Here is a 461,373-nt window from a genome sequence, read left to right as displayed (position 1 = left end):
TATTGCACCATGGAACTATCCATTGTTGCTTTCTGTTGGCCCACTGATTTGTGCACTGGCTGCTGGAAATCACGCAATACTCAAAATTTCAAGTTCATCTTCTAATTTTGGCTTCGTACTTGAAAATGCACTCTCAGAAGCATTTCCACAAGAATTGGTTGCCGTGGTCAATGGCGGTGGTCAAATTTCCGATGCATTTTCGCATTTAGCATTCGATAAAATCATTTTTACTGGCTCTACCAATGTCGGTAAAACCGTGATGTCTGCTGCTGCCGAAAATCTAGTGCCTGTTATTCTTGAGCTTGGTGGTAAATCACCTGTAATCGTACATCCTTCAAGCGATCTCAATCTGGTCGCTGAACGTATTGCTTTTGGTAAATTGTGGAACTCTGGTCAAACCTGTGTAGCACCAGACTATATGTTCCTACCTAGAGGAAAAACTGCCGAGTTTATTGAAAGCTTTAAACAAGCTGCAACAACTATGTACCCGACGATTCGTGATAATCAAGATTACACCAGCATTATCAACGATAAGCAGTACAATCGTGTTCAAGGTTATTTAGAGGATGCACGTCAACAAGGCGCTGAGTTGATTGAAATCAATCCTCAAAATGAAGAATTAGCGAGTGTACGTAAAATTGCCCCAACATTCTTAACAGGTGTTCTACCGACAATGGACATTATGAAGAATGAAATCTTTGGTCCAGTGCTTCCAATTATGGAATATGATCAAATTGACGATGTAATTGACTTTATTAATGGCAGACCGCGTCCACTTGCTTTATACTATTTCGACTTTGACAATGCCCGCGCAGAATACGTTTCTCAACGTACCCATTCTGGGCATTTCGGTCAAAATGCCGTAGTTACCCATGTTGCACAAGACGATTTACCATTTGGTGGCGTTGGTGCATCTGGCATGGGCAAATATCATGGCCCAGAAGGTTTCTTTGGTTTATCACATGAGCGTTCAGTAATGTCTATTCCTAAGCTATTTAGCTTAAAATTCATATTAGCGCCTTATGACAAAGCCCTAAATAAGATTTTAGAGAAAACTTTCTTACGCTAACTGATCAAGGCATGATCTATCAAATTAGATCATGTTGCGTTTTGACGAATTCCGCTTGTCTTTTAAGCGGAATTTTGGTATAAAACGCCCCTTGAATGAATTCAATCCGTTTTATTTTGACTGGCCATACAGATTTGCTGTTGGCTAAATCAATGGAGTTACACCATGTCTAAGGTTTGCCAAGTTACCGGCAAGCGTCCAGTCGTTGGTAACAACGTCTCACACGCCAACAACAAAACTAAACGCCGGTTCGAGCCGAACCTGCATCACCACCGTTTCTGGTTAGAAAGCGAAAAACGTTTTGTACGTCTTCGTCTAACCACTAAAGGTATGCGTATTATCGACAAATTGGGCATTGAAAAGGTTGTTGCTGACCTTCGTGCTCAAGGTCAAAAGATCTAAGGAGTCTGAACCATGCGTGATAAAATTCGCTTAGTTTCTACTGCTGGTACAGGTTATTTCTATACCACTACTAAGAACAAACGTACTATGCCGGAAAAAATGGAAATCAAAAAATTTGATCCAAAAATCCGTCAACACGTAATCTTCAAAGAAGCTAAAATTAAATAATTTTAGTTTTCTTAAAAAATACGATCCATTTGGGTCGTTTTTTTTGCCTTTTTTTTCTTCGACTTGTTAAACTCTTTAGCGAATTTGGCACTGATTGTGCATTTTATATGGCTTTATACAAAGTCATTACCTTAAGAAATGATTTTTTGAATGATTTCTCCTGAAGATTTAAGGAGTATTTAGTGCCTCATGATGTAGATCTGATTATTTTACTTGCAGTTGGTTTTGGTATAGCCCTGATCTTTGGCTATATCGCTGCACGATTACGCCTGCCACCTTTGATTGGTTATTTAATTGCGGGAATTATCATCAGCCCCAATACCCCAGGTGTTGTTGCAGACATCGCGCTAGCCAATCAGCTTGCTGAATTAGGCGTCATGTTCTTGATGTTCGGTGTCGGGATGCATTTTTCCCTCAACGATTTAATGCAAGTCCGAAAAATTGCCCTCCCTGGTGCAATTTTACAAATCGCGGTTGCGACCTTACTGGGTATGGCAGTTTCCATCTTTTGGGGCTGGAGCTTTGGCTCCGCATTGGTCTTTGGCTTAAGTTTATCCTGTGCAAGTACGGTGGTTTTACTCAAAGCATTAGGTGACAAAGGACTGCTTAACTCGGTGAATGGTAAGATTGCCGTTGGTTGGTTGCTGGTCGAAGATCTGGTCATGGTCTTAGTCCTGGTTCTACTGCCTGCAACAGCCGTACTTTTAGGCGGACATCCTATTGCAGGACATGAATCTGATCAAAACATCTGGTTAACACTCGGCATTACCCTGTTAAAAGTAACTGGTTTTATCGCCTTTATGCTTATCATTGGCAAACGCCTTGTGCCAATGATTATGCAGTATGTGGCACGTTTAGGCTCTAGAGAGCTTTTTACTTTAACCGTAGTCGCAGCAGCAGTTTCAATCGCATATGGCTCATACGCAATCTTCGGCGTTTCTATGGCACTTGGAGCATTCTTTGCCGGAATGGTGGTTAAAGAATCAGATTTTAGTCATCGCGCAGAAGAAGAAACCTTACCTTTACGCGAAATTTTCTCGATTTTGTTCTTCGTTTCTGTCGGAATGTTATTTGATCCACGTATTATTGTGGAACAGCCTCTGCATATTTTAGCAGTCATTGCCATTATTATGATTGGTAAGACGCTGGCAGCGATGGCATTGGTGTTATTTTTCCGTTATCCCATCAATACAGCATTAACAGTGGGCGCCAGTTTGGCACAAATTGGAGAGTTCTCCTTTATTCTGGCAACCTTAGGCTTGTCACTTGGATTACTTAGCCCTGAAGCGCAAAACTTAATCTTAGCGGGTGCTTTATTTTCTATCACCCTCAATTCATTTCTATTTTCTGCGATCGAACCTGTGCAAAACTGGATCCGTGAGCGTTCGCATTTGGCGCGCTTACTTGAGCGTAGCGGTGACCCATTGGCAATGCTTCCAGATGAAGTTGATCAAGCGTATTTACGTGATCAAGTGGTGATTGTTGGTCATGGTGAAGTCGGACGTCGTATTACCAAAACATTGATGGATGACGGCATCAAAGTGGTCATCGCTGAAGAGAACCGCGAAATTGTAGAGAATTTGCGTGAAAAAGGCATCGCTGCGGTTTCTGGTCGAGCAACAGAACCCAGTGTTTTGATTCAAGCCCATATCCAACATGCACGACTATTGGTGATTTCACCGATGGATATTGTAGATATTCATAAAATTGTCGATACTGCTAAGCTGCTTAATCCTGAGATTCAAGTGTTAGTTTGTGCTGAAAATAAAGAAGAGGCTGAAGTGATCCGTAAAGATAATGTTGGTGAAGTCTATTATGCAAAAGAAGAAATGGCTAAAAACATGAGTAATCATATTTTAAACCAGATCCAAATTGCTCATCATCATGAACCAACACATTGAATTCGGGTAATCTTTAAAACGCAGCTAAAACCACACGACTGTTCTTTGTGGACCTTGGAAAGTCGTGGTGCTTCCATTATGTAATGGTATCGATAACGATGTTGGATGGGGGGATCACCACCCCATCTAACAAAAGATTTAAAACTTCTAGAATTTGATGCCATTTGCGTATATCAGGTTATTTGCATACAAAGAAAAACGCACTCGAAAGTGCGTTTATTGTATTTATTCTAGAATAAATGAAATCACTAGCTCATAAATTTTGGTTGTTCATCAACAACTTCAGCGTGCCATTCATCTGCCTGTTTTTCAAGTAACGCAAATAATGCAGCCTGAATCATCTGTTGTGCAATCGCTGGCGTTTGATCACCCAGTAATGCTTTCACTTCTTCATTAAATTGAATAGTGACCAAGGGCTCTTTTTCAGAACCTGCATTACGCAGTGCCAGCTCCCCACTTTCGAGCTGTACCAACTCCAAAATAGCTTCCTGATTTCCAAATAACTCTTTTAACTGTTCGATAGACATAAATCCTCCATGCTCAACATGGGGCAAGGTGCTGAATGCACTTTGCATCTTGTAGATATTTTATATAGTCATTTAAAACAAAATTTCAAGTATATCTGATCAAAAAGATCAGAATTCAACCATTTCATTACGAAAACCATCAATAAGTTGCGATAAATCTCGGTGCCACTCTCTTAAAATCTTTGTATCAGGCAACCAAGCTTGTGGTGTTTGCGTCACTTTGATAATTAAGTTTGATGATGTTTCATCCTCTGGTTCTGGCGCACTTGGTTCAGGTGCATATTGACAAAGTCGATACGCTCTTTTGAGTTCAGCAATAAACCCTTCTTTGGCTAATTTTTGCATCACTAAAACTTCTGGTGAGACTTGTCCTTTAGCCGCCATATTTTCTTCGATTGACTTTAAGGTTGGGGAAAAATCATTTAAACGGTAATAACGTACCAATTCTTGCAGAAATGCTAAAACCGCGCCATGTAAATGAAATACTGCTGCTTCACGATGTGCTTGAGCTTGTTGAACATTTTCAGTTTGTTCTCCCTGCATACATGCAAGACGAGCAAAATAAAGTTTTTGATTGGTACGGTCTGCATGAAAGCGAGCTACACGTGACATGGAAGTTCCCTAAGATTTTGGCATTCTTTACAGTCTTAGCTTAATCTTTATTGAACAAAAATCACAATGAATTTTATCCATGTTGTATGTCAATAAAATAGATAGCGCTCTTTTTTCAAAAATATCAATTTAAGCTTTTATTTTTATCATGGTTTGACGAGATTATTTAAATACTAAAATAAAAAAGGAGCAATAAATGCTCCTTAGAATATCTGCCAATTATGCTTCTGGCTTATCTTCCGCTGCTTTTACACGAATTCCATGACCATGTAAGCGCAAGGTATTTAAACCTTTAATCGCTTTAACTGCTTCTCTACCATGTGGCATTTCAACAAAAGCAAAACCTTTCGATTTACCTGTTGCCGCATCAAGTACTAGAGTACAAGTATCTACTGTACCGTATTGCTTAAATAACTCTAACAATTCAGCTTCAGTTACAGTACGTTCTAAATTACGAACTAAAATTTTCATCTCACAACCTTAAAATATAAACGAGGCAAAAAACATCAAAAAGCACTCGCCTACCTACTTTTTGAATGAAAAACGATTGCTATAGTTTAATCTAGATCTATACCAAAATCTAAATTAATCGCCCGACGCTCGATTAGGGCACTTTTTACAGTTTGCTCTCGCTGTCTATAGTGGGTTTCTGTGCTACATAAATTTCGAGTTAAATCATTGAGAAAATAACTTTCAATCTTACGACCTTGTTCATCTGTTTGCGTATGTGCCCAAAAACTTAAATTTTGTTTGGTTAGAATAAGTTCATTTTGAGCACGTGTTAAAGCCACATAAAGTACACGGCGCTCTTCTTCAACTTCATCGAAATTCCCTTGCGCACGTGCATTTGGGTACTGTCCAGCAGAGACATTTGCCACATAGCAAACCTTTTGTTCTGTACCTTTAGCAGAATGGATGGTAATTAAAGTCACCACATCATCTTGCGACTGACGCTCAATTTCACTGATTGAAACAGGGTCAAGTACATATTCTTCTAAGAACTCGCTCAGTTGGGTATGTTTAGACGCCAGTTGCTTGACCAGATCAAAATCACCCACTCGTTTATGCCAATCTTTTTTGGCATAGTTTTCTTCAAGTTGGTTGAGAATAGCCTCTACACCGAGTTTTACACAGGCTTCAACTTCTGTTTTTAATACACTCATTTGCTTCATGATCAGCAATGTATTGTCAGGAATACGCCCAAACTTTTCTAATTTTTCTGTAATTTTCTCAATATCTGCATCCAGTAAGAGCTGTTGCGCCAGCTTACTCGCACCGACATCGCCCACGCCATTCCATAAGGTTAAAAACCGCATCCACGCAATATCATCCAATGGATTGGCAATAACACGCAATAAACTCAATAAGTCTTTGACATGCGCTGTTTCAAGTAACTTCATCCCTCCAATAAATCGGTAGGGAACATTGGCTTGGATAAAAGCAGCCTCAATATGTCTTGCCGCAAAGGCTGAGCGCACTAACACCATATGGTCATGCCAAGCTGAACCTTCCAATAAATGCCGCTCTTTGATGTCGATCGTGATCCATTTTGCTTCATCAAACTCGTTTGGAAAAACATGCATTCGCGGTTTAATGCCATCACCACGATAAGCTTCCAGTTTTTTATCGTAATGAATCGAACTTTGATCGAGTAACCAGTTTGAAAAATCTAAAATTTCTTGAGTAGAACGATAATTTTTTTCTAATTTGAAAATCTCTGCATCTGGCACACGCTCTTTAAAATGGTGGATATTTTCAAAATCCGCACCACGAAAACCATAAATCGACTGTGCATCGTCCCCGACGCAGAACAGTGATGTTTTATCTTTTAATGGTTCAAGAATCGCCCACTGCAAAGGATTGGTATCTTGCATTTCATCAACCAGCATGTACTGGCATAAGCCCGCAACATAATCCGCTAAACCATCAGACTGTGCCAAAGCAGAAGCAACCACGGCGAGAATATCATCGTAATCTAGAAAACTACGTGCCCGCTTACGGGTTTCGTACTCTTTCATGATTTCAGCAATTTGCTCTTTATCGTCTAAAAACTCAGGCAGTTGCTTTTCTAAAGCCAAACTTAGTTTTTGCCGGGTATTGCGTGCAAAGGAATATAAATCACAAAGCTGTTGTGGTTTGGGTAAGGCGTTGGGATTCTTTTTATCATCCTTTCCACGAATCAAACGGAACAACATCAATTGATCATCACGATCTATGATCGAAAATTGATCCAATCCAAAAGCTTTTGGCACACGTCTAAGTAAATACATGCAAAAGGTATGAAACGTAGATGCGCGTAACCCTTTGGCCTGATCACCTAAAGCAAGCTCTACCCGCGCCACAATCTCGCTGGCAGAACGGCGGGTAAATGTCAAAATTTGGATTTGATTGGCAGGAATGCCATGATCAATGAGATATGCAGCTCGTGCCACAATGGTTTTGGTTTTGCCACAACCTGCCCCAGCAAGAACTAGACTATGTTTTGTTTCAGTCGTAGCAGCTTGTTTTTGTTGAGGGTTTAATTCATCAATCAGGTTGGCTAAACTCATTTTCACTCATCATTTTATGGATGGCTGCTAGTTTAGCAGAGCTATAGTGAAATTATGCATTTTAACCCAAGAATCAAGTCGTGAATTGACGCTTAAATCAGGACATACCAATGAAGAAAAATTCAAGACAATAAAATTTATCACCCATAGCAGAGATTAAAGGAGAGCTTCGATAATAAAAACAACCCTATAATCTTAACAACCGTGCCACACTCTCACAACAGCGTTCTAAATTTTGCTCACCATGCTTTAATGCTGTTGCTAAATCACATGCACCATCAACTATTCCAAAAATTGCACTAAAGCCTTCTGCATAAAGCTCATCGACGCCTTCACCGATATGCCCTGCAAAAGCAATCACAGTTTTATTCAACTGCTTGGCAACTTGCGCCACCCCAAAAGGCGTTTTGCCAAACTTGGTTTGAAAATCAATACCGCCCTCACCAGTAAACACATAATCCGCTTGTGCAATTTTTTCCTCAAGTTGGGTTTCTTTAATCACAATTTCTACACCAGAGCGTATTTTTGCTCCTGTAAAAGCCATAAGTCCGAAACCCAAACCGCCTGCAGCACCAGCACCCTGTACATTTGCAACATCAACATTCAATTGTTGTTTCACCAACGCAGCAAAATGATCAAGATTTTGATCTAAGATCCCAACCATCTCAGCAGTTGCTCCTTTCTGTGGCGCAAAAATAAAAGAAGCTCCATTTGGACCACATAATGGATTGTTTACATCACTGGCAATAATAATTTCAGTTGCTTTTAAACGCGCATCGAGTTGTGAAAGATCAATGCTTTTGATCTGCTGAAGCTGCCCACCACCCACGTCTACAGAATGGTTATTCTCATCTAAAAATTTTGCCCCTAAAGCCTGTGCCATCCCGGCACCAGCATCATTGGTGACACTACCACCCAGGCCAATAATGATTTTACCAACACCCAAATCCAAAGCGGCTTTGATCATTTCGCCTGTACCCAGAGTTGACGTCACTAAAGGATTGCGTTGAGACTTTTCGATCAGGTGAATACCATTTGCCAGCGCCATTTCTATAACAGCCGTCTGACCACCATCAATTAATCCCCAATAGGTCGATATTCGTTGCTGAGCCAATGGACCAGTGACCTCAACATATACTTTACGACCACTTCGTGCAGCGACCAAAGCATCGACTGTTCCCTCACCACCATCTGCCATAGGTACATGAATAAACTGTGCATCAGCAATGACTTTTTCAATACCACGTTGCATTGCAAAACAAGCTTGTTCGGCTGTCATGCTTTCTTTAAATGAGTCAGGCGCGAGAACAAAAACTTTAGACATGAGCAAATGCATTTCGATGAGATTCAAAAAATAACATAACGATTTTTCGAGTATAGATAAACTAATAAATTCATAATTAAGACTAAAGAAATGACAACTATGCAACGTGTAAACCTTGGTAAAACCGCCCCAGAACTATATAAAACGGTCATCGAACTTGAAAATTTATCTATGCAAAAAGTTCAGCAAGCTGGGCTTGATGTTGGATTCTCTCATTTACTCAAATTAAGAGCCTCGCAAATTAACCAATGTGCTTTCTGTGTTCGTATGCATACCCAAGATGCAATTAAAGCGGGTGAATCAACTGATCGTATTGCGTTGATTAGTGCTTGGCGTGAAAGTGAATACTTTACTGAAAAAGAACGTGCGGCTTTAATTTTAATTGAAGAGATTACTTTAATTGCCAATCAACATTTTCCAGATAGCGCTTATGAACAAGCTGCACAGCATTTATCCAGCGATGAAATCACGGCGATTGAATGGGTTGCGATTGTGATCAACACATGGAACCGTATCGCCATTTCCAGCCAGTATAAAGTCGCGAAATAAGCTAAGTTTCAACACTTAAATCATTTATCTAGGCAACACCTCGCTTTTCAGAAATGTTAATTGAGATAAGATTTAACTGAATACTGCTCTAGTTGCATAAATATTTACGCCAAAATGCAAAACGCCTGATGTCATTGATCAGGCGTTTTGTTAAATGCACATATGATTTCAAACATTAAGTAAAACCTTAATGGCTCGCGGGTGGGATTTGTTTAATTGCTGCAGCAAAGGTGAGATAGTTGACCCCTTGGAATAAAATATCCACACCTAAAAATAATCCGAGTACCCAAAAAGGGGAATCTGGTGATGCCAGAATAATTGCACCTGTTGCCAAGGTTAAAAGCCCTGAAAATAATGTCCACCCCCATCCAGACATTGGTTTCAACATAAATGCATTAAAAATACGAATAAAACCGCCAATCAATAAAGCAATTGCCAATAAATTGGTTAATACCACTGCAGTGGTAATCGGAGATTTAAATGCATAATAACCCGCTGCGATATACAACACACCAAACAACGCCCAAAGCCAGCGGAAGCCACCATCAAAAATTTTAAATGCTGCAATTAGGTGTAAAACCCCACCGATCATCATTAAAGCACCAAACAATGCAACAACCGTCAATGTTGCCATACCCAGTGAAGCCAATAGCACTAATCCAAAGATCACCAATAAAGCTCCAAGCAGAAGATACCATTTACGGTTTTCATGGAGTTGATGACGAACTAAATCATTTCCTACAGTACGCATAATTCTTCTCTTGGTTGTTATTCATTCATTTTATTGTTGATCTAATTCAGGTGTTTGTCTGTATAAAATCTGCATCTATACCAGAATAAAGCTTTGTTTGAGCAGAATCTAAGCGATAAACAGCACAGCTCTATACACTACTTCACCCAACCCATTTCTTGTGCAGTGAGTCGACTGATCATGGTATCTTCTAGATCTTCAGGTGTCTTGCTTTTACTTTCAGAAAGCGCAATATAGCCGCCCATAATTTCTGCACGCTGTTGTGGATAACGTGGTTGTTGTTCAGGATTGGCATAGCCTGTCGGATAGAGAGGCTGCCCTGTTGTAAAATCATATTTATCTTTTGCACCAAAGGTATGCAGTAACTCATGTACAAGAACAACTTTATTACTCGAACTTTGCTTCGGCGATGCAAATAGATTCACAGAACCAATACGCCCACGTTCCAATGCTGTAGAGTGTTTTAATATTTTCTGCAACTTGGGATCATAATAATTTAAATACAGGGTCACTGATGGTGAGCCATCTTCGCCTTGATGCTGTTTCCATGCATAAAATCTAAATTTTAAACTCCACAAAACTGTATCCAAGATACGACCTGATTCTGGGAACTTAGGCGGCAAGGTATTTAATTCCCGTCCAAGCTGAAAATGAAACGAAATCGGTTGCCCACGAAATGCTTGAGACTGCAAACCTAAATAATGTTCAATTTCCTCAAGATCATCTGTTGAGATTTGCTGAATATAGGCTGCTGTGGAGCGTTGACCATCTGCATTGATCGGATGTAATAAAACAACGATTGGCTTGCTCCAATCTTGATTCATATCACGCCATGCGTTCACTGCAACAATCAGCAGTATAACCAGTAAAATACCAACTCGAATCTTTTTCCACATTGAATATATTCTCAATTTTTAATCGCAATAAAAATGCTGACCTAGGCCAGCATTTTTAAATATTTATGGATTAAGCTTCTACCCATTTCCCATCTTGGTAGACCAAAGACCATTTGGTTTGTTTACCTTCTGGGGTTTCTGAACCAATATATTGCGCTTGGTTTTTACGGCTAAACTTAACCAATGTTGGATTACCATCTGGATCTTGATCAGGTGCTTGCAAGATAAACTGATACTTAGGATCAAGTTGATCTGCAACTGAACGTAACTCCGCAACCTTCGGTGCACGTGTTTCGCGTACTTTAGGGAATTTGCTTGCCGCCAAGAATAAACCCGCTGCTCCATCACGTAGAACAAAGTAATCATCATGTTTGACTGAACGTAAATGTTCCATTTTGATTGGGTCGACACGAGGTGGTGCTGGCTGACCATTTTTCAAAACTTTACGGGTATTGTCACAACTCATACAAGCGAAATATGGACCAAAACGACCTGTTTTCAACTGCATCTCACCATCACATTTATCACATGGAATGGTTGGACCATCATACCCCTTGATTTTGAACTCGCCTTCTTCCAGCTCGTAACCATCACAATCCGGGTTATTTCCACAAATATGTAACTTGCGACCACCATCAATCACATAGCTGTCCATTGCCGTACCACATACTGGACAACGTTTTTTCGACATTAAGTCAGCAGTTTCAGCACTGTCATCATCAGAAAGTATAGCTAACGACTCAACTGGTGTTAAATTCAACGTCCCTTTACAGCGTTCTTTTGGTGGTAAGTTATAACCAGAACAGCCAAGGAAGACACCCGTCGTGCCTGTACGAATCTGCATCGGGCGTTCACATTCTTTACAGTGAACAGCTTCAACTTCTACAGGTTGATTACGGCGCATGCCGTTTTCGCCTTGTGCTGTGGTTAAACGCTTTTTAAAATCACCGTAGAAACTATCTAACAGCTCTTTCCAATTACGTTCACCATCTGCAACTTTATCCAATTGACCTTCCAAATCTGCAGTAAATGCATAATTCATCAGGTTATTAAAATTCTCGTCTAGACGATCGGTAACAATTTCACCCATCTTCTCTGCAAAAAGACGGCGATTGTCGAGTTTGACATAACCACGATCTTGAATCGTCGAAATAATCGCAGCATAAGTCGATGGACGACCGATTCCACGTTTTTCCAACTCTTTTACTAAAGATGCTTCAGTAAAACGTGCAGGTGGTTTAGTAAAGTGTTGAGAAGGATCAAGTTTCTCAAGTTTGAGAATTTCACCCACTTTGACTGCAGGTAATAAAACATCATCATCAGACTTGTTCTGACCACGAACTTTGGTAAAACCATCAAAAACTAAAGTACGACCTTTGGCTTTGAGTTCTACACCATTCGCATCAACCAAAATCGTTGAGGATAAATACTCTGCTGGGGTCATTTGACATGCAACAAATTGACGCCAGATCAAATCATATAAACGTTGTGCATCACGCTCAACACCCGCCAAACTATCGCCTTTTAAGGCAACATTGGAAGGACGAATCGCTTCATGGGCTTCTTGCGCATTGGCTTTATTCCCATAACGATTTGCTTTAGCAGGTAAGTACTTTGCACCAAATTCAGTTTCAATATGATTACGCACCATACTGACAGCATCATCACTCAAGAATGTTGAGTCAGTACGCATATAAGTAATAAAACCAGCTTCATATAAGCGCTGTGCAAGCATCATGGTTTTCTTTACTGAAAAACCTAAGCGAGTACTTGCAGCTTGTTGCAAGGTTGAAGTGATATAAGGCGCACTTGGATTGACCTTCGTTGGCTTATCTTCACGTGTTGCAACTTTATATTCAGCATCTTTTAAAATGTTCAATAAAGCATCTGTTTGCGCTTTATTTTGTAATTTTAATGTTTTGCCGCCTTGTTTGACTGCTTCTAAACGAATTTCATCTTTTGCAGAATGAGTGTCTGCAAAAACTTGCCAATATTCTTCAGGAATAAAGGCACGAATCTCACGCTCACGCTCGACCACCAATTTTACTGCAACTGACTGTACACGGCCTGCAGAGAGGCCACGCGCAATCTTTTCCCACAGTAGTGGTGAAACCATAAAGCCCACCACGCGGTCGAGAAAACGACGTGCCTGTTGCGCATTCACACGGTTTAAATCTAGACGTGTAGGTTGTTTAAATGCTTCTTGAATGGCATTTTTGGTAATCTCGTTAAAGACCACACGATGGTAACGGCTATCATCACCACCAATCACTTCTCTTAAATGCCACGCAATCGCTTCTCCTTCTCTATCCAAATCCGTTGCGAGATAGATTTCATCTGCATCTTTGGCTAGTTTTTTGAGTTCAGCGACCACATGTTCTTTGCCTGGAAGCACTTCATATTTGGCTTTCCAACCATGCTCAGGATCGACACCCATACGATTGACTAAAGCGGATTGTGCTTTTTCAGCCTTCTGTTCATCCGTCAACTTGGTACGCGTTGCAGGCTTTTTTTCTGTCGATTTACTTGAACCACCTGTAGGTAAATCACGAACATGACCTACCGAAGACTTCACAATGTAATTTGAGCCTAAATATTTATTAATCGTTTTCGCTTTTGCAGGCGACTCCACAATCACTAATGCACGTTTTTTCCCAGCATCAGGAGAATTTGCTGTTGTGCTTTTGGATGTGGACCGAGGAGCGTTCGCCATAATAAACCACTGTTCCTATTATTAAGTTAAATTTCAGCCAATTTAAGTAAATATGCCTTCATATCATCAAGCTGTGTTGCTCTGAGGTCAGATTCTTCATCCCAATAAAGCCCTACACAGTTGGCCTGCATATCAATAGCATAAATCCCTTTTAATGCAATGGGAAAATCTTTAAATTTCTCATCACCGAGGACCACTTGAAGCTTTTGCTCTTCTACACGGGCGCGCATCAAAGCTAAGCGTGCATCTGGAATCAGTACACTATAATAAGCCACCATACTCGCACGAGACTCTGTTGCCATCGGGATTTTCGTCCACTCTGGTGCAGCCACTAAACGTGGGTGTAAGCCCATCTTGCGTGCTTTCTCTCGCATTAAACCTAATGCTTTTTCTCTAGGGCTTACGCGTAAGCCAAAAATTGAGCCCAATACAAAAACAATAATAACGAGCGCAACCCAAAGACCAGTGTGTTCCATAGTTCACCTTTTAATTCCTATATTAGAGTTGCATAAGCTGAATATAAAACGCAAGTTTAAAATTAAAATTACCGCCAATTACTGATTTTGAGGTCAGTTTAATTTCTTATTTTTCATTTATATTTTTTTCATAAAGCTCCATCCAGCTTCCCAATGACTGAATAGCGCTTTGCAGCGTTTGTCCTAATTCGGTAATTTGATATTCCACTCTAGGCGGTACTTCTGGGTAAATCTGCTTTGTTATAAGTTGGTGTTGCTCCAGCAGTTTTAAATGTTTCGACAACTCTTTTTGTGGAATTGGCGCTAAAGCCTTCTGTAATTGGCTAAATCGAACAGGATGTTTTGCTTCAATAAGATGATAGACAATTGGCAATACCCATTTTCCCGAAAATAATCCAACAAATCGCATAATCGAACAATTTTGCTCATATTGCAGTGTCGTCATTTTTCTACCTTACATAAAGCTACATTTTATAGCCTTTGAGTTTAGTCTATTTCAAACCAAACAACGACTAAGTCACCAATTGGTAAGTACTTACTTTGACAAATAAATTTTCACAATATAAGAGTTTGTAGACATTTTAGTGAAAAACATGCGATTAAAGAATAAAACGGTTTTAATTACTGGCGCAACCAGTGGAATCGGTTTTGCAGCAGCACAACGTGCAATACAAGAAGGTGCTTTTGTTGTGTTTACTGGCCGAAATCCAGATCAAATTGTACTGACACAAGAACAATTCGGCAGCCAAAGTTTGGGCATCCAATGTGATCACTCAAGCTTAGTATCACAAGATCATTTTATTGAGAAAATGCAACAATTATCCATTAAATTCGATGTGATTTATATCAATGCAGGCAATGTTAGCCATGAAGCATTTGGACAATGGACCGTTGAACAATTCGATGCGATTTTCGACACCAATGTAAAAGGTCCATTTTTTCTGATACAAAGCTTACTTCCAATGATCAAGCCCCATGCTTCAGTGATTTTATGTGGTTCGACCAGTATTCATATTGCCTTAGAGAAAAGTAGCGTTTATGCTGCCTCAAAAATCGCCTTGCGTTCTTTGGTTAAGACCTTATCTAGAGAACTTTTAGCCCAGCAAATACGATTTAACTTACTTTCACCGGGACCAACCTTAACCCCAGCCCTCAACAAAGTTGCGAGTACACCCGCTGAAGTTGAACAGCTCAAAGCCAGTATTGAAAATCTTGTGCCAATTCAAAGGTTGGCGGATCCAGTCGAAATTGCCAATGCCTTTATTTATCTTGCTTCAGATGAAGCTAAATTTATTGTCGGTAGCGAACTTTTGGTCGATGGTGGCGTAGCAAATTTATAAGCATAAGCAAAGTGATAAAATACAATGTATGGCTTAATAAAAAAGCGCTAAATATCCAAATCTAAGCGCTTATTTATGTTGCTCTGGGCAGCTTAAAAATCGCCCTAATTTAAATACATTTCATGACTATAAACAACTTCATGACCATTCCAATAAATATAGCCTTTTTCAATCAACTCTTTAAGCAATAAACGGATATCTGATTTTGGAAACATTTGCTCCAATAAATCACGCAACTCATAAATATCTTTAGGTTTATCGGTTTTTAAATTATTTAATTTATGAATAACTTCAATTTGCACTGGATCTATTTTGGCAAAGTTTTTAAACAAAACCTGATGTACTGCACCCACAGAGTCTTGCTGATCCATTTCCTGTAACACCTGATCTGAATCAACACGTAATTTTTCTAAAATTTGATCAATTTTTTCAAGTTTGATATTGGGTTGTGCTGCGGATTCAGTCTCAACTGGGTGTGCTAAAACAGGCTTGTCGATGTCAAGACTTGTCCATTGTTTCAAGACTTTTTTACGATAAGCCACCTGATCATCAAAACGTTTGACAATTTTTAAATTGATTAACATGCCGACCAGATGCTGAGCTTTTTCTGGCACAACTTGTAAAATATTCACAATAGAATTCTTTAATTTTTCAATGGTATTCGGTTTGCCTGTCATCTCTCCCAAGGCATCGCAATACTTTTTAACCATTTGCAAATACGGCTTATTTTGAATGGTTTGTAGACTAGGTATCGAGTACTTGTTGCGTTGACGTTCCAACGTTGATTCGACTTGAATAAAACTACACGCTAGATCAGCACTACGCATCAGATCCAACAATAAGGAACAACTTGGCATCGCAGAAATGACCTCAATCTGCATCTCTGGCTCTAATAATGCCAATAATTGCCCCACCACAACTGCATATTCATATTCTTTTTCAGATGCATTCGGTACTTCTAAAATCACCACTTGACCACTGCTCACCCAGCTTGAAAATTCAGTTAAATCTTCCAGTGAGTACTGGAATTGTCCCGTACAATTGAAAAGATAAAGTGTTGGGTAATGTTCAATAATCTCCCGCAGCATTTTGGCTGTAGGCATATTATTTTCAAGATCGAGAAGAACAGCTTTATTCGGCATGGTCAAAAAGTTTGCTACTGAACAGTGGCAAGCATTACAACCAGCTTTCAACAAAAGGTCAAATAAAATTGGAAATTTAATCCTAAATTCCCAATTCCATCTGACTTAAATGTATAAGTTTTAGATTTTAAAGATAAATATTATTGGATGGTTGCAATCACTTGATCAGCCTGACACGTGCTCCCGACTTCTTTCAGCAATTCAATTTGACCACTTTGATGTGCCAAAACTTGAACTTCCATTTTCATGGCTTCCATAATTGCCACAACTTGCCCTGCACTCACTTGCTCTCCAGTTTGGACTTTCCATGCAATGATGGCCCCGTTAATAGGCGCTTGTAAGTGCTCAGGTTGAAGTGCTAACTCTGTGCTTTGCACTGGTTGTTGCTCCACCTGAACTGTACCTTGAGCAAACATTCCTGCAGGTAGGCCTAGACGGTGTAATTTCCCATCAATTTCGATATAGCTTAAAACCATCGTTTGTTGATGCTGAGGAATCGCACGTCGAGTTGATTTTAAGTCTTGTTTAAAGTCATTTTCAATCCAGCGCGTATGGACTTTAAATTCGTCGGTAAAATCAGGTTCATTCAGCACGGCACGATGAAAATCTAAAACTGAAGCCACCCCCTCAATTTTAAACTGCTTTAAAGCGCGTTTTGCGCGGCGTATTGCGATTTCACGCGTTTCCCCCGTCACAATCAGCTTTGCCATTAAAGAATCGAAATGGCTGGAAACCAGAGAACCTGTGCGCACGCCAGTATCGACACGCACACCATGACCGAAAGGTGCTTCAAATAAACTTAGTGTACCAAATGCTGGAATAAAACCACGACTAGGGTCTTCTGCATTGATACGAAACTCAATGGCATGACCTTGTGCTTTAGGGGTTTCTTTGATCGATAATTCTTCGCCCAAAGCCACCTGAATTTGCTCAACCACCAAATCAACTCGTGCTGTTTCTTCGGTCACGGGATGTTCAACTTGCAACCGCGTATTGACTTCTAAAAATGATAGCGTCCCGTTTTGGCTCAATAAATACTCGACTGTCCCTGCTCCAACATACTGAGCAGCCTGACAAATATTTTTTGCTGAAGTTAAAATCTCTTGGTAAATCTCTTCACTGATAAATGGTGCTGGAGATTCCTCAACTAATTTTTGATTGCGGCGCTGTAAAGAACAATCGCGCGTACCTAAGACCACCACATTCCCATGCAAGTCGGCAATCACTTGCGCTTCCACATGACGAGGATTGTCTAAGTACTGCTCAACAAAGCATTCGCCACGACCAAAGGCCGCTTTTGCTTCACGGACAGCAGAGTCATAGAGTTCTTTCACTTCTTCAAGCTTCCAAACCACTTTTAAACCACGACCACCACCACCAAATGCCGCTTTAATTGCAATAGGCAAGCCATATTGTTTTGCAAAGGCTAAAGCCTCATCTGCATTATTCAATGGGTCTTGTGTGCCTTGTACCAAAGGAGCACCCACTGAAGCAGCGATTTTACGTGCTTCAATTTTATCACCCAACTTGGTAATTGCTTCAGGAGATGGGCCTACCCACTTCAAGCCTGCATCAATCACAGCTTGTGCAAATTCAGCCCGTTCCGATAAAAAACCATAACCAGGATGCACCATGGTGGCTTTTGATTTTTTAGCAATATCAATAATGGCATCAATATTTAAATAGGTTTCTTTTGCGGTTGCGCCAACCAACCCCCATGCTTCATCTGCAAGTTCGACATGTAAACTGCCGATATCGTCATCTGCATACATTGCCACAGAAGCAATGCCCATATCACGACAAGCATGGATAATACGCACAGCAATTTCACCACGATTGGCAATCAATAATTTTTCATTTACATATTTTTGCTGGTTCATCTTAGTTCTCGATATCTACAAATTCGGCGATTTTTCTAAATTTGATATGGCAATCCGCAGGTATTTGTGCCACCAAATCCCAATGATGCTTGGCAACAGAAGCAATCACAGGATAACCACCTGTTAATGGGTGATCATTCATAAACAATACAGGTTGACCATTGGGTGGAATCTGCAAAGCACCAATACATGTGCCTTCGCTTTCCAATTCATGGCAAATCTTACGTGTTAAGGGCGCTTTCCCAGATAAACGTAATCCCACTCGATTACTTTCATTGGTGACTAACCATGCTTGATTGCACAATTTTTCAATACTGCTTTGCTCAAACCAATCCGTTCGAGGTCCCATCACAATATCAAGTTCAATCGTATCGCCAAGGGACGGGAGATTGGATTTTGGCACTTCGTTGATGCTGATATTGGATGGGACGACTTGACCTTGGTAAATGACATCACCCGTTTTTAAAGGGGCTGGACCAAGAATGGCTAAACTGTCAAAAGAACAGCTATTTAAAATGGGTTGAATATCCAAACCACCACGAACCGCAAGATAATTGCGTAACCCTGCGCTCGGCGTTTGAATTTGAAATTCATCTCCCTCATCCAGTGCAATCGCCTGATAGCTGTCAAAATCTGCTTTTTGACCATCTGCAAATTTCACATGGATATTGGAAATTGCACCTGCCACGCTAATGACAGCTGAATTTTGCATGACTGCTTTTAAACCGCCATTTAGCACCTCAATCACAGGCGTATCCGTTGGATTCCCCACGATTCGATTGGCACAATGCATCGAAGCGACATCCATCGCCCCTGCTGTACCCACACCGATATTGCTGTGCTGAAAACGGCCTTCATCTTGAATCGAAACTTGCAAGCCAGATGCCGTGATTTTGAATAGGGGGTGTTTTAAAATTAAATCTTGTCGTGGCGTGATTTGCTTGGGCACATCCACAGATACAGGATGATGGGTTACATCCTCAAAATGCACCCGCATTCCTGGTCGTAAAAGCGCAGGATTTTGACGCTCCAAATCCCACATTTTTTCTGACGTTGTTCCAATCAATTGCCAGCCACCCGGACTATCTTTTGGGTAGATACCCGAGTATTGCCCAGCAAGCCCAAGTGAACCTGATGGAATTTTTTTACGTGGTGTTTTTAGACGAGGAATATCTGTAAAGGGCTGATCAAGGCTACTCATATAAGCAAAACCTGGAGCAAAGCCAATAAACGCAACGTCCCAAGTGCTTTGATGATGTTTTAATATCAGATCGGCTATAGAGAGGCCTTGAAGTTCCGCCACTTGTGCTAAATCTTCACCATCGTAACGAATCGGAATAATCACTTCCTGCGTATTTCGATCAAAGCCTGAATCAAGCTTTAAAGTACCAATCAAAACACTCAAGGTTTTAAAGTCAGTCTTGATTTCGTTAAAACAAATCAAAATTGTTTTTGCAGCAGGAATTAAATCTTTGATTCCATTCAAGTGTAAATTTTGCAATTTACTGTATAACGCCAAAGTTTCTTCTAAACTGGAAAGTTCAATCAAGAAACTGTCGGAATTTACCGATAAAAATCGCATTTACTGATCCTTTCTTGTCTTAACGCAGCCACGCACGATCAGGTATGTCTGTAATCAACATATGTCCTGGTGCATGGCTAATGGCAAATGGGATTTTCGAGTTCATAATTGCAGCTTGAGGCGTTACACCACATGCCCAAAATACTGGAATTTCACCCTGTTCAATACGTGAGGCATCACCAAAATCTGGCTGATTGATGTCGCGTATGCCCAAACTTTCAGGATGACCAATATGTACGGGAGCGCCATGAACACTCGGCATACGTGCAGTAATTTTTACAGCCTCAGCTATTTGATGGGCAGGAATGGGGCGCATAGAAACCACCATATTTCCTGAAATACGTCCAGCAGAAAGGCATTCGATATTACTCAAATACATCGGTACATTGGTCTTGTCATGGATATGACGCACTTCAATCCCCGCTTCTTGCAAAGCTGTTTCAAAGGAGAAACTACAGCCAATTAAAAAGGTCACTAAATCAGGATGCGCGTTATAAAGCTCACTCGCATCAGTGAGTTCATCAACCATTTCACCGTCTTTCCAAACACGATATCGTGGAAAATCAGTGCGAATGTCTGAGTCAGCAGCCAATCGAGAGTGATATACGCCTTCTTCCAAAACATCTAATACAGGACAGCTTTGCGGATTACGTTGCGCATACAACAAGAAATCATATGCCCAGTCTTTGGGTACAGAAATCATATTCACTTGGGTCATTCCAGCAGCCATTCCTGCTGTAGGTTGATCAAAACCTGCACGAATTTGTTGTCGCGCATCCAATGCAGCTTTTAGCTGAGCTGAATCGACTTTAATCTCTTTAAACATGTGTCTTGTCCTTATTGTTTTATGCACAAAATGAACGAACTTGAATGTCGTTTTTTAACAGCTCAGCTTTAATCGCTGCGGACATTTCTAGTGCACCTGCGGTATCACCATGCAAACAAATCGTATCGGCTTGAATCGGGGTAAAGACACCATCAATTGACTCAACCCCGCCATTTTTTAACATCGCAACCACACGTTTTGCCACAAACTCTGCATCATGCAAAACAGCACCCTCTAAACGGCGTGAAACCAGTGAACCATCACGGTTATAAGCACGATCAGCAAAGGCTTCTGAAACCACTTTTAAGCCTGCCTGACGTGCTTGTGCAACCAAATTTGACCCAGCCAAAGCAACCAGTACCAATGCTGGGTTATACATTTTAATGGCTTCAATCACGGCTTCGGCTTGTACGGGATCTTTGGCTATGGTGTTATACAACGCCCCATGCGGCTTGACATATTGCACTTTGGAGCCAGCAACTTTTGCCAAACCATCAAGCGCCGAAATTTGATAGAGCACATCCGCGATCAGCTCGTCTTGAGACAGATCCATATTACGGCGACCAAAACCAACCAAATCTGGGTAGGAAACATGCGCACCAATCGTGACATCTAATTTCACTGCTTGCTGAAGCGTCTTCAATATTCCCAACGGGTCACCTGCATGAAAGCCACAGGCAATATTGGCACTACTGACCACAGGTAAAATTTGCTCATCATTGCCCATTTTCCATGAGCCAAAACTTTCACCCAAGTCACTATTTAAATCGACATACATTGTGATCATTCCTTTTCAATTGAGTGTGAAGTTGATTAGAGCTTGGTGAGGTAATTAAATACCGTCGTGAATGACATATAACCCATCCACCATGTGAGTAAGCAGGTTAATACACCCAAAACCAGCAACCATTTTGGATAATTATAATTGCCCATCATGTCTTTACGGCATGCCGCAACATAGACAAAAATCGTCAAACCAATTGGTAATACCAAACCATTAAAACCACCCACAAAGATCAGTAAGCCCGCTGGTGTTGCACCTAGAATCACGTAAAGCAACAAGGCTAAAGAGATAAAGCTAATGGTGAGGTAGTTGGTATGTTTGGTGGTTAAGTTCTGTTTAAATGCGGACATAAATGAAACAGAGGTATAGGCTGCACCAATTGTGCTACTGATTCCCGCTGCCCAAAAAATCAAGCCAAACAGTTTAAAACCAAATGTACCCGCAGCATATTGGAATGCTTGCGCAGCTGGGTTGGCATCGTGACTTGCTAAATCGATATTTGCGCCGCTGACCACAACCCCTAAGAATGCCAAGAACAATACATAACGCATGATCCCGACCACCACAATACCTTTGGTTGCGGCTCTGGCCACTTCATCAATATTTTCTGGTCCTACAGCACCTTTGTCCAATAAGCGATGCGCGCCTGCGTAGCAGATATAACCGCCCACTGTACCGCCAACAATGGTTGTAATGATGGCAAAATCAATTTGATCAGGTGCAAAAGTTTGTTGAACGGCTTGCCCCACAGGTGGCATGACAATAAATGCAACGATCACGATCAAAACGATTTTGAGTAACCCCAAAATAATCATGCTCTTGTCCATCGCTAGTGTGGCTTTTCTGGAGGCAAAAATCAGAATCGCCAAAGCACCACTCAGCACGCCGCCGACCTTGGTATCCAACCCAAAGAGTGCATTTAAGCCCAGTGCAGCACCTGCAATGTTACCGATACTAAAGAAAAACCCACCTAAAATGACCAGAAATGCGAGTAAGTAACCACTCCCCGGTAAGGCTTTATTGGCAATATCAGAAGCGCGCATTTGCGTTAAGGTAACAACACGCCAAATGTTTTGCTGAACAACATAATCAATAATGATCGAAACTAGGATTGCAAAGCCAAATGCAGCACCTAATTTCACTGTAAATACAGCGGTTTGAGTTAGAAAACCTGGTCCCATCGCAGACGTTGCCATCATAAAGATAGATGCAACAATTGCCCATTGACGGTCAGACAAAAAAGAAGATTTCAATAAAGACATGTAGGCGTTCCTCATCCATTTGAGCTTAATCAACGCTATTTCAAGTGAAACAAAGAACATCTATTTTTCTAAAATACGAAATTCTTTAATCCTTTAAACTTTTAAGATTTTCTGGTTATGCTGAACCAAATCTGTATTTCAAATAAAAGCATAGGCGAAGGTCAGTCACAATAAGACTTTATCCAAAATTCATTAAACATAAGATGTTGAATTTATATGTTTTTATTATTTTTAAAATCATTTAATAATGAATGTTTATCAGTTTCTATAAGTTCTCATTATCAATATTTCATATTTTTGCAATTTTTAAATCAAAACCAAAGCTGCATAAAATGCCGTTTTATTGTTCATTATTTAATTTTATTATTCAGCTTTTTCATGGCATTTTCCGAAGTTAAAACCGCTAAATCCGTCAACTTTTCTTTTAATGCGGTGTTATTGCCTTGTGTATAGATTGCGGTAAAGTGGAATGTCTTTAATTGGATTGGCGTATCCAAAATTTCCAATCGCCCATCTAAAATTTCTTTGATTGCCGTTAGTTTAGGTACCACTGCAATCCCTAAACCTTGTTCAGCTAAACGTAATAATGTGACCAATGAATAACTTGTGATGGATAGCGGTTCATCGATCTTCTGTTCTTTCATTTTGGCTTTGAGCTCTTTATAAGGATAGGTAATTCTTGGATAGGTTAAAATGGTATGCGACATCAATGTCCGCAATGACATCTGCCCGATTCCACCTTTAAATGAAGGCGATGCTAGAAAGCTTAATTCAAAATCACACAATGAACGTTCTATACATTCAAAAGGCAAAGTTGGCCCCAGTAAAAACGCCATATCCAAATCACCGATGCGTACACCTTCTTGTAAATCTGGAGTTAAATTCACCACGATTTCGATGGAAACTTTGGGAAACTCTTGCTGGACTTGCTCCATATACTCCACTAGCCAAGTATGGACAATCGTTTCGGAAACCCCTAAACGAATCGTTCCTGTTAAATACTGACTTTCTGTGAGTTCAGCCACCAAGTCTGTTTCCAGTCGCATAAACTTTTCAGCATATTTAAATAAGGTCATGCCCTTATGCGTGGCTTTGATTTGACGAGAACTGCGATCAAGCACTTTAAAACCGAGATCATTTTCAATCGCAGTAATTTTTTGAGAAATTGCAGGCTGTGTCGTTTGAAGCTTTGTTGCGGCTTTATTAAAACTGTTTAAGGTCACCACCCAATAAAATGCTTCGAGGTTTTTTAAGTTCATAATCCATCTTAACCCACAAATTTAGCGCTTGCGTTATGCAAATCCTTTGCCAATATCACTGCTATGTGTGAATTTACACCTGATTCAGCACACCTCAGCCACTCATATTTCACATCCGTTGCATCAATAATGCGGAGGACGATTGGTCATTGGGTCAAATGCTGCAATACCTTCTGACAAATCAGCAGATTCTATACGTTGGTAAATTAACTGCATTTGTTTTTTTAAATCAGCGATTTCCAAGCTTTGTTGCGCCACTTGATCATTTAATTGTTCGACTAAATCATCTAAAAATGCAATTCGGACTTGCAAATCTTCTATGGGTGCGGAAAATGACGCCTGATCATCAATATTTTTATGTTTAGTCATTTTTAGTCCTCAGTGTGGGATGTTTAGGAAACCGTATGGCCTATATTACTATAAGGGATGTCCAACTTGCGTTTGGTGGACCTGCCCTGCTCGATGGCGCAAACTTCAATTTAGAACGAGGCGAACGAGTCTGTCTGATTGGTCGTAACGGTGAAGGTAAGTCTACTTTACTCAAACTGATTGAGGGAAGTTTATTGCCTGATCAAGGTGAAATTGCATTACAAAATGGTATTACAATTTCTATGCTTGCTCAGGATGTACCGATGGATTCGGGTAAAGTTGCAGATATTGTTGCCGAAGGTGCAGGAGAAGCCGCGCTCGTCCTAAAAGAATACCACGAAGCCAGCGATGCTTGTGTATTAGGTGATATGGAAGCTTGTGATCGTATGGGCAACCTACAACATAAGCTGGATTTGCTCGATGGTTGGGCCTTAGAAACCAAAGTAAATTCTATCTTGAGCAAAATGGGCTTAGATCCTGAAGCGGATTTAGCAGATTTATCAGGCGGGCGTAAACGCCGTGTACTTTTAGCACGTGCATTGTTGACGCAACCTGACGTTTTATTACTTGACGAACCAACCAACCATTTGGACGTAGAAAGTATTGAATGGTTAGAGAAATTCTTACTCGATCAAAACAATCTCACCCTGTTATTTATTTCCCATGACCGTGCTTTTGTTGACAATATTGCGACACGTATTGTGGAGTTGGATCGTGGTGTTTTACGTAGTTATGAAGGTAACTACTCACGCTATCTCGACTTAAAAGCACAGCAAATGGAAGCTGAAGAAAAGCAAAATGCGCTGTTTGATAAACGCTTGGCTGAAGAGGAAACTTGGATTCGTCAAGGGATCAAAGCACGTCGTACCCGTAACGAAGGTCGTGTACGTGCATTAAAAGATTTACGTGAACAATCTAAAGCACGTCGCTCACAACAAGGTAAAGTGAGCATGGCGACTCAAGAGGCGAATCGTTCAGGTAAATTGGTCTTTGATATTGAACACTTAAGTGTGGCTTTTGGTGATAATGCACCGATTATTAAAGATTTCTCTGCGTTAGTACTGCGTGGCGACCGTATTGGTTTAGTCGGTGATAATGGTGTAGGTAAAACCACCTTGATTAAAGCCATTTTAGGTGAACTTGAACATGGCGGTTCGGTGAAAACAGGTACACAGCTTGAAGTGGCTTATTTTGACCAATTACGTAATGCGCTAGATCTTGAAAAATCAGTAATGGCCAACGTGTCTGAAGGCTCAGACTTTGTCGATGTTAATGGTGGTCGCCGTCATATCTACAGCTATTTACAAGACTTTTTATTCTCGCCTGAACGCGCGCGTACTCCAGTAAAAGCACTTTCAGGTGGTGAGCGTAACCGTATCCTTTTGGCAAAGTTATTGCTTAAACCGTCTAACCTTATTGTGATGGATGAGCCAACCAATGACTTAGACATGGTGACTTTAGAATTACTCGAAGAGATGTTGAGTGATTATAAAGGGACTTTGTTATTGATCTCCCATGACCGTGCATTTATGGACAATGTTGTGACATCAACCTGGGTATTTGATGGTAAAGGCAATATCGATGAATACATTGGTGGCTATCAAGACTATCTAGAACAACGTCCAGATCAACGTGTTGTCGATCAGAAAAGTGATGTAAAAAAAGCCATTGCTAAAGCGGAAGCTGCTGCGACACCTGCTGAACCAGCCGTTAAAAAAGTGAAATTGAGTTATAAAGATCAACGCGCTTTAGAACAGTTACCTGCAGAAATTGAAGCTTTGGAAAAAGAACAAGCTGAACTGACTGCAAAACTTGCAGATGGTTCTTGGTTTGTGACTGATGCAGATGCAGCCACCAAAGCGTCACAACGACTTGGCGAGATTGATGAACTGATGCTTGAAAAAATGGAGCGTTGGGATGCATTAGAAGAAATGATCAAAGGTTAGTTCTTGTAAAATCTTTAAATAAAAACTCCGCAAATATGCGGAGTTTTTATTAGGTTAATCATGTTGAAAAATCGGCACAATTGTCCCTATAGGCATTTCCATAAGCATAAAAAGCCAATATTCATTGATCAGTACTAAATGCTTAGATAAAGTCGCAACAAACTTTGGATAGCCTGCCATAGACTCATCAATGATGAGAATTCTTTGTTTAGTCAAAATGAATAGGCGTACTTCTTGATAGCTCAATTGATCGATCATCACTGCATCAACTTTTTCTATTTCAGACCAACGAACAGTAAATGTTTGGTTTCCATTATAAAAAGTGAAGCTATCCATATTTGGAGAATAGTTAAATAAGCCATCTATCCATGTTTCATGTTGATTTTTAACTTGCTTAATACGCTCATCCCAATCAAATGAATCTTTAAACCAGACATGAGGATGTTCAATAAAAAGTAAACCTGCCAAACTGACTAAAAAACAAAAAAGCCAAATTTTCCACGTCAAAATCACTGAAAATAGTGCAAACAACCAGAGAAGAAAGCCAATAAAATCAGGGATTCGTATAAAGCTCGATTTATTTACAGGGATCTGAATACTGATCGGCAGTTTCTTTTCTTTTAGAAAAGAATCAATAATTCCGTTGTTTATTTTAATAAAATAATTAACACACAAAATAAATATGGCAAAAATCAGCAAGAGTACATCCTGTGATTGCCATAATTGAAAATGAGATAGAGCCAAATTGATTAAAACAACAATAAGGGTCGCCCATCCATATATGCTAAAAAAGCGATAAACCTTCTCAGTGATCTGTATTTTCATTTTTCTCAATTAAGACCAATTTGTTCTTTTTCAATTCATGCTATCGCTGATCAGATTTTTTTTTAAAAGATAACTTAAATCTACTGAGATATCATATCAATCACAATACTTAGAACTCATTTAAATTAAATCTTTATAAAAAATGACGGCAATACTTTACTGATTAAAATTAAATAAAACTTAAAAAATCAAAGCACTTACCATTCCCCACTCATCTTACCAATGATCATTTCATTTATACTGAATTTCGCTACAAGCACTTCATGATGTTTCCATACAAATCCACCAAGATATGATTATCGAATCTAGTTCAGATCTCGAATTATTTAGTGAGAATATGATCATGAAAAAAGTTACATCATTACTTGTTGCAGCATTTACCACAGCAATTTTCGCAGGTTCTGCAATGGCAGCAACTCCAGCACAGCATTCGACTCAAGCGGTTAAAACCCATCAAATGCAAAAACAACATAAAGCTGGTCATAGCCAAAAACACCATGCCGCTGCACAAAAATCAGCAACAGCAAAAAAAGTAGAGGGTAAAGCAGCAACCAAATAATCCACTTTAAAACGTTGTTTTAAAACTGTCGCTTTATAAAATTATGATCCTCATGCTTAAAAGCTACACCAACAGTGTAGCTTTTAAATTTTTAGCGAATGCTCTGGATCGCGTCAAATCCATTCAGCTACTTTAAACCGAATTTTTCAACAGGTTTGATTAACCATAAAGACAATTTTCTTAATAAAATATCAAAAAATTGTTGTTGTAATATCCAGCAAGTCAATACAGATAAACCAATACAAATCCCAATTTCCACAAAAATATTAAAATCCAGTTGCCAATAACGTGCAATCAACATCACCACAAAACCATGTAGCAAATACACCGCCAAGGTGTTTTTTCCAAGTTGCACACAGCCAATATTTAATAATTTTGTCCATACAAACATCGCGAAAATACCCAAACTCGACACCAAAAGACAGCCTATTCTGATCCAAGTACCATCCCACATACTTACCTTGAGTTGCTGATAACTTAAACTGCCATATAACCAAAATGGATTGATTTGGGTGAAATACACCAAGCTTGCAATACCCATCACGATGAATCCAGCTAAAATTTGAGTGAATTTAAATTGCTGAATTTTCTCGACAATGGTTTTGCCATAAAGTGCACCCACAATAAAAAATGGAAAGAAGCTAAAAATTCTGCCGATTGAGTATTGGTAATTGTTCCATGGGCTTAAGCCGACACATAAAGCAAGAATCAGTGCAATCAGCAGTGCAAATTTTGTTTTTATCAAAAAATGGGTAAGCGTTGTCCATACCATCATGCCCAACAGATACCATAAGATCCAATAAGGTCGTTCAAACACATTCCAATTGAGCTGAAATTTACCTGACCAAATGGCATCAAATGCAGGAAATAAAATTTGAAAGGGTAAATAGAGTGCAACAAAAAATAGAATATTCTTAAACCATTTACTGTCTTTAAACAACATGCCCGAAATAAAGATAAAAGCAGGCATATGTACAAAATAAATCGTACCTAATAAGACATGATCAATCGGATCTTTCCAACCGATCATGCGTTCTAGAAAATGCCCGAGCACCACAAGAAATATCAGCGTTGCCTTACAACTGTCTAAGTAGGTATCTCTCATCGTAAGGTTGTCTAAAATAGTCAGTGAATAACTGCGATTATATACCTAAAACATGCACTTGCTTTTGATCAATCTCAGCAAGATGCTGGCGATAGATTTTAAAATTTTCCAAATCAAAACACACGAAACTGACTTCCTCTAAGTTGTTCGTCTGGCTTAAAAACTTAGTCACGCTGTTTATAGCGATAAATGCTGCCTCTGATTTGGGAAAACGATAAATCCCTGTTGAAATATTCGGAAATGCCAGTGTTTTTAGCTGATGTTGCTCAGCGAGTCTTAAGCTATTGAGATAGGCTTTCTCAAGCAATTCATTTTCAGCATGCTGTCCATCTTGCCAAGTGGGCCCCACGGTATGAATCACATAATTACAGGGCAACAACCCCGCTGTGGTAATCACTGCTTCACCAACTGCACAACCACCCTGTCTGGCTCGGATCTTTTGACAATCCTCCAAAATAGCAGAACCACCTTTTCGATGAATTGCACCATCCACACCACCACCGCCAAGTAACGAGGTATTGGCAGCATTTACAATTGCATCCACCTTTTGAACTGTAATATCACCTTGAATTAACCGAATTATTTTCACGTCATGCTTCCTTGCGTATCCTCAATGAGAGTGAATGACATCTTGAATTTTCTTCTTTAAACCGCTTCATGCTACACTCCTTTCAGTTTTAACTTCCCCAAAATTTACAAAACTGCTATGAGTAAAAAGCATCAATACGAGCCTGGAAAATTTTATTGGGCATTTTTACATCCGAAATATTGGGGAATCTGGATTGCGATTGTATTTTTGATGATCCTCGCGATCTTGCCTTGGGCAATTCAGTATCGCTTAGCAACATTGTTGGGCAATATTGCCTTTGACCGACTGAAATCGCGTCGTGAAACAACAACACGTAATTTAGAAGTCTGCTTTCCAGAATGGTCGCCTGAACAAGTCATCGACAACTCAAGACAAGTCTTTGTTGATCAAATGGTCGGGGTCTTTGAAACCTTAAATGCATGGTATTCACCACAATGGTTTAAAAACCGCGTCAGCATTCAAGGGCTAGAGCATATCCAACAGGCCAAACAAAATGGTCAAGGCATACTGTTACTCGGCACCCATAGCACCATGCTTGATGCTGGTGGTTATTTATGCGCACAATTTTTTGAACCTGATGTCGTGTATCGCCCGCAGAATAATCCTTTACTCGATATGTTGATTTATCGTTGTCGTGCAACGATTTACAAAGCGCAGATTGATCATGATGATATGCGTGGATTGATTCGCCATCTGAAAGAAGGTGATGCGATTTGGTATAGTCCAGATCAGGATTTTGGATTAAAACAAGGGGTAATGGCTCCCTTTTTTGGTACGCCCGCTGCAACAGTAACTGCGCATCGACGTTTATTGAAAATATCAAAAGCTGTTGCAATCCCACTGTATTTTTATCGTGATGGTGATATCAAAGATCCAAAATATCATGTGCTTATTGAACCTGCTGTTGATCCATTACCCAGTGAAGATGAAATGGATGATGCGATGCGTGTCAATAAAATCATTGAAAATCAACTGCGGATCGCACCGACACAATATATGTGGTTTCATCGTCGCTTTAAAACACGTCCAAAAGGCTACCAGAAAATCTATTAAGTTTAAGTGTTTTTGTTTTAACAATCAGGAGATATAAAATATCTCCTTTTTTATTTTGGTCATCTGGCGTCTAAATAGCATCGTTCATGGCGAACTGTGTCTAGTTACACATGCCCACTTTTTTGATCAAACAAAGCGAATTAAGATTTATCAATAATAAGCGGAATACATTCAAATTTAAGGAAAATAAAACAATGAATATCACCAATAAAGTTCTTTTTTCATGTTTGATCAGTTCCTGTTTGATGTTTGCTGCATGTTCTGAGCAAAAAGCAGATACAGCCCAAAACAAAACATCAGAAACTACGTCTACTGCAACAACTCAAGGCAATTGGAAAAGCAAAGCGACTGAACTGAGTACAGCCAACGCAACAGAGATTACAACAGACTTAGCTCAACTTAATCAGATCGTCAATCATGCAAATACTCAAGCACTTCAATTAAGAGCGGAGCTTCAATCAGCCACTCGCCAACCTGAAAAGCGCCAGCAGATTTTACTCAAAGCCAATGATATACAAGCGGCAACTCAACAACAAATCATGGCATTAAATTTAAAAAGTAGTGAAGTACAAAGTCTACGCATACAAATGATTGATAATTTAGTCACTAGTCAGAAAATGTATACGCTTTCAACAGCCCCAGATTTTAATGCAAATGCACCCAGTGATGAATTTAAGCAACTTGGTAAACGTTCAATGGCGCTTCAACAAAAAATTTCTGCTGAAATGGACGCCTTAAATCAACATTATGGAAAATAAAAACAATCTGAATCATAAGCGGGTTAAGTAGAAAGACCTAACCTTTCCATACCCGAAAACGTGCCATCGCCCAAATCACATAAGGCCAAAAAATCATATTGACTATGCTATGGATACTTTCCCAAATACGCCAATAACCTCTACCAAAAATATCTGCGCGTGCATTAAAGATTTCTATTACAAAGGCAAGTACCACTGTGGCGATAATCGCAAGATTTGATTTAAGTTGTCTTTTATGAATTGCAGCAACAATAAAATAGATGATTAAACCTGCATAGATAAATAAAGCATCACTACTTAAACCAGTAAAATGTTTAAGACTTGAAGCGAATTCTTGAACTTTTGCGAGAAACATAGCCACTCTTTTTTATTTTCAATTTTGTCTATTCTAAATTATATACCATAAATAAAGCATAACCCGAGTTCTGCATCCTGCAAAACTCGGGTTCATGAGGTTGTGCTTTCACATCTTATTCTTATTTTCTTGGTTATCCATTCCAACATCAAATCCTTGATGATTGCTCCATCGACTTCGTCTTCCTTAGTGAGATTTTCCGTTCTCATTCCCTGTGTCGATAAGTAAAGATTAAAACGAATATGCTTTGCATGCTATCCGCTTAGGGCCTAAATCCATGTAAGTAATTGCTTACAAAAATCAGCCATTTTTTAATATTTTTGTCAGACAATCAGGTTCCAGCTTTATAACTTTGTGTAATTTCATCAGTCACCAACTTCTCCTCTTTCTCTGCTTTTTCAATCCCTTCCTGAATTGCCTCTTGCGCTTCCCTTTCATCTGCATCAGTTTGCTCTAACTCTTCTTGAGTTTGCTCAAAAATACGCCCTGTTTGTAATACCACATAAATCGGAAAATGATCTGAACCCACATGAGGTAGTCGTTGCATATGTACTAAAGCAAAATCTGTACTGTGAAATAAATGATCCAAAGACCATCTCAAAAATTTATAGTCAGCATGGAAGGTGTTGATATATCTGCGCCCCACACGTGGATCAAGCAAACCACTGATACGCTGAAATAAACGCGTTGTGCGTGACCAAGCAACATCGTTTAAATCGCCCATAACAATACAGCTCTCATCCAAGTCTTTGATCTGATCCCCCACAATAAGCAATTCAGCATCACGTAAAGTCGAGTCTTTGGCTTCTGTTGGACTTGGTGGTTTGGGATGTAAACAATACAGTTGCACCGCTTGCCCAGATGGTAAAATCACCGTGGTATGAATAGACGGAATTTCATCACTGAGAATAAATTTAACCTCTGTATCAACCAACTTGAGTTTGCTATACAAATGCATCCCATAGAGATTGTCTAAAGGTATAGCCACACGATAAGGATAATCTTTTTCAATTTGAGCCAATTCATTTTGCCAAGTTTGATCAGTTTCAAGTGTCAAAACAATATCTGGCTGGTGCTGTTCAATTTGCTCAAGCAATAAGTGATATTGATCATTTGGTGTCAGCACATTCGACACAATCACTGAAATTTGCTGATCAGGATTAAGCTGATCTTTGCTCACCTGTTTGACTTGTTTCTTCCAAATGAAGGTATAAGGCAAAACCATCTTTAATTGAAAAGCTAAGGCAGCTATCAATAAAAATAAAATCACTTCACGAGCCAAGTCCCACGGCGCTGTCCAAAACAACATCAAGACCAAGGCAATCAAACCAACAAATAATATCTGCAAGCGTGGAAAATCAGCACCTCTAAACCACCATTCATCACGGGGAATCAGTGACCAGAAACTTAGCCAAATCACGATCAACGCAAGTACTTCTATCCAGATCATATTTTGTCACTCTTATATTCTTAATTTTTGAATGATTCATAAATTAATATCAATTTTGCATGTATCATAAACAAGATATATTGCACAATATAGTTGTGTTTTCATTGTGTATGCTATTGCAGTTACACACTCTTTTGATACACTCAAACCCCCTTTTATTTTTTAACGCACCGAGGCAAAGTGACATGAAAGTAGGTCTGGTCGGTTGGCGCGGGATGGTTGGTTCTGTCCTTATGCAACGTATGGTTGAAGAGAATGATTTTGCTCATTTTGAGCCATTCTATTTCTCTACCAGTAACGCAGGTGGTGAATCGCCTGCTTTTGGTGGTAAAACTGCTCCAGCACTTATGGAAGCGACGGACATTACCAGTCTGAAGCAAATGGATGTCATTATTACCTGTCAAGGTGGCGACTATACATCAGAAGTCTTTCCTCAGCTAAAAGCTGAAGGTTGGAAAGGCTATTGGATCGATGCAGCTTCTACATTACGTATGGATGATGAAGCAATCATCGTACTCGACCCAGTCAACTTAAATGTTATCAAAGACGGTTTGGTCAACGGTATTAAAACATTTGTTGGCGGTAACTGTACGGTTTCTTTGATGTTGATGGGCATGGGTTCACTGTTCCAACACAATTTGGTGGAATGGATGACGGCGATGACGTATCAAGCCGCTTCTGGTGCTGGCGCGCAAAACATGCGTGAGCTGATCACGGGTATGGGGTATTTATATAACAATACTCAAGACTTGTTAGATGATCCACGTTCTGCGATTTTAGACATCGACAGCCGAATTGCCGAATTACAACGTGGCGAAGGTTTTCCGAAAGCAAACTTCGGTGTGCCTTTAGCGGGTTCGTTGATCCCTTATATTGATAAGCAACTTGAAAGCGGTCAATCTAAAGAAGAGTGGAAAGGTCAAGTTGAAACCAACAAGATCTTAGGTAATGCTCAGATTGTTCCAATTGATGGTCACTGTGTACGTATTGGTGCAATGCGTTGTCACTCTCAAGCCTTAACATTGAAATTGAAAAAAGATGTTCCGCTTGATGAGATTGAGGACATGATTCGTCAGTCTAACCAATGGGCAAAAGTGGTTCCAAATACACGTGATGCATCAATGACGGATCTTACTCCAGTCGCTGTAACAGGAACTCTATCTGTGCCAGTAGGTCGTTTACGTAAATTAAATATGGGTAAAGAGTATTTAGGCGCATTCACTGTAGGTGACCAATTACTTTGGGGTGCTGCTGAGCCTTTACGTCGTATGTTACGTATCTTAATCGACTATAAAAATGCTTAAAGTCACAAAAAACTCATAAACAATGAAAAAGCCGATCTATCTTGATCGGCTTTTTTATGTAACTATATTTATGTAACTCTAATGTTAATATTTTACATATAGACTACAGCTAAATATTGTATTATGGGGATGCCTTGAACTTTGTCAGAGCAATGGATAGAGATGACTGTATATAACAAATTAAAAATTGCCATTTTAGCCATCATGACGTCGCAAGCGGTGAGTGCGATTACAATAGACCCGATCCAAGTTCAATCAGGGTCTGGTGATCTGCTTTATGCTGAAATGAAGTTTAGTAATGCAAATCCAAATGAAAAAATAGAAGTCGGATTAGCTGATGCAGATGATATTCAAAATATTGGTATTTCCACGCAAGCACCTGGGCATTTAAATTTTTATACTCGTCGTTCAGGAGATGGCACTGGGGTGATTGTGATTACCTCTTCTCGTCCGATTGTTGAATCTGAATTAAATATATTATTAAAAGTCAAAGAAGGGAGTGCGACCCATATTCAGCAAGTCAAAGCCCCATTGACTCGTGGGCGTAGCAACGTCCCTACTCCAATGAGCAATGCCTTAGTCAAAGAAAAGCCTCTGACACCTCAAATCATCGTCAGCGAAAAAGATATTGCATTAAATTTACCAACCAGCACGCAATACCACGTGACAACGCCAGAAGTTGTAACTCCACCAGCTATGGCAACCAAAGCAACGACGACAACGGATTCAGCTGGTACTTTAGCGATTAATGTGATTGCACCACCAGCACTCAAAACAGAACAAAAACCAACCACAGTTGCGACAAACACACCGCCTGCGGCTACAACCAATACTCCGAACCCTCTTCAAAGCAATCATCAAAGCAGTGCTCAGAATACGCCACAAACACCGACGGTAACTGTACAACAAGTGCCTCAGCCACCAGCCGAAAAAGCACCAGTACAATCTGCAAAAGCTCAGACCCCACCCGCTAAATTAGACGAGCAAAAAGCAGAATCACAAAAGCCAAAAGATTCCAAAGCTGAGACCAAGCAAGCAAAATCGAATGAGTCTCGCGTAGAGAAATCGAAAGCGGAGTCACAAAAAGCGCTTAAACAAGAAAAAGCCCATAAAGCATTAGATAAACAACCTAAGCATATTGTTCAGGCCAATGAGTCATTGTGGAAAATTGCTTCTCGGATTGCAGCAGAAACCAATCAAAGCGTTCCAGAAGTGATGCGACAAATTAAAGCAAATAATGCCAATGCGTTTATTCAAGGTGATGTAAACCGTATTCGTCGTGGTGCTGCGCTCAATCTTGCAGCCAGCTATCGCCAAATACCACAAAGCAAAAATAAAGTTGCAACGGCTGCACCTGAAATTGCCAGAAAGCAATCGGGTTCTGCCAAATATCGTTTAGACCAAGCAGAAATGAGTTTAGTCGCAGACAATGAACAACCCGCTGCTCAGAGTCAAGGAAAGCAAAATACACAGTTGAATCAGACCACTACTGAATTATCTACAAAAGTTATGACTTCTCGTGAAAAAACGGTTAAATTACAGAAGAATGTGAACCAACTTGCAGCAGGTTTACAACAAAAGAATCAGCGAATTCAATTATTAAATGCTCAGCTCGCTCAATTGCAACAGCAATTACAACAGCAGAATGCAAAAAAACCAAATAGTTAGGATATTCAAAATATTGATTCATTGTGCTCAATGAAGGGGAAATAAAATGTTGTTGTATGTGATTCCATTTGTTCTACTCTTGGTCGTGGCGATCGTGCTTAAAAAACGAGAGGATGCCAATAAAGAGAGCGCCAGTACCAATAACAAAAAAAGTAACAATAAAAAGACGTCAAAGAAAAATGTTGCACGCACTGCGCGTACCTCAAAAAAACAACAGACCACTGTTGTTGAAGATGAAGTTATTGTTAAACAAGCAACAAAACCATTAAGCCCTGAATTAAAAACTAATATTGAAAAGCTAATTGCTGAGAAAAACTATTTCTCTGCTGAAGCAAAAATCAATCAAGTTTTAAACCAAGACAATGCTCAACATGAACTTTATCTTTATCTTTTAGATGTACATCTGGCACAAAAAGATGAATTTGCAGTGAATCAGTTGATTAATCATATTCGTTCATTGGGCTTAGACGAAATCGTCATTCAAGCCGAAGAACGACGAAAAGCCAATCAAGCTGATCACCCAGTTGAATCGATTGCTTTTGAGCCCTCAAGCCCTGTCGTGCCAGAAAGCAAAAATACAGCTGCCTTTGATGCCTTGATTGGAAATACAGAAACAATTTCACAACCCGTTGTATCTAAAACCGAAACGCAAAATCTGGCACAAGTCGATGCGCTAGAATTCGATCATTCAACGCTTGTTGAGCAGAAAGTTGAGACACCGCAACAACCTGTTCAGCCTTTAGAATTTAATTTAGATCCTGCACCTGAAAAAGCGCCAACAACAACACCTGAGCTTTCTTTTGAAGTAGTTCCTCCTGCCCCAGAAATTAAAACTGAAACTGTTAAGCCGTTAGAATTCACGTTTACAGCAAGTGAACCTACAGCTGTTCCAGTTGAAAAAGCGGCAGAAGTTGAAATCGCACCAGAATTCAAACTTGATTTTGCTGAACCGATTACGCCAGTAACTACTGAAGAAAGCACACCAGTACGTGATTTTGAATTTAAACTCACGCCTACTGAACCAGAGACACAGCCCACTTTTAGTTTTGATTTAGATCCAAAACCTGAAACAGTTGAGCAAGTGCATAGCACAGCAACACTTAGCCTTGAAACGCCTAGTGAAGCTGAAACCAGTCTGGCCATAGATGCAAACGACCCATTACTCCATTCATTCCCTGAGCTGGCTCAAGTGAATGAAGTTCAATTAAATTTAGACCTTGCTCAACAATATCTAAATTTGGGTGCATATGCTTCCGTTCGTGAGCTACTCTCACAAAATGAAGCAGCGTATACCGCTGAACAACGCCAACAATCACAAAATTTACTCAATCAAATAGCTTCTTAAATCTATTCGTCTTAAGATAAAGCAGTCATGAATGGCTGCTTTTTTATTATGAACAAAAAAATTGCTTTAATTTACATGGGTGGAACTTTTGGCTGTATTGGCGAGCCTTTAGCGCCGATGCCTGATGCTGAGTTTATTCCACAACTCAAAAAGGTCTTAGCACCTCAGTTTAAAATTGAGTGCTTTAAGGCGCCCATTATCAAAGACAGTAGTGCATGTACAGCCATTGACTGGCTTATGCTGATTCAACAAATACAAAGCCTACAACTCCAAAATTTCCAACACTTTGTCATTATTCATGGCACAGATACGCTCAGTTATGCTGCTGCGACCTTATCACGCTTTTTAGCTGAGTCCTGTCATGTCGTCCTTACTGGAAGCCAATATCCACTGCTCAATATTCAAGGGGATAATACTCGAGAATTCACCGATGCGCTGGATAATTTAAATACCGCACTCGATGCCGTCACTCGACTTCCTGTAGGCGTGTATTTGGCTTTCTACCATCAAGTGATTCATGCCAGAACCACATTAAAAGCCCATAGCACTGCTTTAGATGCATTTAAAGGACTCAAAGCCGAACAGCAAATAGCGGTAGATCATTCCGTCATTCAGATACAACTTTCACATATCGAAAAAGCCAAATCGCTCAATATCGTCAATTGGATGATGGTGCCGACTGAAATATTACAGTTTGAACGTAATCTGGAAATTTTCTCCAAACAGGCTCCGCATTTCTTGATCATTCAAGCTTATGGGGTAGGTAATTTAGCCGTAAATGCGGGCATTATCCAAAAAATTAAAAGCTTGCAGGAAAATGGCTGCCAAATCATTTTATCGACTCAAGTGCCTCTAGGCGGCATGGATCAACGCTATGCAATTAGCCAATGGATCAAAGATTCAAAAATTTTAGTCAGTGATGCACTGAGCCAAGCAGATCTTTATGCCAAAATTGTTAAAATTTATTTACAATACCCCTCTTCGGAACAATGGCATGACCATTGGTATGATCATCCTGAATAGAGGTATTTATGCAACGTTTTGCAATTGGTATTGAGTTTTGTGGCATGCGATATAAAGGTTGGCAAACTCAACAGCCTGGCGTACGTAGTATTCAGGAAACCATGGAAAAGGTGCTCAGTAAAATTGCCGACGAGCCTATTATTTTACATGGTGCAGGTCGTACTGACGCGGGTGTCCATGCGACAAATATGGTGGCCCACTTCGACACCAATGCGATTCGCCCTATACGTGGCTGGTTAATGGGTTCAAATAGTCAATTGCCCAAAGACATTTCAATCCAATGGATTAAAGAAATGGATAACGATTTCCATGCACGCTTTAAGGCAAAGGCACGTCGTTATCGTTATGTGGTCTATCAATCGGCAAATCGCCCAGCCCTGTTACATAAACAAGTGACACATGCCTATTATCCACTCAATGTGGATAAGATGATTGAAGCGGCGCAAAAATTTCAAGGTACGCATAATTTTGAAAGCTTTCGTGCTGCGGCATGTCAGTCCAATCAACCTGTACGTCATGTCAAACATTGTCGCTTAATTCGCCATGGCAACTATCTAGTTCTCGATATTCAGGCAGATGGCTTCTTACACCACATGGTACGTAATATCATGGGCTGCTTACTTGAGATTGGTCAAGGTCTATATGAAGTGGATCATATTGATGAAATTTTTGCGGCACAAGATCGTAAAGCGGCAGGAATCACCGCACCACCAGATGGACTTTATTTTATTCATGCAGATTACCCAGAACAATTTGAATTGCCTCAACCACCGTTAGGACCACATTGGTTAAATATGCCTGAATAATTTTTGTGGCTACATATAAAAAATCCTTCTCAATAGAAGGATTTTTTATTAAAACTGTTCAGTTCGTTTCCCGTAAACATACGACTTAACGCTGTTTACGCTTTCTATATTCCACAGGCGTTTCATTGGTCCAACGTTTAAATGCGCGGTAAAAAGTACTTGGCTCAGAGAATCCAGTCAAATAAACAATACGCTCAACACTTTCAGTGGTATTGGCCAATAATTTCTTGGCTAAGCGACAACGATAATCTGAAAGAATTTGCTGAAAGCTGGTGTTGGCTTCCGAAAGCTGTGTACGTAAACGACGTGGGGTAATGCTGAGTTGTGCAGCAACAGTTTCAAGGGTTGTTTCACCACTTTCCAAGGTTGAACCTATCGCACGGCGTACTTCACCCACCAAATCATAACGTGCAAGCTCTTGTAGTTTTTCAATTGCAAGTTGTTCATGCAATTGCAATAACTCAGGCTCCGCTTGCCACAATGGATATTCTAAAATTGAAGGATCAAAATAAAGACGTGTCTCCTTTTGCCCTAAACTGACAGGACAACCATAAACACGATAGTACTCACCATCAGAAGCACCATTGGTAAAATTAAAATCGATATAAATCGGTTCAAAACGTCCTTCAGTGATAAATTTAAAGAAGCGTAAAATCCCTGAAATAGCACATTCTGAAAAATGACGATTGACGATGTTCTCACCCCAAGGCTGTTCACCATTGGTTAAATAACAACGCCCGTCATCATCAATGATCAATTTGGCATGAAATGCATCGCTAATTAAACGTTGATAAGCCAAAGCACGCTTTAAGCCTTCGCCAAAGTTTTCACTTGAAATAAACAAGTGTTCGATTACTTGCCCACGATACAGTGGCAAGTGCTCTCCGAGGTGTAAACCAATATCTGGATCATTACTGACTTCCTCCGCAGCGACCCAAAATGCAAATTGTGCATTCAACGGTGTTCGAGCATTTTGGTCAACCTGACCCAATGCTACCCCAGCCTTTGATAATATTTCTTCTGTCGGCAATCCTGCACGACGGATCGCTTGATAGCCTAATCGTAAAACAACCGAAGCATCAGTTAGCTGACTCACGCAGTGCCCTTCCTTGTATGTTATTCATTTATACTTAAAACATTTAATTTAGATTACAGTCGATTGACCAAACTGACAATATTTATCCGCTTTTTTTTGTAGAAATTGTTTAACAATATGTTCGCTTATTTTCAAGTCATCTACCGCCTTGTAATGCCGAATATTCTTGTCTTTCTGCAAAAAATTGCCTATAATTTGCGCCTTTCCAATTTGATCATCAGGTAGGCTATGGCCAATAAAGAGGAACTTATCGAGTTCGAAGGCGTTGTCACCGAAACGCTTCCTAATACTATGTTCCGTGTGCGTTTAGAAAACGGTCACGAAGTGATTGCTCACATTTCTGGTAAAATGCGTAAACACTATATTCGTATTTTAACAGGCGATAATGTAAAAGTTGAAATGACACCATATGACTTAACAAAAGGTCGTATTACATATCGTGCACGCTAAGTTTTAGTGTAAGCAAAAGCCACTTTTAGGTGGCTTTTTCATTATCCACAAGATTTACCCTCCTGCTTACGATCTTTTATCGTCTGGCAACTATACATCTGACACATTAAAATCTGTTTCCTATACCTATTTATCATTTGTAATCCATTTACTTCAAAGTTGATAGCACTAATTTGTTCTAAATTTTAATACAACTGATCTTTTCACAGCTTCACCAGTTCTGTCTATTTGACGCTTATTTAGTAAAATCTATACCACATGGTTTGCTCTGCAACCAAGCTACATACATATGGCTGTATATTTATTATACTGAATAGAAATCATTTCTAAATTAAGTTAACTATGGATTAGGTAAAACTTATGAAAATACATGTATGTATGTTTTTATTAGCATCTGTTGCACTTGTTGGATGTAAAAGCTTAAACACCCGACCTGCAAATTTAGATCAATATTTACAGCAATTTATTGGTAAAACCAGTGCTGAAATTCAAAGTACCCTAAATTTTCGGGCTTTGGGATATAAGGTGAGTGATAAAATTCAAACCACCAGTAACACCTTAAGCTATACCATTCTTAGACAAATCAATATCCCTATGGCAGGAAGCAATGCGATTGTAGGCTCTACGATTGCCATTGCCACACCAAGCTATAACATTAATTTTAATTGTAAAGTCATTTTTCTATTAAAAAATGGTATTGCTGAATCTGTTGAGTATTTAGGTCGAGCCTGTTAGCTGTTTTAAAGTGAATCTAATACCCATCGCTATAATGGCGAGAATATGGATAGACTTTTATCAAAACTTATCAAAAGCTAAAATTTAACAATAAAAAACACAGCTTAAGCTGTGTTTTTTATTACCAACCATTTAAAACAGGTATTTAAGCAATCGCCGCAACGACAGCCTCGCCCATTTCAGCCGTACCAACTTTACGCATACCATCAGACATAATATCGCCAGTACGCAAGCCTTGGTCTAAAACTTGCCCTACAGCATCCTCAATGGCTTTTGCAGCCACTTCTTCACGGAAGGTGTAGCGTAGCATCATTGCCACAGAAAGAATGGTTGCAAGTGGATTAGCAACGTTTTGGCCAGCAATGTCAGGAGCAGAACCATGACAAGGTTCATACATACCTTTGCCATTCTCATCTAAAGAGGCAGATGGAAGCATACCAATAGAGCCGGTTAGCATTGCTGCTTCATCGGAAAGAATGTCACCAAACAAGTTCCCTGTCACAATCACATCAAACTGTTTTGGCGCACGAACCAATTGCATTGCTGCATTATCGACGTACATATGTGAAAGTTGAATATTTGGGTATTGTTGTTCTTTAAGTGCAGTCACTGTCTGCTTCCAAAGCTCAGTCACTTCAAGCACGTTGGCTTTATCCACTGAACAAACTTTACCACCGCGTAAGTTTGCCATTTCAAAAGCAACTTTTGCGATACGTTTAATTTCAGACTCTGAATAAACGTCAGTGTTATAACCTTGCTTCTCACCATTTTCGAGTTCACGAATACCACGTGGTTGACCAAAGTAGATGCCACCCGTCAGTTCACGAACAATAAGGATATCTAACCCAGAAACAATCTCTGGTTTAAGACTAGACGCATCCGCCAATTGCGGATAAAGGATTGCAGGGCGTAAGTTAGCAAATAGATTTAATTCACTACGAATTTTCAATAAGCCACGTTCTGGACGAATTGAACGTTCAATATTATCCCATTTTGGACCGCCTACAGCACCCAGTAAAATTGCATCTGCTTTTTTCGCTTGTTCCGCTGTTACAGCTGGGTAAGGTTCGCCATGTGCATCAATTGCTGCACCCCCTAACAAACCCTGTTCCCATGTTAAACCTAAATTAAATTTATCATTGACACGTGTCAGTACTTTTTCAGCAGCAGCAACGATCTCAGGACCGATACCATCACCTGCCAAAATCAAAATTTGTTTAGACATTTGTAGTTCCATTTATTTTTCAGTATCTATACTGATGTGAGATTAAATCTTCTGTTCAACAAATTCGCTCACGCCAGTCACCGCATTATGCGGGCGACAAAAACGGCGAATTGTCCGTTTTTCTTGAATCATATCAACACATAGCGGTGTCGGTGAAGAAACATTCAGTAAACTTCCTGAACCCTGTGACCTTAAGCGATACATCTTAAATGTGTATTTTTGATTTGCTTTAAAATCATGAATAACATGGAAAACTTCAGCATGCTGTTTAGTGATTGGATAGAATCGAATCACCATCTCATATTGCTGAGGTGGAATCGTTAAATAAACACCATTTTGATCTAAAGGCTCACCCGTTAATTTGAGATAACCCTTTTGAATGGCGCTACGATTGGCACGTTGTGCACGTTCATCCATGATAATCACATCATTTAAGCGCGCAAATTCACAATGCTCTGCACCTGAACAATAGACAGAAACCGAATTTTGGCTGACATGTTTATTTTCAGCTTGCTTAATACGCATTAAATCAACCATTTGAGTGGATTGACATGCACTAAGCATAAAGCTTGTTAAACCGATTAAAACACTGCAACTCAAAAACTTAGTCATTGCTCAACCCCAACCCTCACTTCACTGAGTCAACATTCATTTTGTTATACTCGCATGTTAGCAAGAGTTAGGCATTCACGCTATGTGTAAAATGTTCGCTGAAAATTAACCTTGAATTTCAGCAAATACCCAAGGGCGTGATTGTTTGGTTTTTTCTTCATAAGCACGAATTTCATCCGCAGCCTGTAAAGTCAAACCAATATCATCCAAGCCATTCAATAAACAGTGTTTACGAAATGGATCGACTTCAAATTTAAAAGCTTCACCACTTGGTGTACGGACTTCTTGAGCTTCTAAATCAATGGTTAATTGATAGCCTTCCTGAGCAGCACATTCTTTAAATAATTGATCAACAACAGATTCAGGTAAAATCACTGGCAACATGCCATTTTTAAAACTGTTATTGAAAAAGATGTCAGCATAGCTTGGTGCAATCACTGTGCGAAAACCATACTCTTCCAATGCCCAAGGCGCATGTTCACGGCTTGAACCGCAACCAAAATTGGCACGAGAAATAAGCACAGATGCCGCTTGGTAACGTGGCTGATTCAAAATAAAATCAGGATTCTTCGGACGTTTAGAATTGTCCTGTCCCGGATAACCTTCATCTAAATAACGTAATTCATCAAATAAGTTATCCCCAAAACCAGTGCGTTTAATTGATTTTAAAAACTGCTTTGGAATAATTAAGTCGGTATCTACATTGGCACGGTCTAAGGGTGCAACAATACCCTGTTCAACGGTATAAGCTTTCATCTCTTTGCTCCTTAAGCCTGATTAGAATGAACGTACATCAACAAAGTGACCTGCAATTGCTGCCGCAGCTGCCATTGCTGGACTGACAAGGTGAGTACGTCCACCATTGCCCTGACGGCCTTCAAAGTTACGATTTGAAGTCGACGCACAATGTTCACCCGGTTGTAACTTGTCAGCATTCATCGCCAAACACATTGAACAACCTGGCTCACGCCACTCAAAACCAGCTTCGATCAAGATTTTATCTAAACCTTCCGCTTCCGCTTGTTGTTTCACTAAACCAGAGCCTGGAACAACCATGGCCTGCTTAATACTAGACGCTACTTTTTTACCTTTTGCCACTTCTGCAGCAGCACGAATATCTTCAATACGTGAGTTGGTGCAAGAACCAATGAATACACGGTCTAATTGAATATCAGCCAATGCCTGACCTGCATTTAAACCCATATATTGATACGCACGGGTCCAATCATTACGCTGTACATCATCTTTGGCCTGTTCCAAAGTTGGAACTGCTTGAGATACAGGAATCACCATCTCAGGAGAAGTCCCCCAAGACACTTGTGGTTCAATTTCTTCACCATTTAAAACCACGATCGTATCAAAATGTGCATCTTCATCAGAATGTAATGTATTCCAATACGCGACTGCCGCATCCCACTGTTGGCCTGTTGGTGCATAAGGACGATCTTTAACATATTCAATCGTTTTGTCATCGACAGCAACCATACCAACACGCGCACCGCCTTCGATTGCCATATTGCACACAGTCATACGCCCTTCAATCGACATATCACGGAATACTTGACCACCAAATTCAATCGCATGCCCGGTACCGCCAGCCGTTCCGATTTTACCAATAATTGCCAAAACCACGTCTTTTGGGGTAACGCCTTGACCTAATGTTCCGTCAACACGCACCAACATGTTTTTCATTTTCTTCTGTACTAAGCATTGTGTTGCCAATACATGTTCAACTTCTGACGTTCCAATCCCGTGTGCCAAACATCCAAATGCACCATGTGTCGCTGTATGCGAGTCACCACATACCACCGTCATACCCGGTAAAGTTAAACCTTGTTCTGGTCCAACGACATGTGCAATACCTTGACGCACATCGTTAATGTCAAACTGCACTACATTAAAGGTTTTACAGTTATCGTCTAAGGTCTGAACTTGGATACGAGAAGTATCATCTTCAATCCCAGCAATCCCTTCTGAACGCTCTTTGGTTGATGTAGGAACATTATGGTCAGGTGTTGCAACGTTAGCACTTAAACGCCAAGGTTTACGTCCAGCAAGTTGTAAGCCTTCGAATGCTTGTGGAGAAGTCACTTCATGCAATAAATGACGGTCGATATAAAGTAATGCTGAGCCATCATCACGTTGTGTTACAAGATGGTCATCCCACAATTTGTCATACAAAGTTTTTACTGATTCTGTTTTTGCTTTTTGGTTTTCGCCTGCCATGTCGAAATGCTCCACTGGACTGGGTAATTCTTTCATTCACTCAATTATAACCACGTTTTTACATAAATCTAATTTATCATTTTTATTAATTTAAAAACTTTTTGGAATTGATTTTATCCAAATAAATGCTCCTAAAATCACCTTTATAAAGTATTTAAATCAATGATATATTTTCAATGACTTTAAAAGCACTTGGCTTAATCATCAAGAAAAAATAGAGCTTAAACCAATAAATGTACGTCCTAAACCATAAATTAAGCAAATCCATGATTTAAAAAGAACTCAATAATTCCTATATCAACAATCACGATGCAAGGTATAAAGAATAAAATATCGCTTTATCCAATCAACATTAATCAAAAAAACCTTTTTACATTACAATTGATAATGATTATTATTTAACTATTGAATTAATAAGTGGTGATTCTCATGGCGAGTATCCAAAATTTCCTACAAAGCAATCAACGTGTTTTCAAAAAAACCTTAAGCTATTACATCATGCATATCACAGTAGCAATGCTGGTTGCTTATGCAGTGACTGGTAATTTTTGGATGGCTGTGACATTAAGTTTACTTGAACCGACTGTACAAGCATTTGCATTCTTTTTCCATGAAAAGGCTTGGAATAAACGAGACCAAAAGGCAGCACAAAGCACTGAAATTAAAATCTAAATCAGATGTATTTTCTGTGGCTGGAGCTGCTAATCACCACCGCCTCCTCCACAGCTGCTACAACTACTACAAGAGGAAGATGAATCAGAACTTGTACTATGTGAATGGCTCGAATCACTGGATGAACTTGATCCTGAACATGAGCTAGAAGAACATGACGATGTTGCAGAAGCCTGTGGAAAATCTGAAGTTGAACTTGTCATTTGGCTATACATTGTCATCATAAATGGTAAGCTAAAAATTAAACCCCGCTCCCATCGAACATGGACATCAACCTGAAAAATTCGAGGTAAGACCTGCGTGTTTTGTGGATTCAATCCATGTAAAGCACATGCCCCATGCCAAGTATTGAACAATTGCTGTCTTTGAGCAGCTCGCTGTGATTCTGTTACTTGTAAATCATGCGGTTTATGAATCAGTTCATAACCTAAAAAACGTTGGCTCATGGACTGATAAAAGTCATCAAATTCTTCAATCAATATATGCCATAACGCATCCACTGAGTGTGAAGGCATTGCATAAGCTCCCCTACGCCACAAATGAATTGCTAAATAGTCTTTAAAACCCTCTTCAATCAATGGATAAGAAGATTGTCGAATGTTTGGATGTCTTTGTTTAAAAGCAAGCCAAATACGATTTGGAAATTTAAAATTCTCCAACTCTTGCATTTTTCTTAGGCGATTTAACCGAAGCTTCAACCAAATTATGCTGAGAATAGCGATGATAATGATGGGGAAATAGATATTGAAAAAATATACAAAGATTAAACCTAGAGCAGAAAATATCAATATCGTGGTAAAAAATCGAAGCCAAGTTTTAGAGAAGGTATTTCTAGTATGTTGTTGAAAATAGTGAATGGTGGTGTTTGTTGGTTGATTCAAATAGCTTTCCTTTTGTTGTTTTTATGCGCTGAATATAAATGAGCTTTGCTTAAATTGTACAGTAAAAAGTTGTATTAAAATTTTTCCAAAGCACGAATAGAACCAATCACTTTGCTAAAAATAAAAAAATTTGAAAATTACTTTGATTAATTCTTAAATTTTCTAAATAATGAATTACGCATAAAAATTCTTTATGGATGGAAATATTATGAATCTCGCTGCTTTTGAAGCCTTTGTCAAAGTTATGGAAACTGGTTCGATTTCTATGGCAGCAGAACATCTGTTTATTACTCAGCCAGCTGTCACCAAACGCATACATAGCTTAGAAGAATATTTCGGCGTCAAACTTTTTGAGTCTGCAGGTCGTGGTGTTCAAGCCACACATGCAGCGCATTCATTATTACCTAAAGTAAAAAACTGGTTAAATGAATTGGGAGATATTCACCATACCCTGAGTCATGAGCAAGGTGAAGTTCGAGGAAAACTCAAGATTGGCACCAGTCACCATATTGGGCTACACCATTTACCACAGCATTTAAAAAAATATGTACAGCACTTTCCTGAAGTCAAACTAGATGTACATTTTGTGGACTCTGAACAAGCGCATGAACAAGTGCTTGCTGGGGATTTAGAACTGGCATTTTTAACCCTTCCGCCACAAGGTGATGAGCGTTTGCGTTATATCACGATCTGGAATGATCCTTTGGTATTCGTGGTTGCACCTTTTCATCCTTTGGCACAAAAAAAGAACCTTAAGCTTGAAGATCTGATCGAATACCCAAGCTTATTGCCAGCAGCACAGACTTATACCAGTCAAATCACCTTGGCAGAATTTGAAAAGAAAGGTTTAAAGCCAAAAATTACCATGAGCAATAATCCGCTTGAATCTATTCGGATGTTGGTTTCCATTGGTTTAGGCTGGTCTGTTCTACCTAAAACCTTGTTAAATCAAGACTTACAACAACTTGATATTCGTTTTGAAATGAACCGCCAATTGGGTATGGTTTGGCATCCTGGACGTACCCAGTCTAGAGCTGTGCAGGAATTGATTGAGATGATGAAATAATCCCTACAATCAAAATCCCTTATCTTGTTACTCAAGATAAGGGATTTACATATTACACAGGGATAGTCGTAGTTATCTTTCCCTTCATTCCCTTATAAAGTCTTCATTGCACAATTTTTTACTTTACTGAGTCTTCATGTAGAGACTCATTTAACTGATCAACCACTAATGCCCATTCACCATCAGATTTAATTTTTTCAGCAAGAAACTGACGTTGTCCCTCACTCCAATAAGATGCGTCTGTAATTAGAGTATCTGCATCCAACTGGTGATTTTCAATAAAACTTTGAATTGCTTCTTCGCTAGAATCCAAGCCGAGTTGTTCAAATAAATTGGTCATTCTTGGACGTGTCTGGCTCATTATATAATCTCCGTCAGTTTTAAAAGTGCTCAAATCAACATAGCATTTTTACACTATAAATGAAGTACAAAATCTTCATTTATAAAAATATTTACAAAACTTCTTATTTTTGACAAAACAATCAAGCCATAAAAAAGCAGTGATCAACACTGCTTTAAATCACAATTATCAGCCCAGCTCAAATCGACCAATCTTGGATATCCCAACCCTGTTCTTTTGCCAGATGCTCAAGACGATCATCAGGATTTACTGCAATCGCATGGTTAGCATATTCCAATAAAAAACGATCATTAATCGAATCTGAATAAGCCCATGATTCAGTGACAGTACGACCATTGAGCCATTGATCCAAACGTGCCAATTTACCTTTTTGGTAACATGGAATATTGATCACTTTCCCCGTGTATTTCCCATCTTTTATTTCAGCATTGGTCGCAATAATTTCGCTGATACCAAATTCACGGAAAATAGGTGCTGTAATAAAATCTGAGGTTGCCGTAATACCAACCAATGCATGGCCTAAATCTTTATGTTTTTGAATCGCGGCAAAACCAACTGGACGCATTTGTGGACGAATCACTTTTTGCATAAACAACTGATGTAATTCAGTTAAATAATCATTATCGTGTTGAGTAAGAAACTCAAAGACAAATTCATTATAAGCAATTGGATCAAGCTTGCCTGCTTTATAGTCTTCATAAAACTGATCATTCATCGCACGATGTCGGACTGGATCGACCAAGCCTTCATTGACTAAGAACTCTCCCCAAGAATGGTCAGAATCTGTATTTAATAAGGTGTGATCTAAGTCAAACAGCGCCAATTCCATGAAAATACTCGTTTAAACTGAAATTTAAGAAAAAAATTGTAAATCTATCACCGCTAGTCGATAGAAATTCGTTAAGATCATAGCAATTTTAAAACATTATTACTTTGACTTTATCGAGTTGGACAAAAGAGTGTATGTCCCCATATATAAAGTCAAATGAAATTAACAAATTTTAGGTAGCCAAATGATCGACTCAGAAGGTTTCCGACCCAACGTCGGGATCATTTTGGCAAACGATATTGGACAAGTTTTATGGGCAAAACGCATTGGACACAATGCTTGGCAATTTCCTCAAGGAGGCATCCAGTTTGGAGAGACTCCTGAGCAAGCTCTATTTAGAGAACTACGAGAAGAAGTTGGGCTCCTACCCGAACATGTCCAAATTATTGCCCAGACAGATGACTGGTTGCATTATCGTTTGCCGCTTCGATACATTCGCTCGGATTCCGATCCGATTTGTATTGGACAAAAGCAAAAATGGTTTTTACTGAAACTCACAGCTTCAACGAAACATATTCAGTTGAATCTCTCTGACCCGCCGGAGTTTGATCAATGGCAATGGGTTAGTTACTGGTACCCGCTTGGACAAGTGGTGAATTTTAAACGAGATGTTTATCGTAAAGCGATGATGGAGTTATGTATGCGAATGCCGCAATATACAGCTGAAATTTCTTCAAAATATGAATGATTTTTCAAGGTAGTACTGTTATAAATAATACTGATGAAGTCGCTTTAAAACATAGCTTAAATTAGGAGCATACATCCATGTCGAACATGCAACTGGACACATTAAGACGTATTGTACAAGAGATCAATGCGTCAGTCAGTTTGCATGATTCTTTGGAAATCATGGTTAATCAAGTTTCCGAAGCCATGCATGTTGATGTTTGCTCTATTTACCTTTTAGATGAACGTAACCAACGTTATGTACTCATGGCAACTAAAGGCTTAAACCAAGAATCTGTAGGGACAGTTTCCTTACAACTTGGCGAGGGGTTGGTTGGTTTAGTTGGGCAACGCGAAGAGATTGTCAACCTAGACAATGCGTTTAAACATGAACGGTTTGCCTACTTCCCCGAGACAGGGGAAGAGATCTATAACTCGTTCCTTGGTGTGCCAGTCATGTATCGCCGCAAAGTGATGGGCGTGATGGTGGTTCAGAACACCGAACCTCAAGATTTTAGCGAGGCAGCAGAATCATTTCTGGTGACCTTATGTGCGCAACTCTCTGGGGTAATTGCTCATGCACATGCAGTGGGTAATATTGATGTTTTCCGTAAACCCAGCAATTCATCTAACTACAAGACCTTCCAAGGTTCATCTGGTGCAGGCGGCATTGCACTTGGGCGTGCCATCATCCTTTACCCTCCGGCAGATTTAGCTTCAGTCCCAGACCGTGATGCGGATGATATCAGTGAAGAACTTAAGCTTTTAGACCAAGCTATTGCATCTGTACGCAATGAAATTCAATCGCTTGATGACAAAATGCAAGATTCGCTCATGGCGGAGGAACGTGCTTTATTTAGCGTGTTCTTACGTATGTTGGATGAAAATGCCCTACCTGCTGAAATTAAAGAAATTATTCGAGATGGAAGCTGGGCGCAAGGTGCAGTTAAAAATGTGATTGAACGCCATGTTGCGCTTTTTGCACAAATGGAAGATGACTATTTACGTGAACGTGTATCTGATTTAAAAGACTTAGGACGCCGGATCCTCGCAGCATTACAAGAAGGTGATACTAGCCATAAAGAGATCACCTCTGAAAGTATTTTAATTGGAGATGAGATCAGCACTGCTGCTTTGGTTGAGCTTCCTGTAGATAAAATCGCCGCGATTGTAACCTCTGAAGGGGCTGCCAACTCACACATGGTGATTGTCGCCCGTGCTCTCGGTATTCCAACTGTGGTGGGTGTTACTGAGCTGCCGGTAAATACGCTTGATGATGTTGAAATGATTGTCGATGCTTATCAAGGCCGGGTTTTTGTCAATCCACCACGTCGTTTACGTACACGTTATAAAGAGATCCAAAAAGAAGAAGAACAAATTGCCAAAGATTTAAAGCAATACGAAACCAAAGATGCCATTACACCTGATGGTGTTGCTGTAAAGCTGTATGTAAATACTGGTCTGATGATTGATGTGGTACGTGGGGTTCAACGTGGTGCAAAAGGCGTAGGGCTTTATCGTTCTGAAATTCCATTTATGCTGCGTGAACGCTTCCCGGGCGAAGAAGAACAGCGTGCGATTTATCGTCAACAGCTTAGTCACTTTGCCAACAAACCTGTGGTGATGCGTACACTTGATATTGGTGCGGATAAAGACCTGCCATATTTCCAAATTGAAGAAGAAAACTCAGCATTGGGATGGCGTGGCATTCGTTTTACCCTTGATCACCCTGAAATCTTTTCCTCACAAATCCGAGCAATGTTAAAAGCCAGTATCGGCTTAAACAATCTGCATATTTTATTGCCAATGGTCACCAGTGTCAGTGAAGTAGAAGAAGCACTTTACTTACTGGAACGTGACTGGATTGCGGTTCAGGAAGAAGAGCAAGTTAACTTCGCCAAACCGAAAATCGGGATTATGGTTGAAGTACCAAGTGTACTTTTACAAATTGGTGAATTTGCTGAATTGGTCGATTTCTTCTCAGTCGGTTCAAATGACTTGATTCAATATTTATTGGCAGTTGATCGTAATAATCCGCGTGTATCCAGTGTTTATTCACACTTCCACCCTTCTGTACTTCGCGCTTTAACGCGTTTGGTTCAAGAATGTCATAAGTATGAAAAACCGATCAGTATTTGTGGAGAAATGGCAGGCGACCCACTCTCAGCTATCTTACTTATGGCAATGGGATTCAATACATTATCGATGAGTTCAAGTAATATTCTGCGAGTGCGTAAAGCGATTTGTCATGTATCAATGACAGATGCACAAAAGCTATTAGAAGAAGTGATTGCGATGAATAACCCACTCATGGTCAAGAGCTGGATGGAGTATTACTTTAAACATCATGGTTTGGCTGATATGGTGAAATCGAATCGTCTAGTCAATATTTAATTGTTTATTTTTATTAGATTTTTATAATTATTAAAGCAAAAATTGCAGTCCACAAAAAAGGCCGATAATCATCAGAATATCGACCTTTTTTGTGTTTATCGTAACCACGTTTTGCATTCTTTTTACGATCTACAAACACTTGGCTTTTGTTGACTTCATGCATGTGTTTGGCCACAAAGTTGTGAATCACAACCTCTGGCATTGCTTTTTTCTTTGCCATTTTCTTTACCTATTTTGCTGTATACCACTTGATCAGTGGGAATCTGATATTACGCTTTTTTGTGTAGAATACAAGTATTTGTATTGATCAAGTTTGTGACTATTTTCTATTGCACTCTTTTTACCTATTACATCAAGGCAAATTTGCAGATTTATCTCAAATTGATTTTAATCATCAGAAGATCATCTTTAATTTAATTAAAATTTTACAAATCAGATTGAAAACTTCATGTAATTCATGAGTATTGTTATCTATAGTATTTAAAGAAATTTGAATATAAATATACTCAATAAAATATAGGGTAATGAGTTAGAACTGGAGGATCATGTGTTCAATCAAAAGAAATTATCGAGTTTTCTACTATTGTTGGTTATTCCTACACTTGGTTTAATCGCATGTAGTAAACCTGAGAAAGCGGAAGTCATAACAACTGAATCAAGTGCGAGTTCTGTACCATCTGAAACTGTGAAAACTGAATCTACAGAGAACACTTTTGATCTTTCCAAGATTCCAATTTCAAATATTACACTCGGTCAGTTTCCATATATTTCTTTGCCAAATGGCTATCAGTTTCACCAAGCAACAAGCGTAAATTTTGAGAAAATACCATTTTGGACAGGTCAACATATCGAAAATATTGAAGGTCAATTATATAGTGCAGCCATTCAACAAAATGAAAATTATAAAGAAGGAAGTTTTTTAGAATTGCAACGTAATTTGGAAAATGTAATCCAGCAATTGGGTGGCAAACAAATTACCCAGAGTAAAATTCCTCAACAAGAATTAGAAAAGATCCCACAAAAATTCCAAGTCGATTATGTTGCAGGATTGGGAGATGTTTTTAATAACCCGACACAGACCTTTGTGATACGCCAAGCGAATAAAAATATTTGGTTTCAATTGACACAGACAGGGAATGGACATGCTGGCCTACTCGTCGCAGAAACTAAACCTGTTGAAATTACTGCAAAAGCATTAAGTTCAAACCAGCTCAAAACAGCTTTGGATAAGGACAATAAAGTCAATATTGAGGTTAACTTTGCCACGGATCAAGCGAATATTTTGCCTGACTCTCAACCCCAAATTGAACAAGTCATTCAACTGCTAAAAAACAACCCTGAACTCAAATTGAGTATTAATGGTCATACAGATCATTCAGGTGATACCAAACATAATCAAACGCTTTCAGAACAACGTGCAAATGCTGTTGTTAAGGCTTTAACTAATAATACTGGAATTCAACAAAGCCGTTTAACAGCCAAAGGCTTGGGAGATACACACCCTATTGCGGATAATTCAACTGAAGACGGTAAAGCTTTAAATCGTAGAGTTGAGCTGATTAAATCTAATTAATTCTGTGAAATGCTGAGTTCAATGAACAAAGAAAACCCATTATAAATAAATGGGTTTTCTTTTAAAAATAGCTCACTCACTACATACACGATGTACTCAGTAAAACTCTATCTAGCAATCATTTTACATCCACAGCTTGCACATCTAACATTTCAGCAACTCATCCATAAAACAGACTATAAGGTGTTTTAATAAAAGCATCCGCTTGTAATCTACTGTTGATTCTTCGTTCACAAACAAATTTTTATTAAAAGATAAAAACTGCGATAACAATAACTTATTTACTGAAATAAAAACTTAATTACAACAACTTTCAATAAAAAACAAAAATATTAAATATTTTCAACAATATAAATTTGCCGAATTCAAAAAATGCATATATATTGTATATACATTTTTTGAATTATCACCTTTGGGGATAAATACGTCATGGCTGAATTACCCAAAAAGACAAAGGTGAATAAAAAAGATGGGCAACTCTTAATTCGCATTAACAGTACTGAGCGTGACCAGTTTTTACAACTCTGTGAAACGATGGATACCAGTGCAGCACGTGAGTTAAGAAAATTTATCCGTAGTTTTATCAAAAAACATCAGCCAACGGATACTCAAACTAAGGAGTAACATGATGTCTAAGCAAGTTAAATCTTTAAAACAGAAAATCAAAGCACGTTTGGAAAAAATCTCCAAACACGAAGGTAAATTGAAAAAGCTCAAAAAAAAGCTTAAAAAACAAAAGTAATTTCGATTACACATCCTAAGCTTGAACTTTGATAAAAGCGGCATTATTTACATAATGCCGCTTTTTGCATTTTCGAAGGGATTAAGCTAAAGCTCTATCTAACAAGCGTTTTACATCCACAGCTTGTGCATCTAACATTCCGACCACGCGTCCATAAAACGCACTATAACGTGTTGCAATAAAAGCATCCGCAACAAAATCTGGTGCATGTTGTTTCAGTAAGATAGCCTGAGCCAAGATGACCAAGCGACTGACTAAGCTACGTGCCATAAATTGCAATTCATCTGCTTGTAAGCCACTAAATAATTTAAATAAAGCTTGTAATTCATCTTGTAAAATTGAATCTTGAGCTGCTACTTGTGCAAATGATTTAAATAAGACTTCAATTGATTCACGGTCACGTTGTATTGCACGTAATACATCCAAGCACATCACATTACCAGAGCCTTCCCAAATGGTGTTTACAGGGGCTTCTTTAAAAATACGTGCCATGATTCCTGTATCGACATAACCATTGCCACCGAAGACTTCCATCATCTCACCCGTCAACTCCACAGTACGCTTACACACCCAGAACTTTGCAGCGGGCGTCATGATTCGTCTCCATGCCAGAGATAATTCATCATCACTCTCATAGCAATGCGCAAGATGAAAACTCAATTGCATGGCTGCTTCTGTTTCCAAGGCTAAATCCGCCAATACCGCTTGCATCAACGGTTGTTCCGCCAAATGTTTACCAAAGGCCTTACGCTGACGGGTATAGGCAATACATTGCACCAAAGCCTGCCGTAACATCGCACTTGAACCGACTGAACAGGTCAAACGTGTATAGTTTGCCATTTCAATAATCGTGGGAATCCCGCGCCCAGCTTCACCGATCATAATGCCCCAAGCATTTTTAAATTCAACTTCTGAGCTTGAATTACTGCGATTACCCACTTTATCTTTGAGTCGTTGTACTTGAACCGGATTTTTTGTCCCATCTTCCAGCCAACGTGGTACAAAAAAGCAGGCCAATCCATCTTGTTCAGTTTTTGCCACGACTAAATGTGCATCACACATCGGTGCAGAAAAGAACCATTTATGCCCTGTCAGTAAATATGCTTGCCCACGTCCTGACTCAGCTACAGAAACAGCCCGTGTTTCGTTGGCGCGCACATCTGACCCGCCCTGCTTTTCCGTCATCCCCATACCTAACCAAATTGATTTTTTCTGAGAAATCGGAATGTCACGCTCATCGTAATCAGTCGATAAGAGTTTTTCACCAACTTTTGCCCACAATTCAGGTTCATTTTGAATTAAGGGAATACTGCCTAGCGTCATAGAATTAGGACATAGATTGCCACACTCAACTTGTCCACTCAGGAAAAATCGAGCCGCCCAATCGACCCATTTTGAACTTGATTGTGGATGATTAAATGGATGTGCGTGTGTGTCAAATTGTCGATTTAGCCGCATCCATTTATGCCATGCAGGATGAAATTCTAGAAAATCTTTACGGCGACCACGAGCATCAAAACTATGTAACTCAGGAGTATGTCGATTGGCCAAATCGGCATATTCATAATATTCAGTAGAACCCGCAATCTGTGAGAATTCAGTTAGGCGTTGCTGATCCTGACTGCCATAACGTTGCAAAATTTCTTGTAAGACTTGATCTGTAGTCAATAAATTATAATTTTGCAGTTCGTCAAACTGATTGCTGATTTCATGTGTTTGCCAATTCTCTGCTGTGTTCATCCTGAATTCCTGTCTTGTTGTTTTAACCAATTGCATTCAGTATAGAAGAAAATACCTTCAAGGATGTTCGGATTATTTTTATGGCTTTACCTGCAATCAATGTGCGTCGTAAACCACGCCAATCAAGGGCACGTATCACGCAAGAAGCGTTGATGGAAAGTTTTGTTCGGCTTTTACATGAACATCCTGCCAATAAAATTACCATTCGTGAAATTACCGATCTTGCTGGTGTGGGTTTAGGGACGTTCTATGAGTATTTTTCTAAAAAGGAAGATTTGATTGCTTTAACTATTCACCAACATGTAAAAAGCAATGCAGAAGTCTTAAAAAGTTATGCACAAAGCGTGTATGACTTATCCACAAAATCAGATTTTCAAAGCTATTTACAGCAAATTATTCATTTTCAACTTGAGCAAATTCAAGCACAACAATTTTTATGGGCCCAGTCTTTCTTATTAGAACGACAGGTTTCCAGTATTGAAACGTATCAAAAAAGTTATGCCATGATGGTAGAGATGTGGCAAAACATGCTGAAACCTTTTATTCAGGATGATGAACAACTCAAACAGATGAGTCTAAATGTACAACGAATTTGCTATGGTTTTGTCTCGCAGACATTGTTGATCGAACCTGAGTTTAAGGATTGGAAAGATTTGGAGGCGGATATGGTTCAAATCATAAACAGCGTTATATGTATTAAAAAACAGATTTTCTAAAATTTAAGCCTACCCAATTCCACTACGTAAAAACGCCCACATAAACGAGAAAAAAGCCAGCTTGTGTCCAAGCTAGCTTTCTAAAGACTTAAGGCAAATTTCAAACATATATACTTTAAAATTTACTTGGAAGAGGACTCTGAATTACTTAAAAAGTGTTTCCATTGCAGCAAGTTTTTCAGCATAAGGGGCACGTAGTCTTAAATTAGACTCACCCTGTTCATTTTGTTTTACAAAGGCTTTAGCATGACTAAAACGGCGGAAACCATGAATCCCATGATATGCCCCCATACCTGATGCACCAACACCGCCAAAAGGTAAGTTATCCACCATCATATGACTCATCACATCATTGATCACTAAAGAGCCCGAAGTCGTTTGAACCGCAAACTGTTGTTGATCCGCTTCATCACGCCCAAAGTAATACGCCGCTAATGGATGAGGATGCATATTAATATAAGCAATTGCCTCTTCAAACGTTGTATAGCTTTTTACAGGTAACAATGGACCAAAGATTTCTTCTTGCATGATTTTCATATCATCAGTGGCATTTAAAAGAATCATCGGTGCAATTTTTCGCTGTGTTTTATCGTAATAACACTCTTCGCTATTCAAAGCAATAATGGTTGCTCCTTTTGCTTTTGCATCTTCGACCAAATTAAGCAAACGCTCAAAATGACGCTCATTCACGATAGATGTATAGTCTTCATTGTCAAAGAAAGTAGCAAAGCTATTTTGTGCAAAGACTTTTGCATGCTCTGCAAAATCCAACTGTAGTTCTTGTGGCAATAACACATAGTCAGGTGAAACGCAGATTTGTCCAGAGTTAAATGTCTTGATCGTGATAATCCGCTCAACTGCTGTTTTTAAATCAAAATCATCACGAACAATAACAGGAGATTTACCGCCAAGTTCCAATGTCACAGGAACAAGATTTTCTGCTGCAGCACGCATCACCTGACGACCAACATTCGTACTCCCAGTGAAAACTAAATGATCAAATGCCAAACCACTGAAAGCAACCCCCACCTCTGTATCACCAGTTACTACGGATAGTTCTGTGTCAGAAAAATATTGTGGAACGAGTTCTGCAATAAGTGCACTTGTCTTTGGTGTGAATTCAGATGGTTTCAACATTGCTGTGTTACCCGCAGCGAAAACTCCTGCCAGTGGCGCAAATGCAAGATTCAATGGGAAGTTCCATGGACTGATAATCCCAACAACACCTAGAGGCTGGTATTGGATTTCAGTGTACATCCCTTCATAATCATTGCTCACCTCTTCAGGTTTGATCCATTCAGCTAAATGTGTTTGTGCCGCAGTCAGGGTTCCTACTGTGGCCATAATATCTGAGGCCAAAGTTTGATAAGCATTACGATGACCAAAATCTTGATTAATCGCGGCAATCAAAGCATCTCTATTTTCAACAAGTAACTTTTTAGCCCGTTCTAAACGGTCGTGACGAAGCAGAATGTTCGGAGTTCCTTCTTTGGAATGTGCCTGTTTTAATTTATCCAAAGTTTCACCAAGTTTTATTTTCGTCATTTAAAATCTCGCTTCATTTAGGATTGAATAGGTTTAAAAGTTGTTTGGCTGTTTCTTCAGAACTTGCCGGATTTTGTCCAGTTATTAACTGACCATGAATCACAACAAAGGGGTGCCAATCTAGACCTTTTTGATAATCTGCACCTTGTGCTTTAAATTCATCTTCGATTAAGAACGGCACTACATCAGTCAACTGTACTGCAGCTTCTTCACTGTTAGAAAAACCAGTAACTTTTTTACCTTTAACAAAAGCCTCACCATTGGCAGTTTTGACATTTTTAAGTGCGGCAGGAGCATGACAAACCAAACCTAATGGTTTTCCAGCACGATCAAACTGTTCAATTAACGCAATGGATAGAGGGTCATTGGCTAAGTCCCAAAGCGGACCATGACCACCTGGATAAAATACGGCATCAAAATCATGGGCATTGATATCGGCTAAGCGGGATGTATTTGCAAGTGAACTTTGTGCTGCTTGGTCTTTAGCAAAGCGACGAGTTGAATCTGTTTGTGACTCAGGTTCATTACTTTTAGGGTCCAGTGGTGGTTGACCACCTTTAGGTGACGCCAAAGTGACATCTACACCAGCATCTTTAAAGCTATAATAGGGCGCTGTAAATTCTTCCAACCAGAATCCCGTTTTATGACCCGTATTACCTAGTTGATCATGCGAGGTCAAAACCATTAAAACTTTCATACTTAAATATCCTATTTCAATTGATTTGCGTACTGTGATTCAACATATGCTCTGTTGCTTGTAGCGCCTGATGTAATGGTGTTTTGCTCTTTTGTAGTTTAGAAAGCAACGCTGCGCCTAACCACATTTGATAGATAACTTGAGCAGCTACTTTAGGTTCAGTTACAACAGTGATAGAACCGTCTTGTTTCCCTTGTTCAATCAAATAAGTAATTTGATTAAGTAGGTGCTGAACACCAGTATCCATAATTAAACGCATATCTTCTGACAGGTCTGCAACTTCAGCAGCAAGTTTCACAATCAGACATTTTTCTGCCCACCCCTCTCCGATATTTTCATCCTCAATCCAAACTTTGAAATAACTTAAAATTTTTTGTAGGGGCGTTTGATTGTTATTCCAAAGCAGTGCTAAACGTTCTTGATAGTCGGTAATGTAATAGCTCAGTAACTCACAACCAAAAGCTTCTTTAGATTGAAAATAGTGATAGAAGGAACCTTTCGGAACACTGCTATGTTTTAAAATTTCTTGTAGACCCAGGCCAACAAAACCTTTATGTGAAACCAAATCTGTACTGCTATCTAGAATGTACAGACGTTTTTCCTCTGATTTTTTTGATTGAGATGTTGTTGCCATAATGTCACCACAAAAACTTAAAAAGTAGACCGGTCGTCTAGAAACAGTATAGAATATTAAACTTGATGTCAAATATGGACTGTAAGAGGATAGTTTTATGACAATGACGCTTCATCATTTAAATGCATCACGTTCATTACGTATTTTGTGGTTGTTAGAGGAAATTAAACAACCTTATGAGGTAAAACATTACTCAAGAAATAAAACGACCCATCTTGCACCTGAAGAATTAAAGCAAATTCACCCTTTGGGCAAATCCCCCGTACTCGAACTGAATGGTAAAGTGATTGTTGAATCTGGAGCAATTGTTGAAACTTTGATTCAACAATTTGCACCACATCTTGCTCCTGCCATGTCTGACAATGATTATATTGACTATTTACAATGGATTCATTTCGCTGAAAGCTCAGCAATGGTGCCATATTTATTAAAAATGTTTAATAATCTTGAAAAAAAGCAAGGAACCACATTAGCCTTTTTAGACCACTATACAGAAGTCGAATTTAATAAGGTTTTCTCCTATTTAAATGATTACCTCAAAGATCGCACTTATCTCGTGGCTGATCGCTTAACAGGCGCAGATTTTATGATGGGGTTCGTGGTATATGGTCTAGTTTATTCAATGAATATTAAAGGTCAGTACCCACATATTGAACGTTATGTAACTACCTTAGAGCGCTTAGACAGTTGGAAAAGTGCCATGAAAATTGAACATCGTATAGATTGAATTTCTTATACCATCTAAATCAATGGTGACTTGTGTATTCGCTGTATTACAGCAGTATAAGAGATATTAAGCATATCCTTTAACTGAAAAGGATATGTTAATTTTAGTCAAATCAACATAGACAGCTTTTAAAAATTTTGAACATAATTTATTTTAAATCAATTAATTAAAAATATATCAAGGGCTAATTTTTTAAATTAAGGCTTTTATAAGCTGTCACTTTTATCCACGCTAGACCTTTTTTTAAATTTTGGTCCTATTCTTTCTTTTCACAGTACTCGGCACTCGGGTTTGGCTTACCCCTTTTAATCGCCAAAACAAATCAATAATAATATTTTTATCAATTTCACAAATATAAAAAATCACTCTAAAGTAAAGTTATCGCTTTAAAACATTGATTGCTCTTCCTTAAACAACAGTATTTTAAAGCAGATAAAGACCGGTAAGTTGTTTCTAAAAATAAATGACAAATCATTTATTTTTAGATCAATTAGATTTAACAATTGTTCACTATATTGGTTTTTCAATTACGGTTAATGTCATGTAATAGCGAATATTCTTTATCTATTCCATCTATTCAAAAATGAATACATGATTAATTAAAAATGGAGAAATAGAATGAGCCAAGACTCAAAAAAATGTCCTGTAACCCACCTGACAACGGCTTTTGGTGCACCTGTTGTAGACAACCAAAATAGTTTAACGGCAGGCGCACGTGGTCCTCTACTGGCACAAGATTTATGGTTAAACGAGAAACTGGCCAACTTTGTACGCGAGGTGATTCCTGAGCGCAGAATGCATGCAAAAGGTTCAGGTGCTTTTGGTACATTTACCGTAACTCACGATATTACCCAGTACACACGCGCTAAAATCTTCTCACAGATTGGCAAACAAACAGAAATGTTTGCACGCTTCACCACTGTAGCTGGTGAACGTGGTGCAGCAGATGCAGAACGCGATATCCGTGGTTTTGCACTTAAGTTCTATACCGAAGAAGGTAACTGGGATCTCGTTGGAAACAACACTCCTGTCTTTTTCATGCGTGATCCACGTAAATTCCCAGATTTAAACAAAGCCGTAAAACGCGATCCTAAAACCAATCTACGTAGTGCAACCAACAACTGGGATTTTTGGACGTTATTACCTGAAGCTTTGCACCAGGTCACGATTGTGATGTCTGATCGTGGTATTCCAAAAAGCTTCCGCCATATGCATGGTTTTGGTAGTCATACGTACAGCTTTATCAATGCAAACAATGAACGTTTTTGGGTCAAATTTCATTTCCGCACCCAACAAGGCATTGAAAATTTAACCGATGCTGAAGCGGAAGCGGTTGTTGCTAAAGACCGTGAAAGTAACCAACGTGATTTATTTGATTCGATTGAAAATGGTAACTTCCCAAAATGGAAGCTTCAAATTCAAGTGATGCCTGAAACAGATGCAGAGAAAGTCCCTTATCATCCATTTGACCTGACCAAAGTTTGGCCTCATGCAGATTATCCACTGATTGATGTGGGTGAGTTTGAGCTGAATAAAAATCCTGAAAACTTCTTCCTTGATGTAGAGCAATCGGCTTTCGCACCAAGTAACTTAGTTCCAGGTATCAGTGTTTCACCTGACCGTATGTTACAAGCGCGATTATTTAACTATGCCGATGCTCAACGCTACCGTTTGGGTGTGAATTATCAACAAATTCCTGTCAATGCTGCACGTTGCCCTGTCCATTCTAATCACCGTGATGGTCAAGGCCGTGTCGATGCAAATTATGGCGGTTTACCTCACTACGAACCGAATAGTTTTAGCCAATGGCAGGAACAAGCTCAGTTTAAAGAACCACCATTAAAAATCAGTGGTGATGCAGATTATTGGGATTTCCGCCAAGATGATTCGGATTATTTCAGCCAACCACGCGCTTTATTCAATTTAATGAATGATACGCAAAAACAAGCACTGTTTGATAATACGGCGGGTGCGATGGGTGATGCACTTGATTTTATTAAGTATCGTCATATCCGTAACTGTTATGCATGTGACCCAGCCTATGGTGAAGGCGTGGCAAAAGCCTTGGGCTTAACTGTTGTAGATGCACAAGCTGCACGCGATAGCGATCCTGGCAAAGGTCATCCTGGTTTTCAATAAGCCTAGCTCAATAAAAGTCATTCAATAGAAACCGCCTTCGGGCGGTTTTTTATTTTGTTTAAATGCACTATATTGAAGAAACTCCCAATCGCGAGTAAAGCCATGCAACAGAAAATTGAAGCGATAATTCAACAACATGACATCATTTTATTTGATGAAATCTGTGTGTTATGTAATGGCTCGGCAAAGTTTTTAATCAAATATGATACACAGGCACAATTTAAATTAACTTCGGTGCAATCACCTTTAGGGCAAGACATCTTAAGACATTACCAAATGCCCACTGAGCAATTTGATAGCATGTTGGTGATTAAAAATGGGCAAGCCTATAGTGAATCCACTGCATTTTTAAAAGTGATTGAAAGCTTAGGACGACCCTTTTCATATTTAAAAATGGGTTATGGGATACCCAAATTTATCCGAGACTTTCTATACCGCCGAGTCGCTTTAAATCGCTATCGTTTATTTGGTACAACTGCGCAGTGTTTACTGCCTTCATCTGAAAATAAAAAACATTTCTTGGAACATAGCATTGATGCAAAATTTTAAAGCACTTCAGAATGCCCTATTGACCATTCATATTTCACTGGCTGTCTTATGGTTCTATCAGGGGCTCATCCCTAAAATCATATATAAAGTCATCGAAGAGCAACAATTTTGGCAATTTACAGGGATTCAATTGTTGCCCATTCCTAGACTTATTGAACTCTCAGGATTTGGAGAAATCATATTTGGTGGATTATTTCTGATTTTTAGACAATCAAAGCTTCTGCATTATTTCAATATCATCGCGATGCTGTTGTTTTTACTGGTTGTCGCGATCGTTTATCCACACTATTTTGCGCAGGGTTTTAATCCTTTCATCATGAATACTGCAATGGCGGCACTGTCTATTGTCGCAATTCAACTTCTCAATGCGCAAAAAGCCAAATAAACTTACATTCGCACATTTGTACCAAACTGCTCTTTCCATCCTTTGGTTTCAGTGGCAATTTGCTTGGCAAGTTTGCTTTTCACTTCTTGAATTAAGCGCGCCCGTTCCTGTCCATGCACAAATCGACCTTTATAATCACTTTGCATGGTTTGAATATATTCACTCAGTGCACGTTGTTGTTGCTTGGTTTTTGGAGCGGTATGCAAAAATTGAAGGTATTCCTCATCTGGGTTTGTGCTAAGCGGATCACCCAAAATATCTTCAACATACACTACAGCACTGACTAATTTCACTTTACCCTTTGCATCCACAGTATAGGTTTGTTTACGCACACCATAAGGATAGGTCCAGAGCCCCTGCCGATCACCTGAAGCCCAATAGCTATAAAAAATAATCTTGTTATCTTTGACCTCATAATCACCCAATTCAATCTGGAGAATACTGCAGTCACCCGTGGTTGAATAAATTGTATGCGTGAGCAGCTTTTGGTTATTTCGATATAATTCAATATCTTTACGCAAAAAGTCTGCTTCTTCTTCATTCATCACTGTTTTCAACTCAAAATTATTCTGATTAATTTGTATATTTTGAGTCTCAGCAAAAGCTGTACTGGATAATGCCAGTAACATCAATAAAGTTTGGATTATTTTCATTATTCATCTCCCTTGATTTTTCAATCAGGAATCAACACTATTTTTTAGTTTGGGTAAATACCCCCTAATCCTGACACAGCTTTTGCAAAACTGGAAGTATTTCACCGGCCTGACTAAAAGGTTGTGTTTGACGATAATGCTCGACCTTTTTAACCAGTTTATAGTTTTTATCGTCCTGACTTTTAAACTGCTCAAGTCGTGTAAATGTCCGATCCTTACACAATACTTGATAATAATTAATCGTGTATTGTCTTTTTGGGTTCACACTTTTAACCCAAGCTTGAATAAGTTGATTACCATCAGATATTGTGGTGATACTTTCAAAAAATTGAGTATTTGAATTTTGATGAATTAATTTCCATTCATCACCCGTTTCCAAATCATATTTTTCATTTGAAGGCTTAATACTTTTCGTATAATCCTCAGGTTCAAAATCTTCGACTGCTGCAGATTCGTCTACAACAGCACATGGCTCGTCTGAAACACAATCCGCCTTAGCCGCTTGAGTTAGGTCTATAGATTTTGCAGCGACTGAAGTCATCACCAAACAAAACAACAAAGTACTGGATAAGATTTTTATCATTTTTAGTGCTCTCAATTTTTATGGCTCAATAAGGGTCCACTACACCACCAATTTACGACCTTCACGGATACAGTAGAATGGATTAACCATTTTTGATGAATTCTTCATGGCCTTTTGTAAATCCTGCTCAGGCTGTTCCCGCGCTTCATCCGTCAATTGGAAAGTACGGTAATGAATTGCCAAAGAACGTTTGGCTTGTAAATCTAAATGCGCCTGAAAAGCATCTTGTGGATTCATGTGCATATATTTCATTAACGCTCTTGGTTCATACGCACCGATTGGCAATAACGCAATTCGCGGTGAGCCTAAACGTTTTTGAATTTCTTTAAAATGCGGTGAATACCCTGTATCGCCAGCAAAGAAGAAATGACCATGTTGCGATACCACAGAAAAACCACCCCACAATGCAATATTCTGATCACGTAAACCACGACCCGAACCATGCTGTGCAGGGGTATAAATAATTTTTAAGTTTTTAAATAATGCAGATTGCCACCAGTCCATCTCAATCACATGGAACTCTTTAGGCAAGTAACAAGCATTGCCCAAACCTGTATAGATTGGCATAGCAAATTTGTTGTGTAGCCATCTTAAAGAGGCTAAATCCATATGGTCATAGTGATTATGACTGAGTAAAACTGCATGAATCTCGGGCAATTGCTCTAAAGCAATTCCAGCAGGAATCACACGTTTTGGTCCACGCCCATGTTTCGGACTAACATAATCGGCCCAAACAGGATCAGTTAAGAAGTTATAGGGACCTATTTGAACCAGTACAGTCGCATGACTCACAAACCAGATTTGCCAATCATGCTCATCAGCATCTGGTCGATTCTGAGGTAATACACGTTTTGCCGCATAGAATTCTGATGATTCTTTTTGAGTATCCACATTCCAAGTATATGATTTTCGGGTACCCAGCCATTTCATCAAATCCCAACGGCTACGCCCTTGTGGTTTACGTACTTCATTAAAGAATCGTTCACCATTGTGCTGATTTGAACCAATCACACTAAATACAGGTTTATACCATGTATGTGACAGACAATTTTCAGTATCAATTCGATAATGCAATTGTTGAACTTGCTGAGATGGAACAGTCTTATTTTGCATTGTGTTGTCTTGTACCGTTGTATCTTCAAGACGGACCATTGGCTCTTGTTTCGACATGATTACTCTAAACGCCCTTTCATTCTTTCAAGCCATACTTGCTGTGTTTGTGGCTTCACGAATAATGCCACGATTTCGGGATGAATACTTTTAATCTTTGCTTCAATTCTGTTCACACAGGCTTCGATATCATCTGAAGTTAAACTATCTTTAAACTCTAAGCTTAAAGAAGCAATCACCTGATGTGCACCCATTTGTTCAGTCAGTACGCCATTTGCTGAATACACGGCAGGATCTTCCTGAGCAATTTTCAGTACATTGTGACGTAGTTTTGGATCTGCTGTTTCACCCATCAACAATCCTTTGGTTTCCCTTGCCAAAAGCAGGGCTGAGATGGCTAAGACAACCCCAATCAGCACCGAAGCCACACCATCTAAAACGGGTAAATCAAACTGCTGGGCACAAAATATTCCCAGCAATGCAATGATTAAGCCAATTAAAGCTGCTGAGTCTTCAAATAAAACTGTAAAGGTTGTCGGATCTTTACTGCGACGAAAGGCTTCAAAATATCCCATTTGACCTTTGGTCTTTTTAAATGTTTTCAACGCAATAAACCATGAAGTGCCCTCACAAAGCAGCGCAAACCCGAGTACCACATAGTTGACCAATGGGGATTGTATAACTTCTGGATGACGAATATGTTGAATACCCTGATAAATTGAAACCACAGCACCTAAAGCAAAAACCAACAATGCGACAATAAAGGCCCAGAAATATAACTCTCGCCCATAACCAAAGGGGTGATGATAATTTGCAGGCTGCTGTGATTTTTTTAAACCATACAGCAATAAGATTTCATTTAAAGTGTCTACGACAGAATGGACCGCCTCACTGAGCATTGCCGAACTATTTGTAATATAAGCGGCAACAAACTTAACCAGAGCAATGGCTAAATTGCCCAAAAGTGCTGCATATACAACAATTTTGTTGGAATCTGACATTTATTGTCCTGTTTTTTATCATCAAATACATCAATTTGATTTTTATATCTGTCCTGCTTCATATTAGCGAAACTATCTGTGATTTTTCTTTATTTTTTGTTGCTTTTCACAATTGAGTGAATCTTTTATGGAACCCAATTTAACCAATATTCTAAATACTCCGTCGCAGTCTCATCCACAATTATTAAAAATTTGGGAAGCTTCTGTACGCGCGACTCATGACTTTTTAAACGAACAGCATATCTTACAAATTAAAACGCTCATCATTCAGCATCATTATTTTGATCATGTGCAGTTGTTTCATGTGGAACGTGAAGGTCAAATCGTTGGGTTTATGGGACTGGCTTATCAAAAGATTGAAATGTTATTTATTGACCCTAAATTTTTTGATCAAGGTATCGGTTCCATGCTCATTCAAAAAGCCCTTGAGTTAGGTGCGCATGAGGTAGATGTCAACGAACAAAATATTCGTGCTTTGGAGTTTTATAAGAAACATAACTTCCAACAAATTGCGCGTTCGGAACTTGATGCTGAAGGTAATCCATTTCCAATTTTGCATTTGAAACTAAAGAAGCCTTTCGTCTAAGTATTTTGAGATAGAGCGATATCAAAAACATCATCATAAACACCCTGATCAAGCTGACTATCCATGATGACGAAACCGACCTTGCCCCCTATCTGCAAGTCGGTTTTAGTAATCCTCAGCATGATCATGTTTATCAGACAGATTGCAACAACTTAAACCAGTGCAATCAAACACTTTTCAAGTGTTCCTTCATATAAATTTGGATCACTATAGATTGATGACGAGATACATCAATTAAAACATCGATATCAATTTTTCCATTCCTGAAAGTACGCTTATGACAAGTAAGGGCCGTAGATAAATTGATGCAACTTTGTACAGATGATGGCTTCTAGGCTAGGGCTTAGCGAAATATTTTTTGTTTTAATTAAGATATTTTATCAATTATTCGCCATGTTATTTTCTATATTAAAATAACAATGATTTTGAAAAGTTCATTTATTTTCTAAATACTATAATCGTCTTCACCTGACAGTTGTTTATAGATTATACTCTTTAAAAATCTTAGTAAGACATTTTTTGGATTATTCTTTGGACGCGTTATATGGAATTACGACATCTGAGATACTTCATTACTGTGGCTGAAGAACTCAACTTTAGCAAAGCAGCATTGAGACTTTATACAGCACAACCCTCACTCAGCCAGCAGATCAAAGATCTTGAAGAAGATGTCGGTGTTCGGCTGTTAAATCGGACCAAGCGTAAAGTTGAACTTACTGAAGAAGGTGCTGTTTTTCTGGAGCAAGCACGCTTAACTTTAGCACAAGCCGATAAGGCTGTTGCTATGGCAAGACAGGTCTCCAAAGCCAGACAGCTATTGTTAAGAATTGGGTTTGTACCCGTGGCCGAAATAAAGATTTTCCCTTATATCTTACCGAATTTAAGGGTACAAAATCCTGAGCTAAAAATTGAGTTATTGAGCTTAAATAACCTTGAACAAATGCGCGCATTGAAAAAGGGTGAGCTAGATATCAGCTTTAGCAGGCACAATTTTCATAATGATGAAATCGAAAGTAAATTTGTGCTCCGTGAGCCGTTAATTTTTGTTTTACCCAAAGATCACCCTTTAGCCAAGTATGAACGTATCCCTGTTAAAGCGCTCAATGGGATCGATTTTATAATTCCTGCTGAAGAACAATCCACGACTTTGCACAACACCATTTTAGAGTTTGCCAAACACAATCATATTGAATTGAATATCGTCCAAAAAGCTGACAATATTTCATTGAATATTAACTCAGTTGGAGCGGGCTTAGGCTGTACAATTTTGCCAAGTTATATTGCGCCATTAATCAACAATAACACTGTTATTCGACCTTTAGAGATTGAGCTTCCCTATCTAGACTTGTATGTAAGTTATCGAAAAAGTGCTGGCTCTGTTGCAATACAAAAATTCATTGAACTATTAACCAAGGTATTTTATCTGGATATCAATCGTTTAGAGCAAGAATAAGACCGCTGCGACAAGACATAGAGCGTAAGCTTATTTTTTAATATGACGACTTAAACCAATCGAATTTAATGCTCATTTTATTTGCTTAAATATCCATCAATTTTTAATTCAGGCGGTGTTCATCATGGTAGGACGTGCATTTCACCAACTTCGATCAGGTATTCTGTCTCGTCCATATTTCTTTATTAGTTTTCTCCTTACAGCAGTTGTGTATATGGGGATGTCTTTGAGTACAAATTGGCAGTGGTCAACCAATTTATTATTCAGCTGGAATATTGCCACTCTGGTCTACTTAATCCTGACCATAAAAATGCTTTGGGCAACCAATCAAGCGCATATTTTAAAGCGTGCTCAGCAGCAGGATGCCAGCAAATGGATCATTTTGCTGTTGGTTGTGCTCTCACTCATCATGTGTTTTATTGCCATTATTATTGAATTGGCACATTTGCCCGATGTGACTGGAGTTAAAGCAGGACATATCGCCTTAGCAATTTTAACCATCATTTTTGCATGGTTATTTATGCATACTATTTTTGCTATTCACTATGCACATGACTTTTATTTGGCAGTGGAGAATCATCAGGATGGTGGATTGGACTTTCCAAAAACACCTAAACCAACTTACCCTGAGTTTTTATATTTTAGTTATGTCATTGGTACTTCTGCACAAACAGCAGATGTATCGATTACATCTCGTTCGATGCGCGTTTTAAATATTCTCCATATCCTTTTGGCGTATGGATTTAACACGACGATTTTGGCGATCTGTATTAATGTTGCCGCAGGTTTTATTTAACTGAAGTAAAAAATAGAGGGATTAACACCAAAAACCAATCTCCAAAGTTTTTTATCATTTTTCTGCGCTTGAATGTGACTAAAAAAACCTCAATGCAAACCCAGCACGAGATCATGCTAAGTTTGCATCGTCTTGATGATTTAGTCGCTAAAAAGTGCTTGATTATTTCTTAAGTTTTTTCTGCTTTTGATTGAATTAAGATATTTTTCAATTGCAGGATGGCTTTCAATCTCTGCCATCTTCAATTGCCAAAATAGCATGGAACCAACAAACACATCGGCTACCGTAAATTGCTCACCACATAGATAAGGTTGAGCCTGCTCCAAGCCCTGAATTAAAGCCGTATAGGTGTCCTGAAAGTTTCCATAGCCAATATGCATTTTTTGCTCGTCGGTAATCTCAACTTTTAATGCGCGATCCGTCGTGGCTGCATCCCACGGTCCAGCAGCAAAGAATAACCAACGGAAATACAAGCCACGTTTTGGATCATCCAATGCTGGTGCAAGTCCTTGATCAAAAAACTTATCTGCCAAATAGGCACAAATTGCAGGCATTTCGTAAATCACCACATCGCCATCGACTAAGGTGGGTACTTTGCCAAATGGGTTAATCTTTAGATAAGATTCCGACTTCATTTCAGTGTGATAAGCCAACTCAATTTTTTCAAATTCAGCACCCAGTTCAATCAGTAGCCATTCAATAACAAGACCTCTAGACTGCGCGTTGCTATATAGTTTTAAGCCCATTTTTCCATTCCTTTATAGTGGTGTATTGAATATAAAGGGCGGCTGTGTCAGTTTTTGTCAGGAGCTTTTGAGCATGGATTTTTTTTGCAGCTCTTTTTGCCACCATGCCTGAAAAAGATGGCGTTTAAACTCTGGGTAAATGATTTCGGTCACAGTTAATTTTTGAATCCGATCTAAACGAAAATTTCGAAAATCCTCACGTAATTCACACCATGCAGCCAACAACATTTTGTCATTGAAATACCCTAAGACAAAAGGCCAAAGCATACGGCTAGAGATATTTTGTTTTTCATCTAAATAATGCACTTCAATCTTGACCTGATAACGAATAGCTAGACGGACTTGTTCGACAATTCTTTCGTCAACCACAAGCCAATGGTTGATAGACCGAAGCATGGTTTCATCAATCAGTTCTTGTTTATTCTTGGGCAATACCGCATTGAGTTTGGCCAAAACTGAATGTGCAGCATTTTTCAATGCTGGATCTGGCACTGACCTTAACCAATGCAATGCCAAGAACACTGCTTCGACTTCCGTTTCATCCAAACTCATCGGAGGCAGTAAAAAGTTTTCTTTCAGCTGAAATCCTAAGCCTGCACTGCCCTCAATATTGACACCTTGGTCACGTAAACTTTCAATATCCCGATAAACACTTCGGACACTAATTTCCAAATGTTCTGCTAAGCATTGCGCGGTAATGGGATAACGCTGTTCACGTAAAAGTTGTAATAAAGTGAGTAATCGAATAGAACGGCTCATGGTCAATTTTCTTATTATATCTCTTTGGTTTTATCTAAGTTTACGCTGAGGGCAATCTGCAAACAGCGTAAAAACAGCATCTAAGCAACTTCAGTAGTTTTGAGCTGTTGAGTTAAAAACTGATGTAAATGATCGACGTTATCCGCGATCGTCAGCGGATTAAAACGCTGTAATACATCAATCGCATGTACCCCATAACTCACCCCAACACGTGGCATGGCAATGTTCTGTGCCATTTCTAAGTCATAAGATGTATCACCCACCATAATGGCTTGCTCCGCCGAAATTCCAGTGTAATCTAAAATTTCAGCCAACATCAATGGATCTGGTTTGGATTTGGTTTCGCTCGCTGCACGGGTGATCTCAAATAAATCCTGACTCTGGGTCTGAGCCAAAACACGATCTAAACCACGACGGCTCTTCCCTGTTGCAACTGCCAATTTGATATTTTGATTTTTTAAATCATGCAACATTTCAGAGACACCAGCGAACCACAAATCATCTTTGGAATGCTCAACATAATGATCGCCATAGCATTTCAAAATTTCAGTGTGTAACTCGGGAACTTGTGGAAATAACACTTGAGCAACTTCAGGTAAACCCAAACCAATAATACTTTTCGCAGCATCAGCTGTTAACGGTTGGTCAAAGGCTTCTGCAGCAACCAATAAACTCGCCACAATTTGCCCAACTGAATCAAATAAAGTGCCATCCCAATCAAAAATGATAAGTTCTACAGATTTTTGCATGAATTATTTCCAATATTTGCTCAGTTTACGCATGACTAATGTTTAGATCTTATGCCCTTTACATGACAAGCTAACGCATTTTTAAACACAAAGGGAACTTTTCATAAAACAAGTTCCCTGTGTGTAAAAGATAAAGTGAGCAGCGAGATCGAATCAATCTTTCTTTTGTGCTCTTAACTGCGCAACCAAGCTTTGCATATCTTCAGGTAAAGGCGCTTCGATCACAGGATAACCAGGAATTTCAAGGCGCATTGCATGTAGGCTCAATCGACGAGCTTTGGGGCCACGATACTCTGTTTCATGACCATACTTATCGTCACCCACTAAAGGATGACCAATACTTAAACCATGCACACGAATTTGATGGGTACGGCCTGACAGTGGAGAAGCATAGACCAGTGTCGCATGCATAAAGCGCTCGGCAACTTTCCATTGTGTCTTAGATTCTTTACCTTCTTCTGAGACACGTACACGACGTTCACCATTGGACAGTTCATAGCGCAATAAAGGTTGATTAATCAACTGTTGATCTAAACTCACTTGACCTTTAACAATCGCAGCATAGGTTTTTTTAATTTTATGCTCACGCAACATGTCTTGTAGCGCCTTCAATGTGCTGCGTTTTTTACTCACCATCACCAGACCCGAAGTATCGCGGTCAATACGATGAATCAATTCCAAATATTTTTTACCTGTTGCCGCGCGTAAGCCTTCAATTAAGCCATATGCCACACCGCTTCCACCATGTACGGCAATTCCAGACGGCTTGTTGACCACCAATAAACCTTCATCCTCATACACCACACGGCTGAGTAAGCTTTGTGCAACCTTATCGGATACAGGTGCATCAGTTTCGTCTTTTTGCTCAAAGCGAATAGGTGCAACACGGATTTGATCGCCAATCGCTAGCTTAGTTTCTGCTTTTATACGCTTTTTATTGACGCGCACTTGACCTTCACGAATTAAACGATAAATACGGCTTTTCGGCACACCTTTCAGGCGAGTAAATAAGAAATTATCGATGCGCTGGCCTTCTTGATGCTCGTCTACTTCAAACCAAGTTACATTTTGCCATTGTTGCGTAGAATTCATACAGTTAGGTGATCCAATAAAAAACTAAAATTTGATTAAAAACTGATCATTTAGACTATGCTTTTCATACAAAATAAGCATATAGCCCATAGGCAGATGATTCAAGGTTTGCTATAGTCAGCGCACGGATACCACCGTAAGTGAAATTTAGTGCCACCCTTTTTTAAAAATGAAAGCGTGACACAAACGATAAAATTCACGACAGATGCGGAAAGGTCCCAAAAGAATATGCCGACGCCGAAGGCTTTATTATATCGGCAAAAAGACAAACTGTTGCGTTTAATTGTACTTAAAGTACAGAAATCAGTTTGTTTAAAAATATATGTCGCCAACCCAGACGTTGGTTTTTAAACATAAACTGATACACATCAGGCAAGTCGCTGTAGAGTGTTATTCAGGACATAAGTGTTTGAGGCATTGGAACTGCACAATTTGTAAAGGTACGATGATAATTCCGTATCAAGACGCTCTCACAAAAGTTGAGATGCTCTTCGAGCAATGTGATAGTGAAAGACGAATCAAATCAGTCATCCAATGCACCACTTAAGTGCCAGTGAAGAGCTCAAAACTTTAATCGTGCAAAGATTAAAGAAGTATTGCAGCATCAATACAGGCATCAAACCCAACCTTGCTCAAAACAAGTGGGTAAATTACTCAGATCATATTGGATGTATCCGTGATTTGAGCATTGATCCAATATTTTAGATGTTCGCTTCACTTAAAAAAGATAGCGAGTTGTTGGTGTGAATCACTATTAGGTGTTACACCCATGAAACGTATGTTGATTAATGCAACACATGCCGAAGAAGTTCGCGTTGCACTCATCACTGGTCACCGTCTTTACGATTTCGATTTAGAAAACCGTACACGTGAACAAAAGAAAGCCAATATCTATAAAGGCCATGTCACTCGCGTAGAGCCTTCTTTAGAAGCTGTATTTGTAGAGTATGGTGCGGGTCGTCAAGGTTTCTTGTCGATGCGCGAAATTGCCAATACTTACTACAAGGCAGACCCTCGCCAAACATCAAATATTCGTGAACTCATCACTGAAGGCACTGAACTTTTGGTTCAAGTTGAAAAAGAAGAGCGTGGCAACAAAGGCGCTGCACTTTCAACTTATATTTCCCTTGCTGGTCGCTATTTAGTCTTGATGCCGAACAACCCGAAAGGCGGTGGTATTAGTCGTCAAATTTCAGGTTCAGTTCGTGAAGAACTCAAAGAAATGTTGGCGTCATTAAATACCCCTCGTGGTATGAGCGTAATCGTTCGTACAGCAGGGATTGGCCGTTCACAAGAAGAACTGCAACTTGATCTTCAACATTTGTTAGACCTGTGGGCACAAATCCAAGGCACAGCAAACTCTGGTCCATCACCAATGCTTGTTCATCAAGAAGCTGGTGTGGTGACGCGTGCTATCCGTGACTATTTACGTGATGATGTTGCAGAAATTTTAATTGACTCAGAGCAAGCCTATAACGAAGCCTATAACTTTGTTAAAGCGGTAATGCCAAATCAATTGGATAAGTTAAAAACCTATACGTTAAATGAACCGTTATTCGCGCATTTTGGTATTGAAAGTCAAATTCAAACAGCTTATGAACGTGAAGTTAAACTTCCTTCAGGCGGTTCAATTGTAATCGACCAAACTGAAGCACTGGTTTCAATCGACATCAACTCGGCGAAATCAACACGTGGACATGATGTAGAAGAAACTGCGCTCAGCACCAACTTAGAAGCAGCTGAAGAAATTGCTCGCCAATTACGTTTACGTGATATTGGTGGTTTGGTGGTGATCGACTTTATTGATATGACCAAAGAACGCAACCAACGTATGGTTGAAGCTAAACTTCGTGAAGCGACGCAAAGTGACCGTGCCCGCATCCAGTTCGGTCAATTGTCACGTTTTGGTTTAATGGAAATGAGCCGTCAACGCTTACGCCCATCTCTTGAAGAAGCTACAGGTTATGTATGCCCTCGCTGTCATGGCACAGGTATGGTACGTGATCTACGTTCTCTTTCTCTTTCAATTATGCGTAAAGTTGAAGAGATTGCATTACGTGAACGTCAAGGTGAAGTTCAAGTTGAAGTGCCTGTTGAAATTGCAGCATTCTTATTGAATGAAAAGCGCCACAGTTTGGTTTACTTAGAACAAACGTCAAATGTGCGTGTTACTGTACTGCCACATCCACATTTAGAAACGCCACATTACGAAATCTCATATAACCCAGAAGGTTTTGCGCCAACTAGCTATGAACGTACTGAAGCTACCCGTTCAAGCGAAAAAGAATTGGGCTATGAGTCATCTGAGTGGCATTTAGAAGAAGAGCAAACGCAACACAATGCTGCGCCAGCTCAAGCACAAAACAATAAGCAAAACAGAAAGCAACAACCTGCTCAAGCTCAAAAAGCTCAGCAAGCGGTTCAAGCACAAGTTGCTCAACCAGCTTCTAGCCCATGTGCTTGGTTAGAAAATCTGTTTGTACAAAAACAAGCAGCAACTGTTGACCAATCACGTACTGCAAACAATGCAGCTGCAGCCATTGAACAAATGATTAACGGTGGTGCTGTAAGCCGTGGTCAATTTGGCCAAGTGAATAGCAATAGCGCGCCAGCTGCAATTGAAGCTCAAGTTGTTGCTGAAACCAATGCTTATCTTTCACATGCACCTGTTCAAAAACAAGAACCGCGTGAATATGAAAAACAGGGTGAGAAAGAAGAACGAGCTCCGCGTAACAACAATAAAAACAAAAATCGCAACAAGCACAAAGAGTCACGCGAACAAAACACTGATCAACATCAAGTGATTGAAGAAGTGGTTCAGGTGCCTCGTCAAGAGCAACGCCAAGAACAGCGTCAGGAACAACGTGATCAACGTCGTCAGCAAAAGCAGCCACGTCAACAGCATGATCAAAATGCTGAAGCGAACCATGCTGAACAAGCTGTTCCACGTCGTGATCGTAACCATCAGCAACGTCCAAACCGCCCAAATCGTCATCGCGATAGCAGCGTGTTTAATGATGAGCAACAACAAGCGCCAAACAACAATGCGCCTGTAGAGCATAATCAACCTCAAGAGAAACAACCTAAGGTTGAACTCATTGACACCCCGAAGCATGCAGCACTTGAAACAGCTTTAGTGGTTAATCTTGATCAAGCTCAAAGTGAAATTGTGGCATTAAACCCGCAACAAGTTGCTGCGCCAGCAAGCAACAAGCCGAAGCGTCATGATCGCAATGAAAAAGCTGAAACTGTTGCTAAAGCACCTCGCACTGTATACGCTCAACCAGCTACTGCACCGGCTGTAGAAAGTCAGGCTGTAACGACTGAAGCAAAAGCACCTGCAGCAGCAGAGGTTCAAGCAGAACAGCCTGTGCAACGTGCCAGCAATGACCCGCGCCAAAAACGCCGTCAACAACGTGACGCTGCTCAAGCAAAAGCGGCAACGCCTAAAATCGCACCATCTCAAGTACCGACATTAAATCAGTACACAGTGGGAACGTTGATTCGTCATGTCTATGGTGATGATTGTGCGGTACTGATTGAACAGTTTGGATTAATTCCAACATTCAATCGCGCTTTGGTTAAGTTTACTGAAGAATATTCAGCGACCTTAACTGTGGTAGAAAAGACCGATGTACAAAGCAAGCAGCCTGTAACACGCGATGTTGCTATCTCTAAAGCAGCACCAGAAGCACAACCTGCTGATGTTTTAGACTTAACGCCACCGAAGCCTGAGAATGATCGCCGTGTAGCGAATGATCCTCGTGAACGTCGTCGTTTAGCAAAACAAGCGGCTGTACAAGCAAAGCAAGAGCATCAAGCTGAACTTGAGCAACAACCAGAAGAAGTGAAAACTGAGACTCAAGCAAGTCCAGTTGAAGCAGCACCTGTGGTTACTCAAGCAGAAGAAGTGCAAGCTGAAACACCTGTAGAAACGACAGTTGAAACAGCACCTGCGGAAGTTCAAGTGGTTAAAGCAGCCCCTGCTAAGTCAGCTGAGAAAGCAGTTGTTGCAACTGAAAAGGCGAAAAAGCCACAACAATCGCTTGCTTTAGATACGACTGCTGAAGCTGCTGTAGATGAAGATGCCCAAAAGGCAGACAATGTGGCAACAGATGAAAAACCTGCCCGCCCTCGTCGCCCTCGTGGCCGCCCGCCAAAAAAAGCGACACCGCCAGCGGATGAGTAATTTTTAAAAATTTGCTTAAAATGTAGCGATTAAAGAGAACCTAGTCATTTCGATGGCTAGGTTTTTTTGCTATTTTGAAGAGATTATCAGGACATTTGTCAGATTAGGTTGATTGCACTAGTCTTATACGATTAAAAAGACAAATGTAATGTGAGTCAATGACACTCTAAAAATTGTATTGGATTACGAAAAATAAATAGGATTGATATGAGTCAAACAACACAGGCCGATCTCATCGGATTTACTGATGTCGCAGAGCGCTTACCACAGCTCATCAATAAGCTTCCCAATATCCTGACTGGACTTAAACAAGCTTATATCAGAACACCCAATACGCCTGCTGGGCTAGGTCTTGCTTTTGAACGTGCTGTAAAACGCAATCCTTATGGTGATGCGTTATTATTTGAAGATCAACGCTATAGTTATAAAGAACTGAATAACTGGGCCAATCAAATTGCACACTTTTATCTTTCTATTGGCATAAAAAAAGGCGATGCGATCACCGTGATGATCGAAAATCGTCCTGAGTTGATTGCGACCGTGATTGCACTTGCAAAAATTGGCGTAACAACAGCTTTAGTCAATACCTCACAGACAGGTAAAGTCCTGACGCATAGTATCAATTTGGTCAATCCTGTTGCGGTAATCGTCGGTGAAGAATGCCATGCTGCTGTAGATGAGATTCGTCAAGACTTAAACATTGCTCAAGACCGCATCCATTGGTTTGCAGATCAAAATACAACGCAAGACCCGGGTACAGCACCTCAAGGCTTTATCAATCTTGCTGAAAAAATTCAACAATTTCCAAAATTCAATCCTTCGACCACACAAAGTGTCAAAGGGAAAGATGGCTTGTTTTATATCTATACCTCTGGCACAACAGGTTTACCTAAAGCTGTGGTCTTTACCAACAGTCGTTGGACCTTGGCATATGGAACATATGGTCATGTCTTAAACTTAGGTGAAGATGATGTGATGTACTGCACTTTACCGCTTTACCATGCAACAGGTATGGTGGTGTGCTGGTGTGGCGCAATTGCAGGCGGTTCAGCCTTGGCAATCCGTCGTAAATTCTCTACCTCTGCATTCTGGTCTGATGTCAAAAAGTTTAATGCGTCAGCCATTGGTTATGTCGGTGAACTTTGCCGCTACCTTATGGATGCACCTGCTTCAGAACTTGATCATACGCACCGTGTCACCAAAATGATCGGTAATGGTATGCGTCCAAATATTTGGGGCAAGTTTAAAGAACGCTTTGGTATCGAAGAAATTTTAGAACTTTATGCCTCTAGTGAAGGAAATGTAGGCTTCAGTAATGTTTTTAATTTTAACAATACTGTTGGCTTCTCACCTACACCTTATGCCATCGTCCAGTTCGATAAAGAAAAAAATGAAGCAATCCGTGACAGTCATGGTGCATGTCAAAAGGTCAAAAAAGGTGAAGTGGGCTTATTGATTGGTAAAATCACCAAGCGCTCCCCTTTTGATGGCTATACAGACCCAGAAAAGAACAAGTCAGTGATCATGAAAAATGTCTTTAAAAAAGGCGATTCTTACTTTATTACTGGTGACTTGGTTCGTGATATTGGTTTCCGACATGCTCAATTTGTCGATCGCCTTGGTGATACTTTCCGCTGGAAAGGTGAAAATGTTTCAACCACCGAAGTTGAAAATATTTGTAGTGAATACCCTAAAATCACAGAAGCTGTGGTTTACGGCGTTGAAATTCCAAATACCAATGGTCGAGCAGGTATGGCTGCCATTACTTTACATGATGGGGAAGAACTGACTGAACAAGATCTAAGCCAGCTTGCAGCAGAGTTTAAAAAGAACTTGCCAGCCTATGCTGTTCCGGTATTTTTACGTATCCAACAAATTGTAGAAACGACGGGTACATTTAAATATCAGAAAAATAAATTAAAGGAACAAGCCTTTAATCCTGAAAAAACCTCTGATCGTTTATTGGTTTTACTGCCAAGTGCCAATGCCTATTGTGATGTCACTGCGGAAGTTTTTGCCAATATTGAAGCTTATAAATACCGCTTCTAAAGCTAAAAGCCCTGATTTCAGGGCTTTTTTAGTCCATTTTGTGTTATTTATAACCGAACGTTGCAAACTTTCTTAATTTTTACTTGCGCTCTATCAATATCTTGCTAAAATACGCTCCATCAAAACAAAGTGGTGTTTAAAAACTTTTTAGTTTTCTTGCACTACACATTCAAGCCTAGCTTGGATGAAGGTTCAGGGTCGTTAGCTCAGCTGGTAGAGCAGCGGACTTTTAATCCGTTGGTCCCGCGTTCGAATCGCGGACGACCCACCACTTAATTGTTTTGACCTGTAAATGGATAGCGATAGAAAATTCTCAATTTTCACAAATATCGTGTAAAGCATCGCTTTATACATCCTTGCTCAGGGTCGTTAGCTCAGCTGGTAGAGCAGCGGACTTTTAATCCGTTGGTCCCGCGTTCGAATCGCGGACGACCCACCATCTTCATGTTTCAACCTGTAAATAGATACCGATAGAAAATTCTCGATTTTCACTGATATCGGGTAAAGCAGCGCGCTTTACACATCTCGCTCAGGGTCGTTAGCTCAGCTGGTAGAGCAGCGGACTTTTAATCCGTTGGTCCCGCGTTCGAATCGCGGACGACCCACCATTCTTTCTTAGGGCTTCTTTCTATACAGTTAAAGTACTACAATAGAAACGAAACCTGCAAACGTTCCGACCAAGACCAAACATCTTTTTAGATGCTTCGCCATTCTCGAAATTTTGCTTCATCTTTTGTTCTGGTTTAATCATGTTTTAAACAAGTTCAGGGTTGTTAGCTCAGTTGGTAGAGCAGTAGACTCTTAATCTATTGGTCGTGGGTTCGAACCCCACACAACCCACCAGATTTTTAAGTCATTTACCACCCCTTTAAATAAGTTCAGTTGAATTATTTTTCTGATAGCTGCACGCCCTAATCAAACGGATTGTTTTATCATTCAATGATGACGAAGCATCAATACTCAAATATCGACTGAGATCTTAGTCAACGGTTTTAGCTCAAAACAACCAAGCCAACAATCACAATCAGATGACACGACCGAACTGAATAGCTAAAAAGCTTTTATTCTTCTTGTCGAACGAGTAAATGCCAAATCATCGCTAGCAAAATAATATTCTCCTGCTTGACGAGTCATCGTATTCCCCCTCCCAAACAATATAAAACCGTACCCAATAACCAAGATTGCGCACGGTTTAATTATGCGTATAACCACTCAATTAAAACAATCAGCGGGAATTTACCCAGTGGGTTATTGTTGTTGAAGGATAAAATCTGCGGCACGTTCGCCAATCATAATACATGGTGCATTGGTATTGCCTGACACAAGATCAGGCATAATGGATGCATCAGCAATACGCAGATTATTAAAACCAACGACTTTAAGCTTTGGATCGACCACACTCATTGCATCAATCCCCATCTTACATGTTCCCACGGGATGAAATACGGTTGCAGCATATTCACGAACATAGGCTTGATAATCTGCATCAGTTTTAACATCAGGTCCGGGTAAGATTTCTTGACCATTGAATGCCTTAAATACATCTTGTTTTAAAATACGCTGTGCCAGTTTAATTCCTTCGATCAGCACGTGCATATCTTGTTCTTTTTCAAGGAAGTTATAATCAATCTCGATCTGCTTTTGGGCATTCACACGTATTTCACCAATGCTCTTGGGTCTTAAAACACAGGTGTGGATTGCATAGCCATGTCCCCATTCAAACAAGCGACCACGATGACTCCGATACCCCGGAACAAAGTGGAATTGTACATCTGGTAAATCTGTTGCCAGTGGTGTTTTTGCAAAGCCTCCTGCTTCTACATAGTTGGTGGTCAACCAGCCTTTTCTTTTGAGTGCATACTGGAATGGTGCGGGCAGTATAGATGCCAAAGCCCCAACAGAAAAACCCAGTGTTTTTGAACTATTTGTTCTAACCGTCACCAAACCATCAATATGCTCTTGCAAGTTTTTACCCACCCCAGGTAAATCAACCTTACATTCAATACCGGCCTGTTCCAGCTCAGATTTCGGACCAATACCAGATTTCATCAATAATAACGGCGAAACAAAAGCACCAGCAGAGAGGATTAACTCTTTATTGATCCTGATATCAAAATTTTGTCCTTGTCGCTGCACATGAATCGAGTGTACTTGCCCCTCACTATGATGAATACGCTCAACCTCGCATTCAGTCACCACTGTAAGGTTTGAACGTGTCAATATTGGCTGAACGAATGCTTTAAAGCTGGATAGACGCTGACCATCACGTTGAGTCACATCATATATCCCCACACCTTCACTTGATGCAGCATTAAAGTCTTGATTTTCTTTTAGATTGAGTAAAGCGGCAGCTTGGATAAAGAGTTTAGATAATGGGTTCGGATCTTTCGGATGATCAACAAATAACTCGCCCTCAACACCATGAAAAGCCAAGTCTTGCTGAATGACATTTTTTTCAGAGCGTTTAAAGAAGGGTAAAACCTCTTTCCAGCCCCATCCAGCACAACCTTTCGCTTCCCAATTATCATAATCAGAGGCATTTCCGCGAATATAAATCATACTGTTCATTGAACTTGAACCGCCGACCATTTTGCCACGTGGGGTATGGATTTGACGATTATTCAAACGTTTCTGTGGGGTAGAAAAGAAATTCCAGCTGTATTTTTTACTCTTATATAACGTGATCGTTCCTGCTGGAATCTGAATACGTGGCGAATTATCAGCAGCACCTGCTTCAATCAAACAGACACGGGTATTTGGGTCTTCACTTAGTCGATTGGCAATCACACTCCCCGCCGAACCCGCGCCAACGATGACATAATCATAGCTATGTTGCTGTAATTGTTGATTGTCTATTTCAGGTAATGTGCGTTTATATAACATTGCCACAACATAATACAATGGGCTAACCACCAGTAAACCAACCGCCCATGAGATATCCACTTCACCCAATAATTTAGCAAGCGGACCAACATACAGCGGTGTAGATAAAAATGGAATCTGAATCAAAATCCCAATCACATAACAGATTAATGCAGGCCAATTGAAGTAACCATAAATCCCACCATCCGGTTTAAAGAAAGATGGCACATCATATTCAGTATGATGGATAAAGTAATAATCGATGAGGTTGATGGCTGTCCATGGAATCAGTACACACATGAGCAAGAGAATAAAATTGACATAACTCTCGACAAAACTGTCCGAACTTGAAACAGATAAGAACATCGCCACACTAAATAAGCTTAATGCCACTATAGTTCTGGCAAGCACTCGCGGTGACCAACGGTGAAAAATCGTTTGTAGAATAGTGATGCTCGATAAAGTACCACAGTACAAATTCATTGAGTTTGTGGCAGCAATCCCGAGAGAAAAGACGATAATCAAAGCGGTACTGAATAGACCGGAGCCGGTTAAGTGAATTAAGCCTTGAATAAAGTCACCACTATAGGCACGAGCAACGGTTAAGCCCAAGATCATTGAAATCAGTGAGCCGAGTGAACAGCCCCAATAGCTTGCCCAAAATGCAGTTTTTGCCCCAGTCGCTTTAGGCAAATAGCGGGAATAATCTGATACATACGGGGCATAAGCCAACTGCCATAATGCGGCAATGGATAAGGTTCCCATAAAGCCAATGCTTGAAAACGTTCCCAGCTGAAAGAAATCTTGGGGGAAGTATTGCGAACTAAATACACGAATAAAAGCAGCAAGCAGCATTAAACCTGAAAGTACCGCAAGGATTTGGGTGTATTTATGAATGAGTTTATAACCAAAAATAACTGCAATCAGACTCCCAATCGCAATAATCGTAATGCCTTGTACCTTGGAAATCGGCTGATAAATTGTATGTAGCGCTTCACCACCAACCACCAAATTGGATGCATAAAAACCCAAGTACATAATCACCACGACGCCAACAACAAGCAAAGCCCCATAGAAACCAAATTGCCCGCGTGTCTGAATCATTTGCGGCACTGCAAGTTGTGGGCCTTGCGCAGAATGCAGTGCGACAAAAATCGCACCAACAAGATTGCCTAAAACCAATGCCATTAAGGCGGAAAAGAAACTCAGATTAAAAACTGTAACTGCCAATGAGCCGGTAAACATAGTCAACAACATAATGTTTGAGCCAAACCAGATCGTAAATAGATCGCGTGCGTTACCGTGACGTTGATTTTCAGGAATTGCCTGAATCGTACTACTTTCCATAGTTGTGATAGACATAGGAATCCATTCCATAAATAAAAAAGTTATAACCAATCTTAGGATCAGCTTAAATTTTTATATTCAGTATCAAGCCTTTAGTTTTTTTAAAGTAAGACTAAAAAGGACTGAATAGCATAGTTACTCCATCGCAAAGAGATCAAAATCATTTGCGAAATCACCTTAAAATTTCAAATAAAGACCATCTAATATGTTAAAAATATTGAGGCCAGAATAATCACGAACAAATTAAAGAAAAAATTATCTCAGGCCTGTATTTGTTCGATATTCAATATCGACCTATACACCAGCTTGAGTACCACTTGAATTGAATAAAACGATGAGTGAAAAGAAGATCATTGATCTAGGGTTAAAAAAGTAATGTATCGTTCAAAAGAATTTTTTATTAAAAAATAATTACATAAATAATCATTAAAAAAATTTAACTCAATTGGATAAAAGTCATCGTTATACCCAAGCGATTCAGATTTTTTGAGGCATGTGTTCTGAATATTCTATTATCTCTTTATAACATCACTACTTAAGATAACAAAAACAAAAATGTGTTGTTGATCGACATAAAAAAGGATTTTGGAATAATCCAAATTTTTACGAAAAGGAAATCAATATGATTAAACCAGTAATTTTATCGGTAATGCTGACAACAATGGCGACTCATTCTGCTGTGGCCACAGAAACGGGACATTCATCAGGTCTTAGCTTAAGTGGTTCTGCTGCACTGACAACGGACTACCGTTTCCGTGGTCTATCCCAATCTCGTAATGATCCTGCAGTACAAGGGACCTTTGTACTGTCACATGATTCTGGTTTATACGGCGGAATCTTTGCGGCCAATACGGACTTCGGTGGTTCAACATCACCACATTTTGAGTTTACCTCATATATTGGCTATAACACGGCATTAAATTGGTCTGAAAAAGTTAAGCCAACACTAGATTTAAGCTATAACCGATTTAGCTATCCAGGTTGGTCGGATTGGGCATGGCATGAGTTTTCTGCACGTTTAACCTTTAATGATATCTTTTTGGGTAAAGATAGCCTCCTCACCAATATTAATTATAGTGATGACTATATTGGATTTGCAGGTGATGCATGGAACTTCACCCTAGGCTATTCAGTACCATTGGCTGAAACAGGTTTTGGTCTGACGTCAAGTATTGGTTATTCCATCATCCAAGATAAAGGTGCATTGATTGATGTTGATGCCGACAATTACATCGATTGGAAGCTTGGGGTGAATTATCAATTTAAAACACTTGAAGGTTTAACTGCGGAGTTATCTGCGGTTGGTACCAATTTGAATACCGATCAGCTCTCTAAAAGTGAAAAACGTACAGTCGCAAACGGTGCAATTTTTAGTTTAACCAAAGCGTTTTAATATTGCATTTTTAAACGATACACAATGTTTAACTACTCTCTGATTTTCGAAGATTTGTTCAATTTAAAAATGCTTTTCTGAGATGATCATTCATTTCAAAACTTTAAATTTTAAATGTGTCATTCTGGTGGGTGACACCCTAAAGCCCCACCAGATTGTTTAAATCAACATATGTCTTGATCAAAACAGCGTTATTATTCAAATGCGCTTATTCGATTGTTTCGCTTTTTAATTATCAAATTTCTTTAACACATAGGCTTTTGTTGGTGCGGTATGGTGTTGACTAAAATAAAGTCGATTTTCTTCAGTGCCATTGACTATTTTATCAATATCCATCACCAAATCATTTTGTGCATCCACGTTGTAATAGAACTGAATACCTTCAATTCGATTAATCACAATTTCATGATTTACTTCGTCATAGGCCCAAGTATTTTTTTGATAGCCACGGTTCGGTTTTATATCACTATTTTCATAGGTCATTTTTCCCATATACACAAAGGTACGATGTGCAGTACCGTCTGGAAGTAAGTTAATAATAAACTCCGCACTGCCTTTGTCGCACTTGGCAAACGGATCTTCACAACTCATTTGTACATGATAACGTCCTACAAATTCCTCAGCTTTTGTGGAAACCACGTCACTTTGCTGGCCTTGCCCTTTCATTTCTACCATTGCAGGCAAGGTGGCTTGACCCGCGAGATCGGTCAGTTTTTTCCCTTCACTTGCATTGGCACGTGGTGGCGTTTGTTGCAAAGCAAGTTCGCTGGATGAATTTTGTGTGTCAGATGCACCTTGTTGTTTATCATTTGATTTTGAGGAATCGCAAGCACTCAGTACTGTACAAATACTGATGCCTAAAATTCTAAAAAAAATTACTTTATGAAAAGTTAAATACATAAATCCAAATAACCCAATTGCACCGTGCCAGACACATCAAAAATCAATGTGTATATCTATATCTTATTGCGTTGTGCCGTTTCTCGAAATCTTAACGCTGTATTTTTTACAAAAGTATAAAAAACATATTTATCACCACCGCCACCTAGATCGGATTGGACACTTTTTACATTATTTTGAATGATTTAACTGGCGTTGTTACACAGTCTTAACAATTTTAATTGGTGATTCACTTGAAGAATCAAACAGAAACGCCACTATTTACTTATATGAATTCATTTTTAATTTTTTAATCATGAATGATGATGAATAACTTTAAGGAGATTTAAATGGCCAATTCTGGTTTATATCGTTCAAGCCGACACAATATGATCGCCGGTGTAATGGGCGGTATTGCTGAACGTTTTGGTTGGAATGTCACATTACTACGAATTATTTTCGTGATTGTTTCATGTTTGAGCGCAGCTTTCCCAGGTATCTTAGTGTATTTGGTGCTTTGGTTAATTATGCCAAAACAAAAATTGCAGCTAAATGAACCACAAAGCTATGAACGCCCTGTACGAACGATTTATGAAGAGAAAACCCATTAATTGACTTCGATTTAAAGATATAACCCTTTTCAGCTACAACAGTTCCCCCAAACTGCTGTAGCTTTTTTTATACCGCATCATTTTTAAACGGTTTTATTTTTAAACGGTTTTATTTTTAAACGGTTTTATTTTTAAACGGTTCTATTTTGAAACAGTATCATTGTGAATTATTGAGTTGTTGCTGTAATGCTGCAATCATATCTGCGCGACTAATGATCCCGACCATTTTTTGATGATCAACCACAGGGATATAATTAAAAGAGCGTTCAACGAAATAAGGCACTAAGTCTTGAATCGGTTGTGTTGGCTGTACAGTGACCACTTGTCGATTCATAATTTGTTTGACCAAATGTTCCCAAGGGGCACGCGCATCGGCAGCGCGTTTAAACCACTCTACAATTTCATACAATGCCAATGTACCAACCAATTCCCGATCAGCATTGAGCACGGGCAAACTCATCAAATTCACATGTTTAAACTTATCTAAAGCTTGGTGAATATCATCTTGCTCATCCAAGCTCAGCACATCTTTGCTCATAATATCTTGGCAAAGATATTGATGTACTGCCCTTGCATTGGCCTTTTCTTGTGCTTCTAAAATGATTTTCTGTAAATCATATTCACTAATATCTAAAAGCTGTGTCTGTTGCTCTAACACATCTTGAATATCTTGCGGTTGAATGGTGACTTTCTGTGTCGGGGTTGGATCCTTAGAACGTGTATTAAGCTGTGCAACTTGTGGATATTGCTTTCCCAATATACGATTAAAAATGATCGCAATCACTAGCAGCAAGACTGAATTGAGTAATACTGGGTAAAAGATAAATTGATAACCCAACTGGTGAATAGATGCACCACCCAATACGGCAGTAATCGCCACCGCACCACTTGGCGGATGCAATGAATCTGTGCTCATCATCAAAAATATCGACAATGCAACAGCAACACTAAATGCCTCGGTTGGATTGGAAATAAAGATGGCACACGTCACGCCGACTAAACCTGCGATGGTATTCCCCACCACCATATTCCAAGGTTGTGCTAAAGGGCTTGCGGGTACAGCAAAAAGCAATACCGAGGACGCGCCCATCGGTGCGATATACCATGCATTAAATCCACCGAGTACATACCAACTGATCAATGATGACACTGCTAATCCAAGCAGTGCACCAACACCACAGACTAAACGATCTTTTAGCGGTAAAACTTTAAAATTGGGTTTTAAGGTATTTAACCATTCAAGTTGCGTATGAAACACGACAGTCCTGCGCTTTAACACGGTTTAAAGTGTGAATTATACGATGTTGTGGTTATAAGATATATTTATTATCTATCTTAAATGGATAAATTTTTCGCTGATATTTCTCATCTACTGATTTTTCACTGGGCATATTCAGTCAATTGATCAAGTCTTTTTCCATATTCTTGCATTGGACAAAACGTATACATGGGTGAACCAATATAACTTCCAGCATTTTGGCACTCCTGATCAACATAAGCTTTCCATAAGCGTTGTGATTTCATGATGTCGTTATAACGTTCTGGCTGATGGTTTATCTGACTCTGTTTTTTGATCTGATCGAGAACTTTGACAATTTCTTTTTCATAATATGCTCTGCTCTGGTTACTACATGATTCAGCCACGGCATTGTTGATGTTGCCTAAAGCCAGTTTTTCGATGGTTTGTTCAACACATTGGTTATATACATCGGGTGAAGCAGTAGTCTTTTCCGCATAAGCCGATATTGAACAAATAGTTGTAGATAAAACCATCATGATTGTGCATGCTCTTATCATATTTATTCCTTTGTTGTTTTGACCATGGCTCAATATAGCAATAAATCGATTTTAAAGGCTTTGTTTTTAGCACCCAGTCTGAGCTTAATCCTATTGATCGCGTTTTTTCTTTTTATGAATCATCAATATGATATACAGTCTTTACTCACAATATTTGGTATCAGCCTAATCGTTTATCTGATTTATTGCATTCTTGTCATTCCAATTGCTTATGTCATTTCACTTTGGCTTGCACATCAATATTGGCTTAATTTTTTCAGTATTTTCGTCGGCTCACTGTTGATGTGGCTAATTGTCAGCATCATTGGCTATCTGGTTTTTACTGGGTCATTGCCTACACCGCTATGGAAACTATTGAGCGATTGGTTTTTTTATGCAATTTCTGTATTTGCAGGGTGCTGTTATTGGGCTTTGTTAAAGATATTCTCCAGACCATCATTTACGACTCACGATAATGTAGATAAAACTGATTACTAAAAATCTCCTCTGGATCATATTTTTTCTTCAAACTAAAAAAGGCATCCGTTTGAGGATAGGCTAAACGCATCTTGTCGCGACTCACATGTAAACGATAAGGCAAATAAAATGTGCCTTGGTTTTTAAGTGTAATATCAACCAATTGCTGAGTCAGTTGTTGCATATCCTGCTCTTGTTGTGCGGTCTTCTTTTGATTAAACAGAAACACCAAGCCAAAAACATCCTCTCGGGCATAATTCATAAATGCATCATGATCATGTTCAACTTCACGAATCGTGATATTGAGTAGATCCACTTTTTTCGTTTTTAAAACGGGCTTGAGATCTTGAATAAACTGAGCCAAGTGCTGCTTTGGAATAAAATATTCATGCAATAGATCGGTTGAATGGATATCTTTATTTTCAATCAAAGCGGCATCTTCACTGAGAATTTCATTGCGACTAAACGTCGCATAAGGCGATACTGAATTCAGGCTACTTTCTAGATCCCAGCGTAGTCGTTTGCCGTATTCACTATCGACAGAACCACGAAACACAATCCGCTTAGTTTCAGCGTTTTTACTTTGTTGTTGTGACAATGCTAAGGGTTTTTTATCAATTTTTTCAAAATAGTTTAAGGTTGCCTGCTGTAAAAAATGCTTATCTGAAATACGTAACCGACCATAAGCAAATTGTACATCTGGATTATTGCTGACAATCTTTTGGTACGCGTTTACATAGTCTTCAGGTAAAACTGAAATTGATTGGAATGTTAAAGCGACATTATCTACAACTTTTAATTTTACATCGAGAATAATGCCAAATAATCCATAGCCACCAATCACCAATTTAAACAGTTCAGGATGTTCTGTACGACTACATTTTACAATCTCTCCCTGTGCATTCATCAAGGTAAATGACTCAACACTGGATGAAATCGGGGGTGAATTCTTTTGCCAACCATGCCCATTGACACTGATCGAACCGCCAATCGAGAAATTACTAAAAGATTGCATCACTGCAATTGATTTACCATAGCGGTCTAAATACTGAAGGGCCTCTTCCCATGTTGCACCCGAGCCAATCGTGAGAATATTGCTCTTCTCATCAAAGCTCATATGGTTATAGGGCAGCATATTCAGTGCAATACCATCAGGGTAAATCGTATGCCACCCATACTGTGCTTAGCCCCCGCAATCGAAACTTTTAGATGATGTTCACTTGCATATTTAAGCAAAGTTTTAAGTTGTTGTTGAATCGCTTCGGGTGTACTTTCTACATCGACAATTTTATGCACTTTTGTCAAATTAAGATGACTGGCATCATCCCGATAGCCTATAGGAATATGCTCAATTCCCTGTTGCTCATTGATTTTTGTTTTAAAAAGATGAATTGCAGGAATAGAAATAACTGCCAATACAATAAGGAGAAGGCTTAGCCAAAGTTTGTTTTTCTGTGTTTTTTGCATAATGAATGATTTAAAAATGTTTTAAATTTATTCAATAATTTATAAGCTATAAATATTAAAAAAGCAAAATACCAATAAAGTTTGTCAGCGATCAAAATCATCATTTATAATGACTTCCACCATAAAAACAATATCTTAAAATAAGGAGAATATATGGCTTATATTATGGTGGACATCGAAGCAGATGGTCCAATTCCCGGTGATTACTCAATGATTGCGCTAGGTGCAGTGTTGGTCGAAGATCACTTACATCAACAATTCTACGGTTTACTTAAACCAATTTCCGAAAATTATATTCCTCAAGCGCTCGCAGTTTCAGGCTTTAGTCGTGAAGATACCCTAAGCTTTAACAATCCTGAGCATGTTATGAAAGACTTTGCCAAGTGGGTGAGCAAAGTCAGTAATGATCGCCCTATTTTTATTAGCGATAATAATGGTTTTGACTGGATGTTTGTCTGTTGGTACTTTCATCATTTTACTGGCAGTAATCCGTTTGGATTTAGTTCACAAAATTTAGGCAGTTTGTATAAAGGACTGGTCAAAGATAGCTTTCAAAGTTTTAAGCATTTACGTAAAACAACACATACCCATAACCCTGTTGACGATGCCAAAGGCAATGCAGAAGCTTTATTGGCAATGAAAAAGGATTATGGATTGAAGATTAAGTTTTAGATATAGCTCAGATTAGTGAGCCATGACTCAAGACTAATCTTTGCTAAAGAAAGTTTTTAATACATTCGCTGCATTAATCGCAATTCTTCAGGTTTTGGAATCTCACCTGTTTGTCCTAAAGCATGATATTTTTTAGTTAAATCTTCACGAACTAACTTCGCTTTTTCAGGATTTTTAGCAATGCCTTTGGTTCCATTTTCCAAACGATCTAAAAAGTAGATACCCACTAATATATTGTCCTGTTCATAATATTTTTGATACAACTCCATCGCTCTTTTTGGATCTGCCTTGATCAAATTCCCTTGCTCATAATAGAGTGGTAGGTTCAACTGTGCGCGTTCATGCCCTGCTTCAGCTGCTTTTGCCAACCACTCCATTGAAAGTTGAGGATTGTAAATTTTCCACTGCTCCTGAGCATATAATTCTGACAAAGTAAAATAAGCAGATTTTGGGTCTTGATCATGCTTTGCGTTTTCAGTTTCTTCAAATAACTCTATTTCATAAGTCAGATCTTCAAACTTTTTATCCGTTTTTAATAATCTTACAATTGCCTGTTGTGCTGGAATGTTATTTTCATCTGCTCGGGTCGCAATTTTGTAATAATTCATAGCTTCACCCAAATGTGCTTTTAAATAAGGCTTTTGTTCTGCCATTTGTCCCATCATAAAACCGACAAAACCACCTGCATCAAATTGTAACGAATAGATACGCCAAGCTTTTTTCCAATATTTTAAAGCCTTTGCTTCATCCACCTCTGTGCCTACACCATACGCATAGGCATAACTTAAATATGCCCATATTGGAGTTGGATAATCATCATTATCCCCCATGTGTTTTTCGATGGTATGAAATATACGAACTGCTGTTTCTTTTCTATCTGGATCAGCACAATGCTGATTAAGTACAGGGTAGAAAATATAGGCTTCTGAATTTCTCTTTCCAACTGCATCAAGCAGCAACTCAAAAGCCTGTTGTTGATCAATAGTAACTTTATCGCCGTAATATAATTTTTGTGCTTTAACCATTAAGTTATAGGCTTCTAATTCTTCAGGCTCTACTTCAGATACATCTTTTTGGATCGGTTTCATCTGCTTTTTCTGTTCTTCTGAGAGCCCCAATTGACCAAATAAAGTCTCTAAAGTTTGATTAATCATTTTTGCATTTGGATAACCGTCTATGGGTGATTGAACATACAACTCCCACAATACTTTTTGATCAAATCCTTTATTTATTTGATAAAACTCTTTAAAAATAGGCGCTGTTTGTGGGGCGAAACAAGGGGCTTCTTCTATATTTACTGCATAACTTGATGTTGCAGATATAAAACCTAAAGTCGCTATGTACATAAAATAATTGAATTTTTTCATATTAAGATTGCTCATTTTGATATAAAAATTAAATTTATAAATTTTTAAAAAAGTATTTTTCAAATTATATATAAAATAATTCAATTAGTTAATTTTATTTTAAAACAAATTATTCAATATTTTGACAAGAACCGCTAACATTGAAAAACCCTGCAGTTTGAAAATTAAGTTTTAATTAGCCTTTTCTAATTTTGCTACAGTCCAATAATGATCTTGTGCATTTTATCATCCTCTAAATTCGCCCCTATGATTTCTAAATAATTCATTTACTTAACATTGAATGAAGCATTGTGACATCGTCATAATGAACTTCCGACATTCAGTTTTTGAAGCGCCCTTTACCTTTATAAAGTTCATGAATATAAATTTTTTATGTTAATATCAAATATATAATTTAACTTATTTAATTTTACCAATGAATAAAATAACCTATTTCATCATTTTAACGTCTTCTTTTTTCCTTGCTGCATGTAGTACATCAAATGAACCTGTAATTTTAGAAGCAAAGCAAATTGCAATGACGGGTGAACCATCAAGCACACTTGAACTTACCCTAATTAAAAAAGATAAAATCTGTATCTTAAAAGCAAAAACCACTTCTAAAAACACACCAACAATAGAAAAAGATTGGGCTTTTTTTAGGGACGATCTCATTTTAATATCTGAAAATTCAAGCTCGGAACCCGTAATCAATAGCGATGCTCCAGATGCAAAAATTGAAGAGCACATTGAGGAAATGAAAATAAGAAAAGAGGCCAAAGAAATGAAAAGTTTTATCTCAAAAGAAAATCTGAAAAAATGTACATAAGTTGATCTGCGATAAGAATCAATATTTATAGACTAACCTTTGCCACACCTCCCCAAAATCCTTATACTTAGAACCAATTTTTTCTAATACTTATAGTGGATGCTGCATGAGTCGCGCCATATCGCATATTGATACATTCCAAGGCTTAATTCTTGCCTTACAAAACTACTGGGCTGAACAAGGTTGTGTGGTGTTACAGCCTTACGATATGGAAATGGGCGCAGGGACATTCCACACTGCAACATTCTTACGTGCACTTGGGCCAGAAACATGGAACGCAGCATACGTTCAACCCTCACGTCGTCCTAAAGACGGTCGTTATGGCGAAAACCCAAACCGTTTACAACACTACTATCAATTCCAAGTGGTGCTTAAACCGAACCCTGACAATATCCAACAACTGTATCTAGACTCTTTAGAAGCGATTGGTATTGACACGCTTACACATGACATTCGTTTTGTAGAAGACAACTGGGAATCTCCAACATTGGGCGCTTGGGGCTTAGGTTGGGAAGTGTGGTTAAACGGTATGGAAGTGACTCAGTTTACTTACTTCCAACAAGTCGGTGGCGTTGAGTGCTACCCAGTCACAGGTGAAATCACTTACGGTCTTGAACGTCTTGCAATGTACTTGCAGGGCGTCGATTCAGTTTATGACTTGGTTTGGACCAAAGGTCAATTTGGTACAGTCACCTACGGTGATGTGTTCCATCAGAATGAAGTAGAGCAATCAACTTATAACTTTGAATATGCCAACGTTGAAAAAATGTTTGAACTCTTCGATTTTTATGAAGCTGAAGCAACCCGTTTAATGGAAGCGGAACTTCCACTTCCAGCATATGAGCAAGTCATCAAAGCATCACACAGCTTTAACTTACTCGATGCACGTGGTGCTATTTCTGTCACTGAGCGTCAACGTTATATTTTACGTGTGCGTACTTTGGCACGCTCTATTGCACAAAGCTATGTGGCTGCTCGTGCCAAACTCGGTTTCCCAATGGCTGAACCGCATTTACGTGACGAAGTGCTTGCACAGTTAAAGGCACAAGTTGAAGCAGAAGCAAAAGCTGAGGAGAATAAATAATGTCTAAACATACAGTTTTATTCGAACTTGGCTGTGAAGAATTACCGCCTAAAAGCTTAAAAACTTTACGTGATGCGTTACAAGCTGAAACGGTTAAAGGTTTAAAAGACGCAGGTTTGGCATTTGATTCAATTGAAGCTTATGCAGCACCACGTCGTTTAGCATTAAAAATTGTTAATGTTGATGGTGCGCAAGCAGACACTCAAAAGCGTTTTGATGGCCCTGCCCTACAAGCTGCTTATGATGCAGAAGGCAAACCAACCAAAGCCTTAGAAGGCTTTATGCGTGGTCAAGGCATTACTGCAGATCAAGTATCAACTTTCCAAGCAGGTAAAGTTGAAAAAGTTTGTTATTTAAAAGATGTGAAAGGTCAAAGTCTTGACGCTTTACTTCCACAAATTTTACAAACAGCACTAGATAACTTACCAATCGCAAAACGTATGCGTTCTGCTGCAAGCCGTACTGAATTTGTTCGTCCGGTGAAATGGGTCGTCTTGTTAAAAGACAATGATGTGATTGATGCAACGATTCAGGATCATAAAGCGGGTAATCTGACCTATGGTCATCGTTTCCATGCCCCTGAAGCAATTTCATTAACAAATTCAGATGATTATTTACCGAAATTAAAAGCAGCACATGTCGTGGCTTCTTTTGAAGAGCGTCAAGCGATCATTGATCAACAAGTTAAAGCTTTGGCTGATGAAGTCAATGCGATTGCCATCGTTCCTGCGGACCTGCGTGATGAAGTGACTGCATTGGTTGAATGGCCTGTTGCGTTACGTGCAAGCTTTGAAGAGCGTTTCCTTGCAGTGCCTCAAGAAGCCTTGATCACCACGATGCAAGACAACCAGAAGTATTTCTGTTTGGTCAATGCAGCACATAAATTACAGCCTTATTTCATTACTGTTTCCAATATTGAGTCTAAAGATCCGACTCAAATCATTGAGGGTAATGAAAAAGTTGTACGTCCTCGTTTATCTGATGCAGAGTTTTTCTTCTTACAAGACCAAAAGCAACCGCTTGCTTCTCGTAAAGAAAAATTAGCCAATATGGTCTTCCAAGCGCAATTGGGTACACTTTGGAACAAGTCTGAACGTATTGCAAAATTGGCTGTGGCGTTATCTGCAATCACGGGTGCAAATCCTACTGATGCTGAAAAAGCTGCACTGCTTGCAAAATGTGACTTAACTTCAGAGTTAGTCGGTGAATTCCCTGAACTTCAAGGGATCGCGGGAACTTATTACGCACGTATTGAAGGCGAAAATGATGAAGTTGCTGAAGCTTTAGGTGAGCAATATTTACCTAAGTTTGCTGGCGATGTTCTACCAAAAACGAAAACAGGTACAACCATTGCCCTTGCTGATCGTTTAGATACCCTCACAGGTATTTTCGGGATTGGCCAAGCACCGACAGGTTCGAAAGATCCATTTGCTTTACGTCGTTCTGCGATTGGTATCTTACGTTTGGTGACTGAAAATAATCTTGATGTTTCGATTGAAGAACTGATCAAGCTTGCTTTGGCTGCTTATGGCGATGTATTGAAAGATCATGCGAAGACTTTAGCCGATGCTGTCGCATTCCTTGAAGGTCGTTACCGTGCTAAGTACGAAGACCAAGGTGTTGCGGTTGATGTGATTCAGGCTGTTCAAGCACTTTCTCCAAAATCTCCACTTGATTTTGATAAGCGTGTGACAGCGGTAAATCATTTCCGTAACTTGCCAGAAGCTGCTGCTTTGGCTGCTGCCAATAAGCGTGTTGCCAATATCTTGGCAAAAGAAGCCGCACCTACAGGTGAGGTTGTTGAAGCTAAATTGCTTGAAGATGCTGAAAAGGCGCTTTATACCGAGATTCAAAATATCAAACCTGCGGTTCAACCACTTTTGGACGCGAAAGACTATACCACTGCGCTTTCTAAGTTGGCTGCGCTTCGTGCACCGATTGATGCATTCTTTGAGAATGTGATGGTCATGGCAGATGATGCAGAACTCAAAGCAAACCGTTTACGTTTACTTGCACAGTTACGTGACTTGTTTACAAGCGTTGCTGATATTTCGGTGTTACAGCACTAAGTATGACGATCTATAGTAATTCTCCAATTACTATCGCTATTCTCAAGCTCTTTCAAGAGCTTGAGAATTACATATTAAAAAATCATAAGAATTTACCGCATGGCGCTGTAAAGGCTTTTATTTTTGGTGGTTGTGCATTTCATATTCATACCAATGCTCGTGGTAGCAATGATATAGATGCTGAAATTCAGGCAATCCAGCAATTAAAGAAACACGATATAGTTGTGTTTTTAGAAAATAATGATGTTGAATATTTAGATGATAATAATCTTGAAACTAATTTAGAGTTTGATCGTAGTTTTAACACCAGCCTTGCATCTGTCGACCCTGACTACCTTGAAAGAGCGATTCCATTAGTTGCCAATCGTATTGTTGAAGTTTATTTAGTATCCGGTTTAGATTTAGCCATTTCAAAACTTGCTCGTTTATCTGATAGAGATATCGAAGACATCAAAGAATTATACCTTAATGGTAAGTTTTCCCTTGAAGCGTTTAAAAAATCAGCGAATAATGCTGAAATGTACTATGCGACTCCTGAACAATTACACTCGAATATTCAATATATCGTGTCAATCCTTTCGGAGTTAAGAGGCTAACTCATATGATGAATCAGGTAGAGTTTGAACACGCTTTAAATACGTTGTTAAAACAACCATTATCATCGGCAACATTTAGTGAAGTGAAACCAGTTGCTGAAGCTTTACTCTATTCAGAGCTTTTACCTTCTATAACAAATAATCTAAGTACGCTTGAAACACGCCGTTTAGTTTTCTTACTTGAAAAATTTAGACGCTATTCATGTTCTAGCGTATCCCGTAGACAACAGTTAAAGTCTTTTTCAAATGATTTGTCTTTACAGACCACTCATCTTGACTCAAGCCACTTGGTTGATCCTTTAGCGCAAAGATTTGGTTTAGATGAAGATTTAAATCATTTAAAATCACAATTACTCACACTTCAAACACGCCATTATCATCAAGAGCATGGGTAAAAATCTTTCGCTGTTTCGTCTTTTACATTAGCCGACGAATACGTTCTTTGAGAATCAGGGATACAGCGTTTAGAGTAATTTTTTACTTTTATAGTTACGTGACTTGTTTACAAGTATTGCAATACTAATTAATAAACTATAAATTTATGGGCAAACTGAGCTACGTTTCTATCTTCTACAAGAATTCCTAAACTTAATTTGGGTCTTGTTAGACCTACATAAAATTTGGCTCGTGTCGCATCTGCTAATTTATGATTTGGGTCTATCAACCACTTCAACATATCTTGTGTTGGATATAGTAAAACACGGTCGAGTGTCAATCCCTTAGCTACACCCATATTCATACAAGCAAAATTTGAATTTACTTTTGTTGAAACAGTTAATCGTAATTGAGTAGGGAAATAGTCTTTCAAATAGTCTTCTTTTTTACTTTTCGGAATTATAAAAACTCCTAAATGCGAATCGCTTTCCATACAACAAGTACATGGCTCTGTCGGTGCAAAAGACTGATAAAGCAAAGATGATAAATCACAAATAATTTTTTCATTTCTATGTGAGTACTGTAATGTTGTTTGATCTAATTCGCATAAATCTTGCCAAAAATTCAAATAAAAATCCTTAACACCACCATTATTATAGGGCTTATATTTAGGTAAATTATTTGTAGAATATGTACATTGTCTAGGATCACCAACCAAAAGAACATTTTCAACTGATCTTAAAATATTAGTAACCACATCAAAGTCATACCCTGATAAATCTTGAACCTCATCAATATAAATATGTTTATAAATTTTAGATAATCTATTAAAAATTAATTCAGGCATCTTTTCATGAGTTTTTATTATAAACTTAGAAATCTTATCAGAAAAAATTTTCCAATCTTTTGTAAAATAATGGGAAAAGCTACTTTCTTTAGTTCCAAGCGCAGACTGCCTACCCTCTATATACATAAATCCAATTTTCAAATTTTGCAGGCTCTTTGCTAATACACATTGATAAGGTCTAAAACAATCATTTAAAAGAAAATCGAACCAAGTTTTCACTATAATATGAGAAGGGATATAACCATATTTTTTTATCAGTTTTTTCTTTATTTCAGCGCTATTTTCAACTGTAAAAGTCGTAATTAATACACTCTCATCAAATACACTATGGGCTTGTTCAATTAAGTAAGTTGTTTTTCCAGCTCCTGCTGCTGCAATCATTAATTTTTTCATGAATTACACCAATCAACTACTTCTTTAATATAATTTGGATATTCTAAAACCTCTTCTGAATCAAAAAGCTTTAATGCCCAATCAGTTTTTGCATTTACCATATAGCTTTTTATAGCATCAAAATTTTGATCTCCATAAAATCCAATTACTTGGCATAATTTCGAAAAATCAGCTTGATTAGCATCAATGAATTGTGGCTCTAATGTATTTAAATTTTCCCTAGGGTCCGCACTGATTTTTATATATGAAATATTCCAATACTCTTGATATTTGTTAATAATTTTTTCTTGATACTTTCCATCATTATCAGTGATAACAGCTACAGGTTTCTCAACTAACTTAGCAATCTCCAAAAAACGTTTAAATGCTAAACCAGCAACACTAATTACGTCAATTCCATCCTCTATAGGCAACCTACCGTTATTTTCTTGTATATATTTTTTTTGAAAAACTAACTCATCTGATGGTCCTTCAACAAGGACCGCTTTTCTACAAAGAATCAATCTAAGTGTGTTATAACCTGCTAATTTCTGAAAATATTGATAAGTATCTGATGGTAAGTCTCTAAAAAATTTAGTCTGTTTATTATCAATCAAAATTAAATTTTCTAAACCTAATTTGTTCGCAACAAAACTACTATGTGTAGAAATAATAATCTGCTTATCATTTCTATTTTCTTGAATTTTTTTTATTAGTGCATTTAATTTTGTATGAGAGAGATGATTTTCTGGTTCCTCAATCAAAATTAAATTCTTATCCTTTTCATGTGAGTGCACTAAAGCTAAATTCGTTTTTACGATACATTGCTCTCCTTTGCCAATTTGATCGAAAGGGATATTATTAAAGTTAGTTGTTAATTGACTTTCCCATGAATTATTTGAGCTCAGATCAACAGTAATAGATAATTGTTTTCCTGAAATTTTAGCGCTTTCTGTTATCTTAGTATTCAATGCTGTAATATTTGGATCTTCATTAAAACTTTGCTTTAATTTCCTATAGGATTGTGCGAGTCCAATTTGCTCTGATCTATCTAGTCCATCTTTTATGATTTTTGATAAATAAAGATCTGAACCATTTTTTATTTTAGAAGCTGTTGAATCAATCAACACAGATTTAATCGGAATAATCCTACTAATAACAGTCTTTCTTGCAAAAGATTGCCATTCGATATGAAAATACTCTATTGGTATAGATCTCTGCTCATCAGGTGATTGCAACAAATCTTGATATAAATCTGTATACATATTATCAAGCTTAATTTCAAAACGTATACCTTGTGCTTTAGAATTATGATCAGAATTTAAAGAACCTTCAAATTCTGCTAGTTCATCTTTATTCTGAAAATACACTTCAATTAACAACTCTGGTAGCTGTACTGTTTTATCCGTTTTTATCTTTGTTAAATACTCTTCTACTACGTCATAATTAAACAAGTATTGATGAAAATCATGTTTTAGATATTTACCATCCAATATTCCAGAGAGACATAAATGAATAGCTTCTAAAATCGTAGATTTACCTGCTTCATTGTCACCGACAAGGATATTCAATGTCTCGTTAAATTCTATAACCGTCCGCTCTTTAAAACTTTTATAATTTTTAAGTACCAATTTTTCTATTTTCACAAAATTCTTCCAAAAACAAATTAAGTATCTATAACAAATTTAAAATAAAATTTATAAAATTCAACATTTTTTTCATGCTATAAAGTTTTTATTTCGTACAAAATTAATTATGAACAACATCTTCTCAGTAATTCTGATTACATCATTAGTCTCCGCCTGCTCAACTACACCCACCAATCCAAACGCTCCAACTGTTTTAGAACAACATAAAAATATCTCTGCTGAACCAAGCACAAAACATAACCTTGCCAAACTCATCAAACAAACAGACAACTGTGTCATCGAATTTACTGGCAACTTTGAAACGGGCAAAGCCACAGAACATTGGATTTTTAAAGGTGATCAGCTCATCTCAGCATTTTCAAATGTAGACGCTGAAGTCGAAAACAAACAAACTGTTTTTGACCCAAAAGATGCTGAAAAGCTTAAAAACTTCAACTCACTTAAAAACAACTTTAAAGCATCAAATCTGGAAAAATGTAATTAATCTCGGCACTTCACTCTAATACTTCGTCGAAGCTAAAAGGGCTAAAATGCAAAATCATTTCGCTCTTTTAGTCACATAAAACACGGGATAAATCCAAACAAGGGCGCCAATGAGTCCAATCGCAGCAAACATGAAACTATTTGAGAGGTAATCAACAAACCAATAATAAATTGGATTTAAGCCCAATTTAAACGAATTCATCATTGCGTAGAGCATTGCAATCATCAGCACATGAGGCAAAATCAGATGTTCAATAGATAGCTGATATTTCTTAAAATATTTTGCAAAATAAAAGCTTGGAATCAAATAAATTAAAAATACCACGCCCATAATGACCCAAGCCATTATTTGATGACTGGAAGACAGTTCATCACCACAGCCACAGGCAAAACTGGGTTTGAAACTCAATATAAAAGTGAGAAATATCAAGATTATTATTTTTTTCATTATGATGATTAAATCAACAATTTAACCCAAAGCTTATGTTGTTTTGTTTTAATAACAAGCTAGAAATTCTTACTGAAAATGCTTTTATCATCATTCTCATATTCTTATAAACATCAGAATTTAAAAAGTAAAAACGCTCAATTACCCCCAAACACATCTGGCCGTAACATTCATTCACAATTCTTACACTATTGTTAAAACTCTGTAGATAAGCTGTTGCTGTTTTATCTCAAAGACTATTTTTATACATATTTCACATTATTATAGGCAACACTCAAACTTGAACTCATTCAGGTACAGGATAAAACTAATTATGAAAATGCTTAAAACAACAGTGATCGCCACAGCACTTCTTGCCAGCTCTCCTCTTTTTGCCAATACAGATGTAAGTGCAAATGCTTCTGCTGAAGTCGGAACCAATGGAGGCATTCTAAGCAACATTGGTCAAGGTATCCATAACACAGCAGACAAAGTGGGTAATGGAATTGAAAAAGGTGTTGATAAAACCCGTGATGTGTCTAAAGACGCTTGGGATGGCACCAAGAATACTGCTGCTAAAGTAGGTACAGGTATTGAAAAAGGTGTCGATAAAACCCGTGATGTATCTAAAGATGCATGGGACGGCACTAAAAATGTTGCTGATAAAGTCGGTACGGGTGTGGAAAAAGGTGTCGATAAGACCCGTGATGTATCTAAAGATGCATGGGACGGCACTAAACATGCTGCTGATAAAGTTGGGACTGGTGTGGAAACAGGCATAGACAAAGGTAAAGTTGCGACGAAAGGTGCGTGGGAAAATACCAAAAAACTAAGTTCTGAAGCGGGTCATAACACCAAAGAAGCAGCTGTTAAAGTAAAAGACAAAACCAAATCAGCAACAAGTAAAACTTGGCAGAAAACCAAGGATTTAGTTAAACCTAAACCAGCAAATACAGGTGCAAAAGTAAATTCACAAACCCATGTGAAAACACCAGTAGGTAGCGCTAAAGTCGCCGTATCTACAGACGCTAAAGTTGCTACAAAATAATTTAAATTTAATGCCGATTTAGAAAAGCTCACTTAGGTGAGCTTTTCTTATACATCTACCAGTAATTTGGTATGCAATGTATACATATGTTTTCTTGCTGTAGGATTTTTCTTTCCATTTTACTTTTTATCTAAATAAAACAGTATGATAATCCCAATTAGCACTGAGCGAATCGCTACAATCATCATAAAGGGATCAAAACATCATGAAGATGATCAAAAGTCTATGTGTGATCACTGCATTACTTGCAACACCATCACTCTATGCGCAAACCAATACTCAAAATCAAACCCAGCCATATGGTGATAATCCAAATATTTTTAAAGTATTGGCACATAAGACCGGTGAAGCTGTACAGAATACCGCTGAAAAAGTAGGTGATGCGACCGAAAAAGGGATTCAAAAAATTAAACCGTCTTTGGATGAAACCATTGAAAATACCAAAAAATATACCACTGAAAAAGCCACTGAGGCTCGTGATAGTACCCGCCAAGGCATCGATACAGCGGTAAAAAAAGTTGAGCAAACCAAAGATCGAGTGATGGGTAAAACCAGTTTAAATGTTCCGATTGAACAAGGCAGCTTAAGCCAATCTTCGACCACACCCAATACGGCGAATACTGTAACTGCTGCAACGACAACAAACGTTCAAAATACGCCGATCACCACACAACCTGTTCAACCCGCAGTTCAAAATCAATTACCCAACGATGCGCAAGAAGAACCTGAAATTAAAAAACAGTCATTACCAATCGAGAACCAAGAGCATGATGTCAACGCCAATACCACAGGCTCAAAAGACACCAACTCAACCAATACGCAAAGCTCAACAGATGATGAGGTTGGTGTACCAAGATAAGCAGCTAAACACACTTAATCCGTCGATCTCCACACCTTGCGCTACCTATGCTCAAGGTGATAGCAGTAAAACGAATATAGCTATTTAACGGTGTTTTTTTTAAATATGCCTTTTTCATTGTGCTTTTTCACTCGGCTCTTTAGCCATTCACCTGACGAATCGCTTTACCCTGCTTAAATGCCTCAACATTTTCAAGCATTTGATTCACAATACGTTGACGTGCATCAACACTGCCCCACGCACTATGCGGTGTGATAATCAGGTTTGGAATATCATCTGCAAGTAAAACATTACCTTGTGTCGGTGGTTCAACAGAAAGTACATCTGTTGCCGCACCTGCAATTTTGCCTTGTCTTAATGCATCGGCCAAAGCCTGTTCATTAACGATACCACCACGGGCACAATTGATTAAAAATGCAGATTTTTTCATTTTATCAAAGGCTTGAGCATCAATTAAATCACGTGTTTCCGCTGTTAGAGGACAATGCAAAGAAAGAAAATCGACTTGAGTAAGCAATTCGGCAAAAGGTGTTCGATCCTTATGCGTTGGTCGATTGGGTAATGATGCGACCAAAATTTTCATCTCAAAAGCTTCTGCCAACTTGGCAACCGCTTGACCAAGCTCACCATAACCAATGATGCCAAGGGTTTTTCCAGATAGTTCGATAATTGGAAAATCCAGTAAGCAGAAAATTGGCGACTTGTTCCATTCGCCTTGTTTAACTGCATGCTCATATTTAAGTAAAGATGTCGCTAATGCCAACATTAACGTCAGCGTATGTTGTGCAACTGCAGAAGTGCCATAGCCCTGACAATTACACACCACAATACCTTTGGATCGTGCAAAATCTAAATCAATATTGTTGGTCCCCGTGGCCGAAATCAAAATCAATTTTAAATTTTTACATTGTTCCATCGCCTCAGCATTCACAATCACTTTATTGCTGATCACCACGTCTACATCTTGAATCCGCGCTAGAACTTGTTCTGCTGTGGTCGATGGATAAAGTATTAAGTCATCAAAAGCTGCGCTTAACTGACTAAAATCCAAATCCTGTTTATCTAAAGATTCATAATCTAAAAATACAGCTTTCATTGCTTTTCCTTAATGATAGAGAGCTAGTTTTACACTTACGAAGCAGACGCTTCTGGAAAACCAAAAGAATTATTCTTTAAAGCCAATAAGTATGCATTGGTCATACGGTAGGCCTCTTGAATAATGGCTTCAGAAATATAGCTTTCGTTGTAATAACCATGCTTCATACAAGTAAAAACCAATTCCATTAAAATCGTCAATGTATCTGGCTCCTGTGGTACATATTCATCGACGTTAATCATTTCAAGTGCTTTTCGGACGCCATGGCTGACCTTTTTTAATTCTATTTGGTATTCCAAATAAGCTTGCCGGGTAAAAGGTCCACTTAAAATCAACAAGCTTGCCGTTTCAGATTCATTAAAATATTTGGCAGTGGTACGAATCATACTTTCAGAGAGTAGCTGTCCGTATACTTCTATGGCTGCATTTGGATTTTCCGTCAACACTCGAACAGCAGCCTGTCCGAGTTGTTTGACTAAATCATTTAAATGCGTCAGTGCAATATGACGAAAAATATCGTATTTCGTCGGAAAGAATTGATAAATACTGGTCCGCGGAACGCCAGATGCATTGGCAATTTCAGGAATCGAAATCTTTTCAATTCCAATGGATAACAGTAACTCTTGCGTGGTTGCCAGCATCTTATCCATTCTTTTTTGGGAACGTTCTTGTTTTGGTTGGCTCACCTTTTTCGTCATTTTTTTTAAAACTGACGTTGACGTTATTTTAATCATCAGATAATCTCTCATAAAAACCAACAAATGTTGGTTTTAAAAAACTTCCTTGTCGTACTACAAAAATATAGAGGAAACCGAAGATGAATTTACCCCTTTCCGATGTACAAATGTCCATACAAAGCAAAACTAAACTTTTTGCTGATCCAGAAGATGAACAACGTAGCCACCGAATTCGAAAAACAATTTTGGAAGCGGGAAATCAATTACGTGAACGTCATCCTTGGCTGGTTCAGCACCAAGACCAAATTGGTCTAACCATCCTTGCAACAGCTGTAACAGGGATTATTTTCAATATAACACAATACACTCGTGGGAAAATGCCTTGGTATGTGGCAATTCCGCTTTCTGCATTTTGGATGTCGCTCTTACATGAACTAGAGCATGATCTTATTCACCAAATGTATTACCGTAAAAACAAAAAAATCAATGATGCCATGTTGGCAGCCGTTTATGCCTTTCGTCCAAGTACCGTGAACCCGTGGATACGTCGCGAGGTACATTTACATCATCACAAATCATCGGGTACTAAAACAGATTTAGAAGAACGTGGGATTAACAATGGTGATCAATGGGGCTTAAAACGCTTGCTGATGACTGGTGACAATATGCTGGCGATCTATTTACGCCCCATCACCATGATGAAAACCACCAAACGTTATATTCATGCGCAAAAGCATTTATCCCAAGCAGATAAACTCAAATTAAAAGCAAAGCTTTCTGCGAGTTATGCACCCTTTGGACATATTCATTATGCCCTATGGCATGGTTTCTTATTGATCAATGCTGCCAAATTAGCAATGAAAGCCACAGGCATAGCGCAACCTAAAAATAGCTTATGGAGACTTGCAGACAAAACTACAAAGTTTTATGCCGTTAGCATTGCAGCACCAAACTTCTTACGCACCTTAAGTCTACATTTTACCAGTTCCAATATGCATTATTATGGCGATGTTGAAGATGGCAATATCGTTCAGCAATGTCAGGTTTGGACAGATTGGCGGATGAAACCTTTACAGGCCTTTTGTTTTAATTTTGCTGGCACACATGCCATTCACCATTTTGTTGTACGTGATCCATTTTATATTCGTCAAGCCATTGCTCAAGACTGCTATCCAGTGATGCAAGAAAATGGGGTCCGTTTTAATGACTTTGGGACGTTTAAACGAGCGAATCGTAGGTTCTAAACTTGATAACTGGTATCTTCGTCTTATGAGTTGATAGAGACCTCTGGCATGGATCTTTTATATTTTAAAACACCTGATTACGCCTTATAGTGAGTTAAACAATCAACAAAAAGACCTTACAATGAATTGGACAGCTTATCCGTCACTTATGCTCGCTCTGCTTGGTTTTAGCTTATATTCGCCAGTCTATGCAAAAGTATATGTTTTACAATCAATAAATAACTTAGACGAAGCTGAGTTTAGAAGTTCTGAGGGAAATGAATTTAAACTGATTAAATTAAATCAGGGTTGCCGTATTCAAGCTCGATATTATTTGGAAATGGAAAATCGTGTGTTTAATTATACCTTCCTTCATCAACCACCCATGAAGCAAAAACTGCTCCATGCCACGCAAAAAACCTTCCGCTATCATTATAAAGACGGTGAAGAAGGTTCTCTGGCAGCAGTGACTGATGTTTATCAACATTCCAGCGAAGTCTATAAAGTCAGTGATTTAGACGTTCAAAATGAATTTAAAAAATATACCGCTTTATTTCCAATCGCCTATTTAAAGCAATGTAACTAAAGCTGTATCTGTCTATTTAAATAGCTCAAATGTGAAATCGTTAGACACCAAATGGTGTTTCAGCTCAACCGCTGACTTTAAGCAACCTTAAAGTGGCAAAACTCATTTAAGCTTTCATCATCAAAACTCACCAAACCTTGAATATCGCAACTCATATAAAAGTTTTTATAGGTCAATACATAAAAGTCAGTGGTTTTTTTAATTACAATTGGATTCATATCCAAAGATAACGCTTCATCTTGCTTAAATAATTTGGTTACACGGCGATCATTCATACAAATCAAATAGGTCTGCTTTTTGATCTCGACTTGTGCCAAACCATTGTTTTCAACATGCAATGGAATAATGTATTTTCCATTCACATCAATCACTTGTTGATCATAACTTTCTAGCTTTTGCGTGATCACGTTAAATACTAAAATATTGCCAAAACTGTCTTGTAGCTGCGTTTTATCTTCAAAAGCAAAATTGACTTGAATACCCAGTTTCTGCAAATCTTGCTCATCTACTCGTTTATTGGTCAATAAAATACGCGTAATGGTCTGCTTTAAACTGGCATCAAAGAAAGTACTATCCAGTTGGATATCTGTACCTTTTAGAATTTTACCCAAAGCTTCGTTATGTGTCCCCAATAAGTGAGCAATCACACTTCGATAATAAAATTTGCTGTTTTTCTTTACTTCACGAATCTGCTTATAAAAATAAGTTTGATCGTATTCACGTTCAATAAAATCATGTAGTAACGCAGAGTTGGCTAAAACTGCAATCGCATCATGACCAGTATACGGTAAATGTAACGTATGCAATTGAGGGATCAATGGCTTAATTTTTAAATAATGTTCTTTATCATTTTCAAAATAAGGGTCATAAACAATGATGTATTCACAGTCTGCAACGATATCTTGTTCCTGAATACGCATATCCGCATTTAATTCAGCATTATAGAAATCTGTATAACGCTTGTCCTCAACCTCTAAAGGATCGATTGAATATTGCGGAACCATGGCAACAACACGATTCATTTTTAAAGCTTTGGCATATTTGATTGCCGCATAGCCACCCATCGAACCGCCATAACCCACGATATTTTTAAATTGTTTTAAAATGGGATCTAGATGCTCTAACAATGCAGCCATGCTTGAGGCAGGAAACCAAGACTTCTGTTTTGGCATAATCCCGACCACGGCATAGTTATATTTCATCAAAGACTTTTCAGCATTGATGGAAAGTCCCTTAGCTCTAGAAATCAAGTCACCAAATGACAGGACTAAAGTGTCAGAATCGCCTTGTAAATAGATTGCTCTAATATGATCATCTTCAAAAATTATTTGCTTATCCATTCGCACACCGAGCACTAGCTCTATCATTGGCTGAAATTAAATAAATAGGCACTTGCCTATTGATTGCTTCAAGTGTCATATTTTATAGAGTCTAGTCAGATAAAAAAGCGCAAAATATGACACATTCCCTACATCCTGCTGCTCAAAAAGGCTTCAGTACTGCTGCTGAACTTTATCAACAAGTCAGACCCAATTATCCACAAGACGTGGTCAAATGGTTAAAAGAAGATTTAGCCCTTGGCCCAGATTCAAGCGTTGTTGACTTAGGCGCAGGTACTGGAAAATTTCTCCCTTACCTCAAACAAGCAACGCCCAATATTATTGCTGTCGAGCCCGTCACAGAAATGTTGGAACAATTGAAAATAGTACATCCTGATGTACTAACGCTTCAAGCAAAGAGTGATCAAATTCCGTTAGAATCTGAAAGTATTGATGCTGTTTTGTGCGCGCAGTCATTTCACTGGTTTGCCAATATTGAAACCTTGAATGAAATTCACCACATTTTAAAACCTGAGGGTCATCTTGGTTTGGTCTGGAACCAGCGCGATGAGACGATAGATTGGGTTAAAGCATTGGCAGATCTGCTCGCAACGATCGAAGGAGACACACCACGTTACCATAGTGGGCAATGGAAATTGGCGTTTGAAAATCAATTTTTATTCCAACTTGAAACAGCCAAAGTCTTTTCACAAGTACAAACTGGAACCGTGGAAAATGTGGTCAGCAAGCGCTTATTATCCACCAGTTTTATTGCAGCGATGCCAGAACAACAGCAACTCGCGCTGAAACACAAATTCGAACATATTGTCTTGGAATATACGGGTAAACATGCGCAAGATGAAATAGACTTCCCTTATGTCACCTATGTTTATAACTTTAGGAAACTGCGCTAATCGAAACGCTTTAATGAGGAATGTTTATCATGAATTTAATACTTCGCCCTTTACTCCTTTCAGGTTTACTTACATCCGTCGTTTTCATGGCAGCATGTTCTCCTAAAGATAGCCCACAGCAAAACAATTCATCTGAACCGAAAGATGCCTCTCAAGAGATCATGGATCAATTGAAAACCAAACCGATTAAAAGCTTTCCAAGTACACCCGACGATGCTCACGATATCGCATTACTTGAAGAATATGATCAGAAATTTACCGAAAATAATAATGCTTTAGAAGCTGACCTAAAAAAACGTGCAACAGATGGCACTCTTACCGAAGAAATAGATCGTCAGCTCAAACGTGATGGCATTGAATCTGCGCTGAATATGCTTAAACAACTGGATCTAAAAACCGAACAAGGACGCTATATTCAAGGGTTACGCTATCAATATTGGGAAAATCAAGCCAAAGTCTATGATGAGAAAAAGCAATCTGCAGATGGTGAACTGAAAAATCCAAGTGATGCAGTCAAAGGTATGGGGGAAATGTTAAGCGCTGATGAGCAACTTGATCACTGGAAACAATTGACCGATAAAAAATAAAAAACTAATGCTTTAATCTTCTCTTGTGCCAGATCAAATGGCACAAGAGAAGAATCGCTGATCATGTTTGAACCAGTACAATTAAAGTGAAATCCTAAGAAACCCGAATACGACAACGCCATTGTTGATCAGGTTGTTTTGAAGATTCCCATGAACGAACGTGCACCAATTCAATATAATCTTGTCCTGGTTTTTCAGCTTTAAAACGGAAAGTCTTGGTACCACCGACACCCACTGCTCCCTCTTCATTATCATTTTGCAAATAGGTTTCTTCTGTTTTAAATATTTTAAGTGGTTGTAATAACTGCCATTGATAACCTGTGCTTGGATTTTCAGGTGCATTGAATACAAGCACTTCACCCACTTTCATATCCATCAAAGTTGGGCACTTTTGTTTCAATGTATACTCATGTGTTTTACCTTCCACTGTAGGACTTGAACTTTGACAAGCGACTAAGCCCAAACTGCAAACCAACAAAGTAAAACCCACTAAACCTTTCATTTATCACACTCTTTATGATTCAAACTGGCTAAAATTATAGCAAACCTTATCATCTTCTCTGATGTGGCTCAATTTGAATTTAGATATTTTGCTTTTCCAACCACTGAATAGAATTCACCCGAATCAGTTTACACGCTCCATCACCGACACCATTCCAATCCAAAGCAGATTTCCACACCAAATCTTTATCATTCACTTGAACCAAATCACCAGTTAAACGAACTAAATCACCACGCTTTACCTGTTTGATTTGTTGAGCAATTTCAGGGTTAGCGGGAATAATATGCATATTACTGACCAATTGAGTTGCCAATTGAGCAGGAATTGGTGGTCGAGCCATTTTCCAATTTAAAAAACGATCATATTGATTGATCGAAATCTGACGGGCAATTTCAGGCTCAGTAAATAAACCGCGAGTTACCGCATAATCAATTGGAGAAAATTTTGCTTGCTCATCATCCTTATATTCTTTTGAACCGAGGATCCGAAATTCACCATGAAAAGGTTCCAAAACGGAAATTTTCTGATGTTGGTCGATTGGTGCTAAACCATTGGCAATATTAAATGCTGGGTTGGCTTTTGAAACTTTAGAAGAATCAGTAGATTGAAAGGCATAGACCTGAAAAGCACTCAGTGCCATCAACGCTGCACAGATTAACTTTTTACTCATATCATGCTCCTCAAACCACACTTAAAAATTGTACAAAATCTATAATCCTAGTATTAATATAAAAACTTAAAATAAAAATCGAGTTTCGGTAACAAAATACAGAGATTTCGTCCTATTTTTGTCTTATATTCAAAGCAGGCTTTGGTTAGAATTTAGCTTATATTCCTATAATTGCATACAATGATGATTTATAAATTTTACCAACAACGTATTTTCCCGCATTTGCTCAATCAAGTGATGCAAACACCCAGCATGATGGATGGACGTGCAGAATTACTTGGAAAAGTTCGAGGTGAAGTCTTAGAAATCGGTTTTGGTACAGGTTTAAACCTGCCATTTTACCAAGAGGTTGATCAAGTTTATGCGCTTGAGCCAAACCGAGATGTCTATCAACTTGCTCAAAAACGGGTATTTGATGCGCCCTTTCATGTACAACACATTCAAGCCAGCGCAGAAAAGCTGCCTTTTGCAGATCATTCAGTCGAAAATATCGTCAGTACATGGACCATGTGTAGCATTGCCAATTTAGAAAAAGCCATTCAAGAAATTTATCGTGTTTTAAAGCCTCAAGGGACACTACATCTAATTGAACACGTTCAATATCATGACAATAACACTTTAAAAAAACTGCAAGATCTTTTAACACCTATACAAAAAGTTATTGCCGATGGATGTCACTTAAACCGTAATATCGAACTTGAACTTTTAAACGCCAATTTTAAGTTTTCTGAAAAATATTATTTTGATGCTGAGGATCTGCCAAAAATTGGACGACGTATGTTTATGGCCAGAGCACACAAGCTCTAAGCTTTCGCCATTGAAGAGAATAGATAAATTTAATAGAAAACTTGATAGAGAAATTTTAACCTCACTCAATCCCCCGTTAAAAACAAGATCGTTTCGACTTTCACCCACAATTTGAAAACAGTGTCCTTTTCACTTGATCTAAAGCAAAGTCGAAAAGGACCTTGCTTTTTGATTTAGGCTAAAAATCTACACACTCGATGCAACAACACTTCAACCTTCTAATCTTCAAAATCAATCCGAATCGTTTCAAAGCGGACTCGCCCATCTTGAATTGCTTGAGCAATCGCTTGTTGCCCTTTGGTCAAACGTGCCCCACCACTCTTAATATCAATCAGCACCACTTCAATATCTTCAGCCAAACCTTCACCATCTCGAAAATCGGTATAACCATCAAACACGACATAATCAATAGGATCCCCTAAGAACTTGGCATCACTGGGTAAATAACGAAACTCAGGCATGATTGGTGCCAGTTGTTCCGCCATCTTGCCTTTCAACACAGCACGACTGGTATTTACACTACGCTTTTGCGCGCTTGCTAAAGTCTGCTGATGCTCCAATTCCAACTCAGCAATATATTGCTCATACTCTGCTTTGATTTTGCCATTACGCGTACTTGATAACACGATTGTGGTTAAAACGATGCCAATACATGCACCAATTAACATCGCCATCCAGATGGACATGCTTTTTCCTTTAACTCGATATCTTGCACAATGTAAACAACTACTAAAGTTTTGTCATGTATAACCTATATGCTAAAAATTAATGCTAAAGTAAGGTGAAGGTTAGCTTACAGACTTAATTGATCAATCATGAAAACAATACTTGTTGCAAATTTAAAAGGCGGTTGTGGGAAAACGATTACAGCAATAACATTAGCGACGGCGCTTGCACAAAAAGGCTATAAAGTGGCCTTGGCTGATGCAGATGGACAAAAATCTGCACTGCAATGGTTAAAGCAACGTCCTGACACTGCAGCAACAATTCAAAGTCTGGATTGGCGTCATGAAAAATCAATTGGAGATGCACCTAAAAACTTAGATTATTTAGTGATTGATGCACCAGGTGCTTTAACTGGTGAACATGCTGAGCAATTGATTAGTGAATGCCATGCTGTAGTCACTCCGCTACAACCCTCATTTTTTGATATCGACAGTACCCGACGTTTCCTTAAACACATCCAAGACATTAAAAAAATCCGTAAAGGCAAAGTTTCTGTATATCTGGTTGCCAATCGAATGAAAGCCAACAGCTCAAGCTCGAAAGATATTCAGCAATTCTTTGATAAAATCGAACAAAAACCTGTTGCATGGATATCCGAACGTACTGCCTATAGCCAATTGGCGATGCAAGGTTTAAACGTTTTTGATAAAACCCAAAAGAACTTTTTAACCATTCAAGAACAATGGCAACCCTTACTTGATGCTTTAATAGACGATCCAAGCGATTGGTTCTAAAACCAATTCAAGAAAGATCAGATAAAGTACGGTTAAAATTTGCCACACTTTATTTTTCAGTTAATATTGAGTCAATCACTCACAATTTTTAGAGTAATTCGTGCAAGATTTCACTTCGAACTTACAACGTATCTTATTGTTTGGATTATTGTTTATCCTTATTTTTTTAGGTTACGATATTCTCAAATACTTCATTGTACCTGTGTTATGGGCATGTATTATTGCCTATATGACTTGGCCAATGTACAAACGCATATTAAGAATGTTTGGTTCGAATCGACCAACCCTCAGTGCATCACTGATGATTACGCTGGTGGTTTTGGTGGTTGGAATTCCACTGACTTTTGCCATTTTTATTTTACAACATGAAGGACGAAATCTTTATTTCGACCTACAACGCCAATTATCTTCAGGTCATTTGACTGTTCCAGACTTTATCCGTGAACTTCCCATCATTGGCAAAGAAGTCAGCCGTACTGTACGTGAAATTAATGCTGATCCTACCAGCCTTTCGCAAACCATTGGTCTGTGGATTCAAGGCCATATGAACTATGGTAAATTCGTCTTGAACGAAATTACCAAAAATCTGGTTAAGCTAGGTTTTGCAATCATGTCTTTATTCTTCTTCTATCGAGATGGTCAAACCATTTTGGAACAAGTCAGTAAAGCCTTACAAATGTTAATTGGCCCACGTATTCACCATTATCTTGACACCATTTCTGAAACAACCCGTGCTGTGGTTTATGGTGTTGGTTTAACTGCGGTTGCTCAAGCATTTCTTGCTGGTGTAAGTTATTTTGTTGCGGGTGTTCCAAATCCAATGGTACTCACCATTGTGACTTTCTTGATGGCACTGATTCCATTTGGCCCTCCTGTTGCTTATGGTGCAGTTTCATTATGGCTGTTTTCACAAGGTCAAACCATGGAAGCAATCGGTGTAATGGCTTGGGGTGTTTGTATTGTCAGTACTGCTGATAATGTGATTCGACCTTTGGTTATTTCAGGTGCAACCAAGATTCCGTTCTTGTTGATCATGTTTGGTGTACTTGGTGGATTGGCAAGTTTTGGGCTGGTTGGACTGTTTATTGGTCCTGTCATTCTTGCAATTCTTTTGGCCATTTGGCGTGAGTGGTTACATGAAACCACTGAGCCAGAAATCCTAATGCCAGATGCCACGATGGCCTATGACATTGATGATGATCAGCCCACAAAACCTTAGCCCAATCCAGGCAAGTGACAATTAAAATTTCAATATGGGTAAATCGTATATTCGCCAATAAGCTTTAATTGGCGAATATACCTTGTATAGCGATCTTATATCGCAGATATTCTGCGTAATTATTTTGCTGATTATTTTGTTTATTTATTTTTAGTCAGCATAATCAATGCCAATCAAATTTACTGTTAAATAAATTCATACAATCAGACATTTAATTCACATTGTTTATCAAGCCGTGCTTTGTTTGAATAGTGACTAATCATAATCAAATACTTTGGATGCGTTCGATGACATCTACTTTCTTTAAAACTTCTATACTTTGTACATGTATCGCACTTTTTACAGCGGCATGTAGTACAACAACGGTCAAACCTAAGCTTAAAACACCACTACAAACAGTGGATATGCATGCGGTCTCTGCACAAGGCATTGGTGCAAAAATTGGTACAGTGAGCTTGCAAGATTCTCCAAATGGTTTAACCATCAACACCCAACTTAGCCAATTACCTTCTGGTTATCATGGTTTCCATATTCATGAAAAAGGCTCATGTGCCCCCGCTGAAAAAGACGGAAAAATGGGCGCGGCTTTAGCTGCGGGTGGTCATTTCAATCCACAAAAAACTGGTCATGGCACTCCGAATGATGGGCATATGGGCGATTTACCTGTACTTAATGTAGATTCAAATGGTAATGCCAAAACAACATTAATTGCACCACGTCTAAAACTGGCCGATATTCAAGGCTTAGCTATTATGATTCATGCGGGTGGCGATAATTATTCAGACCATCCAAAACCACTGGGTGGTGGTGGGGATCGTATTGCCTGTGGTGTGATTCAATAATTTAAATCATTCATTGTGGATAAGTATGCGCTTATCCACATCGTGTTTATTTTAGATGCGAAAGCGCATAACGGCGGCAATGTTCCAAATAACCTGCCTCATGTACACTCATCAATTCGACAATACTACGCCATAGCCAAAATGGTGCATCAATAGTTTTAGATTGATTACGTTTTAGCTCTTTTACCCAAGCATTGCGTACTACATCATCCATCTGTCGAGCATGTGCACGACCAACCACAAAAGCCAAATAGAAAGCTAAGTCTTTGGCTTCAACTTCATTGACCCCTTCTATTTCGAGTTTTAAATCTTGTGGCAATAACTCTCGAATAAAAACCGAAGTATCTAAAAACTTACTTGCTCGCATCCGCTCCCCTAAAAATGGCGATAAATGTCTTGCGCCTTCAACAATTCTTGCTGCATTGTCTTTTGGCATCGGTGTATTTGAATAACGTGGTGCAAGTGCTGTTGTGGCTTCTTTCAGATCCATTAAACACAGGCCTTTGCCATCTCTGACAATATGATTCGATGAATCCATCAGTACGATATAGCGCAATAAGCCTAAAGAACTGCACCCTTTAACCCAATATGCTGAATCGATGACTTTCAATTGAGCAGATTGATCACGCTGACCAATCATTGTGACCAAGTCTTGAATATCAGGCTGATTAAAAACACGATGAATTTCGAGATGTTCTTTTTTTAATAAGGGCCAAAATTTCTTCCCCAAGGTTATTTCAGGCGTTAAACCTTCTAAACGCTCTCTTGCTAAATTTTTCCAGGTTCGCTTAAGTGCTTTTTGCATCGCACTATGCACAAGTACTGGTCGCTGTAATTTATCAATCCCTCGACCATTGTCGGCTAAGGCATGTACATAACCTGCATACAACGCTTCAATCATCTGCGCGGTGACCACACCAGGTAAATCTGAACTACGCACAGCTGTGGCTAAGGATAACCCTAAACGGATAACATCATTGGCAGGATTACCAATCACAGTTTGATCTAGGTCGCGAATTTCAATATCAATTTTACCCTCAGCATTGGCAACAGGGCCCAAATTCCCAGTATGACAATCTCCACAAATCCAAATCGCAGGCCCCTGTGGGATCGAACTTATTTCAGCTTGCTTCAACCAATCATAATATTTGGCCGTATTGCCACGTACATAGGCATGGATCGAACCCGCCATTTTTAAATTACGGCGTTCTGTTAATTCAGCATTGCGATAACGAGGTTGTTTTATTTCAGTGTTTTGCTGGTTTGACATTTTTACTATTTTTAAGTATTTGATCGCTTATTCTGAGTTTTTTTAAGCATTTAAGTAAGGGTTAAACTGTATACAAAATGTTGAATATTACCGTTTATTTTTTACATTTCTATATGCAATAAATCGTGTCACCTTTTCAGAAACGAGTAAAATATTGAAACGCCCAAGCCACTGAATTGACACTGTGAATAGTTATCAGCAAATCTTTCAAAATATAAAATCAAATTCAACTTTGATTTATTGCCTACAGATTTTGATTGTTTTAACTGGAACAACGCTTGGACTGTATTTTCTAGGTTATGAACAGCTCATTGTTCCAATTACGCTTGGTGCAATTGCAACAGCACTCACAGATTTTGATGACCGACTGAGTATCCGTTTAAGAAATCTTGGCTTGGTTTGTGTGCTATTTTTTACAGTCAGCAGCATTTTAGATTTTTTACATCCCTATAAACTTTTATTTTTAATTTACTTATCTCTGTCCAGCGCAGCTTTTATCTTAATGGGGGCATTGGGGCAACGCTACGCCACCATTTCATTTGGTACCGTGCTCTTGTCAATCTATACCATGTTTGGCTTGGGTGAATATACTGAGTGGTATCAACAGCCCAGTTATTTTGTCATGGGCACATTATGGTATGGCGTGACCTCTATCATTTTCTATCTACTGAAACCGACACAGGCTGTACAAGACAACTTATCCAATAGCTTTAATCTTCTTTCTGAGCTGTTGATGTCAAAAGCAAAACTGTTTGATCCTGATAATGTCGACAATGTTGAGCAACTTTTATATGATCTTTCTTTGCAAAACAGTCAGTTGGTACAAAACTTAAACCAAACCAAAGCCTCATTACTGACCCGATTAAAAGCCTCTCGTGCCAATAAAAACACCATTTACTGGCTTAATTTATATTTTCTGGCCCAAGATATTCATGAACAAGTTACGTCTAATTATTTGCACTATGAAAAGATTCATCAAAACTTTAGTCGCACAGATTTAATTTATCGTATTCAGAAGAATGTTCGTTTGCAGGCGCGTAATTGCCAGCAACTTGCCGAGGCAATTTTAAAGCGCCAAATCTTTCAAACGCATACAGACAACAATATTGCTTTAGCCCATTTAGAAAACTCAATGCAGGAATGGATTCAACACAATCCACATAATTTAGAAGTAAAAAATTTACTGTTGGTATTAAACAATCTGAAAAATGTGCAAGATCAATTTGTTAACCTGAGTATTGAACAACGTAATTATCAACAAAGTTATAGCCAACATCGAGATAATCTCAATTTATTGGATGATGATATCCATGATCTACCAGACCTTTGGCTCAAGATTAAACAACATTTAACCCCAAATTCTGCATTATTTCGCCATGCCATGCGTATCGCGTTTGTGTTTGCTGTGGGCTATACCATTTCGCTATTGCCCTTTGCCAAAAACGGCTATTGGATTTTACTCACCAGTTTATTTGTATGCCAAATCAGTTATTTTGCGACTAAAAGCCGTTTAAAACTACGCACGCTAGGCACTGTATTAGGGGTACTTTTGGGTATTCCGATTTTATACTTTGTCCCCAGTATTGAAGGCCAATTGCTCCTCACCATTATTTTTGGGGTGTACTTTTTCTACCTACGCTCAAAAAAATATGCCATGGCGACTTTAATGGCAACGCTTATGGTCTTGTTAATTTTTAATTTAAAAGGCGCAGGCTATGCCATTATTTTACCGCGTATTATCGACACCCTCTTGGGATGTTTAATCGCATGGTTTGCGGTCAGTTTTATTTGGCCAGACTGGAACTTCCGTGATATTTCTAACAATATCCGGAAAAGCAGTAAAGCAACCTTAGACTATTTCGATGCGGTTGTTGAACAATATCAACAAGGCCGCACCAACAGTATTGATTATCGTAAAGCACGCCGAGCAGCACATAATGCACAGATTGAATTATCCACGATGATTTCCAGTTTAAGTGCTGAACCCAATCCAAATCCGGATTTAATTCACAATGCCTTTCGATACTTGGTCTATAGCCATAGCCAGCTCAGTTATGTTTCAGCTTTAGGTAGCCATCGTGAACATGTACATGATCAGCAGATTTTAGACTTAATGTTATGGTGCAAACATACCTTAACTGATGTTTTGCTTAACCAAACCGCTGTAAATGAAGCCTTAATTGAAACAAAGCTCACTGAAATTCAGCACATCAGTGATCAAGAAAATTTGTCAGATAATTTACTTTTGGTGCTCAAACAAATCAGTTTATTATTGGAAACCTTACCTGAGTTGTTAAAACTAAAAACAACCTTACTTCGATTAGAAATTAAATAGTAAGAATGACCAGACATTTAGAGGCTTCACATGAAACTTAGACATTGCCTAACGTTTTTATTCTCTGCATTGACCATCAGTGCTGCGCCCAGTGCTTTTGCAGATTCTCAATTTAATCAAGACTTACAGCAATTTTTAGAGTGTAAAAAGACACTGAAAAATTATTATGATTTAGGTTTTGAATTTGAGGATGATCTGAAAAAGAATGGCTGGATCAAACAAGGTGAAGAATATAGCTATGTCAGTAAAGTCCCGATTACAGTATTCGGTCAAACTACAGATCAAATCAGTTTGGTTTCTGGTGGAATGTTGGCTGTTTTAAAACATGCAAATACCAAAGACCTCGCTAAAAAGTTTCAAATCACGCAAAACCCGTTCTTTAAAGATATGCCGTATTTTTCAGGAGAGAAAGTTGTAAAAACAGATCTTGAGACCAAAGAAACCGAAAAATCTTTGCGTAAACTGACTTTGGCTGAATCGAATCCCGTTGTAGATCAAGGTGAACATAAAACCTATATCGGGTGTGTGTATATCACTGCATTTGAACAGCAACAGCAGGACGCTGCAATCAAAGCTTTACAATAATCGATCTTAAATATTGGGCTATATCTGGTCTGGAGACTAAAAGCTTATTCTCCAGAACGATCTTCAATCTATTTAAATGAATCGATTTTATTTACTATTTTTTTCAAATCGTTTAGATAATTCGGTTAGACTCAAGCTTCATTCTCATTTGACTAAGTGACCATGAATATCAAATCTTTACGTATTGTTGGTTTTCTTGAAGGCATTTCCTTTCTCCTTCTTCTCTTTATTGCGATGCCTTTGAAATATATTTGGGATATGCCTATTTATGTGAAATATATTGGCATGGGACATGGCGTGTTATTTCTTGCTTTTCTTGCAGTGTTATTGATTGTCTGTGGAAAACAGAAGTGGTCCGTTCATATGTTTATTCTAGGTTTAATTGCTTCAATTTTACCTTTTGGGCCTTTTGTTTTTGATCATAAATTAAAAGCATTGCAACAGCCTTAACCTATTTTATTTAAGAAGCAAAGCTCCCTCCCCTTTTACAAGGAGAGGGAAACTCAAGTGAGCTTAAAACTCACCATTTACTTTACGTTGCTGCATAATTGTTTTTAATAGTCCACGTGGAATAGTGAACCACAAAGCAATTAACGCAAAACATGACAACGCATAAGCCCAGAGATGGAAATGCTCATACAGAATTCGAATCAGTTCAATCACAAAGAAGAACGTGAACATCATCAACACCGAAACAGCAGCAGCGACAGTGCCTTTAGAAACTTCAGATGACATTAACGCAAAACGATAAAGCACTGAAAAACTAATTCCTTCACCAAAGCTGACTAAGGTCATGCCTAAAATAACGCAATGAAGAAAATATTCGCGCCAAATGATCCCGACCACCACAATTGCGGTACCTAACAGCATCAAAGGTAAACCAATTAAAACTGTTTTACCCAGTGGCAAACGATCAATCACTTTAATCAACACAATATTACCTAGAATCAATCCACCCAATACAGGGAATTGTGCCAGACCATATTGCATACTGCTGAGCCCCAGTTCTTCAACCAACATCACTGGAGACAATGCGATCCATAGCATCAAAGGCATCGCCACCATCGGCAAACCGAGGGTCATGCCCATAAACGTCTTATTTTTCAAGACTTGCATATAATCATCCCAAATATAACTCAACGGTTTTTTGGGAATACTGCTTGTACGTGCTGGCATCTTGGCTTTTAGACCAAACCAACTCAGAAAAGCTAAAAAGGCAATCGCAATAAATCCCCAGTGCCATGACACATGATCGATGAGGAATGCGCCGACAACAGGGCCAATCAAAGGGGCAAGCAAAGAAATATTTGCCATCAGTGCCATGACTTTAATGGCATCACGCTCTTCAAAGGTTTCTTGAATCGCGGCATAACCCACTGCTGCGATCACAGATAAACCAAAACCTTGCAAGAATCTTAAAACAAGAAAACTTTCAATATTGTGGGTGAGTAAAATTAATAAACAGGTGATGACAAAGAATGCAACACCTGACAATAAAACTTTCTTACGTCCTAATCGGTCAGACAAAGGTCCGAGTATCCCTGCGACGCATGCCCCGCCGAGAAGATAAAATGACATAGATGATGGTGCCCATGCACTACTCACACCAAATTCTTTGGTGATTGCGAGCATCGCGGGCTGAACCAAATCATTACCGATATAAACTGAAAATTCAAATAACACCAACGCCAATGGAAACATAAGCGTAGCGCGACTCAAACTTGCAGTTTGTTCTTTTTGCACTAAATTTTGCATTATTTTCTACATATCTTTATTGGCTTGCATCGCTCACACTACTTTTTAAAGATAAGCGTTCGCCCAATGACAAGCACTGAAATATAAATATTAAATTGTGGAATTTACGTTGAATAAAGGCAGTTCAACACCGTATTCACAAGGTGTCTAATTCAATAGGTAAAGTAATTGCTGAAACTATATTTGTGAGATTTATAACTTAACCCAATCTATGAGAAAGCTCACAGAGGTACACACAGGGTTAAGTTTTACTAGTCTAACACAGACAAATTTCCAGTGAAAGTTGAACATTTATTATTCTTAAGCTACTCTAAATGCTGTATAAGCGGATATAAATAATTTAAATGAAAAATAAAAACCCAATATCGCTGATCATTATTGGCGTGATTTTATTGTTGGTGGGTGGAGGACTTTATTTTATCAGTTCTGCACCTAAAATTAGTGCTGAAGATCAGGCGCGATGTGAACAATTGGTTCAAAATAAATATGCTGAAAACTCAAGCACTATCATAGGAAGCTGTAAAACAGATACAGGCTTTGTGGCATTAATGGATAGTCAAGCCAATGCGACCGCCTCGGCTGAAGATACGGCGAAAGCGATTAGCTCCGCCAACCATAAAGAATTAGGCTTGGGTATATTTGGCAAGTTCTTAATGGGACTATGTGTGGGTATCGGGATTGCATTGCTGATCAAAGGCTTGATTGCACTCAAGAACAAACCACAATCGATAAATTAATTATCAAAGCGAATTGTAATTCTCACAGTTTGCTTTATTCATCATCGCGCACTGTTGATTTGATAAATGTGCCACGTTTAATATCGTCATATGCTTCAAGAATTTCAGTATAGTTGTTCATGACGAATGGCCCATGCCCATTGATTGGCTCTTGAAGCGGTTTGCCTGTAAGCAGCAACAATTTACACTGTTGCAATGCCATTATTTCAAAGTCTTGTTCCAAACTCGACATCACAGCAAGCCCTTGCTCTTCAAATATTTCATCTTCAGCTTGAAACTGAGCCTTACCCGTTCGTAAATAGACCAGTGTGGTTTCTCCTACGCCTGCGGGCAATCTGATCTTATGCCCTGCTTGGATTTCAATATCCAAAACTTGAAGTGGCGAATGCGTTTTTGCTGGCCCTTGATTGCCTTGATAGTTCCCAGCAATCACCCGTACCGTTCCAGCACTATTCGGGAGTTCAATCACTGGAATATTGGCTTTTCGCAAGCTTTGGTAACGTGGTGGATTCATTTTATCTTTGGCAGGCAAATTCACCCACAGTTGTACCATTTCAAAATAGCCACCCGTTTTTGAAAATGCCTCACTAAAGACCTCTTTGTGTTCCACACCTGAAGCTGCGGTCATCCATTGCACATCACCCGCTGAAACAATACCGCCACCACCCGATGAATCACGATGTTCTAATTCACCAGCAAAAATCAGGGTAACCGTTTCAAAACCACGATGAGGATGCTCACTCACCCCTTTGCGTAGATTGGTCGGTTTTAAAACACCAGGTCCTAAATGATCCAATAACAGAAAGGGAGAGACGGTATTGCCTAATTCATAGTGTGAAAATACAGAAAGTACAGGATAAAAATCCCCTATCGCAAAACGGGTGTCATTACGATGAATAAAGGCAAGGGTTTTCATAGTGTCACTATTCTCTGATTGAGTAAAAGCATTAGCCATAAAAATGTTGTTTTAAATTAAAGCTATATTCGGTGAGATATTGCTTTAATTTTTCAATATCATTGGTCGGTTCAATCGCTCTTAGATTTAAGTCCCCAATTTTATTTTCTAACAGTTGTAAGATTTGCGCTTGTTCCGCGACAGGTAATTGCGCTTTTTCTTTCTGCTGCTTTTTGATTTCTAAATAATCTTCTGCCCAATGCCGTAAGGGATCATGAGCATCGATTTGATCAAACAATTGCGTAATCAGGAGTTCAGGCATAATTTGCTGTGTTGCTAGTTCTGCTGACATCAGACCACGAATAGAATAAAACACTTTTTTATAGGTAAAGTTATCTGCGGTTTGCATGACATGCATACCGCCTTTCGCCAGCGACAAGTAATGATAATACAGCGCTTTATAGTCTATTCGTTCAAGTAAGCCATCTCTAAATTTTTCCCATTCAGGAAATTGATTAAAATAGACTATATGTGCACGTACCCACTCTAAAACAGTCGGATTACTTTTTGCCAAAAGCCCAAACATTTTATTTAAGTCGAATGAAACGAAGTCAAAGTCGCCATCCATGATCTCGATTAAATCACGGTGTTGGCGATAATCGTAATATTGTGCCTTGGAGGGTAGATGGAAACCACGTACATCGTAATCGCTGTCTGGACTTGCCATGCCCTATAAACGACTACCGCTTTCGATATAAAACAGTGGATGTTCATCTCGGTTTTGGAATAAGTGTTGAATTTCTTGTTGGATGTTCATTTAATGCAAGCCTCATTAGAATTAATATTTTATTAAAGTTTGAAGAAAATAACCTTATGTATTATATTAAAAATATTACTAAACTATCCTAAAATTAAAAAATATGGCTGATAACAATACTTCTGAAAAATTGGTATGCGGTATTATTATGCCAATTGCGGCTATGGGTATAGAATATCCTGAAGGGCATTGGATTGACATAAGAACAATTCTTCACAGAGCAATAGAAAGAGCTGGATTTATTCCTCGAATTGTTAGTGATTCAGAAGATGCTACGATCATCCATAAGTCTATTATCCAAAATATTTACAACGACGCGATAATTGTTTGCGATGTAAGTGGAAAAAATGCAAACGTAATGTTTGAGTTAGGAATGCGTTTAGCATTTAATAAACCAGTTGTTATTATTAAAGATGACCTTACAGGCTACTCCTTTGATACTTCAAACATTGAACATTTAGGCTATAGAAAAGATCTTAGATTCCAAACTATTGAATCTTTTATTACCAGTTTATCTCAAAAGATTAAAGCTACATATGAAAAATCTATTTCAGATAATCCTCAGACATTTCTAAGTCACTTTGGGAATTTTGAAGTCGCAAAAATTGATAATCAAACTATTGGTGCAACAGAGGCTTTAGAACAATTACTAAATAAAGTTAGCAAGATAAATGAGAACTTAGATGATAAAAACATTCAGCAGTTTAAAAATTTAACAAGTTCTCCTTTATACGCAGTAATTAAAATAAAGGAAGAACTACCATTCAATATTATGACTCAAATTTCTCAAGATACATTTAATAATTATCAATATTATCTTGATCGAGTATCTTTTTCTCGCAATTCCTTTAATCTTAAATGGGATAATGGGATATCTTCAGAGGATAAAGTTTCCATATTTAGTGAAATTGAACTCTTTATTGAGAATCAAATACAGAAATATATCCCTGACGATTTACCGTTCTAGTTACAGATTCAAACGTACCAAGTCTGATACGTTTTTATCCAACATTTCTATCTATTTTTCAAGCATAAATCAAAAAAATATCAAGGACATTTTGCCTTTTGGAATGTCTTGGTGTTCTTACCACGGTAACACTGATATTCCTTTTGCATATCTATACGTTTCCACTGACCATCAATATTTTTAAAGCTATACACACTACGAATTGAGCGCACTGAATCATCCATCAAGCCTGTTTCAGTCAACTTCACTTCGGCAACAGTGGGGGATTCCACACTATTAAAATACTGACGCAACTCAACAGTCGCGAGATCCTTACGTAAATCAGGACGTTCATTTAAAACCTGACTTAATGGTGTCTCTGAACCACCCACTTTATTCATTAAATTTTGTGTTGTTGCACAGCCAGACAAAGTCACTAAACAAAATACTGAAATTAAACTCAAACGATTCATTCTGATCACCCTAAAACTAAAAGCATAGCCTAATGATGCTATGCTTTTTAAACGTACACTATTTAAAAACTGTGTCTTTATGACTCATCTGCAATATGGCTAACATCGAGCGCTATGATTTGTTGATCATTTTCATCAAACATCAAGGCTTGATCACCTAGATCCAGCATATAAAAATGCCCTGCATCGGTTAGGAAATGCCAAGCAACGATCTCTTGCCCATTATACTCATGTGATGGATCACCAATGGTAATACGATCTAGCTCCTGACCTGCTTGCAGGCATAAAGCTTGAATAATTTTAAAATAACGTGGACTGTTTTCAGCTGCTTGCTGTTTACGTTGTTCTAAATTTGGAATTTTGGCTGCAACCTGCTCTACAATCGCTAAGATCTGATCTTCATCGACAACCTGTAACTTTGGATGTTGCTTTAACCATCGACTATTTATTTCAATCAAATCTTCACTATCATTCAATGCATAAAACTGGTCATCAAAAGCATTGAGAATATCTCGTTGCTCATTTTCACCAAAGTATTCACCCTCTAAGAACTGTTCTAATTGCTCATCCGAAAACTGATCGATTAAATCCGCACTTTGCTCAAAGAGAGCCGAATGCGCAGTCGCATTCATAGCTTTTAATCCTTCACGAACATGTTTCACCATGAACGCATCCCAACCCGTGTTATAAACGAATTGTGAAAAACCACCATTATTCACTTGAGCAAGATAGTAATCGACAAAATAACTGTATAAAGCCTCTGCGGATACTTCATCATATTCGACATAATGTTCAAATAAGCCATTTAAGCTATCAATATTGGACATAATCACATCATAGTGATCATCACTGTCTAAACTTTGTTTAGAAATTAAAATGTTATCAATGAGCATAGTTTTCAGTTTCTTATCAATATTTAAGCGCAACCAACATAACAAATTTTCAGCAATAAATGGCAACCAGCATGTAACTTTATTTTATCTTTTGTTCGGCAATAAAAAAGCGCTTCTCTCGAAGCGCTTGTACAAATGAGCTATTTAAATCATTACAGATCAAATAACTTGCCTGGGTTCATGATGCCATTTGGATCAAACACTTTCTTCAAGGCTTTCATATATTCAATTTCTTCAGCAGTCCGTGTGTAATCAAGATAAGGCTTTTTAGTCATGCCTACGCCATGCTCTGCAGAAATTGAACCGTCATATTTCTTCACAGTTTCAAACACATACTTATTTACCACCTGACATTTGGCAAAGAATTCATCTTTAGATAAATTCACAGGTTTTAAAATATTTAAGTGTAGGTTTCCATCCCCAATATGGCCGAACCAGCAGATTTCGAAATCAGGATAATTTTCAGCAACAATCGTATCAATTTCCTTAATAAAAGCAGGAACATGTGTAATCAATACTGAAATATCATTTTTATACGGAGTAAATGGGGCAATCGTTTCAGAAATGTCTTCACGTAAACGCCATAAGCTTTGAACTTGTTCAAGATTTTGGCTCATCACTCCATCAAGCACCCAGCCTTGTTCCATGCAATGCTCGAAGATTTCCATCGCAGCATCCATAATTGGTTCGTACGGCGCTTCAAACTCAAGTAAAACGTAGAATGGGCATTCTGTTTCAAATGGACGTTGTACATGACCACGATCCAAAACTTTTTGCATCGCTAGTTCACCAAAGAACTCAAAGGCAGTTAAATCAATTTTGCTTTGGAATGCATGTAATACAGGCATGATTGCATCAAAATCAGGAACGCCCAATACCATCACTTGTAGATCATGCGGTTGGCGTTCAAGTTTAATTTCGGCTTCAGTCACTAAGCCTAAAGTCCCTTCACCACCGATGAATAAATGTTGCATTGCATAACCTGTAGCATTTTTAATCATGCCTTTGTTTAAACGCAATACATCACCTTTACCTGTCACCACGGTCAGACCAAGTACCCAATTACGAGTCATCCCGTATTTGATCACTTTAATTCCGCCTGCATTGGTTCCAATGTTGCCACCCAATTGTGATGAACCCGCAGAAGCAAAATCAACCGGATAATACATCCCTTGTTCTTCTGCATAGTTCTGCAACTGTTCAGTCACTACACCCGCTTGAATACGTACCATACGGTCAGCTGGATAAAATTCTAAAATTTGGTTCATTTTGTCGAAGCTCACGACAATTTCACCATTGGCAGCAACAGCACCTGCTGATAAACCTGTACGACCACCCGATGGGGTAATCGCAACATTAAACTGATTGGCCAATTGAACAATTGCTTGCACTTGCTCTGTGCTCGATGGGAAAACGATGACCGATGGCTGAGGATCAAAATGCTTAGTATGGTCTTTGCCCCAATTTTCTAAGCTGTCAGCATCGGTTTTAATCCGGTTTTCACCGACGATTTGCGTCAATTGGGTCAATAATTCAGGTGCTATCGTTACTGGAGCATTCATCGTTTTGCGGACCTAGCAAGAAGTAAATAAGAGGTTGTGCTATACAACATTCGAGATTTTAAATCAGTCTGTGAAAAATTTTCAGCATTTTTATAGCTGAAATCGGCAACTTCACTGATTTTAGCAGTATTTTACCTAGATGACTGCTGAGGATAAAGCACAGATTTGATTCACATTATCCACACTTTGTGTATAAAGTGTGCTTCAAGCATTATAAAAATCAATGCATTAGCATTTCATTTAAATTTTGAATAATGCTTATCAGAAATCGTAGATAAAATATCCACTGTACTGTCACAATCGAAATATCTATAAAACAAGGTCTATGGTATCATATTGCGACTAAATTTGGCCTTTGTAGCGGAGCCGTAATGAGCCAACATCTTTCACTACCTAAAGATAAAATTCGTTTCTTGTTGTTAGAGGGCGTTCATCAAAACGCAATCGACACGTTAAATGCTGCCGGATATACCAATATCGATTACCGTAAAACTGCGCTTGAGGGTGAAGCGCTGAAAGAAGCGGTTAAAGATGCACACTTCATTGGTATTCGTTCCCGTACACAATTAACTGAAGAAGTCTTTGCAGCTGCGAATAAATTGATCGCAGTGGGTTGTTTCTGTATCGGAACAAACCAAGTGAATTTAAATGCAGCCATGATTCGTGGTATTCCTGTATTTAACGCACCATACTCAAATACTCGTTCAGTTGCTGAATTGGTTCTTGCAGAATCAATTCTTTTACTTCGTGGTGTGCCTGCTAAATCTGCTTCAACTCACCGTGGTGGTTGGAACAAGTCTGCAGTAGGTTCATTTGAAACACGTGGTAAAACTTTAGGTATCGTGGGTTATGGCTCTATTGGCTCTCAACTTTCAGTTTTAGCTGAAAGCATGGGTATGCACGTCATTTATTATGATGCTGTGACTAAGCTTCCTATGGGTAATGCACGTCAAGTAGGTTCTTTAGACGAACTACTTGCAAATGCAGATGTTGTTACACTGCATGTACCCGATGTTCCTTCAACACGTAACTTCTTTGCAAAAGCTCAATTTGCGAAAATGAAAGAAGGTTCAATCTTCATCAATGCTGCACGTGGTACATGTGTTGTTATTGAAGATTTGGCAGATGCGATTAAATCTGGTCATATTGCTGGTGCAGCTGTTGACGTATTCCCGAAAGAACCTAAAGCCAATGGTGAAGAATTTGTTTCTCCACTTCGTGGCCTAGACAATGTGATTTTAACACCTCACGTTGGTGGTTCAACCATGGAAGCGCAAGCCAACATCGGTTTAGAAGTTGCTGAAAAATTTGTTGCTTATTCAGATAAAGGTATGACTTTATCTGCGGTAAACTTCCCTGAAATCGCACTTCCATTGACTGAAGGTAAACACCGTTTACTACACATTCATAAAAACGTGCCAGGCGTGTTATCTAAAATTAACAACCTGTTTGCTGAACATGGTATCAACATTTCTGGTCAGTCATTAATGACTAAAGGTGATGTCGGTTACTTGGTAATGGATGTAGACGCAACTGCATCTCAAGAAGCACTTGATACCCTTCATGAAGTTGAAGGTACAATCCGCGTTCGCGTATTGTTCTAAGACGATTTAAGCTAAAAAAACCACAGGTATTTGCCTGTGGTTTTTTTATGGGATTTATAAATCTGTCACTTCTTTGCGATAGCATATTTTTAAGTTAAATTATTTGATTAATAAGCTATTTAGCATCTTCTCTCACCCTACTCTACAAAGACAGTGTACTATCTAAAGCGCAATAAGCTTTGCAAATTACATGAGCATTTTATCTAAATTGTTTTATATAAAAAGCCTGTTGCGGAGATTTTCCTCCAAGCCCTTACTCTAAATTTCAGAAACAATGCCAAATTTAAAAAATGCACCACACCTGCAAGCTTTAGTTCTATTGTTCATTGCCATGATCAGTATGCAAAGCAGTGGCGCATTAGCAAAAACATTATTTGATCAATTTCCAGTCCTTACCATTTCGGCTATGCGGTTATTGCTCGGCTCATTGATTTTGGCCGTGATTTTTAAAATTTGGCAGGTCAATTTTAAACAGGTGAAATGGTCATCCATCATCAGTTATGGTGTTGCCCTTGCAGGAATGAATGCTTTATTTTACTTATCGATTCATCGTATTCCGCTCGGCATTGCCGTAGCGTTTGAATTTATTGGACCGCTCAGTGTGGCCCTGTTTCATGCACGGCAAAAATTCGATTTTATCTGGGTCGGACTTGCGATACTTGGACTGGTTTTACTGTTTCCATTTGATCAGGCAAAGCAAAGCCTCGATCCTATTGGTATTGCATTTGCCTTAGCTGCTGGCGCTTGCTGGGCACTGTATATTGCAGGTCAACGGCCTTCAGGGGTTTCTGGAAACCATACCGTATGCTTGGGGATGTTTGTGGGCATGTTGTGCTTAATACCAATTGCATTATTTTCTGGGATGCCTTTACAGGTTTTTGAACCTTCAAATTTAATTTATTTTATTACGTTGGCGATCTTGGCAAGTGCCTTGCCGTTTTCATTGGAAATGATTGCATTAAGAAATTTATCTGCTTTAAGCTTTGGCACGTTAATGAGCCTAGAACCTGCAATTGCCGCATTCTCAGGGTTTATTTTCTTAAATGAACAATTGTTATGGACACAATGGTTGGCGTTGGTCACGATCATTAGTGCATCGATTGGTTGCACCGTAACCACACAAAAAGCACGGCATAAAGGATAAAACCACCTCGAAAGGTGGTTTCAATTCACTCATCTAAAATCTACCAATCAGGTGCCCCCATAATTAGTTTTATCATGCTATTCGGATCTGGTTCTAGTTCAAAACCAATTCGTTCAACCAAGTCACCATTACTGCCTTCTATATTTGCATAAATACTTAAATAAGTAATAGGACCTTTTCCTGCTGAATCAAAACCTGAATATTGATTTGGTAATTGAATTTGCATCGGTTTTCCATAGATTGCATTATAGGTTAAGATCTCATTGCTACCATTTATGTTATATACCGTGATTTCTATATTGCATGACTTTCCAATTAATTCAGGAACAACTTCCCAATTCCCATTGGGCTCAGTGGTCCCATTTAAAGGATCCTCAATCAAACTGGTACAGACAATCGGGAAACTCAAGCCTTGATTGCTGACATAAACAACTTCACGATCTGCCAAGATAATATTAACATTGCCTGTTAAACCTGAAGTTTGCTGTCCTTTATAACGTACCCACTGATTACTCTCAAAAATTAAAGCTGTTTGTGCAGACCAATCCAACTGCCCGTCTGGGTCTTTTATACCTGTGAGGAACCGACCGCCATCTTGCGATATTGAAAAATCCAACTGGTGATTTATTTTGCCAAAACATGCCACAGACGTCCCATTGGGTAGTGTACATTTTACAAAATGATCTGTGGCTGATTTTCCAAGATCAATAATCACATTACCTGAGGTTGTCGAAGTTTTTTCACCCAGCATCGTGCCTGTTAAATCTTTTGCAGTCCAATGAATTGAACCACTCGAAGGCATATTCACCACCGTCAATCCTTCTTTAGGAATACTGTTGGATTTGGTTAAGGATGAACCATCATTTAAGCTGATTTTTGCAGTCACATTGCATGGAATCCCCTCACCATTGGATTGACACTGCACAAAGACTGAACCTGCATTTTCAAATTTTAAATCCCAGTTCCATGTTGAAAAATGCTTCACTGTTGCATGTACTGCAAGGCCTGTAGGTGATTGATTTGACGTCATCACCTGCCCAATACCCTCTTCAATCCACAAGCCACTCGCTTCATCAAAATACCACATTGGAATTTGTGTCCCTACTTTCATCTGTTGATTATTGATACTCTTTATCGGCAGGTTCATTTGAAGCTCTGCTGTTTTATCAACTGCAAGTTGTAGTTCCTGACCACCCGCATCTTTAAATGTGGCTGTAATCATTCCCGCACTAATCAGATCCACAATATTGCCTTGTGCATCACGTGCTACACCATTGGCAGGCATTGCATTTAAATCACGATTGGTGATATCCCATGGGGTAAATTCAACAGTCACAGCGCCAGTAGCAAGACTGCCGTCTGCTTTTACAAAAGCATTGGCAGGAATACTAATGCTTGCACCCAAATTTTGGGATTGAATCACTTGAGCGGCAGAGATATCAGACACAGAAACAACTTGTTTAATGGCCAATAAATTTGCTGAGATTGCTTTTAAATTGGCAACATCATAAACAATTGACTGCGTGATAAAGCCTTGTTTTTCAAATTTAGCCACCACTTTTTGTGTGTTTTGAGGAAGTATCAGATTCAAAGTCGCATGACCATTTTGATCTGTTTTAACACTTTGCCCCTGTATTGTAATATTTGTATTTGGAATCGAAGCGCCATCAACCGTTTGAGCTGAGACTAAAACCTCGCGGTTTATCGTTGTTGCTCCCTGTTTTACTTCTATTTTCTGTGTAGTTGAATCAGTCCGACCTGCTAGGTCTGTTATCGTCAGACTCACGGTATATTGACCAACTTTTGTATAACTATGTTCAACTGTAGCACCTGTTCCGTTTGAACCATCTCCAAAGCTCCAAGCATAACTAGCAATTGCACTGGCTTCTTTTGTTTGATCAACCGTACTTTTCGTTCCATCAAATTTGACAACTTCACCGATACTTGGCGCTGTTGGACTATATTCAAATTTGGCTGTAAGACCCTGTTCAAATTGAGTTGAAGAGTTACAAGCCAACAAAAGTAAGCTTAGCCATGCAAAAAGAAACCATTTTATATAATTTTTCGATCTCATCATTGTCGTCACCTTATTGTTATTTAATTCGCGATATCCATCACGATAACTTATATTACTGTGAATTAATTATTAATAATAGCTGTTTTATTTTAAAAATATTTTAATATCTTTCTCAATAAAACACCGTTGATACTTACTGTATCAAAGCAAGTGATGACAAAAAATTTGATTGAATATCGATAAATGAAAAAATACTTTTGATTAGAAATAAATTTTTTCTTTACATTTTATAATCTTATATTTATGTATTTAATAATTGATGCTTTTATATCTATGTATTTTTTAATTAAAGAGTTATTTTTCCACAACACAGATCAAATTTAAGTAATAGCCATATAAAATTCACTGCAATGAATAGCCTGAACGCTTAAAATTTTTTAAACAATAGAAAAATCAAGTTATGACTTCAGCACAAACACTTGTTTTTCTATCGGGCGTTTTTGATCTATTTCAACAAGGCTTAGTTCACTTCCAAAACAAGCGCCCGTATCTAGAAAATAGCAATTATGCTTCTTGGTGACAAAATCAACCACGGTATGACCTAGAAAAACCTGTTCTACCCCGACAACCGTTGAATAACGCATAAAGCGCTTATTTTTAATTCGCCCCCTGCCCCATAACGCCAATTCGCGACTTTTAGAACGTGTGGCAACTTTAAACGCATCCCAATCATTTAGATCTATATCGGCATGCACAAAGCCATACTTCTTATTTTGATAAATGACTTCTAATAGTATGGGTAAAGTGTTTAATTGATCGATGACTTGTTGCTGCTGATCCGAACTTAATGCATAAAACCATTCTCCACCATGATGCGCATGCATATCTTTCATCATCGGATCGATCTGCGACAATAAACACATTTCTTCATGATTGCCTAAAACAGCTTTAAACCAAGGCTCTGCAAGCAGATGCAAACATTTCAAACTGTCAGGACCACGATCAACAAGATCCCCTACAGCAATCAATAGATCCTTTTCAAAGTTAAATTGAACACGTTCAAGCTGTTGCATCAACAAATCATAACAACCATGTATATCGCCTACCACAAACAAGCGACCTGTCTCATGAGTATAGGTCGCTACATGCGCGAGCTTGTGTTGCGATAATTCAGACATAGACTAATCTTTGATTAAAACTCAATTGAAGCTGCTTCAATATGCTGGTTTTCTTTGGCTAAATCCAAATATTTGCCAGCAGTTTTTTTATTTTTACGCACCCCGATTCCATCTTTATAAATTTTAAATAATTCAAAATAAGAGTCGATATCACCATGATCGGCTGCTTGTTTAAACAAATCTGCACTTTGGGTTAAATCAACCTCTACACACTTACCTTCCTGATACATTTGTGCCAATAAGAAAAAAGCACGTGGAACTTTCAACTCTTTGGCTTTGTTTAACCAGAATAATGCCCCATCTGCATTGTTTTGACGTTGCTCAAAAATCGACATACACAGCATGGCCTGAACATGGCCTTTCTCTGCAGCGGAATTTAATAATGGGAGGTGATGTTCATGTTCTAAAGGCAATAACATCGACAATTCAAACTGTGCATCTGGATGGTTTTGCATTGCTGCGCGTTCTAACCAAGAAATACCTTGATCAAGATTTTTCTCAGTTCCCATACCATAGCGTAAACACTGTGCTAAAGAATATTGAGCTGGAACATTGCCTGAAACAGCAGCATGCGATAATAAATCAAAAGCGAGTGCGGCATATTCTTTCTGCTTTTGCTCAGTTTTGGCATTTTCCGAATTTTTTAACAGTGTCACTGCAGCTAAATAAGCAGATTCGATATGTCCATTTTTTGCAGCTTTAAGTAAAAACTCTTGCACAACTGCTGCATCCACTTTAGCACTTTGTTGTTCAATAAGTGCGCGAACATAGCAGCCAAATGGATCATTATGTTCTTGCGCGATATCGGCATATTTTAAAGCAGCATCAAGATTGTTCTGTTTTAAATAACTAAACGCCAATAAAGCACAGGAAAAATGGTCTTTTTCAGCAATTTTTAACAATTCATTTTGTACTTTGATCGAATCAAACCCTGAAAACTCTACAAAAAACTTCAGGCTGTTTTGATGCTGGTTTTTTAAATAATTATTTAAAAGTAATAAGTACGCAGACTGTGGATCTTGAGACAATTGTTGTTGTGCATAAACAAAAATTGCTTCTGGATGATTCAGTTGAACTGCCTGTTGCAAATGCATTTGGGCTTGTGCTTTTGTCAATTGATCTGTTGCATTGTTCAAGCCAAGATAAGCAAGTTCTAAATGAGCCAATGCATGATTAAGCTTTGCTGCATGTTGAAAAAAAAGAAGAGCTGACTGCACACTTTGATTTACATAACGGCCTAAAACATGCCACTGTCCTAACAATGTACTGGCAGGTGCAAAATTCTGATTAGAGGCATTGACCAACAAATCAACACGCGCTTGAGCGTCTTGCTCATTTTGAGCAAGACCTTGTTGTTCTAATTTAAGTACATCGATATACCAAGTTTCTGCTTGTGAAAGTTCTGTCGCATTTAAGCCTAAATTTTCAGTTTTATTGGTGTTTCCTGACATCTTTTATTCCTAACACATGTGCCATTGCAAGTATAATCATTCCCATCTTACAGAGGACTCGGCTGAATCTCAAAGGGAAATGTTGAATCAATATTCATCTATTTGCGAAAAACTCAAATAAATCCGAGAAAGTGCTAAAATCTGTGCAATATTTTTCTTCACCTTAGATATGCCAAATTCTCAACTCACTGCTGTGCTCTTCATGGTTTTATCTATGGTGGCTTATCAGATCAGTGCCTCATTTGCGAAACAGTTATTTGAGGTTTTAGATCCGATTACCGTCGTGACCTTAAGATTATGTTTTGCGTCTATTTTAATTATTTTAATGTTCCGTTCATGGAAAATTATCAAGCGTTTACCTTATCTAAGATGGAATGAGCTACTTTATTATAGCGGTTCAGTCTGTTTGATGAATGTGCTGTTCTATGCCTCTTTAGGCAAATTGCCTCAAGGTATTGCTGTTGGACTAGAATTTTTAGGCCCTCTGACTTTGGCACTGCTCTCGATTAAACAAAAAACTGACTATATTTGGGTATTTCTTGCCATCATCGGTATTGCATTGATGGTGCCTTGGCAAGATGCGACCGCACATAACTTTTCCTATCTTGGTGCTGCTTTTGCTTTGGGTGCGGGTGTCTGTTGGGCAAGTTATATTTATTTTGGGCAAAAAGTTGTACGACAAAATATTGGTATGCATGCACTAAGTATTGCAATCGTCTTGTCGGCCTTGGTTATGCTGCCAATCAGTGCTGTACATAACCCAGATGCCTTGCTACAAACACAGTACTGGGGCAAAGCTTTGCTGATTGCACTTTTAGCAACCGCGATTCCGTATGCCTTAGATCTGCTTGCTTTAAAACAATTAAGCAAAATGAGCTATGGTACTTTATCGAGTCTATCCCCTGCGCTTGCCGCAATTTCAGGTATGGTATTACTGAATGAACATATTACTGCTTGGCAAACCGTTGCTTTAATCTGCATTATGATTGCCTCGGTAGGGGTAACATTTAGAGCGGCGAAAAGCTCAGATACCCACTAAGACATGATCAATACTGCCCTACTGCCAATCATATAGAATCCCGGCCATATTTACGCGATCTTAAGGAAGTGAAGAAGATCAGCGTAAATATATGATGGATGAGAGGCATCTCATTAACTTAAAAAAATTGTAAATATCGTTCAGCAATCTGCTCATCATTCTCTGGGTACTTTATAGCTTCAATTTTATTCAGTTTGCTTTTGTAGACAAGTCAACGAAATACAAGCCAATAGACTTAGCCAACCAAGCGGATAAGGTCTTTTGCTTTATACTTTTTATATTCGGATAAGTACTTCTTTGCTAGGATTAATTTTTGATTTTCATCTAAAATCTTTAGCGCTTTTTGAAAAAAAGAATGCTCTTCTTGTTGAATATGATGCGCGATGATTTCAGATAAACGTTTCGCCAAAACCAACCAGCGAGAGTGGCTAAAATCTGTTTGCTCTAGTGATTGTAATATTTCATCCATCTCATGATGTTCAGCCAGTGCCAAACGGGTAATATTTAAACCTGAATCCGTCATCATTAACGGAATATAAAAATAGCGATCTTCCGCAATCGCATGAGCAAATAATTCATTTTTTAATAAATTAAAAATTTTCCTTCGTTCAGGACTATCGCCTGAGGTATGCGTTAATTGTTCTGACAAATCCTTCTGAATGATATGGCTTTCTCTCAAAGCCTCAAATATATTCATCTAAATCCCTCTTTTTATAATCCTATTTGATATTTACCTTCCATTGCTTCGGTTTGTGATTTTTCGATCAAGAAACCAACAATCTTAGAAGACAAATCAAAAAAAAGCCTTACAAAATTTAAGCTTTTTTGTATCAAAAAAAATTAACCAGAGAATCTAGCAAATTACGCGACAAACATTTGATAGGCCAAGCGACAAATCAAAATGCTGACCAAAATCAAAAATAGAATACGAATAAAACCACTGCCATATTTCAGTGCCATTTTCACACCAACCAATGAACCACACACATTGGCAACAGCCATCAGCAGGCCCAATTGAAATAACACATGTCCAGTGGGAATAAAGAAACTCAGTGCGGCAAAGTTGGTCATGAAATTGCCAATTTTGGAAAGCGCCGATGCGTGCAAGAAATCAACTTTCAGATAACGAATAAAATAAAAGATGAAAAAACTACCTGTACCTGGCCCAAATATTCCATCATAAAAGCCAATCAATAAACCACCAACACCCGCGATCAATAACATTTTACGCGTGATTTCTTGTTGAAAATGGACTTGTCCAAATTGCTTCTTAAAAAATGTATAGATTGCGATCACAATCAACATAAACAATACAAATGGCCGCAAAATTTCCTGAGGGATCAGTGAGACACAAGCAGCGCCACCAAATGAGCTAATAAAGGCAGTGATACCAATCACTGCCAACAGCTTCCACTGAATTTTGACTTGTTTTAAGTATGAAAAAGCAGCCGAAGCCGTTCCACAAATCGAAGCCAGTTTATTGGTTCCAAAAACTGTGGCGGTAGGATAATGCGGTAAAGCACCCATTAATGCAGGAATTTGAATCAGTCCCCCACCTCCAACAGCGGCATCAATTGCCCCTGCACAAAAGGCAAAGAATACTAAACTGAGGATGATATCAAATTCCATAACATTCACTTATCTTTTAAAGGCGTCTATTAACGCTGGGAGACTTAACCGTGCTCTGGCTTAATCCTGCTTTGGCTTAATCAGGCTTAGATTTAAACTGAGTTATTTTCTAACAATGAAACCAAATTAAAGATTTAGCACGCGTTTAGGCACTAAACGCTTTTTATCGGTAATTTCAGCCAAACCTAAACACTTATCGCCATCAAAAACCAAAACTTCAGCTTCAGCAACATGCTCAATATTGCTTTCCATACCGCGGCTAAAATATTCCGCACGACCTTCAGGGACCTGAACTTTAGGGAAATGATCAATTGGTGCATAGACAGGCAACAACAAGGCTTCACGCGCTTGTTCAGTCAAGCTTTCCAAATGTTCAATGGTATATTCTGGTATCAAATCAAAATGACCTGTTTGAGTTCGATTTAAATACGTTAAATGCCCGTAAGTTCCCAATGCTTTGGCAATGTCTTCACCCAAAACTCGAATATACGTTCCTTTAGAACAAGTAATATCCAAGGTCAGGCTATGCTGATTAAACGCAATCAGCTCAATCGCAAAAATATGAATTGGGCGTGCCTCACGTTCAATCTCAATTCCCTGACGCGCCAACTCATATAAAGGACGGCCTTGTTTTTTTAAGGCTGAATACATTGGCGGAACTTGTTGAATATCACCAGTAAATTGCGCCAAAACCTGTTGAATACTGTCTTCACTTAATTCAGGTACGGCCTTTTCAAGTAAGACTTCGCCTTCGACATCACCCGTGGTCGTACTATGCCCGAGCTGAACAGTCGTTTGGTAACGCTTGGTCGAATCTAACAGATAGTGTGAAAATTTAGTCGCTTCACCTAAACAGATTGGTAAAAGTCCAGATGCCAAAGGATCAAGCGCCCCTGTATGCCCTGCCTTTTGAGCGCGATACAACCATCGCACTTTTTGTAGCGCCGCATTTGAACTTATGCCTAAAGGCTTATTCAATAAAAAAACACCACTGATATGGCGACGCGGTATTTTCTGAGCTTTTGAAGACATATTGGTCTGGATACGGAGAATAATGCGCTATTTTAGCAAAAACCATTCGTCTATTTTTACAAATTTTCTGTTTGAAATTTCGAATTCTATGGCAAATTATTTTTTCAATAAAAAATCTAAAAATAGTAGGAATATTAGATGGATCTATCTAAAAAAATGATTGGGATCATCATTGGTAGTCTCTTGATCATTCTTTTAGCCGTAATTTTTTGGCTAAAACCCAATACAGAATCGACTGAAACACCGCCAGCTTCAGAAAAAGCACATGAACAACAGATGGGGCAATTGGCTTCAACTCAAATTCCAGCATCCGAAGCACTGAGCTTTGCCAGCAAAAGCCAACAAGACACGCAAATTAATTGCCAAATCCGTGCAGATGCCTCCAATCGTTTAATTGTCAATGAACAAACCAAAGACTGTTTTGAATATTTCATCACCCAATATGGTGAAAAAAGTATTGAGCAAATCAAAACCGATTTTCTTAGCTATACCAAAATCAGCTATAAAGAGCCTCTACTATCGCAGTTAGATGATCTCTGGGCACGTTATATTGATTACAGAAGTAAATTAGGCGATTTACAAGCACCCACCGCAGATAAAGAAAGCGCAAAGTATTATCAGCAGATCTTAGTCAATACTCAAAACTTAAGAAAAAAATTCTTCTCGGATTATGAAATTCAAGGCTTATTTGGCACACAAGATACCTATGACCGATATACGGTAGACCGCTTAGAAATTATGGATAATCAAAAATTATCTGCGGCTGAAAAAGCACAAAAACTCAAAGAGCTTTTTGAGCAACTCCCTGAAGACTGGAAAGAGAATTTACAACAACTCAATCAACTTGAAGACTTAAGAAAGCTGACAGCGGAGATTAAGGCACGTGGTGGTTCTGCACAAGAGATCCGTCAAATGCGTACCAATCTGGTGGGACCTGAGGCGACACAACGCTTAGAAACGCTTGATGTACAAAGAAATGATTGGAAAGGCAAAGTTAATCAATACCTTGCTGAGCGTGACACTATCCTCAAAAGTAATCTGAGTGATTCAGCCAAACAGCGTGCTGTAGAACAATTGAAATCACAACAATTTGCAAATCAACAAGAGCAACTCAGATTACAAACTTTTGAAACTGTGCATGATCAAGGAGGCAAATTACCCTTTGCAAATTAGCCATGAAATACATAGCACATCGCTAAAATGATGAAAAAAGCGAAAACAAAAATATTTAGATTATGCGTTATAGCACGTTTTATGGCTTGAGTTTGCAAGCCAGACTCAAGTATCTCTGTACATTTATGACTCAGGGATACCTTCAAGTCTGCGAATACAAAGTGGAAAATAATATTAACAACCACCTATAAGGAGGATGCACACAAACTAAAAACTTGCTCGGGATTGACACGATTTCAATGCAACTTGCACCTTTGGTTTAGAGCAATAACGATAATGATGGTATGCCAATCGCTTGAGATCATAAGGGTTGTAAGCAAATTTTAGCTTGCAACATAGACTTCATGTCAATCAACAATTCACTTAAAAACAACAAGAGTATTTTAATATGAAATCTAAGATCAATATTTTCGCCCTGAGTTTAATCATTGGATTAAGTTCGATGACTGCATCTGCATCTGGCTTACAAACTGTAAATCCACGTTATGTCAGTTCAAACTATGCAAAAACCAAATATCCGATTGTATTTAATCATGGGATGTTCGGTTTCACACGTCTAGGGCCTTCATCCTTTGGCATAGATTATTTCTATCAGATCCTCCCTGATTTAGCTCGCAATGGCGCAAAAGTTTATGCGACACAAGTCTCCCCATTGGAATCGACACAGCTTCGTGGTGAACAGCTCTTACAGCAAGTTGATGAAGTCATCGCACTGACTGGCTCACCCAAAGTCAATCTGATTGGACATAGTCATGGTGGTCCAACAATTCGCTATATTGAAATCGTTGCACCCACAAAAGTTGCTTCTTTAACGGCTGTTGCAGGGGCAATTAAAGGTTCTAAGATCGCGGATGATATTTTAAGTAACCGAGGCGCAAATATGCTTCTGACAGTTTTTAGTCAATATATCTTAGCACCTGTGATTACACTTCTCGAAGGTAATCCATCCCTCCCCCTCAGCCTAAATAACTCTTTACAAAGTGTGAGCGAACAAGGGGCTGCTGAATTTAATGCAAAATTTCCAAGCGCTGCGATTCCCAAAGACTGTGGTAATGGTCAAAAAGTAACAGCCAATGGTGTTTATCATTATTCTTGGACGGGTACAGCTCAATTCACCAACATTTTTGATGTTATGGATGGCGTCATTTCTACACTCGCGCCTTTGTCTTATAAAAATCTAGACAATGATGGCATGATGAATCGTTGCAATACCCATTATGGGCAAGTGATTCGAGACAATTACCGTCAAACACACATGGATGAAATCAATCATGTTTTAGGGCTACGTGGGTTATTTTTTGCGCCGAATCCACTTGCTCAATATCGTCAACATGCCAATCGTCTGAAATTACAAGGCTTGTAAATATTGCCGATGAGAGGCGATAAAATGTACTGTTCATTCAGTATATTTTATAGTTGAATAGTAAATGATTCTGGATTCAAATTTTATACTGAACATCGTATTGAATTTCGAATTCCAGAATCTGATTTGATATGAGATTTAAAAAAACAAAGAAGTTAAAGTTTGCGTTCCTGCAAACATGATCAGAATCGAGGCTTTACACTCAATACATTTAAAATTGAGGTATGTAAATCGCCCAATAATAAAATAGATGGAGTTTTAACATGAAATATGGACGTATTATCGCGAGTCTACTGCTGGCGAGTACATTATCAACCGCATATGCATCTAATAATGCGCAAAAAGTGACTGTCAGTAAAGTAAACTCGGACTATGCAAAAACCAAATATCCTGTGGTATTTGTGCACGGTATGGCTGGGTTTATTCGTGTTGGCGATGTTTTAGGATTAGACTACTGGTATCAAATTTTACCAGATTTGGCTCGCAACGGCGCCAATACATGGGCTACGCGAGTATCACCCTTTAATTCTACTGAAGTCCGTGGTGAGCAATTGGCTCAGCAAGTCGAAGAGATTCTGGCAATTACCGGCAGTCAAAAAGTCAATCTGATCGGACATTCGCATGGTGGTCCAACCAGCCGCTATGTCGCAGGCATTATGCCTAACCAAGTTGCATCTGTCACTGCTGTTGGTTCACCACAAAAAGGCAGCCCTGTTGCAAACATTATCTTAAGTATAGAAGGCTCGCCACTTCAAGGTCCATTGGTGAGTGTGGTCAATTTATTTTCAAAAGCAATTGTCTGGGCGCAAGGTCTTGACCCGAAAGAACTTCCCCATGATGCGTTAGCAGGTGGGAAAAGCCTCACCATTGAAGGTTCTGCGCTATTTAACAGTAAATTCCCGATGGGCGTTGGTACCACAGCTTGTGGTGAAGGGGCTTATCAAGAAAAAGGGATTCAATTCTATTCATTTACAGGCAATACCGCCGTTACAAATCTTCTCGACTTGGATTCTGCCCTACTTGGCACAAGCCTCTTAATTAACGCAGGTCGTGATAATGATGGCTTAGTCTCAAGATGTAGTGCTAAATTCGGTAAAACGATTCGTGATGATTATCGTTGGAATCACTTAGATGAGGTCAATCAAATTTTAGGATTACGTGCAATTTTTTCACCAGATCCAGTACAAGTCTATCGTGAACATACCAATCGCCTAAAACTACAAGGACTTTAACCTTTAACTGTAGCAAAAAACAAAAAATGCGCCAAATGGCGCATTTTTTAGCTGTAAAGCAAAGTTAAAATTAACCTTGTTTACGCGCTGGTAATTTCTCACGAATACGCGCAGCTTTACCAGACAATTCACGTAGGTAATAAAGCTTAGCACGACGAACATCACCACGACGTTTCACTTCGATTTTAGCAACGATTGGAGAGTGAGTTTGGAATACACGCTCAACACCAACACCGCTAGAAATTTTACGTACTGTGAACGCAGAGTTCAAGCCACGGTTTTTCTTCGCAATAACTACGCCTTCAAAAGCCTGAAGACGCTCACGATCACCTTCTTTTACTTTTACTTGAACGATAACTGTGTCACCAGGAGCAAAAGTTGGGAGGTCAGTTTTTAACTGTTGGTTTTCAATTGCTTGAACTAAAGGATGTTTACCACTCATTGTGGGAATCTCCGTTTTGCGGGACAGAAGAGGTCTGCACAACCGCTGGGGATAGAGGCTAAATCGCGTATCAACCCGTTTATCTTTCCCTTTATTGCTGATGTTATTCAGATCAATAAAGAGCCTAATATAAGTACTTAATCATAAGTATTTTCTCGAAGCCGACTTCTTATGGAACTCACATCCCGCAGGCCAACAATGATGAATTGTTGTATTCCTGATAAGAAGTACAGCTTCTGACGTGCGTTGAAACAAACATGATCAATGCTTGCCTACCCTCGCTCATCTTTCAGCCATTTTTTTTGCTGCTTGGTCAACTCAACTTTTTCCACCAACTCAGGTCGGCGTTCTAAAGTGCGTTGATAGCGTTGCAAAAACCGCCATTTCTCAATATTGGCATGGTGCCCTGACTTAAGTACTTCAGGAACATCCAAACCTTCAAAATGATCTGGCTTGGTATATTGTGGGCAATCTAAAAGACCATCCACAAATGAATCCTGCACTGCGGATTGTTCATCTGACATGGTATTCGGCAAACGTCGAATAATACTGTCCAATAAAACCATCGCAGGGAGTTCACCGCCTGATAATACGTAATCTCCAATCGACCATTCCTGATCAACATATTTTTGGATCAAACGCTCATCAACTCCCTCATAACGTCCACACAGCACAATTAATCCGTCATATTCAACAAATTGTTGTACTGCGGGTTCATTTAAGGTCTGTCCTTGCGGTGACATATACACCACAGGAACATGAACTGCACCTGCTTGCTTTGCAAGCTCTTTTGCATAGTGGATTGCTTTTGCCAAAGGCTCAGCCATCATCACCATACCAGGACCACCACCAAATGGACGTTCATCCACTCGTTTGTAGTTACCCTCAGCAAATTCTCGCGGATTGATACAATGAACTTGTACAATGTCACGCTTTGCCGCTCGCCCGCTAATTCCGTACGCTGTAATCGCTTCAAACATTTCAGGAAAAAGCGTAATGACTGCAAAAAACATCGCAGACTCCTCTATTTTCCTGCTGCGCCAATCCTTATCGGATTAGAAATCTACGCCCCAATTGACATAGATACGACCAGCTTCGAGATCAACGCGTTGTACCACATCTTTATGCCATGGAATCATTCGCTCTTCGCCATCGATGCTATCTGCTGTTGCACGAACAACCATGACATCATTGGCGCCTGTTTCAAACAATTCGTGGATTTGACCAAGATTTACTTCCTGTTCTTCTTCATTCAGACCTAATACGATTAGACCTTTTAAATCAGACCAGTAATACTCGTCCACGCCTGCTTGAGGCAGTTGCGATTTTGAAATCCAAACATTCGCGCCAACTAAGCTGTCTGCTGCAGTGCGATCACTCACACTTTTCAACGAAACAACCAAGCCTTTACCATGTGGTTTCCAACGTTTTACGTCTACAATTTGCCAACCTGCTTTGGTCTCAATGTACCAAGGGAGGTAGTCAAATATGTTGCTCATAGGTTCTGTATTGGAATAGACCCAGAGCCACCCATTTAATCCATATGCTGAACGTAGCTGTCCAATCTGAATACGATCTTCGGGCACATTCTGTGCTGGTGTCATGGGCTTACTGCCTAATTAAAGGTTTAATTATGCAGTAGCTGCAGCTTTCTTAGCTTGAGCAGCTAAAGAAGCAACACGTTCAGACGGTTGAGCGCCTTGAGCAACCCAATGAGCAAAACGGTCAGCATCTAAACGAAGTTTTTCTGCTTTACCTTGAGCTGTAGGGTTAAAGAAACCAATACGTTCGATGAAACGACCGTCACGCGCATTGCGGCTATCAGTTACGATTACTTGATAGAACGGACGTTTTTTAGCACCACCGCGTGCTAGACGAATTACAACCATGATAGAACCTTATAGTTTTTACGGATTATCCTTGTACCGACCATCGATACATTTCAAACCCCTTTCATAGAGGGCAATATTTTACGTTATCTTTGTCATGAAAGAAAGATCAAATTTTATTTATCCACAATTTTGAATTTAATTTTTATTTGCCGTCCCAGTTTGTGGTTGCTGATGGGGTGCAAGTGGTACCTTTGCTCCAACATTTTTGGCCTTGGCTATCTAATCCGACATCACCATTTCCATCTTGTTGTGAACCAGAAATTGGTGTCGCCGTTAAAGACCATGTTAAATTATCTGTAGGAATTTCTAACTTAACTTTGTATTTTGCCGTTCCAGTACTTGGATAATCTTCTTCAAATGCTCCATTTTCCAATTTGGCGTCTTTAAATGTTCCTTTCGCCATTTTATAATTGGATAAATTTCGGGCAATTTGAAGCATCTCGCTTTGTGCATCAACTCGGTTTGTTCGAACAATATATTCTTGATATGACGGATAGGCTATTGCAGCTAAAATTCCTATAATTGCCACAACAATTAATAACTCAACTAATGTAAATCCTTTCTGCTTCATACTTTCACCATGATGTAATCTCACTACCCGTACAAGCTGTAAAAGTAACACTGTCTTTGGTTTTACAACGCAGTCCCTCACTCGTCATAAGTAGATTATAGTTTCTAACATCAGTACTTTCAGCTTTGATTGCCCAATTTCGACCTCTATTTGCATCATCCTTTGAAGACAATTGTTTCCCACTTATTGGATCTTGTAGGGTGATTGTGTATTTTACCTGATCACCACTTGCTCCTTTCGGTAAAACAATTTCAGTCATTGCCCCAGACACACCATAAATATAATTTGGATCAAAATCTTTATAAGTGAAATTTTTGGCTTTATACCGCTCTAGCTGCTCAGCAACTTTCTGCATTTCCTGCTGAGCAGCTGATGTAGAAGCTTTCCGGGTATACTCCGTATAGGCTGGAAAGGCTACGGCAGCTAAAATGGCAATAATTATGACAACGACCATTACTTCAATCAAAGTAAAACCAGATTGAGCACTTGATTGCTTACTATAAATGTCAGTAGGCAAATTAGTTTCGAACTTAGCTTGCTGAAACATATTTTTCATACCACCGTATCGGATTTAGAATGCGGGTACATTCCCATTTACCAGAGCCTTGAATATTTCCAAGCATAGTCAAGCTGCCACAACTATTTGGTTTATTTGGATTCTCACCAGGCCCTAAAGTAATCCCTCGGATACCCGCCCCAATGACATTTGCATTTTTACCATTCGGAATTTGAAAGCCTGACTTTTTATCTTCATCTACATCCTTTGTACCGTCTAATTTCAAACATACACCATATGGCAAACAGAACTGTTGGGTATTACTTTCACCTACAATACGTGGTTTGCATGGATCTTGTTGTGCTACACCTGTACCTTCTGGATCATATGTAGGTATAAATAAATAGTTAGTTAAAGCAATAGGCTCTTCTTCAAATGCCTTTATCCCACCAGATGTTCTTCCTGATACATCATTCCCCGTATAATCGCTAGAAAGAGAACGATACCAACCTTGTAGTCCTGTTTTATTATATGGAAAAAAGCTTGATGCAATTGCCCCGGATAACGTTTGCGGATTTTTCTTTAAATCTGTCAGGACTAAATTAACTGTTTTTAAATCACTATCTGCGATCGTCATTAATGCCTTATTACTAAAATCACGATCAATTAATCCATAAACATTATTCATAGGTCTGTTTGGTATTGCTTTTGCAGGTAAAATTCCTTCTCGCCCAGTTAATGGCGTTACATCTAAAGGTGTACTACGATCACCTGAAGCAATCCCAACTAGAATAAAAGTGTCTGAACCTTGGGTATGCTTTGTTAAAGTTGGTGGTTGATAGAAACGTGGTTGGTCTCCATCAGTTAGTGTTGTACTGCCTAGATTTGCCAGTCTTACAACCCGTTTACCAAATCCAGAAGCAGGTGTTCCTTTTGCATTATTTAAATCGGCTCTAAATACTTGCCCACCTAAATCACCAAAATAAAGATGATCAACCAGACCATCACCATCACGATCAACAGTACTTATACGACTCACAATACTATGCGTCATAGCCGCATTATTAGAATCTGCGCCTGCATTACTTGCATACCACAGAACAGAACCATCATTCGCATCTATCATATAGACAGCATTACCATCTGCTTGTGCTTTCTTACAGGCAGCACCACCATACTCCGTTGGATTTGCAGTATTTAATTTAAATCTTGGATTTTCATAGCACATATCATAACCACCGCCGATGATCATCACACGTTTGAATTTATCGCCATAACGTACATTTGCAAGTACAGGTTTAGACCAGGTTTGCCCTATGCGTACATATTTCCCACCTAAATCAGGTCCAATTCTAAATAAAAATTTTGGTGAATTAGGATTCAGTACATTTAATCCGTAATAACTTGTCCCCCCCATCCGCATACCACCATACACATTCATTTGCTTCGCTCTTACAGATGTTGTGTTTGAGCTTGTGCCAAATTCATATGCTGGATCGGCAACCCATGCACCATCTATTCCATAAGTAGCATCACCTGCTTCACTTCGGCGTAAGGCGCTTGAAGCATCATCCTTTTCTAAGATATCTGCTGGAACAAAAACCATTTGTTCAGCACCTGTTGAAGCATCAACAACACGTAAGCCTCCTTCCATACTTGAATAGAGCACAGATTGTGAGCGTACTGCTGTTAAATCACCTTTTGCATCTAAATCGCCAGAATAAGTCAGTTGAACAGGGAATGAGTGAATACTTGCCCCCATAGCAGTGAATGGAGAACTTGGTGGTGTTAATGTATCAGGTAAAGTTGTCGTTGTTGCCAAATCTAAGTCATAGCCAAGATAATTTAATATTTTAATCTTAAGCGGAGTTGAAAAATCTTTTACGACAGCTTGTGTCTTAAACCCTGTCAATAATGCAGCATTATTTGCAATTGGTTTATTTGTCACAGCCAATAAATTGCTATCTTTTGCAGAGGTTTTTACAAGTTTCCCATTACTTACACTAGATACATCTGTAAATAAGGGTCTAAATAAATTAGGAGTTTCAGTGGTAGGCAATGCTAATTTTGAAAAAACGCCCCCTCTCTCAACCAAACCTAAATCAAATGAGTTTGAGTCATTAAAAAGATCTTTGGTATTTTTGTTCAATGCGCCGAGGTCATTAAAAATTGTTTTGATGTCATCTTTTAAGGCGCCATTATTAATACCATATTTCTTTAAATTCCCCTGCCAAATTAAAAAGTTTTCCCCTGGATCAGGTTTTAGCGCTCTTAAATAACCGTACGGTTGAAAACCATTTGGATTCAAGGCATCAACTGGCACTGAAATAGCACCGGTGGATAAAGGATCTGGTGGAGTATCTCCCAGTGAGTTAATAAACTGGATTACACTTTTGGTGACATCAATTGATTTTGAGGCTTGGAAGAAACCACCGTTACCAAAGCCTCCATCATAGTTATAACCATCTGTTCGACCTGTACCTGAATTATTCTCTGTAGGTGATGGTATTGTCAATGCGCCACCATACCCCGGAGAGCATTTATCATTTGGAGCAGCACCTGTTGCAGCATCTTTATACGCCCGTGAACTCATACGGCAGGCATTTTTAGTATCTTGGTTTGCATTTGCAAGATTGTCTGTAAAAAACGTACTACCAAAACCAACAAATGCTGTTTGAATTGAACGTTGTATTGGGTTCTTGGCAGGATCAAATAACATTTTTGAATACGCTCCCATACAACGCCATGCACTTTTGGGGTCAGCATTTGGCAAATCATAAGAGCAAGAAAACAAAGAACTCTTCGCTCCCAATGACTGTTGCATCATAAGTAATGCACGATTATCGTCACTACTATTTGCTACACCATCTGAAAGAAAATAGATGCCCTGACCATCGCAAGATGCTTTATTTGCATCACTTGGTAATGGTGATATATAGGACGTTGCGTTTTTTGTATCTTCTGCTGAAAAATCAAACCCTGTATCAATTCTATAATAATAGGTCCCATCATACCCGTTCACTCTTCCTCGTTCTCCAGCTATAGAATCTCCCTGCTTAAACCCATTATAATATCCGCTCCAAGATCCGCACCACCCATTAGTATCGACTTGATTACAAATAAAATAATAGTTAGGGTTATTTGTAAGCCTATGAAAAGCCTGAACTCTTTTTGTCGAAGTTCGCGTCCCCATCAAATATGAGCCTGCTTCAGCATAAGCATGGGCAGAGGGTGTACCATTACTTGCCACCAAACCTGCAATTGCCGACTTGAGCGCAAGACGTTGAGCACTCCCTAAATCACCTAAGGCTTTTGCGGGTACAAGAATTTGCGCTGTATGTCCATCACCTTGACTAGAAAAGTTTCCGACACCAATATAAGTTGCTGAAAGTTTCGCAGTACTGTCTTTAATCAACGTATGCGCAACAGCGTCATCACTCTCTAGTAGCTTAAACATTCCATCTTTTAATCGCGTGAGTCGATCTAAACACTGATATGCTGCTATTGTGCCATTAGCATTTTTGATTTGTTCACAACCTGAAACTTCATTTTTAACCGCTGTAGTTGCTGAATTAGGCAACACATAACAAAAATTTCGATCATAACTTGGACTAGTATCCGAGCTCATCCTATATGGCTTATTATTAGAAAGTCTTGATAAGCTTGTAACCAAAGGAGCCAAATCAGTTTGTGAATCTGTACCACAATTTAAATTATAATCATCCCTATAACTATAGCCTTCGCTATTCACTGCCCCCATACTTCCAGATGTATCTAGCATCATGATAATTGTTTTTTGCCCAGCTGAAGGTGCAGCATAAATCTGCAAGTCAGTCGCTTGAACAACTCCTGAAACAAACACAAACGTACAGCCAAAGGTCAGACAAAAAGCACTTAACTTTTGTTTTTTTACATGCCGAACTTTCTTTACCAGTGAGGCATTTTTAATTAAATTTCTCATTTTCATCCCCAAATCAAGGCTTTTCAGTTTGTGTAAATAATGTTTGCAAATTGAACTCTTGTGTTTGGCTATTTACAGGAACTCCTAAATCCACTAAACAATTTGCAATAGTTTTAAAATCTTTCGTTTCCACATCAGTATTATCACTAATATAACCAGGATTAGCGCTATCAACGCCTACACAAGCTTGGGCAGCTTTAATGTCTTTAGCGAATGCTGGAAAAATAGAGGTTGTCGTTACTCTTACTCTTTGTTGCTCGACTACATTTTTGGGTAGAATCGTTCCCGCACTTACGTTTGTTCCTTCACCCAATAAAGCACCTGGTGGTAAATCGGTGACTGCATCATTTGGAATTTTTATTGCAACTTGAGTGACCACAGCTTCTCTATTACTCCCAAAATCTTTTGTTAAATCACAAAAAGCAGCTGAACCACCTGAGGCAACTGTTGGTTTTGCAGTTTTATTTGCTGGTGGGCGAAGTGTTGCGACACTTTGTGATGCACCAAACTTTACTTTTGAGGTAGGTCTATAACAAAAAATATACTCATTGCCTGGCTCTAATTTACTATCCTGCAAGGCAAAGCCCACGACCCCACTTAAGTCCACCATTTTGGATAAATCTGATGTATAGAATTGATTTAAAGGAGTATCTGCAGTTTGACTTAAGAACTGCCCCACCTGTGTATTTGTTGCAATGTTCAATGATGTCATTGCAGTACGAATAGCAAAAACACCAATCAAAGTAATAAGTATCAGCATGAATAAAACAACAATCAAGGTTGCCCCTCTTTGGGACGAAGCCAATAACATTTTACTCATAGTGGCTCTCCCATCGCATTTCTTAATGCTATTGTTGTTGTGTATTCACGTCTTAAATACTTGCTGCTTGTATTTTTTAACTTAACCGCTTCATTTAAAAAATTTATACTTGCTGTAGGATCAATTAACGTACTTTTCGTATCATCTTTTGAACGGACTAGTACTCCAACTTTAATTGAGACAACTCTTGGTGGTTTTTTATTTGCAGCTGCTGCAGTTTTGGCCTCACTCATATATTTATCAATCGAGTAATAGCTTAGATTTGTTTTATTATTATTTTGTGTACCTAAATAAAATCTTAAATGATCTACACGGGGCATGATGATTTGACTACGTTCACCCATCCCCTTAATTTGAGCAATAGATGTCGCTGGTGGTGTATTTGCATCACAAGCCAGTGCATAGTCTGTATCATTCTGACCATTATCATCCTTACGTAAAAAATAACGTTGAAGAATATATTCCCCTGCTGCAACTTCAGCCCCTTCACAATTAAACATTTTATTTGGTGCTATGAATAAAATTGTTAATTGATCACTTGCCGCATTTACATTTGACACCCCACCTGCAGTCGTTAAAAACTTTGTATCCAAAGCAATAGGTAAATTAACGTTTCCAGTTGCTCCACTGGTTAAAACAACACCACCTTGATTTGTTTTATCATTTAACTCTGGATTATTTGTGTTCCCATAATTCGCAAGTCTTATATCATGCGCCATATATTCCAACCCAAAAACACCACTATCTTGCAACTCAGCACCTGCTTGTTGTAAGCGAGTCGTGATCAGGCCACCTGTAAATAGTTGTAGAGCAGCAGCACTAATGATTAATCCCAATGCCAAAGCAACAATAAGTTCAACTAAGGTAAAACCGTTTTGTAATTTATAATTCATATTAATAAGCCTCCATCATGAGGCATTTGGCATTATTTACATATATTCCAGAAGAATTCATACAGGCTGTATAATTCCCGGCAGAGAATTTTGTTCCATTCCAACCCGCGAATAGACACTGCCGGTTTGTAGATTGAATACCAGGGCAAGTCGCCATCGTTATATTTATTCCAACATTAGAAGCAGATCTTGCAACTAAAAATGCATCATAAGTAGCCATTTGTTCAGCAGTGCATGTTGTATCAATACATGATTTGGGCTCACTTGGACTACTCGTAATCCCTGCATAACTTTGTACTTTTGCAGGGTAAAAAGATTGTCCATTTGGATTAGCGCGAATGCTTTCAGTTAAACCTCTCAATAATAATGTCGCTTGAGATCTAAGCAGCGCTTCTTCACCCGCCTCTACCGCTTTGAGTTGTAAAGCAGCAAAACCCAAAACACCTATAGCAAGTAACACTAAAGCCACCAATACCTCAACCATTCCAACACCTGCTTGCTTATTTATAATTTTCATGAACAAGTTCCTAATGAAATATCAGATGCACCAGTAGAAGCGACAGTAATACTTTTAGACTTACTTTTTGCACACAAAGTAAATGTTTTTACACTTTCAACATTACCCATGGGTAAAAAAACTACTCCTGATACTGTTGATGTTACATTTGTACTGTCTGCTATATTTGCAAGAATTACTCTATTTTGAGCAATGAATTTATCACTATCCGCATTAGCAATAGTTTTTGTTACACATTGTTTTGTCGTAATTTGCGTACCCGCATTGTCTTTATTTGGGCAGACCACAACAGTTGAACGCAACGCAACTGCCCTACTTCTCCCCTCATTTAGTGCAAAGAGTATTTCTCTAGCGCTATTGTCTAAATTTTGTCTGGTAATATTCTCTGAAAATGAAGGCGCTGCAATCGACGCAACAATCGCCAAAACAGCAATCGTCACCATCAACTCAATTAAGGTGAATCCTCGATTTTTTTGCATTGCTCCCCCCGTTGCAACAAAACGCTACCCTATTAAAAATCATAACTTAAATACTTACAAAACCAATACAAGTTGGATAAAAGGCATAAAAAAGCAGATAACTGAAATCTCAGCTATCTGCTTAAAAAATAAAGTTTAAATTTAAGCTTGCGTTACATGAATCCGTAGCTCTTTTGGTAAACTAAATGTGATATTTTCCTCACGACCATTTAACTCTTGTGGTGCTGTCGCGCCCCAGTCCTGTAAGCGTTGAATCACTTGCTTAATTAAAATCTCAGGTGCAGAGGCCCCTGCTGTCACGCCGATCTTATGATTGACGTTAAACCACTCCTGCTTTAACTCATCTGCGTTATCGATCAGATAGGCATGTTTCCCCATGCGTTCAGCCAACTCACGTAAACGATTTGAATTCGACGAGTTTGGAGAGCCAACCACCAAAACCACATCACACTGTGTCGCTAAATCTCGCACAGCATCTTGACGGTTTTGCGTGGCATAGCAAATATCATCTTTACGAGGCCCTTGAATTTGAGGGAATTTATTTCGCAAAGCATCAATTACTTTGGCCGTATCATCTATAGATAAGGTTGTTTGGGTCACAAATGCTATTTTTTCAGGATGATGTACTGTTAATGAAGCGACATCTTCTTCATCTTCAACCAGATAAATTTCACCGCCATTCTTTTTGTCATACTGCCCCATAGTCCCTTCAACCTCAGGGTGACCCTCATGACCAATCAAAATTGCTTCGGTTCCTTCACGTGCATATTTCGTGACCTCAATATGTACTTTGGTGACCAATGGGCAGGTTGCATCAAATACTTTTAAACCACGACGTTCTGCTTCTTGTTGAACAGCCTTTGATACGCCATGTGCACTAAAAATAACAATATTATCGTCAGGCACTTCATCTAATTCATCCACAAAAATTGCACCGCGCTGACGTAAATCGTCAACCACAAATTTGTTATGGACCACTTCATGACGGACATAAATAGGTGGATTAAAACATTCAAGCGCACGATTGACGATGGCAATTGCACGATCTACACCTGCACAAAATCCACGCGGATTAGCCAATACAATTTCCATAAAACCCTCAATGCTCACTTCAATGGTTGGATATATTTTATCGATTAAACACAAACAATGTGTAAAAACAGTTTTGTTTGTCTTCGCTCTACTCTAAAATAGAGAAGATATTTTATCATATCAGGAAAAATATCATGTCGGGTCTATTGTTTGTCGTTTCTGCGGCATCAGGAACAGGCAAAACATCTCTCGTTAAAGCGCTACTTGAGCGTGTGAGCAATTTACACGTTTCTGTTTCACATACGACTCGTGGTCAGCGACCTGGCGAACTCGACGGTGTTCATTATCATTTTACCTCTAAAGAAAACTTTCTCGATCAAGTCAATCAAGGTGGTTTTATTGAGTATGCAGAAGTTTTTGGTAATTATTATGGTACTGCGCAAGCAACTGTAAAAGACCAATTGGCAAAAGGCCATGATGTGCTACTTGAGATCGATTGGCAAGGTGCTGAGCAAGTTCGTAAACTTTTTCCTGAATCTAAACAAATTTTCATTCTTCCTCCAACGCAGTTTGATTTACGTCAACGTCTCTCAAATCGTGGCACGGACTCTGTTGAAGTCATTGAACATCGTTTAAGTTGTGCAGTGGAAGACATGCAACAATATGTCAACTTTGAATACATCATCATCAATGATGATTTCAATAAAGCGTTACATGACTTGGAATCTGTTATTAATGCCAATCGCTTAAAAATAGATCAACAGGCAAATCGTCATCAGGCTTTAATTACCAAACTGATTACACCACAATCTTAGATCTAAACACTTATGATCTAAATGCTTTTTAAATAAGCTTCGATTAAAACTTGAGTCTATGATGAAAGCATTTTATACTGCACAGTCTATTTAAAAAATTTGTATTCAAACGAGAATTCTTATGGCACGCGTAACCGTTGAAGATTGTTTAGACCATGTGGACAACCGCTTTGAGCTTGTACTAGTGGCAAGCAAACGCGCGCGTCAATTGGCACGTCAAGGCATTGAACCGACTGTTGAGTGGGACAATGACAAGCCGACTGTTGTTGCATTACGTGAAATTGCTATTGGTCATGTGACTAAAGATATCTTGAAGCAACGTGATCAAGATTACCAAACGTCTAGTCTTGACCTTGCTTTATCAGCAAACAATCTTAATCTTGAAGGTTTTTCTTTCCAGTAAGCTAAGCCTTTGAAAAAAAGCCTAGTTTTTCAACTAGGCTTTTTTATTTCAATTATTTTGCAAAAAGTTTTGCCAATCAATCGACAAAATTCAAAATATTTGTTAAAAAAAATAGATATATTTGATGTCTAGAAATTGACAAGCGGCTCAATATGCTTTTCATTAAAGCATTAGGAAAAATATTTCAAATTTGTAATTTAAGATAGGTGTTCTATGCCAGGCCAACAGGTCAGCCAATCCAAGCAACAGTTGAATGTAATTATCGACGCGTACTTAAAACCAAGTGATGTCGAGCGAGTACTTGTGGCTTGTGATTATGCTGATATTGCGCATGATGGTATTACACGTAAAAGTGGTGAACCCTATATTTTACACCCGATTGCGGTGAGTTGTATCTTGGCACATATGCGTATGGATGCCGAAACGCTCATGGCAGCCTTATTGCACGATGTAATTGAAGATACAGATTTTACCAAAGAAGATATCACTGAAAAATTTGGTAAAACCGTAGCTGAATTGGTCGATGGGGTCACCAAACTCAGTCACTCCAGCGATAAAGAATATAATAAAGCTGCGTCTTTCCGTAAAATTCTTCAAGCCACCTTACAAGACCCGCGTGTCATTATTATCAAACTCGCCGATCGTTATCATAATATGACGACTTTAGGTGCTTTACGGCCAGATAAACGTGCACGCATCGCACAAGAAACTTTCGATATCTTTGTTCCTATGGCACGTCTTGTGGGAATGAACGAGATGGCGGATAACTTAGAACATCTGTGTTATCAAAACCTAGATCTCGATATGTACAATGATGTACAAGAAAATTTACTCAAAACCAAACCAGAGCGCTGTAAATATCAATCGGTTTGGGAACAAAATTTAGCTGAGTTGCTCAATAACTATAATATTCAAGGGCGCATCAAAAAGAAAAACAATAATATCGAACTTTTACGCCACTTTGTAAAAAATGAAATCGACTTACAAGAGCTCACCCACAGCCATGCTTTTGAAATTGTTTTACAAAGCATTGCGGATTGTGACCGCTTGGTCGATGCCTTACGTGAAAATTTCCAAGTCATCGACTATGAAGACCATATCCGTCGCCCATTACCAGGCGGAAATCAGTCTTTAATGATCAAACTCAAAGGTGAACGTACCACGTTGTCCTTAACCATTCAAACCGAGCTGATGCGTAAAGCTGCACGCTTTGGTGTGGTCCTCGGTGAAAATGCGCCACAAGCTTGTCGCTCTGCGATTCAAGCATCGATGAAGAATTTAGATCTTCTTGTTGGTGGTGAGTGCGCAAAAACCACATTTAGCGATCTACTTGATTATTTACATCAAGAAAAAATCTGGGTCTACACTCCACATGGACAGCTACATGAATTACCACAAGGCGCCACAGCCGTTGATTTTGCGTATTCTGCGAGTTTATTTTTAGGCAACCATGCGGTGGGTGCTAAAATTAATGGTGAAATTAAACCGCTTTCAACTCCTTTGGTGAGTGGTCAGGTGGTTGAAGTCATTACCGATGTATTGGCAACGCCAAACCCAGACTGGTTAAGCTTTATTAATACCCAAAAAGCGCGCCGTGCGATTCAAAATATCTTGCGAGATCAAGATCCAGATGAACAACGCCTAGTGGGACAACAAGCGCTCAACCGTGCTTTAAAACTGTTTAATCGCTCGACCAAAGACTTATCCGAAGCGGATTGGAAAGATCTATTAGAATGGCGCCATGTGCCCGATAAAGACACTTTATTTGAGCAAATTGCAGTGGGAGACCTACTACCACAACTGGTCGCCAACCATTTATTTGCCCAATCTAAAGCCACTGAAGAACATGCTTCAAATCGCCTCATCCAAGGTACAGATGGTGTCGATGTAAAATATGCACACTGTTGTAACCCAGTATTGGGAGATCCGATTCAAGGACATTTATCCCGTCGTGGCTTAATTGTGCATCGTGCACGCTGTCATAACTTATTGCATGAACAACATTTACATCCTGAAAATATCATGTCTTTACAGTGGACATCGGAAGAAGAAGACGATGTGAACTTTAATGCTTATTTGAGTATTGATCTTATTTTAACCGATGAACAAATTTCAGAATTGATTTACTTATGTCGTAAAGCAAAAACTGGGGTTGAATCAGTACGCTCTCATGAAGATAAAACCTATGTGAATATCGTGGTGAATAATCGTAAACAAATTGCGCAAATCATTCGTGAATTACGTATGCAATTTGGTTTTCCTCGTATTAGTCGAATGTCTATGCCAGTTTCAATTAATGAGACGCTAAAAGCAAAAGCGTGCTAAATTAAGACCTGTAATGTTTATCGATAATCTTCGATGCACTTTGCATGCCATTCATGCTTTATGATGAAATGATTTGAAATCAAGGAGAAATCAATGTCCCGCCAAGTGATCCATACTGAAAATGCCCCTGCTGCAATTGGTACTTATTCACAAGCCATTTTAGTAGACAACACATTATATCTTTCAGGGCAAATTGGCTTAGATCCATATAGCATGGAATTGGTTGAAGGCATTGAAGCACAAATTCGACGTGTTTTTGATAATTTAAAAGCAGTCTGTGAAGCTGCAGGCGGTTCTTTAGCAGATATTGCAAAGCTCAATATTTTTCTTACCGATTTATCCAATTTTCAATTGGTCAACCAGATCATGGGCGAATACTTTGCTCAACCTTATCCTGCACGTGCAGCATTAGGTGTTGCCTCTTTACCTAAAAATGCATTGGTTGAAATGGATGGTATTGTGATTATTCCTCAATAATAGCAGCCAAAACTAATTGTTTGATTTTAAATAATTTAAAAAATAAAATTAAATACTACCGATCAGGTGGTATTTTTTTATTCAAAAAGCCAATAAAGATTAATGAGATTTCAAATGAATTTCATTGACAAATGATAACAATTATCAATAATATTAGATATCGCATTTAACCTTAGGGTTGAGTTTCATGTACGTTTGTTTATGTCGTGGTATTACAGATCAAGATATCAAAGATGCAATGGCAAATGGTGCAGAGAGCTACCGTGAAGTACGTGAATTATTAGACTTAGGCACGTGCTGTGGTCGCTGTGCCCCTGAAGCAAAAAGCATTATCAATGAAGAGCTATCGCTGATTGCAGCACGTATTTCTGTTGCCGCGTAGTTTTGATTTAAAAATTCAAACATAAAAATAAGTTCAGATTTATAACGACAATAAATAAGTTTTTTAATGATCCCCAGATCATTCTCCTCCCCCGCTTCGACTCAAAGCGGGTTCGTTTTTTCAATCAATCTCTTTTAGCCAAAACGACATCCCTATTGTTTTTGATTGCGATTTTCATTTGCCGTTCCATAAACTACTCGTAACCCTGCAGAAAGTTGATTAATATAGAGCCATATCAAATTACCTTAATCATTAAATTTCAATGACTCAGTTTAAATTCACGTTAAGGTAAAAAATTAGAATGGAGTTTTAACCATATGCAAGGCAATCGAGACGTAATTAATCAACTCAATCAAGTGCTTTATCATCATTTGACTGCGATTAACCAATACTTTTTACACTCGCGTATGTTTAATGATTGGGGAATCGAAAAACTTGGTTCGGCTGAATACAAAGAATCTATTCGCCAAATGAAGCACGCGGATAAGATCATTGAACGTATTCTTTTCTTAGAAGGCTTACCGAACCTTCAACATTTAGGCAAATTGTACATTGGTCAACATACAGTTGAAGTTTTAAACTGTGATGTACGTAAAGTAAAAGAAAACATTGATGCATTAAAAACAGCAGTTGCACTCGCAGAAAGCAACTTAGATTATGTGACTCGTGATCTTGTTCAAGAAATTCTTGAGAAAGAAGAAGAGTTTTGGGATTGGACAACCACCCAACTGGATCTAAGCGAAAGTGTTGGTATCGAAAATTATATTCAAAGCCAACTATAATTTTGAAAGATCACAAAAAATCCCCCTAATTGATTGGGGGATTTTTTATTACATTTCAAAATGTAGCTGTGCAAATGCTACAGCTATTAGAATTCGCTTTTAAGGAATGGTAATTATTTCCCTACAACAGATACAGGCAATAGCTCCTGATATGATTTCTCTTGCCCATGAAGTGTCTTCAGAATCCATAACTGATGTTCAGCCTCAACTTTTTTACCATTAAATGCCAAAACCTGCGCATATTTCTGAATATCATATGCAGAAGCTAAGTTTGCCACCATACGCCCCATATATTGCAACTGCTGATCCGACATTTTGCTATATGGATTTAGACCAATCCACCAGACACGCTCTTTAAATTGCGTCAGTAACAAAATATCCTGATTCATCACTGCTTGCTGTGAAGCACTTAAAGGTGTTTTCTTATTTACCAATACGCTTTGTTGGCGGTATAAAATATAGTCTCGATAAATCACTCCCACCAAGACCAAACCAATCACAATAATACTTACTGTAACCGAAGACTTTAAGTTCACTGTAGGCAAGCGAGGATATTGTGCTTGGATGATCCCCAATAAAAAACCTAAAGGTAGTAAGAAATATGCATAGTGAATTGGGTATTCCAATAAAGCATGAATCAAAATGGCACAGACCATCAATCCCGCTGCAATTGAAACCGCATCTTTAATGCCTTTATTTAACCAATACAACCAACATGCCATATAAACAATAATCAATCCACCAACTGGGATACCATTCCAAATCAGTAAATCCAAAATCACGTTATGTGCCGTTTTATACCATTCATGTGATGGATATAAATCAAAAGCAGCGATTTGCGCCATCCCTGTTTGGTTCCAGCCATAACCAAACCACGGCTTTTGTGAAATCGCGACTAGGGCTTGATTCCACATATCTAAACGGAGATAACCTGATGTTGCTCGCTCGACCACTGAATTTGCTTGTGCTACATCTTGGGTTGATACAGAGGCAATCCACTGATTCAGCATTGGCAAGCATGTAATCAACGCAATAAACACACTAGACCATACGAGCAATTTTACAAACCCTAAGCGCTTAGTTTGACCGAATTGCTTGATGGTCAAATAAATCAATGTAAATAGACATACTACCCAAGCCGTACGAGATTGCGTCAACGCAATGGTCAATAGAAAAATAAAAGTTGATGGTCCGAGTATGTAATTTGGCAGTATCTTCTTTTCATAAAAGTATAAACATGCAAATACCCCCATACACATAAACGTCGCCAGATTATTCGGCTGGGCAAAGTTTGCATAGGGACGATTACCATTTAGCAGATTCACCAATGGTCTAAAATATTCATTTACGCCTAACCACTGGGTCATTGCAATAAAACTTGAAAGTATCGCACCCGTAAAAACCACAAGACTAAATACTTTAAAGACTTGTTCTCTTTGCCCCTTTTCGCCTACTGCCAAGTTATAACCAACAACCAGCACCAACCAAAACATCGCAATATAGGCTGTACAAAGCAATGCATTACTTAAATACAGAATCTCGCCAAAGCTCCATTGTATCAATGGGATTGCCAATACAGGCAATATAAGCAGTTGCGGTTTTGGAATTTTTAAATCTTTATTTAGAAAAGCACTCAGTAGCACCAAAGCTGATAGAAAAGTAAGTGCTTCACTACCAAAGGTTGTCCATGGCATTTTATGAATAGGTAAAAGCCACGCAAGTAAAAGCAATACGGCTGAAAGAAGATAAGGAATGGCTTGCATAGGAAAAGTGAAAAGAAAAACTGAGCCTATTATAGCGTTTCTAACATTTTTTGTTTAAGGAATGATTGTACAGTTTGCGCCTTTGCTTAAGTCACAACGAATATCAACTGCTGGCGAATTTTTACTTTTTGCCTCAATAACCAGATTTGTGGTTGACTCATTCCATGAAGAAGCATTTGTAATAAAACTGCAAGATGAAATATGAGGAGCTATAGGATATGTTTCATCATTTTGATCAAATAAATTAACAAAGACCATATTACTATAACTTTTCGCCTCATATAAGCATGCATTTACCTGTGCTTTTTTTTGATATAACACATAACTAGGCACAGCGATCGCTGTGAGAACTCCGACAATCGCTACAACTATCATCAATTCTATAAGAGTAAAACCTTTCATAGTCAGCGCTTTTAGATTAAATATTGTTATCATTATTATTTTATATTAAGTAGAAATTTATCGTTAAATTATTTTTAACGAAGTGAATCTAGAACAAAAAATGTCAAATTTGGTCATAAATTATTTTTGCAATCAATAGCTACCCGACCTTAACAGCCAAAACCCTTACGGACATTTAATATCATATAGCCCCAGTTGAATCATCGTACATTATGAGGGACTAACAACTTAAGCTATTTCATGATATATCTTTAGATAAGACGCTTTCACTCATAATTACAAACTGCTTTGCTTCATAAAGCTATTGCTGATGGCTGATGGCTGATTCAGTAATATTATTTTAAATAAACAAAATTACATTGAAAATTTACCATACCACCAACTAGTCTTCTTTCATGCAAGCTTAGATTAACTCAAAACATACATCAAATCAGCTTGACTCTAATATTCAAAAATACAAAAATAGAAATCAAAATTATATCAATACAACTATTTAATAAAGCCACATAGTAGTGACATCTATTTCAAATACCTTTAATTATAATCATAAGCTTTATTAATTTTTACAAAATAAATTGAATGATATCAGACTAAGTGGTTATTTGTAGAATACAAAAGCATATCAATATTGGCATTACTTACGAAACAATCAAAAATATTATATTTATCAATCAATAGCACAAGTTTAAAATTTTTGACTAAAAATATCAAAACAAAAATTATCAATAGTAAAATAATACCAACAACTATATAAATAAAGCTAACGCTTTAAAAATATAAAATATTCAATTCACAGCAAATAATGTCGATTATTCACAAGAGCACTTTAAAAGTCTAGTCCATGAAGTACACATAAAATTGCTATACCAAACAAGCTGACTAAATTAACCATGATATCTCATAACCAAGTTATCTATTAAATTTTGAAGATTTGGAATGAATTTAACTTTAAAATATTTATACCACACACCCAAGCAAACCACAATTAATAAAAAAGAGCGTATTATATACGCTCTTTTTTATTAATATTTTAAAGAAGTAAATCTTTAATTTACTTCTTAGCCAAAATTAGCTACCAGTATAACATTTAAGTGTTTCACCTAACTCACAAACTGCTTTGCTTTTTGTTGAGTCAGAAGGGTTTTTAATCGTCCCTTTAATTGTAGCAGGAGTTCCAGCAGCACCAGCAGCACCAGCAGCGCCAGCAGTGAAAGTCAAGTTACCAGAACATGCAGAGCCAGCAGGTAGAGTCGGCGTAGCAACACCACCATTTGGATCATTCATTTCCAAGAATGCTTTACCAGATATGCCTTTAACTTCAGCTAAACATGCATTATCAGACGCTTTTTTTGTATAGTTTTGATAGGCAGGAATCGCAATCGCAGCTAAAACACCAATAATTGCAACAACGATCATTAATTCAATCAGGGTAAAACCTTTTTGAGCATTCATAACATTTCTCCAATGTTTTAAAAATTTTTATAGCTTTTAGAGCAATTTATATGGCTGTTCTTTTTTGTGGAAAAAATCAGCAACCAATCGAGACTCTTTGATTTTAGAGAGAATGTAACGCTTTACAAGTTTTTTTTTGCCGCTTATATTTTTACGTAATTATACGTAAAAAAGTGACATTTATTGTCACCAAAAACTAGATTAATTCACAATGATTGGATTATTTGTTAACTCATTAACATTGGCAACCTGACCATATTGGTTACCATAAAATAAATTTAAAATTTGACCAATTTCTAAGACACCATTAGTGACTGCAGTTCGATAATTTTTGTTTTTTAACTCTGAAATCATCACATCGCAAATCTGTTGCCATATTTGTTGGGTTGTTGCTTGATAAATACCACGATCTATCACAATTTCTACTGTCTTCTCACACAAGTTTAAATACAGTAAAACACCACTATTATACTCAGTATCCCACACGCCCAATTCAGCAAACAATTGTTGTGCTCTGAGACGTGTATTTTGATGGTATGCCTGATGACTTGGAATATGTCCCTCAATCACCACTTGTATTTCACCCACATGACCCTCTTCGGCTTGCGTCACAGTTTGCGCAATGACGTGTTGATCTTGCTTTGAAAAATAGCGCTTCGATGCAGGCATATATAAAACGTGTTTTAACCAACGTTTAAAGCTGCGTTGTACCTGTTCCTGTAACTTCGGTTCAGTCACAATTGCTGTTGTATCTGTTTTTGTTACCATGAGCCTGATGCTCCTCCACCGCCGAAACCACCACCGCCGCCACTATAGCCCCCACCACCGCCGAAACCGCCCCCTCCACCACTTCCACCGCGCCCACCGCCTGATAGAAACATTTGGAAAATGAGTTGTGCCAGTGAGGTAATCAACAAGAAGAATATACCAATACCCAAAACCAGACTCATCACAATCCCTGAGCCATAAATAAGACCTGCAGCGGTTGCGGTCACACCCGCAACTGCTGCACTTAAACGATTACCCACAATAAATGATGCAAAGATACCAATCACCAAAATCACCATCGCAGTAGTTAAGGTTCGATCCTTGGCTTCTTGTTCTTGCAGTGCTTGAGTTTGCCGAGCTTTTAGCTCATCTGCGGCTTGTTTGGCAATTTCAGGGTCAAGATTTAAAATACGTTCAATTTCATTGACACCTGCCTGTAAACCTTGAGCATATTGCCCCTGTTTAAAATCAGGGGTAATTTGATTGCGTATAATTCGACTGACCATAATGTCAGGAAGTACACCTTCTAAACCATAACCTGTTGCAATATGAATTTTTTGATCATTAACTGCGACTGCAATCAATAAACCATTGTCTTGTTTTGCTGAACCTAACTTCCATTGCTCAGCAACACGCATTGCGAAATCAAAAATACCTTCTTGCCCCGTGGTTGCGACAATGATAATACCGATTTGCGCTTTGCCTTGGCGGTATATATCACGAATTTGTTGTTCTAAATTTTGCTTTTCAGCTGCAGATAAAACCTTAGCTTGATCAACGACAGGCTGATTCAGTGTGGGAATATTTCGAGTAGTTTCACCCTCTGCCATATCATTGACAACTTGGGGTACGTTTTGTACAGGACTTTGAGGTCCTTGTTGTGTAGTTGGCGTTTGATTTACTTGATTTTGAGTATCTGGTGGTTTTGAACTGATCACATTGGGTAAATTAGTATTGGGCACCACTTTACCCAAAACAATCGCATCTTGTGCCACTTGCTCATCTGTGGCTGTCGCAGTTTCAGCCCAGACGCTCGATTGAACAGAAAGCATCAGTCCAAGAAATACAAATAATATTGTACTCATGTTTTTCATTACTGATTTTTCTCGCCATTCAATCATAGGTCACCTTTTATTTAACAATGAAATATTCTCACTCTATCTTTAGCCTCATGCTTTAAAGACAGTGAAATGAATCACATCATTAATTAAAATTAACTGTTGGCGCTTTAGATGCACCCGCTTCAGCACTAAAGTTTGGTTTGGCTTTCATACCAATCACTTTAGCAGTCATTGCTTGAGGGAATTGACGTACATAAGTATTGTAATCTTGGACAGATTCTACATAGCGTGTACGCGCAGTACTGATACGGTTCTCCGTACCTTCCAATTGAACCTGTAAATCACGGAATTGTTCATTGGCTTTTAAATCTGGATAATTTTCTGTCACCGCTAAAAGTCGCGATAACGCACCCGTCATTTGTGATTGTGCTTCTTGGTATTTTTTAAACAATTCAGGATCGTTTAATACTTCTTTATCTACTTTTAAACCTGCAACATTGGCACGTGCTTCAGTCACTTCGGTTAAAACCTTTTCTTCATGCGTTGCATAACCTTTGACCACATTGACTAGGTTAGGTACCAAATCTGCGCGACGTTGATATTGGTTTTCAACTTCTGACCATGCCGCATTTACTGACTCATCTTTGGCTTGCAAAGTATTATAGCCACAACCTGAAAAAGCCAAAGTACTTGCCAATGTAAGTGCAACTAAACCTTTTTTCATTGAATTCATTGCCAATTCCTCAGAGATATTTATTTGTATTTGTTGATATCTCTGCATTCTATACAGTTTAAGGCAAAGTTTTGTTTAATTTCTGCTACCTAGCCAATGATCAAATAATTAAATTTTTGAATGTTTGATAGATATTGACAAAAAATGCCTTAAAGCGAAACCATTTTGAATGTTGAAAATAATCTAAACGTGTCTCAATTAATTTCGGATTGTGATAGCCAATATCTTTAGCGCGCCGATACAGTAGATCTACCGTATCATCCGCCAAGTTATAATTCAGCATTTCAATATTGGCCATATTAAATATAATTTGCGCAGTGATTGGATCACGATCTACAAACCTTAACCGTTGATCCATTTGAATTTGGCTATCAAATAAGATTCTATTTAAATCATAATGTTGTTTTTGAAATTGTACAGTTTTAACCTTTGCCTTTGGTTCGGCTGCTTGACCAAAATCCAACCCTAAAACATCGTGATGTTGAATCCATGTAGAATCTTTTTGTTGTTGGATTTTCGCATCTAAAATTTTAACATGAATCCATTCACTGCCCTGATGAAGATTTGGATCACGTTGCATACCCTGTTCAATCCAATATTTTGCTTTTTCAGACTGCCCAGCCAGTTCATATGCAGTCCCTAAGTTCGCAGCGGTTTTAGCTAGATTTGGATGGGATTTTTCAATTTGTTTAAATATTTGAATCGCTTGATCGTATTGATGTGCATAAATCAGCAAGACACCATAATCATTTAAATCCTCAACAGATTTGGTTTTAGGTAAATGACCTTGTGCCAATTGCTTTTGAGCAGTTTTTTGATCTAATCCGCCATAACCCAACTCAAAAGCATAAGTATTGATACAAGCATGGGCTGTAACAGAGATCACGGACAGCCCAATCACAGGGATATAAAGTTTTAGTTTCATCTTGTTATTCTCATTTTGATTATTTAAAAAATTTTAACTAAGGATTTAAGCATATTTTAAATGCATAAAAAAGCCACCCTAAGGTGGCTTCTTATTTCAATTACTTCTATTCTTCGTCTTTTTGCTCAGGTAAATCTTTCACTGCTTCTGCGATTAAACCAAACATATAGTTACCATAGGCATTGGTTTTATCATAATGAAAGCGCAAACGCGGAGTTACACGCGTTTTAATACGACGACCTAATTCGTGGCGTAAAAAACCAGATGCTTTATTTAAAACATCTAACGTTTCTTTATTTGCCGCTTCACTTTGCTCATCGCCCAGTTCACGCCCCATCACAGTAACGTAAACTTCCGCATAACCCAGATCTGGACTGACTTTCACTGCAGAGATGGTCACCAGACCACCTAAGCGTGGATCTTTAAGCTCTTGGCGGATCAGTTCTGACAACTCACGTTGTACTGTATCTGCCATACGCTTAAGACGTTGACTACCCGCCATTAAAGACTCCGTTTAATCCACTGAACATCATACACTTCGATTTTATCAAGTGCTTTGATGTCTTTATAACCTTTCACTGCAAGACCACATTCCATACCGGCACGAACTTCTTCAACCACTTCTTTATAGCGACGAAGAGATTCAAGCTCGCCTTGGAATACCACAACATCATCACGTAGTACACGGATTGGTTTATTACGATGTAATACACCTTCGAGTACCATACAACCCGCAGCAGCACCAAACTTACTTGAATGGAATACTTCACGAACTTCTGCAACACCCAGAATTGTTTCACGGTGTTCAGGAGCAAGTTTTCCGCTCATTGCGGCTTTCACATCATCAATAAGTTGATAGATGATTGAGTAGTAACGAATGTCGATACCATCTGCATCTGCTTTTTGACGTGCGGTATTGTCTGCACGTACGTTAAAGCCAAGAAGAACCGCTTCTGAAGATTCAGCAAGGGTCACATCAGACTCAGTGATTGCACCAACGCCTGAACCAATGACACGTACTTTAACTTCGTCAGTTGCAAGATCAGCAAGTGCAACATGTAGCGCTTCCAAGGTACCACGTACATCAGTTTTAAGAACAACATTTACAATTGGCACATCTTTTTTGCCCATTGATGCCATGATGTTCTCAAGACGCATTGCACTTTGACGTTCAAGACGTTTTTGACGCTCACGATCCATACGCGCATCGGCAACTTCACGTGCTTTTTTCTCGTCATTAACAACAAGAACTTCATCACCCGCCATTGGCGCTTCTGGAAGACCTAAAATTTCAACTGGAATTGAAGGACCAGCAGATTGAATACGTTGACCATTCTCATCGGTCATCGCACGAACACGACCGTAAGATGCACCAGCAAGAACCAAGTCACCTACTTTCAGTGTACCGTTTTGAACAAGGATAGACGTTACCGCACCACGGCTATTGTCTACACGTGCTTCAATAACAACACCTTGAGCAGCACCTTCTTCAGATGCTTTCAATTCTAACATTTCAGCTTGAATTGAAATCAAATCTAGAAGTTCGTCGATACCTTGACCAGAATGCGCTGAAACCATTGCAACCGGTACATCACCACCCCATTGTTCAGGCACGATTTCTTTGGTTGTCAATTCATTTAATACGCGATCTGGATCAGCTGATTCTTTATCCATTTTATTGATTGCAACAATAATTGGAGTACCGGCAGCACGCGCATGGTCAATTGCTTCCGCAGTTTGTGGCATTACACCATCATCCGCTGCAACAACAAGTACCACGATATCAGTCGCTTTAGCACCACGTGAACGCATTGCAGTAAATGCAGCATGTCCAGGCGTATCAAGGAAAGTAATAATTCCTTTATCCGTTTTAACGTGATAAGCACCAATATGCTGTGTAATCCCGCCCGCTTCGCCTTGTGCAACTTTGGCACGACGAATACGATCAAGTAACGATGTCTTACCATGGTCAACGTGACCCATGATCGTTACAACTGGCGCACGTGTTGTTTGCGCACCACGCGCTTCTTCTGCTGCTTCAAGTAGGTTATCTTCAGCTTGTGTATCAGATACACGTACTGGGTTGTGACCCATTTCTTCAACAATCAATGCTGCAATTTCTTGCTCAATGGCTTGGTTCTGAGTAACAAGCTCACCCATTTTCATGAGTGATTTAATTACTTCACGAACTTTAACTGCCATTTTTGCTGCAAGATCTGCAACAACAATAGTTTCACCAATTTCAACGTCATAAACTTGCTTTTTAACTGGTTTTTCAAAACCATGTTTATTGGCTTGGCTAGTTTTTAAACCACGTTTATGCGGATTATGGCTGAAAGATTGCTCTTCCTGACCACGACGACCGCCTTTTTTAGGAGAACGTGTATTTGCAGTATTGGTACCACGTTTGATTTCACGGTCTTCTTTTGCAAATGAATCTTCATATGCTTGACCAACCAAACCAGCAGCCAACGGTGAATCATCAACGACACGAATGGTTGTCGTTGTTTCATCAGAAGAATATTTAGACGCCATTTGACGCATTTGCTCAAGGGTACGTTGTTGAGCTTCTTCTGCTGACTTACGACGAGCTGCTTCTTCAGTCGCTTTCAGTTGTGCTGCTTGAGCTTCACGTGCACGTTTCTGCTCAGGGGTTTCAATGGGTTTTACGGTTGCTTTGGTAATCGGCTTATTGGTCGATTTACGCTTTACAACAACAGCTGCTTTTGGTGTTTCTTTCGCAGCAGTTTGCTGTTTTGCAGCAGCACGCATTTTTTCTAAATTCGCTTTCGCTGAACTTTCAGTTTTTTCAACTCCACTCACTACAGTATTTTGCTGTACTTTTTGAGTTGACGTCACTTGAGCATTTGCTTGAGCTTTCGCCAAAGCTTCCGCTTTGATTTGTTCAGGGTCTGGCTTAGTAAACGTATGTTTCTTACGAACTTCTACGTTAATTGTCTTTGCTTTACCTGAAGTACTCGCAACTTTAGCTGTACTTGTCGTTTTACGTTTCAACGTGATTTGTCCTGCTTGTCCCGTATCTTGACCATGCGCTTTTTTCAAATGGTTCACGAGAACATCTTGCTGTTCAGTAGAAATTTTATCTTCAGCCTGTTTTTGTGGCAATCCAGCTTCACGCACCTGATCAAGGAGCTTTGCAACAGGAAGTCCTACGCTGACCGCTAACTCTTGAATTGACTTATCCGTCATGTATTACCTCCTAGTTAAACCATGATTCACGTGCTTTCATAATCAATTGACCTGCTTTCTCAGCGCCTAAACCATCGATATCAGAGATATCATCCGTTGCTTGGTCAGCTAAGTCATCGATTGTTACCACACCACGTGCTGCTAAAGCATGCGCAATTTCAGAAGTCATTCCTTCCATCGCAACAAGTTCTGGACTTGGGTCCTGAATATCTTCTTGTTGCTTTAACGCATCAGCTAAAGCTGCTTCTTTTGCACGACTTTGTAGCAATTCAACTGTATCTGCATCCAATTCGATTTCATCGAAAGTTTCCGCAGGTACATAAGCGATTTCCTCAAGTGAGGTAAAGCCCATCTCTACTAAAGCCATTGCAAGATCTTCTTCAATATCAAGACGAGTTACAAACATGTCTAAATACTGTTGAGCTTCATTTTGTTGACGAGCACGGTACTCATCTTCAAGCATCATATCTAATTTATAGCCCGTAAGCTCTGATGCTAAACGGACGTTTTGACCTTGTGAACCAATTGCTCGCGCAAGTTGATCGCTGGTTGCAAAAATAATGTCTGCTGTACGCGCATCTTCATCAATCACAATCCCAGATACATCCGCAGGCTCTAAAGCGCTGGCGATATATTGAGCAGGATCATCAGACCACACCACAACATCAATACGTTCACCATTTAACTCAGATTGTACCGCTTGGATACGTGTACCACGCATACCAATACATGCACCGACTGGATCAATACGATGATCGTTGGTTTTAACCGCAATTTTTGCACGTACACCTGGTTGACGCGCTGCTGCTTTAATTTCAATGATTTCTTCAGAAATTTCAGGAATTTCTTTTTTCATTAATGCAATCAGCATTTCAGGTTTAGCACGTGACAACAAGAGTTGTGCACCACGACCTTCACGGTTCACATTGTAAAGAATTGCATTCATACGCTGTTTAGGGCGCAGAATTTCTTTAGGAATCATTTCTTCACGCGCTAAATACGCTTCTGCATTATCACCCAAGTCAATGATGAAGCCATCTTTGGTTTGTTTTTTCACTTCACCATAGATCAATTCACCGACTTTAGCTTCATAAGCATCCGCCACTAAAGCACGTTCAGCTTCGCGAATTTTTTGCACAATGACTTGTTTGGCAATCTGCGCTGCAATACGACCAAAATCAATTGATGGTACTTCTAACTCACGGATATCACCAATTGACCATTGAGCAGGATCAACATCAGAAATCGCATCTTGACATGCTGGCATTTCATGATCTTCATCAGCAACAACTTCCCACTGACGGAAAGTGCTGTAATCACCTGTTTTACGGTCAATTTCTACACGTAACTGAGCTTCTTCCGAATTCGTTCCTTCGTAGAATTTCTTTTTCGTCGCTGCAACTAAAGCCTGTTCAAGCGCTTCAAAAATTGCTTCACGACTTACACCTTTCTCATTACTAACCGTTTCAACGACGGTGAGAATTTCACGAGCCATAAGTCACCTATTTATTCAGATTTCTATTTCTGGATTAATCCTGAAAGATCAAATTCGCTTTGTCTATATTGTTGCTATCGATCTCAAGTACTTGCTGTTTTTCAACTTCGACTTGAATGAATTCATTTTCTAAATCTACAGCAATTAATTTTGCTTGGAATTTACGGCGATTTTCAACTGCAGCAATCAAACGCAATGCAACTTGTTGTCCGATGTATTTTTCTAACTGTGCCAACTGGAAGAATGGGCGATCCCAACCTGGTGATGATACTTCTAAAGCATATTCACCTGAAATTGGATCATGTACATCTAATATTGCACCGACTTGCTGAGTCACACGTACACAATCTTGTACGCCAATACCACGACCCAATTCTGCTTCACCATCTTCATTGATTGTTGGTTCAGCATTTTCCACAACGTCTTTGTCGATATAAATACGCAATAAAGAACGCTTACCTTGAGGAATAAATTCGATTCCCCAAAGTTCTACATCACAAGCTTGCACTGCAGGAGTGATTAGATCTTGAAGTGCTTGAGTTTTATTTGATAGCTTCATTTACTCTCGTCATATTTGTGCGATTCAATCGCTCATCGGACTAATTCAAACTTACTATAGTGAAGCATGTCTTTTTGACCAATTGATGTCCACACTACACGATAGCCAATAAAAAAGGGCGTAATCGCCCCTATTATCGCACAGTAAACCGAAGTTCACTATGCAAAAAAGACCCACCTATCTGTGAGCCCTTTTAGAAACTTGGTAGCGGGAGCTGGATTTGAACCAACGACCTTCGGGTTATGAGCCCGACGAGCTACCAGACTGCTCCATCCCGCATCAGCGTTGCAAAATTATACACAAGAAATTTATTTTTTTCAATCTATCATTAAGCGATACATTGAATTTCTTGCTTGATTAAGTTGCACCTTAATCAAAATGGTAGCGGGAGCTGGATTTGAACCAACGACCTTCGGGTTATGAGCCCGACGAGCTACCAGACTGCTCCATCCCGCATCAACACTGCAAATTCACACACCATCTCAATTTTTCAATTTAGATGATCTTTAATTAAGTTGCATCTTAATTAAATTGGTAGCGGGAGCTGGATTTGAACCAACGACCTTCGGGTTATGAGCCCGACGAGCTACCAGACTGCTCCATCCCGCATCAATGTTTTTTCAGCTGCTAACACCAACAATCTGGTTCATTGTTGGTGCGGAAGGGGGGACTTGAACCCCCACGCCCGAAAGCACTACCACCTCAAGGTAGCGTGTCTACCAATTCCACCACCACCGCAGCTGTGACGCATTCTAGTCGCATCATTCAGAAAAAGAAAGAACTAAATGGCATTATTCGCCAGTTTTTGGTGCAGTTGGTGAAGTTTCACCCGTATTGGCTGGTACAGCTGGTGCCGTTTGAGAGCTGGTCTGTACAGATTTTAAACCATACGCATCCGAAGTTTGTTTTTTAGCAAACACTGCCAAACTTAAACTGGTGATAAAAAACAAAGCCGTGAGAATCGCAGTTAAACGAGTTAAAAAGCTTGCAGAACCTGAAGCACCAAATACTGTTGCAGCACCACCGCCACCAAATGATGCACCTGCATCTGCACCTTTACCATGCTGAACGAGGATAAGCCCGATCATCAAAACGGCCAAGATGATATGTACAACCAGCACAAATGTATGCATGCTGAACTCCTATTCTTCTGTTTTAGCAAATGCTTGAGCAATTTTATAAAATGACTCAGCATTAAGTGATGCACCACCAACCAGCGCACCGTTGATATCTGGACAAGCAGCTAACTCTACTGCATTTTCAGGTTTGACACTACCGCCATATAAAATCGCTGTATGTTGAGCTTGGGCTGTAATTTGAGTTAAACCTTCGCGAATTTTTGCATGCATTGCCTGAGCATCTTGTGGAGAAGCTGTTTTACCTGTTCCAATCGCCCAAATCGGTTCATAGGCAATCACAATATTGTGCCATTGCTCTGCTTTTACAACCGCTGCGAGATCACAAATTTGTTGTAAGACTACTTGCTCTGCCTGCCCTGCTTCACGTTGTTCTAAGCTTTCACCTACACAATAAATCACTTGAAGCTCAGCATTTAAAGCATTTGATAATTTTGCCTTAATTTTCTCAACATCATCGCCAAAAATTTCTCGACGCTCTGAATGCCCAATCAACACATAATCAATCTGGCTGTCTTTGAGTAGTTCAGCACTGACTTCGCCGGTATAAGCACCAGTGCCAGGCATTTGAGAAAGATCTTGTGCGACAACTTTGACTGGTGAATGTGCATCTTTAAGTAATTTTTGCACAGACAGTAATGCAATAGAAATAGGCGCAACACCAATATGACATTGTTGTTCTGTAATCGGTGATTGTTGTAAATACTGATTTAAATCTTGAATGAGTTGTTGCGAATTCGCTTGCATTGGGTTCATTTTCCAATTGCCGACAACCCAAGGAGTAATAGTCGAACCCGACATACATCTAACCTTTTATCGAAAATGTGCACATTCTACACGGAATTTATATTTTTAAAGTATTTTTTCTTTATCAATTCAGTCATCTCATTTAAAGTTATACTTTAATATAAAGCAAAGAAACATAAATCATTTCAAAGATAATGTTAAAAAGCCTGATTGGCTCAAGTTATTTTCAAATATGTTTCTATAAAAAATACGTTTAATTCTAGATATTTCTAAGGATCATCGTATAATTTTCGTATTCAAATTATAAAATGAAATTTAATGTGTTTTGGGGATGTCTATGCAAAATGGTTCACCTAAGTTTTCGGGGTATATCCGTCGCTTAGTCGACGAAGGTTTTTTATCTGCCCAGCAAATGAAAGATGCGCTGAGTAATGCTCAAAAAAATAAAGTGAGTATTGTTGCTTATCTCAGTGAAAAACTAAATATACCGCCACTGATCATTGCTGAAATGATCTCCCTAGAATTTGGAGAACCCATTTTTGATCTGGACAGTTTTAATCCTGACATGCTGCCCAAGGAGCTTATTGAGCCAAATTTAGTCACTAAACATAAAGTGATTCCTTTGGTACAACGTGGCAATATTTTATATGTCGCCACCAGTGATCCGACCAATATAGAAGCGCTGGATGCCATTCGTTTTAACTGCGGTTTGAATATTGAACCGATCATTGTTGAACATCATAAATTAGAAAAATATTTAGAAAAGCACTTTACTGTAGAGGAAAGCTTTAATTTTGGTGATGAAGATTTTGACGTTGATATTATTGCCACTGATGACAACCCTCCATCAGAAGATGATGACGATGAGGCTTCAGAAGAAGAAGCACCTATTGTTAAATATATCAATAAACTCTTGATCGATGCGATTCGTATGGGTGCATCAGATTTACACTTTGAACCTTATGAAAAAAGTTATCGGGTGCGTTATCGTGTAGATGGGGTACTAAGAACCATTACCAATCCCCCCTTGCAATTAGCTGGCCGTTTGGCATCACGTCTAAAAGTGATGTCTAGAATGGATATTTCTGAAAAGCGTGTTCCGCAGGATGGCCGTATTAAGTTAAAAATATCAAAAACCAAAGCCATTGATTTTCGTGTGAATTCACTACCGACATTATTTGGCGAAAAATTGGTACTGCGTATTCTTGACCCTTCCAGCGCAATGTTGGGTATTGATGCGCTGGGTTATGAAGAAAAGCAAAAAGCATTATTTATGGAGGCCTTAGAAAAACCTCAAGGCATGTTACTGATTACTGGACCTACAGGTTCAGGTAAAACTGTTTCTCTCTATACGGGCTTAAATATCCTCAATACAGAAAGTTCAAATATTTCCACAGCCGAAGATCCAGTTGAAATTAACTTGGAAGGGATTAACCAAGTTAACGTCAATCTAAAAGCAGGCCTTACCTTTTCGGTCGCACTAAAATCATTCCTGCGTCAAGATCCTGACATTATCATGGTCGGTGAGATTCGAGACCTCGAAACTGCCGAAATTGCGATCAAGGCAGCTCAAACGGGGCATATGGTGATGTCTACACTACATACCAACAGCGCACCTGAAACATTAACCCGTTTACGTAATATGGGTGTACCTTCATTTAATATTGCTACCTCAGTCAATCTTGTGATTGCACAACGATTGGCAAGACGTTTATGTAATCATTGTAAAGCACCCGTTGAAATCCCTAGGCAGAGTCTGTTAGAAATGGGCTTTACCGAACAAGACTTAAGCAATCCTGACTTACAATTTTTTCAACCTGTGGGCTGTAGTGAATGCCGTGAAGGCTATAAAGGTCGTGTCGGGATCTACGAAGTGATGAAAGTAACACCTGAAATTTCAAAAATTATCATGGAAGATGGCAATGCGCTGCAAATTGCGGCGGCATCTGAAAAATTGGGGTTTGATAATCTAAGACGTTCAGGTTTAATTAAGGTTATCAATGGCTTAACTTCTTTACAAGAAATTAACCGTGTGACCAGCGAATAAATATAATCAATATTCAAGGAAATTATGATGGCAGCTAAAAAAGCTCAAATGATGCCTACATTTGCTTATGACGGGGTTGATCGTAAAGGGATCCAAATCAAAGGCGAGTTACCTGCTCGCAATATGGCGCTTGCCAAAGTCACTCTACGAAAACAAGGCATCACCATAAAAACCATCCGAGAAAAAAGGAAAAAATATTTTGAAGGTTTAATGAAAAAAGGTATTTCAACTTTAGACATTACCATTTTTACTCGTCAACTTGCCACGATGATGAAAGCGGGTGTGCCTTTAGTACAAAGCTTTGAAATCGTTGCAGAAGGCTTAGAAAATACCTCTATGCGTGAAATTGTACTGGGAATTAAAGGTGAGGTCGAAGGAGGCAATACCTTTGCAGGAGCCTTAAGAAAATATCCACGTTATTTTGACAACTTATTTTGCTCTTTAGTTGAATCTGGCGAACAATCAGGTGCTTTAGAAACCATGCTTGATCGTGTGGCGATCTATAAAGAAAAAAGTGAATTACTCAAGCAAAAAATTAAAAAAGCCATGAAATACCCAATTTCTGTGATTGTAGTTGCTCTTATCGTTACCATTATTTTAATGGTGAAGGTTGTACCTGTATTTCAGGATTTATTTAGCTCCTTTGGCGCAGATCTTCCCGCTTTTACCCAAATCGTGGTGAATATGTCCAATTGGATGCAAAAATATTGGTTTATTCTGATTATCTTTATTGCAATTTGGATTACGGCCTTTTTAGAAGCAAGAAAGCGTAGTAAAAAATTTCAAAATTTTTTAGATCGGACTGTGCTTAAACTGCCTATTTTTGGCGATCTGGTTTATAAAGCCATCATTGCACGCTATAGCCGTACCCTTGCCACAACATTTGCCGCAGGGGTACCGCTCATTGAAGCTTTGGAATCCACCGCAGGCGCGACCAATAATGTGGTTTATGAACAAGTAGTGATGAAAATTCGTGAGGATGTTGCCACTGGACAGCAATTGAACTTTGCCATGCGTGTCACCAATAAATTTCCTTCTATGGCTATTCAAATGGTGGCGATTGGAGAGGAATCTGGTGCATTGGATGCGATGTTAGATAAAGTTGCAACGCATTTTGAAAATGAAGTCGACAATGCTGTGGATGGCTTAACCTCAATGATGGAACCGTTAATTATGGCTGTTTTAGGTGTACTTGTGGGTGGCTTAGTCATTGCAATGTATCTTCCAATCTTCCAAATGGGCTCAATTATTGGTGGACAATGATGAATATGTTCCATGATTTGTTAAATTTTCTGATTCAATCACCAACAGCACTCTATCTGACTGTTGGTATTTTAGGCTTATGTGTTGGTAGTTTTTTAAATGTAGTCATTTACCGTACTCCCAAGATGATGGAAAAAGAATGGCGACAGGAATGGCATGCAGAATGCCAATTACTGGCAGGTTCACAACAAATTGTGATTGATGAAGAAAAACTCAGCCTGAGTCAACCAGCCTCTACCTGTCCCAAATGCAAAACCCCAATTCGCTGGTATCAAAATATCCCCATCATCAGTTGGTTGGTTTTAAGAGGCAAATGCGCTTCGTGTCAAAATCCAATTAGTATCCGTTACCCATTGGTTGAGCTTTTAACTGCAGTGTGTTCATTAACAGTGCTTGCTGTTTATGGTCCAACGCTACAAATGGTTTTTGGTGTGCTACTGACATGGGTGCTGATCACACTTACATTTATTGATTTTGACACTCAGTTACTTCCAGACCGCTTTACCTTAACCTTGGCGGCAATGGGTTTAGGCATTAACTCATATCATCTCTATACAACAGCAAGTGCTGCAATTTGGGGTTATATTATTGGCTTCCTGTGTCTTTGGATTGTCTACTATCTATTTAAAATAGTGACAGGAAAAGAAGGTATGGGCTATGGTGACTTTAAGCTGCTTGCTGCACTTGGCGCTTGGATGGGGCCCTTGATGTTACCGTTAATTATCCTATTATCTTCTGTGGTGGGTGCGATCATTGGTATTATTTTACTTAAGATTCGTAAAGAAAATGTGCCTTTTGCCTTTGGTCCTTATATTGCAATTGCAGGATGGATTGCATTTTTATGGGGTGAGCAAATTATGAAAGTATATTTGGGTCAATAATTTCAACACAGTATTAGGAATACGCAATGACGTTTATCTTGGGTTTAACAGGTGGAATTGGTAGCGGTAAATCCGCAGCAAGTCAGTGGTTTGAAACCCAAGGGATTATAGTTGTTGATGCTGATATTGTTGCAAGAGAAATTGTTGAAAAAGGACAACCCGCGCTTCAACAAATTAAAGAGGTTTTTGGGGATTGGGTATTATTAAACACTGGTGAACTTGATCGTCGTGCATTGAGAGAACATATTTTTAAAGACCCATTAGCACGGCAACAACTTGAATCGATTACCCATCCTGCGATTCGCGCTGAGATTATTCAACAATTACAAGCAGCAACCAGTCCTTATGTAATTTTGGTTTCACCGCTACTGTTTGAAACCAATCAACATGAACTCACCCAGCGCGCTCTACTGATTGATGCCAGTGAAGACATGCAAATCTTACGTGCTGCACAACGAGATGGTCAATCCATCGAACAAATTCAGAAAATTATTGCAGCCCAAATGCCACGTCATGAAAAACAAAAATTAGCAGATGATATTGTGCTCAATGATGGGCATATTGATCATCTATATGCAAAATTAGAGTCTTTACATCAACAGTATCTAAAACAGGCACAGCAGTAAATTGTGTGTCTCATCTTTTTAAAATAGATTTTTATCAATCAGTTTTGTATCCATTTAACCTGTTTGATCTATTTCTTCTTATCTAACTGCTGCTGCAAACTGTCTTTATGTGTAAACCAACGCCACGGTTGTAAAGCACCAATGCCCATACCAATCAAGCCACACATCATTGCAAGGCTTATCGGTTCATTTAACAAAGGTACAGCGATAATTGCGGCAATAAAGGGCGCAAGTGTAACGATACTGCCTGTTTTAAAAGCACCTAATCGTTTAATTGCTTCGACATAGGCCAAAGTCGCAATGATCACCACAAAAATACCGTGAAACAACGTTTGCATGACCAAATGTGCTGTGGACACTTGATCTAAATGTTTAGGCAAAAACAACAAATAAATTGGGACATAAACGATCGCTGACCAAATCGCAACACCTGCCATGGCGTGCCATGCGGATAGTTGCCATTGACGCAGTAATACAGTAAAAGTCCCCCACCAAATTGCACTGATAAAAAACAGTAAATCACCAATACCAAAAGCAACGCCTGTTTCGCTATACATCAAAAAACTCATCACAGCAATCGCAGAGAGCATGATGATTAAACTGATCCATATATGTTTATCAAATGGTTGGCGATAAAGTAAAAAACCAGCTAAAGCTGTACACAATGGAATACAGCCATTTAAAAAAATGGCAGCATGCGCCGCAGGGACAAAGTGAAACGCGCTATATGACGTCAAACAATAGGCAACACCGCCAATCATCGCCAAAATAAACGGTTGTTTGTTAAATAGAAAAGCCGTGTCTTTTTTATAGATTAAAATCGGCATCAGAATACAAAATGCCAAAGAAAAGCGTAATGCGGTGATATCCCATGGACTGATATGCCAAATTGCATTCAGTCTTGAGGTAATCGTAAAACCTCCCCAAATACACATTGTAATGGCGACATACATGTAGCCTTGAGTACGGGAGGTCATCATGTTGCTTCTCTAATCTTACTGATATAACTTATTCACTTTGTTGACGTTGACGGCATGCTTCATATAACGCCATACCTGTCGCCACACTTACATTTAAACTTTGTAAGTTTCCAGCCATTGGGATAAATACAGTTTGGTCACATTGCGATTGGGTGATTGGACGTAATCCGGTGTCCTCCGCACCCATCACCACACATACCGGTGTTCCTGTAAAATCAAACTTCTGAATAGGCAACGCCTTTTCATCGAGCATAGTGCCGACCACACGAACATTATAATTTTCTTTGATTTGTCCAAGCGTACGCGCCAAATTGGTCACTTGAATAAACTTTACCTTTTCAGCACCGCCTGCTGCAACTTTACGTGCAGTCGGGGTTAATGTTGCTGCACGGTCACGCGGTACAATCACCGCCTCTACGCCCATTGCTGCCGCTGTACGGATACATGCACCTAGATTATGCGGATCCGTGATATGGTCTAAAGCCAACAATAAAGGTTGTTGGCTTGACTCTAAAAGCTGATCTAAATCTTTTTCATTTAATACAGGATGTGGGCGAACAGCTGCGACCACGCCTTGGTGAAAAGGTTGACCTGCCAACTTTTCCAAGCTATCGCGACTTGCTTTTTGGACACTGATTCCAAAAGGCTCTGCAAGCTGGAGAATGCGCTGTAAACGCTGATCATCACGACCTTTTAAGGTAAATAAGGTTAAAACACGTTCAGGTTCTAACTCCAATAATGACTCCACTGAATGAACGCCATAATAATATTCGGACTTCGCCATGAACAACCTCATTAACAACATGATGATAGAAATGAAAAATCCTGCAAAGCCAACTTTACAGGATTCTATTTGATGCTTTAGTTTAACCGATTTCGCTTAAAAATTCTTTGCCTAATTTAAAAACGATAGGATAGATATGCTTTAAGCAAAGCTTTTTTCATTAGCCTTCTAAATGGCAAACGTAGTCTAAAACATCATCCGTTTCAATTTTAAAACGACTATTACCAGGCACATAGAATGACTGACCTGCGCGGAACAACTCACTTTCTTCACTGTCTGCGATTTTAACGCGACATTCACCAGAAATAATTTCCATGCGTTCAGGCACATGTGTTTCAAATGTTAAAGCTTCTTCTGTTGGAAGAATGACCCCTAAAGTCTTTTTGGTTCCGTCTTCAAACTGCACAGTGTGGCTAATACATAAACCGCCAAAATATACATTAGATTTTTTAACTACTGATACATGATCATACTGAGCTGACATGCGTATTCTCCAGATAATGCGCATTTATAAAAATTATGTTCGATGTAGTTTAATGTTGCTCCGCAAACTAATCAATCTATGTTTTTAAGCTTAAGCTATTTCTATTTTTAGTCTGTTTTATCAGTTCGCTTAGATCAAAGCTTAAGCTTCTCTAACAATAAAGACCCAAAACCACAATACTTGTCACCAAGCATGCCCACCCAATGCACGATCAATTCATTCCCTACTTAGACTGAAGAAATGTCTTGTTTCAATATTGGCCGATAAAAGATCCAGATCAATAGATTCAAATGTCTATTGCATAAAATCAGTCATAAAAAATCTAGATACCTGCTTCATTTTTTATTTAATTCAATAAGATTTATCTATTTTGATGTTTTTACTGGCAACTTAAGCAAAGGAAATTACATTTTCACATTAAAATTATTTAGAATGCTTAAAATTACTTCGTATTAGAATACGTTCTGACTTGTGACCACAACAAAACTTCACTATCTTAGAACTTCACCGTTCGCAGCTTGGATGCGTTTATGCTGACACACTTAAATCTGATCAATTTTGCTTTAGCCGATAACCTTGCTATTGATATCGAACAAGGGTTCAACGTGCTTACAGGTGAAACAGGTGCGGGTAAATCATTATTATTAGATGCGTTGTCAGCCTGTTTAGGAGAGCGTACCGATACCAATTATGTGCGTTATGGCGCTGAAAAAGCAGATATTACCGCCGTTTTTAGCTATCAAGCACAGAGCCCGGAAGCCAATTGGCTCAACACTCATGAATTAGATGATGAATCTGGTGAAATTCATTTAAGACGGGTGATCTTTGCAACAGGACGCAGCAAAGCATGGATCAATGGTCGTCCCAGCAGCCTCGCTGAATTAAAAGAACTTGGCCGCCTTTTGGTGCAACTATACAGCCAACATAGCCAACAACAACTGCTTGAACCGCCCTACCCGAAGCATTGGTTAGATCGGTATAGTAATTTTTATCAGCCAGCCCAAGATGTGCGTGATGCGTACAGCACTTGGCAAAAAAATATTCGTACACACCAAGCAGCGATTGATGCACAAGCTAATCGCCTGCAACGTATTGACACTTTAAAATTACAACTTGAAGAACTCGAAGATGTCATTCGTATTGATTATAAAGAAATCGAACAAGAATTTGATCGTTTAAGTCACCATGAACACATCATGCAAGACTGTGGCTATAGCTTAAATGTTCTTGATGAATCTGAACAAAATATTACTCAAGAAATTTCTTCAATTATTCGACGTTTAGAATCGCATGCTGGACGAAGTGAACTGCTGTCTGAAATTTACAATTCATTGATCAACGCACAAAGTGAAATTGATGACGCAACGGCAAATTTACGTCAGTTTATAGACCGTCAAAGTTTTGATCCTGAACGTATGGATGAGTTAAATACACAACTCGAAGTCTTTCATCGCTTGGCACGTAAATACCGTATTCAACCCGATGAACTCAAACAACAATATGAAACATGGCAAAATGAATTAGAGCAACTACATCAACTTGAAGATCCTGAAACCCTCGCTGAGCAAGTTGAACAATCTCATCAAGTGTTTGTCGAGAAAGCACAACATTTAGATCAGATTCGTCGTAATGCCGCTGAACCTTTAGCCAAGCAACTGACTGAGCAAGTCAAACAACTGGCGCTACCAGAAGCGCATTTTGAATTTAAATTTGAACCATTGGAACAGGCTTCTGCGGAAGGTTTAAGCTTTATTCAATTACTCTTTACTGCCAATAAAGGCATTCCACCTCAACCACTGGCACGTGTTGCTTCTGGTGGTGAGCTGTCACGTATTGCACTGGTCATGCAAGTGATGAATGCCGAAAAAACTGAAGCAGAAGTTTTAGTATTTGATGAGATTGATGTCGGAATCAGTGGTGGTACCGCTGAAATTGTCGGGCGCTTATTGGCCGGCTTAGGTCAACACGTTCAAATTTTATGTATTACTCACCAAGCTCAAGTTGCGGCCCAGTCCGATCAACACCTATTGGTGAAAAAACTGCAAACAGATCCTGCAAGTAGTACCATCGTTGCACTAGAAGAAGAGCAACTTATTTTAGAATTGGCACGAATGACGGGTGGTATTGAAATCGGTGAAACCACCTTGCAACATGCAAAACAATTAAGACAATTGAAATTTCAGCCGTCTTAATGCCTCAATCTATCGCATAAAAAGAATACCCATATAGAAACCAGTCAGCATGCTACTGGTTTTTTATTCCTATTTTGGAATATAAGCGCTTTCATCTATTCACTTGCCCTATTGCATCGCTTTTATAGAGATGCGCATTTTTATTTGGACACCATTTTGTTTATATTTTAAACATATTGATAAAAAACTTGGGCTGTTTTTGCAGGCTTTTAAAATATTCACAACCTATTGATATTAATTGTGCTATTTATATAGGTATAGATTTTATTTAAACAATTAAAAATATTTAAGCGGATTGAAAAGGAGTTGCATATCGGTGCCAAAACAATATCTTTCTCATCGCTGCTTGATTGCACCACCTGATCTTGCTGATGATTTCTTTGCCAATACGGTAATCTATCTTGCCCGTCATGATGAAGATGGTGCGCAAGGTATTATTATCAATCGACCTTCAGGTATTCAAGTCAAAGAACTTTTGAATGACTTAGAAATTGAAGCAGATAATGTGCATCCGCATGAAGTTTTGCAAGGTGGTCCATTGCGTCCTGAAGCGGGTTTTGTGATTCATACAGGACAACCAACCTGGCACTCTTCGATTGCCGTGGGTGAAAATCTGTGTATTACCACCAGCAAAGATATTTTAGATGCGATTGCACACAATGAAGGTGTTGGTCGTTATCAAATCGCATTGGGCTATGCCAGCTGGACTAAAAATCAACTTGAAGATGAAATTACCCGTGGCGATTGGTTGATTTGTGATTCGGATATGGATTTGGTGTTTAATTTGCCTTATACCGACCGTTGGGATGCTGCTTATCGTAAAATAGGGATTGATCGTACTTGGTTATCTTCTGAGATTGGACATGCCTGATTTAAATTCCCCACAACTGATTATTGCATTTGATTTTGGTACACAAAAAACGGGAATGGCTGTAGGCTCCTCCATCATTGAAAGTGCGACACCGCTTGCACTTTTTCCAATGAAAGACGGCATCCCTAATTGGGATGAACTACTTAAGATCATCAAACAGCATCAACCAAATTTATTTCTGGTTGGCTTACCGTTAAATATGGATGATTCCGAGTCAGAATTATCCACACGCGCACGTAAATTTGCACGACGTTTACGTCATCAAACCAATATTGAAACCCTGATGGTCGATGAGCGCTTAACCACTCGTGAAGCACGAGATGAACTCGATCATTACCACGCGCAAGGCCGAGCAAAGAAATTAGCAGCGGATAGTATTGCAGCTGCTTTATTTATTGAAAGTTGGTATCGAAATCCTGAAGGCATTACCCCTTAAACTGAGCATTAAAAATGTCAAAAACTTATGTCATCTATGGTGTAAGCAAAGGCTTGGGACAAGCTATTTTACACGCAGTACCTCAAACACAAGATCTGGTTTATGGTATTTCACGTTCTCAACCACAGTGTGACCTTGCTCATTTCAAATGGATCCCTGCTGATTTATCAAAACCTGAACATGCTCGGGATGTAGTTAAAAATCAAATTCAGAATCAGCCTATAGATTATCTGATTTACAATGTCGGGATCTGGGAGACAAAAGCCTTTCAAGCAGATTATGACTTTGAACAATGTACTGACATTGAAATATCAAATTTAATTCATACCAATATTCAATCCTGTATTTTGGCAATTCAGTCCTTGATTGAGAATCTTAGATTGTCTCCAAATGCAAAAATTATCTTGATTGGTTCTACGTGGGGACTAGATAATCATAAGGGCAAAGAAGTGGTCTTTTCAGCCAGCAAATTTGCCCTCAGAGGTATTGTTCACGCTCTCCGAGAAAGCTTACGCAAAGACCAGATTGGGGTGAGCATATTAAATTTAGGCTACTTGGCGACTGAGTTTGATCTGAATACATCTGTGGATGAGGTTTTACAACAGAGTGGTCATGAGTTAATTCCCTTACAGGACGTTATTCTTGCCATCAAGTTTATCTTATCCACCAGTCAAGCCAGCTGTGTTAAAGAAATTAATATGCCCGCTATGGCAGACTTAAATCTATAAAAAAACCCATTTTTCAATGGGCTTCAAGATCAAAGTTTAATGATGGATGCTGGTTATTTTTTTGCTTGTTCTAAAATATGTACTGTCACGGTACGCCCTGCGACAAAGGCCAATGAATCATGGGGCACTTCATCTAAAATAATTTTCACAGGTACCCGTTGAGCCAAACGTACCCAGCTGAATGTTGGATTTACATTGGCCAATAAGCCTGACGAAGTGGTCCGTTCACGATCCTCAATCCCAGACGCAATCCCTTGAACATGGCCTTTATATTTCAAAGAATCGCCCATGAGTTGTACTGTTGCAGGATCACCTAGATGTATTTTATTGAGTTTGGTTTCTTCAAAATATCCCACAACATAGAGCTGTTTACGATCAAGTAAAGCGGCAACAGCTTGTCCAACTTTGACATAATTCCCTGCGCGCAAATCAAAATTTGATAATGTTCCATCTGCAGGTGCAATCACTTCTGAACGTTGCATATTCAATTGCGCCAAATGCACACTACTGGTTGCTGCTTCAATCAAAGCTTTTTGTTGTTTGATATTGGCTTCTGCTTGTTGTACCGCGGCTTGCAATTGTTGATGCTCTGCATGAGATTGATCTCGTGTAGCAAACATCTGATCTTGTTCTTGTTTAGAGATCGCACCATTCATCAGGTCTGCATATCGGCGTGCATTTTTATCTGCAAGATTGATATTGGCTTTTGACTTCACAATATTGGCTTTTGCCTCAGCAAGCCCCGCTTCAGCTTCAGCCAGTCCTGACTGGGCTTTTGCAAGATCTGATTTTGCTTGTTCCACGTCTAAAGTTTGGCGTGCTAAATCAATTTTAAAAAGCACCTGCCCTTTTTTCACGGTTTGGTTATCTTGAACCATCACCTCTGTGACTAAACCAGCAATATCAGAAGACACTTGAATAACATCGCCACGGACACGCCCATCACGTGTCCAAGGTTCTGCATTGTAGTAATTCCAGATATGCAGCGCACAAAATATCGCAATAATCACCACGATACCCAATGATATCGGCCGGATTGCCTTACGTATATCAAACGTATTCATTTCAATTTTCCAATCATTAAACTTAAAAGTAAATCAGCTCTATTACAGCGGCTAAGTCGTCACCTGAATAAACACCCAATGAATCGACCACAATAAAATCAAATAGATACAGATATTAAAAATTCCAGGCAATGCAATCCATTCTTTTTCAACCAAGCGATCTGTACCAATACACACCACTTTCCAGATGATGAATGCCAGAATTGCTTGAATTAAAAATATTGGGACATAAACACCATAAATGTTGAGCTCACCCATATTTATGCTCCCACTAGAACAGTTGAAGGTTGCGCATCAACCAGATGAATATGACAAATACTATTGCGAATATTATTCACAGAAATTTCTATACGCTGTCGGATATCTTGATCACCTACCGCTTGCGCATCTTGCAAGACTTGATCAAATTGCTGAATCAATGCTTGTCGTAAGTTATCATCAGGCTGAGTTACTGCTTTTTCGCTTAACCACTGGTTAAGTAGGCCTTGTAATTTAACAATTGCAGTGGTCGTCGTAGATTCAGGCGACAATTTTTGGACCAACTCCTGCAAACGAGTTAAATCAATTGCGGCACTCGACTCAATCAAAGCATTGTTAATTTCGATTTTGAGCTGTTCTGACTGAATCAATTTGGTATTTAACACGCCAATACGATCAAGCATGCTGCGTAAATGAATTCTAAAGCCCGTTCCATAAGACATCGCAATACTTTCCCGCATGGCTTTATAGTGTAAAGCCAACATCCGTTTTACTGTCATTTCAGGGGACATTGAACGTACCATTTGCATAATACAAACCGTGATAATCGGCCCAATCACGGTTGCAATCGAAGCATCAAAAAAGGTGATCTGATCCATCAAATAACGGTTTTGCAGATTTAACCCCATAATCGTACTCATAATCAGCGGTAAGCCCAGTGCATGCAAAGGCGGATGTAAATACAACATCACACAGAACATAATAAAGGGGGCTAATACAACGGCTAACTCCCAAAATGCGGTGATATGCGGAAAAATCCCATATGCATAAATAAAAACCAAAATAGCGGCATAAATACTGGAGCGGATAAATATTTTTAGCGCAGGTACAGGGTCATCTAAAAAGGTCAAAATACATGCTGTAATTGCGGCCATTTCTGCCACCATAAAGCCCATTTTCCAGCCACTTAAAATCCAAAATGCACAGGCAATGTTGGTGGTTAAAAATGCCGATATCCCGCCACGTACCGCAACGCCATAATCACGATGTAAACTGGGATAGGTTGTGGTTAAAGGTACAATGGATTCAGGTAAGCTATGATTACCTTGCTGCATACATTGCCAAATAAACTTCACTGCACGAACATTTTGAATAAAATGGCGAATATCCATTTTTAGACTGCCCAAAATCACCTGTTGTTTAGCAGTTGCATGTTCAGTGATGGTTTGAAATTCTTGATCAAAATGCTCAGGTAAGTGCTTAAGCTCATCTTCAAGAATGGCATTCTCACCTTCTAAAAAATCATCAATCTTTTGGTGAAACTCAAGCAGATACGGACGATAAGTTAAATCAATTTGATCCAGTTGCTTGATTCGTTCTGACATTGCGACCAAGTTAGCCACTAACATCGTCACTTGATGTAGCAACTCTTGGAGTGGTTTGGTCATGCCTTTAAATTTTGAAGTTTCATAACTTAAATGCACAGCCATACTATGAATATCTGTTGTATCACGCGTGATATTGGTCAAGAGCTGAGTATAATTGTCTGTATGTGCCGGATCAGACAAAATTGAGTCAAAAGCCTGTTTGGTGTCTTGCATGGTTTTAGTGACACGGAGTTCGACCACAGGCCCAATATGCATAGGAAATATAGTGGCAGAGACCACAGCACTACACACCACACCCAACGAGATTTCTAAGAAACGACCCACTGCCATGTCAAAAATGGGCACCGTCTCGATATAATAAATCGAGTTAAAACAAATAATCACTGCGGTATAACCCGCTAACATCACCACATAACTGCGTGGTGATCGGTCGATTAAAGACAGATATAGACAGATCCCCACCCAAGTTGCCAGTACAAAGGTAAATAACCAAGGGGTATTAACCAAATGAGGCATCACTGCAATAGCAAAAATTGCTCCGATCAAGGTTCCTAAAATTCGATAGATACTTTTTGATGCCATCATGCCCGAATAAGGATTGGCAATCACAAAGACTGTACCAATCGCCCAAATCGGATAGCTCAGGTTGAGCTCAAATGCGATATAGAGTGCCAGCATTCCTGCAATGAAAGTTTTGCTCGCAAAAATCCAATCGAGTTTATTGGGTCTAAAAGCCAATAAGGGTTTGATCAGTAACATGCAAGCAACTCACTATAAATTCAATTTCATTGATTTTCTCTGTCATCTCTAGCTCTCTAAGATCTAACAAGCTGATATTCACCGCTTTTATGAGGCTTTGTTGTACACATCACATTTTCTTTTCTTAGCGACCAAAAAACCGCACTGCTTAGTCAAATAAACAGTGTGGTTTAAAAAAAAGATGTGAATAGAAGAACAAATTTAGGCATTTGCTCAAATACAACGATTGAGTAGAGAAGGACTCAATTTATGATAAAAATTTATACTTCCAGAAAAGTATAAATTCACCATTGGATATTCATATCAGCAATAATCTCAAAAAAAACACAAATAATCAATAAAAATATCTCATTTTGATAATACAACTAAATATAATTTACTTTGGTGTTCAAATGTAGTGCTTTTTCTCAAAATAACCACTAAAGTTAAAAATGTAGAATCATTTGCATTTACAATGCAAATTCCACTGTTTTTTCTTGAACAATTTGTTATAAAGTAACATTCATTATTATTTTTTTTGATTCTCACTAATTGAGTAGGTCATCAATGGCACTTTCCAGTTTTGGCAAAATTCTCACCGTATTGGATTTATTTTCGGTGTCTCGCCCAGTAATTAATGTCGATGTGATTTGTGAAGAGCTTGGTTTATCTAAACCGACCAGCTATCGCTATTTAAAAGAATTAGTTTCGGCTGATATTTTGCAACGCTTAAATGGAACTTCAGGCGATTACACCCTTGGTCCTAAAATTGCTGTGATGGACTATATTTCTAGAACCACCGATCCATTGGTTCAAATCAGCAAACCATTTATGCAAGAAATTTCAGAACGTACAGAGCTTTGCTGTTTACTGACACATTTAAATGATGACTATTGTATTGATGTTCATCATGAGGTGTATCGTGATGAAACTTTACTTTCTTATGGTCGTGGTTGCCCTCGTCCCGTATTTATGGGCTCTTCACCTAAAGTGATCATGGCGCATTTATCTAAACAGAAAATTCATGAATATTACCTTCGCTTTGCAACACAATTAACTGACGTTGGTTTTGCTGAAAATGAAGAAACCTTTGTTAATAAAATGAAAAAAATAAAAAAACAAGGTTATTATTTTTCACAAGGTGAACTTGATCCAAATGTTTCTGGTTTATCGATCCCAGTGAAGTTTTCAAGTAAAGAAGCGCCTTTAGCATTGACCGTACTTGCTTCAAAAAATCGTTTTGAATATGTCAACACCCCAAAACTAATTGAAACCTTGCAAGAGTCTGCTGCACAGATTGAAAAACGCTATCAAGCACTCTCTGCCAATGACCAATTATCTGAATTTCACCCATAAGCGCAATCATCTTGATAATTTAACATTTTGTAATGTTTTTATCTCTTGATAATGTTTTTATATTCTCATAATATGATTATGTTCTTCAGTAATCCATGATTTTTTGGACATTGTTTTTGCGAAAACAATTCCTCCTCAGAGTAAGGAAGCCTATGTGTTTAAACATAGGCTTTTTTATGCACAAAATTTTTTATCCATGTAAGTTTACTTTTAAGCCATTAAAAAAATAATTAGAGTAATTGGCGAATCATTTTCATTGAGGAATAATCTAAACCAGCCAATAACAATGATGCATAATTTTAATTAAGGAATGTTATGAATATTCTCATCGTCCATGCACACCCTGAACCCCTTTCATTTACAACCGCGATGAAAGATCATGCTGTTGAGGTCTTGGAAAAATTAGGACATCAAGTTGAAGTTTCAGACTTGTATGCCATGAATTTTAATCCAATCGCATCACGAGAGGATTTCTCTGAACTGAGCCATCCTGAATATATGAATTATGCTTTGGAGCAACGCCATGCTTATAAAAATAAGCAGATTGCCGCAGACATTCAGATTGAAATTGAAAAAGTACAAAAAGCAGATTTAGTGATTTTAAGTTTTCCCATGTATTGGACATCTGTACCTGCCATCTTAAAAGGCTGGATTGATCGCGTATTCGTTTCGGGTATTTTCTATGGTGGTAAACGTTTTTATAACCACGGCGGCATGGTGGGGAAAAAAGCCTTGCTAAGCTTTAGCTTGGGTGGCCGTGAACATATGTTTGGTGATCATGCGATTCATGGTTCAATTGAAGACTTGTTACTGCCGATTCAACGTGGAACTTTAGCTTATGCAGGCTTTGACGTGCTGCCACCATTTACCGCTTACCATGTCCCTTATATTTCTAATGAAGCACGCCAACAAATCCTGCTTGATTATCAGCAATATTTACAAAACTTAGAAAATTTGCCTGTATTAGACTTTCCTAAACTTGAACAATTTGATGACAAGCTTTATCCACTTGGATAAAAGTAACGAAAGGTCAAATTTACACGAGGCGCTAAAATTCGTGTGGATTTGGCGAGGGTATGTTTCCAATAACGTTGGGTCTGCCCTTGCATTACAATCAACTGACCACTGTGTAAAAGTAAATCTACTTTTTTAGCTTTCCACTTGTGCTTAAAACTGAATTTTCGAGTAGCACCTAGACTCAATGAAGCAATCACCACATTGTGGTTGGGCGCTTCCAATGATGGCTCATCATCACTATGCCAACCCACGCCTTGTGAGCCATTTTCATATAAATTTGCCAAACAGGAATTATAATTTTGCCCTGTGAGTTGCTCGATATGCTGTTTGAGTCGATATAAAGCAGGATTCCAGATATGGGCTTGTTTTGCCATACCTGAATAATGATATTGGTAATCATCATCGCCATACCACACCACTTTGCGCTCAGTTTTATAATATTGACCATGCAAATAAACTTCATCATGTTGCCAAGCCAAATGCTGTAGAAAATAATTTAAATATTTTTGACTTTGTTCCTGATTCAAAATTAAGCCAAAGTCTTTTACTACCCCATCATAAGGCAGTAAATTATCTTGTGCTTCAGGTTCAAATAAATCTAAATTCATGGTCTAAAATAAGCTACGGGTTCATCCAACAATGAATCAATATTTAACATGAAACAAGTCATTTTTGATCAAAATTAAACAACTTTAATATGAAGAATAGTAGGTCATATCATGGATAAATATACAAATTAATTCAGCAAGTTGAAGAATTTAAATAGGATTTTGATCGTGAAGATTTGGACTAGTGTAAGGCATTATTAAAATCTTTCACAATTCAAAACATAGCAATCACTTGTAGCAAAGTTTATTCAGCTTTAGACTAAAACCAAGCTGATAAAAAGCAAAAACCTATGAATTTATGGCAATTATTTCAAAAATTACGCCCCTTTGTACGTCCCTACCGCTGGCTTGTCATCGTCACCTTAGTGTTAACGCTGATTGGCTCACTCACCGCTCAGGTCAATGCCCTCACACTTAAATATGCTGTAGACAGTATTAACCAACTGATCCAAGCAGGACAAGGCCTGGCGGATGGATGGCACATTATCATTACCATTACTGTGGTTTTATTGGCCAAAGAAGTCATCAATGCAATTGTTCAATTTGGACAAAAATCATTTGGTGAAAAACTCAGAATTTTAATTTCACAGGACCTATCTCAGGGCATTATCGAAAAGTTTATTACCTATCGATTGGCCTTTTTCGATCAGAAAAATAACCAAGCTGGAAAATTACAAACCCGTATCGACCGTGGAGTTAGCTCGCTCACTCGGCTGGTACAAATCTTTTTTATTGATATTTTACCTTTATTTACCAGTGCAATTATTGCTTTAGCCCTAATGTATTATGCCAATTTTTGGGTGGGTGTGGTCGCGACAATCATTGTACCAATTTACTTTTGGCTGACCTTTAAACAATCACAAAAGCTTTCAGGCAAACGTCGAGCCTTGCGCGATAACATGGAAAAGAAGAATCAAGGTATTTTGAGTATTATTAACTCAATTACAGTGATTAAATCTTTTAATAAAGAGACCGTTGAATCCACCAAGCAACTGAACTTACAGAAGTCACTGACTGAAAATCAGATGCAAACTCGACAAACCAGCTATATTTTTGATGGTCTAAAAACCTTTATCGAACAAGTTGGTGTAGTCCTGATCATTATCTTAACTGCTTACTTTGTTTTAGATGGACAAATGAGTATAGGGATGATCATGTACCATGTATTGTTGTTCAATAACGTGTCTGCACCGATCCGCTCTTTGCATCGTATTTATGATGAAATTAACTCAGCAATGATCTATTCAGAAAGCTTCTTTGGTATCTTAGAAGCAGATCATGAAATCGAAGCAAGTGGTTTAATGAAACCTCAAATTCATGGCAAATTTGAATTGGAAAATGTTGATTTTATCTACCCGAATGGTCATCAAGCCTTACATCGGATTAACATGACTATTCAACCCAATAAAATCACAGCCTTAGTCGGCTTATCTGGTGCGGGGAAATCAACCTTAATCAGCCTACTGGATAAATTTTATGCCCCGAACTCAGGCTGTATCAAACTCGATGGGATTGATTTAGAGCAACTCGATACACACTATTTAAGAGAACATATAGGCTTGGTATTGCAAAAGAATCATATTTTCCAAGGCTCAATTTTAGAAAACATTCGTTATGGTAAGCCCCATGCAAGCAATGAAGAAGTCATCACAGCTGCAAAAAAAGCTTCGATTCATGAGCAGATTTTAAAATTACCGCATGCCTATGAAGCAGATGCCTTGCTGTTATCTGGCGGACAACAACAGCGTATCGCACTTGCTCGAATGTTCCTCAAGAACCCGCCAATTATCTTTTTAGATGAGCCCACAGCGAGTTTAGATGCCATCGCTTCAGAGCAAATCAAACAAAGCTTAGATGAGATTAAACAAGGCCGAACTGTGATTATGATCTCGCATAGCCTTTCACAAATTATTGATGCCGATTACACCTATGTGATGAAAGAAGGACAAATCGTTGAGCATGGTGAACATCATGATCTTTATCATCAAGATGGTGCTTATAAGGAAATTTTTGATGCGATGGCTAAAAGCTTAAATATCGAAAAAATTGCACGAACTTTTGAAGATGATGGTGAAGAAGAAACCCATAGCTAAAGCGTAGTTGGTGCTTTATATCAACTGACAGAAGCTCATACTGATTAAATTGCTTTTTGCAGCATTGGATCATTCAAGATATGTCTATCAGATAGCGATATAAATTATCTTTTACGAACTGCTATTCCCATATACAAATAAAAAGCCACTCTATGTTATAGAATGGCTTTTTTCTTTTTAGAGTAATAATTTAGAGGCTAATCATTTCCATTTTACTGCTTGGACTTCAACTTTTTTAGGATTGTCCGTTTCAGCACTACTGCAACCACAACCGCCACCGCATCCACTCACCATCGCAGGCTGAATCCATTTGGCTAAACGATTCCAACCTTGCGACTGACAAAATTGAGCCAGTTTAGAAAACACCGAATACGCTGACTTTGGGAAGACTTTCTTAAATACAAAAATTGCACTCCAAATCACCAATACCGCAATAATCAAAAATTCAATCATCTCTAGCTCCTTTGCTTCAAGATTCTGGCTTATAGACCAAAATAACGTGACGCAATTTGATAAGTGAGGAAAGCCATTAAATAAGCCAAACCAAATAGATAAACTGTCATACCAGCAACAGTTTTCCAAGAACCTGTTTCACGTTTTACCGTAGCCAATGTCGCTAAACAATGCGGTGCATAGATAAACCACACCAACAACGATAAACCTGTTGCAACTGACCAGCTTAAATCACCCTGACTGATCAGATGTGATAAACCTTGAGCGACTGCATCATCATCCGCTGCAGATAAAGCATAAACCGTACCCAATGCTGCAACCACAACTTCACGTGCTGCCATCGCTGGAATTAAAGCAATACAGATTTGCCAATTAAATCCAAGCGGTTCAAAGATTGGGTGCATCACATGCCCCAACATCCCGGCAAAAGAGTAGTCAATATCGGGTAAAGTTGCACCCTCTGGCGGTTGAGGGAATGTACATAGGAACCATAACAAAATCGATAAAGCGAAGATAATGCCACCGACGCGCTTTAAGAAGATCTTGGCACGGTCTAACAAACCAATCCATACACTTTTTATATCTGGGATACGGTAGCTTGGTAATTCCATCAATAAAGCATGTTGTGATTTATCTTTCTGGAAAAATTTCAGCACGGTCGCAACAATGAGCGCACTCACAATTCCCGCCATATATAAACCGAAGAGCACCAAACCTTGTAGATTGAGGAAGCCCCAAACCATTTTCGCTGGAATAAATGCTGCAATCAGTAAAGCATACACAGGCAAGCGCGCGGAACATGTCATCAACGGCGCAACCAGTATCGTCACCAAACGATCTCGTGGATCACTAATACTTCGAGTCGCCATGATCCCAGGTACCGCACAGGCAAAACTGGATAACAGTGGGATAAATGCCCGACCACTTAAGCCTGCTTTAAACATCAATTTATCGAGTAGAAACGCCGCACGCGGTAGATAGCCTGACTCTTCTAAAACCAAAATAAAGAAGAACAGAATTAGAATCTGTGGCAAGAACACCACTACACTACCTGCACCTGCAATGATCCCATCGACCACTAAGCTGTGAAGTAGTGGTTGGGTAATAAACTGCCCAATCCAGCCACCAAACCAGCCAAAAAATTCTTCAATACCATCCATAAATGGCGCTGCCCAAGCGAATACTGCTTGGAAAACAATAAACATCATCAGCGCAAGGCTAAGAAGTCCTAAAACGGGGTGTAAAAAAATCTTATCGAGAAAATCAGTACGTTTGTCTTCATGATCTAAAAAAATCACCACATCTTTTAAGATTTGGTCAATTTTTTCATGATTGGAACCTGAAAGCTTAACATCACTCAGTTCTGCACTTGGTGTGTGGAATTTTTCATTTTCCAAAGCACCCATCAAGTTTTCAATCCCTGCATTACGCACAGCAACCGTTTCCACCACGGGAATACCTAAACGCTGTGATAATTTTTGGGTATTGATCTGCATCCCACGACGACGCGCTTCATCCATCATGTTTAATACAAGCAGAATCGGTTTGCCTTGTTCAATGACTTCAAGCACAAGTCCCAAATGTAATTTTAAGTTGGTTGCATCCACCACACATAAAAATGCCTGCTGATCTTGTTCGCCGGAAATTTTCCCCAAAACCACATCACGGGTAATGGCTTCATCAGGACTGGCTGCATCGAGGCTATACGTTCCAGGCAAATCCAGAACACGCACCGCACGACCAGAAGGTAAATTAAATGTACCCACTTTACGTTCAACAGTCACCCCAGCATAGTTGGCAACTTTTTGACGTGTACCGGTTAAATGGTTGAAAAGTGAAGTTTTACCGCAGTTAGGATTTCCCACTAAAGCAATACGTAAAGTTTCGCTCATGCGGAAGCTCCTTCTAATGCCTGATGTATTTCAATTTTTTCGGCTTCGATCTTGCGTAACGCAAATCGAGTAAAACCAATTTGAATGAGAATAGGATCACCACCAAAAACACCTTTTGTGATCACTTGTACACGTGTGCCAGGCACAAAACCTAGAGTTTCTAAACGACTCGCCACTAAATCTGGCTGATTGACATTATCTTGCGAGGTGCGATTGACCTTTGCGATAATGGCAGTTTGCTTTACTTTCAAGTCTGACAAACGCACAGCAATTAACCCTAAAATTTACACGATAGACAGACTATTATACATACAAATGAGAATAATTACCAAGTAAGGTTTGATTACAATTCTCATTCAAATACGATATTCGACTTATGTTTTCTTTTAGTCTACATTCCATCAACAGATAAGTTTTAAACACCACCGAAGCCCATGCTAAATAAGAAACCACGTATTCCTGCTGCTGTTGCCATTCCTGAAAATCTAGGCTTTTTACAGGGATTCCGTGACTATTTAATTGCACAAACGGTCAGTCCGCATACAAGAAACGCCTATTTATCGGACTTAATTCAATGTAGTGAATGTGTAAATTCTTACCTTCCGAATTGGACACATGAAGACATCTCCGATGTGCTTATTCAACTCACCAAACAAGGTAAAAGCCCTCGGTCAATTGCCCGTTCACTTTCTGCTTTACGTTCATTTTTTAAGTTTTTACGTGAACAAAAGATTCGTTTAGATAATCCTGTCGCAATCCATAAAACCCCAAAACTCGGACGAGCATTGCCTAAAGATTTATCGGAGCAGGACGTTGAAGCACTGATCCAAGCACCAGACGTCACAACAGCGTTAGGTTTGCGTGATCGCGCCATGTTTGAAGTACTTTATGCTTGTGGTTTACGTGTTTCAGAGCTTCTCAATTTAAGATTAGATTTGATCAATTTAAAACAAGGCTATTTAAGAATCACAGGTAAAGGCAATAAAGAACGTTTGGTGCCTTTGGGGGGTATGGCATGTGAATGGGTGGAAAAATATTTAACTGAATCTCGCCCACAACTGTATAAATCCGCTACCGATTATCTATTTCTAACCCAACATGGTGGCATCATGAGTCGTCAAAACTTTTGGTATGCCATCAAGCGTTATGCCTTACAAGCTGGGATCCAAGCTGAGCTATCACCTCATACCTTACGTCATGCTTTTGCAACGCATCTTTTAAATCATGGCGCTGACTTACGGGTGGTGCAAATGCTTTTGGGGCATAGTGATTTATCGACCACACAAATTTATACCCATGTCGCACAAATCCGTATGCAACAGCTGCATGAAAAATATCATCCACGTGCTTGATGGCTGAGCATGACGTGTATATCGGCAATTTACATCCCTTAATCAAGTTTTAAAGTACACTATTAAAAATTTTGTTATGCTAATTCCCTCAAATCATGCTGAAGAAACATAAAGAGTTATTTATGCAATTGAATCGTTCAAAATTGATGTTGGCTTGTCTTATTGCAAGCACGATGGCAGTGAGTGCTTGTTCAAAAAATCCAGACTCAAAAAAAGATGACACTTTAACTGCGACAGCACCTGCAACAGGTGAGGCATCGAATTTAACTGAGCGTGATGCAAAACAACGTCTAATCCAAACATTACAGGCCAATTTCAAAAAGGCTGGTGTTAAAGCCAAAATTTTAGATGCGAAACCGACTGAAATGCCCAATCTTTATTGGATCAGTATGGAAGGCATGAGCTCAGTCTATGCAACATCTGATGGTAAATTCCTGATCCAAGGCGATGTAATCCGTTTAGGTGGCGATAAACTCAGTAGCATTGGTGACAAAATACAAGCTGCAGAAAACAAGAAATATCTTGCTGAGTTAAATATTAAGGACCTCTTGGTTTACCCTGCGCAAGGTAAGGTTAAACATGTGATCTATGTATTTACTGATGCAAGCTGTCCTTATTGCCATAAACTTCATGAACATATCAGTGAAATCACGGCTAAAGGTATTGAAATACGTTATATCGCATGGCCACGTGGTGAACAATTTATACCGACGATGGAAAGTATCTGGTGTAGTGCAGACCGTAGTGCTGCATTTAATCAAGCCATTGCCGGTACTGCGCTTCCACCAGCAAGCTGTAAAAATCCAGTTCGTGACCTGTATGCTTTAGGTCTAAAAATGGGTGTAAATGGTACCCCTGCGATCTACAATGCAGAGGGTGAATATCTGGGCGGTTATATGACTGCTGACGAAATTGAAAGCCGTTTAAATAAATAATTTTTATCAGTAAATTTACTATTATTTATAGCTCAATATAAAGATGCGTCAGACTCTAGAGTCTGGCGCATTTTTTAGCTATGATCTAAGCTTAATATAATTTATATACATAATTGGAGTGTGACGTGAAACCAGTTCGTCTGGCAATACTCGGTCTTGGAACCGTAGGCGGTGGTGCCCTTAAACTACTACAAGAAAACGCTGCTGAAATTAGACGTCGCACCGGCCGAGAAATTGAAATTACCCACGTAGGTACGCGTCGTCCACGTCCAGATCTAAATTTACCAGCAAGCATTAAACAGAGCGCCGACCTGCTAGATATCGTCCGCCAGCCTGATGTTGATGTTGTCGTTGAAGTCATGGGCGGTATCCACCCTGCTTATGAAGTCATGATGGAAGCGATTAAACATGGCAAGCAAGTGGTAACGGCAAACAAAGCTTTACTGGCAGAACATGGAAATGAGCTATTTAAAGCGGCTGATGATCACCACGTACAAGTTGCCTTTGAAGCAGCGGTTGCCGGTGGTATTCCAATTATCAAGGTCATTCGTGAAGGCTTAGCAGCCAATAAAATTGAATGGCTAGCAGGTATCATCAATGGTACAGGCAATTTCATTCTGACTGAAATGAGTGAAAAAGGGCGTGCCTTTGCGGACGTACTCAAAGAAGCGCAAGAACTTGGTTATGCCGAAGCAGACCCAACATTTGATGTTGAAGGCATTGATGCTGCGCATAAGCTGACTATTCTTGCATCATGTGCCTTTGGTATTCCTTTACAGTTCGATAAGGTTTATACCGAAGGTATTACCAAGATTACTGCACAAGATGTGAAATACGCTGAAGAGCTTGGCTATAAAATCAAACACTTGGGCATTGCACGTCGTTCTAGCAAAGGCATCGAACTTCGCGTACATCCAACCCTGATTCCTGAAGAAGAACTTCTTGCCAATGTAAATGGTGTGAAGAATGCTGTTCTAGTTCAAGCCAATGCAGTTGGTCCTACATTGTATTATGGCGCAGGTGCAGGCGCAGGCCCTACTGCTTCTGCGGTTGTGGCAGATGTGGTTGATATTGTCCGTGATATCATTTACACAGAAGATGGTTCAGGTACTATTCCTCAGCTTGCCTTTGAAGCTCTTTCCGACTTGCACATCTTGTCGAGTGATGAGATGACCACAGGTTATTATTTGCGTTTAAATGCTGAAGACCAAACTGGCGTACTCGCAGATGTAACAACAATTTTAAGTCGCACGGGGATCAGTATTGATGCCATCATGCAGCAACCTCGCTTAAAAGATCTGATTCCTATCGTGATTTTGACTGATCCGATCGTCGAATCGAAAATGAATGAAGCGATTGCACAAATTCAAGCCTTACCTGCTATCCATGGCGAAATCGTACGAATTCGTTTAGAATTGCTCGATAACTAATCGGGTTTTAAACTCCTCTAAATTTGCAGCAATACCCTGCAAAGCGCCATTCAATGAATGGTGCAGCCTCTCCAAGTAGAGGCTTAGAGGTTAAAAGAATATCTTATTTGCTCTACACACAATTGGAACACCATCATGTCTAATGCCAATCGCTATACAGGACTTGTTGATCGCTATCGTGACCGCTTACCAGTATCGAAAACTACACGTGCTATTTCTTTAAATGAAGGTAATACGCCTCTCATTAAATTAGACAATATTCCCGGTATTATTGGTAAGAATGTTGAAATTTATGTGAAGTATGAAGGTTTAAACCCGACAGGTTCGTTTAAAGACCGTGGTATGACCATGGCAGTGACCAAAGCGGTAGAAGAAGGCTCTAAGGCGATTATCTGTGCATCTACAGGCAATACCTCTGCTGCTGCTGCTGCATATGCTGCTCGTGCGGGTATCAAAGCATTTGTGTTAATCCCAGAAGGTAAAATTGCCATGGGTAAAATGGCACAAGCGATGATGTACGGCGCGATCACTATGCAAATTCGTGGCAACTTCGATGACGGCATGCGTTTGGTTAAAGAAGTTGCAGACCAAGCACCGGTAACGATTGTTAACTCAATCAACCCATACCGCTTACAGGGTCAAAAGACCATTGCTTATGAAATCGTAGAAGCGTTAGGTCGTGCGCCTGACTACCACTGCTTACCTGTCGGTAATGCGGGTAATATCACTGCGCATTGGATGGGTTATACTGAAGCCGTTGCGAATCAACCTGTTGAAGCATTTGAACAAGTGGTTTATGACCCTGCAACAGATAAGTTTACAGGTCCAAACCCTGAAGGTCGCCCAATCATGGTCGGTTATCAAGCTTCTGGTGCTGCACCGTTCTTACGTGGTGGTCCTGTTGAAAACCCAGAAACAGTTGCAACAGCAATTCGTATTGGTAATCCTCAAAGCTTTAATCATGCCAAAGCGGTCGTTCGTGACTCAAATGGCTGGTTTGATGAATTGACTGATGCTGAAATTTTAGAAGCGCAACGTTTGCTTTCTATGTATGAAGGTGTATTTGTTGAACCTGCTTCTGCGGCATCTATCGGTGGTGCAATTCGTGATATCAAAGCAGGTAAAATTGCTGAAGGTTCTGTGATTGTATGTACTGTGACAGGTAATGGTCTAAAAGATCCTGATACTGCAATTAAACAATGTGAAGATGCAGTGATGCTGTCTATTGATGCAACAATGAATCAAGTGAAAGACTCTATTCTTTCAAATATGTAATAACGCATTCACATCTAAAAAAACCAGTTGTGCACAACTGGTTTTTTTATTTGCTCAAGCTCAACATTATTCTTCTTCATATTGGTCATAGCTATACTGTCTTGCCAAGTCCTTTTCTATACGTTGAATATCTTCAAGACTAATTTCCTTGATTTCAAATAAAGGCTGCTTGAGTAAAGGATTTACTGCATATAAAGCCTCATGTTTCGAATAAGCTATGCTTAACTTTTGCTCAGTCTCGTCATAACTTAGACCTGATTCAGTTGCAATCAATGCTTCCAGCAATCCTGGTTGCTCTGAAAGTTCTGATAAGGTTCCACTGAGATGAATAGAACAATAGTCATATTCAGCAAAAATTTTCCCCACACTCTTTCTAAGCAATTCTGAGTTTTCTGAATAAACCAAACCAGCAAAACCCTCATCATGCTCTTCAAACCATTGTTGCTTTTTCATCGACCATAAACCATAAAATTTCACTTCTTGATCAAACTGTATCAACTGAAATTTTTGCATCTCGGCAAGCTGAACAAATTCAAATGTATCCTCATCATTTAAGCTTGCAGGTAATACATCCATAGATAATTCATCATCATCCAGAATATGTTCACCACAACGCGCAAAGACAAAATCATCCAGTTGTTTTAATTGCGCCTCATCCGCTTCAAAAAGCGATTCAACTTCATATAGAGCAAAATCACGCGCACTCTCAATTTCAAGTTGCTTATAGGTTGCTTCTGCCTGTTGTTTATTGTCAAAAATATTGGCAATACGATTTCCCGCAATATAAAAAACCTCATCGTTATAGCCAAAGTATTTTGCACGTATCACATAAGTCGCCATACGAATCCCCTAATTTTTTGTTGATTGCATTGTCTGTTTTCGTTGATATAGACCTTGAGCACTTAAAGGTATCGCCATTCCATTATCCATCCACAATTCAAAATGCATGGCATTAAAAAAATCTGCTGGGCTATACACAATATTTTCCAATGGAGGTAATTCCCTAATACGCGGCAAAATATCGTAAATAAACCAACTGTTGTGGGTGATTAACAAAGAATGCAATTTGCCTGTTAAAGCCAGAGGTGACAACATCAGCTGTGAAAGCGCTTTATCCTGTAAATAATATTGATGTAACTGCTCGAGTTGCTGTTCAAAGTTTTTAGGTAAATGTTTAGCATCTATCGCATTAACAAAATCATTTAAGGTTGGAATAAAACGCTGTTGGTAGTCCACCAAGAGATGATCACGCTCACACAAGTCTTTAATATCAATTGACTTGCCTGCACTATTTTGAAGGCTATGCCCAAACACAGGAATCACCACCGAATTTACGCCCCATAATGTATGTAAAATTCGATGACGGGCATCACTGCATAAACTTTTGGTACTATCAATAAATCCATGTATTTGATAATAGTCTTCTGCTTCGCCGCCCCAACGTTTGGCAGAAATCCGTGCATGTTGCATTGCATTCATTATCTAAGGTCATCATTTCTTGTTGTTGTTCAACAGTAACCCATTTTAAAAAATAAGCGAATACAATTTATTGATGATGGTTTATTGATCTGCTTAATTTAAGCATAAAAAAAGCCCTTCATATTAAAGAGCTTTTTGTCATTTGGCTGGTTAAGTACCGTGAAAAACCGATTAGATACGTTTCGGTAAATTACTCACCCAATTTAATAAATTGGTTGCATCATTGGTACGTGCCTGAGAAGAACTTGCACCTAATAACACCACCACAGCTGGACGACTATTTACAGTGGTATGCATAACCACGCAACGCCCTGCTTCATTGATATAACCCGTTTTAGAAATATTAATATTCCAGCCACCATTACGTACTAAGGCATTGGTATTGTTTGATTTCAACACGCGATAACCTAAATTAAAGTCATAGTGTGCTGTTGTTGAAAATTGACGGATCAAGCCATATTGCGATGCAGCACTGACTAAAATCCCCAAATCTCGAGCAGAAGAAACATTACGTGGATCTAAACCAGTAGATTCAACATAATGGGTTGAGTTCATGCCCAATTGACGTGCTTTTGAATTCATTGCAGCAAAAAACGCTTGACGACCACCTGGGTAAGTACGTGCTAAAGCCGCTGCAGCTGGATTTTCAGATTTCATCAATGCCACAAGTAACATTTCAGCACGATTCATGGTATCGCCAACTTTTAAAGTTGAACTTGAATTCTTACCACCAGCACCCGCAAAATCGATTTGTTGCAAAGTGATGTCTTCAGACATATTTAAACGGGCATCTGCGGTAATCACCGCTGTCATCAACTTGGTAATTGATGCGATAGGCAACGCCATATTGGTATTTTTACTAAACAGGACTTCACCTGTTTTTGCATCCATCACCAACGCAGCACGTGCATTTACCGATGGTTGGCTGTTATAGGTATTGGTGTCATAAATCTGTACAGACTTATTGGTCAATGTTGTTGGTGCAGCATTTGACGCACGAATTGTTGTGGTTAAGGTAGTTGAGCCTTTTGGAGAAATATCCTCGCCATCATCATCCAGAGAGTCACCATTGAGTAACTGGCTGGCATCTGAAGAAGACCAATTTACAGTTGCTTGTCCGCTCCCCCCCGATGAGTTCATAATGATTTCAGCAAAACCGGTAGAACTCAAACTGAGTAGTACTGACAAACTCAGCACATGCATTAACGTTTTTTTTGGTTTTTTCACGATAACTTACTCACCTCAAGGAGGTATTCACAAACTTGCTAATTACCTCAAATATGACTTACATTTACACTCAAACGTGACTATATTAAAACAAATATTTCAATCACGCCGTATTATGCGTAAATATTGAATGGATATTAGGAATAGGATTGCCAATTTTGTTATGTCTTTGCAAGTCTTTTTTGCTTTATGTAACAAAAATGTCGATATTGAGAAATTTAAGGAGGTGTAAGTGATTACTGTTTTAGTGGTAGATGACCATGAATTAGTAAGAACCGGCATCTGCAGAATGTTAGAAGATCAGACCGATATTCAAGTCATTGGACAAGCAGAATCTGGTGAAGAAGCAATTACGATTGTAAGGCAACAACATCCCAATGTAGTTTTATTGGATGTCAACATGCCTGGAATTGGTGGTGTAGAAACTACCCGTCGTTTGTTACAAACCGCACCTGATACTAAAGTACTCGCTGTGAGTGGTTTGGCTGAAGAACCCTATCCATCGCTATTATTGAAAGCTGGAGCTCGTGGTTACATTACCAAGGGCGCGCCAATCACAGAAATGGTTCGCGCAATCAAAAAAGTCATGCAAGGCGGTAAGTATTTTAGTGCCGATATTGCCGAACAACTTGCAAGCTCTTATTTATCCGATACACAAACCTCACCTTTTGACGCGCTGTCAGAACGTGAAATGCAAGTTGCAATGATGGTGGTAAATTGTGTCAGTGCACAAGAAATTTCTGACAAACTCTTTGTCAGTGTAAAAACAGTCAATACTTATCGTTATCGTATCTTTGAAAAATTAGGACTTGATAGTGATGTAAAACTCACTCACCTTGCGATACGTTATGGTCTAATTAAGCCATAAATTGATTAAAACAATAATTTATCTTGAGTACGATTTATGTCGCCTACGGTAACGGTTCCCATTTATCAAACAATTTACCGTCTAGGCACACTGTATTCAGGGTATAGATTGGTTATTGCCTTTTGCTTAGTCATTATTTTTCTGATTACCCTTGAACATCAACCCGTACATTACCAATATCCCAGCTTATATTTTTATTCTCTAACCGCATTTACGCTGATTGCAGCATTACAAATGATGCTGCTCAAGTTCTACCCGCATGGGGTTGGACGACAATTTATTGGTTTTTTTATTGTTGATATTCCCTTTCTAAGTACCTTGGTATTTGCCCTCAATGGGCCAAATTTAGCCATCAGTATTTTGTTCGTGATTGCTGTTTTTACCGCGAATTTTCTGTTGAGTAAAAATAAAGCGCTATTCGTAACACTGGTTTCTGTGATTGCGATTATTTACCAACAGTTTTTAGGCAGCTTCTTCGATTTTTCAAATTTAAATAATATTAGTAACAGTGCCTTATTGGCTTTTTTATTTTTTATGGTCTATGGCATTGGGCAGATTGCAATTAATCGCTTCCAAGTTTTAGAGTCGTTAAATACCTATCAATCTCTTGAATTATTTAAGTTACAGAACATTAACCGCTATATTTTAGAACAGATTGAAGTGGGTTATTTGGTGCTCGATGAAAAGTGCAAAATTATCGTCAGTAACCCTGCTGCCTGTTTACTTTTGGGTATTTCACCACTTTACGCGCATGAGCAATATCATTTATCCAGCTTTCAACCAGACTTATATGAAATCTTAAAAGATGCCATGTTACGTGATGGAGAACGCTTCCAATTTGAATCGCATCAGTCCTCGTATACGGTCGATATTCGCGTACAAAAATTGATTGTTCCGCATCAAGCACTCACGCTTTTGGTCCTCGAAGATGCACAAAAAATTAATCAAAAGGTACAACAACTCAAACTTGCTGCACTTGGTCAATTGTCCGCCAGTATTGCCCATGAGATTCGCAATCCACTTGCTGCCATTGCGCAGGCCAATGATCTCTTTATCAGCAGTGACCCAGAACAACAAACCATTTTAAATCAAATTATTACCAAACAGACCATCCGTATCAACAATATTATTAAAGATACCTTGGATATGGCAAAAAATAAAAAGACCCATACATCGAAAATTAATTTTCAAGAATTTGTTGATGACTTATTACGCCATGATTTAGGGGATGCTCAGGAAAAAATCAAATTAGAGGTTCAATCTGATGTTTGGATTTATTTTGATGATTCTCATCTTCGACAAGTTTTAATCAATTTAGTGCGTAATGCATTACGTCATAATGATCAAAATGCTGAGCACATTTTAGTGCAAACGTTTAAAAATGAATCACACGTATATATCGATGTGATTGATTATGGGAAAGGCGTCACAAAACAAGATCTTTCGCAATTATTTCAGCCATTTTTTAGTACCGAAATCAATGGAACTGGTTTAGGATTGTACCTATCGCAGACGATATGCGAAGCGAATCAAGCGAAACTAATTTACGTAGAGCAAAAACAACAAGGGGCGTGCTTCCGTATCGAATGCCCACTCATGGATTAGATTAGGTTTTTGGGGATATGACTACACGACAACCATTGGTTTTACTTGTAGATGATGAACAAGATTTATGTATGTTAATGCAAATGAGCCTTTCTCGGATGGGCATCAAAACGCATATGGCACACCATTTACAACAAGCCAAATATTTTTTTAGTGAATATAAATATGATGCCTGTATTACCGATTTAAACCTCCCTGATGGTAGTGGTTTAGATTTGGTTAAACATGTATCGCAGCATTATCCTAAAACGCCTATTGCAGTCTTAACTGCATATGGAAATATGGAAATTGCGATTGCCTCGCTGAAAGCAGGTGCTTTTGATTTTGTCAGCAAACCGATTAACCAATTACATCTGCAACAACTTTTACAAAAAGCTTTGCATGTACCACAGTTAAGAGAAACGATCAGCGATGCGCCGCTTGAGGAATCAATGCTCATCGGTGATTCACAGGTGATTCGTAAGTTAAGAGAATCGATTAAAAAAATTGCCCGGTCACAAGCACCCGTATTTATCACGGGTGAATCAGGAACAGGCAAAGAGGTTGTTGCCAACCTCATCCATCTACTCAGTAACCGCAGTGATAGCCCTTTTGTTGCGATTAATTGTGGTGCAATTTCTGAAGAGCTGATGGAGAGTGAGCTATTTGGGCATAAAAAAGGCTGCTTTTCAGGTGCAACTCAAGACAAACAGGGTCTTATTCAAGCTGCCAATGGTGGTACCCTGTTTTTAGATGAAATTGCAGAGCTGTCATTGGCCATGCAAGCCAAACTGTTACGAGCATTGCAAGAAAAGAAAATTCGTCCTCTAGGCAGTGATAGCGAAATCGAAGTTGATTTTCGTATTATCAGTGCAACACATCAAGACATTGAAGCATTCGTTGAACAAGGCAAATTCCGCCATGATCTGTTCTTTAGAATTCATGTGATGGATATTGTCCTGCCACCATTGCGCGAACGTGATTGTGATATTCTAATTTTAGCCAATCATTTTCTTCAGCAAATTTGTACAGAGTGGCGTATTTCAACTAAGTCTTTCACTGAACAAGCCAAAGCTTTTCTTTTGCAACAACATTACTCAGGCAATGTTCGTGAATTACGCAATATCATTGAAAAAGCCATTACCATGAGTGATGAAGACTATATTGATATTCAACAGCTACAACCAGCTCCACATCGTGGTGTCCACAAAGTCGAACAGCATGATCTGATGCAAAGCAAAGCCTTGCCTATCGTCATGCCGAATAAAGCACAAAACATTCCAGAAGAAGGTTTGGAGCAATATTTAGAAAAAGTTGAAAAAGAAGTGCTGTTATCTGCATTAAATCAAACCCATTGGAATCGCACTTTAGCTGCGAAGAAATTGGGCATGACCTTTCGTTCTTTACGCTACCGTTTGAAAAAGTTTGGTTTAGATACCGATGATGATGAATAAAAGTAGCCTCCATTCTTCATCATAATATCAACTCAAGCATTTTTTGCTTTTTACATGGTTACAACATAGCGACATAGATGTCGTCGTTGGGTAAGGAGGGGGTAGATCGCCCCCTTGCCCAACACAACGTGATTTAACTGCCGAATGTCAGATATAGCAGCATAAAACGGCTACAGTGTTATAAATTCACTTCTCGGTATTCAACTTTATCTATCACGATGTTTTAATAGTTGATCTGCAACATTATTTAAATAAATTTCTTCTTTTTGATCTAAAGCCCATGGATATTCCAAATTAGGGCGAATACCCTGCCCATCAATCATATTGCCATTAGGCGTATAATAATGCGAAACCGTCATTTGTAATGCAGCGCCATTTGGCAATGGAAATAACTTCTGTACAACGCCTTTGCCATAGCTTTTTTCACCAATGACCCAAGCACGTTGATGCTCTTTCATTGCAGCTGTAAAGACTTCTGCGGCAGATGCTGAACGACCATTAATCAAAATACCTAATTTGGTATTGGACGACTCATCACCGGGTAAGGCTTGGAATTGTTGATTGCCTTCTGAACGACTTTTGGTAGAAACAATTGTTCCCTGAGTTAAAAACAGATCAGCCGTTTCAACAGCAGCGGAGAGTAAACCACCGGGGTTATTGCGCAGGTCGAATAGTACGGCTTTTACTTTTTGAGTGCTGTATTCTTCGATTAAACGTTTAATTTCATTGGCTGTATCTTGTTGAAAGACTTTGACTTTAAGAACTAAAACCTGATTATGCAACATAATCGGCTCGATATCTGCCACTTCTAATTTGCGATTTCTGACCACTGTGATGGCTGGGCTTTTTTCATTGAGTTGCAACTGAAAAGTTGAACCAATTGAGCCATGTAATAAATCTTCGACTTGTTGGGCATTTAAATTTTTAAGTTCTTGATTTTCAATTTTAAAAATAGTGAAGCCATTTTTTAAACCGAGTTTAAATGAGTCTGAATTATCGCGTAAATTCTTCACTTTCCATTGATGAATATGACTATCAAAAGCCAATTCAAAGTCAGCAGTCGCAAGGTCACTTTCCGTATATTGCATTAACTGTTTATATTCTTCAGGACTCAAATAACGTGAATAGCGATCTAAACCACCCACCAGCCCTTTGATTGCCTGTAGAAACAGAACATCATCCGGTTTTTCCTGAACATAATTATCTTTGACGATGCCGTAGATTTGCACAAACTGCTCAATCGATTCAATGGGCACTTCGGCAATACTTTCTTCGACATCACCATCAAAATCAAGTGCGGCAGCATTTTCTGCTGCCCAAACTGAATGGCTTCCACAAGCCAACAATCCTGTTAATACAGCAATATATTTCCAAGCTTGAGCCATTCACGCACCTAGTTTTTAATAGAGATAATTTTATGCTTTCAATGTAATTAGATTACGGCCTTGCATTTCTGTCGGCACAGGGAGATGCATTAAACTTAAAATAGTCGGTGCAACATCTGCTAAAACGCCACCTTCAGCAATCGTCGCTGAGCTTGGTCCAACATAAATGAAAGGTACAAGTTCAGTGGTATGCTGGGTATGGACTTGACCACTCACATAATCCTGCATTTGCTCGACATTACCATGATCAGCGGTAATCAGCATGTGACCATGCTTTGCCATTACAGCTTCATATAAACGACCAAGGCTTGTATCAACCGCTTCAACTGCTTTCACAGCTGCATCAAACACGCCAGTATGACCCACCATATCGCCATTGGCATAGTTCACCACCAAAAGGTCAAACTCGCCTGAATTGATCGCATCAACCAGCTTGTCGGTGACTTCTGGCGCGCTCATTTCTGGCTGTAGATCATAAGTCGCCACTTTCGGTGATGGGATTAGAATCCGTTTTTCACCTGGATATTCATCTTCACGGCCACCGCTAAAGAAGAAAGTCACATGGGCATATTTTTCTGTTTCTGCAATACGTAACTGCGTTTTGCCTAAAGAAGATAAGTATTCACCAATTGAATTTTTTAAACCTTCTGGCATATACGCCACTGGTGCATCGATCGTCGCTTGATAACGCGTTAACATCACAAATTTGGATAGATGTGGTACCACTTTACGCTCAAAACCAGCAAAGTCTTGCTCTACAAAGGCTTTGGTAATTTCACGTGCACGATCAGCACGGAAATTCATAAATACCACACTGTCGCCATCTTGAATTTTTGCGATTTCACCAATACGGGTTGCTTTAACAAATTCATCATTTTCATTGGCTGAATAAGCTTGCTCTAAACCTTCAACTGCTGAATCAACAACACGTAAAGCTTCTCCTTCAGTCATCAGGCGGTAAGCTTGTTCCACACGATCCCAACGATTATCACGATCCATAGCAAAGTAACGTCCAATCATGGTGGCAATACGCCCTTGATTTGGATATTGTGCAAATACAGCATCGAGTTTTTCTAAAGAAGGTTTTGCACTTCGTGGTGGCGTATCACGACCATCTAAGAACGCATGTAAATAGACTTTTGCCCCACGTTTCAAGGCAAGCTCACACATCGCAATAATATGATCTTGATGAGAGTGGACACCACCCTCTGACAACAGCCCCATGATGTGTAATGCACCATTTGCCGCTTTGGCTTTTTCTACTGCATCAATCAGAACTTCATGCTCGAAAAAATCGCCGGTACGAATGTCTTTGGTGATACGGGTAAAATCTTGATACAGCACACGACCAGCGCCCAAGTTCATATGACCCACTTCTGAGTTACCCATTTGCCCATCTGGCAAACCCACATCTTCACCTGAACCTGAAATTAAACTATGCGGATGCTTTTCTTGCATCATGGTTAGATTTGGCGTTTTTGCTGCTAAAAACGCATTATCTTCGACCGCTTCACGATGACCCACACCATCCATAATCACTAGAACGTGAGGGATTTTGCCAGCAGTTGCATCCGTCATGATTTACACTCTTTACTGTTTACAAATTAATCGTTACATCTTACCGTTTTTTTACGGCAGACTCTATGCTAAGACCATGGCAAAAACGGGTTGCCATCATCTAAATTTCTAATCTAGTTAAAATTCAACTGACCTAAGCAATTGATTCATCAAATTATCTTGCTCTGTACAACAAATAACTGCCGATACCAAACATCAATACAATTGGCAAAAATACAAACCAAGCTGGCGATGGTGCATAGACCAAACTCGCATAGCCCAAGAAGTCTTGTATGTAATAGAAGCCCAAACCAACAAATAATGCGATGACTAAACGAAAACCCATGGATTGTTGGCGCAAAGGCCCAAAAATAAATGAACAGGCAATCAACACCAATGCAAGTAACGCAAATGGTGAACCAATATTTTTCCAGAAAGCCAAAAGATATGTCTTCGGTACTTGGCTATATTCATGCATATATTGCATAAAACTCAACAACTGCGTAGGGGCTAAGTCCTCAGGATTGATGGTCACCATATGCACATATTTCGGTTGCAATGCGAGTGCTAAATCCTGTTGGTTTTTATTGACAACTTGAGCTTGACCATTGTCCAATAAATTGACTTGGGCACTGTTTTTTAAATTCCATTGACCTTCTTTGAAGAACTGCCCTTCTTCCGAATTTAGCAATGATTTCATTCGATAATTTTCGTCAAAATCGACAACTTGAACTTGTTTTAGCGTGCCTTGCGAGTTGGCATAATCAATATAAATAAAGCGTTGCCCTTCACGTGTCCAATAGCCTTTAACTTCCCCAAGCGCCGCGACACTGCGATGGCTTTTAATACTTTTCGCCTGTTCATTGGTATAGGGAATTACGAATTGGGTCAATAAAAATGAAAGCACCACCAAAAGCATCGCTGAACGCATCACCCAACCAACAATACGCCAGAGGCTAATACCCGCTGCTCGCATCACAATCAGTTCACTGTTGGAAGCCATTGAACCTAAACCCAATACAGCCCCGATCAAGGCTGCAATTGGAAGAATCTCATACAAATAACGAGGTGCGCCCCATAAAACATATTGCAACGCATTCCAAGCCGTATAGCCTTGTTTAAGATCACTTAACTCACCCAAATAGGTGAACAAGATCTGCAAACTGGCAAGGACTGCGGTCGCACCTAACATGGCGAGCAAGGTGGTTTTCGTCACATGTTTTGCGACAATTCTACGTGCTAACATTATGATTTTACTCGCTGTATTTGCTTTTTAATCTTAGGTGCTAATTTCTGCTTTCTTGAAAATAGAGCGGCAGCAACAGCATAGAATAATAACACTGCAGGATATGCCCAAACACCCACCTCATCTTTACTGATACGGGTTCGTATTGCCATGAGTGCCACAATTAAGCTGGCAAAAATCAATAATGCTGGGAAAAGTTTGAGATAGCGACCTTGTCTTGGGCTGACTTCACACAATGCAGTTGCCAGCATTAAGGCGACAATAATGGAAAACGGAACAAATAAGCGCCATCCCAACTCACTTGCCACAACAGGGTCATTTCTATTTTCAAGCAATTTGCCAAAAGATAGCCCCTCGACTTCATCACTTTCAAACTTGGCTTCTTTATTATTTTCTAAACGTAAACGATAAGATTGGAATTCAGTTTGGCTATATTTGGGTGTTCCTGGGTAAATTTCATAACGGCGACCTTCGACTAAATCGACCACACTGGCGGTTTCATTGGCAATTTCAATCCGTGTCGCTTCCTTTGCCAAAATCATGACATCAGGTTTGCCTTCTTTTTCAGCACGTTGATAAAAGAAAATATCTTTTAGATTTTTACGATCTTCAGATAAAGAGCCTGCATAAATCGTATAAGCCCCCGAAGAAATAAACTCACGTGGCCGAACTAAATCAAAGCCTGTTCGTACCGCTTGTGTAGAGATCAGTTGCTCATATTGACGGATCCCCCATGGAGACATCCAGATCATTAAGACACTTTGTACACACAAGTAAATAACAGTCAGTGGAATCAATAATCTGGCGACTTGAATACGGCTAATACCACTCCCGTTCAGTACCGCCATTTCATGATCGACATATAAACGACCAAAAACCAGCATCAACCCAATAAAGAAACCCAAAGGAAGAATTAAAGTCAAAAACTCAGGTAAACGAAAACCGATAATACTCAACAGAATACTCGGATCTACACGCCCCATAGCAGCTTGACCAAATCGTTTAATCAATTGCCCACCCATCATAATGACTGTCAATAATGTGACAACCACAAGAGAGGTCGAAACGACTTGTTTGACAAGGTAACGTCGAATAATCAAATTAATCTTCCAAATAAGGGTAATATCGTGATGTAGCGCTAGTTTACCCGAAGTTAAAATTATAAAACTAGATTGAAATTCTACCATTTGAAGTGGTTCAATGGTTTAATGATTTGAAATGTACAAAAGGCACAAAGACAACACATGAAACTTACGATCAATACGTCATTTTCAGCGTCTACATCTAGCCAGTCGTTATTTATTCTGGTGGATTCTGAAAACGCTAAACAAGCTCAAGAAACATATAAAATCAATGACTTGAACAGCATAATTAAAGACACTCAATTCAAAGCAAGTTTAAACGAAACTCTACCACTTATCGGAAAGCTAACTCAAGTTACGCAATGTACTTTAGTGGGCATAGATAAAGCCTCTGAAATTAAAGCTGCGAAATTAGCAAAAATCGCACAAACCATTATCAAAGCTTCACAAAAAAAATTCCAAAAAATCAGCATCGATATTTCGGCTTTACCAACTGAGTTACATTATCTATTTGCATTAAATTTGACGCAAGCTGCATATGCTTATGATGAATTCAAATCGAAGAAGAATGAGTTTACTTTAGAAAATATTGAATTTATTGCAACGCAATCAAGTCTGACTGCAGAACAGATCACGCTTATTAAGGCTGTTCAAAAAGGTCAAAACTTTGCCCGTGACTTAGGTAACTGCCCTCCTAATATTTGCTTCCCTGAATATTTAGCAGAACAAGCACATGCTTTAGCAGCTGAATTCCCTGAGCTTTTACAAGTAACGGTACTTGAAGAACAACAACTTGCTGATCTAGGCATGCATGCTTTCCTTGCGGTAAGCAAAGGTTCTGATCGTCCAGGACGAGTGATTACCCTTGAGTATAAAGCCAATCCTGATCAAGCACCGATCGTACTTGTGGGTAAAGGTGTGACTTTTGATACAGGTGGTATTTCATTAAAACCAGGCTTAGGCATGGATGAAATGAAATTTGATATGTGTGGTTCAGCATCTGTGCTGGGTACGATTCGTGCACTTTGTGAAGCGAAACTCCCGATTCATGTAGTTGGCGCAATTGCTGCTGCTGAAAACATGCCTTCTGGCCATGCAACTCGCCCAGGGGATATTGTAACCACCATGAGTGGTCAAACGGTTGAAATCCTGAATACCGATGCCGAAGGCCGTTTAGTCCTTTGTGATACCTTAACGTATATTAAACGCTTTAATCCTGCATTGGTGATTGATATTGCAACATTGACTGGGGCTTGTGTGGTGGCTTTAGGTTCAGTGGTTTCAGGTTTATTTACACCAGATGATGAACTTGCAGAAGAAATTACAGCAGCAGGACACACTGCATTTGACCGTGTATGGCGTATGCCCGTATATGACGATTATCAAGAACAACTTGATTCGCCATTTGCCGATATTGCCAATATTGGCGGGCCAAAAGCTGGCGCAGTTACAGCAGCTTGCTTCTTACAACGCTTTACCCGTGACTATCGTTGGGCACACTTAGACATTGCAGGTACAGCGTGGAATTCTGGTGCAAATAAAGGTGCAACAGGGCGTCCAGTGCCATTGTTGATGCAATTAATCGCCAACCGTGTACAAAAGAATGGCTAAAATTAGCTTTTATTTGTTTGAAAAAAGCCCTGAGCGACAGGTGGAAAGTGCCTGTCGTTTATGTCGTAAAATTTTACGAAATGCAGCCAAAGTTTGGTTGCATTGTCCTGATGTAGACATGCAGCAACAACTGGATGAACGTTTATGGAGCTTTGATCCGACCAGTTTTATTGCGCATGGAATTGATCAAATTGATGCACCGATCTGTATTTCTTCAAGATTACCTGAGTCTTTAGACTGGATTGTGTTTAATTTTAACAATCAAGCACTTGAACAAGTGACACAATTTAGTCACATTATAGAAATTATTGAAAATGCTGAATCAGCAAAACAAATTGGTCGAGAGAAATATAAAGCCTATCGACGAATGGGTGTTTCGCCTCAAACATTTAAACTTTAATTCTTCATTCTCATTTTATATCAAGGAGATGCGTGGTGACATTAAATGTCGGTCAAGATTTTAAAAAGCGCTGGTTAGATACGCCTGAAGCGGTACGCCAAACTTTTGTAGATGACCTTAACCGCATCTGTGACCTTCTCAGCCCTAAAACAAATGTACAGGACTGGTTAAGTAACGACCAACGCCAAATGCAAGTGGCGCAACTCCAAGTTGAACACGCCTATGCTGAGCTAAAAGCCCAGCTGATTGAAGAAGCACGTATCCGTAGACAATTAGCACTTGAAAAATCTTTAGCAGAAAAACGAGCATTACAGCACGCCTATAATTTAGCACTACAACAAGATGAAATTCAGCAGTTTGAACATCAACAATTGACCTTACAAAATTTACGTCAACAAATTGATATTGAAATTTCAGAATATAGTGAAAAATACACTAAAAATCCTGATTATCCAGCAATAGATTATGCCAATGGGCAATTCCGCATCACAGATGCGCAAATGACCTCAGAGTTGGAAAGTGTTCGTTTACGTCTTGAGTTAGAAGCAGAAACGCTCATCGAACAGAGCTTAAATGCTTTACGTAGCAAACTACAAACTGCGGCAAAAGAAGAGATTGAATATATTTTGGCAAATTCGAATTTTTCGGCAGAAAAAAAATAAAGTTTATTTATTTTAATCGGATATCCACGTTTACTTGTCACGAAAATGCAATATTAATGTCACATGATAGTCATCTCGGATGGCTTTAACGCTTATGTGTACAGGTTAAAAATATTTTAAGTGATCAACTCAGTGAGTTTTTATTTTCAAGATAAAAATTTCCAATCACTTGCATCAGGATGAATAAAATGGATCTGCTTAACCACATTTCGAACCAAATTGCGCGACTACATTCAGGTGAAAAATGGACTGTTTCTATACAAGATTTACTGATTAGCCGTGTAGATTTTCAATCGCTTTCAGTATTTCTTTCTCGGGAATCTGAAAAAGGGACTTTTTCACTGACTGATATGGACAAGCTAAAATCACGCTTTGAACATACCTCTTTGACGATTATCAAAAACTAATTAAGCCTGATACTTTGTCTCCTTCTCAAAACAAGTTCGCAAATAAACCAAAGTCTCATTTCAGCTTTGGTTTATCTTAAATGTAGTGTGGAAACACAGGATCTCAACAGATAATTTTTGAAATTAGCTTGGCTTCAACCCGTAAGGTCTCATTGTTGTTTTGATCAATTTCAACCAAATATTTTCCATTGGAATAAAAAATAGAATTGTCTTTTAAAGCAAAACTCATCACGCCTTTTTTTAATACAATCATCTCACCAGAAGCTGTCATCTTGATCAACTCCCAAGAATTTGGAATCATCCCTGGATATTTTTCGCCCGCCTTCTGATTACGTTCTAAATTTTGCTGAGCCTTAATCAAATTACCTTCAACGAATAACTCTTCTTCTGACTTATGTTGCGATTTGGCTGGATTATTTCCAGACGTTGTTTTTAACGATTCACCCGTATAGCGTTGAGTAAAGAAATCCAACCACCCCACAATCGCACGAATAATTTTAAAAGGCGCAAAAATAATATCTTTAAAGGTTGTTAACGGGGATTGGTGAGCGCCATCACGGGAATACGGGCGTTTAATAAAATACAAATTGCCCTGCTCATCCATTTTGGGTTTAAAGAAATCAAACTTTGGATTTGAAGCGATTGTTTGCAACTCGCCTGTTCCCATATCCAAATGAAAAATTTCTTTGGGGCTATAGGCAATACGGTGTTCGCCATAGGCTAAACCACACGAATCATAATACAACTGCATGGTATCTCGCGGATCAAAACATGGATTTGAATCCTGACAATCCCCTTCGGTCAAATACTGTGTTCGATTGGCGTCTAAAGGCAGAATACAAATATGCCGTTCATAACCCTGGGTGTTAACGGATAGTGCTAAACGCTTTTTAGATTCATCATAAGCCATGTCCTGCACCACAAAATCATTCTTTCGTAATACTAAGCCTTCGGTTTCGTGTAAATCTGTCAATGATTTGATATTGATCGAAGTGCCTTCTTGTAAACAAGCGGTATAAATCATTTTATGATCAGTAGTCAGAGCAACATCTGTGGGGAAAATATGCTTTAAATCCACCTCATCATTTTGTGACGATGCTCCCATGAACTGTGCGCCCGTACCTTTGGTTTTCCAATCTTTACGTTGTTGAATCTCAACTAAATTCTTTTTATATAAGTCAATCGCTTGGCAAGGAACCGTAATACTTTTATTCCCATCCAATAAATACAAATTTTGATTCGATAAATAAAGCAATGCTGCCATGTGTATTCCTTAATTTTACCTGCAATGGCGTGTTTCTCAATATTCCAGTTACAGTGTTTCTTGTAATTTGATTGATTTTCAATATAGCCCAAGATGATGTTTAACGATTTGTATCTGTTTTCATCAATCTTTCCATTGTACTGACTTTCAAGCACAAAAAAAGCCTTTCACGAGAGAAAGGCTTTGATCTGTATATTGCATTCATTTGCGCAGATTAAGGCTGTTTTAAATAAGGCCACGCTGCTTTTAAATAAATAAACATCGACCAGAGTGTCAAAATGACCGCGGTATATAACAAAGCATAAGCCAGTATTTCAAGCGGCTGCCAATTCAATAAAAACACCGTGATCGCAATCATCTGAAAGGCTGTTTTATATTTACCCACCGTGGAGACTGCCACATTGGTACGTGCACCTAATTCAGCCATCCATTCACGCAGCGCTGAAACTGTAATTTCACGTGAAATAATCACAATTGCGGCAAATGCCATAGTGATTGATGGTTGCCATTGCACTAAAACAATCAGTGCTGCTGCCACCATTAATTTATCTGCAACAGGATCTAAAAACCGCCCAAAGGCTGAGGTTTGATTTAATGTTCGTGCCAGATAACCATCAAACCAATCTGTGACTGCAGCAACAACAAAAATTGCAGTCAAGATAATATGACGCGTCATACCACCAGTATGTCCAGCCACTCCAATTGCAGGTGGCCAATAGGCAATAATTAAAAAAACAGGAATTAACGCGATTCGAGCAAGCGTCAAGATATTTGGAATATTCAGGATACGACCTGTAGTCATAGACACCGCCAGTGAGTCCCCTACTTACCCGAATGAAGGTAAATAATAATTTAGAGTAAAGCTCTATTTCGTTAGTACTTTAAACGATTCACATGAAACTGTCGACTAGGTAAATACCGTAACCGTCTGTCTTGCAATCGCAATGAGTCGATTTTGTTCATCCCAAAGATAGGCATGTTCTGTTGCATATCCATGCTCAGCAAAGTCTGTAATCACTTTATACTTAAACCAATCATTCAACTGATTTTGTAAAGGATGGATAAAGGTCACTTGCCACGTCAGTGTACTTGCAGGTGCTGGCAGTTTAAACATCGGCAATACACCGGGTGGCCAAACGTCCATTAAGGTCATGATATCTGAGACATTCATTGCTCGATTGGCATGTAGCTCAGGGTCAAAACGACACCAACCTGAAAAATCAGGTTGTTTACTGCCTGACATTGGATAATTCCCTTCAGTCCATGCCAGTTGGAAATTTTTTACACACTCTGGAAAAGGTAAATATTTAGGGACAATATTAATCTGATCAAGTGACGGAAAATCAGGAGCTTGAGGCTCTAAAGACACTTGAATTTTAGAATCGCGTTGGCTACCAAAACTTGCAATTAAAATACTTTGCACGGCCTCATTTTGCCACAATCTGACTTCAATCGTCGTGACTGATTTACCCTGTCTCAGGATTTCAGCAGTTAATTTCACTGGCGTTTCTTCAACAGGTCCAACAAAAGTGACACTACAACTTAACAACTTTTTAACTGGATCATGAATGGTTGCAATTGCTTTATAAACCAACATACCTGCAACGAGACCACCAAAGATGGTACGCCCCTGCAACCATCCTTGAGGAATATCAATCCATTCTTCCTGTTCAATCTGCTGAAATAGCGATTCTAATGACATGATCTGTCCAATTTTTCGATCTTTGCTGTACTGTTTCATATTTAACACGAGATGAAAATGATCAGTGACTGATGCGTCAATGGTTGTTTTGGCAAATGCGATATAGGATCAATAGCGTTCATTCAGATTCCAAACCAGTTGGCTCAAGTCTACAACGACAAGAATCAGGTTTTAACACATTGTATTAAATGGATATTGAGCCTGCTATTATTTATTCATATTTCAGTGCTTCGTATAACAGTACTATGCGCAGAATAAAGCAGATCTGAGTAGAGGCTGATTGTTTAGAATCAGAGAATATCAGCACATATAACATAGAAGATAAGCGCAAATTGAACACTTTTCACCCTTCACTTGATCAGATAACGGATTGAAGGCAATATGTATAACGTACTTATCTTTAAGAAATTTCCAAGCAGGAAATAAGAAACGTGCGCTTAAAATAACAAATACAACCCAATGATAACTTCAAAAATATTGATCTAGGATGCTCTTTAGCTTGATCAATTTTGGATTTTATGATGAATATACACAATCTTTGGCGAAACCCGCTTAAACACTATTGTCGAAGTTGGATCGGGATTTGCTTTGTTCCAATGCTCCTCGCCTGCCAACAGACCAACACAGCAAAAACTATCAATACTGAAAGCATAGACTGGAATGCTCTGCAATTTACCTGTAGCAAAGAGCAAAACCCAGCATTCGATGACGCGTCTGATGCCTTGTTTCAACGTGCAAGAGCCTTAGAGAAAGCCAATAATCCAGCCAATGATGCTGAAATGGTTCGCCTCTATCAACAAGCTGCCAAACGCGGTCACTATAAAGCAATGCTAAACCTTTCCATCCTCTACGCAAATGGCATAGGTGTAGCAGTTGATCAAGGAAAAGCCGTTGATCTGGTAGAAAGCGCGATGAAAATGCAATCTGCGCACGCCTATTACTCAATGGGTGTCTTTCTTCAGCAAGGTATAGGCGTGAAGAAGGATAAGACGGCAGCGTTGAGTTACTTTCGCAAGGCAGCGGATATGGGGAACAAGTATGGACAAGCAGCAACAGGCGAAAACATAATTCGTGCTTTTCAACTGCAACCGGAGCCCGCTAGAACTCGCGGCAAGACTATTGGAAGGCAAGCACTAGAATGTGCACTTTCACAAGACTTGGCTGATGCAGGCCACGCTCTTGGAGTGGACTATCTAATCGTAGAAAAAGATATTCCAAATGCACTGAAATACGTCCAAAAAGCAGCATCTCTTGGCAGCAAAGACAGTTTATTTAAACTCTATTTTGTTTTCGGCAGGGGGGAGCATGGAATCCTCAAGGATCCAAAACACGCTTCATGCTATTACGAATTGCTAGAGCAACGCCGAGCCGATCCAAATAAACGTTTTCCTGATATTGATCAGATCTGTCCATTACCGCTGCTGTTGTTACCACACTGAAAATAACTACCGCATCATACCTGCAAATAATCGATCAGCACTGCTTGTATATATCAACATATAAGACCAAGACTGCATAAATATTTAATTAAAATCAATAAGCTGAATTATACATATGACTTATAATCGAGAATAATAACAGTGTTATTCATGCAACACTTTATAAATCATTCGTGCCATAACATCACCCAAACCGGGAACATTTTTTAAATCATGTTCAGAGGCTTTAAGTACCCCTTGAATACCACCAAAATGTGTCAGTAAATCACGGCGACGTTTGGGACCTAAGCCCGGAATAGCCTCAAGTACCGAACCTCCACGACGCTTATCTCGTTTAGCGCGATGTTTAGTGATTGCAAAGCGATGTGCTTCATCACGAACCTGCTGAATCAAATGCAGGGCTTTATGGTCTTCAGGAAGCTGAATCTTGGTGCCATCGGTAAAATGCAGTGTTTCTAAACCGGGTTTACGCCCTTCACCTTTGGAAACACCCACCATAAATGCATCTAAACCAAGCTCTTGCATAACTTCCATCGCCATATGAAGTTGCCCTTTACCCCCATCAATCAATAATAAATCGGGTAACATGGCTTTTTTATAACGGCGTGTTAAGGCTTGGCGCATTGCGGCATAATCATCACCGCCGGTAATATCTTCAATCGCAAATTGACGATAATCGCGTTTACGTGCGCCACCTGCATCAAAAACCACACATGATGCAATGGTTGCTTCGCCCATAGTATGCGAAATATCAAAACACTCAATATGATCAACAGGTCGTCCGCAAACTTGTTCCAATTGATGAAAACGCTCATTTAATTCTAAATGATTGGCTAATTTTCCTTTGATCGCATGCTGAACATTCATTTCAGCCAACTCAAGCCATTCAGCACGAGTTTCACGAACATTGTGTTTAATCTGAATTTTCTTTTCAAATTGTTGATGTAAAGCTTCTTCCAGTTCTTTTCGGTCTGTCACATTTACATTGACAATCAGTTCAGTAGGAACTTCATCTGCGACCTGAAAATAAAAATTGGCGATAAAGTCAGATAGCATTTGACCCAAATCATCATCTAACATATCTGGAAAATAACTTTTCCCACCCAGCATTTTCCCATTACGCACATGCATGATCTGTACACAGGTCACACCCGCTTGATAGGCAATGGCGAGAATATCAGCTTCACCTTTGACTTTATAAATAGCTTGCTGTGCTTGGACATCACGCAGTAAGGCCATGCGGTCACGGTAAAATACCGCTTTCTCAAATTCTAAATTTTCTGCCGCTTGTTCCATTTTTTGAATCAATTCCTGATTCAGTTCTTTGGTATCGCCATTTAAAAAACGAATCGAGTTTTGTACGTCTTCATTATAAGCTTCGGCTGAAATCAGCCCCACACAAGGCGCAGTACAACGCTTGATCTGATATTGCAGACAAGGACGTTTACGCTGTGAAAAATAGCTGTTTTCACATTGACGAACATTAAATAATTTTTGTAGAACTAACAGTGTATCTCTTGCATTATAAGCGCTTGGATAGGGGCCAAAAAACTTACCCACTTGATGTTTGCCTTTGCCTCGCCCTGAAGCAATACGTGGATAAGGTTTATCTGCGGAGACAAAAATATAGACATAAGATTTATCATCGCGCAACATAATGTTATACGGTGGGCGATGCAGTTTTATTAGATTCTGTTCGAGTAATAAAGCTTCCGTTTCAGAACGGACGACAAGGGTTTCAATATCATAAATACGTGCAACCAAAGCCTGTGTTTTCGGATGTTCAATGGTTTTGACAAAATAACTTAGTACGCGATTTTTTAGATTTTTGGCTTTTCCGACATATAATAATTCACCCTCTTTTCCCAGCATTTTATACACACCAGGTAAAGTCGTCATATTGGCTAGAATCTTTTCGATATTTTCACGTGCGTTTTCGTTCACAGTAGACTTTTAACTTTGGACTATAAATGGATGATGTAGTTAGATCATCCATTTTTCAAGTCTACTTGAGTGAATTACTTGCGCTTTCTATTGGAACATATATTGATTTTTCATTTTTTAAAGGGCTGATTCGCAGCTTTATAGGCGATACGGTTCATCCAATTACACGCCAATTCATCAGATTTATGATAAAAAAATTCATTTTGAGGATGATATTTTCCACGATAGTCGTTTCCATCTATTGTGAGCTTTACATTGCGATATAGGGTGTTTTCCTTGTCTTTGAATCGCGTCCAAGCCACATTATTCCAATTTCCTGTTGCTTCTATTTCTAAATCTGCAAATACCTTTGCATCAACGATATACGGTAAGAACTCAATATATTCCTGATTACTATTGGCTGACAAACTTTGCCAACAAATAGAGCCTTTTGGAAATACTTCATTTGGCGAATAACCTAACCCTAAGATTGTAAGTAATATCTGACCTGCTGCACTACTCCTCATTTGGCGGATTGGATTATAAATATCATCCGTAATCAATTGCCCAGAGACATCAATTTTCTTATATTGATAAGATAAAACCAAAGGTTGTTCAGCAATATAATTACTCACGGAATATTGTAATTTCGTTCCATCAAATGTTGCAGACTCACCCAGCAAGTATGTATTTTGATCTAATTGTGGTGGGGTAAATGTCGAAATCGCATTGTGTGTTAGATAATATTTTGAAGTTTCTTCTATAGAAGCATCTTGAATCAAGAGATTTTTATTTTCATTAATATGGTAAGTTTTTGCTCCGAATAGTAAGTCAATGCCTCCACCTTGAAATGAATATAGGGTATCAAATTTATCTGATTCGCTTTTTGAATCATCCGATCCACCACCACACGCTGTTAAAATTAAAGCATTGATTATAAAAAATATTGTTTTTTTCATTATAGCGGTTCACTCGACTATTTATTTTGAATCATTATTAACCAATATTTGATAAAATCACAAGTGTAAATCGCTTAAATTTCGACTGTTTTTTATTTTCACTTAGTTGATTATTAAAGTAAATTTCAAGAGACTCTCGTCTCAGTTAGGCCTTGTACTTTAAGCTTCTTTTATAAATCCCTTTTAAAACCATAAATCAACATAAAAGCCCCTCATCCTAGCCTTCTCCCAATGGGAGAAAGAACTTTCAATACCCGTATGATTCACTTCTTATGATGATTCTGAAATATTTATCACACACGATCGCTATTATCTGTTTATTTAAATCTGAGAACTATTTACTTCTACTGCCTGACGAAAGGCCTGCTGATCTCTTGGAGAAACCAAGACCTGTTTGATTTTTCCGTCTTTCATATATTCGATTTTCAAACGATCTAAAGATAATGCAGGTGATGAAATTGAATTATTGGTTTTGCTGATCTTTTGAATATTTGCCAATGGGATACGCCATTTTAAAAATAGACTATGAATGATCAAATCTTCATCTTCAACGATATAGCGTGTATTGAAAACTGGCCACCAAATCACCGCAATAGTTAAAATATACACCGCTGTATGCTCAGGATATTCAACCATAGTGCCTTTTGCATACATGGTATAAAGCAATTGAATCAGCAGACCTGTCATTGCGATTAAAAAGCCTAAAATCCACCAATCAATTTTAGTATGAAATTTTTGCATCACGCTCTTCAAAGTTTCCCCATACAAAATATTATTCTATCTGAATTTCGAGTTAAATATGACTATAAAATCATCAATTTACATAATAAAAAACGCCCTTCCGAGCGTTTTAATTTTTGACTAAATGTCTAAACATCAATTTTTTAAATAGCGATCAAAAATTTCAGAAAAATCATAATTCTCAATCTGTCGAATACGCTGGTTGGCATAATCTTCAACTTGTTGCGCAGTCTGATTGATAATTTCAGGTAAATTTAAAATTGCCTGTTCACTAAGCTCTCGTAAGTTAAACATTTTCTGCACATTATCAGTGCTTTGTAATAGCACATTACGTTTACGATTGATCTCTTTGCAGGTTTCACCAATGGTAAATAATGCTTTATAGAGATCACGAATTTTCTCGATTTGTTTTTTATCAATATCGATAGAGAAATGCTGCTCACCTAATTGGAACTTGATTTCAGCATCTAAATCCACTGTACCTGCTGTTTCCAAAAGTACATTTTTAATTGGATTGTGCTTATACAAGTAACGATACAACATGCGTTTTTTACTGATCGCACTTTTACCATCTAGGTGCATAAAGGCCACATTGGTAAAGCAATATTCATCTGTTTTACTTTTGATGACAAAGAAAATTTTCTCGTTATCTTCATGAAAAATATAATCATCAATATCTGTTTTATTGAAATCATGTGGCTCAATAATTGTTCCAATATCACTCATACCAATCATTTCTGAGGCTAAATTTTTAAACATTTTGTGTTTTCCAGCGCTTTTATAAATTATGAAAGTAAATTAAAAAAATCGAACGTTAAACTCAAGTCAAAATTTGTTATTAAAAAAACGCCCTGGTGGGCGTTTTAAATCAAATCATTTTTTCAAAAAATGCAATGATCTGTGACATATATGGTCGAATAAAAATCAGGAAGAAAATCCCTAACATCAAGAACCACTTTAAAAAGTAATACAACTGACGATTGGTTTTTTTCAAGGCTTTGGCTTTAATGCGGATTTGGTACACATAACCAAAAACTTTGTTTAACCCCCCTGTTTGATCACCTGCTTCATTTGGAGAACTGGCAGCTGTCATCACTTTTTTACCGAACCAGTGATTAAAGCGCTGCATAAATCTTGTTTTTAATGGACGCTCTACATCAGCAAAAAAGATAATACGATTTTGGTCTGTGGTATTTTCAGCATAATGAATATAGGTTTCATCAAAAACCACGCTTTCACCATCACGCCATGAATAACGCTGACCATCTACATCAATAAAGCAACGATCATCATTTGGCGTAATGAGCCCCAAGTGATAACGCAATGAACCTGCATAAGGATCACGATGGCGCACTAATCGACTATCAGGTGCAAGCTCTGTAAACATTGCCGCCTTAATACTTGGCAAGGTTTTCAGCAATTCAGTTGTTTTAGGGCAAAGCTCTGCTGCTGACGGATGCGCTGAGTCATACCATTTTAGGTAAAACCGTTTCCAACCTGTTTTAAAGAATGAATTAAAGCCTAAGTCATCATATGTACTTGAAGCCTTGATTCCACCTTTGGCATATAACGCTTGCGCCTCTTCACGAATCATTTCCCAGTTTTCATCTAACACTTTTAAATCTTTAAAATGTTGTGTGTCGATATACGGCTGATTCGGCACTTTTGAAAACATATACATGAGAAAGTTAATTGGTGCGAGTATCGTTGAATGGTCAAAAAATTGACGATAAAACGAATGTCGCACTTTACCGCGATTTTGGATATACAAAGCAGAAATCACAAAAATCGCCAATATGATCCATTTAATCATACAGCACTCTTTTCATTAATCAGGTTAATCAAGCAACATGTGCTGATAGAATTTTAAATCTCAAAAAGTGAGAATGTTTCTACAAATTATAACAAACCTATAAATCAAAAAGCCATAATGACCTAATTGTATGTTTTTATTAATTATTATTAAAAATAAACCAAATTTGTAGTCACTTCTACAAATTTGGTTTAAGTTTTATGAGACAGACATCTAAGTTGTTTTCTTATTTATTCCAATCAATCAGTCTTAAAGAAGCCAAAGCTGATGCAGCTTGCGTGTTATATATAAAACACCCATTCTTGAACCGTTCAATATTTAACGTTGCTGTTCTTCTTTGTTTGTCTGTTGTGGCTATGGCTAGCAGTTTTTCCCATTGTTTAATTTCTTTGGCTCTCGTCCATTCAATGTCGCTTTCGTAATTAGCCAAATATGTTTTATCTTGATATTTAACGGCCACATAATCATCACTCGTTATGCCCGTATCAGTTTCATAAATAGTTGTCCAAGGAACATTTTGCCAATTACCACTTGAATAACGATAGGTTAGGTCTAATGGCTTAGCTTGTTGATTTAAAAAATCAACATAACCAGAACTTGCTTCTTTTAATTCTTCAAATGTTCGCTTCGATTCAGTATCTGTCTTGAAACTAAAATAGTCTTGGTTGTTCTTTTGAGAGATAAAACGATAACAGTTACTCCCCTGTGGAAAACGATCATTGCCGTATGAAGCTAATAATTTTCGTGCTTCATTATAATTATTTTCACTGTCGAAACCTAAACTACGATAGCCAGGTAAAACCGTATCAAAAATATTTTTTCCTGAGACATCAACTTTTTCTAATTTAAGATCCGTTTTAACATTACCAATTAAGGTTGAGGTCCATGAAGTCATAGAGTTTAATGCAACTGTATTCGGTGCAATCTCACGCGGAGTATATAATTTGTTGGCTGTTAATATATATTCTCCTAGAAATTTGTTAGCGTCAGAACTCTTAAACTGTTTATTGAAAATCTCATAATATTCCATAGTCAAGTTATCAGAGTCATCATCTAATTCATAATTAACAGCGTAATAGCGTGTTCCATTATCCAAGCTGTCTTGTGCTGTTGAAGGTTTCGAATTATCTGATGAAGAGTCACTACCTCCACCGCATCCAACCAAAGACAAGGATAAAAAAATAGCTGTAAATACGAGGTTCTTGTTTTGTGTATTCATAATGGGTTCTTTTTTTGAGTAAATACCAAGCAAATATTACATATATAATACAAAACACTCAATAGATTATAAAGATTTTCTAAACATATAATTAAATTTCACACCAATTGACCTAAATGACAAAAAAAATGAATCACTATGGATGGCTATTCTTATTCATTTTTGTAAAGAAATGCTCAAAGGAATTTACATTAAATCAATAAATTTCAAATATTTATGCAAAGAACCTATAAAATTCTTAAAATTTAAAAGCTTAATTTAATCTTCTACTCAAAAAAAATTGATGACCCTTGCGTCACGGCTTGATACAACTTGTTAGGTTATTTTTAGATATAGTTATCGTAAGATTAGTGAAGTCGAAATGTGTGCGGGAATTGCATACACACTTCAAAACATCAACTTAAGAAGTCCTCCAAAAAAGGAGATCAGGGCATGATCCACGCTGGCAATGCCATTACCGTCCAATTGCTTTCGGACGGAATTGCAGAATTCCGCTTTGACTTACAAGGTGAGTCGGTTAACAAATTCAACCGTGCAACGATTGAAGACTTTAAAGCTGCTATTGAAGCTGTAAAAAATAACAGTGAAGTGAAAGGTCTCATCGTTACCTCTGGTAAATCAACATTTATCGTTGGTGCAGACATCACTGAGTTTGGTGAAAATTTTAAGCAAGGTGAAAGTGCAATTGTTGAATGGGCAATGCCTGTTCACGAGATTTTTAACGCTTTTGAAGATCTAGAGATTCCTAAAGTTGCTGCGATCAATGGTATTGCATTGGGCGGCGGTTTTGAAATGTGTTTGGTATGTGACTACCGCGTAATGTCAAATGCTGCAACAGTGGGCTTACCAGAAGTTAAACTGGGTATCATTCCTGGTTTCGGTGGTACTGTTCGTCTAAGCCGTTTGATTGGTATTGACAATGCGGTTGAGTGGATCGCGACTTCAGCAAACAAACGTCCAGATGCTGCGCTGAAAGACGGTGCTGTAGATGCAGTTGTTGCGGCTGACAAACTCCAAGAAGCTGCGATTGATCTTGTTAAACAAGCAATCTCTGGTCGTTTAGACTGGAAAGCAAAACGTCAAGAAAAATTAGAGCCTGTTAAATTAGACATGCTTGAACAAATGATGGCGTTTAACTCATCTAAAGGTGTGGTCCTTGCGAAAGCAAACCCTGCTCAATACCCTGCGCCAAAACTTCTTCTTGATTCACTTCAAGCTGGTGTAAGCCAAAAACGTGATGAAGCGTTAAAAATTGAAGCTGAAGCATTTGCTAAAGCTGCGATTACACCACAAGCTGGTGCATTGATCGGTTTGTTTATCAATGACCAAGTTGTGAAAAAAGCATCTAAAAAACATGAAAAAGGTGCTCACCCTGTTAACCAAGCAGCTGTTTTAGGTGCGGGTATTATGGGTGGCGGTATTGCTTACCAAGCGGCAAGCAAAGGCACACCAATCATCATGAAAGACATCGGTAACCCACAGCTTGCTTTGGGTATGTCTGAAGCGAATGGCTTGTTGACTAAACAAGTTGAACGTAAAAAGATGACACCTGCAAAAATGGGTGAAACACTTGCACGTATCCGTCCTACTTTAAGCTATGACGAGTTTAAAGAAGTCGACATCGTGATTGAAGCAGTCACAGAGAATCCTAAAATCAAGGAAGCTGTGTTACGTGATACAGAAGCAAAAGTTCGTGAAAATACGATCATTGCTTCAAATACCTCTACGATTTCAATCACGCGTCTTGCAAATGCATTGACTCGTCCTGAAAACTTCGTGGGTATGCACTTCTTTAACCCAGTTCACATGATGCCTTTGGTTGAAGTGATCCGTGGTGAGAAAACATCTGAAGAAGCAATTGCGACAACTGTTGTTCTTGCTCAGAAAATGGGTAAAACACCAATCGTTGTAAACGACTGCCCTGGCTTCCTTGTAAACCGTGTATTGTTCCCTTACTTTGGTGCGTTTGACCTTCTGCTTAAAGATGGCGCAGACTTCCAACAAGTTGACAAAGTCATGGAAAAATTCGGCTGGCCTATGGGACCTGCTTATTTGATCGACGTTGTGGGTATCGACACTGGTGTGCATGGTGCTGAAGTTATGGCTGAAGGTTTCCCAGACCGCATGAAGCCTGACTATAAAGGCGCGATCGAAATCATGTACGAAAACAAACGTCTTGGTCAAAAAAATGACATTGGTTTCTACAAATACGAGCTTGATCGTAAAGGTAAGAAAGCGAAATCTATTGATCCAACTGCGTATGAGCTTGTTGCAACGATGGCAACAACTGAAAAGCACGAGTTTGATGCTCAAGAAATTATTGACCGTATGATGCTCGCGTTCTGTAACGAGACTGTTCGTTGCTTAGAGGACAACATTGTTTCTACTGCTTCTGAAGCAGATATGGCAATGATCATGGGTGTAGGCTTCCCTCCATTCCGTGGTGGTCCAGCGCGTTACATCGACCAAACAGGTGTTGCTGAATATGTTGCGCTTTGCGACAAATATGCACACTTAGGTAAGGCTTATGAAGCGCCACAAATGTTGCGTGACATGGCTGCAAACAACAAAAAATTCTACGGTTAAGGAGCAACGTGAATGGCTACTTTAAATCCACGTGACGTTGTCATCGTTGATGGCGTACGTTCTGCAATGGGTAAAACCAAAAACGGTATGTTCCGCAATGTACGTGCTGACAGCTTATCTGCTGAATTGGTTCGTGCTTTAGTTGCTCGTAACCAGTTTGATGTCAATGAAGTTGAAGATTTGATCTGGGGTTGTGTTAACCAAACCCTAGAACAAGGTATGAACATTGGCCGTAACATCGTGTTATTGGCTGACTTACCGAAGACTGTTGGTGGTCAAACTGTAAACCGCCTCTGTGGTTCTTCTATGCAGTCAATCCATACTGCTGCGGCGCAAATTGCAACCAACCAAGGTGATGTATTCATCATCGGTGGTGTAGAGCACATGGGTCACGTTGGTATGATGCACGGCATCGACCTTAACCCAGAAGCATCTAAGCATTATGCGAAAGCATCTAACATGATGGGCTTAACTGCTGAAATGTTAGGTCGTATGAACGGCATTAGCCGTGACGAACAAGATGCGTTTGGTGTTGAATCTCATCGTCGCGCTTGGGCTGCAACTCAGGAAGGTCGTTTCAAAAACGAAATCGTGGGTGTTGAAGGTCATGATGCCAATGGCTTCAAAATCCTTTGCGACATCGACGAAGTCATTCGTCCAGATGCAAACCTTGAAGCATTCAAAGCGTTACGTCCAGTATTTGACCCTAAAGGTGGTACTGTAACTGCTGCGACTTCTTCTGCATTGTCTGATGGTGCATCAGCAATGTTGTTGATGTCTGCTGAACGTGCTCAAGCTTTAGGTCTTAAGCCACGTGCTGTGATTCGCTCTATGGCGATTGCAGGCTGTGATGCTGCGATTATGGGTTATGGTCCTGTTCCTGCAACACAGAAAGCGCTTAAACGTGCTGGCTTAACGATGGAAGACATTCAAACCATCGAGTTAAACGAAGCATTTGCTGCTCAAGGTCTTTCTGTAATGAAAGGCTTGAACATCTATGACAAGCAAGACAAGATCAACTTAAACGGTGGTGCGATTGCATTGGGTCACCCATTGGGTTGTTCTGGCGCACGTATCACCACGACATTGTTGAACGTGATGGAGCAACAAGATACACAAATCGGTCTTGCAACCATGTGTATCGGTCTTGGTCAAGGTATCGCGACAATTATCGAACGTGTTTAATTCTTAATTAAATACCAAGATATAAAATCCCCGCTTAATGCGGGGATTTTTTTATTCATAAAATTATTCCCAAATTGGGAATTTTGTTTTACTATATTCCCAAATTGGGAACTTATCTTTAAGGGTTGTATGAGATTACTGGGGAGAATCAATAGAAACCATTTATCTGAAATAGCACTTAAGTGGATTTCTATTTTTGAAAATGAAGTCTCACAAACTTCATGGCGCCAACCCGATGACATTTTTAGAATGTACCCTCGCATGGAGCACCTCCAAAATAATCTTTATAAAATTTCCATTTTGGATACCAATTTATATGTGATTCTTAAAATATGTCTCACTAATGAAATCGTTATTATTAAAGAAGTTAAGAGTTCTGATTAATGTCTATAGAGATTAAAGTCATCCGGACAATCGAGCAATACAAGGCTTACTTAGAACAAGTTGAAGCTTTAATAGATGTCGATACATCTAAAGATCAAACTGCCAAAGATCATTTAGACCTATTATGTTTATTAATTCAAGATTATGAAACAAAACACTTTCAGCTAGATATTCCTGATCCAATCAATGCAATTACTTTCCGTATGAAGGAATTAAATCTTAAACAAGCTGATCTAGCTCCTTATTTTGGGACAACAAGTCGTGTTTCAGAAGTGTTAAATGGAAAACGAAAATTAACTGTTGAAATGATTAGAGCTATCTCTATAGGTTTAAATATACCTGTTGAAACTTTAATTTCACCAACACATGCAAGATCTTCTTCTAATTCAGAAATTGATTGGAAAAAATTTCCAATCAAAGAAATGGAAAGTAGAGGATGGATTAAAATTCCAAACAAAGAAAAAATCGCAGAAATAGTTGGCGAATATTTAAACAAAAGTGGTTTAAATTTTTCATCTACTTCATATAAGAGAAACTTAAATGGTGAAGCATATTCCCCAAATACAAAATTTGCTTTACATGCCTGGTTATCTGGAGTGGTTCAAAAAAGTAGATCACATAAATATTCTACTAAAGTTTTTAAAAAAGAGTTAGTCACTAGAGATTTTTTAAGAGAAATAGCCCAACTAAGCTGGTTGGAAAATGGACCCGTATTAGCTGTTCAACTTATCGAAGATATTGGAATCTCTGTTGTTATAGAACCCCATTTAAAAGGTACTCGTGTGGATGGGGCTTGTTTGAAAGATTCTGATGGAAAACCAATTATTGCGCTATCTCTACGTTACGACAGACTCGATAATTTTTGGTTTACCTTACTACATGAATTAGCTCATGTAATGAAACATTTAGATGATAATGACACATTCATTGATGATCTCGAATATAACTCTGTAGATAAAAAAGAAGCGGAAGCTAATAGATTAGCTAGAGAAGCTTTCATACCAAGGGGCATTTGGAAAACAAGTGATGCTTTCTTAACCCCAACTAGAGACAATATATATTCTTTAGCAAAAGAGCTAAGAATCCATCCTGCAATTATCGCAGGTCGTCTAAGAAGTGAACTAAATGATTACACTATCTTTAATGATCTTTTAGGACAAAATGAAGTGAAAAAATTTTTTAATGCGGAATTAACCCATATGGAGTGATTACATGAATCCCCTACATACTTATTTTCCTATTTTCCCCGCAAAACGCGGTGAATTTACTGCTTTAAAACATCTCAACGATAGTGTTAAAAAGCATATTATGCCAATTTTTGAAATTCCTGTAGGGGATTGGAAAAAAACATCTAAAGAAATTTTTATTAATAAAAAAATTAAATCTTTAGAAAATTTAATCAGGACTACCAATATTTCTTTGATAGCTATTGATACTTATTACTACAGTACAAATGACCAGACTTTAGAAAATGGTCGACATGTATTTGAATATAGTTATAACTCTTTAATCCAGCTAAGTATTAATGTCGTACCTATTATTGGATACGATAGATGGTTCAATAGCCTAGACTCCACTTATCGAACAACTTTATCAAAAATTGAGTTTAAAAATGCCCCATATTTTATTATCCGTTTGGATGGTGAAGCATTAGATGATAGTGATGACCCAGATTATTTTTTAGAGCAAATAGAAGATATTCTGTCTGGTATTAAAGCGATACCACAAAAATGTTTACTTTTAGTAGATTTAAAAAGTATTGTTAAAAAATCACTTCCGGAATTATTTGATAAAACACAGAGAATTGCTGAAACTCTTTGTAAATTAAGTCCTTTATCTATCGTCATAAGCGGTTCAAGCATCCCCGAAACTATTGATAAGGCGGTAGAAGAACCTGACAGTTGTGGTCTATTATTGAGGAAAGAGTCTTTAATTTGGCAAAATTTAATAAAAATCTTTCCAAATTATTCATTCAAATATAGTGATTATGGTGTTAAAGCGCCAAGCGGTAAAGAAAATATTCCAGCTGGCGATAATGCAAATGGAAAGATTCGTTATACCACAGATAATCATTATTATATCGCACGTGGGCATATGATTAAAATTGATCACAACTTTTCTCAAATGCATACATTAGCGACTAAAATAGTTAATTCAACATATTTTGAGGATGACCCCTCTAGTTGGGCAGATTCTGAAATTAAAAAAGTAAGTAACCGAGAAAGAACCTCAGGAGGTCATGAAACGTGGATAACCATCGATACAAATCGACATATCCAGCATATTCTTGAAGAAATTAATCATAAAATACTCGTATAAATGCAATTTTGTTATTTATTGGGCACTATAATAGGTGCCCAACTATTAATATCTCAAATTTTGTGATTCTTCTTTAATATTAGTACACTATCTAGACAATAAATATATATTCACCTGCTAACAAGTATTAAAAAGCATATCCCCAAATTATATAATTTTCTTATCTTTAACTTTATTCACCTATGTGCTTTATCTCTCTTAAGAAGAGTAAAGAAAGTAATAAATTACCTATAAAAAACTCATGTTATATTTATCTATTTCTTCCATTTATCCCCAAACATTAGCTGTAAACGGTCAGCATCGATATTCAACTTAAACGTTCCATTACGAACTGCTTCTAAGGCTTTCTCGCGATTCATCCCCATCGAAAGTGGCTCCATCATGGTAAACAAACCTAACGTTGGATCAGAGGACTGCAAACCGGCAGCCACAGCTAAAACATACTCTCTGAGTAATGGTGAAGAAATTTGATTTATATTCGGTTCAGAGGCTTTGGGCTGCATATCAAGCACAGCAAAATTATCGCCTATCACATAATTTTGGATCTCATTCTCTTTTTTAATGATCTGATGTTGTAACGCTTTACGTACATCCTTATCTTCTTGATAAGGAACAACACCTACAGCTTCTTGACGCAATTCAGAATCCGCCATCACTTTAATGGTAGGCAATGAGGCAACTTCTTCTGCCTGTACAGTGGGTAACCAAACAGAAAGAGCCGTTGCAAGTATCGAAACTTTGATAAAGTTCATACATTTCACCTAAAAAATAAATCATCCTATACATTCAATAAAATGATTCAATACATTTAATATTGTCTATTAAATAGGCTATAACAAATTATAGCGAGATTCACTAAAGCTCAGATAAACGGTAAATACTGTTAAAATTCTAAAATAAAGATTAAATAGGTTTTACTCATTCAACAGCTTGAATAGAGCCACCGATAAATTTTTTCCAACTGATCCGTTTCAGTTTATAAGAGGTCGATTATGAATCTTGCTAAAGTTGCTGAGATAACTCAAGTCAGCCCGCGTATGCTCCGTTATTACGAAGAGCTAGGATTAATTCGTCCGCAACGAACAGCGAATCACTATCGAGATTATAATCAAGCAAACATCGAGGATATTCAAAAAATTAAAGTTCTCAATGATGCCGGCATGCATTTAAAAGACATTAAATTATTATTGCCATGTTTCAATTTGGCTGAGGAAAAATTTACCTTATGCCCTGTTGCCAAAGAGACATTAAAAATGGAGTTAGAACATATTTCAGAAAAATTAGTCAAACTCAAAAAATCTCAAAGCCTATTAACATCTTTTTTAGTGCAAGGAAAAGTTGAAGAAACCAAGCGCTAATTGAGATCAACCTCATTGAAGTGCTTTGGCCCGCTCTTTTTCTTCACTATTCATATCTTTCCAAGCCTTTCGATCATTCCAAAACCAATAGCCATTTTTATCCTGTGCAACACATCCCGCATCAGATTTGGTTTTAAAACTTGCATAATCTGCATCCTCAAGTTTGCCAAAACGTTCTTCATAAATATGATGCTTGTCTTTTGCGTAGCAATCTCCGAGCAGTTCAAAACTACTGGCATCTGCACCCTCCAAAATAGAAAAACTGCCCCCATCCAGCATGCTAAAGTAGCGATAAACATGCCGTTTATCTTTATACAAATTAGAAGGGTTTAACTGCTTAAAGCTCGCTAAATCTATAGTGTCATTCAAAGAAGGCCCATCTTCACCACCAAAACCCAAATGTCGATAAAAACGCTCACCCATAATTGACAGGCTTTTGCTGGGCAAAACATGTTCAGATAGAAATATGCTACAACGATTTGCATAAGGAAACTTTAAAGCCAATTCTCGTTGAGGATTGATATATAAATTGTCCCGCACAAGGGTCCATTGCTGTTTTTCTTGTTCAGCATTTAAAGCCGCTTGCTTTTCCTCCAAGACACATTGGTCATACTCCATTTGTTCAGCACATAAAATAGGGGCTAAGCCTAAAAAATGCTTCCATCCATAAACCTTTTTATCAGTATCGACATCCAGAATGGAGTCTCGGTCAATTTGATACACACCAAAATGATAACGATATAAAGCAACACTTTTACAATCCTGCTGAACGAGAATTGGCGTCTGGTAGACATAGCCAATTCCCCCCAGCAATAGCAGTATACATATTGCAAAAAACAGCCATTCTTTTATATTTTTCATTCATTTACTTCTAAAATTTACAAGGCTTCTTCTAATACTTCCGCATTTTGCTCTTTTTTCTGATTGATTTGGCTATTCAATTTCAGTACATCCTGAAACAACTGATTAAATTGTTTCACTTGAGCATCTTCCTTAAACAAAATTTGATTGCCCTGCTTTTGCCACTCATATTTTTTTAACAGATCAAACATGGTTTCAGCTTTACCTAAAATTTGTAGCTCATTTAAGATTAAGGTATTTTCAGGGTCAAGTTCAGCATTCTGTTCGAGCTTATCCTGTAATGGTTTTTTGAGGTCCTTGCGCAAATCTATTTTTTTTAATTCGTTTAAAGCCTCAATTTTATTTTGTCTATTTTTTTGCTGATATTGCTGCATCGCTTGTCGTACAGTCACCAGCATCTGTGTTGTTTCGACATAGTTCTGTTTACGGTCAGCATCCAAACGATTTACATCTAAAAAATGATCCCATTTGGCCGCTGCGAGCTGATTTAAATAAGTGTTTCGTGTATCAATATTCTTGGCCCAATATTTGAGTAAAAATTCGGACAAGGTTTTGTAGTCCCCCTTAAGCCGATTATCATGAATATCAATATTTACTGGTTTAGAGCGGTCTTGAGCTTGTTCAGAAAGTTGCCGCATTTTTTCAGTCATCACCAAATCAAATGCTTGGCGATTGGCTTCTTCATTCTTTACTGAAGTATGGTCATAGTAGAAAAATCCAATAACAGCCAGAAAAATGATACCGAAAACAATCAAAAGTCGACGCATACCAAGCTCCGAACATCCTTATAGATTACTTAGAATATCCTAAGCGACTCTTTTTTGTATATTAATTATGCAAAATAACAATAAATAACCTTTGCTGAATAAGCTTAAAATGGGCATCGCTTAAAAGTTTCACTTTAAATTTATGCAAACAAACCCCATCATAATCCAGAATTAGATTGTTAGAGATTTCCCATGCGCGTAGATATTTGGTCAGATGTGGTTTGTCCTTTTTGCTATATCGGTAAAAAACGTTTAGAAGCTGCTGCTGAACAAGCAGGTATTGAGCTTGAAGTCCATTGGCACAGTTTTGAACTTGATCCTGAAGCACCTACGCGTCAAGAAGTTTCAAACTCTGAACGTCTTGCGCAAAAATATGGACGTAGCATCCCTGAAGTCGAAGATATGCAACGCAATATTGCAGCAATGGCGAAAGAAGAAGGCATCCAATTTAACTGGGAAAATGCCAACTCAGGAAATACCTTTAATGCCCATCGTATCATTCACCTTGCACAAAGTAAGGGTTTAGGCTCAGAAGCAGAAGAAGCTTTTTTCTATAGCTATATGACACAAGGCCTACCGATTGGTGAGCGTGAAACAATTGAAGATGTCGCATCTCGTATTGGCTTAAATCCGATCGAAGTTGATGATGTTCTAGACTCTGAAGAATATGCTGACTTTGTAAAATTCGATGAACAAGTTGCTCATGAACAATTAAAAGTAACAGGTGTACCATTCTTTGTCTTTGATCAACGTGTGGCTTTAGCGGGTGCTCAACCACGTGAAGTCTTTGTACAAGTTTTAGAAAAAGCCCTTGAAACTGCAAATGATGCTGAAATCGAACAACAGGATGGCCCTGTTTGTGCTGATGAGTCTTGTGAAGTTCCCAACAAATAAACTCAGCCAATGAAGAAATTCCTTGAAGGAATTTCTTCATTGTTCAATAACTATCATAATATTTAAGAAAGTGGCTAAAAAACCAACGTAAACAGATCATAAAAATATATTGAATGATTTCTATGCCTTATTTTTAATGGGCCATTTTTTAAAATTTTACGTGCCATTTTTGCAATACAGCGTTGCAGAAAAGGAACTATTCATCACCTTTTTCTTAGACTAAGATCTGTAAATATTTTTCGTTCCCACGAAATTCATGCGCTGTAGTTTCTTTTTTAATTTTCTTATTTTTTAAGACACAACACCTCCTTTTTTGGAGGTGTTTTTGTTTATGCCACAATAAAATCAGCCTTGAGGATAAAATTAAAGTTATCCACAACGGCGTATAATTTTTCTTCATTCTCGTTTTCAAACGTGCATGGCAGCTATTCACAATTGCTGATCTATTCTTGGATAAGTGTAAATTTTGTCTCCAAAGAATTTTTAGCTTAAAAGCTTTACTACAATTGGGCTTTGTATAATAAAAGCACTTATCTATTCAAAAACAGCTTAAGTCACGCTTTGATTCGCGATATCGCTGATAGAATGCACTTCATTTTAAATAAATTTATGTTTTTTGTACTTAAAATAGCGATTTCATTGAAATTCAGTGTTTTTTTAAGGCATAGTTATACTGAAAATTAAAAACTGAATGACTCAAAGTTTAAGAAGTGGGCATATGAATAAAATATCAATCTTCTCAAAACTACCTTATGTCTTAATATTAGGCGGTTTTTTTGGGAACGCTGCATTTGCAGAAGTAAATAGCAGTCTTGAAGCGAATGCTAAAACGGGGAAAGTTGATCAGCAACCTTCTTTAGCCACCACCAAAGAAAATGAGATCGGCTTGCTCAACTATATTCCAAAAATTGTTGACTCAACACCGACCATTTTCCCAGAGCAATCTGATGAGGTTATTGTTCCTCCAACAGATGCGACAGAAGATCAAACCTGGGCCGACAAAAAGCAGAAAAAGATTAGCAATTGGGCAGATCGTACAGCCAATAAAATGGACAACTGGTTTGGAAAAACTGATCCAGCACATCCAGCATCAGCAACGTTGCGGATCATTGTTGATAATCAATGGAACAAACATGATGGTTATGATGTCAATCCACGTATCCGAGGAAAAGTAAAATTACCCACACTTGAAAACCGTTTAAGTGTGGTGTTTGGTGATGATTCATTAGATGATGAAATTTCCAATAATATCGCGATCAACAACAATCATGCTGATGGTGATCCAGATAAACGCGTGGATGGTAAACAAATTCGCGATGATAACAGCTCGATTGCTTTACGTTGGTCACAGCTTTCTAAACGCTTACCTTTTGACTTAGATGCAGACCTTGGTATACGTTCAGGTGATGATATTTATGCACGTTTAAAGGCCCAAAAGGATTGGAAACTGGGGAATGATTTTACTTTTCACGCGGAACAAATTTATCGCTATGGCATCGACAGTGAAAACTATTTGAGAACCAACTTAGAGCTAACCCATGCCCGCCCCAATCAGCCCTTTATTTCTAACCAATTCTATGTAACGTATGCAGATGAACAAGACGATGATTTAACTTGGGATAACCGTACTTATCGTCAACATCAGTTCTTTAAAAACAATCGCTTTAACTACGGTATCTATACTGGTGGTTATTATAATAATAATGACCTTAAGCTCAACAGTTGGGGGCCTTTCGTGTCTTGGCGACAACCTGTTTGGCGTGAATGGTTTTACGTACAAGGCGATTTAAATTATTTTAATGATCGTCGTGAAGATCGTAGCCATTTCCCAAGTGCTTTGGTCCGTTTAGAAGCGTTATTTTAAACATCAGATGAATCTTTAAGCTGAACTGTGGATAAGTTTCGACTTATCCACTGATGTTGATAAAACGCCTGCCACATCCTTTTAATTCAATGAGGCAATTGAAAACAATTCAAACGTAAAACTATAAGCGGGACCAAAGTCGCTAGAATTTGGCATATACATTGTTTCGTAAGTCATTCGCCCAATCGCCCTAACTTCTTTATCAACTAAAGCATCGTCTATTTTAAGACTTGGATGTACTGCTATCGGTAACGCCATTCCCCCTTTCCCATCGCTAGCTGCAAGTTCATACTTCTGACCATTTTTTTTCAATATACCAATCACAGCAGCCTGTGTGTTTTGTCGTAAGAACATGGCGTTATGTACTGAAAGATCTGTGGTATTTGCATTGCGCTTTTCAACAGGTGGAAGTTCATATGCCATCACTACTGTTGTAGCTAAACTGAGCAATACAGAACAGCCTATACATTGAATTGTTTTAAATTTATTCATTTAATCTTATTGATAAAAAAGCCTATCTTTAAGATAGGCTCTGTTAAAACAAATGACGACTTATTTAAGCAATAAATTGTTAATACGTTTTACATATTCCGCAGGATCATCAGGTAAACCACCCTCAGCAATTACGGCCTGATCAAAGATTACATTGGCTAAATCATCAAACTGGGCTGAACCTTCCAATTTATTCACTAAAGGATGTTCTGGGTTAATTTCCAGAATTGGCTTAGATTCAGGTACAGCCTGACCCGCTTGTTTTAACATACGAATCAATTGCGGCGAAAGCTCACCATCGCTGGTCACTAGACATGCTGGTGAGTCCACCAAACGCGTTGTCACGCGTACTTCTTTGGTCTTAGCTTTTAATGAATCAGAGAGTTTTTCAACCACAGGTTTAAACTGTTCTGCGGCAGCTTCAAGTGCTTTTTTCTCTTCTGCATCTTGTAAATCACCAAGATCGACTGCACCCTTTGCGACATTTTGCATAGGTGTGCCATCAAAGTCATGCACAAACTCCATCGCCCATTCATCAACACGGTCTGCCATAAGCAAAACTTCAATGTCTTTTTTACGGAACAATTCGAGTTGTGGTGAGTTTTTCGCAGCCGCTAAGCTATCGGCAGTCACATAATAGATGGCTTTTTGCCCTTCTTTCATGCGTGCTTTATACGCTTCCAATGATGTTGAAACCTCATCATTATTCGAAGTAGAGAAGCGTAAAAGTTTTAGAATACGTTCACGATTACCAAAGTCTTCACCTAAACCTTCCTTGATTACTGAACCAAATTCAGCATAGAAGGTTTTAAATTTGTCTTGGTCAGCCTGATCTTCTGATTTTGCTAAAGCATCCAATGTTGTCAATACACGACGTGCATTTCCTTCACGGATGGTTTTCACATCACGGCTTTCTTGTAAAATCTCACGGCTTACGTTAAGCGGCAGATCAGCACTATCCACCACACCTTGTACAAAACGTAGATAATTTGGAATCAGATTGTCTGCATCATCCATAATAAATACACGTTTTACATAAAGTTTAATGCCTGCTTTAGCTTCACGTGTGAAAATATTACTTGGTGCTTTACTTGGAATATAAAGCAATTGGGTATATTCAGTACTGCCTTCAACTCGGTTATGTGCCCAAGCCAATGGTGCATCAAAGTCATGCGTTAAATTCTTATAGAATTCTACATACTGCTCTTCAGCAATTTCGCCTTTGCTACGTGTCCACAAAGCACTTGCTGAGTTAATCGCTTCCCATTCATCTGTTTTAACATAATGACCTGGTTTTTTCTCTTCACCTTCAGCAGCTTCTTCTTCCTGCCAAACTTCCTTCTGCATTTCGATAGGTAAGCTGATATGGTCAGAGTATTTATTGATAATTTGTTTAACTTTATAAGATTCTAAATAATCCAGCGCATCATCACGCAAATGCAAAATAATCGACGTTCCACGTGAAGCCTTCTCAATTTGTTCAACTTCAAAGTCACCCGTACCGCCACTGATCCAACGTACACCTTCTGATGCATCTAAACCTGCACGACGAGATTCAACGGTAATTTTATCAGCAACGATAAAACCAGAATAAAAACCTACACCAAACTGACCAATCAGTTGCGCATCTGCTTTTTGATCACCAGATAACTTTGACATAAAGTCTTTAGTGCCCGATTTAGCAATCGTTCCTAAGTTATCAATTGCTTCTTGTTGGCTTAAACCAATACCATTGTCTGAGATGGTGATTGTTTTGGCATCTTTATCTAAGCTTACACGAACATGTAAGTCTGGATCATTCTCATAATATTCAGGATGATTAATTCCTTCAAAACGTAACTTATCACATGCATCTGAAGCATTTGAAATCAGCTCGCGTAGGAAAATTTCAGGGTTAGAATAAAGCGAATGCGTCACTAAATGTAAAAGCTGAGCCACTTCTGCTTGAAAGCTATGCTTTTTTGAACTGTGTTGTACGTTCTGTTCACTCATAAAATCACTCCGTAAATTCATAACGCTTTTTTATTGAATGCATTAGAAATGGAGTGGTTTAAGCATATTTCAATAGGCAAATTTAATTTTTTTTAAAATGGGCCTTGTTGATAAACTCGATTCATATAAATCTCTAGTTTTTGCTGACGCATCTGATACGCATCGGTTAAACAACGTAGATTGTCCTGACATTGATTGCGCAGTTGTAACCATTTCACTTGCTGATCCTGTATCACACCCCGTGTTCCCATCGGAACGAGTTTACGGATAATGGTATAGGTGGTTGCCATTTTGACATCTGCATCGTTTAAACTGCGATGCTCACAAATGGCATGTTCGCTTTTGGTCTGAGCATGCTCACAATTAAAACTTGCAGCATTGGCTATAGTGCTGCTACTTAACCCTACAAATATTATAAAAATTAAATTTTTCATATCATGTCAAAGTCTTATTGATGTTCTGATAGATTAAATGGATTTAATCAGCGCTTATATAGCTAAAAATAACTATTTTTTATTGCTTCTTGTTTCAATATATAAGGCTCTGTAAAAATAAAAAAACTCGGTAAATTTACCGAGTTTTTTATGATTCTAAAGCGAACTTAGAATCTATAGCTATAACCCAAAGTATAGATAACTGGATCAATATCTAAATCAAATTTTGCAGCAGTAGTATTACCCGCTTTAACAGTCACTTCTGGGCTTAATTGAGCATAACGGGCATCAAAGAAAACACCCCAGTTTTTTGCATCAGCAGGTTGGAAGTTAAAACCGATTTGGCCAGCAAAACCAAAATCATCTTTAACTTTAACCTTTGTGCCCGCCAATGCCCCAGATGATTCCTCATCCCATGCAAGGAATGCTGTACCACCCACACCAATATACGGTGTAAAACGTGTAGAGTTTTTAAAGTTATATTTAAACGTTACAGTTGGTGGTAAGTGTTTAAGGTTAACTGCTTTTTCACCATCTAATTTCACATCGTGGCTAATTGGTGTCGCTAATAAAACTTCCGCAGAGAAAGGTGTTTCACCAAAGATATATTCTACAGAAGGCGTAAAAGCATATTCATGGTCTGCTTTCACAGTACCAACACCAGCAACTTTAGTGTCTTGTGTTGGTGCAATCACCGAACCACCAACTTTGACTTGCCAATCTGCAAATGAAGCAGAAGAAATTGCCATTAATGCAATAAGAGCAGTTTGCTTTAACATTATAAATACCCCAGCGTTGTTATTAATAAACATTAAACATAGGTATTAATAATATTGCAACATTTATTTAAATCAAAAATTATTATATATTTTCAAATAATTGTTATATAAGTAAATTTATTTTAATCATATCAATATAGTTGGTTTTTAAATCCAACTTAATTAATCAAGATTATTTAATTAAAACCAAGTATTTTAATCAAGTTAATATTATCTATTGGTTAGTTATTTTAAATAAATCAAATCACAGCTATTATTTTATTTTTTCAATATTTATAGTAAATTTCCTGCAAATACAAGTTATTTTAGACCAAATAACCATAAAAAAAGGAGATTCATCAATCATTTAATGAATCTCCTTATGTCTGATCAGTACCGACTTATAAAACCATCGCAGCAATCCAACCAAACACCAATAATGGAATATTAAAATGGATAAATGTTGGAACAACCGTATCCCAAATATGATCATGTTGCCCATCTACGCCCAAACCAGCCGTAGGTCCCAAGGTCGAATCTGAAGCTGGCGACCCCGCATCTCCTAGTGCTGCCGCAGTACCAATTAAGGCAACAGTTGCAAGTGGAGAGAAGCCGAATTGTACACATAAAGGAACATAAATGACTGCAAGTACAGGCACACTTGAAAATGATGAACCAATTCCGATCGTTACAAATAAACCAATAAATAACATCAAGAAAGCAGCCAACGCTTTATTATCACCAATCAAATGTACAACACCGTTGACCAACTGATTAATATCCCCAGTATGGGTCATCACGGATGCAAAACCCGCGGCAGAGATCATGATAAAACCGACCAATGCCATCATACGCATCCCTTGTACAAAAACATCATCTGCTTCTTGCCATTTAAAAATCCCTGCGGCAGAGAGAACAGAGAACCCGACCAATCCACCAAGAATCATTGAGCCTGAATACAATTGAGAGATGAGGGTTAAAATGATTGCCAGCAATGCCATAAGAATAGTTTTCTTGGCAATCACAGGAGCTTCTTGCTTGGCTTCTTGCTCTAAGGCAATACCATCAGCTTTTAATACCTCAACATTTACCGCACGAAGTGGTTTATCTAAATCAATCGTGGTAATTGGTGCAACATTACGATCAACATAAATACGCGGTTTACGATAACTGACAAAAACGGCAAACAAAGTACCAATCACCATACCCAATACAGGAATAGCCATCCCCATAGGCATCATGCTTCTTTCAACATGCAGATGATAAGCAGCGCCAATTTTGTTGATATTTCCCATCAGAATTTGTTCAAGAAAAATTGCACCAAAGCCTACAGGCAAGAAGATATATGTGCCGACTAAACCTAAGGTCAGTACACATGCTGCGGCACGACGGTCGAGTTTCAAGTGATTCATCACTTTTAATAACGGTGGAACAAGGACAGGAATAAACGCAATATGCACAGGGATTAAGTTTTGTGAACAAATCGCGGCAATCAGTAAAATACCCAATAATAAGAATTTTACTTTGGTTGCTTGTTTCTGCGTGGCTTCCATACCGAGTAAGCCGATCAGTTTATAGGCCAATAAATCAGGCAAGCCTGACTTTGAAAGTGCCAAAGCGAAAGCGCCTAATACCGCATATGCCAAGGCAACTTCTGCACCATCACCCAAGCCCGCATTAAATGCTGTAACAGTATCTGACAAGCTTAAACCTGCAACCAACCCACCTATAATTGCTGAAATAACCAATGTTAAAACAACAGAAACTCGTGCCAGTGACAAGATAAACATCACGGCAATCGCAATAACGACAGCATTCATGGAGAAATTTACGAAAATTTGAAAGCCGATATTTTATCAGATTCACTACAATGAAGCTGTAATTTAGTCGAACTGGTCATAAAATGAATAGGCCATGTGAAAACATGGCCTATTTTTATAAGAGCTCACATTACTTTAAGCGAATCAACTCTCACTATTTTTGAGTGCAAATGTTTCAATATATTGTGCAATCTCTTGTGGTTGGCTAAGTACTACCCAATGGTTTGCATCAACTTCTACACGTTCAAAATCTGTTGCCCATTTAGGCACTTCATCAATCAATTCTGGGCTTACAAATTTATCTCTTAACAGTACAACCGCCTGTACAGGACATACTGCATAACGCTGACGCGGTCGAGTTAAACGTGGAAGAAAGTTAGCACGGTATAGCCCAATACCATGTTCACCATCTTTTGCAATATTTTGGTTTAACGGTAAGCCTTTCTTTTTCTCAAGTTGCGTTAAAATTGCGCCCCAGCGTTGTGGACTAAAGAAATGCCAAACGGTCGGTGCAAGAAATGGTAACTGGAATGCAACGATATACCAAGATTTAAATAACTGCTTAAAAAATTTAGGCTTTTCATGCAAGAACTGTTCACGCATCCAAAAAGCAGCATGATCTAAGCAAGGTCCAGACATGGTGGTATAAGACAAAATACGATTTTTAAATTTGGGTTCAGTCACCGATTCCCACGACTGAATCGAGCCCCAATCATGCGCTGCAAGATGAAAATTACGATTGGGCAGTAGCTCATTTACCACACACTCTAAATCCAGAGATAAGCGTGCTAAAGCATAATCACGAATTCGTTTCGGCACAGAAGACTGTCCTGCCCCACGTACATCATAAGTAATGATGTAAAATTTTGAGATCAATTGTTCAATAATCGGTTCCCAAACTTCCTGATTATCAGGATAGCCATGTACCAAAACCAATGCAGGGTTTTCAGCATTACCCCATGTTTTTGCATAAAGTTTTTGCTTATCTTGTGTGGATATCCAATAAGTTTGCACTTGCATTGAGTCACCTTTTATTGTTTTACCATTGGCTGTGATTTCGTAGTAGAGGGCATTTGGATCAATGCCACATTCCATTCAGTTCTTTATTATGGTTTAAAAATCGATAACTAGAATTGACCATGAATGCGCTAATCAAAAAACTACAGACAATCCCATTTGTTTCCAAATTTATGTTGAATCATTTTTCTCCATATAAAGGTGCAGGGATTGAAATCGAAAAAATTGATCTAAAAAACTATCATGTTCGGGTCAAAATGCCACTGACACATAGCAATCAAAACATTGTTGGTGTGCACTTTGGCGGTAGTTTGTATTCAATGGTTGATCCATTTTATATGCTTCTTTTAATGCATCATCTGGGTCCGAAATATATGGTTTGGGATAAAACCGCAAGCATCAATTTCCTTTCCCCTGGACGTAGTACGGTTTATGCAGATATTCGTTTAGATGCGATTGAAATCGAACATGTTAAAGATTTAGCTGAAAACTATAGTCCAGTCTATCGTAACTATACCGTGAATATTTTTGATGACTCTGGTCTAAGAATTGCTGAGGTACAAAAAACCGTATATATCCGTCGTAAAAACCCCCACCCTTTAAAACGCTAAACAAGATTAAAATCAGTCTTGCTAAAGCGAAACATCAATAGGATGCAACAAGAGTGCTGAAGTGGTCTGATCTTTTACATTAGATTTGAAAATAGGAATAAAAAATAAGCGCATCACGTAATCAGCAATGCTAATACGTTGCGCTTATTTTTATTGAGTCTTGGGTTTAGGCGCTTACTTATTTTGCTCAATAGCAGCACCAGCACCACCACCGATCGCGCCACCAATTGCAGCACCAGCATCACCGCCAAGAACACCCTTACCAAGGACTGAGCCAATACCCGCACCGATACCACTATAGGTTGCATTGCGATTTGAACCATTGTTGGCTTTGCTTCCTACAGCTGCACCACCGCCTGCACCAACAGCAGCACCAACGCCATTACCTGCATGATTACCTACACCGCCACCAACAGCCCCACCAAGGGCCGCTGAAGCAATACGCTTATCGTTTGCTGACATGTTTTCACAACCTGTAAGCATCACAATAGGTAAACTCACACACATCATAGTCATTACTATTTTTTTCATGTTATTCATCCTTTCTATCTGAACTTACAAATGCAATTGATTAAGACTGATTTTATGAAAACACTAATTTATGGATTAAATTAAATTTTCATGTTGCCATTTGTAGTCTTTGATTATCAAAGATGCACAATCCAATTTAAATAACATTCATGTTAATAAGAAATTATTAGATCGCTTTCATAAAGCAAAAGATGATCATATTGAGTGAATTATATTGGTATTGAAAGTCCCTTCTCGCTTTGGGAGAAGGCTAGGATGAGGGAAATTTCATGTTGATTTATCGTTTTAAAAAAGCGTTATGAAAAAAGCCTATCTTTGAGCAATCACTTTCTAGTTAAATACTTAAAAACAACGGGTTAATCATCAAATAACTCATATTGAATCTTAATTTTGCTTATTTAAATTTTTCTTTGAGAAAACGATAACTTGCATAAACAAGCATTAAGATTGCCAGCTGACTGAACACCAAGAAAAGCATAAAAAAGAGTTCAGCAAAGACAACGCCAAGTTGATAGTGATACAAGGATTGGAATAAATAGCCATTTCGACTTAAACCTATGGTCATATCTTGTTTCGCGAAATGCCATTGCATCATCGAAAAACTAAACCAGATAAACCCAAGAATACATACAACTACAAGCACCGCATCCCACAACTTAAACTGCGCTGTCTGGAGTGTTGTTTGAAGTGTAGTTTGACGCCCTTCTTGCCAAATCATGCAAAATAAAAAAACGGCCCAAATGCTGCTCAATAGCGAAAAATATGCAGTCACCGATACCGTATAAAAAGCCAAGGGACCAAACCTTCCCGTTTGAATCTTTAATTTTTCTGTGATGAATTGAAATACATCGTGCTGCCAATTCATTTCTGGCTGAGCTGGTAAAAACATCAACAAACAGACGGGAACGAACATGACTGCCAGTAAAACTATCCATATATTTCTAATTTTAATTGCCATTTTTAATGTTTGTAACTGAGGTCTACTCAGTATATAAAAAAAGACGCCCTAAGGCGTCTTCTTCATTTCAAAAGCTGTTTAACTTAGAAAGAATCTTCGTTTAAAGCTTGAGAGAATGCTTGATCAACTTCAGAGAAGTCATTTACAAGCTCATGCTCTGCAGCTTCTGCTTCTTGACGACGACGCTCTAAGTGGTATGCAAGACCAGTACCTGCTGGAATCAAGCGACCTACAACAACGTTTTCTTTCAAGCCACGTAAATCATCTTCTTTACCTGTTACAGCCGCTTCAGTTAACACACGAGTTGTTTCCTGGAACGATGCAGCAGAGATGAACGAGTCAGTAGAAAGCGATGCTTTGGTAATACCCATCAATTGACGTTCATACTTCGCAGGGAACTTGTTCTGAGCCAATACCGCTTGGTTTTCGCCCACAACGCGGATGTAATCCACTTGTTCGCCTTTGATAAAGCTTGTATCGCCACCGTCGGTAATGTCAACTTTACGCAACATTTGACGAACGATTACTTCGATATGCTTATCGTTGATTTTTACACCTTGTAAGCGGTAAACGTCTTGAACTTCGTTCACGATGTAGTTGGTTAATGCAACTTCACCTTTCAAACGCAAGATGTCATGTGGGTTTTGTGGACCATCAGAAATGGTTTCACCACGGTTCACATGCTCACCCTCAAACACGTTAATGGTACGCCATTTTGGAATCAACTCTTCATAAATTTCAGAGCCATCATCTGGTGTAATCACTAAACGGTTCTTACCTTTGGTTTCTTTACCAAAGCTTACAACACCTGAGATTTCAGCAAGAATTGCATGTTCTTTCGGCTTACGTGCTTCGAACAAGTCAGCTACACGCGGTAGACCACCGGTAATATCACGAGTACGTGAAGTTTCTTGTGGTACACGACCAATAACGTCACCAACACCGATCGTCTCGCCATCACGAACAGTCACGATCGTGTTTTGTGGCAAGAAGTAGAACTGTTCGCCGCCATCGGTTGTATCCAACACGATTGCAGGACGCAAATCTTTACCAGAAGCAGGACGTGCTGTTACAGGTAAAATTTCAACAGTGGTCATACCTGTTGCATCATCAGTTTTCGATGTTGCAGTTACGCCATCCGAAATTTGGCTGAAGCGTGCTTTACCAGCAACTTCTGTAACCAATGGATGTGTATGTGGATCCCAAGTTGCAACAATACCGCCGCCTACTACAGGTTGACCATCTTTAATCAAGATAGACGCACCGTATGGAAGTTTATAACGCTCACGTTCGCGACCTAAATCATCAGCGATACCGATTTCACCTGAACGTGAAACAGACACCAAGTGACCTTTGGCATGTTGAACAGTTTTAACGTTATGGAAACGAACTGTACCTTTGTTACGTACTTGTACGCTATTTGCAGCAGACGTTCGGCTTGCAGCACCACCTACGTGGAATGTACGCATGGTTAACTGTGTACCAGGTTCACCAATTGATTGCGCAGCCATAACACCGACAGATTCACCTGGATTCACCAAGTGACCACGCGCCAAGTCACGACCATAACATTTAGCACATACACCGAAAGTCGAAGCACAGTTTACAACTGAACGTACTTTAACTTCATCGACACCCGCATCTTCAAGATACGCCGCGATTTTCTCGTCAATCAATGTGTTACGTGGAAGCACAACTTCATCTGAACCCGCTTTTTTCACGTCTTCAGCAGTTACACGTCCTAATACACGTACACTTAATGGCTCAATGACATCGCCACCTTGAATGAACGGAGTCATTACAAGACCTTCAAGCGTACCACAATCTGGCTCAGTAATAACCAAGTCTTGCGCAACGTCGACTAGACGACGTGTCAAATAACCAGAGTTTGCTGTTTTAAGTGCTGTATCGGCCAAACCTTTACGCGCACCATGTGTTGAAATGAAGTACTGAAGTACTGTCAAACCTTCACGGAAATTTGCTTTAATCGGTGTTTCAATGATCGAACCATCTGGTTTCGCCATCAAACCACGCATACCTGCAAGCTGACGAATCTGAGCTGCCGAACCACGGGCACCAGAGTCAGACATCATGTAGATACTGTTGAATGATTTTTGCTTCTCGTCTTCACCCTGTTTGTTTTTAACAGTCGTGAATGACAAGTTGTCCATCATCGCTTTGGCAACTTGGTCGTTAGTACGCGCCCAAATATCGACAACTTTGTTGTAACGCTCACCCGCAGTTACGAAGCCTTGCTCGAATTGTTGTTCAATTTCACGAACTTCAACTTCTGCTTTTTCGATAATTGCTTGTTTTTGTGGCGGAATCAACATGTCTTCCATACCCACAGAAACACCAGAACGTGTTGCTTGACGGAAGCCCAAGTACATCAATTGGTCAGCAAAGATAACTGTATCTTTCAAACCTAATTTACGGTAGCAAGAGTTAATCAACTTAGAGATATTCTTTTTAGTCATCTCAACGTTGATTTGTTGGAAATCCATACCTTCAGGAACAACTTCCCAAAGTAAGCAACGACCAGGTGTCGTATCTACAACAATAGTTTGATGCTCACGGTTACCGTTTTCATCAATCACTGTTTGGTGTACACGTGCTTTTACACGCGCATGTAAGTCAACTTGACCTGTTGCAAGTGCACGGTTTACTTCGTGAGTATCCGCAAACACCATGCCTTCACCTTTGGCATTGATTGCATCACGTGTGATGTAATACAAGCCCAAGACAACGTCCTGAGAAGGTACGATGATCGGCTCACCGTTGGCAGGTGACAAGATGTTGTTGGTCGACATCATTAACGCACGAGCTTCTAATTGAGCTTCAAGTGTTAATGGAACGTGAACCGCCATTTGGTCACCATCGAAGTCGGCGTTAAACGCAGCACAAACGAGTGGGTGTAAACGGATCGCTTTACCTTCAATTAGAATAGGTTCAAATGCTTGAAGACCTAAACGGTGAAGTGTTGGCGCACGGTTCAACATCACTGGATGTTGACGAATTACAGATGCAAGAACGTCCCAAACTTCAGGAGTTTCACGCTCAACCATTTTCTTCGCAGCTTTAATGGTTGTTGCTTGGCCAGAAGCTTGTAGCTTAGCAAAGATAAACGGCTTGAATAATTCAAGTGCCATTTTCTTCGGAAGACCACATTGGTGCAAACGTAAAGTTGGACCTACAGTAATTACCGAACGACCAGAGTAGTCAACACGCTTACCAAGTAAGTTTTGACGGAAACGACCTTGCTTACCTTTGATCATATCTGCCAAAGATTTAAGCGGACGTTTGTTCGAACCGGTAATTGCACGACCACGACGACCATTGTCCAATAACGCATCTACAGACTCTTGTAACATACGTTTTTCGTTACGTACGATAATGTCTGGTGCAGCAAGGTCAAGAAGACGTTTTAAACGGTTGTTACGGTTGATCACACGACGATAAAGATCGTTCAAGTCAGAAGTCGCGAAACGACCACCTTCAAGCGGTACCAACGGGCGAAGATCAGGTGGAAGTACTGGAAGTACATTCATCACCATCCATTCAGGCTTGTTGTTCGACTCTTTGAACGCTTCCATCAACTTCAAACGTTTAGAGGCTTTTTTAAGCTTCGTTTCTGAAGTTGTGTTCGGAATTTCTTCACGTAAACGAGAAATTTCAGCTTCAAGATCGATGTCTTTCAATAAATCTTGAACTGCTTCTGCACCCATTTTCGCGCTGAATTCGTCACCATGTTCTTCTAACGCAGTGAAGTATTCTTCATCGTTAAGAAGTTGGTACTTTTCCATTGGCGTCATGCCAGGATCAGTAACCACATAAGATTCGAAGTACAATACACGTTCGATATCACGTAAAGTCATATCAAGTAATAAACCGATACGGCTTGGTAATGATTTCAAGAACCAAATATGCGCAACTGGAGAAGCAAGCTCGATGTGACCCATACGCTCACGACGAACTTTTGCAGTTGTTACTTCAACGCCACATTTTTCACAAATGACGCCTTTATATTTCATACGCTTGTATTTACCACACAAGCATTCGTAATCTTTTACTGGACCAAAGATTTTGGCACAGAATAAACCATCACGTTCTGGTTTAAACGTACGATAGTTAATGGTTTCTGGCTTTTTAACTTCACCGTGAGACCATGACTTAATCATTTCTGGTGACGCAAGACCAATACGGATACGGTCAAACTCTACTGGAGCGTGACCATCTGAATCCGTCTTTTTGCGCATGATATCGAGCAAGTCTTTCAATTTTTTTCTCCGTGTGTCGAAGCGCTTTTCAGGCTAAGACTGGGTCACAAATATTGTTTTTTCACTGAATTTTAATCCCCCTTGATCCCCCTTTTTCTAAGGGGGAAAGTCCCTCTTTCATAAAGAGGGATTTAGGGAGATTCAATGGTGAAGTTTAGTCACCATTTTTCAGTTCAATGTTGATACCTAAAGAACGGATCTCTTTGGTCAATACGTTAAACGATTCAGGCATACCCGGATCCATATAATGGTTACCATCTACGATGTTCTTATAGATGCGAGTACGACCTTCAACGTCATCCGACTTCACAGTAAGCATTTCTTGAAGTGTATAAGCAGCACCATAAGCTTCTAGTGCCCAGACTTCCATCTCACCGAAACGCTGACCACCGAATTGTGCTTTACCACCAAGCGGTTGTTGAGTTACAAGTGAATAAGAACCAGTAGAACGTGCATGCATCTTGTCATCAACCAAATGGTTCAACTTGAGCATGTACATATAACCAACAGTTACTGGGCGGTCAAAACGCTCACCTGTACGTCCGTCATACAATACTGTTTGACCTGTACGTGAGATACCACCAAGCTCAAGTAACTCTTTGATCTGACTTTCTTCTGCACCATCAAATACTGGCGTAGCTAAAGGAACACCTTTACGCAAGTTACCTGATAACACCAAGATTTCTTCATCAGTTAAGCTATCAAGATCTTCTTGCTCGCCACCAACTTTGTTATAAATCTTGTCTAAGAAATCACGAAGCTCAAGAACGGTACGTTGCTCTTTCATCATCTTGTCGATCTTATCGCCAAGACCTTTTGCAGCCATACCTAAGTGAGTTTCAAGAATCTGACCCACGTTCATACGTGATGGTACACCCAATGGGTTAAGTACGACATCAACTGGAACACCATGGATGTCATGCGGCATGTCTTCAACAGGCAAGATGTTTGATACAACACCTTTGTTACCGTGACGACCCGCCATTTTATCACCAGGCTGGATACGACGTTTTACAGCTAAGTAAACTTTAACAACTTTCAAGACACCTGTTGTAAGCTCATCACCTGTAGAAAGTTTGCGTTTTTTCTCAGCAAATTTCTCATCAATCTCGTAGCTCTTCTCTTTCAAGAACACTTGAATTTGAGTTAAGCGTTCAGCGATGCCTTCGTCTGTTGGTTGAACTTCTAAAAGATCAACAAGCTCTAAACCAGACAATACATCTTCAGATAGCTTATCGCCGCGCTTGGTCGTACCGCCGCCATTCGACTCTTGGCCTTTTAACAAACGGATAATACGTTCACGAGCAGCTTCTTCGAAGATTTTGAATTCTTCTTTCAAGTCTTTACGGTAAGCATCAAGTTGCGCTTTCTCAATCGCTTGAGCACGTTCATCTTTCTCGATACCGTCACGTGTAAACACTTGAACGTCGATGACTGTACCTTTAACGCTTGAAGAAACACGTAAAGATGAATCTTTAACGTCTGCCGCTTTCTCACCAAAGATTGCACGAAGTAATTTTTCTTCAGGGGTTAATTGTGTTTCACCTTTAGGTGTCACTTTACCAACAAGAATATCACCCGCTGCAACTTCAGCACCGATATAAACAATACCTGATTCATCAAGTTTAGATAACGCTGCTTCACCTACGTTAGGAATATCGGCAGTGATTTCTTCCGCACCTAACTTCGTATCACGCGCAACACATGATAATTCTTGAATATGAATTGACGTTAAACGATCTTCTTGAAGCACGCGTTCAGATAATAAAATCGAGTCTTCGTAGTTATAACCGTTCCAAGTCATGAACGCGACACGCATGTTCTGACCCAATGCTAATTCACCACCATCAGTTGATGGACCATCAGCAAGAACGTCACCACGGCCGACTTTATCGCCCATGCTCACAAGCACTTTTTGGTTAATACATGTGTTTTGGTTTGAACGCGTGTATTTGATCAAGTTGTAGATATCTACACCTGCTTCACCCGCGATCATTTCATCTTCGTTGACACGAATAACCACACGTGATGCATCTACAAACTCAATGCGTCCGCCACGTTTCGCGATCACACATACACCAGAGTCGTGCGCTACATTTGCTTCCATGCCGGTACCCACAAGTGGTTTATCAGCAAGCAAAGTAGGAACAGCCTGACGTTGCATGTTTGAACCCATCAATGCACGGTTGGCATCATCGTGTTCAAGGAATGGAATAAGTGATGCTGCGACAGATACAACCTGTTGAGCAGATACATCCATATGCGTCACTTTTTCAGGTGGCATACGAACGAAGTCACCTTGGTGACGTACTGAAACGAAGTCTTCTGTTAAATGTCCATCTTTATCCAATGCAGAATCGGCCTGTGCAATAACAGTACCTACTTCTTCAATTGCAGATAAATATTCAACATCATCTGTTACACGACCATCAACAACGCGACGGTATGGTGTTTCCAAGAAACCGAAGTTGTTCGCTTTTGCATAAACAGAAAGCGAGTTGATCAAACCAATGTTTGGTCCTTCAGGAGTTTCAATTGGACATACACGGCCATAGTGAGTTTGATGTACGTCACGTACTTCAAAGCCCGCACGTTCACGTGTCAAACCACCAGGCCCAAGCGCAGATACACGACGTTTGTGTGTAATTTCTGACAACGGGTTGTTTTGATCCATAAACTGTGACAATTGGCTTGAACCAAAGAATTCTTTGATTGCAGCAGCAACTGGTTTCGCATTGATCAAATCTTGTGGAGACAAGTTATCTGTTTCAGCTTGGTTTAAACGCTCTTTAACAGCACGTTCAACACGAACTAAACCAACACGGAATTGGTTTTCTGTCATTTCACCAACAGAACGTACGCGACGGTTACCCAAGTGATCGATATCGTCGACTTCACCTTTACCGTTACGAATTTCTACCAGTGTTTTCAGTACATCAATGATGTCATCGTTAGAAAGAATACCTTCTACTTCACGAGACTTCTGATCTGTACCTACTTCGTAAGGACGACCCAAACGACGGTTAAACTTCATACGACCCACAGGCGATAAATCATAACGCTCTGTAGAGAAGAATAAGTTATTGAATAAGTTTTCAGCCGCTTCTTTCGTTGGTGGCTCACCTGGACGCATCACTTTGTAGATTTCTACAAGTGCTTCTTCACGACCAGATGTTGTATCTGCACGTAAGGTGTCAGCAACAAAAGAACCACGATCGATGTCATTGGTGAACAGGATATTAAATTGTTTAATACCACCTTCAGCAATTCTGACCAAAATCTCATGACTTAATACAGTGTTAGCAGTAATTACTTCACCGTCTTTAAGTACGATATCTTCAGCAGTAATACGCTCATACAAATATTCATCTGGAACTGGAAGTTTAGTTAAACCAGCAGCTTCCATTTGACGTACATGGCGAGCATTAATACGTTTACCTTGTTCAACAATGGCTTTACCATCATTGTCCACGATATCAAATTGAGCCATTTCACCACGAAGACGTTCAGGCACAAGGTCAATCTGATAGCTACCCATATCAAGATATACAGGTACTTTTTCGTAGAACATATTCAGAATTTGTTCATTGCTATAGCTCAATGCACGTAACACAACAGTCGCAAGCAATTTACGACGACGGTCAATACGTACAAAGACTAAATCTTTAGCATCAAACTCAAAATCTAACCATGAACCACGATAAGGAATAATACGTGCTGAATAAAGCACTTTACCGCTTGAATGCGTTTTACCTTTATCATGGTCAAAGAATACGCCTGGTGAACGGTGTAATTGAGATACGATTACACGCTCAGTACCATTGATGACAAAGGTACCATTCTCAGTCATGAGTGGCATTTCACCCATGTACACTTCTTGTTCACGTACGTCTTTAATAGATTTCGTTTCACGATCTTTGATGATCAAACGAATTTTAACGCGCATTGGTGCCGCAAAGGTTGAGCCACGAAGAATACATTCGCGAACATCAAACTCTGGTTTACCAAGACTATACTCAACGAATTCTAAAGCAGCATTGCCCGAATAACTTTCAATAGGAAAAACTGAACGAAATGCAGCTTGGAGACCGATATCTTCGCGATTTTTTGGTGTTTTGCCGTCTTGCAAGAATGTTCTGTACGAGTCGACTTGAATCGAGAGCAGGTACGGAGCATGCATGACTTGGGGCAATTTACCAAAATTCTTACGGATCCGTTTCTTTTCGGTATATGAGTATGCCATCTGGAGTCCTCGGAAAGTAAACTAAGTCCGCCTGCAGAACGAACTTAGAAGGAATTACGCAGGTCGATATGACCACCACTTTTATACAAATGCTGCAAATTTCAGTGGTACAAAACGCTTAGCAATATTTTTAAAATGGAAAAATATTGGTAAGCGTTTGATTGTGTTTATTTATTTTTAAAATTGATGGTTTTTCTACCAATCAATCTAAAATCGAGCCGATTATTGTAACGCAAAAAGGCTGATGACCCAAGAGCCATCAGCCAATTTTTGGGGTCAAATTAAAATTCGACCCCTAGCGAAATTACTTAACAGTAACTGTAGCACCAGTTTCTTCAAGTTTTTTCTTAAGTTCTTCAGCTTCTTCTTTAGAAACGCCTTCTTTAAGATTTGAAGGAGCGCCTTCTACTAAGTCTTTAGCTTCTTTCAAGCCAAGACCAGTAACTTCACGTACTGCTTTAATTACAGCAACTTTGTTAGCACCGAAAGAAGTCAATTCAACATTGAATTCTGATTGCTCTTCAGCAACAGCAGCAGCAGGACCTGCAGCTACAGCTACAGCAGCAGCTGATACGTTGAATTTCTCTTCGAAAGCAGAGATAAGTTCAACAAGTTCAAGAACAGTTTTTTCAGCAACTGCGTTTAAGATTTCTTCGTTAGTTAAAGCCATGAGAATAACTCCAAATGGATATTGAATGGTGTGTGAAATTTATTAAGCTTATGCAGCTTCTGACTCGTTTTTCTCTTTGAGCGCTGTAATAAGGCGACCCAATTTCGAAATAGGAGCTTGAAGAACATTGGCAAGCATAGTAAGTGCTTTTTCTTGGTTCGGAAGATTCGCGATAACGCTAACGTCAGCACCTTGATAAAGTTTGCCGTCAAATGCAGCAGCTTTAAGTTCAAATGCTTTGTTAGTTTTAGCAAATTCTTCAAACAAGCGAGCAGCTGCGCCCATGTCATCTTCAGAAGTTGAAAAAGCTAGAATAGTTGGACCAACAAGGTTTTCGTCTAAGATATCAAATTGAGTACCTTCGAAAGCACGTTTAGCCAAAGTGTTACGCACGATACGTGTCTTAACACCTAACTTACGAGCTTCAACACGAAGTGTAGTCAATTGTTCAACTGTTAAACCTTGGTAGTCAGCAACAACAGCAGCAAACGCGGTAGAAGCAACTTCATTTACTTCCGCAACGATCTGTTTTTTGTCTTCGATAAGAAGAGCCATTGTAAAACCTCCTAACGGTGATTTATGCAATCCACGGACTGCACTCCCAATTCGTAAATCAATCTCTTGACTTACACGCGGAGGAGGAATCAATCACACCACCGCGTCTACTCAGACTGGTATTTTAAGAAGCGAATCCGAAGACTCCCCTCGCCTGAGGTCTTTGACGCTGATAAATTTACATCTATCAATTCAAAGTCCGCCTGATGATCAACAAAGCAATGCTTTATCAATCCACAAGAAGAAAAGCTCAACCTCAATAGAAGTCATCACTCTTTCTTGCGTAAAATTTGAAGTAACACTTCAAATTTTACTCAGGACTTTAAAATTCTTTTATCGCAATATAATTATTGAAAAATAATTATTTAGAAACGTTTTGTACATCAACAACAAGACCAGGACCCATAGTTGAGCTCAAAGTGATCTTTTGGATGTAGATACCTTTAGAAGTCGCAGGTTTTGCTTTCTTAAGGTCAGCGATAAGCGCTTCAACGTTTGAACGAACAGCTTCAGCAGTGAAACCTACTTGACCGATCGCAGCGTGGATGATACCCGCTTTGTCTACACGGTAACGTGCTTGACCAGCTTTTGCATTTTTAACTGCAGTTGCTACGTCAGGAGTTACAGTACCCACTTTAGGGTTTGGCATTAAGCCACGTGGACCAAGGATCGTACCTAACTTACCAACAACACGCATTGCATCTGGAGCAGCAATCACAACGTCGAAGTCTAAGTTACCCGCTTGAATGCTTTCAGCAAGATCATCAAAACCAACGATGTCCGCGCCTTCAGCTTTAGCAGCTTCAGCAGCAGCGCCTTGAGCAAACACAGCAACACGTACAGTTTTACCAGTACCTGCAGGAAGTGTAGTCGCGCCACGAACAACTTGGTCAGATTTACGAGGATCAACACCTAGGTTTACCGCAACATCCAAAGATTCTTTGAATTTTGCAGCAGGTAGGCTGCTAAGAACTTGTACTGCTTCTTCCAAAGTGTAAACTTTGTTTGCTTCAATAGCTGCAGCAATGGCTTTTTGACGTTTAGTTAACTTTGCCATGTCTTATAGCTCCACTTCCAAGCCCATAGAACGCGCAGAACCAGCAATGGTACGTACACGTGCGTCTAAATCAGCACCAGTTAAATCTGGTTCTTTAGTAGTCGCAATTTCTTCTAACTGAGCGCGAGTCAACTTACCAACTTTAGTTTTGTTTGGTACAGCAGAACCCTTTTGGATACCAGCAGCTTTCTTAAGAAGAATCGCAGCAGGTGGAGTTTTCATGATGAATGTGAACGACTTATCGTTGTACACAGTGATCACTACAGGAATTGGAAGACCTTGTTCAACTTTTTGTGTAGCAGCATTGAATTCTTTACAGAATGCCATGATGTTAACACCACGTTGACCTAGTGCAGGACCAATCGGTGGAGATGGATTCGCTTTACCAGCTGGAACTTGCAGCTTGATATAGCCGTCAATCTTCTTAGCCATTTCAAATTACCTCTGGGTACAAACGCCTTTTAGAGCTCCCCAACATTTCAAGTAACGATACCGTTACAACAACAATGCCCGATCCATAACAAATCGGGCGCTTTCAAACAGTGCAAATTAAATTGTTTTTTCGACTTGGCGAAATTCCAATTCAACTTGAGTTGGTCGATTAAATACATTAATCGTCAACGTTAAACGTGATTTTTCGTACTGAACTTCTTCCACCACACCTTTAAAGTCTGTGAATGGACCGTCAGTAACAAGTAATTCTTCACCCGGCTCAAACATCGTCTTAGGACGAGGTGCTTCACCTTTATTGTGTACACGTGCAAGAATCGCATCAGCTTCTTTTTGCGTAATTGGTGCTGGCTTTTCAGCTGTACCACCGATGAAACCTAATACTTTTGGACATTCTTTAACAATGTGCCAAGTTTCATCATTCATTTCCATTTCGACTAACACATAGCCAGGAAAGAATTTACGCTCTGATTTACGTTTCTTACCATCCTTCATCTCTACCACTTCTTCGGTAGGAACAAGGACTTCACCAAAACTATCAGCAACAGCGCTACGCTGGATTCGATCATTAAGTGAACGCATCACTTGTTTTTCATAACCTGAATAGGCATGAATAATGTACCAACGTTTCATAGCTCTCTTACCCGATAATAAACTTCATAAACCAACCGATGATATAGTCAAAACACCACAAAATAATTGCGGCAACTACAACAACGAGGAGAACTTGCCATGAAGTGGTTACTGTTTCATGTTTCGTAGGCCATGTAACTCGACGCAATTCGATACGAGAGTCTTTAAGCAAACGAACAAAGCCTTTGCCTTGATGGGTGGCGTATAATAAACCTAAAGCTACGATGACACAAGCTAAAATTACCCCAATACGCACCCAGACACTATTTGCAGGTGCCCAATACGCTGGAAGATATTGATTTGTCATCAACGCACCGCCAAATAAAGCCAATGCTATGATCCACAAAATAAAATCAAATGGAGAACTTGTCTTCACCATTTCAGCAGAATTGTTGCTTTGAGGAATTGCCGCGCCGCCCATTGCGTCACGTGATTTATCATTCGACATTTTTGTACTCGTCGTAGGTTTCGCGACTTATTATATGACCAGTTTAGCCGACATCAAGTTTTTTATTTAAAAAATGGCAGGTCAGGAGGGACTCGAACCCCCAACATTCGGTTTTGGAGACCGACGCTCTACCAATTGAACTACTGACCTATAAACAAACCGAGAGCCTAAACTCTCGGTTAGAACAAACATATTAGCGGTTATGCAGTTACTTTAGCAACTACACCAGCACCAACTGTACGACCACCTTCACGGATCGCAAAACGTAGACCTGGGTCCATTGCGATTGGGTGGATTAGTTCTACTGACATTTCAACGTTGTCACCTGGCATAACCATTTCAACGCCGTCTTGTAATTGGATTGCGCCAGTTACGTCAGTTGTACGGAAGTAGAACTGTGGACGGTAACCGTTAAGGAACGGAGTATGACGACCACCTTCTTCTTTAGAAAGTACATATACTTCTGCGTCGAATTTAGTGTGCGGCTTGATTGTACCTGGTTTAGCAAGTACTTGACCACGTTGTACGTCTTCACGCTTAGTACCACGTAAAAGAACACCACAGTTCTCGCCCGCACGACCTTCGTCAAGAAGTTTACGGAACATTTCTACGCCAGTTACAGTTGTTTTAACTGTATCTTTGATACCAACGATTTCAACTTCTTCGCCGACTTTAACGATACCAGATTCTACACGACCTGTTACCACTGTACCACGACCAGAAATAGAGAATACATCTTCGATTGGCATCAAGAATGCTTTATCGATAGCACGTTCTGGTTCTGGAATATAAGAATCAAGCGCTTCAACAAGTGAAAGTACAGCTGATTCGCCATATTGACCAGCATCACCATTCAGTGCAGCAAGTGCTGAACCACGGATGATAGGTGTATCATCACCAGGGAAGTCATAAGTAGAAAGAAGTTCACGAACTTCCATTTCTACCAATTCAAGTAATTCTTCATCATCAACAAGGTCACACTTGTTAAGGAATACAAGAATATAAGGTACACCTACTTGGCGAGAAAGAAGGATGTGTTCACGAGTTTGTGGCATTGGACCATCAGTCGCAGCACATACAAGGATCGCACCGTCCATCTGAGCAGCACCAGTGATCATGTTTTTAACATAATCGGCGTGACCTGGGCAGTCTACGTGAGCGTAGTGACGAATTGGAGAATCGTATTCTACGTGTGAAGTATTAATTGTAATACCACGTGCTTTTTCTTCTGGTGCAGAATCGATTGCTGCGTAGTCTTTAGCTTCACCGCCGTAAGTTTTTGCACAAATTGTTGCAATTGCAGCAGTTAAAGTTGTTTTACCATGGTCGACGTGACCAATTGTACCCACGTTTACGTGTGGCTTATTACGTTCAAACTTAGCCTTAGCCATTTGCTCTTCCTCGTTTATGTCGAACACGAGTTAAACAACTCAGCATCGACAATCGTCTAAAAAACTAGACACCTAATACTTGAAAAGCAGACTAATAAGCCTGCTTTTGAGAAACTGGTGTAGAATAATCTACCAAATTGTATCTGGAGCTCTTATCGAGATTTGAACTCGAGACCTCTCCCTTACCAAGGGAGTGCTCTACCACTGAGCTATAAGAGCATCATCTTCGATGGAGCGGGAGACGAGGGTCGAACTCGCGACATGTAGCTTGGAAGGCTACCGCTCTACCAACTGAGCTACTCCCGCTTAATGTTGGTAATTACCACTTATCGAAGTAATGGTGGTGAGAGAAGGATTCGAACCTTCGAAACTTTCGTGGCAGAGTTACAGTCTGCTCCCTTTGACCGCTCGGGAATCTCACCTTTACACTTACTTTCAGTGTCGTTCTTCAACATTATAACACAAAACCTTAAGATGGTGCCGGCACACGGATTCGAACTGTGGACCTACTGATTACAAGTCAGTTGCTCTACCAACTGAGCTATGCCGGCGTTTCTTAGTGTTTCGTACGTTTCGTATCGGAACGGTGTGCAGTTTAGCAAAACTCAGAATCCTTGCAAGTGTTTTTTGCAAAAAAAACCTCAAAAACTCATAAAATCAATCCGTTTGACGATAATTCAACCGCTTTGATCACTGCGCGAGCTTTTATTTGGGTTTCATTCCACTCTGATTCAGGATTTGAGTCGACAACCAACCCTGCACCAGCCTGTACATAGACCTTATTTTCACGAATAACACAGGTTCTGATCGCAATCGACATGTCCATTTCGCCATGCCAGCCCAAATAACCCACAGCACCACCAAAAATTCCACGTTTTACCGGCTCAACTTCGTCAATAATTTCCATTGCACGAATCTTTGGGGCACCTGAAAGCGTGCCTGCTGGAAAAGTTGCCTTAAAAACATCCAAAGCATCGACATCATCCAACACTTCACCTTGTACATTGGAAACAATATGCATGACATGTGAATAACGCTCGATCACCATTTGATCAGTCACTTGCACTTTACCGATTTTCGAGACACGCCCCACATCATTACGACCTAAATCAATCAGCATTAAATGTTCCGCAATCTCTTTTTCATCAGAAAGCAAATCTTTTTCAAGCGCCAAATCTTCTTCTTTGGTTTTTCCTCGTGGACGTGTACCTGCAAGCGGACGTACAGTCGCGATCCCATTTTCGAGTCGAGAAAGAATTTCCGGTGAAGAACCTACGATATGGAACGGCTTTTGATCTAAAAGGGTCTGCCCTTGTACCAAAAATAAATACGGTGATGGATTGAGATGTCGTAATGCGCGATAAACCTGTAAAGGCTCACCATCAAAATCCGACACCATACGATGCCCAGGAACAACTTGCATCACATCACCAGCACGGATGTATTCTTTAACTTTCTCAATTGACTCAAGGAATTTGTCATGCCCAGTCAGTGACTCAAAATGCGGAGCGGTATGTTTTTTAGCAACCAAGCTGATTGGCATAGCCAATAATGTCTCAATCTCATCCAGCTGTTGCTGAGCCTTGGCATAAGCCTCTGTATCATTAACATCTGCATGTACGATTAAAAACAAAGTATCTTTTAAGTTATCAAATACAATGACGGTTTTAGACAACATCATCCATAAGTCTGGCAGTCCAACGGGATCCGCCTCAGGCACATTCTTTAACCTTGGCTCAATATAACGTACTGCGTCATAACCAAAGTAGCCCACCAAGCCGCCAGTAAAATTAGGCAGTGCGGGTAAATCTTGTTGGGTGGGTACTTTAAACTGCGCTTGAAAATCACGGATATATTGAAAGGGATCTGCACATGGCTGGGTATCTATCGAGCCATCTACCGATTTGATCGTGAGCTGTCCTGCATTACAGGAAAATACGATTGATTCACCCAGTCCAATAATTGAATATCTTGCCCAGTTTTCGCCACCTTCGACAGATTCAAAAAGATAAGCTTGTTGATGCTGTTTTAACCGTGCAAATACAGACAATGGCGTATCTGTATCGGCTAAGCGTTGGCGATATACAGGGATAAGGTTATAACCCGCTGATTTTAGTTGTTCAAATTGCGCTAAGGTTGTCATCAGGAATTCTCTCTATTTTCGATAATACTAAGTATGGATGTCTCTGCATTTCACTTAGTGACGCCATCGAAAAGTGCGTTTGCTATTCATTCCTCTTCCCTTTTTCCGCAACAATTTAAATATACAGGTGTTAAGCCAAAAGCTCTGTTAAATCATCCACCACTTGTTGTGGCTGACAGAGTTGAATATCTTCACCGTGATTATAACCATAGCTGACCACAATACAATCAACCTCTGCACGGCGTGCAGCCTCGACATCATTACTTGAATCGCCAATCATCAAGGTTTTGTCCGTTGATGACTGATAAGTTTCAACACAATACAACAATGGTTTTGGATGTGGTTTACGCACTTCAAAACGATCACCACCTATTACATCGACAAAATAGTGATCCATTTGCAATTCTTCTAGAATTTTTCGTGCCGGCTGTTCTGGTTTATTGGTCACACAAATCAATTTCTTATTGTTTTCAATTCCCCACTCTAAAAATTCTAAAATTCCAGAGAATGGTTTGGTATCAACACAAGGCTCTGCATTGTAAATTTCCAAGAATGTATCCAAAAGCTGTTGATGCAGTACTAGATCCACTTCACCCTTTAAATACTTCAATGTACTTTCACAAAATAATGAGGTGCCTTTACCAATCCAAACCCGAACCTGTTGTTCAGTGACTTGGGGTAAGTTCAAACGCGCTAGACTTAAGTTCATGGCACGATATAAATCAAATGCTGAATCAACCAAGGTCCCATCCAAATCAAATAAAATCAGTTCGCGTTGGTCTAGCTTTGCCACATTCATGATTTACACCTAAATCGAGTTTTAATTTTAAAAACCAAAATACAAAAAACAAAGGCATGCGATTGCATGCCTTGAGTGTAGCGCATTCGCAAATTATTTAAACAATAGCCATGCAATAATTGCCAAAATGATCAAAATCACCAGAGTTGCCAAACCTAACTTTGCATTTTTCTGGGTTTCGACATGTTCTTCTGCAACAATCTCAGGTGCTTTGACCTGCTCTACTTTTGGCTGTGTAGCCGCATGAATATCCACACCTTCTGGAATTGGCGCAGGTTTAGGGATTGCTACACCAGACGGCATACCTTCACGGTTGATTTGCACACTGCTATCTCGTTCTGAAAGCTCAGGCATGCCCTGTTCATTCATCTGATCTGCCACTGTACGTTCTACTGGGGCAGCTGGTTTAATTTCAGCAGTCGCCACAGCCTCAGCAGGTTGTTGAACTGGCGTTTCTACTGGAACTACAACCGGTTGAACTTCGACCTCAGGCGCTGCCTGTTCAGTTTGCAAAACAACAGGTTTTACTGGTGCAAGTACATTAAATTTAACACTGGCAAATTGAACAATATCACCATCCATCAACAATTTATCTTGATCGATACGGATATCATTCACAAAAGTACCATTGGATGACTTTAGATCTTGAACCCAAAGCGCATCTTCTTTTAATAAGAATGCAGCATGGCGACGTGAAATTTCCGCAGCTTGTAATAACAGGTCTGCATCTTGATGGCGTCCAACCAGCATATCACGGTCAATCGTGACTTCCTGCCCTTCTAACTCACCTGTAATTGCTTGTAATTTCCAAGTCATGATTATCTTCCCATTCTAATTCAAGTCTATCTTAGCATGACATTTCTACAGTGCTAAATCAGCGCAAAACCAAGCTTTATGTTGTCCACGCCACAACAGAACACACCACAATACTTTAACAAGCTATTTTAAATATCAAATAAAGCATGCGATTAGAAGCACTTGTTACGCGAAGCCCACAATGCTACTGCTTACGGATATCATTTGGCTCCTCTGCAACGGGTGTAGTCACTGCATTGCCTTGTACTGCACTTGTCTTGGCACCTGTAGGCACTTTTTGATACTGACTTGATGGTTGTGCTGTCGGTTGCGGTTGTACCAGCTTAGGCTGCGAACTTGGTGTTGAGCTGATCGGTAGTCGTTGCTGAAAAACATCATCCACATTGGCTGGGAGTTTGGCAAAGTTACCATCTTTATCCATCGCCAATTGCAGACTATACAGCTGATCATAACGTTGTTGAGATACACGGCGTATATCAGCGTTATCACCAATTATCGTTGGATGGATAAACACCAATAAGTTACGTTTAGCATTCGATTTGCCTTCCGCTCTAAATAAACGGCCTAAGCCCGGGATATCACCCAAGAAGGGTACAGACTGACGCGTATGAGCTGTATCATCTGAAATCAATCCACCTAACACCACGGTTTGCCCATGATCTGCAAGCACAGAGGTCTTGATCGAGCGTTTACTGGTGACCAAATCTGTTGCCTGTCCTTTATTTTCAGCAACCGCAGAGACTTCTTGTTCTACCTCTAAACGAATCGAACCACCCTCACCAATATGCGGAATTACCTTTAAGGTCACCCCCACATCCTTACGTTCAATTGAGGTATATGGATTGACAGTACCCCCTGTCCCGGTACTGACTGAGCCTGTAACAAATGGAACGTTTTGCCCAACCACAATATACGCTTCTTCATTATCCATTGTGACAATCGATGGCGTAGATAATAAATTTGACTTGGTGTTGGCTTTTAAAGCCTGAATCACTGCACCATATAATTTACGAGAACCATCAGCACCTTCTCTATAATCCCCTAAAATCAGAGATGTACCTGCACCAACAGCGCTACCTAAACCAGCCGCCCCACCTGACAGATAGCCTGCTGCCAATTTAGATAAACTTGTACCCACATTTGAAAAATTGACAACACCCACACCACTACTTAGATCACCCATTGCCCATTGCACACCGAGTTGATCAGTATCATTACCCTCAACCTCAATAATCGTCGCTTCAATCAATACTTGTTGACGACGGACATCGAGCTGTTGGATCGCCGCTTCTATTTCGCGCATCAGTTGTGGTTCAGCTTTAACCACCAACGCATTTTGAGCACCATCTGCAATAATGCTCACACCATTGGCATTAAAACTGGTGATATTATTTTGATTATTGTTATTTGAGTTGCTGTTTAAATTAATTGCTGGTGTTGAAATACTGCTTCCAGTGCTTGAGCCGGTATTCGATGATGAATTGTTATTATTGTTAAAACTGTTGCTATTGCTGTTGTTAGAACTACTATTAGAAGAATTATTTGAACTAGAATTGACTGCCTGACCAGTAACCAAACCTTGTAAAATTTCAGATAAATTCTTTGCACTGGCATATTTTAATTTAAAGACTTTAAGACCACCTAAACGATCCGCAGAAGGTACATCCAACATTTCAATCATATTGCGGATACGTTTACGCGTACCTGTATCCCCTTTAATCAAAATACGGTTGGTCCGTGCATCAGCAATAATACGAACCCTTGCCCCAGCAAAGTCTTTCGATGCGCCTGTCGAACTCATGGCATCCAATTGCTTAATGATCTCTTCAGCTTGACTCTGTTGTAAAGGAACAGCTTCAATATCATTTTGCCCAGTACCATCTAAGTTGCGAATAATGGTTTCAAGTTGATAAATATTCGCTGCACGATCAGACACAATTAACGCATTGGTGCCTTGTATTGCCGCCAAATGTGCAAATTGTGGCATTAAAGGACGTAATGCTGGGATCAAATCATTGGGGTTGGTATTTTCCAACCAGATCACCCGTGTTACAACCTGATCACCACGTGCATTATTGCGTGGGTCATAAGGTACACCCGAGTTTTTTACATTACTGTCTGGTACCAAGCGAATGGTATTCCCCGATGGAATAGCCACCACACCATTGACATTCAGCACCCCTAAAAATAGGTCATAAACTTCATTTTTATTTAGAGGTTTATTTGAAATAACCGTGACATTGCCACGTACACGGGGATCGACCGCAAAATTTTTGCCCGTAATATCTGCAACTTCGTTGATAAAAGCCGTGAGATCAGCATCGCGTAAGTTAATTTTCCACGTCTGTGCATGTGCTGCTGTACTGACCGCAACCATCATTGGTGCCGCTGCAACTAAAGCCCAAAGTGGTCGATTGTGATTCAAAAAAGCCATAACTTATTATCTATCCTAATTTTATTTGTAGTCCTAGCCACTTACAAACTTTGCTGAATGGTCATCACCTGATCACCACGCTTAATTTCAATTTTTACTTTGCCATCACGCTTTGCTTGTTCTAGCAGCTGAACATCACTCTGTCCTTGACCTACTGATTGTCCATTGAGTGAAAGAATACGATCTCCAGATCTTAATCCCAGTTTATTTCGGAGCGCTGCGGGGGTCTGATCTGTCACTTCATAGCCTTGACCGCCACTTGCGTTAACCCCCATGTTCTTTAGGTATTCGTCCCGATTTTCATTCATCTTCTCAATCGCCTGCCCTAAAGCATTTTGGCTTGAATTTTGTTGTGGCGATGGCACAGGATTACTTGCTGGCGGGCTGGTATTTTGATCTGTAGATTGCCCTGGCATAGGCTGATACAAACTATCCAGCCCGGTAAAACGTAACTCTTTACTGTTATTTCCATTTTGACTTAAAACAATATGATCCCAATATACTTCGGATAACTGATAACTGGTACCCTCAATTGGATCACCCACCGCATAACGATCTGCTGTTTCTTTGACTTTAATCACCGCTGAAGAGAAACGCGCAGGATAACTCACGACTACACCTTGCAAGACCATCGGAATACTGTCATCTGCAGTCGCACTAGAACCCACTTCCTCAAACAATGAAAAGCTTGAAATATTGGGCACTTGGATTTGTTGTGAACCTAGACTCACTTGCTCTGGTTGCATGACTTGTGGCGGTGCAACCACCCACCAAAAAATCGAAGCCAGTTTCCAGCACAATGCTAAAATTAAAAGAAATAAAACAACAGGTGCAAGGTGCTCTGTTTTTTTCCAAGAAATATTTTCAAAGCGTTCTTTTATATTCATTAGAAACCACCTTGAATGAGTGGTTGTCTAGAACTAATCACAAAAGTATCTAAACCAGCCTTTCCATCATAGGAAGGCACATTGAGTAACATGCGTTGGGTTAATTGCACATCTAACATCATGGTTGGATCTATGCTGATATTGGCCATCTTCTGGCTACGTTGATCTTGTATATCCAAAATCAGTTTACCCGCTTCATCTTTAAGTTGTGCATTTAAAGACGGGATATTCATTTGATCTTGACGCTGTCCAAAAGTATAACGAAGCTCACCACCACCCCAATGCAATTGACCATCGACATCACTAAATCCAGTGTCTTTTTTAAAACGTAGGGTCATATCTGAAATTTGAATTGCATTCGCTGGCCACTGCCAATTTGCAATATTCTTTAAAGTTTCTGGTGCAATCTGACCTTGCATCTGATTAATAATTATTTTTTTACCAAGACCATAGCCGACAACCCCATTGAGCTGAGTTTGCCCACTATGCACTTCAACATTTGCGCCCACACGTAATAAAATCAGATCCCACGGGCGTGTTCTCCACGAAACGGAACCACGTAAATTACCCTTGCGCCAATCTGCTTGCCCTTGCCAAATATTTCCACTGACATTTTGTAAGGTTTGATTGTTCTTATAAAATTTAGAAATCAGCCATGTTGCAGGGACTTGCAAAAGTACAAAAATTAAAAAAGCGACAACTCCAGTAATCCACCACGTGATCTGTTTTGATTTTTTATTCATTCATCTTTACCATCATTCATTTATTCTTCCATGCAAGATGATGCCCTCTTGTTTATACATTATGCATAATTTTTGCATAACGCCAATTCACTCGTATAAAAAAACCAAGCAGATTTGCTTGGTTCTTTGATTTTAAGGTCTTTGAATGACACTTAGATGAAGATTAGATCAAGAAATCTTCTAATTTTGCACCTTTTTCGATTTCTGCAACCAACCAACGTGGTTGTTTACCGCGTCCAGTCCAAGTTTCAGAAGTATCTTTTTTATTGCGGTAACGCGGCTCAACAGCTTTACGCGTTGTCTTTTTACGCTTTTGCGCGCCGTATTCAATAAACTGTTCTAAAGTTAAACCAGCAGATTGCGCAATTTCAATAATTTTATTATAGGCATCTTCAACTGCTTGGTCTTTTTTACTTTCAATTAAAGCTTCTGCTTCAGCTGTTAACTTTCTTAACTCTTCAACCGATAAATTACTAATATCAGGCATCATTAACTCTCCACGTAAATTTCTTAATACTTATTTAAAATAACTTCATAGCAATAGTATTTTCATTTATTCCAATAAGCAATACATATATTCCCCAATAAACACATAAAACAACAAAAAGATTATTATAATTACCTCAAAGCGCTTATTTTTAACATCAAAATAAAGTGAATGCAAAAGAATATGCTGTCTTATGTTTTAAATATAATGATGATAACTGAGACATTTTTATGTATTTTTCAAATCATTATGCACTGTAGCTTCTAAATCAATTATAATTTTTCGCAACTGTTGAGGAATTAATGCTTTTTTCATCGCTACTTTATCGACAAAAACAATAACTGCTTCTCCGTCCGCCACAATCTGCTGTTGTTGCTGACTGAATAATACATAATGCATGCGTATAGCACTATTTCTCATTTCTTCTACCCGCGCACCAATATGTAGCACATCAGGATAAAATACAGGTTTTAAATATTTGCATTGACTGGAGGCAACCACAGTTAAAACATCTTGGTCAAATACATTTAAACGATCAAAATATTCAATACGTGCACTCTCAATATAACGATAATACATCACATTATTTACATGACCAAAAGCGTCCATATCGCCCCATGCAACCTTTTGCTCATAAACGATCGGGAATTGTGTCAATGGATTCATGCTGGGTTCTCAAATTTTAAATTGAATATAATTGCTATCTTTTTCAAAAATTGAATTCAATTGTTGAATTAATTCATCATTTCCATTTAAAGTGGACTTGATCCTTAAATAATTCATTAGAATATCATTTGGATATAATGACAGAAGTTGATCTGCTTCATATTCCCGCTGTGTTGCAATATATATATGCCATTTAGCAAAGCAAAAAACAGGAATGTTCATATATTTAGATTCAAGATTTATAATCTGTTGCTCTAAATACTCATAATCTGGATTCTGTCTAAGCAACTGTTGCTGGAACCATAAGTGGAACACATCTTGGTCAAATTTTTCATTAAGTATTTGAATCACCAGCTGCTGTTGTTGCTGAGCAAGTTCAGGCAAGCGAGTAATAATTTTTAGCCAAAGCACTTTTGTCTCATAAGGCATTTGATCGAGTTGCGGCTCTATCTCTAAAAATTTTTGCTGTAATAGTTCAGTATCTTCAAAACTTGCTTGGTCATAACAACCCAAAAGCTGTATTAACCATTGCTGTTTAGTCGCAGTTTCTAATTGTCCGAATTGAGTTGAGTGTAAATATTGCCACGGATATTGTAGGGCGAATTGTCCCCATAATTTTTGCACGGACAATTTATAACTTTCTGAAAGTTGATTCAGCCACGGCGAAAGCTCATGTCCATTTAAAAACTCTAAATGGGTGAGGGCTTGCTGACTGTCTTGTTGGGCCAAATAAATTTCGATACGTAAGATTTCCGCCAATTCAAAAGCGGATGGAGAGCTGTGTTCTAAAGCCTTTAATGCTTCTGAATAATGCAGTTGTTTGAGTAATAATCGGGATTGCACAATCGGCTTTAATAAACCAGATTGATCAAAAATCGTTTGAATCACCTGCTCTTGTTCATCTTCACCATCTAATAACCACAATACACCGAACTGTTCAAATGGGTGCAACGTGCTAAAACTCACTACTTGTTCTAGTTTTCTTTTTTCTCGGCGAATATAACGATTGAGGAAATACCATGCCACATGCATCAAAAAACTGATGCCAACGCCAGCAAAGGTTAAGAACCATAAATTGGTTTGAATTTGAATATTGTGCCAGAGCACATAGACATAACCCGAGCCTGCGGTATAACTCAGTACACTCAGTACAGCCAGAATAATCAGGCTAATAAAGGCATAGATCAGAAAAATATGTTTCATCGATCTACCCCAAAACAGCCAAGCTATTCAGCTTAGGAATCGGTGGCTGCGATGTTTGCTTCATTTTTAATATTTTTTGCTTAATCTTCTGACTAGCAGCATCGGGTAATATATCTAATTGTTGAATCATTTGATTCAGCATCTCTTGATATTCAGCAGTTTGCCCTTTGACTAATAATTGTTGCGCCAGTAATAATCTTAATTGGACTTCTTTTAAAATAAATTTACGGCTTGCCAATGCTGGCGTGTTTGTTTCAACAATATCGACTTGAAACCATTTTTCCCAAAAGTATTGCGACTGATCTTGATCTGGTTTCAGTTGATTATTTTTCAATTCAGTGATGAGTGCTTGATTAACTTGTTTAAGTAAAGCCTCTAGTTGATCTCGCTGGGCATTTCGTTCAATCACAAAGTGTTGAATACTCTGTATATCTTGCGCAATGGTTTGATGTAGGCTTTGTTTTACTGCATCTGCCAACGCATACTGATCTAAAGATTGATTTAACTGAGTAAGATGCTCAAGTGCATACACAAACTGTTGTTGTTGCATAGCAAATTGCACCAACTCTAGTTGCTGTTTAACCACTACACTAGGATGAATACCAGCAATAGGCGTTTGAATCGAAGCGGTTTTCTTTGCCACCTCTTGAGTCGGTTCATCTGTTTGTCGTTTTACTGCCACCAATTGATCATTCAAACTGGCATTCTTTTGTTCACTTTTATGCAGTGTTTGTTGAATATCATTGAGCTGTTGTGAAACATGATAGAAGTTATAACTCAACTTAATGAGCCATCCTAAAGCGATCAACAATAAGACATAAATAAACTTCTTCATAACTTCCTTTGCAACTGCACTATGGTTTGTAGAATGGTTTCTGGCGCCAAATTTGAAATTTGAGTGCTATTCAAACAGGTCTGAGCTGCATTTTTACCATGTCTTAATAATTGATACAAACGCTCACCCAAAACTAAATAATGACAAGCACTCACGATCTCTTGATGATCTCGGGTCAAAGCCAGCCAATTGTGCCAACTGGCTTCACTACTGATACAACACCAATAAGGCTTTTCAAATTGCTCAATTTTGCTCACAAAATCTAAAAATTTTGCCTGAGTTTGTTGAGGAAATGCGCGGTCATATAAAACAAAGTTTAAAACATCAATATGACGCGCTTGGCATTGTTGCATCATAAATTGACGCCCACCTTCACCACGCCAAAACGCAATTCTCTTGAGCTCTTTTACCTGATTAAACAGCGCTAAGCTTAGCATACCTTCGGATGTTTCCACCGCAGGAACATGGCTTTCCACCCCATAATCTAAAAGTCGTTGCGCAGTTTTTTTACCTACAGCAATCCACTGAATATGTTGGATCTGTGCAAGTGATAGACCCGATTGCTGAAGATATTGCATACCAATCTGCACAGCTGTAGGACTGACCACAACAATAATTTGAGTCGATAACAGCTGTAAATAAAGTTGTTGTAATGTGTTGTTATATGGACGTGGTGTTAATGCCAATAATGGTAGATCAACCACGTCAAAACCTGACTGGCGCAGACATTGGGTTAATGGCTGAGCCCGATCAATGGGACGCGTATTAATAAATAGCATTGAAGCCTAAAAACTAAGCTTGATAAAGTGCTTTGAGTATTTCTCCAGCACCTTGTTTAAGTAGGTTTTGTGCAAGTTGCACACCTAACTGCTCTGCTTGATCTGGCGTACCACTGACTTGGCTACATAATAGCGTTTGGCCGTCCGCACTCCCTACACGTCCTTCCAAAGACAATGTTTGATCCTTCAATGTGGCAAAACCTGCGATAGGCACTTGGCAGCCACCTTCTAGATAAGCATTAAAAGCACGTTCAGCACGAACACAGGCATTGGTTTCAACATGCATTAACGGCATGATTAAATCCAAAATCTCTTGATCAGCTGAGCGGCACTCTAAACCCAGTGCACCTTGGCCTACCGCGGGTAAGCTAATTTCTGCTGGTAGTGTATGACGAATACGGTCTGAGAGTTCTAAGCGTTTTAAGCCTGCACTGGCAAGGATGATGGCATCATATTGACCTGCATCCAGCTTGGATAAGCGTGTTCCAACATTGCCACGTAAATCAATCACATTTAAATCAGGGCGCTGTTTTAAAATCTGACATTTACGGCGCAAGCTCGATGTGCCAAGTGTTGCGCCTTGTGGTAAATCATCAAACTTTGCGTAATGGTTAGAAACAAAAGCATCAAAAGGGTCTTCGCGCTCACAAATTACTGCAAGCTCCAAACCTTCTGGTAATTGCATCGGCACATCTTTCATGGAATGAACGGCTAGATCTGCACGACCATCCATTAAAGCAGCTTCTAATTCTTTGACAAATAAGCCTTTACCACCAATTTTGGCCAAAGGTGTATCTAAAATTTTGTCACCTTGGGTTACAAAGGTAACCAATTCTACTTTTACATGCGCGTGTAATTGCTCTAAACGATCACGAATATGCTCAGCCTGCCACATTGCGAGCGGGCTCTGGCGAGTTGCTATTTTCAAGGTTTTCATCATTTCAGCTTTGCCAAACTTTTAAACACTCTAAACTTACTCTGCAATCGTAAAAATGCAAGTAAATTATCAAAATGATTTAAGCTTCCCATCAAACTATAAATTCTGCATCCGTTCGCGCAGTAACGGTAAGTGACGACGACTGACTGCCAAACGCTCGTCTAATTCGCGGCATCGTACCTGATACTGCCCAGAGGACACCATTTCCAACCCATCTAAATAATCTAGAGAAATTAAAGCATTACGATGAATACGAATAAATCGATCTGCGAACTCTGTTTCTAAATCTTTGAGCGTTTCATCAATAAGCACACTGCCATTTTTATGGCGTACAGTGACATATTTTTGATCTGCTAAAAAATAGTAAATATTTTCAACAGGAATTAGCTCCAAACCTCGATAGGTTTTTGCAGCAATTTGCTGTCTTTGCACTTTTTCTTCCATGAGTTCTTTTTTTTCTAGGTGAGTTAATTGAGCTTGAGTCAGTTTAGTGACACTCTCCAAAACCGTTTCTAAATCATCCTTGGCAATTGGTTTTAATAAATATCCTTTTGCTTGAGATTGAATGGCTTGCAAAGCATGTTCATCAAATGCCGTACAAAATACGATTGCTGGCGTCGGATTAAAATGTGCTAAATGCTGCGCACAGCTTAAACCATCCATTTCTGGCATTTGAATATCAAGCAACACCACATCTGGCTCGAACTGCTGAACCATTTCCAATGCCTGTTGACCATGTTGCGCTGTTGCAATAACCTGATGCCCAAGTTGCGACACCAATCGTGATAAGCGTTCCACTGCAAGCGGTTCATCATCACAAATCAGGATGTCCATTGCTCCTCCTTACCCAAATATATCGTCTTTATTTTAATGAATTTCCCAATCATCTATTTTTATACTGATATTGGATTACCATTGTAAATAATCCATTCCCTGCATAATTCCGAAAATAAACAGAATCGCCAAAATGTGCTTTTAGACGCTGTTTTACATTTTCTAAAGCAATTCCATGCCCTTCTCGTACTTTTATTCTATCTTGTAAAAATGGGTTGGTAATGACTATGTTGACTTGATTTTGCAATATTTCAACCAGTATGCCGATCTTGGCATCGATAATCTTTTGCTCAACCCCATGAAAAATACTGTTTTCAATTAAAGGTTGTAAGGTTAATAAGGGAATTTTGACCTGATCTAATAACAGCGGTTGTTGAATATTCCATTCCACATTTAAACGATCTCCCAAACGAATTTGCTCTATTGCAATATATTGTTGAGATAACTGTATTTCTTCTTTTAAGGTCACGAGCTTTAATTCTTGAAAACTGGCTCTAAACAATTTGGATAAATCTATCAGCATTTGTTCAGCTTTATCGGGATCAATCGCAATTAAACTCACCACGCTATTTAAACTATTAAATAAAAAATGTGGATGAATACGTGCTTGCATAGCCTGAATACGCGCATTCAATTCACTGTTTTGCTGCAATACTGCTTGTTCACGGATATACAAGTAGCGTAAACAAAATGCGCCGAGTAATACCCCATAACTGACATGCAAAATAAGATTATGCGAAATGTCTTGCATGGAAATATTTTGTAAAGAAAAATGCGTTCCCCAATAATGAATAATATTTAAAACCAGTGTTGTACACAACACAATCGCCTGTAAAAGGATAAAACTGAATATTGAAATAGATAAATAGGTATATTGCGAGAGCCTTTTTTCAAATACATCCTGAAAAGCTGCAAAGGCCAATAATATCCAATTAATATATAAAATATATTCTAAAACATGCCAAAGATTTAAATTGCCCCATGATTGTGCTTCGGCCAGTGCCAATAAAAAAGCCAATACATTGCTAGAGATAAATAATTCGAATAAATACTTGCGGTGCCCCATTTTGCTAAAAAAATAAGACTGATAAAAACCGCGCCCAGATTTTATTGATGAATGATTGCGCTTTACTTCGGCAAGTGAGGCTGAATTTGTTATACTGCGTTTAGTTCTACTGCTTTTTTTCCTACTGAGCCGATATGACCACATCTTCTAATTCCTCTAATCCGTCACAAGCCCAAACTTCAGGCATGTGGGGCGGTCGTTTCTCTGAAGCTACTGATGCCTTTGTTGCTGAATTTACTGCATCAGTTCAATTTGACCAACGCTTTTATAAACAAGATATTGCTGGCTCGATCGCACATGCGACTATGTTAGCAAAAGTTGGTGTCCTTACAGAACAAGAACGTGATGACATTATCAATGGTTTAAACACAATTAAAGCTGAAATTGAAGCAGGTCAATTTGAATGGCGCATTGATTTAGAAGATGTGCACATGAATATCGAATCTCGTTTAACTCAGCGTATCGGGATTGCAGGTAAAAAATTGCATACCGGTCGTAGCCGTAATGACCAAGTTGCCACAGACATCCGTTTATATGTACGTGACGAAATTGATGCGATTTTGACTTTACTGGAAAAATTACAAAAAGGCATCTTGGGCTTAGCAGCGAACAATACTGACACCATCATGCCAGGCTTTACCCATTTACAGACTGCGCAACCTGTGACTTTCGGTCATCATTTGATGGCGTGGTTTGAAATGTTGGTGCGTGACTCTGAGCGTTTAATCGACTGCCGTAAACGTGTCAACCGTATGCCTTTAGGTTCAGCTGCGCTTGCTGGAACAACCTATCCTATTGATCGTGCGTATACTGCGGAATTGTTAAACTTTGAAGCCGTTGCTGAAAATTCTTTAGATGCGGTATCTGATCGTGACTTTGCAATTGAATTCAATGCTGCTGCATCTTTAATCATGATGCATTTATCACGTATGTCAGAAGAAATGATTCTTTGGACTTCTGCACAATTTAAGTTTGTGAATATCCCTGACCGTTTCTGTACTGGCTCATCGATCATGCCACAAAAGAAAAACCCAGATGTTCCTGAGCTTATTCGTGGTAAAACTGGCCGTGTCTATGGCGACTTAATGAGCTTGCTCACCCTCATGAAGGGTCAACCTTTGGCCTATAACAAAGACAACCAAGAAGACAAAGAGCCTTTGTTTGATGCGATTGATACAGTGCGTGGTTCATTGATGGCTTTTGCAGATATGATTCCTGCACTTGTACCAAATATTGAAATCATGCGTGAAGCGGCTTTACGTGGTTTCTCTACCGCAACAGACTTGGCTGATTACCTTGTAAAAAATGGCGTTGCTTTCCGTGATGCACATGAAATCGTAGGTAAAGCCGTGGCTTTAGGTGTGCAAGAATCGAAAGATCTTTCTGAATTAAGCCTTGAGCAATTACAACAATTCTCAGATTTAATTCAAGCAGATGTGTTTGAAAAAGCATTAACCCTTGAAGCATCTGTCAATGCGCGTAATCATATTGGTGGTACTGCGCCTGCACAGGTTGCTGCTGCAATTGAACGCGCTTATATCCGTTTAGAAAAACTTTATGCATAAGGAGTTTTGATATGACTCGACAAGTATTTTGCCGTAAATATCAAAAAGAGTTAGAAGGTTTAGACTTTGCACCCTTTCCAGGTCCAAAGGGTCAAGTGTTATTTGACACAGTGTCTAAACAAGCTTGGCAAGAATGGTTAAAACACCAAACCACGTTAATCAATGAAAAACGTTTAAACGTGTTTGAACCAGATGCAAAAAAGTTTTTAGAAGAACAGCGTGAAAAATTTTTGGATAATGATCAATCATTGGAAATGGCGGAAGGCTTAAAGCCGGAGTAATGACCGAAGCCTCCTAAGGCAAAAATCCAAAAATGATGTGCATCTTATGTCCATCTAAAAAATCCCCGTCAGGGGATTTTTTATTGCTTCATCGTACAAAATAATCGCGATCACATGAGCTTATAAATTTAATCTTATATATTTACTTTTCCCCACGCATAAAAAAAAGGAGTCTTGGAGACTCCTATAAAACTTAAAACACGGCAGTGGGTACATGCTGTGCAATCAATATACATTGATCGCATGGCTTAATATTGACCAAAGATACCGAAAACGCTGACCAATCACGACAAATTATAGATTTTACACGACGCAACCATTTCATTTAACAGCAGTTTTAAACAGATCAGAACAAGCAACAACGTTCAAAAAAACCAAATTAAGCCACAGAATCATTGATCTTTTGCGTATTGTCCTCAACCAATAGCGGTTTTTTCTCTACCCATTTGGCTGGAAAATATTTTTCTATGCTGGATGATAACCAGTTTGCGATTGGCTGAGGCAGTTTCACACCTAAAGGATTCTGCTCTTGCAGATCAGCAGAAGAAATCACCCGTGTTCCCATCAGGTAGTCAAACCAAGGCTTAGTGACACACCAGTTGGCATCTTGGTTCGAGTTCATATGGTGATCATAATGCCAAGGAATTTTCTTCATCGCCCAATCCGGCTCTAAATGTGCACGGCGATGGATATAATAATAATTACATGCACTATAAAGCGATGCCGCAACCATCCCTTTCGAAATCGGGTAGAAAATCAAACTTGCCGCACCTGCAACCACTGCCAAGGAAACGATTTCATTTTTGGTTCGCCAATTTGAAATCCCTTCTACATAGCCATCATCATGAAAATCTTGTTTACGCACTTCACGATGATGTTCCCAATGCGATTTCATACTGCGTGGCACTGGACTAAAGCGTGGTTTTCCTGGGCGATGTTGACCATGTAAAATATAGTTATGCGCGACCCATTCAAAGCCATTTGCGACGACCAATCCGACTAAAAAACCTTTTAACATAATCAATCCCTCTTGCTTATGGTGAATATAGAACATGCTGGGAAATAGGTATTGACATCAAAAAGTATTTTCATTGACAAATTACGACAAATTAAAATAGTATAATGTTTAAACTACAGCTGACGTAGATCACACAATAACAAGATGTGTAAATGATGCAATTAAAGGACTATGCGGGCTCGATATATGGCGGGCTTGGACAATTACTCTATACTTTTAGTGAAGCTAAAGGTCTAAAGATCTCATCCAAATTACAACAGATTCAAAATGTTGAACGCTTTGACTATACCGTTTGGCGTGAAATTTTGGATGACATTCAATCACAAGTACAAAGCCCAGCTTTGGGTCTAGACATCTCTAAATATGTACAACCCAAACATATTGGTATCATTGCCTATATTGCACAATCTTGTGACACGCTTAGAGAGGCACTCACCCGCTACCATGATTTTCATCGATTGATTTATGATGGAAGCCCGCTCAAGGTTGAATATTATGATGAACAGCACATCTCGGTACGCTGGGAAAATCTACCCACCCATTTAACCACTCAAATTACTGATGAAATTGCGATGGCTGTGGTGATTCAGTTTTTAAGACAATTTATATCCGATGATATAAGCCTGTATCAGGTTAATTTTATTCATCCTCAACCTAAAAACAGCATGCTGTATCAAGCATTCTTTAAGTGTCCTGTGCTCTTTCAACAAGAAAAAGTCGAGCTGATCTTCCCCATCAGCGCACTTGCGATTTCCTTTAAACGCAGTGATCAAACCCTACAAAAACTACTGATGCAACAAGCGCAGGCCTTACTTGAAAGCTTACCCAATGCCACCCAGTTAGATGAACGCTTACAACAAAGTATTTTATTGGGATTACAAAAAAACAATTATCAAATCGAAGCGATTGCCAAACAGCTGAATATGTCGATACGCCAGTTACAACGTCATCTACAAAGTCAGAACACCACCTATCAACAACGTGTTCAGGATGTCCGCCAATTATTGGCTTTTCAATATCTACAAGATCCACATTTAGGTCTGCATGAAATTGCCCTGCTTCTCAGTTACTCAGAACAAAGCGCTTTCCAACGTGCGTTTAAACAATGGACAGGCTTAACACCGCAACAATGGCGTCTTCAGCATCGAGAGTTTAAGTAATTGTGTATTAAATTTATAGATAAAAACAGCATGTTTCACCATTCTCACCACTCATTTGTTTAGCATTAAATAGCTGTAAAATATAATTTTTTAAAATAAAATCAGAACATTAGCCGATATTGATATGAATATTTTTTATTTGTGATTTTATTTTCATATTTTTAGACTATTATCTTTATACAGAAAATAAAAGTTGTACCCACCCCACGGTTATCAACTATCTAAAAATAGTCATATAACCCCATTCCGTTCAAAAAAATAATTTAGGAATCAATATGAATAAATATCTCGCAGAATTTATCGGAACCTTTTGGCTGGTATTTGGAGGATGTGGTAGCGCAATATTTGCCGCTGCTTTTCCAGAACTGGGCATCGGTTTTGCTGGTGTTGCACTGGCATTCGGTTTAACCGTACTCACAGGCGCTTTTGCTTTAGGGCATATCTCAGGCGGGCATTTTAACCCTGCGGTCAGTGTGGGTTTATGGGTAGGTGGCCGTTTTAATGCCAAAGACTTAGCGCCTTATATTATTGCTCAGGTCATCGGTGGTATTTTGGCCGCATTTGTTTTGTATTTAATCGTACAAGGTCAGGCGGGATTCACAGGAACTGGCGGATTCGCCAGCAATGGCTTTGGTGATTTATCCCCAGGCAAATATTCTTTAGTCTCAGCATTGTTAATTGAAATCGTATTAACCGCCTTTTTCTTAATTGTTATTCTCGGTTCAACAGATAAACGTGCACCTGCTGGCTTTGCCCCGATTGCCATCGGTTTAGCACTTACTTTGATTCACTTAATTAGTATCCCCGTCACCAATACCTCAGTTAATCCAGCACGAAGTACCGCTGTGGCTTTATTCGCCGAAACAGCAGCATTGAGTCAATTATGGTTATTCTGGGTGGCGCCAATTGTCGGTGCAATCATTGGAGCACTGATTTATAAAGTTGTGGGTAACGAGCCTCAATCCTAAATAAATTTTCAATGTAAAAAAACCTGCCACAGCAGGTTTTTTACACTTATAAACCCATACTTTTAGAAAGCAGTTGATTAGAAAATCATTTAAAAATAAGGATAGTCTTTAAAGAAATGGGTTCTCTATTTCGCCTTCGCTTTGACGCGCGAGCTGTTCTGGTAGATCACTTTGCTTCTCTAAACTTGCCACAACTTCATTGAGATAGCTTTGTAAAAGCTTAGCCGCTTTTAAGCCAGCTTGATCTTTGGTGATCTGTAAATTGCCATAAATACTGACACAGTCAGTTTGATTTTCTAAAGTTAAATCATGAATTGAATATGATTCGGTGCCATTCTCAAACGGTTTAAACATTTTTAATTTTCTCAATTTTTTTCGATCTTATTCACAGTATAAATAGATTCTCAAAAGATACTGCACCATCAGCGCTGAATTATTTCAAAATTTGTAAAATATATTGCAACAACGCTTCAACCAATTGTTTCACCAAGGCATCTTTGGTTTCTGGGTCTACTTTTGGCAATTGCACATCCGATGTAGTTGTTGAACCACTTTTTGGTTGGAACTGCTTTTGCAGTGCGCTGATTTTATCCTGACTGACCTCTTCTGCACATTGGCTTTCCGCATCCCAATGTGAGTACTCAATTTCTTTATTGACCTTGACCTGCTTTGCGTTCAAAGGCAATTTATAGGTATTGCGCTTTTGTTCTTCAGTCAGTTGTGGAAATAAATTCATCCCCAACTGTTCTTCTAGATAGCATACGCTGACCACTTTAACCTGAAGTGAATCATTATTTGGCGCATAGTACGCACCAATGATCCCATGTTTAGGCAAGTAAATCGCTTTATAGATTGCGGTTGGAACAATCACACCCTTTCCAATGGTTTTTAGTTTTTTCCCAGAAAACACTGGACCAGTAACCACATAAACATCTTTCTTTTGCTTGGTGACAATTGCACGAGTTGCTTCTTCTAACTCACGCCAAACTTGTTGGTTATTTTTAGCAGCTTGCGGCACCATATTGGCCAAAGAAAAGCTGTCGAACTGTGATTCTTTGTTGGGCATATCGGCATTGGGTGACATATGACCACGATCATATCCTGAACCACGATAATCCGATAATAATGCACGATGTGTAGCGTTTACACGTGGCTCTTCGTGGAAATTATCTTCACGTTTAATCTTTTGACTTAAGCGCTGTGGAGATAAATATTCTGCTGTCCATAACGGTGTTTTAGAAACACCCGAATACATTACATTAAACCCGTTAAAACATAAGGGATAACTGTTTTTCTTTAAACTTTCTTTGATTAAAACAGGTGGTTGCTCTCGATAGAACTGATTTAAACACGCAGCGTTATTGGTACTACTTTGGGTAAACGGCAGTAACTGAAAAATTTTCTCTTGGCCAAACGCAATCGCAAAACTTCCAGTAGCAACAACACCCAACACCATTTTAACTACTGAATTTTTCAACAAAGGCTTCCTAAACAAGGTTAAATAAACAATCCACTCAAAACCCATACAAATTAAGTTTTTGAATTTAAATAGCTTAACAAGTCAATAAACTGAAAGATATTGTGCCGATCTTCAACCGAGTAAAGCTTCTACGATTTGTGCTTAACTAAACAACATTCCATGTAACAATTTATTGTTTATTTCACAAAAAATGCTAGAAAATCAAATATCTTACAGATGCTTTATCGCACTTGTGATCATGATTATGTCATGTTGCGCAGTGTACTTCGACAGCCTTGCGACACAGTTTGTCGTATAGAAGCGTTTTATACTGATGTATCCCGATTCGCTAGGGAGAATTGAATAATAAAACGATTCAAACTCAGCATTCTAAAGGGTTTGATACTGTCCCAGTGCAGTATCAGCCTATCTACTTTTGCAGACTCAATAACACAAATGATAAACGTCTTACTTGCTGGGTTAGAGAAGAAGTCGTTGCTAAAAAATAAAGTGAATCAATGTAATACATCAGCCCATAAAACCCATGGGCAAAAAAAAAAGCCAGAATGACTTCTGGCTTTTGATTGATATGAATTTAGATTTCGATTTGGCTACCCATTTCCACCACACGGTTTGGCGGGATTTGATAGAAATCACTCACCGGACTGGTATTGCGTTGCATTGAAATAAACAGTTTTTCACGCCATGGTGCCATTCCATCACCCACGGTATGAATCAAACGATCACGTGAGATGAAGAAACTGATATGCATCATGTCAAATTCAACTTCAAGTTGCTTATAAGCCAATTCTAGTGCATTTGGAATATCAGGTTGATCCTTAAAGCCATAGTAAACAAAAACACGTTGGAAACGCTTATCTAACACTTCAACACGAATTCTTTCTTGGTCTGGCACATAAGGAACATCACGGGTAATCACCGTCACCATAATATTGCGTTCATGCAGAACTTTATTGTGCTTGATATTGTGCAACATCGCATGAGGTACAATATTTGGATTACCGGTTAAGAATACCGCTTGACCGGGTACAAACTGAGTTTCATCACTCAAACTGACACTTTTAATAAAGAGATCCAACGGCAAGGCATCTTTTTCCAAACGGTTAAAGACAATTTCTCGCCCGGTTTTCCACGTCATCAGAATGGTAAATACGATTGCACCGATGAGGATCGGAACCCATCCACCTGAAATAATTTTTAATGAGGTTGACCCAATAAAAATACTATCAATCACTAAAAATGGGATAGCAAACAATGCCACTTTCCACTTTGGCCAACGCCAAAAGCCATATGCCAGTATTGAAATCAAAATCGTATCGCATAGCATGGTCATGGTAACCGCTACACCATAAGCATTGGCAAGATTGGCACTGTTTTGGAAAATCACAATCAACAAAAGAATCGAGACGTAGAGTATCCAGTTGATAAAGGGCAAATAAATCTGACCTTGTTCTACATCAGAAGTGTGATGCACGGTTAATCTTGGCAGATAGCGTAGCTGAATGGCTTGGTTTGCCATTGAAAACACACCTGTAATCACCGCTTGTGAGGCAATCACCGCTGCCGCAGTGGCTAGGGCAATCATGGGGTATAAGCCCCACTCGGGTACAAGCAAATAAAATGGGTTTTCAATCGCACTTGGATTACGTAGTAATAATGCACCTTGCCCTGCATAATTTAATAACAGACAAGGCAAAACAATGATAAACCAGCCTAAACGGATCGGCAGCCGTCCAAAATGCCCCATATCTGCATAGAGTGCTTCACCACCCGTAACCGTTAAAATCACCGCGCCCATGGTTAAAAAGGCCACAAAGGGTTGGTGAAAAATAAAGTTCAGCGCCCAATGTGGACTGAGCATGCTTAATACATAGGGGGTTTGGCTAATACTATGAATACCGATTAAACCAATAGAGGCAAACCAAGTTAAGGTGATTGGACCAAAAAACTTACCCATGGTTCCCGTACCATGTCTTTGTACCAGAAACAGTGCGGTAAGAATGCCGATTGCTAAAGGCATCAGCCATTTATTAAACATGGGTGTGGCAATACTCAGCCCTTCAATCGCTGAAAGTACTGAAATTGCTGGGGTAATAATGCCATCACCAAAAAACAGCGATGCGCCAATAAATCCCAAGGCAATTAAATAGATTTTGCGATTATCTGCGATACGATTTGATCGTAAGTTCAGCGCCAGCAAGGACATGATACCACCCTCACCATTGTTATCTGCTCGCATGATAATGGTGACGTATTTAAAGCTGATGGTGAGCATCATGCACCAGAAAATCAGTGACAAGATCCCAAGCACGGTCGCTTCGGTGATGGCAATGTGTGCAGTCAGAAAACATTGGCGTAGGGCGTACAAGGGACTGGTTCCGATGTCTCCAAATACCACCCCTAATGCTGCGAGTGTGATCGCAGGTAACGCGGCTTTTTTTGCAGTACTTTGCATAGATTCGTCTTCAAAAATTTAGACACTATTTTTGCGCAATCATATCACTGTGAAATTTTTTTTGCTCTAAATCAATTGTTGCTTGGCAGAAATCTTTTTTTTGGTTATTATCCCACGCCTTGGTGAAGTGTCCGAGTGGCTTAAGGAGCACGCCTGGAAAGTGTGTATACGTTTATAGCGTATCGAGGGTTCGAATCCCTCTTTCACCGCCATATTTATTCCAACCTCATCCATTGGAAGCTTAAACGCCTAAACTGTAGTGGTTTAGGCTTTTTTGTGTTTAAAAATTATTAAATTCATTTATCCTCTTTCTGAATCCTTTCTACAGTAATATATTCATTCGGAATTACGATCTGTTTCTCAATATTTTTAACTTTATATGAGATTAGGGTATTTTTACCAATACCTTGAAATAGCACTTTTACATCTTTAAAAATAAATATTTGATTTTGACTAAGCTCTTTAGTTGTCGTTTTAGGTAAATCAATCAAATTGGCATAAGGTGCTTTAATATATAGGGTCGCTTTCTCTATACTTACACCAGTTTTTTGCATCGTGTACTCTAAGAACACTTTACCAATATCTCCGATAAAAAACATAGGTACAAGTGGGGTCATAATAAGAAAAAGCGCTATTTGTATACTATCTTTAATATGTGTTTCTAATCTCTTTAATTTGGTTTTTGCAAATTTTTTAAGATTATCACTAGCATCAGGATCGTCAATTATATCTTTTAGGTTTTCAAATTTATTGCTGAATTCTTTGATCTTCTGTCGATTAATGTAAAAAGCATAATAAAACAATGCAATAAAAGCAGATGTAACAGCTACATAAAGACTAATTATCCAATGCAATAACAATAAACTTCGAAGGCTATATAGAAGGTATATAGATGCTCCTAATGTTAAAATGCTGATCTTTGGAAAGGGAAGTTTCTTTCCAATTCTTATATGAGGTGGTAAATATTTATCAACTGTAGTGAAAATTAGATATACCAGTGGTGTTAAAGATATACCAAAGAAAAATAACACCATGCTTAATCCAGTATAGACAATAGAACATGCTACAAAGATCAGTAAAAAAACAAGTGTATCACCAAAGCTAATATCCGATGGGATATAACCAATGCTTAGAAGATAGGCGACTAAGCACATTATACCTATCGCAATAATAGCTTTAATGGTTGTCAGAGTCACTTCATGCCACTGACTAAAATTATTTAAAAATCTTGTTGCTAATTCATACATAAATTATTGAACCATTTCTGATAATGATATTTTTAATTTCTATAATTTAAATATCCTTAGCTTTAATTATATATTTATTGCTTAACATTTATAAATCAATATTATTATCAATTATATGGAACCTCTATCCTAAACGCCATAACAAATACCCATTCTCCTTTGCCTGTCTGTATGCCCAACTCGCAACACTATGCGATCTTTCAATATCCGTCAGAAATCCAAGCTTTGATAACTCGTCCGCAATGAGACTATCAAAGTTTTGGTTTCTCTCTTGCCATTGAAACAAAAATTCTTCTGATGCTAAGAAATCACTTTTAGCTAAATTGCACTTTTCATCTGCAAGTACAAAATTATGACCTGTATCTGCTGGGTACATTGCCCAAGGTATAAAATGATCTACAGCCCACTTATTTTGTTTAATTGGCTTTTGGCAGTAGAAACACTTACACATTTGTAGGTCAACTAAGAATTCTCCTACTTGGCGGAGTTGATTTCGACTTGGTTCAAACATGAATGTTGCTAGATCAGGCAAACCATCTAAGACCAATAAATTCCCTTTATTTAACCTTACAAAATCAACCCATTTCTTTTGACATAACTCTTCAATAATTTCACTAAATTGACGCAAGCAATACATCACATTTGGTAGAAGTATGAGCTGTTTTCGAGAATCTTCTAAACGATATAAAAACTCAACATTTTGGCCTTTAAAATTTTGCAAATAAGTTACAGGCATCCTCTTTACAGTATCAGCTACTTTCTTTTTCAATTGCAGCCAGTACAAATGATCTCGTCTAGCTAAGGCTAGAGATTTATAACTTTGCTGTGCAGTGTGAATTAAGCTAATAATTCCTGCTTGCTTGCCATTATTCTGTTGTAATAGGAACGGTTCATTTTCATTAAAATGGAATGGAAGCGTTTGTTTCCAATATAAATCTATAAATTTCTCAGAAATATCTAAATAATCTAAAGTTAAACTTTCTGCCGTGTCTTTTCCTTGTTCAATCGCCAAACGACAAAGACTCATCAATAAAGCGAGTTTATACGTTGAAGAAAAGCTTCCTGAATGTAGTATTTGTTGAATCTGTTTCAAAAACTTGAGCTGTTGCTGTGGTGTAGGTATAAATATTGACATTATTTATTCAATTTTTTGAAATACGATATTAAGCCAATCTTCATTATGATCAGGACGTATATCAATGGTAATCCATTGTTGTAACAGTAAAATATTATCAAATTCCCTTAATAAGTTTCGTATTTGTAATTCATTTAAATCTGTAAAATCCCTGCCATCTTTATAGCGATCTTTTTCACCATATTTAAATGACATATAGCAAATACCATTCATCTTTAACGCTGCCAAAATTTTACCTATTACTTCAGGTAATCGTTTTCTTTCGCAATGCAGTAATGAAGCAGATGCCCAAATGCCATCATACAGATTCAATTCAGACAACTCATAGAAACTTTCAAATCGTACATCTATTCCAACTAATTTGCTGGCTTTATCTACTAACTTTTTTGAATAATCTGTTGCTACAACTTGATAGCCTTTATTCTTAAAAGCCAAAGTATCTCTACCTGAACCACAGCCCAAATCAAGTATCAATGCATTGTCTGGTAAATATCTTAAAAAGGATTGATATAAACTCTCCATATCTATTTGAAAAGTAGATTCAAAAAATTCTACTGCATTGATATCGTAATAATTCAAGTTTAGTTTCATCATTATATTTGGTAATTTTCCAATTCTACCAAAAATAACAGAGCTATTACTCCCTCTATTCGTGACTTTTCAACTGACGGCCCTCACTCCATTGATGTATCTTCACCCTACTAAGACCAAAATGAAGTGATCACCTTTAAAACTGACTTCAACCCTTTTATTTTAAACCTATCCAAACAAAACCCTCTTCAACACAAGCAATTGACTAAAAGTGCCTGCACTATTATCCTTTCTCTACTGGCCGACATTGCCAGTCGGTTTTAGCAGACCGTAGATCCAGCACGATATATAAAGTGATTTTTGTATGTCGTGGAACCCTCGTGTTCCCCCCTTTGCGGTAGAACGGGAGGGGGACGCCTTGTGCGTGCTGGTTCCTTGGATCCCGGTCTGCTAACCCCCTTTCGTTCTGCCTCCATTATTTAGCAGTAATTTGGTAGAGCTTCTTATAATTCCAAGGAGTCAACCATGACTATTTCTTTATTTTCAAAATTTCATTTTATTCCTATTTTATCTTATCAATCTAAGCTGAATTGTATTTCTAACTTACTTCGGCAAAGAGGACTTTTGCACGGCTGATTTTAATCATTGGTGTATAGATCTCGCTGGTACTTACAGTCATTGGCTTTTTTGTTGATGTTGCTGTTTTAGCTATTGGTTAAACTGTCTGGATAGAATAAACCAATACCGCAGTAAATCATTTCTACGCCCTTTGAAATCAGACATCGATGTTTAATTCATCCAATTAAAAATATATCTAACAACAAGAATCAGGATTCTATTTTTATGAATAGCCAAATCAAAATATTCTTACAATACAGTGCCGTTGTTGCCTGTTTTTCAATAACCTCACTTTGTCATGCGGATATGAATAAAGTGATAGCACTGATCAATAACCCATCCTCTGCTCCCGTGATTAGACGTTGTGAAGGCAATATCAATTGCAATGCGTTTGTTGCGATAAGCAAGCAATGGCAACTCATTCCTAAAAATGATCGATTACGTTATTTTATTTATAGCGGTGATCTAAACGCCCTTATTCGAGAAGGTAAAGACTTAAAGGAACAGAAGTTAATTGATATTGATAGCTTTGCTTATCAGGTCTTTGATTATCGTGCCGAAAATTTTAATGATCGATGGTTGTATATCAAAGGTTTAGCTGTCCTTAAGTATGTGCAACGCACTCAGTTTAACCAGCTGTGATTGATAAATCTGTCTATATTCCATGCTCAAATTACAAGGAAATCTAGTCATGAAAAAATTAATCATCACGGTCACGGTTGTATCAACTTTAACAGCATGTTTTCAGATACCTGAGTCGTCTTCGCCTGATCTTACAAACGAAGCAACTCACGCTCAACCTCAAGTTAGTTCTTTTCAAGAAATGCAAGAGAAAGAAGCTGAAGCTGCTGCAATTGCTCATGATCGCTATGATCCTGACAGTATTTATAAGGGAGCTGAAAATGTTGTTATTCCACCGCCTCAACTCAAGCGTAAATTGTTAACAAGTGAAGCACTAGAGGTTAAGTTCCGCCCTATCGACACTTCTCCAAACTTTAACGTCATCAGACAAACTGTTTATGATGTTACGCGTTTAAAAGTCATCTCTGAAATTGAAGATGTACTTGATAAAGTCGAAGTAGATAATCCGAACTGTAAGCTCATTGGTGTAGAACCGTTGACCGTCAAATTTCCTAAAGAGACCTATTATGGAGATGTGTTTAATCTTGTTTTAAAAGGCTGCTCTGCTCAGGAAATCAAGGAGGTTTATCTTTATACCACACATGGAAAATTAACTTACCGCGCCATTGTTGAAGAATAATTTCTTTAAAATAATGACAGGTACATAAACCCTTTTCTCTGTTTCAGCTCAATGCCTCATATTGAATCAGCGCAAATATTCATCACCAAGCTGAGTTGAAACAGAGCTTTATAAGAAATGAAAAAGACCACGACTGAGCAAAAAAATTGTAGATTTATCTACATCATAAATATCTGCTAAAAATGCAAATATTTCAAAGCCATAGAATTAGCATATAGTAATTATTGTGAATTATGTTATTTCAAAATTTCTGGTGTTATCCGTATTGACTTTAGTTGTTCATAAATATGAGTTAACTTATTAATCTTTATAACAAAAGACAAAGGAAAATCCTTCGTCTTTTAACCCTCAAAAAACTATCTATTTTTTAGTTGATTTACTAGGTTTTAAATTATCATTATTTCCTGGTGTGTCTTTATTATCGCGTCGTCTTTTATCAACTTCACCTGTTGAATCAGCAATTGGTTTTGGTCCAGGTTTAATTGGTTTAGTCATAGTGATCTGCATGATTTTTTGTTTGGTAGATTATATTAACGCAGTATTTTATCTCTACGTTAAAATTTAATTTGGGTACTGTTAATTATTTTTCAACCAGAATCTTCAAAAATAATTCGTTTTATAGCTTACTCTTTTACGAACTCTCAAGAGTGTTGCAACCCATTGAACAAAATGGCGAATAGTTAAATAGAGCTTAAAATATGAGCTCCACTTAATGTATTGGGTGTTATACGAAATAAAACTGTAATCCCCCAAATAAAATGTCCGCTTTTAGAATATGCACTTTTGTGATTTTCTTAGCGGACGATTTTGACTAATTTCTTATTTCAAAAGATATGAGTTACTGTTCAATCACCAATACAAAATTTGGTAAAACTACTCCTTTGTTGGTCTTTAACACACCTACACATAAATTTTCAGGTGCTGAGATAAAAGTGATACCCGAGAAATCGCTCGTTGATTTACATTTTTTCTGATTTGCTTCACTGGGCGCCTCAAGATTTAATTGATGCTGTATATCTAAGACAAGAACCTGTGCTAATGCATCAAAAGCTTTATTTGCTTGTGTAAAAAAGACCGTATTATTATTTGCATCCCATTCAGTTAATGGTGCTTTTTTCTGGCTGATATAATTGTATAAACGCTTTGCAGACTTATTATTGTCAGCAGCATTTTTAAATTCAGCTTTCAATCCAAATACTGCCTTGACATCAGGTTTTTCTTTAAAAGAAAGCCGTGCAAATGGGACAATTTTAACGTCAGAAGCCTGATTTGAAGTCAGTAGTTTAAGAGAAGTATCTGCTTGATTCTCCTGTAAAGCCGAGCTAATTTTTTTATTCACGATCTCATCAAATTTAATAGCTTGCTTTAAATTACTGTTAGAGATAGCAGCGCCATTATTTCGTTTATCAATCGCTGTGGCAACACCAACACCAATCAGTCCAAATGCATTTGACGCAGGTTTGGAAAGCGCATTGCTTGCATCCCCGACAGTAATTTGACTTCCCTCAATAAAATGATCACCGCCACCAGATTCCGTCATCTCTGAAATTTGCTCAGATGATACTGAAATTGTCGTGTTGCTGCCTTTTGCAGGGTATTGAATGGATTTTGTTGTTGTACACCCAGTTGCAATCATCGCAATGACGATTAAGCTTAAGAAAGACTTATTCATATAAAAAACCGACCTGAAGAATGGTTGATATATTAAAAACATGTACACTTTTCGATATTGTTAAGTAATAATAAACAATTATTACGATAAATGATACTGAGAATTATTCATTTCGCTCAGATAAAAAGCGAATAAACTTCCTTCTTTTGATCGAACGCCAAAAGAAACCATTTAATTTTTTACTTTTTCATAATACAAGTTGCAAAACTGTATTTTTTTATAAAAATTCCCCATACTTTATTAAGACTATTGGGACCAGCTATATGTTTTGCTAATTTATCAAACATTAGATATCAATACAGTAATTTTGGATATCCTAAATTTCTGATAAGATCAAAATTTAATAACCAGAAAATAATAATTATGGGCTATAGATCTGCTGGAATGATATTTCCATTTAAAGGTAAGTCTGAAGAATTAATAGACTTAATTAACAATTGGAGTGAAAAAGAATTTGAGATTTTAGAACCTAACTTGAAAGCAAATGAAACCATTGAGTTAGAGTTCATTCAAGATAGTTTAGTCATTCTTCATAACTCCAGTTTTTTCTACTCCGCTTTTGAGAATAAAGAGTTATGGCAAGAAAGACTCAAGAATGCTTCATTCAATGAATGGGTAATATTTTTTGAATGCGTAGATAGCTCCGATGCAGCCAGTTACTTAATATTTAAAAACAATATAGAAGTCAGAAGAGTTTCTGAAGTAGGGGATCAAGATTTTTATCAAGAAGGTCAACCCCAAGACTTTGAAAAAGAATGGCTTAATGCATCAATAGGCTATGAGCACAGCTATCAGGATGGTGATGAATGGAAAGAAGAGATTATAACCGATCCTAATTTTTCCATGGATGAGGTTGAAGAATGGGAGGATTATTTTAAATTTTATTATATTGATTCAATCGAAAACTCTACTAACCATTTATCTAGACTATTGTTAAGCTATTTATCAAATGAATATTTAGGCTTTGATTTTATCCATGAATTTTATGAGGTTGAAAATAGAATTAGATTAGGGCATGGAATAATTACTGACAATACTGATATGTCAAAGATACATAAAAAGAGCTTTTTGCAAAAAATCTTATTTTGGAAGTAACCATATTCTCAAAATAGACGTTATACGAAATCAAAAAAGTCCATATCTGAAAAGCTAGAAATGGAATAGGCCCTCAAATCATTACATCGATTGTCTTTGAAGAAAAACTTTTCATTTCACTTCAATCTATATCGTTGTTTAGGGCTTTTCGGCTTATCTGGAATGGTACGTTCAATAAGGTTTGCGTCTAACGCAGGATTAAGATAATTCTTTTGGAATGTTGCACGATGGGATAAATCTAATAACTGCATCAATTCAGTCAAGCTATATTCTTTTTCCTGCATAACTGAAATTAAACGCTGAACTTGGTCGCTTACTTGTACGTCAACTTGAGCGCTAACATGATCGCTATCTTGAGCGGTGTTATTTGAGTCCAATATCGCATCCAAAATCATCTGCAAAATAAACTCTATAAATGCTGCAGAATCAGTACGGTCTGTGCTGGCTTGTAAAGCCTCATAGTAGGCCTTTTGATTTTGATAAATCAGACTCTCAACAGGAATATTTGCAAAAATAGTATTCCATCGGCTAAGTATCAATGTTTGCCAAAGTCTCCCCATACGTCCATTCCCATCAGCAAATGGATGTATAAACTCAAACTCATAATGAAATACCGAACTCTGAATGAGTGGGTGTTCTTGGCTATCTTTAAGCCATTCCAGTAAATCAGCCATTAAACGAGGAACCTGATTCGCTGGCGGAGCCATATGCACCACTTGATCACCAGCCATGACACCTACATTGGCATGACGGTATTGTCCAACGTCATCAATCAAGCCTGCCATTAAAATTTGGTGTGCTTGTAATAAATCTACTTCTTGGCTGGGTTGCCATTTTTGAAATGCGTCATAAGCTTTTATGGCATTACGTACTTCTTGAACTTCTTTAGGTGGTGCAATTACAGCTTTACCATTCAGAATCGCGGTAATTTGTTCTGTGCTGAGGGTATTTCCTTCAATTGCAAGCGAACCTTGAATTGTTCGGATACGATTGGCTTTTCTCAGTTTTATGTTGTGTTGGACTTCCTCTAAAGCACTCAAACGCCCTATATTCTCACTGATCTGCGCAATCAGATGAATAATTTTTGATGTGATGGTATAAGGCGGTTGATATTTCATGCCATTCCTAAACAGAAGTAAATACAAAGCACAGTTGATTAAACGCTAAAAGTTTTGTCTTTCATAGGCTATTGAATGCTTTCAGAAATGCCACCCTCAATTTAACCATGACACTATAGGCGAAATAAAAAAATCCTTTACCTCGTCTCAGTTGGCATCACAATATCCGCAGACTGACACACCTCTTGCCATTTTAGCTTAAAATCATTAATCGCTTTTTGTCGGGTTAAAGGTATCTGATAAATCGGTACACCCTTTGCATCGTCAATCATACCTTTTAACAATACCTGTTCTTTTGCAGACAATGCTTCAGGATTAAAATCAACATCATCCAACGATAAACCGTTTTGACGTAACTGCATTAACATTTCGGAAGTCTGTTCAAGTAACTGACATTCTTTAGGAGCTTCAGCATGTGCGACAGAAACCAATAATAATAAAATACTGAATCGTTTCATTCTCAATTGTTCTAGTTTTTACTTAACTTAGTTATACGATATTTGAGCTATTTTTTGAAGCAAATAGATACATATCCACTCAACTAAAAAGACAATTGACTATTTCAATTCAAACTTTCTTGAATTAGTATCAAGTGAAAAGAACTTCTAGCACGATTCAAAGGAGGTGAAATACAAAATAAAAATCATATAGATGTAACGTTCTCTTAAGATAATCATGATGCGGTACTTATTAGCGATTCAAACAAGTTAAAAGCATAAAACTGCTATTCGGGAGTGACAATGAATAACAGCGCCAATTATGTAAGACAAGTCAAAAATGCTAAACGTGGTGGATACACCCCAACTATTGCCAAAGATGTAAATAAGCATAAAATTCAGAAAGCTATCCAATTGATTGAGCAATGGAGAAAACTCGCAAACGAATTGAAACCCCAAATGCAAATAGATATGGCAATCACCCTAGAAGAATGCGCACAAGATCTGGATCATATTTTAAGGAGAAAATAAGTCTATATTTCAAAACTGATAAAGATTTATTGATTTAACCCCCAAATACTCAAGGCTTACCCCTCCGTAAGCCTTTTTAGTCGGAAGATTAAAGCGATTACTAATCGTTGTTCTAGTTGTCCTTACGCTAATTGCCGTTACTCTAGCTATCTTTGCTATTTTATCTACCTGCAAGTTAAAAGCGATAAAATCCTTTGCTCTCTAAAATGCTAAGCATTCATAGCACACGGCATTATCAGCTTCTAAACAAGACCCGATCGCTAAAACTATAAATATTAAAGATTATTCAATTGTTTATTTTTTGGCTTGCAATCTTATAAATATTCTGTAAAATTCTCGCCACATTGCCGGCATAGCTCAGTTGGTAGAGCAACTGACTTGTAATCAGTAGGTCCACAGTTCGAATCCGTGTGCCGGCACCATTTTTTACTTAGCCTCGCTTTTTTAGTGAGGCTTTGTTGTTTTTGGCTTAGGCATTTTCTTATAATTTTTAAATCTACTTGATAGCGTCGCAAATAATAAAAATTATGTTTTGACCGCGCTGAGCTGTATATATCGAACAATTCCCTCTTCAAACAACCTTTTACAAAGATTTGCGGTCATTTGTATTTTGATTTGATCTAGCCCTCCACGCTCCGTTTTCGCTCGTGTCGTAATATATTGACTAAAGCCAGCAAATACTGCTGTAGAGAGATCTTCAAGCGCGATTTGTTCAAGACCATGCTGTTGCAGTGCATGATTGATTTGAGTCGCGGTCATCAGTGATTTTAAATCGACATCAGCGGCTTTAAGTAACCATCTGTATTTCATTTTTTGTTTTGAATTTAAAACTGTGTCTGAAAGCATCAACGTATGAAAACCCAAACGACCTTTTGAATTTAAAATTGGGACGACTGAATTTAAAAATAAATTTAAATCGCTATGGTAAGCCGCATCAATACACAACACCACATCAAAAGGTTGCGTCAATAAAAGCGCATTTAAATTTAAAAAAGATTGGCAGTGAATCGCCTTAATCTGCGGGAGTTGTTTTTGAATTTTATCGACACACTGTTGTTGTAACTCAACCGCTTCTAAATCTTGAATTTGATAGTGTTCTAACCAGTATTTTAAACTGGCACCTTGACCACAGCCTAAATCTAGTAGTCGATCATGTGGCGTAAGCTGTACCGCTTGTGCAAGTCGTTCAGCAAGTTGCTGACAGGCTTGAGGGTAAGAGGATGTAGTCTCATCCCAATAACCTAGATTGGTCCAAGCACACTCAGCATTATCTCCTAACATTTTTGCATCGATTGCATATTTATGTTTTGGAAGTTTTTGCTGAATCGCTTGAAGCCATTTCATTTTAAATCATTCACTTATTCAGTTATGAATTCATTAAACTTTATATGAATTCACTGGGCTTTAATAGCCAAGTTGGGGAGCCACCTCAACTTTAGGTTTTAATCCAACAAATGGCAATGGTGCACCAAAAATTTCTGCAATATGCATTGCAGAAGTTACCGCAGATTCAAGAATTGGCAAACCATCACATGACCATGAACCGCAATAGAATACTTTGCGGTTGGCGACTTTATGGCGCGCTTGCAATTCAATATTCAATGCTACTGTTTCAGAATCCACCACAGCACGGGTTAAGGTCACTGTAGAAATGACTTTTTTCGGATCAATGCTAGTCACAGGACGCCATGTTTGGAACACTGGAGATTTACCCACCAAACTTGGTTCAATCGAGTTCAGCCAAACTGTGAATTGTTGTTTGGTAAATTTACGATCCATCATATAGCTCAACACAGCCCAATCTTTACGATTTGGCGGCATCACAGATGCATCGGTATGCATAACCAATTCGCCTTGCTCAAACTTAAATTTTTGCAATAAAGCGATATCATCAGCAAATTGTTGTTTATTTAAAAAGTTTTCTAATTTATTGGTCGGTGTTGCAACCACCACACGGTCAAATTGAAATTGCTCACCTTGTGCATTTTCAACCAGAACAGCATTACCCTGTTCCTCAACTTTGGTGATTTCAGAACCGCTATGAATATCAATACCTTCAATCAATTTATCGACAAAAGCAGGTGTTCCACCATGTAAACGCAATAAAGCATCACCATCGGTTAATTGCTTTAAAAAGATTAAGAGCGGTTTTGCAGGCCATTCACCAATAGTTTTAGGGTCACAGGTGCAAATGGTATAAAGCACAGGCATTACTGCACCATGCCAAAATACTTCTTCAATGTCATTGTGATTGATAAAATCAGCAAGGGTAATGTCTTGATTTTTAGATTTAAAAAATTGAGAAATGGCGGTTTTAAGCTGCAACATCCCTTTGACTAAACGCCAACCATACTGCTTAATCCCTTTACGGTTATTGATAATAGGGAAATTACCAATACGGGTACGTGATGTGGTCAACCAAGTTTCTGTTTTATCTTCAAATAACCAACTGCATGCCATAAAGGTACGCACTGGAAAGGTTTTTATGCCAAGGTGTGTTGCAAGGCTCAGTGTATTTTTCCATAAATGCTGATTCATCACGCGCAAAGGTGCATCAATCAAACCACCTTCAAACTCAATGCTGTGACTATCCATACCACGACCAGGTAATGCTTCGAAGATGGTAATGTTATGACCTGCATCTTTAAGAATTCTTGCGGTGGCCAGGCCAGCCATACCACTACCAATCACTGCAATATCCAAAGTTATTATCCGTGCGTAACCATTTTTTTTATTATGAGCTATAGCCGATTAAATCGCGGTATTAAAAAGTTCCAGTTTTAACTTTTTTTGTTGGAAATTTTTTAGGAAAAATCTCCATTCCCCGGTGTTTATTTAATTTTAGTGGTTTTAGGCCAAGCTCTTGTGCGACACCCTGCTTATACTTGATTGATATTTATATATATAAAAAAATACTGTTAAAAACATACAGATAATTTAACTATTTATTAAAAAAACATTTACAAATGCCAATTTATTAATTATTATTTACAGCATAAAAACGATAAATAATTCACATTTACAATAAAAACAAATAATTATGACAACACACACAATAAAAGAAACTACAGCATAAAAAGGATCTCTATAGTGTGGAATAGAGATCCTTTTTTTTACCTTGAATTTGCTTTTTAAGCAGATCAATTGCACCACTTGTAAAATGACGGCATACAAAAAATACTGAAACAACGGATATAAATTAACCAAATGAAATATATTGTGCTTTACTTCACATTTTTAATTAATTATGATGCGCGAATAACAAAACAACCCAATCAAAACAATACATAATCATCTAAAGAAAAAAACTACAGCGTAAGAGAGCTTCTGTTCAATAAGAGCAAAGCTCTTTTCTTTTTTTAAATTTCTGACCTTTTGGTGCTAAAAATTTTAAATATAAAAAAAGCGGATTTTACAATCCGCTTTTTGACTTCTCGATATCTCATACATGGCTGAACTCATAGACTAAAGACATGCAAGGTATCCGTTATACACAAATACCTTTCATCAACATCAACTAAGCTTCCGCTACAATTTCACCAAATTTGCCATTATTGAAATCGTTAAACGCTTGCACGATTTCTTCTTTGCTATTCATTACAAATGGACCATAGCCTTGGATTGGCTCATTCAGTGGTTTACCTGTAAGGACCAAAAACTTAGCATCTTGCACCGCTTCAAGTTGAATTGCTGCATCTCCATCTTTTTCAAACATGACAATCGAGCTATCAAGTACCTTTTGTGTACCATTGAGTAGCATTTCACCTTCGAGTACAACCACCAAAGTATTGTGGTCAACTGGCACATGAATAATTTGCTCATAACCTGCTTTAAGCTGACCATCCCAAACATTGACTGGGCTAAAGGTTGAAGCAGCGCCTTGTTGTTCAGCGTATTTCCCAGCAACCACACGTAAGTGGCCTGCATCGTCATCAAAATGAATCACAGGAATATCTTGCGCAGAAATTGCTTGATACTTAGGTTGGGTCATTTTATCGGCCGCAGGTAAATTCACCCAAAGCTGAACCATTTCAAAGATTCCACCTTTTTCAGTGAATTCATGTGAATGGAATTCTTCATGAACCAAGCCTGCGCCCGCAGTCATCCACTGCACATCACCTGTTTTAATGGTTCCACCGCCACCATGGGAGTCTTTATGGGTAACTTCACCTTGATAGGCGAGTGTCACTGTTTCAAAACCACGATGTGGATGTGAACCTACACCGTGCTGTTCATGGCTAGGTGCAAATGTATAAGGCGCTGCATAATCCAATAATAAAAAAGGACTAATCGCTTGACCTAAACGATCATAAGAAAACAAGTTTTTTACAGGAAAGCCATCACCGACCCAATGCATATTTTGATTGCGGTATACACCAATAATTCTTTTCATCTCAATACTCCTATCTCTAGGCTTTAATATGAATCCATTTTAGGTTTTTTAAAGTGATCAATACAGCAATCTACCAATACGCTGAATCCCAAATATAGGATATTCAATAGCGACGGCACAGCGTAGTTTTTAATCAATCATCTTATTTATGAGATTATTAATCTCAGTTTATAGGCTTAATTATCATCATTAAGCCACGTAACATGAAATCCATGCAAAATAATTTGTTTTGTATTTAAGCACAATTTAAATTTTAGTGACTTCAAGGATATAAAAAATGGGAAAACCTTACGTTCGTTTAAACAAAGATGATGCTGCGGTATTGTTAGTCGATCATCAAACTGGATTACTCTCTTTAGTCCGCGACATTGACCCAGATAAGTTTAAAAACAATGTTCTGGCACTGGCTGCGGCGGCTCAATATTTTAACCTTCCCACCATTCTGACCACCAGTTTTGAAGATGGCCCCAATGGTCCACTGGTACCTGAGTTAAAAGCGCTTTTTCCAGATGCGCCTTATATCGCTCGCCCTGGTCAAATCAACGCTTGGGACAATGAAGACTTTGTCAAAGCGGTAAAAGCAACAGGTAAAAAACAACTGATTATTGCGGGTGTTGTCACCGAGGTTTGTGTTGCCTTTCCTGCACTTTCTGCCCTTGAAGAAGACTTTGAGGTCTTTGTGATCACCGATGCTTCTGGAACATTTAACCCGCTGACACGTGACTCAGCTTGGGACCGTATGAGCAATGCAGGTGCACAATTAATGACTTGGTTTGGTGCTTCTTGTGAGCTACATCGCGATTGGCGTAATGATATTGAAGGTTTAGGTACGCTATTTGGTAACCATATCCCTGACTATCGTAATCTGATCAACAGCTACACGCAAAACACTTCTCAAAAATAAGACAATCGTTGTCGCTAGGAATGTAAGTCTTTGCATTCCTAGCTTTTGTTTGTGCATTTTATTTGTACAAATTTTAAAATATTTTCCTATTAATGATACTATTTTATCATCACTACACCTGAGATGAAGCTGTGCACTCTTTTGATGATTACTATTATTTCTATCTGGTGGTAAAACATGGTGGATTTAGTGCTGCGAGTGAAGCCAGTAATATCACCAAGTCTAAGCTGAGCCGACGTATTCTGGATTTAGAAGCCAAATTTAATGTGACTTTGATTCAACGCTCAACACGGCATTTTAAAGTCACACCACTAGGACAAGAATTCTTTGAGGAATGTGCAAAGATTATTGAACAGGCGGATAATGCTCAGAATGTCTTATTAAAACAAGAAATTGAATTACAGGGACTAATTAAAATTAGTTGCCCACCCGTCATGATGGAACATCAAATTCGACCAATTCTAAATCAGTTTTTAAAAAAATATCCCAAAGTTCGGGTTGAATTGGCACTCACCAGTCGACGTATCGATGTGCTGCATGATGATATTGATTTGGCCATTCGTACTAACTTTTCAAGCAATGAAGACTCCAGCATTATCGTTAGAGATGTGATTAAAACCACGCACTGCTTAGTGATTAGTCCTGAACTTTTAGGCGATCGTGAAATTCAACATGTCACAGAACTTTGTGAATTTCCAACCATTGTATTAGGTACAGATAAACAGCACTATCATTGGCATTTACATCATATTCAGCAACGTGAAGAAATTGATATTCCGTTACAGCCTCGGGTCAAAAGTAATGACTTAATGGGTGCGTATTATGCGGTACTCGATGGCTTAGGTATTGCTGATCTTCCCTATTTAACGGTAGAACGAGACATTGCTTCAGGGCGTTTAATCCATCTGTTACCAGAGTGGTGTTCCAATATCGGTGTTGTACAGTTGGTTTACGCATCACGCAAAGGTCAACGCTTAGTCATGGAAAAATTAATTGAAGATTTAGTTGAAGGTATTCGTGCCTATGCACCTAAACACGATGGTTATATTTTATAAAGCCAAGCGAACAATAAAAAAACCAGAAGTTAAACTTCTGGTTTTTCAATTCTAATCCTAGGCAATGATTAGATTTTACCGATCAAATCAATTGAAGGTGCAAGTGTTGCATCGCCTTCTTTCCATTTTGCAGGACATACTTCACCTGGGTGTGCGTGCACATATTGTGCTGCTTTCACTTTACGCAGTAATTCTTGTGCATCACGTCCAATGCCACCAGCATTGATTTCAATAATTTGAATTTTACCTTCAGGATCAATCACGAAAGTGCCACGATCTGCAAGGCCTTCGGCTTCAATCAACACTTCAAAGTTTTTTGCCAAAGCCCAAGTTGGATCACCCACCATTGGATATTGGATCTTTTTGATTTCATCTGAGTTGTCATGCCATGCTTTATGGGTAAAGTGTGTATCGGTAGAAACTGAGTAAATTTCTACGCCCATTTTTTGGAATTCAGCATAGTTATCTGCTAGATCGCCTAACTCTGTTGGGCAGACAAAAGTAAAATCAGCAGGATAAAAAAATACCACAGACCATTTACCCAAGAAGTCTTTTTCAGACACTTCGATAAATTCACCATTTTTATATGCAGTTGCGTTAAATGCTTTAACTTCAGTATTTATCAAACTCATTTGGTCTTCCTTCAATTGGTTTCAGGGATTGCTTATCTGTGAAATCACTATACGAAAAATTATTAAATCGGTAAAACTGGAGTTTTTAATAAAAATAATCGGTTTTATAGATTTATTTTTCCAATCTGTTGGCTTGGTTTAATCGAAAATATTATTTCAAACTTTGCTTGACCTTTCACCGTTTACTCTATAGATTTTCTTTTTGAGTGGACTTTAAAAAATGACGTTCTCAATTCTTTTGGAGCAATTCCAAAACCTTCCTTTTGGTACAGACGCTTTTAAACAACTGAAAATAAACTGTGAATCTCAAATTGCTCATTCTGAGTCTGATTTTGAGAAAACGGCGATTTTTATAATTTATGGTTTTGCCAAAAACTATGTTTTACTCTATGAAGATCAAGCCATTACTGCTGAATTTGCGGCAAAAGCAAAAAACCAATTGCTAGGCTATATGCAGCAACTGGACACAGCAATTCAGACTCAAGATCGCGCAACAATTCTTAATCACTTAGATCAAGTCACAGCACACTATATGCAAAGCTCACGAATTTTTTAATCATAGCATCCATGATTTAACAAGCTTGGTTATTCAGCCTTGTTGTTGCTGATATACGCTTTCTAAACTGCACCAAGCCGCATGTGCCAATGCTGCTTGGTAAACTTTTGGCGTGGCTTTCACTTTACCTGACAACCATGCCCGACAATAACTTTCTGTCGATCCAACCATAAATGACAATAATAATTCATGGGGAATGTTCTTGATCACCCCATAATCGGGTTGCTGTTTCATCCAAGCCAATAAGTGCTGATTACGTAAATGATTCTGCTGTTTTAGCTGATCCCGCTGAGTACTTTTAGAAATACTAAAATTGGCAGTATATAAAAATCTGGCGAAATCAGGATAATCCATGACCCAGTCTATATAGCTTGCTGTCATCACTTGAATACCCTGCTGTAGACTTTGTGCAGACAATAAGGCTTGATCACGGCGCTCTGCTTGGTCTTCTATGGCTAAAATATACAGGGCGGCCACTAAACCTTCTTTATTTTTAAAATGGTGATAAATCGCTCCCACACTGGTTTGCGCACGTTCACGGATCATTTCTATTGTTGTCGTTTCAATCCCATATTCTAAAAAACAGGCTAATGCTTCCCTTAAAATCACACGTTTTAATTCTGCACGACGTCCACTATAACGACGTTCCAACAAACTTTGATTATTCATGTACAGCCTTTGATTTTATTTAAGCATTTTCTATATGACATTTTACGCGATTCAAATCGTCTGTCGAGCCAATAACAGAATTTAATTCTGTATTAGAATAATATTCTGTAAACTAAATAAGGAATACAACAATGAGCCAAACCCTAAAGCTGTGGAATAGATTTAAAAATAAGCCTGCTGGCAAATGGACATTTTCAAAATTATTATGCTTAAAAGCGCCTTATTTCAGCAGTATCTCACCTGTTTTTGAACGACTCGAAACGAATTATGCTGAAATTAAAATCAAAAAACATCGTGCAGTACTCAATCATATTGGTACAGTCCATGCAATTGCCATGTGCAATATGGCTGAACTTGCTGGTGGAACCATGACCGATGTAACCGTACCTTCCACGCACCGTTGGATTCCTAAAGGGATGACAGTTGAATATCTAAAGAAGGCTGAAACTGATTTAATTGCGATTGCCACACCTGTTGAAAATAATTTTCAGTGGAATCAAGGTAGTGATTATTTGGTCAATGTGGAGGTTAAAGACACGCACAATGATCTGGTATTTAAAGCTGTGATTACCATGTGGGTTTCAGAAAAAAAGTGATTGTCTAAAAACAAATCATGAAGTTCATAAAAAACCCTTTGTTTTCACAAAGGGTTTTGATAAAGCTTGACCGTTTTTATCAATTAAAACGGTAAGTCATCATCCAAATCCGCAGGGGCAGCAGTAGGTGCTGATGGTGCAGCTGCAGGTTTAGGCGATTGAAAACCTTGGTTTACATTGTTTCCGCCATTGCCATAGCCACCTTGTGGATTGGCATTGCCGTAACCACCGCCTTGATTACCTTGATTCGCATAACCACCACCGCCTTGGTTGTTGTTAAAACCGCCTTGCTGGTTGTTATTGAAACGTGGTTGGTTATAACCACCATTGTCAGCAGCAGCGCCTTCACCTTGTTGACGGTTGTTATCAAGCATCTGCATTTGTTCGCCACGAATTTCAGTGGTATAGCGCTCTTGACCATTTTGATCCGTCCACTGACGGGTACGTAAAGAACCTTCAATATAAACTTTTGAACCTTTACGTAAATACTGCTGTGCAATCTCACCTAAACGGTTGTGCAATACAATACGATGCCATTCCGTTTGTTCTTTTCTTTCACCGGAATTTTTGTCTGTCCAAGATTCACTTGTCGCAATTGAAAATTGAGTGAGAGAACCCCCATTTGGGAAAGTTTTAGTCTCAGGATCACGACCTAAAGTACCAACTAAAATAACTTTATTTACACCACGCATTAGATGTTATCTTCCTATTCGATTCTATGTTTTACTTTATAAGAGTTATGTTTAAATGGCTACCTCTTTCCCAAACAACTGCGTTAAATGTTGTCGCGCAGCATCATCAATTTGCTGTTTATCAACCTTTATATACGCAACTTGCTGGTCAGACATAACCACAACTTCCTCAATACCACGAATTGACAACAACTGAGAAGTCCAATTATCGGTTTGTTTATCCTCAGGCAATCGTAATACGATTGATGTTAAATATCGTGGTTGAGCTAGCCCAAAACTAATGAGCAACCAAAGTATAGCAATAGCTGATAAGACACTCCAACCCATTGTTGTATTATTGAGCAAAATTAATTGCCCACCAAGTGTCCCACCAAAAAAAGCCCCTAAAAATTGAGCACTTGCATTAACACCCATCGCTGTTGCTTTGGATTGAATCGGCGCTGCTTTAGACAACCATGAAGGGAGTAATGCTTCCATGACATTAAAGGCAATAAAGAACAATCCAAGGCCTAACAACAAGATATATTTGGATTCATAACCAAAAATCAGAACGACTAATCCCGCGATAATTCCCGCAATTGCCGTTAGAAAAATGCTGCGCATTTTACGGTATTTTTCAGCCAGAATAATGCTCGGAAATGCAAAGAACAGACTAATGACCAACAAAGGCAAGTAAACAATGCCATGTTGCGCCAAAGGGATCCCAGCGAAATTGATCAATTGAGAAGGCACATAAACAAACATTGCAGTAAGCAATAAGTGCAGCGCAAAAACTGAAACATGCAGACGATTCAAATCGCCCATTTTTAAGACCTGTTTGAGCTGATGCAGATAACCTTGTTTAAAGTTTTTATGATGACGGGTGGTTTTAGGCACCATAAACAACATGAGAATTGCCAATAATCCCATAATTGTTGTTACCCAGAATAGCCCTGAAATCCCCACCAAACTGGTGAGCCAAGGCCCTAAACTAAAAGCCACAACAAAGGACAATCCGATACTCATGCCCATCACAGCCATGGCTTTGGTCCGATTCTCTTCACGGGTGACATCCGCCAACAAAGCCATAACAACCGCAGATACAGCGCCAGCGCCAGCAATCGCACGGCCAATAATGACCCCATAAATGGTTTCAGACATTGCTGCAACAGCACCGCCCAAAGCAAACAGCAGTAAGCCAAAAACAATTAAAGGTTTACGGCTAAAACGATCTGCCCATAAGCTAAAAGGAATTTGCAGAAGTGCTTGGCTGAGGCCATAGACACCGACCGCTAAACCGATCAAAGCAGGTGTGGCATACTGATAAGACTGACCAACCACCGCAAACACAGGGATAATCATGAACAACCCCAACATGCGTAAAGCAAAAATACTACTTAATGCAAAGGTCGAGCGGCGTTCTAAAGGATTCATCATATCTACTGGCTTATCAAAACTGGCGAGCTAATTATCAAACACATCATCGCATATTGTGGCAACTTTGTGGAAACATTGAGCATAAAAAAGAGCACTGTTAAAGTGCTCTTGTATTGTAATCTCTTTTCTTAAAAAAGGATTAACTCTGTTGTTCAATTCGCTTGTTATATTGAATCGATGCAATCACTGCCCAAACAATAAAGGCAACACCAATCAAACCCGTTACCACCTCAGGTACATGTAAACCTGTACCACTTGCAATCATGATAAATGCCAAAGCACCAATGGCATAATGCGCACCATGCTCAAGGTAGATATAGGCATCAAGTGTACCTTTATCGACCAAGTAAATTGTCATTGAACGAACAAACATCGCACCAATAGCCAAACCAAGCATAATGATGACAACATCAGAGGTAATCGCAAATGCGCCGATCACGCCATCAAAACTAAACGATGCATCTAAGACTTCTAGGTAAATAAAGCCACCAATACCCGCTTTGATCACACCTGTAGGTGCACCATTGGCATCATGACCCACAGCATTGCCGTCTTCATCTACTTCTGGCTCGCCACCCAGTAAATGACTGAGTACTTGTACACCGATATAAATCACGATGCCCCAGATACCTGCCATTGTGACCACAAGGCGTTTCGCTTCATCTACATTTGCAGCCATAATCAGCAATGCAACTAAAGCAAGGAATACCGACATTGCTGGTACATTGGCTAAGTTGGCTAAACGCTTTTCAATCCATTTAAACCAATGGGTATCTTTGCCTTCATCCAAGAAAAAGTTTAAAAATACCAATAACAAGAATGAACCACCAAAAGCGGCAATTTCAGCATGATGTGCCAATAATTTTTCTGAGTATTGAATTGGATCATTTAATGCCATTTTCACAACATCAAACATCCCCATATCCGCTGTGACTGCAACAATCACAACAGGAAATACCAGTCGCATACCAAATACAGCAATCAAAATACCAACAGTTAAAAAGATCATTTTCCAGAAATGATCCCAATTACGCAGTACAGATGCATTTACAACAGCATTGTCAAAAGATAGAGACACTTCCATCACAGCAAGAATTGCCGTAATAGTCAGTGCAGATAGCATGGCTTGCACGCCTGCATTTGGACCATGGGTAAAGCCCCAATATGCAGAGATTGCCAAACACACGATCGTAAAAAATATTGAGAAACCAAAATGTTTCATCATGGGAATTCGACCTACGGAGAATAGTTTTTGAATCAGAAAACTGAAATAAAAATCGCGTTTTTAATGCGCACATTATGACGACTTTTTCACATTTATCCAAAGTTCTTTGTCATATTTTTATGCAAATACAGCCGAATTTTCTGCATTCAAATACCTAAAGCAATTTAGAGTTGTTATAGTCTTGCAAACTGAAATCATTTTATAACTTGAATCATTGCATAGGAAAATGACATGTCTTTTTCTCAAGACGTATGGCAACGTAATCTTGCTTTATATAACAAAACTTTAGCGCTTCCATTTAACCAAGAACTTGCGACAGGCTCATTAAACAAGGAAGCTTTTTGTCATTATGTGATTCAGGATGCGCATTATCTGGTGGCTTATGGTCGTGCATTGGCTGTCTGTGGTGCAAAAGCATTTGATGCTGACGATATCATCCAATTTACCCAAGGTGCGAAAGAAGCGATTGTGGTTGAACGTAGCCTACACGATGGATTTATGAAAGATTTTGGGATTAGCAAAGCTGACTTTGAGAATACCCCGCTTACCCTTGCCTGCCATCACTACACTGCTTTTTTAACTGCGACGGCTTGGTCTGAAAGCTATCCTGTGGTTTTGGCTTCGTTACTGCCTTGCTTCTGGATTTATGCAGAAGTTGGAAAAGATATTGTGAGTAAATCTATTGCCAATAATCCATATCAAGCATGGATCGATACCTATTCAGGTGAAGAGTTTAACGAAGCAGTTAAAAATGTTTTAGCGACGATTGACCGTATTGCAGAACATTGCGATGCAGATACCCTTGAGAAAATGCATAAGGCTTATACCAAAGGCGCTGAATTAGAATGGTTGTTCTGGGATAGCGCTTATCATCAAAGACAGTGGTTGGGCTTAGATCAGTAATACAATTTTATTGAAAATTACCAATGTATATAAAGATGAATAATTAAGCTACTTCATGTATTACATCTACAACTATCCCTCATAAAACTGAGGGATAGTCTCAATAAAAAAGAGTGCCAAAGCACTCTTTTCTCGCAATAGAATAATTAAAACGCTATTTTAAATTAATCTGATAAATTGCTGTACTGCCACTGACTTCATTGCCCACAATCAACATAGGTTTTGAATTTGGTGAATCTTTGGCAGAGACAAACGTCAGTCCTTCAGGACCTAAATCACCTTTCTCAATCAGAATCTGCTTGCCATCCTTGTTTAAGATTGGCTGACCTTTAGCATCTTTATAAACCTGATCCTGTTTAAAGGTACGATTATTAAAATACTGTATAAAAACAGGCTTTTGTGGATTACTAATATCATAAACCATAATCCCACTTTGGCGCTCTAAGCCGATAAAGGCAAAGGTTTTTTTACCAATTGTACCCAGCGCTAAACCTTCGGGCTCAGGTCCTTTATTGTCACTTCGGTCATCAAAAGCCGCCGCTTCATGATCACTATTAAAGTAATTTGGAAATAGCTCAGCAACTTTACGCTCAAATTCACTGCCTGAATCCCAAACTAACTTGCCTTGTGCATCCCATATACTGAAAGAACGTGCGCCATAGCTATAAAGTTTACTATAGGTCAATAATCCATTGGCATCCAATTTTGGTGAGCCATCCGTGTTGATTTGATAACCCATATTCCAAGCAATGTTTAAACGTCCTAATTGTGTATCATCACGGCACATGCCCGGATCAGTCGCTGTTGCACCACAATAGGCAAAAACTGTGGCGTCTAGTTTGGCCCCTTTTACACCCGCAACAAGATTGGTCAAATGAGCAGGATAATCGCCTTTATTATTGAAACCTTTGACGTTGAATAAATGCTTCATTCGAATTGCTTCTGCAAAACCTTGACTTTGATCTCCAGCATAATATGCAGTTGAGTCCTTCAACCATTCACGTGAATCACCTTCATTGGCTGTGACTAAATAACTTGCCCCATTGGCTTGATAATGGGCAATTGAATCAGGTTGATACATCCCCACCAAACCCGGCCAAACCTGAATATTAATTTTTCCATCTTTATCACTGACATCTAGCGCATTATTGGCAAGCCCATGATCTTTATAACCTAATGGAAAAATATCTGTCACTTTTTTAGCGACGATATCAATTTTGGCAATGGCATTATTTTCTTGTAAGGTCGCCCAAGCAGTTTTCCCATCATTGCTGATGGTGATGTACTCAGGTTCTAGATCCTGAGCCACTGTCGCTTTAGGACCAAAAATGCGTACACCCGCTTTAATCAAATCGGCTTTTTTATCATTAAACGCTTTAAAATCGGCAAGGCTGGCGGACGGTCGTTGAATATTACTGATATCAATAATGCTGATTGAACCTTCAGGATCAATACTATAGTCATCATTGGGTTCAGCCTCATTTGCCACCAAAACAGTTTTACCATCGGGGCTAAATGTCAGCATATCAGGTAAAGCACCAACTTCGACTGTACTGATCAATTTCAAATCTTTGGCATTAAAAAAAGCCACAATACCCTTATCTGTTTTTTGTTTGGCTTGAACAGCAAGTGCCACAATGCCATTTTTAATCGCAACTGAATTTACTTCAGAATCAGCTAAAGCTTCACGAGCCGAAAGCTCACCAATATGCACAGGTGTTTCGGGTTTAGACACATCTAATACATCAACTAAACCTTTCTTGGCATTGACCACAAATACCCGTTTTGTTGTTGCATCATATGCAGGAATTTCTGCTGCACTTTCAGCAAAAATACCCGTTTCATAACGCCCCAATAAGCTTAAATTAATGCTTTCAGGTGTGATTTCTTCAACCGTTGGCGCTGTTGTTTTATTATCATCATTACATGCCACTAAACCAACAGAAAGCATTGCTAAACACAATGCTGAAACTTTTATGTTCATAAACAGCCCATTTTTTGTTTAATTTGGCTTAATGTATTCATCACGGGTGTAAGTTCCATGACAAGCAGATTACAGTTTTATGGCAATTTCTTGAACATTCAATTGGGTATCGCACCTGATTCAATATAAAGCAACGATTTCATACAGATTTAGCCAGATGATTGTTTTAAAATATTCACAAAATGGGATTATTTAAGTTCTATGACGACTACGCCATCGCACAGTAAACTCCAACCTAAATTCTATTTATTGGTTTTTTTAGTTTCGATCGGCTTTTTCATGCAAGGCTTAGATACCACGATTATCAATACCGCTTTGCCTGCTATGGCAGAAAGCCTGCAAGAAAATCCATTAAAAATGCATGGCATCGTGATTAGCTATGTCTTGGCAGTTGCTGCATGTATTCCTTTAAGTGGTTGGTTGGCAGATCGCTTTGGGGTGCGAAATATTTTCTTTGCAGCGATCGTAATTTTTACCGCTGCCTCATTGGGCTGTGCACTGTCCAATGACTTCAATCTGCTTATTGTATTTCGAGTTATTCAAGGTATCGGTGGCGCATTACTGGTTCCAGTCGGGCGACTCGCCATGTTAAAAATCATCCCTCGTGAGCAGTTTCTTTCTGCAATGAGTTTGATGAGCTTAGCGGGCTTACTCGGTCCATTAATGGGCCCGATCTTAGGGGGGTGGTTAGTCGAATATGCCTCTTGGCACTGGATTTTTCTGATTAATTTACCCATCGGTATTTTAGGCACTTTTGTCACCTTTAAAGCCATGCCCAATGTGGCTGAAGCATCAGTAAAATCCTTTGATTTCAGTGGCTTTATCCTATTGGCAATTGCAATGGTGGGCATGGCTTTAGGGATTGAAAATATTGCCAGCAATGAAATCTCCAGAAGCCTGAGCTTAGGCTTACTTTTCGCTGGGATAATCTCAGCCTTGGTCTATGCCTATCATGCCCATACCCATAAAAATGCATTGTTTCGTAGTCGACTGTTTAAAAATAAAATCTATACCATTGGTGTACTCGGTAATTTCTTTGCGCGCTTTGGTGGGAATGCGGTTCCCTTTATTTTGCCGCTGATGCTCCAAGTTGCATTTAAAATGGAACCTTTTATGACTGGGGTAATGATGACCCCAATTGTACTCGGTTCATTATTTTCTAAACCCATCATTCGCCCGATTCTACAACGTACTGGTTATCGTCCATTTCTACTGGTTAATACCTTATTGATCGGTGCATGTATTGCCAGTTTTGCCTTACATACAGCGGATACCCCGACATGGTTAGGTGTAGTGCATTTCTTTATTTTTGGTGTACTCAACTCATTACAGTTTGTGACCATGAATACCCTTACGCTTAAAGATCTCCCGCAACAGGATGCCAGTAGTGGGAATAGCTTTTTATCGATGATTATGATGTTATCAATGAGTATTGGGATTGCTTTGGCAGGTACTTTACTCAATGCATTTACAGGTTATTTTAGTGAAGCGCATATTACACAAGCATTTCACTATACCCTGATTTGTTTAGGTGCGATTAACATCATTACGGCGTTGATATTCTTTCAAATTCCCAAAGATGCGCAAATTTAAGTGTTGCAATTTTTATTCAGCCATCGTTTTTTAGAACCAAAGCACGTTAAACTGATCCATCTGGATATTTAGAAAAACCATGTCAAAATACGCTGCGAAAAAACACAAACAGCAAAAAATCACTCGCAATAGCTCAGTTTTAGCGATCGCACTTTTCTGCTGCGTCATACTCGGGACTTTGTTTTTTGTTCATAATAATGCTGCCTTGGCTGAAGACTATCCGATTAAAGGTTTCGATGTTTCACATCATCAAGGTGATATTGATTGGAAAAAAATCTCTCCGCAGCACTATCAGTTTGTCTATCTTAAAGCCACTGAAGGTGGAGATTATCAAGATGATAAGTTTCAGCAGTATTGGTTAGAAGCACGTGAACGTGGTCTGCGCGTGGGGGCTTATCACTTCTTTCGTTTATGTCGTGATGGTGACATTCAAGCACAAAATTTTATCAAAACAGTGCCAAATAAAAGCAATGCCTTGCCCCCTGTGATGGACTTGGAATATGACAGCAGTTGCATAAACACCTATACCAAAGAACAATTAATCAAACACATCAAAAGTATGCATGATCAATTGCAAAAGCATTATGGTAAACAACCGATTTTTTATACCTCTAAAATCTTTTACAACATGGTACTCACAGGTGAATTTAAAGATACACCGATTTGGATTCGTGAATATAAAGATAAGCCTGATTTAAAAGACAAACGTGCATGGACATTTTGGCAACAGAGCAACCAAGGCAAAATTCAAGGCATCGAGAAAAATGTCGATTTAAATGTATTTTATGGTGATGCAGAACAATGGCAGCAGTTTTTACAGAAAAATAAGTTGAATTAAGCGTAATCAAGATCATTCATGACATAAGCTGTCGCATATTCTTTACAAAATTCAAATTCATCAATAGAAACAAATCAAGATCGGTTAGAATAATTACACAGCGTTTCAACACTGTGTAATTCATGAGAAAAATCATCCATATTGACATGGATGCATTCTATGCATCTGTAGAGCTACTCGACCGTCCTGAACTAAAACACTTACCTGTGGTGATTTCCTCACATCATCCTCGGGCTGTGATTGCTGCTGCATCCTATCCAGCGCGTCAGTTTGGATTACGCTCCGCCATGTCGATGTCACAGGCAAAAAAACTCTGCCCTCAAGTCTATGTGATTGAACCGAATTTTGAAAAATATCGCGATGTTTCTGTAAAAATTCATGAGATTTTTCAAAAATACACTGCACTTATTGAACCTTTATCTTTAGATGAAGCTTATTTAGATGTCACTGAAAATTTACAAAATATTCCCAGTGCTACTGAAGTGGCGGAACGAATTCGAGCCGATATTTTTCAACAAACAGGGCTTACGGCTTCGGCTGGCGTAGCACCGAATAAATTTCTTGCCAAAATTGCTTCAGATTGGAATAAACCCAATGGCATTTGCATCATTAAACCGACCCAAGTTCAACATTTTATCCATGATTTACCCCTGAAAAAAATTCCCGGTGTTGGGAAGGTCACTCAGGAAAAACTGAAAAGCTTAAACTTAGAGACTTTGGGTGATTTGCAAAAAATTGAAGAAAATATACTGATCCATCATTTTGGCAAATATGGCAGACAGTTGTTTTTATATGCCCAAGGTATTGATGATCGCCCAGTACAAGCCGAACGACAACGTCAGCAAATTTCCAAGGAAACCACATTTGATGATGATCTCAGCCTTGAACAGTGTTCAATCTATTGGAACAATTTAATTGAACGTGTTTGGCTCAGTTTAGAAAAAAAACACATGCAGGCTCGCGGTGTCACCGTTAAGTTAAAACTCAAGAATTTTCAAGTTTTACAGCACAGTAAAAGTTTTAAAACCGCACTTCAATCACAGCAAGAAATGGTTCAGGTCATTCAAATATTATTAAGTGAAATGCAAATTCCTGAGCATTTCCAATTCCGTTTAATCGGAGTGGGTTTGTATCAACTGACCGATCAGCAAGATGAAGCACAATTGTCATTATGGTAAACATAAATGAAAAAGACATGTGCGACTTTAGCTTAAATCTTTTACTTTATATCAGAAATAAAATCGTGAATTAATCTAGCCACTTGATTGGCGTGTGCATTGGCCAAATCATGTTCCCCTTGTTCAATGATATGCAATCTGGAATGCTGGATTTTTTCATGCAAATATTTACCCACGCCCACAGGGCTAATGGGATCTGCATCGCCCCAAAGCAACAGGACTGGGCACGCTATTTTGTATAATGAATCATCTAAATGGGATTGATGATCGACAAACCAATTGGGCACTGCAAATGTTTGCTGGTAATCGCCTCGCCAATCGGCAACCTGAAAGGGGCTTAAATCAATTCCACCAGAGCTTGCAACCAAAACCAAAGCTTTGATCAATTCAGGTTTTTGTAGTGCTGCTTGAACTGCAAAAACCCCTCCCATAGATTGAGCAATCACAATGCAGGGCTGTTGAATTTGGTCGAGAATATAATCCTGCAAATCGTCAAAACTATCAATATGCGGATGCTCTGGATGCCCAGCAAAACTTGGATAGGCCATCACTGTTTTTTGATGATCGGCTGAAAGCTGCTGCATAACAGGTTGCCAAAACGCTGTACTTCCCGATGCACCTGGTAAAAAAATTAAATGCATTCACCCATCACCTTGATATACAAAATTTAATCATCACTCTTTAGTTTAGCGCGTTGAAAAGCCGGACGCTGCTGAATTCGTTCAGCATATGCAGCCAGTCGAGGGGTTTTATTTTTGGTTCGTTGCTGCATGGCAATCACGGGAAAACTCATTTGAATGTCGGCAAACGAAAACTCACCTGCGGCATAGTCATGTTGACTAAAATAAGCTTCCAAAAAGGCTGCATGTTCTTTTAAACGAGGATTGCTAAAGCCGCCACGGACGCCTTCTGAAATTTTCTTTGCAATCGGGCGAATTAAAAAAGGAACATGTTTTGGCATATTGGTCATGACCAAGGTCATCAACAAATAAGGCATTAAAGAACCCTCGGCATAATGCATCCAGTAGTTATATTGCATTAAGTCTTTAGGATTCTGAGGCTTAAACTGATTTTTTGTATCATAGGTTGCTTGAAGATAATCCAAAATCACAGCAGATTCTGCAATGGTTAGGTCACCATCAGTCAATACAGGTGACTTTCCAAGCGGATGAACTGCTTTTAACTCAGGGGGTGCAGCAAAAGTAGGCAAGCGTTTATAGTGCTTAATCTGATACTCAAGTCCCAACTCTTCTAAAGCCCAAATAATACGGAGTGAACGAGATTGATCTAGGTGATGTAATGTAATCATTGTATTGCCTCAGTTTTTATCCTTCGACTATAAATTGATCTCGACTTTTCAACAATTCTATTACTGTATTTAAATCATTTTTTTATCAACTTTGTTTATACTCTAGATTCAATATTGATTATTCTGAGAATAAAAATGAAGTCACTTATCCCGTTAATTTTCTTCTTTATTTGTTCAAATCTATATGCATATCAACCCAAGCTTATGTTACTGGGATCTCTTGAGAATAAGGGTGAGTCCTTTATTGATGTAAATGCACATCAAAAAATTCGTGATTCGTTTAAGCAAGCTGTCATCTATGAAAAATATGCCAACCCTATTAAAGATGAGCAAGGTGCAACATATCAATCGGTTATTAAACAGCTTATTGTAGATTGCACAGGAAAAACCATCGCCATTCGGGGCGCTGATTACTTTGTAGGGAAAACATCAAACAGCAAATTAGTGAAAAAATTTGATGACATTACCTTGAGCCATGATGGTGAAACGGGGGCCGCTTTTTATTCCTTTGACGACTTAGAGTTTAAAGCCTTGAATCAAGATAAGTTCTATAACAAAGTTTATGCAAACACTTGTAAATAAACAATAAAATAATTTTTGAATAATCTTACTGGCAGAAAAAAGATATTTTGTTTTTATACAAAATATCTTTTTACGGATCAAATACAACGACCATCTTTACATAGCGGTTTTTATATAACCGTTTTTAAATAATCGTGGTATTGATTTCCACACTACGTAATAAAGTCTTGGTCACTGGGGTTTTTTGGCAAATGTCTAACACTTTTTGATGCAACTCTTCAGACAAAGGAGTGGCAAAAGACAAGCGACGCTCGACCCATTCTTTCCCCTCTTTATTGGCATTAAAATCAGCTTCAACTGTAAACTCACCCAAATCAAGACCTTTGTGTTGAGCATACATACGCAATGTAATCATGGTACAAGAAATTAAACCTGAACAGATAAAATCATAAGGCGCTAAGCCCTTGTCTTGCCCACCGAATGATTCTGGTTTGTCGGTAATCAGTTGATGTTTTCCACTCACCACCTCACCTGACCATGGTTCTGGATAGGTTTTTACCTTTGCATTTGCAATAATTGCCATTTTATTTTCCTTGAATCTTTAAATTTTTAGTGAATGCCAGTTTAAATAAAACTTTGTAAACGCAACACTTGCGCTAAAGGATGAGCAAGCTCGCCTTTAACGCAAATTATTTAGTTTGAATCCCTGTCTAAAAATCGACAATGCGCAATGCAGCACATCACTTCGATGCTCGCATCTTGTCTGGGAATGCCGGTGCTTCTAAACGTGGACCATCATAATCAGGGATCGTTCCAAAACGCGCGTCCTGATTCGCCCATTGTTCTGTAGCCGCTTTTAGTTCTTCCTGTGTTCTGCCAACAAGATTCCACCACAGTAATATAGGCGACTCAAAAGGTTCACCACCTATCAACAGTAAACGCGAGCCTTTTGGTAATTCAACCTCAATCTGTGAAATTCCAGGTTCAATCACCACCATATTGTCACTATTTAAATCATGATCATTTACTGTTGCTTCACCTTCTAATGCCATAAATCCATATTCAAAATGAGGATTCAGTGGAATACGTGTCTTGGTTGATTCTTTTGCAAAAAAATCGATCCCGACTAATTCCGTATGCACTTTGACAGGAGATTTGGTATTCATGAATTCACCGACTAAAACTGTAAATTCAATATGGTCCTGCTCTACAATGGGTAATTCTGGATAATGATCAAACTGCGGTGCCATATTGATCTTATCATCAGGCAATGCAATCCAAAGCTGTGCAGCATGCATTCTCGTTTCAGTATCGGGAGCAACTTCTGTATGGGAAATTCCATAACCCGCAGTCATCAGATTCACTTGTTTAGGACGAATCAATTGTTTAGAGCCGATGCTGTCTGTATGCATCATCGTCCCTTCGATCATCCAAGTGAAGGTTTGTAACCCAATATGCGGGTGCGGTCCAACATCCAATCCATCTCCCTGAGGAAATACGACTGGACCAGCGTGATCTAAAAAGCACCATGCGCCAATCATGCGTTTTTGACGACTGGGTAATGCACGTTTAATGACGGTGCCTTTGCCTATTTCTGCTGAACGGATTGGAAAATCTTGAATAAACTGATTCACATATTTTTCACAATCGTCAGAGTTAGAAATCTCGGTATAGTTGGTATTGGTCATTTTGTTATCCTAAATTTGTCCATCAGCTCAGGACGTTATTGCAACATCTACAATTTCATTTTATTTAGCTTATCGGTTTTATATACATCGACCTATAGCTATCTTAATACGCTGAATACCATGAATAGGACAATAATAGTTTGGTTTTTGTTATGCAGTTTCTGATTACAAGATCTGGGAGCAATACTTTATCGAGTTGCATATTCTCTTTGAAATGTTTATAGGCCCGTCATCGCATCATGATGTCTTCAAAGCCTTAATCGAATTAAGCAGAAGGAGGTGGCGTAAGATCTACAAATAAGCCTGTGAAACGGCGAACCAGAGGTAAAAAAATTAATACTGTGGGAAAGGCAATCATCCATGAAAATAGCCAGACGCTAAACCATTTTGCAAAAAATCCATCGAACCACCCCACATTTTTCCATAAGTTAATCATGGAAATGGTCGCACTCATCAAAGCTGAGAGTATCAACGGCATAATCCACCCTGCATATTTTGCTGGTAATTTCGGAATTCCAGCAAAAATCATGGCAGGTTTATGTTGATCGCGTTTATTTTCGATCTTGATCTCTGGTTTTAAATCAGGCATTTTTCTTGACGTTCTGCTTTAGGTTTTTCATAAATTGTTTAACTGCGGGTTCAAAGTCTTGAAATAGCACATGATCACGGTGGGTAATCATCACCTCTAAGAAGAGTTTTAATCCTACCGCAAACGCTTTAGTGGTTTCTTCATCAAAAAACTCAGCAGCTTTTAAGCGCTCTACGATTTGGAAAATATCATCGTGATTACCCACATTAAATTCGATATTTTCATTGTAGATTGATGGATGACCTTGCGCATCTGCAACATGTTGCACAGTTACATAATATTGATGTTGTTTCATAAGATTTCTCTAACTTGTTAAATATTCGGCTGGGTTTAATGTAATGTGGTACTAAATTTAATATCCAAAACATCAATATCAAACGCTTGAAAAACCTGTTCCAGTGAAGCGATCAAAGACGCTTTATTGATCTGGGTTAGGTCGGCACATTGGATATTGAGTGACTCCACTTCGGATAAATAAGGCAAAGCATATTTGGCTTCATCTCTGCCATGCAGATTTTGCGTAATCAAACCCACTTTCTCTAAATCGCTCACCACTCGATATATGGTCGATAAGCTGATCTGCTTATTTTGTACATATAACTGCTGATAAATCTGCTTTGCTGTCAGTTGTGTTTTTTGGTCCAACAGCGCTTTGAATACAATCACTCTTGCCTGGGTCACTTTTAAATTTGCATGACGCAGTTTTTGTTGTACCTCAATACTCATGTCTCACCTAAACCTTCTATTGCCCCATTATTGCACTGTTATAAACGTCCAATTTCTACTGCAGCTTGATCAATTTTTTCAGCGACTTGTCTAACTTGCTCAGCATCAAAATCTTTACCCTTGAGCTTTAAGCGTAATGATGTTTTTAAGTTTTCCATCGCACGATGAATATCCAAATATTGGTCGTTTTCATGAATTTCGCGTCGAGTTTCCAAACGCTCTAATAAGTGTTGGATATGCGCATGCTGCTCTTTTAAATGTAATTTTCCAGCATCAGTAATCTGATATTGCTTACGATCACCTTCTGTATTTTCAGCATGCACAAAACCAATTTCTTCAAGATAGGTCAGGGTTGGATAGATCGTACCCGAACTTGGGGTATAGCCCCCACCGACCAGATCACTGATGGCTTTGATAATTTCATAACCATGCTTTGGCTGTTGCTGTATCAGATGTAAAACCAAAAGCTTCATTTTACCCGATTCAAACAACCGACCTCGTCGCCCACCATAGCCTCGTTCGGTATGCTGTTCACGATGCTCAAAATCATGTTGTGAATGATCATGTCGCTCTGATTTCATCTTTATTTTTCTCAAATTGATTAATTTATGCATATTAAGATATATCTTAATAAGTCTTAAGACAAGATGAAAGAACAAAATCAATTATAATATTTTGATAAATAATGAATTAAATAATTTTAAATCAATCTATCTTAAAAAATTAAGACATAAAAAAGACCGATTAAAAGCCTTTAAACCGAATCTATTGGCTATTTTTATTGTTGTTATGGATTGCTTAAAGCTTGACTCAGTTACCCATTTTTTAAGCATTGTTTTTATGTCATGGCGCAGCAAACTTTTAATTTTCAGATCTTTAGCCTTGACATAGAGATTAATTTACATACAATGCGATTTGTAACAAAAAATTAATATTTTTATAACAAAAGGGTCACACAATGTTTAAGAAAACTTTATTTGCTGCATTACTTGCTAGTTCTTTTGGGTCTGCACATGCATACCAAGCTGAAATCGGTGGTTCACTCGGTATTGTTGATCCAGATAAAGGGGATACATCTACTGGTTTTGCTATTGATGGAACATATTATTTTAACCCTGTTCAAGTTAAAAATAACCCATTAAACGAAGCTGCCTTTCTAGATCGCGCAAGCAACGTAAATGCTGGAATTAGCTATATCGATTATGATGCCTACGATGTAACAGCTTATGGTGTTGGTATTGAATATTTCGTTCCAAATACCGATTTTTATGCAAGTGCTGCTATTGGACGCTCTACAGCTAAGGCCGATCATGTCGATGATTTAGACACAACAACTTACTCTGCTGAAGTAGGTTACTTGCCAATCCCAGGTCTTTTGATTGCGGTTGGTTTAGCGGGCTATGACAATGATTTTAATGATGATATAGATCCAACTATCCGTGCTAAATATGTCACTCAAGTGGGTCGCTATGACATGAATTTTGAAGGTGGTGCAAGCTTTGGTGATACCGATGCTTACAGCGTAGGTACAGATTTATACCTAGATAAAACTTTCAGTGTCGGATTGGCTTATTCAGGTAGCCGCACTGATGGTACTGATGAAGACAGCTTTACAATTCGTGCAAAAAAATTCTTTACTCAACAAATCAGCTTAGAAGGTTCTGTTGATTTTGAAGATGACGATAATATCTATGGTCTACGTGCTGCTTACCGCTTCTAATTATTGTTAAAACTTAAAAAACCGCTCTTGTATAAGCGGTTTTTTTATCACTAATTAAATAAATCAGAAATTAATGATTCATTAAAATAACTTTAGGTTTGATCGAGACTTCATTTAACTTGTATTGTACTTTTTTCATCAACCTTAGTAATTCATTAGGATTTTCTTCATTTAAATTAAACGGATGCTCTGAAGTACTACTACGTATATCAGTTTGAATATTTGATTTACTATCCAAAAATAATGTCATCGGAATATAGCGCACACCATACTCTAAACTTAAATCCTCATCCTCATTCACATCGACCTTAATCATGATGAATTTTTTCGAAAGATTTACAACCTCATCATCATAAAATACTTTTCCATATCGCTTAGAAGCGCCACACCAGTTAGCATAAAACACCAATAAAATGGGTTTCTTCTCTTGTTCAGCAATCTGTAAGCCTTTTTCATAAGACAGCCAATTAATATTATCTTCGTTCCATTTAATTACATTTGCAAAGGCTGTATTTGAAATCAGAATAAAAAGCACTGCAATCCATATTTTCATTTTTCTAGATTCTTTTAGGCATAAAAAAGCGTTAAACCTATATTAATCTATGACTTAAAGAAGGGAAATAATTTTCTTTGATGTTTAATCCGCAAATCTAGTTAGAAGCACTACTTTTTACAGTGCAGAGAAAGGCCTTAACTACACAAATGTATTTAAATTTTGAATGTAAGATAAGGCTATACGCGCTCTAAAATGAGATGTATTAACTATTATAGTGGGTATCAAATAGATAAAGCGCTTATATAAGCGCTTCTTTCGCCTAAATTTACTGTTCTAAATGCAGCATTCTTAACTGCAAACTCACATTGCCATTAAATTGATTTTTATCCAATTCATAAACAATACGTACCATATCTTGCATAGGATCAAAATTGAATTTATCACGTACATTAAAGGCAATCGCATCAATCGGTTGGCCATTTTCCAAAGCTAAACGCAATTTCAGATGCACTTCCTTTAACCAACGATAATCGATGACTTTAAAACGCCCTTCAAATACCGGTGCAGGAAACTTTTGCCCCCACGGTCCCAATTGCGTCAAAGTATCTACAGTTTGCAGTTGAAATGCCTGAGCAGGTAATTCACCATCCGTCCACAACACCGCTTGGAATAGCGCATCATCTGATTGAGCAACCAACTCAGTAAAACGTTGTTTAAATTCTTCAAAATGTTGCTTTTGAATAGTCAATCCCGCCGCAGCCGCATGCCCACCAAAATGACTAATCAAATCAGGATATTGCTCGGCAACTTTTTCAATACTGTCTCGAATATGAATACCATCAATCGAACGTGCGGAACCTTTGATATGAATCCCATCTTTATCTGCCGCAAATACAATACTGGGGCGATGAAATTGCTCTTTTAAACGGCCTGCCACAATACCAATCACCCCTTGATGCCAATGCTCTTCAAACATGACCAGCGCTGCGGGTAAATGATCTTGATCAAGCTGTAGATTTTCCAGCGCTGCCAAAGCCTCTTGTTTGATCTCCGACTCAACTTGACGGCGTTCTAAGTTTAAATCATTGAGCTGGCGTGCCAAAGCGTGAGCTGTCTGCGTATCGGTTGCCAAAAGACATTCAATACCGATGTCCATGGTTTCCATACGCCCTGCGGCATTAAGACGAGGGCCTAACACAAAACCTAAATCAGAGGCTTTTAACTCAACAGGATCACGCGCTGCAATGTCTAATAAGGCACTAATCCCAGCACGACATTGATTCTGTTGAATCCGTTTAACTCCTGCATCCACTAAGATACGATTGTTATGGTCGAGGCTGGCAACATCGGCATAAGTGCCCAAAGCAACCAAATCCAAATATTGCGGCATTTTTGCAGCCGATTTCCCCTGTTTTGTCCGATGGCTACTTAACTTTGCCAATAGGTAAAATGCCACGCCAACGCCAGCCAAAGCCTTACTTGGAAATTCGCACCCTAACTGATTTGGGTTGACAACCGCTTCAGCCTGAGGCGTTTCCTTGGTCGTTAAATGATGATCGGTGATAATCACCTGCATTCCATGTGACTGTGCTTGTGCTACACCTGCATGGCTGGAAATTCCATTGTCGACCGTAATTAATAGATCAGGCTGATATTTTTCAAAAGCCAAGTCAGCAATTTTAGGGGTTAGGCCATAACCATATTTAAAACGATCTGGAACGAGGTATTCAACATTGGCCCCCATTTCTCGTAAAGCCAGCATCATCAGTGCGGTACTGGTGGCACCATCTGCATCATAATCACCGACAATCACAATTTTTTTATCTTGATCTAAAGCTTGATCAATTATTTGAATGGCTTGCTCCAAACCTTTCATTTCTGGTGCAAGTAAATATTTAAGTTTTAAATCTAATTCTTGTTCAGATTGCACACCACGACGGGCTAAAATTTCAGCAATAAAAGGTAACACGCCCTGAAAGTTCTCAGGGCGTGTGATCAAAGGTCTTTGTTTAATTTGTAATTTTTGCATTTATGGCATCAAACGTTGTATTGTCCAAGATTCACCGGCTTTTTCATAAGTGAGGCGATCATGTAAGCGATTTGGGCGACCTTGCCAGAATTCATAATACGTCGGCTCTAAACGATAGCCTCCCCAAAATTCGGGTTTAGCCAATTCATTCTTTTCAGCCACTTGATCATACAACGCTTGAAAACGCTGTTGTAAATGTTCACGACTTTCAATCACACCACTTTGTGGGGTACTGATATGCGCTGCAATTTGGCTATCACGCGGACGCTTATGATAATAATCTGTAGATTCTTGTTCAGATATTTTCTGAACTTGACCACCCACACGAACCTGACGTTCTAACTCAGGCCAATAGAATAGCAATTCTGCATAAGGATTTTCAGCTAAATCTAAGCCTTTTTGACTGTCATAATTGGTATAAAAATCATAACCAGCCTCAGTAGCACCACGCAATAACACAGTACGCACATGTGGACGCCCTTGTGCATTTGCGGTTGCCAACGACATTGCGTAAGGTTCATGCAGTTTTGCTTCTAAAGCCAAATTAAACCAATTGAGAAACTGCACATGAGGATCAGCATCCACCTGCTCCTCATGTAGTTCACCTTTTTGATAAGTAAGTCTAAGCTCACTTAAGTCTTTAATTACATCACGCATGAAGCAAAACCTTCTACAGACGATACAATATTTTAAGCCGCATTTTGACGAACAGCATCTGCTAAATGATTTGCCAAATCAGTTACTTCTTGCAGATTATCGCCTTCTACCATAACACGGATGATCGGTTCCGTCCCTGACTTACGAATTAAAATTCGCCCACGTCCTTTAAGTGTGGCTTCTACTTTATCAAACTCGGCAACCAATGCTGGCACTGCAAATGGGTCAAACATTTGTTCAAGGCGAACATTGACCAAAACATTGGGTAAAGTTTTAAAATCTGCAACCAATTCATCTAAAGATTTATTCTGTTCAACCAATACTGTTAACACTTGCAGGGCTGCAATAATTGCATCACCTGTTGTGCTCTTGTCTAAAGTCAAAATATGACCAGATGGTTCGCCACCAGTCACCCAGTTGTTTTCTTCTAAATTTTGCAATACATAGCGATCACCCACTTTAGCACGCACAAAAGGCACTTTGGCTTTTTCAAGTGCCAATTCTAATGCCATGTTACTCATCACTGTACCCACGATACCCGCCGGTTTTTGAGATGCTTGGGTTGCTAAAATATACAGAATATGGTCGCCATCAATCAATTTACCAAAACGGTCGACCAAAACCACACGATCTGCATCGCCATCAAAAGCAATACCTAAATCTGCTTGATGCTCAATCACGGCTTTTTGTAAATTTTCAGGATGTGTTGAACCACAATCCTTATTGATATTTAAACCATCTGGTTCGTTATAAAGCGCAATAACTTTTGCGCCTAATTCACGAAATACTGCTGGACCTACGCTATACGCTGCACCATTGGCGCAATCCACCACAATTTTTAAATGGCGTAAATTGAAATGATATGGGAATGTCGATTTACAAAACTCGATATAACGACCATTGGCATCTTTAACACGTACACTCTTACCTAAGTTTGCGGTGTCTTCAATGATGATATCGTTCTCAAGCTCTCGGTTAATCGCATCTTGAATCGTATCTGGAAGCTTTTTCCCTTCATCTGAAAAGAATTTAATCCCATTATCAAAATAAGGGTTATGTGAAGCAGAAATCACGATCCCTAAATTGGCATGCAATGCACGGGTTAAATGGGCAATTGCAGGGGTCGGTAAGGGTCCAAGCAAATGTACATAAACACCTGCCGCATTGAGACCCGCCTGTAAAGCTGCTTCAAGAATATAACCCGATAAACGGGTATCTTTACCTAAAACCACAATTGGTTTTGATTTTGGGCTAATTTGCTTTAATACTTTCCCTGCCGCAAATCCGAGTTTAAGTGCAAATTCTGGGGTAATTGGGAGTTCACCAAATTTTCCACGAATCCCGTCTGTTCCAAAATAACTCATCTTTTACCCACTTATTATGTGTTGTATAACAATCAATTTTTAAGGTTTACTACTTTACACCAAAATAAAAAAGCCGTCATAAACTGACGGCTTTTTCCAATCAAAATATTACAAAAGATTAACCTACACGATAGTTCGGTGCTTCTTTGGTAATCGTTACATCATGCACATGTGACTCTTGCATACCTGCAGCGGTGATTTTCACAAATTTTGCATTTTGACGTAAATCTTCAATGGTTGCAGAACCGGTATAGCCCATAGATGAACGTAAACCGCCCATCATTTGATGTACGATATTGCCCATTGGACCTTTGTACGGTACGCGGCCTTCAATCCCTTCTGGAACCAATTTTTCAGCGCCTGCTTTCGAGTCTTGGAAATAACGATCGGCAGAACCCGTCGCACCAGCCATTGCACCCAAAGAACCCATACCACGGTATGCTTTGTAATAACGACCTTGGAAGAATTCAACTTCACCAGGCGCTTCTTCAGTACCCGCCATAAGTGAACCCACCATAATCGTGCTTGCACCAGCACCAATCGCTTTTGCCATATCCCCAGAGAAACGAATACCACCATCAGCAATCAATGGAATTTGGTCTTTCAATGCATTGGCAACACTGTCAATTGCAGAGATTTGTGGCATACCAATACCTGCAACGATACGTGTCGTACAGATTGAACCAGGACCAATACCCACTTTCACCGCATCTGCACCTGCATCAAGTAATGCCAAAGCAGCATCACCCGTTGCGATATTACCGCCAATCACTTGAACTTGAGGGAAGTTTGCTTTCACCCAACGGACACGCTCGATCACACCCGCAGAATGACCATGCGCCGTATCCACTACAATCGCATCAACGCCGGCTTCAACCAAAGCTTCAACACGACTTGGAGTTTCAGCGCCAGTACCCACTGCAGCACCAACACGTAAACGACCTAATTCATCTTTACAGCTATTTGGATAAGATTCCGCTTTACGGAAATCTGTAACTGTAATTAAGCCTTTTAGTGCATTGCTTTCATCAACCACCAATACTTTTTCAATACGGTGTTTTTGCAATAATGCTTGAATATTTTCTTTCGATTCATTTTCACGAACAGTCACAAGACGATCTTGCCCTGTCATGATATTGCTTACTGGTTGTTCCAAGTTCGTTACAAAACGAGTATCTCGGCCAGTTACAATCCCAACCACTTTGCCATCTTTAACGACAGGTACACCGCTGATGTTGTTGGCTTGTGTAATTGCCATCAAATCACGAATCGTGGTTTCAGGTGTCACGGTAATTGGATCTTTCACCATTCCCGCTTCGAATTTTTTTACACGGCGAACTTCTGCAGCTTGTGCAGAAATATCCATGTTTTTATGTAAAATACCAATACCACCGTTTTGCGCCATTGCAATCGCCATACGTGACTCAGTCACAGTATCCATTGCTGCTGAAACCATAGGGATGTTCAGTTGAATGCCGCGTGTGAGGCGTGTCTTTAGAGAGACATCTTTTGGGAGGATAGTAGAATAGGCAGGGAGTAATAAGACATCATCGAAGGTTAGCGCTTCTTGAACGATGGTCAACATAACAGTCTCGCTGGTAATTTCCGTGAGCTATTATATACAAATTTCCGTTCAATTTTCATTTTTTATTGTGCCGATTTATCTTATTCTCGATCACACTTTATTTTTCAGTATCTTATTGAAATAAAAATGGGCTTTGAATATAAAATTATCGTGGATTTAACACCACAGTAGACTGTCGACTTACAGTCTCTGCCTTAATATCCTAAATTTTCCCAATGAAGCGTTAACACACCTGATCAAAGTCTTCATCATTGCTGGGTGTAGCGACTTCTATTTCGATCAGGGGAATTAAACCATAGCCTTGTCTTGCTTTTGCACATTGTGAATCCCCAGCATGTACCTGTTTGCATGAAGAACTCCGTTGCTCATACATACTACAGCTGACTTGCTGTCCAATCTCACCCTTTAATGCCACACAACGCGGTTGCTTTTGATTGGTGCCCTGCATACAAGAATACACGGCTGTCAAAGGTTCGACATAATCTGGCGGCATGGCTTCTCCTTCTGCCCAATAAAATGAGACTCGGAAAAAGGCGCAACACGCCCCACAACTTAAGCCCGCATCCTGTGCTGAGATTTGTGACAACATTTTTTTAAGATTCTCGTTATCAATTTAAAATTTTGGCAAGAAAATCCTAAAAAAAGTCGCACTCAAACTCAATATCTTTTTTGAATTTTTTATTGCGGACAGGTAAACACGGACTCATCCATCAAATCGACACCGCATTGTAAATTTTCGATCCAGTCTAAAAACTGATGAATCATCTCTTTACCAATAAACGGCTTACCATGTTGCGGCACAATCATTTCAATATCCATTTGACGCACCATTTTCACCCATAAACGAATCACCCGATTGGTACACATATAGCGCTGATGAAAACCATGCATGGTTGGAATGTGCATTGCAAAATCTTCAATTGGTTTCGAGGCATCATCAACAATCGATGCACCCATATCACCTGAGAATAAAATTTTTGAAATTGGATCATAAAACTGGAAATTTCCAACGGAATGTAAGAAATGCGCAGGAACCACGATAATGCGCGTTTCTCCCAATGGAATAGAGCCACCTTGGTCAGGCAATTCGATCAGACGTTCTAACCAGCCCCCCTTCATACGGTCACTCATAAATGCTGAGTTTAAATGAGGTAAAAAGCGTGCCCATAATTTAGATGCGACCACTTTGGCATCGGTATAGACCAACCAACGTGGCATTGAAGTAATGATGTCAGGGTCTTGGTGAGATGCCATGACATAGTCTAGATTTTGTAATCGGGTGTATTTATTAAGCTCCATGGTCAGGGGCACATAGGTCAAATCACCGCCCGGATCTAATACTGCTGCACGTTCATTATTTAAAATAAGAAACTGATTGGCTTGTACACCTTCACCTTTCACCAAACTGGTAAAACTTATACATTTATGAGTGCCATTATCAAACAAAACTTGCGACGTGGTGCGATCTAAAGCCATACCAGAAACCCCAAAACCTTTTTTAAAATAAATCTTTAGTTATCCCATACAACATATAAGGTTTTCTTCAAAGTTACAATAAATCTACAACCTAAGTTTAAAGATTATTTGTGTCATCATTCTCAGAATAATAAAAAACCCAACATTAAGTTGGGTTTTCAGCTTTAAAAATAGATGACTTTATTGATGTTCAATCAGCTTGGAAAATTGCGCTTAAAAAAAGTAATGCTGAACTAAAGCTGCGACACCAATAATAAAGAAGATTGCAGCTCCAATTTTATGAATCAGAGCAATAGGTAATTTATCTGCCAATTTATTGCCAATAAATACAGCAGGTGCATTGACCAGCATAATCCCCAATGTCGTACCTATGGTTACCCAACCGATACTGTCAAAGCGTGCAGCAAGTGCCACTGTGGCGATTTGGGTTTTATCCCCAATTTCTGCAAGGAAGAATAATACAAAAGTTGCACCAAAGACCCCATATTTTTGCCATTTATTAATACTTTCAGATTCATCATCCAATTCATCTGGAATCAACATCCACCCAGCCATACCAATAAAGCCAAGTGACACAATCCAAAGTAATACTGTCGGGCTAAGGACTGTGGTAATCCACTGACCAAGCACAGCCGATACACCATGATTGACAATAGTTGCTAATAAAATTGCAAATAAAATAGGAATAGGTTTACGAAAACGTGCAGCAAGAAGTAATGCGAGCAGTTGTGTTTTATCGCCCATTTCGGATAAAGCGACAACCACTAAAGAGATGAGGAAGGCATTTAACATTTCAAAGTCTCTGGCTAGCAATATTTACCGATGACTTACCCCTCCTGCTAGCCAATATGAATAGTCGCCTATTCAACGCGGAGTGATAAATCAAAGGTCTTGCCAACAAAAGATAGCTGAGTAAACACCTTCAGCTAAATTGGTTCTTTGCTATGATGACCATACTCTGTTGAGTAATTATGTTGATCATCACCCATTTATCATCTCGCAGATGATAAACAGCGGCTACTCCCCAATGAAGTACAGCTATTCTACAACGCTTTATCAATCATTTTCAATTTTTAAAAATTAAAAAATTTAAAGCTCAGATAAACTTCAAAAAATATCGTGCCAAAGCATTTTTAATGCCCGCAGAGGATGAATTCAATTTCGTTTCTTCACTAATTTTGAACCCACGATGGTTATCCCATCGTGGGGCGACAGGGATGTCGCCGATTGATTTAATTAAAAATATTAATTAAGAGAAATTATATTCTTGTGCCTGAGTTTTTTGACAGATTGACTATATTGAATAATGACTTTAAAGCAGGTTTGAAAATTATTGATAAAACAAAATCAGATCCATATAAAAAACCTCGCCTAAAGCGAGGTCTTCTATAATTTAAAACTTAAAGCAAGATGTTACGAATATCTGATAACAACTTGGTCAATTTATTGGTAAATCGCGCAGCATCCGCACCATTAATCACACGATGGTCATAAGACAATGACAATGGCAACATCAGTTTTGGATCAAAGCCTGAGCCATTCCATACTGGTTGCATCGTTGCAGGTGAGATACCCAAAATCGCAACTTGCGGCCAGTTCACCAATGGCGTAAATGCAGTACCACCAATTGAACCTAGGCTAGTAATAGTAAAGTTTGCACCTTGTAAGTCTTTCGGAGAAAGTTTCTTATCACGTGCTTTTTTACTTAACTCACCCAATTCAATGGCAATTTGCTTAATCGATTTTTGATCAGGATTACGCAATACTGGAACAGTTAAACCATCTGGTGTCGCCACAGCGATTCCCATATGGATTTCTTTACGCAACAGCACAGACTTTTGATCATCTGCCAAGTGACCTGCAAAATAAGGCTCTTCTTTGAGTAAAAACGCCACCGCTTTTGCAATAAAGGCAAGGATCGTTAAGCTAATACCATCTTGCTTAAATTTCCCTTTTAACTCACCGCGCCAAGCTTCTAGTTCAGTAATATCTGCTAAATCAAATTGTGTCACTTGCGGAATAAAATTGTTTAATGACAATTGCGGTACAGACACTTGCTGTAAACGCGTCATTGGTGCAATTTCACTACCACCAAATGCACTGAAATCTGGTAATGCAGGCAAACCTGAAGCGACTGGCGCAGCAGTTGTTTGAGCTGCTGCTTGCGGTGCAGTCAATTTGGCTTTAACAAAAGCAAAAACATCATCCTTCATCACACGTGCATGAGGGCCAGAGGCCTCGACTTGTGATAAAACCACACCCAGTTCACGCGCAAGCTTACGCACGGCTGGACCAGCATAAACTTTAGCATTTTCAGCTTGTTGTGCTTTAGATAACTTTTCAGTACCCGCTTGAGCAACGGCCACTTCAGCTTTTGGCGTTGAAGCTGTCGTTTTCGCGGCTGGTGCTGATGCAGCTTGTGATGCTGGAGCGGCTGGTTTTTCTTGCGGTGCTGATGCAGTCTGACCTTGTGCTTCAATCGTTACCAAAGCAGTGCCCTGACTTACAGACTGATTCAATTCCACATGGATCGCCGTCACCGTACCTGCAACCGTACTTGGTACTTCTACAGAGGCTTTATCCGACTCAGCAACGCAAAGGCTTTGGTCTTTTTCAACTTGATCGCCTACGCTCACCAAAATTTCAGAAATTGTTGCTTTATCTACACCCAGATCAGGAACAGCAACTTCAACTTTACCCGATTGGGCTGGCGCTGATGCTTCTGGTGCAGCAGCTTGAGTTGGTGTTGCTGACGTTTGTTGAGGCGCTTCAGCAGGTGCTGCCGCCGAAGTCGTTGCAGCCCCTACAGTTTTCACTGTAATCAGTACCACACCTTCTTTAACATTATCGCCTTCTTTGACCACAACACTTTCAACCGTGCCAGCAACTGTACTTGGAACTTCAACCGTTGCTTTATCCGATTCCACTACAACGATGCTGTCATCTACCGCAATTTCGTCGCCCACTTTAACCAGAACTTCGCCGACCAAAGCTTTTTCAACACCAATATCTGGCACTTGAACTTCAACTGTTTGAGATGAAGCTGTCGTAGATGCAGAAGGTGCAACAGACGCCACAGGTTCAGCTTTAGTTTTTACAGCAGGTTCAGTTTTTGCAGCTTCTTGAGCAGGTTGTGCTGGTGATTCTGTCTCTGTTGCATCCGCAGATTCAACTTCGATCAACACAGCACCTTCTGAAACTTCATCGCCTTCCGTAACAGCAATACTTTTAACCACACCTGCTGAAGTGCTTGGCACTTCAACAGAGGCTTTGTCTGACTCAAGTAGAACGATACTGTCATCAACAGCGATGGTATCCCCGACTTTCACCAAGATTTCTGCAACAGTGGCCTTATCAACGCCAATATCAGGAGTTTTAACTTGCATCATTATTTCTCCTCTGTCACTTCAGTATAAGCAGCAACTTCTTGTACAGATGGGTGCGCTTGCGGTAACCATGCAACTGGACGATCAACATCAAGTTCAAATGAAGAGATTGCATCTTTCACCAAACGCGGATCAACTTCACCTTCATCAGCAAGTTTTTTCAATGTTGCAACCACAATATGTGCCGCATCTACACCAAAGTAACTACGCAAATTACTGCGTGTATCTGAACGACCATAACCATCTGTACCCAATGTTACATATGGACGGCTATCTGGAAGATAAGCACGGATCTGTTCGCTATAGGCACGCATATGATCTGTTGCTGAAACAACAATACCATCCGTGTCACGTAATTGCTGAGAAACCCAAGACTCTTTACCGTCTTCAAGTGGATGTAGGCGATTGTATTCTTCAACAGCCATACCATCACGTGCCAATTCATTGAAGCTTGTTACACTCCATACATTGGAATGGATTTGGTATTCATCACGTAAAATTTGCCCAGCTTTAATCACTTCACGCAGAATCACGCCTGAACCCAATAACTGAACTGTGGCTTTTTCATCTTTATTGAACAAGTACATACCACGTTTGATGCCTTCTTCAGCACCTTCAGGCAATGCAGGTTGGTCATAGTTTTCATTCATGAGCGTCAAGTAATAGAACACACGTTCCTGATTCACATACATACGTTGTAAACCATCATGCACAATCACAGCTAACTCATAACCAAAGCAAGGATCATACGCTACACAGTTTGGAATCGTTCCTGCCAAGATATGAGAATGACCATCTTGGTGTTGTAAACCTTCACCATTTAATGTTGTACGACCAGCTGTTGCACCACACAAGAAGCCTTGTGCCTGAGAGTCACCCGCTGCCCATGCAATATCCCCAATACGTTGGAAACCAAACATTGAGTAATACATATACATCGGAATCATTGGTAAGTTATTGGTTGAATAACTGGTACCCAATGCTGACCAAGCGCTCATTGCACCTGCTTCATTGATCCCTTCTTGCAACATGTGACCATCTTTCGCTTCACGATAGTTCATGAGCTGTTCTTGGTCTTCTGGGGTATAGTTTTGTCCATGCGCAGCATAGATCCCCAACTGACGGAACATGCCTTCTAAACCGAAGGTACGCGCTTCATCAGGTACGATAGGCACAACACGGTCTTTAATGGCTTTTTCTTTTAACAATGCTGCAATCAAACGCACCATAACCATCGTGGTTGATTGTTCTTTACCACCACTACCTTTAAGCACGCCATCAAATACTGAAATCTCAGGAATCGCCAATACTTCACTGTCTTTACGACGTGCAGGTAAATAACCACCTAAAGCTTCACGACGTGCTTTCATATATTTCAATTCAGGTGAGTTTTCACCTGGACGATAGAATGGAAGCTCTTCAAGTTGCTCATCAGAGAATGGTAAATTGAAACGGTCACGTACATATTTCAATGAATCGTGTTGCATTTTCTTGATTTGGTGGGTTTTGTTGACAGCTTCAATTTCGTCAGACAAACCATAACCTTTCACTGTTTTCGCTAAGATTACAGTCGGTTGACCATTGCTGGTCATTGCTGCAGCATACGCGGCATACACTTTGTATGGGTCATGACCACCGCGATTCAGATTATCAATATCTTCATCACTTAAGCCTTTTACCAACTCCGCAGCTTCAGGGTATTTACCAAAGAATTTTTCACGGGTATAAGCGCCACCTTTTACTTGGTAGCGTTGGTATTCACCATCTAGCGTTTCATCCATACGGGCTTTTAAAGCACCTGAGGTGTCTTTGTCCAATAAAGGATCCCAATGACGACCCCAGACCACCTTAATCACACGCCAGCCTGCACCACGGAACAGTGACTCTAGCTCTTGAATGATTTTACCGTTACCACGTACAGGACCATCTAGACGCTGTAAGTTACAGTTAACCACCCAGATTAAGTTGTCTAATTTTTCGCGACCCGCAAGCGAGATTGCACCTAAGCTTTCTGGCTCATCCATTTCACCATCGCCAAGATACGCCCAAACCTTACGGTTTTCTTCTTTGATCAAACCACGATTCATCAAGTACTTTTGAATATGCGCTTGATAAATTGACATGATTGGACCAAGGCCCATCGAAACAGTTGGGAACTGCCAGTAATCTGGCATTAAGTAAGGATGAGGATAACTTGAAAGCCCTTGACCACCCACTTCACGACGGAAATTGCTCAATTGATCTTCGGTCAAACGACCTTCTAAAAATGAACGTGCGTAAATACCTGGGGCGCAGTGACCTTGGTAATAGATCATGTCGCCACCAAAGCTATCGCTATTGGCACGGAAGAAATGGTTAAAGCCGACATCATATAGGGTTGCTGAAGACGCGAAACTTGCCAAGTGACCACCTAAGTCATCACCTGTTTTATTGGCACGTAGAACCATTGCCAAAGCATTCCAACGAATTAATGCTCGAATACGACGCTCCATATCTTGGTCGCCTGGCATCGCTGGAGATTCTTCAACTGGAATGGTATTTAAATAAGGGGTATTTAGACGCTGAATAGGTACATGCTTCGAAATTGCTTGTTGATATAATTTTTCTAATAAAAACGCAGCACGATCCGTACCCATATGCTGGAGCACTGAATCAAAGGCATCTTGCCATTCTTGTGTTTCCTGAGCGTCGCTATCACCATAATACGCCATTTCCCACTTACTCCTTGAATAGTTTTCTATATATTATATGTATCATGTTTTAGGCCTGTTAAGTTATCGTTACAGCCAAATGCAGATTGTAAGGATTATTTAGCAACTAAATAGTTGTTGACTAATTAACACTTAAAATAACAAAAAACCGCCAATAAAGGCGGTTTTTTATACAAAATAATTTTTTATTTGATGATAGTCTGAATACAGTATTTAATTCATCGCGACTACGAATTCAATCATGCATACAGAGCATCAATCATAAGCTCAACAATTAAATGTTTAGCGTTATGGCAACATGGCTAAGTAAGAAGATGGATTTTTACGTTGACCATCTTTCACTACTTCGTAATGCAAATGTGGACCTGTGCAACGACCAGTACAACCCACGTTGGCAATATGTTCACCAGCCTTCACCTGATCACCCACACGGGCAATTAGACGTGAAGCATGCGCATAACGTGTGATATAGCCATTGCCATGGTTAATTTCTACATATTGACCATAACCAGTGCCCCAACCAGACTTGGTTACGATACCAGGACCTGTTGCATAAATTGGTGTACCACTTGGTGCTGAAAGATCTAAACCAGAATGATGTTCGGCACGACCCCCCATTGTACGACCACCAAAATCAGAGCTTACGCGCTTCATGTCTGGAAGAGGATGAGTGACTAACCAAGAATATGGAGAGTTTGCAGTATAACGAGAAGCAGAGTTTGCGCTAGAACCGTATTTTTTAGCGATACTTGCATTGTTTAACTCGATTGGCGCATCCTGGCTACGTAAAGTAATATTCATCTTTGCTGAAGCAGGAAGATCTAAATCATCTGGATTATAAGAGCCTTGAGATAGAGTCTTGGATAATTGTTCTAAACGATCTGGTGATTGAACCAAGTCTGCAAATGCAGCGGTTGCAGCGGAAGCTGCTAAAGTAAAAGCCAATAAAATACGTCGCGTATGCATAAAAACCTCTTTAACTGTTCTTAGTCAAGTTTCTTGAGTGATCTCATCCTTGATATCTATCGAAATGAGCGCTTAAGATAGGACATAAATATGTAGGAACCATGTATGTCTGAACCAAAAAACGTCTTTCAACCAACAAGACAACACTTAAAAACAGGAAACTTATCGTTTCTTACAAAGCAAGTTGCCGAATGGCAAAAACTTACTAAATTAATTCAACCGCTACTTCCTCAACCTGAGAATTGGCGAGTTGTCTGTTATCAATACGGTATTTTGACCATCACCGGTGAAAATCAAGCCATGATTAGTCAACTCGGTTATCTTCAAAAACAGTATATTTCTCAATTATCACAAATCAACGAACTTCGTGATTTACAAAAACTGCAAGTTCGTTTACGTATTCAAAACAGCAATACTGAAACACCCCCACAACGCCATAAAACTGTAAAAAGCATACAACCTGCAACATCTGAAATGTTACAAAATGCCGCTAGTTTTGTGAGCGACCCTAAGCTTAGCCAAGCTTTACTACGTTTGGCAAGCAATAAAAAGTAAACTGATTAGATTAAATTAAGATTAAAACTGATCAAAATATGACAGATATCACACTTTTTATTGTTACACTATAACACAATGCCTAAAAGACAAAGACTTATGTCACGTTGACAAAATGAATTGGGCACAGCTTCTCGTCATCAAATGTTACAATTTCATAGCTGCTTGGATCACTTTTAACATTGCGTAAAAGTTGATTGTTCAGTGCATGTCCCGATTTATAACCATCGAATTTGGCAATAATTTGATGTCCAAGTAGGTATAAGTCACCAACTGCATCCAAAATTTTATGCCGAACAAACTCATCTGCAAAGCGTAGACCTTCTTCATTGACCACGCCGGTATCATCTAAACCAACAGCATTATCTAAGCTCGCACCCAAGGCTAAATTATTGGCTTTTAAATAATCGAGATCTTTCATAAAACCAAAAGTACGTGCGCCGCTGACTTCATAGACAAACGTTTCTGTTGAAAAATCAATGGTCGCCGATTGGTATTCTTTTGCAAAAGCAGGATGATCAAAGTCGATGGTGAAGTTGATTTGAAAACCATCGTGAGGGGTAAAAATTGCGCGCTTATCTTCTATGAGTGCTTCAACAGGTTTGAGAATCCGAATAAATTTTTTCGGTGCGTCTTGTTCTACTAATTCGCCCTGCATGAGTAAGTATATAAATGGACCTGCACTACCATCCATAATTGGTATTTCAGAAGCAGACACTTCTATAATCAGGTTATCTATACCCAAGCCAGCGATTGCACTGGTGACATGTTCAATGGTGCCAACCTTGGTTTCATGACTGACCAAATTGGAACACATGAATGCTTCTTGAATCAGCATGGCATCTGCTGGCAGATCGACAGGTGGATTTAAATCGATACGGCGAAATACAATACCCCCGTCCGCCACATGTGGCAAAAAGTTAATCATGACTTTTTGTCCGCTATGTAGTCCGATGCCACTCGCTTTAACGACTCGCTTCAGGGTACGTTGTTTCAACATGCTAATTCGGTCTTCATTCTCAAATCCGCTATACGTTAGCACATTTAGCCATTGATAAAAAACAAAAAAGGTAATGAATCTCACTACCTTTTTCGTTGATATTAATTATTTTTAATAATTATCAATCATTTACGCTGTTGATTTTTCAAATAATCTTGAATACTCATTGGCGTAGAACGACCGCTTGAACTTGGTGCTGCAACAGGTGCACCATCTTCTTGACGTTTATTGATCGCAGGAACATCATCTTCATCAACCACAGTGTTGTGGCTGGCTTGTTGGCTATATGATTGCGCAACATTGCTGATATGGGTTCTGCGTTTTGCTTCAGTTGCATCACTGGCATTACGTGTTAAACCTGTAGCAATCACAGTGACACGGATTTCATCACGTGCGTCTGGATCAAATACAGTACCAAAGAACACTTCACCTTCTTCAAGGTCAACAATTTGGTTCACAACATCTGTAATCACTTCAGTTTCACGTAAAGTCACATCAGCACCGCCCGTGATGTTAATCAACACCCCTTTGGCATTCATGATATTTACATTATCCAATAACGGACTACGGATCGCCAAACGTGCCGCTTCTTCAGCACGGTCTGGACCGCTACTCTTCCCTTCACCCATCATTGCATAACCACGTGTACTCATCGCAGTTTTCAAGTCAGCAAAGTCAAGGTTAATATGACCCGGACGAACAACCAGATCAAAAATACTCCGTACCGCATTCAGCAACACGTCATCTGCTTTACGGTAAGCATCTTGCATAGAGATGTCACCATAAACGCTGAGTAAACGTTGGTTCGGTATAATAATTAAAGAATCAACATGTTGTTCTAATGCTTCAATCCCTTTTTCAGCCGAACGTTGACGACGACGACCTTCAAAGTTAAATGGCGTTGTCACCACACCTACAGTAAGAATACCCATTTCTTGAGCAATCTCAGCAACAACGGGCGCAGCACCTGTACCTGTACCACCGCCCATTCCAGCAGTCACAAATACCATATCGGCACCTTCAAGGTGTTGACGGATTTGCTCACGGCTTTCTTCAGCAGCAATTTGACCTACATCTGGATTAGCACCGGCACCCAAACCACGTGTGCTTTGCTCACCAAGTTGCATTTTAAAAGGCGCATTCATGCGATCAAGGGCTTGCTTGTCTGTATTTGCACAAACAAATTTCACACCTTTAATGTCAGATTGCACCATGTGTTGTACGGCATTACCACCGCCGCCACCAACACCAAACACAGTAAAACGGGCTTGACCGTTGTTATCGGTTTGTCCATCGTCTAAAAATTCAAATGAGGCCATGACCTTTAGATTTCCTAATATAATTTGGCAGTCACTTAAGCCCGTATACTGCCTTGATCTTCAATAATAAAAATTGTTTTTAGGATGCTGTTCATTGCAGAGCTTGTCAAGTATTGGACAGAACACTTACAACTTCCTAACAATATTCCCCAAAAAACCACACCTAAAAAATACCTTTTAATTTGTTATTTAAGGCATTCCAACCATTCACAATCCGATCAAAGAATGGTCTTCCACCTTGAACTTCAGGTTCTTCAATCGCCTCTTGCATGTCACTTTGACTAAACAAAAGTAACCCTGCTGCTGTAGCATACATTGAACGACGTAAAGATGGTAAATTCTGATCATCGGTCACCACTTGTAACGGTGGATTGCCTAAGTGTGCAGAGATACCCAACATACGACGAGCCAATGTCACCATGCCTTCAATCTGGCAAACATCACCTGTCAGTACCACACCATGATACAAACTTTGTAGTGCACTACGTTGTTCTAATTCGTATCGTACTTTACCTAAGATATCTTCATAACGTGCGATAATAATTTCAGTCAACTCAATACGACTAATGGTTTGTGGGCCATCAATTGCCTCAAACTGAATCATATGATCCGGTTTAACTTGGTGAATGTCGACACAACCATGCAGTAACTTAATCCGTTCAGCTTCTTCGGTTGTGGTTTGCAATACAGTGGCAATATCACGGGTGACATTTTCACCACCACATTGAATGGTATGAGCTAATGCCAAATGCCCTTCAATATAGACTGCAATATTGGTCGTTCCAGCACCGATATCGAGTAAACAAACGCCATATTCTTTTTCATCTTTCAGCAAACTGCCTTCTGCAGTTGCTAAACAAGACACCACCATTTTTTCAACCGAAATATTGGCGCCTTTCATTGCACGATCCAAGTTCTGCATAGTGCTGATTGGCATCATCATCAATTGATAATGGGCTGTCATACTATTGGCAGATAAATTGATTGGGTTCTGTACCCACTCACTTGAATCATCCAGCTCAAAACCTAAAGGCACTGCACTTGCTAAGTAATGATCGGCTGTCATATGACTGGCTTTAGCAAGTTCTAATGCACGCACCACTTCAGTTGTCGTAATGGTATGTTCTGAATTTGAAATCGGTGTACGACCAATCGCATAATGGCTTTGTAATTCGGTGCTTGGAATTGAAACCCAAGCTGAATGAATACGACACTCAGCCATATCTTCAGCTTCTTGAACGGCTTGTTTAATTGCATTTGTGACTTTATCAAGGCTCACAATTTTGCCTTTATTCATTCCTTTATTGCGTGCGCTTGCCATGCCAATAACCTGAATATTATCAGGGGCATGTACTTTACCAATCAGTACTGAAACTTTATGTGTCCCAATGTCAATTGCAACAACTGAGGGAACAGCTTCATTCATCACTTTGCTACCATTATCTTCATTGTTTATGTTTGGCTATATGCCTCTTTTTCAAGCCACGTATTATGGCTGTGCAACCATCCCACCTGCAACGCTTATGTCATTACTGGTTACAACAAATTGACCATTCACAATCTTTGGTGAAATAGAATTTCTCCATTGAATTGCCAAACCATTTCGGTAGCGCAAATCAATGGCGGAAATATTCGACCAAGCGGGTTTCAAATCAGTTTGAGCCAGATGACTTAAACGTTGTAGCTTACTCATGGTTTGATCTTGATCTACGATCACCCGTAGTCCCGAATCAAACTGCATAAACCAAGTCATACGTTCAGTGAGATAAAGCTCTTTTAAACGTAAGTTGACTGGGTGAAATAATTGATTAATTTCATTATAGCGACGCATCATCACTTTGGATTGGCTGAGCGGCCCATGAAGCAATGGCAAGTTTGAATAATTCTTCGCCACCGCTTCTGTATAGACATCTCCAGCATCACTCAGTAATCGCCCGGTTCCCCAACGTGCGATTGCATGACGCGGCATAATCCGCACACGAATACCATTTGGCCATGCCCGTGAAACCACAACACGATCCACCCATGATACTTCTAGTGCTTTATCTCGAATCTGTTCTAAATCCGAGGTGAAATAATTATTTTTAACAACAGGCGCCAAATGTTGTGTAATCGCTTGTGACTCTACTGGTGAGGTGGTACCTACCACTTGAAGTGTGGCCACCCGAGCATCGGTAATCACTTTATACAGACCATAGATTCCTGCAAATAGCACAGCAATAGCAATGACCATAAGCAACCAGCTTCCCACGTTGAGAAGCTTTTCCTGACGTGTTGGCGGCTTATCGTGTATTGATGTAATTGCCGCACGTTTGCGACGCATCGAAGCAGGAAGTTGAGCCATAAACTTAGTGTGCTTGTTCCGTGAGCGTTTGCGCTAAAATCGCAACACACAATTCATCAAAGCTATAACCTACAGCTTTTGCGGCTTTAGGCACAAGCGAGTGACTGGTCATGCCAGGCACTGTATTCACTTCTAACAACCAGAAATGACCTTGTTCATCTAACATCGCATCAATCCGTCCCCAACCACTGGCACCGACTGCTTGGAAGGCACGTAAACACAATTCTTGTAAGTTCTTTTCTTCTGACTCGCTTAAACCACATGGAATACCATATTCCACGTCATTACGGTTATATTTTGCTTCATAATCATAGAATGCAACATCAGCAGGTGGTTGCAAACGAATCACGGGTAATGGCAAACCATTGAGGAAAGAAATGGTATATTCACGCCCCGTGATCCATTTTTCAGCCATCACCACAGCATCATGTACTGTGGCTTTTTCAATTGCAGCAGCAAGGTCTTCCGCTTTTTCAACCTTGCTCATACCAACACTAGAACCTTCATGTACAGGCTTAATGATTAATGGTAAGCCAAGGCTTTCAATCACTTCAGTTAAATCAGAATCTTTGGAAATAATACGATACGGTGCAGTCGGTAAATCTGAACCTTGCCAGATTTGTTTGGTTTTAACTTTGTCCATCCCAATCGCTGAACCCTGAACCCCTGTACCTGTATACGGTACATTCATCCATTCTAACGCACCTTGGATTTGACCATCTTCACCACCACGACCATGCAATACAATAAATGCGCGATCATAGCCCACAAGTTCCGTCACGCTACGTTCTTGTGGATCGAAGCCTTCCGCATTCACACCCGAACGTAATAATGCTTCTAAAACAGCTTTACCACTATCTAATGACACCTCACGCTCAGCAGATTTCCCACCAAGCAACACCGCTACTTTGCCGAATTTAGAAGCATTTGACACGTTTAAATCCTTAAACTTATAAGTTAGTCAATTTAATTTCGAGGCTTTATTCAAATCCAAATTTAAACAAAGCCAAATCAATTATTTTAAATACAGTTGGTTTTGAGCCAATTCTACAGAAATTGCTCCCACGTTACCCGCACCTTGTGTTAATAACAAGTCATTCGCTTGTAACACTTTTTGTATCGCGTTCTGCAAATTGCCTTCCACTGGGTCAATCAAGATCGGCTCAACTTCACCACGCAGGCGAATACTCCGAGCTAATGAACGACTATCTGCACCAACAATCGGTTTCTCACCTGCAGGATATACTTCTAACAACAACAATTGATCGACTTGTGACAACACATCTACAAAATCATCAAAACAGTCACGAGTACGACTATAACGATGTGGCTGAAACATCATCACCAAACGACGATCTGGATGGCTGGCACGTGCAGCTTTAATGGTCGCTTCAACTTCTTTCGGGTGATGCCCATAATCATCTACAAGTTTTACAGTACCTTCATCCAATTCAAACTCACCTTGAACTTGGAAACGACGACCTACACCACTAAAGCTTTCTAAGGCACGTGCAATCGCAGCATCAGACACACCTTCATCCGTTGCAATACCAATCGCAGCCAGTGCGTTTAGAATATTATGTAAACCTGGAAGATTAATGGTTAAACGTAATGGCTCACGACCTTTACGTAATACAGTAAAGCTTGACTGCATACCGACTTGTTCAACATCAATTGCTCGAATGTCATTGTCTTCATTAAAACCATAGGTCAATACTGGACGACCAATACGTGGCATGATTTCACGAATATTGGCATCATCACCACACACTACAGCCAAGCCATAGAACGGCATTTTCTGTAAGAATTTGATAAAGGTGTCTTTAAGTACATCAAAACTACCGCCATAGGTATCCATATGATCTGCATCAATATTGGTAACAATGGCCGCCATAGGTTCTAGATGTAAAAATGATGCATCTGATTCGTCTGCTTCTGCGACAATGAAACGACTAGCACCCAACGCAGCATTAACACCGGTACGGTTTAACAGACCACCGATCACATAAGTTGGATCCATGTTTTCTTCTGCCAACATGCAGGTCACTAAACTGGTTGTGGTGGTTTTACCATGGGTTCCTGCAACCGCGATACCATGACGATAACGCATCAATTCACCCAACATTTCTGCACGGCGCACTACGGGTATACGATTTTCAATTGCTGCTTTTACTTCTAAATTTTCAGGATCAATTGCAGTAGAAACAACCAGTACATTTGCACCTTTGATATTGTCTGCCGTATGTCCAATAAAAACTTTAATACCGTTTTCTTCAAGTTGAACTGTTGTTTTTGATGCCTTAATGTCAGAACCAGAAACCTTATAGCCTTGGTTTTTCAATACTTCTGCAATACCACACATCCCAGCACCACCGATACCCACAAAATGGATATGTTTAATACGGCGCATCTCTGGAATTTTAATTAGGTTTTTTGCTTTATCAGCAGGGCTTGTTGGAGACATAATCAACTCTAACTTACAAATCTTGAATTAAACCAACCACACGTTGTGTTGCATCTGGTTGAGCTTGTTGACGAGCTTTTACCGCCATTTCCATCAATAATTGGCGGTTCATCAACGGTGTTAGTAAATCCTTTAACGAATCTGGAGTCATGCTCTGTTGCGGACAGATTTTCGCCGCACCTGTTTTCTCCAAAAATCGTGCATTGGCAGTTTGGTGATCATCCACCGCACTTGGTAATGGCACAAATACAGCCGCCACACCAGCAGTCGCCACTTCAGTGACTGTTAGTGCACCTGCACGACAAATAATTAAATCTGCGTTGCTATAGGCCAGTGCCATATCTTCAATAAATTGCTGAACCTCAACCTGTATATTTGCAGGCGCATCCGCATATAAAGCCTGTGTGGTCTCTTGCTTATTTTGCCCACACTGATGAAATACTTTTAATGGAACATCAAATTGTTTTAAGGCTTGAGGTACACATTCATTCAAGGCTTGTGCACCCAAAGAACCACCAACAATTAAAATATGTAAGGGTTCAGCCGCATTTTCGCGTTCTTTATAACGAAAAGAAGGATTATAAATTGCGGTAATTTCTGACCGTACAGGATTACCTGTCGTCACAATTTTTTCACTTTTCGGAAAAGTATCTGGAAATGCTTCGCAGACTTTTTTAGCAATTCTTGAAAGCTGGGTATTGGTAAAGCCTGCCACTGCATTTTGTTCGTGAATAATCACAGGAATACCCAACAGACGTGCAGCCAAACCACCCGGCCCCGCAACATAACCGCCAAAACCAGCCACTGCATCGACATTGAGCTGTTTCATATAGCGCATTGCGCTCAAGGTTGCTTTTAAAATTTTAAACGGTGCAGCCAATTTACGTACAATACCGTTGCCACGTACACCTTGAATGTCAATGTGATAGATTGGAATATCATGTTGTTTTAAAAGTCGATTTTCCATACCTGTCGGAGTCGCCAACCAAGACACTTGGCTGCCTTGTTGTTGCAATTCTTTTGCAACTGCCAGTGCAGGGAATACATGTCCACCTGTACCTGCCGCCATCATCATGATGTGTTTCGGTGTGCTTTGCTGGGGTTCGGTCACGGTCTAATTCTTCAATGCAAAAATAAATATTTAACGAATATCTTAAACAACCAATTGTAATCACAATCCGCTATGGGGAAAAGTTTATTTACTTTTTTTCACCAAGCCTTTCATTGTTTTTTTCTACTGATTTGAAAGTTTAAACTACTTTTATCATTAATCCGTTAAAAAAAGTGGAATTAAACGTTATTTTTTTATATTTCTCGATGATTTATCATTTTTATAGCCAATCGACAGCAAAAAAATAGAGCCGCGAACGACTCTATTTTTTAGTTGAGATTTAGAATGCAGTATCCCAGAGCTTAAATTAAACTGACTGGCCGGCTTCTAGTACATTAAACAAATCATCTGCAATTGAAGTACCAAATTGATCATCAATTTCACGAATACAGGTTGGACTAGTGACATTGATTTCAGTGACATAATTTCCAATCACATCTAATCCGACAAAAACCAAGCCTTTGGCTTTTAAGAATGGCCCAACTTTGGCTGCGATGGCTTTGTCATTTTCAGTCAATGGACGAGCTTCACCTAAACCGCCTGCTGCCAAATTCCCACGCACCTCACCATTTTGAGGAATACGAGCCAAGCAATAAGGTACAGGTTCACCATTAATCATCAAAATACGTTTATCACCATCCACAATTTCAGGGATATAACGTTGTGCCATAATCGGTTGTGTGCCATTTTCAGTTAAAATTTCAATGGTTGAACCAATATTGACCCCATCTTGATATAAGCGGAAGATCCCCATTCCACCCATACCATCCAGTGGCTTAACAATAACGTCACCATGTTCTTTTAAAAATTCACGAATCAAACTTTGTTGCGAAGTCACTAAAGTGGGTACTTGTAGATCTGGAAATTGGGTCGCAAACAATTTTTCATTACAGTCACGCAAACTTTGTGGTTTGTTAATAATCCACGCCCCTTCACGCTCTGCCTGTTCCAAAATATAAGTGGTATAAACAAAGTTCATGTCAAAAGGCGGATCTTTACGCATCAACACCACATCATACGTTGCAAGCGACTCTTTGGCTTTTTCACCTAACTCATAGTAGTGATCGTAATCTTCAAAAACCTGAAGCGGTGAAATCAAACCAAAGGCTTTGCCTTGGTCAATATATAAATCTTGTTGTAATGCATAGCCTAACTCATGCCCTCGACGTGCAGCCGCCCATAACATTGCCATTGTTGAGTCTTTTTTCAGGTTTACACTTTCGATGGGATCCATCACAACAAGTACGCGCATATTGATGCTCTTATAAAATTTTGGATTGAATGCAGTATAGCGGAGAATCTGGTGTACTTTTCCGAAATTTCGCTAAACTCTTAGCAATTATTGTGAATATGATGATCGAAATGCAACAAGCCATTGTGGGATTTCATTTGGATGAGGAGCAACATTATGTTGCTGAACTTGCCTGTGGGCATCAACAACATGTGCGTCATCTTCCGCCTTGGCAGAATCGTCCGTGGGTATTGACAGAACAAGGACGTCAGGAAAAAATAGGCATGCTGTTAGAGTGTAAGGCTTGTGAAATAACCCAGAAATAAGCCTTCAAATAAAATAATATTCGGAGTAGGATTGACTCTAAATCAATATTTTCGACGAATAAAACAATAGTGGGATATATAACATGTTGAAAAAAAATATTTATATTGCGTGTTCTATTTTATTTATTACATCAAATACATTTGCGCAAAAAAATGATTTATTACAAGGTTATTGGGCGATGTTGCCTTTGAACAATGGAATTGCCAATGTCGCTTATTTAGATGGCAAAGACACCGCTACCTTATATCCTTTTGAGTGTGACTTTAAAAATAAAACCGTCAGCTCGCCAGAACCACCTGAGGTTTCAAAATACAAAATTAAAAATAACAGCCTCTATTTGCTTTACCCAGATGAAGCAGCAAACCAAACGCTCGTCATCAAATCATTAAAAAAAGATCAGTTGGTATTAGAACAGACCTTTCTTGAAAATTATGCCTTAACCTATACCTATCAAAAAGTAGAAGGTATAAAAAATTTATGCCCTACCGCATAGATCTAACATCAGCCCAGTAAGTACAAGCACATCAATGGCAAAACAGATAATTAATGCGTGATCACTATGCTAGATCAAAACGACTCATCAGAGATTAAAAATTACTATAACAAACTTGCGCACGACTACGATAACAACCGTTTTAATAACAGTTATGGGCAATATTTAGACCAACAAGAGCGTGCTTTTCTCAAGCGTATTCTCAGTAAAACAGCACCTACACATTGTATGGATATCGGTTGTGGTACAGGTCGTTTACTCGATTATGCCGATTACGGTGTAGATTTCAGCCCTGAAATGCTGAAAGTCGCTAGAGAAAAATATCCACATAAAATTTTGCTTGAAGGCTCTCTGACTGAAATTCCAATCGAAAATCATCAGCTCGATGTCATTTATAGCTTTCATGTGATCATGCATCAAGACCATGCAACCACAGAACAATTTCTAAATGAGGCGCAGCAAAAATTAAAACCCAATGGCAAGCTTATTTTTGATTTCCCCTCCGCCAAACGTCGACAAGCTGTAAAGCATCAACAACAAAGCTGGCATGCTGCTCATCAAATGACATTGGCAGAGATTGCAAAGCTGCTTGGCACTCAATGGAAGCTGGTTGAAAGTCAGGGCTTTTTATTTTTCCCTATCCATCGTATTCCAACGATTTTACGCCCACTGTTTAGAAGCCTAGACAGCTTGATGTGCCGTTCATTTTTAAAAGAATATGCATCATACTTGGTTGTCGTTTTAGAAAAACAACCGTCAGTAAACAATTAGAATAAGCAGGTGGAATATGCGGCAATATTTACCCAAATCATGGAAACTGCTTTATCAGTTATTACGCAGGTATTGTCGTGAACACCTTTTCTCGAAGCTACAGTTTGCCTTAAAACATCAAGCACTGTGGCAAGCAGACCAGCAAATTTCAACCCAACAAAGCATCAAGATAAATCATTATTTTGAAAATAAAACCCATAACATTGATCTTGCAATTCAGAGCATAAACAGTTTGGTCATTGAGCCAAATCAAATCTTTTCATTTTGGCATTTGGTAACAGCCCCGACGTTAAACAATGGCTATAAAACAGGACGTAATCTGGTCAATAGAAAAATTTCAGAAGATCTGGGTGGTGGGATCTGTCAAATTTCTTGTTTGCTCTATATCAATGCGTTAAAAGCGGGTTTAACCATCATAGAACGACATTCACATTCGATTGATATTTACCAAGAACATGAACGCTTTACCCCCTTAGGCAGTGATGCAACTGTGGTGTATGGCTATAAGGACTTACAGTTTCAAAATTGTTTAGATCAGGCACTACAAATTCAAATTTTTAGACAGCATGACCAACTGGTCGCCACGTTGGTCGCTCAACAGCATTTAAAGGAATATACACTCAAATTTATTGTTGAAGATTCTAAAACCCATCGAATTGTCCGCACCTTGCAAGACCAAAAACAGATTGAGCAAAGTATCTACTTGCTCAATTCACCTGCTGATTAAGCTTATTTTTCTTGAAATTGTTGTTGGCTATTTTCTATCAGGTATTGATGAGCAGTCCGTGGATCACGCGGTAAGGCCAGTTTGACACGACAACCCAACTCAATATCATCTTTTTCAAACACAATGATTTCAGCATCCAGCTCTATTGGACGACCAATTTCAAAATCGGTTTGATCTAAACTTTCTCCCAATAAGTCTGCATATTTCTTTTCTAAGTGCCCAATGGTTAAATCTTGAATCATGACTTTAATCGAGTATTGTTGTCTCGAACATTCAGGTTCACGTTGAATACGTGATTTCTTGATATAACTGTTCTCAGATGCTCTTAACATCAATTCATTGATTAATTTTTTCTGGGCGTGCACGTTGATATTTAAAACCAGCTCAAACTGTTCTAAACCTTTCCATTGAAATGGATATTGCCGAAAAAACATATCCCGCTCAAATTGGTAACGTTGCCAACGTCGTTGGTCGATATGTTTGACCAACATAATGCCAAGTACAGCAACCACGACGATTATCAATAGAATGAACATTAAAAATGGCACCTAATCCTTTATAGTCCATAAAAATAAGGAGCTTATGCTCCTTATCTTATCCTTTTTTTTAACTTATATACCATATTTCACACGGTAAGCTTCCATTTTTGCTAAAGCATCTTGCTCACCTTTGGCATCAAGATAATCCATTAAGTCTTTCATGCTAATTAAAGCATGCACCGGAATCTCAAGTTCTTGTTGAACTTCTTGGATGGCAGACAATTGACCTTGCCCTTTTTCTTGACGATCTAGCGCAACCAATACGCCTGCAATTGTGGCACCTGCATTTTTAAGAATTGTGACAACTTCACGAATTGCGGTACCCGCTGTAATCACATCATCAATAATCCAGACTTTTTTGCCTTCTACTGAAGCACCGACCAATACACCGCCTTCACCATGATCTTTGGCTTCTTTACGGTTAAAGCCCCAAGGCACACTTACACCATGTACTTGTGACAAAGCCACAGCTGTTGCGGCAACAAAAGGAATTCCTTTGTATGCAGGTCCAAAGATCACTTCAACGTTGTTACATTGTGTTAATTTATCTGCATAACCTTGAGCTAAAAGCGATAATGCTTCACCATCGTTGAGTAAACCTGCATTAAAAAAATAAGGGCTCACACGACCTGATTTTAAAGTAAACTCACCAAATTTAAGCACACCACGTGATAATGCGAGTTCGATAAAAGCTTGCGGGTTAAACTGAGCTGGCGTTGACATGAGGTGCTCCAAAATTCATACATTGAGGTTATGACTGCGCATGATACCAAAGAGTAGCTATCCAAGTGATCAAAAAATTTTAAGAGTTGTCTCAATTAACGTAAATGGCTTACGTTCATCCGTCACTAAAGGCCTACTTGAATGGATGGAAAAGTCAGATGCAGACGTGATCTGTATCCAAGAAAGCCGTATTACGCATGAACAGTGGACCGATAAATTTAAACCCGACGGTTGGTTTACCCATTTGTTCCCTGCGGAAAAATCAGGCTATGCAGGTACAGCGATTTACAGTCGCTTGCCATTTAAATCGATCCAGAACGGTTTGGGTTTTGAACTTGCCGATAGCCAAGGTCGTTTTATTAGCGCGGAATTTGATGTCGGTTTAGCCAAACCTGTGCATATCTGCTCGCTGTATTTACCTTCTGGCTCATCAGGTGATGAAGCACAAGCCCGTAAAGATCACTTCTTAGAAGAATATCGAAAAATTTTAAAACAATGGCGTGATGAAGATAAATCAATCATTGTATGTGGTGATTACAACATTGTGCATAAACGAATCGATATTAAAAACTGGTCAGGTAACCAAAAATCGTCAGGTTGCTTACCGCATGAACGTGCCTGGTTAGATCATATTTATGATGAACTAGGCTATGTCGATACATTTCGTGAAGTTCGTAAAGAAGCAGAACTGTATTCTTGGTGGTCCAATCGTGGACAAGCGCGTGCGAAAAATGTCGGTTGGCGTATTGATTATCAAGCATGCTCACCTGACTGGAAAGATCGCACAGTCAATGCTTGGGTCTATAAAGATGAATGGTATAGCGACCATGCCCCTGTGATTATTGATTATCAAATTTAAACAGCCAGCTCAATTTTTAAATAAAAATTGAGCATTTTTGTGAACAAGTGTTCACTGATTATAAGGCAATAACTTACAAATTTTGTCGTGTTATCTTATATTTTCTTCATATCAACAAGCGCATTATACACGCACGGCACAGGGACATTGTCAGGATGACAGCAAAAGGATAGGACGCCGTAGGAAGAAAAGGAAATAAGTATTTTGAATATTTATTTTTCAAGGATGTGACATTGGACGTTGTAATGAGACCCGCATAATCAGGATGATTAGATGCGGGTTTTCTCTTTTTTTAATTTAAATTTTCTTTAGTTTCAATTTTTTTATTTTTTAGATTCAAATCATTCAATCAGCCAGTCTACTGCTCGCTTCAATAAAATATTAAGCGCAAATTGTTAAATTCTGATGACAGCAATCACGCCTTTTAAAATATTTTATCTATTCTTATACTGTACATATTGGCAATTTTGCTACTCTTTCTGTCAAATCAAACAATTGAATATTAGGTTAAGACATGTTGAAAATTTATGGAATCAAAAATTGTAACTCCATGAAAAAAGCTTTTGATTTACTGACTGAACTTGGCTTGAGTTATGAATTTCATGATTATAAAAAACAAGGCATAGATGCAGAGACGGTTAAACAATGGCTCGATCATATTGGGCAAGATCTTGTACTCAATAAAAAAGGTACAACGTGGAAAAAGCTCAGTGAACAAGAACAACAACTGGCTTTGTCGAGTGAACAAGCATTGATTCAAGCACTTACCACACACACCAGTTTAATTAAGCGCCCTGTGATTGATCAAAATGGCCAGTATGTAATTGGTTTTGATGAAGATAAAATTAAAGCTTTAAAACTTACAACATAAAAATCATCGAGCAACAAAAAGCCTGATCAATAGATCAGGCTTTTTGTTGTGGTGAATCAATCTGCTTAGTTTGCACGCACCCAAGTTTGGTTGCGACCTAAAGCAGAAATACCCATATAACCACGTAACTTTAACTGGTTACCAGCAAGTTCACCTTTGAGCTTATAGGTCTTGCCATTTTTAGGATCTAGAATCGTACCATTGTCATAGTTTTTACCACCAACATTTTTTAGACCATTGACAATCGTCACACCTTTCAATGATTTATTGTGGTAAGCACCTTCACATTTGGTACAAGAGTTTTCTTCACCTGGCGTTAAAATACTTTGAATCGTTGCCGTCAATGTTCCATTTTTTTGTTCAGTGAATTTCACAATTGCTTTGGGCTGTTTCGTTGTGTCATCAATTGTTTTCCAAACTGTTCCATTGAGTGGATCCGCAGCATTTGCAAGAACTGTTGCTGATAATAAGCCTAATGCAAGTACAATTTTTTTCATTGTTTTGTTTTCCCTAGTCTAATTGACACTTTATAGTATCAAAAATTTACGTCGATTTAGCAATTCTTGAATGTGACTATATAGTGTACCCTTGTAACAAATGTTGATAAATCAACAAAAATAAAGTCAAAAGTTTAACAATATGGAAGGAACATGAAGATTAACTCAGCTCTGAAACAATATCTTACAGAATCTATTCTTAAATCTAGCTTCAAATTTCCAAGTCGTTTCAATCTTCCTCCTGCAACTGCACGTTTTGGAATAGAACAACTTGCGCGTGTTTTCCCACAACGTAAAGATGTACAGATCCGTTCTTTGCGCATTGCGGGGATTCGAGCAGAAGAAATTAAACCGCAAGCGCATGCGACTCAAATGATTTTTCATATTCATGGTGGAGCATTTTTTGTCGGTTCAATCAAAACCCATCGTGCGTTTTTATCTGAAGTTGCTGCACGTACGCAAATGCAAGTTTTACATGTAGATTATCCGCTCGCACCTGAAAGCAAATTTCCTGAAGCAGGTGATGCGATTTATGATATTTATCAGCAACTTTTAGATCAAGGTGTGCAAGCGAAAGATATTATTGTTTCTGGTGATTCCTGTGGTGCAAATCTGGCTTTGGCACTCGCTCTACGCATCAAACAAGAAAATAAACAACAACTCCCAAGCGCCTTAATCCTGATGTCACCTTTCTTAGACCTGACTTTAACAGGTGAATCTCTACGCTATAATCAGAAGCATGATGCTTTACTGTCAATCGAAGCGCTTGAATCTGGTATTGATTTTTACGTACCAAAAAACATGGATCGTTCTTTACCCCCACTTTCGCCTATATTTGGAGATTTTGCAGGGCTGCCACCGACTTTAGTTCAAATTGGCTCTAAAGAGATTCTGTTGTCAGATGCGCAACGTTTCGAAGAAAAAGCCAAAGCTGCAGGCGTGCAAGTCAATTACAAGCTATATACGGGAATGTGGCATAATTTCCAAATGTTTAGCCCGTGGTTTGATGAAGCAAAACAATCTTTAGCAGATATTGCTGAATTCGCTCATAAAATTGATAAAGATTAATCCCAATATTGACCAAATGGTGAACAACAAGCGCTTTAAAAGCCAAACTGTTGTTCACCTTTAAAAATAAAATCATCCATTTAAACAAAATGAGCATTCACTAGAATAATAATTATACAATTCATTGGAACTATATTGCTTGTCAGATTTATTTTTACAGGATTTTCCCAGTCCGAATAGACTCTTAACCTATACTACAAAGTTAATCACACTTTTTAAAATTATGTATATATCCTTCAAGTATTTACTTCAACTTTAGTTTGAGTTTAAGCCAATAAGTTGCTACATTCTAAGTATCAACAATAAAAATCCAAGTGTGGATGGATTAGATTATGCGTAATAAAATTTATTCAGAAAAACGACGTAAAATTCATTCCTTATTCAATCAAGTATTGAAACATTCTTTTATTGCCAAATTAATCCATAAAAACCAACTCAGTAATAATCTGGAAATCGACCCACATACAGGTATTTATAATCAGTTTGCAATTAATACCTATTTAAAAGAGTTACATCCTCAGACTGAATCAAATTTTGGTATCGTTTTACTCAGTGTGGATAACTGGTGTGAAATCAAGAATAAATACACTCTAAAAATCGCACATAAGGCTTTAGCCGCAATCGCCCAAGAGTTATTACAAAATATCCGTGAAACAGATCTTGTTGGTCGTTATAGCGAATCTGAATTTATTTTAATTCTCAGTGATGTCACTCAAGATCAAGCTCATCATATCGCAAATCGTCTATCACTTTTAATGAATCATTATGATTTAAAGATCAATAACAAAGTCATTCCACTTCAAACAAGTTGTGGTGCATCTGTTTCTAAACATGACAGCATGAGTAATGCGGTATTGCAGCAAGCAGACCAAGCGTTATATATTGCGAAAACCAATCGCAAAGCTTGTTATACGGGTACAGGTGTTTTATCTTAAAACAGCTATATATTTAAAAATTAATTACACCACTATTTATTTTATATTAATAATAAAATATTCTTTTATTAACAAATAAATGATAACAATTCTTTGTTTTAATAAATTTTAATCACTATAATTTAAAAAATTATTAATCAGTACTTAATGAATAGCAAACTGAAAAAACCTGGAATAATTATGAATGAAGGTATCGAATATAGGACTTAATCATTACTGGCAAAAGCTGAAACAACAATTAGATTCAAATATCATTATGAATTGGAGCAGTTTACATAAATGTATCTTGATTCTGTTCCTGACTGTTGCCCTTCATTTATCATGGATTGCGTGGAAAGTTTTTATTTTATTCAATCCAGAAACTTGGCAATGGGTCAATATCTCCTTGATTCGTTCACAACTTATGGTCAATGCTGGCTCCACCCTACTGCTTTTTTTCCTGATCGCATTTTGTTATTTCTTTCAGAATAAAAAATGGGCAAATACCATCCTCCCCCATATCGTCATCAGTATTTTTATTATCTTAATGCTTGCTGATGGCTTTCTTGTCGGTATCTATAGTCCAGCCACTGTTTTTGCATTCGTGTGTATTTCTGGTGTGGGTTTAATCTTATTCAATAGAAAAATTATTTATCTGCAAATTAGTACCGCCCTGCTGTTCTATATTGCAATGATGTTCTGTACCTATTGGCGCATCATTCCGTACGCTCCAATTTTTAATGAACATCTGTTGGAAAACAATCGGCATGACAATACCTTCTGGGTAGGAACGATGTTGTATTTTATTGTCCCTATTTTAATTGTATGTTTGATTTTATGTGAAATTTTGCTGTCTCAGTGGCGCTATAGAGAATCATTAATTAAAAAACTCAGTGAAACGGATCCACTGACCAATTTATATAATCGTCGTTTTTTTAATGAAAAGCTTGATGATATCCAAAATAAGCAAACCCACTACGCCATTATCTTGATTGATATTGATCATTTCAAAGAAATCAATGATTTATATGGGCATCATTTTGGTGATGAAGCATTGTGTCAAGTTGCCAAATTATTAGCATCTCACATTCGTCAGTCAGATATTGTGGCTCGTTATGGCGGTGAAGAATTTATTATTGCCTTGCCTGAAACTTCTTTAAACATTGCTCAAGCACTTGCTGAACGCTGCCGATTGGCGATTCAAAACCAAGTGCTTGAATCGCTTGATCATCATTATGTTCAGCTGACCGCCAGTTTTGGTATTGCCACCTCGAATGACGATGACAATATCAGTAAAATTATTCATCTCGCAGACAAAGCGCTATATCGAGCCAAACAATCCGGGCGCAATCAAGTCCAGCTCTATCATACTCAAATCAATGAAATAGCTTAAGCGGTATTCACTAGATTAAACTTGGCTACGATATTGCTCTTCACACGCTACAAATCGAAATCCTGCATGGGCTTCTGCTATCCATTGTTGTACAGCAGGGACCGCTAATATCTTGTCGATATAACGCTGACTGCTCGCTGATACGGCAATGCCATAACCGATGAAACGCATCACAACTGGCGCATAAAAAGCATCGACAATCGTAAATTCATCAGCACATAAAAAACTGTCAGGATGTGGTCGCTCCGACCATAATTGTTCAATCCGTTTTACATCGTGCTGTAGTTTTAAATTTTCCTGCCAAAGTTGTGCACCGATATGCTTTAAATCAGCATCTAAATTCATATCACAACAACTACGCAAAGCCATAAAACTACTGTGCATTTCAGCGGACATCGATCTTGCACGTGCACGTTGTTTTACATCTTGAGGCCACAAGTGTTTTTCAGGAAACTTTTCTGCCAGATATTCACAAATCGCCAAAGAATCCCAAATTAAAAAGCCATCGTCCACTAAGGCTGGGACTTTGCCAGTTGGGTTTATTTTTAAAATACTTTGTTTAAATTGGCTATCGACATCAAAGTGATCGAAAGGAATAAGATGCTCTGTAAATGGAATGTTGAAATGCTGAATTACTAACCAAGGTCGCATCGACCACGTCGAATAATTTTTATCACCAATAAACAGTTCGAACATTCTAATACTCCTGTATTTATTACTTATTTTGAACTCAGCATACACAAGATAAGACTGTTCTAAAAGCATTTCAAAAAATGCTCGCTTTTAAAACAAATCAAGGAGTAGATCAACTACTCCTTGACGATGTATCAGACTGAATTGATTAGAATAAGAATGCCACACCTAAACCAGCTTTATAACTACGGTCTCGCCCTTCCAAATCGACACCCACACTTCCATCAAGTTGGGTACGTTCATTGACTGCATAGATCAAACCAGAGCCTAGACCATACTTATAGTCTTGGCTTTCTGTTTTTGAATAAACAAACTCAGAGAACCCTGAAAGATTACCTGCAATTTTATAACCAACAGTTGGTACAGCGGTAACTGACCAATGCCCATCTTGCACAGCATAGTTCATGGTGATTCTAGTATTGACCAAATCGTTATACTGGTAAGCTAATGATGTGCCGATGCTATAAATATCATCTTCTTCACTAAAACCATCATTGCCCGTTGCAATCAAGGCTTGAGCCAAAATCGCCATAGATAATTTATCATCTTTTAAGTCGATGGCTTTTTTAATCCCAATAGAAACATCACCTAAGCCAGAGTCATCCTCTTTCATGCCTTTGTATTTGGTTTGTGTCCAAGCTGGACCCTGCCAGCCTAACTGTAATTCCATACTTGAGGTTAAACCAGTACGGAGCAGCATATCGCCATTGAGGGTTACAGTTTTTGCTTTTGCGCCATCTACTTTAGTTTCTGTATAGGTCGCACTTGGAAGACCTTGCTCCCAAGCCAATTGACCCACTGGCGTGATTCCTGTTCCGAAACCTGTTCCAGGACGATCAAAAGAAAATTCTGCTGCCATTGCGCTTATACTTAGACTCGAAGCAAGGGCTAATGTGATTCTATTTAAAATTGCCATATCAAGACTCAAAATTTACGATAATTCTTTGGACATTTTCGCACCGCGACTACGTAGTAACTCTAAAGATTCTTTCTCTTCAGGTAAAGCCTGAGACCAATCTATTTGATCAAATTCACAGTCAAAGAACAAATCACTGATCGAGGATAAAATGGTCTTCCCTTCTTCATCTTTGGTATTCGGATCAACCTTATGATCTAAAAGCTTGTCAATTGCAGGTACACAGGCTGCGCTTGCAGCATCCCACAATGGACCATAGCACTCTTCAGTATCCCACAAATAAAAATTTGCTTTGGCATTTATTAGAGCATCCAAGATATCTAAATGTGGTTGTAAATCCTGCGCTTTTTGTTCTGCTGTTAAAGGATCACCTGATTCATAAGCATCACAAATTTTTTCCCACCATTTAAACAATCCGTCTGACCAAATTGAAACAGCTGGCCCTTTTTCAGGCTCCATAAAGTTAGGATCGAATCCATCTGCAAGCAAACGTTTGACTTGAGCAAGGTCTAAATCTTCTAAAGCCTGTATAAAGACTTGTTGTTGTGCTGATAACATGTTGATCTCACTATTCTATTCCTATACAGCATTATGACGAATATTTTTAAAATAGCTTTGAAAAATTTTAATCGTGTCGCTTTTATTTTATAAATGGCATTTATTGTTCATTTATGACAAAGAAGACAATCCATAACTCTTTTAGAACAATAAAATTGAAGACCATAAAAAAGCCCCGAAGGGCTTTTTATCAGATCATGCTTCATCTGCATCAGCAAGTTCTAGTTTTCCACCACGTGGATTTTCAATTTTTTCTAATACGTGCTCTAGGCTACGCTTTACGCGATCTATCGCACCGTGTAATGAAAGATCAATGTTTTTCGCTCGATGTTTTACCACGACTGGCTTCAAACCCGCTGCTTTGACCTCAATCATACACTGGATATCATCCGCCCCACCTTTGTCACCGTTCTCATCACTGATATGAACTGAAAACTGGGTAATTCGTTCGCTATGACGTTGGAATTCTTGATTTAGCTCATCGCGTACGTAAGTAATTAAACGATCACTATTTCTAATATTTTTATCTGTACGGATTTCTATATTCATAAAAAACATCCTCTTTCTAATCAAAAAACGAGTGCAAAACTTATATTTACGGCACACTTTGCGCCTGCTGTATAAGACAGCTTTTCACCTACAATAAATTGGAACCGTAACTCCTCTATTGCAAAGATGAACACTTTTAACGATCTGCAGATAGGTGTTCTTATACATTCAATATCAGGCCATATTGGAAAATATGCAAGTAGATTTTTAACTTTTTTATGAAAAGAATATGAAAAATGACATCTTGTTACGTTACTTTGTAATTAAATGATTTAATTGATTTTTTAATGGCTAATTCCAACTAAAAACATCAACTATGTTTAATTCTTAAGCTTTTAATGGATATAAATTTTAAATCTTTGCTTTAAATATGCGACTCACGTTTTAAAACATTTCACCTCTTGATGTTTACATATTTATTTTCATTCCATCTAATTTTCGCTTTATTTTTATTTAAGAATCTGTATTCTTGAAGCGCTTTTCTTGGGGGAAAGGAAGAATTCATGAAACTTACACAAATTGCGGCTATCTGCGCAATCGCTTCAACTGCAACTTTGGCTCAAGCTGCGCCTGTTTGGCAAGATTTTAGTATTACTGGTCTTTATGGTGAAAACTATGAATTAACACCAGATGAGAAACAATCTACCATCACTTTTGAGTATGCTGCAAAACTTAAATACGGTGATTTCTTTGCTTTTGCTGACCGTACCAACAGTGATGGTCAGTCGGATACTTATTTTGAGGTTTCTCCACGTCTTAGCTTAGGTGCTGTTTCTGGGAAAAAACTTGAATTAGGCCCAATTAAAGACGTATTAATCGCGACCACTTGGGAAGGTGGTAAAGACATGAACAACTACCTATACGGTGTTGGTGTTGATTTAGCCATTCCTTATTTTCAATATGCGCAATTAAATTTCTACCGTGCCAATAATGAAATCCAAGAAGATGACTATCAATTGACATTTACTTATGGAATTCCATTTAAAATTTCATCTGAAGAATTCCTTGTAGATGGTTTCCTTGATTGGTCAACTGCAGAAAAAGATCAAGTTGCTCACTCAAGCGAGTTGAACTGGACGACACAATGGAAATGGAATGCGGGTAAACACATTTCTCCAGATACGCGTCTATATCTTGGTGTTGAACACTCTGTATGGCACAACAAATATGGTGTTCCAGGCAAAGATGAAAATAATGTCAGTGCTTTAATCAAGTATCATTTTTAAGACTGAGCTAAATCCATTGATCAAAAAGCAAAACTTCGGTTTTGCTTTTTTTTATTGCCCTTAAAAATAATTCTTTTTAGAATATCCCTATCAATTTTCCATTGACCTGTATCCATGAATTTTCAGATCCGCCCTGCTCAAGCTTCTGACCTAACTGAGATTATGCGTATTTATAATCATGAAATTGCAACAGGTTTAGCAACATGGAACAGCCAATTAAAGACTTTCGCAGATTACCAGCAGTGGTTTCTAGAATTACAACAACAGCAATTTCCACTTTTTGTTGCTGAAGAAACAGCGACTCATGCCATTGCAGGCTATGCTGATTATTCAAGCTTTAGAGCAATCAACGGTTATCTATATACAGTTGAGCACTCTGTTTATATCGACCCAGAATTTACTCGACAAGGGCTCGGCAAACGCTTAATGCTGAAATTGATTGAACATGCTCAACAGCACAATATCCACGTTATGGTTGCTGCAATTGACCACGAAAATACTGGTTCGATTTATCTCCACCAACAACTCGGATTTAAACAAACAGGTTATATGCCACAAGTCGGACAAAAATTTGGGAAGTGGCGTGATTTGGTGTTGATGCAATTAAATTTTGATTAAAATAGAGCAGTATTTATACAGCATCCATCGTAAAAATTTTTTGTCGCTTTTTTAAAATCTGTTGTATAACCATAAACAATATTGCTGAACTTCAGAGCGAATATCGATGAATAAAATGATAATCAGTCTATTGGCACCATTTGCATTGATACTTAATACAGCAAGCCATGCTGCTGACTACGATGAACAAAATATAAAACAGGGTTGTGCCAAACTCAGTCAATATCGTAAATTGGGACAAAAATTTTACGACCAGAGAAACTATAAAAAAGCGCTTGATCAGTTTCAAAGACAAGCATCTTGGAGTGCTTTTTGTCAGTCTGTGGGTGAAGAAGACACTGGCATTCGGGTTTCAGATAATGACATCGACATTGCCAATAATAATGTGGGTTTAACGTATAGCAAACTCAATCAACCCTTATGGGCAAGAGCGTGGTTTCAAATTAAACCCACAAAAACCAGTCAATTTAATTTAAAAAAGTTAGTAATACCAAAACCAAACAATGACTTAACAGGAGAATATGCCAGTTATGCAGGTTTTGGCGAATGGAACAATATCACCGTTAAAAAACGTGATCAGAAATATCTCATTCAATTCACTGGTCTATGGATGGGTGCTCGAAGCCTAATTTATGGTCCAAATATTGGCGAGTTTGAAACAGAAATGCCTCTTCATGCCAAGAAAGCAAGCTATCGTTTTGAAAATTGTCAAATTGACATCGATTTCACTTATAACGCCTCTTTAGGCAATTTTATTGAAGTAGAAGAATTAAATGAACAAGCCGATTGTGGTTTTGGGATGAATGTTTCATCAACAGGCTCTTATCAGAAAGTTGAGCCTCAATAAAATTTTGATTCGGAATTCGAAATAGTTTAGTTTGTTGTATTATATGCTTTAATATCCTTTACTTAATACATAATAATTGGGTGAAAAATGGCAAAATTTCTAAATACGAGCGGTACAAATTTTTTCTTAGAAGAATTGATAAAAAATGCAAAAGAAAGACTGATTTTAATTAGCCCTTATCTTCGGCTTAATGACCGTATCAAAGAATTATTAGAGGATAAAAATCGTTTAAAAATTGATATTCGGATCATTTATGGGAAAAGCGATTTACATCCTGATGAAATTAAATGGATGCAAAAATTAGATTATGTTCGAGTAAGTTTCTGCAAAAATCTTCATGCTAAATGTTATTTAAATGAAACAAGTTGCATTATTTCCAGCTTAAATTTATATGAATTTAGCCAAGTAAATAATAATGAAATGGGGATCTTAATCAATAAAGAAGATGATACTGACGTATATAAAGATGCCTATGAAGAAGCTCAACGTATCATTCGTATTAGCGATGAGGTTCGAATTTCTCTTGATGAAGTCAAAACAGAAGAAGTAGAAGATAATTCAAAAGAGCTATTAGAGAATTCGAGTAAATTAACTTCCTCAAAACTTGCTGCTAAACATAAGCTTAAAACGCCTGAATTATTAGATAAACTTGTAGCAAAAGGTTTTTTAACTTTAAACGATGGCGGTAAACATTATTTGACTGAACAAGGTAAAACTGTGGGTGGAGAATTCAGGTCAAGCCAATATGGTGGTTATTTTCTGTGGAATGAAAATACAGAAATCTAGACTATTTTCATGTGTATTCGTTTAAGCTTAATCGAATACAAGGCTTGAAAAGAATGAAGTTCTCACTATTCATTTTATGAGTTGAGAGCTTCATTCCTCATTAACCATCAAATCGCCACTAAATCACGAATCCCCTTTTCAGGCATTTCTTCACCGATGCCTTGAGCCACCACTTGTCCACGTGCCATGACGGTATAGTTATCTGCCAATTCCTCAGCAAAATCATAAAATTGCTCGACCAATACAATCGCCATTTCGCCACCATCAGCCAATTTGCGAATCACTCGACCAATATCTTTGATAATCGAAGGCTGAATTCCTTCGGTCGGTTCATCTAAAATCAAAACTTTCGGTTCGGAGGCTAAAGCACGTGCAATGGCTAATTGCTGTTGCTGCCCACCCGATAAATCACCGCCACGGCGATGTTTCATTTCATCTAAGACAGGAAAAATTTCATATAAATGCTCGGGGACTTTACGGGTTTTTGCACCTGAAAACTTTGCCATACCGATCAAAATATTTTCCTCTACAGTCAGGGTTGAGAAAATATCACGCCCTTGAGGAACATAGGCCAAACCCGCGCGTACACGCTGTTCAGGGCTCATTTTAGCAATGTCTTTGCCATCCAATAAGATTTGCCCAGACTTAATCGGTAAAATTCCCATCAAACATTTTAATAAGGTGGTTTTACCCACACCATTCCGTCCTAAAACTACGGAACACTCTCCAATCGGCGCAGTTAAAGTCACATCACGGAGAATGTGACTGCCCCCATAAAATTGATTGACGTCTTTTATTTCTAGCATGTTGCTCCCCTTAACGTCCTAAATACTTTTCAATCACATCTTCATTGGCTTGTACTTCCGCCAAGGTTCCTTCTGCAAGAATGGCGCCTTGTGCCAGAACCGTAACTTTCTCACTGATGGTGTCGATAAAGCTCATATCATGCTCGACCACAATCAAGGTATGATTCTTTTTTAATTCCAAACATAACTCTGCTGTGCGTTCAGTTTCAGCATCGGTCATTCCCGCTACAGGCTCATCCAATAAGATCAGTTTAGGTCGTTGCATCAACAGCATGCCAATTTCAAGCCACTGCTTTTGTCCATGTGATAACAATCCCGCAGGCTTTTGAATAAACTCTTGTAAACGAATCTGTTGCAACGACTCATCCAAAGCCAACTGTGCATCGGGACTTAGCTTGCTAAAAAAACTTTTTTTCACGGTTTTGTCTTTTGGTGCAGCAAGGAGCAGATTTTCCATCACTGTAAAATTTTCAAATACAGTCGGTTTCTGAAACTTACGACCAATACCCGCTTCTGCAATTTGTTCAGTACTCATTTTGGCAAGATCATAGTTTTGACCAAAAAAGGCAGAACCTTCGGTAGGACGTGTTTTACCAGTGATCACATCCATCAATGTGGTTTTTCCCGCACCATTTGGCCCAATAATGCAGCGCAACTCCCCTTCTTCAATGTAAAGAGACAAATCATTTAAAGCGCGGAAAGAATCAAACCATACACTGACTTTTTCTAAGTAAAGTGCAATACCATGGCTGAAATCGGCACCTTCAGCTTTAGGACGACCATAGCCCTCACCGATTTGACCACCATGTTGCGAATTTAAGCCCAAATCTGACAATAGCTCTGACATTAGTGATCCTCCTTTTTAAAGCGCTCAAGCAATCCAATCACCCCTTTAGGGAGGAAGATGGTTACAACGATAAATAATGTACCAAGGATCAATAACCATATTTCAGGATATGCAACGGTAAAATAGGTTTTAACTCCATTGATCAGACCTGCACCTAGAATTGGGCCAATCAATGTGCCACGACCACCTGCTGCAACCCAAACCGCCATTTCAATCGAATTCACAGGATTCATTTCACTTGGATTAATGATGCCTGCTTGTGGGACATACAAGGCACCTGCAATTCCGGCAATCACCGCTGAAAGGACCCATGCCGAGAGTTTGTACCACAGGGTACGATAGCCTAAATATTGCAAACGGTTTTCACTATCACGGATTGCTCCCAACACTCGACCATAAGGCTTATTCATTAAACTACGTAAGCCGATAAAGCTGAGTAACAACACTAAGGCCGTAAGGAAACACAATGTTGCTCGCATAGAAGCAGAGGTAATATCCATCCCAAGAATGGTTTTAAATCCAGTAAAGCCATTGTTCCCGCCAAAACCTGTTTCATTGCGGAAGAACAACAGTGCAGCAGCAAAAGTCATGGCTTGGGTGATAATCGAAAAGTACACACCTTTAATTTTGGAACGGAATGCAAAGAATCCAAAGATAAAGGCAATCACGCCTGGTACCAAAATCACCAAAGCCAAAGCCCATAAGAAATGCTGGGTTCCGACCCAGTACCAAGGCAGCTCAGTCCAACTGAGAAAACGCATAAAGTCAGGCAATTGCTCGCCTGCTGACTCTCGCATCAGGTACATACCAAAAGCATAACCACCCAAAGCAAAATATAATCCATGCCCTAGGCTCAGGATGCCGGCATAACCCCAGACCAGATCCAAAGCCAGTGCAACCAAGGCGAGACACATGATTTTGCCAATCAAAGTCACCCAGTATGCAGAGAGGTGTAGAGCGGAATCTTGTGGCAACACATGAAACCACGGCAGAATCAGCATCACAGCGAAACATACAGCAATGGCGATTGCACTATAGGGTTTATCTGAAAGTAATGATGTGATTTTCATAGGCTTACTCCACAAAACGACCTTTGATAGCAAATAAACCTTGTGGGCGTTTTTGAATAAACAGAATCACAAGAACCAAGAGAATAATTTTGGCGAGCACTGCACCCATACCAATTTCGAGAATTGTTCCACTCACGCCTAAACCTAATGCGGCAAGCACAGCCCCCCAAACTTGACCAACACCACCCACTACAACCACAAGGAAAGCATCAATAATATAGTTTTGCCCTAGGTCAGGTCCGACATTGCCAACTTGTGCCAAGGCACAGCCTGCTAACCCTGCAAGTCCTGAACCCAGTCCAAAGGCCATCATATCGATTCGGGCAGAACGGATACCGACAGCACGTGCCATCTGACGGTTTTGCGTGACTGCACGGACGAATAGACCAAATCGGGTTTTATTGAGCAGATAAACCAGTAAAAGTAATACAGCGATGGTGAAGACGATGATCGCGATACGGTTATACGGCAGCATCAAACTAGGTGTAAGCGAAATCCCGCCTGACAGCCATGAAATATTTGATACTTCCACATTCTGCGCACCAAAAATCATCCGGACCAATTGCATCAAAATAAGGCTGACACCAAAGGTCGCCAACAAGGTTTCTAACTGACGGCCATACAACGGGCGAATCACGGTTCGTTCTATCAACATGCCAATCAAAGCACTGACTAAAAATGCTGCTGGAATTGCTGCAATCAGGTACCAATCCACATAAGCACCCAAATGGGTTTTAAAGAAACTCTGCACCACATAAGTGGTATAAGCACCGATCATGATCAACTCGCCATGTGCCATATTGATCACACCGAGTAAGCCATAAGTAATTGCCAGTCCTAATGCTGCGAGCAATAAAATACTTGCGGTACTGAGGCCTGAAAAAACATGTCCTGTCCATTCACTGGCTTGAATGCGGGTTTTAATACTACTTTGCGCACTGACCAAAGCAGCCTTTAATTCTGGATTTAAGTTTGGCTGTGTTAGCGCTTGTTCGATGATCGCCAAAACATCAGGACGACTAGAATCTTTTAGGGTTTTAACCGCTTGAATTTTGGTGAGCGTATCTGGACTATTAAAATCAATTCGTGCTTTTAACTGGGCTAAACGTGCCTTCACTTTATTATTTTTTTCATTGAGATAAAGCTGGTTGATGACCTTAATATCCAGTTCATCTAAATTATTTTCCAAGATATCAATCGCAGCCAATCGCTGTGATGCGTCTATGGACTGTAACTTAATCTTCGCCTGACCAAAGCTTAAGGCTTTATGCAAAGTGTTGACCAGCGTCACTTGATTTAAATCACCTGGCCAATCAGTAATTGCCTGTTCATCTGGATAACTGAACAGTTTATCGCCAGCTTTCATGATGTAGGTATTGCCCGAACTGTCGGTATAAAGCTCGTCGTTTTCGACATAGGCCACCAGCTTATCAAGCTCGTCTATACTTGCTGGCCATTGATTCAGCATCGCTCGACGCTTTGCAAAATCTGCACGTACAAATTTTTGAATGGCATCATCATGACTTGCCGCTGGCTGAGCGGATGACGATTGCGCACTATGCACAGATTCAGCAAAAATCTGTTGAATAAGAAATAATTGAGAGATCGTAAAAAAAAGTGCTGCGAGTTTCAGTCTAAGTGACATATGTAACTCCCCCTATTTTTGTTTAAATACAATGACCTTTAAAGTTGAGTCATCAGCTAAGCCCACTATGCATATAGCGGGCTTTTGGGGTCGTAAAGTCTTTATTTAGGAATGTACGGGCTCCATGGTTCCGCTTTGATCGGTTGAGGGCTCTTGTAAACCACATCAAATTGTCCATCACCACGAATTTGTCCAATCATCACAGGCTTATGTAAGTGATGATTAGTAGCATCCATACTTAAGGTATAGCCAGACGGTGCTTTAAAGCTTTGACCCGCCATCGCTTCACGGACTTTATCTACATCCGTTGTTCCCGCTTTTTCAACGGCTTGTTTCCACATATTGATGCCAACGTAGGTGGCTTCCATTGGGTCATTGGTCACCAATTTACTGGCATTGGGTAGCTTATATTCCACTGCGTATTGCTTCATCTTATTGACGAATTCGGTATTCACTGGATTCTTCACAGACATGAAGTAGTTCCAAGATGCCAAATGCCCGACCAGTGGTTTGGTGTCGATCCCGCGTAATTCTTCTTCACCGACTGAAAAGGCCATCACAGGAATATCGGAAGCTTTTATGCCTTGGTTACCCAATTCACGATAGAACGGTACGTTAGAATCGCCATTGATGGTGGAAATAACCGCGGTCTTTTTACCCGCAGCGAATTTCTTAATATTGCCGACGATGGTTTGATAATTACTGTGTCCAAATGGTGTGTATTCTTCCATGATGTCTGCATCGGCAACACCTTTAGACTTTAAGAATGCACGTAAAATTTTGTTGGTGGTTCGCGGGTAAACATAGTCGGTACCTAATAGGACAAAACGTTGCGCCTTACCTCCCTCTTCACCCATTAAATATTCAACAGCAGGAATCGCCTGTTGGTTAGGCGCTGCACCTGTATAGAAAATATTCTTAGACTGTTCTTGGCCTTCGTATTGCACTGGATAGAACAAAAGACCATTGAGCTCCTCTACAACCGGTAACACTGATTTACGAGAAACTGAAGTCCAGCAGCCAAAAATGACAGCGACTTTATCCTGAGTTATTAACTGGCGGGCTTTTTCAGCAAATAATGGCCAGTCTGATGCAGGATCAACGACAACAGGCTCAAGCTTTTTCCCCATCACCCCACCTTTAGCATTAATTTCATTGATTGCCATCAGTGCCGTATCTTTAAGCGATGTTTCAGAGATTGCCATGGTTCCAGACAATGAATGCAAGATGCCCACTTTAATTGTGTCACCGCCTGTAGCAGTTGCCGATTTATTTTCTGCTGCGGGTTTCGCTTCCGTTTTATCTGCGGGTTTTGAGCAAGCTGTCAGCGCAATGCTCCCCATCATTGCCACAGCGAGAAGTGTTTTTGAAAACATTTTTTGTTGGAACATCATCTTTTTCTCTCCAAACCTTTTGGTGCATTTTTGAATGCGCGATTTTGCTTTTACCTAACAGGCTTAATTCAATTTTTATGCCAAGTGGTGAATTTGTGATTTTATCGTTGAATATTTTTCTTGATAAAAAATAATAAAATCAAAACATTAAATGCTATTATTTTTATATAAGTTGAAGATACGTTGATAGGCATCAAATGCCTTTCAATCACTGGATATAGCCAGCACTTAGCAAGTAAAAATGCGAGATTAAAAGCCACACTGGTCAAATTAAGTGCGATTTTTTTTGTTTAAAATGAGCGATGAGAGTGCAAAAAATTTACCCAAAATTAAATTTTTAGGGCTTTCGTGATGAATTTTGCTTTACAGCACCAAACGATTTTGACGGGATAATCCAATCCCTAAGATGGATGGAGTCGAGGTACAAGAATAGGAGAAAAAATAGAAAGGCAATACAGAAATAGTTTGTATTACGAAGAATATAACTCTATTTGCATCAATGCGATGTTTCAGAGGTATCAAAAAAAATGATGCTCTCAGGCATCATTTTTTAAATATGCATAAGTTCAGCGATCAAACACTCAAATCAGCTAAATTACCTTTTTGCTCTAACCAGTCTTTACGATCACCTGACCTTTTTTTGGCAAGTAATTTGTCCAGTAAGCCTGTTGTGTGATGCGTGTCGTCCAAATCCAATTGCACCAAACGGCGTGTATTTGGATCTAAGGTGGTTTCACGCAATTGACTGGCGTTCATTTCACCCAAACCTTTAAATCGAGTAATTTGCGGGTTTTTAGATTTAACTCTCTTTAAGATAGCTTCTAACTCTTCGTTATCAAGCGCGTAATAAACATCTTTAGCATCATCGATACGGAACAGTGGTGGCATTGCAACATATAGGTGCCCAGCATCGACCATTGCAGGGAAATGCTTGACGAAGAGTGCACAAAGTAAGGTCGCAATATGTAAACCATCTGAATCGGCATCGGCAAGGATACAAATTTTGCCATAACGTAATTCGGAAAGGTCATCACTGCCCGGATCTACGCCAATCGCAATCGCAATATTATGCACTTCTTGAGAAGCCAACACCTCGTCAGAAGACACTTCCCAAGTATTTAAAATTTTCCCACGAATTGGCATGATCGCTTGGAAGTTTTTATCACGGGCTTGTTTTGCAGAACCACCGGCAGAGTCACCTTCGACAATAAACAGTTCCGATTCTTCAAGGGTATGACCCACACAATCTGATAGTTTTCCGGGCAAGGTAGGACCGGCAACAATCTTTTTACGTTCAACTTTTTTAGCTGCTTTTAAACGGCGACCCGCTTTCGCAATCACAATCTCAGCCAATTGCATGGCCACTTCAGAGTTTTGATTTAGCCAGAGCGCAAAAGCATCTTTGGCAATATTTAAAACAATGTTAGACGCTTCTCGGCTTGAAAGACGTTCTTTGGTTTGTCCTGAGAATTGTGGCTCTTGGAATTTAAGCGACAGAATATAATTGACCCCGTCCCAAACATCTTCAGCAGACAATTTGAGATTACGTGGCAACAAGTTACGTAACTCACAAAACTCACGCATCGCATCGGTAACACCTGAGCGTAACCCGTTTACATGGGTTCCCCCTTGTGCCGTTGGGATCAAATTCACATAACTTTCCTGAATTTGTTCGCCACCCTCAGCATTCCAGCAAATTGCAAACTCAGCGCTGGCGCGTTCAGCTTCACCCGTTGCAACAAAGGCAGGATCTGGAATGATTTCACGATCTTGTAATTCATCCATCAAATAGTCGACGAGACCATTTTCAAACTGCCATTCAATTTTTTCGTCATTAATCTGGTCAATATAATTAATTTGTAGACCAGCAGCCAACACAGCTTTGGCTTTGAGATTATGTTTTAACGCTTTTAAAGCAAATTTAGGTGAGTCAAAATATTTCGCTTCTGGCCAAAAATGTACTGTTGTCCCCGTAGCACGTTTTGGCGCTTTACCTTCTAAAACCTCTAAAGGCGCAACAGGTTCACCATGTTCAAACGCCATTTTATAAAGATTGCCGTGGCGTTGAACTTCAACTTCAACACGATCAGACAAGGCATTGACCACGGAAATCCCTACACCATGCAAACCGCCCGAAAACTGATAGTTATCGGTGCTAAATTTACCGCCTGCATGCAGTTTCGTTAGGATAATTTCAATCCCGCTTTGTCCGTATTCAGGGTGAATATCGACTGGCATACCACGCCCATTGTCTTCGACCGACAACGAACCATCTTTATATACCGTGACAGTAATTTTATTGGCATGTCCTGCAAGTGCCTCATCGACAGCATTATCAATTACTTCTTGCGCCAAATGGTTTGGACGAGTGGTATCGGTATACATACCTGGACGGCGACGTACAGGATCTAGACCAGATAATACTTCAAGTGATTGGGCCGTATATTGAGACACGTTGAGTTTTTTCCTTTTATTTTACGGAGTATGATAAAAATTCCAGAATCATGGGTATTTTATCTGCAAAATCTTCCATCGCATGATTACCATGCATTTCTGTCATGATCAATGATGTGTGTGGAGCTGCACTATAATACCGTTCAGCGTCACGATAATCTAAAACTTCATCACCTTGTTGCAATAAGACCAGTATTTTGTCTGCATCTTGTACAAATGGCACGGCAATCGCTTCCAAATAGTCAAGTTGTAAACGATCTAAAGTCCATTGTTCATTGATCTTATAGGGAATCTGTTCAATTCCAAATAAGTTACTGAACAATTGCCATGGTCGCATAGCTGGATTAATTAAAACAGCAGGCACACCATATTTTGCGACCAATTGTGTCGCATAAAAGCCACCAAAGCTACTCCCCACCAGTGCAACATCAGGCAATTTTTCAATGAGCGCTGAAATTTGATCTAAAACCAGTTGCGGATGCTGGTTTAAATCAGGCAAATGCACACTATGCGATGAATAACATCGACAATAATCATCTAGTTGTTGCCCTTTTATTGATAAAGGACTACTTTTAAAACCATGTAAATAAATAATATTCATTGAAAATAGTTTGCTTTTTTACCACCAATGTTTTAATTTTTAATGTGATTCAAATCACATTATTGTTTTAATTTGTATATGTCAGGATATTGTCCGACAAAAAACCAAAACTTAATCGCAATTATCGGTATTTTAAATAGCGTTCAGGATGAACAAGATAAGATGATTGCCTAGGGATTTATACATTGATCTACAGCAAAAATAAAGTCTTTGTTCCAGATCAATATGGATGAGGAAATAACAATGCCAAGCTTAACCCCTTTACACGAAACCTATTGTAAGTGGGATCGTTCGCCTCCAAGTCAGGCCGACGTATTAGAAGGTTTAGCGCAGTTAGTGAGTACGCCACTCAGTGGCATGGTTCAAGACTTCATCCAGTCGATTCAACGTGAAATGTTGCTGAGTATTTTTGGCTTAAGTAAACAAAAAGCCAAACGATTCCAATCCCGTCCAATTGTCGATAAATTCTATCAATTTGGTTATCACGCATTGCAAAATTATGGTAGCCACCTGATTGCCCCAATTTTACGTAAAACCATTGAACGTTTCCCAAATTTACATGATAAGCCATTGACCTCTCATATGACCTTTTTGGTCAGTGTTTTAAATGGGGTGTTGGGCGATTATTTGTTGGCAACCCATAATCCGCTCGCACTGTCACCTGTGCTTTATGATCATTATGGTTCATTACAGCAAGGTGATTTGGCTGGCCGTGTGGTGATTTTCTCTCACGGTTTATGTATGAATTATCAAGACTGGACCAATCGTAACAATGGCGGTATTGGTGAGAAACTCTTGGCGCAACGTGATCACAACACCATGTTGTATTTTCACTACAATACTGGACGTAGAATTTCAGCCAATGGACGTTCATTGGCAAATCTTTTAGAAGACTTAATCAAACGTAACCCTCGCATTACCAGTATTGATTTAATTGGGCACAGTATGGGCGGCTTGGTTTCTCGCAGTGCGCTGTTCTATGGCAAACAAAACATGCACCAGTGGTTCCACATGGTTGAGAATCTGGTTTGTATTGGCTCCCCGCATCATGGTGCATTATTAGAACGTTTCGGATTTGCCATGCAAGAGAAAGTGGGTAATTTCCCGATTGTTAAAATGATCAGCCATATCGTCAATATCCGCAGTAATGGCATCTTAGACTTGCGTTATGGAAGTGTCCGAGATGATGACTGGGAGCATAACAATGCTCGTATTGGTTTGATGGATGACAACCGTAAACCAGCTCCGCTACCGTCGCATATCAATACCTTTTTAATTGCAGGTACCTTGGAGTTTGAAAACCGCAAAAACCGCACCTTAAAAGTGATTGGCGACTATCTGGTCAGTGTTAAAAGCGCCTTGGGTGAACACCCAAACCCACGTTTCCAGTTGAAATTACCTGAATCGCATAAAGCTGTGTTTTATGGCTTAAACCATCTTGAGATTCAATATCATCCTTTGGTTTCGGAACAAATTGCCAAATGGTTTTATCCGCACCATGATGAATTGGCAGAAGAACAAATTCGCAAATATTTGATTAAATTAGAAAGTATGCAAGGGATTGTTGAGACCTAATTGTAAAAAAAAGCTGATCTTCAATCAGCCTTTTTTGCTATTTCACTTCAATTTGATAAGACTTGTTCTGCTGAGGATCAATCATGTCACCATATTCATCAAAGTTTGATTTTTCTGCACATTGGGTATCGATCAATAAGCGTTGATTTTTTACAATAAAACCTTGTTTTAATTCACAAGTCCAAGCTTTATTATAAAATTTTTGGCTGAGCTTTTTGCCTGTTAAATCAAATTGCGTCACCTCAATCAACGACTGAGCAAGCGTTCTAGCAGGATGGCTCTGCGACACAGACAATACGTAGTATCTGCCACCATGTAATTGACAGTCTTCAATTCGACTTGAAAAATAATCTGGATCGACAATAAATTTTTTAAATGGCTGAGCACCCAATTTGATATAGGAAACATCGGCTGGAATGGTGTCATCAAATTTAGATTTAAACTGACAAGACACATCTTTACTGACCACTTTGCTGGCTGGTTTTGCAGAGACTTGTGCTGTAGCCAAACAGACCAGCATACCGATCCCGGCTAAATTTATTTTATGATTCATGATTTTGCTTGATTTATAAATAATTGAAGTTTATATGAAAAAAGAGCCAGTTTAGACTGGCTCTTAATGTTTTTAAATTAGTACTTTCTAAACAACTGCCATAGACTGATCAATGCCAATACACTGAAAAACAGTAATGACCAAACAGGTAAAGACTGTCCTAAGAAAGTCCAATCGACCATGGCACATTCGCCAGAACCTTTAAGCACATTTTCAAACACAGCCTTTAAAGGCAAAGTGTTGACCCAATAGTCCAGACCGGGACCACAACTTGGAACCTGATCTTTGGGTAGATTCTGTAGCCACACATGACGAGCAGCAACACCAACTGACCAAGAAATCGCAGCTAAACCCAAAACGCTATAAATGCGTTTAAATACATTTGTTTTTGGGTTATGCAAAAAGGCAATCAATGAAATTAGCCCTAGACCAATCAATCCAATACGTTGAAATACACATAGTGGACATGGCTCAAGCCCTTGTACATGCTCTAAATAGAGCGCAAATGACATACCAATCACACTTGCCAAAAATAAAAGACCACTTACGAAGCGATAACTACGCCATTGCATGGAACTTCCTCATTATCTAATCAATGCTTTATCTAAATTTACTCAGATAATCCTCGAAACTTATACTTGTATTTTGTTCAAGTTGCTGTTGTTCTGCGAGAGATGTTCGAGTAAGTCCCTCAAAATACGCTAAAGTTTCCGGACTTAATACATGTTGTTCGTAACTTTGGATATGTTGATTGGCCATATAGCCACCAAAATTCCATGTACCACCTTGCTCTACAGTATCGGCAATCACATGCGCTGATAGTGTTTCATCCACATCATCAATACGTGTTTGCATCACCGTCAACGCTTGACGATATAAATCTGTTGCATAGGATTGGTTGAGTAGATCTGCAAGTGGTTGCATGGCGGTGACATGCTGTTGAATCCACTCAAGTAATGGATATTCAACACCCGCTTCAATGATTTTCGCATTTGGCGCACGACCACGATTGACCACTTCAGCCTGATTTTGCTCAATAATATCTTGTTCTTCATCCCATAAATCTGGGCTTTCTTTAAGCAAGCAATACAACGCAACCACTTCCAAGAAGCCTGCTGTATCCTCATCGATGCCAATCGCACTGTATGGATTTACATCTACCGCGCGTAATTCAACATAGCCAATCCCACGATTTGACAAGGCCTGAGAAGGCGTTTCCCCTGCTTGTGGCACTTGTTTTGGACGGACTAAGCTGTAGTATTCATTTTCAATTTGTAAGACGTGATCATTAATTTGAATCGGCTGACCATTGGCATCGTTTAAACCTAAATGACTAAACTGCGCATAAGGTGAATTGACCGCTTTTTGTAATTCAGCCACATAACTTTCTAAATTGTTGTAATGAATACCCAATTGTTTTTGTGCAGAATTTTGATAACCAAAACGCCCCATGCGCAATGCTGTGGCATAAGGTAGAAATAATGTGCCTTTGATTAAAGGCAACAATTGATGTTCACGCCCTGTCATAAAGCATTTACAGACTGAAGGGCTGGCACCTACCAAATACATCACGAGAGGAGTTAAACGAATAAAGTTACGTATTAATCCAAGATAACGATGACTGCGATAATCTTGCAGGCTTAAGGCTTTAAGCGCTTCATTACTTTCGTGTTGTTGTAATTGTTCAAATAACGCATCTGGGAAAGACACATTATAGTGCACACCCGAAATCGTCTGCATACGGCGCCCATAACGAATGCCGAGACCATGACGGTATAAGGTTTTGAATTGACCAATATTGGATGTGCCATATTGTGCCAAACGGATATTTTCTTCTTTGTCATCCAGCATACATGGCATGGACAAAGTCCATAGCTTTTCATCATTTTCTAAATGGCGATGCACAACAGCATGCACATCGGTTAAAAAGCTTAACGCTTCAGGAATGCTTTCTTTGGGAGGTGTAATAAACTCCATCAAAGCTTCTGAATAATCTGTGGTGATATGCGGATGTGTTAGGGCTGAGCCTAAAGACTGAGGATGATCAGCCTGTGATAAAAAGCCATTACTTTGCATACGCAGGCTTTCACGTTCGATGCCACGTAACATGCCTCTGAATAAGGTAGAATCCACCCAATTTGGTACTAAAGATTGGGAAATCGTTTCGGGTTGACTCATACTTACTCGCTTATCTTAAAGAATTTTTTAAAATAAAATGTTTTGATGCGCGCAGTATAACGTTATTTATCGATATACACGTATAAGCATCGTTGTTTTAAATGAATTATTCACTTTATTTCGGAAAAGTTTTTAACACAAACTACCTCTACAAGACATCTAAAATTTGTGATTTTATAGAAAAATTACCACTAAAGAATTGTAACTACTATGAATTATCAAGAAATTATCGATTTTTGGTTTAGTGAAGAAACTCAACCATTTTGGTTCGCAAAAAGTGACGCATTCGATCAAACTTTGCACCAGCGATTTGCACATACCTTAGATCAAGCCAAACATTGCGAGCTATGGACTTGGCGTGCCACAGCAGAAGGCCGCTTGGCTGAAATTATTGTTTTAGATCAATTCTCGCGTAATTTGTATCGAGATCATGCTGAATCTTTTGCACAAGATACCTTGGCACTTGCGCTAGCACAAGAAGCAATTCAGCTAAATTTAGATCAGCAATTAAGCCCCGAACAGCGTTCATTCCTGTATATGCCATTTATGCATAGTGAATCAAAAATTATCCATATCCAAGCTTTACAACTTTTTGAAGAGTTGGGCAATCCACTCAATTTAGATTTTGAGAAAAAGCATAAAGTGATTATTGATCGTTTTGGACGTTATCCTCACCGTAATCAAATTTTAGGGCGAAGCTCAACGGCAGAAGAAATTGAATTTTTAAAACAGCCGAATAGTCATTTTTAATTCTATTAATTTTTATCTAAACAGCTTATGCAGAAACATTTTGCATAAGCTGTTTGACCCGCACATCAAAGCATACTGATCCATTAGAAACAACAAGCGTTAGAAAACATAGCTGTGTTTAATAATGGTATTTTCAATCATTTCAGCATGTATGGACTTTAACTGCTGTTCATGCGAGTCAAAACTTGGAAATAGCGGTATGCCCTTTCCGAGAAGAACAGGCATGATAAAAACCTCTAAGGTATTGAGCAACTTCTGTTCAATAAAGGTATTCTGCAATTGTGTTCCACCGACAATCCAGACATTGCCGTTATAATTCTGTTTAAGGTACTCAACAAGTTCATCCACACCTAAGTTCCACCGCGAAAGCGAGGCATGAGTTAAAGCTAAATCAGGATTAGAAGTGACGATAAATCCTTTCTGATTTGGATAAGGCCACGCCTCACCAAAAGAACAAATCACTTCATAGGTTTTACGCCCCATAATCACGATATCGATATCTTGGATAAAATCATCATATCCACAGTCAATACTTTGAAATGGCGTTAAAAATGCTACAGAACCATCTGGTGTTGCGATATAGCCATCTGCGCTTGTTGCAATATAACCTTTAATTTGAATACTCATTCAACTCTACTCTTAACAGTCTTCATTTTTTATCATGGATTAAATACGTATAATACCGTGCTTATTGTTTAAATTTTACGTGAACAGTCATTTATCTTGTTGAGTATCTTCCTGAATTAACAAAATTCTTCTTGAAATTCATTGTCAGTCCATCAATTTAGAACAATATACTGAGGATTATAAATTCATTAAATTCCATCCAGAAGAATGGAAAGGAGAGACACATGAACAAAGTACTCATTGGTCTAACTATTGCAGCGGCGCTCACCATCACAGGTTGTGCGACGACACCAAGCAAACCACGTACCTTTGACCAGCTTGGGCAATACACTACGGTTCCACTTAACGATCATAGCTATCGCATCAGCTTCCAAGGCAATAGCAATATGAGTTTTGGAACAGCTGAAGAAATTAACCTTGTCAAAGCCGCACAAACAACGCTTTTAAATGGGTTTACTTACTTCAAGGTTTTAGATGATCCAAGTAATCGCACTCAGCAACCGCCTCGTAAAGCAGTAGTTTACCCATCATCAAACTACTATCCATATGGCTGGGGCTATCGTCGTCATCCTGTGTTCTGGAATGACCCATTTTATGATATGCCACAAGTGGTGACCATTGACCCTGTGCAAATTTCCTATACGATAGAATGTTATAAAGATAAAAAATCATCGCCAAATGATGCATTTGACGCTCGTCTGATTTTGCAATCTTTAGGACAAAAATATGGTGTTAGTCCGACAGGACAAGTACTGCAACCACAGCCTGATGCGGTAACATCAACGAAATAAAAATGCAGAAATCGATTTAGGAAAATGAATGAGCGGAATTGAACAAAGTGAAGTTCTCAATGAAATTCCAAACTTAGATCGAAGCAAACGCTTTGCGACCATCGCCTTGGTGGTGGCCGTTGTCGCATGGTTTGCTTTGATCATTTCCGCCAAACTGATGCCTGAGTATGCTTGGTTTATTCATATTCTCATGCTGGGTGCTGAAGCTGGCGTGGTCGGTGGCTTAGCCGATTGGTATGCGATTACTGTGTTGTTTCGTAATCCCTTTGGGAAAATTCCCATTCCTAAATTCCTCAAGGATCACACCGAAATCATTCCACGTAATAAAGCACGTATTGCGGAATCGATGGGTAAATTTGTCCAAGAGAATTTTCTCTCTCCACAAATTGTTGAACGTAGTTTAAAAAGTATTGATCTTAGTTTTGCTGTGGGTCAATGGCTGGCCAATCCTAAAAATAACGGTCAAGTGGTGGATGTGATTCAGCAAACGGTTCCGAAAATTTTCGAATTCGTTGGGCAAGACCAAATTGGACGCTTTATTCAAAACAACAGTGTGCAATGGGTTCGAAATACTCGAATGAACCAATTGGCAAGTGAAATGCTGCGTGCGGTTTTAGAAAATGATTTCCATCAAGATGTATTACAACGTGGACTAGATATTGCCCATGAATGGATGATGACCCATCCTGAAAAAACCCGTGAAATCACTCAAACCATGTTTAAAGAGCTTGGTGTTTCACGCCTTGCCAAAGGTGCCAGCTGGATTGGGATTGATGTTGAGCAACGGACCATTGATTCAGTGATTGAAAAAGTGGAATCCATGCTTGCTGATCAGGAGCATCCTATTCGTCAAAAAATTGAAGAAGCTGCACATGAGCTTATGCTACAACTGGCAGATAACAATAGTCATGCCAGCATTAGTTTAAATGAAACCAAGAATGCCCTTTTAGACAGTGAACCGGTACTCAACTTTATTACTGGTGCTGTGGTGATTTTATGTGATGCGGTTAAATCTGACTTGCTTAAAGCAGACTCAGGTATTGCCATGAATTTACGTATCGCCATTCAACAGCTTGGTGAAAACTTGATGCAAAATCAGTCAGTACGAGAATTGCTGAATGATCGAATCAGCGGAATTGCCATCAATTTAAGTGACCAATATAGTGAGAAAGTGATTAAGTTTATTAGTCAACGTATCCATGAGTGGGACTCTACCGAAATGATCGCCAAGATTGAAAATGAGGTAGGCGGTGATTTACATATGATCCGTGTTAATGGTGTTGTGGTGGGTGCATTTATTGGTCTAAGTTTAGGTGTGATTCGTGCTGTGATTGATTTTGCGATTTAAGAATATAAAAAATGGGAGTCTAGCTCCCATTTTTTAGCACTGCACTTTTTATCAATTTAAATGCTGTATCAATCAATCGCATAATTGATGGTCACGACAACCCGCGCAATTTTATTAATGGTGGCTTTGTCATAAGCACCGCCATAATCACTGTCATCATCAGAACCACTTTCAGGTAAAATATAAAACGCACCCTGACTTGCAGAACGCATCGCACCGACTTTTACCCCACCGACTTTTGCAAACTCATTGGCACGACTATGCGCATTTTTAGTTGCATTGGCGATCAATGACATTTTTATTTCTTCTAGATTCGACACCAAATACTGCGGTTTTTGCTCGATGGATATGCCTTTTTCATCTAATAAATACGCATCTTTTGCGGCTTTCTCAATCTTTTGAATATCACGACTATTTATCACTAGTGATTGCATCGCAGTATAGCCTCTAAACTCACGGGTAAATTTCCCCTCGCCTTGATTCACTTCTTCATAATAGGGTTGAGAGCTTTTATTACCCAGTTTCATTTCTGTTGCTTTAAATCCATGCTCAATAAAGAAATCTTGTAGTGCTTTTATTTCTTGATCCAACAATTGATAGGCAGCTGAAACACTGTCTGATGCACGGCTGGTTTGCAGATGAATTTCCCAGCGTGCTAGATCCGCTTGTATGGGTTTTTCAGCCAACCCTTTGACCACTATTGAATTTTTTTCACCATTAAACTGCTTAAGTGCATAGCCCATGACACTTGCCGAAATAATGAATCCTAAACTTAGAATGAGTGCAAAGACCCATAAAGTTTTATATGTGATTGATTTATTTTCCATTATTGTAGTATCGCTAAAATTATTATAAATAAGTTATAGTAAGGATCCTACAACAAGTCAACCCACTTTGCCCCTATAAACAATATTGCTTTATGGTTTGCATCGCCTATAAAGATTAATCACGCCTTATAAAAATCAGAATAATTTATCTAATCATCATATGAAATCTACATGATCCGATTCAGCGCTTAAAATCACTGCTAAAGTGCATTTAAGCCATCTAAAATTGCTCTGAAACGCTTGAATGAAATTTCAGTTTGGATCTTGTGGGCTTAAAAATAACAAGTTTAGTAACCATCTTATCGGTAATTTTACTTCTCACTCTTTTGTAGTTCTATTTAGTTAATCTTACGCATCATACTCGGTGATATACCATAATGTTTTCTAAATTCACGTGAGAATTTCGACATATCATCAAATCCACATTGATAGGCAATTTGATTAATTTTATGCGTATGTTCATTGGTCTGTATCAACATCTTCTTGGCTAATTGCAAACGACTTTGCATCACATAACGGCCAAATGTGGTTTCATTCTGTTGAAAAAGTTTACTGATATATCGCGAACTAATACGAAGATCTTGAGCAATATCATGAATACTAAGCCCACTATTGTCTAAGTGCTCCAGAATTAAATGCTTGACCTGTACGAGCATGCTGTGGCTACTTGATCGAGGCGTTTTGTCTTTGATCTGATCAAGAACCACATAACGCAGTAAATCAAAAAATTTATGCAGTACCACCTGCTGAAGTTCTGTTGAAGCCTGCTCAGGGAACCAAAATAAATCATGAGCGTAATTTAATAATAAAATTTTCAGTGGATGCCCATCACCAAAAGCATGACCACATAACTGGTCAGGTCGCCCAAAATACTGTTGAAATTGTTCACGCGGTAACATGAGCACTAGTTGATTGAATTGTCCATTCAAATACAAATCATACGGCTGCTGGGTATCATGAAAAATAAATTGTCCTTGGCTGAGACATTGTTCACGACCATGATATTGAACACCCATTTGGCCTTCTATCAGGAAGATAAATAAAATCTCATCATGATGACTATGTCTAATATTGGAGGCATGCCGTTCAACATGTTGACCATAGCCTTTGATTTCAACCAGTTGAATATTGCCTATATGTTTTGCAGACAAAGCACCAAAAAAGCCATCCTGTACAGAAACATTACAGGTCAATGGTACAAATACTTGACTAATCGCATCCTGCCAATAGTCACGTTGCAGCTTATTTTTGACACGCCTTGTGTCATAGTTAAACATCATTGTCTCTCTTATTTTTAGACGCTTATACAATAAAGCTAATCCGTTTAGCATAATTTGTAAACCTTCAACTCAGCGCCCCCTAATTTTGAGATCAAGCAAAATTTATCTCTTTTAAATTTGGAATCTTTTTCCGATTTTTAGTTCCGTATAGATCTATGTTTTGTGCCTGCTCAGCATACCCCCTGATCAATCTTTGGCTTTATAACCAAAAGTGCAATATTGCTTAGTTATTGAGAAAGGATCACTCATGAAAACTTCAATTAAAGTCGCTTGTGTACAAGCGGTTCCTGCATTTCTCGACTTACAAGGAAGCGTAGATAAAACCATCAAAATTATTGCCGAAGCAGCAGAAAAAGGGGTTGAACTTATCGCCTTTCCAGAGACTTGGATTCCTGGCTATCCATGGTTTTTATGGTTAGATTCTCCCGCTGCAAATATGCCATGGGTATATCAATACCATCTCAACTCACTTGAGCTTAATAGTGACCAAGCCAAACAAATTGCGGATGCTGCAAAAAAATATAATATGCATGTGGTTTTAGGCTTGAGTGAGCGTGATCATGGCAGTCTGTATATTTCCCAATGGATTATTGATCATCATGGTGAAACCATCGCTGTACGTCGAAAATTAAAAGCCACCCATGTAGAGCGGACTTTATTTGGTGAGGGTGATGGTAGTTCTCTGCAAGTCTATGACACTGCGCTTGGTCGTATTGGGGCGCTGTGCTGCTGGGAACATTTACAGCCCTTAAACCGTTATGCAATGTATTCGCAGCACGAACAAATCCATATCGCAGCATGGCCTAGTTTTAGCTTATATACGGATATGACTGCCGCACTCGGCGCAGAAGTCAACAATGCGGCTTCACGTCTGTATGCAGCTGAAGGACAATGTTTTGTGCTTGCATCTTGTGCGATCGTTTCTCAGGAAATGATTGACGCTTTATGTAGCGATGAAACAAAGAAACAGTTATTAAAAACCGGTGGTGGTGCATCACGAATTTATGGCCCTGATGGTGGTGATCTTGCCACTCCACTTGCCCAAGATGAAGAAGGTCTATTAATCGCTGACATTGATCTTAATCATATTATTTTTGCTAAAAATGCAGCAGATCCTGTAGGACATTATTCTCGTCCAGATGTTTTTCAATTGGTATTTAATGCTCAACATAAACCCAACGTGATTTATTCAGCACCCGCTGTACGTTCCTCTATAGAGCCAACAAATGTAGATGTGACAGCAGAATTGGAGGTTGACGGAGAATAAGTGAGGATTTGCTATTTTTGGTTGTGAAGGCGAACTCAATCTTGTTCAATTTTTAATTAAAGAAAGGTTCTACAAGGGCCTTTCTTTAATAGAGGGCTCCTTGGCTATAAAATAATTTATTGTTTAAAATAAATTCTAAACCATGTCTCAAATAATAATTTCCTAAATTTTGATAACCTTTTTCTATCAAATTAAATTATTTCTAATTAGCATCCCACTGTTGCGATGTATGTAAGACTCTTAAAATACGGACTGTATCTACAATGTCATACACCACAACATAATGTGGATAAACAACCAATTCTCTTGTTTCTTTCTTTTGTCCAATTCGTCCCATGAGATTATTATGGGCCAGTAAACTTACTTTCTCTCGAATTAACTCATCTAATTCAATTGCAGCAAGTGGATTCCTTTCATCAAGATAATCATAGATTCTCTCACGATCTAATTGTGCATCTACGGTCCAAAGAATCTTCATTACTTTTTAGCAGTCAACCGTGCCAATGTTGCAGCTCGTTTTGCAGCAAATTTAGCTTCTACGTCCTCATGAGAAATCAGATTCCCCGCATTCGCCTGATCTAGGCCAATTTGTACTTGCTTTTGAAACCAAACATCATAAGATGCCGCTTCTTGTTGTTGCTTTACAAAATCGCGCATGAAATCACGTAATAATTGTGCTCCGCTACGATCCATATCTTTCGCAAAACTAGAAAACTCTTTCTTTAAAGACTCATCCACTCGGAATGTGAAAGTCGCTTCAGTCATAGTTTCAGCTCCAATGTGTTACATTTGAATTCAAATATAACACAAAGCAATATATGACGCACAGAAAACCTTTAGATGGATCTTGAAGTAAATGACTGCTTGATTCATAGATATTTAGCTATAAAAACGAACTAGTTGCCATTAAACTATTGGATATATTGGTTTGTGTAAATTACTACATCAATCGAATAGCACTGATTTATTTGAAACAAAGCCAGTATGATCCCTTAATGAGCCAAAGTTTTGATATATTCTTTCAAACCAAGGACAATTACTATTTTAGTCATGTTCCAAATACTCAGGATGAGCCATTGGAAGTTAGAGGGTTTTAACCAAACCAGTAAAAAAGCGATTCAATCTAGTATGTTCAAAATATTTGATCAAAAAAGTCTATATGATTTTCAATTATGTAAAAATTTGATTTAAAAATCGTGGAACGTGAAAAATCTATCAAAAGCCGTTCTAGTAGGTTAACCCCTAGAGCGGCTTTAATTAAGGCATTGATGTGAAAAGAAAAAAATTAGCATTTCGCATAAACGGTATTATGTTATTTTTAGGAAAACTTAAAAATCCTATATCTTTATTAGTGAGTATTATTTCATTAAATTCAGTTCTTTAACCATAGATATTAAATCTTCCTCTAAATTATCATTTCTCCATCTCCACTCACATTCTTTTAAATGTAAATCAAAATATTTGGAAACCCCATTAAATTTAGACAAGCGGCATTCACAAAAAATCCAAAATAATTTAAGTTCCCTTGTATCAGATGAAAATGAAATAAATTTTGAATATTCCAAAGAAATTAAAAAAATGTAATTAATATTTTTATTAATAATTTTATTAGTGTTTTTTCTAAAAAAAAAATTAACATATGATATTCATCAACAGGAGTGAAATCTATAAAAATATTATTTTCTTTTTTATGAATTGATAATACCAATTTATGAAAATTTAAATTTGAATTGTCTTTGTATTCAAAACTAGATCTCTCTTTTTTTCTTTTTAAGTAAATTAAGTTTCTAAATTTATTATACCAATAATTTACAGTATTTCTATTTATTCTCGTTAGCTCTGCTGTTTTAGATGCAGTGTTATCTAGACAGAACATATTTATCAGCATTGTTATTTTTTGCGGACTTAGTCTCATTTTTAAAAACTCTTTATATAAAAGTAAGTCCTAATTTAATAACCTATTTTTCAACTAGATACATGCTTATATTGAAGCCAACTAGTCTAGGTCTGTTTTTTTTAAATTCTATTTCTTAGAAAATTGTTATAAGTTTTTACTTCCAGAAAAATATATTTAAGGGCTAAAAATATTATTTATATAGTGTGTGAAAATTATTATTATGAGTTGCTGATTTTATATTTATAATGGCGAAAACCAATCATTATTTACAATGATAAGACACCATTATCTTATGAAAAAGTTACTTATGAAAAAGTCTAAAAACACTAAAAAATAAATATTGGATAGGCTTAAATATAATAATTTTTAAAAAAAGATCGATTAGGATCTTCATATGAGGTAATACCATGAATTCTGATACTAAAACAAATGTACAAAAACTTAATGCTGCCTGGAAAGAGGTAGTAACTAAAGCCCTCGGCCTAGATAGTTCGTTTAAACTAGCTCAGGGCAGTTTGGGTCTTCAAACCACCGACAGCAGCGGCCTATTCAGTATGGCTGATGCTATTCCACCCAACACAGATCTCTACGATGCAGGTAGCGTGGTAACGTTTTCTGGTAGTTACAAGATGCTCTTGCAAGCGCTCCTTGCTGAGCACGGCACAGATCTCGCTGCCTATCTCGGTGATAATTATATTAATTGGATCAATTACAGGAATGCTTACTTTACAGCAAATCCACTTAGCGAAGAGGCGCAAGAGGTGGTCTTCAAGAAGTTCGCTAACCAACGCCTGGATCCTCAGAGTATCCCTGGAGCCCTTTCTGCATTCCAGAAACAGGCTCAGGCACCACTGAATTTAGCCTTAGATGCGGTCCGTAAAACATCAAATTACCAGCAATTCACCAGTACATCAGGCCAAATTACGACTTTGCCAATCTATGCCCCAACCCTTGACAATGCTAAGATTCAGCTCAATGAAGGGGCTGGCCCGTTCACAATCGACTTCAACTCGACTGAAACAGAGAAAACACTAACTCAAACCCAAATTGACGGCGCCGCAAGTGGATTCTGGAATATATTTGATGGTGGTGTGAAAGGAGACTTTGAGAAGCTAAATGCAAAAGCTGCTACTTCAGGTTTTACCATCCAAGGTCAAATTAACAAGATGGCAACACTTAGCGTTACTCGCGGTAATTGGTACTCAGATAATGAATACAAACGTGCCATCAATGCCAAAAATGATATGAGCATCTGGGATCCGCAAAGCAACGCAGGGAATTGGGATTCATTTTTCCAGCAGCCTGACGGTAGTCTTGCCCGTCGGGTAAGTCAGATAGTCCTAGTCAGCGATTACGAATTCACTGTTACGAGCAATGCAACATATAGTGATCAGGAATATCAACAGATTAAGACCTCAGCGACATTCGGTATTTGGCCATTTTTCTCTGCGAGTGCTTCAGCAACTCATACCACTGACGTTCAACATTCCAGCTCTGGCAATTTAGTGACCACGTTCAAACTAAATAAAGGACTATTCCAAATTTGGGGAGTAACAGTCCAGGATGCTTCCTAAACGCTTCTGCTTTGTACGTTAGTTAGTCATACTATTGTCGTTGTAGGGACTATTAAGCAACCAAGATTGAGCCCAGTTATCCATGATAAGGTAACTCTTATTAACCCAAACAATCCAAATGGTTAAAATTTCTAGGTTGGAAGGCTGTAAAAAGTAAAGTTTATGAAAAAGACAGCAGTGTTAGGCTTCCATCCAACAAGCTAGTCTATGCCATTCACGGCACTAGACTAGCAGAATAGATATATCGGTCTAGAGGCACGGACATTCATGTCTGTTGCGCTTCGTCTTAGGACCTATGTTTTAAAGGCTGCCGATTTATCTGCATTAATTTTATAAGGAATTAATTATGAAAATGAATATAAGATGTTATCCCATATTAATCATTTCAGTATTTTTTACATCATCTGTTTTTGCTGCAATTCCAGATTGTAGCAAACTACCAAGCTATATTAGAGAGTTTGATCGTAGTATGAGAGTCTGTGTAAAAGATACAAGTATGTGTGGTACAGGTAAGGAAAAAATCGTAACACAGATATTCTCAAATAATGAAGGTAAACTTCCAAAATTAAAAAGTCCTTTTAGTTACATAGAAGGAAAATATTTTGAACAAGGTGAATATGATAAATATAATAAATTTAGGGTGGTTGCTAAGGTAGATGGAAAAAATAATTTTTCAGAAAGATACTATACTTCTGATCATTATATAAATTTCTGTAAGCTTTAAACCTTATACCAACTATAGCAATAGGATAATTCTAATCTCAACTTTTTAAGCCATTGAAATAAAAGGACATAACCCAATTTAATTTTCGACCAAGAAAAGCAAAGTAAGTTATGTCCGTCTCTGAATTTAAGCTCTGTCACATTAAAAGTTTAAAGATAACAAGAGTGCGAGATAGTGCAGAAAAACTTCTAAATATTCATTAATTTTGCAATCTAAAAAAACTCTTATTCAAAATCCCAAACAATGGAATCCCCCCACTAATTTAAAATCCATTTAACATAAAGCCTCTTATACGAAGTCTATATCTATCTTTAACTTATAGGCTTCACAGCATTCATACATCTTAACTCCCCCTAATATATTATGTAATAAAACATTACTCCCTATATTAAGTACAACTTCATCTATCTCCCATTTCCATCGCCCCTAACCAATAGATTACTTAATCCTATTCAGCTCCTTAAAACGACCTGCTAAACTGCCACTCACACATTTATAAAATCAGTCTGGTCATGATCGAAATCCACTCCAAACTCCCTGCTCAAGGCGTCACCATTTTTAGCATCATGACCGCTATGGCACATCGTCTTAACGCCCTTAACTTGTCACAAGGTTTTCCAGACTTTGATGCACCACCAGCTTTGCTACAAGCACTCAGCCAAGCCACATTAGACGGTTTTAACCAATACGCTGCTGGCGATGGTTTATTAGCGTTAAGAGAACAACTGGCGCAACTGTTTTTAAACCGTGATCAATTACAACTTGATCCAGTCACCGAAATCACCATCACCCCGGGGGCAACGATCGGGATTTTTAGTGCAATACAAGCCATCATTCATCAAGACGATGAAGTGATTATTTTTGATCCAAGCTATGATAGTTATGCACCAAGCGTGCAATTGGTCGGTGGTAAAGCTATTCATATCCCGCTCAATGCACCTGAGTTTTCTGTGGATTGGAATCAAGTCAAATCTGCGATTACCGATAAAACCCGTATGGTGATTGTAAATACCCCACACAATCCAACTGGGGCGATTTGGTCTAAACAAGATTGGCTAAATTTAATTGAACTGATTCAAGATAAAAATATTATTGTGCTTTCAGACGAAGTCTATGAGCATCTGATTTATGACGGCAAAAAACATTATTCAGCATTATCATTTCCAGAACTTAGAGAGCGTAGTTTTGTAGTCGGTTCTTTTGGTAAAACCTTTCATGTAACAGGTTGGAAAACAGGTTATTGCATTGCAACACCAGAGCTCATGAAAGTATTTCGTCAAATTTATCAATTTGCCAACTTCTGTGGGGTAACCCCCGTGCAAATGGCGCTTGCCAATTTTATGCAACAGCATCCTGAACATATTGACGGGCTATCAAGCTTTTATCAGCAAAAGCGTGACCTATTTATTTCAGGTATTGCAAATTCAAAATTCAGTTTAATTCCCTCTCAAGGCACATTCTTTCAAAATGTTGACTACAGCCAAATTCGCCCAGATTTAAATGATGTAGAGATGTGTAAATTCTTAGCGGAAGAACATAAAATTGTGGCGATTCCAGTTTCTGTTTTTTATAAGCAAGCCCCTAAAAACTTACGTTTAGTGCGTTTTTGTTTTGCTAAAAAGGAGCAAACTTTGGTTCAGGCCTGTGAAATTTTAAATCAAATTTAATTCCGATCCATACAGATCATCTCTGTAAAATTAAAGCCTGAGTTACTCAAATACTCAGGCTTTTTACTCAGCGTTTGTTATATTATCAATAAGATAAAGACACTCGAAATAGACAGTAGAATAAAAGATGCCAGCTCGTCCCGATATGCTTCACCAACCCAAATTCTGGAAGGTTTTTTTAATCTTCCTTGGCCCACTGATTCTAACCAATATTCTGCAAAATCTGTCTGGAACAATTAATACCATTTTTGTTGGGCAAATGCTGGGGGTAGAAGCGATTGCCGCAATTTCGGTATTTTTTCCGATTCTATTTTTATTGCTGGCTTTTGTGATTGGTCTATCTACAGGTGCAACTGTTTTGGTTGGACAAGCGTGGGGCGCCAAAGATATCGAAAAAGTGCGTACCATTGTTGGCGCACTGTTATTTATGACCCTGATTGGTGGATCAATCATTGCCTTTTTAGGGGTATTTTTTGCCAAAGAAATTCTATTGCTTTTGGGTATAGATCCCAAAATCATGCATCTTGCACTGCCCTATGTTCAATGGATGTTAATGAGTAGCCCTTTTCTATTCATCTATATCACCTACACCTCTATTTTACGTGGTGTGGGTGACAGCACTACACCATTGATGGCCTCAAGTCTGACGATCATTGTGGGCGTCATTGTAACCCCAGCCTTGATTGGCGGTTACTTTGGTCTACCTAAGCTCGGCATTATTGCTCCAGCAATTGCCAGTGGCTTAGGCTTTATTTCGACCTTAGCTTTTCTCTATATCTATTTGAATAAAAAAGATCATGCTTTAAGACCAGATTCAGCGTTAATCCAGCATATCCGCTATCACCCACAATTTAGTCGCAGTATTTTGCGCTTGGGTGTGCCGACAGGTATTCAAATGGTGACCAACTCGGTCGCAGGGCTGGTGGTGATTGGACTGGTTAACCAACATGGTGCACATGCAACAGCGGCATATGGTGCAGTCAACCAAGTGCTCAACTATATCCAATTCCCTGCATTGTCGATTGCCATTGCGGGTTCCATCTTTGCCGCTCAAGCGATTGGTGCTGGAAAATCTGAGCTGTTGGCAAAAGTGACGCGAACGGCGCTGCTGAGTAATATTGTGATTACAGGTTCATTGGTACTCTTGGCCTATATTTGTTCAAAATATTTGATGGCGCTGTTTATTACAGACCCATCTGTGATTGAATTGGGTCAACAATTATTATTTATTGTGTTGTGGTCGATTATATTTTTTGGTGCAAGTGCAATTTTTGCCTCAATCATGCGGGCCAGCGGAACCGTGACTGTTCCTATGATTTTTAATATTTTATCCATCCTGCTCATTGAAGTTCCATGTGCTTATTTGTTTAGTCAGTGGTTTGGTTTACAAGGCATTTGGTATGCGCTTGCACTGACCTTTTTTAGTCTATGTCTCATGCAAGGTTTGTATTATCAATTTGTTTGGAAAAAGAAAACAATTGAGATCTTAATTTAAATGCATCGGCACTTTGCCCATACATTTAAATCAATAATGTTGAGCTTTATCGAGATGATTTTAATCCTTTCGATAAAGCTCAATTACTTTGAGCTCCGACTGCCCTAATAACTTGCTTTTATTACGCTCAAACACTTGTTGAATTGCTGGATCATTCAGATCAAAGACTAAGGCTTGCGGTAAAATTTGCTGCTCATTGAGATAGCTTTCAGCAAACAAGATTAAAATTTTTCCATTTTCCAGCAGTTCAATTTTCTGATGTTTGGCAGGTAGTTTAAATGCAACCTTTTGGCTATTTTCTTGCGTTTGGTCAACAAGATTCAGTAGATAAATATCTAAATCTTGTTGATCTAGGGCACTATTTAACTGATTGAATCGATTAAAATTGGCTTTCTCAGCATAATACAAATATTGATCACCTAAATAACCCATTAAAATAGGTATGCTTCTGGTGTAGATCTCTCGATAAGTATAGCGATTGTCTTCTTGCTCATCTTGATTTGTAGATGGTTCATCTTGGACGTTAATTACACTTACAATATCTGCAACACGTCGATCATAAATCCCAATTTGGTTTTCTGAATCTTGATAAAACTCAACCACTGAACGATACGCATCAACGGAATAGAGAACTTTTTCAGGTACATCAAAATTGAGTTCAAAAAAACTCAGATCCGCAGTATTCATATAAATATAAGGATGATTTGCCCAATCACCTAAAATACGAATGCTTTTTTGGTCTGGTTCAAAGACCATATCGATTTCACGACAAAAGTGTTCCTGATAATTTGCTGGCAATGCGGCTGTGATGATTTTGCCTGATTTCAACTGGATGCGTGAAATACTATTCCCTACACCATTGTAAACATATAGATTTTCACCCTGTTTATCCAATAATAGTTTGCGTGGATAACGTTCAACTTTAAATTTTTGCAATACCTGTTTGGTCTTTAAATCGATTGCAAAAACTTGGTCATAATCCAAAGATGCCACATACATGATTTGGCCATCACGGCTTAACACCACATCGGTTGCACCGACACCTCGGCACATGTTGTGCATACAACCAGTTTCATCATCAGCTAAAGCATATTGGTAAAGCAGTTCCTCTTTGAATGAAACAAGATTAAATCGATAGACTGCATTTTTCTCTGTTTCTGTATAGTAAAGATTGTCCCCATATCGACGATAATCTCCCATTGCATTCATATTGGATAAAATAACGGTTTGCTGTGGGACAGCTTCCAAAAAGACCTGACTCTCATAGAATTTTTGAATCTTGATCTTTTGTTCATGACAATCATGGATGTACTGTTGCTTAGTTTTCCCCAAGTAGCTTCCAATATCAAGCTGCTCTTCACCATTCCACAGATAGTTACAATATTGACTGGCCTGTTGTAAATCACTGATCTGATTTTGCTGTGGCGAGGGTGCTGAACTTTGACCCTGTCCTGAAGGGATGGCAGCCATGATCGCTTTCACTCTTTTTATATTCTGTTCTGACTGTGCAGCTTGTTGGAATTTTTTGGCATAGGTTGTATGGGCTTCAAGATCATAGCTATCTAATACACTATAGGTCGCTTTAAATGCATCATAGCCTTGCAGTTGGGCTGATAAATAGTGCCCAATCAACGCCACTTTTCGATTCAATACGTCGATATTTTTTTCATGCTGCTTTTTTACCCGTTTAGACACAATTGTTGCAAACTTATCGACCTGATCTTGGTACTTGTCAATCATTTGGGTTAATAGAAAGAGCTGTTTCTTCTGCGCTTCTTGAATGTTATTCATATCATGTAATGCAGATCGATAAGTACTCGCCTGATCTTCATCCAATAAAGGATAAGGTTGATCAAATCGAATGTTATCAACAATGCTACGATTAAAACGCACAACTGGTTTTAATTCTTCTTGGATTTGATCAAGCGATTGATAAATAATGGTTAAATCTGAATATAACATCGCATCCAATTTAGAAAGATCAGGATCTATTTTGCGCAAGTGTTCTTGGTGAATAGCTGTTTGATATAAGTCTAGATATTGCACAGAACGATCAAAATATTGTGACCAAAATTTTCTATATTTATAATCTGCTAAGAAACCTGAATATAACCGATCATCCTCATCCTCTTTGATATATTGTGGGTAGAGTCGTTCTATTTCTGCTCTATAAAGCTCTGTATTTTCTGCCGTATCATGACTTGAATGGTCTTGCACGCCAGCGACACTGTCTAAAATACTGGCATTCTCTTGATCAGTAGAAGCATAGGTAAATGTGAGGCGAATAAAATAATACCTATACTTAGGCTTAAAATGGCTTTCTTCATAAAATGCTCAATTCAAATTATCTTTATAATAAAAATAAAAAATTTAATATTTTCCGATCTATTCTAACAAATTATTGTATCAATCCCAATCCGCAGAATATTAATGAATTTAAAGCATGCTGATTTTTATTTTCAATTGATTCGATTATTTCACAATATCTAAAATGAAAAAACCGTCAGTTTGACGGTTTTTTCATTTTACAAATCAATTATTTTGGTTCTAATTTCTTACTAAACTTGGTCGCAAAACCTGTAATTTTTTGATATCCAGTCGGTAAAATACGCTGAATTAAATCCAAAGTTTTTGCATCATTTCCAATAAGTAAACGACGTTTGTCTTTCAGTACAGCATCCAACATCTGTTGAGCAGCATCTTCTGGTGGCATACGTAATAGTTTATTAAATGCTTTTGCTGATTTGTCAGGATTCATTCCTAAAGAACGTAAACTGTCATTCATACGCGCATCATTTGCAATATTGGTACGAATACCGCCTGGATGGACACATAGTGCCGATACACCACACTTTTCGATATCTAATTCTTGACGTAATGATTCAGTAAAACCACGTACCGCAAATTTAGATGCATTATATGCAGATTGAGTCGGTTGTGCGGTTAAACCAAACAAGCTCGAAATGTTGATGATATGCCCATCACCTGTTTTCTTGATATAAGGTAAAAATTCTTTTGTTCCGTATACAACGCCCCAGAAATTGATATCCATAATCCATTCTAGTTCGTCATAAGATGCACCTTCCACGGTAGAACCTAAAGCCACACCAGCATTGTTAAAAATCATGTTTACAGAACCATGATTTTGCACTGTATCCGCAGCCCAAGCTCGCATTTCTTCAACTTTGGCAACGTTCACTTTCTTTGAGGTCACACGAACATTATATGGTTTGACCAGTTCAACGGTTTCAGCTAAACCTTTTTCATTCACATCACTAATAGATAAATGACAACCTGCTTTTGCCAATAAAATAGCAAGTTGTTGTCCCATACCAGAGCCAGCACCAGTAATTGCAGCGACTTTGTTTTTAAAATTTTTCATTGTCTATCCTTTTTTAAACCCGCACAAAGCATTCAGAGTGATGTGCAGCTCACTTGCTCAATATAATTTTGACAATCATTATTGTCAATATTATATTATGATTTAGCCGATGTTTTTTTATACAAAAATTCTAGAATAGGTTTCAATGGCTTTTATTGCTAAAATAAGCGCTTCTTTGTGACAATCAAATATGACACGAGTAATTTTTTACAATGAATGAACCACTTTCCACTGAAAAGAAAACTATAAATAAAGCTGCCAAAGAGCGTCAATTTAAAGGCATGTCCTTATCTGAGCGGAAACTTGCACGTCGAGAAAAGCTGATCGAAGCAGGGATTGAAGCTTATGGTACGCATGGCTTTTTTTCTGTCACCGTCAAAGATATTTGTAATGAAGCCAAGCTAACTGAACGTTATTTTTATGAGTCCTTTAAAAAAAGTGAAGAACTGTTCCAAGTCATCTTTCTACAACTGATTGAACAATTACAACAAACCGTGATGCAAGGCGTCATGCAAGCAGCACCTGATCCTAAAAATATGATCCGTGGTGGCTTAACTGCAATCTTTACCATGTTAAAAAATGATCCACGTGTGGCGCGTATTATTTATATCGATGCCATGCTGGTTCAAGAGCTGCATAATCATGCCACGATCCATGAAACGATGGGCCGTTTTGACCGATTAATTCACTCCTTTGTCACCCTGATGATGCCGCATATTGAACGTAGTGAACAAGAAATTTCCTTGGTAGCCACAGGTTTAAATGGCTATGTGACTCAAATTGCGGTTCGCTGGGTCATGGGCGGATTTAAACAATCGCTTGAAGAAATTGTCTCAGCATGTGAAATTGTATTTATATCGCTGATTGATTCATTTTCATCTAAATAAGCTTTTTAGCCTGCACAAAACTGTCATAAAATCGTCACAAAACTGTCAAATAGCGCATTTTTATGTTCCGTTTAAATAAATTTTTTTTCTCAAAATGGAACATTTATTTAAAAATGTCATGGATTATTCATCATATCAACGATTATTTGTCACATTTTTTTGCAAAAATTCGTCAACATCTTCTTTTTGCAATGATACTGTCATAATTAATCTTTGTAATAAGCCTGTCATAAATAAAAGACGGTACACCGTTCATACATAGGATATTGCGTTGTGAAAGATGACTATATATTAATCGTCGATGACGAACTTCCGATTCGAGAAATGATTCATACCTCATTGGATATGGCAGGTTTTCAATGCCTGCAAGCTGAAGATGCAAAACAAGCCCATCAAATGATTGTTGACCAACGACCATCTTTGATTTTACTCGATTGGATGATGCCTGGCGGTGTGAGCGGTGTAGACTTATGTCGTCGCTTAAAACGTGATGAAAACTTGGCAGAAATTCCAGTCATCATGTTGACAGCGCGTGGTGAAGAAGACCATAAAGTTCAAGGTCTTGATGCTGGTGCAGACGACTATATGACCAAACCATTCTCTACCCGTGAATTGGTTTCGCGTATCAAAGCTGTCCTTCGTCGTGCCAATGCACTCAGTGGCGAAAAAACCATTGATGCCAATGGATTAATACTTGATCCAGTGAGCCAACGTGTTAGTTTTAGTGATAATATTTTAGAAATGGGTCCAACAGAATACCGCCTATTGGCATTCTTTATGACACATCCTGAACGTGCTTATACACGTGCCCAGTTACTTGATCAGGTATGGGGTGGTAACGTGTATATTGAAGACCGTACCATAGACGTACACATCCGTCGCTTACGTAAAGTGCTTGAACCTTATGGTGCTGATCGCTACGTACAAACTGTACGTGGAACGGGTTATCGCTTCTCTACCCGTGCAGATGTTGCTTTAGGTTAAGCATTCTCAAGGTAAATAAATTTCTATGTATGAACCCTACCCCGTCCCAGATCTTGCACGAGAACATAAAAAATTCCGTTACAGTAGCTTGTGGGAATTTGCAAAACAAGATCTACGCCTACTTGGTTTTTTACTCATCATTGGCGGATTTATTGGTTTAGGGATAGGGTATTTTTGGATTTGTATTTCCATCGGTTTTGCTGTTTTTTTTCTGTTTCAATTACGCTCTTTATACTTGGTCAATGAATGGATTTCGAATCGTCCTTACGATTCTCCGCCCAATCTAGAAGGTATCTGGGGTGCACTACTTTTTAATGTTTATCGTGCTCAACGCCAAGAACGGGTTGTTCAAGCTGAAATGGTCGGATTGATTGATCGTGCGCAATCCTCACTGATAGCTTTAGCAGAAGCTGTGGTTTTAACGGATGAATTACATCAAATTGAATGGTGGAATCCTGCTGCGGAAAGACTGTTGGGCATTCAACCGCTAGATCGTGGCCGTAATATCTTGACCATTATCCGTCAGCCGAGCTTTATTGAATATTTTAATAATATCGACCAATCTCCAGATGGCATTAAAATAAAATCTTCGGTTTATGAAGAGCATTATGTACAGATTAAACTGACACGCTTCGGCAGTGAAAGTCGTTTGCTCGTTGCTTACGATGTCACACGTGTACATAATCTGGAACAGATGCGCAAAGACTTTGTCGACAATATTTCACATGAACTTCGTACCCCGTTGACTGTACTCAGTGGTTATATCGAAACTTTTACCGACCAAGAAGATTTAAATCCGCGCTGGAAACGTGCCTTTGAACAGATGCAATCGCAAACACGTCGAATGAATGCGTTGGTCAATGACTTACTCTTGCTTTCACGTTTGGAAGGCAATAAACAAGTCGCAAAAAATCAAATCATCGATATGCCGAATTTGATGAATCAGCTTTTTGATGATGCACAAGCCTACAATGTCGATTATGGCCATACTTTAAATTTAGATATCGACAGTCATTGTGACTTAATTGGTTCTGATGCAGAGCTTGCCAGTGCGTTTAGTAATTTAATCACCAATGCGATTAAATACACCCCTAAAGGTGGCACAGTTACAATCGGCTGGCATGATGACAGTGAACATGGTTATTTCACTGTTGAAGATACCGGGATCGGGATTGATCCAAAACATATTCCACGTTTAACCGAACGCTTTTATCGCGTAGACAGCGCACGAAGCCGCCAAACGGGTGGAACAGGTTTAGGGCTTGCCATTGTGAAGCATGTTTTAATGCAACATAATGCGTATTTAGAAATTGATTCTAAAGAAAATCGGGGTTCTATTTTTAGAGTGGTTTTCCCCAAAGAGCGCCTTGATTTTGCAGGTTAATATTTGATTTTTTGATTAATTCGAATGAAACTATTTCTAGATTGTGAATTTAATGGCTTTGGTGGTGAATTAATTTCGCTGGCATTGGTTGATGAGAATAATCAACATTTTTATGAAGTTTTAGAATGCGCTGACCCAATTACTTGGGTTAAAGACCATGTCATGCCTCGTTTAAATCAAAAACCGATTTCATTAGCGCAATTTCAAAGTCGCTTACAGCTTTATTTATCTCAATATACAAGTCTTGAAATTGTGGCAGATTGGCCAGAAGACTTTGCCTTGTTTACCCGTAGTCTGGTACTTTCTGCAGGAAAATGTATCCGAACCCCTCCGCTGACCATGCAGTTATGGATGCAGGACCCAATCGAAACCCATGTTGCCTCTGAAAACCCACACAATGCCTTAGCAGATGCACAGGCTTTAAAGCTGTCTTATTTCAATGCCATAAGGCTTTAGACTCGGTGACTTTCTACAACAGAAAGTGCACCTCATCATAGAACAAGCAAATTAAACGGTGTGCCCTAAAGCTTCACCCATCACCACAATAGAATTGGCCTTAAACTGTTCATCCCAAGTGATTTTATTCTGTTCAAACAATACAACTGCGGTTGAACCTAAATAAAAACGACCAAGTTCAGCACCCTTTTCTAAGGCTAAATCATGCTGGTTTAACTCTAAACGCCCTGTTGGTTTTACTTTACCAGTCGCCACAGTTTCAATTCCTGCCACGATCATTGCACCCACCAGAACAACCGCCATACGTCCTAATTCGGTATCAAACAAACATATCATACGCTCATTACGCGCAAATAAACCTGGAATATTCTCTGCTGTCGTTTGGTTTACAGAAAATAACTCACCTGGGATATACAAGGTTTCGGTCAATGTTCCTGCAAATGGCATATGAACACGGTGATAATCACGTGGTGACAAATAAACCGTGGCAAATTCACCATTGATAAATGGTGCAGCCAATTGCGGATCGCCAATCAATTTGTCTACAGAAAAACTTTGGCCTTTGGCTTGAAATACATCACCATCTTTAATTTTACCCAACTGAGAAATTGCACCATCTGCTGGAGAGACAATACTGGTCTGATCTGTGTCAATTTCTCGGACACCGTCTTTTAAAGCACGGGTAAAAAATTCATTGAATGATTTATATTTTAAAGCATCACTTTGCTCAGCAATAGAAAGGTCTATTCCGTACTGTGCTTTAAATGCTTGAATCGCTAAATTTTTAACAATTGGATTTTCACTGGCTGCAACTTTACCAACAACACGGCTGAGTTGCTGTTGCGGAATGACTTTTTGTGCTTGGATAAAAATTTGTTTTTTTAACGCTGATGTAAGACTCACGCAGGTGATTCTCCAGTAATAATTGGACTATCGAGGCGGTTGCCCCACTCGCTCCACGCACCATCATAGGCTTGAATATTCCAATCCAATAACCGACCCAAGATATAAGCCAGACCAGAACGATGATGTGACTGACAGTACACCACCACAGGCTGGTCAAATTGAAAGCCTAATTGTTCTAGACGTTGTTGCGTGCGTTCTAGAGGATGCAATTTTAAATGATTTTGACGATTAATTGCAGTACTCCATTCAAAATGTTGTGCACTTGGAATGTGACCGCCGCGTCGCGCTGCCAAACGCTGTCCCGTATATTCTTCTGAAGTTCGACAATCCCAAACTTGAATCGCTTGCTGTTCAACCTTTTGCAACAGTTTGGCATATTCAATTCGGTGTTGATCAAGATGTTGTAAATTGACAGTAACTAAGGGTTCAACTTTGCTAAAGCTTTCCGCTTCAGCCGAAGTCGGGTAGCCTGCTGCCAACCATGCATGAATTCCGCCATTGAGGAGGCTAGTATTATAAAAACCAAGGCAATGTAAATTCCAAATCAAACGCCCAGCCCAAGCACCACCTTCATCATCGTAGACCACAACATGATGTTCGGGAGAGATGTTTAAATACTCAATCAGCGCTTTTAAACCGTCCTCATCGGGCAATAACCCTGAAGCTTGTTCTTCCTGTCGAACCAACAGTTGTGGTTTAACATGTAAGGCATGTGGAATATGTAATTGATCATACACAGAGCTACGACTTAGATCGACAATACGAATTTTGTCATGCCCTAAAAATGGCACAAGTTGTTCTGCTTCTATGAGTAATTCGAAGTTAAAGGCTGATGTAGTCATACGTTTTTCTATTTTAAGACCTTGAGCACAAATGATCTTAGCACAGTGTTTTTTACCAATATGCTGATTTTTCACATTCTTTTAGCAAAAATTCAGATATCAATTTTCACTGCTTCGACAACTTCAGGTATTTCAAAGACCTGTCGTAAGTAAGCCAAGAAAGTATCGTTATCCGTCATGGTTTTTCCGGGACTATCTGAAATTTTCGCCACCGATTGACCATTACACTCCACCAGTTTTAACACAATATTGAGTGGCGTTTGTCCCATATCATTGGTCAAATTGGTACCAATACCAAAACTGACTTGAAAACGATCTTTAAAGTATTGATACAACGCCCATGCACGTTCAATATCTAATCCATCACTAAAGGTTAGCATCTTGGTTTTAGTATCAATTTTTAGTTTTCGGTAGTGCTGATAAGCTTTATCGCCCCATTCAAATGGGTCACCACTGTCATGACGTAAGCCATCGAATAACTTGGCAAAATACAAATCAAAATCTTGTAAGAATGCATCCATACCGACCACATCGGTCAAGGCAATGCCCAAATCACCACGATATTCTTGTACCCAGGTTTCTAAAGCCGCTTTTTGAAAATCTCTTAAGCGGACATCTAGCGCTTGGAATGCTTGTAGAAACTCATGCGCCATGGTTCCAATTGGATGAATATTTAATTCCTTTGCCAAAAGGACATTACTGGTACCTCTAAACACATTGGGTACAGCTGCATGGAAGGTCTGGATCACATGTCTTTGCCAATCTAGACTATAACGACGACGAGTACCAAAATCTGAGACTAAAAATGGAGGAGATTGAGTGCCTTGTTGCTGCTCAAATTTCTTTAATAATTCAACTTTGGCTTGTAAACGACGTTCACCTTCAACATAAATGTCATCATTACGAATCCGGCTAAAATAGAGTTCATTGACAATCGCCAGAACAAAAATTTCAAACATCATCGCTTGAACCATTGGGCCTTCAACCCAAATGTCTAAACGGCCTTGTTCATCAATACCCGCTTTAATAAAACGGCGTTTGAGTTGGAATAATTCTAAATAGTCGACAAAATCACTTTTGATAAAACGCATACTGCGTAAATATTGCAATTCATCTTCTTGGAATTTGAGTAAGCAGAGATGATCGAGCTGCTCGTTCAAATCATCCAGAATATCCGTCAGGGGATAAACCGTAGCATCTAGATTACGACAGCGAAAGTGATACACACTGTGCGTTTGAGGAAATTTATGTAGCACCACTTGTAACATGGTAAATTTATATAAATCTGTATCGAGCAAGGATTGGATGATTGGCGCCATATCTATTTTAATTTCGCTATGCTGTTTTTATTAAAGCATATTTTTCGCTGAGATAACGTAATCATTTATAAGTGATGAACTATATTTTCAGTTAAGCTCAACATAAATCTCAGCAGAATTATTTTTTCAATTTATCTACTCATATGATAATTTAATAAATTCTATTTTTATTCAAAAGCTTATCAATAGCTTCAACTTTTCACCAATAGCGTACTCGCATCATCTTGCTGGGTTTTCCCTGTTAGAATAGCGCTATCGTATTTTAGTCTTATTGTTTATATGCGCGCATTATTACAAAGAGTGTTAGAAGCCAAAGTCGTTGTTGATGGTGAAACCACTGGCGAAATTCAAAAAGGAATTTTGGTTTTTCTAGGCTTAGCGAAGGAAGATAATTTTGAAAAAGGTCAAAAATTAATTGATAAAATTTTGAAGTATCGTTTCTTTGATGACGAACAAGGCAAAATGGGCTGGAACATCAGCCAAGCCAATGGTGGGATTTTATTGGTCTCTCAATTCACCTTAATGGCACAAACGCAAAAAGGCTTGCGTCCAGACTTTGGGCCGGCCATGCCGCCCGCTGAAGCTCAGGCACTGTATCAACAACTGGTTGATTATGCTCGATCACAATTTAAAAATGTTGAGACGGGTATTTTCGCAGCGGATATGAAAGTGCATTTGGTCAATGATGGGCCTGTGACCTTTAACTTAGAAGTTGAATAATTAAAAGCTGAATAATCAAAATTTTGAGCTTAATGCCAATGTTTAAATCTTAAAAAGCCCGATCTGATCGGGCTTTTTAAGATTTTCGATTCGCTTAGCGTCCAATCTTCTCTTTTAAAAATTGGCGTGCCAATTTAATTTTGTCTTTTACTGGTTTTGGAACTTTTGGTGGAATCAGTTTAGCCACTTGGTTAAACCAGACCAACAAACTGAAATCGCCTTCCATTTTGATGCTGCCGTTTTGCATACCCGTCATAAAAGCTGTTGGATCGCCTTTTACCAAAGTTTTTACACCTTGCTCACTGTCAGCAAACTGTAAAACAAAATCAGCTTTTTGTTCAGCACCTGAAACTGTATCAATTTGACCATTGTTCACAATAATTTGGCGTGCCACGCCCAAGTCAGTACCAATCTGAATACGGAACTGACGGTCATGAGTCAATTCAATAAATTTTGGACTAGTACGAGCCAATTGTTTCATACGAAGTGCTAAACCCAATACAAGCAAATCCAGTGGATCTGTACTTGCATCAACGATTGGTAACTTCACAACTGGAATTGCAGAAAGTTTCATGACATTTAAGCCTGTTGTTTTTTAAATTAGATTCGAATTTGCTCATCCTAGCATAACTTGTCATTGCGTAGACATGGCTTTCAGAGCAAAGTATAAACTGAAAAAAAGGTATACCATTATGATATACCTTGGAATGTCTAAATTGATTTTTTTCGTGTAATTAAAGTCACTATTGTTATCTTAGCGTTCATATTGACTGAAGTTTTCACTCAAAACTTATTCATCTTCATAGACTGGGGTATGTTCAATATATTGGCGATTTGCCAATGCTTTTTGTGCACGACTGTCTTCACGCAATAAGAGTGCAATCAATGCTGACATCGCCAACATAATCGCGGTTAAATAGCTATATGCGACCGAAATATCAAAGATGTTCTGTACACTATAACGCATTGCTTCCAAGGTGCCCCAGAAGATCATGCCTGCAAACATAAACCCTAACCAATGACGATAAGGGGAAAAGAAAACGGTAGCCAACGCTGCAGCAATTAGACCGAATCCAATCAATGTTGCAAATGTTGTTGATACCATAACAACCTCCGTCAAAATGATGCCTTATAAAAAAACCGTTTAAATAGGTGTTTCACAACAATTTCAAGCTTTATAATTTTTCTTAAATCACCTTATAGAAGCTTATGCTTTGCATTATGTATAGTTTTTAAGAGAAGGAAAGCGCTGTTTTCTGGTTAAACGACACACTTTGTCGCAACATTCATTTGTCATTACATTTTTTAAGAATCCTGTTTTTCTCACAATCTAATTACCATCAATCATGCAGTGTCATTACAAAAAAATACACACAGCTTTTAATCCCTGAAAAACTTTTTTTAAGTTCTAAAACGAATATTTTTATCAAGCTGTTTTATTGAGCGCGAATGGCAGCAAAGTGATTCATTTTCAAATAAAAAATAGCGACTTAAAGTCGCTATTTGTCATGATTCTGCAATATAACCCATGTCATTTAAGCACGGGACAAATCTTTATCATGCACGCCTAAAAGATAAAGCACACCATCTAGACCTACACTTGAAATGGCCTGATTGGCATTTTGACGAACCACAGGTTTCGCACGGAATGCGACTCCGAGCCCTGCAATTGAAAGCATCGGTAAATCGTTTGCACCATCTCCAACCGCAATCGCTTGCTCAGGTGAAATCCCCATTTTCCCAGCCAACTCAGTCAATAGATACGCCTTGCGCGCGCCATCAACGATATGGCCTTTAACCTCACCTGTCACGACACCATTTTCAACATCGAGGATATTGGCATGCACTTCATCAATGCCCAATTTTTCTTGTAGATATTCAGCAAAGTACTGAAAACCACCAGATAAAATCGCAGTTTTATAACCCAATGATTTCAGTGTCGAGATTAACCGCTCGGCACCTTCTGTCACGGTTAGTCGTTCAGCAATTTGAGGCAATACTGTGGCATCAAGGCCTTTAAGTAACGCAACGCGTGCACGGAAACTTTGTTGAAAATCCAACTCCCCTTGCATTGCACGTTCAGTGATTTCAGCGACTTTATCGCCCACCCCTGCTTCTTTAGCAAGTTCGTCAATCACTTCTTGCTCAATCAAAGTTGAGTCCATGTCGAAGCAGACTAAGCGACGATTACGACGATAGGCATTGTCTTCCTGCACCGCGACATCAATATTTAATTCAGCAGAAAGCCGTAAACATGCGGCACGCATCGCCTGTGCATCCAGCATTTGCCCACTCAAACCGAATTGAACACATGAACGTTTCAGCCCATCTTGGTGTCCATTACGTTCGGGACGACCCGACAAGCGCGTCACTGTTTCAATGTTAAAACCTTGACTTGAAACAATATTGGTTACCGCTTGTAGATGTTCGGCTGTGAGCTCTGGTGCTAAAGCGGTCACGATATAACGTGTGCGCCCACCTTCACTCACCCATTGGTCATATTCTGCGCCTGAAATCGGCTTAAAACGAACAGTTAAACCAATATCATGTGCTAAAATAAGGATGTCTTTCATGGCTAAAGCTGTTGCAGTTTGATCGTTTGACGACACTACAATACCTAAAGTCAATTGATTATGGATGACCGCCTGTCCTACATCTAATATTTGCAAAGAATGTACGGACAACACTTGCATTAATCGAGTAAACTGATTGGGTTGGTCAGGTCCTAAAAATGAAATAAGAATGATTTCTCGCATGAATTGACTCGGGTCTGAGCTACAACAATTGGAAGAATCATAATCGAAATCGAAATTTTTTGCTTTGGAAGTTTACGTTGAATGCGCCAAGACAAGGGCTATTTGCTAGCCTACTTATTGTAAGTTTTGCATTTCATACCTTTTTATTGGTAGTTGCAACAACACATCAGTTGAATGAAAACCGTGCCAGCCAAGGCCAACTCATGACCAGCCAATTGGTCACGGACAGCCTATCTGAACTCGAACCCGCAAATACGGTGTCATTGGCGCTGTTGGCAAATCGCTATGCGACCAATCCAAGCGTGGCTTCGATTCGAATACTGGATGCTAAAAAACAAGTGCTGGCAACCAGTGGTATGGCAAAAACTCGTCAAGGTGAAGTTTTTGTTCGTGATGCATTACAGAACGAGAAAAAAGTCGGCACAATTGAAATTACCTTGATCAAGCCAAGTATTGGTGAAATTTTACGGACCCAATGGCTGGCTATTTTAGTGTCCTTATTAATTCATACCTTTTTATGGTTGGCCTACCGTGCCATCGCTCGCCCAACGCGCAGTGAATTTTTGGCTCGCATCAACAATGAAGCCCGCTTAAAACACGAAATTCAACAACTGACTGAAGCACTTGAAGCGGAGAAAGCCAACCGCACGATTGCGATTGCCCAAGCTCAACAACAAGCGCAAGCCAAAGCAAAACCTGAACCCAAAACGCCTGTAACCGCGACACTGGAAAATGACCAAGAGATTTTGGCACTGAATATTCAGTACTATGATCCAAAGCAACTGATGAATACGGTCAACCAGTCGGTTTCATTGCCTTATTTTAATTTATGTCAGATTTTTCTGAATAAAAGTATTGAACTTTGCGCACAGCATTTCAAATTGAATGCAAAAGATTTCACCATTCATCAAGAGTTTAATCAGAATGGCGCAATCCTGAGTATTGATGCTGAAACACCCAATGCAGCACAATCTATATTAATGGTTGGTTCGGTATTTCAATTATTGTCAGAAGTTCTGTATAAACGTTACCGTGAAGACAAGCGCTTTGTGTTACAGACACGTTGTGCGGTTACCACCTCAGTAGAAGCGATGCAACTTGATGCATCTCAAGCGGCTGAACGCTTGGTGAATCATTTAATTGCCAAAGAAATGGCATTGTATTTAAGCAATGATCAACTCAAGCATATTGGTGATTGTTATCAATTGGTTGCCTTACCAAATCCAACCAATGTGTTGACCCGTCACTCATTTATGATCAATGGTATGAATAATGACTGTGCTGAACTTGCACAAAATATTCGTACTGAGATTTTAAAAGGTAAGAAAAATACACCGAATTCTGAAGCAATCTCAGAGAATTAAGTATTTACCATCTATTAACCCTCCTCTTTTTTAAAGTGCGAGGGTTTTTCTTTTATTACGCTCAATTTCCGATAAGTTAATCTTATTTTTTTCGAAATGAGTTTCTGGGGTCTGCTGACATTTCATAAATGGTTTGCGTTGTAGGTTAAAATTGAACATGAGACGTATACGTCTAAAGCATGAATGAGAATAGCGAGGCTATTTTCGAGTTTCATAACGTAGGCTGAGATAATTTTAGCAACAACCCTTCGGGACTAGCGTGTTTTTTGCCGCTACGTCGTTACGAACTACTCATTTAGAATGACTAAATTTCACACTTCGCGCCTAGTATCGCCTAAAAAACACACGTAGTCGCAAACGTAGACGAATTATCAACAGACCCTGATCTTTATACTAAATCGCAATGTTTCAATTTTCTTCTCTTTTCATTGCCCTACAAGCTTGTGTATAACTATCTATCTCAAAGGAAGATGATAAGCATAGGCAAAATACGTAAAAACACGTTAGACTATGCTCCGAATGTACTCAATGAAAATGTCATACGACAGAACAAAAAGGTGAAGGTTGATGCCGCTCAATACTGTTGAAGAGCTTGTAGCAGATATCCGTGCAGGTAAAATGGTTATCCTCATGGATGACGAAGATCGTGAAAATGAAGGCGATTTAGTCATTGCTGCAACACACGTACGCCCTGAAGACATCAACTTTATGATCACCCATGCTCGTGGTCTTGTATGCCTAACACTGAGTCGTGACCGCTGTAAGCAACTCGATCTACCATTAATGGTCGACCATAATGGCGCACAACACAGTACAAACTTCACGCTTTCTATTGAAGCTGCAAATGGGATTACCACTGGTATTTCTGCCGCAGAACGTGCCCATACCATTCAAACTGCAGTTGCAGCACATGCCAAACCTGCTGATATTGTACAACCTGGGCATATCTTCCCATTGATGGCACAACCAGGTGGTGTATTACACCGTGCTGGACATACTGAAGCTGGCTGTGACTTATCTCGTTTAGCGGGTTTAGAGCCTGCGTCGGTGATTTGTGAAATTATCAATGAAGATGGCACGATGGCACGTCGTCCAGATCTTGAAGTATTTGCTGAGAAACATGGCTTAAAAATTGGTACAATTGCTGATCTGATTCATTATCGTATGACCAATGAACAAACCGTAGAACGTTTGGATCAACAAAGTATAGATACTGAATACGGTACCTTTGATTTATACCGTTACCGTGAAATTGGTAATCCAGACATTCATTTGGCTTTGGTTAAAGGTGAACCGAAACAAGGGGTGACAACTGTCCGTGTACATGGTTTCAACCCTGTACGTGATTTATTGAAACTCAATAAAAAAGATGGTGAGCCTGCTTGGAACCTAGATAAAGCACTCAAAACGATTGCCGAGAGTGATCGAGGGGTTTTGGTCTGGATTGGTCAACGTCATCTATCTGACTTAGGCCCTGCTTTGGCAGAACTTGGTAAGCCAAAACCAACAAAATCAAATGCTGCACTTTCACAGCAATACCAAACAATTGGTGTTGGTGCACAAATTTTACGTGATCTTGGTGTTGAAAAGATGAAACTTCTTAGCTCACCATTACGTTTCAATGCATTATCAGGCTTTAATTTAGAAGTGGTGGAATACATCACTGCTGAGCAAAAAACGGGTCAATAATTTTTAATCAGACTGCATTTATTGCTCAGTTAGGTTTTTAGTCGGGAAATAAAAGCAGTCTGTACAACCACTTATCTGTTAAATTATCGAGGTTGCCATGGCGATTCGCCGAATTGAAGGTTTATTACATCTCGCGAGCGAAGACCGTTACGCGATTTTAGTTGGTCGTTTTAACAGCTTTGTTGTTGAACATTTATTAGAAGGTGCAATTGATACATTGCATCGTCATGGTGTAAGCGATGATAATATCACTGTCGTTCATGCACCGGGCGCATGGGAACTTCCAGTTGTGGCTAAAAAACTAGCAGCTTCTGGTAAATTCGATGCAGTGATTGCACTTGGCGCAGTGATTCGTGGTAGTACGCCACATTTCGACTTCGTTGCAGGTGAATGTGCCAAAGGTTTAGGTGTAGTTGGTTTAGATACTGGCCTACCTGTAATCAATGGTGTATTGACTACGGATAGTATTGAACAGGCGATTGAACGCTCTGGTACAAAAGCAGGTAATAAAGGTGGTGAAGCTGCCCTTACTGCTATTGAAATGGTTAACCTGTTAAAGGCAATTTAAAGCATGTCGCAAACACTCCAAGCTACTTATGCAGCAAAACGTAAAGCACGTCGCTTTGCTGTACAAGGGATTTATGAATGGCAAATGAGCCACAACCCAGTGCATGAAATTGAAGCACGTACCCGTGTTGAAAACGCAATGCATAAAGTGGATCTCGGCTATTATCATGAGTTGCTCACAGCCGTGATCGCAAACCATGAAGCATTGGATGCTTTACTTGTTCCTGTTCTGGATCGTGAACTGAGTGCATTGGACGGTGTAGAACTTGCTACATTACGTTTAGGTGCATACGAACTCAAAGACCATCTTGAAGTCCCTTATCGAGTTGTACTCGATGAAGCCATTGAGCTGGCAAAACACTTTGGTGGTGCTGACAGTCATAAATACATCAATGGTGTATTAGATCGTTTAGCAACAAGCCTGCGTGAAGCAGAAAAGCAACAAAGCAAATAAGTTGTTTTTACATGGCTGAGTTTTCAATTATTGAGACCTATTTCAATCGTCAGCAGCAAACTGATGTTGATTTAGGCGTCGGTGACGACTCAGCTCTGCTCTCCCCGCCTTTGAATCATCAATTGGTGATTTGTACGGATACCCTTGTCGCTGGTCGACATTTTCCGCTAGAAACCTCTCCACATGCCATTGGCTGGAAATCTGTTGCTGTCAATCTTTCAGATATTGCCGCAATGGGTGCAAAACCCCACAGTATTTTACTTGCATTGAGCCTATCCCAAATTGATCATGACTGGCTAAAACAATTTAGTCAGGGTTTATATGATTGTTGCGATCAATTTGGCGTACGTTTAATTGGTGGTGATACCACGCAAAGTCCACATCTCACCATTACCGTCACTGCACTGGGCTGGATTGAAACAGGTAAAGCCATTACCCGTTCTGACGCACAAGTCGATGATTTAATTGTAGTCAGTGGCTCGATTGGTGATGCCGCTTTTGGATTAAAACATTTAGGACATCCCCTACAACAACGTCTAGATTACCCAACACCGCGCTGCGAATTAGGCGCTATGTTAAAAGACTTGGCATCCAGTATGATTGATGTTTCAGATGGGCTTGCTCAAGATCTCGGGCATATCTTAGATGCCTCGGGTGTCGGTGCAAAAATAGATTTAAATCAACTTCCGATTCAGCCAGCTTTAAGGCAACTCAGCGACAATGAGCAATGGAAATATGCTTTAGCGGGCGGAGATGATTATGAGTTATGCTTTACAATAACTATGCAAAATTATGCTAAACTTTTGCAATTAAAACCAAATGTAACCACTACAATCATCGGCCAAGTTACACAAAAATCTGGGATTGTATTTGAGAAAGATGGCTTAGACCATCCACTTCAACTTCAAGGGTACCAACACTTTGCATAAACCTCCGATTGTCTTTAAAAGTATGACATGGGCTGAACGCTTTATTGTGTTCTGCGGTGTGGGCTTTGGTTCAGGCCTAGCGCCTAAAGCACCAGGTACATTTGGCTCAGCGTTTGCGCTTTTGTTTATTCCGATTTGGCTTGCAATTGGTTTTTATGGCTCCATATTGGCCATCATAATCATGTCATTGGTCGGTATTTGGATTTGTGGGAAAACCGCAGAGATTATCCATGTACATGATGATGGGCGTATTGTTTGGGATGAATTTGCTGGGCAATCAATCACGTTCCTGCCTTTGATTTATTTAGGGCAAATGAATTGGATTTGGGCACTGGTTGGATTTGCACTGTTCCGTTTATTTGATGTCTGGAAACCATGGCCTATTCGTGTCATTGACCAAAAAGTTGATGGTGGCTTTGGGATCATGCTTGACGATATTATTGCAGGCCTCTGGGCAGCAATATGTATCGTGATTTATTTATATTTTAAAATGGCTTAAGCCAGATCTGTTAGGTGTGATATGTCTACAACTGTGATCATTCTTGCTGCAGGTAAAGGAACACGTATGCGTTCTAGTTTACCCAAGGTACTCCAACCGTTAGCAGGACGTCCACTACTCGGTCATGTGATTGAAACAGCAAAACAATTACAAGCAAAAAATATCATTACAATCTTTGGTCACGGTGGTGATCTGGTTCAAAATGCATTTGCACATGAAAATATTCAATGGGTAGAGCAAACAGAACAACTTGGTACGGGTCATGCCGTTAAAGTGACTTTACCTGTTTTACCCCAAGACGGCATTTCTTTGATCCTTTCTGGTGATGTGCCTTGTGTACAACAAAGTACCCTACAACGTTTGCTTGATGTATCCAGTCAAACAGGCATCGGTTTAGTCACATTAACGCTTGAAGATTCTACAGGCTACGGTCGTATCGTACGTAAGGATGGAAAAATCCAAGCGATTGTTGAACATAAAGATGCTTCTGATGAACAACGTCAAATTAAAGAAATCAACACAGGTATTTACTGTGTCAGCAATACCAAATTACATGAATGGTTACCGAAACTCAGCAATGACAATGCTCAAGGCGAGTACTACCTGACCGATATCGTGGCAATGGCTTTAGCGGATGGTATGGAAATCGCATCCATTCAACCAGAATTGGCTTTTGAGGTTGAAGGCGTAAATGATCGCATTCAACTTGCAGCATTAGAGCGTGAATTTCAAAATTATCAAGCCAAATCACTGATGCAACAAGGCGTGCATTTGATTGACCCTTCACGTTTTGATTTACGTGGTCAACTCACGGCGGGTACTGATGTTCGTATTGATATTAATGTGATTATTGAAGGTCAATGTACTTTCGGAAATGGCGTTGAAATTGGTGCGGGATGTATTATTAAAAATACCCAAATTGCGGCAGGAACCAAAGTTCAACCGTATAGTGTTTTTGAAGATGCGGTGATTGGTGCAGATGTACATATTGGTCCTTTTGCACGACTACGTCCAGGTGCAAAATTGGCAGATGAAGTTCATATCGGTAACTTTGTTGAAGTGAAAAACTCTTCTGTTGGTCTAGGTTCAAAAGCCAATCATTTCACCTATTTAGGCGATGCAGAAATTGGTGCGGGTTCAAATATCGGTGCAGGTACAATTACCTGTAATTATGATGGCGCCAATAAACACAAAACCATCATTGGTGATAATGCCTTTATTGGAACCAACAACTCACTGGTTGCACCGATTAAAATTGGTCATGGCGCAACCACAGGTGCGGGTTCAGTGATTACCCATGATGTAGCAGACAACAGTCTTGCATTTGAACGTGCAAAACAAATTTCGAAAGAAAATTATCAACGTCCCCAAAAGGTCAAGAAATAAGAGGATATTATTATGTGCGGTATTGTTGGTGGCGTTGCTGAACGAAGCATTACAAATATTTTAATTGAAGGCCTAAAACGTCTTGAATATCGTGGTTATGACTCTGCGGGTGTTGCACTGGTTGATCAGGGGCAAATCTTACGTGAACGTCGTGTCGGTAAAGTTGCAAATTTAGAAGGTGCGGTTGCAGAGTCGAATATTTTAGGTTCTGTGGGTATTGCACACACACGTTGGGCAACCCATGGTAAACCAACTGAAAATAATGCCCATCCACATATTTCTGGCCATGTTGCAGTGGTACATAACGGTATTATTGAAAACTACCAAGAGCTTAAAGATGATCTTGAAGCTTTGGGTTATGTGTTTACATCACAAACCGATACTGAAGTCGTTGCTCACTTAATTACTGAAGCATTGAAATCATCGCCAAATTTATTAAAAGCCGTTGAAGAAATCGTACCTCAACTAAAAGGCGCTTATGCACTGGGGATTGTGCATACCGATTACCCAGATGAATTAATTGCTGTTCGTGAAGGCTCACCTTTAGTCATTGGTGTTGGTATCGGTGAGAACTTTATTAGTTCAGACCAATTGGCACTATTACCTGTGACCAACCGTTTTATCTATCTTGAAGAAGGTGATATTGCGCGTTTAACTCGTGAAACGATTGAAGTTTTTGTTAATGATCAATTGGTTGATCGTCCAGTGAAAGAACTGGATGCAACCGTGAGTAATGCCTCTAAAGGTGAGTATAAACACTACATGCTCAAAGAAATTTTTGAGCAACCTGAAGCAATTCAACAAACGATCTCTCAAGCTTTAAATGGCAATACACTACGAGAAGATTTCTTACAAAATGCAAATATAGATTTTAAAAATGTTCAGCAAATTCAGGTGCTTGCTTGTGGTACCAGCTACCATGCTGGAATGATTGCAAAATATTGGTTTGAACAACTGATTGATTTACCTTGCCAAGTTGAAATTGCCAGCGAGTTCCGTTATCGCTCGCCTGTGATTGTAGATAACACCTTGTATGTCTGTATTTCCCAATCAGGTGAAACTGCAGATACCTTGGCTGCATTACGTGATACACAAAAGCGTGCTAAAGCAAAAGGCTTAAATATCTACACCATGACGATTTGTAATGTCGCGACCTCGTCTATGGTTCGTGAAACAAATCATCATTTATTAACCTTGGCTGGTCCTGAAATTGGGGTCGCATCAACCAAAGCGTTTACCACACAGCTCGCAGCTTTGATGCTATTGACCCTTAAACTTGGTCAGGTTAAGCAAACCATTTCAGCTGAACGTCTTGATGAAATCACTTCTGCGTTGTGGCATATCCCTAAAGTCATTTTGGATACCTTACAAAATGATACAGAAATTTTACGTTTGTCTGTTCTGTTTAAAGAGAAGCAGCATTGCTTGTTCTTGGGTCGCGGTACAGAATTCCCAATTGCACTTGAAGGTGCATTAAAACTTAAAGAAATTTCATATATTCATGCTGAAGGTTATGCTGCAGGTGAATTGAAACATGGCCCGCTGGCATTGGTCGACAATGATATGCCTGTGGTGATTCTTGCACCGAATGATGACATGCTGGATAAACTTAAATCCAATATGGAAGAAGTCCAAGCACGTGGTGGTGAACTGTTTGTTTTTGCAGATGAAAATAGCGGTATCGTGGCTAAAGATCGTCAACATGTTGTCTATGTTCCAACGGTCAATACTTGGTTAGCACCGATAGCTTACAGTATCCCAGTACAGTTATTGTCTTATCATGTTGCGGTATTACGTGGTACTGACGTAGACCAACCAAGAAACTTAGCAAAATCAGTTACGGTTGAATAATCAATCAGTTACTTATTGTAGTGTATGAAATAAATTAAGTTTCATACATATATCAATAGCTTAAGTAATCCACACAAAGCATGCGCTAAAATTGCATGAATGTGTGGATTTTTTATGCCTAATTTTTATAGATACATCAATTTAAAATAACCTCAACCAGAACAATCACCCTAAACTAAACTTGAACCAACAAGATCCTTTAGCGAAAAATAGCCTCCTTTTTACTTCGCATCAAAGTAGATAAGCCCGAAAGTGAATCAGTCCGTTTTAAAAACTTTATTCTGTTTTATTAAACCTAAGTGCCTTATGGCATCAGTTTTTTGAAATTTTGATTCACAATGCAATAAAAAATTAACATGAAGTTATTTGACAAAACAAACATATGAACATATATTCATATGTAAATAATCCAATTCAGAGGTCCTTATGGGACACAATCATAATCATCCCCATAATAGCCATAGTGATCACAACCACGCACATGTACCTGAAGCAACTACAGGAAATGAAAGAAAAATTCTGATTTCTTTCTTCATTATTTTCAGTTTTATGCTTGTTGAAGCTGCTGGGGGAATCATATCTGGTTCATTGGCACTGTTAGCTGATGCAGGCCATATGATGACGGATGCACTTGCATTAGGATTAGCATATGCAGCATTTCGCTTTGGGCGTCGTACTGCGGATAAATCACGTACTTTCGGCTATATGCGCTTTGAAGTGATTGCAGGCCTGATCAATTCTCTAACCCTGTTTGGGATTGTTGGATGGATCGTCTATGAAGCGATTGTACGCTTTCAATCACCTCAACCCGTACTTGCAGGACCGATGTTTATTGTCGCAATTGTTGGTATGTTGGTGAATATCTTTGTTTTATGGTATCTCACACGAGATGATACTGATCATGTAAATATCAAAGGTGCAATTCTGCACGTGATGGGTGACTTATTGGGTTCTGTTGCTGCAATTATCGCTGCAATCGTCATCTGGTACTCAGGCTGGACACCGATTGATCCGATTTTGTCTGTGCTTGTATCATTACTTGTATTGCGCAGTGCATGGTCTTTGTTTAAACAAACCATTCATATTTTATTAGAAGGTGCGCCTGCCAATGCGAATACAACAGATATCACCACTCACTTATTAAAATCCGTTCAAGGCATTCAGAAAATTAGCCATATTCATGTATGGATGATTACTTCAGGAAGAGCAATGGCAACATTACATGTCCAACCTGAAGCAGGTGTTGATATCAAGACACTCACCGAACAAATTGAACATGAATTAAAAACCAAATTTGATATTGAACATCCAACTGTCGCGATTGATTGGCAAGGTGATAGCAGCTGTAGCCTTGAAAAACCGACAAAAATTGATCCTCATGCTGGACATAGTCATTAAGATCAATATGGATCAAGCACAAATTGCCACAAGGTCATTGATTGTTGCCTTGTGGCATCCACATTTTGAAATTCACTTTGCTTTTGATAATCGATTTGAAAAATAGAAAATTTAACCACACTGCTCTTCTGCAATATGTTTTGCCATATCAGACAGAACATGACTGACATGCGTATCAGCGATTTCATATAAGACTTGTTTGGCCTGACGCTCACTTTTCACCAAGCGTGCTGAACGTAATAAACGTAAATGATGACTAACCAAAGATTGCGACAAATCGAGTGCTTCACAGATATCGCCAACTGGGCTAGGTCCACGCATACAGAATAAAAGAATTCTGAGACGTGAGGCATCTCCTAAAAGTCGAAAAGTTTCAGCCAGAATAATAATCTCGTCTTGCGATATTTCTGTTGAGCCGTCTTTAAAAGTCATATATTAATCACAATCGTTGTTCATAATTTTTCATCATAAAAGATTCTACTCTTGTGCTTCTCATAAGGACAAGACTTAATCGCGATAAAGTCTTTTTCTGGAGGTTCGGTTTTATCAAGCTTAAATAAAAAACCAATTCTTTATAAAGATTGGTTAAGTTGTAACTTCAGTTTCTTTCCACAAGCAATAATGGTTTTTCGATCGGCATCAATTGCGCCATAAGCAATCGCCATCACACGCATTTGCAGGGTAATATCATAATGCGGATAAGAGGCTGAGCGATGAAATAAACGGGCATCGATTTCCAGCATTTGCGCAAAGTGATGTAATTCCTCCAGTGTATCTGCCATCAAATGACACCATTCTTGGCCTTTAAACGGAACTTTTGCGCGATCGACATACACACTCATAACAAGATTCATTTTCCCTATTTCGGATTGATTATCCCATGAAATTCATCCATGATTGAATACAAATTCAAGGTATAGCAAAGCGTCATTTGATGACAACATATAATGAAAATTTATCCAGCCACGCCAATCCATCTCAAGCAACTCAATCAGCTTGCCTGCACCACATATCGCCAACATTTTGCTGATCTTTGGTCAGAACAAGGTCTACAAAACTTTCTCAATCAAAATTTTAGTTTAGAAAATTTGTCCGAATCTCTGCGAGATCCTGATCAAGTTTGGCTATTGCTTGAAAATGAACAAGCGCAAATTATTGGATATGCCAAGCTAAATCTCAATCAATATGAACCCCATCTAGATATTATTGGTGCAGAATTACAGAAAATTTACTTGCTTAAAGAGGCGGTTGGGAAAAATTTTGCATCTGCGCTTATGCAAAATGCGATTGATATTGCACGTGAACATCAACAAGCTTCTGTATTTTTGGAAGTATTAACAACCAATACCCGTGCAAAAAAATTCTATCAAAATTTTGCTTTTACAGAGAAATTAAGCATCGACTTTAAAACAGATTTATATGATATTGGTATGGATTTAATGCAACTCGAATTAACCTCAAGATAATGAAAAAATATCTGATTAGTGCATGTCTTGTAGGTGAAAATGTTCGCTACGATGCCAAGAACTGCCTACAACACAAGCTTAAACAACTGCTAGACACTCAACAAGCCGTGGTGATTTGCCCTGAAGTTTCAGGCGGCTTAAGTACACCTCGGCAACCTGCTGAAATCGTAGGTGGTGATGGTTATCAGGTTTTAAGGGGACAAGCCAAAGTAAAAGACGCCAATGGTGATGATGTTTCAGCTGAATTTATTCTGGGTGCAGAAAAAACCCTAAAACTCGCCCAATACCATCAAGTTACACATATTATTTTAAAAGCCAACAGTCCTTCTTGTGGTTCACAGATGATTTATGATGGATCATTTTCAGGACATAAAATATCGGGTAAAGGGGTTACTGCAGCCCTACTCGAACAACATGGCTTTAGCGTACTCACTGAGGATGAGTTTTTAAAACAGTTAGCGTATGAATAAGCACTATAAATAAAAAGAGAGCCAAAGCTCTCTAAAGGAAACGTAAATTTTAAAATAGTATTATTGTTTATTTTCAGCCATTTTATCGGCTTTCGCTGCCCAATACGTGGCTAAAACAGGCCCAGAAATATTATGCCATAAACTAAAAATAGCACTTGGCACTGCGGTTATTGGAGATGCAGCAAAATGTATCGCCGCTAAGGTCACACCTAAACCAGAATTTTGCATTCCCACTTCAATCGCAACAGCTTTGGAGTCAGGATAAGATAAGTTGAATAGACGACTTGCCCAATACCCTAATAAAAAGCCTAAACCATTATGTAAAATCACCACACCCAAAATCAGCAAGCCCGATTGCAAAATTGAAGCCTTACTGGCTGCAATAATTGCTGCCACGATCACCACAATGGCAACCACAGAGATCAAAGGCATCACTTGAATATATTGCTCAGTCTTTTGTTTAAATAGGCTTCTTAAAATCACGCCCAAAATAATTGGAAAAATCACCACTTTAAGAATATCGATAAACATTGAACCCGCATCAATCGGAATCCACTGGCTGGCTAACACATAGAATATTGCAGGTGTCAAAATAGGCGCTAAAAACGTTGAAACAGATGTACATGTGACGGATAAAGCAGTATTTCCTTTGGCCATATAGGTGATGACATTGGATGCTGTCCCTCCAGGGCAACAGCCGACAAGGATTACCCCTACCGCAATTTCGGGTGGTAAATTAAAAACTTTACAAAGAAAGAATGCCACACTGGGCATCACCACAAAATGTGCAACGACACCGATCACAACTGCTTTGGGATTTGACAAGACATTCTTAAATTCGTCCACGGTCATGGTCATGCCCATTCCCAGCATGATAATCCCTAAAACCCATGGAATATATGCTTTCATCCAGACAAATGCTGCTGGAAAACATAAGGCAATAAAGGCAAATACCACAACCCACAGGGCAAAAGTTTTTTGTACAAACTGACTAAAACGTAAAATTGCTGACATTGTCCCTACCCAAGCAGATTGAGGATTTCGGCTTATCTTAAAGCAAGATGTTTTAAAACAGTAATATTTCTCAAATGATGCAAGTCTTGATGCTTATGCTGCATTGAAAATCTCTTTTGAGATCACGCGTTTTACACCCACAGCCAGCATTTCCTGCCATGCATGTTGTAAAGAACCCTGTAAATCAATCGCTTTGGTGGCGTCCGAAATCACAAAGGCTTTAAAGCCTAACTTGGCGGCATCCATGGCCGTCCATGCGACACAGAAATCTGTTGCAATCCCCACGATATACACCGTATCTATACCGCGTTCTTTAAGATAGCCCGCCAAGCCTGTAGTGGTTTTATGATCGGCTTCCATAAAGGCTGAATAGCTGTCAATTTGAGAACGAAAGCCTTTACGAATGATCAGTTGAGCAGTTGGTATGTTTAGATCAGGGTGAAATTCGGCATCTTTACTCCCTTGTACACAGTGTGATGGCCACAATACTTGCGGGCCGTAATCTAACTGAATCAGCTCATAAGCTTTACGGTTGGGATGATTCTCAACAAATGAAATATGGTTTTCAGGATGCCAATCTTGGGTCAGTACGATATTGTCAAAATGTCGTGCCAATTGATTGATGGTTGGAATGATTTGCTCAGCATGGGCAACTTCTAAATTTCCGCCTGAAGTGAAACCATTTTGTACATCAACAACGATCAAGGCACTACGCTCAGATTGCAACATTTCCCTACCCTTATATTGGCCAAATGACTATTATTTTAATCGTAAAAATTTAAACACTCGATGACTCAACATACAATATAACAGCGTACATTTGCGAGCGTCTTATCAAAATCAACCAAGAAATCATCTAGAACGGTTCGCTAGATTCTAAACGGCGAGACTCCGCCGCCCAATAGAAAATTGTTTTCTAGCGCGAATAGATTTTACCCAGCATTGGGATTAAAACTGCACGCTGTTCAAGTTTGATAAAAAACTGAAAATAAAAAAAATTGCTTGGAAATGTGAGTGATTTGTTGCTTTTGTTAAAGAATTTCCAAGCTTTGACTAAAGCATATTGTTCTGACACGCTGAATCAGTCATAATTTGCATAAGCATTAGGCAATCTTTAAGATGATTGTTTCACGCTCAAATCAAAATACTGCAACCATCCCAATCCTTGTTTACTCAAACGCATGTGGATGGAAAAATAGGATATTTTTTTAAAATGACTCAGCAAGCACAGACCATTCAAGGCTCAATTGTCGCAATCGTCACCCCTATGTTTGAAGATGGCAGCGTAGATTGGAAGGGTCTCGAGAAGCTCGTTGAGTGGCACATAGAACAAGGCACTAATAGTATTGTTGCTGTCGGTACAACTGGCGAAGCATCTACTCTTAGCATGGCAGAACACACAGAAGTAATTAAAGAAATTATCCGTGTTGCCAATAAACGTATTCCAATTATTGCCGGTACTGGTGCAAACTCGACACACGAAGCGATTGAACTCACCAAAGAAGCCAAACAACTCGGCGCAGATGCCGCACTTTTAGTTACCCCTTATTATAATAAACCAACGCAAGAAGGTTTATTCCAACACTATAAGGCAGTTGCTGAAGCTGTTGATTTACCTATCATTCTTTACAACGTACCTGGTCGTACTGGTGTAGATCTGCACAACGACACTGCGATTCGTTTAGCAGATATTCCTCAAATCGTAGGAATTAAAGATGCGACTGGCGATGTTCCCCGTGGTAAAGAGCTGATTGATGGCTTAAAAGGCAAAAACATGGTGGTGTATTCAGGTGATGATGCGACTGCGAGTGAATTGATTCAGTTAGGCGCCCACGGCAATATTTCAGTGACAGCAAATATTGCACCAAAAATCATGAGCGAACTTTGTGCCGCTGCAATTGCAGGTGATGCTGCAACAGCGAAAAGCAAAGATGACCAAGTTGCAAAATTAAACAATATTCTATTTTGCGAATCGAACCCAATTCCAGTGAAATGGGCACTTCATGAAATGGAATTAATTGGTACTGGCATTCGCTTACCATTAACTCCCCTAGCAGAACAATACCGTGCACCACTGCGTGAAGAACTCAAAGCAGTGGGTCTCATTTAATAAGAGCTTAGTATTATGCAATTACGTTTAGGTTTAACTCTTGCCATTTCAGCTTTAAGCTTGGCGGGTTGTAGTTCCCTTGGAATCAGCAATGGTTCTTTAGATTATAAAAACACGACCACTGTAGAGCCACTTAGCTACCCTGAAGGTTCAACAGTTAGACCTGCAACGCCAATGTATCCAGCTCCTATTGTTGACCCTCTTGCACTTCAGCATGCACCAAAATTTGAAAATAAACGAGGCAACCGTTACGAGGTTCCTCGTCCAGATGTTGCTCAAATCAGTGCACCTGCTGATGAAGTCTCTGCATCAACTGAAAGTGTTGGTCGTCCTCAAATTTTAACTGATGGAAATGGCAATCCACTGATCAAAATTGATGGAAATTCTGCTACAATTTGGCAGTACGCACTTGCGACCCTCAGTAGCTTAAATCATAAGGTTATCGGCCAAAGCAAAAATGCCAATGAGGCAACTGTAAAAATCGATAATTCAACTTATGTATTGAAGCTTAATTCTGTAGGTTCAAGTAACACACTTGCTGTGTTTAACGCCGATAATAGCTTTGCAGACAAAGAAAAAGCTGCAGAACTATTAACCCAGATTTACCAAAACTGGCCAGCCTAGTCGTTCTAGGCAATTTTTTTTTGCAAAAGGTTCCCCCATGTTAAAACAAACCTTGCTCTATACTGGTAAAGCGAAATCTGTTTATGAAACAGATAGCGCGGATCATCTAATTCTAGTTTTCCGTGACGATGCTTCTGCATTTAATGGCGAAAAAATAGAGCAACTAGACCGTAAAGGTAAGGTGAACAACCGTTTTAATGCCTTTATCATGGAAAAACTGGCTGCAACTGGTATTGAAACACACTTCGAAAAACTTCTTTCTCCAACTGAAGTTTTAGTGAAAAAATTGCAAATGATCCCTGTTGAATGTGTAATGCGTAATTATGCTGCAGGTTCATTATGCCGTCGTTTGGGTGTCGAAGAAGGTTTAGAGCTTGTTCCACCAACATTTGAATTGTTCTTCAAAGACGACGCTTTAGGCGATCCGATGGTGAACGAGTCTCAAGCAATTGCATTGGGTTGGGCAAATGCTGAACAATTGGCGCAAATGAAAGAATTGACTCAAAAAGTCAATGTTGTGCTGAAAGACTTATTCGCTCAAGGCAACATGCTTCTTGTTGATTTTAAACTTGAATTTGGCGTGTTCCATGACCGTATCGTATTAGGTGACGAATTCTCTCCAGATGGTTGCCGTCTATGGGATAAAGACACCAAGAAAAAACTCGACAAAGACCGTTTCCGTCAAGGTTTAGGTGGTGTTGTTGAAGCTTATGAAGAAGTAGCTACACGTATTGGTGTAGATCTTTCAGATATCTAATTTTAGATACTGATTCTTCAGAAACCGAGCTTTTTAGCTCGGTTTCTTATTTTAAGATACTGATTTTTCTAATAGGTAATCATATAAATTTTCACCAGCTTTTTTCCGAAAGCGGTTTTCAAATAAAGGCACTAAAAACTCAGGATTAATTTGTGGGAAACTGATGTCCTCAAAATCTTCATCGGATGAGTCTGCATATTGAATAATGACAATAATTTCTTCACCCTGTTGGTTTTTTAATTTTCCTTGTGTTCTTAAATCTTGTAATGCTTGAATAATGGTCTTTTGATAGTGCGCTTGCAATTCGCTATATTGCTCATCTGTATAATCCTCTCCCAAGTCCTGATACAAAGCCGTGATTGCATCGTGAACACGATTATTGGCAGTACTTGAATAACTCCATTCTGAAATCCACCATGCTTCATAGACGTCTTCAAAGGTTTTTAATTGTTCTAATGTGCATCCTACATAAAAGAAACCACAGAAATCCTCAACCATTCCCAAACCAATAGCACATAGATGCTGATCTTGTGTAAGCTGCTGAATCTCAGCGAAAGCATCTTGAATGTCTTGGTAAATCACTGAATATAAATGGTCTTTGTTCATCATCATGTTCTTATCATTCACAATTTCAATGCAGAGTTTACTACCAAAGCATAAATTCTGTATATAAACCATTCGCCTATGTTGGCATTTAGCATTCGTAAAAAATTCAGCAATCGACGACTTAAAAATACTGTAAATTATTTTTGAAAAAGCGTTGCGATGAAACTTTAAACATTAAAACTTGACCTTACAATTATGGTAAGGTTTATCTTAAGCTTAAGTCTTCTTAGAGCAGGGTGAGATATGGAATTTTATATTGAAAATATGACCTGTGGTGGTTGTGCACGTGGTGTAACCAAAGCAATTCAATCTGTAGATGAAAATGCCAAGGTGATTGCCGATCCACCAAGTCACAGTGTTAAAGTTGAAACAACAGCAACACAGCAACAAGTGGTTGATGCTTTATCAGAAGCAGGCTTTCCTCCACGCTAAGCTGATTGGATAAAGTGAAAAGGGCTATCAATTTAAGGTAGCCCTTTTTGCATTAAACCAAATATAAACTGATCAAACCCGGCTTTTGCTGATGTGAATTGTTGATCATCACTATATTTCATCAACTTGATTCAATATCATCGCCTCATCACTGAGCCGTTTAAAATTATATGCTTTATCAATAATTTCAAAAGATTGTGCATCAAACTTCCTATAAAACATCGCATGCTAAAATCTAGATTTCAAAACTGAGATCGCTTTAAATAACAAGGCACTTTGCAGATTTTATTCTATTTATATTTTTAAAAGTTGTTTTCTAAATAATCTCAAGCTCACTATGATCACAACAAACCGTTACAAAAAGAGCTACAAAATAGAGTTATGCGTACATTATCAAAACGATATTCATTAAGCCTGACCGCCAGCTTAGTTTTTACATTTCTGTATCCACATGCATACGCTGCGGAACAGATTCCAGCCACCCAAGAAGTTAAAACACTTGATACCATTGTTGTCACAGGTACCCGTTCGCTAAAACGTTCTAAAACAGATTCCTTACAACCGATTGATGTGATTAGTGCAGCGGAATTGACAGAACGTACAGGTTCAAGTGAGTTAGGTACGGCGCTGGCTAAAATTATCCCCTCGATTAACTTTCCTCGTCCAACCGTTGTCGATGGAACAGAACTCGTTCGCCCAGTGCAACTAAAAGGGCTTTCTCCTGATCAAGTTTTGGTTTTAGTGAATGGCAAACGTCGCCATACAGGGGCATTTATTAACCTTGGGGGCACCATTGGACGCGGTTCGGCACCGACCGATTTAAATGCCATTCCGATTTCTGCCATCAGCCGTATAGAAGTACTTAGAGAAGGTGCGTCTGCTCGCTATGGTTCAGATGCAATTGCTGGTGTCGTCAACATTATCTTAAAATCTGATCCTAAAACAGGTGATGCAGGTATTCGTTACGGTATTTATAACAAAGGTGATGGTGAACAAAAACAATCCTATGTCTCAGGCGGTACTCAACTGGGCAATTATGGTTATGCCATTTTTTCTGGTGAATGGCAGGACAATGAAGCAACCAATCGCGCAGGTTTAGACCTTCGTGATCCAAACGCTACTACATACGGACAAAGAACTTTTCGCTTTGGTGATCCAAAATCTGATGAGGTTAAAGCTTCTGTTAATGCTGGTTTTGATCTCAGTGATACTGTTGAATTATATGGCTTTTCAACCTATAGCCATCGTAATGCAGAAACTGCTGGATTCTATCGTTTGAGTAATGCCTCGAACAATGTGCCTGCATTATTTCCAAATGGTTATTTACCGCTGATTCGCGGTCAATTAGATGACTTTAGTGCTGTTGCAGGCTTACGTGGGGAAGTCGCAGACTGGCGCTATGATGTTTCAGCCAATTATGGCTTAAACCAATATGATGTAAATACAAAAACCATCAATGTCGATCTATACAAAGATACAGGTTCAACACCAAATTCATTCCATAATGGACAGTTAAAGAATACCCAAGCTGTTTATAATATTGATTTGTCAAAAGAATTTGAGATCTCTGCTTTTGCAAGTCCATTAAATGTCGCGTTTGGTGCTCAATATTTAAACCAACAATATCAAATCAAAGCAGGCAATCCTGCCTCTTATTATAAAAGTGGTTCTTCAGGTTTATCAGGCTTTCGCCAAGCAGATGCCGGGAAATGGACACGTGACAGTTATGCAGGATATCTCGATTTAGAAACAGATATTACCCAAAAACTTTCAGCATCTACAGCCTATCGTTATGAGAAATATGATGACTTTGGGGACACCAATAATGCATCTCTTTCGTTACGTTATAAGCTTTTACCTCAAGTTGCGGTACGTGGCTCAGTTTCTACAGGCTTTCGCGCACCGAGTCTAGCACAACAATATTTCACTCAAACCTCTTCGCAATTGGTCAATGGACAGTTTGTTGAGGCTGGAACATTTCCAAGTTCTTCTCAAGTTGCACAATTGCTCGGTGCAGAAGACTTAAAAGCTGAAAAATCAAAGAATTATAGCCTTGGCTTGGTACTTACCCCAACTAAAAACCTGTATGTAACTTTGGATGCCTACCAAATTGATATTGATGACCGTATTAGCTTATCTTCAAATATCAATGCCAGCAGCCCCACTGTTCGCGCTTATTTGGTGTCTAAAGGGATTACCGATACCAATTTCAGCACGGTTCGTTTCTTTAATAATGCCAGTAATACCCGCACTCGTGGTGTAGATTTAGTTGCCAATTACCAATGGCAAAACCTGCCTTATGGCGAGTTAACCACATCTTTGGCTTATAATTTTAATCGCAATAAAGTCACCGATGTCGATAAAAACCCTGAGATTTTAAATGCCTTGGGTGTCAACCTCACCCGTTTAGACCGTCGTGAACAATATGGTTTATTGGCCGGAAGCACACCTGAACATAAATTCAGTTTAGCCAATGATTATAAAATTGGAAATTTTGGTATCAATACCAATATCACACGTTATGGAAGCTTTGAAACTTACAGTAACTCAGGTGCTGCCAGTGATCAGAAATTTTCTGCAAAATGGCTGTTGGATTTAGCACTGACATACCAATTAAACAATTGGAAATTTACTGTTGGGGGAGACAACATTACCAATGTTTATCCTGATAAAGATGTTTATGACATCAACAAACCTACTGGCGGAAGTTTGCAATACAGCCAGTTCTCACCGTTTGGCTTTAATGGTGCGTTCTATTACGGCAAAATTAATTATAAGTGGTAGAGGTTAAAGTTAACCAAAGGCTTCAAACCGAGTTGAATGACTCGGTTTTTTTATGTGTATCGTTATTGGGTATATCCTCAACCTGTTTAGAAACACATACACTAGAATATAATTTTCTTTATTCATAATTTTAATTAAATCAATTCTATGGGCAAATAAGTTGTTTAATTTTAAAAACATTCATTGCACACTTTGCTTTGAAAGTTTAAATCAATTTACGTAGGCGCTGCCTAACTTTTCAGAAATGAACAGAGACAAGTTACAAAATCTCCTGTTGGATGAGCGAGTATCGGTAAGCTTGGATTACTGATGAACTTTTTTTAAGAAACTTATATACTCAAAACAAACGATATTCAGATTTAATCGAACATGATAAAAACAATTTATGCTGTCATTTTATTCTTGATCATTTTAAATCCTGCACAGGCGGAAGAGTTAAGCTGTCAGCAAGATTATCCTAAAATTATTGCGTCTGACTTAGATCAATTAGGACAAGATTTAAAGAAAAATGATTATTCATTTATGCAACAAAAAACTCATCCATCTCTAATCAAATATGCTGGCGGTGCAGAAGCTTATCAGCAGTTGCTTCAATACGCTCAAAATTTGCTTGCCAAATCACAGGTAGAAATTGTCAATGTACAATCAAAGCCACCACTTTATAGCTATATCGTAGATCATGAAGAAATTTGCTTTGTACCCAAAACCATCACCATGAAAGTTGTGGGTCAAATTCAAGCAGCATCGCCCTCATTTATGGTCGCCATTCGTTCACTACAATCACATCAATGGACCTATCTGGACGGTGCAGGACTAAAGAATAATCCTCAAATGCTGTTTACACTTTTTCCAAATTTCCCCAAAGATGTAAAACTCCCATTTCAAACAGATACCATAAAATAAGCTATTGGATGATGACCTTTATAGGGGCTGAAAAGATTTGATAGAAGTTTTGTGCATCAATCTGATATTTATAACCTGCCAAAACATATGCAGTGCCCTTTTCAGAGAAACTCAACTGACCATTTTTAATCTCATGTTTTGCAGAACCTGATAAAACCACAAAATTACTGAGTTGTTGATTGAGTTTCACGCCATCTTGCTGAACCAATTGCGCATTGAGTAATACCGGCTGTTCAGCTTTTACTTTGACATTCTTGGGTGCTTGAATATCAACGATATATTTCGCATAAAGTTGCACAGAATTGGTGGTTATCCCGTAGGTCCCTGCAATATATAATTTTTTAAATGTTTCATCATTCAATGCCCAAGGCCAAAAACTGATTCCACGGTGCTTGGTCGTTTCTAAAAGATTGATCAAATCAGCACGATAAGCAGGGTTATACGTTGAATTATATTTCTGAACATCGGCATTGATTTGTTTGGCGGCAATTAAAGTATTGCGGCTATTGGGCATGCTTCCAACCAATAACCCTCGTGGTATCTCAGACAATTGTGACTGTGCACGCGCAACTTGATCTGCATTAAATGAGGTCGTGACGACTTGATTTTCAACTTGGTACTTTTTAATTTCATCCTGCATTTTTGCAACCAATGCTGGATTGGCACTTTTCATTTCGATCATCAGTACAAAGTTTGGATTGTGCTTAAATGTAGTGAAATATTCTGCAAGGGTCGGTATTGGATAAGCTTTGTTTTTAGATTTTAATTGCTGAACCTGCGCAAGGCTCATTTCTTCAATTTTACCTGTTGAACGCGTAGTACGATCCACTGTTGCATCATGCATCACCACAAGATGCTGGTCTTTGGTTAAATAAATATCGTTTTCAACAATATCTGCTCCTAAAGCAACTGCATGTTTTGCACTTTCTAAGGTATTTTCATCTTCTAAACTGGGTACACCACGATGCCCAATAATAAAGGGTTTACGCAATAAGGTATTTTTTGGAAATTGTTTTAAGACACTGGCAAATAGCGTACTTTGCGTTGTAATAATCCCATTCACACCTGAAGTCAAAATACTGGCGACATCCTGCGGATCATGTGCTGGTGTATCAACCCACACTGTCATTAAATGACGTTGAATAAAGCTGACACTCGATTTGTTGGCAAGGTGATGCGGAAGAACCACGATGCGTGCATAGGCCTGATTAGTACGACGCATAATTTCAGAAAGACCGACATGACTCTCCTTTAAATTTTCGCGACTTAAATCTAAAGCTGTTCGAAGCGTAGGTACAATTTGATGCGCAGACTTGAGTAAATCATCACTTTTGGACAATACAGTAATATCGTTTATATCGTGAGATTTAGAGAGTAATTTTAAGGCTTCAATACTTTTGGGATCTTTGATTTCTAAAACAGGGATGGTATTGCGCTGTGGGTTGGATAAATATTGTTGTAATGTTTCAACCACCTGCCCTGTCTGATCAAGTAAGTTTAAATTGGCATCTAATTGATAATATAACTGATTGGTTGAATTTAATGGACTGCTGGTAGTTTTAACTTTTTGAATCAGCGTCGGTGCCAAAGCGACATTAGTTTGAATTTCTTGCACTTGGGTGACTTTATTGGCTAAGTCTGGCAATGCACTGGTTTGTTCAGAGACTTGAATATTTTTAACTTTTAAGACTAGGCCTGTTGCTGAAAGACCTATGCCGCCTTTGACAGATCCTTGGTCAAGTTCTACATCTTGCATTAACTGGTGGTTTAAATAGTGTTGTACCCGTTGACCAGAGACCACAATGCTGGCTTTATACCATTGATTTGCTTTGATGTTCTCCGAAAATGCTTTCGTTTCAGAGACCTCCCACTGCCCGTTACTTTTATGCCGACCAAACTCCGTACCATTTTTTGCAGTGGTGTCTGTTCTGAGGGTAAATTGATAATAACTGCTGGGAATCACCCCCTGAGTTTCTGTGACATCATAAATCACACTGCCCCAACGTGAGTTATTGACAGCTTGGTCTAAAGTAAATTCGAGATCAATGCGATAGTTTTGTTGTTTTTCAAGATTTTGCGGTAATAAAATTGAGGTCGGACTGACTGAATTTGCTCGACCATCAATATGAAGTATCCCATTTTCAACATAGACATTGCCGGCATTGTTGCCAGGAATACGCCAGCCTTGAGGGATTGTTTTTTGCTGAACAAAACTTTGTTGATAAAGTGTTTTAAGCTGCTGCGAAGCAAGTTTAGGCTGATTTTGGGTCGAAATTTTACTTGCAAGTTCAGCATGGCTCAACATCGGTAAAGAAATTAAAACAGCAAAAGATAAAACGGATAATTTCATAAAATTTCTAAACCATTTAGAAGCACTTTGATTAAGCGTATTTCTAAAATGGTGTCAGCCTAATTTAAATTTTGCCGATATTTTAAACCTTTATATAAAATAGAACATCTATTTAAAAGATGCCTAAGCAAATAAACGTCACAACTACTGTTGCTGCTGTTCTTGTTGCCAACGACGTTGCTGTAAACGCTCACCTTCAACTTCACGCTTATTACGAGCAGACTCATATAATTTTGTGCCTTTCAATTCAGGTGGTAAATATTCCTGTAGCACAAAATTTTCAGGGTAGTTATGAGGATAAAGATAATCCACACCATAGCCTTGTTGTTTCATAAGCTTGGTCGGTGCATTACGTAAATGGAGTGGCACAGGTAGGTTGGACGTTTTTTCTGCAAGTTCTAAGGCTTTATTGATCGCCAAATAAGTGCTGTTACTCTTTGCACTGGTTGCCAGATAAACTGCGCATTGGCCTAAAATAATTCGACACTCAGGCATGCCTATCGCTTGAACCGAGCGGAAACATTCGCCCGCTAAAAGCAAGGCATTTGGATTTGAGTTACCAATATCTTCTGAAGCAGCGATCAACATACGACGAGCGATAAAAACCGGATCTTCACCGCCTTTAAGCATACGTGCCATCCAATACAATGTTGCATCAGGATCACTACCCCGAATAGATTTAATAAACGCAGACACAAGGTCATAATGTTGCTCACCTGATTTGTCATAGCGTGCAATATTCTGTTGCGCAACTTTGACCACGATCGCATTGGTCACAATATTTTCAATATCGGACTCAAAGGTACTGGCAATTAAATCGATTAAATTAAGTGCCTTACGTGCATCACCCGCAGCAAATTGAACCAATGCATCAAATTCTTCAATCTGGATATGGCGGTCTTTTAAAAATTTATCTTGTTGAATCGCGCGTAAAATGAGTTCTTGAATCGCCTCATTACTTAATCCATTTAAGGTATACACCTGACAACGAGACAGCAAAGCACTGTTGACTTCAAATGAAGGGTTTTCAGTGGTCGCACCGATCAGGGTAATTTTGCCTTTTTCAACCGCATTCAATAAGGCATCTTGTTGCGACTTATTAAAACGATGAATTTCATCAATAAACACCACCGGTGTTAATAAATCACCACTGTCAGCAATCACCTCACGGAGCTCTTTTACCCCTGTATTTAAGGCAGATAAGCTAATAAATGTACGATCGACTGCTTGAGCCAATAACAATGCGATGGTGGTTTTCCCAACACCAGGCGGCCCCCAAAAAATAATCGAGGGTAAATGCCCTTGATCAATCATTTGACGGAGTGGTGCTGCAACACCGAGTAAATGATCTTGCCCAATAATTTCAGACAAATCACGTGGACGTAAACGTTCTGGAAGCGGAATTTGAGTGTCTGACATACTGCTTTTTTAATTGATGAATGCTGTCCTTAGTCTACTATGGAAAATCATCAATATTGCACTTTCAGCTTTAAAATAATCGATTCTGCAAAACATCCATTAACGAGGCCTGAAATACTTGACCATGACTAAGATGTGGATAAAGCATTAATTTGCCATCTACGCCTTTACTGGCCAAATCTAAAACCAATTGACGGTTATTTTGAATCATATCCCGATCTGCATTTGGGCTGATTGGTCTCGTTGTAGACTGAATGATGTCACCTTCCATCACCCATAATTTTTTATTTTTTAATTGCTCAGGCGGGGCTTTTTCAACGGCTTTGAGTAATCGAGAATCTGCCCATGTGAGAGATGGACTGGCTGAAAAATAGTGTGAAAACTTATTATCTGTGCTTTGACTATTTAAAAGGGTATCCAAAACAAATAAACCAGCATAAGAATGTCCCCACAATGCGGTACGTTGCTTATCCAGTTTTACTTGCGTATTGACCCACGGCATAATTTTTTCAAACAGCACCTGTCTAAATTGTGCACTTCCGCCAGCCATACGTTCAGGATTGCGTGGGTCAGCCGCTACTTTTCCAGATTCATCAGCAGGTGTGTAGTCTACAGACCGTGAAGCGGACTCAAACGGTAACTGGGTTTGATAGCCTATGGCCACCAACACAGGGCTGTCTTGTTCGGATAGTTTTTTTAACAGTGACTCATCTAAACGCGCCATAGCAGAGTTGCCATCTAACATATAAATAGCAGGTAAGATCTTATTTTTATTGATATGTTTAGGAATACCGACCCAAACTTTATAATGCCGTTGTTGATCTGCGGATTGAAAATTTTTTACTTGAAATTGATAATAACTGGAGCCTTGCTCCGCAATATTTGGCCCTAAAGCTTGCAAATCTGGTTTTGCATAAACATTGCAGTGAATACCGAAACTCAGGCTGATTGCACATACACAGAATGCACTTTTTTTGAATAACCAAGATAAAGCAAACATTTTAAAACACATCAAACTGAAGAGTTTGCCTATCATATTACTATTTGATAATGATTATCAATTCATAATTGATTCAAATGATTTACCGCACCCATCTTACAATGTATTCATCAATTTCTTCTTCATTGACTTCTGTTTCGGAGATACAGCGCCCAGCAGCAGATTTTCTGGCTTTAATCACATTGCTTCTTGAGCCTGTGATCAGATAGTGCCATGCCGGTAAATTTTTACCTTCATTCACCCGACGATAAGCACAACTTGAAGGCAACCAATGAATATTGGCTAATTTTTCAGGGCTTAATTGAATACAGTCGGGTACATAATCTAAACGATTGGGATAGTCAGAACATTGTGCTGTTTCACAATCGAGGAGTTTACAAGACACTTTGGTATAGGCTATTTCATGTGTGTCATCATCTTCTAATTTCACCAAACAGCACAACCCACAACCATCGCACAACGCTTCCCACTCGGTCGGATTTAACTCAGACAGTGTATAATTCTTCCAAAACTGGGGGCGGATCTCAAAGGTCATGGCATAACATTAAAGTCATTTAAGGCGAAATAATTATATCAGTATATAAGCAGAAATTAGAAAATTTAAAACAGAACAAACCTTTACATATTGCTTTATTAATCACACTTTTTAAACACAACTTCACAAGTCCCTCAGATTTTTCTGCCTATACTGAAAATACATAACAAAAATATGGAGATGAATCTTATGTTTCGTTGGGCAATTATTTTCGCTGTGATCGCCTTAATCGCAAGTTTATTTGGTTTTGGTGGTGTTGCGGGAATGTCTAAAGACTTCGCAGTCATTCTTCTCGTTGTCGCAGTAATCCTCGCGATTGTTGGTTTTATTTCGAGAGGAAAAGTTTAGCTTTTCCTGATCAATTTTCATGAAAGAGAAGAACCTTGGTTCTTCTCTTTTTCATTTGAAAACGACCTTTTTCATTCATAAATTTTCACATTTCTATTGTAAATATTCGAAATTTAGTCATTTGAATCTTATATATTTATGCTTTAATCAATCTCATTCTCGCCGATACACAAGGATTAACAGATGACTCTTGCAATCAAAACTCGTGAAATTCAATACCAAGCAAAAGATGGAACAACTTTAATCGGTTATTTTGCTGCGCCTGAATCCGCACAACCAGTTGCAGGTGTGATTGTTGGTCCAGAATGGTGGGGCCGAAATGAGTATTCTGAACAACGTGCTCGAGAGTTGGCACAACATGGTTTTGCTGCGCTGGCAATTGATATGTATGGCGATAAAAAAACCACGGCTGTTGCGACTCAAGCCCATGAGTGGATGATGCAAACCTTCCAACATGAGCAGACCATTGTTGAGCGTTCATCTGCGGCTTTGGCTGCTTTAGCAGCACAACCAGAAGTCGATGCAACGCGTTTGGCTGCGATTGGATTCTGTTATGGTGGTAAAGTGATATTAGATTTGGCACGCTCAGGTGCTGACTTAAAGGCTGCGATTACTTTCCATGCAAATTTATCTGCGCAAAAAGCAGCGGAAGCAGAAAAATTTAAAGCGCAAGTGTTAGTGCTACATGGTGAAAAAGACAGCATGGTGTCTTTGGCAGATGTTGAATCGTTTAAACAAGAAATGCAGCATGCTCAGGTAAAATCTGAAGTGATCATCCTGAAAGATGCTAAACATGGCTTTAGTAACCCACAAGCAGATGAAAAAGCAAAAGCCAATGGCGTAGATCTAGGTTATAACGCCGAAGCAGAAAAAGCCGGATTAGCAGCAATGTATGATTTATTAGATCGTACCTTGGCTTAACCTACTCTGGCTTAATTAAAATACGTTCTACGTCGATTAAGACAACAAAACGAGGGATTAGAAATGACTGAAAAAGTATGTCCTTATTGTGACTTTGAAGAATTTGATATCATTGATAAAAATGAATTTGGTGCAATTTTGCCTGAACATAACCCTTTGTCTAAAGGTCATTCAGTGATTATTCCTTTGCGCCATATTGCTTCTTTTTTTGAGGTTTCAGAGAAAGAACGTAAAAGCCTTTCCTCTTTATTGGAACTGGCACGTAACGAGCTTAAGATTCGCCATCAACCTGAAGGTTTCCATATCGCTTTTAATGATGGTCATGTGTTTGGTGAAGACCAAAGTGAACATTTCCATATTCACATTATCCCACGTTATAAAAACGAACCGCTTAAACTGGATAAGCGTTGGGGTATCATCAACGAAAACTAAGTTGTGGCTATAAACGCATTTGAAAAGACGCTTTGGCGTCTTTTTTTATGTAGATTACTGCTCAAGTTTAAGATAATTTTCCGCAATAAATTTATCTTGGTTATACTGAGCATCCAATTTTTACGCTAGATTGTTATGTCGCAATTTTCATTTTCAGATGCGCTATTGACTTGGTTTGATCAACACGGGCGCCATGATTTACCGTGGCAAGTGGCTGATGATCCATACAAAGTTTGGGTGTCTGAGATTATGTTGCAACAAACCCAAGTCAAAACTGTACTGCAATATTTTGATAAATTTATCCAACGCTTTCCAACTGTCGATGATTTGGGTAAAGCCTCATGGGATGATGTTGCCCCCTATTGGGCAGGATTAGGCTACTACGCCCGTGCACGCAATTTGCATAAAGCAGCAGGCGTGGTCAGCCAGCAAGGGCATTTTCCACAAAGCTTAGAACAATGGGTGGAACTTTCAGGTATTGGTCGCTCTACTGGTGGCGCACTGATGTCGCTTGGCTTACGCCAATATGGCGTCATTATGGATGGCAATGTAAAACGTGTTTTGGCCCGTTTCTTTGCCATTGAAGATGACCTGAGTAAACCCATCCATGAACGAGCCATGTGGCAACTGGCAGAAAGCTTATGCCCAACTGAACGCAACCACGACTATACCCAAGCAATTATGGATTTGGGCGCAACCATTTGTACGCCCAAAAAGCCACTCTGCTTATACTGCCCTATGCAACAACACTGCCAAGCCCATCAACAAGGGCTAGAAACTGAACTGCCTTATAAGAAAGCTAAAAAGCCTGTTCCCGTTAGAACAGCCACAGTGTTATTAATTGAGTCAGATCAACAATGGTTATGGGAACAGCGTCCCAACAGTGGTTTATGGGGAGGCTTATGGAGTTTACCGATTTTTGAAAATGAGCTCGCGTTTCAACAGCTTTGTCAAAGTCTAAAACTTATTTCAACTGTTGAACCTGTCCAAATCTCGCATAGCTTTACCCATTTCACATGGATTTTAAATGCGCATATTGTTCGCGTTGAATCAGACCAAAAAGAATATCTTCAGGCTGAACTTGGGGGCGAATGGTTAACACCACAAAAAGCTACACAAATGGGCATCCCTACAGCCATGAAAAAATTGATCTCAGCAGTAAAAATATGACATAGTCAGACACGGGTATTCGAAGCATATTTCAATTTTAATTTGCCCTTTTGAAACTTGAAAAAAAGGATTTCTCGTGTCACGTAGCGTCCCATATTGCTTGATGGCTTTGCTTGCCATTATTTTAACTGCATGTACTACTGCACCTAAAAAGCCAAGCTCATCTAAGCCACAGCTTCCACAAGCTCAAATTAACCGCCTAAAAGCGATGTCAATGCCAACCCGATTGGCAATTCCTGTAGATGGAGTAAAACCACAAAACCTCACAGATACTTGGGGTGCATCTCGCAGTGCTGGGCGAGCACATGAAGGAATTGACATCATGGCTTCACGTGGAACCAAAGTTTATAGTAGTACTGACGGTGTGATTGCCAGCTTAAAGAGCAATAATCTGGGGGGTAAAGTGATTTGGCTCATCGGACCAGGTGGGGTTTATCACTATTATGCTCATCTAAACGATCACAAACGTGGTCTACAAGAAGGCGATTACGTTAAAAAAGGTCAGTTAATCGGCTATGTGGGCAATACGGGAAATGCACGACATACTGCACCGCATTTGCACTATGGACTATACTTAAGGGGTAAAGGCCAAGGTGCAGTCAACCCCTACCCTTATTTACGTTAATTTTAGATTGAATCAATTTAGGAATATTCCATGTCAGAAGCATTGCTTGAGCGTTTAGTTGAATTTGCAGAATCAGGCAATCAACAAAAAATTGCCCTCAATGGACAAAATCATCAAGGCTGGATTATGGAAATCACCGATGAAGCATTAATGATCAGTACTGGCTTTGCAGACAAAGCGGGTAAAGATATTTGGGTAAATTTTAAAGATTTACAACATGCGCAACTTTCCTATTGGGACAACAAACAAGATCAGTGGGTCGAATTTAAACTTTAGACAATTAAAACTTAAATCAATCAGAACAATGGTAGATCTTTTATGACAAATAAACGCTGTGGTTGGTGTTCAGATGATCCTCTTTATATTGAATATCATGATCAAGAGTGGGGTAAATCCAATCGAGATGAACAGCATTTATTTGAAATGCTTTGCCTAGAGGGGCAACAAGCAGGTTTATCTTGGATTACTGTTTTAAAAAAGCGTGAAAGCTACCGCGCCCAATTTTTTAACCACCCGATTCAAACCATCGCCAATTTTACTGAACAAGAGCTTGCGCTAAAATGTCAGGATGCTGGGCTGATTCGCCATATCGGTAAATTAACGGCAATTCGTGACAATGCTATTGCATGGCAAAACATGAAAGCTCAAGAGATTGATATGGTGAACTGGTTATGGGATTTCGTCGACCAGCAAGTACAACTCAATGATGTCCCTGATTATAAATTAGCGCCTGCACAAACCGAAACCAGTCAAAAGCTTTCCAAAGCGTTAAAAAAGAATGGTTTTAAATTTGTTGGTCCAACCACTTGCTATGCCTTTATGCAAGCAGTGGGTATGGTCAATGACCATGAAAATGATTGTATATCCCGCTAAAAGTTTAACTGAGCAAACAGGAAGGATTCACATGTCAAATAATACGTTTCATGCTTATGCTGCCTTAGAGGCAGGTGCAGCACTTGTGCCCTATCAATTTGATGCAGGTGAATTACAGCCTCATCAAGTCGAAGTCAAAGTTGAATATTGCGGTTTATGCCATTCCGATGTTTCAGTGATTAACAATGAATGGGGAAATTCAGTTTTTCCAGTGGTTGGCGGTCATGAAATTATCGGTACCATCACTCAACTGGGTTCAGAGGCGAAAGGATTAAAAGTCGGTCAACGTGTTGGTATCGGCTGGACTGCGGAAAGTTGTCAGCACTGTGATCCATGTGTTAGTGGTCAACAAGTGCTTTGCACAGGGGGTTCAGTTGCAACTATCGTTGGTCATGCAGGCGGGTTTGCAGATAAGGTTCGTGCAGGTTGGCAGTGGATTATTCCTTTTCCTGAAGATTTAAATCCTGAAAGTGCTGGCCCTTTATTGTGTGGTGGTATCACTGTTTTTGACCCAATCTTAAAACATCAAATTCAAGCAGTTCACCATGTTGGTGTCATTGGGATTGGTGGCTTAGGTCATATGGCCATTAAAATACTCAAAGCGTGGGGTTGTGAGATCACTGCCTTTACATCGAGTTTGGATAAAACAGATGAACTTAAAGCGATGGGTGCAGACCATGTGGTCAATAGTCGCGATGCCAATGCGTTAAAAGCACAACGTGGCAAATTTGATTTATTGCTCTGTACGGTAAATGTGAGTTTGGACTGGAAAGCATATCTGAATACACTGGCGCCAAATGGCACAATTCATATGCTAGGTTTAGTCCTCGAACCGATGCCGATTCCAGCGGGTGCACTGATTGGCGGTGCAAAATCAGTGACTGGTTCACCAACAGGCTCCCCTTTTGCATTGCGTCAATTATTACAATTTGCCGCACGCAAAAACATTGCACCACAAATTGAAGTTTATCCAATGTCAAAAATTAATGAGGCTTTGGAGCGACTTCACTCTGGAAAAGCCCGTTATCGTATCGTATTAAAAGCGGATTTCTAATTTAAGTCTGACCATCCATCACGGTTTATCAAGAACCGTGAATGGAATAAGGCTGTCGGGCTATGCATTTGCTCACAAATCAGTTTAAGCCACACTCTTGGCTGACAATTCACCTCTTACCCAATCTGCCAATAACATAATTGCATCCTGAATTTCCTGAGACAATTCATGTCCTGCATTTAAACGAATACAATTGTTATAACGGTGATCCTCACCAAAAATAATCCCTGGCACAATATTGATACTGTATTGCTGTGCATAATAATACAACGCCAAGCTATCAATCTGCTCTGGGAACTGTAACCACAAGGCATAACTTCCTTGCGGTTGATTTAAACGGATCTCTACCCCATAAAAAGCATGTTGAATAAACTGTAAATATTGTGCAACTTGAGCCATCAACTTAGGGCGTAACTCACTCAAATGCTGACGATAGGCTCGGCTATAAATCAAATCAGCAAGACCCAATTGCAATGGTGTATTGACCGAAACATTTTGTAAAATCAACTTGGCATGTAAGTGCTGTAAACGTTGTGGCAAACAGAACCAACCGACTCGATAAGAGGTAGACAACGACTTGGAAACCGATCCGCAATAAACCACATAGCCCTGTTGATCCCAATATTTAATCGGTAAAGGGCGTTTGGCATTAAAGCTACATTCAGCATAAATATCATCTTCAATCACGTAACACTGATACTTCGCTGCCAGCTGTGCGATTTTTTCTTTCTCGGCATTAGTCAAACAGAAGCCTAAAGGGTTTTGAAAATTGGCGGTTAATAAACAGACTTTTGCAGCTGAATTTTGCATCTCTTGTTCTAAACGATCCAGATCAAAACCTTCGGTATTGGCAGGGATTTCAATAATTTTTCGTTTGAGCAACGCCAACAATTGCAACTGACCATTATAGTTTGGTGTGGGCACAATCACACTGTCACCGATTTGGCTCAGGCTTTGAATCATCACAGACAATGCCGGCATACAACCATTGCTGATATAAATATCTTCTTTGGCAATATAAAAACCATCTTCAGCCCAATGTGCTGACAAAGCCTCTCTTAACTGAAGGTGCCCTTGGCGGTCATTATATAAAAAGTCTTCTGGTTTACTGTGTTTTAAAGCACGTTGTATTGAACGGCGTAAGGCCTCTACAGGAACTAGATTAGGCGATAACTGAATCGAACCTAAATGGATCAGTTTATTATTGATTGCAGCTTCATGAATTTGAATTTGTAAGTCTAGATTTGAAACCTCACGTGCTCTCGACTTAAAATCAGGATGGTCAGGTACAGCAATCTGCGAGGCTTTTTGCTGTGATTGAACAAAATAGCCAGACTTTTCTTTGACATAAATCAAGCCTTGCGCTTCAAGCAACTCATAACAACTCTTTGCTGTATTAAGACTAATATTTTGCAATGCTGCAAATTTTCGCAAAGAACTGAGTCGTTGCCCAACGACCAACTCACCACAATAAATTTTCTGTGCAATTTGTTGTGCTAATGTTTGATATTGAAAAGCCATATCTGTACTCAAATTTTAATATTTGTTGTATCTGTATCTATAAAGTTAACAGATTTATGCTTCATTCACAGCCAATTTTTACAAACAAATTGATTTGAAAGGAGAAAAAAATGAGAACGATCGCTTTAATCAGTATTGTTTTTGGATTAACTGCTTGTCAGCCTCAGCAGGTCAATCAAGCTGCTCAGAAACAACATTTTGTATGTAAATCTTTGATTGAAGGCTTTTTAAAAACACAAAATTTAGCTGAGTATCAACTTGATCATCTAGAACCCACCCTACATCAGACTGCTGCTGTGCGAAACTACCGCTACCATACCAGTAGTGATCAACGGATGAAAATTAATATCCCAGTGCAAAAAGACTTGCAGTTCAAATGCCTTCAGACAGCAACTGATCATTTTGAAATCCAATTGGTCAATCCACAACAACCCAGTAGCCAAACTTTACTGAGTCTGGATTTACCACCACAAAAGACTATCGAAACTTTGACAGCTTTTGCGTTAAAAACTCAATAAATAAACGGACACGCTTTGGTAAATGTTCCTGTTGATAATACACCGCATGGATGTGTTGCTCATAAAGCTCTATTTGATCTTCAAATAGAGCGATCAAGCGTCCTTGCTTTATATCTTTTAAAATCTCAAACTCAGACAATCTCGCAATTCCATGCCCGCGTAAACACAGTTGGCGGACAGTTTCACCACTGGATGCTTTGATTTTTGGTTTGACAGTAAGCCTTTCTCCATTGACTCGAATCGGCCAAGTATTTAAACGGCTGACTTTGCTAAAGCCAATTTGGGTATGATTTAAAATATCTTGCGGTGTTGCTGGATAACCATGTGTGGCTAAATACTCAGGACTGGCAACGATATATAATCGGCTTTTACATAACAAACGTGCATGTAAGCTCGAATCATTAAGATCCCCAAAACGTATTGCAACATCTGTCTTATGTTCTAATAAATCGATGATCTGATCGTTACTGTTTAACTCTATTTCAATCTCAGGATACAACTGAGAAAACTCTTGCATCAACGGTGCAATCACATGCAATACAAAAGGTGTCGCGGAATCCACACGAATCAGCCCAGATGTATCACTGTCAGATTTTAATAAAGCATCTTCTGCTTCATTGAGATCATGCACAATTTTTCGGGCTTTTGCTAAAAATAATTGCCCCTCTTGGGTCAACTTAAGTTTACGTGTTGTCCGCTCTAATAAAGTGACATTCAGTTTAGATTCAAGTCGTTGCAAGGCTCGACTTACACCTGAAGTGGTTTGTTCAAGATGCGTTGCTGCTGCAACAATCGAACCACTATCAACAATATTAATAAAAGCCTGTAATTCTTCGAGTGTAGATTTCATTGCTGTCAGCGCTCTGCTTATTGTTGATTTCTAGTCAACAATATTTTGCATATTCCTATATTTTTCCGCAACAATTAAAGTAGCAAAATACACTCAATCTCAGAAAATAAAGTGAAATCCAGCATGACAAACATCGTTCCTCAATTTGGTGTCGGTACTTTCCGTTTAACAGGACAAACAGTGATTGACTCGGTCAAAACAGCCTTAGACGTTGGTTATCGTGCTGTAGACACTGCTCAAATCTATGGCAACGAAGCAGAAGTCGGTCAGGCCATTGCAGAAAGCCATATCCATCGTGATGCTTTGTTTATCACAACAAAGATATGGACAGATCATTATCAAGCCGACAAACTTATTCCAAGTCTCAAACAGAGCTTACAGAAACTGGGTACTGATGCAGTCAACTTAACCTTGATTCACTGGCCAGCGCCAAGTCTAGGAATTTCTGTTGCAGAAATGATGCAGAACCTGTTAGAAGCGAAAAAGCTTGGCCTAACTGAACATATTGGAATTTCAAACTTTAATATCGACTTATCGCAACAAGCTATTGCTGCTGTAGGACTTGAAAATATTGCCACCAACCAAATTGAACTTAGCCCTTATTTGCAAAATGATAAGTTGGTGAGTTTTTTACAGTCACAAAATATTGATGTGACCTCTTATATGACCTTGGCATATGGCAAAGTTTTAAATGACCCAACATTAACTGAAATTGCCAAACAGCATCAGGCTTCTAGCGCTCAAATTGCATTGGCATGGGCATTGCAGAAAGGCTTTGCTGTCATTCCGTCATCGACTAAACGTGAAAACTTAATCGCCAACTTAAAAGCACAAGAGATTCAGCTATCTGCTGAAGAAATGCAATTAATCGCGCAATTGGAACGTAATGGCCGTGAGGTTGATCCTGAAAACTTAGCACCTCAGTGGGATGTTTAATTCACTGCTGGAGTAAAAGTGGTTTAAAGCAGCGCAAATCTTGGCTTAGGCTTTGATGAGCAAAGTTGGGGTACTAAGTTTTACTTACTAGGCTTCGAAACAGGCTTTACCGCCTTTTGATCATGACTTAGATTGCTTCGCAAGATTGTTTTCTTGCGAAGCTTTATTTTGTCACTTCATTAAAATAGCGGCTGAAAACTAAATGACCATCCCAGTGATTGACTAAACGCTGTTACACCCCATCATTTTCAATATGCTGTATATTTGAGATTCCTCATGAAATTAAATTTTCCCTTACTCGCATTAGCGATTGGTGCTTTTGCAATAGGAACAACAGAATTTTCTCCTATGGGCTTTCTTCCCCAAATTGCAGAAAATTTGAATATTTCAATCCCTACCGCAGGTATGCTGATCACCGCGTATGCACTCGGTGTCATGATTGGTGCGCCGTTTATGACCTTATGGTTTGGACGGTTTCCACGACGTAAAGCGCTTATTTTAGCCATGATTATTTTTACCATTGGCAATATTCTTGCTGCAATTGCCCCCAATTACTGGGGCTTAATGGCCGCTCGAATCCTGACCAGTCTCAATCATGGGGTGTTTTTCGGGATTGGTTCCATTGTTGCAACAAGCGTCGTACCTAAAGACAAACAAGCCAGTGCAGTTGCCACCATGTTTATGGGCCTCACCATTGCCAACATCGGTGGTGTGCCTTTAGCCACATGGGTTGGGCAGAATATTGGCTGGCGTATGTCATTTGCAGCAATCGCCTTACTCGGCGTGATTACTATGCTGTCACTATGGAAAGCCTTGCCTAAAGATAAAGCAAGTCAACGTCCTGATGTCAAAGCAGAATTAAAAGTGCTGACTCGGCTGCCTGTGGTTCTTGCATTGCTCACCACGGTGATGAGTGCAGGTGCAATGTTTACCCTCTATACCTATATTGCGCCTAGCCTACAAAACATCACCCATGCCAGCCCGATGTTTATTACCTTGATGCTGGTACTGATTGGAATTGGTTTTTCAATTGGTAATCACTTAGGTGGGAAATTTGCAGACTTGTCACTGACCAAAACATTGACCAGTTTCTTGCTGTTACTGATGGTGAGCATGTTGCTGTTCCCTATACTGGCTCAAACTCAAATTGGTGCAGCATTGGCACTGATTGTCTGGGGAGCAGCAGCCTTTGCAGTGGTCCCACCTTTACAGATGCGTGTTATGTCTGTTGCACATGAAGCACCTGGATTGGCATCCTCTGTGAATATTGGGGCATTTAATTTAGGCAATGCTTTAGGTGCAACAGCTGGTGGCGCAGTATTGAGTATGGGCATGAGTTATGCTGCGGTGTCTATTGCAGGTGCGGTACTCACAGCTTTAGGGCTAGTGCTGGTTTTTATTCAAATGAAAATGAATAAAGCACCTGTACAACAATATAGCCATTCAGCCTAGCGATTAACAATCGTGACAAAGACTGCAAGTAACCTTTCTTTCTACATCAATACCTTAAGAAAGGTTACTTTCAATAGTTAAATGGAAAGATCTGCTAAGCATTATTTTTTCGAATATAAAGTTGTTTCGTCAATAGGGTCTGCTTCAGGATTATTGATCAAACAACGTCTATTTTAAAATATCAGGCAAAGCTGCAAAGGGTTTATTCTTTGCCAATTCTGTTTTCATTTTCTGCAACATCTGATAAGGCTGCTGTTCGACTAAAATATTGGTTAAACTTGCAGGAATAGAGCCTTCTGGATTGGCGTGTCCAGAGGTAATGACTTTGACTTTATTGGCACCGAGTTTTTGAAAGGTCCAATCACCTGAATAATCTTTTAAACGCACATAGTCAGGATTCAGTGCTTTACCTTGCTGAATCGCAGAATTTTTAATAAAGATACTGCCATTCGCATCTTTAGACATGGTTCCTTTGACCACCATATCACGATCTTTTAACGGAAAGGGAAAATCTAAAACCATATAAATGCTGAACTCACCTTTTTTATCATCGCGAGATAACACTTCAGCTTTGGCAACATTGGGGACCCATTTCGGTGAGTTTTTAACATCCAATACCAAAGCAACAGCACGATCAATCGGCACATCTAATGTTGTTTCAGCTTTATAAGACAACACAGAATTACTAGCATCCTTGTATGTCCATACCTGAATGTTATTTTTATTCAAACTCAATTTGGCATTGTTTGGTAAAGCAGCTTGTGTAGTCAGGCCAAAAGCACTGATTACACAAGCAAATAACATCACTGTTTTTTTCATTTTTGAATGTTCAAAATTTGACTAATTGTTTTAATTCTATCGCATCAGATTTTAAGCTTAAATATCATTTAAGCCTAAAACGTCTTTCATATCGTATTTTTTTGCATCTTTGCCGACAACCCAAGCGGCTGCACGTACAGCACCGGCAGCAAAATTCATACGATTCGTGGCTTTGTGTGTCACTTCTACACGCTCACCTTCGCCAATAAACATCACTGTATGTTCGCCCACAATATCACCACCACGAATCGTTTCAAAACCAATGGTTTCACGTTCACGTGGACCTGTATGCCCCTCACGACCATAGACAGCAACTTTCTTTAAATCACGACCCAGTGTGTCAGCAACAGCTTCACCCATCATCAGAGCAGTACCTGATGGTGCATCTACTTTATGACGGTGATGTGCTTCAATAATTTCAATATCCACAGTATCGCCAAATACTTTAGCTGCCAGCTCAAGTAATTTAATCGAAACATTCACACCCACTGAATAATTTGCCGCATAAACAATCGGTGTTTGAGTCGCAGATTGATTTAACAGCTCTTTTTGTTGATCCGAGAAACCCGTTGTACCAATCACCATCGCAACACCAGCAGCACTGCATAGTTTTAAATTATGTTCAGTTGCAACAGGCGCAGTAAAATCAATTACCACATCCACATCTTTGAGGATCTCTTCCAAGTTGCCAACCACTTTAATCCCCACAGCACCAATTCCTGCAAGCTCTCCTGCATCTGCACCAATTAATGTGCTTTCTGGGCGCTCTACTGCAGCAGCAAGTTGAAAGCCTGCTTGTTGTACAGCTTGAATCAATGTACGGCCCATACGGCCACCTGCACCTACAATACCAATGCGTGGAGCTGCTGACATACGATCTTCCTAAATCTGAATTTGAAAATTTGGCTCTACTATAACAAAACTCGGTTCTAAGACGACGTTTCAATATAAAAAAATACTGTGATCTTTTTTGCTTGCTTTGGGATCTGATGCGCTCATTGGTCCAAAATAGCCTGAACGAATAAATAGATTAATTTTATAAAATATATCGGTAAAACTTTGAAAAATTTACAACTTTTCAAATTTATTTCATCAAAATGCAAGAATCCCACAGCAGACTACATGCCACGAATGAAAAGAATATGGCTTAAAAGGAGATCAATATGCATTCGAATAAAATGGCTTTCGCTCTAGTACTCGGCATGATGATGACAAATGTTTGGGCTGAATCAGCGCCGACAACAACATCAGCAACAACTGAAGAAAAAACACTTGCTCAACCCAATACTAACACAGCAGCTGAACCTCAAACAGAAGTTCGTGTTGAAGATATTGATGCACCGATCATTGAGTAATAAGCACCTATTTTTCAGCGGTTGAGGGTATGTCCAATATCTTCAACCTGTCTTTTTTTAAAATAGCTCAATTCAATTGTAATCATCATCATAAAAATCAGGCTTTATCGCTAAACATTAACAGTTATATTATTTTTTAAATCATCTAAAAATTTATTGAAATATATATTAAATTACAGCTAAAAATAACTAAAAAGTAAAAATTAAATTTTTCAGATCTATTAAACTAAAAGCGCTTGGATGCAATCATAAAAAGCAAATATCAAAGGAAATACCATGCAACTCAAAAAAATCATTTTAGGATTGGTGATGACAACAACTGTTTCACTCATTTGGGCCGAAGACACAACACAGCCTACCGCTCCATCATCAGAATCATCGACACCAGCAACACATCCCGCGGTGATACTCCCCCAAGATGACAATTCAATAGATGCGGCCCCAGATGACAACGAATTTGATTTATCACCATCAGATCAAGCATCAAAATAAAAAAACGGAGCAACAAGATCTGTTGCTCCGTTTTTACATCTTCAATGTTTAGCTTGCTAAATGAAAAGGCCTAAACTCAATTAGTCAAATAAACGATCGAAGAAAGATTTTTTCTTCGGTGACGATTTATTGTCATCACTTTCCATCGTGGCTTGAAGTTCTTTCAATAGCTCACGTTGGCGGCTGGTCAAATGTACAGGTGTTTCCACCACAATACGGCAAAGTAAGTCACCTTGCATACTGCTACGTACAGGTTTTACCCCTTTACCACGTAGTCGGAACATTTTACCGGTTTGTGTACCTTCAGGCACTTTCAAACTGACACGGCCATCCAATGTTGGAATTTCAAGTTCTTTACCTAAAGCAGCATCTGCGATACTAACAGGTACATCCATATATAAGTCTGCACCATCACGTTGGAAGATATCGTGCTCACGCACTACGACTTCAACGTATAAATCACCAGATTGACCATCACGGATCGCTTCACCTTTACCTGTTAAGCGAACGCGATCACCATTATCAACACCTGCTGGAATAGTAACTTCAAGGGTCTGCTGACGATCTGATACACCTGAACCATGACATTTGCTGCATGGATTTTTAATAATTTTACCTTGTCCACGACAGGTACTACATGTCTGCTGAACAGAGAAGAAGCCCTGTTGCATACGCACTTGACCTGCACCATGGCAAGTCTTACAGGTTTCTACATCATTTGGATTTTTTGAACCTTTACCATCACACACATCACAAGGTGCTGGTGCAGTAAAGGTAATGGTTTTCTTAACGCCTCGCACCGCTTCTTCAAGCGTTAATTCCATAACATAACGCAGGTCGGAACCACGACGCGCACGTTGCTGACCACGGCTACCACCGCCAAAAGCGCCACCGAAGATGTCACCAAACTGACTGAAAATGTCTTCGGCGCTGAAACCACCACCAAAGCCACCGCCGCCCATACCACCTTCAAAGGCGTTATGACCCATACGGTCGTACATGCTACGTTTTTCACCGTCAGAAAGAATTTCATATGCTTCCGCACATTCTTTAAACTTTTCTTCAGCTTCTGAGTTGTCAGGATTACGATCTGGATGATACTTCATCGCCAACTTACGGTAGGCTTTTTTAATTTCATCATCACTAGCGGTTTTAGCAACACCTAAAACCTCATAATAATCACGTTTAGCCATGATTGGCGATGCTCCACAAAATTTGATAATACTTCTATGCAGAATAAATTGGGGGCGATGTTATTTTTTACAAGCGTGAAATGTGGTTTTTTTTAAAAAACAGCTTTTTTCTGTAAATATTTAGTAAAACCTTTGAGCCATGTATTGAGTAAATATAACCACGCAATGGCACTAAATACCACACCTGCCACAGTGCACGCTTTTACCCAAATGAAACTGTCCCAATAGAAAAAGATTAACGGAATAAACCATAGCGCAGCAAAGGCTGCCAAAATCAAAAAAATGAGAGCATTGCGCATAATCCACAACGCTTGCGCATGTATCCATACCTCTGCATTATCTGCCACTGCTACTTTACGTGCTAACCAATACGCCAACACGGCTGTAATCACCGTAAACAATGCAAGAAACATAAACAAATAAGAGCTCGTAATAAATTTACGATGCTGTTCTGGATTTGTTTGCCCCATGGGTGTTTTTGACCTCAAATTTATTGCATACCGATTTATTTATTATGCAATAAAATTTCCTATGTTATTTTCTGTTAAAGATTAAGTGCTACTATATTGAAGTTTTCAATTTTTCGCACCTAATATTCTCAACAATTTATGTATTTTCTGTAGTTTTTTTAATCTTAAACCAAGTCGCATACAACGCTGGTAAGAAAAATAACGTTAAAAGTGTCGCAATAATTAAACCACCCATAATAGCCACAGCCATTGGTCCAAAGAAAATACTCCGAGAAAGCGGAATCATGGCCAATACCGCTGCCAAGGCGGTGAGAATAATGGGACGGAATCGACGAACTGTAGCATCCAAAATCGCATCCCATTGATTCTGTCCAGCTCGAATATCTTGTTCGATCTGATCAATCAGAATCAGTGAGTTACGCATAATCATTCCAGATAATGCAATGGTGCCTAGCATCGCCACAAAACCAAAAGGCTTATTGAATAAGAGCAGGAATAATACCACCCCAATTAAACCTAACGGCGCTGTCAAAAATACAATGAATGAGCGCGAAATACTCTTTAACTGCAACATCAGCAAAGTAAATACCACCGCAAGGAATAATGGCATCCCTGCATTTACAGAAGTTTGCCCTTTTGCTGACTCCTCTACCGCGCCACCAACTTCTAGCAAATAACCACTTGGTAAGGTTGTACGAAGCTGATCCATTTTTTCAGCCAGCTCATTGACCACGGTTGCAGGCTGTAACTTGGTCCGAATATCTGCCCGTACAGTAATGGTCGGTAAACGATTGCGGTGCCAAATCAAACCATCTTCAAATTTATATTGAAGTGTAGCGATTTGCGCCAAAGGTACAGTGGTGCCTTTACTTGTTGGAACAGCAAGACTGGATAATGCTTCAACATTAACTCGTTCAGCCTGATCACCGCGGATACGAACATCAATCAGCTCACGTTTTTCACGATATTGATTGATAATTGCACCCGATATTGAACTGTTTAAAAAATTCGCCAAATCTTCTGAGGTCACACCCATTTGACGGGCACGGTCTTGATCAATCACCAACGAAATGATTTTACTTTGCTCACCCCAGTCCAAATGAACATTTGCGGTATTTGGATTTTCACTCACCAGTTGAGCAACTTTTTGCGCCTCCAGACGAACAATTGCAATGTCTTCACCCGATACACGAAATTGCAATGGATAGCCGACTGGAGGACCATTTTCTAATAAAGAGACACGGATACGTACCTGTGGCAATAATTGGCGAATTTGCGTATCTAAGGATTTACGAATTTCATCACGATCATCCAGTGACGATGCTAAAACCACAAATTGTGCAAAACTGGCTTGTGGCATCTGTTGATCTAAAGGCAGATAGAAACGTGGTGTACCTGTTCCTACATAAGCAACATAATTATCAATACCCTTTTGCTTAGATAAAAATGCCTCGACTTTCTTCACGGCATCTTCAGTTGCAGTCAGTGATGCACCTTCTTCCAATTTTAAATCGACCAAAATTTCGGCACGGTTTGAAGACGGGAAAAATTGTTGGGGTACAAACTTAAACATCACCACAGACAGAACAAAAACCCCAACCGTAATTGAAATGACGGTTTTTCTATAGGTCACGCACCAATTCACCAACTTTCTAAAGCTTTGATAAAATTTAGATTGATATGGATCAAAATGCTCACCAGTATGATGAATCACAGGCTGAGGTTCTGGTTGCTTTCGTAATCTTGCGAGAAGACGCTGATACCACGGCGCTTTTTGTGGCACTTTGTTAAAATCTGGAAGTAACTTATCGCCTAGATAAGGAACAAAAACCACAGCAGCAATCCATGAAACAATTAAGGCAATGGTCACCACTTGGAAAATTGAACGGGTATATTCCCCTGTGCTTGATGCGGCTGTAGCAATAGGTAAAAAACCTGCTGCGGTAATTAATGTTCCTGTCAGCATCGGAAATGCGGTACTGGTCCATGCAAAACCAGCTGCCTTCATCCTGCTATAGCCTTGCTCCATTTTGATGGTCATCATTTCGACGGCAATGATGGCATCATCGACCAATAACCCTAAGGCCAGAATCAAGGCTCCTAGAGAAATCTTATGTAAGCCCACATCAAATAAATTCATGCCTGCAAAAGTCATCGCAAGTACCAGTGGAATCGAAAATGCCACCACCAAACCTGTACGGAAACCCAGTGAAAAAAAGCTCACCAATAAAACAATAATGACCGCTTCTGCAAGAACTTTGACAAATTCATGAATACTGCGTTGAACAGCCACAGGCTGATCTGAAACTTTTTTCAGTTCCATACCTAAAGGCAGTGATTTTTGTAAGGTTTTAAATTCCGTTTCTAGGTTTTTACCCAGTGCGATGATGTCACCACCTTTACGCATAGAAACCGCTAAACCAATTCCATTCTCGCCCATAAAACGCATGCGAGGTTGTGCAGGCTCACTAAATCCACGATAAACGTCAGCAACATCGCCCAGTTGAATGGTTCGATTTCCCACCAACAAGGGCATTTTTTTCAAATCATCGACACTTTTTAAAGCACCACTGACTCGCACTTGAATACGGTCAGTGCCTGTTTCAAAAAAGCCTGCACTGGTCACACTGTTTTGCTTTGCCAAGGCTTCTTGGATTGCAGTAACTGGTACGCCCATTTGCACGGCTTTGGTGTTGGAAAGCTCAATCCAGATTTTTTGATCTTGTAGACCCACCAGATTGACTTTACTGACATCTTTGACCCGTTGTAAGCGAAGCTGTAAACGGTCTGCATATTCTTTTAACGTTGCATAATCAAAATCTTTGCCTGTCAAGACATAGATATTCCCGAAGGTGTCACCAAATTCATCATTAAAGAACGGCCCCTGAACACCAGAAGGTAACTGTGTTTTGATATCGCCTACTTTTTTACGCACTTGATACCAAACATCTGGAATTTGGTTAGACTTTAATGAGTCTTTTGCCATAAACATGACCATAGACTCACCCGGACGCGAGTAAGCCATAATCTTGTCATAGAGCCCTGTGCTCATCAGTTCTTTTTCAATTTTATCGGTAACTTGTAAAGAAACCTCTTGAGCTGTTGCACCAGGCCAATAAGTTTGTACTACCATGACTTTAAAAGTAAAGGGTGGATCTTCACTCTGAGAGAGTTTTGAATAGGAAAATAGCCCGACAATACCCAATAGGATCATAAAATAAAGTACTAATCCTTTATTTTTGAGTGCCCATTCTGACAAGTTAAAGGCTTTAAATGGACTCATGATCATGCTCCTTTTTGAACAGTTACAGCACGATTTTCACGGTCTACCGGTTTTATTTTTTGCTTTTCACGAAGTAAATGTACCCCTCCTACAACCACCCACTGCCCAGGATTTAACCCTTTCACGACAGTAACGCTGTCACGACCATAGCTGCCCAGAGTCACTGAAACTTTAGCAATCGTTTGGTCTGGATTCACCACCCAAATATAGGCTTGATTGTTATTTGCTGAGACGCTAGATAAAGGTACACTCAATACATTTTGAATATTTTGATTAAAGAATACCCGCGCACTTTGCCCAAGTTGAATTGCGGACTGCCCTTCTTTTAAAGCCACTTTAACCATAAATGTACGTGATTGATCGGCTGCTGGAGAAATTTCTCGAACATAGGCAGCAAATCGATCTTGAGGTTTAGACCATAAAGTTACCCATGCATTTTGACCGACTTTAATCTCTGCAATGGCTTGTTCAGGTACACCTATCACCACTTCACGATCACCATCAATCGCCAGTTGGTACGCCGCCTGCCCTGCTGAAATCACTTGCCCAGTTTCAATATTACGTTGGGTAATCACCCCATTTTTATTGGCAATCAATTGGTTATAACCGGTTTGATTGGCGCTCACATCATAATTAGATTGAGCTTGTTTTAAACTTGCCTGAGCAGCATCATATTGATTTTTGACTGAATCATATTGTGAGCGACTCACAGCATTGATCGGTAAGAGCTGCTGAAAGCGTTTAAATTCGTCTGCTGCAGCCTTGGCCGCAGATTGCGCACTTTCAAGTTGTGCTTTGGCTGAGTTCAATTGTAGCTGGGCATCTTTCACATCAAGCTTTGCTAAGACTTGCCCTACTTTGACACGAGCCCCAACATCGACATAGCGTTCTGTAATTTGTCCCCCGACACGGAATGCCAATGCTGTTTGCTGTCGGGCTTGAACATCCCCCGCATAACTTTTTTGATCTTCATGTGATGTTGCAGGCTGGGTGACCATCACCAAGGGAATTTGTTCCGCTTCAGGTGCTGGTTTGCTACACCCCACTATTGTTACACTACACAATACCAATAGGCTCGTGATCATTAAATTTAAACTACGCATAGGCAAGGCTCTTAATCAAATGCATTTTTTCGGGCAAAATAGAATGAGTATATTTATTTGCTCATTTTTTAATTAATATACTGCATGGTACAGTAATTGTGAATCGTGTATAGAGCAATTAACCTATTTTTTTTTGGAAATTATTGTGCAAACAACCGCTGGACGTCCAAAGGACTTAGAAAAACGGAAACACATTTTGGAAGCCGCCAAAAAGCTATTTCTAAAATTGGGTTATCATGGTTCAAGCATGAACCAAATTGCCAAAGAAGCAAGCGTCACAAAGCTGACGGTATATAACCATTTTCAAGATAAAGAAACTTTATTTTGCTGTGCCATTGAAGCAACCTGTGAAGCGTCTATCGATGCTCGACCATTACGACTCAATCTTCAAAGTGATTTTTATGCGCATTTTTTTCAGGCGTGCGAGTTGGCACTCACTGTCATTAGCCTACCTGAAGCCATTAAACTTGAGCATTTGTTGTTAGAACTTGCCGCAGAGAAAAATCCTTTGGCTTTACAGTTTTATAATTCTTCCCATCAAAGAATGTGTGCAGTCTGGCAAGATTTTTTCCAACAAGCGGGCACGCTTAAATTTATTCAAGCAGATAACATTGAAAAACAAATCAACCTGATTCTGTCATTATTATTGGGTGTTCGACACCACGAGGTTTTATTGGGGATCCGCCAAATTCCTACGGAAGATGAAAAACAACAAATCATCACCGAAAGTATTGATTTATTTATGATGAAATATAAAGCCAACTGAAATTATTTAAAAATAAAATAATGCCCAATTGTTGTTTAAGGCATACTCAATGCATATCGCATAGGCTTGTTGATATCAAAAGGGCAAAAACTAAAGCTAAATATCCAAATTAAAATTAAGTCAAAGCCGACTTCTTGCACAGTCATTTACATACTTTTGTAGGGAGTCACTTGGATTGTGGTGGAATCACGTTATATTCGAGATAACAAGAACTGGAGAGTAACAAATGGTTCAACAAATTGATGCTCCGCTGCGTGAAGATGTACGCTTACTCGGAAACCTTTTAGGCGAAACGCTAAAGGAACATGCAGGACAAGATTTGTTTAATCAAATTGAACAAATTCGGGCTTTAGGTAAAGGCGCTCGAGATGGTCAAATTGAAGCAGAAAAACAACTTGAACAATTATTTTTAAATTTAAAAGATGATGAAATTCTGCCACTCACCCGCGCCTTTTCACACTTTCTAAATTTTGCCAATATTGCTGAACAATATCACGTTGTGCGTAGTCGTCGACAAAGTGAGTGCGATGAAAACTCACCATCACCCAATGTGCTGGATCATTTATTTAGCAAATTCAAAGATCAGCAAATTTCAGCAGAAACGCTCTATAAACAAATTTGTGAATTAAAAATTGAATTGGTTCTTACGGCGCATCCAACCGAAGTCAGTCGTCGTACTTTAATCCAAAAATATGATGGCATTAATCATTGCCTGTCTACTTTTGATCAGCAAAAACTGACACCTAAGCAACGTGCAGATGTGTTAACCGATTTAAAACAACTGATCTGTTCTGCATGGCAAACTGACGAAATCCGTCAGCATCGCCCAACCCCGATAGATGAAGCAAAATGGGGTTTTACCACGATTGAACAGACCTTATGGAATGCGGTTCCAAAATTCATCCGTGAATTGGATGACCTCGTTCAGGACAATTGTGTAAAGGCTTTGCCTTTGGATATTTCTCCAATTCGTTTTGCATCTTGGATGGGGGGTGACCGTGATGGTAATCCGAATGTCACCCATAACATTACTCAAGAAGTTTTGTGGTTGTCACGCTGGAAAGCGGCTGACCTTTATGTGCGTGATATTGAAGATCTTCGTTGGGAACTCTCGATTGAAGCCTATTCCAATGAGCTACTTCAAGCTTTGGGTTATAGCCATCCTGAACCTTACCGCGAATATTTGCGTGCGACCCGTGAACGCCTCAAAGCAACCCGTCAATGGTTGGCAGATAAATTACGTGGTCAGCATTCAGATGTAGATCGCAGTTTAATCATTCGCCATAAAGATGAATTATTACAACCGTTATTACTTTGCTATCGTTCACTGATGGCATGTAATTTACCTGAGATTGCCAATGGTAAATTGCTCGACTTTATCTATCGAGTAAATTGTTTTGGTATTGAATTGCTTAAACTGGATATTCGCCAAGAGTCAGGCCGTCATCGTCAAGCCATCTCAGCAATTACTGAATATCTCGGCTTAGGTAATTTTGAGACATGGACAGAACAAGCGCGTCAGAACTTTTTATTGCAAGAATTACAAAGCAAACGCCCGTTATTGCCTAAACATTTAAATGAGCCTTCAGGTAGTCTGATTGAAAACCCTGATGTTCAAGAAGTCTTTGCAACCATGCGTACTTTGGCTGAACAACCCAAAGAAAGCTTAGGTGCTTATATCATTTCAATGGCTGAATATCCGAGTGATGTTTTGGCGGTATTGTTACTACAAAAAGAAGCGGGAATTGAGCATCCATTACGCGTTGTTCCTTTATTTGAGACCTTGAAAGACTTGGATGGTGCGGCAAGTACCATGAGTACCCTGTTCAATATGCACTGGTATAAACAGCATATCCAAGCTAAGCACGAAGTCATGATTGGCTATTCGGATTCTGCCAAAGATGCTGGTTTTATGTCCGCAAACTGGGCCCAGTATCGTGCGCAAGAAGAACTGACTGCAATTGCCAAACAACATGGTGTTCAACTGACCTTGTTTCATGGTCGTGGTGGTTCAATCAGTCGTGGTGGTGCACCAACCCAACAAGCATTATTTTCTCAACCACCTGGCTCAATTTCAGGCGCAATCCGTGTAACTGAACAAGGTGAAATGATTCGCTTTAAATTTGGTCTAGAAGAAATTGCCTTACAAAATTTGGAAATTTATGCTGCTGCGACCTTAGAAGCGACATTATTACCACCCCCTGTGCCAAAACAAGCATGGCGAGATTTGATGCACAGCATGACGGATTTATCTGTTCAGGTGTATCGTCAGACTGTACGTGAAAATCCTCATTTTGTTAAATATTTACGTACCGTCACCCCTGAGCTTGAGTTACAAATGCTGCCGCTTGGTTCACGCCCTGCAAAGCGTAAAGTCAGTGGTGGGATCGAATCTTTGCGTGCCATTCCTTGGGTTTTTGCCTGGACCCAAATTCGTTTAATGCTTCCTGCTTGGCTGGGTACTGGCGCAGCGATCAACCAAGTGATTGATCAAGGTCAAAAAGCAGTATTGGATGAAATGTTAACGGAATGGCCTTATTTCCAAACCTTAATTGATATGTTGGAAATGGTCCTCTCTAAAGCCGACTCAAATATTGCACTGTATTATGAATCTCATCTTACCGATGATGAAGACTTAAAAGTACTTGGTGCTGAATTACGTCAACGCTTGCATGATGCAGTACAAACCCTGTTGGCGATGAAAGGTGAATCGCAGCTGTTAAGTTCCAATGATGTACTTGATCAAGCCATGAAAGTACGTAAGCCGTATTTATTACCCTTGCATTTATTACAAGCCGAATTAATGAAACGTCGTCGTGCATACTTGGCTGAATGTCAGGCGGAGCATACCCCTGTAGATCATGCACTGATGGTCAGTATTGCTGGTATTGCGGCCGGTTTACGTAATACGGGTTAAGTTCAAGTTTCTTTGAAGGGGTACATAGGTACCCCTTCAACTTAGTGACTCTTGATAAAGTCATTTCTTTGATTATGGATATAGGCAGAAAAGCATTGGTTTCTTGTTTGGAAGCAAATATTAAAACTGCTACTCATCCAAGTATCGACTTGACTTTGTTTATAGAAAATTTCTGCAATAGGATGAAGGTAATAATTAAACCCATCTGCTTGTTGCTCAAAAGAACTATAACTTCGTGCTTTGCTATACAAGTTGTTTAAATCTTGCGTTATTTCCTGAATATTTTGGTTAAAAAACCAAACGATTACATCGTTATTTTGAAATTCACGAGTTCGATAAACGCCTGTTTCATCACATTCAACCGCAAAAATTTTTGCACCTGAATCACTAAAGCTTGAATAGAGCAATTTGGATGATTGGATTTGCTCATGCTGACCAACCTCCATTTCACGAATTTGTCTCGATATATTTAAACATTCTGGTAATTTTTTAAGATCAGATTCAGCATTATTAATAAAAAGTCTTATTGCTTTATCAATGACATACATTTCACCCGTTCCCGTGATAACACCGCCATCCCACCCATACAACTTTACATCGTCATATTCCTCAAAATCATTGATATTTTTATCTTTTAATTGAATGTTTTTGTTATCTACAGCAACCACTACACCATCCTCAAGTTGTATAGCAATGATAAAAGTCATATTGTTCATTTTTGTAAGATATGCTAAACATATAATATCAACAAACTAATAAATGGTATAGTCATGGCTGGTGGTTCACAAATCATCATTTCAAAAAATGGCATAACAATTAAAACACCAAATGATTTTAAAGTTTTTGCCGGGCAACATCAGTTTAAAACGGGAAGTCGTGTTAAAGCTGAAATTCCAACACTTCCTATCTTAAAAGAAGAGACTCTATTTAGTAATAAATGGGATTTTTATGATCTTTTTTATCAGACTGATTTTTCTAATGTGAAATATAAACTCATCAATAATAAAAATAACACCTATGTTTCAGGGACACTGGATCAGCATGGACGAACCCAAAGACTAAGCTCAGACCATAATGATGACTACGATATTCTCATTGGTACAGAAGAAGATTGGACTGTGTCTGTAGATGATGGTCTTGACGATGAGGACGCGTTTGAATACCTATGCCGTTCACATGACCAGCATGATCAAGAGGTTTAATGATGGATTGCTTAGCAAATATTAAATTTCTTGATGTATTAGAACAACCTATTCAAGGATTAGTCCATCAACTTTGGGTGGGGTCTTCTCTTATATCTGATCATGTTACTCCTGCCAGTGGTGAATCTGTTTGGTTTAAGCGACCAATAGGCACAATGATTGATGTGAGGATCAGGAGTAGTACATCTGGGGAATATCAATCTAAAGTCAAAATACAGCTGGTTGGAGAAAAAACAATTTTTATTGTTCGTAGCCCAAAAGTTTTACTGAAAGGCGTGAATCTTTCTACAAAGGATGTGGCAACTGGTACTTATCTAAGATCAACCTATATTGTGGCTGAAGGTGATTATTTATCTCGAATAGCGAATGATAATCAAACAACGACATCAGAATTGATCAAAATAAATAATTTAAAAAGTGATACAGATATTCATCCTGGGCAATTGCTAAAAATCCCTGCCAAAAAAACAGCAACATCTGAAAATAAAACTAAGCCAGTAGAAACAAAACCTCGTCAGCAAGAAAAAACCACGATCATTGTGGTTCAGTACAAAGATACATTAACTTTAATTGCAAAGCTTACAGCTAATACGGTCGATGAAATTAAAAAGCTTAATGGGCTAAGCGATGATCATCTCCGTGAGAATCAAAAGTTAAAAGTTTATGAGCGTAAAGTAGGGCCCACTCAAGCAAAAGCTAAAATTGAGAGCAAGAAAGATAAGACGTCTACGCCACCAAAAGTAAAACAGAATGCTTCTCAAAACAAAGAAGAATCTCCTGTGGCTGAAGTGGAAGCACCTGATCCTGTCAATACTAGTGGCTTATTACCAGAGGCATGTGGAGGAGAAAAGCATTACAAACGGGCATTAGCTAGAATTTCTGAACTTCATCCAATATATCAACCCTACATAATTCAATTAATTAATACTGGCTACCAAACACTCAACATATGTTGGACAATTACGGATGGTTATAGAAGCCCTGCAGCACAAGGCGCTTTATCTAGCGGGGTTACAAAAGCGGGACCATTAAAAAGTTATCACCAATATGGTTTGGCTGTAGATGTTTGGTCTGTGCGAGATGGTGAAATTGTTGCCTATAATCAGAAATTATCTCCACAAGACAGAAGAAGTAGTGCAGAAGAAGATCATAAAAAATTAGGACCAATTGGTGAACAATTAGGATTAGTATGGGGTGGTCGATGGAAATCCCTAATTGATAGGCCTCATTTCGAATTACATCCGAATGGAAAAACATGGCGTGACTTAAGACCTCAACTTTTAGTACTTGGTATAAGTAATTATAAAAAATTAAATTTTTAGCTTTCGGAGTGTTTATGAAAAATGTTTTAGCCTTGTTATTTTTTATTTTTATAGTTGGAGGTTGTACAACTAAAATCACTGATTCTTATAAATATACAGGATATGAAATTAAAAATAAATTTAAAATCTTACAGAGCTTTACCATAGATTATGAAGTTGAAAATGGAGGTCCTGTCTTTGATAATGAAATTAGTATCTATAAATTAGATAAAAAAAATTGTGTGATTGTTTCTCAAATAGATGGTGATTCTGGAGTATATGGAACTGAGACAATATTATATTTTTTCAATTCAAAATTTTTAACAGGTTACAGAGAAAATTATAGTTATACTGTTTTAAATAATGAAGGAACTCTAAAGTCGAAAATTCCAAAATATGAGAAGCATATGATTAATAATAAAAATCTTGTCGAGTTAGAAAAAGAACTTCAAAATTATATAAAGTATATAAACAGAAGAACGTTGAATCAGTGCTAACGAAAAATGAAACTATTAATTTAGAAGCAACTTCACACAAATAAAATGCCTAATTCATCAACAATTGCAAAAAAATCTCAATTTGAATGGAAAAAATTTAAGCAGTTACAAAATCCTGAATTATTCTTCTTTTTTATATCTATTTTTTTTAATACTTTGATTTTACGCACTAACATTATTTAATTATTTGACCAAATGGTACAAAACATCAATTTTCCCTAATAAATGCAAGTGCTTAGTTTGACTAAAATGATTAAAACTCTCGAAAAGAAAGCGTATGATGTGTCCAATTTGTTTTTTGAGTGCTCAATTTATGTCCAACTGGTTTCCCAAATGGCGTCCTTATTCTGGCAGCATTGATGCAAGACCTGTCGGTACCAATGAGTATTTACCTCCTGCGCAAAGTGTCGTTTTAGGGATTCAACACGCATTTGCCATGTTTGGCGCAACTGTACTCGCACCCTTTTTAATGGGCTTTGACCCAAACCTTGCCATTTTAATGTCAGGGATTTGTACCATCTTATTCTTTATTGTTACGGGTGGTCGTGTTCCAAGTTACCTAGGTTCAAGCTTTGCCTTTATTGGGGTCGTAATTGCTGCAACTGGCTATGCTGCATCAGGTACAGGTACACCAAATGCAAATTTAGCTGTTGCAGCTGGCGGGATCATGGCATGTGGTGTGTTGTATGCAATGTTCGGCTTGCTCGTGATGGCAACGGGGACCAAATGGATTGAAAAGCTCATGCCACCAGTGGTGACTGGTGCAGTGGTCATGATCATTGGTTTAAACCTTGCGCCTGTTACGGTGAAAGGTGTCGCTGGCAATGACTTTAATATGTGGATGGCATTGGTCACTGTACTGTGTATGGGTTCAATTGCTGTATTCACGAAAGGGCTATTACAACGCTTATTGCTCTTGGTCGGGTTGTTATTGGCTTATTTGATCTATTTCATTGTTGCAAATGTAATGGGAAATGGAACACCGATTAATTTCACGCCGATTCAACAAGCTGCATGGTTTGGTACACCCACTTTCCATTCACCTGTTTTTGATCTCAATGCAATGTTAATTATTGCGCCGATTGCTTTAATTTTGGTGGCAGAAAACTTGGGCCACATCAAAGCAGTCAGTGCCATGACTGGCGAAAACCTAGATCCACAAATTGGTAAAGCTTTTGTTGCAGATGGTATTGCAACCACGCTTTCTGGTGGTGTCGGCGCACCTGGTATGACCACCTATGGTGAAAATATTGGTGTAATGGCCGTTACCCGTGTTTATTCTACGATTGTTTTTGTTATTGCGGGTATTTTTGCAATTTTCTTAGGGTTTTCACCTAAATTTGGCGCAGTTATTCATACCATTCCAACGGCGATTTTAACAGGTGCTTCAATCGTGGTCTTTGGTTTAATTACCATTGCGGGTGCGAAGATTTGGATTGAAAACAAAGTCGATTTTTCTCAAAATAAAAACTTGATGGTTGCCGCAGTAACAATCATTTTAGGAACGGGTGACTTTGCCCTTCAATTTGGTGATTTCAACTTGGGTGGTATTGGTACGGCAACGTTTGCAGCATTGATTCTCAACTGGTTCTTTAGCTTAAAAGATAAATCATAATTATAAATTGAACCTATTTTAAGCAGCCAAAAGGCTGCTTTTTTTATTTTTATATAATGTGAGCATCTATCCACAAATAAACGTTTTTTATTTCTTGGAGCGAGGTCTCACTCGATACATTTGGATGATCAAGTTCTTTTAACAAGTATTGAAACGCTGCTTTCTGTTCAGGATATACATCTATCGCTTGTGCCACAGTATCGTTTAAATTGCATGGCCATCCTTCTATATTGTCCAATGTCAAAGGAAGCAATCGTATTATCCGTTTAATTAAAGATTTTTTAAGGTTGATTAATTCTTTTGCTGTTTGATCAGATGCCTCTAATATGTGTAAATACCCTTGTATATCTGCATCATAACCACTATTTATCGCCTTAATTACATCTCGATCAATTTGAACATCGTTAAAAAGCGCAGATAAATCTTCTCCATAAATATGCTGACAAAAGAATTTGATCCATGCTCCCCAACTTTGTAGGGAATGCTTATTTAAAACCTCGTCTAGAAAACCAATATCGACATCAACTTTAGGCAGAAATGGGTGTAAAACCTTAAGATTTGCGCTTATTTCAGCAATCTTTTCATTTAAATTTTTAGGGCTATTTTTAAAAATAACACAAAGGTCTAAATCTGACTGACCGATAATTGCAGTGCCTTGAGCGACACTGCCATAAACATAGATACTATGTAAATCTTCGGCAAAGCTGCGACTAAAAGCGTTAATCACCTCTTCTAGCACGGGCTGAAATTCTTTTTGAATCCTCATTGATTGCAACATTCATCCATTTTTAAATTTTCTCAAACCAACATCATACTGCTTATATAATATTTATTTTGTATTTCAATATTAAAAAAGCCCAACTGTAATCAATAGACAATTGGGCTTGGGCGATTTTATCATTGGTTCTTAATGATTGTTTTATAGACGGATTAACAAGGTTTTCTGTTTATTCACGTTCTAAAAAAGTCTTTAAACAAGGAGAAAAAAACAAATTCCCTTGATACATTCCCCGCAAAGTTTTGCTCATCACCATCACCCACAACATCATTAAAATTACAGCAAATGCTAAGCCTGTATCTACAATAAAACTGAGATGTAATTGGTGACCTAAACTCAATATTGCCAAGATAAATACACCCAGTGGGAAAGTTAGCCCCCACCAACCGAGATTAAATGGTAGCTCGGTTGCCGCATGTTTGAGTGTGGTTAGAATTGCGATTGCAACCCACCACACACCAAAGCCAAGCAAAATAAAACTTGCCACAATCCCAGCATTTTGAAAGAACACACCTAAATTTTCTAACTGAATCAATGCCAAAACTTGAGGAGCCTGAGCACCTAGAACCAAGAGTGCCAATGCACCTGTACCAATTGGCCCTAAAGCTAACCAGCTTGTAATTGCCAATTCTTTGCTCGGTAATTGATGTACAGCCAAACGTAACATCAGAATGGTGAGAATCCCAAAAGCAGGCAATACAGACATCCCCCACAGCATATAACTGGCGAATAAAATAGCCACCGCTTGTTGACTCGCATGCATATGCGCTAAAAGTAAGCCGCCTGATGTTGCTGCAACTTCACAGGCCACAATTGGCAATAACCACATTGCAGTCATTGTATGCAATTGATGATCTTGTTTATGGAACATACAAAACGGTACCAGCACCCCGATACCCACCGCTAAAACCACATCGACGTACCACAACAACTGCGCAATTTGGAACGCAACATCACCATAAATGGCTATGCCATATTTTAAAAAGCCATTTAGTACTGTTGCCAACCCCATTGGAATTGCACCTAAAAAGAGTGCCATTGCGGGATGGGAAAAAATCTGCTTCGCTTCTTGAGGATAGATGAGCCAGCGTAGAACATACAGTATGATAAATACAGTAAACAGTAGCGTGTTAAACTGCCATAAAATAGTTGCCACCTGCCATAAAAAATCAGATGCAAACGGAAATTCAGGCAAGATCAGTGCAACAACCCCTGTTCCCATGGTCATGGTGAACCAGTTTGGCGTAAACTGTCGAATCACATCACCTGTTTGTTCAAGTTGGTAAAATGGCTTTTTCATCGCTTCATCCTCATTTCAGCAGATAAATTGATTATAAAAGCATCTTTTAATAAATAAAATTGATTTAATTTCATAAAATGAATCAATTTTACTGATATAAAAGTATTCTCAGTCATTTTTTTCTGGATAAAAACACAACAACAAAGACGAAACTGTGAGATTATGGCAATATATAGTCCTTTCAAATTTTAAGCTTATTTTGAAACCATGCAGCTGTTACGTCTAAATGCCTTAGCACCAAATTTTCAATTGCCCCAAACCGCTGTGACGATTGGCAATTTTGATGGTGTCCATTTGGGACATCAGGCGATGGTTTCTCAACTCAAAGAAGTGGCGAAAGCCCAAAATTTAAAAACCTTGGTGATGATTTTTGAACCGCAACCTTTAGAGTTTTTCAAAGGTTATGAAGCACCACCACGGATTTCATCACTCAGAGAAAAAGTAGAATATTTATCTGAATTGGGTGTTGATTATATTGCTATCGCTAAATTTGATAATCAATTCCGTAGCTTAAGTGCTGAAAACTTTGCAAGCCTGTTAAAAAACAAACTCAATGCGCAAAGTTTGATCTTAGGTGATGATTTTCACTTCGGTAAAGACCGTCAAGGCAATAGTGAATTTTTAAAACAATATGGTTTTGATGTCACCAATCTCAATACCATTGAATTTAATGGCGAACGTGTCAGTTCAACCCGTATTCGCCAAGTTCTCCAAGCAGGTGACTTATCACTTGCAGCAAAATTATTGGGTCGCCCATACAGCATGATTGGTCGTGTGCAATATGGTGATCAAATTGGTCGTACTTTGAATTTTCCAACCATCAATGTTCGACTTGGCCGTCATAAACCCTGTTTAAGTGGTATTTATGCTGTCGATGTTATTTGCGAAAGTACCTCATTGACACAGAAAGTCAAAGCTGAGAACCCCGATAAAATAGGTGTTGCTGGCTATCAAACAGATGCGTTATTTGGTGCGGGCCATGTGGGAACACGCCCTGCAATCAAACAAGAACATCCAGAATGGCGATTAGAAGTACATTTTCCAAATGTTTCTGCTAATCTGTATGGTCTGTTAATGCGAGTCACTTTCCTCGACTATTTACATGGTGAATTAAATTACCCATCACTTGAAGCGCTTCAGGCGGGAATTGATGATGATGTCGAGCGTTTGCTTGAGTTTCGCAAAAACACCCCCAAATTTCCTTTTTAACTTAAACTTTTATTGTAAAACGCGTCAGCAATGGTGCTGATAATATTGGATGACAACTTGCATGAGCGATAAGCAAACTTCTGAAAATGCAGTGGATTATAAAGCCACGCTAAACCTACCAGGTACTGAATTTGCAATGAAAGCAAATCTCGCAGTACGTGAAGCAAAATGGTTAGAAGAGTGGTATGCCGACAACATTTATCAGCAGATTCGTGCTTCGCGTATTGGCAAGAAAAAATATATTCTGCATGACGGTCCTCCATATGCAAATGGTTCATTGCATTTAGGTCATGTCGTCAATAAAGTTTTAAAAGACATTATTGTTAAAAGTCGCACTTTAGATGATTTTGACGCACCTTATGTTCCAGGTTGGGACTGTCATGGTCTACCAATCGAGCTTAAAGTCGAAGAAAAAATCGGTAAAGTTGGCGTAAAAGTTGACGCATCGACTTTCCGTAAAGCCTGCCGTGAATATGCATATACTCAAGTCGAATTACAGAAAAAAGACTTTGTTCGTATGGGCGTGTTTGGAGACTGGGATAATCCATATCTCACCATGAACTTCAAACAAGAAGCAGATATTGTTCGCGCGCTCGGTGAAATTGCCAAAGCAGGTCATATCGAACCCGGTCTAAAACCGGTGAACTGGTGTATGGATTGTGGATCATCACTTGCTGAAGCAGAAGTGGAATATGAAGATAAAAAATCTGATGCAATTGATGTGGGTTTCGGTGTTGTAGATCTTGCTGATTTGTCTGCAAAAGTTGGTGTCAGCGTTAGTAATCCAACAGATATCGTGATTTGGACAACGACACCGTGGACATTACCCGCGAACCAAGCAGTTGCCTTACATGCAGATATTGCCTATCAATTGGTGGAAGTTCAGTCTGAGCGTGGCACACAAAACTTAATCTTAGCCAAAGATTTAGTTGAATCTGCATGTGAACGTTACAAACTTGAACAACCAAAAGTATTGGCTGACTTTGTTGGTGCGACGCTCGAAAACTTACAATTACAACATCCATTGATTGTAGATCGTCAAGTACCTGTAATTTTAGGTGAACATGTCATCGCAACCAGTGGTACAGGTGCTGTGCATACTGCACCTGGACATGGTGTGGACGATTATAAAGTTGGCTTAATCTATAACTTAAAAGTAGAAAACCCTGTAAGTGGTAATGGTGTATATTTACCGACTGCGCCTCTTTTTGCAGGCGAGCACATTTATAAAGCCAATCCAAAAATTATTGAAGCATTAACAGATGCTGGCAAACTCTGGGCGCATCTGCCAATTAAGCACAGTTACCCACATTGCTGGCGTCATAAAACACCAATCATCTTCCGTGCAACCCCACAGTGGTTTATCAGCATGGATGCGAATGGGTTACGCCAAGATGCTTTAAATGCGATTGAAAATGACATCGACTTTGTCCCTGATTGGGGTAAAAACCGTATCAAGTCAATGATTGAAGGCCGCCCAGACTGGTGTATCTCTCGTCAACGGACTTGGGGTGTGCCGATTCCATTCTTTGTACATAAAGACACCAATGAATTGCATCCTCGTACCGCAGAGCTCATTGAAGATGTGGCGAAGCTCATCGAAAAAGAAGGCATTGATGGTTGGTATAACCGTGAAGCCAAAGCATTTATCGGTGATGATGCTGAACAGTACAATGCTGTTCGTGACACACTCGATGTATGGTTTGACTCAGGTACAACGCACTATGCAGTATTGCGTGAACGTGCAGAACTGCAAGATCCTGCTGATTTATATCTTGAAGGTTCTGACCAACATCGTGGTTGGTTCCAGTCTTCATTGCTCACGTCGATTGCGATCCATAAACGCGCACCTTATAAAGCCCTGCTTACGCATGGTTTTACCGTGGATGAAAAAGGTCGTAAATTATCAAAATCATTGGGTAACTTTATCCCACTTGAAGACATCATCAAGCAGTTAGGTGCGGATGGTTTACGTTTATATGTTGCATCAAGCGATTATCGTTATGAAATTGCCGCAAGTAACGAAATCTTTAGCCGTGTAAGTGACAGCTATCGTCGTATTCGTAATACTTTACGTTTCTTATTGGCAAACTTGAACGGCTTTAAACCATCAACAGATGCGTTACCTGTAGACCAATTGATTGCATTGGATCAATACATCTTACAACGTGCAGCAGACGTACAGAAAACCATTCAGCAAGCTTATGAAGATATGAACTTCCATGTCGTCACCAATGCTTTGACCAGTTTCTGTATCAATGATTTGGGTGGTTTCTATTTAGACATCATCAAAGACCGTCAATACACCACTAAAGCAGATTCAACAGCACGTCATTCTGCTCAAACTGCGTTGTATCATTTGGTTCAAGCCTTTGTTCGTTGGATGAGCCCTATCTTAAGCTTTACAGCACAAGAAGCGTGGCCATTGATCCCAGAACAAACTGAAAAATATGTATTTACAGCGCATTGGTATGATATTCCAGTGGCATCAAGTACCAACTTGATCTCTGAAGCAGATTGGCAAACCTTAATTGAAGTCAAATCTGCGGTTAATAAACAGATTGAAACAGCGCGTAATGCGAAATTGGTCGGTAGTAACCTGTCTGCTAAAGTTGAACTTTGGGCAAATACAGACCTACAAAACGTCTTGAAGCAATTGGGCGATGAGCTCCGTTTTGTCTTGATCACCTCTCAAGCGATTGTTTATGACTACGCTGAGCAAGGTGAAGCAACAGAGCTTGAAGGCCTACGTGTTAAAGTTTCTGCTGCTGAAGGCGAAAAATGTGCACGTTGCTGGCATGTTCTTCCAGATGTGAATACACATCATGCACATCCAGGGCTTTGTTCTCGTTGTATTATTAACCTTCCTACAGGTCAAGGTGAAGAGAGAAAATATGCCTAATCCGCAAAATAAAAAGGGCTTATTACAGTTTTATCCGCATAATTTGATGTGGCTTGGACTTTCTGTCCTTGCCATTATCATTGACCAATGGACAAAAAATATTGCAAGTGCAGAGCTGACTTATGCTCAACCTGTACCTGTACTGCCCTTCTTAAATTGGACATTACTGCATAATTACGGCGCAGCATTTAGCTTCTTGTCTGATGCGGGTGGTTGGCAGCATTATTTATTCACAGGCCTTGCAGGCGTTGTATCGATCATCTTTATTTTTTGGCTTATGCGTATGCCAAAAACCACGCTGATCTTACCCACTGCAATCGCATTGATTCTTGGCGGCGCATTGGGGAATTTAATTGATCGTGTGACATTAGGTTATGTGGTCGATTTTATTCATTTGCATTACCAAGGCAGTAGTTTCCCTGCATTCAACATTGCCGATAGTGCGATCACTCTCGGTACGATTTTATTGTTAATTGATACCTTCTTTTTAGAAAAGCATCGTATTCAACGTGCGGAAGCGCAAAATGACTGAACAAATGATTAACCCCAATGACGAAACGCGTGTTGCGGATGGCTCAAAAGTAGAACTGCATTTTTCTGTTGCCATCGAAAGTGGTGTTGAAATTGATAACACACGTAGCCGTGAAGAGCCTGTAAGCTTAGTAATCGGGGATGGCAGTTTATTGCCAGGTTTTGAAAAAGCCTTATTTGGTCTTCGTGCAGGTGACCGTCGTACTGTTAGCCTTCCACCAGAAGATGCTTTCGGTCCGTGGAATTCTGAAAATGTGCAAAAATTCGATACAGTAAAATTCGAACAACGTCCTGTTGAAGGCCACATGATTGAGTTTGAAGACAAAGCCAAACAAAGTCTATTTGGCGTGGTTAAAACTGTCGGTGAAGACATCACAGAAGTGGATTTCAACCATCCACTCGCAGGTAAAAATATCACTTTTGAAGTAGAAATCTTCAAAGTTACTCCTGCGGGTCAACAAGGTGTGAAAATTATGTAAGCCTTTGCTTATATAGTATTTAAAGCTCCTCCGGGAGCTTTTTTGTTGATAAAAATACCCCCTTTAAAAGATCAAGACAAAGCAAAATCCA

General features: G+C 39.0%; 438 protein-coding genes, 15 tRNA genes, 5 pseudogenes and 1 riboswitch (2 of these 459 running past the window's edge). Of the genes and pseudogenes, 192 read left to right on the top strand and 266 right to left on the bottom strand.

Annotated elements, in window-relative coordinates:
- From MTO68_RS02470 to MTO68_RS02455, 4 genes are all read left to right on the top strand, one after another.
- A protein-coding gene (locus MTO68_RS02470; protein WP_016539261.1) for a coniferyl aldehyde dehydrogenase crosses the window boundary here: on the top strand, nt 1-1,069 show its 3' portion. It extends 380 nt beyond the left edge of the window; only the last 1,069 of its 1,449 coding nucleotides appear in the window; its start codon lies off the left edge, out of view; it ends in the stop codon at nt 1,067-1,069.
- Between the two features lie 165 nt (nt 1,070-1,234).
- Nucleotides 1,235-1,471, top strand: coding sequence for a 50S ribosomal protein L28 (gene rpmB / locus MTO68_RS02465; RefSeq protein WP_000048256.1), 237 nt, complete (start codon nt 1,235-1,237; stop codon nt 1,469-1,471).
- Between the two features lie 12 nt (nt 1,472-1,483).
- On the top strand, nt 1,484-1,639 hold the full coding sequence (gene rpmG / locus MTO68_RS02460; protein ID WP_003654787.1) for a 50S ribosomal protein L33: 156 nt from the start codon (nt 1,484-1,486) through the stop codon (nt 1,637-1,639).
- A 182-nt stretch (nt 1,640-1,821) separates the two neighbouring features.
- Nucleotides 1,822-3,540 carry a cation:proton antiporter gene (locus MTO68_RS02455; protein ID WP_004718008.1) on the top strand — a complete coding sequence of 573 codons (1,719 nt, stop codon included), beginning with the start codon at nt 1,822-1,824 and terminating at the stop codon, nt 3,538-3,540.
- Nucleotides 3,541-3,788: 248 nt separating this feature from the next.
- Here the strand turns inward: MTO68_RS02455 and MTO68_RS02450 are convergent, their stop codons facing one another.
- The 5 genes and pseudogenes from MTO68_RS02450 to MTO68_RS02430 form a co-directional block, all read right to left on the bottom strand.
- Nucleotides 3,789-4,067, bottom strand: coding sequence for a hypothetical protein (locus tag MTO68_RS02450; protein ID WP_004718010.1), 279 nt, complete (start codon nt 4,065-4,067; stop codon nt 3,789-3,791).
- A gap of 108 nt (nt 4,068-4,175) precedes the next feature.
- Nucleotides 4,176-4,679, bottom strand: a complete 504-nt coding sequence (locus tag MTO68_RS02445) for a DUF6586 family protein (protein WP_004718012.1) — start codon at nt 4,677-4,679, stop codon at nt 4,176-4,178.
- 219 nt (nt 4,680-4,898) lie between these two features.
- On the bottom strand, nt 4,899-5,150 hold the full coding sequence (locus tag MTO68_RS02440; protein ID WP_004718014.1) for an RNA-binding protein: 252 nt from the start codon (nt 5,148-5,150) through the stop codon (nt 4,899-4,901).
- Nucleotides 5,151-5,350: 200 nt separating this feature from the next.
- Nucleotides 5,351-7,228 (bottom strand): annotated as a pseudogene (locus tag MTO68_RS02435) (ATP-dependent helicase); the annotation flags it as partial.
- Nucleotides 7,229-7,415: 187 nt separating this feature from the next.
- Nucleotides 7,416-8,552, bottom strand: a complete 1,137-nt coding sequence (locus tag MTO68_RS02430) for a glycerate kinase (protein WP_244014892.1) — start codon at nt 8,550-8,552, stop codon at nt 7,416-7,418.
- Nucleotides 8,553-8,651: 99 nt separating this feature from the next.
- On the opposite strand from MTO68_RS02430, the gene MTO68_RS02425 reads away from it, so the two are divergent.
- Nucleotides 8,652-9,101, top strand: a complete 450-nt coding sequence (locus tag MTO68_RS02425) for a carboxymuconolactone decarboxylase family protein (protein WP_034611667.1) — start codon at nt 8,652-8,654, stop codon at nt 9,099-9,101.
- A 187-nt stretch (nt 9,102-9,288) separates the two neighbouring features.
- On the opposite strand, the gene MTO68_RS02420 is transcribed toward MTO68_RS02425, so the two are convergent.
- From MTO68_RS02420 to MTO68_RS02400, 5 genes are all read right to left on the bottom strand, one after another.
- Nucleotides 9,289-9,852 carry an HdeD family acid-resistance protein gene (locus MTO68_RS02420; protein WP_004718021.1) on the bottom strand — a complete coding sequence of 188 codons (564 nt, stop codon included), beginning with the start codon at nt 9,850-9,852 and terminating at the stop codon, nt 9,289-9,291.
- 137 nt (nt 9,853-9,989) lie between these two features.
- A complete protein-coding gene (locus MTO68_RS02415; RefSeq protein WP_056516919.1) occupies nt 9,990-10,748 on the bottom strand; it encodes a hypothetical protein in 759 nt (252 codons plus the stop codon).
- A gap of 70 nt (nt 10,749-10,818) precedes the next feature.
- Nucleotides 10,819-13,461 (bottom strand): type I DNA topoisomerase, encoded by a 2,643-nt coding sequence (gene topA, locus MTO68_RS02410; protein ID WP_056516916.1) that lies wholly within the window; start codon nt 13,459-13,461, stop codon nt 10,819-10,821.
- 26 nt (nt 13,462-13,487) lie between these two features.
- Nucleotides 13,488-13,937, bottom strand: a complete 450-nt coding sequence (locus MTO68_RS02405) for an ammonium transporter (protein ID WP_004718027.1) — start codon at nt 13,935-13,937, stop codon at nt 13,488-13,490.
- 106 nt (nt 13,938-14,043) lie between these two features.
- On the bottom strand, nt 14,044-14,382 hold the full coding sequence (locus MTO68_RS02400; protein WP_105713962.1) for a helix-turn-helix domain-containing protein: 339 nt from the start codon (nt 14,380-14,382) through the stop codon (nt 14,044-14,046).
- Between the two features lie 148 nt (nt 14,383-14,530).
- Here MTO68_RS02400 and MTO68_RS02395 point away from each other — a divergent pair, with 148 nt between their 5' ends.
- Entirely contained in the window at nt 14,531-15,277 is a 747-nt protein-coding gene (locus tag MTO68_RS02395) for an SDR family oxidoreductase (protein ID WP_244014891.1), read from the top strand.
- A gap of 104 nt (nt 15,278-15,381) precedes the next feature.
- On the opposite strand, the gene MTO68_RS02390 is transcribed toward MTO68_RS02395, so the two are convergent.
- The 8 genes and pseudogenes from MTO68_RS02390 to MTO68_RS02355 all read right to left on the bottom strand — a co-directional run bounded on the left by MTO68_RS02390 (nt 15,382) and on the right by MTO68_RS02355 (nt 24,381).
- Nucleotides 15,382-16,419 (bottom strand): hypothetical protein, encoded by a 1,038-nt coding sequence (locus MTO68_RS02390; protein WP_154130140.1) that lies wholly within the window; start codon nt 16,417-16,419, stop codon nt 15,382-15,384.
- 140 nt (nt 16,420-16,559) lie between these two features.
- Nucleotides 16,560-18,299: a biotin carboxylase N-terminal domain-containing protein gene (locus MTO68_RS02385; RefSeq protein ID WP_244014890.1), complete on the bottom strand. Its 1,740-nt coding sequence runs from the start codon at nt 18,297-18,299 to the stop codon at nt 16,560-16,562.
- A 1-nt stretch (nt 18,300) separates the two neighbouring features.
- A complete protein-coding gene (locus tag MTO68_RS02380; RefSeq protein WP_166783077.1) occupies nt 18,301-19,881 on the bottom strand; it encodes an urea amidolyase family protein in 1,581 nt (526 codons plus the stop codon).
- Nucleotides 19,882-19,900: 19 nt separating this feature from the next.
- Nucleotides 19,901-20,707: a putative hydro-lyase gene (locus tag MTO68_RS02375; protein WP_244014889.1), complete on the bottom strand. Its 807-nt coding sequence runs from the start codon at nt 20,705-20,707 to the stop codon at nt 19,901-19,903.
- Nucleotides 20,708-20,726: 19 nt separating this feature from the next.
- Nucleotides 20,727-21,485 carry a 5-oxoprolinase subunit PxpA gene (locus MTO68_RS02370; RefSeq protein ID WP_004818812.1) on the bottom strand — a complete coding sequence of 253 codons (759 nt, stop codon included), beginning with the start codon at nt 21,483-21,485 and terminating at the stop codon, nt 20,727-20,729.
- Nucleotides 21,486-21,520: 35 nt separating this feature from the next.
- A pseudogene (locus MTO68_RS02365) lies at nt 21,521-22,772 on the bottom strand (NRAMP family divalent metal transporter).
- A gap of 331 nt (nt 22,773-23,103) precedes the next feature.
- Nucleotides 23,104-24,012 carry a LysR family transcriptional regulator MumR gene (gene mumR, locus MTO68_RS02360; RefSeq protein WP_244014888.1) on the bottom strand — a complete coding sequence of 303 codons (909 nt, stop codon included), beginning with the start codon at nt 24,010-24,012 and terminating at the stop codon, nt 23,104-23,106.
- Between the two features lie 123 nt (nt 24,013-24,135).
- Nucleotides 24,136-24,381 (bottom strand): SlyX family protein, encoded by a 246-nt coding sequence (locus MTO68_RS02355; RefSeq protein ID WP_004718047.1) that lies wholly within the window; start codon nt 24,379-24,381, stop codon nt 24,136-24,138.
- Nucleotides 24,382-24,416: 35 nt separating this feature from the next.
- Here MTO68_RS02355 and MTO68_RS02350 point away from each other — a divergent pair, with 35 nt between their 5' ends.
- Nucleotides 24,417-26,327, top strand: coding sequence for an ATP-binding cassette domain-containing protein (locus MTO68_RS02350; protein WP_244014887.1), 1,911 nt, complete (start codon nt 24,417-24,419; stop codon nt 26,325-26,327).
- 54 nt (nt 26,328-26,381) lie between these two features.
- On the opposite strand, the gene MTO68_RS02345 is transcribed toward MTO68_RS02350, so the two are convergent.
- Nucleotides 26,382-27,152, bottom strand: coding sequence for a hypothetical protein (locus MTO68_RS02345; RefSeq protein ID WP_244014886.1), 771 nt, complete (start codon nt 27,150-27,152; stop codon nt 26,382-26,384).
- Nucleotides 27,153-27,495: 343 nt separating this feature from the next.
- On the opposite strand from MTO68_RS02345, the gene MTO68_RS02340 reads away from it, so the two are divergent.
- Complete coding sequence (locus MTO68_RS02340) at nt 27,496-27,711, top strand: hypothetical protein (protein WP_224964682.1); 216 nt, start codon at nt 27,496-27,498, stop codon at nt 27,709-27,711.
- Between the two features lie 127 nt (nt 27,712-27,838).
- Here the strand turns inward: MTO68_RS02340 and MTO68_RS02335 are convergent, their stop codons facing one another.
- Nucleotides 27,839-28,816 (bottom strand): acyltransferase family protein, encoded by a 978-nt coding sequence (locus tag MTO68_RS02335; protein ID WP_244014885.1) that lies wholly within the window; start codon nt 28,814-28,816, stop codon nt 27,839-27,841.
- Between the two features lie 37 nt (nt 28,817-28,853).
- Nucleotides 28,854-29,405 carry an O-acetyl-ADP-ribose deacetylase gene (locus MTO68_RS02330; protein ID WP_244014884.1) on the bottom strand — a complete coding sequence of 184 codons (552 nt, stop codon included), beginning with the start codon at nt 29,403-29,405 and terminating at the stop codon, nt 28,854-28,856.
- 117 nt (nt 29,406-29,522) lie between these two features.
- Here MTO68_RS02330 and MTO68_RS02325 point away from each other — a divergent pair, with 117 nt between their 5' ends.
- Entirely contained in the window at nt 29,523-30,458 is a 936-nt protein-coding gene (locus MTO68_RS02325; protein WP_244014883.1) for a lauroyl acyltransferase, read from the top strand.
- A 194-nt stretch (nt 30,459-30,652) separates the two neighbouring features.
- Nucleotides 30,653-31,216, top strand: coding sequence for a hypothetical protein (locus MTO68_RS02320; protein ID WP_244014882.1), 564 nt, complete (start codon nt 30,653-30,655; stop codon nt 31,214-31,216).
- Nucleotides 31,217-31,253: 37 nt separating this feature from the next.
- Here MTO68_RS02320 and MTO68_RS02315 read toward each other — a convergent pair whose 3' ends face one another.
- Together MTO68_RS02315 and MTO68_RS02310 are read right to left on the bottom strand one after the other, a co-directional pair.
- A complete protein-coding gene (locus tag MTO68_RS02315; protein WP_209828099.1) occupies nt 31,254-31,571 on the bottom strand; it encodes a hypothetical protein in 318 nt (105 codons plus the stop codon).
- A 331-nt stretch (nt 31,572-31,902) separates the two neighbouring features.
- Complete coding sequence (locus MTO68_RS02310) at nt 31,903-33,021, bottom strand: endonuclease/exonuclease/phosphatase family protein (protein ID WP_244014881.1); 1,119 nt, start codon at nt 33,019-33,021, stop codon at nt 31,903-31,905.
- 185 nt (nt 33,022-33,206) lie between these two features.
- Between MTO68_RS02310 and asd (MTO68_RS02305) the strand changes: the two genes are divergently transcribed.
- The 5 genes from asd (MTO68_RS02305) (at nt 33,207) to truA (ending at nt 39,167) form a co-directional block, all read left to right on the top strand.
- Entirely contained in the window at nt 33,207-34,325 is a 1,119-nt protein-coding gene (asd, locus tag MTO68_RS02305) for an aspartate-semialdehyde dehydrogenase (RefSeq protein WP_004718072.1), read from the top strand.
- A 162-nt stretch (nt 34,326-34,487) separates the two neighbouring features.
- A complete protein-coding gene (locus MTO68_RS02300; RefSeq protein WP_244014880.1) occupies nt 34,488-35,993 on the top strand; it encodes a hypothetical protein in 1,506 nt (501 codons plus the stop codon).
- Nucleotides 35,994-36,039: 46 nt separating this feature from the next.
- Nucleotides 36,040-37,338: a hypothetical protein gene (locus MTO68_RS02295; protein WP_244014879.1), complete on the top strand. Its 1,299-nt coding sequence runs from the start codon at nt 36,040-36,042 to the stop codon at nt 37,336-37,338.
- A gap of 48 nt (nt 37,339-37,386) precedes the next feature.
- The gene (locus MTO68_RS02290) at nt 37,387-38,361 is read left to right on the top strand and encodes an asparaginase domain-containing protein (RefSeq protein WP_244014878.1); all 975 of its coding nucleotides are present in this window, start codon (nt 37,387-37,389) and stop codon (nt 38,359-38,361) included.
- An 8-nt stretch (nt 38,362-38,369) separates the two neighbouring features.
- Nucleotides 38,370-39,167, top strand: a complete 798-nt coding sequence (gene truA / locus MTO68_RS02285) for a tRNA pseudouridine(38-40) synthase TruA (protein WP_244014877.1) — start codon at nt 38,370-38,372, stop codon at nt 39,165-39,167.
- Between the two features lie 85 nt (nt 39,168-39,252).
- Here truA and MTO68_RS02280 read toward each other — a convergent pair whose 3' ends face one another.
- The gene (locus MTO68_RS02280) at nt 39,253-40,263 is read right to left on the bottom strand and encodes an AraC family transcriptional regulator (protein WP_004818793.1); all 1,011 of its coding nucleotides are present in this window, start codon (nt 40,261-40,263) and stop codon (nt 39,253-39,255) included.
- 228 nt (nt 40,264-40,491) lie between these two features.
- Between MTO68_RS02280 and infA the strand changes: the two genes are divergently transcribed.
- Both infA and MTO68_RS02270 read left to right on the top strand, forming a co-directional pair.
- Nucleotides 40,492-40,713: a translation initiation factor IF-1 gene (gene infA, locus MTO68_RS02275; RefSeq protein WP_004718087.1), complete on the top strand. Its 222-nt coding sequence runs from the start codon at nt 40,492-40,494 to the stop codon at nt 40,711-40,713.
- Between the two features lie 360 nt (nt 40,714-41,073).
- Nucleotides 41,074-41,448: a hypothetical protein gene (locus MTO68_RS02270; protein WP_244014876.1), complete on the top strand. Its 375-nt coding sequence runs from the start codon at nt 41,074-41,076 to the stop codon at nt 41,446-41,448.
- Between the two features lie 145 nt (nt 41,449-41,593).
- On the opposite strand, the gene leuB is transcribed toward MTO68_RS02270, so the two are convergent.
- The 4 genes from leuB to leuC form a co-directional block, all read right to left on the bottom strand.
- Nucleotides 41,594-42,673 carry a 3-isopropylmalate dehydrogenase gene (gene leuB, locus MTO68_RS02265; protein WP_004718091.1) on the bottom strand — a complete coding sequence of 360 codons (1,080 nt, stop codon included), beginning with the start codon at nt 42,671-42,673 and terminating at the stop codon, nt 41,594-41,596.
- Nucleotides 42,674-42,715: 42 nt separating this feature from the next.
- Nucleotides 42,716-43,285, bottom strand: coding sequence for a hypothetical protein (locus MTO68_RS02260; RefSeq protein WP_004718093.1), 570 nt, complete (start codon nt 43,283-43,285; stop codon nt 42,716-42,718).
- A 105-nt stretch (nt 43,286-43,390) separates the two neighbouring features.
- Complete coding sequence (gene leuD / locus MTO68_RS02255) at nt 43,391-44,041, bottom strand: 3-isopropylmalate dehydratase small subunit (RefSeq protein WP_004718096.1); 651 nt, start codon at nt 44,039-44,041, stop codon at nt 43,391-43,393.
- Between the two features lie 21 nt (nt 44,042-44,062).
- Complete coding sequence (gene leuC / locus MTO68_RS02250) at nt 44,063-45,511, bottom strand: 3-isopropylmalate dehydratase large subunit (RefSeq protein ID WP_004818782.1); 1,449 nt, start codon at nt 45,509-45,511, stop codon at nt 44,063-44,065.
- A gap of 423 nt (nt 45,512-45,934) precedes the next feature.
- On the opposite strand from leuC, the gene MTO68_RS02245 reads away from it, so the two are divergent.
- The gene (locus MTO68_RS02245; RefSeq protein WP_171066891.1) at nt 45,935-46,183 is read left to right on the top strand and encodes a DUF2061 domain-containing protein; all 249 of its coding nucleotides are present in this window, start codon (nt 45,935-45,937) and stop codon (nt 46,181-46,183) included.
- Between the two features lie 29 nt (nt 46,184-46,212).
- Here the strand turns inward: MTO68_RS02245 and MTO68_RS02240 are convergent, their stop codons facing one another.
- Nucleotides 46,213-46,698 (bottom strand): hypothetical protein, encoded by a 486-nt coding sequence (locus MTO68_RS02240; RefSeq protein ID WP_244014875.1) that lies wholly within the window; start codon nt 46,696-46,698, stop codon nt 46,213-46,215.
- 574 nt (nt 46,699-47,272) lie between these two features.
- On the opposite strand from MTO68_RS02240, the gene MTO68_RS02235 reads away from it, so the two are divergent.
- Nucleotides 47,273-48,130, top strand: coding sequence for a LysR family transcriptional regulator (locus MTO68_RS02235; RefSeq protein ID WP_004718104.1), 858 nt, complete (start codon nt 47,273-47,275; stop codon nt 48,128-48,130).
- A 118-nt stretch (nt 48,131-48,248) separates the two neighbouring features.
- Here the strand turns inward: MTO68_RS02235 and MTO68_RS02230 are convergent, their stop codons facing one another.
- The gene (locus MTO68_RS02230; RefSeq protein WP_004718105.1) at nt 48,249-48,491 is read right to left on the bottom strand and encodes a DUF2789 domain-containing protein; all 243 of its coding nucleotides are present in this window, start codon (nt 48,489-48,491) and stop codon (nt 48,249-48,251) included.
- Between the two features lie 178 nt (nt 48,492-48,669).
- Nucleotides 48,670-49,320 (bottom strand): HAD family hydrolase, encoded by a 651-nt coding sequence (locus MTO68_RS02225; protein ID WP_244014873.1) that lies wholly within the window; start codon nt 49,318-49,320, stop codon nt 48,670-48,672.
- A gap of 184 nt (nt 49,321-49,504) precedes the next feature.
- Between MTO68_RS02225 and MTO68_RS02220 the strand changes: the two genes are divergently transcribed.
- On the top strand, nt 49,505-50,008 hold the full coding sequence (locus MTO68_RS02220) for an RNA pyrophosphohydrolase (RefSeq protein WP_004718109.1): 504 nt from the start codon (nt 49,505-49,507) through the stop codon (nt 50,006-50,008).
- A gap of 77 nt (nt 50,009-50,085) precedes the next feature.
- A complete protein-coding gene (ptsP, locus tag MTO68_RS02215; RefSeq protein WP_004718112.1) occupies nt 50,086-52,380 on the top strand; it encodes a phosphoenolpyruvate--protein phosphotransferase in 2,295 nt (764 codons plus the stop codon).
- Between the two features lie 13 nt (nt 52,381-52,393).
- Here the strand turns inward: ptsP and MTO68_RS02210 are convergent, their stop codons facing one another.
- On the bottom strand, nt 52,394-52,600 hold the full coding sequence (locus tag MTO68_RS02210; RefSeq protein WP_244014872.1) for a hypothetical protein: 207 nt from the start codon (nt 52,598-52,600) through the stop codon (nt 52,394-52,396).
- 327 nt (nt 52,601-52,927) lie between these two features.
- On the opposite strand from MTO68_RS02210, the gene MTO68_RS02205 reads away from it, so the two are divergent.
- Nucleotides 52,928-53,953, top strand: coding sequence for an OmpA family protein (locus tag MTO68_RS02205; RefSeq protein WP_244014871.1), 1,026 nt, complete (start codon nt 52,928-52,930; stop codon nt 53,951-53,953).
- 429 nt (nt 53,954-54,382) lie between these two features.
- Nucleotides 54,383-54,577: a hypothetical protein gene (locus tag MTO68_RS02200; protein ID WP_034611620.1), complete on the top strand. Its 195-nt coding sequence runs from the start codon at nt 54,383-54,385 to the stop codon at nt 54,575-54,577.
- 199 nt (nt 54,578-54,776) lie between these two features.
- Here MTO68_RS02200 and MTO68_RS02195 read toward each other — a convergent pair whose 3' ends face one another.
- Nucleotides 54,777-56,435 carry an acyl-CoA dehydrogenase family protein gene (locus MTO68_RS02195; RefSeq protein WP_244014870.1) on the bottom strand — a complete coding sequence of 553 codons (1,659 nt, stop codon included), beginning with the start codon at nt 56,433-56,435 and terminating at the stop codon, nt 54,777-54,779.
- 80 nt (nt 56,436-56,515) lie between these two features.
- On the opposite strand from MTO68_RS02195, the gene MTO68_RS02190 reads away from it, so the two are divergent.
- On the top strand, nt 56,516-57,151 hold the full coding sequence (locus tag MTO68_RS02190) for a TetR/AcrR family transcriptional regulator (protein WP_244014868.1): 636 nt from the start codon (nt 56,516-56,518) through the stop codon (nt 57,149-57,151).
- Nucleotides 57,152-57,295: 144 nt separating this feature from the next.
- Here the strand turns inward: MTO68_RS02190 and MTO68_RS02185 are convergent, their stop codons facing one another.
- From MTO68_RS02185 to MTO68_RS02175, 3 genes are read right to left on the bottom strand one after another with little or no spacing between them, the layout of a single operon-like run.
- Nucleotides 57,296-58,696 carry a coniferyl aldehyde dehydrogenase gene (locus tag MTO68_RS02185; RefSeq protein WP_244014866.1) on the bottom strand — a complete coding sequence of 467 codons (1,401 nt, stop codon included), beginning with the start codon at nt 58,694-58,696 and terminating at the stop codon, nt 57,296-57,298.
- Between the two features lie 13 nt (nt 58,697-58,709).
- Entirely contained in the window at nt 58,710-59,393 is a 684-nt protein-coding gene (locus MTO68_RS02180; protein ID WP_244014864.1) for a type 1 glutamine amidotransferase domain-containing protein, read from the bottom strand.
- A gap of 16 nt (nt 59,394-59,409) precedes the next feature.
- Nucleotides 59,410-60,027: a TetR/AcrR family transcriptional regulator gene (locus MTO68_RS02175; protein ID WP_244014862.1), complete on the bottom strand. Its 618-nt coding sequence runs from the start codon at nt 60,025-60,027 to the stop codon at nt 59,410-59,412.
- A 103-nt stretch (nt 60,028-60,130) separates the two neighbouring features.
- On the opposite strand from MTO68_RS02175, the gene MTO68_RS02170 reads away from it, so the two are divergent.
- The 4 genes from MTO68_RS02170 to MTO68_RS02155 all read left to right on the top strand — a co-directional run bounded on the left by MTO68_RS02170 (nt 60,131) and on the right by MTO68_RS02155 (nt 63,827).
- Nucleotides 60,131-60,754, top strand: a complete 624-nt coding sequence (locus MTO68_RS02170) for a glutathione S-transferase (protein ID WP_244015948.1) — start codon at nt 60,131-60,133, stop codon at nt 60,752-60,754.
- Between the two features lie 618 nt (nt 60,755-61,372).
- Complete coding sequence (locus MTO68_RS02165) at nt 61,373-62,893, top strand: catalase (RefSeq protein WP_244014860.1); 1,521 nt, start codon at nt 61,373-61,375, stop codon at nt 62,891-62,893.
- Nucleotides 62,894-62,995: 102 nt separating this feature from the next.
- Complete coding sequence (locus MTO68_RS02160; protein WP_244014859.1) at nt 62,996-63,442, top strand: DCC1-like thiol-disulfide oxidoreductase family protein; 447 nt, start codon at nt 62,996-62,998, stop codon at nt 63,440-63,442.
- Nucleotides 63,429-63,827, top strand: a complete 399-nt coding sequence (locus MTO68_RS02155) for a DoxX-like family protein (protein WP_244014857.1) — start codon at nt 63,429-63,431, stop codon at nt 63,825-63,827. Before MTO68_RS02160 ends, MTO68_RS02155 begins: the two co-directional genes overlap by 14 nt.
- Nucleotides 63,828-63,829: 2 nt before the next feature.
- On the opposite strand, the gene MTO68_RS02150 is transcribed toward MTO68_RS02155, so the two are convergent.
- From MTO68_RS02150 to MTO68_RS02135, 4 genes are all read right to left on the bottom strand, one after another.
- Nucleotides 63,830-64,480 (bottom strand): hypothetical protein, encoded by a 651-nt coding sequence (locus MTO68_RS02150; RefSeq protein ID WP_244014855.1) that lies wholly within the window; start codon nt 64,478-64,480, stop codon nt 63,830-63,832.
- Between the two features lie 64 nt (nt 64,481-64,544).
- Entirely contained in the window at nt 64,545-65,063 is a 519-nt protein-coding gene (locus MTO68_RS02145; RefSeq protein WP_244014853.1) for a hypothetical protein, read from the bottom strand.
- Nucleotides 65,064-65,102: 39 nt separating this feature from the next.
- The gene (locus MTO68_RS02140) at nt 65,103-66,233 is read right to left on the bottom strand and encodes an MBL fold metallo-hydrolase (protein ID WP_105713992.1); all 1,131 of its coding nucleotides are present in this window, start codon (nt 66,231-66,233) and stop codon (nt 65,103-65,105) included.
- 2 nt (nt 66,234-66,235) lie between these two features.
- Nucleotides 66,236-67,174 carry a cation diffusion facilitator family transporter gene (locus MTO68_RS02135; protein WP_034611603.1) on the bottom strand — a complete coding sequence of 313 codons (939 nt, stop codon included), beginning with the start codon at nt 67,172-67,174 and terminating at the stop codon, nt 66,236-66,238.
- A 127-nt stretch (nt 67,175-67,301) separates the two neighbouring features.
- Between MTO68_RS02135 and MTO68_RS02130 the strand changes: the two genes are divergently transcribed.
- The 3 genes from MTO68_RS02130 (at nt 67,302) to MTO68_RS02120 (ending at nt 70,009) form a co-directional block, all read left to right on the top strand.
- Complete coding sequence (locus tag MTO68_RS02130) at nt 67,302-67,760, top strand: GNAT family N-acetyltransferase (protein WP_244014851.1); 459 nt, start codon at nt 67,302-67,304, stop codon at nt 67,758-67,760.
- Nucleotides 67,761-68,304: 544 nt separating this feature from the next.
- Nucleotides 68,305-69,213 carry a DNA-binding transcriptional regulator HcaR gene (gene hcaR, locus MTO68_RS02125; RefSeq protein WP_034611600.1) on the top strand — a complete coding sequence of 303 codons (909 nt, stop codon included), beginning with the start codon at nt 68,305-68,307 and terminating at the stop codon, nt 69,211-69,213.
- 124 nt (nt 69,214-69,337) lie between these two features.
- Nucleotides 69,338-70,009, top strand: coding sequence for a DUF1345 domain-containing protein (locus MTO68_RS02120; protein WP_034611599.1), 672 nt, complete (start codon nt 69,338-69,340; stop codon nt 70,007-70,009).
- A 140-nt stretch (nt 70,010-70,149) separates the two neighbouring features.
- Here the strand turns inward: MTO68_RS02120 and MTO68_RS02115 are convergent, their stop codons facing one another.
- The 4 genes from MTO68_RS02115 to MTO68_RS02100 all read right to left on the bottom strand — a co-directional run bounded on the left by MTO68_RS02115 (nt 70,150) and on the right by MTO68_RS02100 (nt 73,355).
- Nucleotides 70,150-70,755, bottom strand: a complete 606-nt coding sequence (locus tag MTO68_RS02115; protein WP_096732858.1) for a glutathione S-transferase family protein — start codon at nt 70,753-70,755, stop codon at nt 70,150-70,152.
- A gap of 57 nt (nt 70,756-70,812) precedes the next feature.
- Nucleotides 70,813-71,514 (bottom strand): YafY family protein, encoded by a 702-nt coding sequence (locus tag MTO68_RS02110; RefSeq protein ID WP_244014849.1) that lies wholly within the window; start codon nt 71,512-71,514, stop codon nt 70,813-70,815.
- Nucleotides 71,515-71,594: 80 nt separating this feature from the next.
- A complete protein-coding gene (locus MTO68_RS02105; RefSeq protein WP_244014847.1) occupies nt 71,595-72,263 on the bottom strand; it encodes an HAD-IA family hydrolase in 669 nt (222 codons plus the stop codon).
- Nucleotides 72,264-72,416: 153 nt separating this feature from the next.
- The gene (locus MTO68_RS02100; protein WP_004718156.1) at nt 72,417-73,355 is read right to left on the bottom strand and encodes an RluA family pseudouridine synthase; all 939 of its coding nucleotides are present in this window, start codon (nt 73,353-73,355) and stop codon (nt 72,417-72,419) included.
- 769 nt (nt 73,356-74,124) lie between these two features.
- On the opposite strand from MTO68_RS02100, the gene MTO68_RS02095 reads away from it, so the two are divergent.
- From MTO68_RS02095 to MTO68_RS02070, 6 genes are all read left to right on the top strand, one after another.
- Nucleotides 74,125-77,544, top strand: a complete 3,420-nt coding sequence (locus MTO68_RS02095; RefSeq protein WP_244014845.1) for an Rne/Rng family ribonuclease — start codon at nt 74,125-74,127, stop codon at nt 77,542-77,544.
- A gap of 207 nt (nt 77,545-77,751) precedes the next feature.
- Nucleotides 77,752-79,593 carry a long-chain-acyl-CoA synthetase gene (locus tag MTO68_RS02090; protein WP_244014843.1) on the top strand — a complete coding sequence of 614 codons (1,842 nt, stop codon included), beginning with the start codon at nt 77,752-77,754 and terminating at the stop codon, nt 79,591-79,593.
- A 195-nt stretch (nt 79,594-79,788) separates the two neighbouring features.
- A tRNA-Lys gene (locus MTO68_RS02085) sits at nt 79,789-79,864 on the top strand.
- 92 nt (nt 79,865-79,956) lie between these two features.
- Nucleotides 79,957-80,032 (top strand) — tRNA-Lys (locus MTO68_RS02080).
- A gap of 93 nt (nt 80,033-80,125) precedes the next feature.
- A tRNA-Lys gene (locus MTO68_RS02075) sits at nt 80,126-80,201 on the top strand.
- A gap of 159 nt (nt 80,202-80,360) precedes the next feature.
- Nucleotides 80,361-80,436: transfer RNA gene (locus MTO68_RS02070), tRNA-Lys, on the top strand.
- Nucleotides 80,437-80,841: 405 nt separating this feature from the next.
- Here MTO68_RS02070 and MTO68_RS02065 read toward each other — a convergent pair.
- Nucleotides 80,842-83,817, bottom strand: a complete 2,976-nt coding sequence (locus MTO68_RS02065; RefSeq protein ID WP_244014841.1) for a cytosine permease — start codon at nt 83,815-83,817, stop codon at nt 80,842-80,844.
- Between the two features lie 607 nt (nt 83,818-84,424).
- On the opposite strand from MTO68_RS02065, the gene MTO68_RS02060 reads away from it, so the two are divergent.
- On the top strand, nt 84,425-85,195 hold the full coding sequence (locus MTO68_RS02060; RefSeq protein WP_004718165.1) for a TorF family putative porin: 771 nt from the start codon (nt 84,425-84,427) through the stop codon (nt 85,193-85,195).
- A gap of 228 nt (nt 85,196-85,423) precedes the next feature.
- On the opposite strand, the gene MTO68_RS02055 is transcribed toward MTO68_RS02060, so the two are convergent.
- Nucleotides 85,424-86,095, bottom strand: a complete 672-nt coding sequence (locus tag MTO68_RS02055; RefSeq protein ID WP_244014839.1) for a hypothetical protein — start codon at nt 86,093-86,095, stop codon at nt 85,424-85,426.
- Nucleotides 86,096-86,424: 329 nt separating this feature from the next.
- Between MTO68_RS02055 and MTO68_RS02050 the strand changes: the two genes are divergently transcribed.
- Nucleotides 86,425-86,685 (top strand): PspC domain-containing protein, encoded by a 261-nt coding sequence (locus MTO68_RS02050; RefSeq protein WP_004718168.1) that lies wholly within the window; start codon nt 86,425-86,427, stop codon nt 86,683-86,685.
- Between the two features lie 157 nt (nt 86,686-86,842).
- Here MTO68_RS02050 and MTO68_RS02045 read toward each other — a convergent pair whose 3' ends face one another.
- From MTO68_RS02045 to MTO68_RS02030, 4 genes are all read right to left on the bottom strand, one after another.
- A complete protein-coding gene (locus MTO68_RS02045) occupies nt 86,843-87,943 on the bottom strand; it encodes an HPP family protein (RefSeq protein WP_244014837.1) in 1,101 nt (366 codons plus the stop codon).
- Between the two features lie 122 nt (nt 87,944-88,065).
- Nucleotides 88,066-88,482 carry a lysozyme inhibitor LprI family protein gene (locus MTO68_RS02040; protein ID WP_244014836.1) on the bottom strand — a complete coding sequence of 139 codons (417 nt, stop codon included), beginning with the start codon at nt 88,480-88,482 and terminating at the stop codon, nt 88,066-88,068.
- Between the two features lie 439 nt (nt 88,483-88,921).
- Nucleotides 88,922-90,073, bottom strand: a complete 1,152-nt coding sequence (locus MTO68_RS02035) for an FAD-binding oxidoreductase (RefSeq protein WP_244014834.1) — start codon at nt 90,071-90,073, stop codon at nt 88,922-88,924.
- A gap of 2 nt (nt 90,074-90,075) precedes the next feature.
- Nucleotides 90,076-90,405: a hypothetical protein gene (locus tag MTO68_RS02030; protein ID WP_244014832.1), complete on the bottom strand. Its 330-nt coding sequence runs from the start codon at nt 90,403-90,405 to the stop codon at nt 90,076-90,078.
- Nucleotides 90,406-90,558: 153 nt separating this feature from the next.
- Here MTO68_RS02030 and MTO68_RS02025 point away from each other — a divergent pair, with 153 nt between their 5' ends.
- Entirely contained in the window at nt 90,559-91,077 is a 519-nt protein-coding gene (locus MTO68_RS02025; RefSeq protein WP_244014830.1) for a 3'-5' exoribonuclease, read from the top strand.
- A gap of 56 nt (nt 91,078-91,133) precedes the next feature.
- Here the strand turns inward: MTO68_RS02025 and MTO68_RS02020 are convergent, their stop codons facing one another.
- Complete coding sequence (locus tag MTO68_RS02020; RefSeq protein ID WP_244014829.1) at nt 91,134-92,444, bottom strand: hypothetical protein; 1,311 nt, start codon at nt 92,442-92,444, stop codon at nt 91,134-91,136.
- A 415-nt stretch (nt 92,445-92,859) separates the two neighbouring features.
- On the opposite strand from MTO68_RS02020, the gene MTO68_RS02015 reads away from it, so the two are divergent.
- The 5 genes from MTO68_RS02015 (at nt 92,860) to MTO68_RS01995 (ending at nt 97,396) form a co-directional block, all read left to right on the top strand.
- A complete protein-coding gene (locus tag MTO68_RS02015) occupies nt 92,860-93,252 on the top strand; it encodes a hypothetical protein (protein WP_244014827.1) in 393 nt (130 codons plus the stop codon).
- A gap of 106 nt (nt 93,253-93,358) precedes the next feature.
- Nucleotides 93,359-94,336, top strand: a complete 978-nt coding sequence (gene glyQ / locus MTO68_RS02010; protein ID WP_004718182.1) for a glycine--tRNA ligase subunit alpha — start codon at nt 93,359-93,361, stop codon at nt 94,334-94,336.
- Nucleotides 94,336-96,405 carry a glycine--tRNA ligase subunit beta gene (glyS, locus tag MTO68_RS02005; RefSeq protein ID WP_244014826.1) on the top strand — a complete coding sequence of 690 codons (2,070 nt, stop codon included), beginning with the start codon at nt 94,336-94,338 and terminating at the stop codon, nt 96,403-96,405. The genes glyQ and glyS overlap by 1 nt, the downstream gene beginning before the upstream one ends.
- A 2-nt stretch (nt 96,406-96,407) precedes the next feature.
- Complete coding sequence (locus MTO68_RS02000; protein ID WP_244014824.1) at nt 96,408-97,001, top strand: DUF6036 family nucleotidyltransferase; 594 nt, start codon at nt 96,408-96,410, stop codon at nt 96,999-97,001.
- A gap of 5 nt (nt 97,002-97,006) precedes the next feature.
- On the top strand, nt 97,007-97,396 hold the full coding sequence (locus tag MTO68_RS01995; RefSeq protein WP_004718187.1) for a hypothetical protein: 390 nt from the start codon (nt 97,007-97,009) through the stop codon (nt 97,394-97,396).
- A gap of 128 nt (nt 97,397-97,524) precedes the next feature.
- Here the strand turns inward: MTO68_RS01995 and MTO68_RS01990 are convergent, their stop codons facing one another.
- Nucleotides 97,525-98,616, bottom strand: coding sequence for a UvrD-helicase domain-containing protein (locus tag MTO68_RS01990; protein WP_244014822.1), 1,092 nt, complete (start codon nt 98,614-98,616; stop codon nt 97,525-97,527).
- A complete protein-coding gene (locus MTO68_RS01985) occupies nt 98,613-100,241 on the bottom strand; it encodes an AAA family ATPase (protein ID WP_244014820.1) in 1,629 nt (542 codons plus the stop codon). Before MTO68_RS01985 ends, MTO68_RS01990 begins: the two co-directional genes overlap by 4 nt.
- Nucleotides 100,242-100,350: 109 nt before the next feature.
- On the opposite strand from MTO68_RS01985, the gene MTO68_RS01980 reads away from it, so the two are divergent.
- A complete protein-coding gene (locus tag MTO68_RS01980; RefSeq protein ID WP_244014818.1) occupies nt 100,351-100,728 on the top strand; it encodes a hypothetical protein in 378 nt (125 codons plus the stop codon).
- Nucleotides 100,729-100,782: 54 nt separating this feature from the next.
- Here the strand turns inward: MTO68_RS01980 and MTO68_RS01975 are convergent, their stop codons facing one another.
- Entirely contained in the window at nt 100,783-101,073 is a 291-nt protein-coding gene (locus MTO68_RS01975) for a hypothetical protein (RefSeq protein WP_244014816.1), read from the bottom strand.
- A 415-nt stretch (nt 101,074-101,488) separates the two neighbouring features.
- Between MTO68_RS01975 and MTO68_RS01970 the strand changes: the two genes are divergently transcribed.
- Both MTO68_RS01970 and MTO68_RS01965 read left to right on the top strand, forming a co-directional pair.
- On the top strand, nt 101,489-102,202 hold the full coding sequence (locus tag MTO68_RS01970) for a hypothetical protein (RefSeq protein ID WP_004818715.1): 714 nt from the start codon (nt 101,489-101,491) through the stop codon (nt 102,200-102,202).
- 205 nt (nt 102,203-102,407) lie between these two features.
- Nucleotides 102,408-103,061, top strand: coding sequence for a hypothetical protein (locus MTO68_RS01965; protein ID WP_244014814.1), 654 nt, complete (start codon nt 102,408-102,410; stop codon nt 103,059-103,061).
- Nucleotides 103,062-103,200: 139 nt separating this feature from the next.
- On the opposite strand, the gene MTO68_RS01960 is transcribed toward MTO68_RS01965, so the two are convergent.
- Both MTO68_RS01960 and MTO68_RS01955 read right to left on the bottom strand, forming a co-directional pair.
- Entirely contained in the window at nt 103,201-104,157 is a 957-nt protein-coding gene (locus MTO68_RS01960) for a 2-hydroxyacid dehydrogenase (RefSeq protein ID WP_244014812.1), read from the bottom strand.
- A gap of 35 nt (nt 104,158-104,192) precedes the next feature.
- Nucleotides 104,193-104,891: a TetR/AcrR family transcriptional regulator gene (locus MTO68_RS01955; protein ID WP_004818708.1), complete on the bottom strand. Its 699-nt coding sequence runs from the start codon at nt 104,889-104,891 to the stop codon at nt 104,193-104,195.
- Between the two features lie 83 nt (nt 104,892-104,974).
- On the opposite strand from MTO68_RS01955, the gene MTO68_RS01950 reads away from it, so the two are divergent.
- A complete protein-coding gene (locus MTO68_RS01950; protein ID WP_244014810.1) occupies nt 104,975-106,078 on the top strand; it encodes a fatty acid desaturase in 1,104 nt (367 codons plus the stop codon).
- Between the two features lie 121 nt (nt 106,079-106,199).
- Nucleotides 106,200-106,643: a hypothetical protein gene (locus MTO68_RS01945; protein ID WP_244014808.1), complete on the top strand. Its 444-nt coding sequence runs from the start codon at nt 106,200-106,202 to the stop codon at nt 106,641-106,643.
- 77 nt (nt 106,644-106,720) lie between these two features.
- On the opposite strand, the gene MTO68_RS01940 is transcribed toward MTO68_RS01945, so the two are convergent.
- A complete protein-coding gene (locus MTO68_RS01940; RefSeq protein ID WP_244014806.1) occupies nt 106,721-108,010 on the bottom strand; it encodes a hypothetical protein in 1,290 nt (429 codons plus the stop codon).
- A gap of 89 nt (nt 108,011-108,099) precedes the next feature.
- Between MTO68_RS01940 and MTO68_RS01935 the strand changes: the two genes are divergently transcribed.
- Together MTO68_RS01935 and MTO68_RS01930 are read left to right on the top strand one after the other, a co-directional pair.
- Nucleotides 108,100-108,876, top strand: a complete 777-nt coding sequence (locus MTO68_RS01935; protein ID WP_244014804.1) for a class I SAM-dependent methyltransferase — start codon at nt 108,100-108,102, stop codon at nt 108,874-108,876.
- 29 nt (nt 108,877-108,905) lie between these two features.
- A complete protein-coding gene (locus MTO68_RS01930) occupies nt 108,906-109,463 on the top strand; it encodes a hypothetical protein (protein ID WP_004818703.1) in 558 nt (185 codons plus the stop codon).
- A 94-nt stretch (nt 109,464-109,557) separates the two neighbouring features.
- Here the strand turns inward: MTO68_RS01930 and MTO68_RS01925 are convergent, their stop codons facing one another.
- Together MTO68_RS01925 and MTO68_RS01920 are read right to left on the bottom strand one after the other, a co-directional pair.
- Nucleotides 109,558-109,965 (bottom strand): protease inhibitor I42 family protein, encoded by a 408-nt coding sequence (locus tag MTO68_RS01925; RefSeq protein WP_004718213.1) that lies wholly within the window; start codon nt 109,963-109,965, stop codon nt 109,558-109,560.
- Between the two features lie 79 nt (nt 109,966-110,044).
- Entirely contained in the window at nt 110,045-110,635 is a 591-nt protein-coding gene (locus MTO68_RS01920; RefSeq protein ID WP_004818701.1) for a hypothetical protein, read from the bottom strand.
- A 183-nt stretch (nt 110,636-110,818) separates the two neighbouring features.
- Here MTO68_RS01920 and MTO68_RS01915 point away from each other — a divergent pair, with 183 nt between their 5' ends.
- A complete protein-coding gene (locus MTO68_RS01915; protein WP_244014802.1) occupies nt 110,819-111,442 on the top strand; it encodes a class I SAM-dependent methyltransferase in 624 nt (207 codons plus the stop codon).
- 218 nt (nt 111,443-111,660) lie between these two features.
- On the opposite strand, the gene MTO68_RS01910 is transcribed toward MTO68_RS01915, so the two are convergent.
- Complete coding sequence (locus tag MTO68_RS01910; protein WP_034615380.1) at nt 111,661-112,128, bottom strand: Holliday junction resolvase-like protein; 468 nt, start codon at nt 112,126-112,128, stop codon at nt 111,661-111,663.
- 129 nt (nt 112,129-112,257) lie between these two features.
- Here MTO68_RS01910 and MTO68_RS01905 point away from each other — a divergent pair, with 129 nt between their 5' ends.
- From MTO68_RS01905 to sodC, 3 genes are all read left to right on the top strand, one after another.
- On the top strand, nt 112,258-112,902 hold the full coding sequence (locus MTO68_RS01905; RefSeq protein ID WP_004718222.1) for a ParA family protein: 645 nt from the start codon (nt 112,258-112,260) through the stop codon (nt 112,900-112,902).
- 100 nt (nt 112,903-113,002) lie between these two features.
- Nucleotides 113,003-114,121 carry an AI-2E family transporter gene (locus MTO68_RS01900; RefSeq protein ID WP_004818697.1) on the top strand — a complete coding sequence of 373 codons (1,119 nt, stop codon included), beginning with the start codon at nt 113,003-113,005 and terminating at the stop codon, nt 114,119-114,121.
- Between the two features lie 287 nt (nt 114,122-114,408).
- Complete coding sequence (sodC, locus tag MTO68_RS01895) at nt 114,409-114,963, top strand: superoxide dismutase family protein (protein WP_004718225.1); 555 nt, start codon at nt 114,409-114,411, stop codon at nt 114,961-114,963.
- Between the two features lie 46 nt (nt 114,964-115,009).
- Here the strand turns inward: sodC and MTO68_RS01890 are convergent, their stop codons facing one another.
- Entirely contained in the window at nt 115,010-116,233 is a 1,224-nt protein-coding gene (locus MTO68_RS01890; protein ID WP_004818695.1) for a DUF2252 family protein, read from the bottom strand.
- A gap of 184 nt (nt 116,234-116,417) precedes the next feature.
- Between MTO68_RS01890 and yccS the strand changes: the two genes are divergently transcribed.
- The 3 genes from yccS (at nt 116,418) to MTO68_RS01875 (ending at nt 119,603) form a co-directional block, all read left to right on the top strand.
- Nucleotides 116,418-118,568 carry a YccS family putative transporter gene (yccS, locus tag MTO68_RS01885; protein WP_244014800.1) on the top strand — a complete coding sequence of 717 codons (2,151 nt, stop codon included), beginning with the start codon at nt 116,418-116,420 and terminating at the stop codon, nt 118,566-118,568.
- 30 nt (nt 118,569-118,598) lie between these two features.
- On the top strand, nt 118,599-119,153 hold the full coding sequence (locus MTO68_RS01880; RefSeq protein WP_244014798.1) for a hypothetical protein: 555 nt from the start codon (nt 118,599-118,601) through the stop codon (nt 119,151-119,153).
- Nucleotides 119,154-119,315: 162 nt separating this feature from the next.
- The gene (locus MTO68_RS01875) at nt 119,316-119,603 is read left to right on the top strand and encodes a DUF3817 domain-containing protein (RefSeq protein WP_244014795.1); all 288 of its coding nucleotides are present in this window, start codon (nt 119,316-119,318) and stop codon (nt 119,601-119,603) included.
- A 63-nt stretch (nt 119,604-119,666) separates the two neighbouring features.
- Here the strand turns inward: MTO68_RS01875 and MTO68_RS01870 are convergent, their stop codons facing one another.
- Complete coding sequence (locus MTO68_RS01870) at nt 119,667-120,908, bottom strand: MFS transporter (RefSeq protein ID WP_004818687.1); 1,242 nt, start codon at nt 120,906-120,908, stop codon at nt 119,667-119,669.
- Between the two features lie 344 nt (nt 120,909-121,252).
- Here MTO68_RS01870 and MTO68_RS01865 point away from each other — a divergent pair, with 344 nt between their 5' ends.
- Nucleotides 121,253-121,645 (top strand): hypothetical protein, encoded by a 393-nt coding sequence (locus MTO68_RS01865; protein WP_004718237.1) that lies wholly within the window; start codon nt 121,253-121,255, stop codon nt 121,643-121,645.
- A 34-nt stretch (nt 121,646-121,679) separates the two neighbouring features.
- Here the strand turns inward: MTO68_RS01865 and MTO68_RS01860 are convergent, their stop codons facing one another.
- Together MTO68_RS01860 and MTO68_RS01855 are read right to left on the bottom strand one after the other, a co-directional pair.
- Nucleotides 121,680-122,561: a pirin family protein gene (locus MTO68_RS01860; RefSeq protein WP_244014794.1), complete on the bottom strand. Its 882-nt coding sequence runs from the start codon at nt 122,559-122,561 to the stop codon at nt 121,680-121,682.
- Between the two features lie 31 nt (nt 122,562-122,592).
- Nucleotides 122,593-123,357 (bottom strand): annotated as a pseudogene (locus MTO68_RS01855) (nucleotidyltransferase domain-containing protein).
- Between the two features lie 103 nt (nt 123,358-123,460).
- On the opposite strand from MTO68_RS01855, the gene MTO68_RS01850 reads away from it, so the two are divergent.
- Nucleotides 123,461-124,324 (top strand): hypothetical protein, encoded by an 864-nt coding sequence (locus MTO68_RS01850; RefSeq protein ID WP_244014792.1) that lies wholly within the window; start codon nt 123,461-123,463, stop codon nt 124,322-124,324.
- Between the two features lie 80 nt (nt 124,325-124,404).
- Here the strand turns inward: MTO68_RS01850 and MTO68_RS01845 are convergent, their stop codons facing one another.
- The 3 genes from MTO68_RS01845 to MTO68_RS01835 all read right to left on the bottom strand — a co-directional run bounded on the left by MTO68_RS01845 (nt 124,405) and on the right by MTO68_RS01835 (nt 127,231).
- On the bottom strand, nt 124,405-124,776 hold the full coding sequence (locus MTO68_RS01845) for a hypothetical protein (protein WP_004818679.1): 372 nt from the start codon (nt 124,774-124,776) through the stop codon (nt 124,405-124,407).
- 77 nt (nt 124,777-124,853) lie between these two features.
- Complete coding sequence (locus tag MTO68_RS01840; protein WP_004818676.1) at nt 124,854-125,669, bottom strand: DUF4375 domain-containing protein; 816 nt, start codon at nt 125,667-125,669, stop codon at nt 124,854-124,856.
- Nucleotides 125,670-125,821: 152 nt separating this feature from the next.
- Nucleotides 125,822-127,231: an FAD-binding oxidoreductase gene (locus MTO68_RS01835; RefSeq protein WP_004718247.1), complete on the bottom strand. Its 1,410-nt coding sequence runs from the start codon at nt 127,229-127,231 to the stop codon at nt 125,822-125,824.
- Nucleotides 127,232-127,602: 371 nt separating this feature from the next.
- Here MTO68_RS01835 and serA point away from each other — a divergent pair, with 371 nt between their 5' ends.
- Nucleotides 127,603-128,835 (top strand): phosphoglycerate dehydrogenase, encoded by a 1,233-nt coding sequence (gene serA, locus MTO68_RS01830; RefSeq protein ID WP_004718250.1) that lies wholly within the window; start codon nt 127,603-127,605, stop codon nt 128,833-128,835.
- Nucleotides 128,836-129,109: 274 nt separating this feature from the next.
- Nucleotides 129,110-129,979: an EamA family transporter gene (locus MTO68_RS01825; protein WP_244014790.1), complete on the top strand. Its 870-nt coding sequence runs from the start codon at nt 129,110-129,112 to the stop codon at nt 129,977-129,979.
- Nucleotides 129,980-130,019: 40 nt separating this feature from the next.
- On the opposite strand, the gene MTO68_RS01820 is transcribed toward MTO68_RS01825, so the two are convergent.
- From MTO68_RS01820 to MTO68_RS01810, 3 genes are all read right to left on the bottom strand, one after another.
- The gene (locus MTO68_RS01820; RefSeq protein WP_244014788.1) at nt 130,020-132,056 is read right to left on the bottom strand and encodes a PKD domain-containing protein; all 2,037 of its coding nucleotides are present in this window, start codon (nt 132,054-132,056) and stop codon (nt 130,020-130,022) included.
- 398 nt (nt 132,057-132,454) lie between these two features.
- Complete coding sequence (locus tag MTO68_RS01815; protein WP_244014786.1) at nt 132,455-133,174, bottom strand: metallophosphoesterase; 720 nt, start codon at nt 133,172-133,174, stop codon at nt 132,455-132,457.
- A 14-nt stretch (nt 133,175-133,188) separates the two neighbouring features.
- A complete protein-coding gene (locus tag MTO68_RS01810; RefSeq protein WP_244014784.1) occupies nt 133,189-134,625 on the bottom strand; it encodes a sel1 repeat family protein in 1,437 nt (478 codons plus the stop codon).
- Between the two features lie 169 nt (nt 134,626-134,794).
- Here MTO68_RS01810 and MTO68_RS01805 point away from each other — a divergent pair, with 169 nt between their 5' ends.
- Nucleotides 134,795-135,664 carry an EamA family transporter gene (locus MTO68_RS01805; protein ID WP_244014783.1) on the top strand — a complete coding sequence of 290 codons (870 nt, stop codon included), beginning with the start codon at nt 134,795-134,797 and terminating at the stop codon, nt 135,662-135,664.
- Between the two features lie 235 nt (nt 135,665-135,899).
- On the opposite strand, the gene MTO68_RS01800 is transcribed toward MTO68_RS01805, so the two are convergent.
- The 3 genes from MTO68_RS01800 to truB all read right to left on the bottom strand — a co-directional run bounded on the left by MTO68_RS01800 (nt 135,900) and on the right by truB (nt 138,325).
- Nucleotides 135,900-136,361: a hemerythrin domain-containing protein gene (locus MTO68_RS01800; RefSeq protein WP_151801912.1), complete on the bottom strand. Its 462-nt coding sequence runs from the start codon at nt 136,359-136,361 to the stop codon at nt 135,900-135,902.
- A gap of 164 nt (nt 136,362-136,525) precedes the next feature.
- Entirely contained in the window at nt 136,526-137,293 is a 768-nt protein-coding gene (locus tag MTO68_RS01795; RefSeq protein WP_004718268.1) for a TSUP family transporter, read from the bottom strand.
- A 126-nt stretch (nt 137,294-137,419) separates the two neighbouring features.
- Nucleotides 137,420-138,325 (bottom strand): tRNA pseudouridine(55) synthase TruB, encoded by a 906-nt coding sequence (gene truB, locus MTO68_RS01790; RefSeq protein ID WP_244014781.1) that lies wholly within the window; start codon nt 138,323-138,325, stop codon nt 137,420-137,422.
- A gap of 138 nt (nt 138,326-138,463) precedes the next feature.
- Here truB and MTO68_RS01785 point away from each other — a divergent pair, with 138 nt between their 5' ends.
- The 3 genes from MTO68_RS01785 (at nt 138,464) to MTO68_RS01775 (ending at nt 142,093) form a co-directional block, all read left to right on the top strand.
- Nucleotides 138,464-139,498, top strand: coding sequence for a lipase secretion chaperone (locus MTO68_RS01785; RefSeq protein WP_244014779.1), 1,035 nt, complete (start codon nt 138,464-138,466; stop codon nt 139,496-139,498).
- 388 nt (nt 139,499-139,886) lie between these two features.
- Nucleotides 139,887-140,861 carry a triacylglycerol lipase gene (locus tag MTO68_RS01780; RefSeq protein ID WP_244014777.1) on the top strand — a complete coding sequence of 325 codons (975 nt, stop codon included), beginning with the start codon at nt 139,887-139,889 and terminating at the stop codon, nt 140,859-140,861.
- A gap of 263 nt (nt 140,862-141,124) precedes the next feature.
- Nucleotides 141,125-142,093 (top strand): triacylglycerol lipase, encoded by a 969-nt coding sequence (locus MTO68_RS01775; RefSeq protein ID WP_244014776.1) that lies wholly within the window; start codon nt 141,125-141,127, stop codon nt 142,091-142,093.
- Nucleotides 142,094-142,163: 70 nt separating this feature from the next.
- Here the strand turns inward: MTO68_RS01775 and rplS are convergent, their stop codons facing one another.
- The 12 genes from rplS to ispH form a co-directional block, all read right to left on the bottom strand.
- Nucleotides 142,164-142,535: a 50S ribosomal protein L19 gene (gene rplS, locus MTO68_RS01770; protein ID WP_004718278.1), complete on the bottom strand. Its 372-nt coding sequence runs from the start codon at nt 142,533-142,535 to the stop codon at nt 142,164-142,166.
- A gap of 272 nt (nt 142,536-142,807) precedes the next feature.
- Entirely contained in the window at nt 142,808-143,548 is a 741-nt protein-coding gene (gene trmD / locus MTO68_RS01765; RefSeq protein WP_244014774.1) for a tRNA (guanosine(37)-N1)-methyltransferase TrmD, read from the bottom strand.
- A gap of 42 nt (nt 143,549-143,590) precedes the next feature.
- On the bottom strand, nt 143,591-144,139 hold the full coding sequence (gene rimM, locus MTO68_RS01760) for a ribosome maturation factor RimM (RefSeq protein ID WP_004718282.1): 549 nt from the start codon (nt 144,137-144,139) through the stop codon (nt 143,591-143,593).
- 27 nt (nt 144,140-144,166) lie between these two features.
- Nucleotides 144,167-144,424, bottom strand: coding sequence for a 30S ribosomal protein S16 (gene rpsP, locus MTO68_RS01755; RefSeq protein ID WP_004718284.1), 258 nt, complete (start codon nt 144,422-144,424; stop codon nt 144,167-144,169).
- A 145-nt stretch (nt 144,425-144,569) separates the two neighbouring features.
- Complete coding sequence (locus tag MTO68_RS01750; protein WP_244014772.1) at nt 144,570-144,998, bottom strand: type IV pilin protein; 429 nt, start codon at nt 144,996-144,998, stop codon at nt 144,570-144,572.
- Nucleotides 144,999-145,002: 4 nt separating this feature from the next.
- Entirely contained in the window at nt 145,003-145,545 is a 543-nt protein-coding gene (locus tag MTO68_RS01745) for a prepilin-type N-terminal cleavage/methylation domain-containing protein (RefSeq protein WP_279578601.1), read from the bottom strand.
- The gene (locus MTO68_RS01740; protein WP_244014770.1) at nt 145,529-149,455 is read right to left on the bottom strand and encodes a PilC/PilY family type IV pilus protein; all 3,927 of its coding nucleotides are present in this window, start codon (nt 149,453-149,455) and stop codon (nt 145,529-145,531) included. The genes MTO68_RS01745 and MTO68_RS01740 overlap by 17 nt, the downstream gene beginning before the upstream one ends.
- 13 nt (nt 149,456-149,468) lie before the next feature.
- A complete protein-coding gene (locus tag MTO68_RS01735; protein WP_244014768.1) occupies nt 149,469-150,275 on the bottom strand; it encodes a PilX N-terminal domain-containing pilus assembly protein in 807 nt (268 codons plus the stop codon).
- Nucleotides 150,272-151,168 carry a PilW family protein gene (locus MTO68_RS01730; protein WP_244014767.1) on the bottom strand — a complete coding sequence of 299 codons (897 nt, stop codon included), beginning with the start codon at nt 151,166-151,168 and terminating at the stop codon, nt 150,272-150,274. Before MTO68_RS01730 ends, MTO68_RS01735 begins: the two co-directional genes overlap by 4 nt.
- 1 nt (nt 151,169) lies before the next feature.
- Nucleotides 151,170-151,685 (bottom strand): type IV pilus modification protein PilV, encoded by a 516-nt coding sequence (gene pilV, locus MTO68_RS01725; RefSeq protein ID WP_004818639.1) that lies wholly within the window; start codon nt 151,683-151,685, stop codon nt 151,170-151,172.
- Nucleotides 151,682-152,164, bottom strand: coding sequence for a GspH/FimT family pseudopilin (locus tag MTO68_RS01720; protein ID WP_244014765.1), 483 nt, complete (start codon nt 152,162-152,164; stop codon nt 151,682-151,684). Before MTO68_RS01720 ends, pilV begins: the two co-directional genes overlap by 4 nt.
- 141 nt (nt 152,165-152,305) lie before the next feature.
- Entirely contained in the window at nt 152,306-153,256 is a 951-nt protein-coding gene (gene ispH / locus MTO68_RS01715) for a 4-hydroxy-3-methylbut-2-enyl diphosphate reductase (protein WP_096732771.1), read from the bottom strand.
- A 134-nt stretch (nt 153,257-153,390) separates the two neighbouring features.
- Here ispH and gmk point away from each other — a divergent pair, with 134 nt between their 5' ends.
- From gmk to bfr, 6 genes are all read left to right on the top strand, one after another.
- The gene (gene gmk / locus MTO68_RS01710) at nt 153,391-154,011 is read left to right on the top strand and encodes a guanylate kinase (protein ID WP_034617459.1); all 621 of its coding nucleotides are present in this window, start codon (nt 153,391-153,393) and stop codon (nt 154,009-154,011) included.
- 121 nt (nt 154,012-154,132) lie between these two features.
- A complete protein-coding gene (rpoZ, locus tag MTO68_RS01705) occupies nt 154,133-154,414 on the top strand; it encodes a DNA-directed RNA polymerase subunit omega (protein WP_004718302.1) in 282 nt (93 codons plus the stop codon).
- Nucleotides 154,415-154,627: 213 nt separating this feature from the next.
- Nucleotides 154,628-156,739 carry an HD domain-containing protein gene (locus MTO68_RS01700; protein WP_004718304.1) on the top strand — a complete coding sequence of 704 codons (2,112 nt, stop codon included), beginning with the start codon at nt 154,628-154,630 and terminating at the stop codon, nt 156,737-156,739.
- A gap of 93 nt (nt 156,740-156,832) precedes the next feature.
- Nucleotides 156,833-157,216, top strand: coding sequence for a RidA family protein (locus tag MTO68_RS01695; RefSeq protein WP_004718306.1), 384 nt, complete (start codon nt 156,833-156,835; stop codon nt 157,214-157,216).
- Between the two features lie 187 nt (nt 157,217-157,403).
- Entirely contained in the window at nt 157,404-157,598 is a 195-nt protein-coding gene (locus MTO68_RS01690; protein ID WP_004718308.1) for a bacterioferritin-associated ferredoxin, read from the top strand.
- Between the two features lie 317 nt (nt 157,599-157,915).
- Nucleotides 157,916-158,380: a bacterioferritin gene (bfr, locus tag MTO68_RS01685; RefSeq protein WP_004818630.1), complete on the top strand. Its 465-nt coding sequence runs from the start codon at nt 157,916-157,918 to the stop codon at nt 158,378-158,380.
- A 113-nt stretch (nt 158,381-158,493) separates the two neighbouring features.
- Here the strand turns inward: bfr and MTO68_RS01680 are convergent, their stop codons facing one another.
- From MTO68_RS01680 to tpiA, 17 genes and pseudogenes are all read right to left on the bottom strand, one after another.
- Complete coding sequence (locus MTO68_RS01680) at nt 158,494-160,143, bottom strand: O-antigen ligase family protein (RefSeq protein WP_244014763.1); 1,650 nt, start codon at nt 160,141-160,143, stop codon at nt 158,494-158,496.
- A 54-nt stretch (nt 160,144-160,197) separates the two neighbouring features.
- Nucleotides 160,198-160,545 carry a prepilin-type N-terminal cleavage/methylation domain-containing protein gene (locus MTO68_RS23100; protein WP_279578600.1) on the bottom strand — a complete coding sequence of 116 codons (348 nt, stop codon included), beginning with the start codon at nt 160,543-160,545 and terminating at the stop codon, nt 160,198-160,200.
- Nucleotides 160,546-161,859: 1,314 nt separating this feature from the next.
- A pseudogene (locus MTO68_RS01670) lies at nt 161,860-161,997 on the bottom strand (prepilin-type N-terminal cleavage/methylation domain-containing protein); the annotation flags it as partial.
- Between the two features lie 201 nt (nt 161,998-162,198).
- Nucleotides 162,199-162,765, bottom strand: a complete 567-nt coding sequence (locus MTO68_RS01665) for a TPM domain-containing protein (RefSeq protein WP_244014761.1) — start codon at nt 162,763-162,765, stop codon at nt 162,199-162,201.
- Nucleotides 162,759-163,886, bottom strand: a complete 1,128-nt coding sequence (locus MTO68_RS01660) for a TPM domain-containing protein (RefSeq protein ID WP_244014759.1) — start codon at nt 163,884-163,886, stop codon at nt 162,759-162,761. Before MTO68_RS01660 ends, MTO68_RS01665 begins: the two co-directional genes overlap by 7 nt.
- 82 nt (nt 163,887-163,968) lie before the next feature.
- Entirely contained in the window at nt 163,969-164,559 is a 591-nt protein-coding gene (locus MTO68_RS01655) for a LemA family protein (RefSeq protein ID WP_004718326.1), read from the bottom strand.
- 100 nt (nt 164,560-164,659) lie between these two features.
- On the bottom strand, nt 164,660-165,484 hold the full coding sequence (locus MTO68_RS01650) for a tetratricopeptide repeat protein (protein WP_244014757.1): 825 nt from the start codon (nt 165,482-165,484) through the stop codon (nt 164,660-164,662).
- A 106-nt stretch (nt 165,485-165,590) separates the two neighbouring features.
- Nucleotides 165,591-165,986 (bottom strand): ribosome-binding factor A, encoded by a 396-nt coding sequence (locus MTO68_RS01645; protein ID WP_004718330.1) that lies wholly within the window; start codon nt 165,984-165,986, stop codon nt 165,591-165,593.
- Nucleotides 165,986-168,694 (bottom strand): translation initiation factor IF-2, encoded by a 2,709-nt coding sequence (infB, locus tag MTO68_RS01640; protein ID WP_244014755.1) that lies wholly within the window; start codon nt 168,692-168,694, stop codon nt 165,986-165,988. The genes MTO68_RS01645 and infB overlap by 1 nt, the downstream gene beginning before the upstream one ends.
- A gap of 10 nt (nt 168,695-168,704) precedes the next feature.
- Nucleotides 168,705-170,189, bottom strand: a complete 1,485-nt coding sequence (gene nusA, locus MTO68_RS01635; RefSeq protein ID WP_004718337.1) for a transcription termination factor NusA — start codon at nt 170,187-170,189, stop codon at nt 168,705-168,707.
- 34 nt (nt 170,190-170,223) lie between these two features.
- On the bottom strand, nt 170,224-170,748 hold the full coding sequence (gene rimP, locus MTO68_RS01630; RefSeq protein WP_004718339.1) for a ribosome maturation factor RimP: 525 nt from the start codon (nt 170,746-170,748) through the stop codon (nt 170,224-170,226).
- 202 nt (nt 170,749-170,950) lie between these two features.
- Nucleotides 170,951-171,027, bottom strand: a tRNA-Met gene (locus MTO68_RS01625).
- Nucleotides 171,028-171,127: 100 nt separating this feature from the next.
- Nucleotides 171,128-171,204 (bottom strand) — tRNA-Met (locus MTO68_RS01620).
- A gap of 76 nt (nt 171,205-171,280) precedes the next feature.
- Nucleotides 171,281-171,357: transfer RNA gene (locus MTO68_RS01615), tRNA-Met, on the bottom strand.
- A gap of 44 nt (nt 171,358-171,401) precedes the next feature.
- Nucleotides 171,402-171,486: transfer RNA gene (locus MTO68_RS01610), tRNA-Leu, on the bottom strand.
- A gap of 53 nt (nt 171,487-171,539) precedes the next feature.
- Nucleotides 171,540-171,881, bottom strand: a complete 342-nt coding sequence (gene secG, locus MTO68_RS01605) for a preprotein translocase subunit SecG (RefSeq protein WP_244014753.1) — start codon at nt 171,879-171,881, stop codon at nt 171,540-171,542.
- Nucleotides 171,882-171,890: 9 nt separating this feature from the next.
- Nucleotides 171,891-172,685, bottom strand: a complete 795-nt coding sequence (tpiA, locus tag MTO68_RS01600) for a triose-phosphate isomerase (RefSeq protein WP_244014751.1) — start codon at nt 172,683-172,685, stop codon at nt 171,891-171,893.
- Nucleotides 172,686-172,962: 277 nt separating this feature from the next.
- Between tpiA and pilB the strand changes: the two genes are divergently transcribed.
- Genes pilB through coaE form a run of 4 tightly spaced genes read left to right on the top strand, consistent with a single transcriptional unit; the run spans nt 172,963 to nt 177,448 of the window.
- Nucleotides 172,963-174,678: a type IV-A pilus assembly ATPase PilB gene (pilB, locus tag MTO68_RS01595; protein ID WP_244014750.1), complete on the top strand. Its 1,716-nt coding sequence runs from the start codon at nt 172,963-172,965 to the stop codon at nt 174,676-174,678.
- Between the two features lie 27 nt (nt 174,679-174,705).
- On the top strand, nt 174,706-175,941 hold the full coding sequence (locus tag MTO68_RS01590) for a type II secretion system F family protein (RefSeq protein WP_244014748.1): 1,236 nt from the start codon (nt 174,706-174,708) through the stop codon (nt 175,939-175,941).
- Nucleotides 175,941-176,822 carry an A24 family peptidase gene (locus MTO68_RS01585; protein WP_244015946.1) on the top strand — a complete coding sequence of 294 codons (882 nt, stop codon included), beginning with the start codon at nt 175,941-175,943 and terminating at the stop codon, nt 176,820-176,822. The genes MTO68_RS01590 and MTO68_RS01585 overlap by 1 nt, the downstream gene beginning before the upstream one ends.
- Nucleotides 176,823-176,848: 26 nt before the next feature.
- Nucleotides 176,849-177,448 (top strand): dephospho-CoA kinase, encoded by a 600-nt coding sequence (gene coaE / locus MTO68_RS01580; protein ID WP_244014746.1) that lies wholly within the window; start codon nt 176,849-176,851, stop codon nt 177,446-177,448.
- 68 nt (nt 177,449-177,516) lie between these two features.
- Here coaE and MTO68_RS01575 read toward each other — a convergent pair whose 3' ends face one another.
- The 3 genes from MTO68_RS01575 to MTO68_RS01565 form a co-directional block, all read right to left on the bottom strand.
- The gene (locus MTO68_RS01575) at nt 177,517-178,428 is read right to left on the bottom strand and encodes a DMT family transporter (RefSeq protein ID WP_244014744.1); all 912 of its coding nucleotides are present in this window, start codon (nt 178,426-178,428) and stop codon (nt 177,517-177,519) included.
- A gap of 28 nt (nt 178,429-178,456) precedes the next feature.
- Nucleotides 178,457-179,212 (bottom strand): 23S rRNA (guanosine(2251)-2'-O)-methyltransferase RlmB, encoded by a 756-nt coding sequence (gene rlmB / locus MTO68_RS01570; protein WP_004718355.1) that lies wholly within the window; start codon nt 179,210-179,212, stop codon nt 178,457-178,459.
- A gap of 160 nt (nt 179,213-179,372) precedes the next feature.
- Nucleotides 179,373-179,696: a pyrimidine/purine nucleoside phosphorylase gene (locus tag MTO68_RS01565; protein WP_004718357.1), complete on the bottom strand. Its 324-nt coding sequence runs from the start codon at nt 179,694-179,696 to the stop codon at nt 179,373-179,375.
- Between the two features lie 530 nt (nt 179,697-180,226).
- On the opposite strand from MTO68_RS01565, the gene recN reads away from it, so the two are divergent.
- The 4 genes from recN to MTO68_RS01545 all read left to right on the top strand — a co-directional run bounded on the left by recN (nt 180,227) and on the right by MTO68_RS01545 (nt 183,923).
- On the top strand, nt 180,227-181,888 hold the full coding sequence (gene recN, locus MTO68_RS01560; RefSeq protein WP_034613600.1) for a DNA repair protein RecN: 1,662 nt from the start codon (nt 180,227-180,229) through the stop codon (nt 181,886-181,888).
- Between the two features lie 316 nt (nt 181,889-182,204).
- Nucleotides 182,205-182,759: a YqgE/AlgH family protein gene (locus tag MTO68_RS01555; protein ID WP_004718361.1), complete on the top strand. Its 555-nt coding sequence runs from the start codon at nt 182,205-182,207 to the stop codon at nt 182,757-182,759.
- Nucleotides 182,752-183,195, top strand: a complete 444-nt coding sequence (ruvX, locus tag MTO68_RS01550; protein WP_004818593.1) for a Holliday junction resolvase RuvX — start codon at nt 182,752-182,754, stop codon at nt 183,193-183,195. The genes MTO68_RS01555 and ruvX overlap by 8 nt, the downstream gene beginning before the upstream one ends.
- Before the next feature lie 14 nt (nt 183,196-183,209).
- A complete protein-coding gene (locus MTO68_RS01545) occupies nt 183,210-183,923 on the top strand; it encodes an SDR family oxidoreductase (RefSeq protein ID WP_244014743.1) in 714 nt (237 codons plus the stop codon).
- A 53-nt stretch (nt 183,924-183,976) separates the two neighbouring features.
- Here MTO68_RS01545 and MTO68_RS01540 read toward each other — a convergent pair whose 3' ends face one another.
- Genes MTO68_RS01540 through MTO68_RS01530 form a run of 3 tightly spaced genes read right to left on the bottom strand, consistent with a single transcriptional unit; the run spans nt 183,977 to nt 187,332 of the window.
- Nucleotides 183,977-184,987, bottom strand: a complete 1,011-nt coding sequence (locus MTO68_RS01540; protein WP_004818589.1) for an HlyD family secretion protein — start codon at nt 184,985-184,987, stop codon at nt 183,977-183,979.
- Between the two features lie 51 nt (nt 184,988-185,038).
- Nucleotides 185,039-185,245 (bottom strand): DUF1656 domain-containing protein, encoded by a 207-nt coding sequence (locus MTO68_RS01535; protein WP_004718368.1) that lies wholly within the window; start codon nt 185,243-185,245, stop codon nt 185,039-185,041.
- 2 nt (nt 185,246-185,247) lie between these two features.
- Nucleotides 185,248-187,332: an FUSC family protein gene (locus MTO68_RS01530; RefSeq protein WP_244014741.1), complete on the bottom strand. Its 2,085-nt coding sequence runs from the start codon at nt 187,330-187,332 to the stop codon at nt 185,248-185,250.
- Nucleotides 187,333-187,878: 546 nt separating this feature from the next.
- On the opposite strand from MTO68_RS01530, the gene MTO68_RS01525 reads away from it, so the two are divergent.
- Nucleotides 187,879-188,667 carry an IclR family transcriptional regulator C-terminal domain-containing protein gene (locus MTO68_RS01525; protein ID WP_244014739.1) on the top strand — a complete coding sequence of 263 codons (789 nt, stop codon included), beginning with the start codon at nt 187,879-187,881 and terminating at the stop codon, nt 188,665-188,667.
- Nucleotides 188,668-188,982: 315 nt separating this feature from the next.
- On the top strand, nt 188,983-189,684 hold the full coding sequence (locus MTO68_RS01520) for an NAD(P)H-dependent oxidoreductase (RefSeq protein WP_244014737.1): 702 nt from the start codon (nt 188,983-188,985) through the stop codon (nt 189,682-189,684).
- On the opposite strand, the gene MTO68_RS01515 is transcribed toward MTO68_RS01520, so the two are convergent.
- Nucleotides 189,669-190,292, bottom strand: coding sequence for an alpha-ketoglutarate-dependent dioxygenase AlkB (locus MTO68_RS01515; RefSeq protein ID WP_244014735.1), 624 nt, complete (start codon nt 190,290-190,292; stop codon nt 189,669-189,671). The genes MTO68_RS01520 and MTO68_RS01515 overlap by 16 nt on opposite strands.
- Nucleotides 190,293-190,582: 290 nt before the next feature.
- Between MTO68_RS01515 and MTO68_RS01510 the strand changes: the two genes are divergently transcribed.
- Nucleotides 190,583-192,385 carry an ABC transporter ATP-binding protein gene (locus tag MTO68_RS01510; RefSeq protein ID WP_244014733.1) on the top strand — a complete coding sequence of 601 codons (1,803 nt, stop codon included), beginning with the start codon at nt 190,583-190,585 and terminating at the stop codon, nt 192,383-192,385.
- A gap of 201 nt (nt 192,386-192,586) precedes the next feature.
- On the opposite strand, the gene MTO68_RS01505 is transcribed toward MTO68_RS01510, so the two are convergent.
- Genes MTO68_RS01505 through MTO68_RS01495 form a run of 3 tightly spaced genes read right to left on the bottom strand, consistent with a single transcriptional unit; the run spans nt 192,587 to nt 194,996 of the window.
- A complete protein-coding gene (locus tag MTO68_RS01505) occupies nt 192,587-192,838 on the bottom strand; it encodes a DUF6587 family protein (protein ID WP_004818576.1) in 252 nt (83 codons plus the stop codon).
- A gap of 29 nt (nt 192,839-192,867) precedes the next feature.
- A complete protein-coding gene (gene feoB, locus MTO68_RS01500) occupies nt 192,868-194,730 on the bottom strand; it encodes a ferrous iron transport protein B (protein WP_244014732.1) in 1,863 nt (620 codons plus the stop codon).
- Nucleotides 194,727-194,996 (bottom strand): FeoA family protein, encoded by a 270-nt coding sequence (locus MTO68_RS01495; protein WP_004718380.1) that lies wholly within the window; start codon nt 194,994-194,996, stop codon nt 194,727-194,729. The genes feoB and MTO68_RS01495 overlap by 4 nt, the downstream gene beginning before the upstream one ends.
- 168 nt (nt 194,997-195,164) lie before the next feature.
- Here MTO68_RS01495 and xerD point away from each other — a divergent pair, with 168 nt between their 5' ends.
- From xerD to thrC, 4 genes are all read left to right on the top strand, one after another.
- Nucleotides 195,165-196,082, top strand: coding sequence for a site-specific tyrosine recombinase XerD (xerD, locus tag MTO68_RS01490; protein WP_096732730.1), 918 nt, complete (start codon nt 195,165-195,167; stop codon nt 196,080-196,082).
- A 122-nt stretch (nt 196,083-196,204) separates the two neighbouring features.
- A complete protein-coding gene (locus MTO68_RS01485) occupies nt 196,205-197,017 on the top strand; it encodes a thioredoxin fold domain-containing protein (RefSeq protein WP_004818569.1) in 813 nt (270 codons plus the stop codon).
- Between the two features lie 125 nt (nt 197,018-197,142).
- Nucleotides 197,143-198,447: a homoserine dehydrogenase gene (locus MTO68_RS01480; protein ID WP_004718385.1), complete on the top strand. Its 1,305-nt coding sequence runs from the start codon at nt 197,143-197,145 to the stop codon at nt 198,445-198,447.
- A 135-nt stretch (nt 198,448-198,582) separates the two neighbouring features.
- Nucleotides 198,583-199,722 carry a threonine synthase gene (gene thrC, locus MTO68_RS01475; protein WP_004818568.1) on the top strand — a complete coding sequence of 380 codons (1,140 nt, stop codon included), beginning with the start codon at nt 198,583-198,585 and terminating at the stop codon, nt 199,720-199,722.
- Nucleotides 199,723-199,788: 66 nt separating this feature from the next.
- On the opposite strand, the gene MTO68_RS01470 is transcribed toward thrC, so the two are convergent.
- From MTO68_RS01470 to pbpG, 3 genes are all read right to left on the bottom strand, one after another.
- Nucleotides 199,789-200,562 (bottom strand): hypothetical protein, encoded by a 774-nt coding sequence (locus MTO68_RS01470; protein ID WP_244014730.1) that lies wholly within the window; start codon nt 200,560-200,562, stop codon nt 199,789-199,791.
- Between the two features lie 9 nt (nt 200,563-200,571).
- Nucleotides 200,572-201,201 (bottom strand): hypothetical protein, encoded by a 630-nt coding sequence (locus tag MTO68_RS01465; RefSeq protein ID WP_244014728.1) that lies wholly within the window; start codon nt 201,199-201,201, stop codon nt 200,572-200,574.
- A 171-nt stretch (nt 201,202-201,372) separates the two neighbouring features.
- Nucleotides 201,373-202,428, bottom strand: a complete 1,056-nt coding sequence (pbpG, locus tag MTO68_RS01460) for a D-alanyl-D-alanine endopeptidase PBP7/8 (protein ID WP_004718389.1) — start codon at nt 202,426-202,428, stop codon at nt 201,373-201,375.
- 232 nt (nt 202,429-202,660) lie between these two features.
- Between pbpG and MTO68_RS01455 the strand changes: the two genes are divergently transcribed.
- Genes MTO68_RS01455 through MTO68_RS01445 form a run of 3 tightly spaced genes read left to right on the top strand, consistent with a single transcriptional unit; the run spans nt 202,661 to nt 206,334 of the window.
- The gene (locus MTO68_RS01455) at nt 202,661-203,296 is read left to right on the top strand and encodes a response regulator (protein WP_004718392.1); all 636 of its coding nucleotides are present in this window, start codon (nt 202,661-202,663) and stop codon (nt 203,294-203,296) included.
- Nucleotides 203,297-203,332: 36 nt separating this feature from the next.
- Nucleotides 203,333-204,901, top strand: a complete 1,569-nt coding sequence (locus MTO68_RS01450; RefSeq protein ID WP_244014726.1) for an ATP-binding protein — start codon at nt 203,333-203,335, stop codon at nt 204,899-204,901.
- A gap of 17 nt (nt 204,902-204,918) precedes the next feature.
- The gene (locus tag MTO68_RS01445) at nt 204,919-206,334 is read left to right on the top strand and encodes a sigma-54 dependent transcriptional regulator (RefSeq protein ID WP_239046606.1); all 1,416 of its coding nucleotides are present in this window, start codon (nt 204,919-204,921) and stop codon (nt 206,332-206,334) included.
- Between the two features lie 206 nt (nt 206,335-206,540).
- Here the strand turns inward: MTO68_RS01445 and MTO68_RS01440 are convergent, their stop codons facing one another.
- The 4 genes from MTO68_RS01440 to lptF form a co-directional block, all read right to left on the bottom strand.
- Nucleotides 206,541-207,719 (bottom strand): S41 family peptidase, encoded by a 1,179-nt coding sequence (locus tag MTO68_RS01440; protein WP_244014725.1) that lies wholly within the window; start codon nt 207,717-207,719, stop codon nt 206,541-206,543.
- 30 nt (nt 207,720-207,749) lie between these two features.
- Entirely contained in the window at nt 207,750-209,297 is a 1,548-nt protein-coding gene (gene gpmI, locus MTO68_RS01435) for a 2,3-bisphosphoglycerate-independent phosphoglycerate mutase (protein ID WP_034613550.1), read from the bottom strand.
- A 154-nt stretch (nt 209,298-209,451) separates the two neighbouring features.
- Nucleotides 209,452-210,522, bottom strand: a complete 1,071-nt coding sequence (lptG, locus tag MTO68_RS01430; RefSeq protein WP_004818556.1) for an LPS export ABC transporter permease LptG — start codon at nt 210,520-210,522, stop codon at nt 209,452-209,454.
- Nucleotides 210,522-211,622, bottom strand: a complete 1,101-nt coding sequence (gene lptF / locus MTO68_RS01425; RefSeq protein ID WP_034613617.1) for an LPS export ABC transporter permease LptF — start codon at nt 211,620-211,622, stop codon at nt 210,522-210,524. The genes lptG and lptF overlap by 1 nt, the downstream gene beginning before the upstream one ends.
- A gap of 144 nt (nt 211,623-211,766) precedes the next feature.
- Between lptF and MTO68_RS01420 the strand changes: the two genes are divergently transcribed.
- The 4 genes from MTO68_RS01420 to MTO68_RS01405 all read left to right on the top strand — a co-directional run bounded on the left by MTO68_RS01420 (nt 211,767) and on the right by MTO68_RS01405 (nt 214,684).
- Nucleotides 211,767-213,215 carry a leucyl aminopeptidase gene (locus MTO68_RS01420; RefSeq protein WP_244014723.1) on the top strand — a complete coding sequence of 483 codons (1,449 nt, stop codon included), beginning with the start codon at nt 211,767-211,769 and terminating at the stop codon, nt 213,213-213,215.
- Nucleotides 213,208-213,615, top strand: a complete 408-nt coding sequence (locus MTO68_RS01415; RefSeq protein WP_004818553.1) for a DNA polymerase III subunit chi — start codon at nt 213,208-213,210, stop codon at nt 213,613-213,615. The genes MTO68_RS01420 and MTO68_RS01415 overlap by 8 nt, the downstream gene beginning before the upstream one ends.
- Nucleotides 213,616-213,647: 32 nt before the next feature.
- Nucleotides 213,648-214,277 (top strand): hypothetical protein, encoded by a 630-nt coding sequence (locus MTO68_RS01410; protein ID WP_239046608.1) that lies wholly within the window; start codon nt 213,648-213,650, stop codon nt 214,275-214,277.
- Nucleotides 214,278-214,465: 188 nt separating this feature from the next.
- Complete coding sequence (locus tag MTO68_RS01405) at nt 214,466-214,684, top strand: hypothetical protein (RefSeq protein ID WP_004818550.1); 219 nt, start codon at nt 214,466-214,468, stop codon at nt 214,682-214,684.
- Between the two features lie 103 nt (nt 214,685-214,787).
- On the opposite strand, the gene MTO68_RS01400 is transcribed toward MTO68_RS01405, so the two are convergent.
- The 3 genes from MTO68_RS01400 to MTO68_RS01390 all read right to left on the bottom strand — a co-directional run bounded on the left by MTO68_RS01400 (nt 214,788) and on the right by MTO68_RS01390 (nt 217,650).
- Nucleotides 214,788-215,948 (bottom strand): hypothetical protein, encoded by a 1,161-nt coding sequence (locus MTO68_RS01400; protein ID WP_244014721.1) that lies wholly within the window; start codon nt 215,946-215,948, stop codon nt 214,788-214,790.
- Between the two features lie 214 nt (nt 215,949-216,162).
- A complete protein-coding gene (gene pgsA / locus MTO68_RS01395) occupies nt 216,163-216,750 on the bottom strand; it encodes a CDP-diacylglycerol--glycerol-3-phosphate 3-phosphatidyltransferase (protein ID WP_004718416.1) in 588 nt (195 codons plus the stop codon).
- A gap of 105 nt (nt 216,751-216,855) precedes the next feature.
- Nucleotides 216,856-217,650 (bottom strand): thioesterase family protein, encoded by a 795-nt coding sequence (locus tag MTO68_RS01390; RefSeq protein WP_105714641.1) that lies wholly within the window; start codon nt 217,648-217,650, stop codon nt 216,856-216,858.
- Nucleotides 217,651-218,168: 518 nt separating this feature from the next.
- Here MTO68_RS01390 and MTO68_RS01385 point away from each other — a divergent pair.
- Nucleotides 218,169-219,089: a tetratricopeptide repeat protein gene (locus MTO68_RS01385; protein WP_244014719.1), complete on the top strand. Its 921-nt coding sequence runs from the start codon at nt 218,169-218,171 to the stop codon at nt 219,087-219,089.
- Between the two features lie 144 nt (nt 219,090-219,233).
- On the opposite strand, the gene uvrC is transcribed toward MTO68_RS01385, so the two are convergent.
- From uvrC to MTO68_RS01355, 6 genes are all read right to left on the bottom strand, one after another.
- On the bottom strand, nt 219,234-221,033 hold the full coding sequence (gene uvrC / locus MTO68_RS01380; protein WP_244014718.1) for an excinuclease ABC subunit UvrC: 1,800 nt from the start codon (nt 221,031-221,033) through the stop codon (nt 219,234-219,236).
- 110 nt (nt 221,034-221,143) lie between these two features.
- Entirely contained in the window at nt 221,144-221,971 is an 828-nt protein-coding gene (locus tag MTO68_RS01375; RefSeq protein WP_244014716.1) for a hypothetical protein, read from the bottom strand.
- Between the two features lie 321 nt (nt 221,972-222,292).
- On the bottom strand, nt 222,293-222,712 hold the full coding sequence (locus tag MTO68_RS01370; RefSeq protein WP_244014715.1) for a PH domain-containing protein: 420 nt from the start codon (nt 222,710-222,712) through the stop codon (nt 222,293-222,295).
- Nucleotides 222,713-222,847: 135 nt separating this feature from the next.
- On the bottom strand, nt 222,848-223,471 hold the full coding sequence (locus MTO68_RS01365) for a PH domain-containing protein (RefSeq protein WP_244014713.1): 624 nt from the start codon (nt 223,469-223,471) through the stop codon (nt 222,848-222,850).
- 109 nt (nt 223,472-223,580) lie between these two features.
- On the bottom strand, nt 223,581-224,525 hold the full coding sequence (gene lpxO, locus MTO68_RS01360) for a lipid A hydroxylase LpxO (RefSeq protein ID WP_004718437.1): 945 nt from the start codon (nt 224,523-224,525) through the stop codon (nt 223,581-223,583).
- Between the two features lie 226 nt (nt 224,526-224,751).
- Nucleotides 224,752-225,744 carry a hypothetical protein gene (locus tag MTO68_RS01355; protein ID WP_244014711.1) on the bottom strand — a complete coding sequence of 331 codons (993 nt, stop codon included), beginning with the start codon at nt 225,742-225,744 and terminating at the stop codon, nt 224,752-224,754.
- A 432-nt stretch (nt 225,745-226,176) separates the two neighbouring features.
- Here MTO68_RS01355 and fadB point away from each other — a divergent pair, with 432 nt between their 5' ends.
- From fadB to MTO68_RS01335, 4 genes are all read left to right on the top strand, one after another.
- Nucleotides 226,177-228,330 (top strand): fatty acid oxidation complex subunit alpha FadB, encoded by a 2,154-nt coding sequence (fadB, locus tag MTO68_RS01350; RefSeq protein ID WP_004818537.1) that lies wholly within the window; start codon nt 226,177-226,179, stop codon nt 228,328-228,330.
- 12 nt (nt 228,331-228,342) lie between these two features.
- The gene (gene fadA / locus MTO68_RS01345) at nt 228,343-229,515 is read left to right on the top strand and encodes an acetyl-CoA C-acyltransferase FadA (RefSeq protein ID WP_004718442.1); all 1,173 of its coding nucleotides are present in this window, start codon (nt 228,343-228,345) and stop codon (nt 229,513-229,515) included.
- 383 nt (nt 229,516-229,898) lie between these two features.
- A complete protein-coding gene (locus MTO68_RS01340) occupies nt 229,899-231,107 on the top strand; it encodes an ImmA/IrrE family metallo-endopeptidase (protein WP_244014709.1) in 1,209 nt (402 codons plus the stop codon).
- Nucleotides 231,108-231,111: 4 nt separating this feature from the next.
- Nucleotides 231,112-232,218 (top strand): beta family protein, encoded by a 1,107-nt coding sequence (locus tag MTO68_RS01335; RefSeq protein WP_244014707.1) that lies wholly within the window; start codon nt 231,112-231,114, stop codon nt 232,216-232,218.
- Nucleotides 232,219-232,472: 254 nt separating this feature from the next.
- Here MTO68_RS01335 and MTO68_RS01330 read toward each other — a convergent pair whose 3' ends face one another.
- Nucleotides 232,473-232,970 carry a hypothetical protein gene (locus tag MTO68_RS01330; RefSeq protein ID WP_244014705.1) on the bottom strand — a complete coding sequence of 166 codons (498 nt, stop codon included), beginning with the start codon at nt 232,968-232,970 and terminating at the stop codon, nt 232,473-232,475.
- Between the two features lie 240 nt (nt 232,971-233,210).
- On the opposite strand from MTO68_RS01330, the gene MTO68_RS01325 reads away from it, so the two are divergent.
- Complete coding sequence (locus MTO68_RS01325) at nt 233,211-233,576, top strand: MerR family transcriptional regulator (protein ID WP_244014703.1); 366 nt, start codon at nt 233,211-233,213, stop codon at nt 233,574-233,576.
- A 12-nt stretch (nt 233,577-233,588) separates the two neighbouring features.
- Here the strand turns inward: MTO68_RS01325 and MTO68_RS01320 are convergent, their stop codons facing one another.
- Entirely contained in the window at nt 233,589-234,437 is an 849-nt protein-coding gene (locus MTO68_RS01320) for a DKNYY domain-containing protein (protein WP_244014701.1), read from the bottom strand.
- A 17-nt stretch (nt 234,438-234,454) separates the two neighbouring features.
- Nucleotides 234,455-235,204, bottom strand: coding sequence for a hypothetical protein (locus MTO68_RS01315; protein WP_004818529.1), 750 nt, complete (start codon nt 235,202-235,204; stop codon nt 234,455-234,457).
- A 192-nt stretch (nt 235,205-235,396) separates the two neighbouring features.
- Here MTO68_RS01315 and MTO68_RS01310 point away from each other — a divergent pair, with 192 nt between their 5' ends.
- Together MTO68_RS01310 and MTO68_RS01305 are read left to right on the top strand one after the other, a co-directional pair.
- Nucleotides 235,397-236,098 carry a DsbA family oxidoreductase gene (locus MTO68_RS01310; RefSeq protein ID WP_004818526.1) on the top strand — a complete coding sequence of 234 codons (702 nt, stop codon included), beginning with the start codon at nt 235,397-235,399 and terminating at the stop codon, nt 236,096-236,098.
- A 718-nt stretch (nt 236,099-236,816) separates the two neighbouring features.
- Nucleotides 236,817-237,962: a hypothetical protein gene (locus MTO68_RS01305; RefSeq protein ID WP_244014699.1), complete on the top strand. Its 1,146-nt coding sequence runs from the start codon at nt 236,817-236,819 to the stop codon at nt 237,960-237,962.
- An 81-nt stretch (nt 237,963-238,043) separates the two neighbouring features.
- On the opposite strand, the gene MTO68_RS01300 is transcribed toward MTO68_RS01305, so the two are convergent.
- The 6 genes from MTO68_RS01300 to MTO68_RS01275 all read right to left on the bottom strand — a co-directional run bounded on the left by MTO68_RS01300 (nt 238,044) and on the right by MTO68_RS01275 (nt 244,478).
- A complete protein-coding gene (locus MTO68_RS01300; protein ID WP_151802247.1) occupies nt 238,044-238,385 on the bottom strand; it encodes a hypothetical protein in 342 nt (113 codons plus the stop codon).
- Nucleotides 238,386-238,514: 129 nt separating this feature from the next.
- Nucleotides 238,515-240,446, bottom strand: coding sequence for a molecular chaperone HtpG (gene htpG, locus MTO68_RS01295; RefSeq protein WP_244014697.1), 1,932 nt, complete (start codon nt 240,444-240,446; stop codon nt 238,515-238,517).
- A gap of 92 nt (nt 240,447-240,538) precedes the next feature.
- The gene (locus MTO68_RS01290) at nt 240,539-240,880 is read right to left on the bottom strand and encodes a hypothetical protein (protein ID WP_004818519.1); all 342 of its coding nucleotides are present in this window, start codon (nt 240,878-240,880) and stop codon (nt 240,539-240,541) included.
- Nucleotides 240,881-241,047: 167 nt separating this feature from the next.
- Complete coding sequence (locus MTO68_RS01285; protein ID WP_034617314.1) at nt 241,048-241,659, bottom strand: OmpW family outer membrane protein; 612 nt, start codon at nt 241,657-241,659, stop codon at nt 241,048-241,050.
- A gap of 380 nt (nt 241,660-242,039) precedes the next feature.
- Entirely contained in the window at nt 242,040-243,458 is a 1,419-nt protein-coding gene (locus MTO68_RS01280) for a Na+/H+ antiporter family protein (RefSeq protein ID WP_004818515.1), read from the bottom strand.
- Nucleotides 243,459-243,602: 144 nt separating this feature from the next.
- Nucleotides 243,603-244,478: an alpha/beta fold hydrolase gene (locus MTO68_RS01275; protein ID WP_244015945.1), complete on the bottom strand. Its 876-nt coding sequence runs from the start codon at nt 244,476-244,478 to the stop codon at nt 243,603-243,605.
- 119 nt (nt 244,479-244,597) lie between these two features.
- Here MTO68_RS01275 and MTO68_RS01270 point away from each other — a divergent pair, with 119 nt between their 5' ends.
- Nucleotides 244,598-245,086 (top strand): DUF4442 domain-containing protein, encoded by a 489-nt coding sequence (locus MTO68_RS01270; RefSeq protein ID WP_004818511.1) that lies wholly within the window; start codon nt 244,598-244,600, stop codon nt 245,084-245,086.
- Between the two features lie 174 nt (nt 245,087-245,260).
- On the opposite strand, the gene MTO68_RS01265 is transcribed toward MTO68_RS01270, so the two are convergent.
- From MTO68_RS01265 to MTO68_RS01120, 30 genes are all read right to left on the bottom strand, one after another.
- On the bottom strand, nt 245,261-245,617 hold the full coding sequence (locus tag MTO68_RS01265) for a hypothetical protein (protein WP_004718470.1): 357 nt from the start codon (nt 245,615-245,617) through the stop codon (nt 245,261-245,263).
- 394 nt (nt 245,618-246,011) lie between these two features.
- The gene (locus MTO68_RS01260; RefSeq protein ID WP_244014695.1) at nt 246,012-246,575 is read right to left on the bottom strand and encodes a hypothetical protein; all 564 of its coding nucleotides are present in this window, start codon (nt 246,573-246,575) and stop codon (nt 246,012-246,014) included.
- An 83-nt stretch (nt 246,576-246,658) separates the two neighbouring features.
- Nucleotides 246,659-250,852, bottom strand: coding sequence for a DNA-directed RNA polymerase subunit beta' (gene rpoC, locus MTO68_RS01255; protein ID WP_244014693.1), 4,194 nt, complete (start codon nt 250,850-250,852; stop codon nt 246,659-246,661).
- 154 nt (nt 250,853-251,006) lie between these two features.
- Nucleotides 251,007-255,095 carry a DNA-directed RNA polymerase subunit beta gene (gene rpoB / locus MTO68_RS01250; RefSeq protein ID WP_004718475.1) on the bottom strand — a complete coding sequence of 1,363 codons (4,089 nt, stop codon included), beginning with the start codon at nt 255,093-255,095 and terminating at the stop codon, nt 251,007-251,009.
- Nucleotides 255,096-255,399: 304 nt separating this feature from the next.
- Nucleotides 255,400-255,765, bottom strand: coding sequence for a 50S ribosomal protein L7/L12 (rplL, locus tag MTO68_RS01245; protein ID WP_004718477.1), 366 nt, complete (start codon nt 255,763-255,765; stop codon nt 255,400-255,402).
- A gap of 48 nt (nt 255,766-255,813) precedes the next feature.
- The gene (gene rplJ / locus MTO68_RS01240; protein ID WP_004718479.1) at nt 255,814-256,320 is read right to left on the bottom strand and encodes a 50S ribosomal protein L10; all 507 of its coding nucleotides are present in this window, start codon (nt 256,318-256,320) and stop codon (nt 255,814-255,816) included.
- Between the two features lie 361 nt (nt 256,321-256,681).
- Nucleotides 256,682-257,377, bottom strand: a complete 696-nt coding sequence (gene rplA / locus MTO68_RS01235) for a 50S ribosomal protein L1 (RefSeq protein WP_004718482.1) — start codon at nt 257,375-257,377, stop codon at nt 256,682-256,684.
- 3 nt (nt 257,378-257,380) lie between these two features.
- Nucleotides 257,381-257,809, bottom strand: a complete 429-nt coding sequence (gene rplK, locus MTO68_RS01230) for a 50S ribosomal protein L11 (protein WP_004718484.1) — start codon at nt 257,807-257,809, stop codon at nt 257,381-257,383.
- 117 nt (nt 257,810-257,926) lie between these two features.
- On the bottom strand, nt 257,927-258,460 hold the full coding sequence (gene nusG, locus MTO68_RS01225) for a transcription termination/antitermination protein NusG (protein WP_004718486.1): 534 nt from the start codon (nt 258,458-258,460) through the stop codon (nt 257,927-257,929).
- A 7-nt stretch (nt 258,461-258,467) separates the two neighbouring features.
- A complete protein-coding gene (secE, locus tag MTO68_RS01220) occupies nt 258,468-258,908 on the bottom strand; it encodes a preprotein translocase subunit SecE (protein WP_244014691.1) in 441 nt (146 codons plus the stop codon).
- Between the two features lie 74 nt (nt 258,909-258,982).
- A tRNA-Trp gene (locus tag MTO68_RS01215) sits at nt 258,983-259,058 on the bottom strand.
- A 50-nt stretch (nt 259,059-259,108) separates the two neighbouring features.
- Nucleotides 259,109-260,299: an elongation factor Tu gene (gene tuf, locus MTO68_RS01210; RefSeq protein WP_004723653.1), complete on the bottom strand. Its 1,191-nt coding sequence runs from the start codon at nt 260,297-260,299 to the stop codon at nt 259,109-259,111.
- Between the two features lie 144 nt (nt 260,300-260,443).
- Nucleotides 260,444-260,518: transfer RNA gene (locus MTO68_RS01205), tRNA-Thr, on the bottom strand.
- An 11-nt stretch (nt 260,519-260,529) separates the two neighbouring features.
- Nucleotides 260,530-260,605 (bottom strand) — tRNA-Gly (locus tag MTO68_RS01200).
- 32 nt (nt 260,606-260,637) lie between these two features.
- Nucleotides 260,638-260,721, bottom strand: a tRNA-Tyr gene (locus MTO68_RS01195).
- A 53-nt stretch (nt 260,722-260,774) separates the two neighbouring features.
- A tRNA-Thr gene (locus MTO68_RS01190) sits at nt 260,775-260,850 on the bottom strand.
- Between the two features lie 98 nt (nt 260,851-260,948).
- Nucleotides 260,949-262,442, bottom strand: coding sequence for an anthranilate synthase component I (gene trpE / locus MTO68_RS01185; RefSeq protein WP_244014690.1), 1,494 nt, complete (start codon nt 262,440-262,442; stop codon nt 260,949-260,951).
- A gap of 130 nt (nt 262,443-262,572) precedes the next feature.
- Nucleotides 262,573-263,241, bottom strand: coding sequence for an HAD-IA family hydrolase (locus MTO68_RS01180; RefSeq protein ID WP_244014689.1), 669 nt, complete (start codon nt 263,239-263,241; stop codon nt 262,573-262,575).
- A gap of 93 nt (nt 263,242-263,334) precedes the next feature.
- Nucleotides 263,335-264,057, bottom strand: a complete 723-nt coding sequence (locus MTO68_RS01175; RefSeq protein ID WP_004818502.1) for an FHA domain-containing protein — start codon at nt 264,055-264,057, stop codon at nt 263,335-263,337.
- 184 nt (nt 264,058-264,241) lie between these two features.
- Complete coding sequence (gene gspD / locus MTO68_RS01170; RefSeq protein ID WP_244014688.1) at nt 264,242-266,491, bottom strand: type II secretion system secretin GspD; 2,250 nt, start codon at nt 266,489-266,491, stop codon at nt 264,242-264,244.
- Nucleotides 266,492-266,532: 41 nt separating this feature from the next.
- On the bottom strand, nt 266,533-267,378 hold the full coding sequence (locus MTO68_RS01165; protein ID WP_004818497.1) for a type II secretion system protein N: 846 nt from the start codon (nt 267,376-267,378) through the stop codon (nt 266,533-266,535).
- The gene (gene gspN, locus MTO68_RS01160; protein ID WP_004818496.1) at nt 267,378-268,121 is read right to left on the bottom strand and encodes a type II secretion system protein N; all 744 of its coding nucleotides are present in this window, start codon (nt 268,119-268,121) and stop codon (nt 267,378-267,380) included. Before gspN ends, MTO68_RS01165 begins: the two co-directional genes overlap by 1 nt.
- A 163-nt stretch (nt 268,122-268,284) precedes the next feature.
- Complete coding sequence (locus tag MTO68_RS01155) at nt 268,285-268,611, bottom strand: H-NS histone family protein (protein ID WP_004718506.1); 327 nt, start codon at nt 268,609-268,611, stop codon at nt 268,285-268,287.
- A 225-nt stretch (nt 268,612-268,836) separates the two neighbouring features.
- Nucleotides 268,837-269,274 carry an acyl-CoA thioesterase gene (locus MTO68_RS01150; protein WP_034617650.1) on the bottom strand — a complete coding sequence of 146 codons (438 nt, stop codon included), beginning with the start codon at nt 269,272-269,274 and terminating at the stop codon, nt 268,837-268,839.
- 9 nt (nt 269,275-269,283) lie between these two features.
- Entirely contained in the window at nt 269,284-270,477 is a 1,194-nt protein-coding gene (locus MTO68_RS01145) for a tetratricopeptide repeat protein (protein WP_244014687.1), read from the bottom strand.
- Between the two features lie 4 nt (nt 270,478-270,481).
- Nucleotides 270,482-271,312: a hypothetical protein gene (locus MTO68_RS01140; protein ID WP_244014686.1), complete on the bottom strand. Its 831-nt coding sequence runs from the start codon at nt 271,310-271,312 to the stop codon at nt 270,482-270,484.
- Nucleotides 271,309-272,091 carry a uroporphyrinogen-III synthase gene (locus tag MTO68_RS01135; RefSeq protein WP_244014685.1) on the bottom strand — a complete coding sequence of 261 codons (783 nt, stop codon included), beginning with the start codon at nt 272,089-272,091 and terminating at the stop codon, nt 271,309-271,311. Before MTO68_RS01135 ends, MTO68_RS01140 begins: the two co-directional genes overlap by 4 nt.
- A 13-nt stretch (nt 272,092-272,104) precedes the next feature.
- Nucleotides 272,105-273,028 (bottom strand): hydroxymethylbilane synthase, encoded by a 924-nt coding sequence (hemC, locus tag MTO68_RS01130; RefSeq protein WP_244015944.1) that lies wholly within the window; start codon nt 273,026-273,028, stop codon nt 272,105-272,107.
- Nucleotides 273,029-273,124: 96 nt separating this feature from the next.
- Nucleotides 273,125-273,862: a LytTR family DNA-binding domain-containing protein gene (locus MTO68_RS01125; RefSeq protein WP_004818489.1), complete on the bottom strand. Its 738-nt coding sequence runs from the start codon at nt 273,860-273,862 to the stop codon at nt 273,125-273,127.
- Between the two features lie 49 nt (nt 273,863-273,911).
- Complete coding sequence (locus tag MTO68_RS01120; protein ID WP_004718518.1) at nt 273,912-274,928, bottom strand: histidine kinase; 1,017 nt, start codon at nt 274,926-274,928, stop codon at nt 273,912-273,914.
- Nucleotides 274,929-275,062: 134 nt separating this feature from the next.
- Between MTO68_RS01120 and argH the strand changes: the two genes are divergently transcribed.
- Together argH and MTO68_RS01110 are read left to right on the top strand one after the other, a co-directional pair.
- Nucleotides 275,063-276,493 (top strand): argininosuccinate lyase, encoded by a 1,431-nt coding sequence (gene argH / locus MTO68_RS01115; protein WP_004718519.1) that lies wholly within the window; start codon nt 275,063-275,065, stop codon nt 276,491-276,493.
- A gap of 11 nt (nt 276,494-276,504) precedes the next feature.
- Nucleotides 276,505-276,774, top strand: a complete 270-nt coding sequence (locus MTO68_RS01110; RefSeq protein WP_004818487.1) for an oxidative damage protection protein — start codon at nt 276,505-276,507, stop codon at nt 276,772-276,774.
- A gap of 379 nt (nt 276,775-277,153) precedes the next feature.
- On the opposite strand, the gene MTO68_RS01105 is transcribed toward MTO68_RS01110, so the two are convergent.
- Complete coding sequence (locus tag MTO68_RS01105) at nt 277,154-277,792, bottom strand: sterol desaturase family protein (protein WP_244014684.1); 639 nt, start codon at nt 277,790-277,792, stop codon at nt 277,154-277,156.
- 152 nt (nt 277,793-277,944) lie between these two features.
- On the opposite strand from MTO68_RS01105, the gene MTO68_RS01100 reads away from it, so the two are divergent.
- The gene (locus MTO68_RS01100; protein WP_244014683.1) at nt 277,945-278,952 is read left to right on the top strand and encodes an AraC family transcriptional regulator; all 1,008 of its coding nucleotides are present in this window, start codon (nt 277,945-277,947) and stop codon (nt 278,950-278,952) included.
- 275 nt (nt 278,953-279,227) lie between these two features.
- Complete coding sequence (aqpZ, locus tag MTO68_RS01095; RefSeq protein WP_004718527.1) at nt 279,228-279,920, top strand: aquaporin Z; 693 nt, start codon at nt 279,228-279,230, stop codon at nt 279,918-279,920.
- A gap of 108 nt (nt 279,921-280,028) precedes the next feature.
- On the opposite strand, the gene MTO68_RS01090 is transcribed toward aqpZ, so the two are convergent.
- From MTO68_RS01090 to MTO68_RS01080, 3 genes are all read right to left on the bottom strand, one after another.
- Entirely contained in the window at nt 280,029-280,274 is a 246-nt protein-coding gene (locus tag MTO68_RS01090) for a hypothetical protein (protein WP_244014682.1), read from the bottom strand.
- A gap of 79 nt (nt 280,275-280,353) precedes the next feature.
- A complete protein-coding gene (locus MTO68_RS01085; RefSeq protein WP_244015943.1) occupies nt 280,354-281,376 on the bottom strand; it encodes a DNA/RNA non-specific endonuclease in 1,023 nt (340 codons plus the stop codon).
- A gap of 598 nt (nt 281,377-281,974) precedes the next feature.
- Complete coding sequence (locus tag MTO68_RS01080) at nt 281,975-283,855, bottom strand: potassium transporter Kup (RefSeq protein WP_004718533.1); 1,881 nt, start codon at nt 283,853-283,855, stop codon at nt 281,975-281,977.
- A gap of 121 nt (nt 283,856-283,976) precedes the next feature.
- On the opposite strand from MTO68_RS01080, the gene MTO68_RS01075 reads away from it, so the two are divergent.
- Nucleotides 283,977-284,067 (top strand) — tRNA-Ser (locus MTO68_RS01075).
- 84 nt (nt 284,068-284,151) lie between these two features.
- Here the strand turns inward: MTO68_RS01075 and MTO68_RS01070 are convergent.
- The 3 genes from MTO68_RS01070 to MTO68_RS01060 form a co-directional block, all read right to left on the bottom strand.
- A complete protein-coding gene (locus tag MTO68_RS01070) occupies nt 284,152-285,102 on the bottom strand; it encodes a hypothetical protein (RefSeq protein WP_244014680.1) in 951 nt (316 codons plus the stop codon).
- A 124-nt stretch (nt 285,103-285,226) separates the two neighbouring features.
- The gene (locus MTO68_RS01065) at nt 285,227-286,237 is read right to left on the bottom strand and encodes an HNH endonuclease signature motif containing protein (protein WP_004818447.1); all 1,011 of its coding nucleotides are present in this window, start codon (nt 286,235-286,237) and stop codon (nt 285,227-285,229) included.
- Nucleotides 286,238-286,240: 3 nt separating this feature from the next.
- Nucleotides 286,241-286,828 carry a class I SAM-dependent methyltransferase gene (locus MTO68_RS01060; RefSeq protein WP_035371084.1) on the bottom strand — a complete coding sequence of 196 codons (588 nt, stop codon included), beginning with the start codon at nt 286,826-286,828 and terminating at the stop codon, nt 286,241-286,243.
- Nucleotides 286,829-287,611: 783 nt separating this feature from the next.
- Here MTO68_RS01060 and MTO68_RS01055 point away from each other — a divergent pair.
- Nucleotides 287,612-288,028, top strand: coding sequence for a hypothetical protein (locus tag MTO68_RS01055; RefSeq protein ID WP_004818445.1), 417 nt, complete (start codon nt 287,612-287,614; stop codon nt 288,026-288,028).
- Nucleotides 288,029-288,077: 49 nt separating this feature from the next.
- Nucleotides 288,078-288,647, top strand: coding sequence for a hypothetical protein (locus MTO68_RS01050; RefSeq protein ID WP_004818444.1), 570 nt, complete (start codon nt 288,078-288,080; stop codon nt 288,645-288,647).
- A 360-nt stretch (nt 288,648-289,007) separates the two neighbouring features.
- Here MTO68_RS01050 and MTO68_RS23095 read toward each other — a convergent pair whose 3' ends face one another.
- Nucleotides 289,008-289,142, bottom strand: coding sequence for a hypothetical protein (locus tag MTO68_RS23095; protein WP_004818443.1), 135 nt, complete (start codon nt 289,140-289,142; stop codon nt 289,008-289,010).
- Nucleotides 289,143-289,485: 343 nt separating this feature from the next.
- The gene (locus tag MTO68_RS01045) at nt 289,486-290,319 is read right to left on the bottom strand and encodes a hypothetical protein (RefSeq protein WP_244014678.1); all 834 of its coding nucleotides are present in this window, start codon (nt 290,317-290,319) and stop codon (nt 289,486-289,488) included.
- Between the two features lie 363 nt (nt 290,320-290,682).
- Between MTO68_RS01045 and MTO68_RS01040 the strand changes: the two genes are divergently transcribed.
- Entirely contained in the window at nt 290,683-291,414 is a 732-nt protein-coding gene (locus tag MTO68_RS01040) for a hypothetical protein (RefSeq protein ID WP_004818441.1), read from the top strand.
- A gap of 116 nt (nt 291,415-291,530) precedes the next feature.
- Here the strand turns inward: MTO68_RS01040 and MTO68_RS01035 are convergent, their stop codons facing one another.
- Together MTO68_RS01035 and MTO68_RS01030 are read right to left on the bottom strand one after the other, a co-directional pair.
- The gene (locus MTO68_RS01035) at nt 291,531-292,532 is read right to left on the bottom strand and encodes a Fic family protein (RefSeq protein ID WP_004818440.1); all 1,002 of its coding nucleotides are present in this window, start codon (nt 292,530-292,532) and stop codon (nt 291,531-291,533) included.
- Between the two features lie 137 nt (nt 292,533-292,669).
- Nucleotides 292,670-292,990: a hypothetical protein gene (locus MTO68_RS01030; protein ID WP_004818438.1), complete on the bottom strand. Its 321-nt coding sequence runs from the start codon at nt 292,988-292,990 to the stop codon at nt 292,670-292,672.
- Nucleotides 292,991-293,272: 282 nt separating this feature from the next.
- Here MTO68_RS01030 and MTO68_RS01025 point away from each other — a divergent pair, with 282 nt between their 5' ends.
- Complete coding sequence (locus tag MTO68_RS01025; protein WP_004718547.1) at nt 293,273-293,500, top strand: hypothetical protein; 228 nt, start codon at nt 293,273-293,275, stop codon at nt 293,498-293,500.
- Between the two features lie 346 nt (nt 293,501-293,846).
- Nucleotides 293,847-293,922: transfer RNA gene (locus tag MTO68_RS01020), tRNA-Thr, on the top strand.
- A 103-nt stretch (nt 293,923-294,025) separates the two neighbouring features.
- On the opposite strand, the gene MTO68_RS01015 is transcribed toward MTO68_RS01020, so the two are convergent.
- The 3 genes from MTO68_RS01015 to MTO68_RS01005 all read right to left on the bottom strand — a co-directional run bounded on the left by MTO68_RS01015 (nt 294,026) and on the right by MTO68_RS01005 (nt 297,893).
- Nucleotides 294,026-294,844, bottom strand: a complete 819-nt coding sequence (locus tag MTO68_RS01015) for a methyltransferase domain-containing protein (RefSeq protein WP_004818436.1) — start codon at nt 294,842-294,844, stop codon at nt 294,026-294,028.
- A 60-nt stretch (nt 294,845-294,904) separates the two neighbouring features.
- Nucleotides 294,905-296,203 carry an FAD-dependent oxidoreductase gene (locus MTO68_RS01010; protein ID WP_034611315.1) on the bottom strand — a complete coding sequence of 433 codons (1,299 nt, stop codon included), beginning with the start codon at nt 296,201-296,203 and terminating at the stop codon, nt 294,905-294,907.
- Nucleotides 296,204-297,017: 814 nt separating this feature from the next.
- On the bottom strand, nt 297,018-297,893 hold the full coding sequence (locus MTO68_RS01005) for a pirin family protein (protein WP_239046646.1): 876 nt from the start codon (nt 297,891-297,893) through the stop codon (nt 297,018-297,020).
- 277 nt (nt 297,894-298,170) lie between these two features.
- Between MTO68_RS01005 and ycaC the strand changes: the two genes are divergently transcribed.
- Complete coding sequence (ycaC, locus tag MTO68_RS01000; RefSeq protein WP_004818434.1) at nt 298,171-298,797, top strand: isochorismate family cysteine hydrolase YcaC; 627 nt, start codon at nt 298,171-298,173, stop codon at nt 298,795-298,797.
- A gap of 131 nt (nt 298,798-298,928) precedes the next feature.
- Nucleotides 298,929-299,852, top strand: coding sequence for a LysR substrate-binding domain-containing protein (locus tag MTO68_RS00995; protein WP_034611312.1), 924 nt, complete (start codon nt 298,929-298,931; stop codon nt 299,850-299,852).
- Between the two features lie 68 nt (nt 299,853-299,920).
- Here MTO68_RS00995 and ahpC read toward each other — a convergent pair whose 3' ends face one another.
- On the bottom strand, nt 299,921-300,484 hold the full coding sequence (gene ahpC, locus MTO68_RS00990) for an alkyl hydroperoxide reductase subunit C (RefSeq protein WP_004718560.1): 564 nt from the start codon (nt 300,482-300,484) through the stop codon (nt 299,921-299,923).
- A gap of 220 nt (nt 300,485-300,704) precedes the next feature.
- Between ahpC and MTO68_RS00985 the strand changes: the two genes are divergently transcribed.
- On the top strand, nt 300,705-301,040 hold the full coding sequence (locus MTO68_RS00985) for a hypothetical protein (RefSeq protein WP_239046649.1): 336 nt from the start codon (nt 300,705-300,707) through the stop codon (nt 301,038-301,040).
- Between the two features lie 33 nt (nt 301,041-301,073).
- Here MTO68_RS00985 and MTO68_RS00980 read toward each other — a convergent pair whose 3' ends face one another.
- On the bottom strand, nt 301,074-301,709 hold the full coding sequence (locus MTO68_RS00980; protein ID WP_244014677.1) for a TetR/AcrR family transcriptional regulator: 636 nt from the start codon (nt 301,707-301,709) through the stop codon (nt 301,074-301,076).
- Between the two features lie 131 nt (nt 301,710-301,840).
- Between MTO68_RS00980 and MTO68_RS00975 the strand changes: the two genes are divergently transcribed.
- Nucleotides 301,841-302,305, top strand: a complete 465-nt coding sequence (locus MTO68_RS00975; protein ID WP_244014675.1) for a hotdog fold domain-containing protein — start codon at nt 301,841-301,843, stop codon at nt 302,303-302,305.
- A gap of 83 nt (nt 302,306-302,388) precedes the next feature.
- Here MTO68_RS00975 and ssb read toward each other — a convergent pair whose 3' ends face one another.
- From ssb to MTO68_RS00960, 3 genes are all read right to left on the bottom strand, one after another.
- The gene (gene ssb, locus MTO68_RS00970; protein WP_004718569.1) at nt 302,389-302,997 is read right to left on the bottom strand and encodes a single-stranded DNA-binding protein; all 609 of its coding nucleotides are present in this window, start codon (nt 302,995-302,997) and stop codon (nt 302,389-302,391) included.
- A gap of 51 nt (nt 302,998-303,048) precedes the next feature.
- A complete protein-coding gene (locus MTO68_RS00965; protein ID WP_016539108.1) occupies nt 303,049-304,413 on the bottom strand; it encodes an MFS transporter in 1,365 nt (454 codons plus the stop codon).
- A 139-nt stretch (nt 304,414-304,552) separates the two neighbouring features.
- On the bottom strand, nt 304,553-305,635 hold the full coding sequence (locus tag MTO68_RS00960) for a DUF475 domain-containing protein (protein WP_171066888.1): 1,083 nt from the start codon (nt 305,633-305,635) through the stop codon (nt 304,553-304,555).
- Nucleotides 305,636-305,869: 234 nt separating this feature from the next.
- Between MTO68_RS00960 and tenA the strand changes: the two genes are divergently transcribed.
- A complete protein-coding gene (gene tenA, locus MTO68_RS00955) occupies nt 305,870-306,541 on the top strand; it encodes a thiaminase II (RefSeq protein WP_004818427.1) in 672 nt (223 codons plus the stop codon).
- A gap of 154 nt (nt 306,542-306,695) precedes the next feature.
- Here tenA and MTO68_RS00950 read toward each other — a convergent pair whose 3' ends face one another.
- Entirely contained in the window at nt 306,696-308,525 is a 1,830-nt protein-coding gene (locus MTO68_RS00950) for a choice-of-anchor I family protein (protein WP_244014673.1), read from the bottom strand.
- A gap of 201 nt (nt 308,526-308,726) precedes the next feature.
- Between MTO68_RS00950 and mdtD the strand changes: the two genes are divergently transcribed.
- The 3 genes from mdtD (at nt 308,727) to dinB (ending at nt 312,134) form a co-directional block, all read left to right on the top strand.
- The gene (gene mdtD / locus MTO68_RS00945) at nt 308,727-310,118 is read left to right on the top strand and encodes a multidrug transporter subunit MdtD (protein WP_004818423.1); all 1,392 of its coding nucleotides are present in this window, start codon (nt 308,727-308,729) and stop codon (nt 310,116-310,118) included.
- A 79-nt stretch (nt 310,119-310,197) separates the two neighbouring features.
- On the top strand, nt 310,198-310,956 hold the full coding sequence (locus MTO68_RS00940) for a GH25 family lysozyme (RefSeq protein WP_004818421.1): 759 nt from the start codon (nt 310,198-310,200) through the stop codon (nt 310,954-310,956).
- A 122-nt stretch (nt 310,957-311,078) separates the two neighbouring features.
- Entirely contained in the window at nt 311,079-312,134 is a 1,056-nt protein-coding gene (gene dinB, locus MTO68_RS00935) for a DNA polymerase IV (protein WP_035370801.1), read from the top strand.
- 41 nt (nt 312,135-312,175) lie between these two features.
- On the opposite strand, the gene MTO68_RS00930 is transcribed toward dinB, so the two are convergent.
- Nucleotides 312,176-312,775, bottom strand: a complete 600-nt coding sequence (locus MTO68_RS00930; protein ID WP_004818418.1) for an alpha/beta hydrolase — start codon at nt 312,773-312,775, stop codon at nt 312,176-312,178.
- Between the two features lie 26 nt (nt 312,776-312,801).
- On the bottom strand, nt 312,802-313,443 hold the full coding sequence (locus tag MTO68_RS00925) for a glutathione S-transferase (RefSeq protein WP_004718584.1): 642 nt from the start codon (nt 313,441-313,443) through the stop codon (nt 312,802-312,804).
- Between the two features lie 135 nt (nt 313,444-313,578).
- On the opposite strand from MTO68_RS00925, the gene MTO68_RS00920 reads away from it, so the two are divergent.
- Nucleotides 313,579-314,025, top strand: coding sequence for a surface-adhesin E family protein (locus MTO68_RS00920; protein WP_244014671.1), 447 nt, complete (start codon nt 313,579-313,581; stop codon nt 314,023-314,025).
- A gap of 124 nt (nt 314,026-314,149) precedes the next feature.
- Here the strand turns inward: MTO68_RS00920 and MTO68_RS00915 are convergent, their stop codons facing one another.
- The 6 genes from MTO68_RS00915 to MTO68_RS00890 form a co-directional block, all read right to left on the bottom strand.
- Entirely contained in the window at nt 314,150-314,548 is a 399-nt protein-coding gene (locus tag MTO68_RS00915; protein ID WP_004718587.1) for an OsmC family protein, read from the bottom strand.
- Between the two features lie 157 nt (nt 314,549-314,705).
- Nucleotides 314,706-315,653: a pirin family protein gene (locus MTO68_RS00910; protein WP_244014669.1), complete on the bottom strand. Its 948-nt coding sequence runs from the start codon at nt 315,651-315,653 to the stop codon at nt 314,706-314,708.
- Between the two features lie 265 nt (nt 315,654-315,918).
- Nucleotides 315,919-316,182, bottom strand: coding sequence for a DUF2798 domain-containing protein (locus MTO68_RS00905; RefSeq protein ID WP_034611342.1), 264 nt, complete (start codon nt 316,180-316,182; stop codon nt 315,919-315,921).
- 52 nt (nt 316,183-316,234) lie between these two features.
- The gene (locus tag MTO68_RS00900; RefSeq protein ID WP_244014667.1) at nt 316,235-316,537 is read right to left on the bottom strand and encodes a DUF3861 domain-containing protein; all 303 of its coding nucleotides are present in this window, start codon (nt 316,535-316,537) and stop codon (nt 316,235-316,237) included.
- Between the two features lie 35 nt (nt 316,538-316,572).
- The gene (locus tag MTO68_RS00895) at nt 316,573-316,968 is read right to left on the bottom strand and encodes a transcriptional repressor (protein WP_056517184.1); all 396 of its coding nucleotides are present in this window, start codon (nt 316,966-316,968) and stop codon (nt 316,573-316,575) included.
- A gap of 38 nt (nt 316,969-317,006) precedes the next feature.
- Nucleotides 317,007-317,549: a PadR family transcriptional regulator gene (locus tag MTO68_RS00890; RefSeq protein WP_244014666.1), complete on the bottom strand. Its 543-nt coding sequence runs from the start codon at nt 317,547-317,549 to the stop codon at nt 317,007-317,009.
- A gap of 377 nt (nt 317,550-317,926) precedes the next feature.
- Here MTO68_RS00890 and MTO68_RS00885 point away from each other — a divergent pair, with 377 nt between their 5' ends.
- Nucleotides 317,927-318,688, top strand: a complete 762-nt coding sequence (locus MTO68_RS00885; protein ID WP_004718597.1) for a putative porin — start codon at nt 317,927-317,929, stop codon at nt 318,686-318,688.
- Between the two features lie 70 nt (nt 318,689-318,758).
- Here MTO68_RS00885 and MTO68_RS00880 read toward each other — a convergent pair whose 3' ends face one another.
- The 11 genes from MTO68_RS00880 to MTO68_RS00830 form a co-directional block, all read right to left on the bottom strand.
- Nucleotides 318,759-319,241 carry a thioredoxin family protein gene (locus MTO68_RS00880; protein ID WP_244014664.1) on the bottom strand — a complete coding sequence of 161 codons (483 nt, stop codon included), beginning with the start codon at nt 319,239-319,241 and terminating at the stop codon, nt 318,759-318,761.
- Nucleotides 319,242-319,509: 268 nt separating this feature from the next.
- Nucleotides 319,510-321,213, bottom strand: a complete 1,704-nt coding sequence (gene recJ / locus MTO68_RS00875; protein ID WP_244014662.1) for a single-stranded-DNA-specific exonuclease RecJ — start codon at nt 321,211-321,213, stop codon at nt 319,510-319,512.
- A complete protein-coding gene (gene pdxH, locus MTO68_RS00870) occupies nt 321,214-321,870 on the bottom strand; it encodes a pyridoxamine 5'-phosphate oxidase (RefSeq protein WP_244014660.1) in 657 nt (218 codons plus the stop codon).
- A gap of 32 nt (nt 321,871-321,902) precedes the next feature.
- Complete coding sequence (glmM, locus tag MTO68_RS00865) at nt 321,903-323,234, bottom strand: phosphoglucosamine mutase (RefSeq protein WP_004818404.1); 1,332 nt, start codon at nt 323,232-323,234, stop codon at nt 321,903-321,905.
- Between the two features lie 118 nt (nt 323,235-323,352).
- Entirely contained in the window at nt 323,353-324,819 is a 1,467-nt protein-coding gene (gene guaB, locus MTO68_RS00860; RefSeq protein WP_004718605.1) for an IMP dehydrogenase, read from the bottom strand.
- Between the two features lie 223 nt (nt 324,820-325,042).
- Nucleotides 325,043-325,408 carry a YkgJ family cysteine cluster protein gene (locus MTO68_RS00855; protein ID WP_244014658.1) on the bottom strand — a complete coding sequence of 122 codons (366 nt, stop codon included), beginning with the start codon at nt 325,406-325,408 and terminating at the stop codon, nt 325,043-325,045.
- Between the two features lie 89 nt (nt 325,409-325,497).
- Nucleotides 325,498-326,295 carry an MBL fold metallo-hydrolase gene (locus MTO68_RS00850; protein ID WP_004718609.1) on the bottom strand — a complete coding sequence of 266 codons (798 nt, stop codon included), beginning with the start codon at nt 326,293-326,295 and terminating at the stop codon, nt 325,498-325,500.
- 213 nt (nt 326,296-326,508) lie between these two features.
- A complete protein-coding gene (locus MTO68_RS00845) occupies nt 326,509-327,087 on the bottom strand; it encodes a TMEM165/GDT1 family protein (protein WP_056517171.1) in 579 nt (192 codons plus the stop codon).
- Between the two features lie 89 nt (nt 327,088-327,176).
- Nucleotides 327,177-327,333, bottom strand: a riboswitch (yybP-ykoY riboswitch).
- Nucleotides 327,334-327,695: 362 nt separating this feature from the next.
- On the bottom strand, nt 327,696-329,681 hold the full coding sequence (locus MTO68_RS00840; RefSeq protein ID WP_244015942.1) for a 2-oxo acid dehydrogenase subunit E2: 1,986 nt from the start codon (nt 329,679-329,681) through the stop codon (nt 327,696-327,698).
- Nucleotides 329,682-329,683: 2 nt separating this feature from the next.
- Complete coding sequence (gene aceE, locus MTO68_RS00835) at nt 329,684-332,392, bottom strand: pyruvate dehydrogenase (acetyl-transferring), homodimeric type (protein ID WP_004818397.1); 2,709 nt, start codon at nt 332,390-332,392, stop codon at nt 329,684-329,686.
- Between the two features lie 288 nt (nt 332,393-332,680).
- Nucleotides 332,681-333,358: a M23 family metallopeptidase gene (locus tag MTO68_RS00830; RefSeq protein ID WP_004718614.1), complete on the bottom strand. Its 678-nt coding sequence runs from the start codon at nt 333,356-333,358 to the stop codon at nt 332,681-332,683.
- Between the two features lie 105 nt (nt 333,359-333,463).
- Here MTO68_RS00830 and MTO68_RS00825 point away from each other — a divergent pair, with 105 nt between their 5' ends.
- Nucleotides 333,464-333,913: a hypothetical protein gene (locus MTO68_RS00825; RefSeq protein ID WP_034611264.1), complete on the top strand. Its 450-nt coding sequence runs from the start codon at nt 333,464-333,466 to the stop codon at nt 333,911-333,913.
- A 97-nt stretch (nt 333,914-334,010) separates the two neighbouring features.
- Here the strand turns inward: MTO68_RS00825 and lpxC are convergent, their stop codons facing one another.
- From lpxC to gshB, 8 genes are all read right to left on the bottom strand, one after another.
- A complete protein-coding gene (gene lpxC / locus MTO68_RS00820) occupies nt 334,011-334,913 on the bottom strand; it encodes a UDP-3-O-acyl-N-acetylglucosamine deacetylase (protein WP_016539103.1) in 903 nt (300 codons plus the stop codon).
- Nucleotides 334,914-335,038: 125 nt separating this feature from the next.
- Complete coding sequence (gene ftsZ / locus MTO68_RS00815; RefSeq protein ID WP_004718620.1) at nt 335,039-336,232, bottom strand: cell division protein FtsZ; 1,194 nt, start codon at nt 336,230-336,232, stop codon at nt 335,039-335,041.
- A 163-nt stretch (nt 336,233-336,395) separates the two neighbouring features.
- The gene (gene ftsA, locus MTO68_RS00810; RefSeq protein WP_004718623.1) at nt 336,396-337,658 is read right to left on the bottom strand and encodes a cell division protein FtsA; all 1,263 of its coding nucleotides are present in this window, start codon (nt 337,656-337,658) and stop codon (nt 336,396-336,398) included.
- Nucleotides 337,659-337,721: 63 nt separating this feature from the next.
- Nucleotides 337,722-338,576, bottom strand: coding sequence for a cell division protein FtsQ/DivIB (locus tag MTO68_RS00805; RefSeq protein WP_034611259.1), 855 nt, complete (start codon nt 338,574-338,576; stop codon nt 337,722-337,724).
- A gap of 4 nt (nt 338,577-338,580) precedes the next feature.
- Nucleotides 338,581-339,510 carry a D-alanine--D-alanine ligase gene (locus tag MTO68_RS00800; RefSeq protein WP_004818390.1) on the bottom strand — a complete coding sequence of 310 codons (930 nt, stop codon included), beginning with the start codon at nt 339,508-339,510 and terminating at the stop codon, nt 338,581-338,583.
- Between the two features lie 81 nt (nt 339,511-339,591).
- Nucleotides 339,592-341,040 (bottom strand): UDP-N-acetylmuramate--L-alanine ligase, encoded by a 1,449-nt coding sequence (gene murC / locus MTO68_RS00795; protein ID WP_004818388.1) that lies wholly within the window; start codon nt 341,038-341,040, stop codon nt 339,592-339,594.
- Between the two features lie 13 nt (nt 341,041-341,053).
- Nucleotides 341,054-342,151 (bottom strand): undecaprenyldiphospho-muramoylpentapeptide beta-N-acetylglucosaminyltransferase, encoded by a 1,098-nt coding sequence (gene murG, locus MTO68_RS00790; RefSeq protein WP_034611255.1) that lies wholly within the window; start codon nt 342,149-342,151, stop codon nt 341,054-341,056.
- Between the two features lie 307 nt (nt 342,152-342,458).
- Nucleotides 342,459-343,403, bottom strand: coding sequence for a glutathione synthase (gene gshB / locus MTO68_RS00785; protein WP_004818384.1), 945 nt, complete (start codon nt 343,401-343,403; stop codon nt 342,459-342,461).
- Between the two features lie 110 nt (nt 343,404-343,513).
- Between gshB and MTO68_RS00780 the strand changes: the two genes are divergently transcribed.
- The 4 genes from MTO68_RS00780 (at nt 343,514) to MTO68_RS00765 (ending at nt 345,700) form a co-directional block, all read left to right on the top strand.
- Entirely contained in the window at nt 343,514-343,708 is a 195-nt protein-coding gene (locus MTO68_RS00780; protein WP_034611335.1) for a DUF3565 domain-containing protein, read from the top strand.
- Nucleotides 343,709-343,791: 83 nt separating this feature from the next.
- The gene (locus tag MTO68_RS00775; protein ID WP_244014656.1) at nt 343,792-344,202 is read left to right on the top strand and encodes a hypothetical protein; all 411 of its coding nucleotides are present in this window, start codon (nt 343,792-343,794) and stop codon (nt 344,200-344,202) included.
- A gap of 66 nt (nt 344,203-344,268) precedes the next feature.
- Entirely contained in the window at nt 344,269-344,973 is a 705-nt protein-coding gene (locus MTO68_RS00770; RefSeq protein ID WP_244014655.1) for a class I SAM-dependent methyltransferase, read from the top strand.
- Between the two features lie 16 nt (nt 344,974-344,989).
- Nucleotides 344,990-345,700: a VanW family protein gene (locus tag MTO68_RS00765; RefSeq protein ID WP_244014653.1), complete on the top strand. Its 711-nt coding sequence runs from the start codon at nt 344,990-344,992 to the stop codon at nt 345,698-345,700.
- Nucleotides 345,701-345,702: 2 nt separating this feature from the next.
- On the opposite strand, the gene MTO68_RS00760 is transcribed toward MTO68_RS00765, so the two are convergent.
- Together MTO68_RS00760 and pyrE are read right to left on the bottom strand one after the other, a co-directional pair.
- Nucleotides 345,703-346,236, bottom strand: coding sequence for a hypothetical protein (locus MTO68_RS00760; protein ID WP_004718640.1), 534 nt, complete (start codon nt 346,234-346,236; stop codon nt 345,703-345,705).
- 75 nt (nt 346,237-346,311) lie between these two features.
- Nucleotides 346,312-346,962, bottom strand: a complete 651-nt coding sequence (pyrE, locus tag MTO68_RS00755) for an orotate phosphoribosyltransferase (RefSeq protein ID WP_004718641.1) — start codon at nt 346,960-346,962, stop codon at nt 346,312-346,314.
- 40 nt (nt 346,963-347,002) lie between these two features.
- Here pyrE and MTO68_RS00750 point away from each other — a divergent pair, with 40 nt between their 5' ends.
- Both MTO68_RS00750 and MTO68_RS00745 read left to right on the top strand, forming a co-directional pair.
- Nucleotides 347,003-347,821 (top strand): exodeoxyribonuclease III, encoded by an 819-nt coding sequence (locus tag MTO68_RS00750; RefSeq protein WP_244014651.1) that lies wholly within the window; start codon nt 347,003-347,005, stop codon nt 347,819-347,821.
- 514 nt (nt 347,822-348,335) lie between these two features.
- Nucleotides 348,336-348,692 carry a Spx/MgsR family RNA polymerase-binding regulatory protein gene (locus tag MTO68_RS00745; RefSeq protein ID WP_004718643.1) on the top strand — a complete coding sequence of 119 codons (357 nt, stop codon included), beginning with the start codon at nt 348,336-348,338 and terminating at the stop codon, nt 348,690-348,692.
- Between the two features lie 65 nt (nt 348,693-348,757).
- Here the strand turns inward: MTO68_RS00745 and MTO68_RS00740 are convergent, their stop codons facing one another.
- Nucleotides 348,758-349,189 carry a DUF2147 domain-containing protein gene (locus MTO68_RS00740; RefSeq protein ID WP_034611232.1) on the bottom strand — a complete coding sequence of 144 codons (432 nt, stop codon included), beginning with the start codon at nt 349,187-349,189 and terminating at the stop codon, nt 348,758-348,760.
- 153 nt (nt 349,190-349,342) lie between these two features.
- Between MTO68_RS00740 and MTO68_RS00735 the strand changes: the two genes are divergently transcribed.
- From MTO68_RS00735 to MTO68_RS00725, 3 genes are all read left to right on the top strand, one after another.
- Entirely contained in the window at nt 349,343-350,257 is a 915-nt protein-coding gene (locus MTO68_RS00735; RefSeq protein WP_004818371.1) for an alpha/beta hydrolase, read from the top strand.
- A 332-nt stretch (nt 350,258-350,589) separates the two neighbouring features.
- A complete protein-coding gene (locus MTO68_RS00730; RefSeq protein ID WP_034611229.1) occupies nt 350,590-351,192 on the top strand; it encodes a GGDEF domain-containing protein in 603 nt (200 codons plus the stop codon).
- A 184-nt stretch (nt 351,193-351,376) separates the two neighbouring features.
- A complete protein-coding gene (locus MTO68_RS00725) occupies nt 351,377-352,564 on the top strand; it encodes a GGDEF domain-containing protein (protein ID WP_244014649.1) in 1,188 nt (395 codons plus the stop codon).
- Between the two features lie 15 nt (nt 352,565-352,579).
- Here MTO68_RS00725 and MTO68_RS00720 read toward each other — a convergent pair whose 3' ends face one another.
- From MTO68_RS00720 to MTO68_RS00705, 4 genes are all read right to left on the bottom strand, one after another.
- Nucleotides 352,580-353,260 (bottom strand): glutathione S-transferase family protein, encoded by a 681-nt coding sequence (locus MTO68_RS00720; protein WP_244014647.1) that lies wholly within the window; start codon nt 353,258-353,260, stop codon nt 352,580-352,582.
- A 145-nt stretch (nt 353,261-353,405) separates the two neighbouring features.
- Complete coding sequence (locus tag MTO68_RS00715) at nt 353,406-354,173, bottom strand: transporter (protein WP_244014645.1); 768 nt, start codon at nt 354,171-354,173, stop codon at nt 353,406-353,408.
- Between the two features lie 15 nt (nt 354,174-354,188).
- Nucleotides 354,189-354,731: an ankyrin repeat domain-containing protein gene (locus tag MTO68_RS00710; protein WP_244014643.1), complete on the bottom strand. Its 543-nt coding sequence runs from the start codon at nt 354,729-354,731 to the stop codon at nt 354,189-354,191.
- A 195-nt stretch (nt 354,732-354,926) separates the two neighbouring features.
- Nucleotides 354,927-355,280 (bottom strand): HPF/RaiA family ribosome-associated protein, encoded by a 354-nt coding sequence (locus tag MTO68_RS00705; RefSeq protein ID WP_004718651.1) that lies wholly within the window; start codon nt 355,278-355,280, stop codon nt 354,927-354,929.
- Nucleotides 355,281-355,783: 503 nt separating this feature from the next.
- Between MTO68_RS00705 and MTO68_RS00700 the strand changes: the two genes are divergently transcribed.
- The 4 genes from MTO68_RS00700 (at nt 355,784) to MTO68_RS00685 (ending at nt 358,757) form a co-directional block, all read left to right on the top strand.
- Nucleotides 355,784-356,506: an outer membrane protein OmpK gene (locus MTO68_RS00700; RefSeq protein WP_244014641.1), complete on the top strand. Its 723-nt coding sequence runs from the start codon at nt 355,784-355,786 to the stop codon at nt 356,504-356,506.
- 114 nt (nt 356,507-356,620) lie between these two features.
- A complete protein-coding gene (locus MTO68_RS00695) occupies nt 356,621-357,124 on the top strand; it encodes a GNAT family N-acetyltransferase (protein WP_244014639.1) in 504 nt (167 codons plus the stop codon).
- Nucleotides 357,125-357,230: 106 nt separating this feature from the next.
- The gene (locus MTO68_RS00690; protein WP_244014638.1) at nt 357,231-357,971 is read left to right on the top strand and encodes a hypothetical protein; all 741 of its coding nucleotides are present in this window, start codon (nt 357,231-357,233) and stop codon (nt 357,969-357,971) included.
- A gap of 87 nt (nt 357,972-358,058) precedes the next feature.
- On the top strand, nt 358,059-358,757 hold the full coding sequence (locus tag MTO68_RS00685; protein WP_154129934.1) for a phospholipase D family protein: 699 nt from the start codon (nt 358,059-358,061) through the stop codon (nt 358,755-358,757).
- Between the two features lie 107 nt (nt 358,758-358,864).
- Here MTO68_RS00685 and urtE read toward each other — a convergent pair whose 3' ends face one another.
- From urtE to MTO68_RS00650, 7 genes are all read right to left on the bottom strand, one after another.
- On the bottom strand, nt 358,865-359,563 hold the full coding sequence (gene urtE, locus MTO68_RS00680) for an urea ABC transporter ATP-binding subunit UrtE (RefSeq protein ID WP_056517139.1): 699 nt from the start codon (nt 359,561-359,563) through the stop codon (nt 358,865-358,867).
- Between the two features lie 10 nt (nt 359,564-359,573).
- Nucleotides 359,574-360,398, bottom strand: a complete 825-nt coding sequence (gene urtD, locus MTO68_RS00675; RefSeq protein ID WP_171077748.1) for an urea ABC transporter ATP-binding protein UrtD — start codon at nt 360,396-360,398, stop codon at nt 359,574-359,576.
- Between the two features lie 11 nt (nt 360,399-360,409).
- Nucleotides 360,410-361,480 carry an urea ABC transporter permease subunit UrtC gene (urtC, locus tag MTO68_RS00670; RefSeq protein WP_244014636.1) on the bottom strand — a complete coding sequence of 357 codons (1,071 nt, stop codon included), beginning with the start codon at nt 361,478-361,480 and terminating at the stop codon, nt 360,410-360,412.
- A 4-nt stretch (nt 361,481-361,484) separates the two neighbouring features.
- Nucleotides 361,485-363,125 (bottom strand): urea ABC transporter permease subunit UrtB, encoded by a 1,641-nt coding sequence (gene urtB / locus MTO68_RS00665; RefSeq protein ID WP_166782940.1) that lies wholly within the window; start codon nt 363,123-363,125, stop codon nt 361,485-361,487.
- Nucleotides 363,126-363,226: 101 nt separating this feature from the next.
- On the bottom strand, nt 363,227-364,516 hold the full coding sequence (gene urtA / locus MTO68_RS00660; RefSeq protein WP_034611328.1) for an urea ABC transporter substrate-binding protein: 1,290 nt from the start codon (nt 364,514-364,516) through the stop codon (nt 363,227-363,229).
- Between the two features lie 576 nt (nt 364,517-365,092).
- On the bottom strand, nt 365,093-366,973 hold the full coding sequence (gene parE, locus MTO68_RS00655; protein WP_004718669.1) for a DNA topoisomerase IV subunit B: 1,881 nt from the start codon (nt 366,971-366,973) through the stop codon (nt 365,093-365,095).
- Nucleotides 366,974-366,989: 16 nt separating this feature from the next.
- Nucleotides 366,990-367,574, bottom strand: coding sequence for a YqiA/YcfP family alpha/beta fold hydrolase (locus MTO68_RS00650; RefSeq protein WP_151957493.1), 585 nt, complete (start codon nt 367,572-367,574; stop codon nt 366,990-366,992).
- Nucleotides 367,575-367,817: 243 nt separating this feature from the next.
- Between MTO68_RS00650 and MTO68_RS00645 the strand changes: the two genes are divergently transcribed.
- Entirely contained in the window at nt 367,818-369,149 is a 1,332-nt protein-coding gene (locus tag MTO68_RS00645; RefSeq protein ID WP_004818342.1) for an alpha/beta hydrolase, read from the top strand.
- A gap of 37 nt (nt 369,150-369,186) precedes the next feature.
- On the opposite strand, the gene MTO68_RS00640 is transcribed toward MTO68_RS00645, so the two are convergent.
- The 3 genes from MTO68_RS00640 to gshA all read right to left on the bottom strand — a co-directional run bounded on the left by MTO68_RS00640 (nt 369,187) and on the right by gshA (nt 371,880).
- Complete coding sequence (locus tag MTO68_RS00640; RefSeq protein ID WP_244014634.1) at nt 369,187-369,702, bottom strand: hypothetical protein; 516 nt, start codon at nt 369,700-369,702, stop codon at nt 369,187-369,189.
- A 77-nt stretch (nt 369,703-369,779) separates the two neighbouring features.
- Nucleotides 369,780-370,274: a disulfide bond formation protein B gene (locus tag MTO68_RS00635; protein ID WP_004818338.1), complete on the bottom strand. Its 495-nt coding sequence runs from the start codon at nt 370,272-370,274 to the stop codon at nt 369,780-369,782.
- Nucleotides 370,275-370,302: 28 nt separating this feature from the next.
- Nucleotides 370,303-371,880 (bottom strand): glutamate--cysteine ligase, encoded by a 1,578-nt coding sequence (gshA, locus tag MTO68_RS00630; protein ID WP_004718681.1) that lies wholly within the window; start codon nt 371,878-371,880, stop codon nt 370,303-370,305.
- A gap of 210 nt (nt 371,881-372,090) precedes the next feature.
- On the opposite strand from gshA, the gene MTO68_RS00625 reads away from it, so the two are divergent.
- On the top strand, nt 372,091-372,630 hold the full coding sequence (locus MTO68_RS00625) for a DUF924 family protein (protein WP_244014632.1): 540 nt from the start codon (nt 372,091-372,093) through the stop codon (nt 372,628-372,630).
- 99 nt (nt 372,631-372,729) lie between these two features.
- On the opposite strand, the gene MTO68_RS00620 is transcribed toward MTO68_RS00625, so the two are convergent.
- A complete protein-coding gene (locus MTO68_RS00620) occupies nt 372,730-373,257 on the bottom strand; it encodes a dihydrofolate reductase family protein (RefSeq protein ID WP_244014631.1) in 528 nt (175 codons plus the stop codon).
- A gap of 224 nt (nt 373,258-373,481) precedes the next feature.
- Between MTO68_RS00620 and MTO68_RS00615 the strand changes: the two genes are divergently transcribed.
- The gene (locus MTO68_RS00615) at nt 373,482-374,048 is read left to right on the top strand and encodes a hypothetical protein (RefSeq protein WP_004718687.1); all 567 of its coding nucleotides are present in this window, start codon (nt 373,482-373,484) and stop codon (nt 374,046-374,048) included.
- Nucleotides 374,049-374,076: 28 nt separating this feature from the next.
- Nucleotides 374,077-375,396 (top strand): DUF445 domain-containing protein, encoded by a 1,320-nt coding sequence (locus tag MTO68_RS00610; protein WP_004718689.1) that lies wholly within the window; start codon nt 374,077-374,079, stop codon nt 375,394-375,396.
- Nucleotides 375,397-375,464: 68 nt separating this feature from the next.
- Here the strand turns inward: MTO68_RS00610 and MTO68_RS00605 are convergent, their stop codons facing one another.
- A complete protein-coding gene (locus MTO68_RS00605; protein WP_034611176.1) occupies nt 375,465-376,223 on the bottom strand; it encodes an SIMPL domain-containing protein in 759 nt (252 codons plus the stop codon).
- A gap of 338 nt (nt 376,224-376,561) precedes the next feature.
- Complete coding sequence (locus MTO68_RS00600) at nt 376,562-377,503, bottom strand: helix-turn-helix domain-containing protein (protein ID WP_244014629.1); 942 nt, start codon at nt 377,501-377,503, stop codon at nt 376,562-376,564.
- 247 nt (nt 377,504-377,750) lie between these two features.
- Here MTO68_RS00600 and MTO68_RS00595 point away from each other — a divergent pair, with 247 nt between their 5' ends.
- Nucleotides 377,751-378,770 (top strand): carbon-nitrogen hydrolase family protein, encoded by a 1,020-nt coding sequence (locus MTO68_RS00595; protein WP_244014627.1) that lies wholly within the window; start codon nt 377,751-377,753, stop codon nt 378,768-378,770.
- A 202-nt stretch (nt 378,771-378,972) separates the two neighbouring features.
- On the opposite strand, the gene MTO68_RS00590 is transcribed toward MTO68_RS00595, so the two are convergent.
- The 3 genes and pseudogenes from MTO68_RS00590 to MTO68_RS00580 form a co-directional block, all read right to left on the bottom strand.
- Nucleotides 378,973-379,248 (bottom strand): type II toxin-antitoxin system RelE/ParE family toxin, encoded by a 276-nt coding sequence (locus MTO68_RS00590; RefSeq protein WP_244014625.1) that lies wholly within the window; start codon nt 379,246-379,248, stop codon nt 378,973-378,975.
- Complete coding sequence (locus MTO68_RS00585) at nt 379,248-379,535, bottom strand: hypothetical protein (RefSeq protein WP_244014623.1); 288 nt, start codon at nt 379,533-379,535, stop codon at nt 379,248-379,250. The genes MTO68_RS00590 and MTO68_RS00585 overlap by 1 nt, the downstream gene beginning before the upstream one ends.
- A 1,009-nt stretch (nt 379,536-380,544) precedes the next feature.
- Nucleotides 380,545-380,685, bottom strand: a pseudogene (locus MTO68_RS00580) (helix-turn-helix domain-containing protein); the annotation flags it as partial.
- 389 nt (nt 380,686-381,074) lie between these two features.
- On the opposite strand from MTO68_RS00580, the gene MTO68_RS00575 reads away from it, so the two are divergent.
- From MTO68_RS00575 to MTO68_RS00560, 4 genes are all read left to right on the top strand, one after another.
- A complete protein-coding gene (locus MTO68_RS00575) occupies nt 381,075-382,241 on the top strand; it encodes a hypothetical protein (RefSeq protein ID WP_244014621.1) in 1,167 nt (388 codons plus the stop codon).
- 346 nt (nt 382,242-382,587) lie between these two features.
- Entirely contained in the window at nt 382,588-382,965 is a 378-nt protein-coding gene (locus MTO68_RS00570) for a ribonuclease domain-containing protein (RefSeq protein WP_244014619.1), read from the top strand.
- A 512-nt stretch (nt 382,966-383,477) separates the two neighbouring features.
- Nucleotides 383,478-384,632 (top strand): methionine aminotransferase, encoded by a 1,155-nt coding sequence (locus MTO68_RS00565; protein WP_244014617.1) that lies wholly within the window; start codon nt 383,478-383,480, stop codon nt 384,630-384,632.
- Nucleotides 384,633-384,759: 127 nt separating this feature from the next.
- Nucleotides 384,760-386,127 carry an MATE family efflux transporter gene (locus MTO68_RS00560; protein ID WP_004718718.1) on the top strand — a complete coding sequence of 456 codons (1,368 nt, stop codon included), beginning with the start codon at nt 384,760-384,762 and terminating at the stop codon, nt 386,125-386,127.
- 60 nt (nt 386,128-386,187) lie between these two features.
- Here MTO68_RS00560 and MTO68_RS00555 read toward each other — a convergent pair whose 3' ends face one another.
- A complete protein-coding gene (locus MTO68_RS00555; RefSeq protein WP_244014615.1) occupies nt 386,188-388,344 on the bottom strand; it encodes a hypothetical protein in 2,157 nt (718 codons plus the stop codon).
- Nucleotides 388,345-388,663: 319 nt separating this feature from the next.
- Entirely contained in the window at nt 388,664-389,509 is an 846-nt protein-coding gene (locus tag MTO68_RS00550) for an SDR family NAD(P)-dependent oxidoreductase (protein WP_004818325.1), read from the bottom strand.
- A 212-nt stretch (nt 389,510-389,721) separates the two neighbouring features.
- On the opposite strand from MTO68_RS00550, the gene MTO68_RS00545 reads away from it, so the two are divergent.
- From MTO68_RS00545 to MTO68_RS00530, 4 genes are all read left to right on the top strand, one after another.
- Nucleotides 389,722-390,396 carry a TetR/AcrR family transcriptional regulator gene (locus MTO68_RS00545; RefSeq protein ID WP_004718721.1) on the top strand — a complete coding sequence of 225 codons (675 nt, stop codon included), beginning with the start codon at nt 389,722-389,724 and terminating at the stop codon, nt 390,394-390,396.
- 273 nt (nt 390,397-390,669) lie between these two features.
- Entirely contained in the window at nt 390,670-391,380 is a 711-nt protein-coding gene (gene phoB / locus MTO68_RS00540) for a phosphate regulon transcriptional regulator PhoB (protein ID WP_004718724.1), read from the top strand.
- 25 nt (nt 391,381-391,405) lie between these two features.
- On the top strand, nt 391,406-392,764 hold the full coding sequence (phoR, locus tag MTO68_RS00535; protein ID WP_004718725.1) for a phosphate regulon sensor histidine kinase PhoR: 1,359 nt from the start codon (nt 391,406-391,408) through the stop codon (nt 392,762-392,764).
- 24 nt (nt 392,765-392,788) lie between these two features.
- The gene (locus MTO68_RS00530; RefSeq protein WP_244014613.1) at nt 392,789-393,220 is read left to right on the top strand and encodes a hypothetical protein; all 432 of its coding nucleotides are present in this window, start codon (nt 392,789-392,791) and stop codon (nt 393,218-393,220) included.
- A 51-nt stretch (nt 393,221-393,271) separates the two neighbouring features.
- On the opposite strand, the gene asd (MTO68_RS00525) is transcribed toward MTO68_RS00530, so the two are convergent.
- From asd (MTO68_RS00525) to pncB, 3 genes are all read right to left on the bottom strand, one after another.
- Nucleotides 393,272-394,123 (bottom strand): archaetidylserine decarboxylase, encoded by an 852-nt coding sequence (asd, locus tag MTO68_RS00525; protein WP_244014611.1) that lies wholly within the window; start codon nt 394,121-394,123, stop codon nt 393,272-393,274.
- The gene (locus tag MTO68_RS00520) at nt 394,120-394,968 is read right to left on the bottom strand and encodes a rhodanese-like domain-containing protein (RefSeq protein ID WP_035371610.1); all 849 of its coding nucleotides are present in this window, start codon (nt 394,966-394,968) and stop codon (nt 394,120-394,122) included. Before MTO68_RS00520 ends, asd (MTO68_RS00525) begins: the two co-directional genes overlap by 4 nt.
- Nucleotides 394,969-395,060: 92 nt before the next feature.
- Complete coding sequence (pncB, locus tag MTO68_RS00515; protein ID WP_244014610.1) at nt 395,061-396,287, bottom strand: nicotinate phosphoribosyltransferase; 1,227 nt, start codon at nt 396,285-396,287, stop codon at nt 395,061-395,063.
- Nucleotides 396,288-396,566: 279 nt separating this feature from the next.
- Here pncB and dtd point away from each other — a divergent pair, with 279 nt between their 5' ends.
- Nucleotides 396,567-397,007: a D-aminoacyl-tRNA deacylase gene (gene dtd, locus MTO68_RS00510; protein WP_244014608.1), complete on the top strand. Its 441-nt coding sequence runs from the start codon at nt 396,567-396,569 to the stop codon at nt 397,005-397,007.
- Nucleotides 397,008-397,101: 94 nt separating this feature from the next.
- Here dtd and MTO68_RS00505 read toward each other — a convergent pair whose 3' ends face one another.
- From MTO68_RS00505 to serB, 3 genes are all read right to left on the bottom strand, one after another.
- On the bottom strand, nt 397,102-397,581 hold the full coding sequence (locus MTO68_RS00505) for an SCP2 sterol-binding domain-containing protein (RefSeq protein WP_004718739.1): 480 nt from the start codon (nt 397,579-397,581) through the stop codon (nt 397,102-397,104).
- A gap of 216 nt (nt 397,582-397,797) precedes the next feature.
- Nucleotides 397,798-398,112, bottom strand: coding sequence for a ciprofloxacin tolerance protein AciT (gene aciT, locus MTO68_RS00500; RefSeq protein ID WP_004818318.1), 315 nt, complete (start codon nt 398,110-398,112; stop codon nt 397,798-397,800).
- Nucleotides 398,113-398,542: 430 nt separating this feature from the next.
- On the bottom strand, nt 398,543-399,763 hold the full coding sequence (gene serB, locus MTO68_RS00495) for a phosphoserine phosphatase SerB (RefSeq protein WP_004718743.1): 1,221 nt from the start codon (nt 399,761-399,763) through the stop codon (nt 398,543-398,545).
- Nucleotides 399,764-399,840: 77 nt separating this feature from the next.
- Here serB and MTO68_RS00490 point away from each other — a divergent pair, with 77 nt between their 5' ends.
- The 9 genes from MTO68_RS00490 to MTO68_RS00450 all read left to right on the top strand — a co-directional run bounded on the left by MTO68_RS00490 (nt 399,841) and on the right by MTO68_RS00450 (nt 409,900).
- Entirely contained in the window at nt 399,841-401,127 is a 1,287-nt protein-coding gene (locus MTO68_RS00490) for a hypothetical protein (RefSeq protein WP_004818317.1), read from the top strand.
- Between the two features lie 567 nt (nt 401,128-401,694).
- The gene (gene ribBA / locus MTO68_RS00485; protein ID WP_244014596.1) at nt 401,695-402,816 is read left to right on the top strand and encodes a bifunctional 3,4-dihydroxy-2-butanone-4-phosphate synthase/GTP cyclohydrolase II; all 1,122 of its coding nucleotides are present in this window, start codon (nt 401,695-401,697) and stop codon (nt 402,814-402,816) included.
- Between the two features lie 97 nt (nt 402,817-402,913).
- Nucleotides 402,914-403,384 (top strand): 6,7-dimethyl-8-ribityllumazine synthase, encoded by a 471-nt coding sequence (gene ribE / locus MTO68_RS00480; protein WP_004718750.1) that lies wholly within the window; start codon nt 402,914-402,916, stop codon nt 403,382-403,384.
- 3 nt (nt 403,385-403,387) lie between these two features.
- Nucleotides 403,388-403,837, top strand: a complete 450-nt coding sequence (gene nusB / locus MTO68_RS00475; RefSeq protein ID WP_004718751.1) for a transcription antitermination factor NusB — start codon at nt 403,388-403,390, stop codon at nt 403,835-403,837.
- A gap of 11 nt (nt 403,838-403,848) precedes the next feature.
- Nucleotides 403,849-404,766, top strand: a complete 918-nt coding sequence (gene thiL / locus MTO68_RS00470) for a thiamine-phosphate kinase (protein WP_244014595.1) — start codon at nt 403,849-403,851, stop codon at nt 404,764-404,766.
- A gap of 22 nt (nt 404,767-404,788) precedes the next feature.
- Nucleotides 404,789-405,265, top strand: a complete 477-nt coding sequence (locus MTO68_RS00465) for a phosphatidylglycerophosphatase A (RefSeq protein ID WP_016539097.1) — start codon at nt 404,789-404,791, stop codon at nt 405,263-405,265.
- 21 nt (nt 405,266-405,286) lie between these two features.
- Nucleotides 405,287-406,651 (top strand): bifunctional UDP-N-acetylglucosamine diphosphorylase/glucosamine-1-phosphate N-acetyltransferase GlmU, encoded by a 1,365-nt coding sequence (gene glmU / locus MTO68_RS00460; protein WP_244014593.1) that lies wholly within the window; start codon nt 405,287-405,289, stop codon nt 406,649-406,651.
- 12 nt (nt 406,652-406,663) lie between these two features.
- Nucleotides 406,664-408,502: a glutamine--fructose-6-phosphate transaminase (isomerizing) gene (glmS, locus tag MTO68_RS00455; protein ID WP_034611139.1), complete on the top strand. Its 1,839-nt coding sequence runs from the start codon at nt 406,664-406,666 to the stop codon at nt 408,500-408,502.
- Between the two features lie 426 nt (nt 408,503-408,928).
- A complete protein-coding gene (locus tag MTO68_RS00450; protein WP_004718779.1) occupies nt 408,929-409,900 on the top strand; it encodes a cation diffusion facilitator family transporter in 972 nt (323 codons plus the stop codon).
- Between the two features lie 111 nt (nt 409,901-410,011).
- Here MTO68_RS00450 and MTO68_RS00445 read toward each other — a convergent pair whose 3' ends face one another.
- Together MTO68_RS00445 and MTO68_RS00440 are read right to left on the bottom strand one after the other, a co-directional pair.
- Complete coding sequence (locus MTO68_RS00445) at nt 410,012-410,332, bottom strand: metalloregulator ArsR/SmtB family transcription factor (protein ID WP_004718782.1); 321 nt, start codon at nt 410,330-410,332, stop codon at nt 410,012-410,014.
- Between the two features lie 140 nt (nt 410,333-410,472).
- On the bottom strand, nt 410,473-410,742 hold the full coding sequence (locus MTO68_RS00440) for a DUF4031 domain-containing protein (RefSeq protein ID WP_004718783.1): 270 nt from the start codon (nt 410,740-410,742) through the stop codon (nt 410,473-410,475).
- 105 nt (nt 410,743-410,847) lie between these two features.
- Between MTO68_RS00440 and MTO68_RS00435 the strand changes: the two genes are divergently transcribed.
- The gene (locus MTO68_RS00435; protein WP_244014591.1) at nt 410,848-411,366 is read left to right on the top strand and encodes a GNAT family N-acetyltransferase; all 519 of its coding nucleotides are present in this window, start codon (nt 410,848-410,850) and stop codon (nt 411,364-411,366) included.
- Nucleotides 411,366-411,836 carry a DUF523 domain-containing protein gene (locus MTO68_RS00430; protein ID WP_034611128.1) on the top strand — a complete coding sequence of 157 codons (471 nt, stop codon included), beginning with the start codon at nt 411,366-411,368 and terminating at the stop codon, nt 411,834-411,836. The genes MTO68_RS00435 and MTO68_RS00430 overlap by 1 nt, the downstream gene beginning before the upstream one ends.
- Before the next feature lie 60 nt (nt 411,837-411,896).
- On the opposite strand, the gene MTO68_RS00425 is transcribed toward MTO68_RS00430, so the two are convergent.
- Together MTO68_RS00425 and pncA are read right to left on the bottom strand one after the other, a co-directional pair.
- A complete protein-coding gene (locus tag MTO68_RS00425) occupies nt 411,897-412,850 on the bottom strand; it encodes a bile acid:sodium symporter family protein (RefSeq protein WP_004718792.1) in 954 nt (317 codons plus the stop codon).
- 93 nt (nt 412,851-412,943) lie between these two features.
- Nucleotides 412,944-413,579, bottom strand: a complete 636-nt coding sequence (pncA, locus tag MTO68_RS00420; RefSeq protein WP_244014589.1) for a bifunctional nicotinamidase/pyrazinamidase — start codon at nt 413,577-413,579, stop codon at nt 412,944-412,946.
- A gap of 484 nt (nt 413,580-414,063) precedes the next feature.
- Between pncA and dapA the strand changes: the two genes are divergently transcribed.
- Genes dapA through purC form a run of 3 tightly spaced genes read left to right on the top strand, consistent with a single transcriptional unit; the run spans nt 414,064 to nt 416,341 of the window.
- A complete protein-coding gene (gene dapA / locus MTO68_RS00415) occupies nt 414,064-414,960 on the top strand; it encodes a 4-hydroxy-tetrahydrodipicolinate synthase (protein WP_004718795.1) in 897 nt (298 codons plus the stop codon).
- Nucleotides 414,961-414,975: 15 nt separating this feature from the next.
- A complete protein-coding gene (locus MTO68_RS00410) occupies nt 414,976-415,584 on the top strand; it encodes a hypothetical protein (RefSeq protein ID WP_004718797.1) in 609 nt (202 codons plus the stop codon).
- Between the two features lie 37 nt (nt 415,585-415,621).
- Nucleotides 415,622-416,341 (top strand): phosphoribosylaminoimidazolesuccinocarboxamide synthase, encoded by a 720-nt coding sequence (gene purC / locus MTO68_RS00405; RefSeq protein ID WP_244014587.1) that lies wholly within the window; start codon nt 415,622-415,624, stop codon nt 416,339-416,341.
- 51 nt (nt 416,342-416,392) lie between these two features.
- On the opposite strand, the gene MTO68_RS00400 is transcribed toward purC, so the two are convergent.
- Entirely contained in the window at nt 416,393-416,953 is a 561-nt protein-coding gene (locus MTO68_RS00400; protein ID WP_244014585.1) for a DUF4303 domain-containing protein, read from the bottom strand.
- Between the two features lie 237 nt (nt 416,954-417,190).
- On the opposite strand from MTO68_RS00400, the gene MTO68_RS00395 reads away from it, so the two are divergent.
- From MTO68_RS00395 to MTO68_RS00385, 3 genes are all read left to right on the top strand, one after another.
- The gene (locus tag MTO68_RS00395; RefSeq protein ID WP_004818287.1) at nt 417,191-417,379 is read left to right on the top strand and encodes a heavy-metal-associated domain-containing protein; all 189 of its coding nucleotides are present in this window, start codon (nt 417,191-417,193) and stop codon (nt 417,377-417,379) included.
- Nucleotides 417,380-417,760: 381 nt separating this feature from the next.
- Nucleotides 417,761-420,163, top strand: coding sequence for a TonB-dependent receptor (locus tag MTO68_RS00390; protein WP_244014583.1), 2,403 nt, complete (start codon nt 417,761-417,763; stop codon nt 420,161-420,163).
- Nucleotides 420,164-420,532: 369 nt separating this feature from the next.
- The gene (locus tag MTO68_RS00385; protein ID WP_244014581.1) at nt 420,533-421,066 is read left to right on the top strand and encodes a hypothetical protein; all 534 of its coding nucleotides are present in this window, start codon (nt 420,533-420,535) and stop codon (nt 421,064-421,066) included.
- A 1-nt stretch (nt 421,067) separates the two neighbouring features.
- Here the strand turns inward: MTO68_RS00385 and MTO68_RS00380 are convergent, their stop codons facing one another.
- The 4 genes from MTO68_RS00380 to MTO68_RS00365 all read right to left on the bottom strand — a co-directional run bounded on the left by MTO68_RS00380 (nt 421,068) and on the right by MTO68_RS00365 (nt 426,370).
- Entirely contained in the window at nt 421,068-423,416 is a 2,349-nt protein-coding gene (locus MTO68_RS00380) for a glycerophosphodiester phosphodiesterase family protein (RefSeq protein ID WP_244014579.1), read from the bottom strand.
- A gap of 144 nt (nt 423,417-423,560) precedes the next feature.
- Nucleotides 423,561-424,835, bottom strand: a complete 1,275-nt coding sequence (locus MTO68_RS00375; protein WP_004718810.1) for a replication-associated recombination protein A — start codon at nt 424,833-424,835, stop codon at nt 423,561-423,563.
- Between the two features lie 70 nt (nt 424,836-424,905).
- On the bottom strand, nt 424,906-425,835 hold the full coding sequence (locus tag MTO68_RS00370; protein ID WP_244014577.1) for an alpha/beta hydrolase-fold protein: 930 nt from the start codon (nt 425,833-425,835) through the stop codon (nt 424,906-424,908).
- A gap of 82 nt (nt 425,836-425,917) precedes the next feature.
- Complete coding sequence (locus MTO68_RS00365; RefSeq protein WP_154130164.1) at nt 425,918-426,370, bottom strand: YcgN family cysteine cluster protein; 453 nt, start codon at nt 426,368-426,370, stop codon at nt 425,918-425,920.
- Nucleotides 426,371-426,559: 189 nt separating this feature from the next.
- Between MTO68_RS00365 and MTO68_RS00360 the strand changes: the two genes are divergently transcribed.
- The 8 genes from MTO68_RS00360 (at nt 426,560) to MTO68_RS00325 (ending at nt 431,793) form a co-directional block, all read left to right on the top strand.
- Nucleotides 426,560-426,718: a DUF1328 domain-containing protein gene (locus MTO68_RS00360; protein ID WP_004718815.1), complete on the top strand. Its 159-nt coding sequence runs from the start codon at nt 426,560-426,562 to the stop codon at nt 426,716-426,718.
- Nucleotides 426,719-426,901: 183 nt separating this feature from the next.
- Entirely contained in the window at nt 426,902-427,639 is a 738-nt protein-coding gene (locus MTO68_RS00355) for a dienelactone hydrolase family protein (protein WP_244014575.1), read from the top strand.
- Between the two features lie 63 nt (nt 427,640-427,702).
- Nucleotides 427,703-428,071: an HIT family protein gene (locus MTO68_RS00350; protein WP_004718818.1), complete on the top strand. Its 369-nt coding sequence runs from the start codon at nt 427,703-427,705 to the stop codon at nt 428,069-428,071.
- A gap of 135 nt (nt 428,072-428,206) precedes the next feature.
- Nucleotides 428,207-429,241: an A/G-specific adenine glycosylase gene (gene mutY, locus MTO68_RS00345; protein ID WP_004818258.1), complete on the top strand. Its 1,035-nt coding sequence runs from the start codon at nt 428,207-428,209 to the stop codon at nt 429,239-429,241.
- A gap of 76 nt (nt 429,242-429,317) precedes the next feature.
- Nucleotides 429,318-429,866 carry a M23 family metallopeptidase gene (locus MTO68_RS00340; protein ID WP_244014573.1) on the top strand — a complete coding sequence of 183 codons (549 nt, stop codon included), beginning with the start codon at nt 429,318-429,320 and terminating at the stop codon, nt 429,864-429,866.
- A 30-nt stretch (nt 429,867-429,896) separates the two neighbouring features.
- Nucleotides 429,897-430,142 (top strand): hypothetical protein, encoded by a 246-nt coding sequence (locus tag MTO68_RS00335; RefSeq protein ID WP_056517037.1) that lies wholly within the window; start codon nt 429,897-429,899, stop codon nt 430,140-430,142.
- 42 nt (nt 430,143-430,184) lie between these two features.
- Nucleotides 430,185-430,739, top strand: coding sequence for a DNA-3-methyladenine glycosylase I (locus tag MTO68_RS00330; RefSeq protein ID WP_004818255.1), 555 nt, complete (start codon nt 430,185-430,187; stop codon nt 430,737-430,739).
- Nucleotides 430,740-430,770: 31 nt separating this feature from the next.
- Nucleotides 430,771-431,793 (top strand): NAD(P)-dependent alcohol dehydrogenase, encoded by a 1,023-nt coding sequence (locus MTO68_RS00325; protein WP_034614740.1) that lies wholly within the window; start codon nt 430,771-430,773, stop codon nt 431,791-431,793.
- An 84-nt stretch (nt 431,794-431,877) separates the two neighbouring features.
- Here the strand turns inward: MTO68_RS00325 and MTO68_RS00320 are convergent, their stop codons facing one another.
- The gene (locus MTO68_RS00320) at nt 431,878-433,314 is read right to left on the bottom strand and encodes a PLP-dependent aminotransferase family protein (RefSeq protein ID WP_244014571.1); all 1,437 of its coding nucleotides are present in this window, start codon (nt 433,312-433,314) and stop codon (nt 431,878-431,880) included.
- 110 nt (nt 433,315-433,424) lie between these two features.
- Here MTO68_RS00320 and MTO68_RS00315 point away from each other — a divergent pair, with 110 nt between their 5' ends.
- Entirely contained in the window at nt 433,425-433,832 is a 408-nt protein-coding gene (locus MTO68_RS00315; RefSeq protein WP_034614694.1) for a hypothetical protein, read from the top strand.
- On the opposite strand, the gene MTO68_RS00310 is transcribed toward MTO68_RS00315, so the two are convergent.
- The gene (locus MTO68_RS00310; protein ID WP_004718832.1) at nt 433,792-434,682 is read right to left on the bottom strand and encodes a LysR family transcriptional regulator; all 891 of its coding nucleotides are present in this window, start codon (nt 434,680-434,682) and stop codon (nt 433,792-433,794) included. The genes MTO68_RS00315 and MTO68_RS00310 overlap by 41 nt on opposite strands.
- 123 nt (nt 434,683-434,805) lie before the next feature.
- On the opposite strand from MTO68_RS00310, the gene dkgB reads away from it, so the two are divergent.
- Both dkgB and MTO68_RS00300 read left to right on the top strand, forming a co-directional pair.
- On the top strand, nt 434,806-435,618 hold the full coding sequence (gene dkgB / locus MTO68_RS00305; RefSeq protein ID WP_244014569.1) for a 2,5-didehydrogluconate reductase DkgB: 813 nt from the start codon (nt 434,806-434,808) through the stop codon (nt 435,616-435,618).
- Between the two features lie 276 nt (nt 435,619-435,894).
- Nucleotides 435,895-437,070: an MFS transporter gene (locus MTO68_RS00300; protein WP_244014568.1), complete on the top strand. Its 1,176-nt coding sequence runs from the start codon at nt 435,895-435,897 to the stop codon at nt 437,068-437,070.
- Nucleotides 437,071-437,238: 168 nt separating this feature from the next.
- On the opposite strand, the gene MTO68_RS00295 is transcribed toward MTO68_RS00300, so the two are convergent.
- Nucleotides 437,239-437,889 (bottom strand): START domain-containing protein, encoded by a 651-nt coding sequence (locus tag MTO68_RS00295; protein WP_244014566.1) that lies wholly within the window; start codon nt 437,887-437,889, stop codon nt 437,239-437,241.
- A gap of 57 nt (nt 437,890-437,946) precedes the next feature.
- A complete protein-coding gene (gene dapB, locus MTO68_RS00290) occupies nt 437,947-438,762 on the bottom strand; it encodes a 4-hydroxy-tetrahydrodipicolinate reductase (protein ID WP_004718838.1) in 816 nt (271 codons plus the stop codon).
- Nucleotides 438,763-439,052: 290 nt separating this feature from the next.
- On the opposite strand from dapB, the gene MTO68_RS00285 reads away from it, so the two are divergent.
- Nucleotides 439,053-439,244 carry a hypothetical protein gene (locus MTO68_RS00285; RefSeq protein ID WP_244014564.1) on the top strand — a complete coding sequence of 64 codons (192 nt, stop codon included), beginning with the start codon at nt 439,053-439,055 and terminating at the stop codon, nt 439,242-439,244.
- Nucleotides 439,245-439,520: 276 nt separating this feature from the next.
- A complete protein-coding gene (locus MTO68_RS00280) occupies nt 439,521-439,736 on the top strand; it encodes a hypothetical protein (RefSeq protein ID WP_244014562.1) in 216 nt (71 codons plus the stop codon).
- Between the two features lie 80 nt (nt 439,737-439,816).
- Here the strand turns inward: MTO68_RS00280 and dnaJ are convergent, their stop codons facing one another.
- From dnaJ to MTO68_RS00260, 4 genes are all read right to left on the bottom strand, one after another.
- Nucleotides 439,817-440,929 carry a molecular chaperone DnaJ gene (gene dnaJ, locus MTO68_RS00275; protein ID WP_034614677.1) on the bottom strand — a complete coding sequence of 371 codons (1,113 nt, stop codon included), beginning with the start codon at nt 440,927-440,929 and terminating at the stop codon, nt 439,817-439,819.
- A gap of 92 nt (nt 440,930-441,021) precedes the next feature.
- Nucleotides 441,022-441,399 (bottom strand): hypothetical protein, encoded by a 378-nt coding sequence (locus MTO68_RS00270; RefSeq protein ID WP_004718846.1) that lies wholly within the window; start codon nt 441,397-441,399, stop codon nt 441,022-441,024.
- Between the two features lie 136 nt (nt 441,400-441,535).
- Nucleotides 441,536-444,682 carry an efflux RND transporter permease subunit gene (locus tag MTO68_RS00265; RefSeq protein ID WP_244014560.1) on the bottom strand — a complete coding sequence of 1,049 codons (3,147 nt, stop codon included), beginning with the start codon at nt 444,680-444,682 and terminating at the stop codon, nt 441,536-441,538.
- Between the two features lie 2 nt (nt 444,683-444,684).
- Nucleotides 444,685-445,785 carry an efflux RND transporter periplasmic adaptor subunit gene (locus tag MTO68_RS00260; RefSeq protein WP_004818239.1) on the bottom strand — a complete coding sequence of 367 codons (1,101 nt, stop codon included), beginning with the start codon at nt 445,783-445,785 and terminating at the stop codon, nt 444,685-444,687.
- Between the two features lie 145 nt (nt 445,786-445,930).
- Between MTO68_RS00260 and MTO68_RS00255 the strand changes: the two genes are divergently transcribed.
- Nucleotides 445,931-446,551, top strand: coding sequence for a TetR/AcrR family transcriptional regulator (locus MTO68_RS00255; protein ID WP_244014558.1), 621 nt, complete (start codon nt 445,931-445,933; stop codon nt 446,549-446,551).
- Between the two features lie 226 nt (nt 446,552-446,777).
- Entirely contained in the window at nt 446,778-449,468 is a 2,691-nt protein-coding gene (gene ppc / locus MTO68_RS00250; RefSeq protein WP_034614670.1) for a phosphoenolpyruvate carboxylase, read from the top strand.
- 41 nt (nt 449,469-449,509) lie between these two features.
- Here ppc and MTO68_RS00245 read toward each other — a convergent pair whose 3' ends face one another.
- Nucleotides 449,510-450,175: a hypothetical protein gene (locus tag MTO68_RS00245; RefSeq protein WP_034614737.1), complete on the bottom strand. Its 666-nt coding sequence runs from the start codon at nt 450,173-450,175 to the stop codon at nt 449,510-449,512.
- A gap of 63 nt (nt 450,176-450,238) precedes the next feature.
- On the opposite strand from MTO68_RS00245, the gene MTO68_RS00240 reads away from it, so the two are divergent.
- The 4 genes from MTO68_RS00240 (at nt 450,239) to MTO68_RS00225 (ending at nt 454,083) form a co-directional block, all read left to right on the top strand.
- Nucleotides 450,239-450,670, top strand: a complete 432-nt coding sequence (locus tag MTO68_RS00240) for a hypothetical protein (protein ID WP_004718858.1) — start codon at nt 450,239-450,241, stop codon at nt 450,668-450,670.
- Nucleotides 450,671-450,672: 2 nt separating this feature from the next.
- Nucleotides 450,673-451,992, top strand: a complete 1,320-nt coding sequence (locus MTO68_RS00235; RefSeq protein ID WP_244015941.1) for a M15 family metallopeptidase — start codon at nt 450,673-450,675, stop codon at nt 451,990-451,992.
- 14 nt (nt 451,993-452,006) lie between these two features.
- A complete protein-coding gene (locus MTO68_RS00230; RefSeq protein WP_244014556.1) occupies nt 452,007-452,468 on the top strand; it encodes a hypothetical protein in 462 nt (153 codons plus the stop codon).
- Nucleotides 452,469-452,781: 313 nt separating this feature from the next.
- Complete coding sequence (locus MTO68_RS00225; protein WP_004718863.1) at nt 452,782-454,083, top strand: solute carrier family 23 protein; 1,302 nt, start codon at nt 452,782-452,784, stop codon at nt 454,081-454,083.
- A 49-nt stretch (nt 454,084-454,132) separates the two neighbouring features.
- Here MTO68_RS00225 and MTO68_RS00220 read toward each other — a convergent pair whose 3' ends face one another.
- Together MTO68_RS00220 and MTO68_RS00215 are read right to left on the bottom strand one after the other, a co-directional pair.
- On the bottom strand, nt 454,133-454,849 hold the full coding sequence (locus MTO68_RS00220) for a nucleotidyltransferase domain-containing protein (RefSeq protein ID WP_244015940.1): 717 nt from the start codon (nt 454,847-454,849) through the stop codon (nt 454,133-454,135).
- 181 nt (nt 454,850-455,030) lie between these two features.
- Nucleotides 455,031-456,161, bottom strand: coding sequence for a TDT family transporter (locus tag MTO68_RS00215; RefSeq protein ID WP_244014554.1), 1,131 nt, complete (start codon nt 456,159-456,161; stop codon nt 455,031-455,033).
- A 207-nt stretch (nt 456,162-456,368) separates the two neighbouring features.
- Here MTO68_RS00215 and ribF point away from each other — a divergent pair, with 207 nt between their 5' ends.
- From ribF to MTO68_RS00195, 4 genes are all read left to right on the top strand, one after another.
- The gene (gene ribF, locus MTO68_RS00210; RefSeq protein ID WP_004718869.1) at nt 456,369-457,370 is read left to right on the top strand and encodes a riboflavin biosynthesis protein RibF; all 1,002 of its coding nucleotides are present in this window, start codon (nt 456,369-456,371) and stop codon (nt 457,368-457,370) included.
- 61 nt (nt 457,371-457,431) lie between these two features.
- Nucleotides 457,432-460,272: an isoleucine--tRNA ligase gene (gene ileS / locus MTO68_RS00205; RefSeq protein WP_004718871.1), complete on the top strand. Its 2,841-nt coding sequence runs from the start codon at nt 457,432-457,434 to the stop codon at nt 460,270-460,272.
- Nucleotides 460,265-460,804 (top strand): signal peptidase II, encoded by a 540-nt coding sequence (gene lspA / locus MTO68_RS00200; protein ID WP_244014552.1) that lies wholly within the window; start codon nt 460,265-460,267, stop codon nt 460,802-460,804. Before ileS ends, lspA begins: the two co-directional genes overlap by 8 nt.
- The gene (locus tag MTO68_RS00195; protein WP_004818226.1) at nt 460,797-461,282 is read left to right on the top strand and encodes a peptidylprolyl isomerase; all 486 of its coding nucleotides are present in this window, start codon (nt 460,797-460,799) and stop codon (nt 461,280-461,282) included. The genes lspA and MTO68_RS00195 overlap by 8 nt, the downstream gene beginning before the upstream one ends.
- A 71-nt stretch (nt 461,283-461,353) precedes the next feature.
- On the opposite strand, the gene MTO68_RS00190 is transcribed toward MTO68_RS00195, so the two are convergent.
- Nucleotides 461,354-461,373: the 3' portion of an aspartate/glutamate racemase family protein gene (locus MTO68_RS00190; protein WP_244014551.1), read on the bottom strand. It continues 670 nt past the right edge of the window; 20 of the gene's 690 nt are visible here — the last part of the coding sequence; its start codon lies beyond the right edge, outside the window; the stop codon is at nt 461,354-461,356.

Source organism: Acinetobacter sp. NyZ410 (assembly GCF_022828975.1).
Classification (GTDB): Bacteria; Pseudomonadota; Gammaproteobacteria; order Pseudomonadales; family Moraxellaceae; genus Acinetobacter; species Acinetobacter guillouiae.
This window is presented reverse-complemented; position numbering and strand designations above follow the sequence as displayed.

Coding starts and splice junctions, on each gene's coding strand:
- rpmB (WP_000048256.1), top strand. CDS start 1,235: ATGTCTAAGGTTTGCCAAGTTACCGGCAAGCGTCCAGTCGTTGGTAAC.
- rpmG (WP_003654787.1), top strand. CDS start 1,484: ATGCGTGATAAAATTCGCTTAGTTTCTACTGCTGGTACAGGTTATTTC.
- MTO68_RS02450 (WP_004718010.1), bottom strand. CDS start 4,067: ATGTCTATCGAACAGTTAAAAGAGTTATTTGGAAATCAGGAAGCTATT.
- MTO68_RS02445 (WP_004718012.1), bottom strand. CDS start 4,679: ATGTCACGTGTAGCTCGCTTTCATGCAGACCGTACCAATCAAAAACTT.
- MTO68_RS02440 (WP_004718014.1), bottom strand. CDS start 5,150: ATGAAAATTTTAGTTCGTAATTTAGAACGTACTGTAACTGAAGCTGAA.
- MTO68_RS02430 (WP_244014892.1), bottom strand. CDS start 8,552: ATGTCTAAAGTTTTTGTTCTCGCGCCTGACTCATTTAAAGAAAGCATG.
- MTO68_RS02425 (WP_034611667.1), top strand. CDS start 8,652: ATGCAACGTGTAAACCTTGGTAAAACCGCCCCAGAACTATATAAAACG.
- MTO68_RS02420 (WP_004718021.1), bottom strand. CDS start 9,852: ATGCGTACTGTAGGAAATGATTTAGTTCGTCATCAACTCCATGAAAAC.
- MTO68_RS02415 (WP_056516919.1), bottom strand. CDS start 10,748: ATGTGGAAAAAGATTCGAGTTGGTATTTTACTGGTTATACTGCTGATT.
- topA (WP_056516916.1), bottom strand. CDS start 13,461: ATGGCGAACGCTCCTCGGTCCACATCCAAAAGCACAACAGCAAATTCT.
- MTO68_RS02405 (WP_004718027.1), bottom strand. CDS start 13,937: ATGGAACACACTGGTCTTTGGGTTGCGCTCGTTATTATTGTTTTTGTA.
- MTO68_RS02400 (WP_105713962.1), bottom strand. CDS start 14,382: ATGACGACACTGCAATATGAGCAAAATTGTTCGATTATGCGATTTGTT.
- MTO68_RS02395 (WP_244014891.1), top strand. CDS start 14,531: ATGCGATTAAAGAATAAAACGGTTTTAATTACTGGCGCAACCAGTGGA.
- MTO68_RS02390 (WP_154130140.1), bottom strand. CDS start 16,419: ATGCCGAATAAAGCTGTTCTTCTCGATCTTGAAAATAATATGCCTACA.
- MTO68_RS02385 (WP_244014890.1), bottom strand. CDS start 18,299: ATGAACCAGCAAAAATATGTAAATGAAAAATTATTGATTGCCAATCGT.
- MTO68_RS02380 (WP_166783077.1), bottom strand. CDS start 19,881: ATGCGATTTTTATCGGTAAATTCCGACAGTTTCTTGATTGAACTTTCC.
- MTO68_RS02375 (WP_244014889.1), bottom strand. CDS start 20,707: ATGTTTAAAGAGATTAAAGTCGATTCAGCTCAGCTAAAAGCTGCATTG.
- MTO68_RS02370 (WP_004818812.1), bottom strand. CDS start 21,485: ATGTATGTCGATTTAAATAGTGACTTGGGTGAAAGTTTTGGCTCATGG.
- mumR (WP_244014888.1), bottom strand. CDS start 24,012: ATGAACTTAAAAAACCTCGAAGCATTTTATTGGGTGGTGACCTTAAAC.
- MTO68_RS02355 (WP_004718047.1), bottom strand. CDS start 24,381: ATGACTAAACATAAAAATATTGATGATCAGGCGTCATTTTCCGCACCC.
- MTO68_RS02350 (WP_244014887.1), top strand. CDS start 24,417: ATGGCCTATATTACTATAAGGGATGTCCAACTTGCGTTTGGTGGACCT.
- MTO68_RS02345 (WP_244014886.1), bottom strand. CDS start 27,152: ATGAAAATACAGATCACTGAGAAGGTTTATCGCTTTTTTAGCATATAT.
- MTO68_RS02340 (WP_224964682.1), top strand. CDS start 27,496: ATGAAAAAAGTTACATCATTACTTGTTGCAGCATTTACCACAGCAATT.
- MTO68_RS02335 (WP_244014885.1), bottom strand. CDS start 28,816: ATGAGAGATACCTACTTAGACAGTTGTAAGGCAACGCTGATATTTCTT.
- MTO68_RS02325 (WP_244014883.1), top strand. CDS start 29,523: ATGAGTAAAAAGCATCAATACGAGCCTGGAAAATTTTATTGGGCATTT.
- MTO68_RS02320 (WP_244014882.1), top strand. CDS start 30,653: ATGAATATCACCAATAAAGTTCTTTTTTCATGTTTGATCAGTTCCTGT.
- MTO68_RS02315 (WP_209828099.1), bottom strand. CDS start 31,571: ATGTTTCTCGCAAAAGTTCAAGAATTCGCTTCAAGTCTTAAACATTTT.
- MTO68_RS02310 (WP_244014881.1), bottom strand. CDS start 33,021: ATGATCTGGATAGAAGTACTTGCGTTGATCGTGATTTGGCTAAGTTTC.
- asd (WP_004718072.1), top strand. CDS start 33,207: ATGAAAGTAGGTCTGGTCGGTTGGCGCGGGATGGTTGGTTCTGTCCTT.
- MTO68_RS02300 (WP_244014880.1), top strand. CDS start 34,488: ATGACTGTATATAACAAATTAAAAATTGCCATTTTAGCCATCATGACG.
- MTO68_RS02295 (WP_244014879.1), top strand. CDS start 36,040: ATGTTGTTGTATGTGATTCCATTTGTTCTACTCTTGGTCGTGGCGATC.
- MTO68_RS02290 (WP_244014878.1), top strand. CDS start 37,387: ATGAACAAAAAAATTGCTTTAATTTACATGGGTGGAACTTTTGGCTGT.
- truA (WP_244014877.1), top strand. CDS start 38,370: ATGCAACGTTTTGCAATTGGTATTGAGTTTTGTGGCATGCGATATAAA.
- infA (WP_004718087.1), top strand. CDS start 40,492: ATGGCCAATAAAGAGGAACTTATCGAGTTCGAAGGCGTTGTCACCGAA.
- MTO68_RS02270 (WP_244014876.1), top strand. CDS start 41,074: ATGAAAATACATGTATGTATGTTTTTATTAGCATCTGTTGCACTTGTT.
- leuB (WP_004718091.1), bottom strand. CDS start 42,673: ATGTCTAAACAAATTTTGATTTTGGCAGGTGATGGTATCGGTCCTGAG.
- MTO68_RS02260 (WP_004718093.1), bottom strand. CDS start 43,285: ATGACTAAGTTTTTGAGTTGCAGTGTTTTAATCGGTTTAACAAGCTTT.
- leuD (WP_004718096.1), bottom strand. CDS start 44,041: ATGAAAGCTTATACCGTTGAACAGGGTATTGTTGCACCCTTAGACCGT.
- leuC (WP_004818782.1), bottom strand. CDS start 45,511: ATGGCAGGCGAAAACCAAAAAGCAAAAACAGAATCAGTAAAAACTTTG.
- MTO68_RS02240 (WP_244014875.1), bottom strand. CDS start 46,698: ATGCCTTCACACTCAGTGGATGCGTTATGGCATATATTGATTGAAGAA.
- MTO68_RS02235 (WP_004718104.1), top strand. CDS start 47,273: ATGAATCTCGCTGCTTTTGAAGCCTTTGTCAAAGTTATGGAAACTGGT.
- MTO68_RS02230 (WP_004718105.1), bottom strand. CDS start 48,491: ATGAGCCAGACACGTCCAAGAATGACCAATTTATTTGAACAACTCGGC.
- MTO68_RS02225 (WP_244014873.1), bottom strand. CDS start 49,320: ATGGAATTGGCGCTGTTTGACTTAGATCACACCTTATTAAATACAGAT.
- MTO68_RS02220 (WP_004718109.1), top strand. CDS start 49,505: ATGATCGACTCAGAAGGTTTCCGACCCAACGTCGGGATCATTTTGGCA.
- ptsP (WP_004718112.1), top strand. CDS start 50,086: ATGTCGAACATGCAACTGGACACATTAAGACGTATTGTACAAGAGATC.
- MTO68_RS02210 (WP_244014872.1), bottom strand. CDS start 52,600: ATGGCAAAGAAAAAAGCAATGCCAGAGGTTGTGATTCACAACTTTGTG.
- MTO68_RS02200 (WP_034611620.1), top strand. CDS start 54,383: ATGGCTGAATTACCCAAAAAGACAAAGGTGAATAAAAAAGATGGGCAA.
- MTO68_RS02195 (WP_244014870.1), bottom strand. CDS start 56,435: ATGAACACAGCAGAGAATTGGCAAACACATGAAATCAGCAATCAGTTT.
- MTO68_RS02190 (WP_244014868.1), top strand. CDS start 56,516: ATGGCTTTACCTGCAATCAATGTGCGTCGTAAACCACGCCAATCAAGG.
- MTO68_RS02185 (WP_244014866.1), bottom strand. CDS start 58,696: ATGACGAAAATAAAACTTGGTGAAACTTTGGATAAATTAAAACAGGCA.
- MTO68_RS02180 (WP_244014864.1), bottom strand. CDS start 59,393: ATGAAAGTTTTAATGGTTTTGACCTCGCATGATCAACTAGGTAATACG.
- MTO68_RS02175 (WP_244014862.1), bottom strand. CDS start 60,027: ATGGCAACAACATCTCAATCAAAAAAATCAGAGGAAAAACGTCTGTAC.
- MTO68_RS02170 (WP_244015948.1), top strand. CDS start 60,131: ATGACGCTTCATCATTTAAATGCATCACGTTCATTACGTATTTTGTGG.
- MTO68_RS02165 (WP_244014860.1), top strand. CDS start 61,373: ATGAGCCAAGACTCAAAAAAATGTCCTGTAACCCACCTGACAACGGCT.
- MTO68_RS02160 (WP_244014859.1), top strand. CDS start 62,996: ATGCAACAGAAAATTGAAGCGATAATTCAACAACATGACATCATTTTA.
- MTO68_RS02155 (WP_244014857.1), top strand. CDS start 63,429: ATGCAAAATTTTAAAGCACTTCAGAATGCCCTATTGACCATTCATATT.
- MTO68_RS02150 (WP_244014855.1), bottom strand. CDS start 64,480: ATGAAAATAATCCAAACTTTATTGATGTTACTGGCATTATCCAGTACA.
- MTO68_RS02145 (WP_244014853.1), bottom strand. CDS start 65,063: ATGATAAAAATCTTATCCAGTACTTTGTTGTTTTGTTTGGTGATGACT.
- MTO68_RS02140 (WP_105713992.1), bottom strand. CDS start 66,233: ATGTCGAAACAAGAGCCAATGGTCCGTCTTGAAGATACAACGGTACAA.
- MTO68_RS02135 (WP_034611603.1), bottom strand. CDS start 67,174: ATGTCAGATTCCAACAAAATTGTTGTATATGCAGCACTTTTGGGCAAT.
- MTO68_RS02130 (WP_244014851.1), top strand. CDS start 67,302: ATGGAACCCAATTTAACCAATATTCTAAATACTCCGTCGCAGTCTCAT.
- hcaR (WP_034611600.1), top strand. CDS start 68,305: ATGGAATTACGACATCTGAGATACTTCATTACTGTGGCTGAAGAACTC.
- MTO68_RS02120 (WP_034611599.1), top strand. CDS start 69,338: ATGGTAGGACGTGCATTTCACCAACTTCGATCAGGTATTCTGTCTCGT.
- MTO68_RS02115 (WP_096732858.1), bottom strand. CDS start 70,755: ATGGGCTTAAAACTATATAGCAACGCGCAGTCTAGAGGTCTTGTTATT.
- MTO68_RS02110 (WP_244014849.1), bottom strand. CDS start 71,514: ATGAGCCGTTCTATTCGATTACTCACTTTATTACAACTTTTACGTGAA.
- MTO68_RS02105 (WP_244014847.1), bottom strand. CDS start 72,263: ATGCAAAAATCTGTAGAACTTATCATTTTTGATTGGGATGGCACTTTA.
- MTO68_RS02100 (WP_004718156.1), bottom strand. CDS start 73,355: ATGAATTCTACGCAACAATGGCAAAATGTAACTTGGTTTGAAGTAGAC.
- MTO68_RS02095 (WP_244014845.1), top strand. CDS start 74,125: ATGAAACGTATGTTGATTAATGCAACACATGCCGAAGAAGTTCGCGTT.
- MTO68_RS02090 (WP_244014843.1), top strand. CDS start 77,752: ATGAGTCAAACAACACAGGCCGATCTCATCGGATTTACTGATGTCGCA.
- MTO68_RS02065 (WP_244014841.1), bottom strand. CDS start 83,817: ATGTCTATCACAACTATGGAAAGTAGTACGATTCAGGCAATTCCTGAA.
- MTO68_RS02060 (WP_004718165.1), top strand. CDS start 84,425: ATGATTAAACCAGTAATTTTATCGGTAATGCTGACAACAATGGCGACT.
- MTO68_RS02055 (WP_244014839.1), bottom strand. CDS start 86,095: ATGTATTTAACTTTTCATAAAGTAATTTTTTTTAGAATTTTAGGCATC.
- MTO68_RS02050 (WP_004718168.1), top strand. CDS start 86,425: ATGGCCAATTCTGGTTTATATCGTTCAAGCCGACACAATATGATCGCC.
- MTO68_RS02040 (WP_244014836.1), bottom strand. CDS start 88,482: ATGATAAGAGCATGCACAATCATGATGGTTTTATCTACAACTATTTGT.
- MTO68_RS02035 (WP_244014834.1), bottom strand. CDS start 90,073: ATGCTGCCCTATAACCATATGAGCTTTGATGAGAAGAGCAATATTCTC.
- MTO68_RS02030 (WP_244014832.1), bottom strand. CDS start 90,405: ATGCAAAAAACACAGAAAAACAAACTTTGGCTAAGCCTTCTCCTTATT.
- MTO68_RS02025 (WP_244014830.1), top strand. CDS start 90,559: ATGGCTTATATTATGGTGGACATCGAAGCAGATGGTCCAATTCCCGGT.
- MTO68_RS02020 (WP_244014829.1), bottom strand. CDS start 92,444: ATGAAAAAATTCAATTATTTTATGTACATAGCGACTTTAGGTTTTATA.
- MTO68_RS02015 (WP_244014827.1), top strand. CDS start 92,860: ATGAATAAAATAACCTATTTCATCATTTTAACGTCTTCTTTTTTCCTT.
- glyQ (WP_004718182.1), top strand. CDS start 93,359: ATGAGTCGCGCCATATCGCATATTGATACATTCCAAGGCTTAATTCTT.
- glyS (WP_244014826.1), top strand. CDS start 94,336: ATGTCTAAACATACAGTTTTATTCGAACTTGGCTGTGAAGAATTACCG.
- MTO68_RS02000 (WP_244014824.1), top strand. CDS start 96,408: ATGACGATCTATAGTAATTCTCCAATTACTATCGCTATTCTCAAGCTC.
- MTO68_RS01995 (WP_004718187.1), top strand. CDS start 97,007: ATGATGAATCAGGTAGAGTTTGAACACGCTTTAAATACGTTGTTAAAA.
- MTO68_RS01990 (WP_244014822.1), bottom strand. CDS start 98,616: ATGAAAAAATTAATGATTGCAGCAGCAGGAGCTGGAAAAACAACTTAC.
- MTO68_RS01980 (WP_244014818.1), top strand. CDS start 100,351: ATGAACAACATCTTCTCAGTAATTCTGATTACATCATTAGTCTCCGCC.
- MTO68_RS01975 (WP_244014816.1), bottom strand. CDS start 101,073: ATGGCTTGGGTCATTATGGGCGTGGTATTTTTAATTTATTTGATTCCA.
- MTO68_RS01970 (WP_004818715.1), top strand. CDS start 101,489: ATGAAAATGCTTAAAACAACAGTGATCGCCACAGCACTTCTTGCCAGC.
- MTO68_RS01965 (WP_244014814.1), top strand. CDS start 102,408: ATGAAGATGATCAAAAGTCTATGTGTGATCACTGCATTACTTGCAACA.
- MTO68_RS01960 (WP_244014812.1), bottom strand. CDS start 104,157: ATGAAAGCTGTATTTTTAGATTATGAATCTTTAGATAAACAGGATTTG.
- MTO68_RS01955 (WP_004818708.1), bottom strand. CDS start 104,891: ATGATTAAAATAACGTCAACGTCAGTTTTAAAAAAAATGACGAAAAAG.
- MTO68_RS01950 (WP_244014810.1), top strand. CDS start 104,975: ATGAATTTACCCCTTTCCGATGTACAAATGTCCATACAAAGCAAAACT.
- MTO68_RS01945 (WP_244014808.1), top strand. CDS start 106,200: ATGAATTGGACAGCTTATCCGTCACTTATGCTCGCTCTGCTTGGTTTT.
- MTO68_RS01940 (WP_244014806.1), bottom strand. CDS start 108,010: ATGATAGAGCTAGTGCTCGGTGTGCGAATGGATAAGCAAATAATTTTT.
- MTO68_RS01935 (WP_244014804.1), top strand. CDS start 108,100: ATGACACATTCCCTACATCCTGCTGCTCAAAAAGGCTTCAGTACTGCT.
- MTO68_RS01930 (WP_004818703.1), top strand. CDS start 108,906: ATGAATTTAATACTTCGCCCTTTACTCCTTTCAGGTTTACTTACATCC.
- MTO68_RS01925 (WP_004718213.1), bottom strand. CDS start 109,965: ATGAAAGGTTTAGTGGGTTTTACTTTGTTGGTTTGCAGTTTGGGCTTA.
- MTO68_RS01920 (WP_004818701.1), bottom strand. CDS start 110,635: ATGAGTAAAAAGTTAATCTGTGCAGCGTTGATGGCACTGAGTGCTTTT.
- MTO68_RS01915 (WP_244014802.1), top strand. CDS start 110,819: ATGATTTATAAATTTTACCAACAACGTATTTTCCCGCATTTGCTCAAT.
- MTO68_RS01910 (WP_034615380.1), bottom strand. CDS start 112,128: ATGTCCATCTGGATGGCGATGTTAATTGGTGCATGTATTGGCATCGTT.
- MTO68_RS01905 (WP_004718222.1), top strand. CDS start 112,258: ATGAAAACAATACTTGTTGCAAATTTAAAAGGCGGTTGTGGGAAAACG.
- sodC (WP_004718225.1), top strand. CDS start 114,409: ATGACATCTACTTTCTTTAAAACTTCTATACTTTGTACATGTATCGCA.
- MTO68_RS01890 (WP_004818695.1), bottom strand. CDS start 116,233: ATGTCAAACCAGCAAAACACTGAAATAAAACAACCTCGTTATCGCAAT.
- MTO68_RS01880 (WP_244014798.1), top strand. CDS start 118,599: ATGAAACTTAGACATTGCCTAACGTTTTTATTCTCTGCATTGACCATC.
- MTO68_RS01875 (WP_244014795.1), top strand. CDS start 119,316: ATGAATATCAAATCTTTACGTATTGTTGGTTTTCTTGAAGGCATTTCC.
- MTO68_RS01870 (WP_004818687.1), bottom strand. CDS start 120,908: ATGCAAAATTTAGTGCAAAAAGAACAAACTGCAAGTTTGAGTCGCGCT.
- MTO68_RS01865 (WP_004718237.1), top strand. CDS start 121,253: ATGAAAAATAAAAACCCAATATCGCTGATCATTATTGGCGTGATTTTA.
- MTO68_RS01860 (WP_244014794.1), bottom strand. CDS start 122,561: ATGAAAACCCTTGCCTTTATTCATCGTAATGACACCCGTTTTGCGATA.
- MTO68_RS01850 (WP_244014792.1), top strand. CDS start 123,461: ATGGCTGATAACAATACTTCTGAAAAATTGGTATGCGGTATTATTATG.
- MTO68_RS01845 (WP_004818679.1), bottom strand. CDS start 124,776: ATGAATCGTTTGAGTTTAATTTCAGTATTTTGTTTAGTGACTTTGTCT.
- MTO68_RS01840 (WP_004818676.1), bottom strand. CDS start 125,669: ATGCTCATTGATAACATTTTAATTTCTAAACAAAGTTTAGACAGTGAT.
- MTO68_RS01835 (WP_004718247.1), bottom strand. CDS start 127,231: ATGAATGCTCCAGTAACGATAGCACCTGAATTATTGACCCAATTGACG.
- serA (WP_004718250.1), top strand. CDS start 127,603: ATGAGCCAACATCTTTCACTACCTAAAGATAAAATTCGTTTCTTGTTG.
- MTO68_RS01825 (WP_244014790.1), top strand. CDS start 129,110: ATGCCAAATTTAAAAAATGCACCACACCTGCAAGCTTTAGTTCTATTG.
- MTO68_RS01820 (WP_244014788.1), bottom strand. CDS start 132,056: ATGATGAGATCGAAAAATTATATAAAATGGTTTCTTTTTGCATGGCTA.
- MTO68_RS01815 (WP_244014786.1), bottom strand. CDS start 133,174: ATGTCTGAATTATCGCAACACAAGCTCGCGCATGTAGCGACCTATACT.
- MTO68_RS01810 (WP_244014784.1), bottom strand. CDS start 134,625: ATGTCAGGAAACACCAATAAAACTGAAAATTTAGGCTTAAATGCGACA.
- MTO68_RS01805 (WP_244014783.1), top strand. CDS start 134,795: ATGCCAAATTCTCAACTCACTGCTGTGCTCTTCATGGTTTTATCTATG.
- MTO68_RS01800 (WP_151801912.1), bottom strand. CDS start 136,361: ATGAATATATTTGAGGCTTTGAGAGAAAGCCATATCATTCAGAAGGAT.
- MTO68_RS01795 (WP_004718268.1), bottom strand. CDS start 137,293: ATGGAATTTGATATCATCCTCAGTTTAGTATTCTTTGCCTTTTGTGCA.
- truB (WP_244014781.1), bottom strand. CDS start 138,325: ATGTCTTCAAAAGCTCAGAAAATACCGCGTCGCCATATCAGTGGTGTT.
- MTO68_RS01785 (WP_244014779.1), top strand. CDS start 138,464: ATGGATCTATCTAAAAAAATGATTGGGATCATCATTGGTAGTCTCTTG.
- MTO68_RS01780 (WP_244014777.1), top strand. CDS start 139,887: ATGAAATCTAAGATCAATATTTTCGCCCTGAGTTTAATCATTGGATTA.
- MTO68_RS01775 (WP_244014776.1), top strand. CDS start 141,125: ATGAAATATGGACGTATTATCGCGAGTCTACTGCTGGCGAGTACATTA.
- rplS (WP_004718278.1), bottom strand. CDS start 142,535: ATGAGTGGTAAACATCCTTTAGTTCAAGCAATTGAAAACCAACAGTTA.
- trmD (WP_244014774.1), bottom strand. CDS start 143,548: ATGTTTTTTGCAGTCATTACGCTTTTTCCTGAAATGTTTGAAGCGATT.
- rimM (WP_004718282.1), bottom strand. CDS start 144,139: ATGACACCAGCACAGAATGTGCCCGAAGATCGTATTCAGATTGGACAG.
- rpsP (WP_004718284.1), bottom strand. CDS start 144,424: ATGGTTGTAATTCGTCTAGCACGCGGTGGTGCTAAAAAACGTCCGTTC.
- MTO68_RS01750 (WP_244014772.1), bottom strand. CDS start 144,998: ATGAAGCAGAAAGGATTTACATTAGTTGAGTTATTAATTGTTGTGGCA.
- MTO68_RS01745 (WP_279578601.1), bottom strand. CDS start 145,545: ATGTTTCAGCAAGCTAAGTTCGAAACTAATTTGCCTACTGACATTTAT.
- MTO68_RS01740 (WP_244014770.1), bottom strand. CDS start 149,455: ATGAGAAATTTAATTAAAAATGCCTCACTGGTAAAGAAAGTTCGGCAT.
- MTO68_RS01735 (WP_244014768.1), bottom strand. CDS start 150,275: ATGAGTAAAATGTTATTGGCTTCGTCCCAAAGAGGGGCAACCTTGATT.
- MTO68_RS01730 (WP_244014767.1), bottom strand. CDS start 151,168: ATGAATTATAAATTACAAAACGGTTTTACCTTAGTTGAACTTATTGTT.
- pilV (WP_004818639.1), bottom strand. CDS start 151,685: ATGAAAATTATAAATAAGCAAGCAGGTGTTGGAATGGTTGAGGTATTG.
- MTO68_RS01720 (WP_244014765.1), bottom strand. CDS start 152,164: ATGCAAAAAAATCGAGGATTCACCTTAATTGAGTTGATGGTGACGATT.
- ispH (WP_096732771.1), bottom strand. CDS start 153,256: ATGGAAATTGTATTGGCTAATCCGCGTGGATTTTGTGCAGGTGTAGAT.
- gmk (WP_034617459.1), top strand. CDS start 153,391: ATGTCGGGTCTATTGTTTGTCGTTTCTGCGGCATCAGGAACAGGCAAA.
- rpoZ (WP_004718302.1), top strand. CDS start 154,133: ATGGCACGCGTAACCGTTGAAGATTGTTTAGACCATGTGGACAACCGC.
- MTO68_RS01700 (WP_004718304.1), top strand. CDS start 154,628: ATGCCAGGCCAACAGGTCAGCCAATCCAAGCAACAGTTGAATGTAATT.
- MTO68_RS01695 (WP_004718306.1), top strand. CDS start 156,833: ATGTCCCGCCAAGTGATCCATACTGAAAATGCCCCTGCTGCAATTGGT.
- MTO68_RS01690 (WP_004718308.1), top strand. CDS start 157,404: ATGTACGTTTGTTTATGTCGTGGTATTACAGATCAAGATATCAAAGAT.
- bfr (WP_004818630.1), top strand. CDS start 157,916: ATGCAAGGCAATCGAGACGTAATTAATCAACTCAATCAAGTGCTTTAT.
- MTO68_RS01680 (WP_244014763.1), bottom strand. CDS start 160,143: ATGCAAGCCATTCCTTATCTTCTTTCAGCCGTATTGCTTTTACTTGCG.
- MTO68_RS23100 (WP_279578600.1), bottom strand. CDS start 160,545: ATGAAAGGTTTTACTCTTATAGAATTGATGATAGTTGTAGCGATTGTC.
- MTO68_RS01665 (WP_244014761.1), bottom strand. CDS start 162,765: ATGGTAACAAAAACAGATACAACAGCAATTGTGACTGAACCGAAGTTA.
- MTO68_RS01660 (WP_244014759.1), bottom strand. CDS start 163,886: ATGATTGAATGGCGAGAAAAATCAGTAATGAAAAACATGAGTACAATA.
- MTO68_RS01655 (WP_004718326.1), bottom strand. CDS start 164,559: ATGAATTCAATGAAAAAAGGTTTAGTTGCACTTACATTGGCAAGTACT.
- MTO68_RS01650 (WP_244014757.1), bottom strand. CDS start 165,484: ATGAAACTAAAACTTTATATCCCTGTGATTGGGCTGTCCGTGATCTCT.
- MTO68_RS01645 (WP_004718330.1), bottom strand. CDS start 165,986: ATGGCGGGTAGTCAACGTCTTAAGCGTATGGCAGATACAGTACAACGT.
- infB (WP_244014755.1), bottom strand. CDS start 168,694: ATGACGGATAAGTCAATTCAAGAGTTAGCGGTCAGCGTAGGACTTCCT.
- nusA (WP_004718337.1), bottom strand. CDS start 170,189: ATGGCTCGTGAAATTCTCACCGTCGTTGAAACGGTTAGTAATGAGAAA.
- rimP (WP_004718339.1), bottom strand. CDS start 170,748: ATGAAGCTATCAAATAAAACTCAAGCACTTCAAGATCTAATCACTCCT.
- secG (WP_244014753.1), bottom strand. CDS start 171,881: ATGCATACATTTGTGCTGGTTGTACATATCATCTTGGCCGTTTTGATG.
- tpiA (WP_244014751.1), bottom strand. CDS start 172,685: ATGTCGGGTTCGACTATTACTCCTTGGGTTGTCGGCAATTGGAAAATG.
- pilB (WP_244014750.1), top strand. CDS start 172,963: ATGTCTATGCAAAATGGTTCACCTAAGTTTTCGGGGTATATCCGTCGC.
- MTO68_RS01590 (WP_244014748.1), top strand. CDS start 174,706: ATGGCAGCTAAAAAAGCTCAAATGATGCCTACATTTGCTTATGACGGG.
- MTO68_RS01585 (WP_244015946.1), top strand. CDS start 175,941: ATGAATATGTTCCATGATTTGTTAAATTTTCTGATTCAATCACCAACA.
- coaE (WP_244014746.1), top strand. CDS start 176,849: ATGACGTTTATCTTGGGTTTAACAGGTGGAATTGGTAGCGGTAAATCC.
- MTO68_RS01575 (WP_244014744.1), bottom strand. CDS start 178,428: ATGATGACCTCCCGTACTCAAGGCTACATGTATGTCGCCATTACAATG.
- rlmB (WP_004718355.1), bottom strand. CDS start 179,212: ATGGCGAAGTCCGAATATTATTATGGCGTTCATTCAGTGGAGTCATTA.
- MTO68_RS01565 (WP_004718357.1), bottom strand. CDS start 179,696: ATGTCAGCTCAGTATGATCATGTATCAGTAGTTAAAAAATCTAATGTA.
- recN (WP_034613600.1), top strand. CDS start 180,227: ATGCTGACACACTTAAATCTGATCAATTTTGCTTTAGCCGATAACCTT.
- ruvX (WP_004818593.1), top strand. CDS start 182,752: ATGCCTGATTTAAATTCCCCACAACTGATTATTGCATTTGATTTTGGT.
- MTO68_RS01545 (WP_244014743.1), top strand. CDS start 183,210: ATGTCAAAAACTTATGTCATCTATGGTGTAAGCAAAGGCTTGGGACAA.
- MTO68_RS01540 (WP_004818589.1), bottom strand. CDS start 184,987: ATGAATACGTTTGATATACGTAAGGCAATCCGGCCGATATCATTGGGT.
- MTO68_RS01535 (WP_004718368.1), bottom strand. CDS start 185,245: ATGGGTGAGCTCAACATTTATGGTGTTTATGTCCCAATATTTTTAATT.
- MTO68_RS01530 (WP_244014741.1), bottom strand. CDS start 187,332: ATGTTACTGATCAAACCCTTATTGGCTTTTAGACCCAATAAACTCGAT.
- MTO68_RS01525 (WP_244014739.1), top strand. CDS start 187,879: ATGGCACTTTCCAGTTTTGGCAAAATTCTCACCGTATTGGATTTATTT.
- MTO68_RS01520 (WP_244014737.1), top strand. CDS start 188,983: ATGAATATTCTCATCGTCCATGCACACCCTGAACCCCTTTCATTTACA.
- MTO68_RS01515 (WP_244014735.1), bottom strand. CDS start 190,292: ATGAATTTAGATTTATTTGAACCTGAAGCACAAGATAATTTACTGCCT.
- MTO68_RS01510 (WP_244014733.1), top strand. CDS start 190,583: ATGAATTTATGGCAATTATTTCAAAAATTACGCCCCTTTGTACGTCCC.
- MTO68_RS01505 (WP_004818576.1), bottom strand. CDS start 192,838: ATGATTGAATTTTTGATTATTGCGGTATTGGTGATTTGGAGTGCAATT.
- feoB (WP_244014732.1), bottom strand. CDS start 194,730: ATGAGCGAAACTTTACGTATTGCTTTAGTGGGAAATCCTAACTGCGGT.
- xerD (WP_096732730.1), top strand. CDS start 195,165: ATGCTAAATAAGAAACCACGTATTCCTGCTGCTGTTGCCATTCCTGAA.
- MTO68_RS01485 (WP_004818569.1), top strand. CDS start 196,205: ATGCAATTGAATCGTTCAAAATTGATGTTGGCTTGTCTTATTGCAAGC.
- thrC (WP_004818568.1), top strand. CDS start 198,583: ATGTCTAATGCCAATCGCTATACAGGACTTGTTGATCGCTATCGTGAC.
- MTO68_RS01470 (WP_244014730.1), bottom strand. CDS start 200,562: ATGGCGACTTATGTGATACGTGCAAAATACTTTGGCTATAACGATGAG.
- MTO68_RS01465 (WP_244014728.1), bottom strand. CDS start 201,201: ATGAATGCAATGCAACATGCACGGATTTCTGCCAAACGTTGGGGCGGC.
- MTO68_RS01450 (WP_244014726.1), top strand. CDS start 203,333: ATGTCGCCTACGGTAACGGTTCCCATTTATCAAACAATTTACCGTCTA.
- MTO68_RS01445 (WP_239046606.1), top strand. CDS start 204,919: ATGACTACACGACAACCATTGGTTTTACTTGTAGATGATGAACAAGAT.
- MTO68_RS01440 (WP_244014725.1), bottom strand. CDS start 207,719: ATGGCTCAAGCTTGGAAATATATTGCTGTATTAACAGGATTGTTGGCT.
- gpmI (WP_034613550.1), bottom strand. CDS start 209,297: ATGACGGATGCAACTGCTGGCAAAATCCCTCACGTTCTAGTGATTATG.
- lptG (WP_004818556.1), bottom strand. CDS start 210,522: ATGTTAGCACGTAGAATTGTCGCAAAACATGTGACGAAAACCACCTTG.
- MTO68_RS01420 (WP_244014723.1), top strand. CDS start 211,767: ATGAAACTTACGATCAATACGTCATTTTCAGCGTCTACATCTAGCCAG.
- MTO68_RS01415 (WP_004818553.1), top strand. CDS start 213,208: ATGGCTAAAATTAGCTTTTATTTGTTTGAAAAAAGCCCTGAGCGACAG.
- MTO68_RS01405 (WP_004818550.1), top strand. CDS start 214,466: ATGGATCTGCTTAACCACATTTCGAACCAAATTGCGCGACTACATTCA.
- MTO68_RS01400 (WP_244014721.1), bottom strand. CDS start 215,948: ATGGCAGCATTGCTTTATTTATCGAATCAAAATTTGTATTTATTGGAT.
- pgsA (WP_004718416.1), bottom strand. CDS start 216,750: ATGACTACAGGTCGTATCCTGAATATTCCAAATATCTTGACGCTTGCT.
- MTO68_RS01390 (WP_105714641.1), bottom strand. CDS start 217,650: ATGTCATTAGAATCGCTATTTCAGCAGATTGAACAGGAAGAATGGATT.
- MTO68_RS01385 (WP_244014719.1), top strand. CDS start 218,169: ATGATGAATATACACAATCTTTGGCGAAACCCGCTTAAACACTATTGT.
- MTO68_RS01375 (WP_244014716.1), bottom strand. CDS start 221,971: ATGAAAAAAACAATATTTTTTATAATCAATGCTTTAATTTTAACAGCG.
- MTO68_RS01370 (WP_244014715.1), bottom strand. CDS start 222,712: ATGCAAAAATTTCATACTAAAATTGATTGGTGGATTTTAGGCTTTTTA.
- MTO68_RS01365 (WP_244014713.1), bottom strand. CDS start 223,471: ATGTTTAAAAATTTAGCCTCAGAAATGATTGGTATGAGTGATATTGGA.
- lpxO (WP_004718437.1), bottom strand. CDS start 224,525: ATGATTAAATGGATCATATTGGCGATTTTTGTGATTTCTGCTTTGTAT.
- MTO68_RS01355 (WP_244014711.1), bottom strand. CDS start 225,744: ATGAATACACAAAACAAGAACCTCGTATTTACAGCTATTTTTTTATCC.
- fadB (WP_004818537.1), top strand. CDS start 226,177: ATGATCCACGCTGGCAATGCCATTACCGTCCAATTGCTTTCGGACGGA.
- fadA (WP_004718442.1), top strand. CDS start 228,343: ATGGCTACTTTAAATCCACGTGACGTTGTCATCGTTGATGGCGTACGT.
- MTO68_RS01340 (WP_244014709.1), top strand. CDS start 229,899: ATGTCTATAGAGATTAAAGTCATCCGGACAATCGAGCAATACAAGGCT.
- MTO68_RS01335 (WP_244014707.1), top strand. CDS start 231,112: ATGAATCCCCTACATACTTATTTTCCTATTTTCCCCGCAAAACGCGGT.
- MTO68_RS01330 (WP_244014705.1), bottom strand. CDS start 232,970: ATGAACTTTATCAAAGTTTCGATACTTGCAACGGCTCTTTCTGTTTGG.
- MTO68_RS01325 (WP_244014703.1), top strand. CDS start 233,211: ATGAATCTTGCTAAAGTTGCTGAGATAACTCAAGTCAGCCCGCGTATG.
- MTO68_RS01320 (WP_244014701.1), bottom strand. CDS start 234,437: ATGAAAAATATAAAAGAATGGCTGTTTTTTGCAATATGTATACTGCTA.
- MTO68_RS01315 (WP_004818529.1), bottom strand. CDS start 235,204: ATGCGTCGACTTTTGATTGTTTTCGGTATCATTTTTCTGGCTGTTATT.
- MTO68_RS01310 (WP_004818526.1), top strand. CDS start 235,397: ATGCGCGTAGATATTTGGTCAGATGTGGTTTGTCCTTTTTGCTATATC.
- MTO68_RS01305 (WP_244014699.1), top strand. CDS start 236,817: ATGAATAAAATATCAATCTTCTCAAAACTACCTTATGTCTTAATATTA.
- MTO68_RS01300 (WP_151802247.1), bottom strand. CDS start 238,385: ATGGCATATGAACTTCCACCTGTTGAAAAGCGCAATGCAAATACCACA.
- htpG (WP_244014697.1), bottom strand. CDS start 240,446: ATGAGTGAACAGAACGTACAACACAGTTCAAAAAAGCATAGCTTTCAA.
- MTO68_RS01290 (WP_004818519.1), bottom strand. CDS start 240,880: ATGAAAAATTTAATTTTTATAATATTTGTAGGGTTAAGTAGCAGCACT.
- MTO68_RS01285 (WP_034617314.1), bottom strand. CDS start 241,659: ATGTTAAAGCAAACTGCTCTTATTGCATTAATGGCAATTTCTTCTGCT.
- MTO68_RS01280 (WP_004818515.1), bottom strand. CDS start 243,458: ATGAATGCTGTCGTTATTGCGATTGCCGTGATGTTTATCTTGTCACTG.
- MTO68_RS01275 (WP_244015945.1), bottom strand. CDS start 244,478: ATGCAAGTGCAAACTTATTGGATATCCACACAAGATAAGCAAAAACTT.
- MTO68_RS01270 (WP_004818511.1), top strand. CDS start 244,598: ATGAATGCGCTAATCAAAAAACTACAGACAATCCCATTTGTTTCCAAA.
- MTO68_RS01265 (WP_004718470.1), bottom strand. CDS start 245,617: ATGAAAAAAATAGTAATGACTATGATGTGTGTGAGTTTACCTATTGTG.
- MTO68_RS01260 (WP_244014695.1), bottom strand. CDS start 246,575: ATGGCAATTAAAATTAGAAATATATGGATAGTTTTACTGGCAGTCATG.
- rpoB (WP_004718475.1), bottom strand. CDS start 255,095: ATGGCATACTCATATACCGAAAAGAAACGGATCCGTAAGAATTTTGGT.
- rplL (WP_004718477.1), bottom strand. CDS start 255,765: ATGGCTTTAACTAACGAAGAAATCTTAAACGCAGTTGCTGAAAAAACT.
- rplJ (WP_004718479.1), bottom strand. CDS start 256,320: ATGGCTCTTCTTATCGAAGACAAAAAACAGATCGTTGCGGAAGTAAAT.
- rplA (WP_004718482.1), bottom strand. CDS start 257,377: ATGGCAAAGTTAACTAAACGTCAAAAAGCCATTGCTGCAGCTATTGAA.
- rplK (WP_004718484.1), bottom strand. CDS start 257,809: ATGGCTAAGAAGATTGACGGCTATATCAAGCTGCAAGTTCCAGCTGGT.
- nusG (WP_004718486.1), bottom strand. CDS start 258,460: ATGAAACGTTGGTACATTATTCATGCCTATTCAGGTTATGAAAAACAA.
- secE (WP_244014691.1), bottom strand. CDS start 258,908: ATGTCGAATGATAAATCACGTGACGCAATGGGCGGCGCGGCAATTCCT.
- tuf (WP_004723653.1), bottom strand. CDS start 260,299: ATGGCTAAGGCTAAGTTTGAACGTAATAAGCCACACGTAAACGTGGGT.
- trpE (WP_244014690.1), bottom strand. CDS start 262,442: ATGACAACCTTAGCGCAATTTGAACAACTAAAATCAGCGGGTTATAAC.
- MTO68_RS01180 (WP_244014689.1), bottom strand. CDS start 263,241: ATGAATGTGGCAAAGCTAGACCAACGCGAACTGATTTTATTTGATTTG.
- MTO68_RS01175 (WP_004818502.1), bottom strand. CDS start 264,057: ATGACTTGGAAATTACAAGCAATTACAGGTGAGTTAGAAGGGCAGGAA.
- gspD (WP_244014688.1), bottom strand. CDS start 266,491: ATGGCTTTTTTGAATCACAATCGACCACTTTGGGCTTTAGTTGCAGCG.
- MTO68_RS01165 (WP_004818497.1), bottom strand. CDS start 267,378: ATGAATATAAAAGAACGCTTTGAAAATATTTCTTGGAAAAAAACAGAG.
- gspN (WP_004818496.1), bottom strand. CDS start 268,121: ATGAATAAAAAATCAAAACAGATCACGTGGTGGATTACTGGAGTTGTC.
- MTO68_RS01155 (WP_004718506.1), bottom strand. CDS start 268,611: ATGATGCCTGATATTAGTAATTTATCGGTTGAAGAGTTAAGAAAGTTA.
- MTO68_RS01150 (WP_034617650.1), bottom strand. CDS start 269,274: ATGAATCCATTGACACAATTCCCGATCGTTTATGAGCAAAAGGTTGCA.
- MTO68_RS01145 (WP_244014687.1), bottom strand. CDS start 270,477: ATGAAACATATTTTTCTGATCTATGCCTTTATTAGCCTGATTATTCTG.
- MTO68_RS01140 (WP_244014686.1), bottom strand. CDS start 271,312: ATGAAGAAGTTTATTTATGTCTTATTGTTGATCGCTTTAGGATGGCTC.
- MTO68_RS01135 (WP_244014685.1), bottom strand. CDS start 272,091: ATGCTATTTATTAATACGCGTCCCATTGATCGGGCTCAGCCATTAACC.
- hemC (WP_244015944.1), bottom strand. CDS start 273,028: ATGAAAACCTTGAAAATAGCAACTCGCCAGAGCCCGCTCGCAATGTGG.
- MTO68_RS01125 (WP_004818489.1), bottom strand. CDS start 273,862: ATGGACATCCTGATTTGTGATGATGAACCGCTTGCAGTGGAACGCTTA.
- MTO68_RS01120 (WP_004718518.1), bottom strand. CDS start 274,928: ATGGGGCACCGCAAGTATTTATTCGAATTATTTATCTCTAGCAATGTA.
- argH (WP_004718519.1), top strand. CDS start 275,063: ATGACCACATCTTCTAATTCCTCTAATCCGTCACAAGCCCAAACTTCA.
- MTO68_RS01110 (WP_004818487.1), top strand. CDS start 276,505: ATGACTCGACAAGTATTTTGCCGTAAATATCAAAAAGAGTTAGAAGGT.
- MTO68_RS01105 (WP_244014684.1), bottom strand. CDS start 277,792: ATGTTAAAAGGTTTTTTAGTCGGATTGGTCGTCGCAAATGGCTTTGAA.
- MTO68_RS01100 (WP_244014683.1), top strand. CDS start 277,945: ATGATGCAATTAAAGGACTATGCGGGCTCGATATATGGCGGGCTTGGA.
- aqpZ (WP_004718527.1), top strand. CDS start 279,228: ATGAATAAATATCTCGCAGAATTTATCGGAACCTTTTGGCTGGTATTT.
- MTO68_RS01090 (WP_244014682.1), bottom strand. CDS start 280,274: ATGTTTAAACCGTTTGAGAATGGCACCGAATCATATTCAATTCATGAT.
- MTO68_RS01085 (WP_244015943.1), bottom strand. CDS start 281,376: ATGGTGTTGGGTGTTGTTGCTACTGGAAGTTTTGCGATTGCGTTTGGC.
- MTO68_RS01080 (WP_004718533.1), bottom strand. CDS start 283,855: ATGCAAAGTACTGCAAAAAAAGCCGCGTTACCTGCGATCACACTCGCA.
- MTO68_RS01070 (WP_244014680.1), bottom strand. CDS start 285,102: ATGTATGAATTAGCAACAAGATTTTTAAATAATTTTAGTCAGTGGCAT.
- MTO68_RS01065 (WP_004818447.1), bottom strand. CDS start 286,237: ATGTCAATATTTATACCTACACCACAGCAACAGCTCAAGTTTTTGAAA.
- MTO68_RS01060 (WP_035371084.1), bottom strand. CDS start 286,828: ATGAAACTAAACTTGAATTATTACGATATCAATGCAGTAGAATTTTTT.
- MTO68_RS01055 (WP_004818445.1), top strand. CDS start 287,612: ATGAATAGCCAAATCAAAATATTCTTACAATACAGTGCCGTTGTTGCC.
- MTO68_RS01050 (WP_004818444.1), top strand. CDS start 288,078: ATGAAAAAATTAATCATCACGGTCACGGTTGTATCAACTTTAACAGCA.
- MTO68_RS23095 (WP_004818443.1), bottom strand. CDS start 289,142: ATGACTAAACCAATTAAACCTGGACCAAAACCAATTGCTGATTCAACA.
- MTO68_RS01045 (WP_244014678.1), bottom strand. CDS start 290,319: ATGAATAAGTCTTTCTTAAGCTTAATCGTCATTGCGATGATTGCAACT.
- MTO68_RS01040 (WP_004818441.1), top strand. CDS start 290,683: ATGGGCTATAGATCTGCTGGAATGATATTTCCATTTAAAGGTAAGTCT.
- MTO68_RS01035 (WP_004818440.1), bottom strand. CDS start 292,532: ATGAAATATCAACCGCCTTATACCATCACATCAAAAATTATTCATCTG.
- MTO68_RS01030 (WP_004818438.1), bottom strand. CDS start 292,990: ATGAAACGATTCAGTATTTTATTATTATTGGTTTCTGTCGCACATGCT.
- MTO68_RS01025 (WP_004718547.1), top strand. CDS start 293,273: ATGAATAACAGCGCCAATTATGTAAGACAAGTCAAAAATGCTAAACGT.
- MTO68_RS01015 (WP_004818436.1), bottom strand. CDS start 294,844: ATGAAATGGCTTCAAGCGATTCAGCAAAAACTTCCAAAACATAAATAT.
- MTO68_RS01005 (WP_239046646.1), bottom strand. CDS start 297,893: ATGAAAAGAATTATTGGTGTATACCGCAATCAAAATATGCATTGGGTC.
- ycaC (WP_004818434.1), top strand. CDS start 298,171: ATGGGAAAACCTTACGTTCGTTTAAACAAAGATGATGCTGCGGTATTG.
- ahpC (WP_004718560.1), bottom strand. CDS start 300,484: ATGAGTTTGATAAATACTGAAGTTAAAGCATTTAACGCAACTGCATAT.
- MTO68_RS00985 (WP_239046649.1), top strand. CDS start 300,705: ATGACGTTCTCAATTCTTTTGGAGCAATTCCAAAACCTTCCTTTTGGT.
- MTO68_RS00980 (WP_244014677.1), bottom strand. CDS start 301,709: ATGAATAATCAAAGTTTGTTGGAACGTCGTTATAGTGGACGTCGTGCA.
- MTO68_RS00975 (WP_244014675.1), top strand. CDS start 301,841: ATGAGCCAAACCCTAAAGCTGTGGAATAGATTTAAAAATAAGCCTGCT.
- ssb (WP_004718569.1), bottom strand. CDS start 302,997: ATGCGTGGTGTAAATAAAGTTATTTTAGTTGGTACTTTAGGTCGTGAT.
- MTO68_RS00965 (WP_016539108.1), bottom strand. CDS start 304,413: ATGATGAATCCTTTAGAACGCCGCTCGACCTTTGCATTAAGTAGTATT.
- MTO68_RS00960 (WP_171066888.1), bottom strand. CDS start 305,635: ATGAAACATTTTGGTTTCTCAATATTTTTTACGATCGTGTGTTTGGCA.
- tenA (WP_004818427.1), top strand. CDS start 305,870: ATGTCTTTTTCTCAAGACGTATGGCAACGTAATCTTGCTTTATATAAC.
- MTO68_RS00950 (WP_244014673.1), bottom strand. CDS start 308,525: ATGAACATAAAAGTTTCAGCATTGTGTTTAGCAATGCTTTCTGTTGGT.
- mdtD (WP_004818423.1), top strand. CDS start 308,727: ATGACGACTACGCCATCGCACAGTAAACTCCAACCTAAATTCTATTTA.
- MTO68_RS00940 (WP_004818421.1), top strand. CDS start 310,198: ATGTCAAAATACGCTGCGAAAAAACACAAACAGCAAAAAATCACTCGC.
- dinB (WP_035370801.1), top strand. CDS start 311,079: ATGAGAAAAATCATCCATATTGACATGGATGCATTCTATGCATCTGTA.
- MTO68_RS00930 (WP_004818418.1), bottom strand. CDS start 312,775: ATGCATTTAATTTTTTTACCAGGTGCATCGGGAAGTACAGCGTTTTGG.
- MTO68_RS00925 (WP_004718584.1), bottom strand. CDS start 313,443: ATGATTACATTACATCACCTAGATCAATCTCGTTCACTCCGTATTATT.
- MTO68_RS00920 (WP_244014671.1), top strand. CDS start 313,579: ATGAAGTCACTTATCCCGTTAATTTTCTTCTTTATTTGTTCAAATCTA.
- MTO68_RS00915 (WP_004718587.1), bottom strand. CDS start 314,548: ATGGCAATTATTGCAAATGCAAAGGTAAAAACCTATCCAGAACCATGG.
- MTO68_RS00910 (WP_244014669.1), bottom strand. CDS start 315,653: ATGACCAATACCAACTATACCGAGATTTCTAACTCTGACGATTGTGAA.
- MTO68_RS00905 (WP_034611342.1), bottom strand. CDS start 316,182: ATGATTTTTGCTGGAATTCCGAAATTACCAGCAAAATATGCAGGGTGG.
- MTO68_RS00900 (WP_244014667.1), bottom strand. CDS start 316,537: ATGAAACAACATCAATATTATGTAACTGTGCAACATGTTGCAGATGCG.
- MTO68_RS00895 (WP_056517184.1), bottom strand. CDS start 316,968: ATGAGTATTGAGGTACAACAAAAACTGCGTCATGCAAATTTAAAAGTG.
- MTO68_RS00890 (WP_244014666.1), bottom strand. CDS start 317,549: ATGAAATCAGAGCGACATGATCATTCACAACATGATTTTGAGCATCGT.
- MTO68_RS00885 (WP_004718597.1), top strand. CDS start 317,927: ATGTTTAAGAAAACTTTATTTGCTGCATTACTTGCTAGTTCTTTTGGG.
- MTO68_RS00880 (WP_244014664.1), bottom strand. CDS start 319,241: ATGAAAATATGGATTGCAGTGCTTTTTATTCTGATTTCAAATACAGCC.
- recJ (WP_244014662.1), bottom strand. CDS start 321,213: ATGCAAAAATTACAAATTAAACAAAGACCTTTGATCACACGCCCTGAG.
- pdxH (WP_244014660.1), bottom strand. CDS start 321,870: ATGCGTGATGTAATTAAAGACTTAAGTGAGCTTAGACTTACTTATCAA.
- glmM (WP_004818404.1), bottom strand. CDS start 323,234: ATGAGTTATTTTGGAACAGACGGGATTCGTGGAAAATTTGGTGAACTC.
- guaB (WP_004718605.1), bottom strand. CDS start 324,819: ATGTTGACCATCGTTCAAGAAGCGCTAACCTTCGATGATGTCTTATTA.
- MTO68_RS00855 (WP_244014658.1), bottom strand. CDS start 325,408: ATGTTGTCACAAATCTCAGCACAGGATGCGGGCTTAAGTTGTGGGGCG.
- MTO68_RS00850 (WP_004718609.1), bottom strand. CDS start 326,295: ATGGCTTTAGATCGCACCACGTCGCAAGTTTTGTTTGATAATGGCACT.
- MTO68_RS00845 (WP_056517171.1), bottom strand. CDS start 327,087: ATGTTAAATGCCTTCCTCATCTCTTTAGTGGTTGTCGCTTTATCCGAA.
- MTO68_RS00840 (WP_244015942.1), bottom strand. CDS start 329,681: ATGCAAGTTAAAACTCCTGATATTGGCGTTGATAAGGCCACTGTTGCA.
- aceE (WP_004818397.1), bottom strand. CDS start 332,392: ATGGCGTATTATGGTGATAGCGACGCTCAGGAAACACAAGAATGGCAA.
- MTO68_RS00830 (WP_004718614.1), bottom strand. CDS start 333,358: ATGCATACGCGACGTATTTTATTGGCTTTTACTTTAGCAGCTTCCGCT.
- MTO68_RS00825 (WP_034611264.1), top strand. CDS start 333,464: ATGTCTGAACCAAAAAACGTCTTTCAACCAACAAGACAACACTTAAAA.
- lpxC (WP_016539103.1), bottom strand. CDS start 334,913: ATGTTGAAACAACGTACCCTGAAGCGAGTCGTTAAAGCGAGTGGCATC.
- ftsZ (WP_004718620.1), bottom strand. CDS start 336,232: ATGGCCTCATTTGAATTTTTAGACGATGGACAAACCGATAACAACGGT.
- ftsA (WP_004718623.1), bottom strand. CDS start 337,658: ATGAATGAAGCTGTTCCCTCAGTTGTTGCAATTGACATTGGGACACAT.
- MTO68_RS00805 (WP_034611259.1), bottom strand. CDS start 338,576: ATGGCTCAACTTCCTGCTTCGATGCGTCGCAAACGTGCGGCAATTACA.
- murC (WP_004818388.1), bottom strand. CDS start 341,040: ATGTCTCCAACAAGCCCTGCTGATAAAGCAAAAAACCTAATTAAAATT.
- gshB (WP_004818384.1), bottom strand. CDS start 343,403: ATGCGCGTACTTGTTGTGATGGATCCCATCGAAAGTGTAAACCTGAAA.
- MTO68_RS00780 (WP_034611335.1), top strand. CDS start 343,514: ATGCAACAAGCCATTGTGGGATTTCATTTGGATGAGGAGCAACATTAT.
- MTO68_RS00775 (WP_244014656.1), top strand. CDS start 343,792: ATGTTGAAAAAAAATATTTATATTGCGTGTTCTATTTTATTTATTACA.
- MTO68_RS00770 (WP_244014655.1), top strand. CDS start 344,269: ATGCTAGATCAAAACGACTCATCAGAGATTAAAAATTACTATAACAAA.
- MTO68_RS00765 (WP_244014653.1), top strand. CDS start 344,990: ATGCGGCAATATTTACCCAAATCATGGAAACTGCTTTATCAGTTATTA.
- MTO68_RS00760 (WP_004718640.1), bottom strand. CDS start 346,236: ATGTTCATTCTATTGATAATCGTCGTGGTTGCTGTACTTGGCATTATG.
- pyrE (WP_004718641.1), bottom strand. CDS start 346,962: ATGTCAACGCCAGCTCAGTTTAACCCGCAAGCTTTTATCGAACTCGCA.
- MTO68_RS00750 (WP_244014651.1), top strand. CDS start 347,003: ATGATACCAAAGAGTAGCTATCCAAGTGATCAAAAAATTTTAAGAGTT.
- MTO68_RS00745 (WP_004718643.1), top strand. CDS start 348,336: ATGTTGAAAATTTATGGAATCAAAAATTGTAACTCCATGAAAAAAGCT.
- MTO68_RS00740 (WP_034611232.1), bottom strand. CDS start 349,189: ATGAAAAAAATTGTACTTGCATTAGGCTTATTATCAGCAACAGTTCTT.
- MTO68_RS00735 (WP_004818371.1), top strand. CDS start 349,343: ATGAAGATTAACTCAGCTCTGAAACAATATCTTACAGAATCTATTCTT.
- MTO68_RS00730 (WP_034611229.1), top strand. CDS start 350,590: ATGCGTAATAAAATTTATTCAGAAAAACGACGTAAAATTCATTCCTTA.
- MTO68_RS00725 (WP_244014649.1), top strand. CDS start 351,377: ATGAAGGTATCGAATATAGGACTTAATCATTACTGGCAAAAGCTGAAA.
- MTO68_RS00720 (WP_244014647.1), bottom strand. CDS start 353,260: ATGTTCGAACTGTTTATTGGTGATAAAAATTATTCGACGTGGTCGATG.
- MTO68_RS00715 (WP_244014645.1), bottom strand. CDS start 354,173: ATGGCAATTTTAAATAGAATCACATTAGCCCTTGCTTCGAGTCTAAGT.
- MTO68_RS00710 (WP_244014643.1), bottom strand. CDS start 354,731: ATGTTATCAGCACAACAACAAGTCTTTATACAGGCTTTAGAAGATTTA.
- MTO68_RS00705 (WP_004718651.1), bottom strand. CDS start 355,280: ATGAATATAGAAATCCGTACAGATAAAAATATTAGAAATAGTGATCGT.
- MTO68_RS00700 (WP_244014641.1), top strand. CDS start 355,784: ATGAAACTTACACAAATTGCGGCTATCTGCGCAATCGCTTCAACTGCA.
- MTO68_RS00695 (WP_244014639.1), top strand. CDS start 356,621: ATGAATTTTCAGATCCGCCCTGCTCAAGCTTCTGACCTAACTGAGATT.
- MTO68_RS00690 (WP_244014638.1), top strand. CDS start 357,231: ATGAATAAAATGATAATCAGTCTATTGGCACCATTTGCATTGATACTT.
- MTO68_RS00685 (WP_154129934.1), top strand. CDS start 358,059: ATGGCAAAATTTCTAAATACGAGCGGTACAAATTTTTTCTTAGAAGAA.
- urtE (WP_056517139.1), bottom strand. CDS start 359,563: ATGCTAGAAATAAAAGACGTCAATCAATTTTATGGGGGCAGTCACATT.
- urtC (WP_244014636.1), bottom strand. CDS start 361,480: ATGAAAATCACATCATTACTTTCAGATAAACCCTATAGTGCAATCGCC.
- urtB (WP_166782940.1), bottom strand. CDS start 363,125: ATGTCACTTAGACTGAAACTCGCAGCACTTTTTTTTACGATCTCTCAA.
- urtA (WP_034611328.1), bottom strand. CDS start 364,516: ATGTTCCAACAAAAAATGTTTTCAAAAACACTTCTCGCTGTGGCAATG.
- MTO68_RS00650 (WP_151957493.1), bottom strand. CDS start 367,574: ATGAATATTATTTATTTACATGGTTTTAAAAGTAGTCCTTTATCAATA.
- MTO68_RS00645 (WP_004818342.1), top strand. CDS start 367,818: ATGCCAAGCTTAACCCCTTTACACGAAACCTATTGTAAGTGGGATCGT.
- MTO68_RS00640 (WP_244014634.1), bottom strand. CDS start 369,702: ATGAATCATAAAATAAATTTAGCCGGGATCGGTATGCTGGTCTGTTTG.
- MTO68_RS00635 (WP_004818338.1), bottom strand. CDS start 370,274: ATGCAATGGCGTAGTTATCGCTTCGTAAGTGGTCTTTTATTTTTGGCA.
- gshA (WP_004718681.1), bottom strand. CDS start 371,880: ATGAGTCAACCCGAAACGATTTCCCAATCTTTAGTACCAAATTGGGTG.
- MTO68_RS00625 (WP_244014632.1), top strand. CDS start 372,091: ATGAATTATCAAGAAATTATCGATTTTTGGTTTAGTGAAGAAACTCAA.
- MTO68_RS00620 (WP_244014631.1), bottom strand. CDS start 373,257: ATGAGTATTCAAATTAAAGGTTATATTGCAACAAGCGCAGATGGCTAT.
- MTO68_RS00615 (WP_004718687.1), top strand. CDS start 373,482: ATGAACAAAGTACTCATTGGTCTAACTATTGCAGCGGCGCTCACCATC.
- MTO68_RS00610 (WP_004718689.1), top strand. CDS start 374,077: ATGAGCGGAATTGAACAAAGTGAAGTTCTCAATGAAATTCCAAACTTA.
- MTO68_RS00605 (WP_034611176.1), bottom strand. CDS start 376,223: ATGGAAAATAAATCAATCACATATAAAACTTTATGGGTCTTTGCACTC.
- MTO68_RS00600 (WP_244014629.1), bottom strand. CDS start 377,503: ATGATGTTTAACTATGACACAAGGCGTGTCAAAAATAAGCTGCAACGT.
- MTO68_RS00595 (WP_244014627.1), top strand. CDS start 377,751: ATGAAAACTTCAATTAAAGTCGCTTGTGTACAAGCGGTTCCTGCATTT.
- MTO68_RS00590 (WP_244014625.1), bottom strand. CDS start 379,248: ATGAAGATTCTTTGGACCGTAGATGCACAATTAGATCGTGAGAGAATC.
- MTO68_RS00585 (WP_244014623.1), bottom strand. CDS start 379,535: ATGACTGAAGCGACTTTCACATTCCGAGTGGATGAGTCTTTAAAGAAA.
- MTO68_RS00575 (WP_244014621.1), top strand. CDS start 381,075: ATGAATTCTGATACTAAAACAAATGTACAAAAACTTAATGCTGCCTGG.
- MTO68_RS00570 (WP_244014619.1), top strand. CDS start 382,588: ATGAAAATGAATATAAGATGTTATCCCATATTAATCATTTCAGTATTT.
- MTO68_RS00565 (WP_244014617.1), top strand. CDS start 383,478: ATGATCGAAATCCACTCCAAACTCCCTGCTCAAGGCGTCACCATTTTT.
- MTO68_RS00560 (WP_004718718.1), top strand. CDS start 384,760: ATGCCAGCTCGTCCCGATATGCTTCACCAACCCAAATTCTGGAAGGTT.
- MTO68_RS00550 (WP_004818325.1), bottom strand. CDS start 389,509: ATGAAAAATTTTAAAAACAAAGTCGCTGCAATTACTGGTGCTGGCTCT.
- MTO68_RS00545 (WP_004718721.1), top strand. CDS start 389,722: ATGAATGAACCACTTTCCACTGAAAAGAAAACTATAAATAAAGCTGCC.
- phoR (WP_004718725.1), top strand. CDS start 391,406: ATGTATGAACCCTACCCCGTCCCAGATCTTGCACGAGAACATAAAAAA.
- MTO68_RS00530 (WP_244014613.1), top strand. CDS start 392,789: ATGAAACTATTTCTAGATTGTGAATTTAATGGCTTTGGTGGTGAATTA.
- MTO68_RS00520 (WP_035371610.1), bottom strand. CDS start 394,968: ATGACTACATCAGCCTTTAACTTCGAATTACTCATAGAAGCAGAACAA.
- pncB (WP_244014610.1), bottom strand. CDS start 396,287: ATGGCGCCAATCATCCAATCCTTGCTCGATACAGATTTATATAAATTT.
- dtd (WP_244014608.1), top strand. CDS start 396,567: ATGCGCGCATTATTACAAAGAGTGTTAGAAGCCAAAGTCGTTGTTGAT.
- MTO68_RS00505 (WP_004718739.1), bottom strand. CDS start 397,581: ATGAAACTTTCTGCAATTCCAGTTGTGAAGTTACCAATCGTTGATGCA.
- aciT (WP_004818318.1), bottom strand. CDS start 398,112: ATGGTATCAACAACATTTGCAACATTGATTGGATTCGGTCTAATTGCT.
- serB (WP_004718743.1), bottom strand. CDS start 399,763: ATGCGAGAAATCATTCTTATTTCATTTTTAGGACCTGACCAACCCAAT.
- ribBA (WP_244014596.1), top strand. CDS start 401,695: ATGCCGCTCAATACTGTTGAAGAGCTTGTAGCAGATATCCGTGCAGGT.
- ribE (WP_004718750.1), top strand. CDS start 402,914: ATGGCGATTCGCCGAATTGAAGGTTTATTACATCTCGCGAGCGAAGAC.
- nusB (WP_004718751.1), top strand. CDS start 403,388: ATGTCGCAAACACTCCAAGCTACTTATGCAGCAAAACGTAAAGCACGT.
- thiL (WP_244014595.1), top strand. CDS start 403,849: ATGGCTGAGTTTTCAATTATTGAGACCTATTTCAATCGTCAGCAGCAA.
- MTO68_RS00465 (WP_016539097.1), top strand. CDS start 404,789: ATGACATGGGCTGAACGCTTTATTGTGTTCTGCGGTGTGGGCTTTGGT.
- glmU (WP_244014593.1), top strand. CDS start 405,287: ATGTCTACAACTGTGATCATTCTTGCTGCAGGTAAAGGAACACGTATG.
- glmS (WP_034611139.1), top strand. CDS start 406,664: ATGTGCGGTATTGTTGGTGGCGTTGCTGAACGAAGCATTACAAATATT.
- MTO68_RS00450 (WP_004718779.1), top strand. CDS start 408,929: ATGGGACACAATCATAATCATCCCCATAATAGCCATAGTGATCACAAC.
- MTO68_RS00445 (WP_004718782.1), bottom strand. CDS start 410,332: ATGACTTTTAAAGACGGCTCAACAGAAATATCGCAAGACGAGATTATT.
- MTO68_RS00440 (WP_004718783.1), bottom strand. CDS start 410,742: ATGAGTGTGTATGTCGATCGCGCAAAAGTTCCGTTTAAAGGCCAAGAA.
- MTO68_RS00435 (WP_244014591.1), top strand. CDS start 410,848: ATGAAAATTTATCCAGCCACGCCAATCCATCTCAAGCAACTCAATCAG.
- MTO68_RS00430 (WP_034611128.1), top strand. CDS start 411,366: ATGAAAAAATATCTGATTAGTGCATGTCTTGTAGGTGAAAATGTTCGC.
- MTO68_RS00425 (WP_004718792.1), bottom strand. CDS start 412,850: ATGTCAGCAATTTTACGTTTTAGTCAGTTTGTACAAAAAACTTTTGCC.
- pncA (WP_244014589.1), bottom strand. CDS start 413,579: ATGTTGCAATCTGAGCGTAGTGCCTTGATCGTTGTTGATGTACAAAAT.
- dapA (WP_004718795.1), top strand. CDS start 414,064: ATGACTCAGCAAGCACAGACCATTCAAGGCTCAATTGTCGCAATCGTC.
- MTO68_RS00410 (WP_004718797.1), top strand. CDS start 414,976: ATGCAATTACGTTTAGGTTTAACTCTTGCCATTTCAGCTTTAAGCTTG.
- purC (WP_244014587.1), top strand. CDS start 415,622: ATGTTAAAACAAACCTTGCTCTATACTGGTAAAGCGAAATCTGTTTAT.
- MTO68_RS00400 (WP_244014585.1), bottom strand. CDS start 416,953: ATGATGATGAACAAAGACCATTTATATTCAGTGATTTACCAAGACATT.
- MTO68_RS00395 (WP_004818287.1), top strand. CDS start 417,191: ATGGAATTTTATATTGAAAATATGACCTGTGGTGGTTGTGCACGTGGT.
- MTO68_RS00390 (WP_244014583.1), top strand. CDS start 417,761: ATGCGTACATTATCAAAACGATATTCATTAAGCCTGACCGCCAGCTTA.
- MTO68_RS00385 (WP_244014581.1), top strand. CDS start 420,533: ATGATAAAAACAATTTATGCTGTCATTTTATTCTTGATCATTTTAAAT.
- MTO68_RS00380 (WP_244014579.1), bottom strand. CDS start 423,416: ATGAAATTATCCGTTTTATCTTTTGCTGTTTTAATTTCTTTACCGATG.
- MTO68_RS00375 (WP_004718810.1), bottom strand. CDS start 424,835: ATGTCAGACACTCAAATTCCGCTTCCAGAACGTTTACGTCCACGTGAT.
- MTO68_RS00370 (WP_244014577.1), bottom strand. CDS start 425,835: ATGTTTGCTTTATCTTGGTTATTCAAAAAAAGTGCATTCTGTGTATGT.
- MTO68_RS00365 (WP_154130164.1), bottom strand. CDS start 426,370: ATGACCTTTGAGATCCGCCCCCAGTTTTGGAAGAATTATACACTGTCT.
- MTO68_RS00360 (WP_004718815.1), top strand. CDS start 426,560: ATGTTTCGTTGGGCAATTATTTTCGCTGTGATCGCCTTAATCGCAAGT.
- MTO68_RS00355 (WP_244014575.1), top strand. CDS start 426,902: ATGACTCTTGCAATCAAAACTCGTGAAATTCAATACCAAGCAAAAGAT.
- MTO68_RS00350 (WP_004718818.1), top strand. CDS start 427,703: ATGACTGAAAAAGTATGTCCTTATTGTGACTTTGAAGAATTTGATATC.
- mutY (WP_004818258.1), top strand. CDS start 428,207: ATGTCGCAATTTTCATTTTCAGATGCGCTATTGACTTGGTTTGATCAA.
- MTO68_RS00335 (WP_056517037.1), top strand. CDS start 429,897: ATGTCAGAAGCATTGCTTGAGCGTTTAGTTGAATTTGCAGAATCAGGC.
- MTO68_RS00330 (WP_004818255.1), top strand. CDS start 430,185: ATGACAAATAAACGCTGTGGTTGGTGTTCAGATGATCCTCTTTATATT.
- MTO68_RS00325 (WP_034614740.1), top strand. CDS start 430,771: ATGTCAAATAATACGTTTCATGCTTATGCTGCCTTAGAGGCAGGTGCA.
- MTO68_RS00320 (WP_244014571.1), bottom strand. CDS start 433,314: ATGGCTTTTCAATATCAAACATTAGCACAACAAATTGCACAGAAAATT.
- MTO68_RS00315 (WP_034614694.1), top strand. CDS start 433,425: ATGAGAACGATCGCTTTAATCAGTATTGTTTTTGGATTAACTGCTTGT.
- MTO68_RS00310 (WP_004718832.1), bottom strand. CDS start 434,682: ATGAAATCTACACTCGAAGAATTACAGGCTTTTATTAATATTGTTGAT.
- dkgB (WP_244014569.1), top strand. CDS start 434,806: ATGACAAACATCGTTCCTCAATTTGGTGTCGGTACTTTCCGTTTAACA.
- MTO68_RS00300 (WP_244014568.1), top strand. CDS start 435,895: ATGAAATTAAATTTTCCCTTACTCGCATTAGCGATTGGTGCTTTTGCA.
- MTO68_RS00295 (WP_244014566.1), bottom strand. CDS start 437,889: ATGAAAAAAACAGTGATGTTATTTGCTTGTGTAATCAGTGCTTTTGGC.
- dapB (WP_004718838.1), bottom strand. CDS start 438,762: ATGTCAGCAGCTCCACGCATTGGTATTGTAGGTGCAGGTGGCCGTATG.
- MTO68_RS00285 (WP_244014564.1), top strand. CDS start 439,053: ATGCATTCGAATAAAATGGCTTTCGCTCTAGTACTCGGCATGATGATG.
- MTO68_RS00280 (WP_244014562.1), top strand. CDS start 439,521: ATGCAACTCAAAAAAATCATTTTAGGATTGGTGATGACAACAACTGTT.
- dnaJ (WP_034614677.1), bottom strand. CDS start 440,929: ATGGCTAAACGTGATTATTATGAGGTTTTAGGTGTTGCTAAAACCGCT.
- MTO68_RS00270 (WP_004718846.1), bottom strand. CDS start 441,399: ATGGGGCAAACAAATCCAGAACAGCATCGTAAATTTATTACGAGCTCT.
- MTO68_RS00265 (WP_244014560.1), bottom strand. CDS start 444,682: ATGAGTCCATTTAAAGCCTTTAACTTGTCAGAATGGGCACTCAAAAAT.
- MTO68_RS00260 (WP_004818239.1), bottom strand. CDS start 445,785: ATGCGTAGTTTAAATTTAATGATCACGAGCCTATTGGTATTGTGTAGT.
- ppc (WP_034614670.1), top strand. CDS start 446,778: ATGGTTCAACAAATTGATGCTCCGCTGCGTGAAGATGTACGCTTACTC.
- MTO68_RS00245 (WP_034614737.1), bottom strand. CDS start 450,175: ATGACTTTTATCATTGCTATACAACTTGAGGATGGTGTAGTGGTTGCT.
- MTO68_RS00240 (WP_004718858.1), top strand. CDS start 450,239: ATGGCTGGTGGTTCACAAATCATCATTTCAAAAAATGGCATAACAATT.
- MTO68_RS00235 (WP_244015941.1), top strand. CDS start 450,673: ATGGATTGCTTAGCAAATATTAAATTTCTTGATGTATTAGAACAACCT.
- MTO68_RS00230 (WP_244014556.1), top strand. CDS start 452,007: ATGAAAAATGTTTTAGCCTTGTTATTTTTTATTTTTATAGTTGGAGGT.
- MTO68_RS00225 (WP_004718863.1), top strand. CDS start 452,782: ATGTCCAACTGGTTTCCCAAATGGCGTCCTTATTCTGGCAGCATTGAT.
- MTO68_RS00220 (WP_244015940.1), bottom strand. CDS start 454,849: ATGAGGATTCAAAAAGAATTTCAGCCCGTGCTAGAAGAGGTGATTAAC.
- MTO68_RS00215 (WP_244014554.1), bottom strand. CDS start 456,161: ATGAAAAAGCCATTTTACCAACTTGAACAAACAGGTGATGTGATTCGA.
- ribF (WP_004718869.1), top strand. CDS start 456,369: ATGCAGCTGTTACGTCTAAATGCCTTAGCACCAAATTTTCAATTGCCC.
- ileS (WP_004718871.1), top strand. CDS start 457,432: ATGAGCGATAAGCAAACTTCTGAAAATGCAGTGGATTATAAAGCCACG.
- lspA (WP_244014552.1), top strand. CDS start 460,265: ATGCCTAATCCGCAAAATAAAAAGGGCTTATTACAGTTTTATCCGCAT.
- MTO68_RS00195 (WP_004818226.1), top strand. CDS start 460,797: ATGACTGAACAAATGATTAACCCCAATGACGAAACGCGTGTTGCGGAT.